Source organism: Streptomyces sp. R35 (genome assembly GCF_041053035.1).
Lineage (GTDB): Bacteria > Actinomycetota > Actinomycetes > Streptomycetales > Streptomycetaceae > Streptomyces > Streptomyces lutosisoli.
This window is the reverse complement of the sequence record NZ_CP163440.1, coordinates 3,128,003-3,586,297: the sequence shown is the minus strand read 5'-3', so window position 1 is coordinate 3,586,297 and position 458,295 is coordinate 3,128,003. Positions and strand designations below refer to the sequence as shown.

391 protein-coding genes, 1 tRNA gene, 1 other RNA gene, 7 pseudogenes and 2 riboswitches (1 of these 402 running past the window's edge) are annotated in these 458,295 nt (G+C 70.2%); of the genes and pseudogenes, 179 read left to right on the top strand and 221 right to left on the bottom strand.

Features of this window, described 5'->3' with window-relative positions; translation table 11 throughout:
• The 5 genes from AB5J50_RS16465 to AB5J50_RS16445 form a co-directional block, all read left to right on the top strand.
• Positions 1-306: the 3' portion of a PRC-barrel domain-containing protein gene (locus tag AB5J50_RS16465; protein ID WP_369258761.1), read on the top strand. 39 nt of this gene lie to the left of the window's left edge; only the last 306 of its 345 coding nucleotides appear in the window; its start codon lies beyond the left edge, outside the window; its stop codon occupies positions 304-306.
• A gap of 252 nt (positions 307-558) precedes the next feature.
• Complete coding sequence (locus AB5J50_RS16460; protein WP_369258759.1) at positions 559-1,002, top strand: hypothetical protein; 444 nt, start codon at positions 559-561, stop codon at positions 1,000-1,002.
• 67 nt (positions 1,003-1,069) lie between these two features.
• Positions 1,070-1,243 carry a CsbD family protein gene (locus AB5J50_RS16455; RefSeq protein ID WP_369258757.1) on the top strand — a complete coding sequence of 58 codons (174 nt, stop codon included), beginning with the start codon at positions 1,070-1,072 and terminating at the stop codon, positions 1,241-1,243.
• 472 nt (positions 1,244-1,715) lie between these two features.
• Positions 1,716-1,871: a DUF6131 family protein gene (locus AB5J50_RS16450; RefSeq protein ID WP_369265417.1), complete on the top strand. Its 156-nt coding sequence runs from the start codon at positions 1,716-1,718 to the stop codon at positions 1,869-1,871.
• A gap of 111 nt (positions 1,872-1,982) precedes the next feature.
• The gene (locus AB5J50_RS16445; protein WP_369258755.1) at positions 1,983-2,150 is read left to right on the top strand and encodes a hypothetical protein; all 168 of its coding nucleotides are present in this window, start codon (positions 1,983-1,985) and stop codon (positions 2,148-2,150) included.
• A 364-nt stretch (positions 2,151-2,514) separates the two neighbouring features.
• Here AB5J50_RS16445 and AB5J50_RS16440 read toward each other — a convergent pair whose 3' ends face one another.
• The 4 genes from AB5J50_RS16440 to AB5J50_RS16425 all read right to left on the bottom strand — a co-directional run bounded on the left by AB5J50_RS16440 (position 2,515) and on the right by AB5J50_RS16425 (position 5,155).
• Entirely contained in the window at positions 2,515-3,231 is a 717-nt protein-coding gene (locus tag AB5J50_RS16440) for an ANTAR domain-containing protein (protein ID WP_369258753.1), read from the bottom strand.
• A gap of 78 nt (positions 3,232-3,309) precedes the next feature.
• Positions 3,310-4,071 carry a GAF and ANTAR domain-containing protein gene (locus AB5J50_RS16435; RefSeq protein ID WP_369258751.1) on the bottom strand — a complete coding sequence of 254 codons (762 nt, stop codon included), beginning with the start codon at positions 4,069-4,071 and terminating at the stop codon, positions 3,310-3,312.
• Entirely contained in the window at positions 4,068-4,673 is a 606-nt protein-coding gene (locus AB5J50_RS16430) for a hypothetical protein (protein WP_369258749.1), read from the bottom strand. The genes AB5J50_RS16435 and AB5J50_RS16430 overlap by 4 nt, the downstream gene beginning before the upstream one ends.
• Before the next feature lie 56 nt (positions 4,674-4,729).
• Positions 4,730-5,155: an STAS domain-containing protein gene (locus AB5J50_RS16425; protein WP_369258747.1), complete on the bottom strand. Its 426-nt coding sequence runs from the start codon at positions 5,153-5,155 to the stop codon at positions 4,730-4,732.
• A gap of 515 nt (positions 5,156-5,670) precedes the next feature.
• Between AB5J50_RS16425 and AB5J50_RS16420 the strand changes: the two genes are divergently transcribed.
• Entirely contained in the window at positions 5,671-6,096 is a 426-nt protein-coding gene (locus AB5J50_RS16420) for an Asp23/Gls24 family envelope stress response protein (protein ID WP_369265416.1), read from the top strand.
• A gap of 172 nt (positions 6,097-6,268) precedes the next feature.
• Here the strand turns inward: AB5J50_RS16420 and AB5J50_RS16415 are convergent, their stop codons facing one another.
• The gene (locus tag AB5J50_RS16415) at positions 6,269-6,451 is read right to left on the bottom strand and encodes a hypothetical protein (RefSeq protein WP_369258745.1); all 183 of its coding nucleotides are present in this window, start codon (positions 6,449-6,451) and stop codon (positions 6,269-6,271) included.
• Positions 6,452-6,797: 346 nt separating this feature from the next.
• Between AB5J50_RS16415 and AB5J50_RS16410 the strand changes: the two genes are divergently transcribed.
• The 3 genes from AB5J50_RS16410 to AB5J50_RS16400 all read left to right on the top strand — a co-directional run bounded on the left by AB5J50_RS16410 (position 6,798) and on the right by AB5J50_RS16400 (position 12,076).
• Positions 6,798-7,118 (top strand): three-helix bundle dimerization domain-containing protein, encoded by a 321-nt coding sequence (locus tag AB5J50_RS16410; protein WP_369258743.1) that lies wholly within the window; start codon positions 6,798-6,800, stop codon positions 7,116-7,118.
• Positions 7,119-8,415: 1,297 nt separating this feature from the next.
• The gene (locus tag AB5J50_RS16405; protein WP_369258741.1) at positions 8,416-9,567 is read left to right on the top strand and encodes a glutathione-independent formaldehyde dehydrogenase; all 1,152 of its coding nucleotides are present in this window, start codon (positions 8,416-8,418) and stop codon (positions 9,565-9,567) included.
• A 169-nt stretch (positions 9,568-9,736) separates the two neighbouring features.
• A complete protein-coding gene (locus tag AB5J50_RS16400; RefSeq protein WP_369258739.1) occupies positions 9,737-12,076 on the top strand; it encodes an FdhF/YdeP family oxidoreductase in 2,340 nt (779 codons plus the stop codon).
• A gap of 548 nt (positions 12,077-12,624) precedes the next feature.
• On the opposite strand, the gene AB5J50_RS16395 is transcribed toward AB5J50_RS16400, so the two are convergent.
• Entirely contained in the window at positions 12,625-13,911 is a 1,287-nt protein-coding gene (locus AB5J50_RS16395; protein WP_369258737.1) for a hypothetical protein, read from the bottom strand.
• A gap of 212 nt (positions 13,912-14,123) precedes the next feature.
• Here AB5J50_RS16395 and AB5J50_RS16390 point away from each other — a divergent pair, with 212 nt between their 5' ends.
• Positions 14,124-14,570, top strand: a complete 447-nt coding sequence (locus tag AB5J50_RS16390; RefSeq protein ID WP_369258735.1) for an SDR family oxidoreductase — start codon at positions 14,124-14,126, stop codon at positions 14,568-14,570.
• Entirely contained in the window at positions 14,567-14,866 is a 300-nt protein-coding gene (locus AB5J50_RS16385) for a hypothetical protein (protein WP_369258733.1), read from the top strand. Before AB5J50_RS16390 ends, AB5J50_RS16385 begins: the two co-directional genes overlap by 4 nt.
• Positions 14,867-14,882: 16 nt before the next feature.
• On the opposite strand, the gene AB5J50_RS16380 is transcribed toward AB5J50_RS16385, so the two are convergent.
• A complete protein-coding gene (locus tag AB5J50_RS16380) occupies positions 14,883-16,400 on the bottom strand; it encodes a serine/threonine-protein kinase (protein WP_369258731.1) in 1,518 nt (505 codons plus the stop codon).
• 39 nt (positions 16,401-16,439) lie between these two features.
• Positions 16,440-17,189 carry an SDR family NAD(P)-dependent oxidoreductase gene (locus tag AB5J50_RS16375; protein ID WP_369258729.1) on the bottom strand — a complete coding sequence of 250 codons (750 nt, stop codon included), beginning with the start codon at positions 17,187-17,189 and terminating at the stop codon, positions 16,440-16,442.
• 220 nt (positions 17,190-17,409) lie between these two features.
• Here AB5J50_RS16375 and AB5J50_RS16370 point away from each other — a divergent pair, with 220 nt between their 5' ends.
• Positions 17,410-18,354 carry an alpha/beta hydrolase gene (locus AB5J50_RS16370; RefSeq protein WP_327428490.1) on the top strand — a complete coding sequence of 315 codons (945 nt, stop codon included), beginning with the start codon at positions 17,410-17,412 and terminating at the stop codon, positions 18,352-18,354.
• A 185-nt stretch (positions 18,355-18,539) separates the two neighbouring features.
• On the opposite strand, the gene fxsT is transcribed toward AB5J50_RS16370, so the two are convergent.
• From fxsT to AB5J50_RS16315, 11 genes are all read right to left on the bottom strand, one after another.
• Positions 18,540-22,484, bottom strand: coding sequence for an FxSxx-COOH system tetratricopeptide repeat protein (fxsT, locus tag AB5J50_RS16365; RefSeq protein ID WP_369258726.1), 3,945 nt, complete (start codon positions 22,482-22,484; stop codon positions 18,540-18,542).
• Positions 22,481-23,794 carry a TIR-like protein FxsC gene (locus AB5J50_RS16360; RefSeq protein ID WP_369258724.1) on the bottom strand — a complete coding sequence of 438 codons (1,314 nt, stop codon included), beginning with the start codon at positions 23,792-23,794 and terminating at the stop codon, positions 22,481-22,483. Before AB5J50_RS16360 ends, fxsT begins: the two co-directional genes overlap by 4 nt.
• Before the next feature lie 92 nt (positions 23,795-23,886).
• Positions 23,887-24,882 (bottom strand): AAC(3) family N-acetyltransferase, encoded by a 996-nt coding sequence (locus tag AB5J50_RS16355; protein ID WP_369258722.1) that lies wholly within the window; start codon positions 24,880-24,882, stop codon positions 23,887-23,889.
• A complete protein-coding gene (fxsB, locus tag AB5J50_RS16350) occupies positions 24,875-27,031 on the bottom strand; it encodes a radical SAM/SPASM protein FxsB, inactivated metallohydrolase extension form (RefSeq protein ID WP_369258720.1) in 2,157 nt (718 codons plus the stop codon). Before fxsB ends, AB5J50_RS16355 begins: the two co-directional genes overlap by 8 nt.
• 141 nt (positions 27,032-27,172) lie before the next feature.
• Entirely contained in the window at positions 27,173-27,334 is a 162-nt protein-coding gene (locus AB5J50_RS16345) for a hypothetical protein (RefSeq protein WP_327428485.1), read from the bottom strand.
• Between the two features lie 203 nt (positions 27,335-27,537).
• Positions 27,538-29,001, bottom strand: coding sequence for a GAF domain-containing protein (locus AB5J50_RS16340; RefSeq protein ID WP_369258718.1), 1,464 nt, complete (start codon positions 28,999-29,001; stop codon positions 27,538-27,540).
• A 38-nt stretch (positions 29,002-29,039) separates the two neighbouring features.
• On the bottom strand, positions 29,040-30,077 hold the full coding sequence (locus tag AB5J50_RS16335) for a rod shape-determining protein (RefSeq protein WP_369258716.1): 1,038 nt from the start codon (positions 30,075-30,077) through the stop codon (positions 29,040-29,042).
• Between the two features lie 139 nt (positions 30,078-30,216).
• Complete coding sequence (locus AB5J50_RS16330; RefSeq protein WP_369258714.1) at positions 30,217-34,977, bottom strand: SAV_2336 N-terminal domain-related protein; 4,761 nt, start codon at positions 34,975-34,977, stop codon at positions 30,217-30,219.
• A complete protein-coding gene (locus tag AB5J50_RS16325) occupies positions 34,967-35,980 on the bottom strand; it encodes an AAA family ATPase (protein ID WP_369258712.1) in 1,014 nt (337 codons plus the stop codon). Before AB5J50_RS16325 ends, AB5J50_RS16330 begins: the two co-directional genes overlap by 11 nt.
• Positions 35,981-36,059: 79 nt before the next feature.
• Complete coding sequence (locus tag AB5J50_RS16320; RefSeq protein WP_369258710.1) at positions 36,060-37,853, bottom strand: trypsin-like peptidase domain-containing protein; 1,794 nt, start codon at positions 37,851-37,853, stop codon at positions 36,060-36,062.
• Entirely contained in the window at positions 37,850-38,176 is a 327-nt protein-coding gene (locus AB5J50_RS16315; RefSeq protein ID WP_327428479.1) for a CU044_2847 family protein, read from the bottom strand. Before AB5J50_RS16315 ends, AB5J50_RS16320 begins: the two co-directional genes overlap by 4 nt.
• A 233-nt stretch (positions 38,177-38,409) precedes the next feature.
• On the opposite strand from AB5J50_RS16315, the gene AB5J50_RS16310 reads away from it, so the two are divergent.
• Positions 38,410-42,039: a S8 family serine peptidase gene (locus AB5J50_RS16310; RefSeq protein ID WP_369258708.1), complete on the top strand. Its 3,630-nt coding sequence runs from the start codon at positions 38,410-38,412 to the stop codon at positions 42,037-42,039.
• Positions 42,040-42,105: 66 nt separating this feature from the next.
• On the opposite strand, the gene AB5J50_RS16305 is transcribed toward AB5J50_RS16310, so the two are convergent.
• The 3 genes from AB5J50_RS16305 to AB5J50_RS16295 are packed head-to-tail and all read right to left on the bottom strand — an operon-like array spanning position 42,106 to position 45,730.
• Positions 42,106-43,446: a carboxyl transferase domain-containing protein gene (locus AB5J50_RS16305; protein ID WP_369258706.1), complete on the bottom strand. Its 1,341-nt coding sequence runs from the start codon at positions 43,444-43,446 to the stop codon at positions 42,106-42,108.
• On the bottom strand, positions 43,439-44,926 hold the full coding sequence (locus AB5J50_RS16300; RefSeq protein ID WP_369258704.1) for an acyl-CoA synthetase: 1,488 nt from the start codon (positions 44,924-44,926) through the stop codon (positions 43,439-43,441). Before AB5J50_RS16300 ends, AB5J50_RS16305 begins: the two co-directional genes overlap by 8 nt.
• Before the next feature lie 51 nt (positions 44,927-44,977).
• On the bottom strand, positions 44,978-45,730 hold the full coding sequence (locus tag AB5J50_RS16295; protein WP_369258702.1) for a metallophosphoesterase: 753 nt from the start codon (positions 45,728-45,730) through the stop codon (positions 44,978-44,980).
• 138 nt (positions 45,731-45,868) lie between these two features.
• Here AB5J50_RS16295 and AB5J50_RS16290 point away from each other — a divergent pair, with 138 nt between their 5' ends.
• The gene (locus AB5J50_RS16290; RefSeq protein ID WP_369258700.1) at positions 45,869-47,353 is read left to right on the top strand and encodes an aminotransferase class I/II-fold pyridoxal phosphate-dependent enzyme; all 1,485 of its coding nucleotides are present in this window, start codon (positions 45,869-45,871) and stop codon (positions 47,351-47,353) included.
• 82 nt (positions 47,354-47,435) lie between these two features.
• Positions 47,436-48,524 carry a MerR family transcriptional regulator gene (locus AB5J50_RS16285; protein ID WP_369258698.1) on the top strand — a complete coding sequence of 363 codons (1,089 nt, stop codon included), beginning with the start codon at positions 47,436-47,438 and terminating at the stop codon, positions 48,522-48,524.
• On the opposite strand, the gene AB5J50_RS16280 is transcribed toward AB5J50_RS16285, so the two are convergent.
• From AB5J50_RS16280 to AB5J50_RS16260, 5 genes are all read right to left on the bottom strand, one after another.
• Positions 48,517-49,878 (bottom strand): NAD(P)/FAD-dependent oxidoreductase, encoded by a 1,362-nt coding sequence (locus AB5J50_RS16280; protein WP_369265415.1) that lies wholly within the window; start codon positions 49,876-49,878, stop codon positions 48,517-48,519. The genes AB5J50_RS16285 and AB5J50_RS16280 overlap by 8 nt on opposite strands.
• 95 nt (positions 49,879-49,973) lie before the next feature.
• Positions 49,974-51,191, bottom strand: coding sequence for an MAB_1171c family putative transporter (locus AB5J50_RS16275; protein WP_369258696.1), 1,218 nt, complete (start codon positions 51,189-51,191; stop codon positions 49,974-49,976).
• Between the two features lie 6 nt (positions 51,192-51,197).
• Positions 51,198-51,830: a toxin-antitoxin system, toxin component gene (locus AB5J50_RS16270; protein ID WP_369258694.1), complete on the bottom strand. Its 633-nt coding sequence runs from the start codon at positions 51,828-51,830 to the stop codon at positions 51,198-51,200.
• The gene (locus tag AB5J50_RS16265; RefSeq protein ID WP_369258692.1) at positions 51,827-52,435 is read right to left on the bottom strand and encodes a transcriptional regulator; all 609 of its coding nucleotides are present in this window, start codon (positions 52,433-52,435) and stop codon (positions 51,827-51,829) included. Before AB5J50_RS16265 ends, AB5J50_RS16270 begins: the two co-directional genes overlap by 4 nt.
• A 149-nt stretch (positions 52,436-52,584) precedes the next feature.
• Positions 52,585-53,544, bottom strand: a complete 960-nt coding sequence (locus tag AB5J50_RS16260) for a GNAT family N-acetyltransferase (protein WP_369258690.1) — start codon at positions 53,542-53,544, stop codon at positions 52,585-52,587.
• Between the two features lie 78 nt (positions 53,545-53,622).
• Between AB5J50_RS16260 and AB5J50_RS16255 the strand changes: the two genes are divergently transcribed.
• Positions 53,623-54,111 (top strand): HIT family protein, encoded by a 489-nt coding sequence (locus AB5J50_RS16255; RefSeq protein ID WP_369258688.1) that lies wholly within the window; start codon positions 53,623-53,625, stop codon positions 54,109-54,111.
• 36 nt (positions 54,112-54,147) lie between these two features.
• Here the strand turns inward: AB5J50_RS16255 and AB5J50_RS16250 are convergent, their stop codons facing one another.
• Positions 54,148-55,416, bottom strand: a complete 1,269-nt coding sequence (locus AB5J50_RS16250) for an MFS transporter (protein WP_369258686.1) — start codon at positions 55,414-55,416, stop codon at positions 54,148-54,150.
• 85 nt (positions 55,417-55,501) lie between these two features.
• Positions 55,502-56,260 (bottom strand): GntR family transcriptional regulator, encoded by a 759-nt coding sequence (locus AB5J50_RS16245; RefSeq protein ID WP_369258684.1) that lies wholly within the window; start codon positions 56,258-56,260, stop codon positions 55,502-55,504.
• Positions 56,261-56,538: 278 nt separating this feature from the next.
• On the opposite strand from AB5J50_RS16245, the gene AB5J50_RS16240 reads away from it, so the two are divergent.
• Positions 56,539-57,444 (top strand): RimK family alpha-L-glutamate ligase, encoded by a 906-nt coding sequence (locus AB5J50_RS16240; RefSeq protein WP_369265414.1) that lies wholly within the window; start codon positions 56,539-56,541, stop codon positions 57,442-57,444.
• On the opposite strand, the gene AB5J50_RS16235 is transcribed toward AB5J50_RS16240, so the two are convergent.
• The 9 genes from AB5J50_RS16235 to AB5J50_RS16195 all read right to left on the bottom strand — a co-directional run bounded on the left by AB5J50_RS16235 (position 57,425) and on the right by AB5J50_RS16195 (position 69,194).
• Entirely contained in the window at positions 57,425-58,039 is a 615-nt protein-coding gene (locus AB5J50_RS16235) for a hypothetical protein (RefSeq protein WP_369258682.1), read from the bottom strand. The genes AB5J50_RS16240 and AB5J50_RS16235 overlap by 20 nt on opposite strands.
• A 63-nt stretch (positions 58,040-58,102) precedes the next feature.
• Complete coding sequence (locus AB5J50_RS16230) at positions 58,103-58,330, bottom strand: Trm112 family protein (protein WP_189185273.1); 228 nt, start codon at positions 58,328-58,330, stop codon at positions 58,103-58,105.
• The gene (locus tag AB5J50_RS16225; RefSeq protein ID WP_369265413.1) at positions 58,327-59,235 is read right to left on the bottom strand and encodes a hypothetical protein; all 909 of its coding nucleotides are present in this window, start codon (positions 59,233-59,235) and stop codon (positions 58,327-58,329) included. Before AB5J50_RS16225 ends, AB5J50_RS16230 begins: the two co-directional genes overlap by 4 nt.
• A gap of 15 nt (positions 59,236-59,250) precedes the next feature.
• Positions 59,251-60,018 (bottom strand): class I SAM-dependent methyltransferase, encoded by a 768-nt coding sequence (locus AB5J50_RS16220; RefSeq protein ID WP_369258680.1) that lies wholly within the window; start codon positions 60,016-60,018, stop codon positions 59,251-59,253.
• The gene (locus AB5J50_RS16215; RefSeq protein WP_369258678.1) at positions 60,015-61,424 is read right to left on the bottom strand and encodes a condensation protein; all 1,410 of its coding nucleotides are present in this window, start codon (positions 61,422-61,424) and stop codon (positions 60,015-60,017) included. Before AB5J50_RS16215 ends, AB5J50_RS16220 begins: the two co-directional genes overlap by 4 nt.
• Positions 61,421-66,013 carry an alpha-(1->3)-arabinofuranosyltransferase family protein gene (locus AB5J50_RS16210; RefSeq protein ID WP_369265412.1) on the bottom strand — a complete coding sequence of 1,531 codons (4,593 nt, stop codon included), beginning with the start codon at positions 66,011-66,013 and terminating at the stop codon, positions 61,421-61,423. The genes AB5J50_RS16215 and AB5J50_RS16210 overlap by 4 nt, the downstream gene beginning before the upstream one ends.
• On the bottom strand, positions 66,010-66,732 hold the full coding sequence (locus tag AB5J50_RS16205; RefSeq protein WP_369258676.1) for a class I SAM-dependent methyltransferase: 723 nt from the start codon (positions 66,730-66,732) through the stop codon (positions 66,010-66,012). Before AB5J50_RS16205 ends, AB5J50_RS16210 begins: the two co-directional genes overlap by 4 nt.
• The gene (locus AB5J50_RS16200; protein WP_369258674.1) at positions 66,729-67,880 is read right to left on the bottom strand and encodes a glycosyltransferase family 4 protein; all 1,152 of its coding nucleotides are present in this window, start codon (positions 67,878-67,880) and stop codon (positions 66,729-66,731) included. The genes AB5J50_RS16205 and AB5J50_RS16200 overlap by 4 nt, the downstream gene beginning before the upstream one ends.
• 336 nt (positions 67,881-68,216) lie before the next feature.
• On the bottom strand, positions 68,217-69,194 hold the full coding sequence (locus tag AB5J50_RS16195; RefSeq protein WP_369258672.1) for a DUF3068 domain-containing protein: 978 nt from the start codon (positions 69,192-69,194) through the stop codon (positions 68,217-68,219).
• A 328-nt stretch (positions 69,195-69,522) separates the two neighbouring features.
• On the opposite strand from AB5J50_RS16195, the gene AB5J50_RS16190 reads away from it, so the two are divergent.
• The 11 genes from AB5J50_RS16190 (at position 69,523) to AB5J50_RS16140 (ending at position 82,971) form a co-directional block, all read left to right on the top strand.
• Positions 69,523-69,675: a hypothetical protein gene (locus tag AB5J50_RS16190; RefSeq protein ID WP_369258670.1), complete on the top strand. Its 153-nt coding sequence runs from the start codon at positions 69,523-69,525 to the stop codon at positions 69,673-69,675.
• A 2-nt stretch (positions 69,676-69,677) separates the two neighbouring features.
• Positions 69,678-70,922, top strand: coding sequence for a helix-turn-helix domain-containing protein (locus tag AB5J50_RS16185; RefSeq protein ID WP_369258668.1), 1,245 nt, complete (start codon positions 69,678-69,680; stop codon positions 70,920-70,922).
• Positions 70,923-71,202: 280 nt separating this feature from the next.
• Positions 71,203-71,976 (top strand): IclR family transcriptional regulator, encoded by a 774-nt coding sequence (locus AB5J50_RS16180; RefSeq protein WP_369258666.1) that lies wholly within the window; start codon positions 71,203-71,205, stop codon positions 71,974-71,976.
• Positions 71,973-72,839 (top strand): SMP-30/gluconolactonase/LRE family protein, encoded by an 867-nt coding sequence (locus AB5J50_RS16175; protein ID WP_369258664.1) that lies wholly within the window; start codon positions 71,973-71,975, stop codon positions 72,837-72,839. Before AB5J50_RS16180 ends, AB5J50_RS16175 begins: the two co-directional genes overlap by 4 nt.
• A gap of 66 nt (positions 72,840-72,905) precedes the next feature.
• On the top strand, positions 72,906-73,691 hold the full coding sequence (locus tag AB5J50_RS16170; RefSeq protein ID WP_369258662.1) for a hypothetical protein: 786 nt from the start codon (positions 72,906-72,908) through the stop codon (positions 73,689-73,691).
• Positions 73,684-77,046, top strand: a complete 3,363-nt coding sequence (locus tag AB5J50_RS16165; RefSeq protein WP_369258660.1) for a hypothetical protein — start codon at positions 73,684-73,686, stop codon at positions 77,044-77,046. The genes AB5J50_RS16170 and AB5J50_RS16165 overlap by 8 nt, the downstream gene beginning before the upstream one ends.
• 195 nt (positions 77,047-77,241) lie before the next feature.
• A complete protein-coding gene (locus AB5J50_RS16160) occupies positions 77,242-78,591 on the top strand; it encodes an extracellular solute-binding protein (protein WP_369258658.1) in 1,350 nt (449 codons plus the stop codon).
• A complete protein-coding gene (locus AB5J50_RS16155) occupies positions 78,588-79,526 on the top strand; it encodes a carbohydrate ABC transporter permease (RefSeq protein WP_369258656.1) in 939 nt (312 codons plus the stop codon). Before AB5J50_RS16160 ends, AB5J50_RS16155 begins: the two co-directional genes overlap by 4 nt.
• A complete protein-coding gene (locus tag AB5J50_RS16150; RefSeq protein WP_369258654.1) occupies positions 79,523-80,380 on the top strand; it encodes a carbohydrate ABC transporter permease in 858 nt (285 codons plus the stop codon). The genes AB5J50_RS16155 and AB5J50_RS16150 overlap by 4 nt, the downstream gene beginning before the upstream one ends.
• The gene (locus AB5J50_RS16145; RefSeq protein WP_369258652.1) at positions 80,377-81,348 is read left to right on the top strand and encodes an arabinan endo-1,5-alpha-L-arabinosidase; all 972 of its coding nucleotides are present in this window, start codon (positions 80,377-80,379) and stop codon (positions 81,346-81,348) included. Before AB5J50_RS16150 ends, AB5J50_RS16145 begins: the two co-directional genes overlap by 4 nt.
• Positions 81,349-81,453: 105 nt before the next feature.
• Positions 81,454-82,971, top strand: a complete 1,518-nt coding sequence (locus AB5J50_RS16140) for an alpha-N-arabinofuranosidase (RefSeq protein WP_369258650.1) — start codon at positions 81,454-81,456, stop codon at positions 82,969-82,971.
• A 12-nt stretch (positions 82,972-82,983) separates the two neighbouring features.
• On the opposite strand, the gene AB5J50_RS16135 is transcribed toward AB5J50_RS16140, so the two are convergent.
• Complete coding sequence (locus AB5J50_RS16135; protein ID WP_369258648.1) at positions 82,984-85,947, bottom strand: beta-galactosidase; 2,964 nt, start codon at positions 85,945-85,947, stop codon at positions 82,984-82,986.
• 71 nt (positions 85,948-86,018) lie between these two features.
• On the opposite strand from AB5J50_RS16135, the gene AB5J50_RS16130 reads away from it, so the two are divergent.
• The gene (locus AB5J50_RS16130; RefSeq protein ID WP_330304341.1) at positions 86,019-86,477 is read left to right on the top strand and encodes an Rrf2 family transcriptional regulator; all 459 of its coding nucleotides are present in this window, start codon (positions 86,019-86,021) and stop codon (positions 86,475-86,477) included.
• Positions 86,478-86,604: 127 nt separating this feature from the next.
• A complete protein-coding gene (locus AB5J50_RS16125) occupies positions 86,605-87,513 on the top strand; it encodes a sulfite exporter TauE/SafE family protein (protein ID WP_369258646.1) in 909 nt (302 codons plus the stop codon).
• A gap of 4 nt (positions 87,514-87,517) precedes the next feature.
• Here the strand turns inward: AB5J50_RS16125 and AB5J50_RS16120 are convergent, their stop codons facing one another.
• The 3 genes from AB5J50_RS16120 to AB5J50_RS16110 all read right to left on the bottom strand — a co-directional run bounded on the left by AB5J50_RS16120 (position 87,518) and on the right by AB5J50_RS16110 (position 89,990).
• On the bottom strand, positions 87,518-88,408 hold the full coding sequence (locus AB5J50_RS16120; RefSeq protein ID WP_369258644.1) for an intradiol ring-cleavage dioxygenase: 891 nt from the start codon (positions 88,406-88,408) through the stop codon (positions 87,518-87,520).
• A gap of 110 nt (positions 88,409-88,518) precedes the next feature.
• Positions 88,519-89,073 (bottom strand): BLIP family protein, encoded by a 555-nt coding sequence (locus tag AB5J50_RS16115; protein ID WP_369258642.1) that lies wholly within the window; start codon positions 89,071-89,073, stop codon positions 88,519-88,521.
• Between the two features lie 155 nt (positions 89,074-89,228).
• On the bottom strand, positions 89,229-89,990 hold the full coding sequence (locus AB5J50_RS16110; protein WP_327428439.1) for an intradiol ring-cleavage dioxygenase: 762 nt from the start codon (positions 89,988-89,990) through the stop codon (positions 89,229-89,231).
• A 168-nt stretch (positions 89,991-90,158) separates the two neighbouring features.
• Between AB5J50_RS16110 and AB5J50_RS16105 the strand changes: the two genes are divergently transcribed.
• Positions 90,159-91,001 carry a patatin-like phospholipase family protein gene (locus AB5J50_RS16105; RefSeq protein ID WP_369258640.1) on the top strand — a complete coding sequence of 281 codons (843 nt, stop codon included), beginning with the start codon at positions 90,159-90,161 and terminating at the stop codon, positions 90,999-91,001.
• Positions 91,002-91,832: 831 nt separating this feature from the next.
• On the opposite strand, the gene AB5J50_RS16100 is transcribed toward AB5J50_RS16105, so the two are convergent.
• Together AB5J50_RS16100 and AB5J50_RS16095 are read right to left on the bottom strand one after the other, a co-directional pair.
• Positions 91,833-92,072, bottom strand: coding sequence for a DUF397 domain-containing protein (locus AB5J50_RS16100; RefSeq protein WP_369258638.1), 240 nt, complete (start codon positions 92,070-92,072; stop codon positions 91,833-91,835).
• A complete protein-coding gene (locus AB5J50_RS16095) occupies positions 92,069-92,905 on the bottom strand; it encodes a Scr1 family TA system antitoxin-like transcriptional regulator (protein WP_369265411.1) in 837 nt (278 codons plus the stop codon). Before AB5J50_RS16095 ends, AB5J50_RS16100 begins: the two co-directional genes overlap by 4 nt.
• Before the next feature lie 129 nt (positions 92,906-93,034).
• Between AB5J50_RS16095 and AB5J50_RS16090 the strand changes: the two are divergent.
• Positions 93,035-93,493, top strand: a pseudogene (locus AB5J50_RS16090) (ATP-binding protein); the annotation flags it as partial.
• Positions 93,494-93,549: 56 nt separating this feature from the next.
• Entirely contained in the window at positions 93,550-94,932 is a 1,383-nt protein-coding gene (locus AB5J50_RS16085; RefSeq protein WP_369258636.1) for a DUF3500 domain-containing protein, read from the top strand.
• Between the two features lie 67 nt (positions 94,933-94,999).
• Here AB5J50_RS16085 and AB5J50_RS16080 read toward each other — a convergent pair whose 3' ends face one another.
• Entirely contained in the window at positions 95,000-96,265 is a 1,266-nt protein-coding gene (locus AB5J50_RS16080) for an ABC transporter substrate-binding protein (RefSeq protein WP_369265410.1), read from the bottom strand.
• Positions 96,266-96,572: 307 nt separating this feature from the next.
• Here AB5J50_RS16080 and AB5J50_RS16075 point away from each other — a divergent pair, with 307 nt between their 5' ends.
• Positions 96,573-97,541 carry an arabinan endo-1,5-alpha-L-arabinosidase gene (locus AB5J50_RS16075; protein ID WP_369258634.1) on the top strand — a complete coding sequence of 323 codons (969 nt, stop codon included), beginning with the start codon at positions 96,573-96,575 and terminating at the stop codon, positions 97,539-97,541.
• A 15-nt stretch (positions 97,542-97,556) separates the two neighbouring features.
• Here AB5J50_RS16075 and AB5J50_RS16070 read toward each other — a convergent pair whose 3' ends face one another.
• From AB5J50_RS16070 to AB5J50_RS16035, 8 genes are all read right to left on the bottom strand, one after another.
• Complete coding sequence (locus AB5J50_RS16070; RefSeq protein WP_369258632.1) at positions 97,557-99,245, bottom strand: aminotransferase class I/II-fold pyridoxal phosphate-dependent enzyme; 1,689 nt, start codon at positions 99,243-99,245, stop codon at positions 97,557-97,559.
• Positions 99,246-99,416: 171 nt separating this feature from the next.
• On the bottom strand, positions 99,417-100,565 hold the full coding sequence (locus AB5J50_RS16065) for an aldose epimerase family protein (RefSeq protein ID WP_369258630.1): 1,149 nt from the start codon (positions 100,563-100,565) through the stop codon (positions 99,417-99,419).
• A 57-nt stretch (positions 100,566-100,622) separates the two neighbouring features.
• Positions 100,623-101,867 (bottom strand): multiple monosaccharide ABC transporter permease, encoded by a 1,245-nt coding sequence (mmsB, locus tag AB5J50_RS16060; protein WP_369258628.1) that lies wholly within the window; start codon positions 101,865-101,867, stop codon positions 100,623-100,625.
• On the bottom strand, positions 101,864-103,414 hold the full coding sequence (gene mmsA, locus AB5J50_RS16055; protein ID WP_369258626.1) for a multiple monosaccharide ABC transporter ATP-binding protein: 1,551 nt from the start codon (positions 103,412-103,414) through the stop codon (positions 101,864-101,866). Before mmsA ends, mmsB begins: the two co-directional genes overlap by 4 nt.
• Positions 103,415-103,446: 32 nt before the next feature.
• Entirely contained in the window at positions 103,447-104,559 is a 1,113-nt protein-coding gene (gene chvE / locus AB5J50_RS16050) for a multiple monosaccharide ABC transporter substrate-binding protein (RefSeq protein ID WP_369258624.1), read from the bottom strand.
• A gap of 143 nt (positions 104,560-104,702) precedes the next feature.
• Entirely contained in the window at positions 104,703-105,671 is a 969-nt protein-coding gene (locus AB5J50_RS16045; protein WP_330310080.1) for a hypothetical protein, read from the bottom strand.
• A 117-nt stretch (positions 105,672-105,788) separates the two neighbouring features.
• Positions 105,789-106,793: a zinc-binding dehydrogenase gene (locus AB5J50_RS16040; protein WP_369258622.1), complete on the bottom strand. Its 1,005-nt coding sequence runs from the start codon at positions 106,791-106,793 to the stop codon at positions 105,789-105,791.
• On the bottom strand, positions 106,790-107,947 hold the full coding sequence (locus AB5J50_RS16035) for a mandelate racemase/muconate lactonizing enzyme family protein (protein WP_369258620.1): 1,158 nt from the start codon (positions 107,945-107,947) through the stop codon (positions 106,790-106,792). The genes AB5J50_RS16040 and AB5J50_RS16035 overlap by 4 nt, the downstream gene beginning before the upstream one ends.
• Before the next feature lie 254 nt (positions 107,948-108,201).
• On the opposite strand from AB5J50_RS16035, the gene AB5J50_RS16030 reads away from it, so the two are divergent.
• Positions 108,202-108,987, top strand: coding sequence for a hypothetical protein (locus tag AB5J50_RS16030; protein ID WP_369258619.1), 786 nt, complete (start codon positions 108,202-108,204; stop codon positions 108,985-108,987).
• Positions 108,988-109,197: 210 nt separating this feature from the next.
• Complete coding sequence (locus AB5J50_RS16025; protein ID WP_369265409.1) at positions 109,198-110,418, top strand: lanthionine synthetase LanC family protein; 1,221 nt, start codon at positions 109,198-109,200, stop codon at positions 110,416-110,418.
• A 54-nt stretch (positions 110,419-110,472) separates the two neighbouring features.
• Here the strand turns inward: AB5J50_RS16025 and AB5J50_RS16020 are convergent, their stop codons facing one another.
• A complete protein-coding gene (locus tag AB5J50_RS16020) occupies positions 110,473-110,922 on the bottom strand; it encodes a MarR family winged helix-turn-helix transcriptional regulator (RefSeq protein ID WP_369258618.1) in 450 nt (149 codons plus the stop codon).
• A 153-nt stretch (positions 110,923-111,075) separates the two neighbouring features.
• On the opposite strand from AB5J50_RS16020, the gene AB5J50_RS16015 reads away from it, so the two are divergent.
• Positions 111,076-112,098, top strand: coding sequence for an NADP-dependent oxidoreductase (locus AB5J50_RS16015; protein WP_369258616.1), 1,023 nt, complete (start codon positions 111,076-111,078; stop codon positions 112,096-112,098).
• A gap of 161 nt (positions 112,099-112,259) precedes the next feature.
• Positions 112,260-112,679 carry an organic hydroperoxide resistance protein gene (locus AB5J50_RS16010; protein ID WP_327428424.1) on the top strand — a complete coding sequence of 140 codons (420 nt, stop codon included), beginning with the start codon at positions 112,260-112,262 and terminating at the stop codon, positions 112,677-112,679.
• Between the two features lie 99 nt (positions 112,680-112,778).
• On the opposite strand, the gene AB5J50_RS16005 is transcribed toward AB5J50_RS16010, so the two are convergent.
• Positions 112,779-115,328 carry a M14 family zinc carboxypeptidase gene (locus AB5J50_RS16005; protein ID WP_369258614.1) on the bottom strand — a complete coding sequence of 850 codons (2,550 nt, stop codon included), beginning with the start codon at positions 115,326-115,328 and terminating at the stop codon, positions 112,779-112,781.
• A gap of 146 nt (positions 115,329-115,474) precedes the next feature.
• A complete protein-coding gene (locus tag AB5J50_RS16000) occupies positions 115,475-115,615 on the bottom strand; it encodes a hypothetical protein (protein ID WP_327428422.1) in 141 nt (46 codons plus the stop codon).
• On the opposite strand from AB5J50_RS16000, the gene AB5J50_RS15995 reads away from it, so the two are divergent.
• The 3 genes from AB5J50_RS15995 to AB5J50_RS15985 all read left to right on the top strand — a co-directional run bounded on the left by AB5J50_RS15995 (position 115,593) and on the right by AB5J50_RS15985 (position 118,104).
• Entirely contained in the window at positions 115,593-116,411 is an 819-nt protein-coding gene (locus tag AB5J50_RS15995; protein WP_369258612.1) for a hypothetical protein, read from the top strand. The two genes, AB5J50_RS16000 and AB5J50_RS15995, sit on opposite strands and share 23 nt — an antisense overlap.
• Positions 116,412-116,662: 251 nt before the next feature.
• Entirely contained in the window at positions 116,663-117,493 is an 831-nt protein-coding gene (locus AB5J50_RS15990) for an EI24 domain-containing protein (protein ID WP_369258610.1), read from the top strand.
• Positions 117,490-118,104, top strand: a complete 615-nt coding sequence (locus AB5J50_RS15985; RefSeq protein ID WP_369258608.1) for a LysE family translocator — start codon at positions 117,490-117,492, stop codon at positions 118,102-118,104. Before AB5J50_RS15990 ends, AB5J50_RS15985 begins: the two co-directional genes overlap by 4 nt.
• Here the strand turns inward: AB5J50_RS15985 and AB5J50_RS15980 are convergent.
• Together AB5J50_RS15980 and AB5J50_RS15975 are read right to left on the bottom strand one after the other, a co-directional pair.
• Positions 118,076-119,356 carry a pyroglutamyl peptidase gene (locus AB5J50_RS15980; protein ID WP_369258606.1) on the bottom strand — a complete coding sequence of 427 codons (1,281 nt, stop codon included), beginning with the start codon at positions 119,354-119,356 and terminating at the stop codon, positions 118,076-118,078. The two genes, AB5J50_RS15985 and AB5J50_RS15980, sit on opposite strands and share 29 nt — an antisense overlap.
• Before the next feature lie 165 nt (positions 119,357-119,521).
• Positions 119,522-120,526, bottom strand: a complete 1,005-nt coding sequence (locus AB5J50_RS15975) for a LysR family transcriptional regulator (protein WP_369258604.1) — start codon at positions 120,524-120,526, stop codon at positions 119,522-119,524.
• A 49-nt stretch (positions 120,527-120,575) separates the two neighbouring features.
• Between AB5J50_RS15975 and AB5J50_RS15970 the strand changes: the two genes are divergently transcribed.
• From AB5J50_RS15970 to AB5J50_RS15960, 3 genes are read left to right on the top strand one after another with little or no spacing between them, the layout of a single operon-like run.
• Positions 120,576-121,388 (top strand): NAD(P)-dependent oxidoreductase, encoded by an 813-nt coding sequence (locus tag AB5J50_RS15970; protein WP_369258602.1) that lies wholly within the window; start codon positions 120,576-120,578, stop codon positions 121,386-121,388.
• Between the two features lie 39 nt (positions 121,389-121,427).
• Positions 121,428-121,820, top strand: a complete 393-nt coding sequence (locus AB5J50_RS15965; protein ID WP_369258600.1) for a RidA family protein — start codon at positions 121,428-121,430, stop codon at positions 121,818-121,820.
• A 46-nt stretch (positions 121,821-121,866) separates the two neighbouring features.
• Complete coding sequence (locus AB5J50_RS15960) at positions 121,867-122,196, top strand: YrdB family protein (RefSeq protein WP_327428414.1); 330 nt, start codon at positions 121,867-121,869, stop codon at positions 122,194-122,196.
• A 9-nt stretch (positions 122,197-122,205) separates the two neighbouring features.
• On the opposite strand, the gene AB5J50_RS15955 is transcribed toward AB5J50_RS15960, so the two are convergent.
• Positions 122,206-122,781, bottom strand: a complete 576-nt coding sequence (locus AB5J50_RS15955) for a TetR/AcrR family transcriptional regulator (RefSeq protein WP_327428413.1) — start codon at positions 122,779-122,781, stop codon at positions 122,206-122,208.
• 102 nt (positions 122,782-122,883) lie between these two features.
• On the opposite strand from AB5J50_RS15955, the gene AB5J50_RS15950 reads away from it, so the two are divergent.
• Together AB5J50_RS15950 and AB5J50_RS15945 are read left to right on the top strand one after the other, a co-directional pair.
• Positions 122,884-125,343, top strand: coding sequence for a glycoside hydrolase family 3 protein (locus AB5J50_RS15950; protein ID WP_369258597.1), 2,460 nt, complete (start codon positions 122,884-122,886; stop codon positions 125,341-125,343).
• A 122-nt stretch (positions 125,344-125,465) separates the two neighbouring features.
• Positions 125,466-126,452, top strand: a complete 987-nt coding sequence (locus AB5J50_RS15945) for a hypothetical protein (RefSeq protein WP_369258595.1) — start codon at positions 125,466-125,468, stop codon at positions 126,450-126,452.
• A 23-nt stretch (positions 126,453-126,475) separates the two neighbouring features.
• On the opposite strand, the gene AB5J50_RS15940 is transcribed toward AB5J50_RS15945, so the two are convergent.
• Positions 126,476-127,456: an aldose epimerase family protein gene (locus AB5J50_RS15940; RefSeq protein ID WP_369258593.1), complete on the bottom strand. Its 981-nt coding sequence runs from the start codon at positions 127,454-127,456 to the stop codon at positions 126,476-126,478.
• Between the two features lie 10 nt (positions 127,457-127,466).
• Positions 127,467-128,369, bottom strand: coding sequence for an SGNH/GDSL hydrolase family protein (locus AB5J50_RS15935; RefSeq protein WP_369258591.1), 903 nt, complete (start codon positions 128,367-128,369; stop codon positions 127,467-127,469).
• A gap of 244 nt (positions 128,370-128,613) precedes the next feature.
• Here AB5J50_RS15935 and AB5J50_RS15930 point away from each other — a divergent pair, with 244 nt between their 5' ends.
• Positions 128,614-129,108 carry a DUF3145 domain-containing protein gene (locus tag AB5J50_RS15930; protein WP_369258589.1) on the top strand — a complete coding sequence of 165 codons (495 nt, stop codon included), beginning with the start codon at positions 128,614-128,616 and terminating at the stop codon, positions 129,106-129,108.
• 130 nt (positions 129,109-129,238) lie between these two features.
• On the opposite strand, the gene AB5J50_RS15925 is transcribed toward AB5J50_RS15930, so the two are convergent.
• The 5 genes from AB5J50_RS15925 to AB5J50_RS15905 all read right to left on the bottom strand — a co-directional run bounded on the left by AB5J50_RS15925 (position 129,239) and on the right by AB5J50_RS15905 (position 134,215).
• Positions 129,239-130,510, bottom strand: a complete 1,272-nt coding sequence (locus AB5J50_RS15925) for a beta-ketoacyl synthase (protein ID WP_369258587.1) — start codon at positions 130,508-130,510, stop codon at positions 129,239-129,241.
• 127 nt (positions 130,511-130,637) lie between these two features.
• Positions 130,638-130,886, bottom strand: a complete 249-nt coding sequence (locus tag AB5J50_RS15920) for an acyl carrier protein (RefSeq protein ID WP_327428406.1) — start codon at positions 130,884-130,886, stop codon at positions 130,638-130,640.
• A gap of 71 nt (positions 130,887-130,957) precedes the next feature.
• Positions 130,958-131,989: a ketoacyl-ACP synthase III gene (locus AB5J50_RS15915; protein WP_330304306.1), complete on the bottom strand. Its 1,032-nt coding sequence runs from the start codon at positions 131,987-131,989 to the stop codon at positions 130,958-130,960.
• A 13-nt stretch (positions 131,990-132,002) separates the two neighbouring features.
• Positions 132,003-132,920, bottom strand: a complete 918-nt coding sequence (locus AB5J50_RS15910) for an ACP S-malonyltransferase (RefSeq protein ID WP_369258584.1) — start codon at positions 132,918-132,920, stop codon at positions 132,003-132,005.
• A gap of 89 nt (positions 132,921-133,009) precedes the next feature.
• A complete protein-coding gene (locus AB5J50_RS15905; protein WP_327428403.1) occupies positions 133,010-134,215 on the bottom strand; it encodes a helix-turn-helix domain-containing protein in 1,206 nt (401 codons plus the stop codon).
• Positions 134,216-134,311: 96 nt separating this feature from the next.
• Here AB5J50_RS15905 and AB5J50_RS15900 point away from each other — a divergent pair, with 96 nt between their 5' ends.
• Positions 134,312-134,968, top strand: coding sequence for a pirin family protein (locus AB5J50_RS15900; RefSeq protein WP_330310078.1), 657 nt, complete (start codon positions 134,312-134,314; stop codon positions 134,966-134,968).
• A gap of 10 nt (positions 134,969-134,978) precedes the next feature.
• Here AB5J50_RS15900 and AB5J50_RS15895 read toward each other — a convergent pair whose 3' ends face one another.
• Complete coding sequence (locus AB5J50_RS15895; protein ID WP_369258582.1) at positions 134,979-135,590, bottom strand: TetR/AcrR family transcriptional regulator; 612 nt, start codon at positions 135,588-135,590, stop codon at positions 134,979-134,981.
• A gap of 102 nt (positions 135,591-135,692) precedes the next feature.
• Between AB5J50_RS15895 and AB5J50_RS15890 the strand changes: the two genes are divergently transcribed.
• Together AB5J50_RS15890 and AB5J50_RS15885 are read left to right on the top strand one after the other, a co-directional pair.
• Complete coding sequence (locus AB5J50_RS15890) at positions 135,693-136,514, top strand: NAD(P)H-binding protein (RefSeq protein ID WP_369258580.1); 822 nt, start codon at positions 135,693-135,695, stop codon at positions 136,512-136,514.
• A gap of 59 nt (positions 136,515-136,573) precedes the next feature.
• Positions 136,574-137,440, top strand: a complete 867-nt coding sequence (locus AB5J50_RS15885; RefSeq protein WP_369258578.1) for a haloalkane dehalogenase — start codon at positions 136,574-136,576, stop codon at positions 137,438-137,440.
• A gap of 17 nt (positions 137,441-137,457) precedes the next feature.
• Here the strand turns inward: AB5J50_RS15885 and AB5J50_RS15880 are convergent, their stop codons facing one another.
• Positions 137,458-138,282: a serine hydrolase domain-containing protein gene (locus tag AB5J50_RS15880; RefSeq protein WP_369258576.1), complete on the bottom strand. Its 825-nt coding sequence runs from the start codon at positions 138,280-138,282 to the stop codon at positions 137,458-137,460.
• Between the two features lie 19 nt (positions 138,283-138,301).
• The gene (locus tag AB5J50_RS15875; protein ID WP_369258574.1) at positions 138,302-138,781 is read right to left on the bottom strand and encodes a GNAT family N-acetyltransferase; all 480 of its coding nucleotides are present in this window, start codon (positions 138,779-138,781) and stop codon (positions 138,302-138,304) included.
• Between the two features lie 96 nt (positions 138,782-138,877).
• On the opposite strand from AB5J50_RS15875, the gene AB5J50_RS15870 reads away from it, so the two are divergent.
• A complete protein-coding gene (locus AB5J50_RS15870) occupies positions 138,878-139,366 on the top strand; it encodes a MerR family transcriptional regulator (protein WP_327428397.1) in 489 nt (162 codons plus the stop codon).
• Positions 139,363-140,379, top strand: coding sequence for an aldo/keto reductase (locus tag AB5J50_RS15865; RefSeq protein WP_369258571.1), 1,017 nt, complete (start codon positions 139,363-139,365; stop codon positions 140,377-140,379). Before AB5J50_RS15870 ends, AB5J50_RS15865 begins: the two co-directional genes overlap by 4 nt.
• Before the next feature lie 113 nt (positions 140,380-140,492).
• Here AB5J50_RS15865 and AB5J50_RS15860 read toward each other — a convergent pair whose 3' ends face one another.
• The 3 genes from AB5J50_RS15860 to AB5J50_RS15850 all read right to left on the bottom strand — a co-directional run bounded on the left by AB5J50_RS15860 (position 140,493) and on the right by AB5J50_RS15850 (position 143,491).
• Positions 140,493-141,347 (bottom strand): DUF4429 domain-containing protein, encoded by an 855-nt coding sequence (locus AB5J50_RS15860; protein ID WP_369258569.1) that lies wholly within the window; start codon positions 141,345-141,347, stop codon positions 140,493-140,495.
• 75 nt (positions 141,348-141,422) lie between these two features.
• On the bottom strand, positions 141,423-142,631 hold the full coding sequence (locus tag AB5J50_RS15855) for an alpha/beta hydrolase (protein WP_369258567.1): 1,209 nt from the start codon (positions 142,629-142,631) through the stop codon (positions 141,423-141,425).
• A 191-nt stretch (positions 142,632-142,822) separates the two neighbouring features.
• On the bottom strand, positions 142,823-143,491 hold the full coding sequence (locus AB5J50_RS15850) for a TetR family transcriptional regulator (protein WP_369258565.1): 669 nt from the start codon (positions 143,489-143,491) through the stop codon (positions 142,823-142,825).
• A 114-nt stretch (positions 143,492-143,605) separates the two neighbouring features.
• Here AB5J50_RS15850 and AB5J50_RS15845 point away from each other — a divergent pair, with 114 nt between their 5' ends.
• The gene (locus tag AB5J50_RS15845; RefSeq protein ID WP_369258563.1) at positions 143,606-145,228 is read left to right on the top strand and encodes an MFS transporter; all 1,623 of its coding nucleotides are present in this window, start codon (positions 143,606-143,608) and stop codon (positions 145,226-145,228) included.
• Between the two features lie 232 nt (positions 145,229-145,460).
• Here the strand turns inward: AB5J50_RS15845 and AB5J50_RS15840 are convergent, their stop codons facing one another.
• On the bottom strand, positions 145,461-146,240 hold the full coding sequence (locus AB5J50_RS15840; RefSeq protein ID WP_369258561.1) for a potassium channel family protein: 780 nt from the start codon (positions 146,238-146,240) through the stop codon (positions 145,461-145,463).
• 150 nt (positions 146,241-146,390) lie between these two features.
• Positions 146,391-149,123, bottom strand: coding sequence for a pyruvate dehydrogenase (acetyl-transferring), homodimeric type (gene aceE / locus AB5J50_RS15835; RefSeq protein WP_369258559.1), 2,733 nt, complete (start codon positions 149,121-149,123; stop codon positions 146,391-146,393).
• A 433-nt stretch (positions 149,124-149,556) separates the two neighbouring features.
• Here aceE and AB5J50_RS15830 point away from each other — a divergent pair, with 433 nt between their 5' ends.
• The 6 genes from AB5J50_RS15830 to AB5J50_RS15805 all read left to right on the top strand — a co-directional run bounded on the left by AB5J50_RS15830 (position 149,557) and on the right by AB5J50_RS15805 (position 154,201).
• On the top strand, positions 149,557-149,979 hold the full coding sequence (locus tag AB5J50_RS15830) for a DUF3052 domain-containing protein (RefSeq protein ID WP_369258558.1): 423 nt from the start codon (positions 149,557-149,559) through the stop codon (positions 149,977-149,979).
• A 171-nt stretch (positions 149,980-150,150) separates the two neighbouring features.
• A complete protein-coding gene (locus tag AB5J50_RS15825; RefSeq protein ID WP_327428389.1) occupies positions 150,151-150,609 on the top strand; it encodes a peroxiredoxin in 459 nt (152 codons plus the stop codon).
• Between the two features lie 113 nt (positions 150,610-150,722).
• The gene (locus AB5J50_RS15820) at positions 150,723-151,298 is read left to right on the top strand and encodes a TerD family protein (protein ID WP_327428388.1); all 576 of its coding nucleotides are present in this window, start codon (positions 150,723-150,725) and stop codon (positions 151,296-151,298) included.
• A 189-nt stretch (positions 151,299-151,487) separates the two neighbouring features.
• Entirely contained in the window at positions 151,488-152,063 is a 576-nt protein-coding gene (locus AB5J50_RS15815) for a TerD family protein (RefSeq protein ID WP_327428387.1), read from the top strand.
• 106 nt (positions 152,064-152,169) lie between these two features.
• Entirely contained in the window at positions 152,170-153,318 is a 1,149-nt protein-coding gene (locus AB5J50_RS15810) for a DUF475 domain-containing protein (protein WP_369258555.1), read from the top strand.
• A gap of 145 nt (positions 153,319-153,463) precedes the next feature.
• Positions 153,464-154,201, top strand: coding sequence for a Tellurium resistance (locus AB5J50_RS15805; protein ID WP_330304290.1), 738 nt, complete (start codon positions 153,464-153,466; stop codon positions 154,199-154,201).
• 126 nt (positions 154,202-154,327) lie between these two features.
• Here the strand turns inward: AB5J50_RS15805 and AB5J50_RS15800 are convergent, their stop codons facing one another.
• On the bottom strand, positions 154,328-155,170 hold the full coding sequence (locus AB5J50_RS15800; protein WP_369258553.1) for a TerD family protein: 843 nt from the start codon (positions 155,168-155,170) through the stop codon (positions 154,328-154,330).
• A 207-nt stretch (positions 155,171-155,377) separates the two neighbouring features.
• Between AB5J50_RS15800 and AB5J50_RS15795 the strand changes: the two genes are divergently transcribed.
• The 3 genes from AB5J50_RS15795 to AB5J50_RS15785 are packed head-to-tail and all read left to right on the top strand — an operon-like array spanning position 155,378 to position 159,938.
• Positions 155,378-156,547 carry an HpcH/HpaI aldolase/citrate lyase family protein gene (locus AB5J50_RS15795; RefSeq protein ID WP_369258551.1) on the top strand — a complete coding sequence of 390 codons (1,170 nt, stop codon included), beginning with the start codon at positions 155,378-155,380 and terminating at the stop codon, positions 156,545-156,547.
• A 44-nt stretch (positions 156,548-156,591) separates the two neighbouring features.
• Positions 156,592-159,105 (top strand): phosphoribosyltransferase, encoded by a 2,514-nt coding sequence (locus AB5J50_RS15790; protein WP_369258549.1) that lies wholly within the window; start codon positions 156,592-156,594, stop codon positions 159,103-159,105.
• Positions 159,105-159,938, top strand: a complete 834-nt coding sequence (locus AB5J50_RS15785) for an HAD family hydrolase (protein WP_369258547.1) — start codon at positions 159,105-159,107, stop codon at positions 159,936-159,938. Before AB5J50_RS15790 ends, AB5J50_RS15785 begins: the two co-directional genes overlap by 1 nt.
• A 120-nt stretch (positions 159,939-160,058) precedes the next feature.
• Here AB5J50_RS15785 and AB5J50_RS15780 read toward each other — a convergent pair whose 3' ends face one another.
• Positions 160,059-160,286 (bottom strand): zinc ribbon domain-containing protein, encoded by a 228-nt coding sequence (locus AB5J50_RS15780; RefSeq protein ID WP_327428380.1) that lies wholly within the window; start codon positions 160,284-160,286, stop codon positions 160,059-160,061.
• A 399-nt stretch (positions 160,287-160,685) separates the two neighbouring features.
• Here AB5J50_RS15780 and AB5J50_RS15775 point away from each other — a divergent pair, with 399 nt between their 5' ends.
• The 3 genes from AB5J50_RS15775 to AB5J50_RS15765 all read left to right on the top strand — a co-directional run bounded on the left by AB5J50_RS15775 (position 160,686) and on the right by AB5J50_RS15765 (position 165,584).
• Positions 160,686-162,929, top strand: a complete 2,244-nt coding sequence (locus tag AB5J50_RS15775) for a transglycosylase domain-containing protein (protein ID WP_369258545.1) — start codon at positions 160,686-160,688, stop codon at positions 162,927-162,929.
• 153 nt (positions 162,930-163,082) lie between these two features.
• A complete protein-coding gene (locus tag AB5J50_RS15770) occupies positions 163,083-164,300 on the top strand; it encodes a hypothetical protein (protein WP_369265408.1) in 1,218 nt (405 codons plus the stop codon).
• Between the two features lie 147 nt (positions 164,301-164,447).
• Positions 164,448-165,584, top strand: coding sequence for an amidase domain-containing protein (locus AB5J50_RS15765; protein WP_369258543.1), 1,137 nt, complete (start codon positions 164,448-164,450; stop codon positions 165,582-165,584).
• Between the two features lies 1 nt (position 165,585).
• Here AB5J50_RS15765 and AB5J50_RS15760 read toward each other — a convergent pair whose 3' ends face one another.
• From AB5J50_RS15760 to AB5J50_RS15750, 3 genes are all read right to left on the bottom strand, one after another.
• Positions 165,586-166,185, bottom strand: a complete 600-nt coding sequence (locus AB5J50_RS15760; protein ID WP_369258541.1) for a DUF4383 domain-containing protein — start codon at positions 166,183-166,185, stop codon at positions 165,586-165,588.
• Positions 166,186-166,319: 134 nt separating this feature from the next.
• On the bottom strand, positions 166,320-167,762 hold the full coding sequence (locus tag AB5J50_RS15755; protein WP_369258539.1) for a hypothetical protein: 1,443 nt from the start codon (positions 167,760-167,762) through the stop codon (positions 166,320-166,322).
• Between the two features lie 75 nt (positions 167,763-167,837).
• Entirely contained in the window at positions 167,838-168,623 is a 786-nt protein-coding gene (locus AB5J50_RS15750) for a DUF4097 family beta strand repeat-containing protein (protein ID WP_369265407.1), read from the bottom strand.
• 197 nt (positions 168,624-168,820) lie between these two features.
• Here AB5J50_RS15750 and AB5J50_RS15745 point away from each other — a divergent pair.
• Positions 168,821-168,895: transfer RNA gene (locus AB5J50_RS15745), tRNA-Val, on the top strand.
• A 142-nt stretch (positions 168,896-169,037) separates the two neighbouring features.
• On the opposite strand, the gene AB5J50_RS15740 is transcribed toward AB5J50_RS15745, so the two are convergent.
• The 3 genes from AB5J50_RS15740 to AB5J50_RS15730 form a co-directional block, all read right to left on the bottom strand.
• The gene (locus AB5J50_RS15740) at positions 169,038-170,477 is read right to left on the bottom strand and encodes a gamma-aminobutyraldehyde dehydrogenase (protein WP_369258537.1); all 1,440 of its coding nucleotides are present in this window, start codon (positions 170,475-170,477) and stop codon (positions 169,038-169,040) included.
• 16 nt (positions 170,478-170,493) lie between these two features.
• Positions 170,494-170,895, bottom strand: a complete 402-nt coding sequence (locus AB5J50_RS15735; RefSeq protein ID WP_369258535.1) for a nuclear transport factor 2 family protein — start codon at positions 170,893-170,895, stop codon at positions 170,494-170,496.
• A gap of 78 nt (positions 170,896-170,973) precedes the next feature.
• Entirely contained in the window at positions 170,974-172,509 is a 1,536-nt protein-coding gene (locus AB5J50_RS15730) for a cytosine permease (protein WP_327428369.1), read from the bottom strand.
• A gap of 104 nt (positions 172,510-172,613) precedes the next feature.
• Between AB5J50_RS15730 and AB5J50_RS15725 the strand changes: the two genes are divergently transcribed.
• Positions 172,614-174,065: a PucR family transcriptional regulator gene (locus AB5J50_RS15725; protein ID WP_369258532.1), complete on the top strand. Its 1,452-nt coding sequence runs from the start codon at positions 172,614-172,616 to the stop codon at positions 174,063-174,065.
• Positions 174,066-174,190: 125 nt separating this feature from the next.
• Here AB5J50_RS15725 and AB5J50_RS15720 read toward each other — a convergent pair whose 3' ends face one another.
• Together AB5J50_RS15720 and AB5J50_RS15715 are read right to left on the bottom strand one after the other, a co-directional pair.
• Positions 174,191-174,523, bottom strand: coding sequence for a hypothetical protein (locus AB5J50_RS15720; protein ID WP_327428367.1), 333 nt, complete (start codon positions 174,521-174,523; stop codon positions 174,191-174,193).
• Between the two features lie 209 nt (positions 174,524-174,732).
• Entirely contained in the window at positions 174,733-175,671 is a 939-nt protein-coding gene (locus AB5J50_RS15715; protein ID WP_369265406.1) for an Ig-like domain-containing protein, read from the bottom strand.
• A 407-nt stretch (positions 175,672-176,078) separates the two neighbouring features.
• On the opposite strand from AB5J50_RS15715, the gene AB5J50_RS15710 reads away from it, so the two are divergent.
• Positions 176,079-176,741 carry a DUF4232 domain-containing protein gene (locus AB5J50_RS15710; protein WP_369258530.1) on the top strand — a complete coding sequence of 221 codons (663 nt, stop codon included), beginning with the start codon at positions 176,079-176,081 and terminating at the stop codon, positions 176,739-176,741.
• A gap of 175 nt (positions 176,742-176,916) precedes the next feature.
• Positions 176,917-178,299 (top strand): serine hydrolase domain-containing protein, encoded by a 1,383-nt coding sequence (locus AB5J50_RS15705; RefSeq protein WP_369258528.1) that lies wholly within the window; start codon positions 176,917-176,919, stop codon positions 178,297-178,299.
• Positions 178,300-178,343: 44 nt separating this feature from the next.
• Here AB5J50_RS15705 and AB5J50_RS15700 read toward each other — a convergent pair whose 3' ends face one another.
• Positions 178,344-179,534: an MFS transporter gene (locus AB5J50_RS15700; RefSeq protein WP_369258526.1), complete on the bottom strand. Its 1,191-nt coding sequence runs from the start codon at positions 179,532-179,534 to the stop codon at positions 178,344-178,346.
• Positions 179,535-179,697: 163 nt separating this feature from the next.
• Here AB5J50_RS15700 and AB5J50_RS15695 point away from each other — a divergent pair, with 163 nt between their 5' ends.
• The 3 genes from AB5J50_RS15695 (at position 179,698) to AB5J50_RS15685 (ending at position 181,852) form a co-directional block, all read left to right on the top strand.
• Positions 179,698-180,147 (top strand): MarR family winged helix-turn-helix transcriptional regulator, encoded by a 450-nt coding sequence (locus tag AB5J50_RS15695; RefSeq protein WP_369258524.1) that lies wholly within the window; start codon positions 179,698-179,700, stop codon positions 180,145-180,147.
• A 124-nt stretch (positions 180,148-180,271) separates the two neighbouring features.
• Complete coding sequence (locus tag AB5J50_RS15690; protein WP_369258522.1) at positions 180,272-180,859, top strand: hydrolase; 588 nt, start codon at positions 180,272-180,274, stop codon at positions 180,857-180,859.
• 33 nt (positions 180,860-180,892) lie between these two features.
• Positions 180,893-181,852 (top strand): LysR family transcriptional regulator, encoded by a 960-nt coding sequence (locus tag AB5J50_RS15685; RefSeq protein ID WP_369258520.1) that lies wholly within the window; start codon positions 180,893-180,895, stop codon positions 181,850-181,852.
• A gap of 9 nt (positions 181,853-181,861) precedes the next feature.
• On the opposite strand, the gene AB5J50_RS15680 is transcribed toward AB5J50_RS15685, so the two are convergent.
• The gene (locus tag AB5J50_RS15680) at positions 181,862-182,770 is read right to left on the bottom strand and encodes a ketopantoate reductase family protein (RefSeq protein ID WP_369258518.1); all 909 of its coding nucleotides are present in this window, start codon (positions 182,768-182,770) and stop codon (positions 181,862-181,864) included.
• Positions 182,771-182,906: 136 nt separating this feature from the next.
• Positions 182,907-183,680 carry an MBL fold metallo-hydrolase gene (locus AB5J50_RS15675; protein ID WP_369258516.1) on the bottom strand — a complete coding sequence of 258 codons (774 nt, stop codon included), beginning with the start codon at positions 183,678-183,680 and terminating at the stop codon, positions 182,907-182,909.
• Between the two features lie 130 nt (positions 183,681-183,810).
• Between AB5J50_RS15675 and AB5J50_RS15670 the strand changes: the two genes are divergently transcribed.
• Entirely contained in the window at positions 183,811-184,035 is a 225-nt protein-coding gene (locus tag AB5J50_RS15670) for a DUF2277 domain-containing protein (RefSeq protein WP_330304264.1), read from the top strand.
• Here AB5J50_RS15670 and AB5J50_RS15665 read toward each other — a convergent pair.
• From AB5J50_RS15665 to AB5J50_RS15645, 5 genes are all read right to left on the bottom strand, one after another.
• The gene (locus AB5J50_RS15665; protein ID WP_369258514.1) at positions 184,032-184,655 is read right to left on the bottom strand and encodes a DedA family protein; all 624 of its coding nucleotides are present in this window, start codon (positions 184,653-184,655) and stop codon (positions 184,032-184,034) included. The two genes, AB5J50_RS15670 and AB5J50_RS15665, sit on opposite strands and share 4 nt — an antisense overlap.
• Positions 184,656-184,889: 234 nt before the next feature.
• Complete coding sequence (locus AB5J50_RS15660) at positions 184,890-185,345, bottom strand: DoxX family protein (protein ID WP_369258512.1); 456 nt, start codon at positions 185,343-185,345, stop codon at positions 184,890-184,892.
• Between the two features lie 86 nt (positions 185,346-185,431).
• Entirely contained in the window at positions 185,432-187,417 is a 1,986-nt protein-coding gene (locus tag AB5J50_RS15655; protein ID WP_369258510.1) for an FAD/NAD(P)-binding protein, read from the bottom strand.
• A 160-nt stretch (positions 187,418-187,577) separates the two neighbouring features.
• On the bottom strand, positions 187,578-189,269 hold the full coding sequence (locus AB5J50_RS15650; RefSeq protein ID WP_369258508.1) for an alkaline phosphatase D family protein: 1,692 nt from the start codon (positions 189,267-189,269) through the stop codon (positions 187,578-187,580).
• Positions 189,270-189,360: 91 nt separating this feature from the next.
• Positions 189,361-190,005: an HNH endonuclease family protein gene (locus tag AB5J50_RS15645; RefSeq protein ID WP_327428354.1), complete on the bottom strand. Its 645-nt coding sequence runs from the start codon at positions 190,003-190,005 to the stop codon at positions 189,361-189,363.
• Between the two features lie 432 nt (positions 190,006-190,437).
• Between AB5J50_RS15645 and AB5J50_RS15640 the strand changes: the two genes are divergently transcribed.
• Together AB5J50_RS15640 and AB5J50_RS15635 are read left to right on the top strand one after the other, a co-directional pair.
• Entirely contained in the window at positions 190,438-191,019 is a 582-nt protein-coding gene (locus AB5J50_RS15640; protein ID WP_327428353.1) for a TMEM165/GDT1 family protein, read from the top strand.
• Between the two features lie 355 nt (positions 191,020-191,374).
• Positions 191,375-192,043, top strand: a complete 669-nt coding sequence (locus tag AB5J50_RS15635; protein WP_327428352.1) for an HAD-IA family hydrolase — start codon at positions 191,375-191,377, stop codon at positions 192,041-192,043.
• A 406-nt stretch (positions 192,044-192,449) separates the two neighbouring features.
• On the opposite strand, the gene AB5J50_RS15630 is transcribed toward AB5J50_RS15635, so the two are convergent.
• Positions 192,450-193,400: a peptidoglycan-binding protein gene (locus tag AB5J50_RS15630; RefSeq protein WP_369258505.1), complete on the bottom strand. Its 951-nt coding sequence runs from the start codon at positions 193,398-193,400 to the stop codon at positions 192,450-192,452.
• A gap of 194 nt (positions 193,401-193,594) precedes the next feature.
• Between AB5J50_RS15630 and AB5J50_RS15625 the strand changes: the two genes are divergently transcribed.
• Positions 193,595-195,712, top strand: coding sequence for a DHA2 family efflux MFS transporter permease subunit (locus tag AB5J50_RS15625; RefSeq protein ID WP_369258503.1), 2,118 nt, complete (start codon positions 193,595-193,597; stop codon positions 195,710-195,712).
• A 10-nt stretch (positions 195,713-195,722) separates the two neighbouring features.
• Here AB5J50_RS15625 and AB5J50_RS15620 read toward each other — a convergent pair whose 3' ends face one another.
• Positions 195,723-196,238, bottom strand: coding sequence for a GNAT family N-acetyltransferase (locus tag AB5J50_RS15620; RefSeq protein WP_369258501.1), 516 nt, complete (start codon positions 196,236-196,238; stop codon positions 195,723-195,725).
• Between the two features lie 110 nt (positions 196,239-196,348).
• The gene (locus AB5J50_RS15615; protein WP_369258499.1) at positions 196,349-196,753 is read right to left on the bottom strand and encodes a DUF1992 domain-containing protein; all 405 of its coding nucleotides are present in this window, start codon (positions 196,751-196,753) and stop codon (positions 196,349-196,351) included.
• A gap of 120 nt (positions 196,754-196,873) precedes the next feature.
• On the opposite strand from AB5J50_RS15615, the gene AB5J50_RS15610 reads away from it, so the two are divergent.
• A complete protein-coding gene (locus AB5J50_RS15610) occupies positions 196,874-197,272 on the top strand; it encodes a hypothetical protein (RefSeq protein ID WP_369258497.1) in 399 nt (132 codons plus the stop codon).
• 228 nt (positions 197,273-197,500) lie between these two features.
• Here the strand turns inward: AB5J50_RS15610 and AB5J50_RS15605 are convergent, their stop codons facing one another.
• Positions 197,501-198,172 carry an O-methyltransferase gene (locus AB5J50_RS15605; protein ID WP_369258495.1) on the bottom strand — a complete coding sequence of 224 codons (672 nt, stop codon included), beginning with the start codon at positions 198,170-198,172 and terminating at the stop codon, positions 197,501-197,503.
• A 107-nt stretch (positions 198,173-198,279) separates the two neighbouring features.
• Positions 198,280-199,437 (bottom strand): DUF2330 domain-containing protein, encoded by a 1,158-nt coding sequence (locus AB5J50_RS15600; protein WP_369258493.1) that lies wholly within the window; start codon positions 199,435-199,437, stop codon positions 198,280-198,282.
• A 310-nt stretch (positions 199,438-199,747) separates the two neighbouring features.
• Here AB5J50_RS15600 and AB5J50_RS15595 point away from each other — a divergent pair, with 310 nt between their 5' ends.
• On the top strand, positions 199,748-201,808 hold the full coding sequence (locus AB5J50_RS15595) for a bifunctional glycosyltransferase 87/phosphatase PAP2 family protein (RefSeq protein WP_369258491.1): 2,061 nt from the start codon (positions 199,748-199,750) through the stop codon (positions 201,806-201,808).
• On the opposite strand, the gene AB5J50_RS15590 is transcribed toward AB5J50_RS15595, so the two are convergent.
• Positions 201,762-203,414, bottom strand: coding sequence for a hypothetical protein (locus AB5J50_RS15590; RefSeq protein WP_369258489.1), 1,653 nt, complete (start codon positions 203,412-203,414; stop codon positions 201,762-201,764). The genes AB5J50_RS15595 and AB5J50_RS15590 overlap by 47 nt on opposite strands.
• Positions 203,415-203,609: 195 nt before the next feature.
• Entirely contained in the window at positions 203,610-204,854 is a 1,245-nt protein-coding gene (locus AB5J50_RS15585) for a cytochrome P450 (RefSeq protein ID WP_369258487.1), read from the bottom strand.
• 286 nt (positions 204,855-205,140) lie between these two features.
• Between AB5J50_RS15585 and AB5J50_RS15580 the strand changes: the two genes are divergently transcribed.
• On the top strand, positions 205,141-206,310 hold the full coding sequence (locus tag AB5J50_RS15580) for a steroid 3-ketoacyl-CoA thiolase (RefSeq protein WP_369258485.1): 1,170 nt from the start codon (positions 205,141-205,143) through the stop codon (positions 206,308-206,310).
• On the opposite strand, the gene AB5J50_RS15575 is transcribed toward AB5J50_RS15580, so the two are convergent.
• Positions 206,294-206,503 carry a DUF397 domain-containing protein gene (locus tag AB5J50_RS15575; RefSeq protein ID WP_369258483.1) on the bottom strand — a complete coding sequence of 70 codons (210 nt, stop codon included), beginning with the start codon at positions 206,501-206,503 and terminating at the stop codon, positions 206,294-206,296. The two genes, AB5J50_RS15580 and AB5J50_RS15575, sit on opposite strands and share 17 nt — an antisense overlap.
• Complete coding sequence (locus tag AB5J50_RS15570; protein ID WP_369258481.1) at positions 206,463-207,311, bottom strand: helix-turn-helix domain-containing protein; 849 nt, start codon at positions 207,309-207,311, stop codon at positions 206,463-206,465. The genes AB5J50_RS15575 and AB5J50_RS15570 overlap by 41 nt, the downstream gene beginning before the upstream one ends.
• 146 nt (positions 207,312-207,457) lie before the next feature.
• Here AB5J50_RS15570 and AB5J50_RS15565 point away from each other — a divergent pair, with 146 nt between their 5' ends.
• A complete protein-coding gene (locus tag AB5J50_RS15565) occupies positions 207,458-207,904 on the top strand; it encodes an ATP-binding protein (RefSeq protein WP_369265405.1) in 447 nt (148 codons plus the stop codon).
• Between the two features lie 21 nt (positions 207,905-207,925).
• On the opposite strand, the gene AB5J50_RS15560 is transcribed toward AB5J50_RS15565, so the two are convergent.
• Complete coding sequence (locus tag AB5J50_RS15560) at positions 207,926-208,345, bottom strand: transglycosylase SLT domain-containing protein (protein WP_369258475.1); 420 nt, start codon at positions 208,343-208,345, stop codon at positions 207,926-207,928.
• A gap of 413 nt (positions 208,346-208,758) precedes the next feature.
• Positions 208,759-209,448: a YoaK family protein gene (locus tag AB5J50_RS15555; protein ID WP_369258479.1), complete on the bottom strand. Its 690-nt coding sequence runs from the start codon at positions 209,446-209,448 to the stop codon at positions 208,759-208,761.
• A 103-nt stretch (positions 209,449-209,551) separates the two neighbouring features.
• On the opposite strand from AB5J50_RS15555, the gene AB5J50_RS15550 reads away from it, so the two are divergent.
• Positions 209,552-210,811, top strand: a complete 1,260-nt coding sequence (locus AB5J50_RS15550; protein WP_369258477.1) for an alpha/beta hydrolase family protein — start codon at positions 209,552-209,554, stop codon at positions 210,809-210,811.
• 165 nt (positions 210,812-210,976) lie between these two features.
• On the opposite strand, the gene AB5J50_RS15545 is transcribed toward AB5J50_RS15550, so the two are convergent.
• The 6 genes and pseudogenes from AB5J50_RS15545 to AB5J50_RS15520 all read right to left on the bottom strand — a co-directional run bounded on the left by AB5J50_RS15545 (position 210,977) and on the right by AB5J50_RS15520 (position 217,673).
• A complete protein-coding gene (locus AB5J50_RS15545) occupies positions 210,977-211,396 on the bottom strand; it encodes a transglycosylase SLT domain-containing protein (protein WP_369258475.1) in 420 nt (139 codons plus the stop codon).
• A 378-nt stretch (positions 211,397-211,774) separates the two neighbouring features.
• Complete coding sequence (locus AB5J50_RS15540) at positions 211,775-212,668, bottom strand: ECF transporter S component (RefSeq protein ID WP_369258473.1); 894 nt, start codon at positions 212,666-212,668, stop codon at positions 211,775-211,777.
• Positions 212,665-214,383, bottom strand: a complete 1,719-nt coding sequence (locus tag AB5J50_RS15535) for an ABC transporter ATP-binding protein (protein ID WP_369258471.1) — start codon at positions 214,381-214,383, stop codon at positions 212,665-212,667. The genes AB5J50_RS15540 and AB5J50_RS15535 overlap by 4 nt, the downstream gene beginning before the upstream one ends.
• Positions 214,380-215,483, bottom strand: a pseudogene (locus AB5J50_RS15530) (energy-coupling factor transporter transmembrane component T); the annotation flags it as partial. The gene AB5J50_RS15535 and the pseudogene AB5J50_RS15530, both read right to left, overlap by 4 nt.
• A 226-nt stretch (positions 215,484-215,709) precedes the next feature.
• Positions 215,710-216,351 (bottom strand): SCO2322 family protein, encoded by a 642-nt coding sequence (locus tag AB5J50_RS15525; RefSeq protein ID WP_369265404.1) that lies wholly within the window; start codon positions 216,349-216,351, stop codon positions 215,710-215,712.
• 71 nt (positions 216,352-216,422) lie between these two features.
• The gene (locus tag AB5J50_RS15520) at positions 216,423-217,673 is read right to left on the bottom strand and encodes a prenyltransferase/squalene oxidase repeat-containing protein (RefSeq protein ID WP_369258469.1); all 1,251 of its coding nucleotides are present in this window, start codon (positions 217,671-217,673) and stop codon (positions 216,423-216,425) included.
• A 105-nt stretch (positions 217,674-217,778) separates the two neighbouring features.
• Positions 217,779-217,929, bottom strand: a riboswitch (cobalamin riboswitch).
• Between the two features lie 43 nt (positions 217,930-217,972).
• Here AB5J50_RS15520 and AB5J50_RS15515 point away from each other — a divergent pair.
• Positions 217,973-218,641 (top strand): phosphotransferase, encoded by a 669-nt coding sequence (locus AB5J50_RS15515; RefSeq protein WP_369258467.1) that lies wholly within the window; start codon positions 217,973-217,975, stop codon positions 218,639-218,641.
• On the opposite strand, the gene AB5J50_RS15510 is transcribed toward AB5J50_RS15515, so the two are convergent.
• The 3 genes from AB5J50_RS15510 to AB5J50_RS15500 are packed head-to-tail and all read right to left on the bottom strand — an operon-like array spanning position 218,635 to position 221,869.
• Entirely contained in the window at positions 218,635-219,810 is a 1,176-nt protein-coding gene (locus tag AB5J50_RS15510) for a serine hydrolase domain-containing protein (RefSeq protein ID WP_369258465.1), read from the bottom strand. The two genes, AB5J50_RS15515 and AB5J50_RS15510, sit on opposite strands and share 7 nt — an antisense overlap.
• A 4-nt stretch (positions 219,811-219,814) precedes the next feature.
• A complete protein-coding gene (locus AB5J50_RS15505) occupies positions 219,815-220,576 on the bottom strand; it encodes a hypothetical protein (protein WP_369258463.1) in 762 nt (253 codons plus the stop codon).
• Between the two features lie 42 nt (positions 220,577-220,618).
• Positions 220,619-221,869 (bottom strand): PP2C family protein-serine/threonine phosphatase, encoded by a 1,251-nt coding sequence (locus AB5J50_RS15500; RefSeq protein ID WP_369258461.1) that lies wholly within the window; start codon positions 221,867-221,869, stop codon positions 220,619-220,621.
• Between the two features lie 159 nt (positions 221,870-222,028).
• Between AB5J50_RS15500 and AB5J50_RS15495 the strand changes: the two genes are divergently transcribed.
• Complete coding sequence (locus AB5J50_RS15495) at positions 222,029-224,101, top strand: NB-ARC domain-containing protein (protein WP_369258459.1); 2,073 nt, start codon at positions 222,029-222,031, stop codon at positions 224,099-224,101.
• 271 nt (positions 224,102-224,372) lie between these two features.
• On the opposite strand, the gene AB5J50_RS15490 is transcribed toward AB5J50_RS15495, so the two are convergent.
• Complete coding sequence (locus AB5J50_RS15490; protein WP_369258457.1) at positions 224,373-224,813, bottom strand: nuclear transport factor 2 family protein; 441 nt, start codon at positions 224,811-224,813, stop codon at positions 224,373-224,375.
• A 42-nt stretch (positions 224,814-224,855) separates the two neighbouring features.
• Complete coding sequence (locus AB5J50_RS15485; protein WP_327428326.1) at positions 224,856-225,896, bottom strand: MBL fold metallo-hydrolase; 1,041 nt, start codon at positions 225,894-225,896, stop codon at positions 224,856-224,858.
• A 215-nt stretch (positions 225,897-226,111) separates the two neighbouring features.
• On the opposite strand from AB5J50_RS15485, the gene AB5J50_RS15480 reads away from it, so the two are divergent.
• Both AB5J50_RS15480 and AB5J50_RS15475 read left to right on the top strand, forming a co-directional pair.
• The gene (locus tag AB5J50_RS15480) at positions 226,112-227,569 is read left to right on the top strand and encodes an aldehyde dehydrogenase (protein ID WP_369258455.1); all 1,458 of its coding nucleotides are present in this window, start codon (positions 226,112-226,114) and stop codon (positions 227,567-227,569) included.
• A gap of 2 nt (positions 227,570-227,571) precedes the next feature.
• Positions 227,572-227,805 (top strand): ferredoxin, encoded by a 234-nt coding sequence (locus AB5J50_RS15475; RefSeq protein WP_327428324.1) that lies wholly within the window; start codon positions 227,572-227,574, stop codon positions 227,803-227,805.
• Between the two features lie 76 nt (positions 227,806-227,881).
• Positions 227,882-228,072: riboswitch (TPP riboswitch) on the top strand.
• A 78-nt stretch (positions 228,073-228,150) separates the two neighbouring features.
• Here AB5J50_RS15475 and AB5J50_RS15470 read toward each other — a convergent pair.
• Positions 228,151-228,852 (bottom strand): TetR family transcriptional regulator, encoded by a 702-nt coding sequence (locus tag AB5J50_RS15470; protein ID WP_369258452.1) that lies wholly within the window; start codon positions 228,850-228,852, stop codon positions 228,151-228,153.
• A gap of 252 nt (positions 228,853-229,104) precedes the next feature.
• Here AB5J50_RS15470 and AB5J50_RS15465 point away from each other — a divergent pair, with 252 nt between their 5' ends.
• The 4 genes from AB5J50_RS15465 to AB5J50_RS15450 all read left to right on the top strand — a co-directional run bounded on the left by AB5J50_RS15465 (position 229,105) and on the right by AB5J50_RS15450 (position 233,362).
• Complete coding sequence (locus tag AB5J50_RS15465) at positions 229,105-230,574, top strand: glycosyltransferase family 4 protein (RefSeq protein ID WP_369258450.1); 1,470 nt, start codon at positions 229,105-229,107, stop codon at positions 230,572-230,574.
• Positions 230,568-231,314 (top strand): class I SAM-dependent methyltransferase, encoded by a 747-nt coding sequence (locus AB5J50_RS15460; protein ID WP_327428321.1) that lies wholly within the window; start codon positions 230,568-230,570, stop codon positions 231,312-231,314. The genes AB5J50_RS15465 and AB5J50_RS15460 overlap by 7 nt, the downstream gene beginning before the upstream one ends.
• Positions 231,311-232,381, top strand: a complete 1,071-nt coding sequence (locus tag AB5J50_RS15455; RefSeq protein WP_369258448.1) for a prenyltransferase/squalene oxidase repeat-containing protein — start codon at positions 231,311-231,313, stop codon at positions 232,379-232,381. Before AB5J50_RS15460 ends, AB5J50_RS15455 begins: the two co-directional genes overlap by 4 nt.
• A 417-nt stretch (positions 232,382-232,798) precedes the next feature.
• Positions 232,799-233,362: a hypothetical protein gene (locus AB5J50_RS15450; RefSeq protein ID WP_369258446.1), complete on the top strand. Its 564-nt coding sequence runs from the start codon at positions 232,799-232,801 to the stop codon at positions 233,360-233,362.
• Between the two features lie 7 nt (positions 233,363-233,369).
• On the opposite strand, the gene AB5J50_RS15445 is transcribed toward AB5J50_RS15450, so the two are convergent.
• The 3 genes from AB5J50_RS15445 to AB5J50_RS15435 form a co-directional block, all read right to left on the bottom strand.
• Positions 233,370-234,380, bottom strand: coding sequence for an LLM class F420-dependent oxidoreductase (locus AB5J50_RS15445; RefSeq protein ID WP_369258444.1), 1,011 nt, complete (start codon positions 234,378-234,380; stop codon positions 233,370-233,372).
• A 132-nt stretch (positions 234,381-234,512) separates the two neighbouring features.
• Positions 234,513-235,334, bottom strand: coding sequence for a hypothetical protein (locus AB5J50_RS15440; protein ID WP_369258442.1), 822 nt, complete (start codon positions 235,332-235,334; stop codon positions 234,513-234,515).
• Between the two features lie 172 nt (positions 235,335-235,506).
• Complete coding sequence (locus tag AB5J50_RS15435; RefSeq protein WP_369258440.1) at positions 235,507-236,478, bottom strand: N-acetylmuramoyl-L-alanine amidase; 972 nt, start codon at positions 236,476-236,478, stop codon at positions 235,507-235,509.
• Between the two features lie 195 nt (positions 236,479-236,673).
• Between AB5J50_RS15435 and AB5J50_RS15430 the strand changes: the two genes are divergently transcribed.
• Positions 236,674-237,216 (top strand): GNAT family N-acetyltransferase, encoded by a 543-nt coding sequence (locus tag AB5J50_RS15430; protein WP_369258438.1) that lies wholly within the window; start codon positions 236,674-236,676, stop codon positions 237,214-237,216.
• Positions 237,217-237,237: 21 nt separating this feature from the next.
• On the opposite strand, the gene AB5J50_RS15425 is transcribed toward AB5J50_RS15430, so the two are convergent.
• Complete coding sequence (locus tag AB5J50_RS15425) at positions 237,238-237,888, bottom strand: class I SAM-dependent methyltransferase (protein ID WP_369258436.1); 651 nt, start codon at positions 237,886-237,888, stop codon at positions 237,238-237,240.
• Positions 237,889-238,098: 210 nt separating this feature from the next.
• On the opposite strand from AB5J50_RS15425, the gene AB5J50_RS15420 reads away from it, so the two are divergent.
• Positions 238,099-239,046, top strand: coding sequence for an erythromycin esterase family protein (locus tag AB5J50_RS15420; RefSeq protein WP_369258434.1), 948 nt, complete (start codon positions 238,099-238,101; stop codon positions 239,044-239,046).
• 81 nt (positions 239,047-239,127) lie between these two features.
• On the opposite strand, the gene AB5J50_RS15415 is transcribed toward AB5J50_RS15420, so the two are convergent.
• Entirely contained in the window at positions 239,128-240,867 is a 1,740-nt protein-coding gene (locus AB5J50_RS15415; RefSeq protein ID WP_369258432.1) for an MFS transporter, read from the bottom strand.
• 212 nt (positions 240,868-241,079) lie between these two features.
• Between AB5J50_RS15415 and AB5J50_RS15410 the strand changes: the two genes are divergently transcribed.
• The 5 genes from AB5J50_RS15410 (at position 241,080) to AB5J50_RS15390 (ending at position 247,487) form a co-directional block, all read left to right on the top strand.
• Entirely contained in the window at positions 241,080-243,314 is a 2,235-nt protein-coding gene (locus tag AB5J50_RS15410) for an acyl-CoA dehydrogenase (RefSeq protein WP_369258430.1), read from the top strand.
• An 11-nt stretch (positions 243,315-243,325) separates the two neighbouring features.
• Positions 243,326-244,522, top strand: a complete 1,197-nt coding sequence (locus AB5J50_RS15405; RefSeq protein WP_369258428.1) for a lipid-transfer protein — start codon at positions 243,326-243,328, stop codon at positions 244,520-244,522.
• A 110-nt stretch (positions 244,523-244,632) separates the two neighbouring features.
• The gene (locus AB5J50_RS15400) at positions 244,633-246,060 is read left to right on the top strand and encodes a DHA2 family efflux MFS transporter permease subunit (RefSeq protein WP_369258426.1); all 1,428 of its coding nucleotides are present in this window, start codon (positions 244,633-244,635) and stop codon (positions 246,058-246,060) included.
• Positions 246,061-246,111: 51 nt separating this feature from the next.
• Complete coding sequence (locus AB5J50_RS15395) at positions 246,112-246,651, top strand: SigE family RNA polymerase sigma factor (RefSeq protein ID WP_327428309.1); 540 nt, start codon at positions 246,112-246,114, stop codon at positions 246,649-246,651.
• Complete coding sequence (locus AB5J50_RS15390) at positions 246,651-247,487, top strand: hypothetical protein (RefSeq protein ID WP_369258424.1); 837 nt, start codon at positions 246,651-246,653, stop codon at positions 247,485-247,487. The genes AB5J50_RS15395 and AB5J50_RS15390 overlap by 1 nt, the downstream gene beginning before the upstream one ends.
• A gap of 350 nt (positions 247,488-247,837) precedes the next feature.
• On the opposite strand, the gene AB5J50_RS15385 is transcribed toward AB5J50_RS15390, so the two are convergent.
• Positions 247,838-248,470, bottom strand: a complete 633-nt coding sequence (locus AB5J50_RS15385; protein WP_369265403.1) for a response regulator — start codon at positions 248,468-248,470, stop codon at positions 247,838-247,840.
• 347 nt (positions 248,471-248,817) lie between these two features.
• Between AB5J50_RS15385 and AB5J50_RS15380 the strand changes: the two genes are divergently transcribed.
• Positions 248,818-250,395 carry an alpha-L-arabinofuranosidase B gene (locus tag AB5J50_RS15380; protein ID WP_369258422.1) on the top strand — a complete coding sequence of 526 codons (1,578 nt, stop codon included), beginning with the start codon at positions 248,818-248,820 and terminating at the stop codon, positions 250,393-250,395.
• Here AB5J50_RS15380 and AB5J50_RS15375 read toward each other — a convergent pair.
• Genes AB5J50_RS15375 through AB5J50_RS15365 form a run of 3 tightly spaced genes read right to left on the bottom strand, consistent with a single transcriptional unit; the run spans position 250,392 to position 253,333 of the window.
• Positions 250,392-251,684 (bottom strand): sensor histidine kinase, encoded by a 1,293-nt coding sequence (locus tag AB5J50_RS15375; protein WP_369258420.1) that lies wholly within the window; start codon positions 251,682-251,684, stop codon positions 250,392-250,394. The two genes, AB5J50_RS15380 and AB5J50_RS15375, sit on opposite strands and share 4 nt — an antisense overlap.
• A gap of 15 nt (positions 251,685-251,699) precedes the next feature.
• Positions 251,700-252,422: an ABC transporter permease gene (locus AB5J50_RS15370; RefSeq protein WP_369258418.1), complete on the bottom strand. Its 723-nt coding sequence runs from the start codon at positions 252,420-252,422 to the stop codon at positions 251,700-251,702.
• Entirely contained in the window at positions 252,422-253,333 is a 912-nt protein-coding gene (locus tag AB5J50_RS15365) for an ATP-binding cassette domain-containing protein (protein ID WP_369258416.1), read from the bottom strand. The genes AB5J50_RS15370 and AB5J50_RS15365 overlap by 1 nt, the downstream gene beginning before the upstream one ends.
• Before the next feature lie 291 nt (positions 253,334-253,624).
• Between AB5J50_RS15365 and AB5J50_RS15360 the strand changes: the two genes are divergently transcribed.
• The 3 genes from AB5J50_RS15360 to AB5J50_RS15350 are packed head-to-tail and all read left to right on the top strand — an operon-like array spanning position 253,625 to position 256,606.
• Positions 253,625-254,500 carry a MaoC/PaaZ C-terminal domain-containing protein gene (locus AB5J50_RS15360; protein ID WP_369258414.1) on the top strand — a complete coding sequence of 292 codons (876 nt, stop codon included), beginning with the start codon at positions 253,625-253,627 and terminating at the stop codon, positions 254,498-254,500.
• A gap of 33 nt (positions 254,501-254,533) precedes the next feature.
• Positions 254,534-255,610 carry a Zn-dependent alcohol dehydrogenase gene (locus AB5J50_RS15355; protein WP_369258412.1) on the top strand — a complete coding sequence of 359 codons (1,077 nt, stop codon included), beginning with the start codon at positions 254,534-254,536 and terminating at the stop codon, positions 255,608-255,610.
• Positions 255,611-255,661: 51 nt separating this feature from the next.
• The gene (locus tag AB5J50_RS15350) at positions 255,662-256,606 is read left to right on the top strand and encodes a 3-oxoacyl-ACP reductase (protein ID WP_369258410.1); all 945 of its coding nucleotides are present in this window, start codon (positions 255,662-255,664) and stop codon (positions 256,604-256,606) included.
• On the opposite strand, the gene AB5J50_RS15345 is transcribed toward AB5J50_RS15350, so the two are convergent.
• From AB5J50_RS15345 to AB5J50_RS15335, 3 genes are all read right to left on the bottom strand, one after another.
• Positions 256,603-257,727 (bottom strand): LuxR C-terminal-related transcriptional regulator, encoded by a 1,125-nt coding sequence (locus AB5J50_RS15345; RefSeq protein WP_369258408.1) that lies wholly within the window; start codon positions 257,725-257,727, stop codon positions 256,603-256,605. The genes AB5J50_RS15350 and AB5J50_RS15345 overlap by 4 nt on opposite strands.
• A 262-nt stretch (positions 257,728-257,989) precedes the next feature.
• Positions 257,990-258,163 carry a hypothetical protein gene (locus tag AB5J50_RS15340; protein ID WP_369258406.1) on the bottom strand — a complete coding sequence of 58 codons (174 nt, stop codon included), beginning with the start codon at positions 258,161-258,163 and terminating at the stop codon, positions 257,990-257,992.
• 48 nt (positions 258,164-258,211) lie between these two features.
• Positions 258,212-259,663 (bottom strand): hypothetical protein, encoded by a 1,452-nt coding sequence (locus tag AB5J50_RS15335; RefSeq protein WP_369258404.1) that lies wholly within the window; start codon positions 259,661-259,663, stop codon positions 258,212-258,214.
• 266 nt (positions 259,664-259,929) lie between these two features.
• Between AB5J50_RS15335 and AB5J50_RS15330 the strand changes: the two genes are divergently transcribed.
• Genes AB5J50_RS15330 through AB5J50_RS15320 form a run of 3 tightly spaced genes read left to right on the top strand, consistent with a single transcriptional unit; the run spans position 259,930 to position 262,877 of the window.
• Entirely contained in the window at positions 259,930-260,781 is an 852-nt protein-coding gene (locus tag AB5J50_RS15330; RefSeq protein ID WP_369258403.1) for a Nif3-like dinuclear metal center hexameric protein, read from the top strand.
• Positions 260,778-261,521 (top strand): zinc ribbon domain-containing protein, encoded by a 744-nt coding sequence (locus tag AB5J50_RS15325; RefSeq protein WP_369265402.1) that lies wholly within the window; start codon positions 260,778-260,780, stop codon positions 261,519-261,521. The genes AB5J50_RS15330 and AB5J50_RS15325 overlap by 4 nt, the downstream gene beginning before the upstream one ends.
• Before the next feature lie 12 nt (positions 261,522-261,533).
• Positions 261,534-262,877, top strand: a complete 1,344-nt coding sequence (locus AB5J50_RS15320) for a bifunctional RNase H/acid phosphatase (protein ID WP_369258401.1) — start codon at positions 261,534-261,536, stop codon at positions 262,875-262,877.
• A gap of 8 nt (positions 262,878-262,885) precedes the next feature.
• Here AB5J50_RS15320 and AB5J50_RS15315 read toward each other — a convergent pair whose 3' ends face one another.
• Positions 262,886-263,692: a helix-turn-helix domain-containing protein gene (locus tag AB5J50_RS15315; protein WP_369258399.1), complete on the bottom strand. Its 807-nt coding sequence runs from the start codon at positions 263,690-263,692 to the stop codon at positions 262,886-262,888.
• Positions 263,693-263,831: 139 nt separating this feature from the next.
• Between AB5J50_RS15315 and AB5J50_RS15310 the strand changes: the two genes are divergently transcribed.
• The gene (locus tag AB5J50_RS15310; RefSeq protein WP_369258397.1) at positions 263,832-264,848 is read left to right on the top strand and encodes an NAD(P)-dependent alcohol dehydrogenase; all 1,017 of its coding nucleotides are present in this window, start codon (positions 263,832-263,834) and stop codon (positions 264,846-264,848) included.
• 38 nt (positions 264,849-264,886) lie between these two features.
• Here the strand turns inward: AB5J50_RS15310 and eda are convergent, their stop codons facing one another.
• Positions 264,887-265,531 (bottom strand): bifunctional 4-hydroxy-2-oxoglutarate aldolase/2-dehydro-3-deoxy-phosphogluconate aldolase, encoded by a 645-nt coding sequence (gene eda, locus AB5J50_RS15305; RefSeq protein ID WP_369258395.1) that lies wholly within the window; start codon positions 265,529-265,531, stop codon positions 264,887-264,889.
• A 134-nt stretch (positions 265,532-265,665) separates the two neighbouring features.
• Positions 265,666-266,466 (bottom strand): peroxide stress protein YaaA, encoded by an 801-nt coding sequence (yaaA, locus tag AB5J50_RS15300; RefSeq protein ID WP_369258393.1) that lies wholly within the window; start codon positions 266,464-266,466, stop codon positions 265,666-265,668.
• A 103-nt stretch (positions 266,467-266,569) separates the two neighbouring features.
• Between yaaA and AB5J50_RS15295 the strand changes: the two genes are divergently transcribed.
• From AB5J50_RS15295 to rnpB, 6 genes and pseudogenes are all read left to right on the top strand, one after another.
• Positions 266,570-268,012, top strand: a complete 1,443-nt coding sequence (locus AB5J50_RS15295; protein WP_369258391.1) for an RNB domain-containing ribonuclease — start codon at positions 266,570-266,572, stop codon at positions 268,010-268,012.
• 229 nt (positions 268,013-268,241) lie between these two features.
• Positions 268,242-268,655: a DUF4260 family protein gene (locus AB5J50_RS15290; RefSeq protein ID WP_369258389.1), complete on the top strand. Its 414-nt coding sequence runs from the start codon at positions 268,242-268,244 to the stop codon at positions 268,653-268,655.
• A 4-nt stretch (positions 268,656-268,659) separates the two neighbouring features.
• The gene (locus AB5J50_RS15285; RefSeq protein ID WP_369265401.1) at positions 268,660-269,169 is read left to right on the top strand and encodes a TetR/AcrR family transcriptional regulator; all 510 of its coding nucleotides are present in this window, start codon (positions 268,660-268,662) and stop codon (positions 269,167-269,169) included.
• 30 nt (positions 269,170-269,199) lie between these two features.
• Complete coding sequence (locus tag AB5J50_RS15280) at positions 269,200-270,021, top strand: AraC family transcriptional regulator (RefSeq protein ID WP_369258387.1); 822 nt, start codon at positions 269,200-269,202, stop codon at positions 270,019-270,021.
• Positions 270,022-270,046: 25 nt separating this feature from the next.
• A pseudogene (locus AB5J50_RS15275) lies at positions 270,047-270,826 on the top strand (DMT family transporter); the annotation flags it as partial.
• Positions 270,827-270,980: 154 nt separating this feature from the next.
• An RNA gene (gene rnpB / locus AB5J50_RS15270) (RNase P RNA component class A) lies at positions 270,981-271,382 on the top strand.
• A 554-nt stretch (positions 271,383-271,936) separates the two neighbouring features.
• On the opposite strand, the gene AB5J50_RS15265 is transcribed toward rnpB, so the two are convergent.
• The gene (locus AB5J50_RS15265; protein ID WP_369258385.1) at positions 271,937-273,247 is read right to left on the bottom strand and encodes a protein kinase; all 1,311 of its coding nucleotides are present in this window, start codon (positions 273,245-273,247) and stop codon (positions 271,937-271,939) included.
• Positions 273,248-273,985: 738 nt separating this feature from the next.
• Here AB5J50_RS15265 and AB5J50_RS15260 point away from each other — a divergent pair.
• A complete protein-coding gene (locus AB5J50_RS15260; protein WP_369258383.1) occupies positions 273,986-274,411 on the top strand; it encodes a hypothetical protein in 426 nt (141 codons plus the stop codon).
• Between the two features lie 206 nt (positions 274,412-274,617).
• Positions 274,618-277,242 (top strand): tetratricopeptide repeat protein, encoded by a 2,625-nt coding sequence (locus tag AB5J50_RS15255; protein WP_369265400.1) that lies wholly within the window; start codon positions 274,618-274,620, stop codon positions 277,240-277,242.
• A 498-nt stretch (positions 277,243-277,740) separates the two neighbouring features.
• On the opposite strand, the gene AB5J50_RS15250 is transcribed toward AB5J50_RS15255, so the two are convergent.
• The gene (locus AB5J50_RS15250; protein WP_369258381.1) at positions 277,741-278,241 is read right to left on the bottom strand and encodes an NUDIX domain-containing protein; all 501 of its coding nucleotides are present in this window, start codon (positions 278,239-278,241) and stop codon (positions 277,741-277,743) included.
• Between the two features lie 35 nt (positions 278,242-278,276).
• Positions 278,277-279,632, bottom strand: a complete 1,356-nt coding sequence (locus AB5J50_RS15245) for a tetratricopeptide repeat protein (protein ID WP_369258379.1) — start codon at positions 279,630-279,632, stop codon at positions 278,277-278,279.
• Positions 279,633-279,857: 225 nt separating this feature from the next.
• On the opposite strand from AB5J50_RS15245, the gene AB5J50_RS15240 reads away from it, so the two are divergent.
• From AB5J50_RS15240 to AB5J50_RS15220, 5 genes are all read left to right on the top strand, one after another.
• Positions 279,858-280,607 carry a hypothetical protein gene (locus AB5J50_RS15240; RefSeq protein WP_369258377.1) on the top strand — a complete coding sequence of 250 codons (750 nt, stop codon included), beginning with the start codon at positions 279,858-279,860 and terminating at the stop codon, positions 280,605-280,607.
• A 77-nt stretch (positions 280,608-280,684) separates the two neighbouring features.
• Positions 280,685-281,596: an aminoglycoside phosphotransferase family protein gene (locus AB5J50_RS15235; protein ID WP_369258375.1), complete on the top strand. Its 912-nt coding sequence runs from the start codon at positions 280,685-280,687 to the stop codon at positions 281,594-281,596.
• On the top strand, positions 281,596-282,288 hold the full coding sequence (locus tag AB5J50_RS15230) for a class I SAM-dependent methyltransferase (RefSeq protein WP_369258373.1): 693 nt from the start codon (positions 281,596-281,598) through the stop codon (positions 282,286-282,288). The genes AB5J50_RS15235 and AB5J50_RS15230 overlap by 1 nt, the downstream gene beginning before the upstream one ends.
• Positions 282,289-282,317: 29 nt before the next feature.
• Positions 282,318-282,896, top strand: a complete 579-nt coding sequence (locus AB5J50_RS15225; protein WP_369258371.1) for an HAD domain-containing protein — start codon at positions 282,318-282,320, stop codon at positions 282,894-282,896.
• Between the two features lie 292 nt (positions 282,897-283,188).
• Positions 283,189-283,997, top strand: a protein-coding gene (locus AB5J50_RS15220; RefSeq protein WP_369258369.1) for an IS5 family transposase whose coding sequence is annotated in 2 segments (ribosomal slippage) — positions 283,189-283,506 and positions 283,509-283,997 — 807 coding nt in all. Because the reading frame shifts where the segments join, the coding sequence is not laid out codon by codon here.
• A 19-nt stretch (positions 283,998-284,016) separates the two neighbouring features.
• Here the strand turns inward: AB5J50_RS15220 and AB5J50_RS15215 are convergent.
• Together AB5J50_RS15215 and AB5J50_RS15210 are read right to left on the bottom strand one after the other, a co-directional pair.
• Positions 284,017-284,418 (bottom strand): hypothetical protein, encoded by a 402-nt coding sequence (locus AB5J50_RS15215; RefSeq protein WP_369258367.1) that lies wholly within the window; start codon positions 284,416-284,418, stop codon positions 284,017-284,019.
• A gap of 441 nt (positions 284,419-284,859) precedes the next feature.
• On the bottom strand, positions 284,860-286,173 hold the full coding sequence (locus AB5J50_RS15210; RefSeq protein WP_369258365.1) for a hypothetical protein: 1,314 nt from the start codon (positions 286,171-286,173) through the stop codon (positions 284,860-284,862).
• Positions 286,174-286,627: 454 nt separating this feature from the next.
• On the opposite strand from AB5J50_RS15210, the gene AB5J50_RS15205 reads away from it, so the two are divergent.
• A complete protein-coding gene (locus AB5J50_RS15205) occupies positions 286,628-290,374 on the top strand; it encodes a S8 family serine peptidase (RefSeq protein ID WP_369258363.1) in 3,747 nt (1,248 codons plus the stop codon).
• Between the two features lie 137 nt (positions 290,375-290,511).
• Positions 290,512-291,519 (top strand): helix-turn-helix domain-containing protein, encoded by a 1,008-nt coding sequence (locus AB5J50_RS15200; RefSeq protein ID WP_369258361.1) that lies wholly within the window; start codon positions 290,512-290,514, stop codon positions 291,517-291,519.
• Between the two features lie 75 nt (positions 291,520-291,594).
• Here AB5J50_RS15200 and AB5J50_RS15195 read toward each other — a convergent pair whose 3' ends face one another.
• From AB5J50_RS15195 to AB5J50_RS15130, 14 genes are all read right to left on the bottom strand, one after another.
• Positions 291,595-293,040: an ATP-binding protein gene (locus AB5J50_RS15195; RefSeq protein ID WP_369258359.1), complete on the bottom strand. Its 1,446-nt coding sequence runs from the start codon at positions 293,038-293,040 to the stop codon at positions 291,595-291,597.
• A gap of 153 nt (positions 293,041-293,193) precedes the next feature.
• Positions 293,194-294,009 (bottom strand): hypothetical protein, encoded by an 816-nt coding sequence (locus tag AB5J50_RS15190; RefSeq protein ID WP_369258357.1) that lies wholly within the window; start codon positions 294,007-294,009, stop codon positions 293,194-293,196.
• Positions 294,010-294,081: 72 nt separating this feature from the next.
• Positions 294,082-294,540, bottom strand: a complete 459-nt coding sequence (locus AB5J50_RS15185) for a hypothetical protein (protein ID WP_369258355.1) — start codon at positions 294,538-294,540, stop codon at positions 294,082-294,084.
• Positions 294,541-294,623: 83 nt separating this feature from the next.
• Positions 294,624-295,901: an MCE family protein gene (locus tag AB5J50_RS15180; protein WP_369258353.1), complete on the bottom strand. Its 1,278-nt coding sequence runs from the start codon at positions 295,899-295,901 to the stop codon at positions 294,624-294,626.
• Positions 295,898-297,187: an MCE family protein gene (locus AB5J50_RS15175; protein WP_369258351.1), complete on the bottom strand. Its 1,290-nt coding sequence runs from the start codon at positions 297,185-297,187 to the stop codon at positions 295,898-295,900. Before AB5J50_RS15175 ends, AB5J50_RS15180 begins: the two co-directional genes overlap by 4 nt.
• Positions 297,184-298,320 carry an MCE family protein gene (locus tag AB5J50_RS15170; RefSeq protein ID WP_369258349.1) on the bottom strand — a complete coding sequence of 379 codons (1,137 nt, stop codon included), beginning with the start codon at positions 298,318-298,320 and terminating at the stop codon, positions 297,184-297,186. The genes AB5J50_RS15175 and AB5J50_RS15170 overlap by 4 nt, the downstream gene beginning before the upstream one ends.
• Entirely contained in the window at positions 298,317-299,297 is a 981-nt protein-coding gene (locus AB5J50_RS15165; protein ID WP_369265399.1) for an MCE family protein, read from the bottom strand. The genes AB5J50_RS15170 and AB5J50_RS15165 overlap by 4 nt, the downstream gene beginning before the upstream one ends.
• Positions 299,298-299,578: 281 nt before the next feature.
• On the bottom strand, positions 299,579-300,661 hold the full coding sequence (locus AB5J50_RS15160; protein WP_369258347.1) for an MCE family protein: 1,083 nt from the start codon (positions 300,659-300,661) through the stop codon (positions 299,579-299,581).
• On the bottom strand, positions 300,658-301,896 hold the full coding sequence (locus AB5J50_RS15155) for an MCE family protein (RefSeq protein ID WP_369258345.1): 1,239 nt from the start codon (positions 301,894-301,896) through the stop codon (positions 300,658-300,660). The genes AB5J50_RS15160 and AB5J50_RS15155 overlap by 4 nt, the downstream gene beginning before the upstream one ends.
• A 20-nt stretch (positions 301,897-301,916) precedes the next feature.
• Entirely contained in the window at positions 301,917-302,720 is an 804-nt protein-coding gene (locus tag AB5J50_RS15150; RefSeq protein WP_168490879.1) for an ABC transporter permease, read from the bottom strand.
• A 3-nt stretch (positions 302,721-302,723) separates the two neighbouring features.
• On the bottom strand, positions 302,724-303,494 hold the full coding sequence (locus AB5J50_RS15145) for an MlaE family ABC transporter permease (protein ID WP_369258343.1): 771 nt from the start codon (positions 303,492-303,494) through the stop codon (positions 302,724-302,726).
• Positions 303,491-304,435, bottom strand: a complete 945-nt coding sequence (locus tag AB5J50_RS15140; RefSeq protein WP_369258341.1) for an ABC transporter ATP-binding protein — start codon at positions 304,433-304,435, stop codon at positions 303,491-303,493. The genes AB5J50_RS15145 and AB5J50_RS15140 overlap by 4 nt, the downstream gene beginning before the upstream one ends.
• A 108-nt stretch (positions 304,436-304,543) precedes the next feature.
• Positions 304,544-305,605: an RNA polymerase sigma factor gene (locus tag AB5J50_RS15135; protein WP_369258339.1), complete on the bottom strand. Its 1,062-nt coding sequence runs from the start codon at positions 305,603-305,605 to the stop codon at positions 304,544-304,546.
• 54 nt (positions 305,606-305,659) lie between these two features.
• Entirely contained in the window at positions 305,660-306,712 is a 1,053-nt protein-coding gene (locus AB5J50_RS15130) for a lytic transglycosylase domain-containing protein (protein WP_369258337.1), read from the bottom strand.
• A gap of 174 nt (positions 306,713-306,886) precedes the next feature.
• On the opposite strand from AB5J50_RS15130, the gene AB5J50_RS15125 reads away from it, so the two are divergent.
• Entirely contained in the window at positions 306,887-307,330 is a 444-nt protein-coding gene (locus AB5J50_RS15125; RefSeq protein ID WP_369258335.1) for a DUF4279 domain-containing protein, read from the top strand.
• Between the two features lie 237 nt (positions 307,331-307,567).
• On the opposite strand, the gene AB5J50_RS15120 is transcribed toward AB5J50_RS15125, so the two are convergent.
• On the bottom strand, positions 307,568-307,894 hold the full coding sequence (locus AB5J50_RS15120; protein WP_369258333.1) for a hypothetical protein: 327 nt from the start codon (positions 307,892-307,894) through the stop codon (positions 307,568-307,570).
• On the opposite strand from AB5J50_RS15120, the gene AB5J50_RS15115 reads away from it, so the two are divergent.
• The 9 genes from AB5J50_RS15115 (at position 307,895) to AB5J50_RS15075 (ending at position 318,703) form a co-directional block, all read left to right on the top strand.
• Positions 307,895-308,365 (top strand): response regulator transcription factor, encoded by a 471-nt coding sequence (locus AB5J50_RS15115; RefSeq protein ID WP_369258331.1) that lies wholly within the window; start codon positions 307,895-307,897, stop codon positions 308,363-308,365. It abuts the gene before it with no gap.
• A gap of 160 nt (positions 308,366-308,525) precedes the next feature.
• The gene (locus tag AB5J50_RS15110) at positions 308,526-308,825 is read left to right on the top strand and encodes a phosphopantetheine-binding protein (RefSeq protein ID WP_369258329.1); all 300 of its coding nucleotides are present in this window, start codon (positions 308,526-308,528) and stop codon (positions 308,823-308,825) included.
• A gap of 5 nt (positions 308,826-308,830) precedes the next feature.
• Positions 308,831-310,279, top strand: coding sequence for a methylmalonyl-CoA mutase family protein (locus tag AB5J50_RS15105; RefSeq protein WP_369258327.1), 1,449 nt, complete (start codon positions 308,831-308,833; stop codon positions 310,277-310,279).
• Positions 310,280-310,432: 153 nt separating this feature from the next.
• Entirely contained in the window at positions 310,433-311,797 is a 1,365-nt protein-coding gene (gene ccrA, locus AB5J50_RS15100) for a crotonyl-CoA carboxylase/reductase (protein WP_369258325.1), read from the top strand.
• A complete protein-coding gene (locus tag AB5J50_RS15095) occupies positions 311,797-313,371 on the top strand; it encodes an amino acid adenylation domain-containing protein (protein ID WP_369258323.1) in 1,575 nt (524 codons plus the stop codon). The genes ccrA and AB5J50_RS15095 overlap by 1 nt, the downstream gene beginning before the upstream one ends.
• Positions 313,364-313,612 (top strand): acyl carrier protein, encoded by a 249-nt coding sequence (locus AB5J50_RS15090; protein ID WP_369258321.1) that lies wholly within the window; start codon positions 313,364-313,366, stop codon positions 313,610-313,612. The genes AB5J50_RS15095 and AB5J50_RS15090 overlap by 8 nt, the downstream gene beginning before the upstream one ends.
• Positions 313,596-314,867: an MFS transporter gene (locus AB5J50_RS15085; RefSeq protein ID WP_369258319.1), complete on the top strand. Its 1,272-nt coding sequence runs from the start codon at positions 313,596-313,598 to the stop codon at positions 314,865-314,867. The genes AB5J50_RS15090 and AB5J50_RS15085 overlap by 17 nt, the downstream gene beginning before the upstream one ends.
• A gap of 72 nt (positions 314,868-314,939) precedes the next feature.
• Positions 314,940-317,780, top strand: a complete 2,841-nt coding sequence (locus tag AB5J50_RS15080) for a condensation domain-containing protein (RefSeq protein WP_369258317.1) — start codon at positions 314,940-314,942, stop codon at positions 317,778-317,780.
• The gene (locus tag AB5J50_RS15075; RefSeq protein ID WP_369258315.1) at positions 317,777-318,703 is read left to right on the top strand and encodes a diiron oxygenase; all 927 of its coding nucleotides are present in this window, start codon (positions 317,777-317,779) and stop codon (positions 318,701-318,703) included. The genes AB5J50_RS15080 and AB5J50_RS15075 overlap by 4 nt, the downstream gene beginning before the upstream one ends.
• A 40-nt stretch (positions 318,704-318,743) precedes the next feature.
• On the opposite strand, the gene AB5J50_RS15070 is transcribed toward AB5J50_RS15075, so the two are convergent.
• From AB5J50_RS15070 to AB5J50_RS15045, 6 genes are all read right to left on the bottom strand, one after another.
• Positions 318,744-320,861, bottom strand: coding sequence for a condensation domain-containing protein (locus AB5J50_RS15070; RefSeq protein WP_369258313.1), 2,118 nt, complete (start codon positions 320,859-320,861; stop codon positions 318,744-318,746).
• A complete protein-coding gene (locus AB5J50_RS15065; RefSeq protein ID WP_369258311.1) occupies positions 320,854-322,371 on the bottom strand; it encodes an AMP-binding protein in 1,518 nt (505 codons plus the stop codon). Before AB5J50_RS15065 ends, AB5J50_RS15070 begins: the two co-directional genes overlap by 8 nt.
• Positions 322,371-324,209, bottom strand: a complete 1,839-nt coding sequence (asnB, locus tag AB5J50_RS15060; RefSeq protein WP_369258309.1) for an asparagine synthase (glutamine-hydrolyzing) — start codon at positions 324,207-324,209, stop codon at positions 322,371-322,373. The genes AB5J50_RS15065 and asnB overlap by 1 nt, the downstream gene beginning before the upstream one ends.
• 201 nt (positions 324,210-324,410) lie before the next feature.
• Positions 324,411-325,733, bottom strand: coding sequence for a hypothetical protein (locus tag AB5J50_RS15055; RefSeq protein ID WP_369258307.1), 1,323 nt, complete (start codon positions 325,731-325,733; stop codon positions 324,411-324,413).
• A 194-nt stretch (positions 325,734-325,927) separates the two neighbouring features.
• A complete protein-coding gene (locus AB5J50_RS15050; protein WP_369258305.1) occupies positions 325,928-326,260 on the bottom strand; it encodes a MazG-like family protein in 333 nt (110 codons plus the stop codon).
• A 62-nt stretch (positions 326,261-326,322) separates the two neighbouring features.
• Positions 326,323-326,886: a DoxX family protein gene (locus AB5J50_RS15045; RefSeq protein WP_369258303.1), complete on the bottom strand. Its 564-nt coding sequence runs from the start codon at positions 326,884-326,886 to the stop codon at positions 326,323-326,325.
• A gap of 134 nt (positions 326,887-327,020) precedes the next feature.
• Between AB5J50_RS15045 and AB5J50_RS15040 the strand changes: the two genes are divergently transcribed.
• Positions 327,021-327,347, top strand: a complete 327-nt coding sequence (locus AB5J50_RS15040) for a nuclear transport factor 2 family protein (RefSeq protein WP_369258301.1) — start codon at positions 327,021-327,023, stop codon at positions 327,345-327,347.
• Positions 327,348-327,431: 84 nt separating this feature from the next.
• Positions 327,432-328,424 carry an aldo/keto reductase gene (locus tag AB5J50_RS15035; protein ID WP_369258299.1) on the top strand — a complete coding sequence of 331 codons (993 nt, stop codon included), beginning with the start codon at positions 327,432-327,434 and terminating at the stop codon, positions 328,422-328,424.
• Between the two features lie 51 nt (positions 328,425-328,475).
• On the opposite strand, the gene AB5J50_RS15030 is transcribed toward AB5J50_RS15035, so the two are convergent.
• Complete coding sequence (locus tag AB5J50_RS15030) at positions 328,476-329,243, bottom strand: ABC transporter ATP-binding protein (protein ID WP_369258297.1); 768 nt, start codon at positions 329,241-329,243, stop codon at positions 328,476-328,478.
• A gap of 89 nt (positions 329,244-329,332) precedes the next feature.
• Positions 329,333-330,808: an ABC transporter permease gene (locus AB5J50_RS15025; RefSeq protein ID WP_369258295.1), complete on the bottom strand. Its 1,476-nt coding sequence runs from the start codon at positions 330,806-330,808 to the stop codon at positions 329,333-329,335.
• Between the two features lie 387 nt (positions 330,809-331,195).
• Between AB5J50_RS15025 and AB5J50_RS15020 the strand changes: the two genes are divergently transcribed.
• Entirely contained in the window at positions 331,196-332,389 is a 1,194-nt protein-coding gene (locus AB5J50_RS15020; protein ID WP_369258293.1) for a D-alanyl-D-alanine carboxypeptidase family protein, read from the top strand.
• Between the two features lie 263 nt (positions 332,390-332,652).
• Here AB5J50_RS15020 and AB5J50_RS15015 read toward each other — a convergent pair whose 3' ends face one another.
• Both AB5J50_RS15015 and AB5J50_RS15010 read right to left on the bottom strand, forming a co-directional pair.
• On the bottom strand, positions 332,653-333,411 hold the full coding sequence (locus AB5J50_RS15015) for an SDR family oxidoreductase (protein ID WP_327434988.1): 759 nt from the start codon (positions 333,409-333,411) through the stop codon (positions 332,653-332,655).
• 86 nt (positions 333,412-333,497) lie between these two features.
• On the bottom strand, positions 333,498-334,505 hold the full coding sequence (locus AB5J50_RS15010) for a Gfo/Idh/MocA family protein (RefSeq protein WP_369258291.1): 1,008 nt from the start codon (positions 334,503-334,505) through the stop codon (positions 333,498-333,500).
• A gap of 93 nt (positions 334,506-334,598) precedes the next feature.
• On the opposite strand from AB5J50_RS15010, the gene AB5J50_RS15005 reads away from it, so the two are divergent.
• The 4 genes from AB5J50_RS15005 (at position 334,599) to AB5J50_RS14990 (ending at position 339,058) form a co-directional block, all read left to right on the top strand.
• Complete coding sequence (locus AB5J50_RS15005) at positions 334,599-335,960, top strand: multidrug effflux MFS transporter (RefSeq protein WP_369258289.1); 1,362 nt, start codon at positions 334,599-334,601, stop codon at positions 335,958-335,960.
• On the top strand, positions 335,915-337,087 hold the full coding sequence (locus AB5J50_RS15000) for a serine hydrolase domain-containing protein (protein WP_369265398.1): 1,173 nt from the start codon (positions 335,915-335,917) through the stop codon (positions 337,085-337,087). Before AB5J50_RS15005 ends, AB5J50_RS15000 begins: the two co-directional genes overlap by 46 nt.
• A gap of 303 nt (positions 337,088-337,390) precedes the next feature.
• On the top strand, positions 337,391-338,383 hold the full coding sequence (locus AB5J50_RS14995; protein ID WP_327428241.1) for a small ribosomal subunit Rsm22 family protein: 993 nt from the start codon (positions 337,391-337,393) through the stop codon (positions 338,381-338,383).
• Between the two features lie 54 nt (positions 338,384-338,437).
• On the top strand, positions 338,438-339,058 hold the full coding sequence (locus tag AB5J50_RS14990) for a TetR/AcrR family transcriptional regulator (protein ID WP_369258287.1): 621 nt from the start codon (positions 338,438-338,440) through the stop codon (positions 339,056-339,058).
• On the opposite strand, the gene AB5J50_RS14985 is transcribed toward AB5J50_RS14990, so the two are convergent.
• Complete coding sequence (locus tag AB5J50_RS14985) at positions 339,037-339,882, bottom strand: glycerophosphodiester phosphodiesterase (RefSeq protein WP_369258285.1); 846 nt, start codon at positions 339,880-339,882, stop codon at positions 339,037-339,039. The genes AB5J50_RS14990 and AB5J50_RS14985 overlap by 22 nt on opposite strands.
• Before the next feature lie 174 nt (positions 339,883-340,056).
• Here AB5J50_RS14985 and AB5J50_RS14980 point away from each other — a divergent pair, with 174 nt between their 5' ends.
• The gene (locus tag AB5J50_RS14980; RefSeq protein ID WP_369258284.1) at positions 340,057-340,791 is read left to right on the top strand and encodes a bifunctional DNA primase/polymerase; all 735 of its coding nucleotides are present in this window, start codon (positions 340,057-340,059) and stop codon (positions 340,789-340,791) included.
• Between the two features lie 79 nt (positions 340,792-340,870).
• On the opposite strand, the gene AB5J50_RS14975 is transcribed toward AB5J50_RS14980, so the two are convergent.
• From AB5J50_RS14975 to AB5J50_RS14955, 5 genes and pseudogenes are all read right to left on the bottom strand, one after another.
• A complete protein-coding gene (locus AB5J50_RS14975; RefSeq protein WP_369258283.1) occupies positions 340,871-341,884 on the bottom strand; it encodes a hypothetical protein in 1,014 nt (337 codons plus the stop codon).
• Positions 341,841-342,716, bottom strand: coding sequence for an iron uptake transporter permease EfeU (gene efeU / locus AB5J50_RS14970; protein ID WP_327428236.1), 876 nt, complete (start codon positions 342,714-342,716; stop codon positions 341,841-341,843). The genes AB5J50_RS14975 and efeU overlap by 44 nt, the downstream gene beginning before the upstream one ends.
• A gap of 3 nt (positions 342,717-342,719) precedes the next feature.
• Positions 342,720-344,033 (bottom strand): iron uptake transporter deferrochelatase/peroxidase subunit, encoded by a 1,314-nt coding sequence (efeB, locus tag AB5J50_RS14965; RefSeq protein WP_369258281.1) that lies wholly within the window; start codon positions 344,031-344,033, stop codon positions 342,720-342,722.
• 10 nt (positions 344,034-344,043) lie between these two features.
• Positions 344,044-345,189: an iron uptake system protein EfeO gene (gene efeO, locus AB5J50_RS14960; protein ID WP_369258279.1), complete on the bottom strand. Its 1,146-nt coding sequence runs from the start codon at positions 345,187-345,189 to the stop codon at positions 344,044-344,046.
• Positions 345,190-345,381: 192 nt separating this feature from the next.
• Positions 345,382-345,651: pseudogene (locus AB5J50_RS14955) on the bottom strand (hemin ABC transporter ATP-binding protein); the annotation flags it as partial.
• Here AB5J50_RS14955 and AB5J50_RS14950 point away from each other — a divergent pair.
• The 3 genes from AB5J50_RS14950 (at position 345,640) to AB5J50_RS14940 (ending at position 347,635) form a co-directional block, all read left to right on the top strand.
• A complete protein-coding gene (locus AB5J50_RS14950; protein WP_369258277.1) occupies positions 345,640-346,023 on the top strand; it encodes a hypothetical protein in 384 nt (127 codons plus the stop codon). The pseudogene AB5J50_RS14955 and the gene AB5J50_RS14950 overlap by 12 nt on opposite strands.
• An 84-nt stretch (positions 346,024-346,107) precedes the next feature.
• Complete coding sequence (locus AB5J50_RS14945; protein WP_369258275.1) at positions 346,108-346,998, top strand: hypothetical protein; 891 nt, start codon at positions 346,108-346,110, stop codon at positions 346,996-346,998.
• Positions 346,991-347,635, top strand: coding sequence for a PhzF family phenazine biosynthesis protein (locus tag AB5J50_RS14940; protein WP_369258273.1), 645 nt, complete (start codon positions 346,991-346,993; stop codon positions 347,633-347,635). Before AB5J50_RS14945 ends, AB5J50_RS14940 begins: the two co-directional genes overlap by 8 nt.
• Before the next feature lie 246 nt (positions 347,636-347,881).
• Here AB5J50_RS14940 and AB5J50_RS14935 read toward each other — a convergent pair whose 3' ends face one another.
• Together AB5J50_RS14935 and map are read right to left on the bottom strand one after the other, a co-directional pair.
• Entirely contained in the window at positions 347,882-348,550 is a 669-nt protein-coding gene (locus AB5J50_RS14935) for a heme oxygenase (biliverdin-producing) (RefSeq protein ID WP_369258271.1), read from the bottom strand.
• Between the two features lie 180 nt (positions 348,551-348,730).
• Positions 348,731-349,588 (bottom strand): type I methionyl aminopeptidase, encoded by an 858-nt coding sequence (map, locus tag AB5J50_RS14930; RefSeq protein WP_369258269.1) that lies wholly within the window; start codon positions 349,586-349,588, stop codon positions 348,731-348,733.
• A gap of 58 nt (positions 349,589-349,646) precedes the next feature.
• Between map and AB5J50_RS14925 the strand changes: the two genes are divergently transcribed.
• Positions 349,647-349,877 (top strand): hypothetical protein, encoded by a 231-nt coding sequence (locus tag AB5J50_RS14925; protein WP_369258267.1) that lies wholly within the window; start codon positions 349,647-349,649, stop codon positions 349,875-349,877.
• Between the two features lie 72 nt (positions 349,878-349,949).
• Here AB5J50_RS14925 and AB5J50_RS14920 read toward each other — a convergent pair whose 3' ends face one another.
• Entirely contained in the window at positions 349,950-351,254 is a 1,305-nt protein-coding gene (locus AB5J50_RS14920; protein ID WP_369258265.1) for an MFS transporter, read from the bottom strand.
• 110 nt (positions 351,255-351,364) lie between these two features.
• Positions 351,365-351,985, bottom strand: a complete 621-nt coding sequence (locus tag AB5J50_RS14915; protein WP_369258263.1) for a hypothetical protein — start codon at positions 351,983-351,985, stop codon at positions 351,365-351,367.
• 150 nt (positions 351,986-352,135) lie between these two features.
• Between AB5J50_RS14915 and AB5J50_RS14910 the strand changes: the two genes are divergently transcribed.
• From AB5J50_RS14910 to AB5J50_RS14900, 3 genes are all read left to right on the top strand, one after another.
• Positions 352,136-353,209, top strand: a complete 1,074-nt coding sequence (locus AB5J50_RS14910) for an exo-alpha-sialidase (protein ID WP_369258261.1) — start codon at positions 352,136-352,138, stop codon at positions 353,207-353,209.
• A 37-nt stretch (positions 353,210-353,246) separates the two neighbouring features.
• Complete coding sequence (npdG, locus tag AB5J50_RS14905; RefSeq protein WP_369258259.1) at positions 353,247-353,966, top strand: NADPH-dependent F420 reductase; 720 nt, start codon at positions 353,247-353,249, stop codon at positions 353,964-353,966.
• A gap of 69 nt (positions 353,967-354,035) precedes the next feature.
• Positions 354,036-354,218 carry a hypothetical protein gene (locus tag AB5J50_RS14900; protein ID WP_369258257.1) on the top strand — a complete coding sequence of 61 codons (183 nt, stop codon included), beginning with the start codon at positions 354,036-354,038 and terminating at the stop codon, positions 354,216-354,218.
• Here the strand turns inward: AB5J50_RS14900 and AB5J50_RS14895 are convergent.
• Entirely contained in the window at positions 354,208-355,008 is an 801-nt protein-coding gene (locus AB5J50_RS14895; RefSeq protein WP_369258255.1) for a site-2 protease family protein, read from the bottom strand. The genes AB5J50_RS14900 and AB5J50_RS14895 overlap by 11 nt on opposite strands.
• A 114-nt stretch (positions 355,009-355,122) precedes the next feature.
• On the opposite strand from AB5J50_RS14895, the gene AB5J50_RS14890 reads away from it, so the two are divergent.
• Together AB5J50_RS14890 and AB5J50_RS14885 are read left to right on the top strand one after the other, a co-directional pair.
• On the top strand, positions 355,123-355,689 hold the full coding sequence (locus AB5J50_RS14890) for a DUF6578 domain-containing protein (RefSeq protein ID WP_369258253.1): 567 nt from the start codon (positions 355,123-355,125) through the stop codon (positions 355,687-355,689).
• A 14-nt stretch (positions 355,690-355,703) separates the two neighbouring features.
• The gene (locus tag AB5J50_RS14885; RefSeq protein ID WP_369258251.1) at positions 355,704-359,342 is read left to right on the top strand and encodes a BTAD domain-containing putative transcriptional regulator; all 3,639 of its coding nucleotides are present in this window, start codon (positions 355,704-355,706) and stop codon (positions 359,340-359,342) included.
• A 60-nt stretch (positions 359,343-359,402) separates the two neighbouring features.
• On the opposite strand, the gene AB5J50_RS14880 is transcribed toward AB5J50_RS14885, so the two are convergent.
• The 3 genes from AB5J50_RS14880 to AB5J50_RS14870 form a co-directional block, all read right to left on the bottom strand.
• On the bottom strand, positions 359,403-360,227 hold the full coding sequence (locus tag AB5J50_RS14880) for an ABC transporter permease (RefSeq protein WP_327428220.1): 825 nt from the start codon (positions 360,225-360,227) through the stop codon (positions 359,403-359,405).
• A complete protein-coding gene (locus AB5J50_RS14875; protein ID WP_327428219.1) occupies positions 360,224-361,255 on the bottom strand; it encodes an ATP-binding cassette domain-containing protein in 1,032 nt (343 codons plus the stop codon). The genes AB5J50_RS14880 and AB5J50_RS14875 overlap by 4 nt, the downstream gene beginning before the upstream one ends.
• A gap of 135 nt (positions 361,256-361,390) precedes the next feature.
• A complete protein-coding gene (locus AB5J50_RS14870) occupies positions 361,391-362,299 on the bottom strand; it encodes a sulfurtransferase (protein WP_369258248.1) in 909 nt (302 codons plus the stop codon).
• 412 nt (positions 362,300-362,711) lie between these two features.
• On the opposite strand from AB5J50_RS14870, the gene AB5J50_RS14865 reads away from it, so the two are divergent.
• The 5 genes from AB5J50_RS14865 (at position 362,712) to AB5J50_RS14845 (ending at position 367,439) form a co-directional block, all read left to right on the top strand.
• On the top strand, positions 362,712-363,647 hold the full coding sequence (locus AB5J50_RS14865; RefSeq protein ID WP_369258246.1) for an ABC transporter substrate-binding protein: 936 nt from the start codon (positions 362,712-362,714) through the stop codon (positions 363,645-363,647).
• 126 nt (positions 363,648-363,773) lie between these two features.
• Positions 363,774-364,826 (top strand): ABC transporter substrate-binding protein, encoded by a 1,053-nt coding sequence (locus AB5J50_RS14860; protein ID WP_369258244.1) that lies wholly within the window; start codon positions 363,774-363,776, stop codon positions 364,824-364,826.
• Positions 364,823-365,596 carry an ABC transporter permease gene (locus tag AB5J50_RS14855; protein ID WP_369258242.1) on the top strand — a complete coding sequence of 258 codons (774 nt, stop codon included), beginning with the start codon at positions 364,823-364,825 and terminating at the stop codon, positions 365,594-365,596. The genes AB5J50_RS14860 and AB5J50_RS14855 overlap by 4 nt, the downstream gene beginning before the upstream one ends.
• Positions 365,593-366,363 (top strand): ABC transporter ATP-binding protein, encoded by a 771-nt coding sequence (locus AB5J50_RS14850; RefSeq protein ID WP_369258240.1) that lies wholly within the window; start codon positions 365,593-365,595, stop codon positions 366,361-366,363. Before AB5J50_RS14855 ends, AB5J50_RS14850 begins: the two co-directional genes overlap by 4 nt.
• Positions 366,360-367,439 (top strand): phosphotransferase enzyme family protein, encoded by a 1,080-nt coding sequence (locus tag AB5J50_RS14845; protein WP_369258238.1) that lies wholly within the window; start codon positions 366,360-366,362, stop codon positions 367,437-367,439. The genes AB5J50_RS14850 and AB5J50_RS14845 overlap by 4 nt, the downstream gene beginning before the upstream one ends.
• Before the next feature lie 127 nt (positions 367,440-367,566).
• On the opposite strand, the gene panB is transcribed toward AB5J50_RS14845, so the two are convergent.
• Positions 367,567-368,454, bottom strand: coding sequence for a 3-methyl-2-oxobutanoate hydroxymethyltransferase (panB, locus tag AB5J50_RS14840; protein WP_369258236.1), 888 nt, complete (start codon positions 368,452-368,454; stop codon positions 367,567-367,569).
• Between the two features lie 251 nt (positions 368,455-368,705).
• Here panB and AB5J50_RS14835 point away from each other — a divergent pair, with 251 nt between their 5' ends.
• The 7 genes from AB5J50_RS14835 (at position 368,706) to AB5J50_RS14805 (ending at position 378,151) form a co-directional block, all read left to right on the top strand.
• Entirely contained in the window at positions 368,706-370,301 is a 1,596-nt protein-coding gene (locus AB5J50_RS14835; protein WP_369258234.1) for an MFS transporter, read from the top strand.
• A gap of 137 nt (positions 370,302-370,438) precedes the next feature.
• A complete protein-coding gene (locus tag AB5J50_RS14830; RefSeq protein WP_369258232.1) occupies positions 370,439-371,059 on the top strand; it encodes a TetR/AcrR family transcriptional regulator in 621 nt (206 codons plus the stop codon).
• Between the two features lie 261 nt (positions 371,060-371,320).
• Positions 371,321-372,358, top strand: coding sequence for an endonuclease/exonuclease/phosphatase family protein (locus tag AB5J50_RS14825; RefSeq protein WP_369258230.1), 1,038 nt, complete (start codon positions 371,321-371,323; stop codon positions 372,356-372,358).
• Between the two features lie 150 nt (positions 372,359-372,508).
• Positions 372,509-373,729, top strand: a complete 1,221-nt coding sequence (locus AB5J50_RS14820; protein ID WP_369258228.1) for an MFS transporter — start codon at positions 372,509-372,511, stop codon at positions 373,727-373,729.
• Positions 373,730-374,055: 326 nt separating this feature from the next.
• Positions 374,056-374,454, top strand: coding sequence for a DUF6153 family protein (locus tag AB5J50_RS14815; protein ID WP_369258226.1), 399 nt, complete (start codon positions 374,056-374,058; stop codon positions 374,452-374,454).
• Positions 374,455-374,599: 145 nt separating this feature from the next.
• Positions 374,600-376,228: a multicopper oxidase family protein gene (locus tag AB5J50_RS14810; RefSeq protein WP_369265397.1), complete on the top strand. Its 1,629-nt coding sequence runs from the start codon at positions 374,600-374,602 to the stop codon at positions 376,226-376,228.
• Positions 376,229-376,396: 168 nt separating this feature from the next.
• Positions 376,397-378,151, top strand: coding sequence for an NAD+ synthase (locus tag AB5J50_RS14805; RefSeq protein WP_369258224.1), 1,755 nt, complete (start codon positions 376,397-376,399; stop codon positions 378,149-378,151).
• A 303-nt stretch (positions 378,152-378,454) separates the two neighbouring features.
• Here AB5J50_RS14805 and AB5J50_RS14800 read toward each other — a convergent pair whose 3' ends face one another.
• Positions 378,455-380,356, bottom strand: a complete 1,902-nt coding sequence (locus tag AB5J50_RS14800) for a protease pro-enzyme activation domain-containing protein (protein ID WP_369258222.1) — start codon at positions 380,354-380,356, stop codon at positions 378,455-378,457.
• Between the two features lie 325 nt (positions 380,357-380,681).
• Here AB5J50_RS14800 and AB5J50_RS14795 point away from each other — a divergent pair, with 325 nt between their 5' ends.
• Together AB5J50_RS14795 and AB5J50_RS14790 are read left to right on the top strand one after the other, a co-directional pair.
• The gene (locus AB5J50_RS14795) at positions 380,682-381,182 is read left to right on the top strand and encodes a SigE family RNA polymerase sigma factor (protein WP_369258220.1); all 501 of its coding nucleotides are present in this window, start codon (positions 380,682-380,684) and stop codon (positions 381,180-381,182) included.
• Positions 381,179-381,814 (top strand): hypothetical protein, encoded by a 636-nt coding sequence (locus AB5J50_RS14790; protein WP_369258218.1) that lies wholly within the window; start codon positions 381,179-381,181, stop codon positions 381,812-381,814. The genes AB5J50_RS14795 and AB5J50_RS14790 overlap by 4 nt, the downstream gene beginning before the upstream one ends.
• 133 nt (positions 381,815-381,947) lie before the next feature.
• Here AB5J50_RS14790 and AB5J50_RS14785 read toward each other — a convergent pair whose 3' ends face one another.
• Together AB5J50_RS14785 and AB5J50_RS14780 are read right to left on the bottom strand one after the other, a co-directional pair.
• The gene (locus tag AB5J50_RS14785; protein WP_369258216.1) at positions 381,948-382,574 is read right to left on the bottom strand and encodes a DUF305 domain-containing protein; all 627 of its coding nucleotides are present in this window, start codon (positions 382,572-382,574) and stop codon (positions 381,948-381,950) included.
• The gene (locus AB5J50_RS14780) at positions 382,571-383,236 is read right to left on the bottom strand and encodes a DUF3105 domain-containing protein (protein WP_369258214.1); all 666 of its coding nucleotides are present in this window, start codon (positions 383,234-383,236) and stop codon (positions 382,571-382,573) included. Before AB5J50_RS14780 ends, AB5J50_RS14785 begins: the two co-directional genes overlap by 4 nt.
• 224 nt (positions 383,237-383,460) lie before the next feature.
• Between AB5J50_RS14780 and AB5J50_RS14775 the strand changes: the two genes are divergently transcribed.
• Positions 383,461-383,895: an Rrf2 family transcriptional regulator gene (locus AB5J50_RS14775; protein WP_369258212.1), complete on the top strand. Its 435-nt coding sequence runs from the start codon at positions 383,461-383,463 to the stop codon at positions 383,893-383,895.
• Positions 383,896-383,919: 24 nt separating this feature from the next.
• On the opposite strand, the gene AB5J50_RS14770 is transcribed toward AB5J50_RS14775, so the two are convergent.
• On the bottom strand, positions 383,920-385,125 hold the full coding sequence (locus AB5J50_RS14770) for a globin domain-containing protein (RefSeq protein WP_369258210.1): 1,206 nt from the start codon (positions 385,123-385,125) through the stop codon (positions 383,920-383,922).
• Between the two features lie 329 nt (positions 385,126-385,454).
• On the opposite strand from AB5J50_RS14770, the gene glnA (AB5J50_RS14765) reads away from it, so the two are divergent.
• The gene (gene glnA / locus AB5J50_RS14765; RefSeq protein WP_327428204.1) at positions 385,455-386,816 is read left to right on the top strand and encodes a type I glutamate--ammonia ligase; all 1,362 of its coding nucleotides are present in this window, start codon (positions 385,455-385,457) and stop codon (positions 386,814-386,816) included.
• Positions 386,817-386,891: 75 nt separating this feature from the next.
• Here glnA (AB5J50_RS14765) and AB5J50_RS14760 read toward each other — a convergent pair.
• Positions 386,892-387,463: pseudogene (locus tag AB5J50_RS14760) on the bottom strand (site-specific integrase); the annotation flags it as partial.
• Positions 387,464-387,506: 43 nt separating this feature from the next.
• Here AB5J50_RS14760 and AB5J50_RS14755 point away from each other — a divergent pair.
• The 3 genes from AB5J50_RS14755 (at position 387,507) to AB5J50_RS14745 (ending at position 389,676) form a co-directional block, all read left to right on the top strand.
• Complete coding sequence (locus tag AB5J50_RS14755) at positions 387,507-387,680, top strand: hypothetical protein (RefSeq protein WP_369258208.1); 174 nt, start codon at positions 387,507-387,509, stop codon at positions 387,678-387,680.
• Positions 387,681-388,775: 1,095 nt separating this feature from the next.
• Positions 388,776-388,952, top strand: coding sequence for a hypothetical protein (locus AB5J50_RS14750; protein ID WP_369258206.1), 177 nt, complete (start codon positions 388,776-388,778; stop codon positions 388,950-388,952).
• 499 nt (positions 388,953-389,451) lie between these two features.
• Positions 389,452-389,676, top strand: a complete 225-nt coding sequence (locus AB5J50_RS14745) for a glutamine synthetase (RefSeq protein WP_369258204.1) — start codon at positions 389,452-389,454, stop codon at positions 389,674-389,676.
• A gap of 76 nt (positions 389,677-389,752) precedes the next feature.
• On the opposite strand, the gene AB5J50_RS14740 is transcribed toward AB5J50_RS14745, so the two are convergent.
• Both AB5J50_RS14740 and AB5J50_RS14735 read right to left on the bottom strand, forming a co-directional pair.
• Complete coding sequence (locus AB5J50_RS14740; RefSeq protein ID WP_369258202.1) at positions 389,753-391,192, bottom strand: MFS transporter; 1,440 nt, start codon at positions 391,190-391,192, stop codon at positions 389,753-389,755.
• Complete coding sequence (locus tag AB5J50_RS14735; protein WP_369258200.1) at positions 391,189-392,406, bottom strand: M20 family metallopeptidase; 1,218 nt, start codon at positions 392,404-392,406, stop codon at positions 391,189-391,191. Before AB5J50_RS14735 ends, AB5J50_RS14740 begins: the two co-directional genes overlap by 4 nt.
• 153 nt (positions 392,407-392,559) lie before the next feature.
• Between AB5J50_RS14735 and AB5J50_RS14730 the strand changes: the two genes are divergently transcribed.
• On the top strand, positions 392,560-393,582 hold the full coding sequence (locus AB5J50_RS14730) for an Lrp/AsnC family transcriptional regulator (protein ID WP_369258198.1): 1,023 nt from the start codon (positions 392,560-392,562) through the stop codon (positions 393,580-393,582).
• Between the two features lie 33 nt (positions 393,583-393,615).
• On the opposite strand, the gene AB5J50_RS14725 is transcribed toward AB5J50_RS14730, so the two are convergent.
• The 4 genes from AB5J50_RS14725 to AB5J50_RS14710 all read right to left on the bottom strand — a co-directional run bounded on the left by AB5J50_RS14725 (position 393,616) and on the right by AB5J50_RS14710 (position 397,401).
• Positions 393,616-394,638, bottom strand: coding sequence for a TolB family protein (locus AB5J50_RS14725; RefSeq protein WP_369258196.1), 1,023 nt, complete (start codon positions 394,636-394,638; stop codon positions 393,616-393,618).
• On the bottom strand, positions 394,635-395,963 hold the full coding sequence (locus AB5J50_RS14720; protein ID WP_369258194.1) for an MFS transporter: 1,329 nt from the start codon (positions 395,961-395,963) through the stop codon (positions 394,635-394,637). Before AB5J50_RS14720 ends, AB5J50_RS14725 begins: the two co-directional genes overlap by 4 nt.
• 1 nt (position 395,964) lies before the next feature.
• Positions 395,965-396,852 (bottom strand): alkaline phosphatase family protein, encoded by an 888-nt coding sequence (locus AB5J50_RS14715; protein ID WP_330304078.1) that lies wholly within the window; start codon positions 396,850-396,852, stop codon positions 395,965-395,967.
• Positions 396,853-396,960: 108 nt separating this feature from the next.
• Positions 396,961-397,401, bottom strand: coding sequence for a VOC family protein (locus tag AB5J50_RS14710; protein ID WP_327428193.1), 441 nt, complete (start codon positions 397,399-397,401; stop codon positions 396,961-396,963).
• 177 nt (positions 397,402-397,578) lie between these two features.
• Here AB5J50_RS14710 and AB5J50_RS14705 point away from each other — a divergent pair, with 177 nt between their 5' ends.
• On the top strand, positions 397,579-400,575 hold the full coding sequence (locus tag AB5J50_RS14705) for a bifunctional [glutamine synthetase] adenylyltransferase/[glutamine synthetase]-adenylyl-L-tyrosine phosphorylase (protein WP_369258191.1): 2,997 nt from the start codon (positions 397,579-397,581) through the stop codon (positions 400,573-400,575).
• Between the two features lie 368 nt (positions 400,576-400,943).
• Here AB5J50_RS14705 and AB5J50_RS14700 read toward each other — a convergent pair whose 3' ends face one another.
• Positions 400,944-401,549: a TetR/AcrR family transcriptional regulator C-terminal domain-containing protein gene (locus AB5J50_RS14700; protein WP_369258189.1), complete on the bottom strand. Its 606-nt coding sequence runs from the start codon at positions 401,547-401,549 to the stop codon at positions 400,944-400,946.
• Between the two features lie 168 nt (positions 401,550-401,717).
• Between AB5J50_RS14700 and AB5J50_RS14695 the strand changes: the two genes are divergently transcribed.
• The gene (locus AB5J50_RS14695; RefSeq protein WP_369258187.1) at positions 401,718-403,178 is read left to right on the top strand and encodes an APC family permease; all 1,461 of its coding nucleotides are present in this window, start codon (positions 401,718-401,720) and stop codon (positions 403,176-403,178) included.
• A 17-nt stretch (positions 403,179-403,195) separates the two neighbouring features.
• Positions 403,196-404,776: an amidohydrolase gene (locus AB5J50_RS14690; RefSeq protein WP_369258185.1), complete on the top strand. Its 1,581-nt coding sequence runs from the start codon at positions 403,196-403,198 to the stop codon at positions 404,774-404,776.
• Between the two features lie 102 nt (positions 404,777-404,878).
• Here the strand turns inward: AB5J50_RS14690 and AB5J50_RS14685 are convergent, their stop codons facing one another.
• The 9 genes from AB5J50_RS14685 to AB5J50_RS14645 all read right to left on the bottom strand — a co-directional run bounded on the left by AB5J50_RS14685 (position 404,879) and on the right by AB5J50_RS14645 (position 417,533).
• Entirely contained in the window at positions 404,879-405,739 is an 861-nt protein-coding gene (locus AB5J50_RS14685; RefSeq protein ID WP_369258183.1) for a phosphatase PAP2 family protein, read from the bottom strand.
• Between the two features lie 110 nt (positions 405,740-405,849).
• Positions 405,850-406,884, bottom strand: coding sequence for a LacI family DNA-binding transcriptional regulator (locus tag AB5J50_RS14680; RefSeq protein ID WP_327428187.1), 1,035 nt, complete (start codon positions 406,882-406,884; stop codon positions 405,850-405,852).
• A 25-nt stretch (positions 406,885-406,909) separates the two neighbouring features.
• A complete protein-coding gene (locus tag AB5J50_RS14675; protein WP_369258181.1) occupies positions 406,910-408,559 on the bottom strand; it encodes a glycoside hydrolase family 13 protein in 1,650 nt (549 codons plus the stop codon).
• A gap of 78 nt (positions 408,560-408,637) precedes the next feature.
• Entirely contained in the window at positions 408,638-409,558 is a 921-nt protein-coding gene (locus tag AB5J50_RS14670; protein ID WP_369258179.1) for a sugar ABC transporter permease, read from the bottom strand.
• 12 nt (positions 409,559-409,570) lie between these two features.
• Positions 409,571-410,569, bottom strand: coding sequence for a carbohydrate ABC transporter permease (locus AB5J50_RS14665; protein WP_369258177.1), 999 nt, complete (start codon positions 410,567-410,569; stop codon positions 409,571-409,573).
• A 177-nt stretch (positions 410,570-410,746) separates the two neighbouring features.
• Positions 410,747-412,036: an extracellular solute-binding protein gene (locus tag AB5J50_RS14660; protein WP_369258175.1), complete on the bottom strand. Its 1,290-nt coding sequence runs from the start codon at positions 412,034-412,036 to the stop codon at positions 410,747-410,749.
• Positions 412,037-412,342: 306 nt separating this feature from the next.
• The gene (locus AB5J50_RS14655) at positions 412,343-413,728 is read right to left on the bottom strand and encodes an alpha-amylase family protein (RefSeq protein ID WP_369258173.1); all 1,386 of its coding nucleotides are present in this window, start codon (positions 413,726-413,728) and stop codon (positions 412,343-412,345) included.
• 267 nt (positions 413,729-413,995) lie between these two features.
• The gene (locus AB5J50_RS14650; RefSeq protein WP_369258171.1) at positions 413,996-415,297 is read right to left on the bottom strand and encodes an RNA-guided endonuclease InsQ/TnpB family protein; all 1,302 of its coding nucleotides are present in this window, start codon (positions 415,295-415,297) and stop codon (positions 413,996-413,998) included.
• A gap of 163 nt (positions 415,298-415,460) precedes the next feature.
• Positions 415,461-417,533 carry a carbohydrate-binding module family 20 domain-containing protein gene (locus AB5J50_RS14645; protein ID WP_369258169.1) on the bottom strand — a complete coding sequence of 691 codons (2,073 nt, stop codon included), beginning with the start codon at positions 417,531-417,533 and terminating at the stop codon, positions 415,461-415,463.
• 235 nt (positions 417,534-417,768) lie between these two features.
• Between AB5J50_RS14645 and pulA the strand changes: the two genes are divergently transcribed.
• Both pulA and AB5J50_RS14635 read left to right on the top strand, forming a co-directional pair.
• The gene (pulA, locus tag AB5J50_RS14640) at positions 417,769-423,183 is read left to right on the top strand and encodes a pullulanase-type alpha-1,6-glucosidase (protein ID WP_369258167.1); all 5,415 of its coding nucleotides are present in this window, start codon (positions 417,769-417,771) and stop codon (positions 423,181-423,183) included.
• 105 nt (positions 423,184-423,288) lie between these two features.
• Complete coding sequence (locus AB5J50_RS14635) at positions 423,289-423,645, top strand: 5-carboxymethyl-2-hydroxymuconate Delta-isomerase (RefSeq protein ID WP_369258165.1); 357 nt, start codon at positions 423,289-423,291, stop codon at positions 423,643-423,645.
• Between the two features lie 20 nt (positions 423,646-423,665).
• Here AB5J50_RS14635 and AB5J50_RS14630 read toward each other — a convergent pair whose 3' ends face one another.
• Genes AB5J50_RS14630 through AB5J50_RS14620 form a run of 3 tightly spaced genes read right to left on the bottom strand, consistent with a single transcriptional unit; the run spans position 423,666 to position 426,387 of the window.
• Positions 423,666-424,367 carry a TetR/AcrR family transcriptional regulator gene (locus AB5J50_RS14630; RefSeq protein WP_369258163.1) on the bottom strand — a complete coding sequence of 234 codons (702 nt, stop codon included), beginning with the start codon at positions 424,365-424,367 and terminating at the stop codon, positions 423,666-423,668.
• A 56-nt stretch (positions 424,368-424,423) separates the two neighbouring features.
• On the bottom strand, positions 424,424-425,473 hold the full coding sequence (locus AB5J50_RS14625) for a 2Fe-2S iron-sulfur cluster-binding protein (protein ID WP_369258161.1): 1,050 nt from the start codon (positions 425,471-425,473) through the stop codon (positions 424,424-424,426).
• The gene (locus tag AB5J50_RS14620) at positions 425,473-426,387 is read right to left on the bottom strand and encodes a metal-dependent hydrolase (RefSeq protein ID WP_327428175.1); all 915 of its coding nucleotides are present in this window, start codon (positions 426,385-426,387) and stop codon (positions 425,473-425,475) included. The genes AB5J50_RS14625 and AB5J50_RS14620 overlap by 1 nt, the downstream gene beginning before the upstream one ends.
• Positions 426,388-426,573: 186 nt before the next feature.
• Between AB5J50_RS14620 and AB5J50_RS14615 the strand changes: the two genes are divergently transcribed.
• Positions 426,574-428,085, top strand: a complete 1,512-nt coding sequence (locus AB5J50_RS14615) for an FG-GAP-like repeat-containing protein (protein WP_369258159.1) — start codon at positions 426,574-426,576, stop codon at positions 428,083-428,085.
• Between the two features lie 219 nt (positions 428,086-428,304).
• Here the strand turns inward: AB5J50_RS14615 and AB5J50_RS14610 are convergent, their stop codons facing one another.
• Positions 428,305-430,239: a hypothetical protein gene (locus AB5J50_RS14610; protein WP_369258157.1), complete on the bottom strand. Its 1,935-nt coding sequence runs from the start codon at positions 430,237-430,239 to the stop codon at positions 428,305-428,307.
• Between the two features lie 258 nt (positions 430,240-430,497).
• Here AB5J50_RS14610 and AB5J50_RS14605 point away from each other — a divergent pair, with 258 nt between their 5' ends.
• Positions 430,498-430,962 (top strand): hypothetical protein, encoded by a 465-nt coding sequence (locus tag AB5J50_RS14605; RefSeq protein ID WP_327428172.1) that lies wholly within the window; start codon positions 430,498-430,500, stop codon positions 430,960-430,962.
• Between the two features lie 105 nt (positions 430,963-431,067).
• Here the strand turns inward: AB5J50_RS14605 and AB5J50_RS14600 are convergent, their stop codons facing one another.
• The 9 genes from AB5J50_RS14600 to AB5J50_RS14560 form a co-directional block, all read right to left on the bottom strand.
• Positions 431,068-432,618: a DUF1996 domain-containing protein gene (locus tag AB5J50_RS14600; protein WP_369258155.1), complete on the bottom strand. Its 1,551-nt coding sequence runs from the start codon at positions 432,616-432,618 to the stop codon at positions 431,068-431,070.
• A 212-nt stretch (positions 432,619-432,830) separates the two neighbouring features.
• Positions 432,831-433,487, bottom strand: coding sequence for a LuxR C-terminal-related transcriptional regulator (locus AB5J50_RS14595; RefSeq protein WP_369258153.1), 657 nt, complete (start codon positions 433,485-433,487; stop codon positions 432,831-432,833).
• Positions 433,472-434,740: a sensor histidine kinase gene (locus AB5J50_RS14590; protein ID WP_369265396.1), complete on the bottom strand. Its 1,269-nt coding sequence runs from the start codon at positions 434,738-434,740 to the stop codon at positions 433,472-433,474. The genes AB5J50_RS14595 and AB5J50_RS14590 overlap by 16 nt, the downstream gene beginning before the upstream one ends.
• Before the next feature lie 360 nt (positions 434,741-435,100).
• Complete coding sequence (locus tag AB5J50_RS14585; protein WP_369265395.1) at positions 435,101-436,081, bottom strand: NAD-dependent epimerase/dehydratase family protein; 981 nt, start codon at positions 436,079-436,081, stop codon at positions 435,101-435,103.
• A 121-nt stretch (positions 436,082-436,202) separates the two neighbouring features.
• Complete coding sequence (locus AB5J50_RS14580) at positions 436,203-436,784, bottom strand: winged helix-turn-helix domain-containing protein (RefSeq protein ID WP_369258151.1); 582 nt, start codon at positions 436,782-436,784, stop codon at positions 436,203-436,205.
• Between the two features lie 329 nt (positions 436,785-437,113).
• Positions 437,114-438,037, bottom strand: coding sequence for a hypothetical protein (locus tag AB5J50_RS14575; RefSeq protein ID WP_369258149.1), 924 nt, complete (start codon positions 438,035-438,037; stop codon positions 437,114-437,116).
• A gap of 223 nt (positions 438,038-438,260) precedes the next feature.
• A complete protein-coding gene (gene glnII / locus AB5J50_RS14570; RefSeq protein ID WP_327428166.1) occupies positions 438,261-439,289 on the bottom strand; it encodes a glutamine synthetase in 1,029 nt (342 codons plus the stop codon).
• A 442-nt stretch (positions 439,290-439,731) separates the two neighbouring features.
• Positions 439,732-440,400 carry a hypothetical protein gene (locus tag AB5J50_RS14565; RefSeq protein WP_327428165.1) on the bottom strand — a complete coding sequence of 223 codons (669 nt, stop codon included), beginning with the start codon at positions 440,398-440,400 and terminating at the stop codon, positions 439,732-439,734.
• Between the two features lie 173 nt (positions 440,401-440,573).
• Positions 440,574-440,933: an arsenate reductase family protein gene (locus AB5J50_RS14560; RefSeq protein WP_369258146.1), complete on the bottom strand. Its 360-nt coding sequence runs from the start codon at positions 440,931-440,933 to the stop codon at positions 440,574-440,576.
• A 164-nt stretch (positions 440,934-441,097) separates the two neighbouring features.
• On the opposite strand from AB5J50_RS14560, the gene AB5J50_RS14555 reads away from it, so the two are divergent.
• Positions 441,098-441,406, top strand: coding sequence for a hypothetical protein (locus AB5J50_RS14555; protein WP_327428163.1), 309 nt, complete (start codon positions 441,098-441,100; stop codon positions 441,404-441,406).
• A gap of 248 nt (positions 441,407-441,654) precedes the next feature.
• Here AB5J50_RS14555 and AB5J50_RS14550 read toward each other — a convergent pair whose 3' ends face one another.
• The gene (locus tag AB5J50_RS14550) at positions 441,655-442,851 is read right to left on the bottom strand and encodes a winged helix DNA-binding domain-containing protein (RefSeq protein ID WP_369258143.1); all 1,197 of its coding nucleotides are present in this window, start codon (positions 442,849-442,851) and stop codon (positions 441,655-441,657) included.
• 232 nt (positions 442,852-443,083) lie between these two features.
• Here AB5J50_RS14550 and AB5J50_RS14545 point away from each other — a divergent pair, with 232 nt between their 5' ends.
• Both AB5J50_RS14545 and AB5J50_RS14540 read left to right on the top strand, forming a co-directional pair.
• Positions 443,084-443,527: a hypothetical protein gene (locus AB5J50_RS14545; protein ID WP_369265394.1), complete on the top strand. Its 444-nt coding sequence runs from the start codon at positions 443,084-443,086 to the stop codon at positions 443,525-443,527.
• On the top strand, positions 443,527-444,891 hold the full coding sequence (locus tag AB5J50_RS14540) for a DUF2252 domain-containing protein (RefSeq protein ID WP_369258141.1): 1,365 nt from the start codon (positions 443,527-443,529) through the stop codon (positions 444,889-444,891). The genes AB5J50_RS14545 and AB5J50_RS14540 overlap by 1 nt, the downstream gene beginning before the upstream one ends.
• Before the next feature lie 58 nt (positions 444,892-444,949).
• Here AB5J50_RS14540 and AB5J50_RS14535 read toward each other — a convergent pair whose 3' ends face one another.
• Entirely contained in the window at positions 444,950-446,599 is a 1,650-nt protein-coding gene (locus AB5J50_RS14535) for an alpha/beta fold hydrolase (RefSeq protein ID WP_369258139.1), read from the bottom strand.
• Between the two features lie 318 nt (positions 446,600-446,917).
• Between AB5J50_RS14535 and AB5J50_RS14530 the strand changes: the two genes are divergently transcribed.
• Positions 446,918-447,235 carry a hypothetical protein gene (locus AB5J50_RS14530; RefSeq protein WP_369258137.1) on the top strand — a complete coding sequence of 106 codons (318 nt, stop codon included), beginning with the start codon at positions 446,918-446,920 and terminating at the stop codon, positions 447,233-447,235.
• Positions 447,236-447,284: 49 nt separating this feature from the next.
• On the opposite strand, the gene AB5J50_RS14525 is transcribed toward AB5J50_RS14530, so the two are convergent.
• The 4 genes from AB5J50_RS14525 to glnA (AB5J50_RS14510) all read right to left on the bottom strand — a co-directional run bounded on the left by AB5J50_RS14525 (position 447,285) and on the right by glnA (AB5J50_RS14510) (position 450,983).
• A complete protein-coding gene (locus AB5J50_RS14525) occupies positions 447,285-447,884 on the bottom strand; it encodes a hypothetical protein (RefSeq protein WP_369258135.1) in 600 nt (199 codons plus the stop codon).
• A gap of 22 nt (positions 447,885-447,906) precedes the next feature.
• Positions 447,907-448,830, bottom strand: coding sequence for a zinc metalloprotease HtpX (gene htpX, locus AB5J50_RS14520; RefSeq protein ID WP_369265393.1), 924 nt, complete (start codon positions 448,828-448,830; stop codon positions 447,907-447,909).
• A 107-nt stretch (positions 448,831-448,937) separates the two neighbouring features.
• Positions 448,938-449,426, bottom strand: a complete 489-nt coding sequence (locus tag AB5J50_RS14515; RefSeq protein WP_327428157.1) for a hypothetical protein — start codon at positions 449,424-449,426, stop codon at positions 448,938-448,940.
• Between the two features lie 147 nt (positions 449,427-449,573).
• The gene (glnA, locus tag AB5J50_RS14510) at positions 449,574-450,983 is read right to left on the bottom strand and encodes a type I glutamate--ammonia ligase (RefSeq protein ID WP_327428156.1); all 1,410 of its coding nucleotides are present in this window, start codon (positions 450,981-450,983) and stop codon (positions 449,574-449,576) included.
• A 199-nt stretch (positions 450,984-451,182) separates the two neighbouring features.
• Here glnA (AB5J50_RS14510) and AB5J50_RS14505 point away from each other — a divergent pair, with 199 nt between their 5' ends.
• The gene (locus AB5J50_RS14505) at positions 451,183-451,650 is read left to right on the top strand and encodes an RDD family protein (protein ID WP_369258133.1); all 468 of its coding nucleotides are present in this window, start codon (positions 451,183-451,185) and stop codon (positions 451,648-451,650) included.
• A 92-nt stretch (positions 451,651-451,742) separates the two neighbouring features.
• Here AB5J50_RS14505 and AB5J50_RS14500 read toward each other — a convergent pair whose 3' ends face one another.
• The 4 genes from AB5J50_RS14500 to lipB all read right to left on the bottom strand — a co-directional run bounded on the left by AB5J50_RS14500 (position 451,743) and on the right by lipB (position 455,151).
• Positions 451,743-452,447, bottom strand: a complete 705-nt coding sequence (locus AB5J50_RS14500) for a DUF4191 domain-containing protein (RefSeq protein WP_327428154.1) — start codon at positions 452,445-452,447, stop codon at positions 451,743-451,745.
• A gap of 93 nt (positions 452,448-452,540) precedes the next feature.
• The gene (locus AB5J50_RS14495) at positions 452,541-452,738 is read right to left on the bottom strand and encodes a hypothetical protein (RefSeq protein WP_327428153.1); all 198 of its coding nucleotides are present in this window, start codon (positions 452,736-452,738) and stop codon (positions 452,541-452,543) included.
• 292 nt (positions 452,739-453,030) lie between these two features.
• Complete coding sequence (gene lipA, locus AB5J50_RS14490; RefSeq protein ID WP_369258130.1) at positions 453,031-453,996, bottom strand: lipoyl synthase; 966 nt, start codon at positions 453,994-453,996, stop codon at positions 453,031-453,033.
• A 357-nt stretch (positions 453,997-454,353) separates the two neighbouring features.
• Positions 454,354-455,151: a lipoyl(octanoyl) transferase LipB gene (gene lipB / locus AB5J50_RS14485; RefSeq protein WP_327428151.1), complete on the bottom strand. Its 798-nt coding sequence runs from the start codon at positions 455,149-455,151 to the stop codon at positions 454,354-454,356.
• A 249-nt stretch (positions 455,152-455,400) separates the two neighbouring features.
• Here lipB and AB5J50_RS14480 point away from each other — a divergent pair, with 249 nt between their 5' ends.
• The gene (locus AB5J50_RS14480; RefSeq protein ID WP_369258128.1) at positions 455,401-456,840 is read left to right on the top strand and encodes a regulator; all 1,440 of its coding nucleotides are present in this window, start codon (positions 455,401-455,403) and stop codon (positions 456,838-456,840) included.
• Positions 456,841-456,865: 25 nt separating this feature from the next.
• On the opposite strand, the pseudogene AB5J50_RS14475 reads toward AB5J50_RS14480, so the two are convergent.
• A pseudogene (locus AB5J50_RS14475) lies at positions 456,866-457,864 on the bottom strand (FAD-dependent oxidoreductase); the annotation flags it as partial.
• 167 nt (positions 457,865-458,031) lie between these two features.
• A pseudogene (locus AB5J50_RS14470) lies at positions 458,032-458,187 on the bottom strand (FAD-dependent oxidoreductase); the annotation flags it as partial.
• Positions 458,188-458,295: the final 108 nt, after the last annotated feature.

Sequence of the window (458,295 nt, the reverse complement as noted above, 5' to 3'; positions counted from 1 at the left end):
CATCAGATGGGAACCGATCTGATCGGTTTCAAGGTCGAGGCGACCGATGGCGGCATCGGCAAGATCGACAAGCACTCTGACGATGTCGGCGCCGCCCACCTTGTCGTCGACACCGGTGCTTGGATCTTCGGCAAGCACGTGCTTCTCCCGGCCGGGATCATCACGCGCGTCGACACTGCCGAGAAGAAGGTCTACGTCGACCGCACCAAGGACGAGATCAAGAACGCACCCGAGTTCGACAGGGACAAGCACACGGGCGACCCCCGCTACTTTGAGCAGCTCGGCAAGTACTACGGGCACATGTGACCCCTCGTTCGCTTTTGGTACGGCTCCCGCCGGTAGCTGGTCACCGGCCAGATCAGACCGCTCACGGGCGCTGCGCAGACCCACACCTGGATGCGTGGAAGTTGGCACGGGTCACGGCCGAGCGGCATCTCAGTCGGTCGATGGTCTCCAGCGAGTGGGCCACCGGTCCCGGCGAGCCTGCCGTCCTTGTCGCCGTGGCTTTGTGGACGGTGTGGTTCTACTGTAGGAGCAGGTAGATCCCTGGAGCGCGTCATGATCGTCATCCTCGGACTCATCATCTTGATCGCCGCGGTGGTCGTCGGCGTGGCTGGTGTTCTCACCAACAGCGGCAGCGGGCATGAACTCACTGGCGGGTTCTCGGTATTCAGCCACGAGGTGACCGGCTCTACCGGAACGCTGTTCCTGTACGGGATCGTCGTCGGAGCGGCGGCCCTGCTCGGGCTGGTCCTGCTCTTGACCGGTGTACGGGGCCGCCCTTCTCGCCATGGCGGCTCGCGCCGCGGACTGAAGCAGTCGCGCCGCGATACGGCCTCTGCCGGGAAGGGCCGCGAGGACCTGGTCGACCAACGCGAGCCCGCCCGCGCGGACAACACGAATGCGCGGGGGAACGGCTCATCCCCAGGTGATCGCACTCCCGTCCCGGATGGCGGTCATCGGAGCAAACTGCACTTGTTCGGGCACCGTGCAGAACGCTGACCGGCTCAGCGCCGCGGATGCCCCTCCCGTCGAAACCCAGCAGAGAACTCACCCAGGGCGGCCGCTCATGAGTATCGCGAAGAAGATCGCGCACAAAGCCGAAGCGATGAAGGGCGGTGCCAAGAAGACAACCGGCCGCGCCACCGGCAGCTGGCGCCTGCAGGCCGAAGGCCGCGGAGACCAAGTCAAGGGCAACATCAAGCAGGCCGGGGCAAAGATCAAGGACGCCTTCAAACACTGACCCCCGTCAACCCGACCAGGGCCATGTCGAAGCGCGTGTCGGTGCGCGGGGGCCCGGGCCAAGGCCGGCGGGGTTCCGGGCATCGACGTCGTCCTCGCCCGCGGCCTGCGTGAGCGGGCGGCGGGCGGCGGGCGCACGAGCCTGCCTGCGGAGCGGCCATAACTGCACGAAAGGGTTACTCCTGTGTGACGGCCGGGCGGTCCCCTGCGGCCCGTACTGTCCTGAGCGGGGCAGAGTGCGAGAAATCCGAGCCTCACCCTGCTGGACGCGATCTACGGTGAGAATACGAGCCGGGCGCCACACCACGTGCCGTCACCTGGCCCACGAGCGGGCCGAGGGCAGATCCCAGACCGAGATTGCTAACCCCGGATAGTCACAGAGGAGGACTGCACTGTTCGGGAAGCCACCACCGAAAGGCGGATCTACCCTGGAAACAGGGGCCATGCATCACTCCGCAAGATCGAAGAACATCATGATCATCCTCGGAATCATCCTGCTGGTCATCGGCTATGTGGCCGGCTTCGCCATCCTGTGGACTATCGGGATCATCCTGGTAGTCATCGGCATCATCCTGTGGATCCTGGGATCCGTCGGACACAAGGTCGGCGGACGGCGGCACTACTGGTAGCCGTCCTTGCCTCGCGCGACCCTCGATGCCGAGGACGCGTGCAGCACGCGGCCGTCGCGACCATCCTGCCGCGCCTCCAGCACGCGCACCCGCGAACCGAGGCATCACACCATGACCCTCTTCTACCTCCTGCTGATCGCCGCGATCGTGCTGGTCATCGTCGGCGCGACCACCGAAGGCATGCTGTACCTGCTCTCCGCCGGCGTACTGCTCCTCATCGCCGACGTGCTCTACCTCGCGGTGAGGTCCGTACTGCGCCGCCAGCGTCCGGCCCACTGACCCGCCCGCCCCAGCCCGGCCTGTATCCGCCGCCGCTCCCTTGCGGGCGGTCTCGCCGATGAGGCCGCGGCGGTCGGTACCGGCCAGCATCAGCACGCCGGCTTCCGGCCGTATGCCACCGACCTGAGCGCGTCGAGCGACAGCGCGGCCGGCCTTCCGAAGCTGGTGAGATGGCCCTGCTTCCCCTCCCGGTGCCGCAATGGCACCCTCGACATGCCCTTCTTCGGCCCCGTTCCAAAGCCCACAGGCACTGCTCCCCGTCCTCAAGCGCGCCGGAGGGCGGCTCGTGTGCTGACGGTAGGGGAGCGAGCGTCGGTTCCTCCTGCCGGGGCAACTGCGTCCGTTCGCCGCTCCGCCGACGGCGTCAGGCCACTAGTCCGGGGAGGGGTTCGGAGTCGTCGATGAAGGCGCGGGCCACATCGGACAGGCGCCGGTTGTGCGCACGGGCGTAACTACGCAGGGTGGTGAAGGCCTGTTCCATGTCGACGCTCTGACGTTCGGCGAGTTTCCCCTTGGCTTGTTCGATCAGTACCCGGCTGTTCAGCGCCGTCTGCAGTTGCTCGTTGAGGACTGTGCTGCGGTGGGTGGAGCGTTGTTGCAGGAGACTGATGGTGGCGACGTCGGCCAGGGCCTGGGCGATGAGTGTGCCCGCCGGGTCGAAGGGGCCGGGGGCGGCGCGGAAGAGGTTCAGGGCGCCGACGACCTCGTCCCGCAGACGCATGGGCAGCGCCTGGACCGCCCCGAACCCGCTGCGGTGGGCCGCCGTGGCGAAGCGCGGCCAGCGGCCGATCTCCCGGGTCAGGTCGGCGACGGTCACGGGTGTGCCGGTGCGGCAGCACTCCAGGCAGGGGCCTTCATCACTTTGGAGCTGGAAGAGTTCCAGCAGCCGCACCCGTTCGTCGGAGGCGGCCATCACACGGAGTTCGCCGTCCCGGTCCGCGAGCAGTACTCCGGCCGCGTCGGCGCCGAGCATGCCGACGCAGCGGTCGGTGAGCAGGCGCAGGAAGTCGATCAGGTCGAAGTCGGCGACCAGGTTGTCCGCCAGCTCGACGAAGGTCTTGGCCAGGAGCTGCTGATTCATCGTGTCACCCTCGATTGAGACTATTCCCGCCGGGAGGGGGAGGGAAGTGCAGCCAGTTCGTCGGTCGGCGCCGGTGCGTCAGGTTTCCTCGTCGGTCCGTGTGGGGTCGGTGTCCGGGGAGAAGCGGAGCCGGTGGGCCACCACGTCGGCGGCCACGTCGGCGAGCCGGCGTCCCTGCGTGTAGGCGTGGGCGCGGAGCCGGACGAAGGCTTCTTCGATGCCGACACCGAGTTGGACGGTGAGGATGCCGGTGGCCTGGTCGATCTCCGCCCGGTAGGCGCCCAGGTCCTCGAAGCCGCCCTCCGGCAGCGGTCCGCCGGCCGGCGGGCCCGTTTCGTCGACCTTTGTATCGAGCAGGAGCAGCGTCGCGAGGTCGGCGAACGCCAGCGCGTCGGCCAGTTCCCCGGCGTCCAGCACGGTCGGCACGTTGGCGTAGAGATCCAGGACCCCCAGGCTGATCGCCCCTATCTGCAGGGGGAGCGCGAAGACGGCGCGTGCCCCGGCTTCCAGGGCCGCATCGGCGAACACGGCCCAGTGGTCCTGGAGTTCACCGGTCAGCAGATCGGGTGTCAGGACGGCCGAGCCGTGCAGGAAGGCGTCCACGCAGGGCCCCTCGCCCAGGGTGAGCTGCAGCTCCTCCAACTGCCCGCTGATGTCGTCGGTGCTGCACAGCGGATGGCTCGCCGCGGCCTTGGACATCGCGGACAGCCCGGCCCCGCCGACCGGGAGCGCGGCCACGGCCGCGGTGCACACGTCCAGCACGCCGACCCGGCCACCGCGTCGGACCGCCTGCTCGGCGGCCAGCACCCGGACACGGGCCGACCGGCCGTTGGGCCTCACCCGGGCCACCGCGTCCAGGCATCGTGCGCAAGACCCTCCAGCCTCGCCGCGGTCCGTTCCCCGAGGGGGAATACCAGAGCACGGAACATGGTGGGGCCCGCCGGCCGCCAAACCTCTCCGATGTCCAGCCATCCCCAGGAGCGGAGCGAAGCGAGGGTCGGGTGATCGTCCTGATTCACCAAGGTGGCGCCGAGCGACGCCTGGTGGTCGGTCAGCAGCTGCTCCTGCAACCGGCACGCCACGTCATGGTCCTGGCCTTGCGGGTGCGGGCTGACCAGGATGTCGGTGATCTCGAAGACGCTGCCAGACTCGGTGAGTTGCTCAATGCTGGGTGGTAACGCGCCATCGAACCCGAGCCACCAGAAGCCGTCGCTGCGCACCGGGAAGCCAAAGGCGCATCCCACCAGGCCGTCCGTCTCCGCGATCTCCATGGCGAACCCCGGCCGCCGGATGTCGCTGGTGAGACGGTTCAGAAAGTCCTGGCGGCTGCGGTATTCGTCACGGGCAGACATGTCGCGGGAGTCCACGTACAGATCCGCGAGCCCCCCGGCCAGGCCCTGCGCCTGCCAGCGGTTCACCCGACGCAACCGCAGCGCGTCCACGTCGGACGGCTCACCGGCATCGGGCTCGTGCGGCTGCCTTCGTCCTGACCGGGCCGTCATCGCACATCGCCCGAGAGGACAGAGGCAAGCGGAACAGTCCGGTGCGGCGGGGCTTGGGCCGTCGGGGCTGGGACATCCCCGGGAGGAGGTGACAGATGCCCGACCGGAGGGCCGAGGAGCAGGAACCCGGAGCCGGTGAGGTCGAGGATCAGGCCCAGTGCAGGTGGCGGGTTGTGCAGTCGTAGGATTCCGCCCGTCTCCGTGGTCCGCTGTGAAGCGTAAAGGAAGGCATTGAGGCCGCTGCAGTCGCAGAACGTCATGGGGGTGAGGTCGACATCGACGATGCGGATGCCGTCGCTCAAGCACCGCGCCAGTGCCGCGCGCACCAGCGGCGCCGATTCCAGGTCGACCTCACCGGCCAGGGTGATCAGCGCCCGGTTCAGTCGATCATGACGGTAGATGGTGAGCTGTGGGAGGGGCATGACGCCTCAGTTCAGAAGACCATCCGACAGTGCACGCGGTGACGACCGGGATTCCCGGCCCCCTTGGCGCGCTCCCGTCAGGGGCGTACGTTCGACGGAGGCGGAGCAACGGCCGGCCCAACAGCCTGTGCGACAGGACAGAGGACCCACCCAGTTCCCTCCAGGGATGCGCCGGGTGACGGACGAAGAGCCCGCTCCCCGCACCCATCTGTATCGAGCAACGACAAAGCCGCCGGGGTCTGGGACGTCCGTACAGCAGCATAGTCCTCAACCCGGTGCGGCAGACGGCCCAAAGCCGCCCAGTCCCAGGATGTGGACGGCGCCAAAGGCCAGTGGCGCGTGCATATCCGGCGCCATGCACGGTACTTGGGAGAGCGGCACGAAGGCGGCGGCTGACAGCCGCTCAGGCATGGCAGTCCGTCGACTGCCTGAGGAGGTGGCTTCGCATGACGGAGCCGAACGGTTCAACCCTGCAGAAGTCCGATCCCGATGAGCCGAGCATCGGCGTGGGCACGATGCTTCAGGCCGCACGGACCGGGCCTCAGGAACCGCCAGAGACCCGCGGCCGGACGACCATCGCGGACGGGGTGGTGGAGAAGATCGCCGGGATCGCCGCACGGGAAGTCCCCGGAATCAACGCACTGGGCGGCGGATTCACTCGCACCATGGGAGCCGTGCGCGACCGGGTCCCGGGCGGGCACGCGAGCGCGGGGCGCGGCGTCAAGGTCGAGGTCGGCGAGAAGCAGACCGCCATCGACCTCCAGGTCGTCGTCGAATACGGGGTCAGTATCCGCGAGGTCGCCGCAGAGGTCCGCGAGAACGTGATCGCTGCGGTGGAACGGATGACGGGCCTGGAAGTCGTCGAGGTGAACATCGCGGTCAACGACGTGCACCTACCGGACAAGGACACGCCGGCGACCAGCGAAGACCGCGTGCTCTAGTCGCGAGGCGGGCGGGGACAAGGACTCCGCCCCATCGCTCCTCCACGGCATAGGGACAGCCACCGACTGCAGGCGGTGATCGCCTGATCCGGGCACAGCTCAGCCCTGCTGGGCAATACCCGGCCGCACCCCATTCGGATCCGCCAGCACGAGGATGGCGCGCATCGCTTCCTCAGCGCCGACGTCCGCTACCCCGGGAGGACCAGCCAGACCCCACGCCGGCTGAGTGCACAGCGAGGAAAGCAAGCCCGACAAGCATGAGGCTCGTCGGGCTGAAGATCACCTGGGTCGACGTCTCGGTGACACGGATGATGAAGGCGATGACGAAGAGTGCGGCGGCCATGAATGCAAGCATCTGTCTACCCCTGCCGGTGGACGACGAACCACACGTGATCCCGGTGGCTGCGCCGCTACCTGCTGGGTTCCCCGGACTGCGCCGATCAGTCGCGTAAATCCCGCGCCGGAGTCGGCAGCGACACCCGGTTGTCAACGAGGTAACCGGGACTCCTGGTACCGCGAACCCTCTCGGCCGCCCAGCCCGCAGGTCGACCGCACCGACATGTCGAGCTCAACAACAGATAGTGGTGAGCCGTTCCACGGACGCGATCCGTGCGAGTATGCGAAGTGGACAGGCCGCCACCGAGTACCCGGATCCTGATCGGATGCAGCGGTCGGCCATCTGCGACAGTGAGGAGCGCCCCATGGGCGCGAACACGGCCGAAGCCGCGGTACCTGACGCTATTCAGGAGCTGACGGACCGACTGACGGCCTCCTATGCCCACCTGCTGGCGGCTGCAATCGTGCGGGATGTGGTGCAGGACTCCTACCGGCCGCTCAGCAACGCTCGTATCCCTAACTATGTGCCGATCCTCGTCGAGCACAGCAGCCGCACCAAGCTGCGAGAACTCACCCGGCGTTCCGATTCCACGGTTCTCCTTCGCGAGCACTCGGACGGGATACGAGGCCGCTCAATCACGAGGGCCTATCGAAGGGTTCGAGTCGCCCTGACCCGCTCGGCATAGGCATGGCGCCCGTGGGAGGTGCACTTGGCACACGGGCGCGCTCGACCATCTGCTGGGCCAGTTCTCGGTCCAGGCCGGCCGCTCCCGCCAACCCCGCATCGCTCAGGGCCGCTCAGCTCGCGTGGTGCAGTCCGTCACCGGTAGCTTGCGCGTAGATGTCCTGGCCAGCGCCGGCGGCAACTGCCATGTTGGAAGGCCAATCCGCTGCGGGCGGGTTCGAGACCCCTTCCCGAGCCGGCGGGATCGGCCCACAGCCCCTTCAGCTCGTCCATCCCGGGCTCGTTCGGGACGCGTTCGGGACGCGAGGATAGGAACAGACCGACAAAGACGCGGGGATGCCGACACGACTCACCCGCTCTGACCAGGCAAAACGTCATGGATAAGCGTAGATCGACAAGGACCGCCAAGATCCTCAAAGGACTCGTAATCCGTCGGCCGTGGGTTCGAGTCCCACCCGCCCCACTGTGTAAGCGTCTGACCTGTGCGCATGCTTCGGGGTTCCGGTGTTCGGGTCTGAGGCGGGTGGGGCACGGGCGGGTGGAGAGCGGTATGCCACCGCCGGCGCCGGGGTTCGACGCCGTCGGCCTCTGAGGCTTGATTGTTGCCGCACCGGCGTGCAGCGGCGGCCGATATAGGCGTTGCGCTGGGAACCGCCCGTTCTGAAAACGGTCCGGACGGAGCGTCGGAAGCGGACATCGGGAAGCATCAGGAAATGAGCGCCCCGCGCCGCGGGGAGGACCCGGCTTCTGCGTTCGTGGTGCCCGTCGCGCCCCGCGGATGAGGGCGGCCCCTTTCTCGGCGATCATGATCGCCGCGGTGTTCGTGTTGACCGAGACGACCGTGAATATGACGGACGCGTCCACCACACAGGCCCTCGATGACGTCCACGGTCAGGTCCGGGGCAACCACAGGGTCGGAGCCGATGCCCATGGCGCAGCTGCCGACGGGGTGGAAATTCGACCCGCGGCCTGCGCGAGGAAGGCGCGCTGCGGGCAGCGTTGAGCGGGGAAGCGCATCCAGCGGCGGTCACGCGGATCGGGAACCCGCGCCAGGAGCGAGCCCGCCTCGTCTTCCTTCGTGATCCTCCGTGTGCAGTGCGTTACTTGCGCCGGGATTCCTCCCGATGGGGGTTGCAGCGCATGCGGTACGGGCGTTCCCTGGAAGTATCCAGTGGTGCAGCAAGAGCGCCTGGGGCTACGACGCGGACCGAGGGGCTCCGCCTGGTTTCGTGTTCCCCCGGCAAGGGCCTCGGTAGGGCGGTCGTCGTCACCCAGCGTTCGACGCGGAGGTGATCCAGGTGAAAGCCGTCGTCTATGAGAAGCCCTTCAGCGTCACCATCAGGGACGTCGACGATCCGCAGATCCAGCACCCGAACGACGTGCTGGTACGCGTCACATCGACCGCTATCTGCGGATCGGACCTGCACATGTACGAGGGCCGCACGGCCGCCGAGTCGGGCATAGTCTTCGGACACGAGAACATGGGCATCGTCGAGGAAACCGGCGCCGGTGTGACTTCCCTGTCCAAGGGTGACCGCGTCGTCATGCCGTTCAACGTCGCCTGCGGATTCTGCAAGAACTGCCTCGCCGGGAAGACCGGCTTCTGCTTGACGGTCAATCCGGGCTTCGCCGGCGGAGCCTATGGCTACGTGGCCATGGGCCCGTACAAGGGCGGGCAGGCAGAGCTGCTGCGGGTGCCCTTCGCCGACTTCAACTGCCTGAAGCTGCCGCCGGGCAACGAGTTCGAGACCGATTTCGTGTTGCTCGCCGACATCTTCCCGACCGGCTACCACGGATGTGAGCTCGCGCAGGTGTCCCCCGGAGAGAGCGTGGCCGTCTTCGGTGCCGGCCCGGTCGGGCTGATGGCTGCATATTCCGCGCTGCTGCGCGGTGCGTCGAAGGTGTTCTCCGTGGACCGGGTGCCCGAGCGCCTCGCCAAGGCCGAGGAGATCGGGGCCATCCCGATCGACTTCACCCAGGGTGACCCGACCGGGCGGATCAAGGAACAGACCGGGGGCGAGGGAACCGACAAGGGCGTCGACGCCGTCGGCTACCAGGCCCAGGCGCACGATGCCAGCCATGAGGAACCCGCCGTCGTCCTCAACACCCTTGTCGAGACCGTGCGGCCGACGGGCATGCTGGGTGTGCCGGGCCTGTACGTGCCGTCCGACCCGGGCGGACCCGACGAGAACGCCAAGCACGGTCAGCTGCTGGTCTCCATCGGACGGATGTTCGAGAAGGGTCAGCGGATGGGTACCGGTCAGTGCAACGTCAAGCAGTACAACCGCCAGCTGCGCGACCTGATCATCGCGGGGCGCGCCAAGCCCAGCTTCGTGGTCTCCCACGAACTGCCGCTGGACCAGGCGCCGCTCGCGTACGAGAAGTTCGACCAGCGGATCGAGGGCTACACCAAGGTCGTACTGCATCCCGGTCACGCGCTCGCGGCGTAAGAGCGGGAAGGAAGCCACAGGTGTCCGGCCGCCGTCAGGCCGGGCACCGAGTGTGCACCCGCCTTGCGGTGGGTGCGCACTCGGTGCCCGGCTCACGCACCTCGCGTACGCGGCTGCGGTCAACTTTGCCCTCACAGACCATTGGCCCGTATGGGGCAAAGAGGCAGTCATGGCTGAGCAACCGATCAACCCGACGGATGCACACGAGTCGGCGGGCGTCCCTCCGTCCGCATCGGATCTGACATCGTCAGGCCCCAAGAAGTCCAGCGTCGGAATTCACAGCATCACCGAATCAGCGCGGTATTCCATGGCCGAAATGGGGCCGAAGCGGAGTCTTCAGACGCTGTTGACGATGAACCATGTCGACGGTTTCGACTGTCCGAGCTGCGCATGGGGCGACCCCGATCCCGACCACCGGAAGATCGCGGAGTTCTGCGAGAACGGCGCGAAGGCCGTCGCCTGGGAAGCCACGCGCAAACGGGTCGACGCGGCATTCTTCGCCGAGCACTCCATCGCTGCCCTGCGGGAACGGGACGGTCACTGGCTGGAGTCGCAGGGCCGGCTGGCCCAGCCGATGCATCTCGCCCCCGGCGCGACCCACTATGCGCCCATCCCGTGGGAGGGCGCGCTCGCGCTCACCGCCGATCGCCTGCGCGGCCTCGCCGATCCGAGCCGTGCCGTGTTCTACACCAGCGGCCGGACGAGCAACGAGGCCGCCTTCCTCTACCAGTTGCTGGCGCGCAGGCTCGGCACGAACAATCTGCCGGACTGCTCGAACATGTGCCACGAGTCGAGCGGCGCGGCCCTGAGCGAGACCATCGGCGTCGGAAAAGGCCTCGTCACGTTCTCCGACATCACCGATCACGCAGACTTGATCATCGTCGTGGGCCAGAACCCCGGCACCTGCCACCCCCGTATGCTCACCGCGCTCGAACAGGCCAAGCGGCGAGGCGCCCGCATCATCGCCGCCAACCCGCTCCCCGAGGCCGGTTTCGGCCGTTTCCACAACCCGCAGACCGCGCGCGGCCTGGTCGGCCCGGGTACGAAGCTCGCCGACCGCTACCTCCCGGTGCGCATCAATGGCGATCTGGCCCTGTTCTCAGGTCTGAACCGTGTCCTGATCGATCGGGAGGACTCCCAGCCGGGCTCCGCCCTCGACCACGACTTCATCGACCGGTACTGCGACGGCTACGAGGCAGCGGCTGCGGCATGGCGTGTCCTGGACTGGTCGCGGATCGAGACGATGGCCGGTCTGTCCCGCCGCCTGATCGAGGACTGCGCGGCCGACGTGCTCGCCGCCGACAGCGTCATCGTCTGCTGGGCGATGGGGCTGACCCAGCACCGCAACGCGGTGGCCACCATCCGCGAGATCGTCAACTTCCTTCTGCTGCGCGGCAACATCGGACGCCCCGGTGCCGGGCCCGCCCCGATCCGCGGACACAGCAACGTCCAGGGCGACCGCACCATGGGCATCTGGGAGAAGATGCCGGACACGTTCCTGGACAAGCTCCGCGACGAGTTCGGGTTCGAGCCGCCCAGCGCCCACGGCCTGGACACCGTCGACTCGATCAAGGCCATGCGCGACGGCAAGGTCGACGTGTTCATCGGCCTTGGCGGCAACTTCGCCTCGGCCACGCCCGACACGGAGGTCACCGAGGCCGCACTGGCCAACTGCGCCCTCACCGTCCATGTCGCGACCAAACTGAACCGGTCGCATCTGTGCCACGGCACCGAGGCACTTCTCCTGCCCTGCCTCGGCCGCACCGAGCGCGACCAGCAGGCATCCGGCGAGCAGTTCGTCACGGTCGAAGACACGATGGCCATGGTGCACGCCTCGCGCGGACGGCTCCTTCCCGGATCACCGCACCTGCGCAGCGAGGTCGCGATCATCGCCGACCTCGGGCACGCGCTCTTCGGCGACGACCTCGGCTGGCGCATCATGCGCGACGACTACGCCGTGATCCGCCGCCACATCGAGCATGTGGTCCCCGGATTCCACGCCTTCGAGCAACGTGTCCGGCAGCCTGGCGGCTTCATGCTCCCCCGGGCACCGCGCGACTCCCGCACCTTCCCCACGCCGACTGGCAAGGCGCGCTTCACCGTCAACCCACCGACCGCGCCCGAAGTCCCGCCGGAGCACTTGCTGCTGACGACGGTACGGTCGCACGACCAGTTCAACACCACCGTCTACGGCCTCGACGACCGTTACCGCGGCATCAAGGGCGGACGGCGGGTCGTCTTCGTCAACCGGGACGACCTCCGTGACCTCCACCTGCACGACGGCGACCTGGTCGATCTGGTCAGCGTCTACCCTGACGGTGAACGCCGGGCCCCCGGCTTCCGCGCCGTCCGCTATCCGACGCCGCGCGGCTGCGCCGCCGCCTACTACCCGGAGACGAACGTGCTGGTCGCACTGGACTCCACGGCCGAGACCAGCAACACTCCCACGACCAAATCCATCGTGATCCGCATCGAACCCTCCAACGGGACAGCTGACCTTTCGGGTTGACGGACAGGTCGCACGCCCGCGGCACACTCGAAAGAACGCCCGCCGGATGTCGCGCATCGAGGCCCTCCGGTACCGGAGGGCCGGCATCGATGCGAGCAGGAGCAGCGCCGCGCCCATAGAAGCCGGCCGCCGACTCGCTTCGATGACGACAGGTATCCAGTCCGCCGGTTGGCCGTTGTCGTTGTTTGACAGCCAGTGCGGGAGCCGGTGTCCTGCTGGGGGAGTACGTGTGTCCCGGTCGGATCCTGCTCCGGGGGTAGGAGGGCCGCCTCCGTGGGCACGATGTGTCTGGGCGCGTCGGCGAGGACGCTGGGCTCATCAGGCATGAGGAGGGCGTCATGAACCGTCAGATCCGCATCCGTACCAGCCGTCGGCCCGCAGCTCCCCGCGATCTGACGATCGACCGGCGGACGCCTTCGGGACGACTGTTGCCGTACTGACCTGTTGCTGCCGCTGCCGTACTGACCTGCTGACCGGGAGCGGCCCGGCACGCCGAGGCTGAGCTTCAGCTCGACGTGCCGGGCCGCTCCCGGTGGGTGGCTCAGCCGTTACCGACGGGCCGCGCGCCGGCGTACCAGTACGACCGCGCCCGTGCCGGCGACGAGGGCCGCGGCTGCCGCGCCCGCGAGGGGCAGGGTCGAACCGGAGCCGGTGCTGGCCAGGTCGCCGCCGCCGGTGGAAGAGGTGGAGGTTCCTGAGGTGCCCGAGGTGCCGGTCGTCGAGGAACCACCCGTGGTGGAACCGCCCGTGGTGCCGGAACCGCCGGTGGACGTGGTGCCGGAGCCTCCGGTGGACGAGGTCGAGCCGCCACCGCCCGTCGAACCGGTACCGCTGGTCGAGCCGTCACCGGTGACGTCGAGTGTGATGTCGGCCGTGTCGTTCGCCTTGTTCTCGTCGAACGGGCGGGACTCCGTGTCGAGCGCCACCGAGCCCTTGGCTCCCGACACCACCTTGTTGATCTTCAGCGTGAAGTCGTAGGGCGTGACCTGGCCCTCGTTGAGCCAGGACTGGCTGGTGCCGCACTCGTAGCTTCCGGAGCCGACCTTCGTGCAGTAGCCGGAGGCCTTGGTGACCGTCGTACCGGCGGGCATGTCGATCAGAACCTTCGACACCGAGTGGCCGCCGGGCTTCAGGACCCAGCCCGGCCCGGCGTTGGTGAACTTCGCGTTCAGGCTGACCGTGTCGCCGACGCGGCCCGTCAGCTTCCCTCCGGTCACCTGGAAGTCGGCCGTGTTGTCCGCGGTGATCTCCACATCGGCCGCGTCCCAGTCGGGGTGGTCCGCGTTGCCGGCGCCGGGCGTGGCGCCGGGCTGCTCGACCAGCTTCACCGCGGGGCCGGTGCCGCGCACGGGCGCTTCGGCGCCGTCGTCGCCCCCGGAGTTGTAGCTGGTGACCGCGACCCGGAGCTTGTCGTACAGCACCCAGTCCTGGGCCTTCAGGGTCAGCGTCTTCTCGGGTGCGTAGACGACGCCGGGCTCCACCGTCTGGTCGAACTCGCAGACCGCGTCGGAGTAGCTCGGGGCCTCGTCGTAGGAATGGATCTCGTAGCGGAGGCAGTTGGAGGGCAGCTCCGTGTGGGCGAGGCCGCGGGTGACGTTGTACGACAGCCAGACCTTGTCGAGCGCCGCCGAGCCCTTGTTGGTGAAGGCGAGCGGAACCTCGAAGCTGCTGCCCGGCTTTATGCCGTCGGTGACGGAGACCGGGCTCAGGGCAAGACCGGGCTGCGGGTCGTCCGCTGCGGCCGCGGGCGCGCTGCCCAGTGCGGCGAGAGCGACGGCGCCGATCGCGCCGGCGGTCTTGCGGAGCATGTGACGGTCGGAAGCGGTGCGGAGCATCAAGGTCCCTCTGCGTTGTCCGGGTTAAGCATCGGAGATGGATGGGGGAACGGCGGGGAAACCGCCGGTCCTCGGACATCTGACCGCTCTCACCGCCGAAGGGTTGTACGCGGTGTGCGCCGGACCAGGGCGCCAGGGGTCTGCCCTTCGGGCCCGACTCGTGATAGAAGCGGCGGAAGGGGATTGCCGGTTCACGAGAATGGGGTTCTTCCATGAGGGCTGTGGTGGTCGGGGCGTCGAGTGGGCTGGGCCGGTGCATCGGGGTCGATCTCGGGCGTCGCGGGGACCAGGTCGCCCTGCTGGCACGCCGGTACGACCGGCTGGTCGACGCGGCGAAGGAAGCGAGTCCGGGCACGCTCGCCATCGCCTGCGACGTGACCGACGAATCGTCGTGCCAGGCGGCGATCGAGGAGGCAGCCGCCGGGCTGGGCGGCATCGACGCGCTCGTCTACGCGACCGGGATCGGGCCGCTGGCCCCGATCGAGAAGCACGACGCCGACACCTGGCGCCGGGTCCTGGAGACCAACGTGATCGGCGCGGCAGTGTCACCAACGCCGCGCTTCCGTATCTCTCGGCCTCGCGCGGTGTCGCCGCCTACCTGTCCACACTCGGCGCCACGCTCACACCCGCCTGGCCGGGGTTCGCCGGCTATCACGTGAGCAAGGCGGCGCTGGAGAAGCTCGTCGAGGCGTTCCGGGTCGAGCACCTGGCCGTGGGGTTCACCCGGTTCGTCGTCAGCGACTGCGGTGGGGGAGAGGGGGATGCCCGGACCGAGTTCAACACGGGGTGGGACATGGCGTACGCGGCCCAGGTCATGCCGGTCTGGAGGCAGCGTGGCCATCTCAACGGCGCCCTGCTGGAGTTGGAGGAGTTCCTCCGCGTCCTCGACACCGTGCTGCGCTGCGGCGGCACCATCCCCGAGGTGACCGTGATGCCTCGCCCGCCTGTCGCTTGAGGGTCTCCTCGGCGGCCTACGGGCGCGTGCAGCGGCCGGTCGGTTGCGTCGCCGGCGGGCGGCACTGCAGGACCGAGTCCGTCGCGCTCTCGCTCAGATAGCGGCCGATGCACGTGTTCGCCGTGGTCCTGCCGCGCTCGGCGCAGAAGGCGAGTGCGGCCCGGCCGTCGGCGAAGGGGCCGGGCGCGTAGACCACCCAGTAACCGGGGCGCAGGGAGGCGTACTTGTCGCTGCGCAGGATCTTCGCCTCGGGGACGGACCTCCGGATCTTCGCGAGCCTGAGGTCCCGTGCCGCGGTGCCCGTGCCGACGGGTTCGGAGTAGAGCTGGGCGATCCAGCGGCCGGCCGACGGGGGCAGGGTCGTCCCGGTCGGGAGGGGGGAATCCGTCGCGGACGGCGTGGGGCTGGGTGTGGGGCTGGGGGGTGTGGTCGTCCGGGGCTGCGAGGGCGCCGTCGTACGCGCTGATGAGCCCGGGCTGTCGCCGCCCGCCTTCTTGTCTCCCGGATCGCGCAAGGTGAGGAACAGCGTGGCCGCAGCGGCGATCGCGAGCACCGCGGCCACGGCGACGGCGATCGGCGTACGGCGACGGGGCCGGGGCCGGTCCGGGGTGTACGGCGGGGAGGGGACCGGGAGCGCCGGCCGGCGCCGGGTGGGTGCGGGCGGCGGCACAGGCTCCGTGGGGGGCGGCACCGCCGCGGTTCTCGTCGGCCGCTCCCAGTCCGGTGTCGCCTCCGACTCCACCCGCGCCAGCATCGCGTCCAGCCGCTCCGCGTCGGGGCGGGCGGCCGGGTCCCGTACGAGCAGGGCCTGGAGCACGGGTGCGAGGGGACCGGAGCGCACCGGCGGGGGCAGCGGGTCGTCGAGGACGGCGGCCAGGGTGGCGAGGGTCGTCGCGCGGCGCAACGGGTTGACGCCCTCCACACAGACGTAGAGGACGAGGCCCAGGGACCAGAGGTCGGACGCCGGGTCGTCGCCGTGGCCGCGGATGCGCTCGGGGGCCATGTACTCGGGCGAGCCGACGAGTTCACCGGTGACCGTCAGCGAGGTCGAGCCCTCCAGGGCCGCGATGCCGAAGTCGGTGAGGACGGCGGATCCGTCGGGGCGGAGGAGGACGTTGGCGGGTTTGACGTCGCGGTGCTGGATGCCGGCGGCGTGCGCGGCCCGGAGGGCGGAGAGGATCTGCCGGCCGAGCCGCGCCGCCTCCGTCGGGGGCAGCGGGCCGTCGGCGAGGCGCTCCTGGAGCGAGCTGCCCGGCACCAGCTCCATCACGATCCAGGGGTGGGGGTCGGCGTCCACGATGTGATGGACGGTCACCACATGGGGATGGCTGAGCCGGGCGAGCGCCCGTGCCTCGCGCAGCACCCGCTCCCGTATCGCGTCGGAGGCCGCCGCGTCCGGGCGTACGGCCTTGAGGGCGACCTCCCGGTGCAGCACGGTGTCGCGGGCCCGCCACACCGTGCCCATCCCCCCGCTGCCGAGCCGCTCGATCAGTTCGAAGCGGCCGTCGTCGACCGTGTCCCCCGGTGCGTTCATGCGCGACAGGCTAAGCGACCTTCGGGAGGATGGAGGGGCCTAACGCCCCAGTGCGGCACCGCCGTTGATGTGGAGGAGCTGGCCCGTCAGGTACGCCGCCTCGGGCGAGGCCACGTACCGGATGGCGGCGGCGATCTCCGACGGATGGCCCGGCTGCCCCGTGAGGGACTGGGCCACCCGGGACGCGACGAACTTTGGGGTCGCGCGGTCGCCGAAGAACTCCGTGTCGCCGACGAAACCGGGGGCGACCGCGTTCACGGTGATGCCCTCGGAGCCGAGGCGCTGGGCGAGGTCGTACGTGTACGTGTTGATCCAGCCCTTGGAGCCGCCGTACGAGCCGGGGCCGCGCAGCGAGGCGATCGAGGAGAGCTGCACGATACGGCCGCCGGGGCGCCGGAGGTGCGGGAGCAGGGCCTCGGTGAGCAGCACCGCGGTCAGGACGTTGGCGTCGAAGTTGCGACGATAGCTGTCGGCGACGGCGGCGAGCGAGCCGTCGTGCGAAGCGGCCACGTTTCCGCCCGCGTTGGCGACCAGTACGTCGACGGGGGTGCCGTCCGCGGCAATGAACTCCCTTGCCGCACCCACCTGTTCGGGGTCGGCCAGGTCCGCCGCGTACCAGGACGCGGTTCCGTCCCCGTGGCGCTCGTCCAGCCCCTCGGCCGCCTTGCGCAGGACGTCCTCGCGACGGCCCAGGAGCACCACCCGGTCGCCGTCCGCCGCGAACGCCTCCGCCGTCGCCAGGCCGATTCCGGTTCCGCCGCCGGACACCACCACACGCCGCCCGCTCATGCCCACCCCGCCCGTCGCCATCATCGTCCCCGGATGTGAATGTCGATCACATGCACGTACGGGATGCGACGCTACGGAGGCTGCGGTACGGCGTCAAGTGGCTTGATATGAAGCCTGGTTGACCTGCGGATTCGTTTCGCCGTACGGGCTGGTGGGCAGGGATCGTGCAGCGTTTGTCCCGGACCACCGGGCCGGGGGAAACCGGGGGAGGGGGAGCGCTGTGCGTGACCATGTGCGGACGGGGGACGGGCGGCTGCTGCGCGTCGAGGTCTCGGGGGATCCGCGCGGTCGCCCGGTGTTCCTGCTGCACGGGATGCCCGGCAGCCGGGTCGGACCCCGGCCGCGGTCCATGTTCCTGTACCAGCGCGGCACCCGGCTCATCAGCTACGACCGCCCGGGGTACGGGGGTTCCGACCGTATGCCGGGACGCCGCGTCGTCGACGTGGTGCAGGACGTGGCGGTGGTCGCCGACGCCCTGGGCATCGAGCGGTTCGCGGTGGCCGGGCGGTCCGGAGGTGCTCCGCACGCGCTGGCGTGTGCCGCGTTGATGCCGGAGCGGGTGACTCGGGCGGCGGCGCTGGTCGGGCTGGCGCCGCGCAATGCCGAGGGGCTGGACTGGTTCGCGGGGATGGCGCCGTCGAACGTCAATGAGTTCCGGACCGCGTTCACCGATCCCGAGCGGTTTGTCGCGCGGCTGATTCCGCGGTCCGCCGCGATTCGGCGGGATCCTGTGCGGTTGCTGGAGGAACTGCGGCACGAACTCACCGATGACGACCGGCAGATCGTGTCGGACAACACGATCCGGTCGATGCTGTTGCGGAACTACCGGGAGGCGTTGCGGACTTCGCCGTACGGGTGGGTGGACGACGCGCTGGCGTTGACCGGGGGGTGGGGGTTCGAGCCGGCGGAGATTCAGGTGCCGGTGTTGCTGTGGCACGGGGTGAAGGACGTGTTCTCCCCCGCCTCCCACTCGTCCTGGCTCGCGGCGCGCATCCCCCGGGCAACAGCGGTCCTCGAACCCACCGCCGCCCACTTCGCCGCGCTACGGGCCCTCCCGAAGGTCCTGACCTGGCTCCTCGCCGACCCCACCACCGAGAGTCTCGCCCCCGCCGCCCCTACCCGTCCCATCCGTACCTGGGGGCTGCGCCCCCAGACCCCCGCCTAAAGGTCGGCTGCGGGTGGGTGGGGGCTGGTCGCGCAGTTCCCCGCGCCCCTTAAGGGGCGCGGGGAACTGCGCAATCTTTTAGGCGCACCCCCACCGACCCGCACCCGGCACACAACCCCCGGGGTCGAAGGGGCGGAGCCCCTGGGGGATGGGACGGGTAGGGGCGGCGGGGGCGAGGAACCCCCTCACACTGCCAGCGGCTCCAGGTCGCGGTAGATGCGCCGCTCGTCCGCCGCCACGCGTGTCATCCCGTTGTCGTCCCCCAGCAGCGCCCGCAACTCGGACAACGCCTCGTCACGAAGACGCCGCGCCTCGTCCTTGCGCCCCAACGCGGCCAGCGTCAACGCCGAGTTGGTGACGATGGCCAGCGTCTCGGGATGGTGCGCTCCCAGGACCGTTCGGAGCGTGACCACGGCGTTCTCCTCCAGTTGCCGGGCCTCGGCCAGGCGGCCCTGATCGGCCAGGACGTTGGCGTAGTTGATGCCGGTGAAGAGGGTGTGCGGATGCTGTTCGCCGAGCACCTCGCCCATGCGGCGCAGGACTTGGCGGAACACCTTCTCCGCCTCCTCGGAGTCGCCGCAGCCCCAGTGGAAGATCCCGAGGTTGTTGAGCGCGGCCTGGGTGTACGGGTGGGCCTCGCCCGGGACCTTCATGTACTCGGCGAGCGCCTCCTTGGCGACCTCGCGCGCGGCCTCCCGCTCGTCGGCGGCGAACAGGTCGGCGGCCATGTTCAGATCGCAGGCGAGCGAGTCGGGGGTCGATTTCGCGTACTGGGCCCGGTACTGGGCGCGCGTCGCCGTCGTCAGCCGGCGGGCGTCCTCGAGCTGGCCCGCCCTGCGCAGGGACACGGCGAGCGACTTGGCGCAGCTCAGGGTGCCGGGGAACTCCTTGCCGAGGATGCGTTTGTGCGCGTCGTACGCGCGGGAGAGCACGGTCACCGACTCCGCGTAGCGGCCTACCTCCCGCAGGTCACGGCCCACGCGGGCCGCCGAGGCGAGGGTGTATGGGTGGTCCGGGCCCAGGACCTCGATGCGCCGGTCGTAGGTGTCCTGGTCGAGAACGCGTGCCTCGCCGTAACGGCCGACCATGCGCAGGGCGAGCGCGCGGTTGTTGGCCGCGCTGAGGGTGCGCCGGTGCGACTCGTGGAAGATCTGGGCGAACCCTTCGTGCGCCTCCTTCGCGAGATCCACCGCCGATCCGTACACGCCCAGCGCCGCGAGGTCGCTGGCGAGGCCGGACATGGTGACGTAGGTGTGCGGATGCGAGGGGCCGAGCACCCGGCGCTGGCGTTCGAGGAGTTCGGTGTTGATCTCCCGGGCCTCCACGTAACGCCCCTGGGATCGCAAGATGTTGCCGAGCTGGCAGCGCAGGTAGAGGTACTGGACGTCGTCCTCACCGAGGATCGGCTTCCAGTGGTCGAGGAGATCCTCTGCGAGCGTCTGGGCGCCGGTGAACTCACCGCGCTTCCACAGATAGCGGACGCGGTCGATGAGCAGCCGACGGGTGTCCGCCTCGGTGCAGTTGCGGGCGTCGGAGGCGCTCAGGTGCGGCCAGATGACCGCGAACCGCGGCCAGGTCTCGGGGTCGTCGATCGGCTCGTCACCGTCGGGCCGGCAGCCCGCGAGCACGGTGTGCACGACGTGCCGGGCGTGCCGCTGCTCCTCCTCGGTCAGCTGCGAGCGGATCACCGCCTGGACCAGCCGGTGCACCTGGATGCTGTTGCTGACCTGGTCGACCTTGGCGAGCGCGAACCGGCCGATCTCGCGGATGACCCGGCCGAGCAGCAGACTCTCCTGGAGGGCGGGGTCGTACGGCTTGAGGGCGTCGATCATCTCCTTGCTGTAGAGCAGATGCGAGGAGATCGGCTCGGCGGCCAGGAACGCGCACAGTTGCAGCAGACGTACCGAGGCGGGGGAGCGTTCCTTGAGCCTCGCTATGGAGATGTTCCAGGTCGCGGCCACCGTCTTGGGGTAGTCGGGGGGCTGGTTGAGGTCCAGTACCTCGGTGGTCTGTTCGGCCAGCTGCCGCAGATACTCCTCGATGGGGGTGGCCGTCTCGGCGAGCCAGGCCGCCGCCTGTTCGACGGCCAGCGGCAGATCGCCCACCGCGGTCGCCACCTGATCGGCCTCCTCGGCGGTGAGCCCCGAGGCGCGCCGGGTGAGGTGCTCGACGCTCTCCTCGCGCAGGAACACGTCGATGGGCAGGGAGGCGCCCTGCTGCGCCCAGGCCTGGTTGCGGGAGGTGACGAGGATGTGCCCGCCGCCTCCGGTCGGGAAGTAGCGGGTGAGCCGGCTGGGGTCATCAGCGTTGTCGAAGACCAGGATCCAGCGCTTGGTCGGCGCCCCCCGGGCCAGCATCTGCACGGCTTCCTGGCTGGCCACGTTGATGTCCTCACCGCCGGGCGCCCCGATGCGGGCGGCGAGTTCGGCGAGCGAGGAGACGACGTTGCCGGGGTCCTCGGCGGAGATCCACCACACGAGGTCGTAGTCCGCCATGAACCGGTGCACGTACTCCAGCGCCACCTGGGTCTTGCCGACGCCGCCGAGCCCGAACAGCGCCTGCGGCTGCGGCAGTACGACGGACATGCCGCCGCCGAGCTGGTCGCGGACCCGGTCCAGGATGACGTTGCGGCCGGTGAAGGTGTTGTTGCGCTGCGGCGCGTTCCAGATGCCCGGGGTGCTGCCGGGGAAGCGGGGGCCCGAGGGGCCGCCGTCGACGGGCCGGCCCGGCAGCTCCAGGACGTCGAGCAGCGCGGTGATGCACTGGGACTCGTCGAGCCGGTGCAGCACGACCGGGTTGTGGTCGAGATACGACTCGGGCAGCCGGACCTCGTCGACCCTCAGCGGGACCAGTGTGCCGCCGGCGGCTCCCACGGCATCCATGTCGGATTCGATGAGGGCACGCCACACGGCGTCGGCGTACCGGGACTTGCGGAAGGCGTTCGACAGCAGCACGAGGGTGCGCGTCGCCGGATCCTGGTGCTCGACGGGTCCGGTGGAGATGTCGTGCGGGACGACATTGCAGCCGACCCGCTTGAGCAGCGCCTCGGCCCAGTCGGCCCACATCCGGTTCTCCGCCGCGTACACGATGACGACGTCGGCGGCCGTCGTCATCGGCCGCCGACGCAGGAACGCGTCGCGGCAGCGCAGCCGCACCGGCTCCGGCACCGGCGGCAGCGCGGTGACCTCGCCGTCCGAGATGACCGCGGTGAGCCGCTCGAAGGCGGACAGCAGCGAGTTGGCGATTCCGCTCTCGTCGCCGACGGTGGCGAGCGTCTCCTCGTACGCGTAGTACGGGCGGTACGGGATCTCGACGGCGCCCCAGTACGTGGACAGCTCCTCGCCGCCGAGCTCCTCGCCCCCGAGCCCCTTGGGCAGCCCGTCGAACTTCATCCGGGCCAGCGCCCGTCCCGCGTCGACCTTCTCCTTCTCGCCCTCGTCGATCCGCATCGGCACGGGCAGCACCCGGATCTTGCGCTTGCGGTAGCCGTCCTCGACGCTGCGGGCCACGGCCGCCGCGCCGTCGAGGGACTGGTCGCTGAGCGTGAAGCAGTCCACGAGCACGTCGGGCATCTGCATGGTGCAGATGTCGGCGTTGTCGGACAGCCCGGTCCGGCTGTCGATGAGGACGTAGTCGTACGACGCCTTCATGTCGTCGCGCAGCGCGTCGAGGAACAGCCCGCCGCCGAGCCGCTCGTAGAAGTTGTCCCACTCGAACGACGACACGGTCGCGGAGTACGAGCGGTCCTGGCGTCCGGCGGAGAGGAAGTCGAGCGAACCGCCGTCCAGGAAACGCAGCCCGAGCCGCTCCGGCGTCAGGGAGATGGCATGCCGCTCGACGCGCGCGAAGTCCAGATGCCAGGCACCGGAGCGCTGGGTTCCGGTGGTCGCGGCCCAGGCGTACTCGTTGATGATGTCGATGACACCGGTGGTGGCGGCCAGCGCGTTCGGGTCGAGGAAGGGATGGAAGAAGCGGAAGAGCCCCGGAGCCTCCAGGTCCCAGTCGACGGCCAGGACCCGCTTGCCGTTGGCGGCGAGGATCCACGCTGTGTTGGCCAGGGCCATGGTGCGCCCTGTGCCCCCTTTGTACGAGTAGAAGGTGATGATCCGTCCGTCCTGCACGGCCGTCATGCTTCTTCTCCTCCGTGGTCGGATCCGCCTTCGGGGAGCGGCGGGTGGGTGGGGCCCATCAGACGGGGCCGGCGGATCGGCGGGCCCGCGGGCGGATGCGCCTCGGCGTGCTTGAGGTACTGCCGGGTCGCGTGCGCGACGACGGCCGGAAGGACGTCGGTGAAGGCCTTCAGAGTGGGTACGCCGTTGACGGCGACCCGGCAGTCGGTACGCCGGCCCCGGTCCAGGATCGACGGGAGTGTCCGCTCCAGGTCGGCCGCCAGCTTGCGGCCCTCCTCGCCGTGGCACTGGATGTCGGCCCGGTTCCAGGGGACGATCGCACTGACCCAGGGGCGGGCGTTCGCGTCGAACGCCCTGAGTCTGCGCTGCCGTTCCTCGTCGGTCAGCGCCCACCGGTCGATGAGCAGAATCCCGGGGTGGCTCGGTGCCGCCTTGTCGGAGTCGTCCGTCAGCAGGGTCTCGCCGGTGTCCTCGTCGTCGAACGACGACACCGTGATCCGGTAGTCGAGGGACCGGATCAGCTCCTCGGCGAGCGAGGGCAGCGGCCGCGTCGACTCCGAGTGGTACGGATTCCAGTCCTGGGCGTCCTCACCGTAGGGGCGGGTGTCACGGTGCTCGGGAATGCTGTGCCGGGTGGGCGCCGCGACGGTCAGATGGATACGCCGGGGTCCCTCGCCCCGCGGCTTGAACGCGCTCGGCGTGCTCTCGTACGGGCGGGGCCTGCTGGACGGCAGCGGCGACTCCTGGGCGACCCGCACGATCCGCTGGGCGAGCCCGAGGACGGTCTCCTCGTACTCGTCGTGCAGCCGGTTGAGCTTGATCAGACCGTAGATCCCGTTGGCCGCGTACCGGTCGCCGAACGGCGTGTGATCCACATGGATATGCCTTACGGAGTCCGGGAGTTGGGCGTAGTCGATATGCGTCCACAGCGCGGGGACGATGGCGGGCACGGCACCGGAACCGGTGGCCCGGGCGCGCAGAATACGTTCGTTGAACGCGAACCATTCCCGGCCGCAACTCTCACTGGTGAAGTATCGCGGCGAGAACAGCGGCACGAACACCCGGCATGAAGCGAGATTCTCACTGAGCTTTTCCGGCCATCCGTCACCCGAGCGCATCTCCCGGTCCATGAAACCGGCGGGCGCGCCCGCGGGGAGATCCGTCAGCGCCATGATGTGGTCGCACAGATCCGTGAAGAGGACGTGCACCCAGTGATCCGGATCGCCGTTGCCGGGCCCCCAGGCCGGCGTGTGGGCGTAGCTCAGGAAGAAGTACGGCCGGTTGTCCGATGCCCGTTCAGGTATGTCCACGTGCCCCCCTGCCTGTGGATGTGCCCTTACGGGATGTCACCTGGCCGGAACCCACAATCTTCCCCACCGGGCGCCCGCACGGGTCGCCTCTTTCACGTCAATCCATGGCGATATCCAGACATCTGGTCTCCCGCCCGGTCGACCGCTTCCCGCATCCCGAAGAGCAGCACCGCTTTCCCCGCCATTTCCCGTTCCTTCACGAGATCACGCCGCAGCAGGGCCCCGATCGCCTCGAAGTCGCCGTCGTACAGCTCGATGTCCTGGTACGAGGTCCAGTTGCCCTTCTCGTCCACCACACAGTGGTACGCCCGTTGCGGGGGTGTGGGCCGCATCCGGTACTCGGCGAGATGGAACGCGCTGCACGCCTCGAACCCCACGCGGAACAGCAGGACCTGGGCGCCCTCCGCGTACAGCTTGGCCAGCGGGGAGCGCTCGCCGAGATGGCAGTGCGGATCGTGCTCGGCCAGCAGTTCCTCGGCCCGGGGGCCGAGCCCGGCCAGCGAGGTGTGCGGATGCCCGCTGCGCACGGCGCCCCGCGTGGTCCAGACGCACTCGGCGAGCACGCCCATCGTCGGGCAGGCGGTCATCCCGGGATCGAACGGAGCCACCGACGCCCGGAACTCCTTCTCCTGGTCCTCGGACATCCCGTCGGTGAGCGCCTTGTACGCCCGCGAGGTGAACGAGTTCTCGGGCGTGAAGGTGGGCACGACGAGCGTGCCGTCGGGGCCCAGCACATCGAGCAGCGCGTCCCGTACGTCGGTGTCGCGCAGCCCCGCCCCACCGAGGGAGGCGTGCACCATGAGGATGCCGCCGCGCTCGACGCCCAACTTGCGGAAAAGGCGGACGAGTTGGCGGCGATTGGCAGGGCTGGCCAAGGGGGCGCGGTCGAAGGCGCCGGCCGGCCGGGTGTGGCCGAAAAGAGGGCTGGTCGGCCGGGTGGGGTCGAAAGGGCCGGCCGGCGGGGTGCGACGGAAGGGGTTGGCGGGCGGGGTCCGCCGGAACGGGTTGGCGGGCTGGGCGCGGCGGAAGAAGTCGGCCAGCCGGGTGCGGTCGAATAAGTCCGCCAGTTGGGTGCGCTCATCAGTCACAGTAGATCGCCCACTCGGCTCGCAGTTCCTCGGCCAACACCACGCCGGTCTCGGTGAGTTCACGCTCGGGGCGGGCGGCCAGCCGCTCCAGGGCGTGGCCCGCCCGCTCCAGCGCGGCGGCGCGTTCGCCGGTGCCGTCGGCGAAGTACGTGGCGTTGCCGAGCTCCCGGCTCGCCTCGTCCAGCAGCCGCCCGGCCCTGCTGCCCGGCACGTTCAGATCCACCGTCGCCCGCAGCGCGGTCAGCCGTGCCAGCCGTCCGGTGCGCGGCAGTTCCCGCACGAACTCCTCCGGTTCGAAGTCGACGGCCACACCGAGCGCGCCGAGCCCGTGCGCGCCGAGCCGCACACCCGAGCCCGCCACGAGCGGGGTGACCGTGGTGACGAGCGGCGCGTTGACGCCGTCACGCCACCCGGGCGTCCGCTCGGCCATCAACTCGTAGGCGGTACACAGCCGTTCGGTGAACGAGGCGAGGTCGTCGGGAGCGAGGGGAGGGGCGACAGGCACGGCGTAGCAGTCGCGGAGGGGGTCCGCGTCGTCGAGGAGTAAGCGGGTGTCGTCCGGGAGGCGGACGGTGTGCAGGGGGTGCCATGCGGTGGGGGTGCCCTCGGGGGAGCACTCGTCGCCGGTGGCGGTCCGTACCCGGAGTCGGCCCGCGGTCACCGTGACCTCGATCCGGCCGGGCTCGGGGAGAGTGAGGGTCCCCAGCGTGGGAAGGTGCAGCTCGGGAGCGGTCTGGTCCCAGGTGAGCTTGAGGTCGGCGCGGGCGCGGACGGCGACCGCGACGGCCGCCGCGGCGAGCGGTGCGACGGTGGCCGGGTGATGGAGGGAGTGTCTCAGCGCCGTGTGCGCATAAGGGTGGGCGAGGACGTCGTCGACGTGGGGCATGACATCCGCGGCGCCGTCCAGGTCCAGGAAGGCCCGCCACAGGTCGTCCCAGTCCGGCTCCGCGGTGTACAGGGCGGCGCCGTCAATGAGCAGCTGCCGGTTCAACTCGCCATGAGCCCACCAGAGTTCGGCCTGGCTGTGCACGGCAGGGGAGAGCGCGCGCTCGGTGATCCGCTCGGCGACACCCTCGACGAAGACGCTCAGGTCGGCACAGAAGACCGACGGATTGTCGAAGGCCCGCTCGCTGCTGTACCGGTGCGCGTAAAGCCCTCCGCCGCACGACTCGACCACCGGGCAACGCCGACAGGTTTCGCTGACACCCGCCAGGCCCAGCTGGCGGGCGCGTACGCCGGGATGCCGTGCGAGCTCCTCGAAGGTGTGCCGGAAGACGTCGTAGCCGGTCGCGGCGGCGCCGTCGTAGGCGGTCTTCAGCGAGTCCGCCTGCTCGAAGGTGCCGTCGGTCTCCACCACGGCCAGATCGCTGGGAGCGAGCCCCATGGCCTCCGTCAGGCTCGGGCCGCCCCTCAGGGTGCTGAGGACCGAGTCGAAAGTCCGCACCGACACCGTGCGCCCCTGCCGGTCCCAGTGGTCGAAGATCCTGAGGAGCCAGTCGGCGTACGCGGTCGGTGAGGCCGCCGGTCTGTGCGGTGGGCTGTCCCAGGTCGAGTGCGGAAGCAGATAGTCGATTCTGGGCGGATCGAGTGACACGAGCGCGTCGTGCACCGCGACGGGGTCATTGGCGATGTCCACGGTGCACAGCAGGCCGCTGTACAGGTGCCGGTACTCGGGAGAGCGCAGCAGGCTGACCGCGCGCAGCACCCGGTCGTAGCTGCTGCGCCGTCTGCGGTCGAGCCGGTGACGGTCGTTGGCCACACGGTCGCCGTCGAGCGAGACGCTGACTTTGACACCGAATTCCTTGAAAACATTCAGGTGCCGGGAGTTCAGCTGGACGCCATTCGTATGAATACGGAGATCGAGTGTGGTGACCGGAGTGATGGTGCGAGTGAGTTCCGCACAAATGTTTCTCATCCGGGTGGGCCCTACGAGGAGGGGTTCACCGCCGTGAAGGATCACGGAAACGGACGGCAGTTCATGTGCTTCCGCATATGCCGCGAATCTGCGGGCGACCATTCCGAGCGTTTCTTCGGAAATTACGGTCGGGCGCCCTTTCCAGCTCTGGTCGGCATGCTCGTACACGTAACAGTGATCACAGGCCAGGTCGCACCGGCTGTGGATCTTCAGGACGAGCTGCTGCAGTTTCACCCGCCGAAGGCTAGTGGCACCGGAGGGGAGTGTGTAGCACGAACTTCTTGATCACTCAAGGCAGTTGGGGGCTCCGGCGCACAACTTTGAGCACACCGGCAGTCGTGCTACCGCCGGTGTGCCCAAGGTGAAGTGTGTCGTCTAGAGCGCCGAGTCGAAGGTGATCGGCTTGACCGGACGCCTTCCGGGGATGTCCGCCGCTCGTCCGGCAGACGGGGCGATGGCCGACAGGGGCGTGTGCGGCTTGCGCACGGGCCGGAGGGCGGCTGGGTGGTGCGTCGTCGGCGTCACCGAAAGGTTCATGTGAGGACTTTCGAGTCTGGTTGGGGATATCTCTTCTTCTTAAGGCGGACCCTACATGAGATCAACAGCAATGGCCTGCGGGATCGGCCGATTCCACCTGAATACTGTGAGGTTTGGTTGACAGCAATGCGGGAGACGACGGAACGTGGGTCGTTACGCTGTCCGGGTGAATCCGGGACGTCAGTTCGGCGGGTGCTCGCGCCTCACAGCGGTGACGCCCAGGTGACCGTCGTGCCCGTGCCGCCGTCGTCGTAGACCGTCAGGCGGACGCCGGCGCGGCCGTCGGGCAGGGTCGCCGTCGAGTCGACCGTGACCTCGATGACGGACACCCCGGCGCGGCGCGACGCGGCGGCCAGCGCACGCCGCAGGCTCGCCAGCAGCTGACCTGCCACGGGCTCCGAGATGCGGCTCTCCACGGCACCGGTGAACCGCGCGGACGGCTGGAAGCCGAGGACCGCCGCCGCGCCCGCCGTTTCGCGCAGCACCTTGCCACGGAAGGTGGTGGGCGCGTCGGCGGGCGGCTGCTGCAACGCGAAGATGGCCGTGCGCACTTCCTGGATGGTGGACTGCAACTCGTCGACGGCCCGGCCGAGGACGTCGTGCACATCCTGGGCCGCCCCGTCCCCCATGCTTCTGCGCTGCGTGGATTCGAGCATCATGCCGGTGGCGAAGAGCCGTTGGACGACCAAGTCGTGCAGGTCACGGGCGATGCGGTCGCGGTCCTCGAAGACCGCGAGGCGCTCGCGGCTGTGCTGGGCGTCGGCGAGGACCAGGGCCAGCGCGGCCTGCGAGGCGAACTGCGTGGCCAGCAGCCGTTCCACCGAGGTGTACGGCCGGTCGCCGCGCCGGCGGGGAAGGGCGAGCGTGCCGATGAGGCGGCCGTCCGCCTGGAGCGGAAGCATCATGCTCGGCCCGAAGCGCTTGCGTACGTGGGTCGTCATCCGGGGGTCGGTCGCGGAGTCCTCCACGAACACCGGCTCGCCGCCAAGGAGTTGCTCGAGGACGGGGCTGCCGGGCGCGATGGTGGTGCCCACGATGTCCCCGGGGTCGTCGAGCGTGGACGCGGTCACGATCTCCATGCCGCCCTCCGCCGTGGGCTGGAGGATGACGCCCGCCGAGGCGCCGGCGAGGATCCGGGCCCGTTCGGCGACGGTCATCAGCGCGTCGGCGGCGGTCTCGCCGGTCAGCAGCGCGGTGGTCACGGCGGCAGCGCCCTCGATCCAGCGCTCGCGCTGCCGGGCGCTCTCGTACAGCCGGGCGTTGCCGATCGCGATGCCGGCCTGGGTGGCCAGTACGCGCAGCAGCTGCTCGTCCTCGTCGGTGAACGTACCGGCGCGCTTGTCGGCGACATACAGCGTCCCGAACATCTCGTCGTTGACGCGGATCGGGACGCCGATGAATTCGTCCGACCGCCCGACCACGCCCTGGCTGTCGCCGGCGCCGGCCTCGACCTCGGTGCCCGCCTCGGTCTCGGGCCGGCCCACCGTACGGATCTCCACCAACCCGTCGTGCCCCGGATCGACCATGCCCAGTGCCGCGTACCGGGCCCCCGTCAGCTCGGCGGCGCCGTCCACGATGTGCTGGAGCGTGGCCCGCAGTTCGAGGTCGGTACCGACGCTGAGGACGGCTTCCAGGAGCGTCGGGAGACGGCGCACGGGGTCGGTCATACGAGGCCCCTCGGAGTCGGCCCTGGCGCGTGCGCGGTTCAGTCCGCCAGCGGGTCCAGGGCCAGTGGCTCGATCTTGCCCTCCAGCATGTAGCCGAGGCCCTGCACGGCACACACGTCGGGCCGCTCGGCGATGTGCACCGGCATCCCCGTCGCCTGCCGCAGCATCTGGTCGAGCCCTGGGAGCAGCGCGCTTCCGCCGACCATCATGATCCCGCGGTCCGCGAGGTCGGCCACCAGGTCGGGCGGGCAGGAGCGCAGCACCTTGCCGATGCCGTCCAGTACGGCGGTCAGCGGGGTCTGGATGGCATCGCGTACGGCCGCGGTGTCGACCTGCACGGAACGGGCGAGGCCGGTCGCCACGTCCCGCCCGTGGATCTCCGTCGACGCCGGGCCGTCCGGGGTGAGCCCGTTCCCGGAGAGAGCGAGCTGCAGGGGGCGTACGGCCTGACTCGGCAGCATCAGCTCGTGCTGGTGGCGCAGATGCTGCACGATCGCGTGGTCGACGGCCTCGCCGCCCACCGGGATGCGCTCGGCGGTGACGATCGAGCCCAGCGACAGCACGGCGAGCTGGGTCGCGGCGGCCCCGCACACCATGATCATGGTGGCTTCGGGCCGTTCGACGGGCAGACCGCAGCCGACCGCGGCGGCGATGAGCGTGTCGACGAGCTCGACCCGCCGTGCGCCGAGCCCGACGAGCGTCTCGATCGCGGCCCGCTGCGCCAGCGGGTCCGCGTCGTGCGGGGTGCAGGCGGCCGCCCGCAGCCGCGGCTTGCGGCGCAGGGTGCGGCGGACCTTGTCGCCCAGCAACTGGCGCAGCATCCGCTGGGCCATGTCGATGTCGACGACCGAGCCGCCGGTCACCGGCCGCATGACACGGATGTAGTCGGGCGTACGGCCCGTCATCTTCTCCGCGAACTCGCCGACCGCGATCAGCGCGCCCGTCTTCGTGTTGATCGCCGCCACGCTCGGCTGATCGACGACCAGGCCCGCGCCCTTCACATAGACACGGGTCCTCGCCGCGCCCAGATCGACGGCGAAGTGACAGCGGCGCAGCTGCTCCAGACTGGCGGACATGGCAGTTCCTCCCGAGAGCGCAGACCGTGGGGCTCCGCCGGGCGGCGGTCCTCTCTCGCATCGTGCGGGGGTGGGGGAGGGGGCGCCCTTTGTGGGGGGCCGGGTGGGGTGCGGCTGGATGGGTGGACTTGGGGCGCTCCTAGGCGGTGCGGATTGCTTCGAGCACCGGTTCCAGGGAGCTGACGGTGTGTTCGCTGCCCGCCCGGCGCAGGCGTTGCTCGGTCTGCTCGTTGTCTGCGGAGCCGATGAAGGGGAGGCCGATGGTGTTCGCGGCGGTCAGCTCGGTGACGGTGGAGCCGATGAGCACGGCCTGCGCGGCGGACACGCCCAGCTCGTTCAGGGCGCGGTGGAGGCAGTCGGGGTTCGGCATCAGCAGGGTGAGATCGTCGGCGCGTGCGTGGACTCCGCCGGTCACCGCGTTGGCCAGTCCCCGGGTCTCCAGATAGGACGTGACGGCGCGAGGTGAGGTGTCCGCCACGACGGCGGGCCCGCGGCCGCCGGCTGCCAGCGTGCGGATCAGGGCGTCCGCGTGAGGGATGGGCGCCGCCAGGGGGACGGCCTGTGACTCGATCCGGTCGAGTTCCCGGCGCAGCTCGGCCCCGAGCCTGTGGTGCGCGAAGGCGCGCAACAGGTCGAGCGGGTCGGTGTATCCGTCCACGAGCGCCGAGGGCGCGCCGTCCGCCAGTAGAGGCTCACCGCTCAAGGCCTCGTCGGGACTGCGCAGTTCCACGAGGAGGGCGGCGAGCTCGTGGGCGACCCTGTCAGGCGCTACTCCGCTCCACAGCTGGGTCAGTGTGCCGTCGAAACCGAGGAGCACGCACTCGGCGCCTTCCAGGGTGGCGGCCAGCGACCGCTGCCGCGCCTCCGCCCTGCGCTTCACAGGGTTCTGCGCCGAGTCCGGCGACGGGGCCTGTGACTGTGGCACACCGACGCTCAGCCGCACGGCGCATGCCACCGCGAGTCCCGGGATCGGCCACCTCCGCAGCCCCTCGTGCACCGCTCGCTGCGCCGCGCCCCCTCTGCTCAGGGGATAGCGGCGGGTGATGCGCCCGGCCTCCCCCACGAGGTGGTCGAGCAACTGCCCGGACACGTCGGCGGTCTCGCCGCGGACGAAGGCGACCGGGTCGTCGACGTGCCAGGACAGTTCGACCGACGCGGCGAACGTCTTCCGTCCGGAGCTGGGCAGGAACAGTTGGTACGTGACCCCGTGCGTGGTGAGGTCGACCTCGTAGTACGTGATGAGGGAGCGGGGAGGGCGTTTGGCGAGGGGGCGGTCGGGGTTGACGAGGGCCAGCGAGTTGTCGGGCTCCGTGTACACGGCGGCGGTGCGGCCCTGCTCGGGGATGCGGATGATCCGGGTGGTGTCGCGGATCATGAACGGGCCGCGCACCAGGTCGCGTTGGACCGGGTCGGGTTCGGGGACGCGTTCCGGGAGGTCCAGGGTGCAGTACCAGGCGAAGATCGGGCCCTGGGTTCCGTAGTAAAGGGGCAGAAAGCGATCCAGGGTGCCCCCTTTTGCGTCGCTCGCCAGTTCCTGGAGCAGGACGGGGGAGAGGAGCACCACGACATCCGCATCGGAGGCGATGAACGTGGGCAGCAGGTCGAGTGGCGTGGTCGTGCGGTCCGCGCGGGTGAACTGAGGGGTGTGCCAGAACGTCACCCGGAGCTTCGGCGGGACCTCCAATTCGAGGAGTGCGCCCGGGAGTTCGCGCAGCACCGCGTTCAGCGTGGTCAGTACGGAGGTATTGGGCTCGGTGATCACGAGGTAGCCGTTGTCGCGGGAGAGCAGCTCGTACTCATTGGGGGCCATGTCGCTCAGGGCGAGCAGCCAGGACAGGGTGCGGCCGACGATGTTGTGGGTGTGGGGGTTCACGTCGGGTTCGGCGTACTCGACGACGATGGTGGGTTGGTCGGGTTGCCGCCTCTGGAGCGCGAGCGTGTGGAGGCGACGGAACTCCTCCCGCTCGGGAGCCTCCTGGAGCAGCGCGTCGAGGGCGGTGGCGGCCCGCTCGTAGTCGCCCAGCCCCAGGTCGAGTTCGGCGCGCAGGGCGCGGACCTTCTGGTGGAGGGGGAGCAGACGGGCGCGGGTTGCGCGGGCGGAGGGGCCGGGGACGCCCGCAAGGGGTTCACCGCGCCAGAGATTGAGGGCGTCCTGGATGGCGTCGCGGGCTGCCATGGGGTCCCCCGCGTCCCGGAGGGACTTCGACCTCTCGACGCGCTCTGTGTGGTGATACAGGTCGACGTCGGCCCCGGCGGCGTGCAGGGCGTACCCGTCCGCGGTGGTGGCCAGGACTCCGGGACCCAGGGTCCTGCGCAGGCCGGAGGCGTACGACGACAGGAGCTGCTCGGTGCGCTCCGGAGGGTGCTGTCCCCATATCCCCTGGGTCAGTTCGTCGTACGTCACCGTCCTGCCCGGCCGCAGGACCAGCATGCAGAGCAGGGCCTGCTCCAGGAGGGAGCCGTCGGGCAGCACGCGGTCACCTGCGCGGATCTGCACCGGGCCGAGCAGGCGGTAGAGGTACCGGTCCGCCGTGATGGAGTCCAGGACCTGGTCGAAGGAAGGAGTCAGGAAGAGGTCCCTGCCCCGGCGCTGGGCCGCCGGGTCCGATGAGGTGAGGGGGGTGATGGCGTCGTCGAACAGCCTCCGGAACGCACTGGGAACCTGTCCGAGAACCGGCCTCCGTTCCCCGGCCAGCTCCCTCAGCAGGTACCCGAAGTCGCGGAGATCCTTCGACTCGTCGCGATCGTGCTCCGTCCCCAGTGCGAAGCCGGTGATCTTCACGGTGGCGCCCGGACCGGCTGTCAGCCAGCTGCCGGGCGTGAGCCGGCCGTGTGCGATGCCGCGTTCGTGGACGGCCTTGAGACCCCCTGCAACCTGTTGCGCCAGGGGGGCGAGCAGGGGGAAGGGCATCCGGAACCCGCCCTCGGCCGTGAGTTCCCGCACGGTGAACCCGTCCACGAACTCCGTGACGAGATACGGGATGCCCCCGTCGATGCCGAAGTCGTACACGGCGAGAACGTTCGGGTGCTCGACGGCGGCAAGCGCCCGGGCGTCGTCCAGGAACGCCTGATGATGCTCCGGTCCGACCGAGGTGTACGTGTGCACCGCCACGGTCCGATCGCTCCGCGTGTCCTCCGCCCGCGTCACCTGCCTGCTCCGGCCCAGCCGCTGTACGAGCCGGTACCTGCCGAGTACGAGCCCGCCCTGCTTCGGCGACGCCCCCCCGCCCAGCCGCCGCACACTCTCCTCCCGCACCGCCGCGAAGGGCTCGCCCCCTGCCGTGGCATCCCCGCCACCCGGCGCCAGCACCGCGAACTCCCCGGCCGCCACCCCCGCCCGCGCGTCGATCAACGCGCCCACCCTGCCGAGGAGTTCGGCCGTACGGCTGTGGGCGGTGCGCGGCAGGGTGTGCAGGAGGAGTTCGCGTACGCCGGGACGGAAGGCGTAAGAGCCGGGGGCGCCCGGGGTGCTGCTGAGCACGCCGCTGAGGATCACCTCCGCGAGATGCTGGGGCTGCGGGTTCCTCTCGATGGCCGCCTGGACCAGTCGCATCACCGGCAACTCCGGGCGCCCTACGGCGAGATGACCGGCGAGGACGAAGGCCTCCGGGGAGGCGAGGGAACGGAAGCGGAGGACGAGCTCCTCGGGGGAGAGCTGCTCGACGTCGCCGCGGCCCAGGTCGTCCACCGGGGCGGGTGCCGGGGCGAAGTCCAGCAGGGCGACCGAGCCGGGGAGTGGGGAGGCTCCCGCGACCAGGGACGACCAGTTCGCCAGCCAGGGCGCGGACGGTTCCAGGACGGGCAGCGGAAGCCTGCCGGGGGCCGGAAGGTCATCGGTGGCGTAGGAGTCCACGGTGTACGTGGAGTTGGGGGCCGCGGGCCACGGCGCGGCGATCCGCGCGGTCGTCGCCGGCAGGGCCGTGGTGCGCCACAGCCGCTCGGGCAGCGGCTGGAGCACGGCCACCGGCATCCGGGCCGCCCAGCGCCGCAGCGTGCGGTACCAGCGGGCGCCTGCCGGGCCGCTCCGCCACTGCGGGCCCATGCAGTCGCTGACCAGGAGAGTGACCGTACGGCCGTCCGCGGAGGACTCCTGCGAGCCGGGGCGCCGTACGGTCCCGTCGACGGTCAGCCGGTGCAGCTCCACCGTGCGGAAGACGCCCGACTGGGCGAGCGCGGTGTGCAGTTCACGGACGAGCGGGCGCCAGACGGGCATGGTCGGCCCGGCGTCGTACACGAGGTGCAGGGTCAGCCAGCGTTCGGTGGCGGGGCGCAGCACGGGCACCCACCAGCGCGGTGCCGCGCCCAGCCGCGCGATCCGGTGCGCGGTCGCCTCCTCGTCGAGCTCCTGCCCGACGGGCGCGGGCACCCGCCGCTTGAGGGGACGCAGGGTGCGCTGGAGCGCGAGGGGGTGGGGCAGCATCGGGGGAGCGGGCGCGAGGAGGGTGGTGTACGGGCCACTCCTCCGGTCGCCGGAAGCGTCATCCCCATCGCCGGTGCCATCGCCGGTGCCATCGCCGGTGCCGGTGCCGGGCAGTCGCAGGGGCACGCGCTTGTCGGGGCGGTGCGGGGTGGCGGCGGGCGGGTGCTCGGCGGGTCCGTCCTGCGGCACCTGAGCCGGTGTGCCCGGCTGCGGGGATGCCTCTGCCGGTGGCCGCCGGGCCGAGGCGGCGTCCTCGCCGGCCCGGGGGTCCGCGCCGGTCTCCTCCTGCGGCGCCGCGATGTGCCCCGCGAGCCACAGCAGCTCCGCCAGCTCGACGGAGGTCGGTGCCTCTCCGCCGGCCACCTGCCCCAGCAGCTCGGCGAGCGCGGCGGGCCCACCGGTCACGGGCGCCCAGGGCGGAAGCGCACCACCTCCTCCGCCCTCGCCATGGTGCGAGCCGCCCTCGCCCTCAGAACTCATCGTCGTCCCGGGTCCGGCTCAGATACGGCATCAGCTGTTCCGCCAGGTCGTCCCGCGACGCCGTGTCGATGCCCGCCACCCCCGTCAGGTAGATGGCGTTGAGGAGCTGGTCCGTGGCGAGTTCGCCGCCCGTGCCGCGGGAGAGGAAGCGGGTGATGAGGTCGCGGGCGTAGGCGTCGGGCTCGCCGAGGTGGGCGCGGACGATGCTTTCGAGGTGGGCGTCGCGCGGCTGGTGGAGTTCGAGGCGGACGCAGCGGCGCAGGAAGGCGGGCGGGAACTCGCGCTCGCCGTTGCTGGTGAGTACGACGAAGGGGAAGGCGCGGCAGCGGACCCGGCCGCGGGAGACGGTCACGCGGTCGTCCGTGCCGGCGATCATCACCTCGGCGACGGCTGTGTGCCGGGCGGCGCGGACCAGCTCGGGGATCTCGTACTCGCCCTCCTCCAGGATGTTCAGCAGATCGTTCGGCAGGTCGAGGTCGCCCTTGTCGATCTCGTCGATGAGGAGGGCGCGGGGGCGGCGGTAGGGGAGGAGGGAGGTGCCCAGCGGGCCGAGCCGCAGATGGTCCTGGAGCTCGCTGTCCGCGGGGAGTTCACGCGCGGCGGCGCGACCGGCGTCGTACAGACGGGACAGCGGGTCGTACTGGTAGAGGCCGTCGTGGAGTGTGGTGCGGCTGGTGATGTTCCAGCGCAGGACCGGGCCGAGCTTCAACTCCCTTGCCACCGCGTACGCGAGCGAGGACTTGCCGCTTCCCGGCGGCCCTGTCACCAGCAGTGGGCGGCGCAAGTACAGGGCAGCGTTGACGAGTTGGACCGCGCGGTCCGTGGCGCGGTAGGTGCGGGCGCGGTGCCGGCGGTCCGGGGACGCGGCCGAGGTGTCGTCGTCCTCGGCGGGAGTGTCCAGCTCGGGACCGCCGTCGAAGTCGCGCCACGGCGGCGGCGCGGGAAGCTTCGCGATGCCGTCGTGGGGCTCGCTCCCACCCGTGTAGACGGGCCACAGGGACATGGTCTCTCCTCGTTGCGTGCCGGACGGTCTTGCCGACCCCTGAGGGGCATCTGCCCGTCGTGTGACAGTCGGGTGGTGCTCAGCCGACCGGCGAGTGCAGATAGCCGACGGGGTCGGGCAGACATCTGGGGTCTTCCCAGAGCAGCGCGAGGTCGTACGCCCAGTGCGGTTCCGGGGCCTCCGAGGCGTATGCCGTCTCGCGCAACTCATGGATGTGGGACGGGAGTTCACCCGGCGGCAGGCCCGCCAGGTGTTCGGCCAGGTGGTCCAGGAACGCGGCACCCGCGCAGTCCCCGTGCCCGCCGCCGTGGTGGTCGCCGCGGCAGCCGGTGCGCGGCCAGAGCATCACCGGCATCGCGGCGTTCAGGCTCGCCTGGAACAGCCGCCGGGTGCCGCCCGCGCGCGGCGGGGAGGCGAAGCCCACCATGTCGGCGCCGCGCCGCAGCCCGATGGTCAGCCGCACCGGGTCCTGTTCGACGGCCCCGCAGCTGATGCGGTGCAGACGTGCCGTGGGCTGCGCGTCGAGCCGCTGCCACTTCTGAAGCAGCTTGTGCTGAAGGCCGCCGCTGCGCCGCCGCTCCAGGTCCATCACGACGAGCGGTGCGAAGGAGCCGAGCGGGCTCTGGTCGTCGGCGCTGCGCTGCCAGTGCGCGACATCGGTGTTGAGCCAGCGGCGCGGCAGTACGAAGGCGATCAACTCGCGGGCTGCTGGCTCCAGTTCGTGGTACGCCTCGTCGATGCGCTCCAGGGCGTAACCGCGGACGCGGTCGGCGGGCAGGGCGCGCGAGCCGACCACCCGGCGGTGCCGGCCGTTGTACGCGGACACCTCCACGAGGAACTGGTGGTCGCCCGACCCGCTGGGCGCGATCTCGACGAGGATCGGCGACCAGGTTTGCCGTGCCCCCGCCCCTGTCCCTGCCCCTGTCCCCGTACCTGCCCCTGCCGCGGGCCGGTGCACCGGCGCCTGGGGGCGGCGGTCGTGCGGCCGGGACGGCCAGGCCCGCAGTGCGCCCCGGGTCGGCGCGTCTTCGGTGAAGTCGGCGAGCCGCGCGGCGAACCGGGCGACCGCGCCCGTGTCCGGCACCTCGGAGAGCAGATACCAGGCCGCGTCCCACAGCGACCCGAACCGTCGCGAAGGCAGCGGCGGTCCGAACGGGCCCACGGCATCGCAGTAGAGCCGCTCGGGGCTGCATTCCGGGCGGTCCGTGAACTCCGGGCCGCGCCCCTCCACCAGCTGCCGCAACCGTTCCTTGTCCGTGCGCCCGTACTCCGGTGTCGGTATCAGCTCGCCGAGGCGCGGCCAGTAGCGGGCCATGACGTGCGCGGGCAGCATCCGGCCGTTGCGGATCCCGGGGTCCCGGGCGGCGGACGAGACCATGCCCACCACCCGGCCGGTGTCCGCGAGGGTCACGGCGGCGCCGCTGAAGCCGGGCACCAGCGGCTGCCCGTGCGCCGCCCACGCCTCCAGCTGGACCCACTCGCCAGCGATCAACTGGTCTGCCGTGGCCCGGTATTCGGCGAGGGTCCCCTCCTCGAACCGCTTGGGGAACCCGTACGCCAGAAGCCTGCGCGGCGGGTCCCCGTACGCGTCCGAGGGCGCCGCGAACGACGCGGGCTTGATGGACGGCACGGAACGGTCGAGTTCGAGTACGGCGACGTCGCCGGGGTCGGTGTCGCGCCCGTCCCAGCCGCCGTGCGCGACGACCTTCGCGGGAATCGCCCCGGGCTCCTGCGCGAAGGAGACGCCCACCTCGTCCGTACCGCTGCGGGCGACCACATGCGCGCAGGTCAGCACATGCCGCTCAGTGACGAGGAACCCCGCGCCGGTCTCCCGTCCACAGCTGATCCTGGCGTGCCACGAGGCGCTGGTCATGACCGTTCGGGCGACCAGGAGAGCTTGACCACCAGGTGACCCTCGACCGAGCTCTTGGCGATCAACGCGCCCGCCTCCGCGGTGAGTTTGACCCCGAACTCGATCTCCACGGAGTCGGGACGCAGGCTTCCGTCGCGGAACACCCTCAGCGCCGACTCCGCGGCGGCCCGTACGCCCTCCAGAGAGCCCTCGAAGGTACGGGTCGCCTCGACCGTGCCGTCGTGCCGGGCGACCAGCCGGGAGCCGGGACCGCCCTCGTCCTCGGCGGCCTCGACGACGACCACCGCCCCGTCGTCGGTCTTGAACTCCAGCAGTCCGTCCATGGCTCCCGCATCCCCCGTCGTCCGTGACCCCAGGCCAACCTCATTGTTACGGACGGTGCTTGGGGCTGTCCCGGTTTCTGCGGCTCGTACCCGCCTGTCCTGGCGGGAAGCCGCCAGGGCGCCTTCCCGCCAGGTCCCGTCAACACCCGCGCAACACAAGCCGCCCGACACTCTTCGCAGCATCCGGGCACCACCCCCGCCCGGCGCGCACCGCCGACCAAGAGAGGGCACGAATGACCAGAGGACCAGCGAGACGCGGAGCGGCGCTGTTGTCGGCCGGACTCGTGCTCGCCGTGCTGCCGACGGGACAGGCGCACGCGGGACAGACCAGTACCCCGGCGCCGGTGCCGACGCGAGCCGCCTCCGCCGCCCGCACCGTCACCCTCGTCACCGGCGACAAGGTGACCGTCACCGACCTCGGCGGCGGCAAGAAGACGGTCAGCGTCGAGCGCCCGAAGGGAGCCACCGGCGCGGTGCGCACGCAGGTGACCGACGGCACCGTCACCGTCGTACCGGACGAGGCGCTGCCGTATCTGCGGGCGGGCACCCTCGACCGGCGGCTGTTCGACGTGAGCGAGCTGATACGCCAGGGGCTCACCGACCAGAAGACGGACGAGCTGCCGCTGATCGTGACGTACGAGAAGAAAGCCGGCACGGCCACTCCGCGCGGCGCCGAGAAGACGCGCGCGCTGCCGAGCATCCGGGGCGCCGCCGTGGACGCGGACAAGGGGCGGACGTTCTGGCGGTCCATGACCCGCCAGGAGGGCATCGGCAAGGTCTGGCTCGACGGGCGCGTCAAGGCCGACATGGCCGAGAGCAACGCGCAGATCGGCACGCCGAAGGCCTGGGAGGCCGGGCTCACCGGCAAGGGCGTGACCGTCGCCGTCCTCGACACGGGCGTCGACACCAGCCACCCCGACCTGGCCGACAGGGTCTCGGTCACCAAGAGCTTCATCGACGGGCAGGAAGTCGCCGACCGCAACGGCCATGGCACGCACGTCACGTCGACCGTCGGCGGCAGCGGTGCCGCCTCCGACGGTACGGAGAAGGGGGTCGCGCCCGGCGCCACCCTCGCCGTCGGCAAGGTGCTCAGCGACCAGGGCTCGGGCAGCGACTCGCAGATCATCGCCGGTATGGAGTGGGCCGCACGCGACGTGCACGCCAAGGTGATCTCCATGAGCCTCGGCTCGACCGAGCCCAGCGACGGCACCGACCCGATGGCCGAGGCGGTCAACACCCTCTCCAAGGAGACCGGCGCCCTCTTCGTCATCGCCGCCGGGAACACCGGCGCCCCCTCCTCCATCGGCTCGCCCGGCGCCGCCGACTCCGCGCTGACCGTCGGCGCGGTGGACTCCGCCGACGAGGCCGCGTACTTCACCAGCGCGGGACCGCGCTACGGCGACAACGCCCTCAAGCCCGACGTCTCCGCCCCCGGCGTCGACATCCTCGCCGCCCGCTCCCAACTCGTGGACGGCAGCGGCTACTACACCTCCATGAGCGGTACGTCGATGGCGACACCGCACGTCGCGGGCGTGGCCGCGCTGCTCGCGGAGAAGCACCCCGACTGGACCGGCGCCCAGCTCAAGGACGCGCTGATGTCCACGTCGAAGCAACTCGACGCCTCCGCCTACGTGCTGGGCTCGGGCCGCGTGAGCGTCCCGGACGCCATCGGTACGCCGGTCACCGCCACCGGCAGCGCCGACCTCGGCTTCTACGGCTGGCCGTACGAGGACAACAAGCCCGTCACGAAGACGCTGACCTACACCAACTCATCCGACGCCGCAGTCGAGTTGAGCCTCGCCGTACAGGGCGCCGCCGACGGTGTCGCCACCCTCGCCGACTCCACGCTCACCGTGCCCGCGCACGGGTCGGCGTCCACCACGGTGACGGGCGACGGCTCCAAGGCACCCGTGGGCGACACCTCCGGCCAGATCATCGCCTCCGCGGGCGGCACGCCCGTCGCGCACACCGTGTTCGGGCTGGTCAAGGAGGAGGAGCGGTACACGCTCACCGTCCACGTCAAGGACCGTGCGGGCGAGCCGACCGCGGCCTACCTCGCGGTGCAGCAGCTGGCGGCCGGCATCGACCCGTCCTCGGCCTACGTCGACGACTCCGGCACCCTGAAGCTCCGGCTGAAGCCGGGAACGTACAGCCTGACGTCCTTCCTCGACGTGCACGGCAGCCACGGCGCGGACTCGCTCGGCCTCGGCTTCCTCGCGGCCCCCGAGATCACCCTCGACCACGACCAGGAAGTCACCCTCGACGGCAGCAAGTTGAGGGAGATCAAGGCGAAGGTCGACCGGCGCACCGAGACCCGGCAGCTGCTCATGGAGTTCGACCGGAACGGGGGCGGCTCGGACCAGTTCGGCGCCGTGCAGGTACCCATCAAGTACGACAGCATCTTCGCCGCACCGACGGCGAAGGTCACGAAGGGCAGCTTCGAGTACCGGACCGTGTGGCGGCTCGGGAAGCCGGTGCTGGAGGTCAAGGGCGTCGGCGAGGCCGTCGTGCAGCCCGGCAGCACACTGACCGAGGGGCACAGCAAGCTGCCGCTGGTCGATGCCGGAACCTTCACCGGCGGTGCCCTGACCGGGGTCGAGGGCAAGGCGGTCCTCGCGCGCCTCACTGACGGTGTCGAGCCCACCGCCCTCGCCCAGGCCGCCCAGGACGCGGGAGCCAAGGCCCTGTTCGTCACCGACGACACGGCCGGGCGGCTCAACACCTGGTTCGGCACCGACGAGTACGGGGACCGGCCGCTCCAGGTCGCCACAGTCAACACGGCGGACGCGGCACGGCTGCGGGCGGCTCGCTCCGTCGACATGACCGGGACGCGCAACACGCCGTATGTGTACGACCTTTCGGACGGACACCAGGGCGCCGTCCCGACGGGGAGTCTCACCTACGAGCCCAGCGACCGTGAACTCGCCGTGGTGGACACGAAGTTCCACGCGGTGAAGCCCGCCTCGGGCGGCGAGTTCCGGTACTCGATCACCGGCGCCTTCCCCATCGGCATCGGCTTCAAGGAGCGGATCGACTACCCCGCCGAGCGCACCGACTACGTCTCCACGAGCGCCGGGCAGTTGTGGCACGAGTCCGTGGACCTGGGGTCGAGCGCGCTGGAGGAGCGCAGCGGACTGATCACCTACAAGGGCGGCACGCACACCACACGCAACTGGTTCAAGCCCGTCTGGCATCCCTGGCTCGGCACCGGACTGGGCTGGGGGCAGCAACGCGCGGGCAACCAGATGCAGTTCAACACGCCCGGCTGGGGCGACTCCGGGCCCGACCACACCGGCTTCGGCGACGTGTGGAGCGAGGAGAACGGGATGACCCAGTTCACCGAGGTCTACCAGGACGGCTCCCTGGTCGACCGGCGGATGAGCTCCGGTGCCTACATCTGGGACGCGCCCGCCGACGAGCACACCTACAAGGTCGTCACGGACACCACGCTCGACCCCGACGGCTGGAAACTGTCCACGAAGGGCCACTCCGAGTGGACCTTCAAGTCGGCGGCCACCCCCGAGGACCACTTCACCTTCCTGCCGCTCCTCAACCTCGGCTACGACATCGACACCGACCTCGCGGGCGATGTGCGCGGCGGCAGCCGCATCCCGGTCGGCATCTACGCCGAGTACGTGAAGGGCGCGCCGGACACCGGGACCATCGGCGGCGGCAAGCTGGAGGTGTCGTACGACGACGGGAAGAGCTGGAAGGCGGTCCCGCTGACCGGCGCCAAGGCGTCCTGGAAGGGAACGCTCAGCGTGCCGCGCGACGCGGAGTTCATCTCGCTGCGGGCGTCCGCGACGGACGACCGGGGCGGTTCCGTGAGCCAGGAGATCACCCGGGCGGTGGGCGTGAAGTAACCGGCCCCTCTGTACAGGCGGCGCCGTCTCCCCTTGGGAGGGGGGAGACGGCGCCGCCCGACCGGCTCAACCCTTGGGATCCTCCGCGATGCCCCGGATCAGCCCCAGTCCGAGCAAGTCCTGCGGACGGACATGGAGTTGATCGGCGGTGGGGCGCACCTGGTCCGCCGGGCGCTTGAGGATCGCGGCCGCGAGCTCCGGCGCGATGACGGAGAAGTAACTGTCCGGCGCGGCCCAGGTGTTGCCCGGCGCGGCCAGCGCGAGCGCGCCGCCCGAACCGCCCTCGCCGATCACCAGAGTGGTGACCGGCGTACGGGCGGTGGCCACCGCGGCGAACAGATCCGCGATCGCCGCACCCGCACCCTGCCGCTCCGCGTCCGCGTCGTTCGCGGCGCCCGGGGTGTCCACCAACGTCAGCACGGGGATGCCGAGCCGGCCCGCGAGGCGGATCAGCCGGGCGGCGGTGCGGTATCCGGCGGGACGGGTCGCGGTCCCGCACTGGGCGGCGTACGCGAGGGGCCGCCCGTCCTCCGCGAGGCCGAAACCGCACAGCATGCCGTCGTCGGTGCCCCCGCAGCGGTCGCCGCTGATCGTGACGCGCCGGGTGAAGTACGCGTCCAAGTAGGCGGCGGCGCGGGGCCGTTGAGCGGAACGGGCGCGCTGGACGGCGTCCCAGCCCGTGGTGGGGAGGTCGAGCGTGCCCAGGGCCGGTGGTGGAGGCGCGGCCTCGGCCGAGGGCCGGGTGAGCAGGCCCAGCCACAGCGCGAGCGTCCGACGCAGTTCCTCCGGCCGTACGACGGCGTCCACCGCCCCCGCCGCCAGCTGGGCCTCGGCCGTGTACGCGGCCGGATCCGCGTCGGGCGGTCGGACCCGGGAACCCGCGAAGCCCACCTGGGCGCCGGGCAGCGCCAGGGTCACGTCGGCGCCCGCGCCCAGCGTGGCCCAGCCGCCGCCCGTCGTCGGATCCCGCAGCACGGCGATCTGCGCCAGCCCCGCCTCACGTGTGAGCGCCGACTGCCGGGCCACACGCTGGAGTTGGGTGAGCGCCGGCATGCCCTCCTGCATGCGGCTGCCGCCCGTCGCGACGAGCGAGACGACCGGAAGACGGTGCTCGCGGGCGTGGGAGTACGCCGCCTGCAGACGGTCGCCGGTGCGCTCGCCGAGCGAACCGCCGAGGAAGCCGAACTCGAAGGCGATCAGTACGGCGGAGGTGTCGCCGATGGCCGCGGTACCGCAGACGACGGACTCCTCCTCGCCGGTGCGGGCGGCGGCGCGGACACGGGATTCGTCGTAACCCTGCCAGGAGAGCGGCCCGTCGGGCTTGAACTCCGATCGTGGGTAGGCGATCTCGGCGAACTCGGCCGAGACGAGCGCGATGACGTCGCGCGCCGAGAACCGGTCAGTCATTCTTCAGCGCCCGCTTCAGGATCTTGCCCATGTCGTTGCGGGGCAGGGACTCCAGGAAGCGCACGGTACGCGGCCGTTTGTGCGGGGCGAGGCGACGGGCCACATGGTCGGCCAACTCGTCCGGGGAGGGCGGTGATTGAGGATCGGCGGGCACGATCCAGGCGACGACGCACTCGCCCAGATCGTCGTCGGGCTCCCCGGTGACGGCGGCCTCGCGCACCCCCGGGTATTCGAGGAGGGCGTTCTCGATCTCCCCGGCGCCGATCTTGTAGCCGCCGCTCTTGATCAGGTCGGTGGCCTTGCGGCCGACGATACGTACGGAGCCGTCGGGATCGAGGACCGCCATGTCGCCGGTGCGGAACCAGCCGTCCTCGGTGAACGCGGCGGCGGTGGCGTCCGGCCGGTTCAGATACTCGGTGAAGAGGTTCGGCCCCCGGACCTGGATCTCGCCGACACTCTCCCCGTCGTACGCGCCGGTGGGCGTGCCGTCGGTGTCGTACGCGGCGATCGTCGTCCCGTCCTCCTCGACGAGCCGCAGGTCGACGCCGGGCAGCGGCACCCCGACGGTGCCGGGGCGCGGCTCGCCGTCCGCCCGGACACTGGTGTTCATCAGCGTCTCGGTCATGCCGTACCGCTCGACGACCCTGCGCCCGGTGGCGGCCGTGATCCGCTCGTGGTCGTGCACGGGCAGCGCGGCCGAACCCGACACGAGGAGCCGCGCCCGGCCCAGCGCCTTGGCCAGCTCCCCGTCCTCGCCGAGCGCCTCCGCGAGCCGGTGGTACATCGTCGGCACCCCGAACAGCATCGTCGCACCGGCGTTCAGCTCCCGCGCCACGCCCTCCGCGCTGAACCGCCCCAGATGCCGTACGGACCCGCCGCGCCGCAGCGGCCCCAGAATGCCCAGGATCAGCCCGTGCACATGGAACAGCGGCAGCCCGTGCACGAGCACGTCGTCACCCGTCCACTGCCAGGCGTCCGCCAGCGCGTCCAGGGTCGAGGCGATCGAACGGCGCGGGATGACGGCGCCCTTGGGCGGGCCGGTGGTGCCGGAGGTGTAGACGATGAGCGCGGGGGCGGCGGGATCCGCCTCTGCGAGCGGTCCGGGCGCCGCCGCTCCGGTGCCGTACACCTGGACGTCGACCCGCTCCAGCTCCCGTACAGCGTCCGGCAGTTGGTCGTCCGGCCCCGCGAGCACCACCGACGGCGCACTGTCGGTGAGGATGTGCCCCAGCTCGCTCTCCCCCGACTTCGGGTTGAGCGGCACGGCCGGCACTCCGGCGAGCAGCGCGGCCACGACACCGACGGCCGTCTCCAGGGTCGGCGTCGCCCACACGGCGACCCTCCCGGCGCCGCCGAGCCGTCCGGCCAGTTCACCCGCCGAGGCGGCGAGCTCCGCGTACGTCAGGGACCGATCACCGAAGCGCAGCGCGCACCGCTCGGCGACCGAGCCGCCCACCAGGGCCGGAAAGAGGGAGGGCACGTGTACTCCTTGCCAGTAGGGACGTTCTGCGTGTGACAGCCAGAACCGTTCCTACACGATGACGCTCCTGAAATGGGTGGTCAGTCGCCCTTCCGCGTCCAGGACGTGGAACGCCAGCGCCGGCGGCAGGTCCAGGTGGACGTGGTCGTCCGGGTGGGCGCGCTGCTCCCACGGGAGGCGGAGGGTGGAGACGACACCGGGGGCCACGAGGAGAGGACGGCCGGCGAAGGTGGTGGCCGCCGGGGTGTGGGCGTGCCCGGTGAGGAAGGCGAGGAGGTGGGGGTGGCGGGCGGCCAGGGCGGCGAGGGACTGCTCGTCGAACAGCCGGATACCGTCCACGTACGGGGTGTTGAGGGTGGCGGGCGGGTGGTGGAAGGCGACCAGGACCGGGTTCGTGGCCTCCGTCAGGACGCCGTCCAGCCAGGTCAGCGTCTCGTCGTCCAAGTGCCCGTGATCCTTCCCCGGCACCGACGAGTCGCACACGGCGAGGGTGAAGCCGGGGGCGTGATGGACCTGGTTGACCGGTCCCGGAGTGGCGGAGGCGTCCCCGAGCAAGTGCTCGCGGAACGCGGCGCGTTCGTCGTGGTTGCCGGGGCAGACCACCAACGGGTGCCGGGAGGCGAGAAGACCGCGCGTCTCCGCGTACTCGGACGGCAGACCGTGGTCGGCGATGTCCCCCGTGACCAGGAGCGCGTCCAGGTCGTAGGGGAGGTCTTCCAGGTACGCCATGACGGCTCGGGTGCGGTCGATGCTGCGGGGGCTGTTGTCGATGTGGAGGTCGCTGATGTGGGCGATCACGATCATCGCGGGGTCCTTTCAGGATCCGGTTGCCGGTTGCCGGTTGCCGGTTGCCGGTTGCTGGCGGTCAGCGGTCAGCTGTCTGCTGTTCCGTGCCACGACCGACCGTAGAGGCCTTCCGGACCACGATTAAGATCCAGTCCCATGCCCGAAAACTGGTCCAGTTCGCGGCTCGACCTGCACCTCGACCTCGCGGCGGAGGGCGGTCGCCGTGCCCGCCTGGAGGCGGCGCTGCGCGAGGCGATCCGTGCCGGACGGCTCGCGGCGGGGACGCCGTTGCCCTCGACGCGGGGACTCGCGCAGGAACTGGGCCTGTCGCGCGGAACCGTCAGCGCCGCCTATGACCAGCTCGCCGAGCAGGGATACGTGACCACCCGGCCCGGGGCCGCGACCAGGGTCGCCGACATCGAGAACGGGCCACGGCCCCCCATCCCGCCGGCCGCCACTTCCGCACCGCCACCCCCGCCCCACGACCTGCGCCCCGGCCGCCCCGACGGCAGCGCGTTCCCCGCCCGCGGCTGGCTCGCCGCCACGCGCCGCGTCCTGGACCGGGCTCGACCCGAGGTGTACGGCCCCGGCGACCCCCAGGGCCGTATCGAACTGCGCACCGCGCTCGCCGACTACCTGGGCCGCACCCGCGGCGTCCGCACCACCCCCGACCGGATCGTGATCACCTCCGGCTACTACCAGACGGTCCAGCTGCTCTGCCGGGTCCTGACGGCCGAGGGCCGCGCGGCCGCCGCCGTCGAGGACCCCGGCCACGACTTCTACCGGGGCACCGTCCGCCGCGCGGGCCTCACCCCGTACCCGCTCCCCGTCGACGCGCACGGCGCGGACACCGGGGCCCTCACCGCAGGCACCGACGCGGTCTTCCTCACCCCCTCGCACCACTACCCGACCGGCGTGCCGTTGCACCCCGCCCGCCGCCGGGACGTCTGCGCCTGGGCGCGTGCCACCGGCGGGCTGATCGTCGAGGACGACTACGACGGCGAGTTCCGCTACGACCGCCGCCCGGTCGGCGCGCTCCAGAGCCTGGCCCCCGACCACGTCGCCTACTGCGGTACGGCGTCCAAGACGCTCGGCCCGGCCCTCCGGCTGGCCTGGACCGTGTTGCCGCCGGACCTGGTGGCCCCGGTCGTCCGGGCCAAGGAGGAGGACGACCTGTACACCGAGACGCTGGGCCAGCTGGTCCTGGCCGACTTCATCGCCACGCACGCCTACGACCGCCACATCCGCGCCGCCCGCCTGCGCTACCGAAGACGCCGCGAGCTCCTGATCTCCCGGCTGTCCGCCTTCCCAGCCCTCACGGCCCACGGCGTCCCGGCGGGCCTGCACACCCTGGTCACCCTGCCGCCGGACGGGCCCGCCGAGGCCGGCCTGCTGACCGCCTGCGCCGACCGGGGGCTGGTGCTGCGCGGGCTCAGCGAACTCCACCACGATCCGGCCGACCGGCCCGAGGGCCTGCTGATCGGGTTCGCGGCTTCGTCGGAACGGGCCTACCCGGCGGCCGTGGACGCTCTGTGCGCGGTTCTGGAGGGATTCCAGGAGGGATTCCAGGAGGGGTTCCAGGAGGGGTTCCAGGAGGGTCCTCCTGGAGGGTTCGCTTTCCGGGTGAACACATCGCCTTGACCTTCACCATTGGGCAAGCCCCAGCATCGGTGGCGGAACGAGGAACGACCGGACCATGAGACACGGACCACGGGGTGGGCGCATGGACATGCTGACGATCGGGGCCTTCGCGAAGGCGTGCCGGCTGTCGCCGAAGGCGCTGCGGCTGTACGACGAGCTGGAGTTGCTGCGGCCCGCCCGGGTCGACCCGGAGACCGGGTACCGGTACTACGCGGTCGGGCAGCTGGAGCAGGCGCGGCTGGTGGCGTGGCTGCGGCGGCTCGGGATGCCGCTCGCCCGTATCCGGCGGGTGTACGCCATGGAGCCGGGGCCGGCCGCGCGGGAGATCCGTGCGTACTGGGCCCAGGTCGAGGCCGAGACGGCCGCGCGCCGGGATCTGGCGGCGTTCCTCGTGGACCATCTCTCACCGTCCCAAGGGAAGGACACCAGCATGCTGGAGCTCCGTTACTCCGCTCTCTCCGACACCGGTCTGGTCCGCGGCGCCAATCAGGACACGGCCTACGCGGGTACCCGCGTCCTCGCCGTGGCCGACGGCTTCGGGCCGAGCGGGGCGCCCGCCAGTACGGCGGCGGTGGAGGCCCTCAAGTTCCTGGACGACGAGCCGCTGCCCGCCGGGAGCGTGCTCAACCTCCTTGAGGACGCCGTCCAGGTCGCCACCCGGGCCGTCCAGGACATCAGCCCGTCCCGGAAGGACGCCGGCACCACCCTGACCGCGATGGTGTGGACCGGCTCCCAGCTCGCGCTCGTCCACATCGGGGACTCGCGCGCGTATCTGCTGCGCGACGGGGAGCTGTTCCGGATCACGCACGACCACACCGTCGTCCAGTCGATGATCGACGAGGGTCGGCTCACTCCGGAGGAGGCCATCACGCATCCCCAACGCTCGCTGCTCTTCAAGGCGTTGGGGGCGCGGGGCGCGGTCGCCGACGTACCCGACATGAGGTTGCACGACGTCCGGCCCGGCGACCGTTACCTGCTCTGCTCGGACGGTCTCCCCATCGTCGTACCGGACGATGAGATCGCGCGGATTCTCGGATCGACTCCCGTGCCCGACGAGGCTGTTCGGGCTCTGGTCGGCGCGGCGAACGACTCCGGCGGTCCGGACAACGTGAGTTGTGTGGTGGCGGACGTCGTGGAGAGCGACGCCGCCACCGGCTACCGGTTCAACTAGAGCGGTCGCCCGCCGCCTTCCACTCGTCGTCCGTGAGCGGCGGCCCGGTGAGCTGGGGCTTGAGCGGGCCGATCACGGCGGCGAGGAGGACGCTGGGGGCGAGGAGTACGTGCGCGCCGCGCTCCAGGGAGGACACGTCGGTGAAGCGGCGCGCGATACGGCCGTTGCCGGTGGCGGTGTACAGGAGCCGGTCGACGTACGCGGCCAGGATCCTGTCCCTGAGCGTGGGGCCGGTCTCGGTCGCGCCCGGGAAGAAGACGTCCTGGCCGGTGGCGAGATCCCAGGCCGCGTTGACCGGCCGGGCCACCGCCTTCTGGAGAGCGCGGGCCAGCCGGGGCGTGCCCCAGCCCCGGCGGCGGATCACGTCGCGCAGGGCGACGGCGCTCTGGGCCGCGACCGACATGCCGTGACCGTAGATCGGGTTGTACGCGGCCAGCGCGTCGCCGATGACCAGGAAACCCTCGGGCCACTGACGTGAACGTTCGTAGTAGTAGCGGCGGTTCGCGGTGGTACGGGTGAACGCCACACCGGTCAGCGGCTCGGCGCCCGCGATGAACTCGCCGATGACGGGGTGGCGCAGCCCCTCGGTGGCGAACCGCTCGAAGTCGCCCTCGTCGGAGGTGGGTTCACCGCCCCGGGTGCCCGACAGGGTGACCATCCAGCGGCCGTCCTCGATGGGCACCATGACGCCCGACCGGCCGGGGAGGCCGTCGCGCGGGGCCGCCTGCACGTTGAGGATGGGGAAGCCGTGCCGCGCGTTCTCGGGGGCGCGGAATACCCGACTGGCGTACGCGAGGCCGGAGTTGACGTGCCGGACCTCCGGTTCGGGCAGGCCGAGGGTGGTGAGCCACTCCGGTGCGCGGGAGGCACGTCCGGTGGCGTCGACGACCAGATCGGCGGGAAGCGTGTACTCGGCGTCGGTGTCGGTGTCGTCGTGGCCGCGGACGCGGACACCTGTGACGACGTCGGCGGTGCCGTCGAGACCGAGCGCCTCGGCCCGCTCGATGAGCCTGATCCGCTCGTCGTCGAGGATCTGCGCGCGGACCGTCGCGTCGAGGAGGTCACGGCTGCACAGGATCATGTGGTGGGACTCGTCCCAGCGGCGGAACCAGCCCTGGGGCGACAGCGCGACCATGTTCTTCGTCAACGGCACCCGGTGCGCCCCGGCTTCCGCCAGCAGTCCGGTGACACCGGGGACGAGTTCCTCCATCGCCTTCGCACCACCCGACCACAGCGTATGGACGTGCTGGGCCTGGGGCAGGTTCTTGCGCCGCTCCGGCCCGTCGGGCAGGACATCGCGCTCGACGACGGTGACGACGTCCGCGAACTCGGCCAGGGCGCGGGCCGCGAGCAGGCCGGCGAGGCTGCCGCCGAGGACGACGGCGGATCTCAGGGGCCGGGCGCCGGAGGGGCGATCAGCGGTGGGGTGATCGCTGTGGGGGCTGGCAGTCATGGGGCGGGCACGCTCTCTGCTGCGGCGGCCGCGCGCTCGCGTACCGTCCTGATGTCGTCGGTGTGGCGGAGGGCCCGGGACACGGCCTCGATCCCGTCCAGCAGGTCTTCGATGTCCGGGCTGCGCAAGGGGGCGGTGGCGTCGTCCTCCCGGGTTCGTCGTTTGGTGTCGATGGCCTCCTGGATCGTCACGGCATGGGCGAGCGGACGCGCCCGGCCCGCCTCGCGACCGAGGCCCACCGCGGCGTCGTACGCCCGTTGGTCCAGGTCCTCGTCGATGTACCGGGAGAGGTGGAGCAGCGCGTCCCGGATGAACGTCTCGCGGCGCGTCAGGCGCAGTTCGGGGGTGGCCCGCAGCTTGAAGGGCACGCGGCCGCCGGTGACGGTGCGGGTCAGCAGGTACAGGGGCCGCAGCCGCCAGTGGCTGAGCCGGGTGTGCGCACGGCGGTGCAGGTACTGGCCGGCGTGCGGAAGGATGAACCCGACCGCGATCAGGATGGCGGAGACGGCGGCGACGGGCGGCGACAGGGCGGTGCTCAGCCAGTCCAGGTCGTGGCCGGTCCACCGGGCGACGACGGCCGTGAGCTTCGAGCCGTCGTAGATCAGGTTCATCGCGTAGCCGACGCCCAGGCACTTCAGGCCGCTGCGCAGCCATACGTCGAGTCCGTCGGTGCGGATCCAGTTCCAGATCAGCCGGTAGGTGATGAGGCAGGCCACGGTGTGCGCGAGCAGGTAGAGCAGGATCTCCTCGCGCATGAAGGCGGTGGTGGCGTAGTACGTGTCGAGGTCATGCACCCGTTCGACGGGGGCGTCGGCGAGCGCGAACAGCACCCACAGCGCGACGATCACGCCCGAGTAGACGCTCACCACCCACCGCGTGGCGCGGCGCGTCGTGTCCGAGCGGTCGGAGATGCCGTTGCGCCAGGCGGTGATCAGCAGCAGACAGGAACCGCAGAACGCGGTGATCAGGCTGTAGACCAGAGGTGCCGAGAAGTTCGGTACGCCGGTGACGCGGTTCGTCCAGGTGATGGTCGCCGGCGCCGCGAAGACGAAGACGCCGCAGGCGAGGACGAGCAGGCCGCCGACCGCCCTGAGCAGCGGGTCCTTCCAGAGCTTGATGATGCTGGGCAGTTTGATCGCCAGGGCGGCCGTCAGGACCGCCGCCGGTATCCAGAAGGAGATGTACAGACCGTCGAAGAAGCGGGAAGGATTCATCGTCGGTCAGTCCTCGGGTCCGCGATAGCCCAGGGACGCCTGGATGGCCCGGCCCACCGGGTCGACGGGCCCTTGCGTACGCGGCCCGGTCACCCATGAGCGGAAGACGCTCGCCAGGTGCAGGCCGAAGTCCTCGGCCTCGGCCTCGTCGGCCTCGTGGGAGCCGTTGCGAGCGGCGACGGTGAGGGCGATCTCCTGCCAGTCGGGGCTGCGCCAGTCGGAACTGCGCCAGTCGGGGTTGTCCGAGAGGGCCCGCGCGGCGGCCGCCGCACCGTCGACGTGATGGTCGCGGTGCCCTTCCCGCATGTGCCACAACTCATGGCCGAGGATGACGAGTTGCTGCACCGTCTCCGCGCGTTCCTCGATGATGACGAGGTCGAAGTCGTGGAACTCCATCCACAGGCCGGTGACTTCGATCTCGTCGGGGAAACGCTCGAAGCGGAGCTGCACGGGACGGCCGTCACGGCGCCTGCTCATCTCCTCGCACAGAGCGCCCGCCAACTCCCGTACGTCGACCGGGGTGTCGATCTTCTTCCGCAGCACGCGGCTGAGTTCCACCGCGAGGGCGCGCATCTCGGAGTCGGCTTTGTGCGGACGCAGCGCCGCCGCGAGGGCCCGTACCCGGCCGGCGAGCCTCATCGTTCCGCCTCCTCGCCGCTCAGCAGGGATTCGAGCATGAGCGCCAGCGCCTCCTGCTTGCGGGGCGTCAGCCGCCTGCCGCGCAGGGCGAGCGTGATGACTCCGTGCCTGGTCGTGAACTTGAGCAGCGGGCCGTCCTCCGCGGTGCCTTCGAGTTCCCGAAGGGTGCGCTGGAGCGCTCCGTTCAGGGAGACGGCGGCCGGATCGGTGAAGAACTTCGTGCCCTGGTCGATGTGGAAGAACTCCGCGAGCCGGGTGAGGTCGGGCACGTTCGGCATCTTGTCGCCGTTGAGGAGGGAACGGGCCCACTTGTCGCTGATCCCGAGACGGGCGGCGACCTCCCGGCACACATCGGCGGGCCTGCGCCCGCTCTCCGCGAGATACGCCTCGTACAGCGCGCGCACGCGCCCCCGGATCCGGTCGTCCACCTTGTCGTCGCGTGGAGCCTCGCCGTCGAGCAGGGCCCGGACCTCCCCCTCGGGCAGCGCCGTACGGCCGGACAGGGCACGCGTGTCGAGGACCTCGCCCCGGTCCAGGCTCTTCTCGGCGATCTGTGCGTCGAGGCGTGCGAGGGTCTCGGGAAGAGGCGGCGGGGACTCATTCACCAAGGGGCTCCTGGCAGTTGACTCGTCAAATTGTCACGTTGGCCGACACTACGTGGCCGAGTCGGCGCGCGTCACGTTTTTCCGAACGATCGTTCCCACTTCCAGAACGATCGTTGCCGGCGGTCGGCGGTCGGCAGCCGGTGGTCAGGTCATCCCACGGGCCGGATCAACTCCCAGGTGTCCACCCCGTAGTCGAGGCTCATGCCGTGCCGTTCGTACAGGGCGAGCGCGCCGCTGCTGTTGTCGGTGTCGACGCCGAGGCCGATCCGGTCGCGGCCGAGCGCCGCGTAGTGGCCGAAGGCGTGGCGCAGCAGGTGGCTGCCGAGGCCCTTGCCGCGAGCCTGGCGCAGAACGCCGAGGTTGCCGATCCAGGCCATCGAGGCACGGTCGTTGTGGCTGCGCAGCACGGCCGCGTCGCCCAGGCCGTCGACGTGCGCGACCCAGATCAGTGACCAGTCGACGCGTTCGGCGTCGATGTCGTCCAGCCACTGTTCGTACGTACGGGGTTGGTGGTCGAAGTGGTCGGTGAAGGATTCCTGGAGCAGCGCGTGGGCGCGCCGGCGGTCCGGCTCGTCCAGGCAGGGGCGCAGCGTCACACCGGGCGGTGGCGTCGGCAACCGGTCGGTGGTGTCGTCCAGAGGACGGGCCATCACGTTGTGGCGGCGGACCGCGCGCCAGCCGCGTCCGCGCAGCGCGTCCAGGTCGATGGTGGGGGCGATGTTGAGATGCAGGTGCACCACAGCCCGCGCCGCCCCGTTGGCCGCCGCCCGCTCCGCGGCCCGGGCCTCCATCAGGCCGAACACGTAGAGGGCGCCCTGCTGCTGGTCGGGCAGCGTGTAGTGGTCGATGTCGATCCGCTCACCGCCGGAGTCGTCCCACGCCAAGCCGTATCCGATGAGCCGGTCACCGTCGAAGAGCAGCCAGGAGTCACGCTCCAGCTCCACCTCCGGATGCTTCAAACTCGCCTGAACCTCGGCGAGTTCGGTGTCGGCACGACCGATCTCCAGCAGGTCGACCTCGTTGAGCAGCGCGCATATCGCCGCCGCGTCGTCGAGCGTGGCCGGGCGGACGGTGAGACCGGGCGGCGGGGGAGCGGCGGGCGATGTCATGGGTCCACTGTCTGGGCGAGGGGGCGCTGCCCGCAACGCACTTTCCTGGGCGCCGGGGGGTGTGTCAGGGTCCCCGGCATGAGTGATGACTGGCGTACGGACCGGATCGGAAGCGCGCTGAAAGGGGAGAACCCCGCCGTGCTCAGGCGTCTCGAAGCGGGTTTCGCCGTGATCGGGGACGTCCAGTTCTTGCCCGGCTATTCAGTGCTCTTGGCGGATGACGTGACCGTGCAGCGGTTGTCGGACCTGCCGAGGGCGCGGCGGCTGGCCTTCTTGTCCGACATGGATCAGCTGGGGGAAGCGGTCGAGCGCGCGTGCAGGAGGCTGGATCCGGCTTTCCGTCGGGTGAACCTGGAGATTCTCGGAAATACCGATGGATTTCTGCATGCGCACGTGTGGCCGCGGTTTGAGTGGGAGCCGGCGGAACTCGTGGGCAGGCCGGTGTGGTTGTACCCGCGCGAGAAGTGGAGCGACGAGCGGTTCGCGCTCAGTCCGCAGCACGATGTGCTGCGGGAGGTGATCGGCGAGGAACTGGACCAGTTGCAGTCCACGCGCCGGCCGTTGTAGGCGCGAGCCGTTGTAAGCGCCGGCCGTTGTAAGCCCTCAGCACACGAGTTCGGGACCTTCTTCCTTGGGCAATTCGCGCAATTCGCGCATGCCTCGAAGCGGTGACAGGAAGTACGGGAGGACGCTCGACGTCATGCCGGCGGCACCGATCCACAAGGTGGCCTTCGCCCCGAACACGGAGCCCGAGACTCCCCCCAAAAGCCCGCCGAGCGGAATGCCGCCCCAGGACACGAACCGGGCTGTGGCGCTCATCCGGCCCAGGAGCCGATCTGGTGTGAGGGTCTGCTGGACGCTTGACTGAGCGACAAAGCGGATGACGCCGCCCAGGGAAAGGGACGCGAGTCCGAGCGCGGCCGCGTATACGCTCCAACCCGGATGCGACAACGGCATCAGGACGGTCAGCGGACAGGTGGCAAGTGGTGCCAGCCAGATGACCGGACCCTGCCCCACCCGCTGCGAGACCTTGGTTGCCGACAGCGCTCCCAGCAGGGCACCACAGCCCATTCCCGACAGAATGAGTCCGATGCCGAAGGACTCAAGCTTTATCTCCCGCTCCAGGAAGACCAGCAACATGGTTTGGTACATGACCAGGAAGAGGTTGAATATCGCATCTCCCAGGATGATGGAACGCAGGATGGGATGCTTGAGAACAAACTTCAATCCCTCTTTGATGTCCCGAAGCAGTTGAGGACGCTCACTCGGCTCCCGCTTCTGCTCGCGTCTACGGATACGGGTCGCGAGCAGACCCGACATCGCCATCCCGGCCGAACTCACCAAAAGCGTTGCGGGGGCTCCGAGCCAGCCGACCAGCGGCCCTGCCAGCCCTGGTCCACTGATACTGGTCACCGAGCGTATCGCCGAGAGTTTTGAGTTTCCTTCGACGAGATTTCCGCGTCCCACCAGATGCGGCAGATAGCTGACATACGCGACGTCGAAGAAGACGGTCAGCACTCCATGAACCAACGCGACCGCGTAGAGCCACCCGATGGTCAGAAGGTCCGACCACCACGCCACCGGTACGGTCAAGAGGACGGCCGCCCTCGCGAGATCGGTGCTGACCATCACTGATCGCTTCCGCATGCGGTCCACCCACGCGCCTGCCGGCAGTCCGACCAGGAGTGAGCCTGCCGTGGTCATCGCGGTCAGTAATCCCACCTGCAACTCGTCGGCATTCAACGCCATGATGGCGACCAGCGGCAACGCCAGAAAAATAATGCGATCGCCCAGCTGGCCCAGCGCGGTGGCGGCGAACAAACGCCCGAAATCCGGATCGCGCAGGAGTCCGAGCCGGGAGGGGGTTGGCATCCGAGTTACCTCTGTCGGTTTCGAGATGGCGCTCTACTGGCGCTCTACTGGCTCTCTTCGGGCTCTCTTCTGGCTTCGACGCGCGCTACGGCTGGTCGACCACGAACTCGTAGGCCACTTCCCTGCGTACGTCCGGAATGACGATGTCGGCGGTTTCCACCGGACGTCTGTCGGTGTCGTAGATGGTCCGCTCGATCTGGAGCACCAAATCCCCGACACTGATTCCGAGCAGATTCGCCTGTGCCTGGGTGGCACGAGCCGGGCGGGGCAGCTCGACCACGGTCTCGACGACCACGCCGATGGAGCGCATGCGCTCGACCACCCCCTTTCCCGCGAGGGGGCCCATCTCGGGCAGCACCACCGGCGTTCCGTCCGTGATGGCCATCGGCTCCCAGGATTCGGAGAGCTGGACGGGTTCCCCATCGGCAAGAAACTCGTAGTGCGTGTTGACGCAGAGATCTCCGGGGCTGATGGCGAGCCGCTCGGCGATTGCCTCAGGGGCGGGGACACGCGCCTGGCTGTGTGAATCCCAGGCGCCGGCCCTGCCCCTCTCCTTCATGCCGGCGAGGGAAGGGGAGCCTCCTTGGCGCTCGCGATGCCGCGAGCGAACCATCCGCAGGCGCTCACGCGGCATGCGGACGTAGGTGCCAGAGCCCGCGCGTCCTTCGATGAGGCCCTTGGCGATCAAGCGGTCCATGGCCCTCTGCGTGACGTTTCGCCCGACCCCGTACTCCTCGGCGAGCTGCGCCCGGGACGGCAGGCGCTCCCCGATCTCCCACTCTCCCGCGAGAATCCGCGCACTCAACGCGTCGGCCACTGCAAGGTACGGCGCCTCTCGGGGCATGGGTGACCCTCCGGTTGCTCTGCTGTGCGGAAGCTGGTGATTCCAGGTGGAGTTGGCAAGCTAGTGCACCGGGCGAAAGCTGCTGGAGTAGAAATACGCTCGGTGCTCAAGCGGCAATAGGGGTTCGCGTGATGCGCATCAGAACCGCGCTGCCCTGGTGATGGCTTGCTCTGGTCGCGTATGTGGTTGTTAGCCTGCGTCGGGATCGCCCCGAGATGTCGTACGAGGAGTCGTGCGCCGAAGCCGTACGAGGATCCGTGCGCCGAAGTCGTACGAGGATGGAGTCCGCCGTGGCCCGCACCGCCGCCCGCGCACGTATCGCGCTCGTCACCTACGACCCGGGCGAGGAGCCCAGCGCGGACCGGGATCTGCCGGTGCTGGCGGCGGCCCTGGAGGGTGTCGGGGCCGAGGTGGTCGTCGTGTGCTGGGACGATGCGGAGGTCGACTGGGCCGCGTTCGACCTGGCCTTGATCCGGTCGACCTGGGACTACAGCTGGCGGGTCGCGGAGTTCGTGGCGTGGGCCGAGCGGTGTGGGGGGCTCACGCGGCTCGCGAATCCGGCGGGGGTCGTGCGGTGGAACACCGACAAGCGGTACATCGGGGATCTGGCGGCGGCGGGCGTGCCGGTCGTGCCGACCCGGTATCTCGCGCCGGGGGATCCGGCCGAGCTGCCCGACGACCACGAGTTCGTGGTGAAGCCCACCGCCGGGGCGGGCGCGCGGTATGCCGCCCGGTACACGCCCGAGGAGCGGGAGACGGCCGTACGGCAGCTCGCGGCGATGCACGCGGAGGGGCTGACCGCGATGGTGCAGCCGTATGCGAAGAACATCGACGCCGCTGGTGAGCGGGCGCTGCAGTTCTTCGGCGGGCGGCTGCTGCACGCCAGCCGGAAGGGTGCCGTACTGGAGCCGGGGACGCCGTACGACGGCGACAAGGTCCCGCATCCCCGGCTGGAGGTCTGGGAGCCGACAGCCGCCGAACTGGCCGTCGCCGAGCGTGCGTTGGCCGCCGTGCCCGGAGGCGCCGACGCCGTGCTCTACGCCCGCGTCGACCTCGTGGACGGCGACGACGGTGAGCCCCGGGTGATGGAGCTGGAGCTGGTCGAGCCGAATCTCTTCCTCTGGCTGCACCCGGACTCGCTGCCCGTCGTAGTGGAGGCGATCGTCAAGGCCGCTGCCCTTTGACGCCGACCCGCTGCAGCAGCCCCCACGTGAACTCCGCCGCGCACTCGCGCCGTACGCCCGACGCGTCCGGAGCCGTGAAGGCCAGACCCCAGCGCGTCGGGGCCGTGCCCTCCAGGGGGCGGGCGGGGGCGAAGGCGCGGGCGGCCTCGTCGACCGTGCAGGACCAGGGGGTCAGGTCGTCGAGGGTCTTGAGGACCGGGCCGGGGGCGCCGGGGGCTCGTACCAGCCACTCGTTCCAGGCGACGCCGTTCGGGGCGACGAGGACCTCGAATCGTAGGTCGGGCCAGAGGGGGACGGGCCACAGCAGGGCCTCGCAGGTGAGATCGCCGATCTGGCGTTCCGCCACGGACTCCGGGGCGCCCAGGATCGAGCGGTAGCGGGAGGTCGCGGCGCGGGAGCGCGGGGCGTGCAGCATGGCCTGCCAGCGGCGGTTGGCCTCGCGTATGTCGGCGATGGAGACGCCCAGCTCGTGTCGGGCGTCCTCGACGAGGTCGGGGTTGTGGTCGGCCATGCGGCGCAGCAGGACCAGCTGGAAGTGGAGAGCGGTGAAGGGGGTGGGGGTGGTGGCGGGGCGTTTGGCCGGCATGGGATCCATGGTCGCGTATCCGGCGCCTTCGGCACGGCACCGGTTCTGGGCTGTGTCATGGAGCCATCCGTTTTATGGAGCCATCCGTTTGAGGAGCTCCTCGTGTTCGTCCTCCGTGACCTGCTCCCCCGAGGACGGCAGCAGCTGCGGGATGCCGTCGACGATCGGGTACCGGCGGTGCAGGCGCGGGTTGTAGAGGGCCTCCTCGGACGTCAGGGCCTCGTCCGGGACGAGCAGGTGCAGGGGGCCCTTGTCGAGTGGGCAGGCCAGGATCTTCAGCAGCGGGTCGTCGGGGTTCATGGTGGCGTCAGCTCCTTGGCACCGATGGGGGGTTGAGGTGCGGTGTCGTCGTGCTTGGGCATGGCGAGCAGGACCGACACCGCGAGTGCGGTGCCCGCCAGCCGCAGCGCGAGCCGCACCGGTTCGTGCGGCAGCGCCTCGCCGAACGCGAGCGTGCCGAGCACCGCGGTGAACAGGCTGGTCACCGTCGTGCAGACCGGCACGATCAGCGAGGCCCGGCAGCGTTGCAGCGCCGCCTGGGACATGACCAGGCCGAACGCGCCGGTGAAGAGAAGGAGGTAGGGGTACGGGGAGCGGAGCAGCCCAACGACCGCTCCACCCGGGTCACTTGTCGTCAGGTAGCTCGACACGCCCTTGATGGCGAGCGAGCTCACGCCGTACAACAGGCCTACCGCCACGCCGTATTCGACGCCCGTGGTCGGCATACGGTGCCGGTGTTTGGAGCGGCGCTCGGCGGCTCCGTACAGCCACACGCCCAGCGACAGCGACGGCAGGCAGACCGTGAGGACGAGCGGCGCCGGTGCGCTGCGGCTCACCGTGTCCGTGCCCTCGCGCAGGGACAGCACGACCATGAGCAGGGCGAGAAGGATCGCGCCGAGCGCGTACCGTTCGCGGCCCGTCGTCTGCTCGCCGAGCAGCCGGGAGGAGAGCAGCACAAGGAGGACCAGGCCGGAGACGAAGATGCCCTGGGCCGCGGCGATCGGCAGGGTGCGGTAGACGGCGAGCTGGGCGCCGAAGCCCGCCGCGAGGGCCAGCGAGCCGCCGATCCACAGGGGGCTGCCGAGGACCAGGCGCAGCAGCCGTGCGGGTCGGTGGATGTCCACCTCGGGCAGAGCGGCGAGCGCGCGTTTCTCCAGGACGAATCCGGTGCTGTACAGGACGTTCGCCAGCAGGGCCGCGGCCACTCCCCACCACATGGGCTACGTCCTTCGCGCGTGCAGGAGCAGGATGGACGCGGCCGATGGAACCGCGCAGGCCAGCCGGTCCAGGGGGCGCAGCGGACGCGGCACGCCGTGGAAGGGCGCGCCCGCCAGGCGTACGACCTCGAAGCCCGACGCGGTCACGAACTCCCGTAGCGCACGGGCGGTGTAGAGCCGCAGATGACCCACGACCTCCTTGCCGGGCCGGCCGTGGATCGCGCGCAGGCTCACCTCCGAGAAGACGGGCTGGACACCGGCGAGCAGCAAAGCGCGGTTGTACCAGGCGGCGAGGTTCGGGGTGGAGAGCATCAAGTGGCCGCCGGGGCGCAGGATTCGGCGGATCTCGTCCAGCGCGTCGTCCGGGTCCACCAGGTGCTCCACGACCTCGCTGAAGAGCACCGCGTCGGCCGATGCGGTGCCGAACGGCAGTCCGCCGTCGGTGAGTTCACCGCGGATCGCGTACGGCATGTGGGCGTGGGCGCGTCTGAGGGCGTCCTGCGACCAGTCGACGCCGACCAGGCGGTGTCCGGCGAGGAGGGGTGCGGCGGTCGCGGCCGCGGTGCCGTCGCCGCAGCCGATGTCCAGCACGGTCTTCGCGCCCGCCGTGGCCGGTCCGAGCGCGGCGGCCAGCATGCGGGCCTGGCGCAGACTGCGCGGGGTGCCGGAGGCGACGGGGACGGTGGGGTCCTCGTAGAAGTCACGAAGTCCCCTGCGAGTGGGAGTGGGAGTGGGAGTGGATGTGGATGTGGGTGTGGTCGCGGGAGTCATACGTCGTCCACCTCCGTCGCGTGCAGATAGTGCTCGAAGAGGTCGCGGAGGTGGGCGCCGTCACCGTGGCTGAGCAGGGTGCGCGACCAGCGCAGGGCGAGGTGCAGGCGGCCCGCGGTCGAAGCGGTGGTGACGGTCAGGCCGCGGGGCATGCGGGCGGGGGCCGAGAACCACACCGCGTGCGCGCGGCCGGCTGTTTCGCCGAAGTCCAGGGCGTACGGGATGCGGCCGATGTTGCTGAGCAGTGTGGTCGACGTCCAGGGGCCGGCCGCTCTGCGCAGGCCCCGGGTGACGGCGGCGCGCCAGGCGACCGGGACGACGGGGGCCGTCAACAGGGCGGCTCCGTGGCCGAGTTGGGGGCGGTCCACGGACTTCAGCGCGCGTGTGCGGTTCGCCGTACGGCGCAGCAGCTCGCCCATCCGGTCGGCGTCCAACTCCTGTGGCGCGAAGGTGACTTCGACGAGCCGTGTCCCGTTGCCGATCGGCATGTCCGCACCCCGGGGGCGGTCGTCGACCGGCATCGTGATGCGCAGGGGGCGGGGGTGCGCGCCGTGTTCCCTGTTCCAGTGGGCGATCATCAGGGCCGTGGTGGCCATGAGCTGGTCGTTCACCGTGTAGGGGGAGCCCTTGGGGCGGCGCGGGACGCTGAGCTCGGTGACGAGGAGGCCGTTGCCGGGGGAGGGTTCGGGGGCGCCGTGGGCGACTCTGGCGGGTGGGGTCCAGGTGGAGGGGGTGTCCACGTCGGCCGGTCCCGTCGCGTCCGGGGGGCGTACGGGTGGGGCGGCCGGGGTGTCGTCCTTGCCTCCGTACAGCTCCGCCGCGGTGGCCAGGATGCGGAGGCAGGCCGGTCCGTCCAGGGCGGTGTGGTTGATGGTGAGGAAGAGGACCGTGCCTTTGGGGGCCGGGTGCCCGGACGTGGGGCCGGCGGCACGATGGCCCGGACTGGGGGCGGGTTCGCCCACCGCGTCCGTCGCCTCGCTGCCCACCGCCGGGCCCGCGCCGGCCACCACTTCCAGGCGTATCGGTGGGGACGCCGACAGCGGTGGGGCTGTCAGGAGTGCCCGTGTCCTCGCGTCCCTGAGGGCGTCACGGCTCGGTGGCGGGAAGGACACCACCTCCACGTCCGGGCCCGGCGTCAGCTCCCACTCGTAGCGGCGGCGGTACCAAGGCCCCGGCGCCTCACGCATCAGGATGCGGGGGTGGCGGTGCAGCGCCTCCGTGAACGCCCTCCTCAGCCGGTCCGGGTCGAGGCGGCCCGGCAGATGGACCTCGATGTGGACGGTCTCCGGTTCCTCCTCCTGGAGGCAGTGCCGGGCGACCTCGTCCACCACCGGGAACGGGACGCGTACGGGGGGCCGGATCGGACCGTCGGTACCGTCCCGCGCCGGGTGCTCCACCGCTGTCATATGGCCTCGCCCCTCCCCGTGTCCTCCTCGGGCGGTGTCGTCCTGAACCTCGGCTTGCGGAACGCGACGCGCGCGGTTGGAGGGTCGGGTTCGGGCTGCGCCGACCCCGGGCCGCGTGCGGAGAGGGTCGGGCCGGAGGCGACCCCGGCCACGGGTTCCGACGGGCCGGCCACGGGGTGCGATACGCCGGGCTCGGGAGCCGATACGCCAGCCGCGGCTGCCGATACGCCGACCACGGGTTCCGATATACCGGCCACCGGTGCCGATGCCCCAGGCTCGGATCCCGATGCGAGGGACTCCGCCCCCGGCTTCTCCCCGGCCGTCTTGTCCCCCGCCCCGGGCTTCCCCTTGAACCCCGCGGGCAAGGTCCCCGGCCCCCCGCTCTCGCCCCGCACCCGTTGCGGCAGCGGTGCGGTCGGTGGCTCCGACGCACCCGGTGGCACCTCCCACCGCGAGGCGGCGGTCCCGGACGGGCCCGGCTCCCGTACGCTCACCAGGGCCGCGAACAGCCCGATCAGCGCCAGCAGTTGGGCCGCGGGACCGAAGGCCCCCTCGTCCGCCGACATCGGCGACCCCGCCCCCGTCGCGGCAGCGATCCCCGCCCCCGCGAGCGCGAGGAAAGCGATCGGTACGAGCAGGGCGTGCCGCCTCCGGGCGAGCAGGGCCAGCGCCGGGACCAGCAGGGCGAAGAAGCCCGCGATGACGATCCCGACCAGGGTCAGCGCGACCAGGCCCGGCCACAGTCCGGGCAGCGGCGGCACCGGCTGCGGTGCCTCGGGGTTGGGCGAGCGGCGGCGCCACAGGACGAGGCCGACGAGGCCCGCCACGGCGACGCCGCCGCCGATCAGCCCGGCCTCGTACGTCGTCGAGGGCTCGTACGACAGCTTGACGGTGCCGCCCGCGCCGGACGGGATCTGCCAGCCCTGCTGCCAGCCGTCGAGCCGTACAGGCGTGAGTTCCTTGCCGTTCAGCGTGGCCTTCCAGCCGTCGTTGTAGTTCTCGTACGTCGTCAGGTACGAGGCCGCGCCCGAGCCGACCGTCACCTCGCGGCGGTCGCCCAGCCAGTCACGTATCTTCAGCTCGCGCCCGGCGGTGGACGCCTCCGCGACCGTGCCGCGCGTCAGTGTCACGTCGGTGAGGGCCAGCGGTCCGGCGTCGCCCGCCTCGACGGTGTGCGAGCCGTCGGAGAGCTCCAAGGCCGCGTCTGTGCGACCCTCCTGACAAGGTGTCACATCGAGGCGACGGCGCTCGACCAGATCGCCCACCGTCCCCTGCACGCTCGTCTCGTACAGCTTGCCGTCGACCGCGACGACCGGCCCCTTCCCGCAGGCGAGCGAGAACTTCCGGGTGCCGGACGGCTGCGGGGTGCGGTACTGGTCGAGCCCCGGGATGTAGGCCTCGGTGAGTCCGACCGGGAGCTGGAGGTCGGCGTTGGCTACCGGGTTGTGGACGGTCAGCGGTGCGGTCTCGGTGATGGTGATGTCGAGGTGGTCGGTGGTGATGGGATCGAAGCGGGCCCAGCCGTTCTCGTCGACGCCGACGATCGCCGCGCCGTCCGGGGAGCTGATGTTCACCTTCGTCGGGCGGGTCGACAGACCGCCCGCGGGAGCGAGCACGATCGACGAGACCGGTTGTTTGTCCGGCCAGCTCAGATGGATCGTCGGGTTGTCGCCCGCGATCCACGCCGTGGTCAGGTCGCCGTCCGTGAGGTTGCGCGCCGACAGCCCGGCGCCGAGTTTCGCCGTCGAGTCAGCCGTCGCCGTGATCTGGCTCTGCTGCTCGGGAGCGACCTCGTACAGCAGCTTCTCCAGCTCCTCGCCCGCGACCGGGACCGCGCTCGCCTTCATCTCGTACGTCCCCGCCGTCGACGTCGAGAAGCTGCGGTGCAGGCCCGCCTCGGTGCCCGTCGGGGAGAGCCCGGTGGGGTCGGTGGTGCGGTGCAGGGAGACGATCTCGGAGGAGGCGTCGGAGCCGGCGGCGTCCGTGGGGAGCTTCAGCAGGCGTGTCACCTGGACGTCCGGCAGGTCGATCTCGGAGAAGCCCGCACCGGTGAGACCGGCGTGCTGCTTCGTGGAGTCGACGATGGTGATCTTCAGCCAACTCGTGGAGCCGGGGCGGGCCTTGATGGACTGGGCCATGCCGTTGGGCTGGAGGTAGCTGGTGACGGAGCCCTTCTCGGTCTCCACCCGGACCTTGGTCGCGGCCGATCGCACCCCGTCCTGCGGCAGCGGAGTCACCTTGAACGACGACGGCACGTCCACGGACCCCTCGAAGCGGATCCGCAGCCACTGCCCGTTCGCGGAGCCCGCCGCACCCTCGGCCCACGCCGTGTCGGGGTTGCCGTCGAAGGCGTTCACGGGGTCGTACTGCGGCAGATAGAACAGCCAGTTGCCGGTCGACGAGGCCGTCACCGAGCGGGCGCCGCGCAGCTGCGCGACCGTCTGGTGCTGGATGCCCTTCGTCGGCAGGATCTGGTGCGGCTTCTTGCCCGCGTCCTGGGCGCTGTCGCTGTCATTGCGCTGGTCCTGCGTGTACGTGTACGAGGTGTTGGCGTCGACCAGGCCGAAACGGGTGTCGGCGCGCCGCAGCCCGTCGCCCACCACCTGCACGTCCGGGGTGCCGAGGCCGGGATGGTTGTCGCCGGTCAGCACGGTGGCGCGGCCCCGCATCGACGGGTCGGCGGCCAGCGGGAGGAGTGCCTCGGGGCCGCCCGACACGACGGCGGTGTCCGCGACCGCCTTCAGCGCGGCCTGTCCGGGCCTCGGCACGGCCTTGTCGGCAGGCTCGTAGATCTCGACGGCGCGCTGGCGCGGATACAGGCCCTCGACCTGCATCGGGGTGTCGTTCGCGATGCGCCCGCCGGTCATGACCGGCCCGAACCCGGTCACGCGCTGGTAGCCGGACTGTTCCAGGGTCCGCTTCACGGTCGTGGTCGGGACATAGCCGACCTGGTCGGGGTCCAGGTCATTGCGTACGACGACGTAGTAGAGGCCGGCGCGGCTCAAGTAGTCGGCGAGGCCCGGGACTTCGCCGCCTGTCATCAGTGCCTGCTCGACCGCGTCCATGGCGCGCCGGTTGCCCGCGGTGCCGAACGGGACGTAATCCCGTTGGGCCCAGCGGGAGTCGGCGAGTACGTCGAGGGGCTGGTCGATGGGGGAGCCCCAGGTGTAGATGCCGTGCGCGGTGGCGGGCACGACGAGGGCGCGGGAGTCGGGCGAGTACGTCTTCAGCCAGTCGGCCGTGGTCTGCCAGTACTTGGGGAGCTGCTGGAACGAACCCGGTTGCAGGATCGACCCGTTGAGATACGGCCAGGCGAGTCCCGGCAGGATCAGCACGGCCGCGACGAGCGGGGCGAAGCGGCGGCCGCGCACGGGGCGGGCGCCGCGCGTCTGGGAAGCGACACCGACCAGATGCGCGAGGCCCAGGACGAGGGCGAGCGCCAGTCCCGTCTGGAACTTGTAGATGTTGCGGAAGGGGACGAGCCAGCCGTTCAGCCAGTCCTGGACGGTGCCGTGGAAGGGCGCGCCGAACGAACCCCCGTACCCGGCAAGAGTGATGAGCGCGACCGACAGGACGGTCAGCACCAGCCAGCGGCGCTCGGGCAGATCACGTCTCGCGAGCCCGGCCAGGCCCAGACCCGCCGCGAGCGTCGAGCAGACGATCACGATCACCGAGGACGCGACGGTCCAGCCGGCCGGCAGCCAGGCCTCACCGAAGTGCAGATACCCCACCCAGTTGCCGGCGCCGCGTAGCCCTTCCGTGGCCGACATCGTGGCCGTCGTGGTCCCCGAAGTCTCCACGTAGGGAAGGAAGTTCTCGCCGTAGACGCCGAGCAGCAGCAGCGCGATCCACCACCAGGCCGTCGCCAGGATCACGCCCGGCACCCACCAGGCGATCAGCTTGCGCTGCCGGGGCCCGCGCGGGCGGGACAGGAGATACAGCCCGACCGGGAGCAGCGACGCCAGGGTCGCGGCCGCGTTCACGCCGCCCATGAAGGGGACGATCAGCGCCGAGCGCAGGGCCGCGACACGGGCGCTGTAGCGCTCGTTGGTGAGCGGCAGCAGCACCCAGGGCAGGAATGCGCCGGGCAGCGCGGCAGCGGAGGTCGAGCCGACGACGATCGTGAACACCGGCCACAGCGCGTACGCCACGGCGGCGAGCAGCCGGCTCGCTCCGCTTCCGATCCGCAGCCGCTCGGCCAGCCGCAGCGCACCCCAGAAGGCGACGGACACGACGAGCGACAGCCACAGCCGCTCCGCCAGCCACACCGGCAGATGGATCAGCTTGCACAGGCCGTAGAACGGCAGCATCGGCCAGACGTAACCGACGTACTGGTCCTGGATGCCGCCGAAGCCGCCCCGGTCGTGCCACAACTGGCCCAGATCGGAGAGGAACTGCCACGGGTCGAGCGCGACACCGAGCTTGGTGTCGAAGGTCGTCCGCCCGGGGTGCACGGCCAGGAACAGCACGAACACCACGGCCCAGAACCCCAGCAGCCACCGCCGCGAGCGCGGCCCCTCCGGAGGGCCGGAAGCGGTTGCGGTGGGGCGGACGGCTGCTGGGGGAGGAGCCTGGACCGTGCTCGTCATGGTGGACACCGCCGGAGGATGAGGAGGAGGTTCCAAGTGGCGAACTCGCGCAGCCCCGGCGCCTTCGCGACGGCGCCTGCGAGGAACGGCCAGTAGCGGGAGCGCGCCGAGACGACCGTGACGTCGTCGCGGGCGCGCACCTGCCGCAGGGTGGTGCCGATGTGCACGGCGAAGAGGTTCTCGCCGAGGGTGTGCTTGGCGGCTTTGCCGGTACGGCGGCGGTAGCGGGCCCGGGCCCGCTCGGCGCCGAAGTAGTGCCAGGGCGCCCACTCGTGACCGCCCCACGGGGACAGCCAGTTGGTGAACGACACGTAGATCAGGCCGTCCGGGCGGGTCACGCGCACCATTTCACTCAGGAACGTCTGCGGATCGGCCACGTGCTCCAGGACGTTGGAGGAGAAGCAGACGTCGGCGACGCCGTCCGCGAGCGGCAGCAGATAACCGTCCGCGACGACCGCCGAGTCGGGCGGCTTCGGCCCCAACTCCCTGACGTCCGGCTCGAAGAGATAGGCGTTCGCCCCGCGCCGGCGGAACTCCTCGGTGAAGTACCCGCCGCCGCCGCCGACGTCCACGACGGTACGGCCCTCGACGGCGCCGTACGCCTCGACCTGGTCGGCGGCGTCCCGGGCGAGCAGCGCGTAGCAGGACTCGGGGTCGTCCTGCTCGTGCAGGAAGGCACGGAAGAGGGTGAGGGATCTGCGTATCGAGGGGTCCTTCATGGGGCCCAGCCCCTCACCGCCTCCGCGGCCACCGCTCCGAACTGGCGGACCGTGTGGTTCCAGCGGTAGCGGGCGGCGTGGTCGCGGGCGGCCTTGCCCATGAGGGTGCGGCGGTGGGTGGACAGGGCGAGGGTGCACCAGGCCGCCGCGAACGAGGACTCGCCGCGGGCCAGCAGACCCGTCTCGCCGTCCACCACGGAATCGCGCAGCCCGGGTACGTCGAAGGCGATGGCCGGGGTCTCGCGTGCCGCCGCCTCGGTGACGACCAGGCCCCAGCCCTCGACGGCGGAGGGGTGCAGCAGCAGCCAGGCGGCGCAGAGCAGTCGGTGCTTCTCGGCTTCGGAGACATGGCCGGTGAACTCCACTCCGGGGCCCGCCAGTTGCTCCAGACGTTCCCGCTCGGGGCCGTCGCCCACGATCACGAGCCGGCCGCCGGTGACCGGGCGGACCCGCTCCCACAGCCGCAGCAGCAGATCGATCCGCTTGTACTCGACGAGCCGTCCCATCGCCACGAACAGCGGCTCCGGTGAGCGGTCGGCCCGCGGACCCGGCTCCTCGACCCCGTTGTGCACGACCCGGATGCGGTCCCGCTCGACCCCGATCGCGCGCAGGGCGTGTGCCGTCGACGGAGAGACGGCGACCAGCAGATTGTGGCGCTGCGCGCCGGCCAGCGCCCAGTGTTCGAGTCTTCGGCCGAGCCGGGCTGCGGGCGCCAGCGGTCCGCCGAACCGCATCTTCCACAGGTCCGTATGGACATGGTTGACGAGGCACAGGGTGGGGCCGTGGTGCCACAGGGGTGCCAGATACGGCATCCCGTTGCACACCTCGACCAGGAGGTCGCAGTCGCCGACCTGACGGTGGAAGGCGGGGCGGGCGCGCAGATAGTGGCCCAGGTCGCCGCCCGCCGAGACGACCCGGTAGTCGCGGTAGGCCGCGGGGCCGCCGCACAGCAGAGTCACCTGGTGGCCGAGCTCGGTGAGCCCTTCGGCCAGGCGGTCGACCAGGAGTTCGGAGCCGCCCGCCGCGGGATTGCCAAGATCACGGCGAGCGAGAAAAACGATACGGCGCGGCTGTGGGGGAAGCGCCGGGACGTACTGCGCGGGGCGTGGGACCGCGGCGCGCAGCGGGGACGGCACGTGCTGGGGCATGGGTGCTCCAACTCGTCTCAGGGTGCGGAACTCAGCGTGGGGGGTAGGGCGAGGTGCGGATCTCTGAAGCGCTCGGTGTGCGGATCACTGAAGCCGTCGCCGGGCGGATCGCTGAAGCTGTCGCCGGGCGGCGCTGCTGCTCTGGATCTTTCGTCGCTCTGGTCATTCGTCGGGGTAGGGCTGAGACTCTGCCCAGCTGTGGGGGATGTGGGCGTTCGCTGTAACGGGAATGTGGGCGGGCTGTGCTCGGGTGGGGTTGGACAGTTTTCGCCCGGCGGTTCGATGCGGCTACTCACCGAGATGACAATTTCCGGCCTTTGTGGAGCTGACGCCACATCACATCGTGAGCGGAAGCTGGGACGACTCGGACGAATCAGGATCCTGTCGCCCGCGTACCACCAAAACGGCACCCAGTGCGGCCAGTACGAAACCGAGCACACCGGCACCAATCGGCAACGTCAGCCCCACCATGCGCAGTTGGCCGCTCTCGGTCTTCGCCTGGTCCACCTGGTCCTTCTGGGTCGCGGCGGTGAAGGCCAGCTTCTGGCTGTCCAGGAGCACCGCAGCGTCCGTCTTGCCGCCCGGGGCACGCAGCGTCTTGCGCGGGCCCACCTGCGCGTAGATCACCCGGCCGGTGCGCTGGTCGACGACGAGCTCGATCAGGTGGTTGGCGTACCACTCCTCGGCGAGCACCTGGCTGCGCTGCGGCTCCCCGACGATCGCGCCCGGCACCAGCCGGGTCCCGATCCTGGTCGCGGGGACGGTTCCGGTGAACCGGTAACCCTCGTACCCGCGGATCTTCTTGGTGCCCTTGTAGTGCAAAGTGACCGTCGCGCCCAGGGAGTTGTCCCACCAGCGGTACGCGCGTTTCTGCACGTCGAAGGGGAACTTGAGGTAGGCCTCGCCCTGGAAGTAGGGCTTCTCCTGGCAGCAGTGCACCGGCGTGTTGGTCTTCCGGTCGGTCACCCAGCGGCCCGGCATGAACTCCAGGGCGTCGTGCGGGTCGGCGGCCGGCAGCGACTGGTCCGTGTCGACCGTGGTCGTCACGTCCCAGATGGCGTTTCCGCTGCGCTCGCTGTCGGCGACGTCGCCGCGCACCTGCTGGGTGACGGTGATCTTCTGGCCGGGCACGGTCTCGACCTGGCTGACGTCGAAGACGCTGCCCGTGCCGGTGTAGACGGCGGTCGTGTCGATGTCGATCGGGTTCACGGCGGCGCGTGGTTCCACGTACCAGGCGAGCATCGGGGCCAGCACGAGCAGGAAGGTGCCGAGGCCTAGAAGGATCAGTGAGAGGGGTGTGGCTTTCCGGCGCATCCGGGCACTCCAGGGGCGTGAGGAGGCTCGACGCACGGGTGATATCCAGTGATACGAGGTGATACGGGTGCGTCGACACCAGGAGGGAAAGTGCACGTGCGGTATGGGCGGGGAACCGTAGGCGCACCCTTGACGGGGTGTCAATGCATTGTCGAGACTGTGGACTTGCCGGACGGGACCGGTGGACGCCACCGGGCGGGACCGGTGACGGGGTAAGGGCAGGGGCCGCACACCGCACGACCACGAGTGACCCACGACCATGGGTGACCGGAGGCGGGCGGAGTGGCCCGGGGTGGGGACGACCTCCGACAGAGAGGCTGACCCTGCGATGTCCAGACTGCTCGCCGCATCAGTGACCGTCGCGGCCGCCGCCGTGCTCGCCGTGGGTGCCGCGCTCGGCATCGTCGCGCTGCTCGACGCGACCCCCGACCAGCCGAACACACCACTGATCACCTACGAGAATGCCGACCAGGAGCGCTGACCATGAGCGCCCGACCGGGAACCGTCACCGTGCGCTCGGCCTGGCATGACGTTCCCCGTCTCCAGGTGCGGCAGTTCGCGGCGATCGCCATGGCCGAGGCGCCCGCCCTCGCCGAGGAGATCCTGCGCGAGATCCGCCGCGAGTACCCGCATCTGCCCCTCGTCCTCGACGACTCCGGCGAGCCGATGGCCCTCGTCGGCATCCGTCGCGCCATCGAGGTCTTCGTGCAGCACCTGGAGACGGCGGAGGGGCGCCCGCGAGTCCACCCCGAGGTCTTTCAGGAGTTCGGCCGGGGCGAGGGGCTGCACGGCCGCAGCCTCGACTCGCTCCAGGCGATCTACCGGCTGGGGGTCAGACTCGCCTGGCGCCGGTTCGCCGAGATCGGGCAGCGCGTCGACATCCCGCCACCGGCGATGTACGAGCTTGTCGACGCCGGATACGAGTATCTGGACGGTCTGGTGGATCAGTCCGTACGGGGTTACGCGGAAGCCGCGGCCCGGCAGGCGGGGGAGCGGCTGCGCCTCCAGCGACGCCTGATGGAGTTACTGCTCTCCGAGCACCAGCCCCGGGGCGACCCCGCCGAGGCGCTCGTCGAACGCGCTGCCCGGATCGGCTGGCCGCTGCCCGACCGGGTCGCCGTCGGCGTGCTGCTGCGCCCGGCCCGGGAGGCCGTCGCGCCCGCCGTCGGGCAGAGCGTGCTGCTCGACATGGAGTACGAGCAGCCCCGCATGGTCGTGCCCGAGCCGGACGCCGCGGGCCGCCCCGAGCTGCTGGACCGGGCGCTGGCCGGGTGGTCCGGTGCGATCGGGCCGCCGGTGGCGCTGGCCGACGCGGCGAAGTCGCTGCGCTGGGCCGAGGCGGCGGTGCGGCTGATGGAGCGGGGACTGTTGCCGGCCGGGGAGGTGCTGCACTGCACGGAACACACGGAGGCGCTGGTGCTGCTCCAGCCCGAGGAGCTCATCGACGACCTGGCGCTGCGGTGTCTGGCGCCGTTGGCGCACTGCGGGCCCACGCATGGGCGGCGCCTTGCCGAGACGCTGCTGGCCTGGCTGGAAACACGCGGTGGCGCTCCCGAGGTGGCGGCGCGCCTGGGTGTCCACCCGCAGACGGTCCGTTACCGCCTCCGCCAGATTCGCGAACTGTGGGGCGACGAGATAGACGACCCCGACCGGCGCTTCGAACTGGAACTGGTGCTACGGGCGCAACGCCTCCGGGGGCAACTGGGCGCGCCCCGCTCCCGCGGCTGACCATGCCTTTCCCACCCACCCGCCCGACTCGGCCGACCTAGCAGTCCCCGCCGCGCCCGCGCCCCCCTCGCCGACATGGCACCCGGCGCTGCCCTCCAGCCCCTTTACCCGCCCACCCACCCGACTCGCGTGCTGGAAAGGCTCGCCTGAAAAACGGGCTCCGCCCACCCTCACCCAGCCACCCCCGCCACACCCATTGCCCGCCCAAGCCCAGATGACTAGCCTGTGTTCGTCATGCCGATCGGCTGTTGAAATTTCGAACATAGGGAGGGGGCCGGTTGTGGGACGCCTCGTACCTGCCGTGACCCGAGCTCTGGACATACTGGAGCTCTTCCTCGACGGGGACGGGACTCTCTCCGCCCCCGACATCGTGCGCAAGCTCCAGCTGCCCCGCACGACGGTGCACGAGCTGGTCACCACACTCGCCGCCCGGTCGTACATCGTCCAGGTGCCCGGCCAGCCGGGACGCTACCGGCTCGGCGTACGCCCGTACCAGCTCGGCAGCCGGTACGCCGAGCAGCTGGACCTCGCCGCCGAGGGCCAGCAGGTCGCCCGCTCCGTCGCCGAGACCTGCGACGAGACCGTGCACGTGGCCATCCTCGAAGGCACCGACGTCATCTACATCGCGAAGGTCGACTCCACGCACGCCGTGCGCATGGTGTCGGCGGCGGGCCGCAGGCTCCCCGCCCACTGCACCTCCGTCGGCAAGATGCTGCTCGCCTCGCTCCCCGACGTCGAGCTGACCTCCCGCATCCCCGACGACGCGGACCTGGTCGCGATGACCCCGAACAGCATCACCGAACCGGCCGCCCTGCGCGAGGCCCTCGCCGAGATCCGCCGCCGCGGTATCGCCGTGGAGAGCCGCGAGTCCAACCCGGACGTCAGCTGTGTCGCCGCCCCGGTGCGCGACCGTACGGGACAGGTCGTCGCCGCGCTCTCCATCTCCGTACCGATGATCCGCTGGAGCGACGAGCGCCGCACCGAACTGGAGCAGCTCGCCGCGAAGGGCGCCGCCGAGCTGTCCGAGCGGCTCGGTCACCGGAGCGTCGGATGACCGCCGTCGAGGTGGCGGTGCGCGAGTACGCCGCCCTGGGAGAGGGCCCGACCTGGGACCCGCGCGAACAGCGGCTCATCTGGGTCGACATCCTCGGCTCCCGCGTCCACACGTACGACCCCGTCACCGGGCACCGCACCGTCATGGTCACCGAACAGCACGTCGGCGCCGCCAAGCCCCGCGCGGGCGGCGGCCTGGTCGTGAACCTCCGTGACGGCGTCGGGCTCTACGGGCCGACGGGGTCGGGCGAGGCCTTCCGCTGGCTGCACCGGGAGCCCGTCCCGGGCCGCCGGGCGAACGACGCGGCGGTCGCGCCCGACGGCTCGCTGTGGTGCGGCACCATGCGCTACGACGAGGCGCCGCGCGGCGGCACACTGTCCCGGATCACCCCCGACGGCACGGTCCGGACGATCCTCGACGACGTGGCCGTCAGCAACGGCACGGGCTGGAGCCCCGACGGCCGGCTGATGTACTACATCGACTCGCCCACCCGCCGGATCGACGTATTCGATGTCGATCCGGCGGATGGTGACCAACTGCCCCTGAACAGGCGGCAGTTGGCGGCCATCCCGGACGGTGAAGGATTCCCCGACGGCCTCACCGTCGACGCCGACGGCTGCGTATGGGTGGCCCTCTGGGACGGCGGAGCGGTCCGCCGCTACACCCCGGACGGCGACCTCGACCGCGTCATCGAACTCCCCGTACGCCGCCCCACCGCATGCGCGTTCGGCGGCGCCGACCTGACCGACCTGTACATCACCACGGCCCGTACGGGCCTGACGGCACCGCACCCGATGTCCGGCTCGGTGCTCGTCGTGCCCGGCGCGGGGAAGGGAGTGCCGCAGGCGGCGTTCGCGATCTGATGATCCTTCGGTGACAGGCTGTGAAATCTGGTACTTTCGCGGTCTGTTGAGTGGTGGAGGAACTCGGTGGCGGTGGACCAGGGGGTGGCCGGTCCCCCGAACCAGGGGGCGGCCGGGGATTCGGCACAGCAAGCGGCCGGTGGTCCGGATGCGGCCCAGGATCGCCAGGAGTACGAACAGATACTGGACTCCGTGGTCACCTCGGTGTCGGAGACCTACTACTCCCAGCTCGTCCAGGCCGTCAGCGTCGCCCGGGGCCGTGCGCAGGCCGCCCAGTCCACGGTCACCCTGTTCGCCGGTGGACTGATGGCGGCACTGAGCGTCACGGCCCTCGCGGACCGCCCCGCCGCCACCCGCTGGATGGGCATCGCGTCCGTCGCGCTCTGGCTGCTCGCGGCCCTGTTCTATCTCCGCGCCGTCGCGTCGCCCGTTCCCGAGAACGAGCCGTGGGGACGCAAGGTGACCTCCCGCCAAGAGCTGCTCAACCGGGTGATCACCAAGGTGCGGGACGAAGCCAAGGCGATCGACAAGCGCCAGCGCCTGGCCAACTGGGCGGCGGCCGCCGCGGTCGCGTTGAGCGTGCTCACGTTCGCGCAGACGGTCCTGACGGACCCCGTCCGCGAGACCGCCGAGGGCGCGATAGTGGTCGACCCCTCCTACGCGCCCTCGCTGCGCGCCCTCTGCTCGAAGGAGTCCGCGAACAGCGGACGGGTCGAGGGCAACATCGTCAAGGACTCCCTGAACACGTCGTTCGTCGAGATCGAGCCCGCCCGAGGCGTCTGCGAGGTGCAGGGCACGACACTGCTCCTGCCGCGCGGCAAGGTCAGGGCTGTGAGGTGGCAGGATGCCTGAGCCGCAGAAGAGTGCCCACTTTCTCGTTCTGGGCCCGCTGCCCGCCCCCGGCCCGGACGGTGGGAGCGTTCTCACCTCCGTGCTGGCCGATGTGTCGGCGCTGCACGAGGCCGGGCACCGGCTCGACGGGATCTTCGTCCTCGGCACCTCGGGTGATCCGACGGACGCCAAGGAGCTCGTCCTCGAGGTCCAACTCGCCTGCCTGGAGCATCAGTACGAGCCCTTCGTCACGCCCGTCCCCGGGCCGGGCGACCGCCACACCATGCCCGCCAAGCGGGCGCTCGCACGCGATCTTGCGGGCCACTGGGAACAGGTCGCACCCGACCTGTGGGGCGGCGAGATGACGGAGGACATCGTCCAGCCGCTCCAGACCAAGATCTTCCCGGACCTGGTCGCCTGGGAGCAGGACAGCGCCTCGACCCGCACCGGCTGGCACCCCGGTCTGCTCCCCGGCGACGGCTCCCTGCGCTATGCGGTGGGCGAGCGTACGGTCGGCCTGGTCTGTGTGAACACCGTCTTCCGCATGGTGGCCGACGACGCGACCTCCGACCTCGCCGGCTGCTCCACGGAACAGCTCGACCTCGCCGTGGGCGAGGAGTTCGCCGGCTGGGCGGAGCACAACGATCTGACACTGATGCTGGCCGGCCGCACCGGAACGCTGCCCGAACTGCCCCGGGAGGCGGCCCCGCTGCTGGCCCTCGCGGGCAGCGGAGAGCGGGACACCAGGGGCTGGCACCTGCCCTTCGAAGGGGGAGCGGCGCATCTCCTGCTCCGTGCGGACCTGCGCTCCGACCGCCCGGTGGTCAGCGACACCGCCACCCGCCGCCAGCTGCCGACGACGGTCCGGGTCCGCCCGACCACCGCGCCGCCCCGGGTCCCGGCCGCCCGCCAGCCGGAGGAGGCCTATGACGAAGGGCCCCTCGTCACCGACTTCTACCAGCACATGTCGACCGGCCAGATGGTGCTGGCCCTCGTCTCGGGACCGGACGGGGGCGGCGCCATCGACACCGACGAGCTGGGCCACCGGCTCGCCGAGGCCGTCTTCGGCGCCGTGCCGCAGCCCGCGCCCGCCCTGCACGAGACCTGGGCCGCCGCCCGCAGGCAGCTCTCGCCGCAGCAGATGGACCAGCACCTCAAAGCCCTGTCCGTCCCGGAGGGACACGACGGGCGCACGGCGTACGCACTGCTGCGCGCCCCGTGGTCGCGCGTCTACGACTTCACCGGCAGCGACGCGCTGCCCCTCATCCGCAACGCCCGGGCGGCGGACACCGTTTCCCTCGTCGACGCGTGCGAGGACTTCCCGACCGGCAAGCGCGGCGCCCTCGAAGTCGTCACCATGCACGGCTGGCCGCACGACGGCGGGGTCCCGCAGAACTTCGGCGACGCGTGGTCGGTGCCCGGGAACGACGCGCGCAGCCTGTGGTTCCGGCGGTTCCGGGCGGAGCTGCTGACCCGGCCCGTGGTCTTCCTGTCCCTGTCCCCGAGCAGCTCCGCCCTGTGGGAGACCCTGCGGATCGCCGGCCGGGCCTCCGGCGAGCACGAGTTCCCCGGCTTCCTCATCACCCCCGAAGGCACGGCCGCCGACCGGGCCCGGCTGCACGAGGCGGGCCTGCGGCACATCCGCGCGACGCCCGGCGACTTCGTACGAAGCCGTCTCGGCGCCGGAATCCAGGCGCTGGTCGACGGGCGGCGGGTGCTCACCGAGGAGTACGAGGGAACCCGCGACGGCGTGGGGATCGTCCGGGTGGCCGGCCTGGTGGAGGACACACCCACGGGCACCCGCGAGTTCCTGATCGGGCGGGATCCGACCTGGGGCGACATCAAGGACAAGAAGATCGCGCCGCAGCTCTCCCTGGTCGACGCCATCGAGGAACGGGCCCGGCCCGCCGAAGGGGAGCGGCAGCCGATCGTCCTGGTGAAGGGCACCGCCGGTTCCGGCAAGACGACCGCCCTGATGCAGGTCGCCTACCGGCTCCACCGGAAGGGCATGAACGCCGGCTGGGTGGACCGCGGGGCGTCCCGGCCGCCCCAGGACATCGAGGGGCAGTCGCGCCAGCAGCAATTCGACGCGATCTTCGTGGACGACGTCGACATGTTCACGCGGCGCGCGGCCCCGCTCCTGAAGACGCTGAACAACGACGGCCGCACCCTGGTCGTCGCCGCGATCCGGGTGACCCGGCAGTCCGAGATCGACGCCGGTTTCCCCGCCGAAGTGGTCAGCTCCGACCAGCTGCTGACCGACGACGATCTCAAGAAGATCGTCAGGGCGCTCGACAAGAACGCGCTCATCGGCAAACTCAAGCAACACCTGTTCATGCACCAGAAGGTCGCCAAGCTGCGGGAGAAGTGCGACCAAGGGCTGCTCGCCGCCATGATCGAGGCGGTGACGGGGACCTCCCTGACGCAGAAGGTGGAGAGCGAGTTCCAGCAGCTGAAGCAGGAGCAGCGCGGCCCGTACGCGGTGGTGTCCTTCTCCGACTCCTCGCTGGTCTTCCAGCAGCGTGGCATCGACGTGGCCGACCTGCTGGAGATCGTGTCCCACCCGAGCGCCCCGGACCACAGCCATCGGATCGCGGTGAACGCGCTGGTGCAGATGAACCTGCTGGTCCGCACCGGCGACGGCCGGCTGCGCTGCCGGCAGCGGACCATCGCCGACACCGTTGTCCGCAACGTGCTGCGGCATCGCAAGGAAGACCTTGAGTGGGTCATCGCGAAACTGCTGCTGTTCTACGCGGGGCGCGCCTGGCACATCACGGACAACCAGCACCGCGACCGCAGCGCCATGATCAAGCTCCTCAACCACGAGACCATGCGCTCCCTGAACCTGGACGCCGACGCGGTACGACGGATCTACGACGCCGCGCACCAGTTCCTCCAGGACGACCACCACTACTGGCTGCAGCGTGCCGAGTACGAGGCCGAGCAGGGCAGGCTCGATCTCGCCACGAATCACCTTGCTGCCGCGAAGGGCTGCCCCGACGGCTCCGAGGACCGGCTCGTCGTGACGGCCGAGGCCAAGGTCCGGCTGGGCTATTCGATGCAGGACCCGGCCAACCCGCAACTGGTCCGGGCCGCGGTCCACGCCGTGCATGACCTGTTCAAAGTCGCCACCAAGTACCGGGGCAAGGCCCCGCACGCCTTCGTGGTGCTCGCCCGCGAGGGCAGCCGGTGGCTGGAGAAGTGCGGCGGCACGCTGACGCCGCAGGAGTACGTGGAGGTGCTGGACCGGATCGCGGAGGGCATCGCACTCGGAAAGAAGTGCTGCCCGGAGAATCACCAGGTCGGCTACGCGGTGGACGAGTACGGCCCGAAGATCGAGGAGTTGCGCGGGCGAGGGCCGGGCATCCCGGTCTGACCCCACGGCCTGTGAGTCCGTGACGGAGGCTCCCCGACGGGAGTCTCCGTTCCGCATATCTCGCCCACCAATGTTCGGTATCCCGTGAGCCGTTCGAAAGTTTTGCGCAAACCATTGACGAGTAAGCGCTTCCTATCTACGGTCCCGTTCGAAGTTGCGATCATCTATCGAAATCTCGAACAGTAGGGGGCGGGCGTGGGACAACCTGGCCTGAACCGAAGGCAACTCCTGGCCGGACTGGGCGGGTTGACAGTCGCAGGAAGCCTGGGCTTCGCAACCCTGGGGACGGGCGCCGACGCGCTCGCCTCCGGCGCGGACACCCGGGTGCGCTACTGGAACCTCTTCAGCGGCGGGGACGGTGCCAACATGATCGCGATGCTGGACGCCTTCCGCAAGGAACACCCCGGCATCGACGTGAAGGACTCCACCCTCCAGTGGGGCAACCCCTTTTACACCAAGCTCGCGATGGCCGCCGCGGGCAACCGCGCACCCGAGCTCGGCGTCATGCACATGGGCCGGGTCGCGGGCTTCTCGCCGGGGCGGCTCCTGGACCCGTGGGACGAGGGCCTCCTCGCCAAGTACGGTGTACGCAAGGCGGATTACAACCCGGCGCTGTGGAACCGCGGTGTCATCGACGGCAAGCTCTACGCCCTGCCGCTCGACATCCACGTACAGCTCTGCTTCTACCGCAAGGACGTCCTGAAGAAGGCGGGCCTGCTCGGCGACGACGGCCGGATGGTCCCGGTCACCTCCACCGACGAGTGGTTCGACGTCCTGAAGAAGGCCAAGCAGGTCCAGAAGAAGGGCCTGCAGACCATCGGCCTGTGGACCAACGACCAGAACTTCCAGTGGTGGTTCTTCGTCGCCTTCTACACCCAGCTCGGCGGCCAGTGGTTCAACGACGACAACACCGAGGTCCTCTTCGACGTCGACAAGGCCACCCAGGTCCTGGAGTTCTTCCGCAAGCACGTCACCGACGGGTACGTCATCCCGGGCGCGCCGACCGGCGAACAGTTCATCAACGGCGCCCCCTTCACCTGGGAGGGCAACTGGTCGGTGCCGGTCTTCTCCGGCGCGAAGCTGGACTACGGCGCCACCCCGCTGCCGCCCGTCTTCGGCAAGCAGGCAACCCACGCCGAGTCGCACGCGTTCGTCCTGCCGCACCAGTCCGGCCGCGGCGGCGCCACCAACGAGGCCGCGCACGAACTGGCCGCGTACGTCGCCACGCACGCCCTGCAATGGGCGGCCGGCGGCCACATCCCCGCGTACACGCCGACGCTGTCCACGGCCGCGTACAAGAAGCTCACCCCGCAGAACGAGTACGCCTCCGCGATGGACCACCAGGCCACCGAGCCGAAGGTGTGGTTCGCGGGCTCCACCGGCGTCCTCGCCCAGGATCTCGGCCCCGTGGTCGTCTCCTCGACCATGGGCTCGGCCAAGCCGGCCGCGGTCGCGCAGACGATGAAGTCCCATCTCACCAAGCTCCTCGCCTCGAAGAATCCGATGGACGGCAAAACCGCCGCGCAGGGAGGTGCGGTCGCATGACGACCAGTGCTGAGACAGTCATCGCACCGGCGCGGGCGAGCACCGCCGTCGCCACCGCGACCGTCCGCCGCAAGCAGGGCTTCCAGCACGGGGGTTGGTTCGTCGCCCCGTTCCTGGCGCTCTTCGCGCTGTTCGTGATCTGGCCGCTGCTGCGCGGCGTCTACCTCAGCTTCACGGACGCCAACATCTCCGGCGACAGCGCGAGCTTCGTCGGCCTCGACAACTACCGCGAGGCCCTGAACGACTCGGCGATGTGGGACGCGCTCGGCCACAGCGCATACTTCACCCTGCTCGTCGTACCGTGCATCACACTCCTCGCCTTCCTGCTCGCGATGCTCGCGCACCACATCGAGCGCGGCAAGTGGCTGTGGCGGCTGTGCTTCTTCGCGCCGTTCCTGCTGCCGTCGACGGTCGCCGCCAACATGTGGCAGTGGCTGTTCACCCAGGGAATCGGCCTGTTCAACGAGACCTTCGGGCTCACCACACCCTGGCTGACCGACAAGTCGTACGCGATGCTCGCCATCGTCATCACCACCCTGTGGTGGACGGTCGGCTTCAGCTTCCTGCTGTACCTCGCCGCGCTCCAGGGCATCCCCGACCACCTCTACGAGGCCGCCAAACTGGACGGCGCGAACGCCTGGCACCGGATGGTCCACATCACCCTGCCGATGCTGCGCCACATCACCGGCCTGGTGATCGCGCTCCAGGCCCTCGCCTCGCTCCAGCTCTTCGACCAGGCCGTAGTGATGATGGACTTCGGGCCGGGCCCCGAGCTCAGCACCCGCTCCTTCGTCCAGTACACCCTCGAACAGGGCTTCACCAGCTACCGCGTGGGCTACGCCTCCGCGATGTCCATCATCTTCTTCGTGATCATCGCGGCCGTCGCCCTCGCGCGGATGGCGCTGCTGCGCAACCGTGAGGAGGGCGGCCGATGAGCGCCACCCAGATACGGGCCAAGTCCCGCAAGCCCTGGACGCCCAGCCAGATCGTCCTCACGCTGATCGGCGTCGCCGTCTCCGCCGTCTTCGTGGCGCCGATCGCCGCCGCCCTGTTCACCTCGCTCAAGTCCGAGGCCGAGGCGGCCCAGATCCCGCCGCACTGGCTGCCGAAGGTCTGGACGCTCCAGGCCTGGAAGTCCCTCTGGGAGACCGGCAACATCTCGAACTGGTTCGTCAACTCCCTTGTGGTGTCGGTCCTGGTGACGGCCATCGTGGTCACCGTCGCCGCACTCGCCGGATACGGCTTCGCCCGAACCGAGTTCAAGGGCAAGACCGTCCTGATGGGCGTGGTGATGGCGGGCCTGATGATCTCCCCGGCGGTCCTCGGCGTGCCCCTCTTCACCACCGTCCAGCAGATGGGGATGGTCGACACCTACTGGGGCATGATCCTGCCGCAGTGCGCGCCCGCCGCGATGGTCTACATCCTCTACAAGTTCTTCCAGGGCATCCCCCGCGAACTGGAGGAAGCCGCCTTCATCGACGGCGCGGGCCGCTGGCGGATCTTCTTCACCATCGTCGTCCCGCTGTCCCGCCCCTCCCTCGCGGCGGTCGGCATCTTCACCTTCATCGCCTCGTGGAACAACTTCCTGTGGCCGTACATGGTGACCAACAACCCCGACCTGATGACCATGCCGAACGGCATCGCGACCGTCATGAACTCCTACGGCATCCAGTGGGCCCAGCTCATGGCCGGCGGCCTCATGGCGGGCCTGCCGCTGATCATCGTGTTCGTCTTCTTCCAGCGGCAGATCGTGGCGGGCGTCGCCCACACGGGATTGGCGGGACAGTGACCATACGAAGAAGCCTTGCCGCGGCCGCCGTGGCGACCGTTCTGGCCCTGCTGCCCAACACGGCCCAGGCGGCGGAGAGTTACCCCGACCCGCAGCCCATCACCGGCCAGCAGATCATCCACGACCCCACGGTCATCCACCTCAAGTCCGGCGGATACGTGGCCTACTCCACCGGCGGCATCATCGGCGCCCGCCTCTCCAAGGACCGCGTCCAGTGGGACGACGCGGGCAACGCCTTCGCCACACCCCCGAGTTGGTGGTACGAGTACAACTCCACCGGCGACCCCTGGGCCCCCGACATCTCCTACCGGCACGGCCAGTACTGGCTCTACTACGCCGTCTCCTCCTGGGGCACCAACCACTCCGCGATCGGCGTCGCCACCTCCCCGACCGGCCTCCCCGGCACCTGGACCGACCACGGCAAGGCCTTCACCTCCGAGACGACCGACACCTGGAACGCCATCGACCCGGCCGTCATCAAAGCCGACGGCAAGCTGTGGATGACGTTCGGCTCGTACTGGACCGGCATCCGCATGGCCGAACTCGACTCGAAGACCGGCAAGGCCATCGAGGGCACCACCGTCCACCACCTGGCGACCCGCCCGGACGCCCCGTACGCGGTAGAGGGCCCGTACATCGTCAAACACGGCCACTACTACTACCTCTTCGCCTCCTACGACGCGTGCTGCGCGGGCGTGAACTCCACCTACAAGATCCGGGTCGGCAGGTCGACGAGCGTGACGGGCCCATACGTAGACAGCACGGGCAAGCCCCTCCTGGAGGGAGGCGGCGACCTGCTGCTGGCGGGCCACGGCCGCTTCATCGGCACAGGAGGCGAGTCCGTCTTCAAGGACAAGGGCCGAGACGTCCTGGCGTACCACTACTACGACGCCGATGACTCAGGCACACCCAAGCTGGGCCTGAACACCCTCGGCTGGACAAAGAACGGCTGGCCAATCGTCCTCTAGGGGCGCGAGGCTGTGTCTATTTGCGGCTCCGCCGCGTGGGCGCGACCAGCCACAAACGACCCGCACCCGCCAATGAATCAGCACCCCCCTCCCCGAAAGGCGAACATGCGTACCGCCCGCTTCACCCTCGACCCCGCCTTCACCGTCGGCGAGGTCAACCCCCGCCTCTTCGGCTCCTTCGTCGAACACCTCGGCCGCTGCGTCTACACCGGCATCTTCGAACCCGACCACCCCACGGCCGACGCCGAAGGCCTCCGCACGGACGTCCTGGACCTGGTCCGCGAACTCGGCGTCACCGCGCTCCGTTACCCCGGCGGCAACTTCGTCTCCGGCTACAAGTGGGAGGACTCGGTAGGCCCCGCCGAGGACCGCCCCCGCCGCCTCGACCTGGCCTGGCGCTCCACAGAGACCAACCGCTTCGGCCTCTCCGAGTACATCGCCTTCCTCAAGAAGGTCGGCCCTCAGGCAGAGCCCATGATGGCGGTCAACCTCGGCACACGAGGCGTGGCCGAGGCGCTCGAACTCCAGGAATACGCCAACCACCCCTCCGGCACCGCACTCTCCGAGCAGCGCATCGCGCACGGCGACAAGGCCCCCTTCGGGATCAACCTCTGGTGCCTCGGCAACGAGATGGACGGCCCCTGGCAGACCGGCCACAAGACCGCCGAGGAGTACGGCAGGATCGCCGCCGAGACGGCCCGCGCCATGCGCCAGATCGACCCGGGCGTCGAACTGGTCGCCTGCGGCTCCTCCGGCCAGTCCATGCCGACCTTCGCCGAATGGGAGGCGACGATCCTCCAGGAGACGTACGACCTGGTCGACTACATCTCCCTCCACGCCTACTACGAGCCGCACGACGGCGACACCGGCTCCTTCCTCGCCTCCGCCGTCGACATGGAGTCCTTCATCGAGAACGTGGTCGCGACCTGCGACCACGTGGGCGCGAGGCTCAAGTCGAAGAAGAAGATCAACCTCTCCTTCGACGAGTGGAACGTCTGGTACCTGTCGAAGTGGGAGGAGCACGCGAAGAACACCGACCCGGCGTCCGACTGGCCGGAGGCCCCGCGTCTCCTGGAGGACAACTACAGCGTCACCGACGCGGTGGTCTTCGGCTCCCTGCTCATCGCACTGCTGCGGCACGCGGACCGGGTCACCGTCGCCTGCCTCGCCCAGCTCGTCAACGTCATCGCGCCGATCATGACGGAGCCGGGCGGCCCGGCCTGGCGCCAGACGACGTTCTTCCCGTTCGCGCAGGCCTCGCGGTACGGGCGCGGGGAGGTCCTCGACGTGCGGGTCGACTCGCCGACGTACGAGACGAAGAAGTACGGCGAGGCGGACCTGCTGCACGCCACCGCCGTGCGCGCCGAGGACGGCTCGGTCACCGTCTTCGCCGTCAACCGCGACCAGACCGAGCCGCTGCCGCTCGCCGTGGCCCTGAACCGGCTGGGGCTGACGGAGGTCGTCGAGCACAGCGCGCTCGCCGACGCCGACCCGGACGCCGGCAACACCCTCGACAACCCGGAGCGGGTCACCCCGCACTCCGTCGAGGGGACCACCCTCCAGGACGGCACGCTGAACGCCGTCCTGGAGCCGCTGTCGTGGAATGTGATCAGGCTCCGCTAAAGGGGTGTCGGCCTAGGCGGTCGTCGGGCCGGGGGAGTCCACCGTGGTCACGGGTACTCCTCCGGCCGCGCTGCCCAGCAGCGTCAGCTTCACCTCTCCCGGGCCCGCGGGGGTGTTCCCGTCGGACAGCACCGCGAGGGCCAGTGTGTTGAGCCCCCGTGTGCGCAGCAGCCCGTTCGGCAGGACGAAGGTGTGCTGGGGGCCCACATCGTTGATGTACTGGCCCATGTTCCAGCCGTTCAGGAAGATCTGGACGCGGTAGGCGCGGGCCGGGTCGTCGGTGAGGGTGAGCCCGATCGAGGCGTCCACGGCGGTGTCGACGGCGAGCCGGAAGCCGGTGCGGTACCAGACGACGCCCTGTCGCCGCTCGGCGCGCGGGAAGTCGACGATCTTCCAGCCGCTGTCCGCGAACCCCGGCAGATGCCAGCCGTGCCGCTCCCCGTACAGCCCGCCGTTGTTGACCGGACCGCGCACCGGGTCGGCGGCCAGCTCGCCACGGATCCGCCAAGTGACCTTCGGAGAAGCGCCGTTGAAGGTCACGGCCGCCAGCCCGCGGGCCACCTTGTGGGTGTCCTTCGCCGCTCCGTCCTGGTCGTGCTGCATGCGGCGCACCAGCACGGACAGCACCCGCGGCCCCGGCTTGTCGGGGACGGCGAAGGTTGCCGTCGCAGCCCAACTCCCTTGCCTGACCGTCTTCTTGTCCGGCACGGGCATCCTGTGCGTACCCAGCGCCTTTCCGTCAAGCCACGCCATCAGCAGCCCCTGCGCGCCCGAAAGGTAGGTCAGGGACACCGAATCCGCGCCGCCGGTGTTGGTGAAGTGCCCCCGGTACCAGACGTCGCCGTAGTGGTAGCCGTAGTCGTCGGCGAACAGCACGGGCTGCCCGGCGGGTACGGGGGTGATGCTGTGCGAGGACGTCTTGTTCGCGACCTTCCAGCCGGAGTCGCCGTAGTCGGGGGCGGACTCCGGGTTCTCCGCGTACCGGCGCCAGTTGGTCAGCGCGGGCAGCTGGACGCCGGCCACGCCGGGCAGCTGCTGCTCGGCCAGCAGGCTCCCGGACTTGGTGGCGACCGTCTTCAACGTGCCCTTGTTCCAGACGACTTCCGTCATCCCGCGCGGTCCCCAGACCTCCAGATCCGCGGCCTTGACCGTGTCCCCGGCGAGATGGACGGTCGTGCCGCTCAGCGTGGCGGTGCGCAGCAGCGCGGGACCGTGCACCAGCACCCCGCCCGACGGAGTCTCGTACCGCCACAGCCGTCCGGAGGCCTCGTCATCGGCGAGCAGCAGCAGAAGGGGCGCCGAGCTGCCGCCGCCCTCCACCAGCACCCGGGTCAGCCCGGACAGTTGGGCGTCCACCCGCAGGACGCCGTTCGCGTACGTGTGCCGGGCGCTCCCCTCCAGCACGGTGACCGTGGGTGCGCTCGCGCACTCCAGCCCGGTCCGCGTCACCTCGCCCGAGCGGCCCGTGAACACGGCGATGTCCTGGCGCCCGGCGGTCAGCCACAACATGGGCTGTGCGGTGGAGTACTTCAACGTCCGCCGCCCGAGGGCGATTCCGGTGGCGAGCAGCCGGGCTTCGAGAGGGGGAACCGGCACGGGGACGGTCGTCCCGGCGAGCGGGACGGAGGCGACGACCTCGGTGGAGGTGTCATTGCGCAGCACGTAGAAGTGCGCCTTCGTGTCCGGATTGACGAGGTGGTACGCCTTGATCCCCGCGTCGACGGTGATGCCGGCCGCCCGGTCCAGCTTGGCCAGGTCGGGCACGCAGTGCAGGAGCTGTCCGATCTGGTGCATCGGGATCAGCTTCGAGGTGGGCTGCCTGGCCTCGTCGAGGGCGGCACCGTAGTCGTACGACGTGTAGACGATCGGCGCGGGCAGCCAGCCCCAGGACGTGCCGCCGAAGGTCATGTAGACGTTGTGGACCTTGATGCCGTTGGCGAGGTTGGTGAGGTAGAAGCGCCGCTCGTACGCCGCGTCCCGGGTGCGGCGCGACTCCGCGTACCCCTTGCCGCCGAACTCCACCCCGCCCCATGGATCGAACCAGCCGCCCCCGAACTCGGCGATGAATCCGGGGGTTTGGGGACTCGCGGTCGAGCCGCCCGTGGTGCCGCCGTTGCCGAAGTAGCCCCAGTCCGGCGGCTGCCCGAACGGCGACGGATAGCCGTCGAAGGCATACAGGTAACGCCCCTTCTCACCGTCCGTGCCGAAAGTCCCCGGGACCCAATAGCCGTTCCTGCCCTTGTCGTTGTGGAACAGCGGCACGTCGATGCCGTCGGCTCGCACCTTGGCGTAGAGGTGGGCCATGTAGTCGCGGCCGACGGAGCTGGTGACGTTGTTCGCGTACTCGTTCTCCAGCTGGTAGAGGACGATCGTGCCGTTGCCCTTGGTGTAGAGGTGCTTGGCGGCGATCTTGTCGACGGCGGTCAGCCACTCGTCGACGTACTTCAGATAGGTCGGGTCGGAGGTCCGGGCCTTGCCCTTGGTGACGGTCAGCCAGCCGGGGAAGCCGCCGGCGTCGACCTCGGCGTTGATGTACGGGCCCGGGCGCAGGATGACGTACAGGCCGGTCTCGGCGGCCGTGCGCAGGAACAGGTCGAGGTCGCGGACGCCGGTGAAGTCGTACTTGCCGGGTGCGGGCGAGTGGTAGTTCCACGAGACGTAGATGCTGATCGCGTTGTAGCCGTGGGCGCGAAGCTTCTGCAGGACGTCACGCCACAGGGACGGGCTCGGCAGCCGGAAGGGGTGGACCTCGCCGGACCAGAGCACCAGGCGCTTGCCGTCGATCAGCATCGAGTAGCGGTCGAAGCCGATGGTGTGCTTGACGCGGTCGGCGGACGGCGGACCGGGCGCCGGCCCGGTGGGAACCGTGGGTGCCCTGCCGGCGGCGTACGCCCCACAGTCGCCGCTGCCACTCAGCGAGAGGCCGAGAGCGGCGGTGCCGGCGATTGCGCTGAACGTACGTCTGCTCAAGACCATGCGGGAGCCTCCCCAGAGACGGCGGCGCGGGTTCGGTCATTGTCCACAGCGCCAGGGCCTTTAATGGTCATATGAGGATCTCGGCGCGGGCGGATTACGCGGTACGGGCGGCACTGGAGCTCGCCGTACGGCAGGACGGCGGCCCGGTGAAGGCCGAGGCCATCGCCACCGCGCAGGACATTCCGCACAAGTTCCTGGAGGGGATCCTGGGGGATCTCCGGCGTGGCGGCCTGGTCACCAGCCGGCGCGGCGGCAACGGCGGCTACGCGCTCGCGCGCGCGGCCGACACGATCACCGTCGCGGATGTCATCCGAACGGTGGACGGCCCGATCGTCTCCGTACGCGGTGAACGGCCCACCCAGCTGGCATACACCGGGCCCGCCGAACCGCTGCTGCCGCTGTGGGTCGCGGTGCGGGCCAACGTACGGAAGATCCTCGAAGGCGTCACGCTCGCCGACATCGCGGAGGGCACGCTGCCCGGACCGGTGCGGGAGCTGGCCGCGGAGCCGGCGGCCTGGGAGAACCCCTGACCCCTGAGGACTCCTGTGAATCATCCTCATGGGGTCCTCAGGCTGTCCTCAGCTCGAACCCTTAACATCACGTCCCGTTCATCCCTACCCAACCGGTAGGAAAGCTAGGAAAGACGGGACCGACCGCATGCGCACGCTCATCCTGCTAGCCCTCGCGGGCCTCGGCGCCCAACTCGTGGACGGCAGCCTGGGCATGGCCTACGGCGTGACATCGACCACGCTGCTGCTGGCCATGGGTACCAACCCGGCCATGGCCTCGGCCACGGTCCATCTCTCGGAGATAGGCACCACGCTGATGTCCGGCGCCTCGCACTGGCGCTTCGGCAACGTGGACTGGAAGGTCGTCGCCAAGATCGGCGTGCCGGGCGCGGTCGGCTCCTTCCTGGGCGCGACCGTCCTCTCCAAGCTCTCGACCGAGGTCGCCGAGCCGGCCATGTCGCTGATCCTGCTGGGCCTCGGCCTGTACGTCATGTCCCGCTTCACCTTCCGCGGCATGCCCAAGGGGCAGCTGGGCAAGCCCCTGCGCAAGCGGTTCCTGGCCCCGCTCGGCCTGGTCGCCGGGTTCCTGGACGCGACCGGCGGAGGCGGCTGGGGCCCGGTCGGCACCCCGGCGCTGCTGGCCAGCGGCCGGATGGAGCCGCGCAAGGTGATCGGCTCGATCGACACCAGCGAGTTCCTGGTGGCGATCGCCGCCAGCCTGGGCTTCCTCTTCTCGCTCGGCTCCCAGGGCCTGAACTGGGGCTGGGTCCTGGCGTTCCTGCTCGGCGGCCTGGTCGCCGCGCCCGTCGCCGCCTGGCTGGTCCGGCTGGTCCCGCCGCGGGTGCTGGGCTCCGCGGTCGGCGGCATCATCATCGTCACCAACGTCCGTACGCTCCTGAAGAGCGACTGGGTCGGCGCGTCCTCGGCGCTCAGCACCCCGGTGTACGTCCTGCTGTACGCGCTGTGGGCTGCCGCCCTGACGTACTCGATCCGCGCCTACCGTCAGGAAAAGGCGGCGGAGGAGGCGGTCGAGGAACGGCAGCCCGTGGCGGCGTAGGGAATCAGCTGGAGCTGTCGACGCCGACGGTGAGGGTGGCGGTGTACCCGTCGGACACGCTGGACCCCAGTGCCGTGAGGGTCAGCAGGCCGGAGGAGGCGCCGCCGTCGTCGTAGATGCTGTCGTCGGAGAGCTGGGTCTCGGCGGTGGTGTTGTCCGAGTACGGGTCCAGGGCCTGGACCTCGGCGTTGATGTCCTCGTCGAAGAACAGCTGACCGGTGTGGATGACCTCGCCGCCGGTGTACGACGTGTCGGTGAGCGTCACGTCCGTGTGCACTCGCATATGGACGTGAACGGCACGGGAGACGTAGTGCCCGGGCCAGATCGAGACGAGGCTGACCTGGCCGGAGGAGTCGGTCAGCTGACCGCCGCGCAGGAACGTGCCGTTGTCGTCCTCCGTGTGGCCGTTGCCGCCCACGAACCCGGAGTACTCGCCGAGCGAGTCGCAGTGCCAGATCTCGACGAGGGCGTCGGCGAGTGGAGCGCAGTCGTTGGCGGTGTCGACGACGGTGAAGGTGTACTGAACCTCCACCCCCTCCTTGTCCTCGCGTATGTCCTCCCGGACGAGGGCCCCGTCGAGGGAGTACGGACCCTCGGTGACCTCGGCGTTCAGGGTGCAGACACTGCTGGTGGCAGAGGCGGACGCGGAGGCTGCCGTCGACGCGGTGGCCGACTTGGACGGCTTCGCCTTGTGCCCCTTCCCCTTGACCGGGTCGGCGGAGGCGAGCCCTGCCGCGGCGAGTCCGCCGACCACGGCGACGGTGCCACCCCCGATGAGGACACGCCGCCGCTGGACACTCTTGTCCCGGCGGTGAGCCCCGGGCCGCGACTCGTTGTCGTTCTGCTCGTGTTGCTCGTGTTGCTCGTGTTGAGCTGGGTTCTCAGTCATGGGCATGGAACGTAGGGGCGTACCTGGGGAACTCCTTGATGTGCGGCTGTGAATGCACTGGGGATCTAAGCGACAACTGGCCGTGTTTCCACGGGAGTTGGGGCACAGTCCACGGTTCAGGTGAGGGCGCGCTGGTATCGCTCGGTCAGTGTGCCGTCGGTGAAGATGAACCTCGCGTTCGGCGGGAACAGGCCGGTCGCGGAGGCGCAGTAGTACCCCAGCGTGTGGCCGTTCGTGGCCGGCCAGTCGGGGTAGCCCTCCTGCTGCACGACGCACGAGTCCTTCGACACGATCGACCAGACCTGCGCCTCGCTCATGCCCAGCTGCGTCTTGTTGTACTGGGCGAGGCTGATGGACGGTGTTTTCGCCTTGAACAGGAACTCGTTCCGCTTGCTTTTCAGTTTTCCGTCGGCGGTGAAGTTGAAGCTGCCGTACGGCGCGTAGTCACTCGACTCGGTGAAGCACTGGATCGCGTCGCCGATGAGCCCGCCGGTCTCACATGCCTGCGCACCTCCGCCCAACTCCCAGACCTGGTCCTTCGTCATACCGAACTGGATCTGCTGGTACTTCTCGGCTGTGAACCCGGAGTACGCCTGCGCACTGGTGGCGACCCCGACGACCGACACACCGGCCGCGACGAGCGCGCCCCCCAAACGCCAGACATTCACCATCGGATATCTCTCCTCGTCCGTTGATCACGTCGTACCGACGGGCGGGACATTAGCCAGCGGGTGTCTTCACTTGGTCTTTTGCTCATCGGGCACGGCAGAGGGGCGGCCCGCGTCGGTGCGGGCCGCCCCGGTCCAGTGGGGGGAAGGTGTGCCGGTCAGCTGGTTTCGACGCCGACCGTCAGGGTGCCGGCGTAGCCGGACGAGGCCGAGCTGCCCAGGGCCGTGAGGGTGAGGAGGCCGGAAGCGGCGCCTCCGTCGTCGTAGATGGAGTCCTGGGCGAGGGTGGTGCGGGTGACCGTGTTGGTGGAGTACGGGGAGACCTTCGCGACGGCCGTGGTGATCGTCTCGTTGAAGAAGAGCTGGCCGGTGTGGAGTTCCCGGCCGCCGGTGAAGGAGCCGTCCGAGGTGAGGGTGACTCCGGTGTGCACCTTGAGGTGGATGTGGATGCAGCGGCCCCGGTACCAGCCGGGGTAGATCGTCGTGATCGCGGCGACGCCGCTGGAGTTCGTCAGTACGCCGCCGCGCAGGAACGTGCCGTCGTCCGGCTCCGAGTGTCCGTTGCCGCCGACGAACCCGGAGTACTCGCCGAGCGCGTCGCAGTGCCAGATCTCCACGAGGGCGTTGCTGAGCGGGACACAGGTGTCGTCGTCCACGACGGTGAGCGTGAGCTTGAGGGGGACACCCGGCTTGCTTTCGGTGATGTCGGCGCGGACGAGCTGTCCGTCGAGGTAGTAGGGGCCTTCGGTCATCTCCTTGGTGAGGGTGCAGACAGCCGCCGCGGCGACGGGAGTCGCGTCCGCCGTGTCGGTTGTGGGGGCTTCAGGCGCTGCGGCGCCCACGGCCAGTGCTGCGGCCGTGGCGCCCGTGGCGATCAGTACGGTGCGGCGCCCGATCGGAGCTTCTGAGGTCTCTGTCATGAACACGGCACCGTAAAAGCGGGTGCTGTCGGTCAGCTGTCAGTTAGGCAAAGTGACAGACCGTCAAGTTTCTTGTGAGACAGCTTGTTGAGGCGTACGGGGGAATATCTCCTGCCTGCCGGGGACTTCGCAGTGACGTCGAACCGGAATTCACTTGTGGGGGCAGGGATGAAGAACGAACGCGCGCTGGTCATCGGCGGTGGCGGAGTAGCCGGTATCGCCTGGGCGACAGGCGTGCTGGCCGGTCTCGCCGACGCCGGAGCCGATGTCACCGACGCGGACTTCGTGCTCGGCACCTCGGCGGGGTCGGCGGTGTCCGCCCAGATCACCAGCGGCGTAGAGCTGTCGGCGCTGTTCCGGGCCCAGGTGGACCCCGCGCTCCAGAAGGAGGAGCTGAAGGCACGCGAAGGCGCGCTCGCCGAGGTCTTCGAGTTCGCCGAGAAGGTCGACGCCGAGGTCACCGACCCGGTGGAACGCCGGCTTCGGATGGGCACGATGGCCCTGGCCGCCGAGACCGTGACCGAGGCCGAGCGGCGGGCCGTCATCGAGGCCCGGCTGCCGTCCCACAGTTGGCCGGAGCGCGATCTGTCCGTGGTCGCCGTGAACGCCGCCACCGGTGAGACCCGGCTCTTCGACCGCACCTCCGGCGTCGGCCTGGTGGACGCCGTGACCGCGAGTTGCGCCATCCCCGGTGTCTGGCCCGCCGTGACGATCGGCGACGCCCGCTACATGGACGGCGGCATCCGTTCCTTCACCAACCTCGACCTCGCGGCAGGCCGCACCCGCACCCTCGTCATCGCCCCGATGCCCGACCCGGTGCTCGAAGCCGACGCGGCCTCGATCGCCGAGCGCGGCGGCCTCATCGAGGTCATCACCCCCGACGAGACCGCCCTCGCCGCCTTCGGCACCGACCCGCTGTCCCCCGCCAGCCGGACCCCTGCGGGCCACGCCGGCTTCGCCCAGGGCCGGACGGCGGCACGGGCGGTCGCCGCGCTGTGGAGCAAGGCGTAGCCGTAGTGCACGGCGCGACGCCGGTCGGGTTGCTTCTGTGCGGGCGAGGTCGGCTGGACCTGATGGCTGGTGCCTGATGCCTATGGTTGGTGCCTGACCTGGGTTGCGTAGTAACCGTTGGGCCACTCGCTTCTTTGGCAGTGTCGTGCTTCCACGAGCCGAGTAAAGGGCGCTCCGCTGCGCTACGCGTCGCCTTCGGCGATGACCCTCCGGGCCACCCTTGACTCGGCTCGCTCCAGCACGAGGGAGAAGCGAGCGAGCGGCCCGGAAGAACGGGTGGCCGGGGCACGTTTGCGATACGGGTCGGATACGTCCTCAACCGGGGTGACGGGCGCCACCGCGCCTCGGGGGCACGCCGGGTGGGCTTAGCGGCTTGCGGTGGGTGGGTGGGTTCGGCAACCGTGGGCAGGCGGGGGCGGTATCTCAGGCAGCTCGGTCAGCTCGGTCAGCTCGGACAATTCGCGCGGCTCGGGCGGTGATTGGTCAATCAGTGCCAGTCCGTGCAGCCATCACCCCTGCCCTGCCTTGACCTGTCGTGCCTGGGAGTGGAACAGATCTGCCAATCGTGCCTGCTGCGGTCCGACGCTGAGCCGAGCCGGCGTGCCCCCGAGGCGCGTATGCGCCCGTCACCCCCGGTCGAGGACGTAGCCGACCCCACCGCTAACCCCGCCGGGACCCCCGCTTTTTCGGGCCGCTCGCTCGCTTCTAACCCGTGCTGGAGCGGCCCGGGTCAAGGGTGGCCCGGAGGGCCATCGCCGAAGGCGACGCGTAGCGCCCTTGAGGCGGGCCGTGGAAGCACGACACTGCCGAAGAAGCGAGTGGCCCCTACGGTCACTTGCTGGCGTACGTGAGGAAGTCGCCCCAGGCGGTGGGGGAGAGGGCGAGCTGGGGGCCCTGGGTGTTCTTGGAGTCGCGGATGTGGATGGATTCGGGGCAGGTGGCTACCTCGACGCAGTCGCCCTCGCTAGCGCAGCTGTAACTCGACTTGTGCCAGGAGAGGGCGACTTCGACGCAGCTGTCGCCGGATGCGCTGCTGTAACTGCTCTTGAACCAGGCCAGGTTGGTGCTCATAACTCTCCTCGCATGCGCTCCAACAGGCTCACGGAGTCCTGGAAAGAGAGAGCCTGTGAACGCATCCTGGCATACCGCTTCTGGAGCACGCTGACCACTTTTGAGTCGGAGATCAACTGACCGCTTTCCTGGCCCTCGTTGTACGCGAACCACCTGTTCTCAGGGGTTTCCGCCAGGTGGATCGGACCCTGAAGCCCAGAGTGTGACTCCTGTACGAGCGGCATGATCTGGATCTCGACGTTCCGCAGTTTGGAGATCTCCAGCACGTGATCGATGAGCTCTCGCGTGACCTCCGCCCCGCCAATGCGTCGGAGGAACAGATGCTCCTCCAGGATGAAACTGAAGGCGGTGTTCGGGCGCTCCCTCAGTAGCCGCTGCCGCTCCGCCCGGGCAGCCCACCGCTCCTCGATCTGCGTGTCGTCCAGCGGTGGCAACTGGTCGGCGGACATGGCTCGCGCATAAGCCTGGGTCTGGAGCAGCCCTGGGAGCATGCGGCATTCGTACGTGTACAGCGTGATCGCCAGCGCCTCCAGTGCCGCCCACTGTCTGAACCAAGCGGCCAACCCCGGCTGCCGAACGAGATGCCCCGCCGCCTTCCGTAAGGCCCCGGTGTTCCCCAGCACCGCCTCCGCCCGCTCCACGAAATCCTCGTCCGGCATCCTCCGCCCCTGCTCCACAGATGCCACCGTGTGCTTCGAGAACCGGACCAGCGCCCCGAACTCCTCCCGGCTCAGCCCCGCGTGCTCCCGCAGCGCCTGGACCACCGCGCCGAACGTCCGCAAGCTGTCGGACGACTCCGGCTCCCCACCCGTCCCCACCAAGCCATCGACCACGGCGGTCACCTCCCGCGCACATGGTTACGGCTAGTGACGAGTACTGTCCAGCCCGTGACTGCGTACGCTGCCGCAGCGTACGCGGCGCCGACCTGGTGAAGTGCCCGTGCTCACCGTCAGATTGGGGGCATGACCGCACCGCCCGCCCCCCAACACCCGGTTACCGTACGTATGTTCAGTCAGCGCCTCAGTGCCACCCCACGCGGCGCCCGCCTCGCCCGGCACCTCGCCCTGAACCAGCTGCACGCCTGGGGCATCCCGCACGGCAGTGACGCCTCCGACACCGCCGCGGTGATCGTCGCCGAGCTGGCCGTCAACGCCGTGACGCATGGGCGTGTACCCGGCCGGGACTTCGAGTTACGGCTTGCCCTTGTCACCGGCAGCCTCCGTGTCGAGGTCACCGACACGCGCAGTGGGTGCCGGCCGCCGGGACCCGGTGACGTACGGCGGCCGGAAGCCCTGGCCGAAGCCGGGCGCGGGCTCGTGCTCGTCGAGGCGCTCGCCGATCGGTGGGAGGTGCTGGACCGGGAGCCGCCCGGCAAGACCGTGCGGGCCGAGATCGATCTGCCGGGGTGGCTGTCCCTGGTCAGGCGGCCGGGGATCGCTTCAGGTTCGCTTCAGGTTGGTGCGGGACTTTGGCACGTATGCACGGACACCGATCCCGAACCCCCGAAGCCGAGCGCAGCCGCCGCTGGTTCATGAACAAGGCGCTGCTCGCCGGTGGGGTGGCCGCCGTGGCGACCATGACCGGCTGTTCCTCGGACTCCTCCGACACGGCGAGCTCCGCCTCGTCCTCCGGCGCCCCCAGCGGCATGCCCTCCGGCGGACCCGGCGGCATGCCCTCCGGCGGACCCGGCGGCGCTGGAGGGGGCGGCATGGGCCCCGGGGCCTCGCAGATCAAGTACGCGGACGTCAAGGGCGTCACCGCCGACGGCACCGTCGTCGACGACCTGTACACGATCCACTCCACGGACGTCTCCACGGACGCGCTGGTCAAGGCGGCGCAGACGTTCCTGGACGGGCTCTCCACGAAGGAGCGCAAGTCCTGCGCCTTCGACATCGACGCCGACGAGTGGACGGCGTGGAGCAACGTCGACGGCTACGACCGCAAGGGCGTCCGCATGGGCGACCTGACGGAGAAGCAGCGCAACCTCGGCTACGCGCTGCTCGGCGAGGCCCTGTCCGCCGACGGTCTCACCCAGACCCGCGGCATCATGAAGCTCAACGCGTTCCTGGGCGACTCCAACGGCGGCAACCAGAAGACCCTGACCGAGGGCCACTACTTCTTCACCTTCATGGGCACCCCGTCGACCACGAAGCCGTGGGGCTTCCAGTACGAGGGTCACCACGTCGCCATCAACTACTTCGTCCTGGGCGACCAGGTCGTGATGACGCCGACCTTCATGGGCTCGGAGCCCACGACGGGCACGTACAAGGGCGAGAAGATCACCCTCTTCAAGCCGGAGACCACGGTCGGGCTGACCATGATCCGCTCCCTCACCGCGGCGCAGCTCAAGAAGGCGGTCTCCTCGCAGTCGAACGGCAACGAGGACATGAAGGCCGGTGCCGGCCAGGACAACCTCAAGCTCGCCTACGAGGGTCTGAAGGGCTCCGAACTCACCTCCGCGCAGCAGGAGAAGCTGCTCGACCTGGCCCGGGTATACATCGGCTACATGAACGAGGGCCACGCCGATGTCAAGATGACCGAGGTGGAGAAGCACCTCGACGACACGTACTTCTTCTGGATGGGTGAGACGGAGGACGACTCCGCCTTCTACTACCGGATCCACAGTCCGGTCGTGCTCATCGAGTACGACGCGCAGGCCCCGCTCTTCTACAAGGGTGACTCCTCCGCAAGCCCGAGCGCCAGTGCGGGCGCGAGCTCCAACGCAGGAGGTCCGGGCGGCGGCATGGGCATGGGTGGCGGAACGCCGTCCCAGGAGCACATTCACACCATCATCCGCACGCCCAACGGCGGTGACTACGGCATCGATCTCCTCAAGCTGCACCTGGAGAACGACCACTGACCCGACCAGTGACCCAGCCAGTGACACGAGCACTGACACGAGCACTGACCACGACCGCCGACGTCGCTCAGCGCGCCGCCTTCGCGATCGACGCCAGTACGGCCTCGGGGTCGCCGCCCGGTTTCACGGACGCGCCGATCTTCGATCTGATCGCCGCCGCCACCCGCGCCCAGTTGGTGTCGGAGAGCGGGTAGAGGTCCATGTTCGTCAGCGTGTCCAGGCCGTTCCAGAGGCTGCGGTAGCGCTTGTCGGCGCGCATGGCGTTGCTGGCCGTCACGGTGACGGGCAGCAGCTGGTACTCGGCGGCCTGTTCGGTGACGTACTTGTCGCCGTACAGGAAGTCGAGGAACTGGCCGACCTGTTCGCGGTGCCCGCGCTGCTTGAAGGCGATGGTCCAGTCGGCGGTGCCCATGGTCGGTACGGTCTTGCCGGTGCGGCTCGGCAGCGGGACGGTGCCGTAGGGCACGTTCAGCGTCGAGTCCTCGATCTGCCGCATCAGGGAGAGCGGGGCGTTCACCATCGCCGCGTCGCCGTCGACGAAGGCCTTCAGCGCCTTGCTGCCGTTCAGCTTGCCCGGTGCGACCGGGCCCGTGAGCCCTTCCGCGACGAGGGTCGACTTCAGCCAGTTCAGTGTCGACACATTGGCGTCGGCGGTGAAGTCGTAGCTGCCGGCGTCGTCGGTGTAGCCGCCCTCCCCGGCCAGCAGCCACATCAGCGTCTCGGCCTCCGCCTCCTCGGGCCCGAGGGGTACGGCGATCGGGTACTTCACGCCCTGCGCCTTCAACACCCTTGCGGCGACGAGGAGTTCCTGCCAGGTGGTGGGCGGCTTGAGGCCCGCCTGCTGGAACAGGTCCTTGTTGTAGTAGAGCAGCCGGGTGCTCGCCGTGAACGGCAGCCCGTACTGGGCGTTCTGCGCCTCCCCGGCCTGGGCGAGGCTCGGTACGAAACCGGCCTGGACGGGGATGGAGAGCAGTTCGTCCGCCGAGTAGAGCAGGCCTTTGGACGCGTACTCGGCGTAGCTGCCGGTCTGCACGATGTCGGGCGCCTTGCCCCGCTTCACCAGCTCGGCGACCTTCGCGTCGACGGTGTCGGCGGGGTAGACCTTCGCCACCACGCGAATGCCCGGGTGGGAGGACTGGAAGGCGAGTCCGACCCGGTCCCAATAGCCCAGCGAGTTCTTGTGGACGCTGTCGCCGTAGTTGGTCGCGACGACGGTCAGTGTGATGCTCCCCGCGTCCGCCGCCGTGTCCGCGCCGCAGCCGCTCACGCCCACCGTGAGGCCCAGCGCGGCCGCCATCGTCACCATGATCCGGGCTCTGCGGGGCACGGCCATCACCTCTGTTTCAGCCACCCATGACGCGCGTAGACGAAGCGCGTCGATCGTAGGCCGGGCCGGAGACGGCGCACAGGGCCGTGGCGGTTGCGTTTTGGTTCCGGTGATGTGACGTGAATGGCCCGAAATTGCGGGCGTGTGACGGGAGTCGGGTGTGTCAGAAGCGTTGACGCGGAAGCGCTTCGATTCTACGGTCCCGTTCGAAGTCATGACCAGCGTTCGGAATCTCGAACAATCGGACCGAAGCAATCGGATCCCGAACGGCCAGATCCCGAACAGTCAGAACCTCGAACAGGAGGAAGTCCGCGTGAGCCGCACCTCCCGCAGAACCGCTCTCCTCGCCGTCCCCGCGGCGATCCTGCTCGCCCTGATCCCGGGCACCGCGAGCGCCTACCCGAACCCGGGCACCGTCACCGGCTCCGTCGTCGTGCACGACCCGACGATGATCCGCACCTCGTCCGGGCGGTATCTGCTGTACGCCACCGGTGGCGGCCTGAGCTACAAGACCTCCACGGACCGGACCGCGTTCACCGCGGGCAGCGACGCGTTCACCACCAAGCCGAGCTGGTGGTCGACGTACGCGACCGAGGCCTGGGCGCCCGACATCTCGTACCACGGCGGCAAGTACCTGATGTACTACGCCGTTTCGACCTTCGGGTCGAACACGTCGGCCATCGGTCTGGCCGGTTCGACGACCGGGCTGCCGGGCTCCTGGAGCGACTACGGGATCGTCTACACGTCCACCGGCTCCAGCGACTACAACGCCATCGACCCGAACCTCTTCGTGGACGACGACGGCAAGTGGTGGCTGTCCTTCGGCAGTTGGTGGACCGGCATCAAGATGATCCAGATCGACCCGTCGACCGGGAAGCAGCTCTCCACCAACACGACGCGGTACTCCCTCGCCTCGCGGCCCACCGGGACCAAGGCCGTCGAGGCGCCGTACATCGTCAAACGGAACGGCTACTACTACCTGTTCGCCTCGTACGACGTCTGCTGCCAGGGGACCAGCTCGACGTACAAGGTCAAGGTGGGGCGGGCCACGAGTGTCACCGGGCCGTACTACGACCAGAGCGGCGTCGCCATGATGAGCAATGGCGGCACGCCTGTGCTGGAGTCGCACGGCAGCGTCATCGGGCCCGGCGGGCAGTCCATCATGGCGGACTCGGACGGGGACTTGATCGTCTATCACTACTACGACGGCAACGACAGCGGGACACCCAAGCTGGGGATCAACCTGCTGAACTGGAGCAGTGGGTGGCCCGTCGCCTATTGAGATCGCCGAGCCTGCCTAGCCCGCCTGGCCGTACAGCATGGCTCCCACGGCCGGCCAGCCGGACGGCTGCTGGGGCTGCGGTTGCGGTTCCGGCTGGGTACGGCCTCGGACCTGGGCTGCCGTCAGGCCTCCGGCGGCGCCCAGCCCGGCGGCAGGCGCCTGCGCCATACCGGGCATGGCCCCGGGCGGTGCCGGTGCCGGTGCCCGTGCTGGTGCCGGCGCCGGTGCGGGCATGGCTCCGGGTGCCTGTGCCGCGGCAGGCCAGGCGGTGGGCTGCGGGGTGGGGAAGTTCGACACCCCTGCGGGCTGCGCGGGCGGGTAGCTGGACATCGCGGCGGGCTGGGGCGTGGGGAAGTTCGCCACCGCCGCCGGCTGCGGGGCCGGCAGGCTCGGCATCTGTGAGGGGATCTGCGAGGGCATCTGTGCGGGCGTCTGCGCCGGCTGTACCGCGGCCGGGCCCGACCACGCGGCCGCCTGTGCGGCGAGCCCCTGCATGCCCGCTCCGTTCGTGGCACTGACCAGGCGGTCCACCGCCGCCGTACCCGAGCTGTAGCTGGTCCCTGTGCCCAGCTCAGGTACGGCGGCTCCCCTCCTGGTCCCGTAGAGCACCTGCTCCAGGCCGGACACCAGGCGACGCACATCCACCTGGGGGCGCACCACGAGTCTCAGGAAGCGGCTGGACGAACCGATCTTGTTGCCGCACTCGCGGACCAGGATCCGGTGCTCGGTGAGCAGTCGGTCCCGGACCACGGTGCCTTCGGCGCCCACGGGGAGGCGCACGAAGAAGAAGTTGCCCTGCGACGGGTAGACCGTCAGGCCGGGCAGCGCGGAGAGCTGGCGGGCCATGTCGAGCCGGTCGCGGCGGACCATGTGCAGGCTCTCCATGTACTCGGCGCCGTGCTCCTTGAGCATGAACACCACGGTCTCCGCGAAGGAGTTGAGGTTCCACTTGGGCAGCATGGAGCGGACCTTGCCGGCCAGGGCCGGGTTGGCGACGAGATAGCCGAAGCGGATGCCGTGCAGTCCGAAGTTCTTGCCGAGGCTGCGCAGCACGATGACGTTGGGCCGCATCACGGCGTCCTCGACGACACTCGGCTCGCTCTCCGCGTCGGCGAACTCCAGGAACGACTCGTCGATGACGATCAGGTCCAGGTCCGCCATCGCGTCCATGAACTGGATGAGCGACTGGCGCGGGATGAAGCCGCCGTCGGGGTTGTTCGGGTTGCAGATGACGGCGACACGGGTGCCGCGGGAGCGGATGAACTGGGCGTACTGGGCGAGGTCGAGGGCGAAGCCGGTGGATTCCTGGAGCGGGAACATGTCGACCCGCTTGCCGGTCTCCAGCGGCTGGTCGGTCCAGCGGCCGAACGTGGGGACGGGTATCGCGAGGGACTCCCGGACCAGCAAGTGGTCGATCCAGGTGATGAGTTCGGTGGAACCGTTGCCCATCGCGACGCATTGCGGCGGGAGTTGGAGCAGCGAGCACAGCTCGGCCGTGATGGTGTCGGCGCTGCTCGGGTAGTACGTGATGATCTCGCGCAGCCGGCCCGCCAGTTCGTCGAACATCGCGGGCGTGGGGAAGTACGGATTGCAGGGGATGCAGAAGTCCACGGGACCGGCCCCGTCACCCTCCCGCGTCAGCGCGGCCATCGAGGGGCTGTGCGCCGCAGTGCCGCGAAAGAGCGAGGTGACATTGCCGGCCATGGAACCTCCGTATAGGGCGGGCCCGCCGGGGAGGACGGGCCCTCCGTCTTTGGGTGGCCCGTGCGGGGGAGCACGGGCCGCCCTTCCATACGGATACGGAGGTGGCGCTGTTCAACGGCTGTGAATTCGTGCGGAAATTGTGAACCGGCTGTGAAGGGCTACTTCAGAGCGTCACGCGCCGAACGAGTGCACCGTCGTCGTCCGGTACGTCTGCCCCGGCCGGAGCACGGTCGACGGGAACGACGGCTTGTTCGGCGAGTCCGGGAAGTGCTGGGTCTCCAGGCACAGCGCGTCGCCCTGGCGGTAGATGTGACCGCCGGTGCCCACCAGCGTGCCGTCCAGGAAGTTGCCCGAGTAGAACTGCAGGCCCGGCTCGGTCGTCGCGATCTTCAGGGTGCGGCCGGAGGACGGGTCGCGCAGCGTCGCGACGTGCTCGGGCTTGCCTGTGATGCCCTTGTCGAGGACCCAGTTGTGGTCGATGCCCTTGCCGTACAGCAGCTGCTGGTTGGCGATCCGGATGTCCTCGCCGACCGTCTTGGTGTGGCGGAAGTCGAAGGGGGTGCCCGCGACCTTGGCCAGCTCACCGGTGGGGATCAGGCCGGAGTCGACGGGGGTGTAGCGGGCCGCGGCGATCTTCAGCTCGTGGTCGTAGATCGAGCCGCTGCCCTCGCCCGCCAGGTTCCAGTAGACGTGGCTGGTGAGGTTGACGACGGTGGCCTTGTCGGTGGTGGCCTCGTAGTCGAGGCGCCAGTCGCCGTGCTTGGTGAGGGTGTAGGTGACCTTCACCTTGAGCGTGCCGGGGTAGCCCATCTCGCCGTCGATGCTCGTGTAGTACAGGTACAGGCCGACGTCGGAGCCCTTGGTGAAGCCCTCGATGTCCCACACGTGCTTGTCGAAGCCCTTGACCCCGCCGTGCAGGCTGTTCACGCCGTCGTTGACGGAGAGCTGGTAGCTCGTGCCGTCGAGGGTGAACTGGCCCTTGCCGATGCGGTTTCCGTAGCGGCCGATCAGCGCGCCGAAGTACGGGGTCTTGGCGACGTAGTCCTCGATGTTGTCGAACCCGAGGGAGACGTTCTTGTACTTGCCGTGCCGGTCGGGGATCTCCAGGGACTGGACGATGCCGCCGTAGGACAGGACCTTGAGCTTCGTGCCGCCGTTCTCCAGCGACCAGCGGTAGATCTTCGTGCCGTCCGCGAGCTTCCCGAAGAGCTCCTTCACCGGCTTCCTGCCTCCCGAGGCGTGTGCCGTACCGCCGAGCGTGGTGGCGGCTATCCCTGCCGCCGCGGCTCCTGCGATGACCGTGCGTCTGTTCAGTTCCATCTAGCGGCTCCCATAAAGGATGGGCCCCGCCGGCTGGCCGGCGGGGCCCGAGCTGACTTACGAACCGACCTTGCGCTTGTTCCACACGTCGAAGCCGACCGCCGCCAGGAGCACCAGGCCCTTGATGACCTGCTGCCAGTCGGTGCCGATGCCGACGAGGTTCATACCGTTGTTCAGCACGCCCAGGACGAGACCACCGATGATCGCGCCGAGGACCGTGCCCACGCCGCCGCTCATCGACGCGCCGCCGATGAACGAGGCCGCGATCGCCTCGAGTTCGAAGTTCAGACCGGCCTTGGGCGAGGCCGCGTTGAAGCGGGCGGCGAAGACCAGACCCGCCAGGGCCGCGAGCATGCCCATGTTCAGGAAGACCAGGAAGGTGACCTTCTTGTCCTTCACACCCGACAGCTTGGCCGCCGGGAGGTTGCCGCCGATCGCGTAGATGTGCCGGCCGATGACGGCGTTGCGCATCAGGTAGCCGAAGCCGGCGACCAGGACGCCGAGGATCAGCAGGACCACCGGAGCACCCTTGTAGCTGGCGAGCAGCATGGTGACGGTGAGCACGGCGGCGATCAGCGCGACGAGCTTCAGGAGGAAGAGGTTCCTGGGCAGGATGTCGAGCGAGAACTCCTGCTGCCGCTTGCGGTCGCGGACCTCCTGGAACACCACGAACGCGATCAGAGCGATGCCGAGCAGCAGAGTGAGGTTGTGGTAGTTCGTGTTCGGGCCGACCTCGGGCAGGAAGCCGTTGGCGACCTTCTGCAGACCGTCCGGGAACGGGCCGATCGTCTGGCCCTTGAGGAAGATCTCGGTCAGACCGCGGAAGGTCAGCATGCCCGCCAGGGTCACGATGAACGACGGTATGCCGAGATACGCGATGAGGAAGCCCTGCGCGGCGCCCGCGGCCCCGCCGATGGCCAGACACATCACCAGCGCGATCGGCCAGGAGATGTCGTGGTTGACCATCAGTACGGCGCCCATCGCGCCCACGAACGCCGTCAGCGAGCCGACCGACAGGTCGATGTGGCCCGCGATGATGACGAGCATCATGCCGATCGCGAGGATCAGGATGTAGCTGTTCTGCAGCACCAGGTTGGAGACGTTGCGCGGCAGCAGCAGGTCGCCGTTGGTCCACACGGCGAACAGCACCACGATCAGGCCGAGGGCGAACAGCATGCCGTACTGCCGCATGTTGCGGCGCATGCCGTCCAGCATCAGCTGAAGCAGGCCCTCGCCCGTGGCCGATCCGCTCTTGCCGGGCGGCGCCGGGGCCGGCGTCTTGGCGGTCACATCCGTGCTCATCGCGTTACCTCTTTGTCCTTCGTCATCTGACGCATCAGCGTTTCCTGCGAGGCCTCCGCCCGCGAGAACTCACCCGTCAGCCGTCCCGCGGCCATCGTGTAGATGCGGTCGCACATACCGAGCAGCTCCGGCAGCTCGGAGGAGATGAAGACGACCGCTTTGCCTTCGGCCGCCAGCTTGTCGATGACCGTGTAGATCTCGAACTTGGCGCCCACGTCGATTCCGCGGGTCGGCTCGTCGAGGATCAGCACCTCGGGGCCCGCGAAGATCCACTTGCTGAGGACGACCTTCTGCTGATTGCCGCCCGACAGCTTGCCCACCGGCTCGAAGACGGTCGGCGCCTTGATGTTCATGGACTTGCGGAAGCCCTCGGAGACCTTCCGCTCCTCGTGCTCGTCGACGACCCCGCGCCTGGCGACCTTGCCCAGGGCACTGAGCGAGATGTTGCGGTTGATGGTGTCGATGAGGTTGAGGCCGTAGTGCTTGCGGTCCTCGGTGACGTACGCGATCCCGTGCCCGACCGCTTCGGACACGCTCTTCGTACGGATCTCCTGGCCGTCCCTGAGCACCGTGCCGCTCGCGTACCGGCCGTAGGAGCGCCCGAAGACGCTCATCGCCAGTTCGGTGCGTCCGGCGCCCATGAGCCCCGCGATCCCGACGATCTCCCCGCGCCGCACGGAGATTGACACATCGTCAACCACCTTGCGCTGCTGGTCGATCGGGTGGAACACCGTCCAGTCGCGGATCTCCAGGGCGGGCGATGCGCCCGCCTCCGGCTTGTGCGGTGTCCGCTCCGGGAAGCGGTGTTCCAGGTCGCGGCCGACCATCCCGCTGATGATCCGGTCCTCGGTGGTCTCCGGGGCCTTCACGTCGAGCGTCTCGATGGTCCGCCCGTCGCGCAGGATGGTCACCGAGTCCGCGACCCGCTCGATCTCGTTCAGCTTGTGGGAGATGATGATCGAGGTGATGCCCTGCGTCTTCAACTCCAGGATGAGATCGAGGAGTTTGCCGCTGTCCTCGTCGTTCAGGGCGGCCGTCGGCTCATCCAGGATGAGCAGCTTCACCTGCTTCGACAGCGCCTTGGCGATCTCGACGAGCTGCTGCTTGCCCACGCCGATGTCGGCGACCCGGGTGTTCGGGTTCTCGTCGAGCCCGACCCGCCGCAGCAGCTCGGAGGCGTGCCGCAGCGTGTCGGTCCAGCTGATGAGCCCGCGCGTGGCGTGCTCGTTGCCGAGGAAGATGTTCTCCGCGATGGAGAGGTACGGCACCAGGGCCAGCTCCTGGTGGATGATCACGATGCCGCGGTGCTCACTGGCCCTGATGTCCTTGAAGGAGCAGACCTCCGACTCGAAGAGGATGTCTCCTTCGTAACTCCCGTGCGGGTGGACGCCGGAGAGGACCTTCATCAGGGTCGACTTGCCGGCGCCGTTCTCACCGCAGATGGCGTGGACCTCGCCCTGTTGGACGGTCAGAGTGACGTCCGACAGCGCCTTGACGCCGGGAAAGGTCTTGACGATCGAGCGCATTTCCAGGACGGGTCCCGCCATGGTCGTGCCTTCCAATCAGTAGGGGGCGGCGGTTACTTGAGGTCGCTGTCCTTGTAGTAGCCCGTGGCGACGAGCTCCTTCTCGTAGTTCGTCTTGTCGACGCTCACCGGCTGCAGCAGGTAGGCGGGGACGACCTTGGTGCCGTTGTCGTAGGTCTTGGTGTCGTTGACCTCGGGCTTCTTGCCCTTGAGGGCGGCGTCGACCATGTTCGAGGCCACCTTCGCCAGCTGGCGGGTGTCCTTGTAGACGGTCTGCGTCTGCTCGCCGGCGATGATCGACTTCACCGAGGCCAGCTCGGCGTCCTGACCGGTGACGATGGGCAGCGGCTTGCTGGAGGAGCCGTAGTCGTCCGACTTCAGCGAGGAGAGGATGCCGATGGAGATGCCGTCGTAGGGCGAGAGCACCGCGTCGACCCGGGCGCTCTTGTACGACGAGGTCAGGATGTCGTCCATGCGCTTCTGGGCGGTGCCGCCGTCCCAGCGCAGGGTGGTGACCTGGTTCAGCGCGGTCTGGCCGGACTTGACGACGAGCTGCTTCTTGTCGATGTACGGCTGGAGGACCTTCATCGCGCCGCCGAAGAAGTACTTCGTGTTGTTGTCGTCGTTCGAGCCGGCGAAGAGCTCGATGTTGAACGGGCCCTTCTTGGAGCCGTCCGCGAGACCGAGCTTCTGCAGGATGTAGTTGCCCTGGAGCTCGCCGACCTTCGAGTTGTCGAAGGACGCGTAGTAGTCGACGTTCTTGCTGCCGAGGATCAGGCGGTCGTAGGAGATCACCGGGATGTTGGCGTCGGCGGCCTGCTGGAGCACGTTGTTCATCGACTTGTTGTCGATGGCCGCGATGATCAGGCCCTTGACGCCCTGGGTGATCATGTTCTCGATCTGCGAGACCTGCTGGTCCGGGTCGTCCTCGCCGTAGGCCAGCTTGGTCTTGTACCCCTTCGACTCGAGGTCCTTGACCACGTTGTTGCCGTCGTTGATCCAGCGCTCGGAGGACTTGGTCGGCATCGAGATGCCGATCGTGGCGCCCTTGGTGTCCTTGCTGGTGTCCTTGCTGCCGCCGTCGCTGCTCTGACCGCAGGCGGACAGGGTGAGGGCGAGGGAGGCGGCGCCGGCTATGGCGGCGAGAGCGGCTCTGCGGTTACGCATGATCATCATCCTTGATGTCTTGGACCGGTTCGGTCTCGCGATACGGGCGATGCTCCGGGAGCCGTACGAGGGAGAGACCGAGAAGAGGTGTGTGGGATTCTGCGCGGCTGTGTGGTCTTGTGTGAAGGGGGTTTGTTCGAACGTTATGAGGCGGTGTCGAATCGCTTGAGATCGCCGGGCAGCCGGGTGCCGAGCGGCGCCATGTCGCCGTCCGCTCCGTGCCGCGCGAGCAGGTCCAGGGCGAGCCGGCCGCGCCGCACCCTCTCCCGGGCCGTGTTGAGGGTCAGGTCCCGCATGTGGTGGCCGTACGGGTAGATTCCGGGGGCCTTGGACAGACCGAACTTCAGATAGAGCGGTGCGCCGCGCCGGATCAGCTCGGCGACCTCATACATCCGCACGTACCCGCCGAGGTCGTCGGGGGCCTCGATGTACATGTCCATGGGGGCGGCGGAAACCCGCCGGATCTCGGTGAGGTGATCGAGCGTCAGATCACTCGGTACGTTGACCGAGTCGGCGCCGAGGTTCTCGTACACGGCGTAGGCGGCCGGGTTGACCGGGCCGATCAGCGCCGAGACCTTGAGGGTCGTGTCGGCCGGGATGATCCCGGCGACACGGGCCCGGTGCAGCGTCCACAGCACGCCCTCGTCGGCGACGAGCAGGCACTTGACGCCCAACTCCGTCGCGCGGACGGCGTCTTCGACGCACCCGGCGACCGCGTCGTGACCCCGGGCGCGCAGTCCGGCGCCGCGCGAGTCGGTGCGCACGGAGGCGCCGATGTCCCAGGTGCCGCGCGGCCCGGTGAACAGGCAGAGTTCGATGTCGCGTTCACCGGTGGCCTCGACCATCTCGGTGATCTCGGCGTCGGTCAGCATCCAGACGCCGCTGCCCTGGCTTATCCGGTGGATCGGCACATCGAGCCGCGAGGACTCCTTGAGGACCACGCCCAGCGCCTCGGGCCCCTCGACGGAGGGAACCTCGATGCGCCAGCGGCCGCCTCCCGGGAAGGTGTGCGGCGAGGCGTCGGCGGGGGAGAGGTCGGGCGCGCCCAGGCCGAGCGCGGCGAGCGCCTGCTCACCGGGTCGACGGGCTGCCGTAGGGGAGGCGTCGGTCACAAGCTGGTCCTTCGCGTTCGATATTTCGGACATGGTTCGTATCGGTGGGTGTACGCCGGTACGGAGTGTCAGGACTTCCGTACCGGCGTACGGCTCAGGGGCGCGGACGTACCCGGCTCATGGACGCAGAAGGACCTTTCCGACCTTGGGATCGCCCGACCCCACCAGCTCGATGGCCTCGGGGAACTCGGCGAGCGGCAGCTCGTGTGTGACCAGCGGCAACGGGTTCAGCAGCCCCGCGCCGAAGACCCGCACCGTGTGCGCCCAGGCCTCCGGCGGCGCCCCGAACACGGTGTGCACCTCCAGCTGCCGTACGACGAGATCGGTGGGGTCGAGCCCCTCGGCACCCGCCGCCGGGATCCCCGTCAGGACGAGGCGTCCACCGCGCCGGAGCAGGGAGGCGGAGGTGCGCGCGGCGGACGCGGACCCGGCGGTCTCGATGACGACGTCGAAGTCGTCGGGGAGCTCCTGGTCGCGCGTACGGAAGTCGGTGGCGCCGAAGTCCCGGGACAGCTTCTCGCGGTCCGGCCGGGTGCCCACCACGAGCAGCTCGGCCGGGGAGCCCGCCTTCAGGAACTGCACGGCGAACATCCCGAGCGTGCCGGTACCGACCACCGCCACCCGCTCGCCCGGCCGGGCGTTCGCCTTGAGCGCGGCGGCCGCGATGCAGGCGGCGGGCTCCAGAAGAGCCGCCGCGGTCAGGTCGGCGTCGTCCGGCAGGACGTGCAGCAGCCGGGCCGGCAGCGTCAGCGTGGTCGCCATCGCACCCGGCTGGGTGAACCCGGTCTCCTCGTACCCCGCCGTGCACAACGTTGTCTCGCCCGCGTGGCAGCGGTCGCAGACCTGACAGTTGCGGAAGCCCTCGCCGACGACCTTGCGGCCGGCCAGGGTCGACGGGACCCCGGCGCCCACCTCCTCGACCGTCCCGGACCACTCGTGCCCGGGAGTGAGCGGGTAACGGACGTACCCGTCGGGCCGGTTGCCCTGGTACACCTCGCGGTCGCTGCCGCAGATACCGACGGCGTGGACGCGTACGAGCGCCTCGCCCGCCTCCGGCCGCCGGGGCTCGTGCGGGGTCATCCGGTGCTCGCCCGGCGCCTCGATGACGACCGCGGTGCTCACTCCGACCCCTTCGGCTTGCGCTGCTCCCAGCCGTCCGCCCACAGGTCGAAGCGGGCCTGCTGCTGCGGGAACTCGGCCGCCGCGTCGACGTCCAGCTCCACGCCGAGCCCGGGCTCGTGGGACAGCTGGAAGTAGCCGTCGACGACCTGCGGGGCGCCCTTCACGACCTTCTTGATGTCCGCGTCCGCGAAGTCGTTGAAGTGCTCCAGGATCTTGAAGTTCGGCGAGCTGAAGCCGACCTGGAGGGAGGCCGCGGTGAGGACCGGCCCGCCCACGTTGTGCGGGGCGACGAGCACGTAGTGCGCCTCGGCGGTGGCGGCCAGCTTCCTGGTCTCCCAGATGCCGCCGATGTGACCGACGTCGGGCTGGATGATGTCGACCGCCTGGCTCTCGAAGAGCTCGCGGAACTCGACGCGGTCGTGGATGCGCTCACCGGTGGCGACCGGGATGTCGACCTTGGCGGCGACCTTCTCCAGCGCCTTCAGGTTCTCCGGCGGCACCGGCTCCTCCAGCCAGGCGGGCTTGAAGGGCGCCAGCTCGCGGGCGAGCCGGACGGCGGTGGAGGGGGAGAAGCGGCCGTGCATCTCCAGCATCAGCTCGGCCTCGGGGCCGATCGCGTCGCGCACGGCCTCGATGAGCGAGATGGAGTAGAGGGTCGCCTCGTGGTCGAGCTCGAAGTGCCCGGTCCCGAAGGGGTCGATCTTGAGGGCCTTGTAGCCGCGGGCGACGACCTCCTGGGCGGCCTTGTGATAGGCCTCCGGGGTTCGCTCGGTGGTGTACCACCCGTTGGCGTACGCCTTGACCTTGTCGGTGACCTTGCCGCCGAGCAGCTGCCACACCGGCACCCCGAGGGCCTTGCCCTTGATGTCCCAGCAGGCCATCTCGATGACCGCGATGCCGGACATCACGATCTCACCGGCGCGCCCGTAGTCGCCGTACTTCATCCGTCGGAAGAGGTCCTCGACAGCGAATGGGTCGGAGCCGAGAATGTGATTGGCCTCCGCCTCCCGCAGATAGCCGATCAGTGCGTCGGTGTGGCCCAGCATGCGGGTCTCGCCGACTCCGGTGATGCCCTCGTCGGTGTGCACCTGGACGTACGTCAGGTTCCGCCAGGGCGTCCCGACCACGTGTGTGCTGATTCCCGTGATGCGCACGGCAGTTGCCCCCTGTGCTCTTCGGCTCTGTTCGAAATTTCGTCACACGTTCGAAATGCTGGCGTGACAGTAAGGACGTGGGCCCTGGAGTGTCAATGGGTCGAACACATAACGGTTTCGACGCGATGGGCGCAGGATGGCGGGGAATGTTCGGGGGTGTCTCAACTCGGCACGCCGGAACGGCCAGTTCACTACACAACATTCACAGCTGCGCCTATGAACGTTACCTGTGAGGAACTTAGTCTTCCCGCGTCATGGACTACTGCGACCCGTGCCGACGGCACCTCAACGGCGCCCTTGCCTGCCCGGGGTGCGGCGCACCAGCCGAAGAACTCCGCACACACGCGGACGAGACCGACGCACGCTCCGAAACGGACGCGGCCGACGCCGACGCCCTCTACGACGAGGACGACGACGGGGAGGACCGCCCCGGGCGGGCCGCCCGGCGGCGGAGCCAGGGCCGGGGCCGGAGCCGCGGAAGGGGCCCCGAGGACCTGGGCGGCCCGGAGGGCCCGGACGCACCGGGCGGCGCGAGCCGACGCGACCGCAAGGCCGCCGCACACCGCCGCCGACGGCGCCGGACCCTGCTCATCGTCGCGGGCTTCGTCCTGGCGGCGGGCGGCCTGAGCCTCGCCGAGCTCGGCATCGACGGACCCGGGCTGCTCCCGACGCCGGCCGCGGAGGCCGGCGCCAAGTCGGCCGACGGTTCGGCGTCCTCGGACAAGGGCGAGACGGCGCAGCCGCTCAGCGACACGGCGGGCTCCGACGGCAGCTCGGCCGGCGAATCGCCCGACGCCTCCGCTTCGGCGTCCGACTCCGGTTCGCCGTCCGCGTCCGCTTCGGCGAAGGACAAGAAGAAGACCAAGGACGAGCAGTCGTCCACCGCGGGCACGGCCCCGGGCCCCTCCACCTCGGCCCCCGCATCGACCTCGGCCCCCGAGACCTCGGCCCCCGCCACCACGTCTCCGACCACCTCGGCCCCGACCCCGGCCCCCTCGCCGTCGGAGACGTGCAACCGGTTCCTGTGGTGGTGCACGTAGGCCTGGCGGGCAACGCCCGATTTGCTGCTGCGCACGGATCCGCGCCGTAGACCCCGACACCCTCGCGCGCCGTCGGCGCCGCGTGCCAGGCTTGGCACCGTGACAGTGACGGGCGGGGGCGCGGGAGCGGGTGGGGCGGGACCGGACGAGGCAGAACCGGACGAGGCGGGACGGGAAGCCGTGGGACCGGAAGCAGTTGACCCGGACCAGGTGGAGGCGCTGGCGGCCGACGCCCTGCGCTGGCTCCTCGGGGTCGCGCGGGACACCGAGGGCGGCGGCCTCGCCTGGACCACCAGGCCGTCCGACGACGAGCACAACCCCATGCTCTACAGCGGTACGGCCGGCGTCATTCCGCTACTCCTCGAAGCCCGGCGGCACTTCCATGACGACCGGTACGGCGACACCGCCCTGCGCGCCGCCCGGAGCCTCGCCGCGGCCGTGCCGCACTGGGACAACAGCTCCCTCCACTTCGGCCTGACCGGCATGGCGGTCGCGCTCCGGGCCGTCGACGACGCCCTGGGCGACACGGCCGCCGGTGCCGCCGCGGACCGGGCCCTGGACGTCGTACGGTCCCGGTTCGACGGCACACGCTGGGGCGAGCTGTTCGAGCTGATGGGCGGCAACGCCGGCATCGCCCTCGGCGCGCTGGCCGCCGGCGACACCGAACTGGCCCTCCTCGCGGCGGCCCCCTACCTGCGTACGGCCGAAGAGACCCGCACCGGTGTGCACTGGGAAATACGCAACGGCAGGGAACCGCGGCTCCACCACATCTCCCACGGCACCCTGGGCATCGTGTACGCCCTGACCGCCGTCGGCCGGGCGACCGGTCGCGCGGACCTGGTCGAACTGGCGCGGGCCGGCGCGGCGGACGTGGTGGCTCGCGACGAAGCCGGTCCCGAGGGCTTCCTGGTCCCGCACTCGGACCCGCAGGACCGGCCCGAGCTCATCGAGCGGTACAGCTACGGCTGGTGCCACGGCCCGGCGGGCGACGCCCAGGTGTTCCGCCTGCTCCGGGACGTCCTCGGCGGCCCCGAGTGGGCGGCCCTCGCCGACCGGTGCTGGCACACCGTGACGCACTCGGGCCTGCCGCGGCGTCTGCGGCCGGGCTTCTGGGACAACAACGGCCGCTGCTGCGGAACGGCGGGCGTGCTGGCGCTGGCCTGCGACCGGCTGGTCGAGCTGCCCGCCCAGGACGAGGGCTTCGCCCATGTCCTCGTCGCCGACCTCGCGGCCCGGGCGACGGCCGACGCCGACGGCGCGCGCTGGTCGAACATCGAACACCGGGCCAACCCGAGCACACTCGAACCCCTCACCGGCTGGGCGATGGGCAACGCGGGCATCGCGCGCGAGCTGCTCCGCTTCGTCCGGGTGAGCAGGGGAGAGGACCCGGCGTACGCGTTCACGTGGCCGGACCATCCGCCTGCGCGCTGACCCCCGGGCCCCGGCCAGTCCGTCAGTCGGTCAGTCGGTCAGTCGGTCAGTCGGTCAGTCTTCGTACCCGTCCGTACCCAGCATCCGCCGCAGCAGATCCCGCAGGGACAGCCGCTCCTCGTCGGACAGCCCCGCCAGCGGCTCCCGGGCGAAGCGAAGCGAGTCGCGGAGGCTGCGGGCGACCTGGCGGCCCTCTGTCGTCGCCGCGGCGAGCTTCACGCGGCGGTCCGTGGGGTCGGGGCGCCGCTCCACCAGCCCGCGCGTCTCCAGCCGGTCCACGATCCCCGTGACATTGGACGGCTCGCACTTCAGCTTCTGCGCCAGCCGTCGCATCGGCAGCGGCTCCAGTGACAGCAGGCTCAGCAGCCGGGCCTGCGCGCCGGTCAGCGCGTGCTCGGCCGCCGCGTCCTCGTACTCCTCGTGGTAGCGGGCCACGACCGTGCCGATCAGCTCGACGACCTCCAGGGTCAGAGGGTCGATTCGGGGTGTCTTCTGCGTGGCCATGGGCTCCAGGCTACCGGGTTACTTGACATCATGAAATATTCAGGCGCATGGTTGTTTCAGGTACTGAAGTATTAGGGCCGAAGCATTAGAGCCGAAGCAGTCAGAGCCGTAGCACGCACGCAGCGTGCATGCACGCAGGAAAGGCGCACCCTCATGAGCGAGACCCCCCAGCTCCCCGCCGTCAGCCGCGAATGGCACATCGTCAGCCGCCCGGTCGGCTGGCCCAAGGCGGAGGACTTCGCCCTGGTCGAGGCCGAGGTCCGGCAGCCGGGCGAGGGTGAGGTGCTCGTACGGAACGAGTACGTGTCGGTCGACCCGTACATGCGCGGCCGTATGAGCGCCGCCAAGTCGTACGTCGCGCCCTTCGAGCTCGGCAAGGTCATGCAGGGCGGCGCGGTCGGCGAGGTCATCGCCTCGAACGCCGAGGGCATCGAGGCAGGCGACCACATCCTGCACTTCTTCGGCTGGCGCGAGTACGCCGTCGTGGACGCCAAGCAGGCCGTCAAGGTGGACCCGGAGGCCGCGCCGCTGTCGACGTACCTCGGTGTCCTCGGCATGACCGGTCTCACCGCCTACGCCGGGCTCCTGCGCACCGCCTCCTTCAAGGAGGGCGACTCCGTCTTCGTGTCCGGTGCCGCCGGTGCCGTCGGCAGCCAGGTCGGCCAGATCGCCAAGCTCAAGGGCGCCTCGCGCGTCATCGGCTCGGCGGGCTCCGACGAGAAGGTCAAGCTGCTCGTCGAGGAGTACGGCTTCGACGCCGCCTTCAACTACAAGAACGGGCCGGTGAGCGAGCAGCTGCGCGAGGCCGCCCCCGACGGCGTCGACGTCTACTTCGACAACGTCGGCGGTGACCACCTGGAGGCCGCCATCGGTTCCCTCAACCAGGGTGGCCGCATCGCCGTCTGCGGCATGATCTCCGTCTACAACAGCACCGAGCCCGTCCCCGGCCCGAAGAACCTCGCCCGCCTGATCGCGACCCGCGGCCGCATCGAGGGCTTCCTCGTCAGCGACCACTACGACATGCAGCAGCAGTTCGTCCAGGAGGTCGGCCCCTGGGTCCGCTCCGGCGAGCTCAAGTACCGCGAGACGGTCGTCGAGGGCATCGAGAACAACCTGGAGGCGTTCTTCGGCGTCCTGCGCGGCGACAACATCGGAAAGATGATCGTCAAGCTCTGAGCCCCCGACGATCTCCGGGTGATCCCCGACTGAACCTCGGGTGATCTCCGGGCCATCTCCGGGCGGGGCCTGTCGCTGGACTTCCGGCATACGGTAACTTCTTTCCGAAGTCGTCGCGATCGTGGGCGCGAGTCGCGGCGGACCAAGGAGGAACGCACCGTATGTCCATCCAGCAGACCGACGTCCTGTACACCGCCGTCGCCACCGCCGAGAACGGTCGCGACGGCCGGGTCGCCACCGACGACGGCAAGCTCGACGTCGTCGTCAACCCGCCCAAGGAGATGGGCGGCAGTGGCGCCGGTACGAACCCGGAGCAGCTGTTCGCCGCCGGGTACAGCGCCTGCTTCCAGGGTGCCCTCGGCGTCGTGGCCCGCCAGGAGAACGCCGACATCTCCGGTTCGACCGTCACCGCGAAGGTCGGCATAGGCAAGAACGACGACGGGTTCGGGATCATCGTCGAGATCACCGCCGACATCCCGAACGTCGACGCCGCCACCGCCCGCGCGCTCGTCGAGAAGGCCCACCAGGTGTGCCCGTACTCGAAGGCGACCCGCGGCAACATCACCGTGACGCTTGCCTGACCGCATTCGTTGCATACGGCAGAGGCCGCACCCTAGGACGTGGGGTGCGGCCTCCGTCGTACGGAGTCCCGCGTACGGAGCCCGCGTACGGAGCCTTGCTCAGGATCGGGACACTGTCAGCAGTGCCCTCCCCACCTGCGGGAACTCCCCCTTCGGATGGTCACGGAAGAGCGGTTCCGTGCCGAACAGCACCGCGTGCGGGCCGCTGACGACCGCCGCCTGACCGGCTGCCGCCGTGGGTCCTCCCGTGCCGTCGTCCAGCGGCCGCCAGTGCCCGGAGACGAGCGGATTTCCGGTCGCGTACGACTGCTCGACGCGGACCCCGGGCCCGAGATCGGTGAACCAGACCGGCGCGTACACGAAGCTGTGGTCCGGGGCGCCGGTGGTGACGGTGCCCGAATTCACTACCCGCACCACGCCGTTGGCGTCCCCGTTGCCCTCCACCGGCTTCACCGCGAGCAGTCCGGCGGCGGCGTTGAGCTCGGCGCCCGTGGCTCCTCGTCCGACCAGGCCGTGGGTTGCCAGGAAGGTGTCGAGGGCCGTCCGCGCGGCCGGGGTGAGGGCCGAGTGGTCCAGCCCCGACGACACGAACAGCACATCCACCGTGGACCAGTCGAAGCCCGCGTCGAGGATCGCCGTCGACACCGGAACCACGTCGAAGTTCATCTCGCGCAGGGCGAAGAGCTCACCGGCGGTGACGGCGGCGGCGACGCGCACGCGATGCAGGGCGGTCCCCTGCGAGGCCTTCGTCGAGGCCTTTGCCGAGGCCTTCGTCGCATCGAAGGCGACGTCGTACGCACGGGCGAGCGCGACCGCCTTCGCACGGGCCGAGGACGGCACGAGCGCGCTGCCGTCGCTGTCCTGGCGTACGGAAACTCCTTGCTGGAGAAGGGAGTTGAGGGCCGCGATCTCCTGCGGAGTGTCGAGCCGGAGACGGAGGTCGCCGCGCGGGGCGACATATCCGACCCGTGTGGCGGCGTCGACCGCGCGCAGCGGAACGGCGGAGAGACCCCCGCTCTCCACCCGCTCGACCGTCGCGCCCCACAGGCGCCCCAGACTCCAGCCCGAGATGTCGTACATCGTCGACACCTTGCCGCTGATGTCCCGCCCGTCCGCCAACATGACATTGGCCAGCCCGCGTTTGGGCTGACGCAGATCGACGACGTACGAGCCCTTCGCGTACGACCGTCCCGCGAGCCGGAAGTCGCCGGTCGCGCGGGTGACGCGTACGTCATTGGCGAGGAGATGGTCCACGAGCCGGCCGGCGGCGGTCGCCGAGCGCTGCGCGGCACCCGCCGGGATGACGTACGCGCGCGGGAAGTCGGTCGTGTAGACGTCCTCGGGGCCGATGCCCGGGACGCCGGGGACCGTCTCGGCGGAGACCGGTACCTGGGCGGCGCCCGTCGCACCGCGCCGGAAGACCTCGATCTGGTCGGCGATGAGCGAAGTCCGGTGGGACTGGGCGAAGTCGAGGGTCGCGCGCATGGCGGCGCCCGCGACGTCCACGTTGATGGCCGAGCGGCGCCGCAGCTCCTCCACCGGCAGAGTGTCGTACGCCGAGTTGTTCACCGTCATCGGGATCTCGACGGTGTGCGCGGCGACCGTGCCGTGGAACGCCGCGTACTGGGGCGTGAAGATCGGCGGCCAGTCGTCCCAGCCCTCCTGCTGGTCGCGGAACGGGATCTGGACGGGTTCGACACCGTCCTTCGCGGGCGTGTAACCGAGGCCGTTGACGGCGGCCTCCATGCCGAGGGCGTTGGCGTAGGTGTTCTTGAGGAAGAGGTCGTACTCGTAGTTCTCGCCGTGCGGCGGGGTCGTCGGCTCGATGAGGGTGCCGTTGACATAGCCGTGCAGATCGAGCATGACGGCCGGCTGCTTGTCGATCGCGATCTGCCGCATCGCGCGCACCTCGGGCTGCGAGGCGGTGATGAAGTCGCGGTTCAGGTCGAAGCCGTTGGCGTTGGTGCGGGTGCCGGCGATACGGCCGTCGGGGTTCGCGGTGATGTTGAAGTAGAGCCGGTTGTGGGCGAGGAGGGCGGTGGTCTTCGCGTCGTGCGCGGTCGCGAGCTGCTGGATCAGCTTGAGGGCGGCGTCCGTGCCCTCCCACTCGTTGCCGTGGATGTTGTTGTTGAAGAAGACGGGCGTCTTGTACGAGGCCTTGATCGCCGTGTCCTTGGCCGCCGCCTGGGGCGCGTTCTCGATGAGCTCGCGCATACGCTCCTGGGCGCGCGTCTGACGGGCGGTCTCCGGGGCGGTGACGGTGACGAGGAAGAGCCGGTGCCCGCCGGCCGAGCGGCCCGCGACCTCGACGCTCACACGGTCGCCGAGGCCCTGAAGTTCGTTCAGCTTGGGGGCGATGGCGTGATACGGGGTGAGGCCGAGCTTGATGGACTTGTCGGCGGGGTTCTCCGGGTCCGGGGCGAGGACCTGTTCGCGGGGGTAGCCACCGGTGCCGGCGGAGAGATCGGTGACGGGAGCGGCGAGGGCGTTCCGGGCCGCGCTCGCCGGAGCCCTGGCGGCACTGTCCGCCGGGGCCGAGCCCTCACGGACGGGCGGCTTGCGGTCGGCGGTGGCGCTGTTGGGGGCGAGCAGGAGCGAGCCGGTGGTGGTCGCGAGGACAGCGGCGACCAGGACGGGTGGTAAGCGCACGCGTCGTACCTCCTGAGGGAATTCCCTGGGGTCGGTGGTCCTGAGAGTTTCCTGAGATCGGTACGGCGAGGTGTACCTGTTCGACTCTTCCGCAACAAGAGGGCGTTCCCGTCACGGCTGGTGTCATGGATGCCCCGGATGGCGCATCACGTGGGGCCGGGAGCGGGCATGCTGAGGGCGAGACCCGGCGTGGCGAGGAGGGCCCAGCCCATGTCCCCGATTCCGTCGCTCCCGTCGCTCCCCAGCAGGGAGGACGTGGTGCGGATGGCGCGCAGCACGACCGACATCACCGGCCAACTCCTCGACACCGCGGGGAACATCACCAGAATCGCCATCAACACCTTCGATCCCCGGGACGGCTCCGGGGCGGAGGCGCTGCGCGTCCTGCGCGAGACGACGGCCGAGCTGGCCGAGGCGAGCGCGTCGCCGCAGGCGCAGGAAGCCTTCTACCGGATCGTCGACACGCTCACCCGGCTGGGCACCAGCGGGGCGCCGCTCGCGGTGCACCCCGTGAGCGAACCGGCTCAGGCCTTGCTCGCCGCGATGGGGGACAGTCTGCTGCCGATCCTCGACGCGGTGGCGCCCGCGGTGGAGGAGGCGGCCGACGCGTTGGGGGAGCTGGTGGAGGCGTCGTCGCCGCTGTTGCCCGCGGCGGCGGGGGTCGTGGCGGGGGCGCTCCTGGCCTTGACCCCGGTGATACGGGCCGCGGCGGATGTCCTGCGCGACTCGTCACCCGAACTCCGCCGCATCGCCGACGCGCTGACGTCGGCCCTGGCGCCGCTTCTCCCGCTCCAGGTGGCCCTGGCGGAGCGCGCGTCCGCCGCCGGTGCCGGTGTCATCCGCGCGGGCCTCCCTCCCCTCGCCGACCTCACGGAAGCCGCCGCCACCGCCATCAGGACGGCCCAGCCCCTCCTCATCGCCGGTGAGGAGCTCCTCGTCTCCACCCTCGAACAGCTCCAGCCCCTGATGCTGGCCACGGCCTACCGGGCGGGTCGGGTGGCCCGGGCCGCGGCGGTGCGTGTCTCGGCGGCGGTGTCGCCTGCGGCTGAGCGGGGCGTGGTGGTGGCGGTGACCCCGGTGTAGCTCGCCCCCGCCGCCCTTGTGGGTCGGCTGCGGGTGGGTGGGGGCTGGTCTAAAAGATTGCGCAGTTCCCCGCGCCCCTGAAGGCGCGGGGCTTCGCCCCGCGATCCCCCGCCCGCCTGGTTGCTCGCGCAGTTCCCCGCGCCCCTTAAGGGGCGCGGGGAACTGCGCAATCTTTTAGGGGGGTCTGGGGGCGCAGCCCCCAGGGATGGGACGGGTAGGGGCGGCGGGGGCGAGAAAGCTAAAGTTCCCCCATGCGCGATCTTGGGGTGGGGTTCAACTACCTGGTGCAGGGGCAGCGGTGGGTGGCCCGGCATGGGAAGCAGTATGGGTTCGGGCTGGTGCCGGGGCTTATTACGCTGGTGTTGTACGTGGGGGCACTGGTGGGACTCGCCCTGTACGGCGAGGACTTCGTCACCTGGGCCACCCCGTTCGCCGATGACTGGTCCAGCCCCTGGGCGGGACTGTTCCGCGGCTTCCTCACCGCCGTACTGTTCGCCCTCGCCCTCCTCCTCGCCGTCCTCACCTTCACCGCGGTCACCCTCCTCATAGGCCAGCCGTTCTACGAGAACCTCTCCGAGAAGGTGGACCGCGACGTCTCCCCGGACGGCACCGCACCCGAGTCAGGCCTCCCCCTCTGGCGCGAACTGTGGATCTCGGCACGGGACAGCCTCCGTATCGTCGTACGCGCCGTCCTCTGGGCCACACTCCTCTTCGCCCTCGGCTTCGTCCCGTTCATCGGCCAGACCGTCGTCCCGGTGATCGGCTTCTTCGTCACCGGCTTCTTCCTCACCGAGGAACTCACCGCCGTGGCCCTGCAACGCCGCCGCGTCGACCTCCGCGAACGCCTCACCCTGCTCCGCTCCCGCAAGATGCTGGTGTGGGGTTTCGGCACCCCTCTGGGCCTGGCCTTTCTGGTCCCGTTCGTCGCGGTGTTCCTGATGCCGGGCGCCGTGGCGGGAGCCACCCTCATGGCCCGCGACCTCCTCGGTGAGGAAACCGGCGAGGACGACCACGACCCCGAGGCCGACCCCGAAGACGAGTCCGCAGCAGACGCTTCCACACAGGAGGGCGCCACCCCGTGACCGAGATACTCGCCGTCGCCGTCATCACCGTCCTGGCCGTCATCGCCCCCGGCGCCGACTTCGCCATGGTCGTCCGCAACAGCTATCTCTACGGCCGCCGGACAGGACTGTTCGCCGCCACGGGCGTCGCGGCCGGCGTCCTCGTGCACGTGACGTACACGATGCTCGGCGTGGGGCTCCTGATCGCCTCCTCGACCGCCCTGTTCACCATGATCAAGCTGATCGGCGCGGCGTACCTCGTCTTCATCGGCGTACGCACCTTCCGTACGCGCGGCGAGGTCGAGGTCGACCTGGAGAACAAGACGGCCCTGACGCCGCTCGCCGCCCTGCGGACGGGCTTCCTCACCAACGTCCTCAACCCCAAGACGACCCTGTTCGTCGTGTCGACCTTCGCCCAGGTCGTCAGCCCCGGCACCCCGGTCTACCAGCAGGTGGGCTACGGGCTGTTCATGTCCTTCGCCCACCTGCTGTGGTTCGGCGTCGTCGCCGTGTTCTTCTCGCACGACCGGATGCGCACGCTGATGCTGCGCGGCCAGAAGGTCCTGAACAAGGTCATCGGCTCCGTCCTGGCCGGCCTCGGCGTCAGCCTCGCGTTCGCGCCGTCCCACTGACGGCGGACGCCCCCGCGCCCGTGTCCACGGCCACCGTCAGGATCGCCCGCACCTGCGCGATGATGTCGAGCCTGTTCTGTACGAACTCGGCGTCGGTGACCGTGCCCGTCGCCGGGTCCGTGTTCCCTGTGCCGAACTGCAGCACAGGCGTGTGGACATGCCCGCCCGGCAGGCTGTCGTGCAGCCCGAGCCGGTCCCGGAGCAGCGTCGCACGGTAGGCGATCTCGTTGGAGAGGTAGTTGCCGCCGCCCCCGGCACGGGCCGTGGAGCCCTCGGTCGGGCCGTCGGGGCGTACGACCGGATCGGTTCCGCCCGCCGGGATCTCGGTCACCGACGTGTTGTCGTACACGGGGAAGCGGCCGGTGTTCGCGGCGACGATCTCCTTGTACGGGAGGGTCGTTGACGTCCACTGGGGCTGCGAGGCCGGGTCGGTGACCGGAACGGTCTCGGTCACCGGGAGGTTCAGGTTGTCCGGGTAGCCGCCCCGCCAGGCCCCGTTGGTCCGCTCCACGTCGAAGCGGCCGACGCGGCCCTGGCTGACCGTCGTGAACAGGTCCACGTGCGGCAGATACGAGCGCAGCGTCCGCTCCACCATGCCGTCGCTGAAGTCCTGCCAGCGGACCGGGAACACGGCGGTCTCGACGCGCGCCGGCCCGTCCGCGGTCTGGATCGTCGTACCGTCGAGGGCGAGCGCGGTGGCCCCGGACGGGTTGGAGATCCGGATGTCGCGGTCCAGCGTGAACGGGTCGAAGCCGGTGACCAGGATCCGCTTCACGCCCTTGGTGTGCGGGTAGCGGATGGCGTTCTGGCCGCGCGAGTTCTGCTCCAGGGCGTCAAGGAGCTGGGCGCGCTGGGCGTCCGTGAGGCCGAACTCCGGCTCCCACGCGCGTACTTCACGTGTCATGCCGAGCCGCGCCCAGTACAGCGGCCGGTCGTCGTCCCGGCTGAGATCCCCGCCCGCCGGACCCCGGCCCTGCGCCCGGTCGACGGCCCGCCGCCACAGCCGCGCGCCCTGCTGTACGACGACGTGCCGGGCCTGCGTGTACGAGTCGGCCCGGCCCAGCACCCGCGCGAACTCCGGTGTCACGGTGTCGAATCCGGAGCGGCGCAGGATCTCCTGGGGCGCGGCCTTGTCGAGCCGCTGTTCCTCGACCGTGGGGGAGGAGGCGGCGGCCGACGCGTCGGGTGCTGTCGCGAGCCCCGCCACCAGGGCCAGTCCGAGGACGCCGATCCGTGCACGTATGTGAGTCAAGGGAGTTCAAGCCTTCCGTCGCCGTGGGGAGCTGTCGGACGGCCGAAGTATCCCGTGACGGACGGGGCGTACGCCATGGCGTGTGACCCCTGGGGATCACGTGCCCTGAGGATCGCGGGCCCCCCAGGTTCAGGTGCTCTGAGGATCACGTGACCCTCAGATCATTCAGGCGGGGATCCTCGCCGCCGACTCCCGCAGCGCCGCCAGGAACGCCTCCGCCGCCGGTGCCAGGGACCGCCCGCGTACCGTCGCCGCGTACACCGCCCGGGCCGGCGCGTCCTCGTCGAGTACGGGGAGCAGCGCGATGTCCGGCCGTACGGACTCCGCCGCGAGCGCCGGGATCAGGGTCACGCCGAGACCGGCGGCGACATACCCCTGCTTGGCGGTCCACTCCGCCACGACATGCGCGACGCGCGGCCGGAACCCGTGCCGCAGGGCCGCGTCGAGGAGGGTGCCCTCGGGGCGGGAGCCGCCGGAGATCCAGTCGGCGTCGGCGAGTTGGGGAAGGCGTACGGAGGGCTCGGCGGCCAGCGGATGACCGGCGGGGACGGCGACGTACAGGGACTCGTCGAGGAGGTGGTGCAGGGTGTACGCGTCCAGCGGGGCGCGGCCCGTCGTCGAGACGACTGCCAGGTCGAGGTGGTCGGCGGTCAGCCGGTCCAGGAGTACGGGGGTGAAGCCCTCCTCGCGGGTGAGCCGGACCCCGGGACGGCGGGCACGGAACGCCGCGATGGCCCGCGGTACGAGGGCCGCGTCCGCCGTGGCGAAGGCGCCGACCCGCAGCCGCCCGCCCGCCGCCTCCCGCAGTGCGGCCAGCTCCCGCCCGGCGCCGTGCAGTTGCTCGACCACCGACTCGGCGTGCGGCACGAGGACCCGCCCGGCCTCCGTCAGCCGTACGCCCCGGGGCAGCCGGTCGAAGAGCGGCGCCCCGCCGAGCGCCGCCTCCAGCGAGGAGATCTGCCGCGACACCGCGGACTGCGTCCACCCGAGCGTCCGCGCGGCCACGGTGAACGAACCGAGCCGGGCGACGTCGAGGAAGACCCGCAGCCAGGTGGTGGAGAGGTCGGGGGTGTCATGAGCGGCGTCCGGAGCGGTGACGGGAGCGGTGACGGGAGCGACGGCGGGAGCGACGTGCGGCGTTACGGCATGCGGGTTCGGCATGGCACTCATGCTAGACATTCGCTTGTCGCATCGCGGCTGCGCGCCTAGCGTCCCGTACATGGAAAAGATCGCATTTCTCGGACTCGGTCACATGGGTGCGGGCATGGCCCGCCAACTCCTCGGTACGGGGCACCCGTTGACGGTCTGGAACCGGACTCCCGCGAAGGCGGAGCCGTTCGTCGCCGAGGGCGCGACCCTCGCCGCCTCCCCGGCCGAGGCGGTGCGGGACGCGGACGTGGTGATCACGATGCTCGCCGACCCGGCCGCGCTCGACGCGGTGGCGGACGCCGTCGTGCCGGAGCTGCGGCCGGGCGCGTACTGGGTGGAGATGTCGACGGTCGGCCCGGACGTGGTCAAGGAGCTGGCCGCCCGGCTGGGGGAGGGCGTGACGCTCGTCGACGCGCCCGTCATGGGCAGCACCGACAAGGCCGCCACGGGCCGGCTCGGCATCCTCGCGGGCGGTGACGTGGCCGGTGTCGAGCGCGTGCTCGCGCACTTCGGCACCGTCACCCGCACCGGACCGCTCGGCTCCGGCGCCGCGCTCAAGCTGGTCGTCAACGCCGCGGTCATCGGCGGAGTCGCCCTCGTCGCGGAGGCCATGGTCCTCGCGGACGCCCTCGGCATCGACGAGGACACCGCGCGCACCACCCTCGCGAACGGCCCGCTCGGTGGTGTCGTCGGCCGGGCCTTCGCCGAAGACGTGCACTTCGACACCTCGCTCGCCGTGAAGGACGCCGACCTGGCAACCAAGGCGGCCCGACTCCCGGTCATGGACGCGGTGTTGGAGCACTTCAAGCGTGCCGCCGCGGACCCGGACGTCACCCACGCCGACATCGCGAAGGCCGTCGCCCACATCCGTCACTCCCACTGAGCCCACTGACACTCCCACTGAGCCCGCTGAGGGAACGCCATGCAGATCACCCTGGACAACCCGGCCTCCGCACCGCAGCCCGCCAACGCCTACTACTCCCAGGTCGCCCGCGTCCAACTCCCCGGCGGCGGCGCCCTGTTGTACCTCTCCGGCCAGGTCGCCGACGGCGCGGACCTCGCCGCGCAGAGCCGTGGCGTCTTCGAGGCCATCGACGCCTTGCTGGAGGCCCACGGCGCGACGCTCGCCGACATCATCAACATCCGTACGTACCTGACCGACATCGACAAGCTCCACGAATACGGCGCCGTACGCCGGGAGTTCCTCACCGGCACCGCCCCCACCAGCATGACCTTCGAGGCCGCGCGCCTCTTCAAGCCGGACGCCCTGATCGAGGTCGAGGTGGTGGCCGCGGTGGCCGCCGCAGGGAAGTGATCTCTTCCGGGGCCGGAGTGATCCCTTCCGGGTGATACTGCCGCGCATGAAGGCAGCGAACCTGGGCGTCCTCTTCCTCATCGAACTCGGTGCCCTCGCGGCCGCCGGGTACTGGGGCTTCACCCGTGATGTGGCCATGCCGCTCGCCTGGCTCCTCGGGCTCGGCGCGCCGGCCGTGCTGATCGCGCTGTGGGCGCTGTTCGGCTCGCAGAAGGCGACGTACAAGACGCGCGGGGCGGTCCGTGTCGGCTTCGAGCTGCTCTGGTTCGGGGCCGGGGTGGCCGCCCTGGTCCTGGCCGGGGCCTACGGCTGGGCGATCGCCTTCGCCGCCGTCTGTGCGGTGAGCAAGACGCTGGCGGTCAACTGGGGTCAGTAGCGGGCGGGTTCAGCTCTCGCCCAGCAGGGTCAGGAAGTCCCGGAACGCGCCCGGCATGTCGACCGACTCCGGGTCCAGGAGCCACTGGTACTGCAGGCCGTCCATGACCGCGACGAGGAGCGGGGCGGTGCGCTCCGGGGTGAGGCCGTTCGGCAGGCGGTCGCCGTACTCCGTGCGCAGGACCGCCGCCATGCTCGCGCGCACCCGCGCGTACCGCTCGGTGAAGTAGCCGCGCGCCGGATGCCCCTCGGTGACGCTCTCGCCGAGCAGGGCCGAGAAGGTCTGGATGATCCCGGGCCGCATGGCGTTGTACTCGACGAGCGAGGCGAGCAGATCGACCCGCCACTGGGTGTCCGGCACCGCGTCCCACTGGTCCCGCTCCTGGAGCACGGCGACGAGCAGCGCGTCCTTCGTCGGGAAGTAGTGCAACAGCCCCTGCTGGGTGAGGCCCACGCGCTCGGCGACCGAGGCGAGGCTCGCGCCCCGGTAGCCGCGCTCGGCGATCACCTCAAGGGCCGCCCGCACGATCTCCGCGCGGCGCTCCTCACTCCTGGTCCTCGCGTTCATGGCGTCACCGTACGGCATCCGATCACCCTCAATATAACGGCAAAGTAACGAAACCTACCGCTCTACAGGTAACGGGTGCAGGATGGAGCCACCGAACGGACTCAACGAGGAGGCACTGCGATGGCGGGAACCCCAGGAACCCGGCCCACCCCGGCCGACGAGGCGCGCGAGGCGGCCGTCGAGGCGGCGCTCGGCAGGCTCGACCTGGACGCGAAGGCCCGGCTGCTGTCCGGCCAGGACATGTGGTCGCTGCCCGCGCTCCCCGAGATCGGGCTGAAGTCCCTGGTCATGTCCGACGGCCCGATCGGCGTCCGCGGTGTCCGCTGGACCGCCGACGACCCGTCCATCGCGCTCCCGTCCCCCACTGCGCTCGCCGCCACCTGGGACCCGGACCTCGCCCGCCGCGCCGGCACCCTCCTCGCCCAGGAAGCCCGCCGCAAGAAGGTCCACGTCCTCCTCGCGCCCACCGTCAACCTGCACCGCTCCCCGCTCGGCGGCCGCCACTTCGAGGCGTACAGCGAGGACCCGTACCTCACCGGCGCGATCGGCAGCGGATACGTCCAGGGCGTGCAGTCCGGCGGCGTCGGCACCACCGTCAAGCACTTCGTCGCCAACGACGCCGAGACCGACCGCTTCACGGTGAACAACGTCGTCTCCGAACGCGCCCTGCGCGAGCTGTACCTGGCCCCCTTCGAGACCATCGTCGAGAACGCCCACCCCTGGGGCATCATGACCGCCTACAACTCGGTCAACGGCACCACGATGTCCGAGCACCGCTACCTCGTGAACGAGATCCTGCGCGGCGAATGGGGCTTCGACGGCTTCAACGTCTCCGACTGGATGGCCGCCCGGTCCACCAAGGGCGCGATCGAGGGCGGCCTCGACGTCGCCATGCCCGGCCCGCAGACCGTGTACGGCGCACCGCTCGCCGCCGCCGTGCGCGCCGGCGAGGTCGAGGAGGCCAAGGTCGACGAGGCCGTCCGCAAGGTCCTGCGCCTCGCCGCCCGCGTCGGCATCCTGGAGGGCGCCGAGCCGGTCGTCACCGAGCTGCCCGCTCCCGTCGACGGCGAGGCGCTGGCCCGCGAGATCGCCCGCCGCTCCTTCGTCCTCGTACGGAACGAGGCGCGCGACGGGAACAAGGCGCTGCCCCTGAAGCCGGGCACGGTGGCCCTGGCCGGCGCCGCCGCCCGTGACGCCCGCGTCCTCGGCGGCGGCTCCGCCACCGTCTTCCCCTCCCATGTCGTCTCCCCCCTCGACGGCCTCATCACCGCCCTCCCCGAGGGCAGCCTGACGTACACCGTCGGCGCCGACCCGACCGAGGAACTCGCCATCGCAGACAAGGGGTTCGAGCTGCGCGCGGTCTGCCGTGACGCGAACGGCGAGATCATCGGCAGCGGCTCCGCACCCAACGGTCAGATCCAGTGGATGGGCGACGACCTGCCCGAGGGCGTCACCCACGACACCCTCCACTCCGTCGAGCTGACGGGAACCTTCACCCCGCGCGACTCCGGCCCGCACACCTTCGGCATCAAGGGCCTCGGCGCGTTCACCCTTACCGTCGACGGCACGACGTACTTCGACGACGCCCAGCGCACCGACAAGGACGACCCCTTCGAGGCGTTCTTCGGCGCCCCGGTGCCCCGCGCCCAGGCCGAACTGACCGCGGGCGAGCCGGTCGAGGTCTCCCTCACCCACGTGGTCAGGCTCCCCGAGGGCATCCCGATGAAGGTCGTCGGCTTCTCGCTCGCCCACCAGGAGCCGTGGCGCGACGCGGACGAACTGATCGCCGAGGCCGTGGAGGCCGCCCGCGCCGCCGACACCGCCGTCGTCGTGGTCGCCACCACCGACCGCGTCGAGTCCGAGGGCTTCGACCGCAAGGACCTCCGACTCCCCGGCCGCCAGGACGAGTTGGTCCACGCGGTCGCCGCCGCCAACCCGAACACCGTCGTGGTCGTCAACTCCGGCTCCCCGGTGGAACTCCCGTGGCGCGACGAGGTCGCCGCCGTACTGCTCAGCTGGTTCCCCGGCCAGGAGGGCGGCGCCGCGCTCGCCGACGTCCTCACCGGCGCCCACGAGCCGGGCGGCCGGCTGCCCAGCACCTGGGGCTCCTTCGCGGACGCCCCGGTCACCCAGGTGATCCCGGCCGACGGCGAACTCCCGTACAGCGAGGGCGTGTTCATCGGATACAGCGCCTGGGAGAAGGCCGGGAAGACCCCCTCGTACGCCTTCGGGCACGGCCTCGGCTACACCGACTGGACGTACGAGTCGATCGAGATCGACGGGACGACCGCCACGATCCGCGTCCGCAACTCCGGCGAGCGCGCCGGGCGCGAGGTCGTCCAGGTCTACCTGGCCCCGGTGGAGGCCGACGCCGAGCGGCCCGCCCGCCGGCTCGCGGGCTTCGCGGGTGTGGCGGCCGGACCGGGCGAGAGCGTCGAGGCCGTCGTCGAGCTTCCGCGCCGCGCTTTCGAGGTCTGGGATGAGAACGCCCGCTCGTGGGCATATGTGAAGGGTTCGTACGAGGTTCAGGCAGGTCGTTCCCTTATGGACCGCCGACTGAGCACGATCATCGAGGCGTAACGGCGCACAACGCCCTCAAGACCAGCCCCGGTCCGGAACCTGACCTCCGGACCGGGGCTCGCCGTTTCAGCCAGGTGTGGCAGACTCGCGGGCCGACACACGCCTGTTCGGGGGAGAAGCGCATGTATCCAGGTCAGCAACAAGGTCCGTACCCGCCGCAGCAGCCGGGCCCGTACGGCGGCCGGCAGGGTCCCTATCAGGGCCAGCAGGGCCAGCAGGGTCCGCCGCAGGGCCAGCAGCCCTACTACCCGCCCCAGCAGCAGGCTCCGTACCCGCCGCAACAGCAGGGCCCGTACCCGCCCCAGCAGGGCTACCCCCAGCAGCCGTACCCGCCGCAACAGCCGTACCAGCCCTACCCGCCGCAGCAGCAGGGCTACCCCCAGCAGCCGATGGCCCCCCAACAGAACCTGGGTGAGGGCCAGATGAGGCTGGACCCGAATCTGAGCGCGGGCCAGCGCGAGCTGGTGGTGCAGATCCAGAAGACCACCAAGGTGTACGCGTACGGCTTCGTCCTGGGCATCCCGCTGACCTTCGGCGGCGCCCACTACGGCATCACCGAGAAGCCGGTCGGCTTCGCGGGCACCGCGCTCGGCCTCGTCGGCCTGGTCGTCGGCGTCCTCTCGCTGCTGAAGGCGCGGGGCCTCAAGGAGCAGCTGCGCCGGCTCACCCCGGACGCCTGGCGCTCCCCGGCCGCGCATCTGCCCAGCGCCCGCAAGGCGGCCACGCAGGCCGCGTACGTCAATGGCGTCCTCGTCCTGCTGTCCCTGGGCGCCGTCGGCTATCTGCTCGTCAAGGGCGCCGACTGGGGCGCGTACGGGAACTCGCTCGGCTTCGGCGGCCTGATGCTCGCCGCGTTCATCCCGCTCGGCATGGGGATCGCCGCCGCGACGACCATCCCCCAGCTGCTCCAGGTCGTCCCGGCCGGTGCCAGGGTCGGCCAGAGCCTGTACTCGGTCATCATGGGGCTGGGGGCGCTGATCCTGTTCAACGGGATCAAGGGCTTCGATCCGCTCCCCATCGCCATCGGCGGCACTGTCACCGCGATCTGCCTGGGCGCCATGTCCGTCCTCGGCAAGGCGACCAAGCGGATGCGCGGCGAGAACGCGTAGCCTCCGGAACTCCTGAGACCGCTTTAGTCACGCACGGCGAATCCGAACACGGACGCCGACCTGTACACCCCGCCCGGCCGCAGTTCCGTACTCGGGAACTCCGGCCGGTTCGGGGAGTCGGGGAAGTGCTGGGTCTCCAGGGCGATGCCGTCGCCGGGCGCGTACGGCAGCGAGTCGTCGAGGTGGTCGGCGGTGTAGAGCTGGACCCCGGGTTCGGTGGTCGCCACGGTGAGCACGCGCCCGGAGGCGGGGTCGTACAACTCGGCGATCTCCAGGGGGGTTTCGCTGATCCCCTTGTCGAGCACGAAGTTGTGGTCGTACCCGGCGCCGACCTTCCGCGACTGCCGGAAGTCGAACCGCGTGCCCTCGACGGAGGCGAACTCCCCGGTGGGGATCAGATCCGCGTCAACCGGCGTCAACCGGGAAGCGTCGAGGCGGAGTTCATGCCCGCCCGCGCTGCCCGAGCCGCTCAGGTTCCAGTACGTGTGGTGCGTCAGGTTCACCACGGTCGGCGCGTCGGTGACCGCCTCGTACGCGATCCGCAGCGCGCCGCCCTCGTCGAGCGTGTACGTCGCGGAGACCTCCAGGCTGCCCGGGAAGCCCTCCTCGCCGTGCGGACTGACCCGGGTGAGCCGCACCCCGTGCTCGACCGGCTCCGCGTCCCACACACGCTTGTCGAAACCGCCGCTGCCGCCGTGCAGGGAGTTCGGCGCGTTGTTCGGCTCCAGGAAGTAGGTCACCTCGTCGAGCGGGAAGCGGGCGCCCCCGATCCGGTTCGCGTACCGGCCGACCAGCGCCCCGAAGTACGGCTCCGGATGGGCGACGTAACCCGCCAGGTCCGGGAAGCCCAGCACCACGTCCACGACCCGCCCGTCCCGGTCGGGAACCTCGACCGACTGCACGATCCCGCCGTACGTGAGCACACGCACCCGGACCCCGGCCCGCTCCAGCGTCCAGCGGTGGACGGGGGTGCCGTCGGAAAGTGTGCCGAAAAGTTCGCTCATGAGGGAAACCCTAGGTCACGGGCCTGCGTGCGGTGACGGTGCGGTAAGCGATCTCGGCGAGCCGCGCCTGTCCGTCCTTGCTCGGGTGGAACCAGTCCCAGTGACTCAACTGATCCGTACCGAAGCGGTAGTCGAAGACCGCGCCCCCGTCGAAGCGGCAGCGCCGGTCCTGGGCGCACACGTCCTCAAGGACCTTGTTGTACGCCTCCACCCGGTCCTGCACCTTGCCGCGCCGCAGCGTCGCCGCCGTGTCCAGGGCGTCCGGGTCGCCCAGCATCGAGGGGCAGATGCCCAGCTTCCACACCTGCTTGCCCAGCGGGTTGGTGCGGCCCTGGGACCACAGCCGCTTCAGGTCCGGCACGCTCGACACATACACCTGAGTCTTGGGCAGGGCACTGCGCAGCGTGTCCATCGCGTCCTCGAACTCGGCACGGAAGTCGGCCACGGAGGTCATCGCCGACGCGGACGAGCGGCAGGCGTCGTTGGCGCCCGCCATCACCGTGACCAGCTCCGGCTTCCTCGTCGCCGCCTGAGCCATCTGTCCGGGCAGGTCCGCCATCCGCGCGCCGGTCACCGCGTAGTTCCAACTGTGAGTGGCGGCCCCGGCCTTCCCGAGCAGCCGTACGGCGAGACTGTTGACCTGCGCGTCGCTGCCGGTCGCCCAGGACACCTCGGGGCAGTCGGACAGCACGGTGCACGCGTCGAAGCCGCGGGTGATGGAGTCACCGACCGCGGCGACGGATTCCGGGCTGCGGTCCCAGGTGGGCGTGGGTTTGGGGGAGGGCAGCGCCTTCGCGGTGGTGCTTCTTGGCGCGGGGGAGTTGCCACCGGTGGCGTCGCACCCGGCGGCACCCAGAAGAGCCGCCACCGCGATGGCGAGGACGGCCCGTGAACGGTGACTGCGGTTCCGCATCCCCTGGTCCCCTCGTTCGTTTTACAGGGTTGATCAGCACCCGTCGGACACGACTGGCCGGCATCGCGTCGGACACGGTCGGTCAGTACCGCGTCCCCATGGGTGAAACCTCAGTGTTTCTGGGCGCTGGGACCGACGGTACGTCACACTCCTTGCGCCGCCGCACGGTAGCCTCGCCCCGTGGCCGCCCTGCCACTGCCGTTCCGCTAAGTTACAAGATGTCTCGCTCTGTCCGGAGGCCCCAGTGACGACACGTGGAGTTCTCTACGTGCACTCCGCGCCCCGCGCGCTGTGCCCGCACGTCGAGTGGGCGGTCGCGGGGGTGCTCGGCACGCGCGTGAACCTCGACTGGATCCGGCAGCCCGCCGCGCCGGGCACCTGGAGATCCGAGTTCTCCTGGAAGGGCGAGGCCGGCACCGCCTCCAAGCTCGCCTCCGCGCTGCGCGGCTGGCACCTGATGCGCTTCGAGGTCACCGCCGAACCGTGCCCCACCGCCGAGGGCGAGCGCTACAGCTGCACCCCCGAACTGGGCATCTTCCACGCGGTCACCGGCATCCACGGCGACATCCTCATCCCCGAGGACCGCCTCCGCGCCGCCCTCCTGCGCTCCCAGCGCGGCGAGACGGACCTGGAGTCCGACCTCGCCAAACTCCTGGGCAAGCCGTGGGACGACGAGTTGGAACCTTTCCGCTACGCGGGAGAGGGCGCCCCGGTGCGCTGGCTCCACCAGGTGGTGTGAGGCGCCCCTTTAGGGGCGCGGGGAACTGCGCGACCAGCCCCCACTCACCCGCACCCACCCCACAAACAGATGTGGCCCGAACTCCACCAAGGAGTCCGGGCCACAACCGTTCAGTACAGCTAAGCCAAAATCAGACCGTCCGGAACGCCAGCACCACGTTGTGCCCACCGAACCCGAACGAATCGTTCAGGGCAGCAATGCGGCCCTCAACCGGCAGCTTCCGCGCCTCACCGCGCACGATGTCCGCGTTGGCCTCGGCCTCGGGGTCGAGGTTGTCGACGTTGATGGTCGGCGGCGCGACCCGGTGGTACAGCGCGAGCACGGACGCGACGGACTCGATGCCGCCCGCACCACCGAGGAGGTGACCGGTCATCGACTTGGTGCCGGAGACCGCGAAGTGGTCGGTGTCGTCGCCGAAGACCTTGCGCAGCGCCTTCAGCTCGGCGACGTCGCCGGCCGGGGTCGAGGTCGCGTGCGCGTTGACGTGCATGATCTCGGCCGGGTCCAGGTCGGTGCTGTCGAGCAGGTTCTGCAACGCCTGCGCGATGCCACGTCCCTCGGGCTCCGGCTGCACGATGTCGTGGCCGTCGGAGGAGATGCCCTGGCCGACCGCTTCCACGTATACCCGGGCACCGCGCGCCGCGGCGTGCTCGGCCGACTCCAGGACGAGGACGCCGGCGCCCTCACCGAGGACGAAGCCGTCGCGGGCGACGTCGTAGGGGCGCGAGGCACCCTGCGGGTCGTCGTTGTTCTTGGACATCGCCATCATGTTGCCGAACGCGGCGATGGGCAGCGGGTGGATGGCCGCCTCGGTGCCACCGGCGACGACGACGTCGGCACGGCCGGTGCGGATCATCTCGATGGCGTAGCCGATGGCCTCGGCGCCCGAGGCGCAGGCGGAGACCGGCGTGTGCACACCGGCGCGGGCGCCGACGAGCAGACCCACGTTGGCGGACGGGCCGTTGGGCATCAGCATCGGCACGGTGTGCGGGGAGACACGGCGTACGCCCTTCTCCTTCAGCACGTCGTACTGGTCGAGCAGGGTCGTCACGCCGCCGATGCCGGAGGCGATGACCGTGCCGAGCCGGTCGGGGTCGACGCTCGCGTCCTCGCCCGCCTTGTCGGTGAAACCGGCGTCCGCCCAGGCCTCCTTGGCCGCGATCAGCGCGAACTGCGCCGAGCGGTCGAGGCGGCGGGCCTGCGGGCGGGGAATGACCTCGCCCGGCTCCACGGCGATCTGGGCCGCGATGCGGACCGCCTGGTCGGCGGCCCAGTCCTGCTCAAGAGGGCGTACACCGGACTTGCCGGCGACGAGGCCCTCCCAGGTAGAGGCTGCGTCGCCACCCAGCGGTGTGGTTGCGCCGATACCGGTGACGACCACGGTGCGATTGGTCGGGCTCACGGGAATTCTTTCTCCAACGGATACGAGGATTCAGCGGCGCCACCGCCGGGTGGCGGGGCATCAGCCCAGGTGAACCCGGGCACAAGGCCCAGGCGAACCAGGGCGCTCAGCCCAGGTGATCGGAAGATCAGGCCTGGTGCTTGAGGATGTAGGAGGTCGCGTCGCCGACCGTCTTGAGGTTCTTGACGTCGTCGTCCGGGATCTTGACGTCGAAGCGCTCTTCGGCGGCGACGACGACCTCGACCATGGACAGCGAGTCGACGTCCAGGTCGTCGGTGAAGGACTTGTCCAGCTGGACGTCCTCGACCGGGATGCCGGCGATCTCGTTGACGATGTCGGCGAGACCTTCGACGATCTCTTCCTGCGTGGCGGCCATGTCAGGCGCTCCTTCGGTATGTATCCAGAGGGTGTGGCGGTACTCCGGCCGGAAAGATCCGGACGGTGTGCCTAGGGGAGGGTAACGACCGTGGCGGCGTACACGAGACCCGCCCCGAAGCCGATGACGAGCGCGGTGTCGCCGCTCTTCGCCTCGCCGGTAGCCAGGAGCCGCTCCATCGCGAGCGGGATCGAGGCGGCCGACGTGTTGCCGGTGGTGCGTACGTCGCGGGCGACCGTGACATGCGCCGGCAGTTTCAGTGTCTTCACCATCGAGTCGATGATCCGCTCGTTGGCCTGGTGGGGAATGAAGACATCCAGGTCGTCCGAGGTGATTCCGGCCGCGTCCAGCGCCTGCTGGGCGACCTTCGCCATCTCGAACACGGCCCAGCGGAACACCGCCTGGCCCTCCTGCGTGATCGCAGGGAACTTGATCTCGCCCTTGGAGTCGAGCGGAAGGGCGGAGATGTCACCGTTGCGGAACTGGTCCCACGGGACGGTCTGCTTGATGGTGCCGGCCTTGTCGCCCTCGCTGCCCCACACGGTCGGGCCGATGTGCGGCTCGTCCGAGGGGCCCACGACGACCGCGCCCGCGCCGTCACCGAACAGGAAGGCCGTCGCACGGTCCTCCAGGTCGGTGAGGTCGGACAGCCGCTCCACGCCGATGACGAGGACGTATTCCGCCGAACCCTCGACGACCATGCCCTTGGCGAGCGTCAGGCCGTAGCCGAAGCCCGCGCAGCCGGCCGAGATGTCGAAGGCGGCGGCCTTGTTGGTGCCGAGCTTGTCGGCGATCTCGGTGGCGACGGCCGGGGTCTGGCTGAAGTGCGACACGGTGGAGACGACCACGGCGCCGATCTGGTCGGCGTTGATCCCGGCGTCGGCGATGGCCTTGCCGGACGCCTCGATCGACATCGCGGCGACGGTCTCCTCGTCGTTCGCCCAGTGCCGGGTCTCGATGCCCGAGCGCGAACGGATCCACTCGTCGGACGAGTCGATCGTCTCCAGGATCACCTCGTTGGGCACGACCCGGACGGGGCGGTAGCCGCCGACGCCGAGGATGCGTGCGAAAGGAGCGCCCTTGGGTGCCTTGATCTTCGACATTCTCCGGGGCTCCTTACGCCGCGCTGTGCTCGGCGATGAGCTCGCGAGCCGCGTCGAGGTCGTCGGGGGTCTTCAGCGCCAGCGTCTTGACGCCGGGCAGGGCGCGCTTGGCGAGACCGGTGAGGGTGCCGCCGGGGCACACCTCGACCAGCGCGGTCACGCCGAGCTCCTTGAAGGTCTCCATGCACAGGTCCCAGCGGACCGGGTTGGCGACCTGGCCGACCAGGCGCGCGAGGACCTCGGAACCGGTGTCGACCGTCCGGCCGTCCTTGTTCGAGACGTACGTGATCTTCGGGTCGCCGGGCGACAGCCCCGCGGCGGCCTCGGCCAGCACGTCGACCGCCGGGGTCATGTGATGCGTGTGGAACGCGCCGGCGACCTTCAGGGCCACGACCCGGCGTACGCCCTCGGGCTTGTCGGCCTCCAGGGCGGCCAGCTGCTCCATCGTGCCGGCGGCCACGATCTGGCCCGCGCCGTTCACGTTCGCCGGGGTCAGCCCCAGCTTCTCCAGGTGCGGAACCGTCGTCTCCGGGTCTCCGCCGAGCAGCGCCGACATACCGGTCTGCGTGATCGCGGCGGCCTCGGCCATCGCCAGGCCCCGCTTGCGGACGAGCCGCAGCGCGGCGGTGTCGTCGAGCACTCCCGCGAAGGCGGCGGCGGTGATCTCGCCGACGCTGTGGCCCGCGACGGCACCGGGAACGATGTCACCGAGTGCCGCGGCCGACAGGAGTCCGGCGGCGACGAGGAGCGGCTGCGCGACAGCCGTGTCCCGGATCTGGTCCGCGTCGGCCTGCGTGCCGTAGTGGGCAAGGTCGAGCCCGATGGCGTCCGACCACGCGGCGAGGCGGTCGGCGGCGCCGGGGAGGTCGAGCCAAGGAGTCAGGAAGCCGGGCGTCTGAGCGCCCTGGCCGGGAGCGACGAGTACGAGCACTCTCACACTCTCTCTTGTGGACGGCCACGACCGCCCGTGGGGACAGGGACGAAGAACACGAAGGGGAATTGTAGGTCCCCGACAAAAGCCTAGGTCTGCGGATCTCCATCGGCCAGACGCCCCAGGATCAGCGCGATTCGCAGTGTGAAGGCGGAGCGTACATCCGAAGGCGACCATCCGGTGACGTCAGTCACACGTCGGAGCCGGTAGCGCACGGTGTTGGGGTGAACGAAGAGCATCCGGGCGGCGCCTTCGAGGCTGCTCGCCTGTTCCAGATAGACGGCGAGCGTCTCCAGAAGCGCGGAGCCGGCCTCCTCCAGCGGTCTGTAGATCTCCTCCACCAGCTGCTCGCGGGCGGACGGGTCTCCGGCGATCGCGCGCTCCGGCAGCAGATCGTCCGCGAGAACCGGCCGCGGGGCGTCCTGCCAGGCGAAACACGCCTTGAGCCCGGCGGCGGCGGCCTGCGCGGAGCGGGTCGCGGCGAGCAGATCGGGCACGATCGGCCCGGCGACGACGGGTCCGGCGGCGTACGGCCCGATCAGCGACTTGGCGACGGCGATCGGGTTGTCGCTGCCGCCGGCGATGACGACGAGCCGGTCCCCGAGCACACCGGTCAGTACTTGCAGCTTGGCGTGCCGGGCGGCCCGCCGGATGGCCTCGACCGTCAGCTCGCTGTCACCGTCGGGCGCCGTACCCAGCACCACGCAGACATGTTCGGGCGAGTTCCAGCCGAGAGCGGCGGCGCGGGAGACGGCGCCCTCGTCGGCCTCGCCGGAGAGCACCGCGTTCACGACGAGGGATTCCAGCCGGGCGTCCCAGGCACCCCGTGCCTCCGCAGCCTGCGCGTACACCTGGGCGGTGGCGAAGGCGATCTCACGGGCGTACACGAGCAGGGCCTCGCGCAGCACGTTCTCGTCACCGGGGGCGGCCACCTCGTCGATGGCGCTCTCCATGACCTCGATGGTGGTGCGCACCATCTCGACGGTCTGGCGCAGGGTGATCGCCCTGGTCAGCTCGCGTGGCGCGGTTCCGAACACATCGGTGGAGATGGCCTGGGGGGCGTCGGGATGCCGGAACCACTCGGTGAAGGCCGCGATACCGGCCTGGGCGACGAGACCGATCCAGGAGCGGTTCTCCGGGGGCATGGCCCGGTACCACGGCAGCGTCTCGTCCATCCGCGCGATGGCCTGGGCGGCGAGACTGCCGGACGACTTCTCCAGCCGCTTGAGGGTCGCGGTGTGCGCGTGGATGTCGCGCACTCGGCGCTCGGTGTTGCTGGATTCGGGTTCGGGCACGGGACAAGACTGCCTTATCAGGACGGAGGTGTGCGGCGGCGGGTCGCAAGTAAGCGCGGGGTACGGCGCCGGGCCGGGGCTACGGTGGTGGATGTGATGGACGTCCGCCGCGCTGAAGAGCGCTACCGCGGAGGGGACCCGGCGGCCGGGATCTCCTCCCTGCACGCCTTTTCCTTCGGCCCGCACTACGACCCGGACAACCTGCGCTTCGGCGCGGTGATCGCCTGCAACGAAGAGTGGCTCGCCCCCGGCGCCGGCTTCGACGAGCACCCGCACAGCCACACCGAGATCATCACGTGGGTGGTCGAGGGCGAGCTCACCCACCGGGACTCGGCCGGGCACGAGTCGGTGGTCCGCCCCGGCGACGTCCAGCGCCTCAGCTCGGCGGGCGGCGTCCGCCACGTGGAACGCAATGACGGCCCGGAGCCGCTCACCTTCGTCCAGATGTGGCTGGCCCCGCTCACGCCGGGCGGAGATCCGTCCTACGAGATCGTCCACGGCATCGCGGACTCCACGCCGTACGCCGTCCCCGAGGCCGGCGCCATGCTCCACGTACGCCGCCTGACGGCGGGGGAGCGGACGGCACTTCCCGACGCGCCCTTCGTGTACGTCCATGTCGTCCGCGGTGAAATCAAGCTGGACGGCGAGGAGCTGGGACCGGGCGACGCGGCCCGCATCACGGACGCCAAGGACTGGGAGGTGCTGGCGGGTTCGCCGGCGGAGCTGCTGCTGTGGGAGATGGCGGCGGGCTGACGCGCGGGCGTCACCCCAGGGCGTCGATCCCGCGGGTGAGCCGGGCGCCCTCGCGGGCCATGATCTCCGGGTCGCGCAGGGCGTTGGAGAGCAGGGACATGCCCTGGTAGGCGCCGACGAGCGCCAGCGCGTGACCCTCGGGGTCGGCCACCCCGATGTGGCGGTACTGCTGTTCCACCCAGTCCAGCAGTTGCCGTATGACGCGGCCCGCCGAGAGGTCGAGGCCACCCTCGCTCCGCTTGTCGAGCTCCGCGGCGAGAGTGCCCGTGGGGCAGCCGTAGCGCGCCGTGGTGTCGCGCTGGCCGACCCATGCGTCGATGAGCCCCTTGAGGCGTTCGCGCGGGTCGGGGAGCTGGTCCAGCCCGCCGGTGAGGGTCTCCAGGTGGGTGACGTGCTCGGAGAGGGCGGCCTCGACCAGTTCGTCCTTGGTCTTGAAGTAGTAGTACACGTTGCCCGCCGGGACGTCGGCGGCGCGGGCGATGTCGGCGATGGTCGTGCGCTCCACGCCCTGCTCGTGCAGGACCCGGGCCGCCGCCGCCGTCAGCTGCTGCCGTTTGCCGGCCGCCCTGGCCTTCGCCTTCGCCTTTGCGGGAGGGCGCCGGGAATCCATTGAGTCAGTCACCCGACTCACTATAGACAGCCGAGGGCCGGCTTGTGCTAGCGTCCTGCCCATCGAGTCAGTCAGTCAACTAACTAACTCAATTTCGCGACCGGGGAGATCGACATGTTCGTGGTGACAGGTGCGACCGGAAACGTCGGGCGGGCGCTGGTACGGATGCTCGCCGAGGGCCGGCTGCCGGTGACGGCGGTGGCCCGGCACATCACCCAGGCCGATGTGCCGCCGGAGGTCCGGGCGGTGGCCGCCGACCTGGCCGAACCGGCCGGGCTCGGGGCCGCGTTCGAGGGCGGCAAGGCACTGTTCCTGCTGGTGGCCGGCGAGGACCCGCAGGGCATTCTGGACGCGGCGAAGACCGCCGGGATCCGCAAGGTGGTGCTGCTGTCCACCCAGGGCGTGGGGACCCGCCCGGAGGCATACCGGCACCCCGCCCAGTTCGAGGCGGCCGTACAGCACTCAGGGCTCGACTGGACGGTCCTGAGGTCGGGCGGGATGGCCACCAACGCCTTCGCGTGGGCCGAGTCGATCCGCGCCGGGCGGGAGGCCGCGGCGCCGTTCGGTGATGTCGGGCTGCCCTTCGTCGACCCCGCCGACGTGGCCGCGGTCGCCGCCGCCGCCCTGCGGCCCGGCGCTCACCTCGGGGCCACCTACACCCTGACCGGCCCCGCCGCGACCACCCCGCGCGAGCGGGCGGCCGCGATCGCGACCGCGCTGGGCGAACCGGTGCGCTTCACCGAACAGACCCGCGCGGAGGCCCGGGAACTGATGTCGCGGTTCATGCCGCCGCCCGTGGTCGAAGGCACCCTGGCCATCCTGGGCACACCGACCGAGGACGAGCAGCAGGTCAGCCCCGATGTCGAACGCGTCCTGGGCCGCGCCCCGGGCAGCTTCGCGGCCTGGGCCGAACGCAACGCCACGGCGTTCCGGTGACCGTGCGGTGGCCACCCCCTGATCACTCACTCACCTCAACCTCCGCCAGGAGACCGACCATGCCCGTTCAGCACATCCTCGGCTCGACCATGCACCACCGGGAGTCCGGCACCGGGGCGCCGATCGTCTTCCTGCACGGCAACCCGACCTCGTCGTACCTGTGGCGGCACGTCATGCCGGCCGTGGGGGCCGGACGGCTGCTGGCCCCCGACCTCATCGGCATGGGCGAGTCGGGCAAGCCCGCCATCGACTACACCTTCGCCGACCATGCCGGCTACCTGGACGCCTGGTTCGACGCGCTCGACCTCCAGGACGTGATCCTCGTCGGGCACGACTGGGGCGGCGCCCTGGCCTTCGACTGGGCCGCGCGTCACCCGGACCGGGTGCGCGGCATCGCGTTCACCGAGACCATCGTCAAGCCGATGACCTGGGAGGAGTTCCCCGAAGGGGGCCGAGAGCTGTTCCGGGCGATCAAAGCGGACGGCATCGGCGAGGCCATGATCCTCGACGAGAACGCCTTCATCGAACAGGCCCTGCCCGCCGCCTCCGCCACACCGCTCGCGCAGGGCGACCTCGACATCTACCGCAAGCCCTACCCCACCCCGGAGAGCAGGAGGCCCCTCCTGAGGTGGGCCCGCTCGATGCCGCTGGGCGGCGAACCCGCCGACGTCGTGGCCAGGGCCGAGGCGTACGGCCGGTGGCTGAAGGCGAGTTCGGACGTGCCCAAGCTCCTGCTCACGTTCGCGCCCGGGCCGGGCGTGATGATGCACGAGGGCATCGTCGCGTGGTGCGCCGAGAACATCGCCGCCCTGGAGACCGAACACTCCGAGGCGATCGCCGGGCACCACACACCGGAGGACCAGCCGGCACTGATCGCCGCGGCGCTGTCGGCCTGGGCGGACCGCAACGGCCTTCGCCGCGGGTGAGTCCGGGGCGGTCCGCGTCAGGCGCCGGCGAGCTCCGCCAGCACCGCGTCGGTGAACGGCGACCAGGCCTCGACGGCCCACGGGCCGAAGGCGCGGTCGGTCAGCGCGACGCACGCGGCGCCCGCGACCGGGTCGATCCACAGGAACGTACCGGACTGCCCGAAGTGCCCGAAGGTCCGCGGCGAGGACGAACTCCCGGTCCAGTGCGGCGACTTGGAGTCACGGATCTCGAAGCCGAGCCCCCAGTCGTTGGGGTTCTGGTGCCCGTACCCCGGCAGCACACCCTTCGTGCCGGGGTACTGGACGGTCATCGCCTCCGCGACCGTACGCGGGTCGAGGAGCCGCGGTGCCTGCACCTCGGCGGCGAACCGCACCAGGTCGTCCACCGTCGAGACGCCGTCCTTGGCGGGCGACCCGTCCAGCGCGGTCGAGGTCATGCCCAGCGGTTCGAGCACCGCCTGCCGCAGATACTCCGGGAAAGGGATGTCCGTCGCCTTGGCGATGTGGTCCCCGAGCACCTCGAACCCGGCGTTCGAGTACAGCCGCCGCTCCCCGGGCGCCGACGTCACCCGGTGCTCGTCGAAGGCGAGCCCGGAGGTGTGCGCGAGGAGATGACGGACCGTCGAACCAGCCGGACCCGCCGGCTCGTCGAGCTCGATCGCCCCCTCCTCGTACGCGATGAGCGCGGCGTACGCGGCGAGCGGCTTGGTGACGGAGGCGAGCGGGAAGCGGTGCGCCACCGGCCCATGGGCCCCGAGCACCGTGCCGTCCGCGCGGACGACGGCCGCCGCGGCCGTGGGAACGGGCCAGTTCTCGATCAACGCCAGGCTCTGCAAGGACATGGTGACGAGCCTAAGCGGCTCAGAGGTCGAGCCGCATCGAGGGGTCCCGCTTGCGGACGAACCCGAGGGAGGCGTACAGCGGCTCGGCGTCGGTGGACGCGTTGAGGTCGACCTGCGCCACGCCCCGCTCGCGGAACCACTCCAGGAGCCGCTCCATGCACGCCCGGGCGTAACCGCGGCGCCGCGCGTCCGGGTCGGTGGCGACGCTGAAGACATGGCCCACCGCGCCGTGCGGATTGCCCGCGCGCCCGATCCGGTACTCGATCGTCCCGACGACGAGCGCCCCGAGCGCGTCCGGCCGGCCGGGATGATCGACGACGAAGGCCACGAAGTCTCCGTCGGGATCGGCGAGCTTGCCGCGTATGGTCGGCAGTGACTCCGCGTGCCACTCGCTGGAGCTTGCGGAACCGTCCGTGGCGAAGACCGCGTCGATCATCACCTGACGCAGGCGCAGCACTTCCTCGGCGTCCTCGGGCAGGGCACGGCGTACGAGACTCATGGGCCGCACCGTAGCCACCGGGGCCTCGCCAAGTCCTCGGAATTTCGGCGGATTCCGCTTGCTTGGAGTGCACTCCAAGGTTTTAGCGTGGGGTTCATGACGGTGATGGAGACCACGGCCGAGCCCGCCGAGACCGGCGCCGGCACCAGGACCGACATCTGCGCGGCGCCGCCCGACCGGCACCGGCGTCCCGACGGTCAGGACAACTACACGATCAGCGAGGTCGTCGCCTTCACCGGCCTCACCGCGCACACCCTGCGCTGGTACGAGCGGATCGGGCTCATGCCGCACATCGACCGCTCGCACACCGGCCAGCGCCGCTACTGCAACCGCGACCTGGACTGGCTGAGCCTGGTCGGCAAGCTCCGGCTCACCGGAATGCCGGTCGCCGACATGGTGCGGTACGCGGAAATGGTGCGCGAGGGCGACGACACGTACATCGAGCGCTACGAGCTTCTGGAGGCGACCCGCCGGGACGTCAAGGCCCGGATCGCGGAGCTCCAGGACACGCTCGCGGTGCTCGACCACAAGATCACTTTCTACGCGGACGCCGGGCGCGCCCTGGCGTCGGAGAGGTCCCGATGACGGACGGCAGGATCGCGAAGGCACAGCTCGGCACCGGGGGCCCGGAGGTCGGCTTGCAGGGCCTCGGCTGCATGGGCATGAGCTGGGCGTACGGCCCCGCGGACGCGGACGAGGCCCGGGCGACCCTGGAACGGGCACTGGAGCTGGGCGTCACGCTCTTCGACACGGCGGAGGGCTACGGCGACGGCGAGAACGAGAAGTTCCTGTCGCCGTTCTTCACCGCGCACCGCGACGAGGTCGTGATCGCCACCAAGTACGGCCTCACCTTCTCGCCGGACGACCGGAGCAAGCGGATCATCCGCAACGACCCGCCGTACATCCGCCAGGCCGTCGAGGGCAGCCTCAAGCGCCTCGGCGTCGACGTGATCGACCTCTACTACATGCACCGGCGCGATGTGAACGTGCCGATCGAGGAGAGCGTCGGCGCCATGGCCGAGCTGGTGCGCGAAGGCAAGGTCAAGCACCTGGGGCTCAGCGAGGTCACCGCCGGCGAGCTGCGCGCCGCCCAGGCCGTACACCCCATCGCGGCCGTGCAGTCGGAGTGGTCCCTGTTCAGCCGCGACATCGAGACGAACGTGGTCCCCGCGGCCCGCGAACTCGGCGTGACCCTGGTCCCCTATGCGCCGCTCGGCCGAGGCTTCCTCACCGGCTCCTTCGCCAACGCCGAAAAGGACCTCACTACGGACGACGCCCGCCGCGCCCACCCCCGCTTCACGGGCGAGAACGCGGCCGCGAACGCGACGCTCCTGGACCCGATCCGCACCGTGGCCGAGTCCCACGACGCCTCACCCGGCCAGATCGCCCTGGCCTGGGTCCAGCAACAGTCCACCGTCCACGGCTTCACGGTCGTACCGATCCCCGGCACGACCAAGCGCAAGCGAGTCGAGGAGAACACGGCAGCCACGAGGATCGTCCTCACCGAGGACGAGCTGGCTCTCCTGGACCCGATCGCAGGCAAGGTCGCAGGCGACCGCTACCCGGACATGAAGTTCGCGTCAGCAGGCAGGGAGTAATCAGGGGTTGGTCGGGTCGTCGGTACTAGGAACCTTGCGGCAACAGGAGCGCCCCTAAAGGGGCGCGGGGAACTGCGCGACCAGCCCCCACCGACCCGCAGCCAAAAAACGACTCACAACTCCGCCAACAACTCGGCCTTCTTCACCGAGAACTCCTCGTCCGTGACAAGCCCGGCCTTGTGCAGCTCCCCCAGATGCCGAATCCGCTCAGCGATGTCCGCCGGGTCCCGCCGAGCCCCGGCGGACACAGCAGACACCGCAGACCCCGCGGAGCGCACCGCCGCCAGCACAGCGGCAGCGAACGGCAGCGACTCATGCACCGGCCCGTACCCGAGCCCAAAGACGACCGCCGCCGGATCCTGATCGGCCTGGGCGGGCTGCGCGGGCGCGGACGCACGGCGCAGCAGCCGCAGATGGCCCTCGAACACCTCGGGGGAGCGCCACTCGACCCCGCTCAGGTCGGCGACCGGGAAGCTCTGGTCGCCGGCCTTCCACTTGGCGGAGGAGGCGCCCGTCCAGAACCACCGGAAGGACACCGACTTGCCGTCGAAGGACGCCTTCCCGTCGTACGCCTTGAACTGCAGCGGCCCCTCGGGAGGGCTCACCAGATAGCGCTCGGCGGGCTCGTCGTCCACGGTGAGCTGCCCGCGCAGCTCGTCCGCGTAGTACTCGGCGAGGGTCTCGCGCTCGGCGGGCAGCACCAGGCGATAGGGGTCGCACCCCTCCTTGAGCTGTCCCGCGGCCGCCTCGATCAGCGGATCGGCGCCGGGCCTCGGCACGGCACGCAGGACGACCGTGCCACGCTTCCCGGGCGTCAGCGTCACCGCCGCGATCGCCTCCAGGGGGATGCGGCGTTCGCCGAGCGCCTGGAACAGCTTCGGCGAACGGATCCCCCGTTCGAAGCGGATGAGCACGGAGTCGGACTCGAACTCCCAGGCGGCATGAAATCCGGCCAGTACGTCACCCATGCGGGCCATCGTATGCGGCACGCAAGCCTCCGTCGCCTCTTCGTACGGACCGCAGTTTTTCGCTCTCTACGCGCGTCAGGCCGACACGCCGCCGGACAAACCCGTCCGGCACGCGTCATCGTCGTGCGCACAGCTCACCGCGCGGTACGCACCAACGCCGACCTCCGCGAAGTTGCGGAGACTGTCCGTGCCCGGCTCGAAATAACCGGTGTGACCCTTCGCGTCCTCGGCGGACAGGACCCGCGCCCCGAACCCCTTCGACACCGGGTCGGCGCCGTGTCCGAGGCTTCCGACCTCCAGGTACGGCACGTTCTGGATCCAGTCGTCGGCGTCCCGCATCGACCAGACCTGGGCCGTGGTGTGCAGGTTCGCCGCTTTCTCGGCCCGCATGCCGGGGCTGCCCGCGACGGCTATGTCGGAGACCCGGGAGGGCAGCTCATGGGCGGCGACCCCGCACAGTACGGAGCCGTAGCTGTGGCAGTACAGCGCCACCGGTGAGCTTCCCGGGAGCCCCCGCACCAGCGCGTTCAGCCGGACCGCGCCCTCCTCGGCGCGCATCGCGGTGGCCGCGTCCATGCCGAGGCCGCTGGGCGCCGTGTAGTCGGCCCACGCGATCACGGCCGTACGCGTGCCCGGATCCGCCGCGCGCTCCGCCGCGTACAGGGAACGCGCCATGCCGACCGGCGCCGAGTACTTCTTGAAGGTGCGCTGGAAGGTGAGCAGGTCGGTGTCGACGCCGGGCACCACGACCGAGATCCGGTCGGCCTTGTCGAGGTTGCCGTAGACCTCGGCGACCCGGCCCGAGCCCTGGGGGTCGAAGGCGAGGATCTTGCGGTCCTTGCGCAGCAGCGCCTCGTAGCGGTGCATACGGCGGCCCGCGTCGTGTTGGCCGATCTCCGAGAGCCGGTCGTCGTGCATGCGCTTGAGCTCGACCTTGCGCTGCTGTTCCAGGGCGATGCGGTTCGCCTGGTAGCGCAGGGTGGCGGGCGCCCCGTTCATGTTGCCGACCGCGAGCGGATAGCGGTGGGCGAGCCCCGCGCGCTGCTGGGCGTCGAGCGTGGCGAAGAAGTGGGCCAGGCGGCTCGGCGCGGAGTCGGGGTCCGGGAGCTTGTGACCGGCGATGCGGCCGTGCTCCCACGCGGACAGCGACGCTTGGAGCGGCGTCGCTCTCCGGTGGCTGTTGAGCGCGGTCCAGCCACCGGTGGCCAGCATCACGAACACCACGGCCAGCGCGAGCAGTGCGCGCCAAACGCTGAGTTGGGGGGAGGTATCGAAGGAAGTCACTGAGAGGACACACTAGGAGAAGTGAGGTGCCTCCCGTTAAACGAGTGAGCGGGATCACGTTTCTGGTGGGGTAATTGGGGCAAAGCGGGTTCAGTTTGAGATAAATAGTGACGCTCTGTGTGCGTCAATGATCATTCTGTGCATCGCTTTTCCGCCGGTGATCCCCGGTGATCCCCGGTGATCTCCGGTGATCACTCGGTACGCCACTTCTCCGCCAATGCGGGCCCCACGTGGTCGAGATAGGCGGCGGTCAGTTCGCGGATCGCCTCGACGCTGGTGTCCTCGCCCGCGCCCCACAGCCGTCCCGTGACGCGCATCACCCCGCCGAACACGGCGACCGCGACGCGCGGTCGTGGATCCGTGTCCACGTCGAGGCCCTCGCGTTCGGCGATCACGCGGGCGATTTCCTCCTCCAGCTCGGCGGAGCGGCGCAGATGGACGGCGACCAGCGCGGGCGTCGACTCGATCAACTGGAAGGTGCGCATGTGCAGTTCGATCGGGACGACGGCGTCGACCGCCTCGCCGATGGTGTCCCAGCCCTCCAGGACGGCCCGTCGCAGCGCCTCCAACGGGGCTTCGTGCGACGGGCGTTCGCGCACGGCGGCGAGGAAGTGCGACTCCGCGATCCGCTGGCTGAAGAGGGCGACGTCCTCCTTGCCGGCGAAGTAGCGGAAGAAGGTGCGCTGGGAGACGTCGACAGCCTCGGCGATCTCGTCGACGGTCGTCTGTTCGTATCCCTTGGTGGTGAACAGTTCGAGGGCGGCCCGCAGCAGCGCGTCCCGCGTGCGCTGCTTCTTGCGCTCGCGCAGCCCCGGGCGAGGCGCCGTCTCCGCCGTCACCGCAGTGTCCGCGATGTCCATGGGACCTCTCCTCCGAACTGTCAGCCCAGTTCAGCCTATGCGTGAGTGACGTGACAGTTACCGACATGTGAATTGGATTGTCAACTGTCAGTGACTGTCACTAGCCTCGAATGCATGACTAGTCAGACCACCATCGACACGACGGGCTCGGGGGACAAGACACCGGTCGCCCTGTCTGATCGGGCCCCCGCCAAGGGGCTGCGCGGCCATCCGTGGTTCACCCTCATCACCGTGGCCGTCGGGGTCATGATGGTGGCCCTGGACGGCACCATCGTGGCCATCGCCAACCCGGCCATCCAGAAGGACCTCGGCGCGAGCTTCGCCGACGTCCAGTGGATCACCAACGGCTACTTCCTCGCCCTCGCGGTCACGCTGATCACCGCGGGCAAGCTCGGCGACCGGTTCGGACACCGGCAGACCTTCCTCATCGGCGTGGTCGGCTTCGCCGCCGCCTCGGGGGCCATCGGTCTGTCCGACAGCATCGCCCTCGTCGTCACCTTCCGCGTCTTCCAGGGCCTGTTCGGCGCGCTGTTGATGCCGGCCGCGCTCGGCCTGCTGCGGGCCACCTTCCCGGCCGAGAAGCTGAACATGGCGATCGGCATCTGGGGCATGGTCATCGGCGCGTCCACCGCGGGCGGCCCGATCCTCGGCGGCCTGCTGGTCCAGCACGTCAGCTGGCAGTCGGTGTTCTTCATCAATGTGCCGGTCGGCGCCATCGCGCTCGTCCTCGGCCTGCTGATCCTGCTCGACCACCGCGCCGAGAACGCCCCGCGCTCCTTCGACCTCCTCGGCATCGCGCTGCTCTCCGGCGCCATGTTCTGCCTGGTCTGGGCGCTCATCAAGGCCCCGGCGTGGGGCTGGGGCGACGGCCTGACGTGGGCCTTCCTGGGCGCCTCGGTGCTCGGTTTCGCGCTCTTCGCCCTGTGGGAGAAGAGGGTGAAGGAGCCGCTGATCCCGCTGGCGCTGTTCCGATCGGTGCCGCTGTCGGCGGGCGTCGTCCTCATGGTGCTGATGGCCATCGCCTTCCTGGGCGGCCTGTTCTTCGTCACCTTCTATCTGCAGAACGTGCACGGCATGAGCCCGGTCGACGCAGGCCTGCACCTGCTGCCGCTCACCGGAATGATGATCGTGGGCTCACCGCTGGCCGGCGCCCTGATCACCAAGACGGGTCCGCGCATCCCGCTGGCGGGAGGCATGGCGCTCACCGCGATCTCCATGTACGGCATGTCCACGCTGGACACGGGCACCAGCGGCGCCGTCATGTCGATCTGGTTCGCCGGCCTCGGCCTCGGTCTCGCTCCTGTCATGGTCGGCGCCACCGAGGTCATCGTAGGCAACGCGCCGATGGAGCTCTCCGGCGTCGCCGGCGGCCTCCAGCAGGCCGCCATGCAGATCGGCGGCAGCCTCGGTACGGCCGTCCTCGGCGCCGTGATGGCCTCCAAGGTCGACGGCGACCTCGCGGGCAACTGGGCCGACGCCAAGCTCCCGCCGCTCACTCCGGCCCAGCTCGACCAGGCCTCCGAGGCGGTCCAGGTCGGTGCCGCGCCGGTCACCAAGGACACCCCGGCCGCGATCGCCGCGCAGATCACCGACGTCGCCCACGACACCTTCATCTCCGGCATGAGCCTGGCCTGCCTCGTCGCCGCCGGGGTCGCCGTCGTGGCGGTCTTCGTCGCGCTGCTCACCAAGCGGGGCGACAACGCGGAGGCCGCGGGCGCGGGAGCCGGCCACATCTGACGGGCCGTTTTCGTTCGGTTTTCGCCTATCAGGGTGACTGAGCTAAAGATCCCTCCCACCCGGCACGCGCCGCACGTCACAGTGGGTCAAGTCCTCCGCACGACCGGGAGGACCAGCCGGAGCTGCGGCGCGCTGCCGGAGGGGGGCAGCGCGCAGCAGCGCCCCTTTAGGGGTGCGGGGAACTGCGCGACCAGCCACAACGGGCCCGCAGCCGACAACGGACCCCCGCGCGTCAGCGCGAATGCTCCTCGGCACCCCCCGGCACCGGCTGCGGCACCCCCGGAGGCGCCCCGCCCGACAGGGCAGCCACTTCCGCACGAAGCGCCCGCACCTCCTCCGTCAAAGCCTCAATGGCCGCCGTCTGCCGCCGCTCCTCCACGTCATCCTTCTCGAACCGCGAAATGAACCACGCGGCGATATTGGCGGTCACGACACCGAGCAGCGCGATGCCCGACAGCATCAACCCCACCGCGAGCATCCGGCCCATGCCGGTGGTCGGGGCATGATCCCCGTACCCCACCGTCGTCATCGTCGTGAACGACCACCACACCGCGTCGCCCAGCGTCTTGATGTTCCCGTTCGGCGAATCCCGCTCCACGGACAGCACCGCGAGCGAGCCGAACATCAGCAGCCCGATCACCGCGCCCCCGACGTACGTCGTCAGCTGGATCTGCGAGGCCATCCGCGCCCGCCGCCCCACCAGCGTCAGCGTGGCCACGAGCCGCAGCAGCCGCAGCGGTTGAAGGATCGGCAGGATCACCGCGCACAGGTCCAGCCAGTGGGTGCGTACGAAGTCCCGCCGCTGCCGGGCCAGTACGAGTCGTACGAGATAGTCGGCGGCGAACGACCCCCACACCACCCACTCCACCACCGTGCACGTGAGTGTCAGCGGACGGCCGGCGCTGCTGTCCACGATCGGCACGGCATACGCGAGGGCGAAGGCCACCGCGAGCGCGAGCAGGGGCCGCTGGGTGTGCAGCTCCCAACGGGCCTGTGCCGATTGTTGCTTCATGCCCGCATCGTAGGAGCGCCGAAGGGAGGGTGAGACCAACAGGCCTCACCCTCCACCTCACGGCCCACCGCACCCACCCAAGGGGCGCGAGGAACTGCGCGACCAGCCCCCACCGGCCCGCAGTGAAAACCGGTCATCCAGGCGGAGCGCTTACGCGTCGCCGCCGGCGGCTCCCGGGTCGGCCGCCGTCACGTCGAGCAGCTGATAGCGGTCGATCGCCTGCTTCAGCACCGACCGGTCGACCTTGCCCTCGCGGGCCAGTTCGGTCAGCACCGCGACCACGATCGACTGCGCGTCGATGTGGAAGAAGCGCCGGGCCGCGCCGCGCGTGTCCGCGAAGCCGAAGCCGTCCGCGCCGAGGGACTGGTACGTACCCGGCACCCACCGCGAGATCTGGTCCGGAACCGATCGCATCCAGTCGGAGACGGCCACGAACGGACCCTGCACGGCCGACAGTTTCTGCGTCACATACGGGACGCGCTGCTCCTCCTCGGGGTGCAGCAGATTGTGCCGCTCCACCTCGACGGCCTCGCGCCGCAGCTCGTTCCAGGAGGTCGCCGACCAGACGTCCGCCTTGACGTTCCACTCCTCGGCGAGGATCCGCTGCGCCTCGACCGCCCACGGCACGGCGACACCGGACGCCAGGATCTGCGCCGGAACGGCGCCCGAAGTGCCCTCGCTGAAGCGGTAGAGGCCCTTCAGGATGCCGTCGGCGTCCACGTTCTCCGGCTCGGCCGGGTGCTGGATCGGCTCGTTGTAGACGGTGAGGTAGTAGAAGACGTTCTCCGCGTCCGGACCGTACATCCGGCGCAGACCGTCCTTCACGATGTGCGCGATCTCGAAGCCGAACGCCGGGTCGTACGCGACACAGCCCGGGTTCGTCGAGGCGAGCAGCTGCGAGTGGCCGTCCGCGTGCTGGAGACCCTCACCGGTCAGCGTCGTACGGCCGGCGGTCGCGCCGAGCACAAAACCGCGCGCCAACTGGTCGGCCATCTGCCAGAACTGGTCGCCGGTGCGCTGGAAACCGAACATCGAGTAGAAGACGTACACCGGGATGAGCGGTTCGCCGTGCGTCGCGTACGCCGAACCCGCGGCGATCAGCGAGGCCGTGCAGCCCGCCTCCGAGATGCCGTCGTGCAGCATCTGGCCGGTCGGCGACTCCTTGTACGCGAGGAGAAGATCGCGGTCCACGGCCTCGTACTGCTGGCCGAGCGGGTTGTAGATCTTCGCGCTCGGGAAGAACGAGTCCATGCCGAAGGTGCGGTACTCGTCGGGCGCGATCAGCACGAAACGCTTGCCGATCTCCTTGTCCCGCATGAGGTCCTTCAGCAGACGTACGAACGCCATCGTCGTGGCGATCGACTGCTGACCCGAACCCTTCTTCACACCCGCGTACGTCTTCTCGTCCGGCAGGGCCAGCGGCTTCGACCGGACGACACGCGTCGGGACGTACCCGCCGAGCCCCTTGCGGCGGTCGTGCATGTACTGGATCTCTTCCGAGTTCCGGCCCGGGTGGTAGTACGGCGGCGCGCCGTTCTCCAGCTGCTGGTCGGTGATCGGGATGTGCAGCCGGTCGCGGAAACCCTTGAGGTCGGCGACCGTCAGCTTCTTCATCTGGTGCGTGGCGTTGCGGCCCTCGAAGTTGGGGCCGAGCGTCCAGCCCTTCACGGTCTGGGCGAGGACCACGGTCGGCTGGCCCTTGTGCTCCTTGGCCGCCGCGAAGGCCGCGTAGACCTTCCGGTGGTCGTGACCGCCGCGGCCCAGGTGCAGGATCTGGTCGTCGGTCATGTTCTCGACCATCGCGCGCAGCCGGTGGTCGTGCCCGAAGAAGTGCTCGCGGATGTACGCGCCGGTCTCGGTGGCGTACGTCTGGAACTGGCCGTCGGGCGTGGTGTTGAGCTGGTTCACCAGCACGCCGTCGCGGTCCTGGGCGAGCAGCGGGTCCCAGGTGCGGTCCCACACCAGCTTGATGACGTTCCAGCCGGCGCCCCGGAACTGCGACTCCAGCTCCTGGATGATCTTGCCGTTGCCGCGCACCGGGCCGTCGAGGCGCTGGAGGTTGCAGTTGACGACGAAGGTCAGGTTGTCCAGGCCCTCGCGCGCCGCGATCGACAGCTGGCCGAGCGACTCCGGCTCGTCCATCTCGCCGTCGCCGAGGAACGCCCATACGTGGGACTTGGAGGTGTCCGCGATGCCGCGCGCCTCCATGTAGCGGTTCATCCGCGCCTGGAAGATCGCGCCGAGCGGGCCGAGGCCCATCGAGACGGTCGGGAACTCCCAGAAGTCCGGCATCAGCCGCGGGTGCGGGTACGAGGACAGTCCGTACGGCGCCTTCGACTTCTCCTGGCGGAACGCGTCGAGCTGCTGCTCGGAGAGCCGGTCGAGAAGGAACGCGCGGGCGTAGATACCGGGGGACGCGTGTCCCTGGAAGAAGATCTGGTCGCCGCCGTCGCCCTCGTCCTTGCCGCGGAAGAAGTGGTTGAAGCCCACGTCGTACAGCGAGGCGGAGGAGGCGAAGGTCGCGATGTGGCCGCCGACGCCGATGCCGGGGCGCTGGGCCCTGGACACCATCACGGCCGCGTTCCAGCGGGTCGCGTTGAGGACCTTGCGCTCGATCTCCTCGTTGCCCGGGAAGAAAGGCTCGTCCTTGGTGGCGATCGTGTTGACGTAGTCCGTGCTGCGCATCTCGGGCACGGCCACGCGCTTTTCGCGGGCCCTCTCGATCAGCCGCAGCATCAGATAGCGGGCCCGCTCACGGCCACGCTGATCGACGGCCGCGTCGAGGGAGTCGAGCCACTCCTGAGTTTCCTCAGGGTCGAAGTCCGGGACCTGGCTGGGAAGGCCGCCAATGATGATCGGGTTGCGATCGGATCCGGAAGCCACGCTGTTCCTTCGCTGTCAGAGGGCTGTCTACGGTGGTTTTTCTGTCTGTCTGCACCGTTCCCCATCGTGTACCTCGGGAACGCAAACGTCATCTCTACCAGGGGGTAACCGAGACGTTTGTGCAGACCGTTCGGACGGGCCCGACCAAAACGCAACGATACGCTCAGTACGTGACGCGTTCCGCAAAGCCGTTCGGGCCTCGTACGCTTCAGGGGTTCCTAAATCCACAAACCGGGCAGAAAGGTGTGGTGTGCGTCACCCGTCACCGCGATTCGCTACCTGGAGTTGCGGCGACACCGCCGGGAACGTCACCGTTTCGGCGGTCTCGACGGCCGGGTACTTGCGCGATCCGTCCCGCCCGTGTGGACTACGGCCAACGCTGCGCGCACGCGCGCTGCTGTTCATCTACCGAAACACAATCAGGAGGCAAGCCGTGAGCGCGACCGCGGACCACGCGGAGGAGCGGACCAACCCGGCCGCCAGGCTGGGGTTCGAGCCCGGACAGGTGGTCCAGGAGATCGGCTTCGACGACGACGTTGACAACGAGCTCCGTGAAAGCATCGAATCGTTGATCGGCCAGGAACTGGCCGACGAGGACTACGACGACGTCGCTGACGTCGTGCTTCTGTGGTTCCGCGACGAGGACGGCGACCTCACGGACGCTCTGGTGGACGCCATCGGTCTCCTTGAGGACGGCGGCATGATCTGGCTGCTGACCCCGAAGACCGGCCGGGACGGCTACGTCGAGCCCAGCGACATCAACGATGCCGCACAGACCGCCGGCCTCTCCCAGACGAAGAGCATTTCCGTGGCCAAGGACTGGTCGGGCACACGCATGGCCTCGCCCAAGCGCTGAGCCCCCGCTCCGTCTGCCGCAGAGCATCGTCAGACCCCCGCCGACACCACCGTCGGCGGGGGTCTCACGCATGCCCGAACCCGTTCACGGGGGTCGCGCCGGGGGCGTGCGCCGATCACTGCGTACGCTGGTCGTCACCCGAACAGACCCTTGGAAGGGAAGCGTGTGACTATGGCGATCGAGGTCGGCTCCAAGGCCCCGGACTTCGAGCTCAAGGACAACCACGGCGCCACCGTGAAGCTGTCCGACTTCCGCGGTGAGAAGAACGTGGTGCTGCTCTTCTACCCCTTCGCCTTCACCGGCGTGTGCACGGGTGAGCTGTGCTCCCTGCGCGACAACCTTCCGCAGTTCACCGACCGCGACACGCAGCTGCTGGCCGTGTCCAACGACTCCATCCACACCCTGCGCGTCTTCGCCGAGCAGGAGGGCCTGGAGTACCCGCTGCTCTCCGATTTCTGGCCGCATGGCAACACTTCTCGCGCGTACGGCGTCTTCGACGAGGACAAGGGCTGCGCGGTGCGTGGCACGTTCATCATCGACAAGGAGGGCGTGGTCCGCTGGACCATCGTCAACGGTCTGCCGGACGCGCGTGACCTGAACGAGTACGTCAAGGCGCTCGACACCCTGTGATTCTTCGGTTCCAAGCCCTGCGGGGTCCGGGAACCCGTCACTAGGATCGACACGTTGATCCGATACCAACGCACTACGGGGCTTCCCGCCCCCGGACACCATTGGGAGGACTCGTGGGAGTCAGCCTCAGCAAGGGCGGCAACGTATCGCTGACCAAGGAGGCCCCGGGACTGACCGCGGTCATCGTCGGTCTGGGATGGGACGCCCGTACGACGACAGGCGTCGACTTCGACCTCGACGCCAGCGCCATCCTCACGAACGCGGACGGCAAGGTCAGCAGTGACGCCAACTTCGTGTTCTTCAACAACCTCAAGAGCCCGGACGGCTCGGTCGAACACACCGGGGACAACATCACCGGTGAGGGTGAGGGCGACGACGAGCAGATCAAGGTCAACCTCGCCGGCGTCCCGGCCGACGTCCAGAAGATCGTGTTCCCGGTCTCGATCTACGACGCCGAGAACCGCCAGCAGTCGTTCGGTCAGGTCCGCAACGCCTTCATCCGCGTGGTGAACCAGGCGGGCGAGGCGGAGATCGCGCGCTACGACCTCTCCGAGGACGCCTCGACGGAGACCGCGATGGTCTTCGGCGAGCTCTACCGCAACGGCGCGGAGTGGAAGTTCCGCGCCATCGGCCAGGGCTACGCCTCGGGCCTGCGCGGCATCGCGCAGGACTTCGGCGTGAACGTCTGAGTCGTTCTGGGCTTCGACGTGAACGTCTGAGTCGTTCTCGGCTTCGGCGTGAATGTCCGAGTCGATCTGGGCTCGGACGGGAACGCTTGAGTCGGATGGCCTTCGGCTCTCAGGCCCGGCACCGCACCTCACGTGCGGTGCCGGGCCCGCAACACAACTGAAGGATTGACCTCGGGGAGGACCAGCATCATGGGCGTCACGCTCGCCAAGGGGGGCAATGTCTCCCTCTCGAAGGCCGCACCGAACCTCACGCAGGTGATGATCGGGCTCGGCTGGGACGCGCGCTCCACCACCGGAGCCGACTTCGACCTCGACGCCAGCGCCCTGCTGTGCAACGGCGGCCGGGTGCTCGGGGACGAGTGGTTCATCTTCTACAACCAGCTCAAGAGCCCGGACGGCTCGGTGGAGCACACCGGCGACAACCTCACGGGTGAGGGCGAGGGCGACGACGAGTCGATCCTGATCGACCTCTCCAAGGTTCCGGCCAACGTGGACAAGATCGTCTTCCCGGTCTCCATCCATGACGCCGACAACCGCGGCCAGACCTTCGGCCAGGTCAGCAACGCCTTCATCCGCGTCGTCAACCAGGCCGACGGCCAGGAGCTCGCCCGCTACGACCTCTCCGAGGACGCCTCCACGGAAACGGCGATGATCTTCGGCGAGGTCTACCGCTACAACCAGGAGTGGAAGTTCCGAGCGGTCGGTCAGGGGTACGCGTCGGGCCTGCGGGGCATCGCCCTCGACTTCGGGGTCAACGTTTCCTAGCCCGCCTAGGTCAGCCGAAGGGGCAGCCCTCTAGACTTCGTGGTCAACAGTGAGTAAAGCCGAGTACGGCGCGGGGGAGACCCGTACATACACGATTGGGTAGCCAGTGCTTCTGAAAACCTTCGGCTGGTCGTTCGCGATTACCGCGCTCGGTCTGGTCGCAGCGGCGTTCTACGGGGGGTGGACCGCCTTCGGTATCGTGGCGATCCTGGCCGTCCTGGAGATCTCGCTGTCCTTCGACAACGCGGTGGTCAACGCCGGAATCCTGAAGAAGATGAGTGCCTTCTGGCAGAAGATCTTCCTCACGGTCGGCGTGCTGATCGCCGTCTTCGGTATGCGACTGGTCTTCCCTGTCGTCATCGTCGCCGTCACCGCCAAGATCGGCCCGATCGACGCGGTCGACCTCGCGCTGAACAACAAGGACCACTACCAGGAACTCGTGACCGACGCCCACCCGGCGATCGCCGCCTTCGGTGGCATGTTCCTGCTGATGATCTTCCTCGACTTCATCTTCGAAGAGCGGGACATCCAGTGGCTGCGCTGGATCGAGCGGCCGCTGGCCAAGCTCGGCAAGGTCGACATGCTGGCGGTCTGCATCGCCCTGGTCGTCCTGCTGATCACCTCGTTCACCTTCGCGGCCAACGCCCACCAGCACGGCGGCGCGCACGTCGACAAGGCGCAGACGGTGCTGATCGCCGGCATCGCGGGCCTGATCACGTACATGGTCGTCGGCGGACTCTCCGGCTACTTCGAGGACAAGCTCGAGGAAGAGGAGGAGCGCGAGCACGAGGAAGAGGAGGAGGCCGAGCGGACCGGCAAGAAGAAGCCGGCCGTCGTCCTCGCCGGCCAGGCCGCGTTCTTCATGTTCCTCTACCTGGAAGTGCTGGACGCGTCCTTCTCCTTCGACGGCGTCATCGGCGCCTTCGCCATCACCAACGACATCGTTCTCATGGCGCTCGGCCTCGGCATCGGCGCCATGTACGTCCGGTCGCTCACGGTCTACCTGGTCCGCCAGGGCACCCTCGACGACTACGTCTACCTGGAGCACGGCGCGCACTACGCGATCGGCGCCCTCGCCGTGATCCTCATGGTCACCATCCAGTACCAGATCCACGAGGTCATCACCGGCCTCGTCGGCGTCGTCCTGATCGCCTGGTCCTTCTGGTCGTCCGTGCGCCGCAACAAGGCGCTCGCGGCGGCCGAGGGAAAAGGTGAGTCCTCGGACGAGAAGGCCGAGGTCTCGTCCGGGGTGTAACAGCCCACGGGTGTCCGGCGTGTGACACCCCACCGGCTTCCGGGGTGTGACACCCCTCCGGTTGAGGAACGCTCTGAGCGGGGCGGCCGTCGAGGACGAGTCCTCACGGCCGCCCCGCCGCATATCGAGGAACGTGGGGGGCGGAATGGGCATCTGGCAGGACCTGTGGCGCGGACGCTCGGCGGACTTCGACTCCGGCAGCGCGGCCACCAACTCCATCGAGCTGACCAAGCGGAACCACACGGTCTCGCTCACCAAGCAGGGCGCGGCCACCGGAAATCTGCGCATCAACCTGTCCTGGCGGATGCGCACCTCCGACATAGGCGGGCCGCAGCGCGGCAGCCTGCTGCGCCATCCCTTCCGCACCTTCAAACCGGAAGTGGTCCAGGCGCACACCCAGAGCATGGTCAACGTGGACCTCGACCTGGGCGTCATGTACGAGCTGACGGACGGCACCAAGGGCGTCGTCCAGCCGCTCGGCAGCTTCTTCGGTGAGCTCAACGCCGCGCCGTATGTGAAGCTCAGCGGCGACGACCGCTTCGGCTCCGGGTCCGGCGAGACGGCGTTCGTCAACCTCGACCACCGTGACGACATCAAACGGCTGCTGGTCTTCGTCTACATCTACGACCAGACCCCGGCCTTCGACCGTACGCACGCGATCATCACGCTCTACCCGAGCAACGGGCCGCGCATCGAGATCGGACTCGATGAACGGCATCCGCAGGCGCGGTCCTGTGCGGTGGTGATGATCGAGAGCAACAAGGGGGAGGTGACTGTGCGGCGGGAAGTGAAGTTCGTGTACGGGTTCCAGGCGGAGCTCGACCGGTTGTACGGGTGGGGGTTGCAGTGGGGGCGGGGGTACAAGTCGAAGGTTGGCCGTTGACTGACGGTCCGCTTCGGTTCGCCCAAGAGCTCGGGGATGCGGGGTGGTGTGGCGGCTGCGGGCTTGTTGTGGCTGGTCGCGCAGTTCCCCGCGCCCCTCACGGGGCGCCCGCTGACGAGGCGGCCTCTAGCGTCCGATGAACTGTGGGCCCTGTGGCGGCAGTTTGAAGTCCGGGCCCGGGCCCGTGCCCACCGGCTGGGGGAAGCCGTAGGCCGGCTGTGCGGCCGGGGCGGTCTGGGGCTGGGGGTAGCCGTAGGAGGGCTGGCCGACGGGCTGGGGATAGCCGTACGCGGGCTGCTGGGGTACCGGGGCCGGCTGCTCGGGGGGAAGTGGCATCGAGGTCTCGGGGACGGCTGCGGGCGCGGACCAGGCCGCGGCGTCGGGTACGGATCCGGTCACGGGCGCGGCGGCGGCCGCGGCGGCCTCCGTCTCGTCCACCGTGATCCCGAAGTCGGAGGCAAGCCCCTCCAGACCGTTCGAGTAGCCCTCGCCCAGCGCCCGGAACTTCCAGCCCCCACCGCGCCGGTACAGCTCGCCGCAGATCAGCGCGGTCTCGGCGCCGGTCTCCGGCTTGATGTCGAAGTACGCCAGCGGTTCACCGTCCGCGACGGCGGCGTCGTACAGCAGGATGCGCAGCGCGCGTACGCGGTCGAAGGTGACGTCGTCCGCCGATGCGACCAGAAGAATCTGTCCGACACCGGTCTCGACACCCGCCAGATCCGTCTGGATCGTGTCGGTGAGGCCCTCGGTGACGCGTTTCTTGCCGAGCCGCCAGACCTTGCCGGAGGGATGGCGGGGCTGGTTGTAGAAGACGAAGTCCTCGTCGGATCGCACACGACCGTCGGGGCCGAGGAGCAGCGCCGAGGCATCGACATCAGGGACACCCTGCCCGGGTGTCCAGCGCAGCACCGCGCGCACCGCTGTGGCGTCCAGCGGGACGTTCGACCCCTTCAGCATCGCGTGCGTCATGCGGTCATCCTGCCCTCTCGGTCCTGGTCACGACAACGTGGGGTCTCCCCAGAACCGGTGGGTGTTCGACATGGCCGAGTTACCTGAACTTCATGCCCGGTGGGAACCCCTGACATGGATCTATACGTACTATTACCGGCCACATCACGTAGGGCCGCATCATCGGCCACATCACATCGGGCCGCCTAGCCGCCACGGGGGAGTTTCATGCGTCATTTCGGTCACATTGCCCCTGAAGAGCGGCAGCGCCTGTTCTTCCGGGAGCCGGGCGTCTTCACCGCCGACTCGTCGGCCCGGGTGCTCTCGGCGGCCCTCGGGGCGACGCTGTACAGCCCGGCGAACCGGCCGCAGCTGGCCGACGACATCGTCAAGCAGACCGGGCGCGGTGTGGTGTCCATGGTGCTGTGCCTGGAGGACTCGATCCACGACGACGAGGTCGAGGGCGCCGAGGAGAACCTGGTCAGGCAGTTCACCGACCTGGCGGGACGCGAGGACGCGGGCGAGCTTCCGCTGCTGTTCATCCGGGTCCGCTTCCCCGAGCAGATCCCCGACCTCGTCCAGCGCCTCGGTTCCGCCGTCCGGCTGCTGTCCGGATTCGTGATGCCGAAGTTCACCGAGGAACGCGGCATGCCCTTCCTGGAGGCCCTCGCCTCCGCCGAGACGGCGAGCGGGCGGAGGCTGTTCGCCATGCCGGTCCTCGAATCGCCCGAGCTGCTGTACCGGGAGTCGCGCGTGGAGACCCTGGAGGGCATCTCCCGCGCCGTCGACAAGTACCGCGACCGGGTGCTCGCGCTGCGCCTCGGGGTGACGGACTTCTGTTCCTCGTACGCGCTGCGCAGGGCCCCCGACATGACGGCGTACGACGTCCAGGTCGTCGCTTCCGTGATCGCCGACGTGGTGAACATGCTGGGGCGGGCCGACGGCACCGGCTTCACGGTGACCGGGCCGGTGTGGGAGTACTTTCGAGTACAGGAGCGCATGTTCAAGCCGCAGCTGCGCCGCAGCCCCTTCCTGGAGGGCCAGGCGGAGGAGCTGCGCGAGGCGCTGATCGAGCACGCCATGGACGGGCTGCTGCGCGAGATCACCCTCGACCAGGCCAACGGTCTGATGGGCAAGACCTGCATCCACCCCTCGCACGTGCTGCCCGTGCACGCGCTGTCCGTCGTCAGTCACGAGGAGTTCAGCGACGCGCAGGACATCCTGAGGCCCGAGCGCGGCGGCGGGGGTGTGCTGCGGTCGGCGTACACGAACAAGATGAACGAGGTGAAGCCGCATCGCGCCTGGGCCGAGCGCACCCTCCTGCGCGCCGAGGTCTTCGGCGTGGCGCACGAGGACATCGGCTTCGTGGACCTGCTCGCCGCCGGGCTCCCGGAGTGAGCCGGCCGGACCGAGCGACGCGGAACCCGATCAACAAGGAATTGATGAACAGCGCAACAAACGACACGAACAACGCGGACGGCGCGCACGGCGCGGACAACGCGGACGGCACGGTCGGCGTGAACGACGCGGTGTGGACCGGGACGTGGGTCGCCGAGCGGCTCGGTGTCGAGCTCGTCGGCGACGAGACGCTGAGCGACCTGCTGGGGCTCGCGCTGCGCCGCAACCCCAAGCGTGCGCATCTGCTCGTGTCCAACGTCCTGGGCAAGCACGTACCGCAGTCGCCGTCCGTGGTGTACGGGTACGGGTTCGCGCTCGGCAGGCGGGTGCGCGACCTGCTGGGCACCGAGGACGCCCGCGCGGCCGTGGTCCTCGGGTACGCGGAGACGGCCACCGGGCTCGGCCACTCGGTCGCGGACGGCGTGGGCCTCGCGCCCTACCTGCACTCCACCCGCCGCCCCGTCGAAGGCGTCTCCCGGGCGGGCGGCTTCGAGGAGTCCCACTCGCACGCCACCTCGCATCTGCTGCTCCCCGAGGACGCCGGTCTGCTGGCGGGCTCCGGCCCGCTGGTCCTCGTCGACGACGAGTTCTCCACCGGCAACACGGTCCTCAACACGATCCGCGCCCTGCACGAGCGGTATCCGCGGGAGCGGTACGTGGTCGTGGCCCTGGTCGACATGCGCTCGCCCGCGGACCTGGGACGCCTGGAGGACTTCGCCGCCGAGATCGGCGCACGGGTGGACCTGGTGTCCGCGGCCTCGGGCACGGTGAAGTTCCCGGAGGGCGTCCTGGAGAAGGGGCAGGCCCTGGTCGCCGCCCACGAGACGGCGGCGCCCGGAGCCCCCGCTCAGGGGCGCGCCGACCAGGCCGTCCGCGTCGAGCTGGGCTGGCCCCGCGGCGTCCCCGACGGCGGGCGGCACGGGTTCACGCCCGGGCATCGAATACGGCTGGACGGGGCGCTGCCCGCCATGGCCGCCCGGATCGCCGACGCGCTGCCCGACGGCGCCCGGCGGGTGCTCGTGCTCGGCTTCGAGGAGCTGATGTACGCGCCGCTGCGGCTGGCGCGGGAGCTGGAGCAGGTGGTGGCCGCCGACGTGCGGTTCTCCACGACCACCCGCTCGCCCGTCCTCGCCCTCGACGACCCCGGTTACGCGATCCGCAGCCGAATCGTTTTCCCGGCCCACGACAACCCTGACGACGGCCCCGGCGAGCGCTACGCCTACAACGTCGCCGGCGCCGGCTTCGACGCCGTGGTCGCCGTCGTCGACTCCGTGGCCGACACCCCCGAACTGCGTGCCCACGACGGCCTGTTGGCCCAGCTCGCCGCGCACACCCCGAGCGTGCTGCTCGCCGTCGTCCCCAGTTACGTCCCCGCACGGCCGTCCACCGAAAGGCCCTCCATGCTGCCTGAGCCCCTCCGCGGCCCCGCCTTCTCCTCGTACGCGCCCGAAGAGGTCGGCTGGCTGCTCCAGGACCTCTCGGACGTGGGCCTGGAGGCGCCGACCGAGGAGCGGGAGGAGGCCATCCAGAGCGGCGGCGCCCACTACGCGGAGTCGCTGCCGGTCGAGTACCAGCCGAGCCCCCAGTACCAGGAGCTGTTCCACACGGCCCTGGGCACCTCGGCCGCCCGGATCGCGCAGGCCGTCGGCGCCGTCACCGAGCTGGTGCTCGCCGAGCGGTCGCCGCGCCCCGTGCTGGTGTCCCTGGCCCGCGCGGGCACGCCCGTCGGCGTCCTGATGCGCCGCTGGGCGGAGCACCGCCACGGCCTCGACCTGCCGCACTACGCCGTCTCCATCGTCCGCGGCCGCGGCATCGACGCCAACGCGCTGCGCTGGCTGGCCGCCCACCACGACCCGGCCGACGTCGTCTTCGTCGACGGCTGGACCGGCAAGGGCGCCATCACCCGCGAACTCGCCGACGCGATCAAGGAGTTCGAGGACTCCGACGGCATCACCGGCTTCGACCCGGAGATCGCGGTGCTCGCCGACCCGGGCTCGTGCGTGAAGACGTACGGCACCCGCGAGGACTTCCTCATCCCCTCCGCCTGCCTCAACTCGACGGTCTCCGGGCTGATTTCGCGTACGGTGCTGCGCTCCGACCTGGTCGGTGAACACGACTTCCACGGCGCGAAGTTCTACCGCGAACTCGCCGGCTCCGATGTCTCCGTCGACTTCCTGGACGCCGTCGCCGCCCACTTCACCGACGTCGCCGACGCGGCCTGCGCGCAGGCCAAGGAGCTCCTCGCCGCCGACCGCACCCCCACCTGGGAGGGCTGGGCGGCCGTCGAGCGGATCAGCGAGGAGTACGAGATCCACGACGTGAACCTCGTCAAGCCGGGCGTCGGTGAGACCACCCGGGTGCTGCTGCGCCGCGTCCCCTGGAAGATCCTCGCGCGCGCCGGGGCGGGCGCCGACCTCGACCATGTACGCCTGCTCGCCGAGCAGCGCGGGGTGCCCGTCGAGGAGGTCGCCGAACTCCCGTACACCTGCGTGGGGTTGATCCACCCGAAGTACACGCGCGGCGCGACCGGCGCCGACGGCAAGGCGGTGACGGTCTGATGTCCGCGCCCAAGGTGCTCGTCGCCAGCGACCTCGACCGTACGCTGATCTACTCCTCGGCCGCCCTCGCGCTGACCATGCCGGACGCCCGCGCGCCCCGGCTGCTCTGTGTCGAGGTGCACGAGAGCAAGCCGCTGTCGTTCATGACGGAGACGGCCGCCGCCCTTCTCACCGAGCTCGGCGACCTGGCGGTCTTCGTCCCCACCACGACCCGCACCCGCAAGCAGTACCAGCGCATCAACCTGCCGGGCCCCGCCCCGGCGTACGCGATCTGCGCCAACGGCGGGCACCTGCTCGTCGACGGGGTGTCCGACCCCGACTGGCATGCGAGCGTGACGGCGCGGCTGGCCACGGAGTGCGCGCCGCTGGCCGAGGTGCGGGAGTACCTGGAGGCCACCGCCGACCCGGCCTGGGTCCGCAAGCACCGGGTCGCCGAGGACCTGTTCGCGTATCTGGTGGTGGAGCGCGAGCTGCTGCCCGAGGAGTGGGTGAAGGAACTGGCCGTGTGGGCGGAGAGCCGCGGCTGGACGGTGTCGTTGCAGGGCCGCAAGATCTACGCCGTGCCGAAGCCGCTCACCAAGAGCGCGGCCGTGCGCGAGGTCGCCCGCCGCACCGGCGCGCCGCTGACCCTCGCGGCCGGCGACTCCCTGCTCGACGCGGACCTGCTGCTGGCGGCCGACCGGGGCTGGCGCCCCGGCCACGGTGAACTCGCGGAGTCCGACTGGACGGCCCCCGCGATCACCGCGCTTCCGGAGCGGGGAGTCACGGCGGGGGAGCGGATCCTGCGGGAGTTCCTGCACGCCGGCCGCCCGGGACCGGCCGCTCAGGTCTGAGAAGCCGGCGCCCGGAACCGGCCGGCCGGGGCCTGAGAAGTCGGCGCCTGGGACCGGCCGCCCGGGCCTGAAGGCCGCCCGGGCAAAAAGATTGAAGAGTTCCTGAGAAATCTCCCGGGATCAGCCGCAGCAACCCCCGCCGCAGCAGCCGCCTCCGCCCCCGCCGGAGCGCGGCGCCGGGGCCGGGGCGGACGCCGAGCCGCCCGTGGCGACGGAGACCGTCGACAGGAGCTTCACCGTGTCGTCGTGCCCGGCGGGGCAGGCCGCGGGGGCGGCGGACTCCGCCATCGGGCGGCTCAGTTCGAAGGTGTCGCCGCAGGTCCGGCAGCGGTACTCGTAGCGAGGCATGCCCACAGGTTAGCCGGAGCCGGCCGACGGCCGTAGGGCTCCGCCGGCTTCCCCCGGTGCGGTCACCGCGAGGGGTGCCGCCATCCGGGGGCGGGACCCAAAACCGGGACCCGAAACCGTGGGCCGAGGTCGGACGACCCGAGTGTCCTGGTGAGTTGAGTTGAGCTCTGAGCTTTTTTGTCTGATTGCTGATCGAAGAGATCGTATTGGACGCTGATAATTTAGGAGGGCCGCGACGAGCCGCAAGGTCGGGGAGGGGGGCCTGCTGCCGCATGTGCGGCCGCTGCATCTACCCGCGCGCGCAATTCCGAAGTGCGGAGGGAGACGCAGTCGTGACCGAGGCATGGCATCGAACGGGTGTCCCGCATCCCCTGGGCCGTCCATGCGCCGGAGCCTGCCGTGGCTAGACCGCAGGAGGGCGACGACCGCCCGAAGCGCGCCGAACCGCAACGGCCCGCGCGCCGTCGTACGGAGAGCGAGTCTCCCGCTGAGGAAACCACCCAGCTCCGTATCCCGCCCAGTGCCGAGACTCCCGCCGAGCGGACCACCCAGCTTCGCATCCCGTTTCGCAGGAACGTCTCCGCCGAGGCGCACCCGGAGGCGGAGGAATCCGCGCGACGAGCCGACCGGGGGGCCAGTTCAGGCCATCGCGGCAGCCGCCGTAAACCCGCACCGCCGTCCGGCCTCGCCGCGCGGTTCGCACCCCTCGGCCGCCGTCTCAAGCCGCGGTACCCACGGCCCGGCCGCTCCGGCTGGCGGCGCTGGATACCCTCCTGGCGGCAGTGGCTGGGAGCCTGGGGCCTGGCCATCGGGCTGACCGGCACGCTGCTGGTCATCGCCTACGCCGCCACCGACATACCCGACAACCTGAACACCTACGCCACCCAGCAGGACAATGTCTACTTCTGGTCGGACGGGACACCCATGGCCCGTACCGGCTGGGTGCGGCGACAGGCCATGCCGCTGAAGGACATCCCCGAGGACGTGCGCTGGGCGGTCCTCGCGGCGGAGAACGAGAGCTTCTACTCCGACCCGGGCATCTCCTTCAAAGGCATCGGCCGTGCTCTGGTGCGCACGGTGGGCCAGGGGGACACCCAGGGCGGCTCCACCATCACCCAGCAGTACGTCAAGAACGTCTACCTGACCCAGAATCAGACGGTGGGCCGCAAGTTCACCGAGGCCATGATCGCCCTCAAGCTCGACAACAAGATGAGCAAGGACAAGATCCTTGAGGGCTACCTCAACACCAGCTGGTTCGGCCGCGGCACCTACGGCCTCCAGCGGGCCGCCCAGGCCTACTACGGCAAGGACGTCAGCCGTCTCAACGCCAGCGAGGGCGCGTTCCTCGCCTCGCTCCTCAAGGGCGCGGGTCTCTACGACCCCACCCTGAGCAAGGCGAACCACAAGCGGGCCGTGGAACGCTGGTCCTGGATCCTCGACCGCATGGTCAAGATCGGCAAGCTGTCGCCGTCCGAGCGGGCCAAGTACAAGAAGTTCCCCGAGCCGCTCAAGCAGTCCAAGACGTTCGACACCGGCAAGCAGAGCGACTACCTGGTGGAACTGGCGACCCAGTACGCCAAGAAGGCCGGGCACATCTCGGACAAGCAGTTCGACCTGGGCGGTTACCAGATCTACACGACCTTCGACCGGAAGCGGGAGACGGCGCTCACCGACGCCGTGACCAAGGCCCGCAAGAAGGCGCTGAAGGAGGACCCCAAGGCGGCGAAGACCGCGCACTACGGGGCCGCCTCGGTGGCCGCCGACGGCAGGATCCTCGCCGTCTACGGCGGCCCCGACCACCGTACGCAGGGCTACAACGAGTCCAACGCCACCACCGTCCCGGCCGGTTCGGCGTTCCTGCCGTTCGTCTACGCCGCAGGCCTGGAACACGGCGTCCACAAAACGCGTGGCAGCACGGCCACACCGGTCACGCCCGACTCCGTCTACAACGGCGACGACGGCGTCCCGGTCACCACGCCCGAGGGCCCCTACTGGGACCGCAGCGGCAAGAAGGTCGCCGCGCACAACGACGGCAAGAAGTCGTACGGGCAGATCACCCTGCGCAAGGCGCTCGCCGCGTCCGTGAACGTGCCGTTCATGCAGCTCGGCATGGACACCGGCCTGGCCCAGGTGCGCAAGACCGCCGAAGCGGCAGGCATGCTCTCCTCCAGCCTGGGACCGCAGGTGCCCGCGCTGTCCCTGGGCAGCTCCACGCCCAGCGCGATCCGGATGTCGAGCTCCTACGCCACCTTCGCCGCGGGCGGGACGCACATCGAGCCCTACTCCGTGCGGCGCATCACCCGCAACGGCTCCCGGGTCGACCTGGACACGCCCGGTCCCCATCGCGCGGTGAGCGCCGAAGTGGCCGGCGAGGTCACCGAAGCGCTCACGGACTCCTTCACCGTCGGCCACGCCGGTGCGGCGCCCGCATCGGCACAGGTGGCCGGGAAGGCCGGCACCACGTCGGACGACAAGGCCGCCTGGTACGTGGGCACGAACCGTTCCGTGACGACCTCGGTCGTCCTCTACCGCATGGACCTGACCAAGAGCCTCGAACCACTGCCGCTCAAGGGCATCGACGCCGTATCCGGCGCCGACGTCCCGTACGGCATCTGGTCGGGCGCGATGAGCCCGCTCCGCTGATCCCGGCGGCCGAGCGGCCGCCCCGCCACGCTCCTGCCACTTCCACCCCCCTCGCAGAATGTGCCCCGTATGAACTCGAAGCACAGCCGGCGCCGTCGCCGTGACCCCGCTCCCGGTTCTGCCGCCGTCTCCGCCCGCCAGGGCTTCGCGGCCATGGCGGCCTTCCTCGTCGTCACGTCCACGGCCGCGACCTATCTGGCCCTGAACCGCTCGGACACCACACCGGCCGCGTCCGCCAGCGCGCACCGCTCCGACGGCGCCGCCAAGGCGACGAAGGAACCCGCCTGGGACGGCAAGACCAAGGTGCTCGGCGACGGCTCCACGTCCTACACGGGGCCGCAGAAGGGCGAGTTGAAGGCCGTACCGCTCAAGCCCGGTGAGAAGCCGCCCCAGTTCGTCGTCTTCTCCTGGGACGGCGCCCTTCAGGGAGACGACAAACTCTTCTCGCACTACCGGGAGCTGGCCAAGGAATACAACGCCCATATGACGTTCTTCCTGACCGGCATCTATCTGCTGCCCAAGGCCAAGAAGACGCTCTACACCCCGCCGTTGCACCCGGTGGGCTCCGCCGCGATCAGCTATCCCACCGACGAGCACATCCGCACCACACTGGAGGAGCTCGGCGAGGCGTGGAAGGAGGGCAATGAGATCGGCACCCACTTCAACGGCCACTTCTGCGGTGACAAGGGCGGCGAGGACTGGAGCGTGGCGCAGTGGAAGAGCGAGATCGAGCAGTTCTTCTCGTTCGTCGAGAAGTGGAAGACCAACACCGGCTACACCGATCTGCCGGCCCTGCCCTTCGACGCCACCAAAGACATCACCGGCGGGCGCGCCCCCTGCCTGGAGGGTCAGAAGAATCTGCTCAAGGCCATGAAGGAGACCGCCAAGGAGTACAACTGGCGCTACGACGCCAGCTCCACGGGTGACTTCCAGATATGGCCCACCAAGAAGGAGGGCGTCTGGGACTTCCCGCTCCAGCTGCTCCCCTACGAGAGCGGCAAGTACCAAGGCCTCTCCATGGACTTCAACTTCCTCTACAACCAGTCGGACGGCGAGACCGAGGGAGACCCGGCCAAGTACCCCGAGTGGCAACAGGAAACGGTCAAGTCCTATATGAACGGCTTCGACCGGGTGTACTACGGCAGCCGGGCACCGCTCTTCATCGGTAACCACTTCGAGGACTGGAACGGCGGCATCTATATGAAGGCCATCGACCAGGTCGTCAAGAACGTGTGCACCAAGAAGGGCGTTCGCTGTGTGTCCTTCCGTGAACTGGCCGACTGGCTCGACGTGCAGAAGCCGGAAGTCCTGGAACGGCTGCGCAGCCTGGACCCCGCGCAGTCGCCGGACTGGTCGACGGTGGTGAAGTAGGTATAGCTGTCGGGCGCGGACAACTTATCTTCCGAGCAGGGGAGTTGCCCGGTGGCCGCACTGGATCCACCCAGACTCACCACACTTGAGTGGGACATGTAAAGATTCCCTCCCCGGCGTCCGGCCGGGGATCAAGGAGAATCATCAGTGAGATCAAAGAAGTTGAGCCGCAGATGCTCGACCGTGACGGCGGTCGCCCTCTCCGCCGTCCTGCTGCCCCTGTCCGCCGCCCACGCCGCGGACACGTCCCCCGCCACGGTGAACCGGGCGACGACCGACGCCTTCGGCCGCGCGGCGGACGCCGTGTTCACCGATCGTACGGCCGCCCTCCTGGACGGCAGCCAGGCGACCCGTACGGCGCTGAAGCCGGCGGGAGGCATACCGCTGTCCGCCGCGCTGACCCGTACGGAGAACACCGCGGTCTCGTCGCTGCGCGGCACCCGCTCCCGCCTCGCGGCGCTGGGCGAGGCCTACACCGCCGCCGACACCCAGGTCACCGTGAACAGGACCCGGGTGAAGGGAAAGCGGGCGACCGCCTGGGTCACCGAGACCACCACCCTCACGTACGAGAAGATCCGCGGTGACGAGCCCGACACGACGGGCTTCCGCGCGCACCACGTACTGACCTTCACCGCCCAGCCGGACGGCACCTGGAAGCTGTCGGGCGAACGCTCGACGGACAAGGGCCCCCGGCAGGTCAACGAGCCCGTCACCGGCACGACGCCGCGCAAGACCACGATGGCCGCTGTCGACGCCCCCCGGGCAGCGACCACGTATCCCGCGCCCGCCAACCCCAAGACGCTCACCGGCTCCACGTACGACTACGCGGCGATGGCGACGTACGCCGAGAAGTACTGGAAGAACTACAACACCGCCTACCGGAAGTTCAATTCGGTCGGCGGCGACTGCACCAACTACCTGAGCCAGTCCCTGAACGCGGGCGGCTGGAAGCAGGTCAGCAGCTCGTCGGAGGAGTACGGCACCTGGTCCTACGGCACCTCGACCCAGACCGACACCTGGGTCGGCGTGAACGAGTGGTCGTGGTTCACCCAGACGGCCAAGCGGACCACGGCCCTGGCGAACGTCTATCAGATGGACGTCGGTGACGTGATGCAGATGGACTTCGACAAGGACGGGTCCAAGGACCACTCCATGATCACGTCGTACCGGAGTTCGAGCGGCGTTCCGTATCTGACGTACCACGACACCGACACCTACCGCAGGTCGGTGTCGAGCATCCTCGCGTCGTACCCGACCTCGGCGTACTACGCGTACCGCACCTGACTCAGCCCTTCGGCACGGCCCTGCGCGCACGGTGCAGGGCCGTTGCCGAGGCCCTCAGCCGCCGCTCGCGCGCCAGCTGCTCCGGATGGCGGGCCTTCCAGTACGGGTTGTCGTGGGGCAGGGCCGAGCCGACCCTCCCGTACATGCCGAAGAACATCAGCATCACGCCCACGACAAAGCTGAACAGCACGTTCTGGATGTGGAAGGCGAGGAAGTTGAAGCCGGTGTCGAGCAGCGCCAGGTTCACGAAGCCGCTCAGGATGAAGGCGACGCCGAGAACCATGTTGAGCGTGGAGGCGACGTTCCCGCCGATCACCATCCCCGCGAACAGCAGCACCCCGACGCAGATCGACAGCACACTGAGCGAGCCGTTGGTGTTCAGCCCCGCGACCGTGTCCCCGCCGGTCTCGAAGAAGCCGACCTTGTCGATGAGGCCCAGGATGCCGAAGGCGAGCAGTACCAGGCCCATGAGGCCCGCGCCGATCCGGTAGAAGGTGCTGAGACGATGATCGACGGGCAGATGCTCGTCGAAGAAGATGCGCCGTCGGGAACCGCGCCCGGAATCCGGCCCGGACCGCTGGCGCAGCGCGTGTGCGGCCATGTCCGCCTCCTCACGCAGCCGGCGGAGGCCCTACGTACAGCCAGGGAGGCCGTACGTACCTTCAGGATCCGCCCGGGCCACCCGGACCGCCAACACCAGAACCGCAGGGGTAAGGGGTAGGGGTGCGGGCGGGTTCAGGCCGGGCCGCCGCGCTCCTCGCGGATCTGGGAGACCACCCGGGCGACCGTCTGCCGCACGGCCTCGGTCTCCGTCAGGAAGTGCCAGTAGTCGGGGTGGCGCCCCTCCAGCGTGGCGATGGCACGGTCGAGACGGGCGACGGAGTCGTCGAGCGGACGGGCGTGCCGCGGGTCGGGGGTGTTGCGCCCCGACATCGCGAGGCGCTGGGCGTCACGGATGGCGAAACGGGTGCGGTCGATCTCCTGCTGCGGGTCCTTCTGCACGGCGTTCAGCCGCCGCAGCCGGTCGCCGGCGGCCGAGACGGCCTCGTCCGTGTGGTTCAGCAGCGCCCGTACCGTCGACAGCAGGGAGGTCGCGTCCGGCCAGCGCTGCGCGTCGCGCGCGGCCTGCGCCTCCTTCAGCTTCAGCTCAGCCTGCCGTACGTTCTCCGCGGTCTGCTCCGGCACCTGCTGAAGGTCCTGCCAGCACGCGGCCGAGAACCGCCGCCGCAGCTCGCTCAGCACCGGCTCCACCTGCCCGGACCGGGTGGTCAGCGCCTGCGCGCGGGTGCGCAGCGAGACAAGCCGGTGGTCGGTCTCGGCGGCCCGCTCGGGCAGCCGCTCCGCCTCCGCGCGCACCGCCCCGGCCTCCCGCGAGACCCGCTCGGCGCGCTCCAGGGTCTCCGGTACGCCGTGCTGCCCGGCCCCCTGGTTCAGCCTGGTCAGCTCGGGCCCGAGGGCGGCGAGCCGGGCGGCGAGATCGTCGGCCTTGAGCCCCGACTGCCGTACGGCATCCAGCGCGTTCGAGGCGGCGAGCAGGGCCTGGCGGGCGCGCTCGACGGCCGGGGCGAGCCGGGCCAGCTGCGTCTCGGCCTTGCCGAGCAGCGGCGCGAGCCCTCGCTCGAACCGGTCCAGGTCCTGCTTGACCCGCCCCAGCTCGTCCTTGGCTGCGGTCAGCTCGGTGCGGGCCCGCGCGGCGACCGACGCCTCCAGCTCGACCCGGTCGAGATCGTGGGCGTCGACGGCGGTGATGTACTTCTGGCTGGCCTCGTCGATACGCCGCCCCAGCGCCTCGAAGTCGGAGACGACGCGACGGGCGGCGGGGGAGTCGTCGACGGCCGTGATGGTCTCGATCGAGATCCGCAGATCGCGCTGCGCGGTGTCGAGCTCGTAGAAGGCGGCCGCGGCGGCGTCCTTCGCCGCCTGCGCCTCGGCCCGCTGACTCTCGGAGCGCCCGCCGAACCACCGCCGGGTACCGCCACCTGCGAAGGCGGCGGGCAGGGCGAGGGCGGCGAGCAGGGGCAGTGCCAGGAGGGTCAGTACATCACGGGCGGCGCGCGAGACACCCGGTGCCGGCTGCGCCGGCTGTGCTGGGCGCACTGCTCGCACTGGTTGCGCTGGTCGCGCTGGCTGTGCACATGGCACAAACGGCGAATACGGCTGCGAAGGTGTCGCCGTCACATCCCTCTCCCGTGCTGTCATCCGCCTTGCCCGGCTGTCATTCTCCCACCGGTTAAGGACGAACACACGGGCCTGTTAGTTCGCGGTTCGTACCGTGATCTTCCCGTCGTTCGTGTGGGTGGACACCACATGGGAACTGGCCGGGTCACGGGGCACGGACACATCCACGGACCCGTCACCGCTGTCGGCCGTCACCCGATAGAAGTCGTGGGGCAGCGCGATGGTGACGGAGCCGTCCTGGCTGCGGGACTCCACCAGGTCGGGCACGACGCCGAGTTCGAGCCGTACGGAACCGTCCTGGGTACGGGCCCGCACGCGCCGCGAGTCCACCCCGAGCGCGCTGATCGACCCGTCGGCGCTGCGCAGGTCCAGCGGCCCCGACGAGTCCGTCACCCGGACGGAACCGTCCGCCGTACGCACGCTGAGCGCCTCCTCGAAGCCACGCGCCGTCACCCGCCCGTCCCCGTCCGCCACGCTGACGGCGACACCGCGCGGCACCACGATCCGGTGCCGGGCCGAGCAGTCGGCGACGACACCCGAGCACTTCATCCGCAGCACCAGCCGGTCACCGTCCTCCATGGCCCAGGTGACCTCGGGGTCCCCACCGACGACGACATGCCCTTCGAACCACCGGGTGACCTGGACGGTGTGCACCGTGTCGGAATCCGCGACCACAAGATCGATCGCGGAGTCGTCCGAGTCGACGGTGAGCGCCCGCCCGTGCAGGGCGAAGGACCGCTGCTCCGGCTTCTTGTCGTCCCCGGCGGACGCGCCACAGGCGGTGGCGCCCGCGACGAGGGCGACGACTATGCCGACGACGCCGGCGACGGAGGCCGCGCGGACGGGAACGGTACGGGCCATGATGATCTCCCCCTGAGGCTGACTGCCCATGCCCTTCGACCGTATGGACCCACAGCGCCCCGCGGGATCCGGAGGGCTCCCGCATCCGAGGTGGGGAAAACCCCCGCTCCGCCCCGCCCGGACCCGTCCCACTCACCATCACCGGATACCGGTTTGCAGGGCATCCCCTCCGGCAATGTAGGCTGTCGACTCGTCCTGGGCGCGTAGCTCAGCGGTAGAGCGCCGCCCTTACAAGGCGGATGTCGGCGGTTCGAAACCGTCCGCGCCCACCAGGAAAAAAAGACCCCCAGCCGATCATGGCTGGGGGTCTTTGACGTCCGGATCCGACATCAGTGCCGCGGCGCGCTGGATGCCGCTGTAAAACCCGTCGCCCGCCCCGGTGCAGAGCCGGGGCGGGCGACGGGCTCTCGGATGTCAGAGCGACGTCATGACGTGCTTGATCCGGGTGTAGTCCTCGAAGCCGTATGCGGAGAGGTCCTTGCCGTAGCCGGACTTCTTGAATCCGCCGTGCGGCATCTCGGCGACGAGTGCCATGTGGGTGTTGATCCACACACAGCCGAAGTCGAGGTTCTTCGACATCCGCATCGCCCGCGCGTGGTCCTTGGTCCACACCGAGGAGGCCAGCGCGTACTCGACGCCGTTGGCGTACCGCACGGCCTGGGCCTCGTCCGTGAAGGACTGGACGGTCATGACCGGGCCGAAGACCTCGTTCTGGATGATCTCGTCGTCCTGCCGGAGGCCGGAGACGACGGTCGGGGCGTAGAAGTAGCCCTTCTCGCCGACCTGGTGGCCGCCCGCCTCGATCGTGGCGTGCTCGGGGAGGCGCTCGATGAAGCCGCTGACCTGGGCGAGCTGGTTCGCGTTGTTGAGCGGGCCGTACAGCACGTCCTCGTCGTCCGGCTGCCCGGTCCTCGTCTCCGCCGCCGCCTTCGCCAGCGCGGCCACGAACTCGTCGTGGACCGACTCGTGGACCAGGACGCGGGTCGCGGCCGTGCAGTCCTGACCGGCGTTGAAGAAGCCGCCGACCACCAGGTCCTCGACCGCCTTCGTCAGGTCGGCGTCCTCGAAGACCACCGCCGGGGCCTTGCCGCCGAGCTCCAGGTGGACCCGCTTGACGTCCTTGGCCGCGCTCTGGGCGACCTGGATGCCGGCGCGTACCGAACCGGTGATGGAGGCCATGGCAGGGGTCGGGTGCTCCACCATCAGGCGACCGGTCTCACGGTCGCCGCAGACCACGTTGAAGATGCCCTGGGGCAGGCCCAGTTCCTTCAGGACGCCGCCGATGATCTCGGCGATCAGCACGGTGGACGCCGGGGTGGTGTCCGAGGGCTTGAGGACCACCGCGTTGCCCGCCGCGAGCGCCGGGGCGAACTTCCACACCGCCATCAGCAGGGGGTAGTTCCAGGGCGCGACCTGTGCGCACACACCGACCGGCTCGCGGCGGATGATGGAGGTCATTCCGTCCATGTACTCGCCGGCCGAGCGGCCCTCCAGCATGCGCGCCGCGCCCGCGAAGAAGCGGACCTGGTCGATGGCGGGGGCGAGTTCCTCGCTGCGGGTGAGGTGGAGCGGCTTGCCGGTGTCCCGGCTCTCCGTGGCGACCAGCTCGTCGGCCCGTGCCTCCATCGCGTCGGCGATCTTCAGCAGCGCGCGCTGCCGCACGGACGGTGTGGTGTCGCGCCAGACGGGGAACGCCGCAGCCGCGGCCGCCATCGCCGCGTCGACGTCCACCGCCCCCGAGAGCGGGGAGGTCGCGTAGACGTCACCGGTGGTGGGGTCCACCACATCGAGCGTGCGGCCGTCCGAGGCGTCGACGAGTACGCCGTCGATGTAGTTGCGGAACGTGGTGCTCATGGAACGGCTCTCCTGGTCAGGCGGCGGTGCGGGCGGACAGGTGCTCGTGGACGGCCGTCCAGCCGCCGTCGTCGGCGCGGGCGAAGACGATGGTCTCCCGCTCGTGGACCGTCTCCTCGCCGGCGTTGGTGGCGACCCGGGTTTCGACGTCGTGGCTGAAGACGGCCGTGTCGCCGAAGTGCTGGATCAGCTGTGCGGACGAGGTGCAGCCGAGGATGCGGAAGCCGTCCTGCTCCACCCACTGCTGCCAGAGCGCGCGGTACTCGGCCGTGGAGCCGAGCCGCTCCGGGGTGGTGTGGAAGATGAAGGTCGCGTCCGGGGCGAAGGCGCCGAAGTAGTCGTCGAGACGGCCCTCGGCGAAGGCGGCGACGAGTGCGTCCGCGGCGGCACGGATTTCCTGGACGGTGGTGGTGCTCATGCGCAACTCCTGGTCACGGGCGTTCGGTGGGCGGGGCCGGAATGCCTGGTGTGCGGTTACGGGGGTGACGGTGAGGCCTCAGCGGGCCATGGCGGGCTCGGTGACGGTCTCGTCGGTGCCGCCGGTGATCGGCGGCACGGGCGCATCCGAGGCCCGGACGAAGCGGGGTCCGGCCGGTCCGTACACGTCGCGCGGCTCGGGGAACAGCGTGAGCAGGGCGAGGTAGAGCACGACCGCGAGGCCGAGGCCGACCGGCAGCGAGATGTCCGTACCGCCCGCGAGGTTGCCGAGCGGGCCGACGAACTGGCCGGGCAGGTTGGTGAAGAGGAGCGCCACGACGGCGGAGACCAGCCAAGTGGACATGCCGCGCCAGTTCCAGCCGTGGGTGAACCAGTAGCGGCCGCCGCGCTGACGGCGGTTGAAGACCTGCAGCGCGTCCGCGTCGTACCAGCCGCGCCGGGTGACATAGCCCAGCGTCATGACGACCATCCACGGTGCGGTGCAGGTGATGATCAGCGTGGCGAAGGTGGAGATGGACTGCGCGAGGTTGAGCGCGAAGCGGCCGACGAAGATGAAGGCGATGGACAGGGCGCCGATGAAGAAGGTGGCCTGGACGCGGTTGAAGCGCGTGAAGACGCTGGAGAAGTCGAGCCCCGTGCCGTACAGGGACGTCGTGCCGGTGGAGAGGCCGCCGATCAGGGCGATCAGGCAGAGCGGCAGGAAGTACCAGCCGGGCGAGATCGCGAGCAGCCCGCCCACGTAGTTGGGGGCGGCCGGGTCGACGTACTTCGAGGCCTTCGACGCGATGATCGACGCGGTGGTCAGGCCGAAGAGGAACGGCAGCAGGGTGGCGATCTGGGCGAAGAACGCGGCCCCCATCACCCGGCGGCGCGAGGCCCCGGCCGGGATGTAGCGGGACCAGTCGCCGAGGAACGCACCGAAGGAGACCGGGTTGGAGAGCACGATCAGCGCGGCGCCGATGAACGACGGCCAGAACAGCGGGTCGGCGGTGGAGGCGAAGGATCCCGCGTAACCGGGGTCGAAGTCACCCGCGAAGGCGAAGGCGCCGAGCACGAAGAGGGCCGACGCCGCCAGTACCGCGATCTTGTTGACCAGCAGCATGAACCGGAACCCGTAGATGCAGACGACCAGCACGAGCCCGGCGAAGATCGCGTACGCGATGCCGTAGGTGACGTCCGACTCGGGGACGTGGACGAGCCGGTGCGCGCCGCCGACGAGCGCGTCTCCCGAGGACCACACCGAGATCGAGAAGAACGCGACGGCGGTGAGCAGGGAGAGGAACGAGCCGACGACCCGGCCGTGCACGCCCAGGTGCGCGGAGGAACCGACGGCGTTGTTCGTGCCGTTGGCGGGGCCGAACAGAGCCATCGGGGCCAGCAGCAGCGCACCCGCGACGAGGCCGAGGACGGTTGCCGCGACACCCTGCCAGAAGGAGAGGCCGAAGAGGATCGGGAAGGCGCCCAGCACACAGGTCGCGAAGGTGTTGGCGCCGCCGAAAGCGAGCCGGAACAGATCGATCGGGCGGGCTGTGCGGTCCTCGTCCGGGATCCGCTCGACACCATAGGTCTCGATTTCGGTGATCGAGGTTGTCACGGGCGCTCCACCTTCCGTTCATGCGTAGGGGCGGTCTCGACAGTGTGTGCCCCCTGCACGTTTATCGACAATTGTGTCCGTCACAGAGCCGTACACTTTCTTTTGTGGCCAGCGACAAACTCACCGTCAGGGATCTGCTCTCCTTCCCGGCACTCCAGCTCTCCGTGAAGGCCGGCCGTGGCGGTCTGGACCGGTCCGTGTCCTGGGCGCACGCCAGCGAGCTCGCCGATCCGACGCCCTGGCTCCTGGGCGCCGAGGTGATCATGACGGCGGGTCTGGCGGTCCCTCGTGACGCGGCCGGGCAGCGCGCCTATCTGGAGCGGCTGGACGACGCCGGGGTGTCGGCTCTCGCGCTCTCCGCGCAGTTGCACATGCCCCCGCTGCACGATGAGTTCTTCCGGGCGGCGGAGGAGCGGGGTTTCCCGGTCCTCGAAGTGCCGCTCGCCGTTCCGTTCATCGCTGTCGCCCAGGAGGTCGCGGCCTCGGTCCAGGAGGACGCCCGGCACCGGCTGGGCGCGCAGCTCCAGGTCTTCGGCGCGCTGCGCTGGCTGGTCGCCGAGAACCTCGACACACCGGCGCTGCTGCGCCGTCTCGAAGGCCTGTCGGGCTACGACGTCTACCTCTGCACGCCACAGGGCCGCCCGCTGCTGCCCGGCGTTCCCGCGCCGGATCCCGGTGTCCTGCCCGCCTCCGTCGACGCCCCGCCGACGATCCCCGGCGGATTCGTCCTCCCGGTGCCCGCGCCCGGCGGCCCGGCCGGCTTCCTCGTCGCGTACGAGCGTCAGGGCGCCCAGCCCGCGGGACTCGCCGTCGCCCAGCACATCGCCACCGTGGCGGCGCTGCGGCTGGCGATGGTGCGCAACGAGCGCGAGACGCTGCGCCGCGAGGGCGCGGAGACGCTCGCCGAGCTGCTGCAGGAGGTGCTCGACCCGGAAGTGGCGCGCCGCCGCCTCGCCCGGCACTCGATCGAGGGCGACACCGTGCTTCTCGTGGTGCGCCACACCACCGACGAGGCACTGCTGTGCTGCCTGGAGGACCGTCCCCATCTGCTGCTCACCCGGGGCGAGGACCGCTACGTCCTGGGGGCGCCGGAGCTGGCGGCGGCCGTCGGTGAGCTGCCGGACGTGGCAGCCGGGATGAGCCGCCCCTTCCTGCCGGGCGCCGCACTGAAGGTCGCCCAGCGCGAGGCGCTCTGGGCAGTCTCCAAGGCCGTGGAGTCAGGCCGCCCCGTCGTCCGGTACGGCGACGACTCGACGGGCCGGTGGCTGCCCGACGACCCCGCCGTCCTGACCGCACTGGTCGAGCACGTCCTCGGCGAGGTCCTGCGCTACGACGAGGCCCATGACTCGCAGCTGCTGGTCTCCGCCCGCACCTGGATGGAGCGCGACCGCCGCACCGAGACGGCCGCGGCGGCGCTCCACATCCACCCGAACACCCTCGCCTACCGGCTGCGCCGCTTCAGCGCTCTCACCGACCGTGACCTGACGTCGACGGGGGCCCTGGCCGAGGTCTGGCTGGCGATCCAGGCGGCGGGGGCCCTGGGCCTCACCGGCTGAGCAGGCTGCCGCCGCCGCACTGCACACGTGGTTCCCGTGGCTCCCGATCGTCCGCCGCTACGCCTGGCCGACCATTCTCGGCCCGGAGCCCGGACCCCGACGCCCCGTCCATGGACGTCGGACTGTCATGACGGGTCCTCGTGTGCGTGCTTCAGCTTCATGCGGGCGTCGACCTTCTCCGGGGGCGTGACCTCCGACCAGAAGCGATGGCAGGTCACGAACACGGCGAGTTCGCGCTCCCGCTGGCGGAGCTTCTCCACCTCGGCCTGTTCGTCGGCGGTCCAGCCGGGGGAGGCGGGGCGCTCCACCTTGCGCCAGCCGCCCGCGTCACTGAATCCGTCGAGCGGCTCCACTGACCAGGGGAGTCGTTTCAGCAGGGCCAGCAGCTCGGCCCGGACCTGATGCAGCTCCTCCTGACCGGCCAGGAGGTCACTCGGAAAGTCATAGGTCGCAGCCACGCGGCAATGCTACGCCTGTTCGATTTTGGGATGCGAGTTCCTTCCGGGACTTCACGCGAACGAGTGGGACCCCTGTCCGGTGCCATCGGAGCTTGGTGTGTTTGACCTGGGGTTTTTAGAGGATGGCGTACAGGTTCAGCGGTCTCTGGAGGCCTGTTGGGGTGCCCGTTTCGAGCGGGTGCCCCAACAGGTGTCGCCGCCGCGGCGCGTCACAGCGTCGCGGTCGTCTGCTCCCCGGACGCGCTGCCCGCGAGCCACTGGTCCCATCCCAGGTTGAAGTCGGCGTAGCCGTTGTCGGCCGGGGCCTTGGCGCGGGAGGAGCCGGTGATGGTGACCGGGTCGCCCTGCTTGACCTGGCCGTAGAACCACTTGGCGTCCGACAGCGACAGATGGACGCAGCCGTGCGAGCCACGGGCGCTGCCGCTGCCCGGAGTGGGGTCGCCGGTCGAATAGTGCACGTACGTGCCGGACTGGGTCAGGTGGATGTCCCAGGGCAGCGTCAGGTCGTAGTAGTTGGCGCTGCCCTTGTCGCAGCTGATGCCGACGCTGCAGGAGGTCATGTGGACCTTCTCCTGCTTGTCGATGACGGCCATCGTGCCGTTCCACGTCGGATACTCGGCGCTGCCCGCATTGATCGACAGGGTGCGTACCGCCTCGCCGTTCCGGGTCACCTTCATGGTGTGGCCGGTCACCGAGACATCCGCGCGGACGTCGTCGCCGATCGTGAAGGTGTGCGTGTAGGCGTGCACGCCGTAGCGTCCGTTGCCGTTGCTGACGCCCTTCATGTCAGCGTCGATCTTCACCTTCGTGCCGGAGGGCCAGTACGTCTTCGGCCGCCAGTCGACGCGCTGGTCGCCCATCCAGTGCCAGGCGCCGGCCACCGGCTGCGAGGCGCTCACCTTCATGTGCTTCTCGACCGTGGCCCGCGCCTTCGCCGCCACCGGGTTCGTGAAGATCACCGAGATCGGCATGGCCACGCCGACCGTGGTTCCCGTCTGCGGGGTGATCGTGTCCAGCAGCATCGGCGGGCCCGCGGGCTTCGTCGGTGACGGCGAGGCACTCGCGCTCGCCTTGCCCGACGCCTTCGCGTCGTTCCCGCTCGCCTTGTCACTGCCGCCCCCGCCGCAGGCACTCGTGCCCACCAGCATCGCGACCGTGACGAGTGTGATCCCTATGCCGCCCTTGCGCCGTCCCACGATCTGCCCCGCTCTCTCGCTCCCCGCCCCTGACGGGCCCGCCTCCCTGTCAGACAGTGACGGCGGGGGTCGCAGTTGCGTGCCTCACGTAGATCCTTAGTGATCCACGTCACTCGAACTTCGACGGTAAGCGCTCAACGTTCGAAGGTGGAGGGCAACCCAGGCCATCCCTTGGGCGCCAGGCTGTGGTCTTCCGACGGAAGCGTGCCTTCCATGTGCTTGATCGGTAACAGGCGTACGAGGCAGGCGATGTGAGGGTGAGTCATGTCGCAGAATGCGCTTGCAATCGAGAGTCGACAATGGCCGTGTACGGCCGACAACGGGGGAACACCATGAATGCTGCTGCCCGCAAGAGACCCATGAACTGGAAGTTCTACGTCCTCGGGGCCGCGACGGTCGCCGCGCTGCTCGCGACCACGGCGTGCGAGCCGGGCGCGGTCGCGGGCTCGGACGACGCCAAGCCCTCGGGCCGGCCGAGCGCGACGAATTCGGCGACGCCGGGTGGGACGGCTTCGGTGACGCCGAGCGGGAGTTCGGGCGACACCGGCGGAAGCGACGGCAACGGCGACAGTGGCACCATCGCCGCCTGCACCGGAGAGGAACTCGCGGTCTCCGCCACGAAGGAGCCCGCGGACAGCAAGGAAGCCAGGCACCTCCTCATCACCGTCCAGAACGCCGGCGACAAGACGTGCAACGTCTACCACTATCCCTACGTCAAGATCGGCGACGCCAAGGGCACGACCCCGGTGATCAAGGACAGCGACCCGGACCCGGGGAAGCCCGTGACCCTCGCTCCGGGTGACGAGGCGTACGCCGCTCTGCTCGTCGCCGGCGGCGCCATGGACGAGTACGAGGCGAACAGCATCACCCTCACCCTCCACAGCAGCCGGCTCGGCAGCAAGGCGGGCGAGCCGATCGACGTCCCCATGCCCGTCGACACGTTGTACGCGGACGACGGTCAACTTGTCACCTACTGGACGACGGCCTCCGGCCTTGCCCTGGACTTCATCACGTCGAAGTGAGTCGCGACGGGTAGGACGGGTGGGACGGTGGGACGGATGCCCTCCGTCCCACCGTCCCACCGCCGCTCGACGGCGATGCGGCCGATCCGGTCGCGTCGATCCGGGTGCGCTGATCGCGATCCCCTCTAGGCTCCAACTGCGCTTGATGCACACGTCAGTTGCGAGGGGGACCACGTTGCAGGACAAGCTGGGCGATGCCGTCACGGCGGCGGCCAAGGAGTTCGACATACCCGGCGTCGCTGTCGGGGTACTGGTGGACGGACGGGAGGTCTACGCGTCCCACGGCGTGACGAGCGTCGACAACCCGCTGCCGGTCGATGAGAAGACGCTGTTCCATCTGGCCTCGGTGACCAAGACCTTCACCGCGACCGCGCTGATGCGCCTGGCGGCGGAGGGGAAGGTGGAGCTGGACGCTCCGGTGCGCCGGTACGTTCCCGAACTCAAGCTCGCCGACGAACAGACCGCGGCGCGGATCACCGTCCTGAATCTGCTCAACCACACCGCGGGCCTCGAATGGAACCTGATCGACACGGGAGACGACAACGGCTCCCTCGGCGGATTCGTGGCCAAGATGGCGGAGCTGGCGGTGATCGCGCCGCCCGGCGCCCGGGCCTCGTACAGCCAGGCCGGTTACAACCTGGCCGGGCGGATCATCGAGAAAGTCACCGGCCTGTCCTACGAGAAGGCGGTGGCCTCGCTGGTCCTGGAACCGGTGGGGCTCTCGAACACCTTCTTCGGGCTGGACGACGTCATCGTCCGCCGGTTCGCCGTGGGGTACAACCGCGGCGAGGACGGAGAGCTGCGGTTCGCCCAGCCATGGAAGTCCAACCCGGCCGGGGCGCGCGGCAACAACCCCGGCGGGGGCGGCGTGTCCTCGGTGAGCGATCTGCTGCGCTGGGCCCGGTTCCATCTCGGCGCCGGGGACGGGGTGCTGCCCGCCGAGGCGCTGCACCGTATGCAGGAGCAGACGGTCGCCCTGCGCGCCAGCACGCTCGGCGACGCGTTCGGCATCTGCTGGTTCCTGCGCGATGTGGACGGCATCCGCACGATCGGGCACGGCGGATCGGGCAACGGCCAGTTCGCCGAGCTGCTCATCGTGCCGGAACGGAATTTCGCCGTCGCCTCCCTGGCCAACGCCGGCCCCGACGGCTACGCCCTCAACCAGGCCGTTGTCCAGTGGGCCCTCCAGCACTACCTGGGCGTGGTCGAACGCGCCCCCGAGCCCATCCCGTACGACGAGGTCCAGGCGCGGGAGGTCGTCGGCCGCTACGAGATCGACGTCATGAACCTCGACATCGCCACCGACGGGTCCGGGCTCACCCTCGCGGTCGGCATCAAGCCGGAGATCCGCGCGGCATCGGACCGCGAGATGCCCCAGGACTATCAGCCGTCCGCCATGGGCTTCCTGCCCGGCGACGGCGACGAGTACGTCATCACCGAGGGCGGTCTGAAGGGACAGCGCGGCTACTTCACCCGCGACGACAGCGGCACGATCGTCGGCGTCGACCTCGCCGGGCGACTCTTCGGCCGGGCCGGCCGGACTCCTTCCGCGTCCTGATCGAGCCGGACGCGGGGGCGGTCCGAAACGGGCCGTCCCCGCGCTCACGTCCTCGCCGGTACCGGCCGCCGGAGCAGGTAGATGCCTGCGGTCGAGACCAGGACGGCCATGCACGCGATGAACACCAGCCCCGCATCCTCCAGGCCGATATGAACCGCCAGTACCCCTACGCCGATCACCGGCACCGAGATGCCCGCGTAAGCCACCACGAACAGCGTCGAGATCACCGCCGCGCGCCGGTCCGCGGGAGACGCCTCGGCCACCGCGGACAGCGCCCCGCGAAACGCCAGCCCCTGCCCGCCCCCGCCGACGATCGCGCTCAGCACCACCAGCAGGAACAGGTCCCACCGCAGCGCGCCCGCGAGCAGCGCCAGCCCGGCGAGGAGTCCGGCGCAGCCCAGTGGCAGCGATCGCCCCACACCGACCCGGCCGACGGCCAGCTGCCCTGCGGTCGAGGCGAAGAAGGCCAGCGCGACGACCAGCCCGCTCACGGCGTGGTTGTGCACGTTCAGGGACTGTGCGAGGAACGCCGGGCTGACCGAGGTGAACACCCCGAACAACGCGAACCCCACGAACGAGGCGATCGCCGCCGGCCCGAACACCGCCCGCACCTGCGGGGGCAGGCTGGGCCGTTGTGGCCGTACGGTGCTCAGCGGCCGCCGCTCCCTTACGGTCTCCGGCAGCCGCAGCAGGACCGCGGCCGAGCAGGCCACCAGGGCGAGATGCACGGCGAACGGCAGGTACAGCGGCCAGGGAGCGTACTGCGCGAGCACCCCGGCGAGCAGCGGACCGCAGCCCAGCCCGCCCATGTTGGCGGCCGTCGCCACGAACGTGGCCCGGGAGGCGCCGCCGGACGGTGCCAGCTCCATCACGTACGCCGTGGCGGCCCCGGTGAACAGACCGGCGGACAGTCCCGACAGCAGCCGCCCCGCATACAGCCAGCCCAGCCCGGTGGCGCACAGGAAGCAGACGGCGCTCGCCGCCGCGCATCCCAGGCCCCACAGCAGCACCGGACGCCTGCCCACGGCGTCCGAGGCGTTGCCGACGAGCAGCAGCACGCCGATGACCCCGAAGGCGTACACGGCGTACACGACGGTGACCGTCTGCTCGGAGAACCCGAACTTCTCCTGGTAGAGGCCGTAGAGCGGAGTCGGCAGCGTGGTGCCGGCCATGCACACGGCGAACACCGCCCCGCCGAGTAAACACTGGCGCCACCCTCGGCGATCACCGTCCATGCCGCCGACGGTAAACCCGCACACCGCCCCGGCCCTGCCCTGCCTGCCCGGCGCGCCGGGCAGGCAGGGCAGGCACGCGGCTCAAACTGTGCAGGCCAAACTGTGCAGGTAAACTGTGCAGTCTGAACTGGACAGTCTGGGCTGAAGGTTTTAGCGTGGGGGTATGGATCAGAGCACCGAGGGTGTCTCCGAGTCGGCCGGTCGCGCCGCGCGTGATCTCCGGGTCGCATTCAGTCTGCTGCACCGGCGGATCCGGGAGGTCTCCGAGACGGAGGAGCTCACGCCGTCCCAGCTGTCCGCGCTGACGCTGGTCAGCAAGAGCGGGGCCGCCACGGCCAGCGGGCTCGCCGCCACCGAAGGGGTCCGCCCGCAGTCGATGGCCGCCGTCCTCGCCGCGCTCGACCAGCACGGGCTGATCGAGCGCAACCCGGATCCCCGCGACGGCCGGCGCCAGCTGATCACCCTGACCGACGCCGGGCGCGAGCGCGTCGAGGGCACGCGGCAGGCCCGTGAGGAGTGGCTGGCCCGGGCTTTCCAGGATCAGTGCACCGAAGCCGAGCGGCAGACCGTCATCGAGGCGATGGCCGTACTGGAACGGCTCACCCGGCCGTGATACCCGCCGCCTTCCGAGGGCCGGCTCCAGCAGCGCACCGCGTCATCTGACCCACGCCCCACGCCCCCTCAGGCCCCGAAGCCCTACGGCTCCACGCCCCCCCGAACCCCCGGAAGGCCCGACCATGGCTGTCACCACGCTCGACCCCCGTACCGCCCTCGTCCTCATCGACCTGCAGAACGGCATCGTCGGGAACCCGGGCCTCGCCCCGTACCCCGCCGCCGAGGTCGTCACGCGGGCGAGCCGACTCGCCGACGCCTTCCGCGGCCAGGACCTCCCCGTGGTCCTTGTGCGGGTCACCGCCGCCGCCGACGGCGCGGACGCCACGTCCAGCCGTATCGACGGCGGCAGCCGCTCCCGCACCTGGCCGGAGGGCTGGGACGTCCTCGTCGACGAACTGGCCGGGCACCCCGAGCACATCACCGTGACCAAGCGGAACTGGGGCGCCTTCCACGGCACCGACCTCGACCTGCACCTGCGCCGCCGCGGGATCACCCAGATCGTGCTGGCCGGCATCGCCACCAGCATCGGCGTGGAGTCCAGCGCCCGTGCCGCCCACGAACACGGCTACCACGTCACCCTGGCCACCGACGCCATGTCCGACATCGACATCGAGACCCACCGCAACAGCGTCGAGCGGATCTTCCCCCGCCTCGGCGAGACCGGCACGACCGCGGAGATCGTCGAGCTGCTGTCCAAGACCCACGGCTGAGCCCCCACCCCGGTCCCAGTAACTTTGGGCCCCGTGACCCTTGATGATCTGCGTGTCTTCGTCGCCGTCTGCCGGGCCGGGAGCCTCAGTGCCGTGGCCCGGGAGCTGGGCTGCACCCAGTCGGCGGTGAGCCAGCACGTACGGCGGCTGGAGCGGGAGGTCGGGGTCGGGCTCGTCGAGCGGCAGGCGCGGGGCGTCGTGCCGACGCGGGCCGGGCGGGTGCTGGAGCGGGCCGCCGCCGAGGGCATATCCGGGCTGGACCTCGCGCTGCGGCGGCTCGACGAGATGGCGCGCGGGGGCGGCGGCGTGGTGCGGATCGCCACCGGCGGTGCCACCGTGCGGCACTTCATGGCCGACGCGGTGGTCGACTTCCGGCGGCGGTATCCGCAGGTGACCCTGGAGTTCCAGACCGAGAGCTCCAGCCGGAGCTGTTTCGACGCGCTCGGCGACCACGGGCTCGATCTCGCGTGGGTCACCTTCGGGCCGCCCGTACGCGGTATCGAGCAGCGGGCCGCCGTCGAACTGCCCTGGGTGCTCGCCGTGCGCGCCGACGACGAACTCGCGGCCCGCGAGCGTGTCGAGGGGGAGGAGCTGGCCGGGCTGCGGCTCATCGGGCTGCCCGAGAACTCCACCTCGCGGGCCCATCTCGACACCGCCTACCGGGAGTTGGGTGTGCCGGCCGCCGCCTCCGACACCAGCGTCGCCGACTGGGACACCGCGATCCTGCTCGCCGAACTCGGCCTCGGCCACGCCGTCGTCCCCGCGCTGCCGACCCTGCGCGGCCCCGGCCACCCCGGCCTCCGCTTCCTCCCGATCCCGGCCCTGCCACCCCTCACCGTCGGCTGGGCGGTACGGCAGTGGGACGCCCTGTCACCCCCGGCCCGCGCCTTCGCCGAGACGGTCACCCACCACTGCCGTACGCAGTCCGGCACCGGCGCCGGCACCGACGCCAGCACTGACACCGACACCGACACCGATTTCGTACGAGCCTGAAGGCGCAGCTCAGTTGTCGGCGGTCCCCGCCAACTCCCGTACCAGCCCGCTCGCGACGGGCACCGGCACCCCGAACCGTTCGGCCGCTCGGAGCAACGCCCCGCCGATCGCGTCCAGTTCGAGCGTGCGGCCCGTCTCCGCGTCGCGCTGCATGGAGGACTTGGTGGCGGGCGGGAAGGCGTCGTAGCGGGCGAGGGCGGCCGCCGGGTCGACGGGGGCGCCGCTCGCACGGCTGACGGCCGCCGTCTCCTCGACGAGCGCCACCAACTCCTCGCGGTGCAGCGTGCGTACGTCGCCCAGCGGCACTCCGTACCGCGTCGTCAGCAGGGCGAACGGCGCGAGGAACGACATCTTCGCCCACAGCGTCGCCGCCTCGTCGTCCTTGACCTGGACGCGCACACCGGCCCATTCCAGGGCCCCGGCGAGCGCGTCGAGCCGTTCGCGCGGCACGGTGTCGCCGGTCAGGTCGACCTCCGCGAACGGGCTGCCGTGCTCAATCACCCCCGGCGCCAGGCGAGTTGACTCGACCCGGATCACGGCGGGGGCCACCTGCTCGGGGCGGTAGCGCTCGCGGAGGACGGCCGGGTGTTCGACGCCGTTCAGGAACGGTACGACCAGGCCGCCGTCGCCCAGCGCCTTCGCGGGGACGCGCTCCAGGGCCGCGTCGAGCACCGTCGCCTTGACCGCGATCAGGCACGCGTCGACGGGTTCGCGCAGCTCGGTGTCCGCCTCCACCCGGGCCGTGAAGTCGCCGAAGTGCTCGCTGCGTACCCGGATGCCGTCCGCGGCCAGCGCCCGCGCGGTCTCGTCCCCGGCCAGGCAGATCACCCGGTGCCCGGCGCGCGCCAGGAGCGCGGCGAGCAGACCGCCGACACCGCCCGGGCCCAGTACCGCCACCGTGAGCCGGTCATTCGCCATGATTCCTCGCTTCTCGCCGCCGGAGCCCCCGAACGAGGGCCCCGGCGATGATCACAAGGGGCGGACATCCGAGTCAATCCTCGGAAGAGCTTGCCCAACCCCAAGGAAATGCTGGGGTGATGGCGGAGTTGCGGAGTTACGGCAGTTGTACGGAAGCCCCCGGCTCCAGCAGGTGCAGCCGGTCCGTGAGTCCGGCCTCCGCGAAGGCCTTCGTCAGCGTGGAGCCGTCCTGGGTGAAGTGGCCCCAGTGCTCGAAGTGCAGCGGCACGACATGGCCGGCGCCGAGGATCCCGGCCGCGCGCGCCGCGTCCTCGCTCGTCAGGGTCAGCGGGGCGTCCGGCACCAGCGGCGTGCGGGCGGCGCCCGCGAACAGCACGGCCACGTCGAACGGACCCTCCCGGCCGGCGATGTCACGTACGACGTCCAGGGAGGCGTTGTCGCCGCTCACGTACACCTTGGGCAGCCCGTCCCCGGACAGTACGAAGCCGGTCACCTCACCCACGATCGGCTCCGAGCCGTCGGGGCCGTGCTGCGCGGGCACGGCGGTCACCCGTAGCACGCCGCCGTCGGGGCGCGGCAGCTCGACGTGCTCCCAGGAGGGCAGGGCCCGCACGGGTGCGCCGATACGGCCGTACGCCGATGCCGTCGACAGGGTCACGGGGGCGCCCGCGAGATACGTACGCCCCGAGGTGTCGAGGTTGTCCGGGTGCTGGTCGTGCGAGAGCAGGACGGCGTCGACCACGCCGATCTCCGCGGCCGGGAGCGCGGGTCCGGCCGTCTTCACCAGCTTGCGGGCGCCGATGGGGTAGTCGCCGGGAGCGTCGAAGGTCGGGTCGGTGAGCAGGCGCACCCCGCCGAGCTCGATGACGGCCGTCGGGCCGCCGACGTAAGTGATCTTCACGGTGGTCATGCTCTGCACAATCGACAGGTGCGCGGCCCTATTCCCGGTCCGATTCCCGGCCCTCTCCCGGCCCTCTCCCGGTCCAATTCCTGGTCCAATTCCCGGGCCAGGACGGCGGCGGACGCGCGAGACTGGACGTATGTGCCGCAGTATCAAGACGCTCCGACCGCCCGCGATCCCCGACGAGGCCACCGAGGAGGAGATCCGCGCCGCCGCCCTCCAGTACGTCCGCAAGGTGTCCGGCTTCCGGGCCCCCGCCGCCCACAACCGCGAGGTCTTCGACCAGGCGGTGGAGGCGATCGCGGAGGCCACGGCCGAACTGCTGGGAGGCCTGGAGGTGCGCGGGGCGGCGCAGCGGGCCTAGGCCTGCTTGGCCGACTCCTGGACCGCGGGTCGGCGCATCAGGAACGCCGCTCCCGTGCCCGCCGCCAGCAGCGCGCCGAACGACACCCCCGTGGCGAGCCAGGTCGCGCCCAGCCACTGGCCGCCGAAGTAGCCGAGGGCGACGCTGTACACGGCCCAGATCAGGCCCGCGAGGATCGACCAGGGCAGGAACTCGCGGACGCGGCGGTGGGCCGCGCCCGCGCCGAGCGAGACGACCGAGCGGCCGGCCGGGGCGAAGCGGGCGAGGACGACCAGGGCGCCGCCGCCGCGCGAGAGGGCCACGCCGAGACGTTCCTGCGCGCTGGTCAGGCGGCGGGAGCGGGCGATGGCGCGGTCCAGACGCTCGCCGCCGCGCCATGCCAGGCGGTACGCCACCAGGTCGCCGAGGACGGAGGCGGTGGCGGCGCAGAGGGTGAGCATCAGGATGTCGGGCACGGCGTGCTCGACGGCGCCGGTGGCGGAGCCCGCCGCGGCCGTGGCCGCCGTGATGACCAGGACGCCGCTCGGCAGGACCGGCAGGAACACATCAAGAAGAACGGACACGGCCACCGCCGCGTAGATCCATGGGCTGCCCGTCAGCGACCCCACACTCTCCAGCACCGAAACACTCCCCTGAAATCCCCCGTAGGCACGACCACGCCGCGATGTCGCGGGGAGCGGCAGGGACGGCCTGTAACAGCCATACAGCGTACGCGGCGGGTGTGACAGGAGATCCACGGGGGGCTCATGTGTCTTTCACATCACGTTCATTCAGTCGCGCTCGGGCACGGTGTACGGCAGCACGACAGCGCCCGCCTCCTGTGCGAGGAGGCGGGCGCGGTCGGGGTGGAGGGATCAGGCCGCGACGGGCTCGGAGGCCCGCTTGTCCTCGGTGGCCGGGGCCGTGCGGCCGGCGAGCAGCTGGTCGAGGCCGAGCGCGCCGGAGCCGGTGAAGACGAGCAGAAGCATGGTCCAGCAGAACAGCACGGAGAGCTCGCCGCCGTTCTGGATCGGCCACAGGGCCATCGACTGGTGCACGTCGAAGTAGGCGTACGCCATCGAGCCCGACGCGATGAACGCCGCGGCGCGGGTGCCGAGGCCGAGCAGGACGAGCGAGCCGGCGACGAGCTGGATCGCGGCCGCGTACCAGCCGGGCCAGGTGCCGGCGGCGATGGTGCCGCCGTTGGTGCCCGCGGCGCCGCCGAGCACGCCGAAGAGGGAAGCGGCGCCGTGCACGGCGAAGAGCAGGCCGACGACGATGCGGAACAGGCCGATGGCGTAGGGCTGGGCGCTGTTGAGGCGTCCGGTCATGGGGGGTGACTCCTTCGGTCTGGTCCGGTCCGTGGGGGACCGGATCGTGGGGACGGAACCGAGTGAGTCATCAACGTTAGGCGAACCTAATCAATACTTGCAAGTTCAACATTCGGCCATTGGTCTGATTCCGCTTGCGGTTCCGCTTGTGCCATCGCCGCACGTAGCGCGGCCCGCGCCACCGCGTCGGCGTCCGAAAGCGTGACCGAATCCACACCCGGCCTGGCCCCGGCCGCGGTCACCCAGTGCACGCCCTCCGTGGGCACCCCGAACGCGAACCGACGTGCGTGCGAACGGCCTTGACGGTCGATCAGACGGTAAGGGCGCGGTGTTACGTCCAGTCCTCCGGTTTCGTAACCGTCGATGGTGTGCGGGCGGCACTGACCCGTCTTCAGCAGCCGGCCGAGGAGTTCGTCGGCGGTCCTTCGCACATCCGGTTCCGGTAGCCGCGCTTCCACGAGCGTCGTCGTTCGTACGACCGAACCCGGCACGTCGGGGGAGTGCGCGACCCAGGCCCCGTCCTCCGCCCGCACCTCAAGGCGTGGGCCGAGGACGTCCAGGACGCCCGCCTCGATCAGCGCGGCCATCTCCTCGACGCGCCGCCGGGGCGGGCCGATGGAGAGGAAGGCGTTCAGCGGCGTATACCAACGGTCCAGGTGGGCCCGGCGCGAATCGCCCGACAGCCCGCCGTGGTCCACGATTCTCCGCAGCTCGTTGCGCAGATCGCGCAGCACGTCGAGGGCGGCCTTCAGCGGTCCCTCGACATTTCCGAGCGAGGCCTGCTCGGCGTCGTCGCGCAGTCGGCCGAGCAGCCATGCCCGCCAAGCGCCGGGGCCGGTGAAGGAGTGCTCGGCGTACGGGCGTGACATGCGGTCCCAGGACCAGCGGTCGGCGGGCGCGATACCGAACTCATCGAGGAGTGCCGCCTCTTGGGGGCTGCGGTGCGGGACGGCGAGGAAGCGGTCCCTGAAATCCCTGAGATCACTGAAATCCCTGAGGTCCGGGAGATCCGGCTGCTGGGATCGCCGCGCGGAACGCCTCAACAGCCCCTCGTAGTAGACCGTTTCCACCTCCTTGGCGACCAACGGCCATATCTCGCGCAGGAAGTCGGGCGCGTCACCGGAGTCCGCGCGCTTGCGGAAGCCGGAGATCGCGTCGTCGGTGAGGACGAGCGGGGTGTGGCGGCCGTACGGGCCCTTCGCGTTGTCGCCGCGCGCCTGGTACGGGATGCCGCGGCGCGAACCGGCGTACAGCCGGGGTTCCTCGCCCGAGGGCAGATAGCGCAGGCCCTCGGCGGCCTGGACGAAACGGCCGCCGCGGCCCGTGGTCAGCAGGGCCATGTGGTCGAAGAAGTTGAGGCCCAGGCCGCGCAGCAGCACCGGTTCGCCGGGGGTGAGCGGGGAGAGATCGACGTCGGCCGGGTTGGCGGGCGGGATGTGACGCAGGCCGTGCCGCTCGGCGTACGCGGCCAGGCGCTGTTCCGCGGGGTCCGCGAGCACCGGCAGATGGCCCTGCGCGAGGACCACGGCGGCGAGCCCCGACAGGGTGCGGCCGGTGGAGAGGGCGAGGGTCTGGTGGCCGTCGGACGCGTCGTCGAGCCGTATCGCACGGGCGGTGTGCACCTCGACCCGCACCGCGTCAGGCGCCGCGCGCACCGCCTCGCGGAAGACCCACTCCAGATAGCGGCCGTACTGGGCTCGGGTCGGATAGTCGTCGGGGCCCAACTCGCCGCCGGCCCAGGCGTGCAGGCTCGGCCCCGGACATATCGGCCCCGAGCAGTCCACGCTCTCGTCGGTGAAGAGGGTCACCTGTGAGGCCACGGTGTTCATCAGCAGATGCGGGGACTGCGCGGTGCGCCAGACGCGGCCGGGCCCGGGCGGCGCCGGATCGACGACGTGCACCGTCAGCCGTACGCCCGGCGCGAGAAGCTCCGGTGCGGACGCGCAGAGGCGTTCCAGCACGCTGGTGCCGCGCGGGCCCGCGCCGACCAGGGCGACGGAGACATGGGTGGTCCCGGGCGAGGGGGAAGGCGCTGCGGACAAAGGTATGACTCCCGGGCGTGTGGGGCGCATGGCAGCAAACCGCCCGCTGGAAGCGGACGGTCCGCATCATCATGCCGTCGTACGGTGCGGGAGCCGAGCCCCGGAGCGGATCATCGGCGCCGGGTGTGGGATGCGTCACGAGCATCAGGGGCAACGCGGGAAACGCACGCAACAACCGTACAGAATCGGCCTATTGCGGGGTGAGCTCGGACTCTTCCACGGTCTCCAGCCGCGCGCTGCCGGCACTCGCGCCCTTCCTTCCCCCTGCCCCGCCCTCTCCGCCTCTGCCGCGCACGATCCGCGCCTGTTCGAGCCGCAGCGACGCGGAACGCCCGCGCAGGGTCAGCGTCATCAACTGGTTGCCGAACCAGGGCCCGCCGGTCTTGCGCCAGTCGACGGCCGGGTGCGCGCGGCCGCCGTGCCGGGCGAACCGGTGGCCTATCGCCCGCCCCAGCGCGCTCCAGCCGAAGCGGAAACCGAGGCGTATGGAGAGCGGGATGGAGTTGTGGACGGGGGAGCAGGTCAGCTGGACGACCCGGGCGTCGGGCCGCCGGCCTGGATCGGGCCAGGACGGCTCGGCGATGTAGGCGTGGTGGACGTCCCCCGACAGCACACACACCGTCGCCGGCGCCTCGGCCCCCGACCCCGCCTCCGCGATCAACTCCGTCAACGCCTCGAACGACTCCGGAAACGCCGCCCAGTGCTCCAGATCGGCCCGCCGCCGCAGATCCTCCGCGAACCGCGCCCACCGCGCACCCCGCTCCCCCCGGCACAGCGCCGCGTTCCACGCCTCGGCGTCGTGCACGAGCGGGGGCAGCAGCCAGGGCAGGGAGGTGCCGATGAGGAGATGGTCGTACGAACCGGGCGCGTCCAGCGCCTGCTCCCGGAGCCACCGCGCCTCCCCCGGGTCGAGCATCGCGCGGCGGTGCTCCTCCAGGACGCGGGCCGCGCGGGTGTCGACCATGAGGACGCGGGTGCGGCCGAAGTCACGGCGGTAGCTCCAGCGGACGGAGGAGGGGTCGGTGTCGGCGTGGGCGGCGAAGGCGCGCAGGACGTCCGTGCCGTCAGGGGTCTCGCGCACCGCCGCGTACAGCAGATCCTCGGACAGCTCGCGCGGGGAGAGGTTGCCGAGGTGCTGATGGACCCAGTACGACATCAGGCCGCTCAGCACCCGCTCACGCCACCACGGGGTGGCGCGGATGTCGGCGAGCCAGGAGGCGCTGGTGTTCCAGTCGTCGATGACGTCGTGATCGTCGAAGATCATGCAACTGGGCACGGTGGACAGGAGCCAGCGGATCTCGGGGTCGAGCCAGGATTCGTAGTAGAGGCGGGTGTACTCCTCGTAGTCCGCCACCTGGTTGCCCGGCGGGTCCGCCAGACCCCGGCGCGCGGCGATCCACGCACGGGTCGCGTCCGAGACCTCGTCCGCGTACACCTGGTCGCCCAACAGCAGCAGTACGTCCGGGCGTTCGCCGTCGGGCGCCGCGGCGATGCGCGCCGCGAGGGTGTCCAGGGCGTCGGGCCCCACCGGATCCTTCTCGTCCGCCGGAGGCGCGGCCCAGCGGCAGGAGCCGAAGGTGACGCGGACGGCGGCGTGCCCGTCGGGGGTGTGGACGACCGAGGGCGGGAAGGGGGAGTCGGGCAGCGGCCAGACGGTGGCGCCGTCCAGCAGGATCTCGTACGAGACGGCCGTGCCCGGCGTCAGTCCGCTCACCGGCACCAACGCGTAGTGGTGGCCCGCGATTTGGAAGGTGCGCATCTCGCCGCGGGCCCCGTCGGCGCACCGCACCTCGACGACGCACGGACGGCTCGCCTCGACCCAGAAGGTCGCGGACGAGCCGTCGACGTACCTCAGCAGCGGTCCCAGGCGCAGCTCCGCCATGGTGATCACCCTCCTCCGTCGCCCCGTACGGTACGGAACGACAGGGGGTGGCGGGGAGGTTCCTGCGGGACCTTGCGTGAACGCCCTCGGGTCAGCAGCTGGCCAGGTAGTTCGTCAGCGCGGTCCGCTCGGCGGAGTCGACCGAGAGGTCGTAGTAGTACTTCACCTGGACCCAGGCGCGGACGTACGTGCAGCGGTAGGAGGTGACCGAGGGCATCCACTCGGCCGGGTCCTGGTCGCTCTTCGACTGGTTCACGTTGTCCGTGACGGCGATGAGCTGCGGACGGGTCACGTCGTTGGCGAAGGCCTGGCGCTGGGCGGTGGTCCAGTTCCGGGCGCCGGAGTCCCAGGCCTCGGCCAGCGGGACGAGGTGGTCGATGTCCAGGTCGGAGGCGGCGGTCCAGGTGGCGCCGTCGTACGGGGAGTACCAGCTGCCGCTGGTGGCGGTGCACGCGGAGTTGGTGACCACGTTCGTACCGTCCCGCTTGAGGATGTACTCACGGGTGTTGCACGTGCCGGAGATGGTGATCCAGGTGGGGAACAGATCGCGGGAGTAGCCGGTCCTGACCTCGGTCGCGGTGGTCAGCGAGGCGAGGTAGGTGCGGGCGGTGGCGGCGCTGACCGGGGTCGGGAGCGCGGCGGAGGCGGTCGGGCCGTTGAATATCCCGACCATGGCTATCAGGCCGGTGAAGGCGGCGAGTATGCTCAGCCGTCGACGCGCGTAGACCTTTGGCATGCGAACTCCCTTGGGGTGTGGGGGTGTTGGAGTGCGAGCGAGGGAATGCTTGCGGCGTCGTGTTGCGTGAAGGTGTGTGTTCGGTAAGAAGTTAGTGACGCGTTCATGACATGACAAGGTTGATGACGGGACTTTCGGCCCTGTGGGGTTGGTTGAGCGGTCACGTAATATGGACGGCGCAGAAGGGGAGTAGCTCTTCGCCGGACCGTCGACATACTGCTCAGCTCGTCTGAGCCGGCGCCCGGAGGCAGGCCTCGTTCGAGGGGCCGGCCAGCGAGACCTTCGGCAAGCAGTGCACCGCCCGTGCCGTCGTTCGGCGTGGGTGCTCCTGCCCGTACCTCCAGGTGCGGGCGCCGCTGTGTGCTGCCGTGCCGAGGTGTCGCAGCGCAGTTACCGCACTCTCGGTGGGGCAGCCCGACCGATTGAGGAATTTTGATCAGCTTCAGCGTGATGGCGCTCGTCTTCGGCGTCGTCTTCCTTGCCGAGCTGCCGGACAAGACCGCCCTCGCCGGCCTCGTCCTCGGCACGCGCTACCGCGCCTCGTACGTCTTCGCCGGTGTCGCCGCCGCCTTCGCCCTCCATGTCGCGCTCGCCGTCGCGGCGGGCAGTGTCCTGACCCTGCTGCCGCAGCAGATCGTGCATGCGCTGACCGGTGTTCTGTTCCTCGGTGGCGCCGCGGTGCTGCTGATGAAGAAGGGGGAGGACGAGGAGGAGATCCGCAAGCCCGAGAACCAGAGCTTCTGGAAGGTCTCGGGGGCGGGCTTCATGCTCATCCTGGTCGCCGAGTTCGGCGACCTCACCCAGATCATGACGGCCAACCTCGCGGCGCGCTACGACGATCCGCTCTCCGTCGGCCTCGGGGCGGTGCTTGCGCTGTGGGCGGTGGCTGGGCTGGGCATTGTGGGGGGTCGGGCTCTGATGAAGAGGGTGCCGTTGGAGTTGATCACGAAGGTGGCGGCGGTGCTGATGCTGGGGCTGGGGGTTTGGAGTCTGTACGAGGCTGTGGCGGGCTGAGGGTGGGTGGTGCGGTCCCTGGCGGGGCGGGCGGTTCGTCCGTTGTGGGTCGGGGCCGTGCCGGCTGCGGGTGCGCCGCCGTCGTACCGGGTGGGGGTGGGTGGGGCCCGTGCGTCGCCGACTGTGGGTTCGTTTTGGTGTCCGCATGGTGTCGGAGTGGTGGACCTGGGGTGTTGTGGTGGTGGCTCTGTGTGGTCGGGGTGGTTGAAGGCCAGGTCAGACGTGGTGGCGCTGTGGGGGTTTCGTTTTGTATCGTGGGGGAACAAAGTGGCTCCCGCCCGCACTCCCTGACCGGCGGGCGGGGCCGCCTTGTCCCGGGGGCCACGCCTTGGCCCCCTTTCCCGCGTCTTGGAGCATGCCGATGACGGCCACCACCGTTCTGACCGCCCGCGCCCTCCTGCTCGACATGGACGGCACCCTCGTCAACTCGGACGCCGTCGTTGAGCGTTGCTGGCGTCGCTGGGCCGACCGGAACGGGCTGGACGGGGGCGAGGTCATGAAGGTCGTCCACGGCAGGCAGGGATACGCCTCGATGGCGGTGCTGCTGCCGCACCGGCCCATGGAGCAGAACCACGCGGACAATGCGCGGATGCTCGCCGAGGAGACCGCCGACATGGATGGTGTCGTCGCGATTCCGGGTGCCTCGGAGTTTCTGGCGTCCCTCGTCGGGGTGCCGCACGCGCTGGTGACCTCGGCGGATGTGGCTCTGTCCAGTGCGCGGATGGCTGCCGCCGGGCTTGAGCTGCCCGACGTGCGGGTCACCGCCGAGTCCGTGGGTGCGAGCAAGCCGGATCCTGAGGGGTTTCTCAAGGGTGCCGCCGAGTTGGGTGTTGCGCCTGAGGAATGTGTTGTTTTCGAGGACTCCGGGGCGGGGATCGCGGCGGGGAAGGCTGCCGGAATGAGGGTTGTCGGGGTTGGGCCTCGGGCGGGGTTCCATCGGCCGGATGTTCTTGTGCGGGACCTTACGCAGGTGCGGGTCGAGTCCGGCGGGGACGGCACGATTCGGCTGCGCGTCGACGGCTGAGTGGGGTTTTCGCCCCCGCCGCCCCTACCCGTCCCATCCTCCAGGGGCTCCGCCCCTTCGACCCCGTGGGTTGTGGGTCGGGTGCGGGTGGGTGGGGGCTGGTGCAAAAGATTGCGCAGTTCCCCGCGCCCCTTTTAGGGGCGCGGGAACTGCGCGACCAGCCCCCACCCACCCGCAGCCGAACAACCAAGGGGCGCGGGGAACTGCGCAATCTTTTGGGGCCCCACGGACCCGCACCCGGCAACGTACGGAAGGGGCCGTGCCGGTACGTCCAAAGCCCGTCGCTTACGTGGTTATGGGCAAGTTCATGCTGTGGCAGCAGGCAGTAATGCCCACCGGCGACGGGCTGGACGTACCGGCACGGCCCCGACCCACAACGAACCGCGGGCGCACCGAACCCCACCGGTCACGGCTCCGTCGTCTCCGCCTCCAGGCTCGCGCGCGTAGCCGTGCCGTACACCCCCTGCTCGTCGCCCGTGATGCCCCGCGCCCACTGGTAGCGGCTGACGGCGTCCTCGACCCGGTTGTCGAACTTGCCGTTGTCGTCGCCGGTGTAGAGCGCCAACTGGGTCAGGCGCAGCTGGAGTTCGGTGACCTCGGGGCCCTTGTCGCCGCGCCGGAGGGTCGGTACGCGGCGTTCGTCGGAACTGTCGCGGGTGGCTGTCGCGGAGGTGGTCGGGCTCGCGCTTGTGGTTGTCGGCGTCGGGGTGGCCGAGCGGGACGGTGACGCGGACGTGCTCGACTCGGATGCCGACGGCGATGGGCTCGCGCTGTGCGACGGGGCCGGGGCCACCGGCACCGGTGCCGTGGACGTCGTGCTGGGCGACGTCGGCGACACCGAGGGCGCCTTGGACGACGCGTCCGGCACGCTTGCCCGTATGTCCTCCGGCAGTGCCCCGTCGCGCGCCGGAGTGTCGTACGAGAACAGCCCGCTCGCGAGGCCCGCCGCGGCCACGACGGTCACGACGGCTCCGGCAACGGCCAGGACGGCGGTACGCCGCCGGCGCCGGGGCCGTTCGTCCGGGACGGCCGTCGTGCCGGGCTCTGGGGGCTGTTCAGGGAACAGGTGTACGTCGGCGGCCTGTGGCGCGGACGGCAGCGCGGTAAGGCGCATGGTGGCCGCGGACGCATCGTCGTCGGCTGGTCCCGCCCCCTCCGGCGCCGTGGGTCCCTCCGCCCCCAGCTCCACATAAGGCCGGATCCGCAGTGGGTCGAAGTCCTCCGCCGCGGCCGCCTCCGCCGTGCGGGCGTCGCGCAAGGCGTCGGACGCCCGTTGTGTACAGGCGCAGGACGGGGTGCCGTCCGGCGCCCGGGGCGCCGCGCACTCGGGGCAGACATGCCCGTTCGGTTCAGTCACGCGTGGGTCCCTCCCCCTGGAGAACTCCCGAGGTTATCCGGAAGTCCCTCACGCAATCTCCCCGGAGTCCCGGAATGTCGCCCTCCGCAAGACTCCGCAGGGCTCCGGAGGGCACCGTACGGCTCAACAGGCCATAACCGGCCACAGCGGCCAGGATGGAGGGTGAACGAGACCTCGGGGCTCAGGGAGGTCGTATGACCGGGGACGCGCACGGCACGGACGCGGACCGCGCGGACGGGCCGGCCGGGGTGAACAAGTCGGCCGAGCGGCGCCGCGCCGCGGCCGCCGTCGACGCCCGGGACACCACGCACGGCAGCGTCTTCGTCTCGATCGGCGCACTGCTGCTCGGCATGCTGCTCGCCGCCCTCGACCAGACGATCGTGTCGACCGCGCTGCCGACCATCGTCAGCGACCTCGGCGGTCTGGAGCACCTGTCCTGGGTGGTCACCGCGTATCTGCTCGCGTCGACCGCAGCGACCCCGCTGTGGGGCAAACTCGGCGACCAGTACGGCCGGAAGAAGCTGTTCCAGACCGCCATCGTGATCTTCCTGATCGGGTCCGCGCTGTGCGGCATGTCGCAGAACATGGGCGAGCTGATCGGCTTCCGGGCGCTGCAAGGGCTCGGCGGCGGCGGGCTCATGGTGCTGTCGATGGCGATCGTCGGTGACATTGTTCCCCCGCGAGAGCGGGGGAAGTACCAAGGGCTGTTCGGCGCCGTGTTCGGGGCGACCAGCGTGCTCGGGCCGTTGCTCGGCGGGCTCTTCACCGAGCATCTGAGCTGGCGCTGGGTGTTCTACATCAACCTGCCCGTCGGCGTGGTCGCGCTCGTCGTGATCGCGGCGGTCCTGCACATCCCCCGGAAGTCGGCCCACCACGTCATCGACTACCTCGGCACCTTCCTCATCGCCGCGGTCGCCACCAGCCTGGTCCTGGTCGCCTCGCTCGGCGGCACCACCTGGGGCTGGAGATCGGCCCAGATCATCGGGCTCGCGGTTCTCGGCGTGGTGCTGGCCGTGGCGTTCGTCGCCGTGGAGCAGCGGGCCGCCGAACCCGTCCTCCCGCTCAAACTCTTCCGCATCCGCACCTTCACGCTCTCCGCCGTCATCAGCTTCATCGTCGGCTTCGCGATGTTCGGCGCGATGACGTATCTGCCGACGTTCCTCCAGGTCGTCCAGGGTGTGTCGCCCACCATGTCCGGCGTGCACATGCTGCCGATGGTGTTCGGTCTGCTGATCTCCTCCACGGTCTCCGGACAGATCGTCAGCCGTACCGGCCGCTGGAAGGTGTTCCCCATCGCGGGCACGGCGGTCACGGCCATCGGACTGCTGCTGCTCCACCAGCTCGACGAGAACAGCAGTACCGGCGAGATGAGCTCGTACTTCTTCGTCTTCGGTCTGGGCCTCGGCCTGGTCATGCAGGTGCTGGTCCTGATCGTGCAGAACGCGGTGTCGTACGAGGATCTGGGCGTCGCCACCTCGGGCGCGACCTTCTTCCGCTCCATCGGCGCCTCGTTCGGCGTCGCCATCTTCGGCACGGTCTTCGCGAGCCGCCTCGCCGACAAGCTGACGGTCGCGCTCAGCGGGCAGCAACTCCCCGCGGGCATCAGCCCGGACAGCCTGAAGGCCGACCCGAAGGGCATCGCCGCGCTGCCGGCCTCGCTGCGGCAGCCCGTCCTGCATGCGTACGCGTCGGCCATCACGGATGTGTTCCTGTACGCCGCCCCGGTCGCCGTTGTCGGTTTCGTCCTGGCGTGGTTCCTGCGCGAGGACAAACTGCGCGGGTCGGTCACGGCGCCGGACGTCACGGAGACGCTCGCCAGCAATCCCGTGGAGCGGTCGTCGTACGACGAGGTGTGCCGGGCGCTGTCCGTGCTCGGCACCCGGGAGGGGCGGCGCGAGATCTACGAGAAGATCACCGTGCGGGCCGGCTACGACCTGCTGCCCGCCGCGAGCTGGCTGCTGCTGCGGATCAAGAAGTACGGGTGGGCCGAGCCCGCGGAGCTCGCCGAGCGCAGTGCCGTACCGCTGCACGTCATCCTCGCCGCCGCCCGGCAGGTCGAGGAGCGCCGGCTCGTCCTCCGCGAGGGACTCGACCTGGTCCTGACCGATGAGGGCCGCGAGGTCGCCGACAGACTCGCCATGGCCCGTGAGGAGTCCCTGACCGAGCTGCTCGGCGACTGGTGGGGTCCGGACCGCCCGACCGACCTGGCCCAGCTGGTCGAGGAGCTGAACAGCGAGATGTGCGGCTCCGACGCGGAGCGCCCGCACGACGGGACGGTGCCCCGGCCGCAGACGCAGACCAAGCCCGTGTGAGGCGTGAGGATCAGCCGGTCAGGTCCTTTCTGAACCAGTGCTCGGCGTAGATGCTGTCGTTGTGCGCCTCGGTCTCGGCGTACCCGTGCCGGGAGTACAGCGTGCGGGCCTCCACGAGGTCGCCGCGGGTGTCCAGGATCAGTTGCTCCGCGCCCAGGCCGCGCGCCGCCTCTTCGGCCGCCGCGAGCAGCACGGGGCCGCCGCCCTTGCCGCGCATCTCCTCGCGGACGAAGACACGGCACAGCTCGCCCGTCGTGGCGTCCAGCATCCGCACGCCCGCCGTGCCCCCGGGCTCGCCGTCGTACCGCGCGACCAGCAGCACCCCGGCGGGCGCCGCGAACTCGGCCCCCGTCTGCGCGGCGACCTCGCGCTCCAGCTCGTCGGGGTCCGTCGTACGCCCCTCGTGCAGCAGATACCAGCGGTCGCTGACCTCCGTGTAGTACGCCCGCCACAGTGCGGCGGCCACGGGGGAGTCGAAGGGTTCGGGGGCGACGGTCCAGGAAGCCGTCACGGGGGTGCGGGTCATGACGGTCATTGTCGGGAGGTGCCGTATCCGCCGCGCAAGCGAAATAGCGCCCCCACAGGCACCCACGGCCCCCACAGGCCCCCAGAGACCACAGAGGCCCCTAGAGGGCGCTACTCCTCCCGCCGCTCCTGCCACTCCCGCACGATCTTCTCCACGTCGTAGGGCTTGAGGCCCAGCGGAGGCCCGGGCGGGGGCTTGAACATCATCTCGCGGATCTTGGCGTTGATGTCCTCGACGATGCGGCGCACGGCCGGCTCCGAGGGGGCCGTGGCGGCTGCCGCCAGGGCGTCCTCCGCTTCCTTGCGCAGGGCGAGGGTGGGCGGCAGGACGGACAGCCCCTCGCGGGCCATCTTCTGCTTGATCCACCACAGTTCGTCGTACGACGTGTCGGTGATGTGCGGCAGCGGCTTGCCCGCGCCGGGGAGCTCCGCGAACTCGCCGCGCGCCTGCGCCTCGCGGATCTGTCGGTCGATCCAGGACTCGAAGCTGACACCGGGTGGCTTTCGCTCGGTCATGAGTCCATTGTGCCGGAGGTCGCACGGCGGAGCTATTGGTCGAATTATCATGCGGCGGCGGTGCGCCAACGACGCTCCGCTCAAGGACAATTGGACCAGGACGACCTAGAAGGAGCACGCGTGCTCGAACTCACCATGGCCTCGGTGTCCGGGGCGGACGCGGGTGCGACGGCCGGGATGCTGATGGCCGACGCGCCGAGCGACCCCGGTGCCATGCTGCGGGTGGGCCGGGACCGGGCCGTGTGCCGCCTCGCGACCCCCGACGACTGGCTGTTCGTGTCCCGGGTGCACCTGGAGTTCCTGTGCGGCCCGGACGGCTCCTGGCAGGTCACGTGGCTGCGCGGCTCGCACCCCGAGCCCTCCGCCGAGGTGCGGCTGACGCTGGCCGGCCAGCCGCCCCAGACCTTTCCGTACGGCGGGACGGCCAAGCTCCCCGCGGGCAGTTCCGGAGAGCTCGTCATCCAGGACCGAACCGGCCCGCGCACCGTCAACGTGGGCTTCTATCACGAAGCCCCCTAGGCCCTGTCGTCAAATTCCCGTCTGCCGGGCGACGCCTGGCACGCTCCCCCACTGCCTTAAGGGCGTGGGAGGTGCCCCCACTCGCCGCACCGGGCGAAAGCCCAAGTACGTCCAGTACGTGGGCTTCCGCCCGGCACGCCGAGAGCACGCACCAGACGCCGCCCGGCCCGCCCTTCGGGCGGACGACGGGAATTTGACGACAGGGCCTAGCCCCTGGCCCCCGACGCGTTACGCCAGCACGCGTGCCAGCGCGAAGCCGTCGTAGCCCTTGGTGCCGACCGTCTGGATCGCCGTACCGCTCAACTTCGGGTGGGAGGCGATCAGTTCGAGCGCGGCCCGGGTGCCCTGAACGTCCCCGGCGGTGCTGTCCGCGTCGGCGACCCGGCCTTCCCGTGCGACGTTGTCGAGGACGATCACGCTGCCGGGCCGGGTGAGCTTGAGGGACCACTCGATGTAGTGCGGGTTGTTCACCTTGTCCGCGTCGATGAAGACGAAGTCGAACGGTTCCGGGTTCTCCTCGGCCAGCTTCGGCAGCGACTCCAGGGCGGGGCCCACCCGCACCTCGGCGATCTTGTCGAGGCCGGCCCGGGCGAGGTTGCCGCGGGCGACCTCGGCGTGTGCGGGGTCGTACTCGAAGGTGATCAGCCGGCCGTCGGCCGGGAGGGCGCGGCCGAGCCAGATCGTGCTGTAGCCGCCGAGTGTGCCGATCTCCAGGATGCGGCGGGCGCCCTGGATCTCGGCGAGGAGCTGGAGCAGCTTGCCCTGGTTCGGGGCGACGTTGATGTGCGGCAGCCCGGCCGCGTCGCTGTCGCGCAGCGCGGCGGACAGGGTGTCGTCGGCGGGGGTGAGGAGGGTGGTGAAGTAGTCGTCGACGTCGTTCCACAGCTGCGACTCGCTCATGCACCATGCCTTTCGTATGCCTAGTTAGATGCGCTAACTAGTCCCCCGCGAATCTAGTCCCGGGCGCTGGTGGTTGTCAGCGGGATTTCGGGTGTTCACCATCGGTGTCAGCCGATCGGCGGCGGCGCGTGCACCGGCGGGGGCGGCAGCACCGGGCGGCGCCTGCGGGCCCGTACGCCCATCAGCAGGGCCACGGCCGCCGCCAGCGCCACGGTGGTCACCGTCAGCAGCCACGCCGGGATCCCGCCGACCCTCAGCAGCCGGTCCTCGTAGATCACTTGACGGTACGTCGTGTCGGTCGCCGTGCGCCGCAGTACGTGGTCGCCCGAGATGGTCGACGGCTCCGGGAACTCCTGGTCGATGGCGGTGAGGAAGTCCGTGCCGTCGGCCGCGAGCCCGGACAGCGCGCCCGAGGGTGCGCTGACGCGGCCCGCGTACGAGACCACCGGGCGGTCCCCGCCGATCGCCGACGCCGGCTCCATGCGGTGCGCGGCGAGGACGTACAGGCCCAGCGACTGCGGAGTACTGGCCAGGCGGGAGAGCCGCATCGGGTAGATCAGCTCGTCGCTGGCGAAGGTGAGATGGAGCGGGTCGAGGGTGCCGCCGAGCGGGGTGTCCGTGTCTTCCGGGGCCAGTCGGACCGCCACGTACTCCCAGCCCTGGTCGACGTACGGGCGCAGCGCCTGGCTGAGGCGGTCGGGGAGCTCGAAGCCGTTGTCGGCGAGCCACTTGCCGAGGGCGTCGGAGTCGGTGGCGGTGAGGCGGGCGACGTCGAAGGGGCCGAGGCGCTCGCGGCCGACGACGCCCACGGAGGGTGCCGTCCCGGCGGCCCGTGGGGCGGCGTCCCCGCTCGTGTCGTCGTCGGCGAAGGGCCAGTCGCCGTTGTCCGGCCAGAAGTAGTGCCGGGTGCGGTGCTCGGGCGCGGTCGCCTCGCCGAGCTGGTCGAAGAGCGCGCTGTCGCCCAGCTTCACCGTCGCACGGTGCGGGACCGGCATGATCCACGCCGCCTTGCGGGCGTCCCCGGAGACCGTCAGGCTCATCACGATCTGCTCCTGGCGGCCGTCCCAGCGGACGGCGGACATCTCGCGGTTCACCGTGACATGCCGATTGCCGTCCGGCACCATCGCGCCGCACCCGCAGGCGTACGCCGGTGCCACGAGCGATCCCAACTGGATCCCCAACAGCGTCAGTACGACGGCCAGTACGCGCCCCCGTATCCGCCCCCGTATCCATCCCCGTACAAAACGCGACCCACCCCTGCGCATCCCCCGTGGCCCTTTCCTCGTGCTGTCGGACAGGGTCTCAGACGGCGTGGCCGGAGGCTGCGGTTCCAGTCGGCTGAAAGAGGCTCTTCGGGGGGCTGTCGGACGGCTTTCAGGCGTCTGTCCGTGGTCCGTGTCACGGGGACAGGGGGCCAGTGAACCGGTCGCGCACTATCGTCATCCGGACAAAAGGCGGGAGGCCGTCAGGTGAAGAGGGGGTTGCCTGCGTCTCACAGCGGGGGTGATGCGAGCCTCTTAGGGTTCCAACAGGATGAGACGCACGGGACGAATCGGGCCGGAGGGCTGACGAGGCGTGGCGAATGTGGAGCACGGCGGACGAGCGGGCAATGCCTTCACGGCGGGGGCTGCCGACACGGCGAGAGAACGGCTGCGAGCCGTCCGTATCGGGCTGTGGGCGATCGCCGCCATCCTGGCGGTGCGGCAGGTCGCCGTCGTCCTCAGCACCCCCGAGGGGGAGCGGCTGACGGACCTGGAGACCTGGGTCGGAACCAACGGCGTGCTGCATGTGAAGGGCTCGCTGTACGACTCGACGCGGTTCACCGGTACCCCGTTCGGCGGACTCGTCCTCAAGCCGCTCACCCGGGCGGCCGAACAGGTCCTCGGCTGGGGCTGGACCTTCGGCACGCTGCTGCTGGTCGTCGCGCTCGGCATGGTCGCCGCGCGCTCCCTGCCGCAGCCCGTGAGCCGGCGTACGTCGCTGCTCGCGGCGCCGGTCGCCATAAGCCTGCTGATGCTGTCGCTGCCGGTGCGCAACGCCCTCTATCTCGGCCAGACCAGCATCATCCCCGTGCTGCTCGTCCTGCTCGGCTGCTTCGCCGTGCGCGGGGAGCGCGCCAGCGGCGCCCTGATCGGCCTCGCGGCGGCGCTGCAGCCGACCGTGCTGCTCTTCGCACCGCTGCTCTGGTTCACCGGGCGGCGCCGCGCCGCCGAGTCCACCGGGATCACCTTCGCCGCCCTCACCGCGCTCGCCTGGGCCGCGATGCCGCACGACTCCAGCACGTACTGGGTGCACCATCTGGCGGGCGTCGGCCTCGGCAAGGACGCCGACGACCTCGCCAACCAGTCCCTGCACGGCGCGCTGCTGCGGTTCGGCCTCACCGGCCCGCTGGAGATCGGCCTGTTCCTGGCCCTCGGCGCGGCCGTCGCGTACCTCGGCCTGCGCCGCGCCGTGCGCTACGCGCGGGACGGGCAGCTGCTGCTCGCCGTGGCGGTCACCGGCTGTGTCGCCGTCGCCGTCTCGCCCACGACCTGGCAGCACCAACTGCTGTGGGTGCTGCTCGCGATGGTCGGCCGGGTCGGCAGGAAGACCTCGGACCGCTCCATGTGGCCCGTCGCCGTCGTCCTCGTCATGACGCTGCCCGCGAAGATGATGCTGCCGAACATGGCGGCGCTCTATCCGCTGCGCGACAACGTGGTGCTGCTGGCCGCGCTCGCCGCCGCCACGATCGTGCCGTTCCTGTCCCGCACCTCGGAGTACTACCAGACGCCGATCCCCACCGACTACGCCAAGCCGGTGCCGACGCGCTTCAAGCGGGTGCCGCTGCTCCCGTTCCTCGGCCGTGTCCTCAGCCGCCCGAACCTGCTGCTCGAACTGCTCCTGATCCGCGTCGGCTACTCCGCCTACCAGCAGGTCAGGCTCGCGGCGACGGGCGGCACCAATGCGGGCGGCCGGGCCACCGCCGAGCACCACGGCGAGCAGATACTGGCCATCGAGCGGTTCCTGCACATCGACATCGAGCACTGGGCCAACCACGCGGTGGTGAAGGTCGGCTTCCTGCGGGACTTCTTCGACTTCTACTACGAGTCGTTCCACTTCGTCGTCCCGCTCACCGTCCTCGGTGTCCTGTACGTTCGCCGCCCCGGCGACTACCGCTGGGCGCGCTCGGCGCTCGGCTTCGCCACCCTGTTCGCGCTCGTCGGCTTCTGGCTCTACCCGCTCGCCCCGCCGCGGCTGCTGCCGGGCCTCGGCGTCATCGACACCGTGCACGGCGTGCAGGACTTCTCCAAGCCGGACTACGGCACGCTGACCGCGCTGACGAACCAGTACGCGGCGATGCCCTCGCTGCACTTCGGCTGGTCCCTGTGGTGCGGGCTCGTCATCGCGATCCTGGCACCCAAGTGGTGGATGAAGGCACTCGGCCTGCTGCACCCGCTCTTCACGGTCTCCGCGATCGTGGCGACCGGCAACCACTGGGTGCTGGACGCGGTGGGCGGCGCGGTGGTCGTGAGCGCGGGCTTCGGCCTGACCCATCTGCTCCAGGGCCCGCGGCCCCGGACACCGGCGAAACCCGTGGCGGAAGGCGCGGTCAGCACGAAGGAGCCGGTCCCGGCGGCGGGTCGTACTCCGAGCTGATCCGGTACGCCCCCGGCTCGCTCACCGTCAGCCGCGTGAACTCACCGGCCTTCTCCAGGCAGCCGCCCTCGGCGCGCAGCCACGGCGAGTACGCGACCCGCACGGTCACCGAGCCGGGCTTCGGCATCCTCACATCGATCTCGGCGCTCGTGGTCCGCACGACGGAGGCGGGCGCCGACACCAGCGGCACCGCCGCGCGCACCCGGAACACCCGCCAGTGCGCGTCGTTCCACACCGGCTCCAGCCAGGCCGGCCGGGTCCTCACCAGGCGCGCCTCGGCCTCCGCATAGCCGTCCGGTCTGCCCGACGGCAGGACGACATAGCCGACCGCCCAGCGGTCCAGCCAGGCCCGGTAGGCCGCCTCCGAGAAGGTGCCGTCGTAGAAGAGCCGGCCGCGCTCCATGTCCATCTGGCGGTTCCAGCCGCGCGCCAGGTTCACGTGCGGGGCGAGCAGGGTGGCCTCGCGGTGGTTGCGGGCCGGGACCACCTCGACCCGGCCGCGGTCGGCGCCGAACGCCTTGAGGGCTCCGACCACGCCGTGTGTGTCGGCGGCCCAGGCCGGCACGACCGTCGATACCTCAAGATCGTCGACGGTCTTCTTGCCGACCCAGGCGAGCGAGAACACCAGCGCCACGATCAGCGCGCTGCGCCGCACCCTCTTGAGCCGGGGCGCACCCAGCAGCACCGCGAGCAGCACGGCCGGCGCGAACAGCTCCGCGAACCGCTCGACGTTCGTCCCGACCGGCGAGGGGATCAGATACGTCAGGACGGTCCCGGCCGCGTAGACGGCACCGCTCCACCGGGCCACCCGCCAGCCCCGCGGGGCCAGTACGGCCACGGTCAGCCCGAGCAGCACGGGCGGCCAGATCCGGGCGCACGGCATCAACTGCTCGCCGGTGAACGGGAACAGCAGCGTCGTCGCCCCGACCACGACACCCGGCGGCACCATCAGGGCGCAGGCCCGCACCCGGTCCCGTACGGCGAGATACGCGGCGCCCACCACCGCCAGGAACAGCCCGGCCACCGGGCTCGCCATCGTGGCGAGCGTCGCGTACGCCACCGCCAGCAGCACGCGCCGCTCGCGGGCCAGCGGTACACAGGCGGCGAGTCCCAGGGCGACGCCGAGCGCGAAGGTCGTCCGCCCCGACGCGACGTTGCACCACAGCGCGAGCGCGGCGAGCAGTGCCGGGCCCACCGGCCGTCGTATGCCCGTGCGCCCGATGAGCACGGCGGCCAGCCAGGTGGCGGCGAGCCCGGAGACCACCGTCACCGCGCGCACACCGAGCGCGGCCATCAGATACGGCGAGATCAGGCTGTAGTTGGCGGTGTGCATCCCGCCGTACCAGAACAGGTTGTACGCCGATCCGCCGTTCCGCGAGGCGAACCCGGCCCAGGCCTCCTGGGCCGCGAGATCGCCGCCGCCGGTGGCGAGGAACGCCCACCACACCGCGTACAGCGGAAGCGTGGGCAGGGTGGCGAGCAGCGGGAGGCGGTGGCGGTGCCAGAACGGGAGGACGGGGTGGAGACGGCGGAAGCGGCCGTTCCGGGGCTCGGCCGCGGGGTCCTGCCGGACAGGGTGCAGATCGGCCAGTTCGGCGTGGACCACGGCGCGCGTTTCCGTTCGAAGTCTTCGAAGGTGTGGGTTTGCTGTGCCACGAGTGAAGACGTGAAACGGACTGGAAACGTTCATCGGCGGTGAGGAGGTTCGTCACGGGGGAGGCAGGGGCAGGGCGTAGGGGGGATGCCCCTGCCTCCCGCGAGACGGGCCGACGGATACCGGGAGGCCGTCGGCCCGAGTACCTCAACTGGCGTTGACCTGAAGCTCCTTGACGCCGTTCAGCCAGGCGGAGCGCAGGCGGCGCGGGTCGCCGGCGAGGCGGAGGTTCGGCATCGCGTCGGCTATCGCGTTGAAGATGAGGTCGATCTCCAGGGTGGCCAGGGACTTGCCGAGGCAGAAGTGCGGGCCTCCGCCGCCGAAGCCGAGGTGCGGGTTGGGGTCGCGGGTGATGTCGAAGACCTCGGGGCGCTCGAACACCTCGGGGTCGTTGTTGGCGGAGGAATAGAAGATGCCGACGCGGTCGCCCTTCTTGATCTGCTGCCCGCCCAGTTCGGTGTCCTGCGTCGCGGTGCGCTGGAAGGAGACGACGGGGGTCGCCCAGCGGACGATCTCCTCGGCGGTGGTCTTCGGGCGCTCCCTCTTGTAGAGGTCCCACGCCTCGGGGTGGGTGAGGAAGGCGTGCATGCCGTGCGTGATGGCGTTGCGGGTCGTCTCGTTGCCCGCGACGGCCAGCAGCAGCACGAAGAAGCCGAACTCGTCGGAGGCCAGGTTCCCTTCGTCCTCGGCCGCCACCAGCGTGCTGACGATGTCCTTGGCGGGGCACTGCTTTCGGTCGGCGGCCATGTTCATCGCGTACGAGATGAGCTCGGTGGCCGACTCGGCGCCGATCTCCTCGGTGATCGCGTACTCCGGATCGTCGTACGCCACCATCTTGTTGGACCAGTCGAAGATCTTGGCGCGGTCGTCCTGAGGGACACCGATGAGCTCGGCGATGGCCTGGAGGGGCAGTTCGCAGGCGACCTGGGTGACGAAGTCGAAGGCGCCGTCGGGGCCCGCGCCCGCGAGCGCGCTCTCGACGATCGAACCGGCGCGGGCGCGCAGGGCGGCCTCCAGGGAACGGATGGCGCGCGGGGTGAAGCCGCGCTGCACGATCTGGCGGACCCGGGTGTGCTCGGGCGGGTCCATGTTGAGCATGATCAGCCGCTGCACTTCTATCTGTTCGCGCTGGATGTGCTCGTTGAAGCGGATGACGGCGGTGTTGAGGAACGAGGAGAAGAGCTCGGGGTGCGTGGAGACGTACTTGACGTCCGCGTGCCGGGTGACGGCCCAGTAGCCGTCGTCCTCGAAGCCGGCGATGCCGGGCTGTTGCGGGATCCAGTGGACGGGTTCGACCCGGCGCAGCTCCGCGAACTCCGGGAGGGGCACGCGGTGGTGCAGCACATCGGGGTCGGTGAAATCGAACCCGTCGGGCAGCGCTGGACAGGGCATCGGCAACTCCCGCCGTCTGACGGTCCATCAGGAATTTGTGTCGTGAAGGTAGTAACGGGTTCTACAAGTGGCAAGGGGCACGGCGCCTCGAATTGCGTGCGGGATTCGTGCAGATCGCAACTTCGGAGCCTGCAAGACCCTTGCGGTTGTGGACACGCTGTCAGCAGACTGCACTCAGAACTAGAACGCGTACTAGTTCTGCGCGGTGGGTGGGCCGGGACGCCCCGCGCTGCGCGGGTCAGCAGGGCCTGGCCGCAGGACAGGCCTGAGGAGAGGACTAGCCCCCATGGCCGCGGAACCCGTGATCGTCGAAGCCGTACGCACCCCCATCGGCAAGCGCGGCGGCGCGCTCGCCAACCTCCACCCCGCCTACCTCCTGGGCGAGACCTACCGTGAACTCCTCGGCCGCACCGGCATCCACGCCGACTGCGTCGAGCAGATCGTCGGCGGCACGGTGACCCACGCCGGCGAACAGTCCATGAACCCCGCGCGCACGGCCTGGCTGACGATGGGCCTGCCCTACGAGACGGCGGCCACGACGGTCGACTGCCAGTGCGGCTCCTCGCAACAGGCCTCGCACATGGTCGCCAACATGGTCGCGGCGGGCGTCATCGACGTCGGGATCAGCTGCGGCATCGAGGCGATGTCCCGGGTGCCGCTGGGCTCGGGGTCCAAGCACGGGCCCGGGAAGCCCTTCCCTGACGAGTGGAACGTGGACCTGCCGAATCAGTTCGAGGCGGCGGAGCGGATCGCCCGCCACCGTGGCCTGACGCGCGAGAACGTCGACTCCCTCGGCCTCATCTCCCAGGAACGCGCCGCCATCGCCTGGTCCGAGGAGCGGTTCAAGAGGGAGACCTTCGCCGTCCAGGTGCCCACCACGGAGGAGGAGCAGCGGGCGGGGCAAGGCATGTGGCGGCTCGTCGACCGGGACGAGGGGCTCCGCGACACGACCATGGAGGCGCTGGCGAGGCTGAAGCCGGTGATGCCGACCGCCATCCACACGGCGGGCAACTCGTCGCAGATCTCGGACGGCGCGTCGGCCATCCTGTGGGCGTCCAAGCGGATGGCACGGGCGCTGAAGCTCCGGCCGCGCGCGCGGATCGTGGCCCAGGCGCTGGTCGGCGCCGACCCGCACTTCCACCTCGACGGCCCGATCGACGCGACGCGGGCTGTTCTGGGCAAGGCCGGGATGTCCCTGAAGGACATCGACCTCGTCGAGATCAACGAGGCCTTCGCTTCAGTGGTGTTGAGCTGGGCCCAGGTCTTCGAGCAGGACCTGGAGAAGGTGAACGTGAATGGCGGTGCGATCGCGCTCGGGCACCCGGTGGGGGCGACGGGGGCGCGGCTGATCACGACCGCGCTGCATGAACTGGAGCGCCGGGACAAGGAGTTCGCGCTGATCACGATGTGCGCGGGGGGCGGGCTGGCCACCGGCACGATCATTCAGCGGTTGTAGTCGCCGTCCAGTTGACGAAGGTGGTGAAGGTGGCGGGGTCCAGGGTGAGGGTGGGCCCCGCCGGGGTTTTGGAGTCTCGGATGGCGATGGTGGTGCAGGGGGCTTCGGCGATCTCTACGCAGTCGCCGCCCTGGTCGCCGCTGTAGCTGGACTTACGCCACTGGATCCCCGTCGGAATCGCGGTGTTCGCCATAGCGTTCCTCCATTACGCGCTGGATCAGCTCCGCCGAGTCCTTAAGGGAAAGTGCGGCGGCCTGAAGATGATCGTAACGGAGCGAACAGTCCTTGACTGTGTCCGGGTTGGCGGTCGGATGCCCGCTGCCGTAGCCCTCGGTGTAGACGATGTCCGGGTCGCTCGCGAAGCGATAGAGGTTGAATGAGCCTTGGAGCCCCGCGTGCGCTCCGGCCGAGAACGGCAGCACCTGGATGTTGATCCGGGGATTGCTCTCGAACGACAACAGGTGGGCCAGTTGCCCCCACATGGTCTCCGGGCCGCCGATCTCCTGATAGAGGGCGGCCTCGCTGATGACCGCCCACAGGACCGGCGGCACCTCCTTCTCGAAGATGCGCTGACGGGCCAGCCGTACGGCGGTGCGGTCGTCGAGGTTCGTCTGGTCCAGAGCGCCGAGCACGGCACGCACATACGACTCGGTCTGGAGGAGGCTGTGGACCATGTGCAGCTGGAAGGTGCAGATCTCGGTGGCCCGCGCCTCCAACTCCGCGACCTGTTGGAACCAGGCCGGAAGTTGACTACGCATCACCAGGTCGACGAGCCGATACAGCAAACCACCCGTCTCCAGCGCCGTATCCACCCGCTCACTGAACTCCGGCGTCGGCAACTTCCTGGCCGTCTCGACCTGCCCGACCAGCGAACCCGTGTAGTTGACGATGTCGCCGAGCTGTTTCTGCGTGAGCCCGGCGGCTTCCCGGTACCGGCGCAGCTCGAACCCGTAGTAGTCGAGCGGTGAGGCTCCCGGGTCGAGGACGTTGATGTGGGTCACGTACGGCCCCTTCTCGCGCAACTCGGCCCACTGCGGGACCTGTTGTATCCGAACCGTAGCCCAGAGTAGTCGTGCGAGGTCAGCCTCGTACCGTGAACGCATACTTTCCCCCCACCCTCGTGGGCCCCCGCCCCGACCAGTACGCCATGCGCCTCACCGTCGGTGAGCACTCGGCGCGGCACATCCGCCGTATCGTCCGCTCGCTGCTGGACGAGTGGGAGTTGGCGCCGCTGACCGATGCCGTGGAGCTCGGCGTGACCGAGCTAGTCGCCAATGTCGTACGGCATGTCCCGGACCGGCGGTGCGAGTTGGTGGTGCTGCGGCTGGCGGCGGGGGTGCGGGTGGAGGTTACGGACGGCTGCCCGCAACTTCCCGCCCAGCCCGCCGAGTTGTCGCCGGAGGCGGAGAGCGGTCGTGGGCTCGTGCTGCTGGACGCGGTCGTCGACAAGTGGGGTGTGTCATCGGCGCCCGGGGGTGGCAAGACGGTGTGGTTCGAGTGCCAGGTGGCCGATAGGGACAGCGGGTACGGCGAAGGCGGCGGCCCCGGGGGTGGGGGGCCGCCGCCTTGGCGTGAGCGGGGTGGTGCTCAGTGAGGGGGGTGTTGCTCAGGCTGCTCAGTACCAGCCGTTGGCCTGCCAGAAGTTCCAGGCGGCGACGGGGCTGCCGTAGCGGGAGTTCATGTAGTCCAGGCCCCACTTGATCTGGGTCTTGGGGTTGGTCTTCCAGTCGGAGCCGGCGGAGGCCATCTTCGAGGCGGGCAGGGCCTGGACCAGGCCGTAGGCGCCGGAGGAGGCGTTGGTGGCGCTGATGTTCCAGCCGCTCTCGTGCTCGACGATCTTGCTGAAGGCGTTGAACTGTGCGGTGTCCGGGATCATCTGGTGCGCGATCGACTGGGCGGAGGAGCCCGTGCCGGTGGTGGCGGCCTGGGCGGGGGCCGCGGCCAGGACCATGCCGGTGGTGGCGGCGGCCACGGCGGCGGTGGCGAGGGCCTTCTTCGGGGAGGCGACGGCGCGGCGGATGAAAGAGACGGACACGGAGAACCTTTTTCTTCGGGGGCAAGAGCGTCGCGGTAAGCCGGAGCCATGCGATGCGTGGTGTGGGGCGTACGTTGGCGCCGCGGCCCGGGTGGGCTCGTGGCGCCTGGCGACTGCTCCAGAGAAACACCGCTGGGGGTCTGTCCGCAATTACCCCTTTTACTAGTGGTGGTCGCATCCGTGTAGAACGTCCCCTGTGTGATCTGGCTCTCAAACCGCAGGTCAGGGGCCCGATTGATGCGTACATGGCGTCCGTTATGTCTACTAGCCCGCTTCGTATGTGACGTAGGCCCTGTGGGGTGCTTCACCCCGTGAGTGCCGGACGGTGCGCGACCGCCCACGCGGAGCTATCGGGGGCGTGTGACGCCCGTCGCTCACGGCGTTCGCTGAGTAGTTGTCGTTCGGCCCCTGGGTCACTCCCGCCCCGACGCCACCACCGCCAGTACCCCCGTCACCGCCGCCGCGATCAGTAGCGGGATGCCCAGCCCGTGATGGATGACCAGCCACGCCCCGAGCAGGGCGCCCGCCGCCATCGCGACGACGGAGGCCGTGCGGCGTGGGGAGTGGTGGCCGCTGCCGCCCGCCAGTCGGGAGTCGCCTGCGAGGCCGGTCAGGGTCATCGTCAGGACCGTGGTCGTCAGGTCGGGGATGCCGAGCTTGCGGACGGTGGCGTTGCGCAGGCCCATCGCGAAGGCCGTCAGCGAGATGAGTGTGTACGTCGTTGCCGTGGCGCCCGGCGCTGCGTAGGCGACCACCGCCGACGCCCCCACCAGTACCGCCTCCGCCGCGAGCGTGATCCGGGTCCAGGTCCGGCGCGAGCCGCCGCCGAGGTGTACCGCGACGCGGCCCCCGGCCACCGCGCCCAGCAGGAAGCAGCACAGGGAAGCCAGGGTGTGGGGGACCGAGAAGCCCGGTGCGCCGGCGGCGGCGAAGCCGAGGACGACCACGTTGCCGGTCATGTTCGCGGTGAAGACATGGCCGAGGCCCAGATAACTCACCGCGTCGATCAGGCCGCTGACCACGGTCAGCCCCAACAGCACGGCCACCAGGCGCAGTCCGCGCGCTTCGGGGTCGTACGGCGGCTTCTCCGTCTCGGTGGTCATGGGGCCTCCGGTCAGCGGGACGGGCGGGGTGGACTCAAGTCCACCATGGGCCCGGGGGACTCTCGGATGTCCGGGCGAGGTGGGCATCCGTAGCGTCGCAGACATGAGAGATGAGACGCGCAAAGTACATGAAACACGGACCAGTTGGCGTGCGCGGCGGGGACTCGCCGGAGCGGCGGCGCTGCTGCTCGCCGGACTCGCGGGGGTCGTGGTGGCGCCGGTCGCCTCTGCCGGGGAGCGGGCGCAGGTGCAGACCCTCCGTGGTGAGCTGGTCTCCGTCACCCCCGTGGCCGACCACGACGCCGGGCAGGTCAAGGCGTTCCTCGCCGAGCGGGACATGGCCACGGACGTCGTGCGGTATGGCGTGCGGTCGTACCGGCTGACCTATCGAACCGTCGACCCGTACGGGAAAGCCACGACCGCCACCGGTCTGCTCACCCTTCCCGCCGGGGGCAAGCACCGCCTCGACCTCGTCTCCGACACGCACGGCACCATGGTCAACCGCGACTACGCGCCCTCGGCCGAGGAGGACTTCGGTCGGATTCCGTCGTACATGAACGCCTCCGCCGGACGCGCCGTCGCCGCGCCCGACTACCTGGGCCTCGGCAAGGGCCCCGGCACCCACCCGTACATGGACACCCGCTCCTCCGTGACCGCCTCGGTCGACATGCTGCGCGCGGCGCGGACCGCCGCCGGGCGGCTGGGCAGGCCGCTCACCGGAGACGTGTACGCGACCGGGTTCTCGCAGGGCGGGCAGGTCGCGATGGCGCTCGGGCGGGCGCTGGACGGTGGGGTGGACCGGCACTTCCGGCTGAAGGCGCTGGCGCCGGTCAGTGGTCCGTACGACCTGGAGGGTCAGGAGGTCCCCGCTCTCTTCGACGGCCGCGTCAACGACGCGAGCGGTGTCCTCTACATCTCGTACTGGCTGGTCGCGCAGAACAGGCTGCACCCCATCTACAAGGATCCGGCCGAGGCCTTCCGTGCCCCGCACGCGAGCCGGGTCGAGGGGCTGTACGACGGAACGCACGTAGAGGAGGCCATCCTCGCGGCGCTGCCGCCGACCCTGAAGGAGCTGCTCACGCCCTCCTTCTACGAGCGGATGCAGCATCCCGGCGGTGGGCTGCTGGATGCCATGCGCGCGGCTGACCATACCTGTGACTGGAAGCCCGAGGTGCCGGTGCGGCTGTACGCGGGGGCGGCCGACACCGACGTACCCATCGGGAACGCGCGCAGCTGTGCGCGGCAGCTGGCCGGGGAGGGGGCGCCGGTGACCGTGATCAATCAGGGGGACGTGGACCACTTCGGGTCGTTCCAGGTGTCGGCGCCGCAGGTGGTGCGTTGGTTCGACGCGATGAGCCGGTAGCGGCCATGTGTTCCGGCACCGTGTTTTTAGGGACGTACTTATAAGAAGTACGTCCCTAAAAGCGGTACCGGGTACCGGGTACGGCGAAGGCGGCGGCCCCGGGGATCAGGGGCCGCCGCCTTCGCGGAAGCTGTGGAGCACGCGTTCGTGCGTGCTGTGGGCCGGTCAGTACCAGCCGTTGGCCTGCCAGAAGTTCCAGGCGGCGACCGGGCTGCCGTAGCGGGAGTTCATGTAGTCCAGGCCCCACTTGATCTGGGTCTTGGGGTTGGTCTTCCAGTCGGAGCCGGCGGAGGCCATCTTCGAGGCGGGCAGGGCCTGGACCAGGCCGTAGGCGCCGGAGGAGGCGTTGGTGGCGCTGATGTTCCAGCCGCTCTCGTGCTCGACGATCTTGCTGAAGGCGTTGAACTGTGCGGTGTCCGGGATCATCTGGTGCGCGATCGACTGGGCGGAGGAGCCCGTGCCGGTGGTGGCGGCCTGGGCGGGGGCCGCGGCCAGGACCATGCCGGTGGTGGCAGCGGCCACGGCGGCGGTAGCGAGGGCCTTCTTCGGGGAGGCGACGGCGCGGCGGATGAACGAGACGGACACGGAGAACCTGTTTCTTCGGGGGCAAGAGCGTCGCGGTAAGCCGGAGCCATGCGATGCGTGGTGTGGGGCGTACGTTGGCGCCGCGGCCCGGGTGGGCTCGTGGCGCCTGGCGACTGCTCCAGAGAAACACCGCTGGGGGTCTGTCCGCAATTACCCCTTTTACTAGTGGTGGTCGCATCCGTGTAGAACGTCCCCTGTGTGATCTGGCTCTCAAACCCCAGGTCAGGGGCCTGATTGATGCGTACATGGCGTCCGTTATGTCCTACTAGCCTGCTTCGTATGTGACGTAGGCCCTATGGGGTGCTTCACCCCGCCACTGACGCACGGTGCGCGACCGTCCCACACGGCGTCACCGAGGAGTGTGACCCGGGCCGCAGATCACCTGGGGTCGAAGGTGACCGGGGTCTCGAAAGCCGCCCGGCGCGTGGCTCGGCGCAGCGCTTTGAGGAGGGTTCCGCCGAGCGTGAGGGTCAGGACGACGGTCACGACCGCCCGGCCCAGGTCCCAGCCGAGCGAGGTGGCCAGGCAGTACGCGAGGAAGCGGGTCAGGTTGGTGGGGAGGGCGGCATGCGGGTCGAACGCTACGTTCGAGGCCAGCGCGTCCATGAACGGCCAGCCGGCCAGGTTCATGACCGTGCCGTACGCGAAGGCGGCGAGGAAGCCGTACGCGGCGAGCATCGCCAGCTCCGCGCGCCCGCGCAGCCGGTCGGGGCCCGGCAGCAGCCCGGCGCCCATCGTGAACCAGCCCATCGACAGCATCTGGAACGGCAGCCACGGCCCGACCCCGCCGGTGAGCAGCGCCGACGCGAACATGGTGATCGAGCCGAGCACGAACCCGAACCCCGGCCCGAGCACCCGCCCGCTCAGCACCATCAGGAAGAACATCGGCTCGATGCCCGCAGTCCCGGCTCCGATCGGGCGGAGGGCCGCCCCGGTCGCGGCCAGTACGCCCAGCATGGCGACCGCCTTCGGTCCGAGCCCCGACTCGGAGATCGTCGCGGCGACGACCCCGACCAGCAGGACCAGGAGACCCGCGAAGAGCCAGGGGGCGTCCTGGGCGTGGGCGCTGACCTGGGAGCCCGGTCCCGCGATGAGCGGCCAGGCGAACCCGGCGACACCGGTGGCGCTGACCAGGGCGAGGGCGGCGATGGAGCGGGGGCCGAGGCGGATGGCTCGGACGGCTCGGATGGCTCGCGCCTGGGGCTGGACGTATATGCGGGTGGGGTCTTCTACGGGGGCTTCTGTACGGGTGGGGACTTCGGGGGGCTTCATGAGAGCGCCTCCCCGACCTGCGTGACGGTCAGCCATGGCTGTGGGGCCAGCACCTTCGTGACCTGCGGGGCGAAGGACGGGGACGCGACGACCACCTCGGCGGTCGGGCCGTCGGCGACGACCTCACCGTCCGCGAGGATCACGACACGGTGGGCGAGCTCGGCGGCGAGTTCCACGTCATGCGTGGCCAGGACGATGGCGTGACCCCCGGCGGCCAGGTCGCGCAGGACCGTGACCAGCCGGGCCTTCGCCGCATAGTCGAGGCCGCGGGTCGGTTCGTCGAGGAGCAGCAGCGGGGGGCGGGCCGTCAGGACGACGGCCAGCGCGAGCGCCAGCCGCTGGCCCTCCGACAGGTCCCGGGGGTGTGTCCCGTCCCCGATCCCGGGCAGCAGCTCGGACACCAGCGCCCGGCAGGTCCCGGCTGCCGCCCCGGCATCCCGTTCGGCCGCCGCGCACTCGGCGGCCACCGTGTCCGCGTACAGCAGATCCCGTGGTTCCTGCGGTACGAGGCCCACGCGTCGTACGAGTTCCGGGGGCGCCGTCCGGTGCGGTACGGCGCCGCCGACCCGTACCGATCCGGCGGCGGGCTCGACCAGCCCGACCAGGGCGCCGAGCAGGGTGGACTTTCCGGCTCCGTTCCGGCCCATCAGCGCGATCGTCTCGCCGGGGGCGACGGTGAGGTCGACCCGGCGGAGCGCCTCGACCGGGCCGCGCCGGACGGCGAGGGAGGCGACCTCGGCCACGTGCGGTGGGGGTGCCTGGGGAGTGGTGTCGGGGGTGCGCTTGCGGAGGAGGCGGGCGAGGGGGGAGGTGGGGCGTGGGAGTACTGGGGGTGACGGGGGTGACTGGGGTGACGGGGGTTCGGGGAGAGAAGGAGGGGCGGGGGCTTCCCGTGCCGCCTCGGCCAACCTGTCCCGCAGCGGCCCCGCCTTTCGCCGTGCGTCGCGCACCGTGAGCGGTAGTGGGGACCAGCCGGCCAGGCGGCCCAGGCCGACCACCGGGGGGTACACCGGGGAGACGGACATGATCTCGGACGGGGTGCCGAGGGTCGGCGCGGCTCCCCGGGAAGGCAGGAGGGCGACCTGGTCGGCGTACTGGATGACGCGTTCCAGGCGGTGCTCGGCCATGAGGACGGTGGTGCCGAGGTCGTGGACGAGGCGTTGGAGGATGGCGAGGACCTCCTCCGCGGCGGCCGGGTCCAGGGCCGACGTGGGTTCGTCGAGGACCAGGACCTTGGGGTGCGGGGTCAGGACCGAGCCGATGGCCACGCGCTGCTGCTGGCCGCCGGACAGGGTCGCGATCGGGCGGTCGCGGAGGTCCGCCAGGCCCAGCAGGTCCAGGGTTTCCTCCACACGGCGGCGCATCACGTCCGGCGCGAGGCCCAACGACTCCATGCCGTACGCGAGTTCGTCCTCCACCGTGTCCGTCACGAAGTGGGACAGCGGGTCCTGGCCCACCGTGCCCACCACGTCGGCGAGTTCGCGCGGCTTGTGGGTGCGGGTGTCGCGTCCGGCGACCGTGACCCGGCCGCGGAGTGTGCCGCCGGTGAAGTGCGGGACGAGTCCGCTCACCGCGCCGAGAACGGTCGACTTGCCGACGCCCGACGGGCCGACCAGGAGGACCAGTTCACCCTCCGGGACCTCGAAGTCCACGCCCTGGACGGTGGGTTCGGCCGCTCCGTCGTACGTCACGGAGACATCCTCGAAGCGGATCATGAGGGCTCCTTGGAGGGTGAGGGGTGCGCGGGGGTCCGGGGTCGCCGGGGAGCCGGGGCCACGAAGGCGGGGAGGAGGCCGAGGAGGATCGCCGCCGCGGGCCAGAGCGGGAGGGTGGGGGCCACGAGCGGGACGACGCCGGGGCGCAGCGCGACGGGGTCGTACGAGGCGGCGGCCACCATCAGCGCCGCCACGGCCACGCCCGAGCCCGCCACCAGCCAGGCCCGTGCGCCCCACGCGTCCGGGCGGTACCGCGTCCGCAGTGAGCGCCGGCCGCCGAGCCACAGGCCGCCGAGCGCCGCGGCCAGCCCGGCCAGCAGTACGGGCAGGCCGTAGCTGCCGCCCTCCGCGGTCAGCAGTCCGTACGTGCCCGCGCAGACGCCGAGCAGGCCGCCGAGCGTCAGTACGGCGGTGGTGCGGCGGACGGTGGGCGGGACCTCGGCGGTGCGGCCGTAGCCGCGGGCGTCCATCGCCGCCGCGAGGGCGACCGAGCGCTCCAACGCGCCCTCCAGGACCGGGAGTCCGACGTGCAGCAGGCCGCGCAGGCCCTTGTCCGGGCGGCCGCGCAGGCGCCGTGCGGCGCGCAGGCGCTGGACGTCCGCGATCAGGTTCGGGGCGAAGGTCAGCGCGACGACCACCGCCACGCCTGCCTCGTACAGTGCGCCGGGGAGTGACTTCAGCAGGCGGGCCGGGTTGGCGAGGGCGTTCGCCGCGCCTACGCAGATCAGGAGCGTGGCCAGTTTCAGGCCGTCGTACAGGGCGAAGACGAGGCCTTCGGCGGTGACGCGGCCGCCGATGCGGATGCCTTGGGCCCAGTGGGGGAGGGGGGCTTCGGGGAGCGTGACGATGATGTGGGTGCCGGGGATGGGGGAGCCGAGGAAGACGGCGAAGGCCAGGCGGATGGCCAGGACGGTGACACCGAGTTTGACGAAGGCGGTGTACGAGTGGGCCCAGGGGGCGGTGGTCCGGCGGGCGGCCACCACGTAGCCGGCTACGCCGATGAGCAGGGCCAGGAGGAGGGGGTTCGTGGTGCGGGAGGCGGCTGTTCCCAGGCCTAGGGCCCAGGTCCACCAGGCGCCGGGGTGGAGGGAGTTGGTGCGGGTTGCCTCCGGCGTGCGGGTGCGGGTGCGGCGGTGCGGTGGGCGTTGGGCTGGGACGGCACCCGGCGTTGGTGGCTGTGCCCACCCTCCCCCACTCTCGGCTTCGCTCGAGCGGGGGGACCCCCATCGCCCTGCGGGACGATTGCCCACAGAGGGTGGAGCGGCGGGAGCCGGCGTGAGGGCTGGGCGGTCGGGGTCGGCCGGTGTCATTGGGTTCACCCCCGCCTCAGCCCCGGTTGCGGCGGGCCTGCCAGATTGCTGCGGCGCCCAGGAGGGCTACCGCCGCTGCACCTGCCAGCAGGCCTACTGATGGGCCGTGGTGGGCCGGTTTGGGCTGGTGGGGGTGGGCGGTGGTTTTCGTCGGCTTGGTCACCTGGTCGCCGCAGCCTGTCTGGGGGTAGCCCGCAATGGCGCACAGGAGGGCGTTGGTGTCGTAGCGGAGGGGCTTGGCAACCGAGGCCAGGGCTTCGGCCGTGGTCGCGTTCGAGGGGACGCTCGCGCAGGCTGTGCGCGGGGTGGGCGGGGTTTCGCCGGACGGTGCGTCCGCGGGCGTACCGAAGTCGATGACCAGGGCCACGCGCTTCTTGCCCTGCTGGGCGGGCGTCTTGGCACAGATCGAGGCGAAGTCCCGGTTTCCGCGCGGCTGTACGGCGTGCTGGGAGTCCTCGCTGATCGCGAAGCGGAAGCCCTGGACGTCGCCGTCGGACGGCCGCGCGGTGGACGGGCCCTGGGTGGCGTACGTCCACTTCCCGCCGGTCAGGTCCCAGAAGGACCAGTAGCGGTAGCCGACCGCCTGGGCCTGCCCCGCCCCGCCGAGTACGAGGAGCAGCAGGGCCAGGGCAAGACTCAGGGTCTGGGCACGACTCAGGGTCAGGGCACGACTCAGGGTCAGGGCACGACTCGGAGCCGGGGCCGGCGCGGGCGTCCGACGGCGGCGTATCACAGCTGCTGCTTCTTGTTGCGGCCGCTGATCAGGAAGCCGATGCCGATGCCGGCGACGAGACCGACGCCCACGATCCACCAGACGCCGAGCCCCTTGTCGTCGTCCTTCTTCTTCTCGTCCTTCTTCTCGTCGCTCGCGGCGGCCGAGTGGTCGGACGCGTCCGCCGCAGGACCGGTCGCGCCGAGCTGCTTGACGAGGTCCGCGCCGCCGAAGTCGCGCGGGTCGGTGCCGGTGGCATGGGCGGCGAAGATCAGCTGGGCGTACGCGGCCGGTCCGGCCTTCGCCGCCCAGGCGCCGTAGTTCTTCTCCAGCCAGGCGAGGGGCTTCTGGGCGTCCTCGGTCCAGCCGTCGGAGGCGAGTGCGACGACCGCGTCGGCGGTGTTGCCGTAGTCGGGCTGATCCTTGGCGCCGGGCATCGCCGACTTCAGGTACGGGGTGGCGTTGAGGGCGTTGGAGAGGTAGGAGGCGCCGTTGCGGGCAGCCTCCGCCGGAGTGAGCTTCTCCGTGGCGCCGCAGACGTAACCGGACGTCGTGGTCTTCCCCGCCGTCGTCACGAACCCCTTGCCGAGGGAGCCGAGGACCGCGGCCGCCGTGGCGTCCGCGTTCGCCGTCAGCTTGCCCTTCTTGTCGGGCTGGAACGCGAACCCGCCGCCGCTGCCCTCGCCCTCGCACGCGATGGACAGCGTCACGAGTGCGTCGTACGGCGACTTGCCGCCCTGGGAGACGTCCGCGGGCTTCTGCCCGGCCGCCGCGAGCGCGCCGATCACCACGGACGTCGAGTTGGCGTCGCTGGCCCCGCCCGCGACGTACCCCCAGCCGCCGTCCTTGTTCTGCACGGACTTCAGCCATGCCACGGCCTTGCCCGTCTCGGTGTCGTGCCCGCCGAGCGCGGCGAGGGCCTGCACGGCGGCGGCCGTGTTGTTCGTGTCGACCATCGTCTTGGCGTCGCACTTCGCGGTCGCGTCGGCGCGGTACGGCGCGAACGCCCCGCTCGCGCACTGCTGCCCGGTCAGCCAGTCGACGGCCTTCGCCGCGGGCTCGACGCCCACGGTGTCCTGGGCGAGCAGTGCGAGCGACTGCCGCCAGACGCCGTCGTAGGTGGGGTCGGTGGAGCCGTACAGGCCCGACGGGAGCGCCTGGGACGCGGAAGGGGACGGGGACGAGTCCGCCGCGAGGGCGGCCGGTGCGAAGGCCGTGCCGATCACGGCGGTGGCGGCCAGTACCGCGGCGCTGCGGCGAACAATCATGACTCTCCCCTGGGGAGCCGGGCAGCAGCGGGCGCAGACTTGGCCCGAGCGGCTCCGGCTCCGTATACCTCGACGGTGCCGGCCGTCGGCGGGCTGCCGACGGCACGAGCCGGTCACGTCCCGGGCGAGGCGATCCGGCTCACCACCTGGCGGGTGATTCACGGTTGCGGGTCAGCGCCGGATTTGCACCGGCTTCCCCCCGTACGGGTGTGATGACGACGCGCTCACTCTACCGGCCCGTAAACAAGAGTCTGAGGGCCGCCTGTGGCCCCGCCCGGATGCCCGGATAGGTTCTGGCCATGCGTACGGGGAAACTGCTCGGCTCGGGGCGTTCGGCGGACGTCTACGAGATCGACGAGGCGTGGGTCCTGCGCCGGGACCGCGAGGGGTGGGGCGACGCCACCGCCGAGGCCGCGGTCATGGAACACGTACGAGGGCACGGCTATCCGGTGCCGGGCGTGCGGGCGGCGACCCGGACCGACCTGGTGATGGAGCGGCTGTCCGGGCCGACCATGCTGGAGGCGTTCGGCGCGGGACTGCTCTCCGCCGAGGAGGCCGGCCTCACCCTCGCCCGGCTGCTGCGCAGACTGCACGCCGTGCCCGCCCGGGTCTCCGCGGACCCGGCCGTCCGCGTCCTGCACCTGGACCTGCACCCCGACAACGTGATGCTCACCCCGGACGGCCCGAAGGTCATCGACTGGGCCAACGCCGAGGAGGGCCCGCCCGGCCTGGACTGGGGCACGTCCGCCGTGATCCTCGCCCAGGTGGCCGTCGGCGACGAGCCCCACGCGGAGGTCGCCGACGAGACGCTCGCCGCGATGCTCGACGGGAACGCGGCGTACCTGACGGAGGACGGGCTCACCGAGGCGAGGGCCCGGCGCGCCGCCAATCCGACCATGAGTCTGCGGGAGGTCGAACTCCTCGGCGAGGCGGAGGAGTTGATCCGTGAGCTGATCCGCCCTCACTGAGTGGTGGTGTCGGCCGCGTGCCGCCAGAAGTCCCGCATCAGCGGGGTGGGCGTCGGGTTCTCCATGCCGACCTGGGTGAGCAGCACGGTGACCGTGCCGGTGGACGGGACGAGGTGGCCGGTCGTGCCGGTGCCGCCGGTCCAGCCGTATCGGCCGGGGACGTTCCACGGGTCGGTGGGTTCGATGTCGACCTGGGCGCCGTAGCCCCAGCCCTGGCCCTCCATGAACAGTGCGCCGATGTCGCGCTGGGCCGGGGTGAGGTGGTTGGTGGTCATCTGCCGCACCGAGGCGGGGGAGAGAAGGCGGCGCCCGCGTGCGGTGCCGTCGGCCAAGAGCATCCGCGCGAAGGCCAGCCAGTCGTCGGCGGTGGAGACGAGCCCGCCGCCTCCGGACGGGAACGGCGGAACGCTGCTCCACTGCCCGTCGGGGGCGTCGGCCAGTTCGAGACCGCCGCCGTTCCGGGCGGCGCGGTAGTAGCTGGTGAATCGGTCGCGCTTGCTCGCCGGCACTTCGAAGCCCGTGTCGGTCATGCCCAGCGGCTCGAAGATCCGCTCGGCCAGGAACTCGGGGAGCGGACGGCCGGCGACCCGGGAGATCAGTACGCCCTGGAGGTCGGAGCAGGTGCCGTACAGCCAGGCCTCGCCCGGCTGGTACAGCAGCGGAACACGTGCCAGCGCCGCCACCCACGCGTCCGGCGGCGGGAAGGCGCGCAGATCGCGGCCGTCCTTCTGGACCTCGAACAGCGCCTGGACCTGCGGCAGCGTGAAGTCGGAGGGGAAGCCCCAGCCGGCCCGGGAGGAGAGCAGATCGGCGACGGTGACCGGCCGGGCGGCCGGGACCACGTCGTCGACGGGGCTCGACGGTGTACGGACGACCACCGGCTTCGCCAGCTCCGGCAGCCACGCGTCGACCGGGTCGTCGGGCGTGATCAGGCCGTCCTCGATCAGCAGCATCACCGCCGCGGCGGTGATCGGCTTGCTGATCGAGGCGATACGGAAGATCGTGTCCCTGGCCATCGGGGCGCTGCCCTCGACGTCGACGGAGCCGACGGCCTGGACGTCGACCCGGTCGCCGCGGGCCACGAGGCCCACCGCTCCCGGCACGGTGCCGTCGTCGACGTACGCGTTCAGGAGGTCGTGCAGGGCGTGCGGGTCGTGCGGGCTGCTCATCGGTTCACCTTTCCGAAGGGGTGGCGAGCTCGCGCAGTGCGTCCTCCAGCCTGGCGGCCGTGTCCGCGTCCGTCATCCGGAGCTCGCTCAGGAGGGCCCGGGTCACCGTCGCCAGGGCGCGCCGGAGCTCGGGCCGGTCCAGGGAACGTACGAGGGTTTCAGTCAGTGGTCCGGTGACCTCCGGCGGCAGCCGGTCCGCGCCCTTGGCGTAGGCGGAGGGCAGGCCCAGGCGCAGGCAGGCCAGGGTCAGCAGGTGGTCGCGGAGGGCGCTGATCCAGTGTTCGGCCTGCCACAGCGCTCCGCGTTCGAGGGAGATGCGGGCGTGCAGGACGTGGTGCCAGGCGAGGCCGGTCAGGTGATCGGGGTCAGTGGCCGCGTCGGTCGACTCCCGTACGGCCACCGAGCCGAAGACGACCCGGAACGCTCCGCCGCCCATCGGCCCGAAGGACGCCTCCGGCGTGAACCCCAGGTCCACTTCGAGGAGTTCGGGGAGCAGGAAGGCCCGGTAGACGGCGGGATCCGCAGGGAGATCGAAGTGGTGCAGGGCGCCCAACTCCCCGTACACGAAGGCACTCCAGTCGTCCCGCACGGCGGGCACGGGCGCCCCGTCCGCCACCCCGAGGAACAGGTCGACGTCCGACCAGCGGTCCTCGGCGTCGCGTGCGGCGGAACCCGTGACCGCCGCGCCGGTGATCCGGTCGTCGGCGCGGGCGCGCTCCAGCAGGAGCTCTCGTACGTGGTGTCGCCGCTCGGCCGTGAAGAACATGGTCAGCGACCGTACTTCACGGTGCGGGGGCAGAGTTGTGCTTCACGGCACGCGTACGGGCACGGTCGCCTCCACCGGCTGGCACAGCACCAGGGCGAGGTCGTCGGCGAGGGCGGTCGTACCGGTGTGGGCGATCAGGCGGGTGTACAGGGCGTGCAGGGCCTCTTCGGGGAGCGGTTCGCGCAGGGCGAGCGCGGCCTCGCCGAGGAGGGGGAAGGGGGCGCCCTCCGGGTCGCGGGCCTCGGTCAGGCCGTCGGTGTAGAGGAGGAGCCGGTCGCCGGGCTGTAGTCGTACGCGGTACTGGCGCGGGACGGGGCGCAGGCCCAACGGGGGTGTGGGGACCAGGGGTTCGAGGAGTTCGATGCGGTGGCCGGAGCGCAGTGGTGCCGGGTGGCCGCAGTTGACCAGCCGGACCTCGCCGGGCGCGAACTCGGCGAGCACGGCGGTGACGAAGTCCTCGGGGCCCAGCTCCGGGGTGAGGCGAGCGTCGAGCTGGCCGGTGAGGGTCGTCAAGTCGGATGCGGTGTAGGCGAGTTCGCGGAAGCCGGCGATGGTGTCGGCGGTCAGCCGGAGGGCGTCGAGGCCGTGACCGCGTACGTCGCCGACGAGCACGCGCAGCCCGTACGGTGTCACCGCGACGTCATACAGGTCACCGCCGACCGTCGACTCGCGGGCGGCGCAGTGGTAGCGGGTGTACACCTGAGTGCCGCCCAGGGTGCGGGAGATGGGCCGCAGGATCGCCTCCTGGGTGATCCGGGCGACCTCGCGGGCCTGGGCGAGTGCCGCGACGAGTCGCTCGCGCTGCCGGGCCGCGTACACGGTGAGCGCGCAGCCCAGCAGCAGCCCGCTCCAGTGGACGCCGAACGCGAAGGTCCGCACGGTGCCGTCACTGAGCCCCATCGCGAGGCCCAGTGCCACAGACCAGCAGCAGACCAGGACGGTGTGCCGGACGCCCAGCCTGACGCAGGCCAGCAGCGGGCCGATGAGCAGCAGGATGATGAGCGGCGGCACCTGGTCGAAGAGCAGATCCGGCACGGCGATCGCCAGACAGGCCGCCAGTGGCACCAGTACCGGTACCAGCACCAGCACCGGCCACCGCACCTGCCTCCCGACACCCGAGGTCAGATCATCCCCGCGGCTGCTCGCAGTCAGATCACCCCCGCGGCTGCTCGCGGGCAGATCGTCCCCGCTGCCGCTCGCGATCAGGTCCTTCCCACAGCTGCCCGCCGTCAGGTCGCTCCCACCGCCTCCGCCCCTGGCGGCCATCTGTTCCCCCTGCTCCCTCTCGCCCATCACCCGACAATCTCCGAATATCGCCCTCCCCACCGTCACCAACAGGGAGTTGACCGCATCTCGTCGAAAGGTGCACGGAAGTGACGGGGTGCTGCGGCCTTTCTGTCCGAGTTGGCGGAGCGGGCAACGAGGGAGCGTGGTCCGGTCAGACTGGTCGGTGTGTCCGACAAGACGACCGGTGGACGGCCCGGCAATCTGCCCCCAGAGACACGAAGTTTCGTCGGGCGGCGGGATGAACTCGGCTGGTTGGACGAGGAGTTGGATCCCGGTGTCGGGATCGACCGGCTGGTGAGTCTTGTCGGGGTCGGTGGGGTCGGCAAGACCCGGCTCGCGCTGCGGGCCGCGGGCCGGGTCCGGGACGCGTACCCCGATGGCGTGTGGCTGGTGGAGCTCTCCCCGCTGCACACCGCCGGCCTGGTCGGCCTGGCCGTCGTCGAGGCGCTGCGGCTCGCGGACCAGTCGACGGGGCCGGTCACCGAGGTGGTCGCCGAATGGGCCAAGGGCAAGCGGCTGTTGCTGGTGCTCGACTCCTGCGAGCACGTCCTCGCGGACTGTGTGGCGTTGGCCGAGGCGCTGCTGCCGGTCCTGCCGGGGCTGCGCATCCTCGTCACCAGCCGGGAGCAGCTCGGGCTGCCGGGCGAACGCGTGCTGCGCCTGGACCCGCTGCCGGTCGCCGACGACGCGGTGGCCCTGTTCGCCGAACGAGCCGCCGACACCGGATTCACGCTCGACGACACCAACCGCGGCACGGTGGAAGCCGTCTGCCGCCGCCTCGACGGCATCCCGCTCGCCATCGAACTCGCCGCCGTCCGGCTCTCCGAGCTCTCGCTGGCCCAGCTGCACGGCCGCCTCGGCGAACGCCTGCCGTCCCGGCTCGACCTGCTCGCCGCGCGCGAGGGCGAGGGACCGCCGCGCCACCAGACACTGCGGACGGCCATCGGCTGGAGCCACGAACTGTGCGCTCCGCTGGAACGGCTGCTGTGGGCCCGCCTCTCGGTGTTCGCGGGCGGCTTCTGCGTGAGCGCCGCCGAGGAGGTCTGCGCGGGCGGCCCGCTGCCCGCCGGGCGGATCGCCGGACTGCTCGCCCGGCTCGTCGAGCAGTCGATCGTGCGGCGCCATCGCAGCGATCCGGTGCGCTACCGACTCCTCGACACCGTGCGGGAGTTCGGCGCCGACTGGCTGCGCGCACTCGGCGAGGAACACGCCGTACGGCTGCGCCACCGCGACCACTACCGGCGGCTGGCCCGCGAGGGCTGCGCCGAGTGGAACACCGGACGGCAGGTCGCGTGGTGCGAGCGCACCCTCACCGAACACGCCAACCTCCGCGCCGCCATGGACTGCGCGCTCACCGAACCCGACGGACGCGTCGCCCTGGAAATGGCGGCCGACGTCGGCTTCCTCTGGCGGCACTGCGGCTATCTGCGCGACGCCCAGCACTGCCTCGACCAGGCGCTCGCCACCGATCCGGGGCCGGGCCCCGACCTCACCCGCGCCCTGTGGACGCGCGGCGCGGTGGCACTGCTCCAGGGCGATCTGGAGGTCGCCGCGGACTGGGCGGTGCGCTGCGCCGACGCGGCGCGGGAGCAGGGCGATCCGGTGGCGGTGGTGGCCGCCGCGTACCTCACCGGCGGTCAACTGGCCCTGAGCGGCAAGCTGTCCCAGGCGATCGACGTGCTGTCCGCCACCCCCCGGCTGCCCATCCGGCCGGACGGGCTCGGGGCCGCCCAGCTCCAGGTCCGCGTGGCGCTCGCCTTCACCCACATGCTGCGGGGCGACCACGAGCGGGCGCGCGTGGTGGCCGAGGAGGTGCGCGAGGCCAGTGTGGCGTGCGGCGAGTCGTGGGCGGGCGCCTTCGCCGACGGGATCGTGGCCCAGGCGGACCTGGCCCGCGGCGACATCGGCGCGGCGGTCGGCAACGCCCGTACCGCCCTGGCCGGGCACGGCCTGCTGCACAACACCGTCGGCGCGGCCATGGCCCTCGACATCCTCGCCGCCGGGGTCGTCGCCGCCGGGGACGGCCACCGCGCGGCCCGCCTCCTCGGCATCGGCGAGAGCGTCTGGGCCCTCACCGGACGCGCCCAGATGGACTCACCCGACCTCATCGCCACCCGCCGCCGCCACGAGGTCCGCGTCCGTGAGGAGATCGGCGACAGGGCGTACGAGAAGGCGTACGGGGAGGGTCGCACCATGCCGTACGGGGAGGGGCTGGACTACGCGGCCCACGGGCACTGACAGGAAGTTCCTCGCCCCCGCCGCCCCTACCCGTCCCATCCTCCAGGGGCTCTGCTCCTTCGACCCCGTTCGGTTGTGTGTCGGGTGCGGGTGGGTGGGGGCTGGTCGCGCAGTTCCCCGCGCCCCTGAAGGCGCGGGGCTGCGCCCCGCGATCCCACGCCCGCCCCCCGTTTTTAGGGGCGCGGGGAACTGCGCAATCTTTTGGCGGGGGTCTGGGGGCGCAGCCCCCAGGGATGGGACGGGTAGGGGCGGAGGGGGCGAAACAAGCTGGTCACTGGCGGGGCGTCGGCCCGCCGAACGACAGGAACAGGGTGCGCGAGGTGAGCAGCCAGGCGTCGCCGGCCTTGCGGAAGGTGTCCTCGTAGTGCCCGACCTGGACGGGAGGCCCGGCCGGGACCATGCCGCCGGTGTGGCCGTCGACGCGGTAGGTCGTGAAGTACGAGGTGGCGGTGGCCGTCGTCGGTGAGTCCACGGTGACGAGGATGTTGGTCATCACGCGGCGCGAGAGCCGGTCCGCGGGCCGCCCGCCGAAGTAGTCCCGCAGTGCCTCGCGCCCCTTCACCGCCCGCTCGCCCTCCGGCCACTCCCAGGTGCCGTCCTCGGTGAACAGCTCGGCGACCGTGCCGGGTTCACCGAGGTCGAGACGGCGGACGAAGTCGAGGACGAGCCGTTCACAGGCGCGCTCGGCGAGGAGTTGTTCGAGGTCATCCATGATGCCCTTGCTATCAGCGGCGCACCCGGTGCGGCCAACGCATTAAACGGCCACGTACGTCACCGGATCGCTCCCCGCCACCGCCTCCGCGCGCCCCAGCTTCACCAGCCGGCGCACATGGGCCTCGGCCTCGGAGACCGCGATGTTCCTTGAGCCGTACGGGATTTGGTCCCAGGGGCGGTTCCACTCCATGCGCTCGGCGAGCTGCCAGGGGGTGAGCGGGGTGGAGATGAGGGCGAGCAGGCCGGTGAGGCGTTCCTCGTGGTGGGCGAGCAACTCCCGTACGCGGGACGGGGCGTCGGCGAACGCGTGCTGGTGGGCCGGCAGCACCTCGGCGGGGTCGAGGCGGCCGACGCGCTCCAGGGAGTCGAGGTAGTCGCCGAGGGGGTCGGCGATGGTGGCGTCGTCCGGATCCTCGTAGAGGCCGATGTGCGGGGTGATCCTCGGCAGGAGGTGGTCGCCGGAGAACAGGCGGCCGTGGCCCGGGAGTTGGGCGGGATGGTCCTCCTCCAGGTGGAGGCAGACATGGCCGGGTGTGTGGCCGGGGGTCCAGATCGCGCGCAGGCGGCGGCCGGGCAGGGCGAGGAGTTCGCCGGGGACGATCTCGCGGTCGGGGAGCGCGGGGGAGAAGCCGGGGAGGGTGCTGGGGCGGCGTACGGACGTGCGGGCCTCGCGCAGCGGGGCCACGTGTTCCTCGGGCGCGCCCGAGGCCGCCAGCTTGGCCGCCATGTACGCGAACCAGCGCTCGGGGCGGTTCTCGCGCGTCCGCCGGACGATCGCGGTGTCCGCCGCGTGCATCGCGATCCAGGCCCCGGACGCCTCGCGGACCTGGCCCGACAGGCCGTGGTGATCGGGGTGGTGGTGGGTGATGACCACGCCGTGGATCTCCGCGACGGAGGTGCCGCAGCCGGTGAGGCCCTCGACGAGGGTGTCCCAGGAGGTGGGGTCGTCCCAGCCCGTGTCGATCAGTACGGGGCCGCGGTCGGTGTCGACGACGTACACCAGGGTGTTGCCGAGGGGGTTGTCCGGGATGGGGACCCTGATCGACCGTACGCCCCCGCCGTGATCGGTCACCTGCGTCATGGGCTCCCACCAATCGCCGTGTTCCGGGCACTGTCCGGGCACTGTCCGGCCACTATAACTAGAACAGATTCCAATGGGTGCCCAAGTCGACCGTTTGGTGGAGAGGTTCGACCCGTGGACTCCGCTGACTAGAACTGGTATCAGTTCTCGTATCTGATGAAGCGTCAGAAGCGTCAGAGATCGTGGCGTGGAGCGTCCCCGGGAGGCAGTCGGCCATGACCGAGCTCGTGGAACACGGACAGCTGTTCATAGGCGGGGAGTTGACGGACCCCCTGGGCAAGGACGTCATCGAGGTGGTCTCGCCGCACACGGAAGAGGTCATCGGGCGGGTGCCGCACGCCTCGCCGGCGGACGTCGACCGGGCGGTCGCCGCCGCGCGCAAGGCGTTCGACGAGGGCCCCTGGCCGCGCATGAGCCTCGACGAGCGGATCGAGGTCGTCACCAGGATCAAGGACGGGATCGCCGTCCGGCATGAGGAGATCGCCCGCGTCATCTCCTCCGAGAACGGCTCCCCGTACTCCTGGAGCGTCCTCGCGCAGGCCCTCGGCGCGATGATGGTGTGGGACGCGGCGATCACGGTCGCCCGCGGCTATACGTACGAGGAGACGCGCGACGGAGTCCTCGGCAGGATCCTCGTCCGCCGTGAACCGGTGGGCGTGGTGGCGGCCGTGGTGCCGTGGAACGTTCCGCAGTTCGTGGCGGCGGCCAAGCTCGCGCCCGCGCTGCTGACCGGCTGCACGGTCGTACTGAAGCCGTCGCCCGAGTCGCCCCTGGACGCGTATCTGCTCGGGGAGATCGTGAAGGAGGCCGGGCTTCCCGAAGGTGTGCTGTCGATCCTCCCGGCGGACCGCGAGGTCAGCGAGTACCTGGTCGGACACCCGGACATCGACAAGGTCTCCTTCACCGGGTCGGTCGCGGCGGGCAGGCGCGTGATGGAGGTCGCCTCCCGCAACCTCACCCGGGTGACGCTGGAACTGGGCGGCAAGTCGGCGGCGGTCGTCCTGCCGGACGCGGACATCGCCACGTCCGTCCCCGGGATCGTCTCGGCGGCCTGGATGAACAACGGCCAGGCGTGTGTCGCGCAGACCCGCATCCTGCTGCCGCGCTCGCGCTACGACGAGTTCGCGGACGCCTTCGCCGCGGCGGCGAGCGCGTTGGTGGTCGGCGACCCGCTCGACCCGGCGACCCAGGTGGGCCCGCTGGTCGCGAAGCGCCAGCAGCAGCGCAACCTCGACTACATCCGCATCGGCCAGGAGGAAGGCGCCAAGATCCTCACCGGCGGCGGGCGTCCGCACGGGTTCGACCGCGGCTGGTACGTCGAGCCGACCCTCTTCGGAGACGTCGACAACTCCATGCGGATCGCGCGCGAGGAGATCTTCGGCCCGGTGATCTGTCTCCTCCCGTACGGCGACGAGAGCGAGGCCGTGAAGATCGCGAACGACTCGGACTACGGGCTGAGCGGCAGCGTCTGGACGGCGGACGTCGCCCATGGCATCGACATCGCCCGCCAGGTCCGTACCGGCACCTACTCCGTCAACACCTTCAGCCTCGACATGCTCGGCCCCTTCGGCGGCTACAAGAACTCGGGCCTGGGGCGGGAGTTCGGCCCCGAGGGCTACGGCGAGTTCCTGGAGCACAAGATGATCCATCTGCCGGCAGGCTGGGAGGCGTGAGGATGGGTGACCGCTGGCAGGTCGAGGTCGACCGCTCCGTCTGCATCGGCTCCGCCCAGTGCGTCCACCAGGCCCCCGACGCCTTCCGCCTCGACCCCGGCATGCAGTCCCATCCGGTCGACCCGGAGACCGACGCCAACGAGAAGATCCTGGGGGCGGCGGAGGGCTGCCCGGTGGAGGCCATCATGATCACGCTGCTGGGGAGCGGGGAGCCGGTATTCCCGCCGGAGGACTGATGCCGGGCGATTTCGGAAAAAAGTCCCCTTTGGGGGGTTCCATAATGCTCTGGGCGTTCTATTCTGGAAGGGCCTACGGGGCGAGTGAGGGAGTTCGACCGGAGTAGCCGACTTTGGCGAGACGCAGCAGTACCAGCAGTATCAGCATCCGCTGGGGCCGACGTCGACGGTCGAGCTGAGAGGCTGGAAGGCAGTGGTTGGGCCGGAAGGCGACCCCTAACACCTGATCCGGGTAATGCCGGCGAAGGGAACCCGTCTCGTAGGTTTTCGCGTGCCCGCGCAGGGGTGCGCGTGCCCGCGCCAGGCCCCGTCCCTGGCGCTCCTACCGTTCCTGCCGCTCGTCTCCTACTGCTCGTCCGGGGTCGTCAGATCGATCAGGCGGCATACCGTCTCGATGTCGATCTTGACCTGGGCGATGGACGCGCGGCCGGAGAGCCAGGTGATCAGGGCCGAGTGCCAGGTGTGCTCGATGACGCGGACGGCGGAGAGCTGGGCGGGGGTGGGGTCGTCGAGACCCATCGCGTCCAGGATGATCACCGTGGTCTGCCGGGAGACCTGGTCGACCTCGGGGCTGACGCTGCGGTCCGCGAAGGTGAGCGCGCGGACCATGGCGTCGGCGAGGTGCGGCTCGCGCTGCAGGGCGCGGAACGCCCGCATCAGGGTCTCCGCCACCCGCTCCGCCGCGGTGTCCCCGGCCGGCGGCTTTTTGCGCAGCGTGCCGTGCATGTGCTCCAGCTGGTCCTGCATCGTGGCGACCAGCAGGTGGACCTTCGAGGGGAAGTAGCGGTAGAGCGTGCCCAGGGCGACCTGCGACGACTCCGCGACCTCGCGCATCTGCACCGCGTCGAAGCCGCCCCGGCTGGCCAGCTGCGCGCTCGCGTGCAGGATCCGGCGGCGGCGCGCTTCCTGCCGCTCGGTGAGCGGAGGAGAGGCGGGGTGAGGGGCGGGGTGCGTGGGGGAGGGCGCGGGGGCGTGCGACGCCGGTCGCGGGGTCGGTTGCGACGCCGGTCGCGCGTTCTTCGAGTCCGCCTTGGCTTCCGCAGGCATGGGTCCGTTCCGTGACATCAGCGAGAGGGAGCGAGGAGTCAGCATGGCAGGGCTTCGCGTCGTCGCGCGAATCATCGGACCCAGTCACTCCGGTTGGCATTCCGTCGTGGCGTGAATCACCTGATCCACCGCTCACAGCGGCGCTACCTGCCGGTAGATTCAGTGCTCCTTGAACGATCAAGTCTGAAACTTGTTCTAGATTAGCGTCCCGGCGTAATCTCGCGGGAAAGTGCAGGGAGAAGGGGGCCGGAAGTGACCGCTGAGGCCATGGAGGCGGGCCCCGGGAAGGGTGTGGCCGCCGACGGCGACCGGCCCCTGCGCATCGCGCTCCTGACGTACAAGGGAAACCCGTTCTGCGGCGGTCAGGGCGTGTACGTACGGCACCTCTCGCGCGAGCTCGCCCGCCTCGGCCACGGCGTCGAGGTCATCGGCTCCCAGCCCTACCCCGTGCTCGACGAGGGCGAGGACCTCGAAGGTCTCTCCCTCACCGAACTGCCCAGCCTCGACCTGTACCGCCAGCCCGACCCCTTTCGCACCCCCCAGCGGGACGAGTACCGCGACTGGGTCGACGCCCTGGAGGTCGGCACGATGTGGACCGGCGGCTTCCCCGAGCCGCTGACCTTCTCGCTGCGCGCCCGCCGCCATCTGCGGGCCCGGCGCGGCGACTTCGACGTCGTCCACGACAACCAGACCCTCGGCTACGGCCTGTTGGGCGACGTGGGCGCGCCGCTCGTCACCACCATCCACCACCCCATCACCGTCGACCGGCAGCTGGAGCTGGACGCGGCCGAGGGCTGGAAGCGCCGCGCGTCCGTACGCCGCTGGTACGCCTTCACCCGCATGCAGAAGCGCGTCGCGCGCCGCCTGCCGTCCGTGCTCACCGTCTCCGGCACCTCACGCCAGGAGATCGTCGACCACCTGGGTGTGGCCCAGGACCGTATCCACGTCGTCCACATCGGCGCGGACACCGACCTTTTCTCGCCGGATCCGGCGGTACGGCAGGTGCCGGGCCGCATCGTGACGACGTCCAGCGCGGACGTCCCGCTCAAGGGGCTCGTCTTCCTCGTCGAGGCGCTCGCGAAGGTGCGCACCGAGCACCCCGGCGCCCACCTCGTCGTCGTCGGCAAGCGCGCCGAGGACGGGCCCGTCGCGCAGGCCATCGAGCGGTACGGCCTCGAAGGCGCCGTCGAGTTCGTCAAGGGCATCTCGGACGCCGAACTCGTCGACCTCGTCCGCTCGGCCGAAGTCGCCTGCGTGCCCTCCCTGTACGAGGGGTTCTCCCTCCCCGCCGCCGAGGCCATGGCCACCGGTACGCCCCTGGTGGCCACCACCGGCGGAGCGATCCCGGAGGTCGCCGGACCCGACGGCGAGACCTGCCTCGCGGTACCCCCCGGCGACTCGGGCGCCCTGGCCGCCGCCCTGAGCCGACTCCTGGGCGACCCGGAGCTGCGGGTACGCCTCGGCGTCGCCGGCCGCGCCCGCGTACTGGACCGCTTCACCTGGGCCCGAGCCGCCCAGGGCACGGTGGCCCACTACCGCGAGGCGATGGCCCTCTCCGAGCGCACACCACCCCACCGCTCCGCGCCGCGCCCCAGCCGCTCCGCGCCCCCGACTCCCGACCGCTCCGCGGCCGCCCACAGCGATGTCGCCCCCGGCGAATCCGTCAAAGACGTTGCTGAAGAAGTAGTTGTAGCCAACCGCGAAAGCAGGGCCACGTGCTGACCGTCGACTTCTCCCGGTTCCCGCTCGCCCCGGGCGACCGCGTCCTGGACCTCGGCTGCGGTGCCGGCCGGCACGCGTTCGAGTGCTATCGGCGGGGAGCACAGGTCGTCGCCCTTGACCAGAACGCCGAGGAGATCCGCGAGGTCGCCAAGTGGTTCGCGGCGATGAAGGAGGCGGGCGAGGCGCCCGCCGGCGCCACCGCGACGGCCATGGAGGGCGACGCCCTCGCGCTGCCCTTCCCCGACGAGTCCTTCGACGTCGTGATCATCTCCGAGGTCATGGAGCACATCCCGGACGACAAGGGTGTCCTCGCGGAGATGGTCCGGGTGCTGAAGCCGGGCGGCCGCATCGCGATCACCGTCCCGCGCTACGGCCCGGAGAAGGTCTGCTGGACGCTGTCCGACGCGTACCACGAGGTCGAGGGCGGCCACATCCGCATCTACAAGGCGGACGAGCTGCTGGGCAAGATCAGGGAAGCCGGGCTCAAGCCGTACGGCACCCACCACGCCCACGCCCTCCACTCCCCGTACTGGTGGCTGAAGTGCGCGTTCGGCGTCGACAACGACAAGGCGCTGCCCGTGCGGGCGTACCACAAGCTCCTGGTCTGGGACATCATGAAGAAACCGCTGGCCACGCGGGTCGCCGAGCAGGCACTGAACCCGCTGATGGGCAAGAGCTTCGTGGCGTACGCGACCAAGCCGCACCTGCCCGTCGACACCGCCGCGGTGGACGCTTCGTGACCACGCCCCGGACAGAACACCTCGTCCTGCCCGGGGTCCTCACCGCCGAGGAGGCTGCCGCCACGGTGCGCGGGATCCTCGGGGTGCAGCGGCCGGACGGCGCCATACCGTGGTTCCGGGGGCACCACCTCGACCCGTGGGACCACACCGAGGCGGCCATGGCGCTGGACGCGGCGGGGGAGCACGAGGCCGCCGAGCGGGCGTACGAGTGGCTCGCGCGGCATCAGAACGAGGACGGTTCCTGGTACGCGGCGTACCAGGACGGGGCCCACGACGACGTCACCGACCGCGGCCGTGAGACCAACTTCTGCGCGTACCTGGCGGTGGGCGTCTGGCACCACTACCTCGCCACGGGCGACGACACGTTCCTGGACCGGATGTGGCCGTCCGTCTACGCGGCCGTGGAGTTCGTGCTGCGGCTCCAGCAGCCGGGCGGGCAGATCGGCTGGAAGCGCGAGGACGACGGCACGGCGGTCAACGACGCGCTGCTGACCGGGAGTTCGTCGATCCATCACGCGCTGCGCTGTGCGCTGGCCATCGCCGAGCAGCGGGAAGAGCCGCAGCCCGACTGGGAGTTGGCGGTCGGGGCGCTGCGGCACGCGATCCGCAGGCACCCCGAGCGGTTCCTCGACAAGGACCGCTACTCGATGGACTGGTACTACCCGGTGCTCGGTGGCGCGTTGACGGGCGCCGAGGCCAAGTCCCGTATCGAGGAGGGCTGGGACCGTTTCGTCGTCCCCGGGTTCGGTGTCCGCTGCGTGGTCCCCAACCCGTGGGTGACCGGCGGCGAATCGGCCGAACTGGCCCTCGCTCTCTGGGCGGTGGGCGAGTCCGACCGTGCCCTGGAGATCCTCCAGTCCATCCAGCACCTGCGCGACCCGAAGACCGGCCTGTACTGGACGGGTTTCGTCTTCGAGGACCGCGCGATCTGGCCCGAGGAACTCACCACCTGGACCGCGGGCTCCCTGCTCCTGGCGGTGGCCGCGCTGGGGGGCGACGAGCCCACCTGTGCGGTGTTCGGGGGCGAGCGTCTGCCGCGGGGCTTGGACCCGGACTGCTGCGGGTAGCCGGCCGAGGGGTTTTTCGCCCCCGCCGCCCCTACCCGTCCCATCCCGTTCCTGGGGCTCCGCCCCAGACCCCGTAGGTGGGTTCTTCGGCTGCGGGTGGGTGGGGGCTTGTCGCGCAGTTCCCCGCGCCCCTAAAGGCGCGGGGCTTCGCCCCGCGATTCCCTGCCCGCCCTGGTTCGTCGGCTGCGGGCCGGTGGGGGTTGTTCGCGCAGTTCCCCGCGCCCCTTAAGGGGCGCGGGGAACTGCGCAATCTTTTAGGGGGGTCTGGGGGCGCAGCCCCCAGGAACGGGATGGGACGGGTAGGGGCGGCGGGGGCGAGGAAACCCCGTCGGGAACCCGAACGGGTTCGCTCGGGTGGCGCAGTCGCGGGGGCCGGGTGAGGCTGCCGGGAGAACCGTTCCCTTTCCGGAGGACCCCGTGCCCGTACCGATACGGCGCCTGATCGTGGCGCTCACCCTCAGCTGCGCTCTGCTCGCCGGCGCCACCGCATGTGGCGGTGGCGGCACCTCCCAGGACACCGTGGCGGTGGCGCCGGCGGCCGCGAGCCAGACCCCGACCCCGACCACCTCTGTGGAGAAACAGAAGTTCGCCAAGACCCGCTTCGTGGCGAACGCGGGGCTCGCGGCCGGAGCGACCTACCAGTGGATCGTGAAGCCCTGGAAGGCCGGCAAGTTCAAGAAGGGCGCGAAGGGCCGTACTTTCGCGCTGGTCAAGGCGGGGCTCGCGGGCACCTTCGCGTACAACCGGCTCAAGGCGGCCGTGAAGAACGCCCAGGGCGACCCCCTGCTCTCCAAGGCCATCGCCCCGCTCACGGCGGGCATCGACGCCCTCAAGGACCTGCCGTCCAAGCTGCGCAAGGGCGATGGCTCGGCCGCCGGTTCCTTCGAGGACATCATCAACCAGGTGAAGGACGCCGGTAAGAGCGCGGGCGCCGAGGTCAAGGACCAGGTGCCGTCGGCCTCCCAGCTCTCGGGCGGCTGAGCCCCGGCTATGTGTTGAGGTCCGCCAGCACACGTAGCGTGTGCGGGTCCGGTGACAGGACCAGAAGGTCGGTCACCGGACCCTTGCGCCACAACTCCAGCCGCTCGGCGATGCGTTCACGCGGGCCGACGAGTGAGATCTCGTCCGCGAAGGCGTCCGGGACGGCGAGGACGGCCTCCTCGCGGCGCCCTTCAAGGAACAGCCGCTGAATCCTGCGCGCCTCCTCCTCGAAGCCCATGCGCGCCATCAGGTCGGCGTGGAAGTTGCGCGCGGCGTGCCCCATCCCGCCGATGTAGAAGCCGAGCATCGCCTTGACGGGCAGCAGCCCTTCGGCGACGTCGTCGCAGACGTGGGCGCGGGCCATGGGCGCCACGAGGAAGCCTTCGGGCAGGTCCGTCAGTGACGCCTCGTACGCCTGGGGCCGCGTCGGCGACCAGTACAGCGGCAGCCAGCCGTCCGCGATCCGGGTGGTCTGCGCGATGTTCTTCGGACCCTCGGCGCCGAGCAGGACGGGCAGTTCGGCGCGCAGGGGGTGGGTGATCGGCTTCAGCGCCTTGCCGAGGCCCGTGCCGTCGGCGCCTCGGTAGGGATGGGAGTGGAAACGCCCGTCCAGTTCAACGGGCGCCTCACGCCTGAGGACTTGGCGTACGACATCGACGTACTCCCGTGTCGCGGTCAGCGGAGACTTCGGGAACGGGCGCCCGTACCAGCCCTCGACGACCTGCGGCCCCGACAGGCCGAGGCCGAGCATCATGCGCCCGCCGGAGAGGTGGTCGAGCGTGAGCGCGTGCATCGCGGTGGTGGTGGGGGAGCGGGCGGCCATCTGCGCGATGGCCGTGCCGAGTTGGATGCGGGACGTCTGCGCGGCGATCCAGGTGAGCGGGGTGAAGGCGTCGGAGCCCCAGGACTCGGAGGTCCACACGGAGTGGTAGCCGAGACGCTCCGCCTCCAGGGCGAGCGGCACATGGTCCGCCGAGGGGCCGCGGCCCCAGTAGCCGAGTGCGAGACCGAGCCGCATGTCGCCTCCAGAGCCAGTTGCCTGACGGACCATCAGCCAATGTGCCAACGTGCCAACGGGAACGGGGTGCGACTGTACGACAACGGCCCCCCACCCGGAAGGGCGAGGGGCCGCGGGGGAAGCGGGCGGCTTCTAGCCGCGCTGGATCCCCGACATGTCCTGAAGCACACCACGACGGCCGTCCTGCGTCTGCGCCACCAGGGTGGCACCGCGCTGCTCGACGGCCAGGTACCAGGTGCCCGGCGCCAGTTCGGCGATCGGCGTCGGCGAACCGTCCTCCGCGAACAGCGGACGCGCCACCGGCACGGCGAACCAGAACGGCGAGAAGTCCTGCGCGGCGGGCTGCTGCGCCTGCGGGGCCGACGGCTGCGGCTGAGACGGACCACCGAACGGCTGCCCCGGCCCCTGCTGCGGCTGTGCGCCGTAGGGCTGACCCGGCTGCGGAGCGCCCGGGTAGCCGTAACCACCCTGCGGCTGACCGCCGTAGGGCTGCGGGGCGATGGGCTTGGGGGCGCCGACGAGGGCGGCGCTCAGCGCCGGGACGAGCGGGGTGGCGATCGCGGCGGCGGCCAGCAGCAGGGCGGCGATCAGGCCGAGGATCAGCCCCGAGCCCGCGCCGACGTTCGCGCTGTCGTAGGCGTCGCTGAACGCGCCCAGCGGATCGAGGATCGTCCAGAACGAGGTCCACGCGGCGAAGAGGGTCAGGGCCACGCCGAGCTGACCGAGTTCGAGTCCGATGACCTTGCGCGGCTGCGGGAGCGAGCGGGCGACAACGATCAGAGCCGCACCGACGATGCCACCGATATACATGCTCATTACGAGGCCCAGGCTGTCCCAGGCGTTGAGGGTGCCGCTGCCGGAGCTGTCGAACGTGTCGAGGAACGACGCGATGAACAGCAACACCGCTGCTCCGATCACCACGCCGTCGCCTCGAGTGAGGGAGCGGATATTCACTTCAGGTCCTTCGTCAGTCGTCTCGTCGTCGGTGGAGGCATCGCTGTCACCGTGTCGCCGTCATGGTGACGCCGTCAGGACGCGGTGTGAAGCGCGGGGGTGGCCCCTCATCGTAGGCATGACACTATCGCCCGTTCGATCAGGGTGTCCGCCCGGTTCGATCCGTTGATCGCTACCCGTGCAGGAAACTCACGATTCCCTCAGAGATCCCACGCGCCGCCTTCTGCCGCCACGCGCCGCTGGTCAGCTGCGCAGCATCCTTGCTATCGCGCATGTTGCCGCACTCGATGAACACCTTCGGAACCGTTGACAGATTGAGACCGCCGAGATCCTTTCGGACCACGAGTCCGGTGCCGTCACCGACGTAGTTGGAGGGGGCGCTGCCCGTCTCGCGGACGAACAGGCCCGCGATGCGCTCGCCCAGATCGCGCGACGGGGCGACGATCGCGCGGGTGTCGGCGATGCCCGCGTGGACGGATCCCGGAAGGATCACATGGAAGCCGCGGTTGCCGGCCGCCGAGCCGTCCGCGTGGATCGAGACGACCGCGTCCGCGTGCGCCTTGTCACCGATCTTGGCCCGCTCGTCGACACACGGCCCCCAGGCCCGGTCGCCGTCCTGGGTGAACTTCACCGTGGCGCCCTGCTGTTGAAGCAGCGTGCGCACCCGGCGCGCGACGTCGAGCGTGAACTGGGCCTCGGTGTAACCCGCGTTGGTCGACGTACCGGTGGTGTCGCACTCCTTCAAGTTCGTGCCGATGTCCACCTTGCGGCTGATGTCGGCGGAGTGCTGGAAGTTGCCGGGGTTGTGCCCGGGGTCGATGACGACGACCTTGCCCTTGAGGGGGCCGGAGGCGGCGGGGCCGGACGAGGAGACGGTCGGGCTCGGTGACGTACTCGCGGTCGCCTTGCCGGCGTCCGTCGCGGAAGCCGTCGTGGACACCGAGGGAGAGCCGGGCGCCGAGGACGACGCCCCGGATCCCGCCTTGTCCGACCCGCCCCCGTCACCCGAGTCGCTGCCCACCGCCTGCCACACCAGCCACCCGGCCAGCGCCCCTGGCACGAGCGCGGCGATCGCGACGGTGAGCGGCCCGCGCCGGGAGCGGCGCGGCTGGGGCGGATCGAAGTCAGGGCCTACGTACGACACGCCTGCCACCCTACGGGGCGTCCTGGTGGTCCGCAGTGTCCAGGGGGTGGCCCGCGTGATGCCCCGCGTTTTACCCAGTGAGCAATAGAGGTAGGGCTACCGTCGAGGAACGCGGGTGCATGACGGGAATGACGTGGCCGAGCAGCGGAACACCGGGATCTTCGGCCGCGGACGCGACAGGCAGGAGCGTGAAGCATGGACGGGCTACGCCTGGAACGGCGGGACGCCGGCGATCTGGACGATGTGCGGCACGAGCTCCTCGACGTGTACGCCGAGATCTACGCGGACCGGCTCGGCGAGGAGTTCCACAGCATCGAGCGGTTCGACGAGCGGCTCGGCTGGAACACCGAAGTAGCCGGTTTCGGTGCCGTCGTCGGCTACCTCGACGACATCCCGGTCGGCTACGCCTACGGGTGCACACTGCCGGCCGACACCCACTGGTGGGACGGCCTGTGGACGCCCGCGCCCGAAAGAAGCGCAACCACCGAGACCGGCGCCCGCACGTTCGCCCTCTCGGAGCTCAAGGTGGTCGAGAAGCTTCGCGGTACGGGAGCGGCACGCCAAGTCCACGACGAACTGCTGCGCGACCGGAGCGAGGAGCGGGTGACCCTGCTCGTCGAGCGCGACCACCCCGAGGCGCGGGCCCTGTACGAGGGCTGGGGGTATCGGTGGTTCGGCGAGATCATGCCGTTCCCCGACGCGCCCTTGTACGACGCGATGATGCTGGACCTGCGCTGAACGTGTGGGCGTCCGGCGCCCTCAGATCCCTGCTCCCGTTCGCCGCAGCACGCGCAACGAGTCGGCCACCGAGACCTCGGTGAACGCGCCGGACTCCAGGGCCCTGAGGTAGACGCGGTACGGGGCCTGGCCGGTGAACTCGTCGGCCGGGTCCGGGAACACGTCGTGGATCACGAGGAGGCCGCCCTCGGCGACGTGCGGCGCCCAGCCCTCGTAGTCGCCGTTCGCGTGCTCGTCCGTGTGGCCGCCGTCGATGAAGACGAAGCCGAGCGGCGTCTGCCAGAAGGCGGCGATCTGCGGGGAGCGGCCGACCACGGCGACCACGTGGTCCTCCAGGCCCGCCCGGTGGAGGGTGCGGCGGAACGTGGGGAGCGTGTCCATCAGGCCGATCTCGGGATCGACCGTCTCCGGGTCGTGGTACTCCCACCCCGGCTGCTGCTCCTCGCTGCCCCGGTGGTGGTCCACCGTGATCGCGGTCACGCCCGCCTCGCGCGCCGCGTCCGCGAGCAGGATCGTGGAGCGCCCGCAGTACGTGCCGACCTCCAGGAGCGGCAGCCCGAGCCGCCCGGCCTCGACGGCCGCCTCGTACAGCGCGAGCCCCTCGCGGAGCGGCATAAACCCCTTCGCGGCCTCGAAGGCGGCGAGGATCTCGGGCTTGGGTGCCGCGGGCATGGGGTTCCTCCTGCGTGTACGGGTCTTCGGTGTTCGTGTGTGTCTTCGGTCTTCGTGCGGGTCTTCGGGTCTGCGGGACACATGGTGGCACGGCGCTCCATCCGTCTGCCCCGGCGGCTTGACCTCAACCAAGGTTGATGTCCGAGGCTTCTGTCCATGGCCGATGACACAGTTCATGCCGAGACGGTTCATGACGACACGGTTCGCGACGTGGCAGCTCATGACGAGACGGTTCAGTGGATCAGTGACCGCGCTCACCCCCTTGCTGTGCTGGACCCCGAAGCGCCGTACAGCGACCCCCTCCCGTTGGCCGGCCTCGTGGGCGACGCCCAGGTCGTGGCTCTCGGCGCGTCGAGCCGTCAGGCCCACGAGCTGGCCATGGCCTCGTCCGGTGTCATCCGGCAGCTCGTCGAGGAGCTGGGCTTCCGCTCGGTCGCGCTGGAGGCGGCCGACACGTCGGGCCTCGGACTCGACGAGTACCTCCGCACCGGAACCGGTGACCCGCGGGCCCTGCTGTCCGAGGCGCGGCCGTTCCTGCGGACCGAGGAGATCCTCGACACCGTGCGGTGGATGCGCGAGTTCAACCGCAGCCACCCGGACGACCAGGTCCGCTTCGCCGGTACCGTCCCGCGGCCGCTGCGGAAGCCCTCCGGGCTCGACGCTCTCGCCGGCATCGAGCTGAGCATGGCCGAGGACCTGATCGAGTGGCACGAACGGACCGGGGACAAGATCGTCTACTGGGGCGGCATGGTGCACACCGCCAAGGGCGACCGGCGGACCATCTCCCCCTCGGCCACACCGACGGCCCACCGCAACGCGGGCGGCCATCTGCGCGAGCGCTTCGGAGCGGGGTTCGTGTCCATCGGGCTGATGTTCCAGCACGGCAGGGTCCCGTACCCGGTCCCGGCCCCGCCGCCGGAGTTCGCCGAAACAGTGCTGGGAGACGTCGGACTGCCCGCGTACCTCCTGGACCTGCGCGGCGACGCCCCGGAGCGGGTGCGGAACTGGCTGGGCACGCCGGCGAGGACGCGACTGATCGGACCGCACTTCCATGCCGAGACCAGCGCCGACAACTTCATGGCCGGTGGATCGCTCGGAGAGTGGTTCGACGCGATCCTTCATGTGCGGGAGGTCACTTCGGCCCGGTTCCTGCCGTGAGACGCAGACGCGAACACCCCCGCCGCATGAGCGACGGGGGTGCGCGAGGAGGGGCGGGAGCAGGAGCGATCGGCCAACCGGTTACGCCGTAACGGTCTCGCCCGGCAGCGCCAGATGCACCTCGACCGGACGGTCGTCGCCGGAGTGCGTCGCCGACGAGGCCAGCGGGCCGTGACCGGCGGCCTTGGCGGCCAGGACGTACGCACCCTCGGCGGGCACGGCGAGCGCGTAGCTGCCGTCCTCGTCGGAGAGCGTGGCGCCGGCCTGGCGGCCGCGGTGGTCGATCAGGGTGACCTTGGCGCGGGCGACGGGGTCGCCGTCGGCGTTCAGGACCAGGCCGCGGAAACCGCCGAGTACCTCGGCCGCCCGCTCCAGGGCGGCCTCCTCCTCGCTGCTGGCGCGCAGCTGGGGCTTGGTCGCCTGGCGCTGGCGGGGCAGGAAGAGGGCCATCAGCAGGCCGACCGCCACCGCGCCGGTCGCGATCAGGAACGAGACGCGGAAGCCGTGCATGGTCGGGATCGCGACGCCGCCCACGTGGTTCGCCGTGTTGGCGAGGACCATGCCGATGACGGCGCTCGACACGGACGTACCGATGGAGCGCATCAGGGTGTTGAGGCCGTTCGCCGCACCCGTCTCCGACGCCGGTACGGAGCCGATGATCAGCGCGGGCAGCGAGGAGTACGCGAGGCCGATGCCGGCGCCCAGGACCACCGCGATGACGAGGCTCTGCCAGGCGGCGTTCATCAGGCCGAGTCCGGCGCCGTAGCCGATCGCGATGATCAGCATGCCGAGGATCAGGGTGACCTTGGGGCCGTACTTCGCGGACAGCTTGGCGTAGACGGGCGCCGTGAACATCATCGTCAGGCCGAGCGGCGCCACGAGCAGGCCCGCGGTGACCATCGACTGGCCGAGGCCGTAGCCGGTGGCCTTCGGCAGCTGGAGCAGCTGCGGCAGGACGAGGGAGACGACGTAGAAGGAGACGCCGACCATGATCGAGGCGAGGTTGGTGAACAGCACCGCGGGACGGGCGGTCGTGCGCAGGTCCACCAGCGGTGCCTTCAGGCGCAGTTCCATGACGCCCCACAGCAGGAGCACGACGACCGACGCGGCGAACAGGCCGAGCGTGGTGCCCGAGGTCCAGCCCCAGTCGCTGCCCTTGGTGATCGGCAGCAGGAAGAGGACGAGGCCCACGGAGAGGCCTATCGCGCCCAGCACGTCGAAGGTGCCCTCGGCGCGCATCGGGGACTCCGGCACGAAGAGGAGGGTGAGGGCGATCGAGAGGACGCCGAGGCCGGCGGCGCCGTAGAAGAGGGCGTGCCAGTTCGCGTGCTGCGCGATCAGGGCCGCGGCGGGCAGCGCGAGTCCGCCGCCGACGCCGATCGAGGAGCTCATCAGGGCCATCGCCGAGCCGAGCTTCTCGCGGGGCAGCATGTCGCGCATCAGGCCGATGCCGAGCGGGATGGCGCCCATGGCGAAGCCCTGGAGCGTGCGGCCCACGATCATCGGCAGCAGGGTGCTGGTCAACGCGCTGATCAGCGCGCCGGCGACCATCACGGCCAGGCTGAGGATCAGCATGCGCCGCTTGCCGAAGAGGTCGCCGAGGCGCCCCATGATCGGCGTGGCCACGGCTCCCGAGAGCAGGGTCGAGGTCAGTACCCAGGTGGCGTTGCTGGGAGCGGTGCTCAGCAGCGTCGGCAGGTCCTTGATGACCGGGACGAGCAGGGTCTGCATCACCGCGACAACGATTCCCGCGAAGGCGAGCACCGGCACGATCGCGCCGCTCTGCCTCCGGGCGGGCTGGTCGGTCGTCGTGTGCGTCATTACGTGTGGCCTCCAGGCCGGAAGAAGAGAGAGAAGAAGAGGAGTCGGGTGATCCGTGCGGGATACGTGCAAGGTGAACCAGGTGTGCCCGGGCAACTATTCCGATGCTTCGGCGTACTAAGAATTCTTGACCCTCTCATGGGTATCTGACCTACCGTCAGAATGAAACGTGTTCTAGTCTTGCGCGCACCTTGGGCCTTGGGGAGGCGCGCATGGGCATCGGGACCACACCGGAGCAGCGGGAACTGGCCGAGGCCGTACGCGGCTGGACCACCCGCGCCGTGCCGCCCGAGGAGGTCCGCAAACTGCTCGACGCGCCGGGCGACGGCAGACCCGCCTACTGGGACGCACTCGCCGCGCAGGGCCTGCTCGCCGTGCACCTTCCGGAGGCGTACGGCGGTGGCGGCGGCGACCTCGTCGACCTCGCCGTCGTCGTGGAGGAGGCCGCGCGGGCCGCGCTGCCGGGGCCGTATCTGGCGAGCGTGCTGGCGTCGGTGGTCCTGGCCGGGGCGGACGATCTCGTACGGGCTTTGGGGTGCGGGGAGCGCATCGGTGCCGTGGCGTTCGGCCCGGGCTCCCTGGCCGCCGTCGCGACGGACGGCGGATACGTGCTCGACGGGACGGCGCCGCCCGTGCTGTCGGGTGCCGACGCGGACGTGCTCGTGCTCGCCGCCTCGTCCGGCGGCGACACCGTATGGCTGGCCGTCGACGCCGCAGATCTCGTCGTACGGCCCCACGAGAGCGCCGATCCGACGCGGGCGACCGCCGAGGTCCGGGCGGAAGGCGTGCGGGTCCCTGCCGGCCGCGTCCTCGCCGTCGACCCGGCCCTGGTCCGCGACCTCGCCGCCGTCCTCCTCGCCGCGGACGCCTGCGGCACCGCCGCGTGGGCGCTGCACACGGCCGCCGAGTACGCCAAGGTCCGCGAACAGTTCGGCCGGCCCATCGGCCACTTCCAGGGCGTGAAGCACCTGTGCGCCGACATGCTCGTACGGCTCGAACAGGCGCGGGCGCTGACGTGGGACGCGGCGCGGGCTGCCCAAGAGGCCTTCGGGGCGGAGGGGTTGGAGGCCGTTCGGGAATCGGTGGCTGTACGGGAGCCGGAGGCTGTAGGGGAATCGGCGGCTGTACGGGAGGCGGTGGCCGTACGGGAGTTGGTGGCATCCCTCGCCGCCGGTACCGCTCTCGACGCCGCGTATTCCTGCGCCAAGGACTGCGTCCAGATCCTCGGCGGTATCGGGTTCACCTGGGAGCACGACGCCCATCTGTATCTGCGCCGGGCGGTCGTGGCACGGCAGCTGTTCGGGGCCGGGGGCGCACACCTGCGGCGGGCCGCCCGGCTCGCGCGGGACGGCGTACGGCGGGAGCTGCGCCTGGAGCTGCCGGAGGAGGCATCCGCGTACCGGGCGGAGGCCCGCGAGGTCATCGAAGGCGCACGCGGGCTCGATCCGGCGGCCGTACGGCGGCTGCTGGCGCCCACGGGGTACGCCGCCCCGCATCTGCCCCCGCCCTACGGACTCGGCGCCGGACCCGTCCAACAGCTCGCCGTACAGCAGGAGTTGGCGGCGGCGGACGTACGGATCAGTGAACTGGGGATCGCCACCTGGGTCGTCCCGTCCCTCGTCGCCTACGGCGCCGACCGGCAGCGGGAGCGCCATCTGCTGCCCACCCTGCGCGGGGACCTCCTGTGGTGCCAGCTCTTCTCGGAGCCGGGCGCCGGGTCCGACCTCGCCTCCCTGCGCACCCGGGCCGAGCGGACCGACGACGGGCGCTGGCGGGTCAACGGGCAGAAGGTGTGGACGAGCGCGGCACAGTGGGCCGACTACGGGATCCTCCTCGCGCGCACGAATCCGGCGGCGCCCAAGCACAAGGGGCTCACGTATTTCATCGTCGACATGAAGAACACGGACGGCATCGACATCCGTCCGCTGAAGGAGATCACCGGGGACTCCCTCTTCAACGAGGTCTACTTCGACGACGTGTTGCTGCCCGCCGACGCGGTCGTCGGCGAGATCGACGACGGCTGGCGCGTGGCCCGCAACACGCTCGGCAACGAACGCGTGCACATGGCCGACCAGTTGACCTTCGACACGGGCCTGGAGGCGCTGATCGCGCGGGCCGACGAGATCGAGGGAGCGCGTCTGGGGGCGCTCCTCGCCGAGGCGCACGCGCTGGCCTGCATCGGGCTGCGCACGACCCTGCGGCAGGTGTCCGGCGGGGAGCCGGGCGCGGGCGCCTCCGTACGGAAGCTGGCGCAGACCGCGCATCAGCAGAAGGTCGCCGAGCTGGGGCTCGAACTCCTGGGCCCGGCGGGCGCGTTGAGGGAGGGGGCCGGTGAGCGCGCCGTGCACGGCTTCCTGCTCTCCCGCTGCCTGACCATCGCGGGCGGCACCACCCAGGTCCAGCTCAATGTCGTCGCCGAGCGCATCCTCGGCCTGCCGCGAGACTAGGAGTGAGTGCCATGAAGGCGTACGTCGTCGGGGTCGGGATGACCAAGTTCGAGAAGCCCGAGACCAGGGAGTGGCAGTACTGGGACATGGTGAAGGAAGCGGGGACCAACGCCCTTGCCGACAGCGGGATTTCGTACGACCTCGTCGAGCAGGTCCCCGTCGGCTACTGCTTCCAGGCCTCCACCGCGGGCCAGCGTGCCGCCTACGAACTGGGCCTGACCGGCGTGCCCGTCTACAACGTCAACAACAACTGCGCGACCGGGGCGAGTGCGTTGATGCTGGCCCGGCAGTTCGTCGAGGGCGGGATCTCGGACTGCGTACTGGCGCTGGGGTTCGAGAAGATGAAGCGGGGCGCGCTCGGGGGAGGGGCCGACGGTGGAGACTTCAAGACCTCGCCCGTCGCCCGGCACTACGGGATCATGGCCGCCCGGCACGGCTTCGAGATGTCCCCGCCCACCGCGCAGATCTTCGGTGACGCGGCGCGTGAGCACATGGAGAAGTACGGGACCACGGAAGCCCAGTTCGCCGCCGTCGGCGCCAAGAACCACCGGCACTCGGCGAACAACCCGTACGCCCAGTTCCAGGATGTGTACTCCGTCGACGAGATCCTCGCGGCCCGGACCGTCCACCGGCCGCTGACCAAGCTCCAGTGCTCGCCGACCTCGGACGGGGCGGCGGCCGCCGTCGTGGTGTCCGAACGGTTCGTCGAGCGGCACGAGTTGGGGGAGCGGGCGGTCGAGATCGTCGCGCAGGCGATGACCACCGACACCGAGGAGTCCTTCGCGTCCGGCTCGTGCATAGACGTCGTCGGACAGCCGATGTCGCGGGAGGCCGCGCGTGAGGTGTACGAGCGGTCCGGACTCGGCATCGAGGACGTGGACGTCGTAGAACTGCACGACTGCTTCTCCGTCAACGAGCTGCTGACGTACGAGGCGCTCGGCATGTGCGGGGAGGGGGAGTCCGGCAAGCTCGTCGAGTCGGGCGCCACGACGTACGGCGGACGCTGGGTGGTGAACCCGTCGGGCGGGCTGATCTCCAAGGGGCATCCGCTCGGGGCGACCGGGATCGCCCAAGTGGCCGAGCTGGTATGGCAGTTGAGGGGAGAGGCGGGGCCGCGGCAGGTGGCGGACGCGCGGGTCGGGCTCGCGCACAACATCGGACTGGGCGGGGCGGCGGTGGTGACGCTGCTGGCCCGGGCGGGGGCCTGACACCGGCGCCGCCGCTGTCCGTGGCTCTTGGGGCCTAGGTCTTCTGGCCGACGGGGCGTGCGGCGAAATCCCGATGCAAGGGGCGTAAGGCGGTTGAGAGCATGACACGCATGCTCCGAGCCGCTGAAGACACCCGTATGTCCGGACGTATCGCTCCGCCCCTGTGGGCGGTGGTCGCGCTCGCGTGCGCCGGACAGTTCCTCGTCGTGCTGGACGTGTCCGTCGTCAATGTGGCGCTGCCGTCCATGCGGACCGACCTGGGGCTGAGCGCGCCGGGGCTGCAATGGGTGGTGAACGCGTACTCGATCGCCTTCGCCGGGTTCATGCTGCTCGGCGGGCGGGCCGGTGACCTGTACGGGCGCAAGCGGATGTTCCTGGTGGGGCTCGCGCTGTTCACGCTGGCCTCGCTCGCCGGCGGGGTCGCCCAGGAGGGCTGGCAGTTGCTGGTCGCGCGGGCCGTGCAGGGGCTGGGGGCCGCCGTGCTCGCGCCCTCGACGCTGACGATCCTCACCTCGGCCGTCCCGGAGGGCGCCGCACGCGCGCGGGCCATCGCGACCTGGACCGCCGTCGGCGCCGGGGGCGGCGCGGCGGGCGGACTGGTCGGCGGGCTGCTGATCGACGGGCTGTCGTGGCGGTGGGTCCTGCTCATCAACGTGCCGGTCGGCGCGGTGGTGCTGACGGGTGCCGCGCGGTGGCTCGTGGAGAGCAGGGCCGGGGACGGGCGACGGCTCGACCTGCCGGGCGCGCTGCTGGTGACGGCGGGGCTCGCGACACTGGCGTACGGGATCGTGCAGACGGAGGCCGAGGGGTGGGCGGCGGCGCAGACGCTGGTGCCGCTGTGCGCCGGGCTCGCGCTCATCGCCTCGTTCCTCGTCGTCGAGTCGCGGACGAAGGCGCCCCTGATGCCCTTGAAGCTGCTGCGGCTGCGGTCGGTGTCGTCGGCGAACGCGGCCAATTTCGTGAACGGCTCCGCGATGTTCTGCATGTGGCTCTTCATGTCGCTGTACGCGCAGAACGTGCTCGGCTACTCGCCGTTGGAAGCCGGGCTCGCCGTGGTGCCGAGTTCGCTGGCGGTGGTCCTCGGCTCGAAGGCGGCGCCCCGCTTCATGCCGGTGATCGGGGCACGTAACGTGGCGGTGCTCGGCACGCTGCTGGCCGCGGTCGGCTTCGGCTGGCAGTCCACGATGACCGCGGACGGCTCGTACGTCACCGCGATCATGCTCCCGGGGATCCTGATGATGGCCGGCGCGGGCCTGTCCGCCACACCGCTGGCCGCGCTCGCCACCTCGGGCGCGGCTCCGGAGGACGCCGGGCTGGTGTCGGGGCTGGTCAACACCTCGCGGGTGATGGGCGGTTCGCTCGGGCTCGCCATCATGTCCACGATCGCGGCGGCCCGTACGGCGGGCAGCTCGTCGGCGGAGGCGCTGACCGCGGGGTACGCGCTGGCCTTCCGCACGGGAGGCTTCGTCCTGCTCGGCGGGACGGTGTTGATGCTGGTGTGGCTGCCGCGAAAGATTTCTGGGATTTCCCGGGGCTGAGGCAACGAAATGAGACCCTCGCGGACTCCTTTAGACATCTAGGAGGTGCCCATGGGGGATCGGAAGCAGGCTCGGGACGAGGAGTTCCAGAGCTTTGTCATCGGCCGCTGGCCGCGGTTGATGCGTACGGCATTTCTCCTCGCGGGGGAGCAGCACGCAGCGGAGGACCTGGTCCAGTCGACGCTGGAGCAGGTGTACGTGGCCTGGCGCAGGGTCGGTGCCGCCGACGACCCGGAGGCGTATGTACGGCGCGTGATGATCAACGGGCATGCCCGCAAGCACCGCAGAAAACTCAAGGAGTTCCTCGCACCGAAGGACGACTCGGGCCTCACCCACGAGCTGCCCGACAGCGGTGACCGGATCGCCCAGGCCGACGACCGCAGCGCGCTGCTGAAGGCGCTCGCCCAACTGCCCGCGCGGCAGCGCGAAGCGGTGGTCCTTCGCTACTGGGAGGACCTGAGCGAGAGCCAGGTGGCGGAGGCGATGGGCTGCTCGGTGGGCGCGGTGAAGAGCAACGCGGCCAAGGGGATCGCGAAGCTCCGCGCCATACCTGGCCTGGCCGAGATGGTGACGCACGGAGGGCGGAAGTGATGAGCGCGGACCGGGAGACGAACCACGACATGGCGACACACAGGGACATCGCCCTCCTGCTGGCCGAGGCCGCGGACGAGGTCGAGATCGGCATAGCCCCCTACCAGGCGGTGGTCCGCGGCGGCCGGCGCCGCAAGGCCCGCCGCTGGGCGGTCGCGGCCGCCGCGGCCCTGGTGATCGCCGGCTCGACGGGGACGCTGGCGCTGGCGGGAGTTTCGGGAGGCGACGGCAAGCAGGTCGCCCCGGCCGCCACCCGCCCGCCGACGGCCGAGCAGCGGCATGTCTACGCGCCGCAGCGGACCACGCTGGCGAGCGCGCGGGAGAACGGCAAGGACTGGAGCGTCACCCTCGACGTGTGGGCGGCGCCGAAGAACGAGGAGGAGGCGGAGCGCCAGTATGCCGCGATGGGGGAGTACCGGGTGCATCCGGTGGGAGTGACCAAGGCCAAGGACCTGATCGGCATCGACCGGTACTTCGTGCACCTGATCGTGGGCGATGTCGAGACGACGGCGGTGATGGAGGGCCAGTTCGACCGGAGCGACTCCAACCCGGGCGAGTACCTCGTCTCCGGCGCGATGCCGCTGCACACGGGCAAGCCGGGCACCGCCGGCTCGCGCAACCGGCTCGTGATCGGCGACGTCTCCCCGACCACCCGACAGGTCACCTGCACCTGGAACGACGGCTCGACAACCACCGTCCCCATGGCCCCCAAGGGCTCCGGCTTCAGCTGGGCCTTCAAGCCCATGATCCGCCAGGCCAAGGGCTCTCCGACCAACTGGTTTGTGTGCCTGGCCCCGGAGGGCAAGGTGTTCAAGTCGGCGGCGGCTTCGGGCTGAGGGGGTTTTTCGCCCCGCCGCGCCTGGCTCCGCCCCAGAGCCCGTGGGGTTGTGTGTCGGGTGCGGGTGGATGGGGGCTGGTCGCGCAGTTCCCCGCGCCCCTGAAGGCGCGGGGCTTCGCCCCGCGATCCCCCGCCCGCCCCGGAGTCTTTTAGGGGCGCGGGGAACTGCGCGACCAGCCCCCACGGCCCCGCAGACAAACGAACCGGGTTGGGCGGGGAATCGGGGCGCAGCCCCGCCGAAGGGGCGCGGGAAACTGCGCAATCTTTCAGGGGGGTCTGGGGGCGCAGCCCCCAGGGATGGGACGGGTAGGGGCGGCGGGGGCGAAAACCACGCCCGAGCCCCGGCAGCTACAACCACCCCTGCTGACGTGCCTCCCGCATCGCCTCCATGCGATTACGGGTGCCCGTCTTGCCGATCGCTGAAGAAAGGTAGTTGCGGACGGTCGACTCGGAGAGGTGGAGCTTGGTCGCGATGTCGGCGACGGTGGCACCGTCCACGGAAGCCTTGAGCACATCGCACTCACGCGCGGTGAGCGGATTGGGCCCGGCGCTCAGCGCGGCCGCGGCGAGCGCCGGATCAATGACGGTCTCCCCGGTCAGCACCCGCCGAATCGCCTCGGCCAACTCCTCCACGGGCCCGTCCTTGACCAGGAACCCCGCGGCGCCCGCCTCCATAGCCCGGCGCAGATACCCGGGCCGCCCGAAGGTGGTGAGGATCAACACCCGGCAGTCGGGCGCCTCGTTCCGCAGTTCGGCCGCCGCGTCCAGCCCACTCATACCGGGCAACTCGATGTCCAGGAGGGCCACATCGGGCCGATGCGTCAGCGCCGCGTCCACGATCGCGTCCCCCGCGGACACCTGCGCGACCACCTCGATGTCCGCCTCCATCCCGAGCAGCAGAGCGAGCGCGCCCCGCATCATTCCCTGGTCCTCGGCGAGCAGGACACGAATGGACTTGGCGGGCCGGTGATCCCGGGGCATCTCGTTCACGGGGCCAAGCGTAAGGCGCGGGGGCGGCGGCTACCGGTCGGAGTGCTTGCTATGGCGGGCAATTAAAGAGTCGTCATTATTCGGCTCCGCGAGTCTTGACGGCCTCTGACTCCAGGAAAACAATCGGGTCGGCATTCAGCGACCACCTTTGCCATTTCTGCGCCGGACCAAGTTCCGTAAATGTTCGACATTTCGACCGAGATTTGGTTCGGCATTTCGACCGAACGACGTTCGGTATTTCGGCAAAGCGTCCGCACCGTCAACCCGCACCACGAACCCGCACCACAAAACCCGCACTGCCCACCCGCACCGCCCACCAGGAACGGAAGAGGTGCACCGTGCTCTTGAAGTTATGGCACTCGCGATCACCACGCCTCAGAAAAACCGCCCTGTCCGTGCTGTCGGGGTTCGCGACCCTCGCGCTCGCCGTCGGCCTCTCGATCGGTGTCGGCGCACCCCAGGCCGCGGCCGCCGGATCGCTCCCCTGTGACATCTACGCCACCGCGGGCACGCCCTGTGTCGCCGCGCACAGCCTTGTCAGGGCGCTCTACTCGTCGTACAACGGCTCGCTGTACCAAGTGCAGCGCGCCTCCGACAGCGCCACCCTCAACATCGGTCTCCTGGCCGCCGGAGGTTACGCGAACGCCGCGGCACAGGACACCTTCTGTACCGGTACCACCTGCATCATCACCAAGATCTACGACCAGTCGTCGCGCCACAACGACCTCACCGTCGAGGGTGCCGGCGGCGCCGGTGCGGCCGACGTCGGCGCGCCCGCGGACGCCCTGCCGGTGACTGCCGGCGGGCACCAGGTCTACGGCCTGGAGATCTCGGCCGGCATGGGTTACCGGGACAACTCGACGTCGGGTGTTGCGGTCAACGGGCAGGCCGAGGGGATGTACATGGTGACCTCCGGCACCCATGTGAACGGCAGCTGCTGCTTCGACTACGGCAACGCCGAGACCAACAACCAGGACACCGGCAACGGCCACATGGACGCGATCAACTTCGGTACCGAGTGCTGGTTCTCGCCCTGCTATGGCGGGGGCCCCTGGGTGCAGGCCGACCTGGAGAACGGGCTGTTCCAGTCGGACTCCGGTTACAGCAAGAACTCGTCGAACACCGGCACCGGTGCGACGCCGTTCGTGACCGCGCTGCTGAAGAACAACGGCCAGGACCATTTCGCGCTGAAATACGGCAATGCCCAATCGGGCAGTCTGACGACCACCTATTCCGGGGGTGAACCCACCACCAGTGGTTACTCACCCATGCACCAGGAGGGCGCGATCGTCCTGGGCACCGGCGGCGACAACAGCAACGGCTCCATCGGCTCCTTCTTCGAGGGCGTCATGACCTCGGGCATCCCGACGGACGCCGCCGACAACTCCGTGCAGGCCAACATCGTCTCCGTCGGCTACGGCGCCTCCACCGGCAGCACCGGCTCGCTGACGCCCGGTTCGGAGATCTCGCTGCGCGCGACGACCTCGTGCTGCACGACCGACTACATCCGCCACCAGAACAACTCGGCGGTCATCTCGGCCATCACGTCGAGCAGTTCGGCGCTCGACAAGGGCGACGCGACCTGGATCGTCCGCAAGGGCCTGGCCAACAGCTCCTGCTACTCCTTCGAGTCGCGGAACTACCCCGGCGACTTCCTGCGGCACTACAACTACCAGCTCTACCGACAACCCATGGTCGGCACCACGCAGTTCAGGCAGGACGCCACGTTCTGCGCCGGGACCGGCAAGAGCGGCACGGGCACCTCGTTCGCGTCGTACAACTACCCGACCAGATACCTCCGGCACTACAACTACAACGTCTACATAGCGAGCAACGGCGGCTCGAACACCTTCGACAGCGCCACCTCGTGGACGGACGACGTGAGCTGGATGGTCACCGCGCCCTGGGCGCCCTAGAGGACCGACAATTCCGCCGGTTCCGTGGGGAGTTCGCCCTCCACGGGAAGTTCGGCGGTGACCGTGAAGCCGCCGCGCGGCGACGGGCCGGCCCGCAGGGACCCGCCCGCCGCCGTGAGGCGTTCGGTCAGGCCCTTCAGGCCCGTCCCGCCGATGCCCAGCGCGGACGACGCGGAGGGTGCGCCGTCCCCGTCCCCGTCCCCGTCCTCGTCTCCGTTCCCGTCGTCCGTGATCGTCAGACGGACGCGGTCCGGGGTGCCGTCCAGCGTGATCTCGCAGCGGGTCGCGCCACTGTGCCGTACGACATTGGTGACCGCCTCGCGGACCACCCAGCCCAGCAGCGCCTCGGTCTGCGGGACGAGGGGCGGCCCGGACTGCCGTACAACCGGCTCGACGCCCACCGCCGACAACGCCGAGCGGGCGCCGTCCAGTTCCGTGGCGAGGCTGCCCTCGCGGTAGCCGGTGACCGCCTCGCGGATCTCCGTGAGGGCCTGGCGGCCGACCGACTCGATGTCCGTGACCTGGACGAGGGCCGCGTCCAGGTCACGGTGGGCCAGCCTGCGGGCCGCCTCCGACTTCACCACGATGACGGAGAGCGTGTGGCCCAGCAGGTCGTGCAGATCGCGGGAGAAGCGCAGCCGTTCCTTCTCGACGGCGCGGCGCGCCAACTCCTCGCGGGCGGCGCGCAGTTCGCGTACCGCCTCGGAGAGGGAGAGGATCGCGGCCGTCACCATCGTCGACAGGAAGGTGCCGTAGGCGACGTTCACCGCGTCCCAGCCCGCCCGGAAGTAGGAGACCACCGCCGCGAGCACGGTCACGCCGAAACCGATCTTGCCGAGCCACGGGCCCCGCAGGACGGCCCCGGTGGCCAGCCCGAGCAGCGGGAAGAAGTACAGCCAGCTGCCGCCGTACCCGGCGGCCAGCCCGCAGGTGACCAGGCCCATCAGGGCGAGCGCCACCCGGGTGGAGCGGGCCTCGCGCGTCTCCTTCACGAAGGCCCGGAACGTCACATAGACGTAGAGGGAGTTGAAGGCGAGCAGACCCAGACCGCCGATCCAGGGGTTCGGGGTCTCGCCCTGGAAGAGGTTGGAGAAGGCACCCAGCCCCATCAGCAGCCACGGCAGCAGCGCGAAACCGGTGGGCGGCGGGCCCGGATTCTCGGGCATCTTCCCGCCGCTCCTGCGGGCGGCCCGCTGCTCGGCCTTGAAACGCTCCATGTCGGCCCTCCAGCGCGCCCGCGCCTTCTGCCACTGCCGTATCTGGCAGGTGACCCCTCGCATCCAGGACATGTCCCCGCTCCCCGTTCAGACGGTCCGTGCGGACCGACGGTACGAAACCACGGCGTAGAAACCGAACGCCAGCAGCCAGGCCGTCAGCACCACCACCGCGCCGAGCGCCGGAGCGTGGCCGTCCGCGACCGAGACGCCCAGCTGCGCGAAGCGGTTCGTGGGCGTGTACGCCGACAGGGAGCGCAGCCAGCCGGGGAACAGGGCGAGCGGGAACCACAGGCCGCCGACCACCGAGAGACCCAGGTTGCACACCATGTTCGCGACCCCCGTCGTCTGCGCGGTCAGCCGGTAGCCGTTGCCGAGGCCCAGCAGCGTGAAGGGGAGGGAGCCGAGCCACAGCAGCACCGCGATCGCCGCCCACTGCCAGACGTCGAGGCGTACGCCGTTGACCACACCGCCCGCCGCCAGCACCGTGGCGATCGCGGGCAGCACCGTCACCGAGCCGGTCAGCGCCCGCCCCAGCACCACCTCGCGCGGCGTCATCGGTGTCACCCGCAGCTGCCGCAGCCAGCCGATCACCTTGTCCTCGGCGACCCCGCCACCGGTGTTGAGTGCCGAGCCGACCGCTCCGTACGCCGCCATCCCGACCATCGAGGCGGTCTTCCAGTCGCCGTCGTCGCTACCACCACCGAGGTTGGTGAAGAGGAGGTACATCATCACCGGCATCGCGATGCCGCCGATCACGAAGCCGGTGTCCCGCAGGGTCCGGCGTACTTCGAGTCGCAGATAGTCCAGCATCACACCGTCTCCAGAACATGTGAGGTCAGCGCCATGAACGCGTCGTCCAGGGAGGCCGGTACGACCTCCAGGCCGCGTATCGCTCCCCGCTCGGCCAGCGCGATCACCGTCGCGTCCGAGTCGTCCGTACGCAGCCGGGCCCGGTCTCCGCGCACCTCCACCGACACCACGCCGGGCAGCAGCGCGAGGCCCTCCGTGCCCCGGCCCGCCAGGTCGAAGGAGACCAGGTTGCCGCCCACCGACCGCTTGAGCTGCTCGCCGGTGCCGTCGGCGACGATCCGGCCGCGGTCGATGACGACGATGCGGTCGGCGTGCGCGTCGGCCTCCTCCAGGTAGTGCGTGGAGAAGAGCACCGTGTGGCCACGGCGCGCGTAGGCCCGCATCGACTTCCAGAAGGCGTGCCGTGCCTCCACGTCCAGCGCGGCGGTCGGCTCGTCGAGCACGATCAGCGCGGGGTTCCCGGCGAGCGCCACCGCGAACCGCACCCGCTGCGCCTGCCCGCCGGAGAGCCGGTCGACGCGCCGCCCCGCCAGCTCCGCGATGCCCGCGAGCTCCAGCGCGTCGGCCACCGGCAGCGGCGCCGGATAGCGCCCGGCCACGAAGGAGACCAGCTCCCGCACGGTGACGCGCGGCACCGGCCGCGTCTCCTGGAGCATCGCGCCGACCCGCCCGGCACGCACCGCCTCCTCCGGACGGCCGCCGAAGAGCGCGACCGAGCCCTCGTCGGGCTCGTTCAGGCCGAGGAGAAGGGAGATCGCCGTCGACTTGCCCGCTCCGTTGCGGCCGAGCAGCGCCACCGTCTCGCCGGCAGCTATCTCCAGGCCCATGCCGTCCACGGCGCGCACCGCGCCGAAGGTCTTGACCGCCCCCGTGAAGGACACGGCGGGCGGTGTCCCAGTCGTCTTCGTCATGGGTACGACGCTACGAAGCGGGGGCCGGGGTCCGGCAGGCGCACTTGTACGGAATCGGGCGGGACAAATGTCACGGCCCGCAGATCCGACCGGCCCATAGATCCGACTGACCCATAGATCTGACATGGCGTCAGTAGTCTTCACAAGTGCTGGGCGCTGGGCTATACAAGGGTTCGCCGGACTGGAACGCGTTCTAGAACGGGCGGGTTCCCCGGTCCAGTGTCGACCTCGGTGCGACCGACGGTGCGGACGGCCGCACCGAGGTCTCAGGCCCTACTGATCAGGAGCCCCATGCCCATTGACGCCGCCAAGGCCGTCGCCGCCGAGCCCCGGACCGGGGAGATCACCTGGAGCCACAAGGACGTCCAGCTCTACCACCTGGGCCTGGGCGCGGGCGCGAATCCCGACAAAGAGAGCCCCGCGACCGACCCCGACGAGCTCCGCTACACCCTCGAATCCCGGCTGCACGTCCTGCCGAGCTTCGCCACCGTCGCGGGCGCGGGCTCACCGGGCGTGATCAGCGGCCTGTCCATGCCCGGCGTCGACGTCGACCTCGCGCGCGTCCTGCACGGCGGCCAGACCATCGAGGTGCACCGCCCGATCCCCGTCGAGGGCACGGCGACCGCCACCGGGCGCATCGCCGCCGTGTACGACAAGGGCAAGGCGGCGATCCTCGTGATGCGAACCGAAGTGGCCGACGCCCAGGGCCCGTTGTGGACGAACGACGCCCAGATCTTCGTACGGGGAGAAGGCGGCTGGGGCGGCGACCGGGGCCCCTCCACCCGTCTCGAAGCACCGACAGGCCCGCCGGACAGGACCGTCGAGCGCCCGATCCGCGAGGACCAGGCCCTGCTCTACCGGCTCTCCGGCGACTGGAACCCGCTGCACGCCGACCCCGAGTTCGCCAAGCTCGCCGGCTTCGACCGGCCGATCCTGCACGGCCTGTGCACCTACGGCATGACCCTCAAGGCGGTCGTCGACACGGTGCTCGGCGGTGACGTGACCCGCGTCCGCTCCTACACCACGCGCTTCGCCGGTGTCGTCTTCCCCGGCGAGACCCTGCGCATCCGGATGTGGCGGCGGGACGGCGAGGTCCAGGTGGCGGTGAGCGCGGCCGAACGGGACGACGCGCCGGTCCTCGCCGACACCATCGTGGAACACGCCTGACGTTCGTACGCACCTTCTGAGGGGAGCCGCACCATGCGCGCAGCCGTACAGCACGAGATAGGCCAGGACAAGCTCGAAGTCCACGACGACGTCGAGGCGGTGGGCTTCGGGCCCGGCAGGGTGCGGGTCCGGGTGCGGGCCACCGGGCTGTGCCACTCGGACCTGTCCGCGATGAGCGGCGTATTGCCGCAGCCCGCGCCGTTCGTGCCCGGCCATGAGGGCGCCGGCGAGATCCTCGAAGTCGGCGACGGCGTCAGCCACTTGAAGCCCGGCGACCGGGTCGTCGTCTGCTGGCTGCCTGCCTGCGGTATCTGTCCCGCCTGCAAGCGTGGCCAGACCGAACTGTGCCTGGCCGGCTTCATGAACGCGGGCACACCCAACTTCAAGCGCCCCGGCGGAGACGTCTTCGGCTTCGCGGGCACGGGCACCTTCGCCGAGGAAGTCGTGGTCGACGCCGGCTGCGCGGTCCCCATCCCCGACGACGTGCCCTTCGACATCGCGGCCCTCATCGGCTGCGGGGTGACGACCGGACTGGGCGCCGCGCTCAACACCGCCGACGTGGAAGCCGGTTCGTCGGTCGCCGTCATCGGCTGCGGAGGCGTCGGCATCTCCGCGATCCAGGGCGCCCGGCTCAAGGGCGCCGCCGAGATCGTCGCCGTCGACCCGGTCGCCTCCCGCCGCGAGGCCGCGCTCAGGTTCGGCGCCACGAAGGCGGTCTCGCCGGACGAACTCGCCGACGCCAAGCAGTCGGTGACCGCCGGAGAGGGCTTCGACTACGTCTTCGAGGTCGTCGGCAAGTCCGCCACGGCACGGACGGCGTACGACAACACCCGGCGCGGCGGCACGCTCGTCGTCGTCGGCGCGGGCGCCATGGACGACTTCCTCCAGCTCAACATGTTCGAGCTGTTCTTCGACGAGAAGCGGATCCTGCCCTCGATGTACGGCGGCGGAGACGTCCTGCGGTCCTACGAGCGGACCGTCGCCCTGTGGCGCGCGGGCCGCATCGACCTGGAGGGCCTGATCACCCACCGGGTGCCGCTCGCCGAGATCAACGAGGCCCTCGACCAGATGCGTACGGGGACCGCCCTGCGTACCTGCATCGAGATCTGACCACCCCAGAACCATCCCACCACCACCGCTCCGCAACCGCTAAGGACGCTGATGTCACTGCCACTTGAAGGGCTGACCGCGATCGTCACCGGCGCGGGGCGCGGGCTCGGACGGGCCGAGGCGCTGGAACTCGGCCGGCTGGGCGCGGCCGTCGTCGTCAACGACTTCGGGCAGCCCGGGCGGGACGGTTCCGGCGCGGCGTCGGCCACGCCCGCCGGGGAGGTCGCCGCCGAGATCCGCGCGGCGGGCGGCCGGGCCGTCGCCCACACCGGCGACGTCGCCGACCACGAACAGGCCCGCGCGCTGGTCGAGGTGGCGGTCGCCGAGTTCGGGAAGCTGGACATCCTGGTCAACAACGCGGGCATCCTGCGCGACCGGATGGTCTTCTCGATGTCCGAGGACGAGTGGGACTCGGTCGTCCGGGTGCATCTGAAAGGCCACTTCAACACGACCCACTTCGCGTCCGTGCACTGGCGGGCGCGCTCCAAGGCGGCCGACGGGCCCGTGTACGGGCGGATCGTGAACACCTCGTCGGAGGCGTTCCTCGCGGGCTCGGCCGGCCAGCCCAACTACGCGGCGGCGAAGGGCGGGATCGTCGGGCTGACGACCTCGACCGCGCTGGCCCTCGCGAAGTACGGCGTGACGGCGAACGTCATCTGCCCGCGGGCCCGGACCCGTATGACCGAGGACGTCTTCGCCGGCTTCGGGCAGCCGGAGGAAGGCCTCGACCCGCTCGCGCCCGAGCATGTCGCCCCGCTCGTCGGCTACTTGGCCTCGCCCGCCGCCGCGCACGTCAACGGGCAGCTCCTCGTCGTGCACGGCGGCATGGTCGCGATCGTCGAGCGCCCGCGAGTCCAGGCGAAGTTCGACACCAAGCAGGACGTCTTCACCTATGACGAACTGGACGCACTGCTCACCCCGCACTACGCGGACCGGCCGAAGGGCGAGACGTTCGCGGCGGTGGAGGTGCTCGGGCTCAAGCACGAGGGGCACTAGCGGTCTGTCCGGCTCTCCGGGCTCAGCAGCCGTCCATCGGTGGACAGGGGAGGGTCCGCCAGCTGCGGCAGATAGTGCCGGAAGAACAGTTCCGCTACCAGCTCGCGGCGGCTGCGCACCCCCACCTTGTCGAAGATCTGCTTGAGATGGTCCTGCACCGTGTAGGCGGAGACGCCCAGGTGCAGGGCGATCTCGCTGGTCGAACGGCCGAGCAGCAGATGCTGGGCGATCTGCCGGGCGCGCGGCGACAGCCCGTACACATCGAGGACCAGCGCGGTCAGATCGGCGGGATCGGTGGGGCCGACGGAGACCACGGTGGTGGGTTCGCCGCCCTGGTCGACGGGCCAGGCCCGCAGCGAGATCCACCGGCCCGCGCTCGTGGGCGCCCGTACGTGCGCGCCGGCGCCGGCCGGTTCGCCGCGGGCCTGCACGGCCAGCGCCCGCAGCAGGTACGGGGCCGCCTCCGCGCGGCCGGGCGCGTGCCGTTCCTGCAACTGCTCGATCCAGTGGTGCGCCGTCGGCGACATCGACCGCACGCCCAGGTCGCCGTCGAGGACCACCCAGCCCGGCGCGTCCGGCAGCGGACCGGAGTCCACGCCGGACAGCAGCAGCGAGCGGCGCAGCGCGGCACAGGCCGGCACGCTCAACGCCTCGGCGACGGCGAGGTCTTCGGAGGAGAAGGGGCGGGTGTGTGCGTCCCGGCACAGCACCAGCAGGCCCCAGGTGCGCCGCCCGTCGCGCAGCAGGATCCGTAACTCGTCGGTGAGGCCGAGCGGTTGGAGGATCTCCCGGTAGTACTTGCTGTCGTCGAGCCGTCCGTGCGTCGACCGGCTGAGCAGGCTCACCTTGCCCGGGCGCCGGGTCAGCGCGCGCAGGTTGTCGACGTCGTCCTGCTCGACGTGCTCGATCTCGAAGAGGCGGCGCATGCTCGACTCCGGGAAGCCGGACTCGTGCTGGCCGCCGGTGTCGAGGAGCGTCGAGGGGTCCAGGACCACTCCGCACCAGATGTCCGCGGGTACGGCGTCCAGCAGGACGCGGGTGGTGTGGTCGAGGACGGCGAGGGCGCTCAACTCGCCGCGCAGGCCGCGTTCGAGGCGGGCGGTGGTCTCGGGCAGGGTCATCGGCGTGTCCCCGGAATCTCGCTGGAATATCGCTCCGTCATATCCCGGATATCCCAGGAATCTGGGATACCCCCGCGGATGTCGGCTCCGTACCGTGGGTCTCGATTGTCGGGGTCGGTCCACGCCTGGACAAGGGGGAGTCGGTCGTCGCCGACGCGTGGGGCTTGGGGGAGCCCCGCACAGAACGGCCCCGCTCGCCATGCGCGAGCGGGGCCGTGTGCCGGTTCGATGTGCCGGCTGTGCGTGTCTGTTCCGCGTGCCGTCAGGCCGACATGTCCTGGTCGGACGGCTTGCGGTGGCGGCCGTGGGGCGCCGCCTCTGCGTCAGGTCCGGAGACCTCCTGGCCGGAGACCGGGCCGCGGTGTCTGCCGTGGCTTTCGGCCTGAGCCCGGTAGGTGTCGGTGCCCGGCGCTTCCATTGTGCTGATGTCGTTCATGTGAAGTGTTCACCCCGTATGCAAGATCCTTCTTACAGCCGGGGGATTCTAACTGGCGGTCATGGCAGGGGTGTCGGTGGGTGACGGGTCTGTGGCGGAGCCGTTATGCGTTTCGCCCCCGCCGCCCCTACCCGTCCCATCCCTTCCTGGGGGCTGCGCCCCCAGACCCCCGCTATCGGCCTGAACGGCCTCGTCCTCAAACGCCGGACGGGCTGGATGGTGCGGGCCGGGGCTGGAGGGGTTGGCCGGGTGGGTGGGAGATGGGGTTGGTGCCGCCTCGTCCGCGAACTCAAACGCCGGACGGGCGGAGTGGTGCGGGCCAGGGACGGGGCGAGCGGACTCGTCCCCGAGAACCGGTCGGACCTTCTGGATCACCCGTCCCTCCAGAGGCGCCTGTTGGAGAGGTACCGGTCGTGCCGGTGTGCGCTCCGGGGGAGCCGGATCCGTGGTGCGGTCCGGCTCCCCCGTCCTCCTGGGTGCTTCCACCCGCGCCACCCCGCACGGCACCGCCCCCGTCGCGTACGGCAGTTGGAGCACCCCCTCTCTGGTCCACAGGCCGGTGCCCGCCAGCCAGCCCTCGGGGGCCGGGAGGTGGTGGACCTGGCGTTCGGCGGGGCGCCAGAGGCCCAGCCAGGTGCCTGCCGGGCCGTCGATGCGCAGGGCGACCGCGCAGGTCTCGGGGGTGAGGACCTGGCCCGGCTGGATCGCGAAGGGTGTCACCGCGCAGTCCGTCGCGTGCAGGCACTCCGGGAAGCGGATCGGCAGGGTGGAGCCGATGACGCCCCAGCCGAGGCGGTCGTGGCCCGGGGACGGGGCGTCGGAGCGGATGAGGAGGAGCCCGCTGTCGGCGTCCGCGAGGAGCAGGCGGTCGTTGCTGTGCTCGGCGATCTGGAGGAGCGGTGACATCTCGCCGCCGCGCTCCAGGTCCACCACCACGGTCTTCGTGCGGCCGCCCTGGGCACGGTCCAGGGCCAGCAGCCGGCCCGTGCCGTCCAGCCATACCCCGCCCGAACAGTGGCCCGGAACCTCGGCCAGATGTTCGGGACCGAACGCGCCGCCCGCCACCAGCCACACCGCCGTGGAGCCGCGGCCCACGGCGATGGCGTACGCACGCTCCCCGCCCGGCGCGGGCGGCAGCAGCCGCAGCCGGGTGCCCTCGTCGGGGCACTCCACCGCGCCGAGCGGCAGCTCGCCGGTGCCGGGCCCGGTCGGATACAGGAGAGAGAAGACATGCCGTCCGCCCGCCACGCGGTGGATCAGCACCCTTCCGTCGGTCAGCGGCAGAACCTCCGTACCGGGCTCCTCCGGCTGATGGCCGGGCAGCGGTACGGCGTAGGGCTCGGGGCCGTCCAGCGTCCAGCGCTCCGGGTACCAGGACTCGCCGTCGAGGGCGAGGCGTGCCGCGTACGTGCCGTCAGCGGTGATCACGCAGGCTGGGCCTGCGGTCCACTCGTTCTCGTTCTCGTCCTCCACCGCGGGCTCCGTCGCACAGGCCGTCATCGTTCGGTCACCTCCGGCGACGAAGCTAGTTTTCGCACGCACAGACGGGGGACCGACGGGCGGCCGCTTCACACATAAGGGTGGCCATGTCGGGATTCGCCTGTGGAAACGGGTGCGGATGTGCTGAACGGTGGTGGGGAGGCAGGGGTGGGGGCGGGGGAGTCGCGGGCCGTCCGTCGCCCGGGGCGCGGGGCAGCGGCGCCGTGGGCTCGGTCCAGTGGCCCGCGACCGGTCGGGCACGGACGTAAGCCAGGTAGCCTTTCCCCGTGCCCCGTCTGTCTGAAGTCATCACCGCGCTCGACGCCCTCTGGCCCCCCGAGAGGGCCGAGGGATGGGACGCGGTCGGGACCGTCTGCGGTGACCCCGACCAGGAGGTCACGCGCGTCCTGTTCGCCGTCGACCCGGTCCGGGACATCGTCGACGAGGCGGTGAAGCTGGGTGCAAACCTGCTGGTCACCCACCATCCGCTCTATCTGCGCGGGACGACGACGGTCGCGGCCGACACCTTCAAGGGCCGGGTCGTGCACACCCTCATCAAGAACGACATCGCGCTGCACGTCGCCCACACCAACGCCGACCGCGCCGACCCGGGAGTCAGCGACGCCCTCGCCGGGGCGCTCGACCTCCGTGTCGTACGCCCCCTCGTGCCGGACCCGACCGACCCGGAGGGCCGTCGGGGCCAGGGCCGCGTCTGTGAGCTGGACCACCCGCTGACCGTCCGCGAACTCGCCGCACGCGCCGCCGAACGGCTGCCCGCCACCGCGCAGGGCATCCGCGTCGCGGGCGACCCCGAGGCGGTCGTACGGACCGTCGCGGTCAGCGGCGGCTCCGGCGACAGCCTCTTCGACGACGTACGCGCCGCCGGCGTGGACGCCTTCCTCACCGCGGACCTGCGCCACCACCCGGCGTCAGAGGCCCGCGCCCACAGTCCTCTCGCACTGCTCGACGCGGCGCACTGGGCCACCGAGTGGCCCTGGTGCGAGCTGGCCGCCGCCCAGCTCGACGAGATCTCCGACCGGAACGGATGGGGCCTCCGGGTCCACGTCTCCAAGACGGTCACCGACCCCTGGACCGCCCACGCGGCCTCGACTACCGATACATCAGGAGCCCCCAACTGAACGCCGCGCCCGCCGACCAGATCCGACTCCTCGACGTCCAGGCCCTCGACGTACGCCTGCAGCAGCTCGCGCACAAGCGGAGGTCGCTCCCCGAGCACGCCGAGATCGAGTCGCTGAACAAGGACCTCACGCAGCTGCGCGACCTGCTCGTCGCCGCGACGACCGAGGAGAGCGACTGCGCCCGCGAGCAGACCAAGGCGGAGCAGGACGTGGACCAGGTGCGCCAGCGCGCCGCCCGCGACCAGAAGCGCCTCGACTCGGGTGCCGTGTCGTCCCCCAAGGACCTGGAGAACCTCCAGCGCGAGATCACCTCCCTCGCCAAGCGCCAGGGCGACCTGGAGGACGTCGTCCTCGAGGTCATGGAGCGCCGCGAGTCCGCCCAGGAGCGGGTCGCCGAGCTGACCGAGCGCGTCTCCTCCGTCCAGTCGAAGATCGACGGTGCGACCGCGCGCCGCGACGCCTCCTTCGAGCAGCTCGACGGCGAGACGGCCACCGTGACCAAGGAGCGTTCGGTCATCGCGGGCACCATCCCCGCCGACCTGCTGAAGCTCTACGACAAGCTGCGCGAGCAGCAGGGCGGCGTCGGCGCGGCCCGGCTCTACCAGCGCCGCTGCGAGGGCTGCCGCCTGGAGCTCAACATCACCGAGGTCAACGACGTGAAGAAGGCCTCCCCCGACACCGTGCTGCGCTGCGAGAACTGCCGCCGCATCCTGGTGCGCACCTCCGAGTCCGGCCTGTAAGGGGTTCGGCGCGTGCGGGAGTTCATCGTCGAGGCCGACGGCGGTTCCCGGGGCAACCCGGGGCCCGCGGGCTACGGCTCCGTGGTCATCGACGCGACCACGGGGGAGACGCTGGTGGAGCGCGCCGAGTACATCGGCATCGCCACCAACAACGTCGCGGAGTACAAGGGGCTGGTGACGGGGCTGCGCGCGGCCCGCGAATTGGACCCGACGGCCTCCGTCCGGGTCCGCATGGACTCCAAGCTCGTCGTCGAGCAGATGTCGGGCCGCTGGAAGATCAAGCACCCCGACATGAAGCCCCTGGCGGCCGAGGCGTCCCGCATCCTCCCGCCCACCCAGGTCACCTACGAGTGGATCCCCCGCGAGCAGAACAAGCACGCGGACCGCCTGGCCAACGAGGCGATGGACGCGGGGCGGCGGGGAGAACAGTGGTCTCCCTCGGCGTCGACGGCGGAACTGGATGCGAGGGCGGCGAGATCAGCGGTACCTGAGCCGTCAGGCCCTCCCGGGGACGCAGCGGCGGGCGCGGCAAAGGCAAGGGCGGCCTTGAAACCACCGGGTTCAGGAGCGCCCCTTAAGGGGCGCGGGGAACTGCGCGACCAGCCCCCACTCACCGGCACTATGACGTCATCCCCCCGCGGCGAAGCCGCGAAGTCAGAAGACGACGTAAGGGCCGCGCAAAACGTGGCCACTCCCCAGCCAACCGTCGGCTGGGGCACAGCCCCCGACATGGGCGCCCCCGCCACCTTCGTCCTCCTGCGCCACGGCGAGACCCCCCTGACCCCCCAGAAGCGCTTCTCGGGCAGCGGCGGCACCGACCCGTCCCTCTCGGACGTAGGCCGCGAACAGGCCGAACGCGCAGCCGCCGCCCTCGCCGCCCGCGGCACCATCCAGGCGATCGTGGCCTCACCCCTCACCCGCACCAGGCAAACCGCGGCAGCCGTAGCCGCCCGCCTGGGCCTCGACGTGGTCATCGACGACGGCCTGCGCGAAACGGACTTCGGCGCCTGGGAAGGCCTCACCTTCGCCGAAGTGCGGGAACGCTACCCCGACGACCTGAACGCCTGGCTCGCCTCCCCGAAGGCCGAACCGACCGGCGGCGGCGAGAGCTTCGCCGCGACCGCCCGCCGTATGGCGACCACCCGCGACAAACTGATCGCCTCGTACGCGGGCCGCACCGTCCTCCTCGTCACCCACGTCACCCCGATCAAGACCCTCGTACGCCTGGCCCTCGGCGCCCCGCCGGAGTCCCTGTTCCGCATGGAACTGTCGGCGGCGTCCCTCTCGGCGGTGGCGTACTACGCGGACGGCAACGCGAGCGTCCGCCTGTTCAACGACACCTCTCACCTCCGCTGAGGCTGCCGCTACGACAGCCGCTGGGCCGCACGCTTCCGGAGGATCTCCGCGCTCTCCCTGTCCGCCGGGAGGAACGCCTCCAGGTGGAGCTCGGCGAGCGTGACGTCCACCGCTGTCGCGAACGACGTCAGCGTGGTGAGCAGCCTCAACTCGCCCTCCGCGCACCGCAGACGCAGCGGCACGGCGAAGCCGAGGTAGTCCGCGCCGGGCTCGCCGGCCGGCACGTACTCCGCGAGCTCCTCGACGAGCGCGTTGAGGAGCGGATCGGGGCTGCGTACGGCCCGGGCCCGCAGGTTCTCCACGATGTGCTGCCCCCACGCGTCCAGGTTCACCACCCGTGACGCCATCCCGCGCGGATGCAGCGCCAGCCGCAGTACGTTGACCGGCGGTGCGAGCAACTCGGGAGCGGCCCCCTCCGTGAGTACGTCGAACGCCGCGTTGGCCGCGACGAGTTCACCCCGCGGCCCCGCCACCACCGCCGGGTACGGAAGGTGTCCTTCGAGAATGCTGTCCAACGCCTCCCGTACGGGCTTCAGCGCGACCGCGTCGAGCGGCGACTCGGCGAACGCGGGCGCGTAACCGGCGGCCAGCAGCAGCGAGTTGCGCTCCCGCAGCGTCAGGCCGAGCGACTCGGCGAGCCTGATCACGATCTCTCTGCCGGGCACCGAACGCCCGCGCTCGATGAAGCTGACGTACCGCTGCGTCGTCCCCGCCCGCGAGGCGAGCTCCAGCTGACTGACCCGGCGCGCGGTACGCCAGCGCAACAGCTCCCGGGCGAAGGGCGGCGGTCCGGTCACGGAGGTGCTGGTGGTCATGGGTCAGTTGTACGTCACGGGTACGACATCGACGCGCGGGCGACCCGGCGATCCGTCATACCCAGCCGGGAATTGAGCGGCGCACCCCCTCCGAGCAGCATGGACACAGCCACGGAGGACCTCACCCCAGGGAGCGGACATGCGCGCCTACCACCTCGAAACGCTCGGCACCATCGACGGCATCGCCTCGCGCGAGACGGACCGCCCCGAACCCGGCCCCCGCGAGATCCTCGTCCGCGTCCGCGCCGTCTCCCTCAACAAGCGCGATCTGCTGATCATGAAGGGGACCTACCCGCTGAAGGCCGTGCCGGACGTGATTCCGGTGAGCGACGGAGCGGGTGAAGTCGTCGCGGTGGGTGGGGAAGTGACGCGGTTCGCGGTCGGCGACCGGGTGGCGGGAACGTACTTCCCGAACTGGCTCGACGGACGGATCACTCCGGCCCTGTTCGACCAGCCGGGCGCCACCCTGAACGGCATGCTCACCGAGTACGCCCGCCTCGACCAGGAGGCCGCCGTCCGCGTCCCGGACCATCTGACCTGGGAGGAGGCGGCCTGTCTGCCCTGCGCCGGAGTCACAGCCTGGCACTCCCTGACCGGCGGCGAACCCCTCACCCCCGGCCAGACCGTGCTCACGCTCGGCACCGGCGCGCTGTCCCTCTTCACGGTGCAGTTCGCCAAGATGCTGGGCGCCGAGGTCATCGCGACGACGTCGAGCGCCGTCAAGGCGGACCGCCTCAAGGCCCTCGGCGCCGACCACGTCGTCAACTACGCCGAGAACCCCGAATGGGGCCTGGAGGTACGGAAGCTGACCGGCGGCCGTGGCGCCGACCTCGTCGTCGAGACCAACGGCCCCGACACCATCGAGCAGTCGATGCGCGCCACCGCGCTCTACGGCCAGATCGTGCTCCTGATCACCGGCAACCCCCGCAGGTCCGGCATCGAGATCTCCAACGCGGCGTACGCGGCGAGCCTGGCGACCATTCGCCGCGTGTTCGTCGGCAGCCGGGCCCACTTCGAGTCGATGAACAGGGCGTTGGCGCTGCACGGGACGCGCCCGGTCATCGACCGCGTCTTCGGCTTCGACGAGGTGCACGAGGCGTTCCGCTACTACGAGAGCGGCGTGGCCTTCGGCAAGGTCGTCATCCGCGTGGCCTGAGCCACGGTTGCGGATTGAGCCATGGTCGGCTGCTTGAGTTACGGCCGCAGCGCCGCCGCCTCGCGCGCCAGCCGCTCCACCCGTCCCCAGTCCTTCGCCGCGAGCGCGTCGTCGGGAAGCATCCAAGTCCCGCCCACACAACCGACGTTGGGGAGGGCCAGATACTCCGCCGCGGAGCCGGGACCGATGCCGCCCGTCGGGCAGAAGCGTGCCAGCGGCAGCGGGCCGGCGAGCGACTTGAGATACGCCGTACCGCCCGCCGCCTGCGCCGGGAAGAACTTCATCTCGCGCACCCCGCGCTCCAGCAGCGTCACCACCTCCGACGTGGTGGACACCCCCGGCAGGAACGGCACCCCGGACGCCCGCATGGCATCGAGCAGTACGTCCGTCCAGCCCGGGCTGACGAGGAAGCGGGCGCCCGCCACCACCGAGTCGGTCACCTGCTCCGGCGACAGGACCGTGCCCGCGCCGACCACCGCGCCCGGCACCTCCGCCGCGATCGCCCGGATCGCGTCCAGCGCGGCCGGCGTCCGCAGCGTCACCTCGATCGCGGGCAGCCCGCCCGCGACCAGCGCCCGCGCCAGCGGTACGGCGTCGGCGGCGTCCGTGACCACGACGACGGGGACCACGGGGGCGAGGTCCAGTACGGAGGCAGGCCGGGACGAGGGCAGCGGCGAAGTCATGCCCGCCATCCTGCCCGGGGTGTGCAGCATGCGCAAAGGTCGTTGCGCATGCTGCAATGCACGCTAAGCGGGAGTGCTCACACGCCACGCGCCACACGGCTAAGCGGGAGCGCTCACGCGCCGCACGGGAGTGGTCAGTGGATCTCCGTCACGACCACGTCCAGCGCCCACGGCCTGCCCGCCTTGCCCGGCGCCTCCGCCTCCACCACGTACCCGAGGTCCCGCAGCGCCTCCACCAGCTCCGCCGGGTCCTTCGGCGCCGCACCGGTGGTCAGCAGGCTGCGGACGATCTTGCCCTTGGTCGCCTTGTTGAAGTGGCTGACGACGGACCGCTTCTCGACGCCGTTCACCAGCTGGGAGTGCAGCACCCGTACGGTCGCTGTCCGCCCGGCGACCTCGCCCTTCGGCTTCCACGCCGCCGTGTACGCCGAGGAGCGCAGGTCCAGCACGAGCCCGTCGCCGGCAGCCTCGGGCAGCGCGGTGGCCATCGGCGTACGCCAGTGCGCGCCCAGCGCCCCGAGCCCGGGCAGCTTCACCCCCATCGAGCAGCGGTACGACGGGATCCGGTCGCTCACCCGGACGGCGCCCCACAGGCCCGAGAACACCAGCAGCGAACGGCCCGCGCGCCGCTTGGCCGTCGCGTCCAGCGAGGCCAGGTCCAGGGCGTCGTACAGGACCCCCGTGTAGATCTCCCCGGCCGGGCGGGCGCCCGCGGTCCGCAGTTCCGTGTTCTTGGCGACCTCGCCGCGCAGGCCCTCGCTCAGTCCGAGCACCTCGCGTGCCTTGTCCTCGTCGGCCGCGCACAGCTCGACCAGCTCGTCCAGGACGGCCTCGCGGGCGGCGGTGAGTCCCGGCAGCGACAGCGACTCCAGTTTCAGGGGGGCGCCGCGGCCCGAGGAGGCCTTGCCTTCGGAGGGAGGCAGCAGGACAAGCACACGTACTCCTTCTGTAGAGCTCCGCGACAGCGTACGGCGTGTCGCAGTACGGCGTGCCGCACGTCCGGATGCCACCCCACCACCTCCGCCCTACGCTCGACACATGCCCCGCCGCCTCATCCGCGTGACCGGCGCACCCGAAGCCCCGCTGCGGGCCGCCCTCACCGCGCTGCGCACCGAACTCGGCGTCCCCGAGAGCTTCCCGCCCGAGGTCCTCGCGGAGGCCGAACGGGCCGCGAAGGCTCCCGCTCTCCCCTCCCACGACGCCACCGACATCCCCCTCTTCACCATCGACCCGCCGACGTCCAACGACCTCGACCAGGCGATGCACCTCGCGCGACGCAGGAACGGCGGCTACCGCGTCCGGTACGCCATCGCCGACGTCGCCGCCTTCGTCGTACCCGGCGGCGCCCTGGACGCCGAGGCCCACCGCCGCGTCATGACCCTCTACTTCCCGGACGAGAAGATCCCCCTCCACCCGCCCCGGCTCTCCGAAGGCACCGTCAGCCTGCTCCCCGACCAGACCTGCCCGGCGGTGCTGTGGACGATCGACCTCGACGCGGACGGGCGTACCCAGTCGACCGACGTACGCCGCGCCCTCGTACGCAGCCGCGCCAAGCTCGACTACGCGCACGTACAGCGGCAGATCGACGAAAGGACGGCGGAGGAGCCGCTCGCCCTCCTCAAGGACATCGGGGAGGCGCGCGAACGACTGGAGGTCGAGCGCGGCGGCATCTCGCTCAACGTCCCCGAGCAGGAGATCGTCGAGCAGGACGGGATGTACGAACTCGTCTACCGCGCCCCGCTCCCCGCCGACGGCTGGAACGCACAGATCTCCCTGCTCACCGGCATGGCGGCGGCCGACCTGATGCTCGCCCACGGCACGGGCGTCCTGCGCACCCTCCCCGCCGCCCCCGACGGCGCGGTCGGCCGCCTCCGCCGCACGGCGAAGGCCCTGCGCATCAACTGGCCGCACCACGTCTCGTACGCACAGCTCATCCGCGCCCTCGACCCGCACTGGCCGCACCACGCCGCCTTCCTCCTGGAGTGCACGACCCTGCTGCGCGGCGCCGGCTACACGGTGTTCCGCGACGGCGTCCTCCCCGAGGTCACCTCCCACGCCGCCGTCGCCGCGCCCTACGCCCACTGCACGGCCCCGCTACGCCGCCTCGCCGACCGCTACACCTCGGAGATCTGCCTCGCGGCCGCCGCCGACCAGCCGCCCCCCGACTGGGTCCTCACCGCCCTCGACGACCTCCCCCAGCAGATGGCCGAGGGCACCCACCGCGCGGGCACCGTCGAGCGCGAGTGCGTCGACATCGTGGAGGCCGCCCTCCTCAGAGACCGCGTCGGCGACCTCTTCGAGGCCTGCGTGGTCGACGTCCAGGAACACGAACCCACCGTCGGAACCGTCCAGTTGGAGTCCCCGGCCGTCTTCGCCCGCATCACCGGCGGCACGACCGAGCTGCCGCTCGGGGAGCGGTTGCGGGTACGGCTCACGCAGGCGGATCCGGGGAGGGCGAAGGTGCAGTTCGCGCCGACGTGATCCGTTCCTGGGGGCGCCTGTGCCTCTAAAAGACGGGGCCGGCCTGGGATTGCGGGGCGTAGCCCCGTGCTTTTAGGGGCGCGGGGAACTGCGCGACCAGCCCCCACCGTCCCGCAGCCAAACGGACAACCCTCATCACCCCCAGCGACCTCCTTGACGGCTAACGCCGTTAGCCGTAATGTCGTGGCTAACGGCGTTAGCCAATCGCCGACGGCCCCAGGAGGCAACCATGACCACAGTCACCGGCACCCCCGTCCATAAGGTCCGCACCACCGTCCTTCGAACCGCCTGGCTCGCGAGCGCTCTGTTCTGGTCCGCCTTCGCGATCCTCGAAGCCATCAACCACGGCTGGCTCGCGGGCGCCCTCGCCCTCGTCTTCTTCGTACTGCCGGACCTGACCTTCCTGGTCGCCCTCGACGACGCACCCCGCATGGCGAAGGGCCAGCTGCCGCCCCGCGCGGTCCCGTACTACAACGCCCTGCACCGAGCCCTGGTCCCGCTCGCCCTCATGGCGCTCTACACGGTCACGCCCATGACCTGGGCCCCAGCCTTCGCGGCCCTGTGCGGTTGGGTCGCCCACATCTCGTACGATCGCGCCTTCGGGTACGGACTGCGGACGAAGGAGGGCTTCCAGCGTGGCTGAGCAACTGACCGAGCGAGCCCAGGAGATCGTGACGGCGGCCCGGACCCTGCTGGAGGAGTCAGGGCCCACCGTCCTCACCATGCGCGCCCTCGCCGACCGCCTCGGCATCAAGGCCCCGTCCCTCTACAAGCACTTCCCGGACAAGCACGCTGTCGAGGTCGAGCTGATCGCGCAGATGCTCACGGAGTCGGCCGAGGCGCTGGAGGCCGCGGAGGCCCGCGCCCCCGGTTCGCTCCAGGCGCTGGCAGAGGCGTACCGGACGTACGCCCTCGCCCACCCCCACCTCTACTGCCTCGCCACCGAACGCCCCCTGCCGCGCGCGTCACTGCCGCCGGGGCTGGAGGACCGGGCCGCGCTGCCGCTGCTGCGGGTGTGCGGCGGGGACCTGGATCTGGCCCGTACGGTCTGGGCGTTCGCACACGGCATGGTGATCCTGGAGATCCACGGCCGGTTTCCGGACGACGCCGACCTGGCGGCGGCATGGAAACGGGGCCTGAAGGCGTTCCACCCCTAGGACGGCGGGAACGGGGAGGGCGAGGACAAGGTGAGAGCACGGGAACAGGCCCTGTGGACCAGAGCGCGGCTCGGCCGCTGCGGCCCCCCACTCGATCTCCTGACCGCCCGCTTCGACCGGCACGTCTACGCCCCGCACGCCCACGACGAGTTCACCATCGGCGTCTGCGTCGGCGGCTCGGAGATCATCGACTACCGAGGCGGCCGTATCCACACAGGCCCCGGCTCCATCGTCGTCCTGGCCCCCGGCGAGATGCACACCGGCGGCCCCGCCGCCTCGGACGGCTACGCCTACCGCGCCCTCTACGCCGAACCCGCCCTGCTCACGGAGGGCACCCTGGGCGGCCTCCCGCACTTCCGCGAGCCGCTCCTCGACGACCCCGAGCTGGCCGCGGCCCTGCGCACGGCACACACCGAACTGAGCGTCTGCCCGGACCCGTTGGAGGCCGAGTCCCGCCTCCCATGGCTGCTCACGGCCCTCGCCTGCCGCCACTCCACGGCCCGCCCCGCCTGCGACACGGTCTCCGGAGCGGCCCACATAGCCCACGCCGTACGCGACCGCCTCGCCGACGAACTCCAGACACCCCCCTCCCTCGCCTCCCTCGCCACCGACCTGGGCCTGTCCCGCTACCAGCTCCTGCGCGCCTTCCGTACGACGATGGGGATACCGCCGTACGCCTGGCTGGCCCAGTACCGGGTGACCAGGGCGCGAGGGCTGCTGGAGTCGGGGCTGCGCCCGGCGGAGGTGGCGTCACTCGTGGGCTTCGCGGACCAGGCACACCTCACGCGCTGGTTCCGACGGGTACTGGGGGTGACCCCGGCGGCGTACCGCAACAGCGTTCAAGACACCTGACATCGAGGCGGCCGAAACTGCCCGCATGACTGCACGCGGCTGGTTTCTGTTCTCCCTGATGGGAGTGGTGTGGGGCATCCCCTACCTGATGATCAAGGTGGCGGTGGACGGCGTCTCCCCGTCCATGGTGGTGTTCACGCGCTGTACGGTGGGCGCCGCGCTCCTGCTCCCCTTCGCAATACGTCAAGGCGGCCTGACCCGCACCGTCCGCACCCACTGGCGCCCCATGCTGGCCTTCGCGTGCATAGAGATCATGGTCCCGTGGTGGACCCTCACCGACGCCGAACGCCACCTCTCCAGCTCCACCGCGGGCCTGCTGATCGCCGGCGTACCGATCGTCGGCGTGGCAGCGGCCCGCCTCTTCGGCGACACGGAACGCCTCGGCGCCCGTCGGATGACGGGCCTGGCGCTGGGCCTGTCCGGTGTCGCGGTCCTGACCGTCCCGCACCTGACGGGCGGCGACGCCCGCTCGCTGGCCGAGGTACTGCTGACGGTCGTCGGCTACGCGACGGCGCCGGTTATCGCGGCGCGCCACTTGAAGGACGTACCGTCGCTCCACCTCACGGCCCCGTGCCTAGCCCTGGCGGCGCTGGTGTACGCCCCCGCGGCGGCGGCCACCTGGCCTGCCACAACCCCTTCCCCTCAGGTCCTGTCGGCCCTGGCCGGCCTGGGGGTGATCTGCACGGCGATAGCCTTCGTGGCCTTCCTGGAACTGATCAAGGAGGCGGGCCCAACGAGGGCGACGGTGATCACGTACGTCAACCCGGCGGTCGCGGTGGCGGCGGGAGCCATCTTCTTGGACGAGGCCTTGACCCCCGGTGTCGTAGGGGCCTTCGCCCTGATCTTGGCGGGCTCGGTCCTAGCGACGGCGAAGGCGAAGGCGACGGGAACGGAGGTGGGTGCAGGTGCGGCCGGACCAAGGCGCACCCCACGCCCGGTACCATGGTCGACACGGCAGACGAGCCGGGCGGACGGCCGCGTGGAGGTTCTTGTGAACCTCCCCGAGGAACGTCCGGGCTCCACAGGGCAGGGTGATGGCTAACGGCCACCCGGGGTGACCCGCGGGACAGTGCCACAGAAAGTAAACCGCCGGGGATCTCGATCCTCGGTAAGGGTGAAACGGTGGTGTAAGAGACCACCAGCGCCTGAGGCGACTCAGGCGGCTAGGTAAACCCCACCCGGAGCAAGGTCAAGAGGGGGCACCCCGGTGCCCCTGCGCGGACGTTCGAGGGCTGCCCGCCCGAGTCCGCGGGTAGACCGCACGAGGCCGACGGCAACGTCGGCCCTAGATGGATGGCCGTCTCCCCGGCCCCCGCGAGGTGGTCGGGCGACAGAACCCGGCGTATAGCCCGACTCGTCTGCCTTCAGCCCCCCGGCCTGGGTATTTGTTCAGATTGGGGGCATTGCAGTGCATACGGGCTTCCCTCGTTCCGTGCGGCTTCTCGGGCTCCCCGTGCGACTGTTTGGGTGAATGGCGGGGGTGGGGTGACCGGCGTAGATCTGCTGCTCGGGGGTCGTGACGGTGCGTGTCAGGGCGGTCGACGCCAGGCGTTGATCTCCGACTGTCTAGTGCCTGACCAACTCTGGAGCGGGGTTTTGAATCCGCGACCTCTTTGTCCCGAATAAGGTCAGGGTTAGATCTCCATCTAACACTCGATGAGTATGTGCAGGTCAGAGCCTTGGTCTGAGTTGGTCCGACTCGGTCCCACGGGGGCGTTAGGAGAAGATCTTCTCCCAGATTTCTCCCAGCCCCCTGCGACTCCCTCGGCGTCGGCTTCATCGCGAGTGATGCGCCCGAGGACGACGAGGGCGAGGGAGCCTCGTCTTCCTGGCCCACCGGGTCCTCGACCACGTCCCGGTGCGGTCTGCTTGCGATTCAGAGCTTGGGGGCTCCCCGGCCCTGCTGCCCGTCGACCTACGCGATGTGATCTTCCTCCAGTTCCGCGGTGAGGCGGTTGGAGAAGCGGCTCACCATGCGCTTGGACTCGGCCTCCTCGAGCGCGACGCCGTACACAGCCTCCACGTTGTCACCGAACTCCCGGGCGGTGGGGAAGCTGCCGTTGATCGACTGCCTGAAGACCAGGTAGTAGTTCTCCTCGCTCAGCTGGAGCTCCTCCGCGGACGCCCGACCGGTGATCCTTTCGATCTCGGCATCGAGTTTCTCGGCGCGCCGGACGAACACCCCCAGCTCGCGCCTGACCACTGCGACCGTGCGCTTGGCCTCGCGGATCGCCTCGGCCTTGAGCTTCTCGGCCTCCGCGACGGTCCGCTCCGCCTCCGCCCGGAGCTCCCAGGCACGTTTCAGGATCAGCCCTGACATGGAGTGGCTGTCCCCTAGTTGCGTGACCCCCAGGATGCTGCCGCCAGGCTCGGTGACGGCGTGGTCGGCAAGGAGCGTGCTCAACGCTTCGTAGACGGTGGCCGCGTCCGCCGGGCGGTTCTCTGGGCGCTTGGCGAGGAGGCCCAGGATGAGGTCGTTCAGCGGGACGGGGAGGCCTTCGACATAGGCGGCGGGTGGTTTCGGGATGGCCTCCATGTGCTGGCGGAGCACGGCCCACTGATTGGTGCCGGTGAACGGCGGCCGGCCGGTCACGGCGTGGTAGAGGAGACAACCCAGGGAGTACAGGTCGCTGCGGTGGTCGATCTCCCGATCGCCCTCGGTCTGCTCTGGAGACATGTACGGCGGTGAACCGAGCGGGGTGCCCGTGACGGTGAGTTCGCGAGCACCGATGGTGTCGCCCATGAACTTCGCGACCCCGAAGTCGAGAACCTTCACTGTCCCGTCCGGCGTCAGCAACGCGTTGGCGGGCTTGATGTCCCGGTGGACGACACCCTGCCGGTGCGCGACGTGCAGCGCCTCCGCGATCTGCACGGCCCACCCGGCGGCGAGCGGCCAAGCGGGCATGGACTCCTTGAGCCGCCGGTGCAGGGGCACTCCCTGCACGAGCTCCATGATGAGGAAGAGAGTCGGGCGCCCGTCGACCGACACCTCTCCCCAGTCGTGCACAGTGACGATGTTCCGGTGGGAGAGCTGTCCCGCCAGTTGCACTTCGCGCTGGAAGCGGGCGTGCGTCTCCGCCTCATCCATGCCGTACTGCGGATGAACGACCTTCACGGCGACCTCCCGCCGCATCCGCTCGTCCTGAGCCGCCCAGACTTGCCCCACGCCACCAGCGCCCAGCCGGTCACTGATCCGAAACCGTTCGGCGAGCAGTACGCCTTGCACCGGTCCCCTCCCCCGTCTGTGGATGGCCACCGCCGCACGACGGTCTGGCTCGTAAATCCCTTACGAGTATGGCGCCTTCACGTGCCCCATCGAGTCCCTTGAGCTCCGGTACGATTCGCCCGCTTCCGCCCGGTGGGGCTCGTAGCGGCCTTCCGCCGACAGGTGTTCTCCCGGCTCGGACTGCTCGCTGTGCCGCTGCTTGAGGCTCCGGGAACGGCTCACTCCAGAGCCGCTCCTCACCCAACTCCTCCCCGACGAACGCCTGCGCCCGGGTCAGCGCGAGATCCCTCAGGGCCTGCTCGGTCCAGGCGCTTCGCAGTTCGTCGCCATGGAACTGGTCACCCTCCCCGAAGGACAGCGAGTCGTAGATGGCGGCCCAAGGTGTCCGACTCCATCGAACAACAAGAGACCCTGGGTCCGAGCACTGTCCTGGGGTACAAGTGGAGCGCCTTCCGGACGCGAACCTGAGACCTACGCATTACGAGGGCCTGCAAGATCGTGACGGGGCATGCCGGGTGATCGCGCTGGATCCTGTTCTGCCCGGTCAGGAGCTAGTTACTGGATCACCGTTGCTATGTCGTACATGGTGGTGATGGCCCGTCCGCTCACGCATCGCTCACGCGCTCGACACTTCCAGGAGCGGGTGCGCGGAACAGCCGGAAGCGGCTACCCCTGTCGGTGCGCACAGGCACAATGAATACGCGTGAGCCTGTGAGGCTCAAACGTCACGGAGGGTACATGGACAGCGAGTTGACTATCTTTGCCCAGACTGCGGGGGTCACCTTGGCCGCGCTGATGACCACGGACGCATTCCAAATGTCTAAACGCGCTGTACTCGAGTTATGGCGTCGTGTCCGCCCTATGGAGACCGCAGAGGTGGATGAACAGATGGAAGCAACCCGCACCGCTCTGATGCGGGCCCAGGCCGAGGGAAACGAAGAGCAGGAGCGGGAGCTCGCGGCTTGGTGGCAGGAGCGTCTCGCGCTGCTGTTTGCCGCGGATCCGACCACTATCGACGATCTTCGTCAGGCGTTGGCCAAGGCCAGTCACGAAGAGCCGAGCCGTGATCGAACTCATGGTGGAAGCATCCGGATGACTGCCAATGCTAAGGGGCATGGACGCGTGTTCCAAGCTGGCCGCGATCAGCACATCGTTGATCGCTAATCCATGGCCGTCGAGCGGCGCGCCTGTCGTCAACGGCTCGTCGCAGGTGGGCAGAGCGGACCAACAGAGGATCGGAGCACACGTTGCTGCCTCGCGACAGTGACATCGTCCACATCAGACAGAAGGCTCGAGTCTCTGGTTCTGGCCATGTAAATCAGGCGGGCCGGGACCAAGTAGTGGTTGAGGGGAACGTCGCAAATTTCTACATGGGCGCTCACCCTCCAGCGGAGTTTGCTCCGGTTTCCCTACGACCTCCCTTGAATCTGCGGCCCCGTCGCCTACATGGGCGGGATACCGAGTTGGCAGGTCTAGGCGCTGGCGATCTGCAGCCGCTGATGGGGAAGATCACCGTACTCCACGGGATGGGAGGCATTGGGAAGACTGCGCTGGCCCTGACGATCGCCTGGCCAATGTGTCGCCGTGGTGTGCGCGTCTTGTGGGTTCAGGCATCTCAGGCCGACAGTGTCCGGGCCGCGCTACGCCAGATCGCCATGCAACTGGGTGGCCCGGAAGTCCAGGCTCGCGAGATGGCCGCGGACAACCTGAATGCGGCAGACCTGGCCTGGGAAGCTCTCCACGCGAGCGCGAAGCCTTGGTTGTTGGTCTTTGACAGTGCAGATAATCCGGCCGAGATCGAACGCGAGTTGGGACCAGGCTGGCTGGAAGGGTCTGAAGCAGGGGCAGTTCTGGTCACCACTCGGCAGGAAAGCTCTGACCTATGGCCGGCCGAAGCCGGCAAAGTGAAGCTCGATCCACTGGATTCCCTGGTCGGCACCGAAATGCTGCTTGACTTAGCCGATAAATCAGAATCACACTCTACTGAGCGTGAGGCTGCCCGTGCCCTGTCCGGGCGCCTAGGAGGTATCCCGCTCGCTTTGCGGCTTGCTGGGTGCTGCGTGTCTCAACCGCTCTCTCCATTGCCCGACTTTGAGTCATTCCGTGAGGCCCTAGACCGAGACTTCGAGAGCGTTGTCGACCGCGCCGCAGATGCATCAATTCGTCCTCGTACGGATGACGACTCTCGAAACCTTGTCATGCAGACCTGGGAGGTGTCGCTGGATGCTTTGGAACGGCAGGGCATCCCGCATGTGAGATCGATCATGCGGGTCTTGTCGTGCTGGGCGGCCCGGCCCGTGCCAGTGGGGTTGCTCTCGCCGAAGGTCCTACTCCGAACCCATGGCCAGGAGGACGGCCCTTGGGACGGACTCGCCGTGGAACGCGCGTTACGGGCCCTCAACGCCGTCGGGCTGATCGACACCATCAACGAGAACCCGGTGGCCCGGCCGGTGGAAGGTAATGACTTCTACCACTGGGCCAGCGATGCTCGTGCACACTCATGCATCGTCCTGCATCCACTGGTGGCTGAAGTAAACGCAGTACAACTGGATCGTTCCCCCGACCGTGGCCGCTCGTGGGCTGCAGCCGTGCGGTGTCTTGGAGCGTTGCGAGGCACGTGGGGAACGGAGGCCACTGCCGGTTACTGGCAACTCGTGATTCCCCACATAACATCCTTGGTGGCGAGGCTTCCCGCAGCCTACAGTGAGCTATTCGAAATTGCCGTCAATACACACATGTATTTGAGTAAATACCTCAGACTATCCGGCCAGTACGAACCCGGATACAGGTCTGCGATGGGACTTCATGATCGCCTTGATAGCTTCCACCCCAGCGGCAAGACTCGTTTCCTAGTCGAATATGAATATGCCGAATGGTCCTGGCACATGTCGCGACTCGAGGAGGCAGGTGAGTTGATTGCAGAGGCGTGCCGCCTGGCCGAAATCTCACTGGGGCCAGCAGACTTCCTGGCTCTAATGGCTCGCGAGTTGGCTATTGCAATCCATGCCGAGCGTGGTTTTCTGGAGTCGGGGGAACAAATGGCACGCGAGCTTTGCGAGGAGCTGGAAGGAAAGCATGAGTTTCCTCAACTCTCAATGCAGGCCCACCATCACCTCGCCACTATCCTCAGAGAGTCTGGGCGACTCCGCGACGCTGAGGGTCATTCCCGCAAGGCCGTGCAACTGGCAGGGGAAATAGATGTGCCAGCTTTCACTAAGGCCGTGGTCCATCATGAGATGGGGGTCATCCTGTGGCATCGAGGTCACCTTGACCAGGCGCGCAAACTACTCACCGAAGTCATGGCGCTACAAAAGAAGCACCTCCCTCCCTGGCACCCTTCGATCCTGATCACGCGCTACGATATCGCCTCCATTCATGGGATTCAAGGGAACCGAATGCGAGCGCTCGTTGAATTCATGGATATTGCTCTAATTGAGCAGGACCTGCTGGGTGGTGGGCATCGCAACACGTTGCAGACCAAACATCAGGTAGGTCAGATAATGGTTGAGATGGGGGAACTTGATCAGGCTGAAACGGTGCTCCGAGAGGTTGAGGAGGGGCAACGGACTCAGGGGCTTCTAGGTAGATCCGCAGACGTGCTTTCCACGAGACACGAATTGGTTCACATCAAAGCCCAGCGAGGGAAGTATGCTGAGGCTCATCGCGATTGGCGGCAGATCCTCGAAGAGGAGAAAAGCAGTTTGGGGGCAGAGCATCCATCGACACTTAGGACGCAGTACAATCGGGCAATTTCCTGGGCGGCACTGGGATTTCCGGGAGTGGCCCGTAAGGAGATGAGGCGGATCCTCTCAGCCCGGCGTCGTGTACTGGGAGAAGACCATTACGAAACGCGACAGGCCGCACAAATGCTCACCGACTTAACCCGTCTACCGCCCGAGGGTTGGCGCTTCGGCGGCTTCGGCAGGCGCAATATTCCGACGAATCGCAAGGCACGTAGGACTACTGGACCCACCTTGAAGGTTCCGCGGGATTGATTCGGCAGCAAAGCCAAGACAGCGTTGCTCGGTTGATGCTACGGCGGTGGGTGCCCAAAGCTGACCGTTCTCGTCTCGGACGATGGAGTCGCCTCCGAGAACGATCTGAGCAGCCTGCACAATTGAGATGTCCCACTTCGGCGGTTCTGCCGCAAGACCTCGCTCGTACATGCGGCGGCAGACACGCCACCAGCAGTGGTGGTCGCGTTTGTTGCGGATCTCGGCATAGGCGATGTTGTCGATTTGGCCGCACACGAGACATGTGCAGCGGCGCGGGCTCTGCGAATCGACGAACGGGTCGAGGGGCCGCATGCCAAGCTGTCTGTCTCGAGCATCGATACAGCCGACGCACCTGCCGGGTTTCCCCTTTCGGTTGGCACTGTCCCTGATCTTGCAGTCGGGGCACTTCCGCTCCGCCGCCACGCTGATCCTCCCCTGATAGACCGAGTGCTCGGGAGGGTAACCGCAGCCACTGACAGAGCAGAGTCGGCGCAGTTGTTACTGCCAACCGTCGAGGGAGACATCTGGCCCGCCTGCGAGATACCGGTGGAGGGCACTTGCGGTGGTGTCCACAAACTCCTCTGGGATGGCATCGGCATCAACCCAGCAGACCTGGGCGTGTTTCCGCGGTTCACGGTTTTCGGGTTCGCCAGTCCATTCGTGGGCGGCGAAGACGACGGTGAGGAAGCCGTTGGGAGCTTCCACGCCCCAGGCGCCATGGATGATGTGGGCGACCTTCAAGAACTCGGGCTTCACGGTCAGGCCCGTCTCCTCGTACAGCTCGCGTACGGCGGTCTCCGTGATGGGCTCGCCGGGCTCGCTCTTGCCGACGGGAAGGTCCCACATGCCCTGGGCGAACTTGGCGTTCTGGCTGCGCTGGAGGAGGACGACGCGGTTGGTGGCCTTGTCGTGGACGATGACGGCGGCGACCAGCAGGGTCATGGATTCCAGGGCGGGCGGCAGGGCTTTGGGCTGGTCGTCGGTGGTCCGCTGAGCCACGGCTTGTGTCCCTTCGTCGGCCGGATGGTGGCAGCTTAGGCCAGCGCTTCGAGTGCGTGGCGGGCGAGTTCGGCGGCTCCGGGCACTTTGCGGCGCTGGTAGATGGAGAGGGTGGAGCGAAGCGAGGTGATCGCTTTGCGGGTGCGGTCGGACGTCATGCCCTCCATCAAGGTCAGAGCCCGTGACCAAGCGGCTACGGCCTCGTCGGCGCGGGCCTGAGCGGCGAGGCTGTCGCCGAGGTCGGCGTAGGTGAGGGCGTGGACGCGCTTGTACTTCTCCGGGTCCCAGCGCACCAGGGCATCGCGATGTTGTTGCTCGGTGCCGACGTGGTCGGCGAGGTCGGTCAGGGTGCGGGCGGTGTGGCTGGCGACGGTGCCGGCGGCCGGGCCACTGACGCGGGAGTAGCTGGGCTGGAGGCCGTCATCGCGCAGGAGGGCGTCTTCGGCGGCGAGCAGGGCGCGGGCCGCCGCGGACTTCTCGCCGATCGCGGCGTAGGCGCGGGCGTGAGTGATGTGCAGCAGCGCCTCGGTCTGGCCGTCGACGTGGCCCAGGCCGCGGGTGAGGGCGCCTTCGACGAGGTCGACGCAGTGGTGAGGCTGCTTGAGGCTCAGTGCCTGGTGGGCAAGGGCGCGCATCATCCAGGCGGCGTGACCGCGCGGGTCGGCTTCGCAGGCGAGCTGGTAGCCGACCTGGTAGTAGCGCTGGGCGGCGCCTTCTTGGCCGAGGTCGTGGTGCTTCCACCCGGCGAGGTAGGCGAGTTCGGAAACGGCGCCGAAGGCCGCTTGCCGTAAGGCTTCGTTCGGGAAGCGTCCGCGGAGCATGGGGGCGGCGGTGTCGGCGAGGTAGGCGGTGACGGTGGTCAGGCCGTGGCCTCCGCCGAGTCGTTCGTCAGCGGCGCTGAAGGCAGCGGTGATCTGCCGTACGACATCCACGTCCTCCATCCCGACCACCGAGGTGCCGGTCCGGGCCCGCAGCATGCGTGCCGTGGCCTCGTGGTCGTAGAAGAGCGGCATGGCCACGCCCGCTGTGGTGAAGGCAGCCACGGCAAGGAAACGGCGGCGCTCGACATCGGCACGGCCCAGATCGGTGGCGGCCAGAACAGGATCGGGCTCCTCCGCCACCGCAGCTTCGGGTGCTCGAAGGCCGATCTCGGCCAAGGTGATGGTGCGGCCTGCTCGGCGGGACAGCGCCTCGGCGAGGTACTGGCCGGTCCGTCCGGTCGGCTGGCGTGTGCCGTTCACCCAGTGCGAGACGGCCGACTTGTTGGTCTGGAGGATCTCTCCGTTCTCGGCCGCGATACGCCGGATGTCCTTCGCCAGAGCATCGTAGGTGCAGCCGATCGCCTCGATGACGTCACGCAGGCGGGAGTTGGGACCTCTCGGCGCTGCCACGATCGCCTCCGTTCCGGAGCTGTAAACCGCGTATACCGCTTCAACTGCCTCTCACCGTACCCACTGTGCGTGACGGAGGGTTCACTAATCATCAGCCGCCCGGCCCCGGTTCGACACCGTGACCAGGCTCCCCCTTCGGCCGGGCGGCTCCCCGAAGTTCCGTACACCTACACCGGGTTCAGGCACCCGTGTGCCCGAACCCGGCCGATCAGAGACGGAGACACGGTGACCACCATCGACACCACGGCCATCACGGTCGTACTGCCCGAGGCGTTCGACGAGCGCTGGAGCCGCCTGCCCGGTATCCAGGTCGACGGCCGGCGCATCACCATCGACCCGGCCGACTACTTCTTCCGCTTCGAGTCCAACACCTGGCTCGTCGCCGACTGGGAGCTGGTCAAGTCCCGACTCCTGGACGTGGAAGAGACCACCGAGAGCGCGGTCGAGCAACTCGCTCTGGACTTCATCAAGGCCCATGCCAAGTCCACCTCAGACGCCGCCCGGGTGCTGTCCACCGCCTACGAGGTGTACGCCTACCTGTTCCGCGACGAACACCTCGCCGGCCTCGGCCTGCCGCAGATCACCGCCGAGCACCTACGGATGCTGCGCGAGGCAGCCACGTTGATGGCGCTGAACAAGGTGGAGCTGGACGGGCACATCTCCAACGTCGGCCCGTGCTGGTTCTTCCCCGCCGCCACCTCCGTCGTCTTCGATCTGAACGACGAGATGGGCGGCCTGCTCGACGAGGTCTACCACGGCGGCTGGTTCAACGAGCACCGCCGCATCGAGTCCATCAAGGCCCACGCCGCCCTCGGCGGCCGGCTCGTCCATGGCTGCCAGTCCGTGCCGGACCAGTCCGGCGGCGTCGTGGCGCCCTACGGTGCCTCGATGGCCACCTTCCGCGACGACCTCACGGCCTTCAAGGCCGGCTGGATCGAGCAGGTCTACGCCCACCGAGTCACCCCGGCCGCCTAGCACCACAGCCCCCGGCTCCGGGGCGGGCCGGCACTTCTCGCCCGCCCCGGACGCGTTCAACAGCACTGGAGCCCCTTATGGACACGAGCCCTAACGCCGATCTCCTGGACAACCTTCTGATGATCGCCGGCAGGTCCACCGCGGTGCGTGAGGAGGTGCGGGTGTGGTCCATGTCCGGCGTCGAACGCCTGACCTTCACCGACAGGACCACCGCCATCTTCAAGTACGCCAAGAAGCCGTTCGACAGCGAGGACCAAGCCCTCCGGCTAGCACACACCCTCGGTGTCCCCGTGCCTGCCGTTCACGCCTCCGCAGTGTTGGACGGCTGGCTCGGGATGCTGCTGGAAGACCTCGGCGCCCCCATCCGCGAGGCCGACGACCTCGACGGCGCAGCCGCAGCCGTGGTCCTGCACCGCACCCGCACGGCTGCCGCCCTGCCCGTCCTCGACCAGGCGCGGCTGCGCACCCTGCCGAGCCGGTCCTTGGAGCACCTCGGCCGACTCCGCAAATCCGACCGGTGGCAGGACGCGGACGACGTCGAGGACGCCCTCGACCGGATTGCCCAGGCCGCCGAGACACGCTCGGCCGGTACGACCGTGGCCCCGTTCGGCTGGGTGCACTCCGAATTCCACCCCACCAGCCTCCACATCGGCCGACACGGCTGGCGGCTTCTGGACTTCGCCCGCGCCTTCACCGGCCCCGGCCTGCTCGATCTCGCCAGCTGGCACGGCACCCTCGATGCCCCCGACCCCGTACGCCTGCGCGTCTTCCTGGAGACCTACGTCACCGAAGGCGGCACCCCCGACGCCCTCGACGAACGCGGCGGACTCACAGCCGAGAAGTGGGCGCTGGGCTGGCACCGCATGTGGGCCGTCGAGTGGTTCATGGAGCAGTCCATCCGCTGGATCAACGACCCGGCCACCGACCCCGCCTACATGAAGGCCGTACGCCGCCACCTCACCGATGTACTCCACCTCTTGGAGGTCTAGTGCTCGCCCAGGCTTCCCCCTGGTACATCCACGCCCTCCAACGCACCACGGCTGGCCCCGCCGAACCGCTGTCCGTACCCGCACAGTTGGAATGGACCACGCGGCCCGGCGGCGGTCCCGGCGCCAAGATCCTCGGCCCGGATCTGCGCCGCAAGCGCGTACTGGAACTCGGCTGCGGCGCCGGCCACAACGCCGCCCACCTCGCCACCCGCTACGGCGCCCAGGTCACCGGCGTCGACCTCGTCGGCCTACAGATTCGCCGAGCCCGCTCGCACTACGGCCGACTGAACAACCTGGCCTTCGTCGCGGGCCACGCCCTGCACTACCTGCAAGCCGCCGACGGGCACTTCGACGCCATCTACTCCGTCTTCGGAGCCATCGGCCTCGTAGCGCCCGAGCTTCTGCTCCCGGCCATCGCCCAGCGCCTCAAGCCCGGTCGCACTCTCGCGTTCTCCGTCCCCCACCCCCAGCGCGGCGGCCTACGCCCGACCACCGACGACCGGCCTCGCCGCGACCACGTCACCCTCCCTGATCGGACCCGACTCCCCATCGCCCGCTGGGACTTCGACGCCGACCGCTGGGAGAAACACCTCGCCCGCGCGGGCCTCTGGCTCACCTCCGCCCAGGAGTTCCACGACGCCCGCCACGGCAGCTGGCCCACCACCCTCCTCATCACCGCGCGCAAGCTCTGACCCCACCCCGGCTTCCTTGGGAGAAACCGATGCGCCCGCCCTACCTGCTCCTCGACGTCGACGGCGTCCTCGTACCCTTTCCGGACGCGGAGGGGGCCAGCCCGGCGACCCACACCCGGCACGACGTCGTACCGGCCGGCCGAGACCCCGGCGCACCCGTCACCATCTGGCTCAACCCGGCGCATGGCCCCTTGCTCATGCAGGTGATCCGAACCGGCCTGGTCACCCCCGTCTGGTGCACCAGCTGGCGCCAGGACGCCACCACCCTGATCGGCCCGCTACTCGGCCTCCCGCCCCTGCCGTACGTCGACCTCCCACGCCCGCAGATCACCACCAGCCACCCCAACGGCTACCTGTGGAAACGCGATCACGCCGATACCTGGCTCGGCGACGCACCCGCCATTTGGATCGACGACGACTTCACCGGCCTCGACCACGTCTGGGCCGCGGAACGCACCGCCCAGGGCCAGGCGACCGCCCTTGTTCAGCCCGATCCCCATGTCGGGCTGCTGGCCGAGCACCTGGTCGAGGTTCTGGCGTGGGCCGCGCGGTTGGCCGTCACACAGGCTGATGCCTCAGACAATCCACGCGGCGCCGAAGCCGCGTAGCAGAGACATGCTGTAGGAAGCGAAGATCCTCCGCGCGAGAGATGCCTTCAGGCACCAGACTGAACGTGCGATTGAGACCACAATTGAGATCACGGACAGTCGCGCGGCCCGCGCCCGAGAACGACGCCGCACCCGAAAAAGCAAAAGCCCCAGATCACGGCGAGTGAGTTCTGGGGCTTCCACAGAGCCGCCTTCGGGATTCGAACCCGAGACCTACGAGCTCGTAACACGATCTTGTTGAGGTGTCCTGGCCGGGCGTGACCGATGTGACGATTCGGCCGTTCGGGAGGGTGTGAGTACTCGGCCGTGGATCGTGGATGACGACTTGTGGACGCTGATCGAGCCGCTGTTGCCGCCCTGGCCGGAGCGATCTCCGGGGCCTCGGCCGGTGGCGGACCGGCTGTGTCTGCAGGGCATCCTGTACGTGCTCCACAACGACATAGCCTGGCACCTGCTGCCCCTGGAGCTGGGGTTCGGCTCCGGACAGACCTGCTGGCGGCGTCTGGAGAGGTGGCAGCAGGCTGGGGTCTTCGACCGGCTGCACCGCGTTCTGCTTGCCGAGCTGAATGCGGCCGGCGAACTCGACTGGTCGAGGGCATGTGTGGACGGCTCCCACATCCGCGCGAAAAAGGGGGAGCCGACACCGGTCCGTCACCGGTCGACCGCCGGAAGACGGGCAGCAAGCACCACTTGATCTGCGACGGACGCGGCACCCCGCTCAAGGTCATCACCACCGCGGCGAACGTCAACGACGTCACCCAGACCCTCGCCCTGGTCGACGGCATCCCGCCGGTGGCCGGGCGCCCCGGCCGGCCACGCCGCCGCCCCGATGCGCTGCTCGGGGACAAGGGCTACGACTCCAACCCCCACCGCAAAGAGCTGCGCAAGCGGCGGATCCTGCCGGTCATCTCCCGCAAAGGCGACCCGAACATCAAGGGCCTGGGCAAACTCCGCTACGTCGTCGAGCAGACCTTCGCCCTGCTCCACCAGTTCAAACGCCTCGCCGTCCGCTGGGAACGCCGCACCGAACTCCACGACGCCTTCGTCTCATTGGCCTGCAGCCTCATCTGCTGGAGACGCCTCAAGAAAAACCGATCATGATCGTGGCACGAGCTTTTGGCTACAACTCACACCACTCACCCAGAGGGCCGGCCGCCCGCGTCTGCGTGAAGTCGTGCACCAGGTCCCACGCCCGATCTATATCCAGGACAAAGTCGCCCGTGAACGCGGCGAGGTCGTCCATGATCGGGACTTCGACCTCAGCACCCGAGGGCGCGGTGCCGTCTCCTACAAGCAGAGACATCCGCTCGGTGTCACTCATCAGGTGAACGACCGCGTGATCATCTCGGAAGGCCAGGGTCAGCACCGGGAACTCCCTGTTCGGTGACCGAACCTCGACGTATCCCTGGCCACAGGAACGCAGGTCGTTGAAGCGATCTGACAGATCCTTCACCTCCGTGCGTCTCTCAACCGGATCGAACAGTCCCGATTCCGGCGACGTCGCCGCCCACACCACGCTCATCCATTCCCGCTTCCCCACACAGGCCATCGCCCACGATCCAGGGCCACGCTCCCACGCTCCACCACGACACGACTACTGGGACTGGGTCGCATGATCGTGTTACGAGCTCTACGCATTACGAGTTGTCCGATCTTGGTCCGGGGGCGTCCATAGACATCCGCGAGTCCGGCTTCCCGCCTGGTCACAGCACCTGCCATACGTACGTGGACGGTGACGAACGGCTGCGGAATGGCCGTCGTTGAGACCAGGATTGAGACCAGTTCTCCACCTCAGCAGCGGCCGCAGCGGCTGCTCCACCGGACTGGCCGACGGCCCAGTGGACCGAGGCACCGGAGCGGCAACGGGCCGCGGTCCGGCAGACATTGGAGAAGCCCGGCGACAGGACGCCAACCCGACCCAACTACGACTCCATCGAAGAGCGCTACCCGAGAGGGGAATATCTTACCGCCCCTTTAGCGCTCCCACAGGAATTTCAGTCATTCCGCTGTCAACTATCGACAGGCCATACCGAGAGAGAAAGGTGTTCCAATCTCGCTCTTTCGGTTCCGCATTCTCATCACTCTCCGACGAGGCAATTGTCAGCATGAAATAGGGGGCGCCCGAAAGGTCAACCTTGGTAGGTTTTTGTAGCACCCACCACGCCGCAATATACTTAGGCTTCCTTGTGGCTGAAGTCAGAGAATTACCCTCATGTAGAGGGAATGTCTGCTTAATAAAGTCCGTCCCGCGACCCGCCACCCACCCAGGAGCCTCGCTGATATGTTTGTGTGAAAGGTTCCAGGACGCTTCCGTCTCGGGGTCATCGAGGGATACTCGATCCTTTCTGACTAGAATGGCAAAGGCGGAGGCTGTGACAGTCTGATACTTAATGTCTCTGGGCAACTGAATGATGCGCTCGATAGTTTGAATATCTCCGGGCTCCAGCCAGAAAATGCTCTGACTAGGAAATATCGTACCGGCTTCGATCACTGTGGAGCCTAGAACCTGAAAATTCCTGCGAACGATCGGGTATCCGCTATCTGCATCCGCCAGCCAGTCATCAGCACTTTCCTCCCTCTCGCTCGTCATCTCGAACTGAGAATTCACGCTATATATGCTCTGGGGGACATAGGCGGGGACGACCCCGGCATTTTTCAGTGTCAGGCGTAGCGGCAAAGCGGTGCCACCAGTGGCCTCATTGGGTATCGGTTTTTCAAACTCTGCCGTAACTGATACAAGCATCGGAGTGGAGTACGGAACATAAATCTGCGAGTACCCAAAGCTAGCCAATGGCAAGAGTGCCGTCAGCAGAGCTCCCGCCGCGAAGACTCGCGGCGTACGGATCTCCTGCAAAATCCTCTCGCGGTGTAGAAGCATCCACAGCGCCCAGATCGACCAGGCCACAAAGATAATCCAGGCGATCAGCCAGTGCGTGTACTCACCCCCTCGTATTTGCATCGCCAGCAAACTTGTGTTAATGATCAGAACAAGCAGGGCGGCAACCAGGACGAAGGCACCCGATCCCCTAATCCTGTGATTTCCCCAAAAATCAAATGCGGCAACTGCTGCAGTGAACATCAGCAAGGCAACGACCAGCCCAAAGAAGCCGCTCATCCGCCCCGCGAACGAGAGCGCTTCGCTGACGTCTTTCAATCCGAACCTGGCAAGAACCCCGCCCGCAGTCAACAAACCTGCAGCCATTACGATCGCTACAGGAACACTTCGGGGCCGCCCGCTTGCGTCGTCGGGTTCACGAGAAGCATTGGGATTTTCCATAAGACTACAATGAGCGCAACGGCCGGTCCGCGCTCACGAAAGTACGCCATAAGTGGCACTGCTGAGCTACAGAAGAAGGCGGCCACACAGAAGCAGCCGGCCACCAAGACTCGCATGCGCGGAAGAACGTGGGGTCGCTAGCGCGGGCCTGACGGGCATCGTCGGCGTACGAGCGTCACGCGGCATCCGGCGCCCTGGAGCGTCCAAGTGAAAGACAGTGCCGCCATGAGTTCCCCGTACTGATCGTGTGGATCACGAGGAGGGGATGGGCGCGGTTTGGCTCGGCTCGGCCGAGAGCGTCAGCAGCCTCCATGATGCTTCAAACCGGAGCCGGCCCGAAAAGTGCAACCTCGCCCGACTGTACGCGCTTTGCCCCTGGCAAGTCCTTGCCATGGCGAAGACCTGCCGCCATCCGGTCTTCACGTCGGTGTGAACCGGCCGATAGACCCAGGGCATGTTCTCCCCCTCTCAGGCTTCCCCTCAGGTTTCCGCCTTCCGGCGCAGACGCTGGCAGCTGATCTCGGTTGCCACCGCGGTGCCGCTGATGGCGTCGGGGCTCGCAGTTCTGCAAGCGCCCGCACAAGCCGCTCCGAGCAAGCCCACTGTTGCCGCCAAGCCTTCGGCGACCCACAAGGTCACCTTGGTCACCGGTGATGTCGTCACGGTCACCACGATGGCTGACGGCAAGCAGACTGCCGAGGTCGACCGGCCGGACAGTGCCGTCGGCGGCGTGAAGATCCAGGAGGTCAAGGGTGACCTGTTCGTCGTTCCGGACGAGGCGGGGCCGCTGCTGGGCACGGGCAAGCTGGACCGGCGGCTGTTCAACGTCACCGATCTGATCGAGATGGGTTACGACGACGCGAAGTCGGCCGCGGTGCCGCTGATCGCGACGTACGCCCAGCCGAAGTCTCGTGCGGCCGTCGAGCCGACGGCCCCCCGCGGCAGCAAGCTGACCCGCGAGCTCAAGGGCATTCACGGAGCCGCGCTCAGCACCCAGAAGCGGCAGGCCCGTACCTTCTGGAGCACCGTCGCGCCGCAGGGCAGCGCGAAGTTGGGCGCGGGTGTGGCGAAGCTGTGGCTCGACGGTCGGGTGAAGGTCAGCCTGAAGGAGAGCGTGCCGCTGATCGGTGCGCCCGAGGCCTGGGCGGCCGGGTACACCGGCAAGGGTGTCAAGGTGGCGCTGCTCGACACCGGCGTCGACGTCAACCACCCCGACTTCGCCGGCAGGATCGACGACACGGTCAGCTTCGTGCCGGGTGAGGCCTTCTCCGACCTCAACGGGCACGGTACGCACGTGGCCAGCACGATCGTCGGTTCGGGCGCCGCATCCGGCGGTGACTACAAGGGCGTCGCCCCCGGCGCCGATCTGATCGTCGGCAAGGTGCTCGGCGGCGCGGAGGGCTACGGCCAGGACTCCTGGGTCATGGCCGGCATGCAGTGGGCCGCCGAGTCCGGTGCGGACGTCGTCAACATGAGCCTCGGCGACACCTACCCGACGGACGGCAGCGACCCGATGTCGCAGACGGTCGACGCGCTGTCCAAGCAGTACGGCACGCTGTTCGTCATCGCCGCCGGCAACGCGGGCCCGGAGAGCATCTCCTCCCCGGGCGCGGCCGCCTCGGCGCTGACCGTGGCCGCCACGGACAAGCAGGACCGGCTCGCGTCCTTCTCCAGCACCGGCCCGCTGGCCTCCTCCGGCGGCATGAAGCCGGACATCGCGGCGCCCGGCGTGGACATCACCGCGGCCCGCTCGCAGGAGATGACCGACGGTGGTGAGGGCCTGTACCGCACCCTCAGCGGCACCTCGATGGCCACCCCGCACGTGGTCGGCGCGGCGGCGATCCTGGCCCAGGAACACCCGGACTGGACCGGCGCGCAGCTCAAGGAACACCTGATGAGCACCGCGAAGGGCCTGGCCGACGGGTACTCGCCGTACGAGGTCGGCACCGGCCGTGTCGACGTGGCCGCCGCCGTGCACACCACGGTCCACGGCACCGGATCGCTCTTCTTCGGCAACTACACATGGCCGCACGAGCCGAGCGACGTCGCCGTCACCAAGGACCTGACCTTCACCAACTCCGGTTCCTCCGACGTCACGCTGAACCTGGCGCTGACCAACGACGACGGCCCGTTCACGCTGGGAGCCACCAAGGTGACCGTCCCGGCGGGCGGCACCGCCGCCGTCCCGGTGACCGGTGACCCGCAAGCCGCCTCGACGGGCCGGCACGTCGGCTACGTGATAGGCACCGATGCGACCACCGGGAAGCCGGTGACCCGCACCTCCGTGGCGCTGCTCAAGGAGGAGGAGCGCTACGACCTGAACATCAAGCTGGTCGACCGGGACGGCAAGCCCGCCGCCGGCTGGGTCACGATCAACCTGGCCGGCGACTTCTGGCCGTGGAATGTCTACGTCGACGGCTCGACCACCATGCGCATGGCACCCGGCCTCTACACCGTCGCGGGGTACCTCGACGTGGCCGGCGAGAAGGCGGACCGCTCGGGTCTGGCCGTGCTGGTCGACCCCGAGACCGTACTCAAGGACGGCTCCGCGGATGTCGTGCTGGACGCGCGCAAGGCACGTCTGCTGCAGACCGAGGCGCCTCAGCGCACCGAGGACCGCCAGCGCAAGGTCGACTTCAACGTCCACTACAAGGGCCTCGACCCGTACACGGACTACCGCAGCGCGTACGTGCTGCCGCCGACGTACGACGACGTCTACGTCGCGCCCACGAAGCCGATGAAGCAGGGCGAGTTCATACTGACCACCCGCTGGCGCAAGGGCGAGCCGCAGCTCAGCCTGAGCACAGCGGGCGGCCGGCTCCGCTTCGACGCGCTGGTGCAGGCGGGCAGCGCCCTGGGCACCGCCACGGACACGCGGAACGCCGTCTACGCGGGCAACGGCGCGGCGGCCGCGTACGAGAAGGTCAGCGCCAAGGGCAAGGTCGTCGTCATCGAGCGCAGCGACGAGGTCTCGCCCCAGGAGCGCACCGAGGCCGCGGTCGCGGCCGGTGCGAAGACGCTGATCGTGGTCAACGACGGTGTCGGTGCCCTGATGGAGTATGTCGGCGAGTCGACCATCCCGGTCGCCACCGTGCACCGCGACGCGGGCAAGACCCTTGTCTCGATGGCCAAGGCCGGCAAGTTGAAGCTGACCGCACAGCAGACCGAGTACACGCCGTTCGTCTACGACCTCACCCGGGAGTACCCCGGCCAGGTGCCGGACCGGGCCCTGGTCTACAAGCCGACCAAGGGTGACCTCGCCCGGATCGATGCCCGCTACTACTCGGCCACGGACGGCAAGTCGGGGGAGGGCTACCGGTCCGACTTCACGCTCAGCCCGTCGTTCAACCTCCCCGAGCGAGAGTGGCACCCGGGCACCCGCACCGAATGGGTGACCCCGGGCCAGGTCTGGCGGGAGTTCCACGCGCAGGGCGTCGACGGTGACCTGCCGTGGGTGATGGTGTCGGGCGACAACACGTATGCCAAGGGCAGCACCACCCGTCTGGACTGGTTCGCTCCGGCGACCCGGCCAGGCCAGGGCGAGGCCTTCGGCGTGTACAACTCCCGCTGGCAGAACTACATGACCTGGAACGTGCAGGCGTGGGCCTCCGCCAGCGACAACATGCGGCTGGGCGGCTTCCTGGACTGGGGTCAGACGCCGACCCACCTCCAAGTCTTCCAGGGCGACACGCTGATCCACGACAACCCGTACAGCACGGACATGCAGTGGGTGGAGGTGCCGGCGGGCAACCTGCCCTACCGCGCCGTCCTCGACGCGGAGCGGCCCGCTGACGTCTTCCGGCTGTCGACGCGCACCCACACCGAGTGGACGTTCATGTCCGACACCGTCGACTCGGACTTCTTCGAGCCGTTCTCGGTGCTGAACCTGAACTACAAGCTGGAGTCGGACCTGCACGGCGACATCAAGGCCAACGCGACCCAGAGGATCGCGCTCAAGCCGGTGTCGATGGACGGCGGCACCGTGCCGGGCAAAGTCACCACGGTGAAGCTGGATGTCTCGTACGACGACGGCGCCACCTGGCAGAAGGTGACCCTGACCAAGGGCGCCGACGGCTACTGGACGGGTTCGTTCAGGACGGCCAAGAAGCCCGGCGGCTTCCTCTCGGTCCGCGCGAGCGCCGAGACGAACAGCGGCTTCGGCGTCAAGAACGACATCATCCGGGCGTACGGCCTGCGATGAACCGCACTGTCGGGCCCCGGGGAGGCGACTCCCCGGGGCCCTTCCCGTCACACCCGCTCCCACCAGGGACTATTCAGAGTCTGCCGCCATGGCACATACTCTCCCCGCTGCGGCAAGCGGAAGAGAGTCGGTCGCCGATGCTGGATGTTCTGGGCCTCGAACCCGATGACGAGCGCGTCTACCGGGCGCTGATCGGACAGCCGGACTCCACCGCGATGCTGCTGTCGGAACTGCTCGTCATAGCGCAGGCCCAGGTCGACAAGGCCCTGTCCCGCCTGGTCGGGTGGGGACTGGTGATCAGGTCGGCGGACGAGCGGTTCACCGCCGCGCCGCCGGCCATGGCGCTCGGCGCTCTCATCAGCCAGCGCCGGGACGGGCTGCGCGCGGCCGAGCATGCCCTGGTGACCTTCGCCGAGGAACACCGGGCGGCGATGACCGGGAGCAGCATCGTCGATCTGATCGAGGTCGTCACGGGCGTCGACGCCATCCGCCATCGCTACCTCCAGGTGCAGCAGGCGGCCCGCACGCAGGTCCGCGCCTTCATCACCGCACCGTTCGTCGCCCTGCCTCCCGACGAGAACACGGCCGAACCCATGGCCATCGGCCGCGGCGTGCACTTCCGGGCGGTACTGGACCGGGCCGTGCTGGCGGAGCCGGGCATCGTCCACGACGCGATCGACTCCCTGCGCAACGGCGTGCAGCTGCGTGTCGCCGACCAACTGCCCATGAAACTCGTGCTGGCCGACGCCGAACTCGGCCTCGTCCCGCTCGCGACCACGCCGACCGGAGAGCCCGGCGCGGTACTGCTGCACCGCAGCGGCCTGCTGGACGCGATGGACGCGCTGTTCGAGACGGTATGGCGTACCGCCCACCCGCTGGAGCTGTCGGGCACCGGCGAAGAAGCCGAACCCACCGTCGAACTCGGGCCGGACGGCCCGACCGACCTCGACCGAAGGATCCTCGCGCTCCTGCTCGCCGGCGTGACCGACCCGACGGCCGCGACACAACTCGGCCTGTCACCGCGCACGCTGCACCGACGCCTGCGCCACCTCATGGACATAGCCGGAGTCCGGACCCGGATGCAGCTCGGCGGCCACGCCGTCCGACACGGCTGGGCGGAACCACCGGTGCCGAGACAGACGTAACGCCACCGCCGCTCCCCACCAACAGGCTGCCCGCCACGGTCCCTGGCCTGTCCGAGGTGGGCACGAGGGGAGACCTCACGCACCGGAGCCCCAGGCCCCCATCAGCTGCTCCGGCCCATACGTAGCCGCCAACCCGTCCACCGTGACCCCGGAGCGGGACACCGCGACCAGGGGAGTGTCCTCGTCGGCGCCGGGTACGGCCAGGGCGTCCCGGGCCAGTGCAGCCAGGGCGCGGTGGTCGAAGGAGCCGCGCTCGTGCCACTTGATCGAGCCGACGAACCCGATCTCGCGTGCCGGCGACCGGTCCGCCCCCACCAGGTCCACTTCGGGATTGTTGGTACGGGGCCACCAACCGCCCACTTCCCGCACCTGCGGCCACGCGTCGTCGGGGAGCAGTCGGGCCAGCGACTCCCTCACGACGGGTTCGATCGCCCGCCCGCGCCATGAAGTCCATCCGCGTTCGACTGCCTCGACCACGATCCGACCGCGCCCGCGCTCGATCTCCGGGATTCCCTGTTCCAGGAAGGCGAGCCAGAAACGGAGGTAGGGATCGGCGACGCGGTAGCGGCGGTCGCGGTCTCCCGGGCGGGTGGAGAGGGGTGCGTCGATGGCGATGAGTCGTTTGTCCGCGAGGGTGCGCAGGGCGGGGTTGAGCGAGCCGGGCGGGAGCGGTCGGTCGGCCGCTCCGGCTTTCGCGGCGATCGTCCCGAAGGTTCGCTCACCGCTGCCGATCACGGAGAGCACGTGTCTGGCCTGGAGGGCGGTGGGGAACTCGGCGGCCAGCATGCGCTCGCCCGAGACGAGGAGGGGGGAGGTGGGGTCGTCGAGGGCGCGGGTGAGGAAGTCGACGCGGCTCTCACCTTCCTGCCACTCCTGGCAGATGAGCGGCAGGCCGCCGGTGATCAGATGGGCGTCGAAGGCCTCCGCGGCCGGGAGCCCGGTCATCGCCATGACCTCGGAGGGGGAGAGCGGCGACAGCACCATCTCGACGCCTCGCTGATGAAAGGGGCGGCCGTACGCCGAGAGCTGCTCCATCATCGCCAGGTCACTGCCGATGAGGATGAGCAGCACGGGTTTCCGGCTCAGTACCCGGTCCCACACGGTCTGCAGCGTGCCTTCCAGGACCGGGTCGCCTTCGAGCATCCAGGGCAGTTCGTCGAGTACGACGATGCTGGGGGCGTCGTCCGGGAGCACCGCGGCGAGCTGGCGAAGGGCGGTGTCCCATTCGGCGACGGTCGTGACGCCGGTGAGCAGGGTGGTGTCGGGCAGTGAGGACTGGCGGACCTCGGCGAGGAAGCGGGCCCGTTCCCGGTGGGCGTCCTCGCCCCGGGTGGCCTGGTGGACGACGTACGGCACCTGGGCGCGCTCACAGAAGAGGTCCACGAGCCGCGACTTCCCGACCCGACGCCGGCCGCGGAGCAGCAAGGCCCGGCCGCGCTGGTCGCCCCGGCCGTCGCGCACCCAGGCGAGGTGGCGCTCCAGGGCGGCCAGCTCGGACTTGCGGCCTACGAAACCTGGCATGGGTCACCCTTCGAGCTTGCTCATGTTGAACATACTCAAGTGAACCATAGTATGGAGAATCCGAGTAGCTGATTGATCGCTTTGCGTAATGGGGAGGGGGTGGCGGATGGGCAACGACCCTCGTCTGCCCTCAAGCCCCAAAGGAAGCCGACGTCAGAGCGCGTCGACCCCGCTCACCTTCCAGCCGTCGGACGTACGGGTCAGCGTCATCCGCACCCGGTTCAGGTCCACGCGGGAGCCCGAGACCTGGGTACTCGTGGTCACCTGGTTGACGAAGAGGAGGACGACGGCCCGGTCCGCCGAGGCCGAGATCACGGAGGCTGCCGGGGAGCCGCCGGTGGGAGCCGCCACCGTGGCCTTCACCACCCCGTGGTACTTCCTGGCCGTCGGCCCGACCACCGTCGTGGTGGTCTTCCGGTACTCGTCGCGGAAGTGGCCGGTGAGCCGGGCGCCCGCCGCGGCGAAGTCGCGGTCCAGGTGACGGTAGTCGTACGACAGGACGACCGGGGCCGCCTGCCGCGCGGCTGTGAGTGCCTGCCCGCGAGCCTGGTCGGCCTGGACTCCCTCCCGGTATCGCCACCCGAGAACGGTGGCCGCGACCAGGCCCGCCGCGAGCAGGACGCACAGGACGGCCGTGAGCAGCCGCCGTCGACCGTGCCGCGCCGCCGCACCGGAGACTGGCTCGCCCTCCTCTTGCGCCGCGTCCTCCTCGAAGGACCCCGGCGAGGGCTCGGGCGGGTCGTCCCAGCCGTTCTCGTCCTTGGGCTCGATGAGCACGGTGCGGCCGGCGGTCGGTGTCCCGGGACGCCCCGGCGCCTCCTCGTCGGCGGCCCCCGGCCCCGGCTCGCGGTGGCCGCGCTCCGCGCGCTTGGCTGCCGCGCGGGTGGCCGCGGTCATGGTGCGCCGAGTGCTGGATCCGGATCCAGAGCCGGAACCGGAGCCGCGGCCTCGGGTGGTCGTCTTCGTCATGGTCTTGCTCCTCAAGTCCTCAAGCCCTCAAGGGGCGTACGGCGGTCACGGCGCGGTCAGCCAACCGCGCGGTCAGCCCACGAACTCCACGTCCGAGGTCAGCCAGCGGCCGTCCCGGTGCACCAGGTCGAGCTGGAGCCGGTAGGTGCGGGCCTCGCCCTTGGGTGCGGCGGTGTTGGTCACCTTGCTGTCGGCGACCACCAGGACGCGGGCCGAGTGCGCGTCGGAGCGGACGACGCCCGCCTCCAGAACCTGGCCCTCGGAGACCGACTTGTTCTGGGCGACCAGCTGCGTCAGCTCCTCCGTCTGCGCGGCGAACTGCTTCTTGAAGTCGCCGGTGGCGCCGTCGAGGACGTTCGCGCTGTCCCGGTCGTAGTGCCGGTAGTCGAGCGAGGTGAAGTTCAGCGCCGACTGGCGGGCCGCGGCCAGGATGTCCTGGCGCCGCTGGTCCGCCTCGCGCTGGTCGTAGAGCCCGAGGCTCAGCCAGATCGTCAGCGCGGTGGTGAGGACGGTCGCCACGACCAGCCCCACCGACCAGACCCTGCCCGACCAGGCCCTGCCCGGCAGAGCCCCGCTCCTGGCCCTGCCCGACAGGGCCCCTCTCATTGCCTCGCTCATGCCATCGGCCCGACTAGCAGCCATTGCCACGACTCCCTTCCGAACACCGCCTGTTGACCGCCCGTCGAGCCGATCTCGACGGGCCTTCCGTCCGGGCCGGTGGCGGTACCGGTCTCCGGGTCGTACGGCGTGACGTACGCCGTCTGGTTCGCGCCGCCGGAAGTGGTCGACGCGCCGGGGGCGTTCTGCGCGCCCCGTACCGACGTCTTGCCTCCGCGCGGGGCGGTGCAGTGCGCGTCGGTGTTCGCCTCGCGCGTGCTGGTGTCCGAGGGGTCGCGCCGTGTTGTCCCGTATCCCTGGGTGCACGGCGGCGGGTCGTCGGCGTTCACCACCAGGCCGAAGTGGGTGGTGCCGTCGCCCGGGACGACCGTGTAGCTGCCCGAGACCAGCGCCGGGAAGGTGACCAGGGACTGCTCCACGCCGGGCAGGCGCGCCAGCGTGACCTGGCCGCCGCTGATCAGATTGGCCAACAGGACCGACAGGCGCGGTGAGATGTTCTTAAGCAGCGAGTTCACCTGGTTCGCCGCCGGCGTCGCGTTGCCGATCAGCTTGCGCAGGTCCCCGTCGCTCGACTTCAGCTGGGCGCTGAGCGCCGCCAGGTCGTGCGCGAACGACTTGATGGACGAGCCCTGGTCGGCCTGCGTCTTGAGGACCTTTCGCGAGTCCTCGATCAGCGAGATCGTTTGGGGGAGTGACTCGGAGGCCGACTCCACGAGCGCGTTGCCCGAGTCGACCAGTCGGCTCAGGTTCGGTCCGGTGCCGGAGAAGGCCTTGCCCAGCTCGTCGACGGTGATCCGCAGATCGTCCTTGCCGACCGAGTTCACCAGCCGGTCCAGGCTGAGGACCAGGTCCGTCGTGGGCAGCGGCACACGGGTGCTGCCGCGCGGGATGGCGCTGCCGTCGAGGAGATACGGGCCGTGCGAGGTGCGTGGCTGAAGGTCGACGTACTGCTCTCCCACCGCCGAGCGGTTCGCCACCACGGCGAGGGTGTCCGCTGGGATGCGCGGTGCGCCGTCCTTGATGTCGAGGGCTACCGAGACGCCGTCGGAACCGGCCAGCCGCAGCGCGCCGACGCGGCCCACCGGCACCCCGCGGTAGGTGACCTCGGCGCCGGGGAAGATGCCCCCGGAGTCGGCGAAGTCTGCTTGCACGGTGTAGCCGCGGCCCAGGACGTCGTCCACCAGGCCGGTGTACTCGGCGCCGACGTACGACACCCCGACGGCGGTGACGGTGGCGAAGGCGAGCAACTGGGCTTTGACCGTACGTGTGATCACGGCTGGACCCCCTTCAGCATCAGCTCCGCGAGCGCGAGGTTTACGCCGTTGGGCAGGTCGGCGCCGGTTGTGTAGCTGCTGGTGCATACCGGCGGACACAACGGCCCGCCGCCGCCCGACGGTGCCGTCGGCACCGACGGCACCGAGGGGGACGACGGCAGGCTCGGTGTGCTCGGCAGCGCGGTGGGTGTCGGAACGCTCGGCAGATCAGGGAGATCGGGGAGATCCGGTACGTCGGGAGTGTCGGGCATCTGGGAATCGCCGTTCCCCCCGCCGGAGTTGCTGTCCGTCACGTTCCCGTAGAGGTCCGACAGATCGAGGTCTGCCGTGATGTCGAGGTTGACGTAGTCGCCCTTGACCGCGTCCACCACGTTGCGCGGGAACGGGTAAGTGGTCAGCAGTTCAAGGGAGTTGGGCAGATCGTCGCCCGCCTTGTTCAGCTGCCGCAGGATCGGCCGCAGCTGCTTGAGGTTCGCGACCGTGTCGTCGTGCGAGGCCGTGACCACCTTGGTGCCCGTCTTGCCGAGCTTCGAAAGGGCGGTGAGCATCCTCGTCAGATCGCGCCGCTGGTCGGCCAGGACCTTCAGGGCGGGTGGCATCGCGTCGACGGCCCGGGCGATCGTCTTCTTCTCCTTGCCGAGCCGCCCCGCGAGCCGGTCGACGGCCTTGAGGGCGCGGACGATGTCCTTCCGTTGGTCGTCCAGACCGCCGATGAACGTGTTCAGCTCCTTGAGCAGCGATCTGACCCGGTTCTCCCGGCCGTCCAGGGCCTTGTTCAGCTCCACGGTGATCGTCTTGAGCTGGGCCACTCCGCCGCCGTTGAGCAGCGCGGACAGCGCGGACAGCACCTCCTCGATCTCCGGGTTGCGGCCGCTGCGGGACAGCGGGATGCGGTCGCCGTCACCGAGCCGGCCCACGGCGGCCGTGCCGGACGGGGCGGCGAGCGCGACGTACTTCTCGCCGAGCATGCTGGTCTGCCGCAGCTCGGCGACCGCGTTGGCGGGCAGCTTCACGGAGTCGGCGACCCGTAGCCGTACGCGCGCGTGCCAGCCGTCCAGCTGCACCTTCTCGACCGCGCCCACGGTGACGTTGTTGACCTTCACCGCCGACTGCGGCACCAGGTCGAGGACGTCGCGGAACTCGACGGTGACGTGGTACGCGTGGCCGTCGGCGGCGGCTCCGCCGGGCAGCTGGACGTCGTACCAGCCGTTGAACTCGCAACCGGACAGCAGCAGCGAGCCGACCGCGGCCCACGCGACCGCCCCGGCCTTGCGCAGTGCGCTCATGCGCTCGCCCCCAGAATTCCGCCGAGCGTCCGGTCGACCGTTCCCGTCACCGCGGAGCCCTGAGGCACCTTCGGCAGGGAGTCGAAGAGGTCCTTGAGCTCCTTGCAGTCGGGGTTCTTGCCGCCTTCGTCGCCGGTCGTCTTCAGCACGGAGCACAGCAGCGAGGCCGGATCCTGCGCCTGCTGGGCGTTGTTGCGGGTGTCGAGGGTGCCCGCGGACGGGTTGTAGGCGTTGTTCAGGTTCGACAGACCCGTGGGGGCGACCTCCAACAGCTCGGCCAGCGCGGCCCGTTGGGTGACGAGCACCTTGGTCACCTTGCTGAGGCCCTTCACGTTCGAGGTCAGCGACTTCTTGTTGTTCTTCACGAAGTGCGACACGTCGCCGAGCGCCGTTCCCAGGTTCTTGAGCGCGTCCGCGAGGTCCTTGCGCTCGCCCGCGAGCTGTCCGGCGACCTCGGCGAGGTCGGTGTTGAACGACCGCACGCTCTTGTCGTCGGCGGCCAGCGCCGCCGTGAACACCTGCAGATTCCGTACCGTGCCGAAGAGGTCCGTGCGGCCGTCCGACAGCGTGGTGACGGCCTGCGAGAGGTCCTCGACCGTCTGGTTGAGGTTCTCGCCCTGGCCGTCCAGGTTGGCCGCGCTCACCCCGAGCAGCCGCGACAGCGAGCCGTCCTTGTTGGCGCCCTTGGGGCCGAGCGCATCGGCCGTCGTGTGCAGGCTGTCGAAGATGCGGTCCAGCTCGACCGGTACGGCCGTCCGTGTCTCGGGGATGACGGCGCCGTTCCGCAGCACCGGGCCCTTCCGGTACACCGGCAGCAGTTGTACGTAACGGTCGCTGACCACCGAGGAGTTGATGATCGCGGCTTTGGCGTCCGCCGGGACCTTGCGGCCTTCGTCGTACTCCAGCTCCACCCGCACCCGGTCGCCCTCCGGCGTGATCTTCTCGACCTCGCCGATCCGGACGCCGAGGACGCGGACGTCCGAGCCGGGGTAGATGCCGACGGTCCGCGGGAAGTACGCGGTCACGTGCACGGACTCGGAACGCGGCCACAGCACGTAGGTGAGCGCGGCTACGAGGGCGAGTGCGGTGACCACGGCCACGCGTCTCTTCACGCGTCTCTTCAGGTTCTTCATTGCGAGCCTCCCGTCCGCGGCGTCACCGGAGCGGCGACCAGGTTCTGGACGTAGCTGTCGAACCAGCGGCCGTTGCCGAGGGTGTTGCTGAAGACCCGTACATAGGGCGCGAGCAGCTTGACGCTCCGGTCGAGGCTGGACTGGTTCCGTTCGAGCATTCGCACCACGGTGTTCAGGCCCTTGAGCGCGGGCCCGATCTCCTTGTCGTTGTCCTCGACCAGGCCGGAGAGCTCGATGCCGAGCACGGCGGAGCTCTTCAGCAGCTTGTGGATCGCCTTGCGCCGCTTGCTGATCTCCTTGAACAGCTTGTCGCCGTCCTTGACCAGCGCGGTGAAGTCCTCGGAGTGCTCGGCCAGCACGCCCGTGACGCCGTTCGCGTGGTCGAGGAGTTCGCCCAGCGCCTTGTCGCGCGAGGCGACCGTCCGGGAGATCTTCGACAGGCCCTTGATGGACGCCCGTACCTCGGCGGGCGAGTCCTGGAACGTGGTGGAGATGGTGTCCAGGGCCTTCGCCAACTGGTCGGTGTCGACCTTCTCCGTCGTCGTGGTGAGATCGCTGAACGCCTGCACGACGTCGTACGCCGGAACCGTCCTCCTCAGCGGTATCTCACTGCCGGGCTTCAGCTGCCCCGGTCCCTTGGGGTGCAGCGCGAGGTACTTCGCGCCGAGGATCGTCTTGACCCGGATCGAAGCGCCGGTCTCAGTGCCGAACCCTGGATCGCCCTTGATCTTGAAGGTGACCTTGACGTGGTCACCGTCCAGATCGACGTCCTCGACCTTGCCGACCTTGACGCCGGCGATCCGTACCTCGTCGCCGGGCTTGAGGCCGCCCGCCTCCGAGAAGGCCGCGCTGTACGTCTCGCCGCCGCCGATCAGCGGCAGGCTGTCGGCGTTGAACGCGGCCACGGTCAGCAGCGCGAGGAAGGTGAGGCCGACGGCTCCGATCACCACGGGGTTGCGGTCGCGGAACGGGGTCAGCCGCGGGCGGCGTATCCGTATGCGGGGCAGCTTGGGCGGGTCGATGCGGACTTTGACCAGGGGCTCCGGGCGGCGGGGACGGGGCGCCCGGCGCGGAAGCAGCCGTATCTTCGGGAGCTTCGGCGGGTCGATGCGGACTTTCACCAGGGGTTCCGGGCGTCGAGGACGCGGTGCCCGGCGCGGAAGCAGCCGTATGTGGGGCAGCTTGGGTGGGTCGATGCGGACCTTGACCAGCGGCTCCGGGCGGCGCTTACGGGTCCTGCGCGGAAGGAAGTGCTTCGTCATGCGCCGCACCTCGCCCTCGCCACGTGCAGCTCGGGGGTGAGCACCTGCTTCGTCTTCGGCAGCACGATCCGGCCGTCGAAGTCGCAGAGGTAGAAGTTGAACCACGAGCCGTAGGACGCCGTCCCCGTCAGTGCGTTGAGCTTGTTCGGCAGCCGCTTCAGGACGCCCTCCACGGTCTTCTCGTTCTTGTTCAGCGTTCCGGTGAGGTCGGTCAGCCCGGCGATGTCGTCCTTCAGGGGCGGACGTGCGTCCTTGAGCAGCCCCGAGGTGGCGTCCGTCAGGTCGCCGATGCCCACCAGTGACTGCCCGATGGGCTTGCGGTCGGCGGACAGCCCCGAAATCACCCGCCGCAGCTGCTTGAGCAGCCCGGAGAAGCGGGCGCCGCGCTTGTCGAGCGTCTCCAGCACGGTGTTGAGGTTGTCGATCACCGAGCCGATGAGCTTGTCGCGGCCGGCCAGGGTCGTGGTGAGCGAAGCCGTGTGCATGAGCAGGCTGTTGACGGTGCCGCCCTCGCCTTGAAGGGTCCGGATGATCTCGGTGGCGAGCTGGTTGACGTCCTGCGGGCTGAGCGCGGCGAACAGTGGCTTGAAGCCGTTCAGCAGTGCGTTGAGGTCCAGCGCGGGCCGGGTGCGCGACAGCGGGATCGTGGCGCCGGGCTTCAGCCGGGTGCCGTCCCCCGCGCCCTCGGTCAGGGCGACGTAACGCTGTCCGACCAGGTTCCGGTAGCGGATGACCGCGCCGGTGCTGTTCAGCAGCGGACGGTCCGCGCTGACGGTGAAGGTGACCTCCGCCAGCGTCCGGTCCTTGATGCTGATGTCTTCGACCTCGCCGACCCGCACCCCGGCCACCCGGATGTCGTCGCCCTTCTCCAGGCCCGTCACGTCGCTGAACACCGCGCGATACGTGTGCTCGGGGGTGAGGGAGATGTTGACGATGGTGGCGGCGAGCAAGGCCGTGGCCAGGATCGTCACCAGGGCGAAGAGGCTGAACTTGATCAGCGGGGCGGCGGCCTGCCGGGCCCCTGACGTCCGCGAGGTCCGCGAGGTCTTCGTGATCTTCGTGGTCTTCTTGGTACTCATGCGACGCTCACCGCCGTCCCGCGCGCCATCGGTCCGAACAGCAGGGTCGCGACCGGCGGTACCTCGTCGGCCGGCACGCCCATGACGGGCGCCACGAGCGAGCCGACGGAGCGCTGCTCGGCCCGGGTCGCGGAGACGCCGAGCGGCGAACTGGAGGAACTTCCCTTCTTCGACCCGTCGTTGAGGTGCACCCCGGGTGCGGGCACCTGGGGATGGGGCAGGTCGCGGCAGTTGGGCCCCGACCGGTCGTCGTAACGCGGCTCCTCACCCGGCTCGTACGCCGCCTGCTGTCGGACGACTTCGAGCGTGATGTGCATCTTGCCGCCGCGGAACGCCTGCTCGGACGCCTGCTCCTCGCGCACCAGGCCGGCGAGGAGGCAGGGGTACTCGGGCGAGTAGCGGGCGAAGAGTGCGAGCGTGGGGCGGGAGACCCGGCCCAGGGTGATCAGCCGGTCGCCGTTCGCGTCGAGGAAGTCGTCCGCGGTGCCCGCGGCGGTGGCCGTCGTGGTGAGCGCGGCCGCGAGCCGGTCCCGCTGCTCGACGATGGTGCGGCTGGTCGTGACGGTGTTGCGCAGGATCGCCATCAGGTCGGGAGCCGCGTCCCCGTACACCTCGGCGACGTCGGCCAGCCGGGCGAAGTCCTCGGTGAGGGACGGCAGATGCGGATTGAGCCGGTGCAGATAGTCCTCCACGCGCGTGAGGTTGTCGCCGATCCGGTCGCCGCGGCCTTCGAGGGCGGTGGCGAACGCGGAGAGCGTGGCGTTGAGCTTGCCGGGCTGCACGGTCCGCAGCAGCGGCAGCAGGTCGTTCATCAGCTGCTGGAGCTCGATGCCGACGCGGGTGCGGTCCTGGGTGATGACGTCCCCCGCGCGGATGGGCCTGGCAGAGGAACGCGCGGGCGCGACCAGGTCGACGTACTTCTCGCCGAACAGCGTCTTGGGCAGCAGACGCGCGTGCACGTCGGAGGGGATGGACGCGACGTACTCCGGCTTGAGCGCGATGTCGAGCGTCGCCTTCGTCCCGTCGGCGTGCACCGCGCGCACCTCGCCGACCAGCAGCCCGCGCAGCTTGACGTCGGCCCGGGGATCGAGCTGGTTGCCGAGGCTGTCCGCCTCCAGCTTGATCCGTACCGCCGGGGTGAACACCTGCTGGTACACGGCGACCGACAGGGACAGCAGCAGCGCGAGTACGGCGAGGAACACGACGCCGTACAACCGCAGTCTCAGCGCTCTCATACGGCGCACTCTCATACGGCTCACCCCGCAATCCGTACGGTCGTGTTGGCGCCCCAGATCGCGAGCGACAGGAAGAAGTCCAGGACGTTGATCGCGACGATCGAGGTGCGCACGGCGCGGCCCACGGCGACGCCGACGCCCGCCGGGCCGCCGCTCGCGTAGTAGCCGTAGAAGCAGTGCACGAGGATGATCAGGACGGCGAAGACGAGCACCTTCCCGAAGGACCACAGCACGTCGACCGGCGGCAGATACTGCTGGAAGTAGTGGTCGTAGGTGCCCGCCGACTGCCCGTAGTAGCCGGTGGTGATGGTGCGGGCGGCGAAGTACGAGGACAGCAGCCCGACCACGTACAGCGGGATCACCGCGACGAAACCGGCGATCATCCGGGTGGTCACCAGGAACGGCAGCGAGGGGACGCCCATGACTTCGAGGGCGTCGGTCTCCTCGCTGATCCGCATCGCGCCCAGCTGCGCGGTGAACCCGGCGCCCACCGTGGCGGACAGCGCGAGCCCGGCCACCAGTGGGGCGATCTCCCGGGTGTTGAAGTACGCCGAGAGGAACGCCACGAAGTTGGAGGTGCCGAGCTGGTTGAGCGCGGCGTACCCCTGCAGGCCCACCTCCGTGCCGGTGAAGAACGACAGGAAGGCGATGACGCCGACCGTGCCGCCCACGACGGCCAGCGCGCCGCGCCCGAAGCTCACCTCGGCGAGCAGCCGCAGGATCTCCTTCTTGTAGCGGCGCAGGGTGCGGCCGGTCCACGCCAACGAGCGGCCGTAGAAGGACAGTTGGCTGCCCAGTTCCTCCAGACGGTTCAGCAGCGCCATGACTCAGCCCCTCTGCGGAACGACTTGGAAGTACACCGCGGTCATCACGAAGTTCGTCACGAACAGCAACATGAAGGTGATCACCACCGACTGGTTCACCGCGTCGCCCACGCCCTTCGGGCCGCCCTTCGCGGTCAGTCCCTTGTACGAGGCGACGATCGCGGCGATCGCGCCGAACACCAGCGCCTTGATCTCCGCCGCCCACAGGTCGGAGAGCTGGGCGAGCGTGGTGAAGGAGGCCAGATAGGCGCCCGGAGTGCCGTGCTGCAGGACGACGTTGAAGAAGTAGCCGCCCGCCACACCGACCACCGACACCAGGCCGTTGAGCAGCACCGCGACCACCATCGACGCCAGCACGCGCGGGACGACCAGCCGGTGGATGGGGTCGATGCCCAGCACCTGCATCGCGTCGATCTCCTCGCGGATCTTCCGCGCCCCGAGGTCCGCGCAGATCGCCGTGCCGCCGGCGCCCGCGATCAGCAGCGCCGTGACGATCGGCGAGGCCTCCCGGAGCACCGCGAGCACCGAGGCGGCCCCGGAGAAGGACTGGGCGCCGAGCTGCCGGGTCAGGCTGCCGATCTGCAGCGCGATGACCGCCCCGAAGGGGATGGACACGAGGGCCGTCGGCAGGATCGTGACACTCGCGATGAACCAGGCCTGCTGGATGAACTCCCGTGCCTGGAACGGCCGTCGGGGCACGGTCCGGACGACGTCCAGCGCCATCGCGAAGAGGTTCCCCGACTGTCTGAGCGCTCCGGTCGGCGACAGCCTCATGCGTCCGCCACCTCCTTCCGGTGCAGCTCGGCCTCGCGCCTCGCGATCGCCTCCCAGCGGGGTGGCCTGGTGATGCCTGGTCCCGGCAGCAGGCGGGGAGTCAGAACCTGACTGCCGGGGGTCTGTGTGGTTGCGCCGTCGCCGAGCTGGGCCAGCTCCTGCTCGACCTGCGCGGCGTCCTTCTCCTCGGCCATTCCGATCGGCCCCTGCATCCGGCCGTTCAGGAACTGCCGTACGACGGGCTCGTCGCTGGTCAGCAGCTTCTCGCGGGGCCCGAACATGACCAGCTCGCGCCGGAACAACAGCCCGATGTTGTCCGGCACCTGGCGGGCCGAGGCGATGTCATGGGTGACGATCAGGAAGGTCGCGTTGATCTGTGCGTTGAGGTCGACGATGAGCTGGTTGAGATAGGCGACGCGTACGGGGTCGAGGCCGGAGTCGGGTTCGTCGAAGAGGATGATCTCGGGGTCGAGGACCAGGGCTCGGGCGAGACCGGCTCGTTTTCGCATGCCGCCGGAGATCTCACCGGGCAGCTTCGCCTCGGAACCGATCAGCCCGACCATGTCCATCTTCTCCAGCACGATGCGCCGGATCTCGCTCTCGGACTTGCGGGTGTGCTCGCGCAGAGGGAAAGCGATGTTGTCGTACAGGCTCATCGAGCCGAACAGCGCGCCGTCCTGGAACAGCACGCCGAAGAGCTTCCGCACCTCGTACAGCTCGTGCTCACGCAGCTTGGTGACGTCCCGGCCCGCGACCTTCACGGAACCCCGGTCCGGCTTCAGCAGTCCGACGAGGGTCTTCAGGAACACGGACTTGCCCGTGCCCGAGGGGCCGAGCATGACCGAGACCTCCCCGGCGGGCAGCGTCAGCGAGACGTCCTGCCAGATGACCTGGTGACCGAAGGACTTGGTCAGCCCTTCCACACAGATCTCGACACCCATCCGGTTCACCCTTCGGCCGTGGAGCAGCTCCGACATCTGCTCTACGGGGAGGGGCGGGGCGTCCGTCGCGACGGACGCGGATTTTTTTCCGGCGGTGCTACGGCGGTACTACGGCAGTGCGGTCGGGGTCGGTGCGTCGACCGGGACGGAGGGCGTGGCGAGAGCCTCCGGGAGGGCCGGAAGCGCCGGAAGCGTCGTCGGGACCGTGGACGTGGCCGGCAGATCGGGGAGGCCGGGCACGCTCGGCAGGTCGGACACGCCGGGGACGCCGGGGACATCGGGGACGGACGGCACCGGTGGCAGCGAGGCGTCCGGCAGTCGTGGCACCGGCAGCGGCAGCAGCGACCGGTGGTGATCGCCGGGCGGCACCGTCGGCGTCGCCGCGGGGGACGTCGACGCGGCCGACAGATCACGGGCGTTCGGGGCGGCCACCCGGCCGACGCCGTCGGGCCGGACGGTCTGCGTGGTCGTCTGGGCCATGCGGGACACGGAGGGACGGGGCGCCGTGTCCTGCCCGTCCCCGTCGTGGACGTACGGCAGCACGAACCCCGCCACCACCAGGGTCGCGGCCGTCGAGGTCACCGCCACGGCCTGCGCGTGTCCGCCCGCGCGCAGCTTGCCGCGCCCCCACAGGAACAGGGCGAGGCCCAGCGTTCCGGCCAGCGAGTTGCGCAAGGTGCGCCGGGCCCGGGCGAGCAGTGACTCGACGGTGCGATAGCTCAGCCCCATGCGCACGGCGACCTGGCCGACGTCGAGGTCCTCGGACTTCAGCCGGAGCGCCTCGGCCTGGCGCCCCGGCAGTTCCCCGCTGCGTACGGCCAGCCACTTGGCCTCGGCCCGGTCGCACACCGCCTCGTCGACGGGCACCGGACCCGGCGCGGCGAGCGTGGGGCTGCGGTGTACCTCGGCCTCACGGTTGACCTGGCGGTACCGGTCGACGCACAGCCGCATGGTCACGGTCGTCAGCCAGCCGCCGAGGCGCTCGTCGTCCAGATCGGGGCGCTCGGCGGCGCGCAGCATCGCCTCATGCACCGCGTCCTCGGCGTCCTCCGGGCTCATCGACCTGCGCCGGGCCACTTTGAGCAGGTGCTCGCGGTGGCTCCACATGCGCTCCCAACGGTCGTGGGCCGCCTGTATCTCCGCAGGCATGTCCGGCATGTCCGTCGCCATGAGGGCCCCTTTGCGCTCACCCGCCGGTCCGGTGCCGTCCGGCGGGTGGCGACATTACCGCCGAGTATCCGCGGTTGTGGAGGGGGCGGAGGCCATCGAATCCACACCGTTGCTGGTCAGCGGACCGCCGCTGGGCAGCAGGTCGCCGCCGGGCAGTTCGATGTCCGTTCCGGGCGTGGGGAGTTGGGGCTCCTCCGTCTCCGGGGCCTCGCTCGCCGGCCGGGACCCGGTGGGGGCCGGTGAGGTGGGCGCGGACGGAGTCCGGGACGGGGAGGCACTGGGGCGGGGGGACGGTGTCGGCTTCGGCGTGGGCTTCGGCCGCGACGGCTCGGGGCGTGTCGGCTCCTTCGCGGAGCCGTCCGGCACCACCCGGTGCCCTGCCAGGAAGTACGCGTACCAGGCCCTGACCGTGCGCAGATACGCCGCCGAGTGGTTGTAGCCGAGGACCGCCCGGTCCAGCTCGGCCGGGTCGGCGAGGTCTCGTCCGCCCGCGCACAGGTAGCGCCCGGCGGCGAGCGCCGCGTCGAAGACGTTGCCCGGGTCGGCCCGCCCGTCGCCGTTGCCGTCCGTGCCCCAGCGGGACCAGGTCGACGGGATGAACTGCATCGGCCCGACCGCCCGGTCATAGGCTGCGTCCCCGTCGTACGCGCCGCCGTCGGTGTCCCGTACGACGGCGAAGGCGCCGCCGTCCAGCCGCGGTCCGAGGATGGGCGCCACGGTCGTACCGTCCGCCGTCACCCGACCGCCGCGCGCCTGCCCGGACTCCACCTGGCCGATCGCGGCCAGCAACTGCCACCGCAGCCGGCAGCCGGGCGCGGTGCGCGCGAGCTCCGCCTCGGCGTGCCGGTAGGCGGCGAACACGCTCGCCGGCAGCGCGGCCCCCGCCACCGACGTCCCGCCCTTGCGTTCCCGGGCCCGCAGCGGCGGGAGGTCGGTGCGGTACCGGGTGTCGCCCGACACACTCGGCCCGTGCCCGGCGGGCGTCTGCCGCGGGGGTACGGAGGCCCGTGCCGAAACCGCCCCCGGCGCCTGTGACGCGGTCAGCGCCGCCATGGCCGCCACCGCGATCGCCGTACCCCTCGCGCCTCTGATTCTGTGCCCTGCCATGTCGGGCTCCCCTCCCTGTGAGCTGATGTCGTCTGCTCTACGGGGCAGGGCGGCGGGTCCGTCGCACGGAGCGGGGCGATTTCGGGAAACGGGGCCCGCACGCCCCATGCCCGCGTCCGTCAAGATCTCCCCGAAAGGAAAAGTCATGGTTCCGAGGAATTACAGGTGTGTGCCATGAGCGCATTTCGCATATATCTCAGGGTCGTCAGCCAGTCCCTGCAGCCCGAGGAAATCTCCAAGAGGCTGGAAGCGGAGCCCGACAAGTCGACCTCGATCGGAAGTCGCCGCCGCCCGCAATCGCCTCCGCGGTCGCATGCGACCTGGATTCGGCATGCCCGGCCGGCGCGAGGCTGCGCGCGACCGGAGGAGCTGGAGCCGCTGGTCGTCGGGTGGGGGAGGGATCTCGCTGGTGCCCTCGGGCGACTCGTCGGGTCCGGGGAGGCTGTCGTATCTCTGGTGATTGTTCAGGAGATCAGGGACCTCGACGACCCGCAGCAGAAAGACATTTTCCTGGGGGCCGACCTGATGTCCTGGATGGGCGAGGCCAGGGCGTCGCTCGACATCGATCAGTACGTCTATCACGAGTGCGGCGGCGAATCGGAGGGTGACGTTCCGTAGAACTCTGTCCTGCGTGTGCCATTCCCTCCCGGACCTTCTCTGCAAGGGATGTGCATGAGATTCCAAAATGTGATCGCCGTCACATTGCCCAGAGTGATTCGCGCGCTACTCTCACACCCGCACCACGAGAGGTGCACACTCCGCACTGCCTCAGGTGACAAATGAGTTGATTCGTATCGAGTCGAGTCCCACCAGGACTCGCTGTCTCGACGGGGGAACGTCGTGCGGCGTTGGGAATCACACCGTGACATAGCGGACCACGGTGATACGGCGGACCACGGGGATCAGCGGACTCGGCAGCTGGTCAAGACATGCGATCCGGCCACCGCCTGCGAGGTCCTCTACCAGGCGCTCGTCGAACTGCCCCGTCATCAGGGTGGCGTGCAGCTGACCGGTCGGTTCGCCGTTGAGATGGTCAGTCGGCCGGCTTCGGAGCTGTCGCGGCTCGTGCGGAACGAGGTTCTCAGGCGGGGGCATGGGCTGCGGCTGCTGCTCGGTCAGTCCGCCGCTTCGGAGCCGGTCGCCCGTACCGTCATGGGGCATCTTGCGGCCGAGGGGGCTCATATGCGCGTCTCCTCCGGGCCTTTGCCCAATCTGGCCTTCGTGGGTACCGAACTCGCCGTCGTGTACGCGTTCGCGCGGGACGGGCAGCCGCTGGGGCTGGTGGCCCGCGGTGAGGCCATGGGAGCTCTGCATCAGTATCAGCAGGTGTTGTGGGAGCACGGCGCGGAGCCGGTTCCGCACTGCCACACCGCCCGGTCCGTGGTGCTCGACCCGACTCAGGCGCAGGTTCTGCGACTGCTCGGCTCCGGGATGAAGGACGACACCGCCGCGCGGCAGATGAACGTGTCCGTCCGCACCTACCGGCGGCATGTCGCCGCGATCCTGAAGTCCCTGCATGTCAACACCCGCTTCGAGGCGGGACTCAAAGCGGCCGAACTCGGGTTGTTGAGCAAGCGACGAACTTCCGCTCAGGACACGGGACTTGGCGGTGGCAGGTTGATGCCGAGTTTTCTGTCCGGGAACGCTTGCTGAGTCCCGGAGGGGCTCCTAAGTTGATCTCCGGATCACCGAGCAGCGCGTAGCCGGCACGTCGTACATCTGCGGTGACATCACAAACCCATCCCCACAAGGGGCTTCGCGCTACCTCGCCATGCGTGCGCAGGCACGTCGGATGGCAGAAACGGATGACGGGATGTCAACTACTTCGGTCACCCTCGACGCCGTCGAGGCCGCCGTGCTGTCCACGACCGCCGAGATCCTGAAGCTGCCGGAGGTCCGTCTCGACGACAACCTGCTCGAACTCGGCGTCGACTCACTGGTCGCCACCCGTATCGTCGCGGCACTGCGCACCCGGTTCGGGGTGGACATTCCGCTGCTCAACGTCTTCGAGACGCCTGTACTGAGCGAGTTCGCCGAATCCGTGCTCGACCTCATCGACGACGCAGACGAAGCACTCGACGGATATGACACGCACGACGCGGCCCAGGTCTGACATCCATGGGCATACCTGGCGAGTTTCCCTACGACGCCGGTCTCCACCCCGGGGGTTACAGCACGCGGCTGTGGACCATGCGGCAGCTGGCGGGACTGCAGAGCGCCGAGTCCACCAACGAGCGCTTCAAGTACCTGCTCGGCATGGGCGAGACGGGGCTCTCGCTGGCCTTCGACCTGCCGACCCAACTGGGGCTCGATCCCGACGACCCGGTCGCGGACGGGGAAGTGGGACGTACGGGTGTGTCGATCGCCACGGTCGACGACCTGGGGGCCGTCTTCGCGGGGATCCCTCTCGACCAGGTGTCGGTTTCCTTCACCATCAACGCCACGGCGCCCATGCTGCTGGCGATGTGGATCGTCGTCGCGGAGGAATCCGGGGTCGATCCCGCCGCCCTGCGCGGCACCCTGCAGAACGAGATGCTCAAGGAGTTCCTCGCCCGCAAGGCGTTCGTCTACGACCTGGACACCAGCGTCCGGTACGCCCTTGATGTCGTCGAGTACTGCATGAGCTCGCTGCCGGGCGTCAACCCCATCTCCATCTCCGGCGGCCACGCCCGGGAGGCCGGGGCGGACGCCGCCCTGGAGGTGGCGTGCGCGCTCGCGAGTGTCGACGCCTATCTGGGCGGGATGGTCGACCGGGGCCACTCCGCGGAACGCGTCGCGTCCAGGTTCAGCTTCATCTTCGGGACCGACATGGAGCTGCTCAAGGAGGCCGCCAAGCTGCGGGTCGCCCGCCGCTGGTACGCCGAACGCATGCGTGACCGCTGGGGAGTCACGGAGCCCCGCGCCATGAAGCTGCGCGCCCAGGTCAACACCTTCGGGTCGGCGCTCGCCTACCAGGAGCCACTCAACAACATCGTCCGTGCGACGGTGCAGGCGATCGCCGCCGTGCTCGGCGGCACCCAGTCCCTGCACGTGTGCAGTTTCGACGAAGCGGTGCAGACACCGGGGCCGCTGGGCGCCCGGATCGCGCTGCGCACCCAGCAGATCCTCGCCCACGAGACGGACCTCGCCCGCTACGCGGACCCGCTCGGCGGCTCCCACGTCGTCGAGGGGCTGGTCGACGAGGTGGGCAAGGAAGTCGACGGCTGGCTGCAGCGGATCGAGGACCGCGGCGGCATCGCGGCGTGCATCCGCAGCGGCTGGCTGGAGGGACAGATCGAGGAACTCGCCTACCAGGATCCGGGGCCGACCGTGGGTGTCCTCGATCCCGCCCCGTCCGCGTCCGAACGGCAGCTCCTGCGGGCCGAGTCGCACACCACCACCGGGGGCCGGCGAGACGTCCTACGCGCCACCTGCCAGGCGGAGCTCGACCGGCTGCGCGCGGACGCCCTGTCCGGAAGCAACGTGCTGCCCGCCCTCATCGAAGCCGTCCGTGCGCGCGCCACCATCGGGCAGCTCTGCGCGGCGATGCGTCCGGCCGACGACCAGCAGGCGGCACTCACCTCCTGACCGATGCAGCACCCGCACCACGATCCTCCTGGCTGACGCACCACGATTCGCCTGACCGAAGCACCAGAGGCACCAGACGCACCACGATCCTCCCGACCGACGCACCACGATCCTCCCGACTCACGCACCACGACCCCGAACCGGAGTATCAACATGGCGAGTCTGATCGAGGCGGTTCAGCAAGGCGCCGATTCCGCCGAGCTGATGGCCTGCGAGGTTCCGGAGGCCTACCGCGCGGTGTATCTGCGCCGTGCGGACGAGCAGCTGTTCCACGGCGCCGAGTCGTCCGGTGACAAGGACGTACGCCGCACCCTGCACGTCGGTGAGGTGCCCATGCCGGAACTGGCGCCGGACGAGGCGCTGGTGGCGGTGATGTCGTCCGCCGTCAACTACAACACCGTCTGGTCCGCCCTGTACGAACCGGTGTCCACCTTCCGCTTCCTCAAGCAGTTCGGCCGCCAGGACCGCTGGACCGCGCGGCACGACCGCAACTACCAGGTCGTCGGCTCCGACGCGGCCGGAGTCGTCGTCCGGGTCGGCAGCGCGGTGCGGCACTGGGCCCCCGGTGACCGCGTGGTGGTCAACCCGCCCTACATCGACGAGCAGGACCCGGTCTCGCAGCGGGACGGCATGATGACCACAGGCATGTTGGCCTGGGGCTTCGAGACCAACTTCGGTGCCTTCGGCGACTTCGCCGTGGTGCGCGCCAGCCAGCTGGTGCCCAAGCCTCCGCACCTGTCCTGGGAGGAGGCCGCCTGCAACACCCTGTGCCTCGGAACCTCGTACCGCATGCTGATCGGCGACAACGGCGCCCGGATCAAGGCCGGGGACATCGTGCTGATCTGGGGCGCGGCGGGCGGCCTGGGCTCGTACGCCGTGCAGCTCGTGCGGCAGGCCGGCGGGATCGCCGTCGGGGTCGTCGGCTCCACCGCGAAGGCCGATCTGATGGACCGCCTGGGCTGTCATCTCGTCGTCGACCGCAACAGCGTGGGCCTCGGCGACGACGGCGAGGGAGATTCGGGATCCGCCTGGAAGGCGCTGGGTTCGGTCATCCGCAAGGAACTCGGCGAGGATCCCCATGTCGCCTTCGAGCACGTCGGCAGGGCCACCTTCGAGACCTCGGTGAACGTGGTGCGGCGCGGCGGCACGGTGGTGACCTGCGGATCCAGCAGCGGCTACCAGCACGCGTACGACAACCGCTACCTCTGGATGAAGCTCAAGCGGATCATCGGCAGCCATGGAGCCAACGCCGACGAGGCATGCGAGGCCAACCGGCTGATGCGCCTGGGCATGGTGGTGCCGGCCCTGTCGCGCGTCTACCCGCTGCACGAGGCGCCCGAGGCCACGCGCTCGGTCCAGCTCAACGCGCACGAGGGCAAGGTGGGCCTGCTCAACCTGGCCACCGCCGAGGGGCAGGGTGTGACGGACTGGGCTCTGCGGGAGCAGGTCGGCGAGGAGCGGCTGCGGCTGTTCCGCGATCACGCCGCGCGGAGCGCCGGGGCGGTGGCGAGCCCGTGATGATCCCCGCGACGATCCCCGAGGCGTTCCGGCGGCAGGTGGCGCTCCGCCCCGACGCCGTCGCGGTCGCGACAGTGGCCGAGCGGCTCAGCTACGCCGAACTCGACCGCCGTTCCGACGACTTGGCCCATGACCTGGTGGCGGCCGGGGTCCGCCCCGGTGATCGCGTCCTGGTGTGCCTGGAGCGGTCGGTCGGCCTCGTGGTGGGGCTGCTCGCGGTGCTGAAGGCCCGTGCGGCGTACCTGCCGGTGGACCTCGGGGAGGCTCCGGCGCGGCTGGCCGGGATCCTCGCCGACGCCGAGGTCAGGCTCGCCCTGTGCGACACCGTCGGCGCCGCGCTGCTGGAGAACCAGGACGTGCCCGTACTGCGCGAAGGCGGTGGGGCGGCACGTCCGGAGCCGTCGGACGAGGGCGGGGCCGCGCCCGGACCTCTGGGCCACCCCGGACTCCCCGGTGACCCCGAACTCCCTGCCGGACCACATGACTTGGCCGACGCCGAGGATCTGGCCTGCATCATGTACACCTCGGGATCCACCGGCCGCCCCAAGGGCGTCATGGTGCCGCACCGGGCCGTACTGAATCTGGTGACCGAGCCCAACTACGTCACGCTGACTCCCGAGGACCGCGTACTCCACCTCGCGCCGGTCGCCTTCGACGCGGCGACCTTCGAGATCTGGGGTGCTCTGCTCAACGGGGCCCGGCTGGAGCCGGCGCCCGCCTCTCCGGTCGGGCCGCAGGAGCTGGGCGCGCTGCTGCGTGAGCGGCGGATCAGTGTGCTGTGGCTGACCGCCGCGCTGTTCCACCGCCAGATCGACTTCTCCCCGGAGTCGCTGAGCGGCGCGCGTGTGGTCCTGGCCGGCGGAGACGTGCTGTCCGTGGAGCATGTGCGCAAACTCCGGGCGGCCGCACCGGAGTTGGAGATCGTCAACGGCTACGGACCCACCGAGGCCACCACCTTCTCGGTGTGCCACCGGATCGCCGCGGAGGAGGAGTTCGCGCACTCGGTGCCGATCGGCGTACCCGTTCAGGGGGCCTTGGCGGAGTTGCGTGACGAGTCCGGTACGGCGGCGGTCGACGAGGGCGCGGAGGGTGAACTGTGGATCGCCGGGGCCGGTGTCGCGCACGGCTACTGGCGCCGCCCCGACCTGACGGCGGAGCGATTCGTCGCCGACGCCGCCGGCCGGACCTGGTACCGCACCGGCGACCTGGCACGCCGGCGGGCCGACGGCGTGCTGGAGTTCCTGGGGCGTATCGACGGGCAGTTCAAACTGCGCGGGCACAGGGTGGAACCCGGCGAGATCGAGAACCTGCTGGCCGCGCACCCTCAGGTGCGCCAGGCCGCCGTCGGTGTCCGCGACAACCTGGTCGGCGACCCCAAGCTGGTGGCCTGGGTGACCACCATCGGCCCCCTCGACCGCAAGGCGCTGCGTGCCTACGTACGCGAGCGGCTGCCCGAGTACATGGTCCCGACCGTGTTCGCGACCGTCGACGCGCTGCCCGTCACCCCGAACGGCAAGGTCGACCGGCCCGCGCTACCGACTCCCGACTGGAGACGCAAGGAGAACTATGTCTGAGCTGAGAGAGGGGCTGGCGCGGACCGTCGGCGAGACCTGGCACGAGGTGCTCGGCATCGACGGGATCGGCCCCGACGACGACTTCTTCGACCTCGGCGGGGATTCGATGGTGGCGGCCCGGCTGAGCGCGCTGCTGGAGGAACGGCTCGGGATCGAGGTTCCGCTGCTGACCGTGTTCGACAACCCGACGGTCGCACAACTCACGGCGGAACTGGAGAGCGCACATGCGGACCGAATCTGAGACGCCGGCGGCCCGGAAGCCCGGGAAACGCGACGTCCGGCTGTGGATCGCCGGAACCAGCGTCTCGCTGTTCGGCGACGCGGCCCTGTGGATCGCCCTCGGCGTCTGGATGAAGGACCTGACCGGCTCGAACGGCATGGCCGGACTGGCCTTCGCCGCCTATGTGGTGCCACGGCTGGGCGCCCCGTTCCTCGGCCTGGTCGTGGACCGCTTCCGCCGCCGGCCGCTGATCGCCCTGCTCAACTTCGTCCTGGCGGGCTGGGTCTGTCTGGCCTTCCTCGTCCATGATGAGCAACAGGCCTGGCTGCTCTACCTCGTGCTGTTCGGCATCGGACTGGGCGTCGGCATGCACAACGCGGCAGGCAGCGCCCTGCTCACCAATCTCGTGCACGCCGACGACCTGGGACGCACCAACGCACTGCTGCGCACCGTGCAGGAGGCCGGCATGCTCGCCGCCCCCGCGATCGGCTCGCTCCTGTACGTCAGCTTCGGCCCCCGCCTGGTGGCCGGGGTGGAAGTCGTGACCTTCCTGATCTGCGCGTTCAGCGTGCTCGCGGTCCGGGTGGACGAGCCCGCGCCGAAGCCCCCCGAGGGCACGCTTCCGCAGGAACTGCTCGCCGGCATGCGCCACTTGGCGCGCACACCGCGGCTGCGGGCGGTGTCCATCGCCATGGGCGGCGGTCTGCTGGGCTTCGGCTTCATCGAGACGGTGATCTACGCCGTCGCCGACCAGGGCCTGCATCGCAGCGCCGCGTTCGTCGGTGTGCTCACGGTCGCGAAGGGCATCGGCTCGGTGCTCGGCGGCCTGGCCGGCATGCGCGTACTCAAGCGGGTGGGGCCGGGCAGGGAGGGGCTGCTGACCGTGTGCGGGCTCAGCATGATGGCCCTCGGCTGCGCGATTCTGGTGCTGCCCGGCATCGTCGCGGCCCTGGCGGGCGTGTTCACGATGGGCCTGGGCACCCCCGGTGCGGTCGTCGGCCTCTACACCTCGGTGCAGCGGAACTCGCCCGCGAACCTTCAGGGCCGTGTCGCGTCGGTGGCGAGCATGCTCGCCACCGCCCCCCAGGTGCTGTCCGTGGCGACCGGCGCCGCGCTGATCGCCACCGTCGACTACCGGATCCTGCTGGTCGTCATGGTCGCCCTGATCGGTACCAGCGCCTGCTATCTGGCCCTTCGCGTACGCGGCTTCGAACACGCCGAGCAGGCGCGGCCCGCCACGGCCGGCGTCGCCGAGCCCGCTGCCGCCGCCGACTGACGGTCCCCGCGTCCGCTGCGCATCCGCGCGCCGCATTCAACCGCTCGCCCCAGACATGGATTTGGAGACACCGTGACGAGCGCCCCCATAGCGCTGCCGCTGACGCCGCAGCAGAGAGGCGTGTACTTCCTGCACTGCCTGGCTCCGGACAGCGCCGTCTACAACGTGCCCATCGTGCTGCGGGTGCGCGGCGGACTCGACCGCGAGCGGCTGTGTGCCGCCGTGGACGTCCTGCGGTCCCGGCATCAGGCGCTGCGCCTGACCGTCGAGGAGCGCGACGGCCAGGTCCTCCAGCTGATCCACTCCGCCGAGACCGCCGCCCCGGTCGAGGTGTCCTGGACACGGCTGCCGGGAGCGGACGCGGAGACGGCGGCCGAGGAGGCCGTACGGCGCGCGGCCCAGCCCTTCGACGTCGTACGCGGCCCGCTGATGCGTGTCGACGTGGTGGAGCTGAGCTCCGACGACCACGCGCTGGTGCTGTGCTTCCACCACCTGATCATCGACGAGGTCGCCGCGACCGCGCTGGCGGGCGAGCTGGACCGGCTCTACGGCGACCCGGCCGCCCTCCCCGCGGCCGGCCCCGAGCACCAGTACGCGGACTTCTGCGCCGGGCTGCTGGCCGAACCCGACCCCGCAGGCCTGGCGTTCTGGCGCGACCGGCTGGCCGGGATGCCCGTGCTGCCGCTGCCCGAGGAGCACATCCCCGAGGAGCACGGCCTGTTCACCGGCGACCGGGTCGGCTTCACGGTGCCGGAGAAGACCGCCGCGCGCCTGGCCGAGGTGTGCCGCGGCCACCGGGTCTCGGAGTTCATGGTCTTCCACGCCGCGCTGCTGGTGCTGCTGCACCGCTGGACCGGCGCCGCCGACATCGCGGTCGGCACCCCGATGAGCGGCCGGATCGATCTGCGGTTCGCCGAGACCGTGGGCTTCTTCCAGAACACGGTCGTCCTGCGCTCCGCGGTGGTGCCCGAACAGGGCTTCGCCGCACTGCTCAAGACCGCCCGGCGGACCGTCCTGGAGAGTCTGCAACGCCAGGACACGCCCTTCGAGGCGGTCGTGGACGCGCTGCGCCCGGCACGCGAGTCCACCCGCAACCCGCTGTTCCAGGCGGCCCTCGTCTTCAACCGCCGCAAGGTGGAACAGGACTGGACCCTCCCCGGTCTTCAGGTGCAGCCGCTGCCGTTCGTGTGGCCGGCCTCCCACTTCGACCTGACCGTCACCCTGCTGCACGAATCCGGCGTACTCAAGGGCGACTTCGCCTACAGCGCGCAGCGCTTCACGAAGTCGACCCTGGAGCGCGTGGTGGCGGTGTTCCTGCACCTCCTCGACGGTCTGCTGGCCGCTCCGGACGCCCCGGTCGGTGACGTGGAACTGATGGGCGCCGACGACCTCGAACACGTACTGGCCCTCGGTGCAGGGGCCGGCCGGTACGTCCTGGACGAGCGGCTGCGGCCGCTGCCGCTCGGCTTCTACGGCGCGGTGCACACCGGCGACCCCGCCGCCGGGGCCACCACCGCCACCGGTGAGCGCGGCAGATTCGCCCCGGACGGCCGCTTCGAACTGTGGCGCGACCCGGCCGAGGCGGCCCTCGCGGCCCACCCGGCGGTACGCGCCGCCGTCATCGTCCAGTACGCGCAGGACGACGGCCACGAGACCGTCGGCTGCGTCGTACCGCGTCTCGACGCGGAACTCCCCAGCACACGCGAGCTGTTGACCCATCTGCAGGCCCGGGTGCCCGCTCATCTCGTTCCCCAGCGGATCGTGTTCTGCGCGGCGATCCCCACCGGCGCGGACGGCCGCCCCGACCTCGACGCGGTGGCCGAGCTGGTCGCCGGCTGTCCCGAGCCTGACGGCCTGCCGGACGAGCCGGTGGACGAGGAACCGCGGGACGACACCGAGCGGCGGCTGGCCGGCCTCTTCGAGGAACTGCTGGGCGTGCCCGGCCTCGGCCGGTACGACAACTTCTTCGACTTCGGCGGCCACTCGCTGCTGGCCGTACGTCTGGTCGCGCGGGTCGACGAGGAGTTCGGCCGGCCGCTGGGCGTCGGGGTGTTCATGAACAACCCGACCGTGGCCGCGCTGGCCCGGGTCCTGGCCGACGGGACGACGGCGGAGACCGGCGGCCTGGTCCGGCTGCGGGAGGGCGACGGCGGATCCGGCGGCCAACACCCCCTGGCGGTGGCGCTGATCCACCCCGTCGGCGGCACCCTCATGTGCTACGGCGACCTCGTCTCCCTGCTCCCCGCGGGCATCGAGGTCGTCGGCCTGGAACGGGTCGCGGGCACGCACCCCGAGGACACCTCCTACCAGGACCTGGTGAGCCGGTACGCCGCCACCCTGGCCGGGGCCCTGCCCGGCCGCCGTATCGCCCTGCTCGGCTGGTCGCTCGGCGGAGTCCTGGCACACTCGGTCGCGGCGGAACTCGGCGCGCTCGGCCACGACGTGGCCCTGGTCGCCCTGCTCGACTCCCTCGCCCAGCGCACCGGGGAGGACGCCGAGCGGATGTCGGGCACCGGCGCCGAACTGTTCGCGCTCGCCGCGGCGGTACGCCAGGACGGCACCGGCGTGCTCGGTGCCACCGCCGAACAGCAGCTGCTGATGCGCCGCTTCGGCGTCGACCTGGCCGCGCTGCGCGAGACGCCCGCCGAGCAGGCCGCGCGGATGCTGGAGGACTGGGGCCGGCTGCTCGGCCTGGTCGCCGAGTGCGCACCGGCCCTGCCCGCGGCGCCCGTCCAGCTGTTCCTGTGCGCGGACAACCCGCCCGGATATCCCGAGGCGCTCGCCGCGAGCTGGGAGGGCCTGCACGGGGAACTCGAGGTGCGCAGCGTGCCCGGCACCCACACCGAGGTGCTCGGCTCTCCCGCCGTCGAGCAGGTCGTGGCGGCGTTCCTGGAGCGGATCGAGCGGTCATGACGCACCCTCGGGTCGCCAAGGACTGGTACGAGAGCGCCGGGGTGCGCGGCGCGCCTCGCCGGATGCTGGAGGAGGACCGCGAGGCGGGGCTGAAGGTGTTCCCCGAGGCGCTGGTCCCGCATCTGCGTCACGAGGGGCTCGCGGACCTCGGTGCCGAGGGCCGCCGGGCGCTGCTGACCCTGCACTTCTACCAGTACATGCAGTTCACCGCGCACCTGGAGACCAAGGTCGTCAACCGGGGGGCCGCGATGGTGGCGCACGGCGAGACCGACCTCGACGTGGGGCCCGGCGCCCGGCTGGACGCCTTCAAGATCTACAGCGACGAGGCGTACCACGCGCTGTTCAGCCTGGACGTGGTCCAGCAGGTCGAGAAGGTCACGGCCGTCCCGGTGCTGCCGTACGACTTCGCTCCGCGGATGGAGCGGCTGGACCGCACCGCCGACCGCTTCCTGCCGGACCACGGCTCGCTCGCCCAGCTGCTCCAGGTCGTCGCCTTCGAGACCGTGGTGACCAGGTTCCTCAGCCGGATACCGCGCGACGAGACCGTGTTCCGCGTGGTGCGCGAGGTCGTCGGCGACCACGTCCGCGACGAGGTGCACCACCACGCCTACTTCACCCGGCTCTTCAAGGAACTGTGGGCCGGACTCTCCCCTTCGCTGCGGGTCAAGGTCGCGTGCAGCATGCCGCACTTCGTCAACGACTGCCTGCGCCCCGACCTCGGCCCGGTCCGCGCCGCGCTGCTCTCGGCCGGTCTCACCGCAGACCGCGCCGAGGAGGTGATCCGCGACTGCTACCGCGAGGAGACGCTCGTCGCGGGGGTGCGCGACGCCGGACGGCACACCTTGGGGCTGTGCGAGTACGTGGGTGCTTTCGACATCCCCGAGGCACGGGAGCAGTTGAGGGTGCTGGGGCTCGCCGACTGACGGAAGAGCCGTTGGCGGAAGAGTTAACTGGCTGAGGAGATCAGTTCCGCAGAGCCGTGCCGAGCGCAGCGCGGTCCACCGTGCCCGAGGGAGTACGGGGGAGGCGGCCGAGGACGTGCACAGCGGGCTGGGGCCAGCCGGACGGCCAGGCGCGGCGGACGGTACGCCGCCACACGCGCTGGTCGGCATCCGTATCGGCGACCGGTACGACCACCGCGGACACCCGGGGGACCGCGTCCCCGGCCCTCGGCTCCCACAGGACGGCGGCCTCGCGCACACCCGGCAGCGCCGCGATCACGGCCTCGGCGGCGGCGCGGTCGAGGAGCCGGCCGGCCCAGCCGTGGGCCAGGTCCACCGGGCCCAGCAGGCGGATCCGGTCGGCCGCGTCGATCCACGCGCGCAGCGCACCCGGCCGCGGGTCGTCGGCGAGCCCGAGCAGACCGGGGATACCGCGCGGCAGAGCCCGCCCGGCCGGGTCCGTCACCTGGAGGCGGAGGCCGGGGGCCGGGTCGGTGAGCCAGATCCCGTACGGATCGTCGGCCCGCCAGGCGCAGTCGCCGAGACGGCCCAGCACCGGATCGACGACGTTCAGCAGGACGCGGCCGCCCGCGCGGGAGAAGGCGGCCACCGCCGGTGTCGGCAGGAACTGCTCGACGGGGCAGCGCGCCACCCGCGAGACGTCCGGCCCGGTGGCCGCGGCGGTCAGCCCGACGAATGAGCCCCGCTCGCCGCCACCGCCACCGTCGTCCGGTGACGTGACGAGCTCTGCCGAGGCGGCCCGTACGTACCCCTGCGCGAGCAGGTCCAGTGGGGTGTCGGGCCGCTCCGTGAGCTGCCCCAGCAGCCGGGTGAAGTCGGCGGTCAGCCGGAGCGCGCTCGCCGGGTCGAGCGAGGCCGCTGTGAAGTCCAGTCGCCCGTAAGCCGCGTCACCCTCCCGCCGGAGTTGCAGGATCAGGTCGAAGGACCGGGTGGAGTTGGGCGCGAAGAAGTCCCAGTCGCACTCCAGGCCCGGTACCTCTCCGACATCGCGGGCCACCGTCGGGTAGGACACCCCGATCCCGTCGAAGGCACCCTGGCTGACGTCCACCCCGTGGCGCCGGCGCAGCTCGCGCAGCACCCAGCCGAACGGGACCCGGCGGTAGCGGTGCACCAGGTCCAGCGCCCGCGAGCTGATCGCCAGGAGGTCACGGAAGCTCGCGTCCCGGTCCACCTCGATCAGACAGGGCACGACATTGATCTGGAGGCCGATCTGGTCCCGGGTCCGGGGAACGCTGGTGTCCACCGGAATCCCCACGACGAACCGGGAGTTGCCGTACTCGCTCAGCACGGCCGCGAGGCAGGCCACGAGGCCGGTGAAGAAGCTGGCCCCCGCCTCCTTGGTGAGCGTCCTGAGCCGGGCGCAGTGCTCGGCGGGCAGGTCGAAGCGGGGGGTCGGCCGGACCTCTTCCCCGGGGTCGGCCCCGTCGCCCCGGGGCAGCACCAGCCCGGGCAGGGTCAGCAGATCGGCCGCCAGCCAGTGCTGGAGCACCTCGTCGAGTTCCTGGTCGATCTCGGGATGCTCGGGCAGGTCCCGGCTCGGACGCTCCGCCGGGCCGGCCGCCGTGCGCAGCTCGGCGAGGGCGCGCAGGAACTCACGGGCGAACACGAACTTGGACCGACCGTCGAAGGCGATGTGGTGCACACCGATCACCAGCGTGCACCGCTGTTCGCCGTGGTGCAGCAGGGAGAAGGCGATGGGGGAGCGGACGGTCAGATCCCAGGGCCCGACACGGTTCTCGCGGTACCAGCGCCGGGCCGCCTCCAGTTCCCCGCCCGGCGCCGTGGGCAGCGGCAGTTCCTCGAACTGAAGGACCGCGGTCGCCGGGTGGATCGCCATCCGGGCCCCGGAGCCGCCGGCCTCGGAGCCGCCGGTGACCAGGCCGCGAAGCTGCGGATGGTCGTCACACACGATCAGGCAGGCGGCCCGCACCTGGTCCGCGGTCACGTCACCGCGGAGGAGCACCGACAGGAAGCCGCCGTTGATGGCCGAGGGGTGCAGCTGCTGTTCCAGCCACATGGACTCCTGGGCCGGGGAGAGCCGGACCAGCGTGGGCGCGGGCGCGGCACCGGCAGTGGGCGCGGCGGGTACGGCACCGGCCGTCGGCGTCGGCTCAGACACGTGCCGCCCCGCTGTCCCGCAGCTCGCGCCGCGCGACCTTGCCGCTGGCCGTCAACGGCAGTTCCGGTACGACGATGTAGCGGGTGGGCACCATGTAGTCCGGCAGCGCCGCGGTACAGGCCGCGCGCAGGGCCATGGCGTCCAGCGGGCCGGACGCGTCGGGGTCGGGCACCACATAGGCGTGCAGCGCTGTCGTACGGTCCTGGCCCTGGCCGATCACGGCGGCCCGGCGCACACCGGGCACCCGGCCGAGTACGGCTTCGACCTCGCCCGGCTCGACCCGGTAACCGCGTACTTTCAGCTGGTCGTCGATGCGTCCGACGAAGTGCAGCAGACCGTCCTCCAGACGGACCCGGTCGCCGGTGAGATAGCCGCGCCGGCTGCCTCCGGCGACATGGGGCAGTTCCGGGAACTTGGCAGCGGTCAGCCGATCGTCCGCGAGGTAGCCGAGGGCCAGGCAGCGGCCGGCCACCACCAGTTCGGCCTCGTCGCCCTCGGCGAAGGGGGCCAGTACGCCGTCCGCGAGACGCAGCAGCTCCGCCCCGACGGCGGGGCCGCCGAGCGGCGGATGCACCGGCCAGTCCTCCGGGGCTCCCGGCAGCCGGTGCTCCGTCACCACGTGGGTCTCGCTGGGCCCGTACTGGTTGACCAGCGTCGCGTCCAGGCCCGCGAACAGCCTGCGCACCTCCTCGTTGACGACCAGCCGCTCCCCGGAGACGACGATCTCCCGCAGTGCCGTCAGGCGGTGGCCGGTCACCGGGACGGCGACGGCGAGCGCGTGCAGCGAGGTCACCGGGAGGAAGGCGCGCACCACGGCCTGTTCGTGCAGCAGGGCCGCGAGCAGGAACGGGTCCCGCCGGACCGTGTCGTCGACCACGACCAGCGTGGCCCCGGCCGTCCAGGTGGCCACCAGTTCCTGGAATCCGACGTCGAAGCCGACGGACGCCGTGTGTGTGGTGCGGGGAGCCTGCGGCCACTCCCACGTGTCCTGGTGCCAGGCGGCGAGGTCCTCCAGGACGACCGGCGGCACCGCCACACACTTGGGCGTACCCGTCGAACCCGAGGTGGCGACGACGTAGGCGACCGGCCCGGTCAGGGACGGCGCGGAGCCGGGAGCCGCCGCCCCGTGGAGGTCCTGGACGGTGGCCTCGGCGCGGTGCGCGTCGGGGCCGAGGGCGACGGACGGGACGGCGGCGTCGCGCAGTACCAGCGCGGTCCCCGCGGCCTTGACGATCCGGGCCAGCCGCTCCGGGGGCAGTGCCGGGTCCAGCGCGACGACAGCGGCCCCGGCACGCCAGATGCCCAGGACCGCGGCACATCGCCACCAGCCGCGCGGCGCCAGCAGCCCGACGGTGTCCCCGGGGACCACGCCCCGGTCGGCCAGCCCCGTCGCCACCCGGGCGGAAGCCTCCGCCAGCTGGGCGTAGGTGTACTCCGTGCCGTCGTGGTGCACCGCGATCCGGCTGCCCTGGGTCTCGCAGACGGCGACGAGCGCGTCCGTGAGGGACATCAGAGTTCGACCGTCACGCCGGACTCGAACCAGTGGTGCATCTGCACCGCCGCCTCGATGCTCATGCGCGTCACCCCGGCCCGGAGACCGAACGTCGCATCGGTGAGCACCGACTTGACCCGGTCCGTGTCGAGCAGCCCGTTCACCCGCGCCCCGCTGTCCTCGGTGATCGTCTTCAGCTGCGCGCGCAGCCCCGTGCGGTAGGCGGGGTCCTGAACGGTCGGGTAGGGCGACTTCTTGCGCTCCAGCACCGACTGGGGCAGCAGGTCGCGGACCGCGGCCCGCAGCAGGCTCTTCTCGCGTCCGTCGGCGACCTTCATCTCCCAGGGCACGTTGTAGACGTACTCGACCAGCTCGTGGTCGCAGAAGGGCACCCGGCCCTCGACCGAGGCCGCCATGCCGAGGCGGTCCTTGCGGTCGAGGATGACCCTGAGGTACCGGGTCATGTTGAGGTAGGTGATCTCCCGCATCCGCCGCTCGTGCGCGGACTCCTCGCCGGTGAGCGGGACTTCGGCGATCGCCTCCTCGTACCGCTCGCGGACGTAGCCGGGGAAGTCGAGGTCGGCGTACAGGCCGCGGTCCAGCAGTCCGGAGAGGAACTCCATCTGATGGGAGGCGCCGAGCCAGGGGAAGGTCCGGGACTTCACGTAGAAGGGGTCGTGGAACCACATGTAGCCGCCGAACAGTTCGTCCGAGCCGTCCCCGGTGAGGGTGACCGTGGAGAAGCGGCGGACCTCCTGGGAGAGCCGGTACAGCGACACGTACATGTCGAGCCCGGCGGCCGGCCGGTCCATGGCCCGTACGACGGCGGCCTGGCCCTCCACATCGGCCAAGTGGTGCCGGTCGATGAGCAGTTCACGGTGGTCGCTGCCCAGATGCGCGGCCATCTTCGCGACGTACGGGGCGTCCGGCGAGTCGTGCACCTCGTCCGGGCGGAAGTTGTCCAGGTTGTAGGCGAACTCCATGGAGAAGGTCCGCAGCCGCTCGCCGCCGCCCAGCGAGCGGTTGACCAGGGCGCAGATCGCGCTGGAGTCCAGACCGCCGGAGAGCATCGAGGAGATCGGCACGTCGGCCGTCACCTGACGCCGGATGATGTCCTCCAGGATCTCGCGCACGGTCCGCTCGGTGGTGGCCAGGTCGTCGGTGTGCGGCCGGGCCGTGAACGTCCAGTAGCGGGAGCGGCGGACACCGTCGCGCGAGTAGCGCACCACCTCGCCCGGGATCACCTCACGGGTGTGCTTGAAGACGGAGCGACCGGGCGTCGGGGTGAACGACAGCGCCTCCAGCAGTCCGGCCCGGTCCACCACCGGGCCGATCAGACCGGTGGTGAACAGCGCCTTCGGTTCGGAGCCGAACGCGAAGCCCTCGGGGGTCTCCGCGTAGAACAGCGGGTAGATGCCGAACCGGTCCCGGACGAGGACGAGTTCCTCCTGCTCGACGTCCCACACCGCGAAGGCGAACATGCCGCGCAGCCGCTCTGCGCAGGCGGGCCCCCACTCCTGGTAGGCACGCAGCACCACCTCGGTGTCGCTGCGGTCCCGGAAGCGGTGGCCGCGCCTGCTCAACTCCTCGCGCAGTTCGGTGAAGTTGAAGACCTCGCCGGTGTAGCTCAGGACGACCGTCTCGCGGCCCTCGGCGTCCGTGGCGATGGCGGGCTGGTGTCCGCCCTCCAGATCGACCACGGCGAGCCTGCGGGGCACGAACAGGGCCCTCGGAGAGGACCATTCGCTCACCTCGTCCGGGCCGCGCAGCGCCAGCGCGCCGTGCATCGCCTGGGAGAGATCCGGCCGTCGCGAAAGGTCATCAGTGAAGGAGACGAGGCCGACAATTCCGCACATGTAATGCAAACCCCCAACATCGTGCCCACCTGCGACGCTTCAGGCCCGGACGGCTGCTCACTGCCAGTCGATGAGGACGAGGATCGCGGCTGCCGCCCCGCAAGTCACCCTTGATGGCAGCTAGTTGACACGTCGTGATCGATGGGTGGCATGAAGCGCGATTCGCGCACGGCGTTGGGGGTCAGCTTCAGCTGGTCACCTTCAGCTGGTCACCGTGAACCACGTGGCCCGGGACTTCTTCCACTCCGCGTGGGTGAGGTCCTTGGCCTCCGTCCCGTCGCCGTACAGGTCGGCGGAGCCGTTGTCGGTGATCAGCTGGGCGCGGGCGCCGGGGACGGTGAGGTCGGGGACGTCGACGACGGACTCCCAGCCGCCGGGGTCCGAGGTGGGCAGATCGACACGCTTGACCGGGGCGTGGGCCGGGTCGCCGTCCCAGGAGTAGAGGGCGTACGGGTCGGTGTTGTCGTCGGCGGCCCAGGAACCGGCGACGATCAGGTACTGGTCCTCCGCGTTCTTGCGGATGTCGCGGACCGAGAGGCCGCCGAGGTCGAGTTCGACCGGGGTGCCGAAGGTGGCCGACGCGCCGCTGCCCACCACCTTGTCGATGTTCGTGACCGGCACGAGGAGCGCCTTGCCGCCGGTCACCGCCGGGGTGAGCGGCGCGCGGAAGCCGATGTACGCCGTGGTCGTCGAGCCCGGGGCGAACTCCAGGCCCTCCACGTTGAAGCCGTCGATCTGCTTGGGGACCTGGCCGTCGGCGGTGCCCGCCGCGAAGCCGTAGCGGTCGCCGTTCGCCTCGTCCCAGGCGACGAGGTCGTCGCGGAGCTTCGCGTACGAGCCGGCGTACGACAGCGCGGTCGACGCGCCGGAGCCGGTCACCTTGGTCGTGAAGACCGTGTTGCGGGCCGACTTGTACACGCCGTCCTTGTTGTTGCCCAGCGAGCCCGTCCAGTAGATGGTGTCGCCGACACGGGTGGCACCCTCGATGTCGATCTCCTTCGAGACGCCGATGTTCGAGCTGAAGTCCCAGCTCTTGACGGGCGCACCGGAGGCCGAACGGTCGTACAGCCGCAGGGCGTTGGACTCGTCGTCCGCGACCACCACGTATCCGCCGCCCACGTCGACGGCGGCGGAGGCGTCGCTGGAACCGGTGAAGTACCGGCTGTCGGCGGACTGCTGGACGGCCGCGGAGGCGGCGTAGTGCAGGGTCTTCGTGGCCGTCTGGCCGTCGACTCCCGTCACCTTGACGGTGAGGTCGGTGTAGCCCTGGCCGCGCGCGGCGACCGCGACCTGCCGGGCGGCGCCGGTTCCGGTGACCGTGACGTCGCCGGTGGTGGCCACGGACGTCTTGCTGCTCTTGCTCACGGTGACGGTGAGCGCGGCGGCGTCGGCACCGCTCTGACCGACCGTCACCTGCACGACCGGGTCCCCGCTCGCACCCACCGCGCCCGACAGATACGCCGCCGACAGCGAAAGACTCGGTGTGCCGTAACTCGCCGCCCGTGCCTGGCTTCCCATGCCCATGGCCGTGAGCGTAAGCACCCCGCCCAGCACGGCAACCGTCCTGCGGCCTCTGGGGAAAACGTAGTCCTGCACTGGGACCCTTTCGTCGGCGTGATGTCGACGAGAAGGCTCAGCCGCCCCCGCCAACTCCACGCGGCGGGCGTACGTCCGAGGGGTGAACACCTTCGGGCACCGTCAGGGATTCCCGGAAACCGTCAGGGAGTTGGACCCGGTCCGAGGGACCTCTCCTGGACGCCCGCCAAGTGGGTCGCGAAGACCTCGCGTGCGTCAGGTGACAGGGTGCGCAGCGCCACCATGGCCGTGATCATGACGTCGCACAGCTCCGAGCGGACGTCGTCCCAGGTGTGGCTCGCGCCCTTGCGCGGGTTCTGGCCCATCGCGCCGATGACCGCCTCGGCGACTTCACCGACCTCCTCCGACAGCTTCAGCATGCGCAGGAGCAGGCCTTCCTGGCCGGCGTGTGCCCGGTTGGCGTCCAGCCAGGCGTGGAGGCGGTCGATCGAGTCCCAGACGTCTTCATCAGCCATGGGGCCAGTGTCCCCGGAGTCAGCCATGGCACCAGCCTCCCCAGAGGCGGCCGGCCCGACGCCTACTCTTCGACGAACGCCTGCTCGTCGAAGAGTGCCTCCTGTTCCCCCTCCGCCGCCTTGCGCACCCGCTTGTTCCGGGCGCCCACGACCACCGCCGTGGCCGCCGCGGTCACGCCCAGCGCCACCGGCACCATCCAGCCGCGGTTCACCGTGTGGCCCAGCAGGTGGTCGAGGGAGAGGCGGCCGGGTCCCGTCACGGCCAGGCCCGCCGCCGTCAGACCCAGCGACGCCGCGTACTCGTAGCCGCCGCCCTGTGCGAAGAACCCGTTCGGCATGTGCACCGCCGCCGCGCCCGCCATCGCGCCGGCCGCAGCAGCACCGGCCGCGGGGGTCGCGAGGCCCAGCGCCAGCAGCGCGCCGCCGCCCGCCTCCGAGAGGCCCGCAGCTGCCGCGCTCGCCTTCCCGGGCGCGTAGCCCATGGCCTCCATGGCCGCGCCGGTCCCCTCCAGGCCGCCCCCGCCGAACCAGCCGAACAGCTTCTGCGCACCGTGCGCGGCCAGCACCCCGCCCGTACCCAGACGGAGCAACAGCAGTCCCAGATCACTTCGGTCGATACACGGCACGGTGACTCCCAGAGCAGACGACGGCGATATCCGGTCCCTCCCGCGTTCCACCGTCGCACCGATGACCCGCGCCCGACGCGCCCGCGCCGCCGTTCGGGTGGCGGGCGCCGTGGACCGGTGTGAGTCTGGCTCCCATGACGATTCAGGTAGCGAAACTCAGCGACCCGGCCGTCCGGGCCTTCGTCACCGCCGTGAACGCCCACGACCGTGCGGCCTTCCAGGCGCTGCTCGCGCCCGGCGCGACCATGTCCGACGACGGCTCCGACCGGGACCTCGACGAGTGGACCGACCGGGAGATCTTCTCCTCCCACGGCCATATGGACGTCGACAACGAGTCCAAGGGCGGCCGCGCGCTCATCGCCCACTACAGCAACGACACCTGGGGCGAGATGAAGACGAAGTGGAGCTTCACCGTCGACGACGGCGGAAAGATCACCCACTTCGAGACCGGCCAGGCGTAACCGTCCTCCAGTCGGCGGACGCAACCCCCGTAACCCATCAAGGGCTTGCCTTCGTGTGCGCTCCAACTCCTAACGTCCTGCGGCATGGAGAGAACCGAGCACAGGACACTGGGACGCAGCGGCATCGAGGTCAGCCCCCTCGGCTTCGGCTGCTGGGCCATCGGTGGTGAGTGGGCGACGCCCGACGGGCAGCCGCTGGGCTGGGGCAAGGTCGACGACGAGGAGTCCGTACGGGCGATCCGGCGCGCCCTCGATCTCGGCGTGACGTTCTTCGACACGGCGGACGCGTACGGCGCCGGGCACAGCGAGCGCGTCCTCGCGCGCGCCCTCGGCAAGCGACGGGCCGACGTGGTCCTCGCCACCAAGTGGGGCAACGTGATCGACGAGGAGCGCCGGCTGCTCACCGGCAGCGACGACTCCCCGGCGTACGCCCGCCGCGCGCTGACCGCTTCACTGCGGCGCCTGGACACCGACCACGTCGACCTGTACCAGCTGCACCTCTCCGACGCCGACCCGGAGCGCGCCGCCCAACTGCGCGACATCTGCGAGGAGTTCGTACGAGAGGGGCTCATCCGCGCGTACGCGTGGAGCACCGACGACCCCGGGCGCGCGGCCGTCTTCGCCGAGGGCGCGCACTGTGCGGCCGTGCAGCATCGTCTCAACATCCTTCAGGACGCACCCGAACTCCTCGCTGTCTGCGAGGAGTTGAACCTCGCGAGCATCAACCGCAGTCCGCTCGCGATGGGGTTGCTCACCGGGAAGCATGCGGCGGGGCGGGCCCTCGAAGCCGGCGACATCCGCAGGAAGCCGCCGGAGTGGCTGCCCGGCTTCACGGCCGACGGAGCCGCCGACCCGGACTGGCTGGCCAGAGTCGACGCCCTCAAGGAGATCCTCACCAGCGGCGGCCGTACCCTCGCGCAGGGCGCCCTCGCCTGGCTGTGGGCGCGCAGCCCCCGCACCGTCCCCATCCCGGGGTTCCGCTCGGTCGCCCAGGCCGAGGAGAACGCGGGCGCGATCGCCGAAGGGCCGCTCACCGCCGCGCAGTTGACCGAAGTCGACCACGTTCTCGGACGCTGAGCGGCCCCTGGACCGCGCACGGGCAGCAGCCGTCATACGGCCGCCGGGTGATCAGTAGCCCTGACCGCCGTACGGCTGCTGCTGCGCGAGCTGCTGCTGCGCGGGCTGCTGGGTGTACTGCTGAGGTGCCGCGCGGCGCGCGCCGCCCTGCTCCTTCAGCGTGATCTGCCCCGCCTTGATGGTCGCGAGGCGCGGCGCGCGACGGGCGATGGACGAGTCGTGGGTGACCATGATGAAGGTCAGCCCGTACTCGTGCCACAGCCCTTCGAGCAGACCCATGATGTCGTCGCGGGTGCCCTCGTCGAGGTTGCCGGTCGGCTCGTCCGCGAGCAGCACCTTCGGCTTCTTGACCAGGGCGCGCGCGATGGCGACACGCTGCTGCTGGCCGCCGGACAGCTCCGACGGCGCATGGCCCAGGCGGTCGCCGAGACCGACCGAGGTCAGGGCCTCGGCGGCCCGCTCGCGCCGCTCCTTGGGCTTCACACCGAGCGGCACGAGGGCCGTCTCGACGTTCTCCTGGGCGGTCAGCGTCGGGATGAGGTTGAACGACTGGAAGATGATGCCGATCTTCTCGGCGCGCAGCCGGGTCAGCTTGGCCTCGCTGATGGAGGCGAGGTCCACGCCGTCCAGCTCGACGCTGCCGGAGGTCGGGCGGTCCAGGCCGCCGATCATCTGGAGCAGCGTCGACTTGCCGCCGCCGGTGGGGCCCTGGATGACGAGCTGGTCGCCGTCCTCGATGGCGAGGTCGATGCCGCGCAGCGCCTCCACCGTCTCCTTGCCCCGTGTGTAGCGCTTGGTGACGCCGGTGAGCTTGTACATGAAGGTCTCCGAAGATGAAGGGGGTGGGGCGCCGCGGCCCGGGGGGAGTGGACGCGGCGCCCCAGCTCAGGGGTGGTGCTCGAAGGGGATTAAGAGACGCTGCGCAGGGCGTCCGCGGGACGCATCCGGGAGGCGCGCCAGCCGCCCATCGCACCGGCGATCAGACCGCCCGCGATGGCCAGGCTCGCGGCGAGCGCGATGGTGGTCAGCGAGACCGGCGCGGAGAGCGCGATGTCGATGGTGTTCTTGGCCGCCGAAGCCGCCTGCTGACCGGGACCGCCGCCACCGGGGCCGCCCATACCGCCACCGCCGGTGCTGGTGGAACCGAGCTCCGCCGTCAGCTTCGGGCTGATCGCCGTCACCGTGTACGCGGCGCCGAGACCGAGGGCGATGCCGAGCGCGCCGCCGAGCAGACCGTTCACCATGGACTCGCCGACGACCTGGCGGGTGACCTTGCGGGACGGCCAGCCGAGCGCCTTCAGGGTGCCGAACTCACGGACGCGACGGGAGACGGCGGAGGAGGTGAGCAGCGCCGCCACCAGGAACGCGGCGATGAGAACCGCGATGGACAGCCACTTGCCGACGCTGGTCGCCAGGTTCGAGGCGGTCGACAGCGAGCCGGAGACGGTGTCCGCGAGGTCGGCCGAGGTGGTGACCGTCGTACCCGAGATGTTCGCCTGGATCGTCTTCTTGACCGTGGCGATCTGCTTCGAGTCGGTCGCCTTGACGTAGATCGTGGTGACCTTGTTCTTCGAGTCACCCAGCGACTGCGCCTGCTTCAGCGGCAGGTAGACATCGGTGGTCGACTCGCTGCTGTCGGGCGTGGCGATACCGATGATCGTGTACTTGGTGCCGGAGATCTTGATGGTCTTGCCGACCGTCTTCTTGTTCTCCTTGGCGTACGACTTGCTGAGCACCGCGACCTTCGCGTTGGTCTGCGACGCCGTGAAGGTCTTGCCCGTGGAGATCTTCGAGGTGGCCAGCGGGCCGAGATCCTGGTTGGTGACGTCGACGCCCGCGACTGAGTACGAGTTCACGTCGAAGGAGGCGCCGCCGCCCTGCACCTGCGGGGCACCCGTGCTGCCGCTGCTCTGGCCGCCGGGGCCGCCCTGCTGCGTGCTGGAGGAACCGGTGGTGGACTTCGCCTTGCCCTGGGTGAAGGAGCCGTCGACCTTGGTGACGTTCAGGCTCAGTGCGCCGACCGCGCTCGCCACGCCCTTCTGCGCGGCGACCTTGGTGACGAGCGAGGACTTCAGGGACTGACCGCCCTGGGTCATCACGCGGTCCGAGCTCTGGGTGTCGCTGCTGTCGTTCGACTTGGCGTCGAAGTTGAACTTCGGCCGGCCGGAGGAGCTGCTCGTGGGTGCCGTCTGGGCCTTCGTGACCGTCATGTCGGTGCCGAGCCCGTACAGCGACTTCAGGACCTTGTCCTGAGCCTGCTGCATGCCGGCCGACACCGAGTTGACGGTGATGACCAGCGCGATACCGAGCGCCAGACCCATGGCGATCACCAGCGCCGCCTTCTTGCGCCGGCTCAGCTCACGCTTGAGATAGATGCCAAACATCCCGTTCCTCAAAGGTTCTTGGCGCCCGCTGTGGGCGCGGCCACAAGCTATGGAGGAACCTTTGAGTCGGGCTGAGTAAGAGATGTGTGAGGGCTGAGAAAGTGGCGACCGAAATCAATATTCCGTAAGACAGCTGATTCCTAAGGTCTCTAGGGCGTACTGCCAGGAAACGCCTGTTGAGTGACTCCTCGGTGAAGAACAGCGGGCCCGCCCGGTACGCATCTCCCGGTGGGACGGTGGACGGTCGTACGGGGCGGGCCCGCGCCTCTTGCACGCCCTTGCGCGCGCCTTCACGCCGTGCCGCTTTACCGTGTCTTTGGACGCGGTGTTCCTTTCCTTTATCACCCCGCTGTACCGCCTCGCGGACGCACTTTGTACGGTCCCGGGATGCGTGATTCTTCTCGGCTCTCCCGTCGTGCCGCTCTCGGCCTCGCCGCGGCCGTCCCGCTGGCCGCCGCCTCCCCCTCGTACGCCGCCACCACGATCGGCGGTGAACGGCTCGGCCGCACCGGCGTCCAGATGCGCGGAGCCTCGGGGCTGCCCAAGAGGCTCACCGCCCGCGCCTGGCTGGTCGCGGACCACGAGAGCGGCGAGGTGCTCGCCTCCTACAACGCGCACAAGCGCCTCGCGCCCGCATCCACTTTGAAGATGCTGTTCGCGGACACCGTGCTGAAGAAGTTCGAGCGGACCGAGAAGCACAAGGTGACCGACGCCGACCTCGCCGGGATACCCGCGGGCTCCAGTCTCGTCGGCGTCAAGCCCGGCATCACGTACACCGTCGAGCAGCTGTGGCAGGGCGTCTTCCTGCGCTCCGGCAACGACGCGGTGCACGTGCTCAGCCATATGAACGGCGGTGTCCCCGAGACCGTCGCGCAGATGCAGGCCAAGGCCCAGGATCTGCAGGCCCTGGACACCCATGTGGTCAGCCCCGACGGCTTCGACCACAAGGGGCAGCTGTCGTCCGCGTACGACCTGACGCTCTTCGCCCGGCACGGCCTCGCCGACGCCGACTTCCGTGCCTACTGCTCGACGAAGACCGCCGACTTCCCGGCCGGCGGCAAGAAGACCTTCCAGATCCAGAACACCGACCGGCTGCTCACGGGCGCGTGGGGCGTGGAGACGTACGACGGTCTGATCGGTGTGAAGAACGGTTACACCAGCAACGCCGGCAACACCTTCACCGGGGCCGCGACCCGCGACGGGCGGACCCTCCTCGTCACGGTGATGCACCCGAAGAGCGGCGGCAGCAGCGTCTACCAGGAGACGGCCCAGCTGCTCGACTGGGGTTTCAAGAACGCGGCCAAGGCTCAGCCGGTCGGCACGCTGGTCGATCCGCTCAGTGAGGGCGGCGCGAGCGCGGCAGCCACCCAGAAGGCGGCGAAGTCGGCGAAGGCGGCCGCGGGCGCTCCGGCCGCGGCGGCGGCGGACGGTTCGTCGTGGGGGCCGGCCGGCGGGGCCGCGGGAGCCGCGCTGCTGCTCGCGGGCGGGGCGTGGGCGCTGCGCAACCGCCGGCGCAAGGCGGCCGGGGGCGCGGTGGACGACGCGGTGGACGACATGGCGGACGGCCGTCACCGGCGCTGATTGCGGGGCAGCCGCTCCACGGTCCGGTGCACACCCCGCGGTCCCACGCGAGGTCCACCCCCACCCGGGCCGCGGAACGGCTGCCACCTCCCCCCTCGGTGTGGACCAGTGGCCGTACCGAAGTCTCGTGCTCCAAGTGTGAAGCTCTGATGGAGGAGATGTTGAGCATAAGCCCACTACCGGCCTATATGGTCCGGAGGTTCAGCTTCCGTTTGTGCAGGTTGAGTTGTTGACGAACCGTTGACGACGTGGACGCGTCCGCCTCAGCCACGTCCCACGTACGGCATCGTCGTCGCCAGCACCGTCGCGAACTGCACATTCGCCTCCAGGGGCAGCTCCGCCATGTGCCGGACCGTGCGCGCCACATCGGCCACATCCATCACCGGCTCGATCGCCAGTTCGCCGTTCGCCTGGAGGGTTCCGGTTCGCATGCGCTCGGTCATGTCGGTGGCCGCGTTCCCGATGTCGATCTGACCGCAGGCGATCCGGTACGGACGCCCGTCCAGGGACAACGACTTGGTCAGCCCGGTCAGCGCGTGCTTCGTGGCCGTGTACGCGATCGACTGCGGGCGCGGGGTGTGCGCCGAGATCGAGCCGTTGTTGATGATCCGGCCGCCCTGCGGGTCCTGCTCCTTCATCCGCCGGTACGCCGCCTGCGCGCACAGGAACGCGCCGTTGAGGTTGGTGTCCACGACGTGCCGCCACGCCTCGTACGGCAGCTCTTCGAGGGGGACGCCGCCCGGGCCGAACGTACCGGCGTTGTTGAAGAGCAGGTCGAGCCGCCCGAAGTGATCGTGTACGGCCGCGAACAGGGCGGCCACGTCGTCCGGCCGCGAGACGTCCGCGCGTACGGCGATCGAGGGCCCCTCGGGTACGAGAGCCGCCGTCTCCTCCAGCGTCTCGGTCCTGCGTCCGGCCAGCGCCACCGACCAGCCGGTACGCAGCAGTTCGGCGGCTACGGCCCGGCCGATGCCGGAGCCCGCTCCGGTTACGACCGCGATCTTCGTCTGCTTGGGATGCATGGCGTTCATGGGGCCGCAGCGTAGACGGGGAGGTGTACGTCCATGAGCACCACGTCCGCCAGGGTGCGGCGGCGTCCCGGATGGCGTCAGGCGGTCTCGCCGGGGTAGCGGACGCCGATGCGGTCCCGTATCGCGTCGAGCGTCCGCATCACGGCGAGGCTGCCGTCGAGGGGGACGACCGGGGACTCGGCCTCGCCGGCGCGCAGGGCGCGCATCACCTCGGCGGCCTCGTGCTTGAGGCTGTTGCGTGCGCCGGACGCCGGGTCGGCCGTGAACGTCTCGGGGTCGCGGCCGTCGCGGTGCAGGACGAAGTGGTCCGGGAAGAAGAATCCGCCGGGGATGTCGATACGGCCCGCGGAGCCGGTGACGGATGCGGCGACGGGGGTTCCGCCATTGATGGAGCAGTGCACCGAAGCGAGAGCGCCGCTCTCCCAGGAGAGCAGTGCTCCCGTCTGGAGATCGACGCCCTCGTCGGAGAGCACTGCTCTCGCGGTGATGTCCGAGGGCTCCCCGAGCAGCAGCTGCGCGAACGACACCGGGTAGACGCCGAGATCGAGCAGCGCGCCGCCGCCCTGTGCGGGGTCCCGCAGCCGGTGCGAGGACGGGAAGGGGCCGGCCAGCCCGAAGTCGGCCTGAACCGTGCGCACTTCACCGATCACACCGTCGTCGACGAGCGCCTTCAGCCGCCGGACCAGCGGATTGCAGTACATCCACATGGCCTCCATCAGGAACCGGTCGTGCCGCTTCGCGAGCGCGACCAGCTCCTCGGCCTCCCGCGCGTTCAGCGTGAACGCCTTCTCGCACAGCACATGGCGCCCGGCCTCAAGACACATCCCGGCCGCCGCCCGGTGCGCCGAGTGCGGAGTGGCGACGTACACGATGTCGACGTCCGCGTCCTCGGCCAGCGACGCCCAGTCCCCGTACGCCCTCGGTATCCCGAACCGCTCCGCGAACGCCTTCGCCGAGGCGTCCGTGCGCGAGGCGACGGCCACGACCTCCGCGTCCGGCATGTCCACCAGATCCGCCGTGAACGCCGCGGCGATCCCGCCGGTCGCCAGAATGCCCCACCGCACGCGTTCGCGTTCGCCCGCCATCGTCGCCCGCCCTTGCTCTGTGACCCCGAACACTCCGTTCGAACTGAGAGCATAGGTGGCGGATTACTCGGAGAGTCGGAGAGGGAGGGGCACATGCGGGACCAGGACGGCCCGGCAGGACACATACCGAACACGGCGGTCGCCGACGCCACGTCGCCGGCCGCCGACCCGGCGCCGCCCGCCGCCCCGGCAGAGGCAGCCCCCGGCGGGACCCCCGACGCCGGCGCCCTCCGCCGCACCGGACTCCTCGTCACCCTGATCCTCGGCGGGCTCACCGCCACGCCCCCGCTGGCGATGGACATGTACCTCCCGTCGCTGCCGGAGGTCACGAGGTCGCTGCACGCCCCGGCCGCGACCGTGCAGCTCACGCTCACCGCCTGCCTCGCCGGGATGGCGCTCGGACAGCTCGTGGTCGGACCGATGAGCGACCGATGGGGCCGCAAGCGGCCGCTGCTCGCCGGCCTCGCCGTCTACGTCGTCGCCACCGTGCTGTGCGCCCTGGCGCCCAACGTCGAACTCCTCGTCGCCTTCCGGCTGGCGCAGGGCCTCGCGGGCGCGGCCGGGATCGTGATCGCCCGGGCTGTCGTCCGCGATCTGTACGACGGCATGGCGATGGCCCGCTTCTTCTCCACCCTCATGCTGATCTCCGGCGTCGCCCCGATCGTCGCGCCGCTCATCGGCGGGCAGATCCTGCGCTTCACCGACTGGCGGGGCGTGTTCGTCGTCCTCACGGCGGTCGGCATCGCGCTGACGGCCGTCGTCTGGTTCCGGCTCCCCGAGACCCTCGCGCCCGGCGAACGGCACAGCGGCGGCGTCGGCGAGGCGCTGCGCGCGATGCGCGGACTGCTCGCCGACCGGGTCTTCGCCGGGTACATGCTCGCGGGCGGCTTCGCGTTCGCCGCGCTGTTCGCGTACATCTCGGCGTCCCCGTTCGTGGTGCAGGAGATCTACGGAGCCTCGCCCCAGACGTTCAGCCTGCTCTTCGGCCTCAACTCCGTCGGCCTGGTGATCGTCGGGCAGATCAACGGCAAGATCCTGGTCGGCCGGGTCAGCCTCGACAAGGTCCTCGCCGTCGGTCTCGCGGCCATCGCCGTCGCCGCGACCGCGCTGCTGCTGATGTCCTCCGGCGTCTTCGGCGAGGCCGGCCTGGTCCCGGTGGCCGCCGCGCTGTTCGTGCTCATGTCCGCGATGGGCATCGCCCTGCCCAACACACAGGCGCTCGCCCTCATGCGCGTCCGGCACGCCGCCGGCTCCGCCTCCGCGCTGCTGGGCACCTCCTCCTTCCTCATCGGCGCGATCGCCTCGCCCCTCGTCGGAATCGCCGGGGAGCACACCGCCGTCCCGATGGCCGTCGTCCAACTGGCCGCAGTACTGGTGGCCATCGCCTGCTTCGTGGGACTGTGCCGTCCCTGGCAGACGGGACGCACACCGGACGGAAAGGCGGCGGACAGCTGAGCGCACCGAGACTGCGCGTCGACACACCCGAACGGGCCGGACTCGACCCCGGAGAACTGCGTCAGCTCGTACGAGAGGTACGCGCCCTCACGCGCGGGGCGAACCCCTGGGCGGCGGGCGTGGTGCTGGTCGCGGGGCGCGGCCCGGTGATCGCCGTCGAGGAGGCGGCGGGGTGGGCGGTGCGGTACGCGTCCTACGACGAGGCGGCGGACAAGGGCGTCGAACTCCCGCCGGGGGCACGGGTGCCCATGACCGTCCACACGCCCTTCGACCTGGCCTCCCTCACCAAGCTGTTCACGGCGGTCACCGCGGTGCAGCAGCTGGAGCGCGGCACGCTGGGCATCGACGCGCGGGTCGGCGCGTATCTTCCGGAGTTCCGCGCGGCCGCCGCGTACGACATCACCGTACGACAGCTGCTCACCCACACCTCCGGGCTGCGCCCCGAACTCCCGCTGTACGACTGCCCGGACGACGCGGCGCGGCTCACGATGCTCCGGGCCGAGCCCCCGACGTCCGAACCGGGCGAGTACCTGTACTCCGACCTCAACCCGCTCCTCCTCCAGTACGTGCTGGAGCGCGTCACCGGGCGCGCGCTCGACGTCCTCGTCCGGGACGGCATCACACGGCCGCTCGGCATGACGGCCACGGGGTTCGGGCCCTGCCCGGGCGCGGCGGCGACGGAGGATCAGCGGCGGCCGTGGGCCAAGGTGGACCGGGGGATGCTGCGGGGCGTGGTCCACGACGAGAACGCGTGGGCGCTCGGCGGAGTGGCGGGCCACGCGGGCCTCTTCTCCACCGCCCGCGACCTGGCGGTCTTCTGCCGCACCCTCCTGGCCGGCGGCTCCTACGGCCCCGCCCGCATCCTCGGCCCCGACTTCGTCGAACTCCTCCTCACCCCACCCGGCCTCGGCTTCGCCCTCGACCAGCCCTGGTTCATGGGCGCGCTCGCGGGGCACGGTGCGGCCGGCCATACGGGCTTCACGGGTACGTCGCTGGTGCTGGACCCGGCGACGGACACGTTCCTGGTGCTCCTCGCCAACACCGTCCACCCCAGACGCCGCCCCGCGGACAGCGAGCCGCGGGCCGCTGCCGGGACGCGACTGGCCAGGGCGGTACGCGGCGCCTGACCCCCGGGCTTCTCGTCCCCGCCGCCCCTACCCGTCCCATCCTTCTGGGGCTCCGCCCCAGACCCCGTGGGTTGTGTGTCGTCTGCGGGCCGGTGGGGGCCGTTCGCGCAGTTCCCCGCGCCCCTGACGGCGCGGGGCTTCGCCCCGCGATTCCCCGCCCGCCCACGTTTTTCAGGGGCGCGGGGAACTGCGCAATCTTTTAGCGGGGGTCTGGGGGCGCAGCCCCCAGGGATGGGACGGGTAGGGGCGGCGGGGGCGAAACCGTTTGGAACCCGGGGGTCCCGGCGACCGTAGAATCGCCGGGTGAACGCCCCCGTACCCCCCGCCGACACCCTGCGCACCGCCCTCGCGGCCCTCCTCGACGGCCTCCCCCCAAAGGCAGCCACGCAGGCGGTCGACCGGCTGATCGCCAACTACCGGGGCACCACCCCGACCCACACCCCGATCCTCCGCGACCGCTCGGACGTGGTGGCGTACGCGGCCTACCGGATGCCGGCGACATTCGAGGCGGTCCGCGCGGCGCTGGACGCGTTCGCGGACGCGGTCCCGGGGTGGACGCCGGCGAGCCACGTGGACGTCGGCGGCGGCACGGGCGCGGCCACCTGGGCGGTGAACGCGACGTGGGAGGGCGCCCGCCCGGTGACGGTGCTGGACTGGGCCGAGCCCGCGCTCGCCCTCGGCCGGGAGATCGCCGCGGCGAACCCGGAGCTGAAGGGCGCCGAGTGGCACCGCTCTCGTATCGGATCAGCGCTCACCATCGAGAGCACTGATCTCGTCACCGTGTCGTACGTCCTCGGCGAGCTGACCGAGGCCGACCGCGGCTCCGTGGTCGACGCCGCCGCGGCCGCCGCCCAGGCCGTCGTGATCATCGAGCCGGGCACCCCCGACGGCTACGCCCGCGTCATCGAGGCCCGTGACCGCCTGATCCGCGCCGGGTTCCATGTCGCCGCGCCCTGCCCGCACAGCGCGGCCTGCCCCATCGTCCCCGGAGAGGACTGGTGCCACTTCTCCGCCCGGGTCGCCCGTTCCTCGCTGCACCGCCAGGTCAAGGGCGGCTCCCTGCCGTACGAGGACGAGAAGTTCAGCTACGTCGCCGCCACCCGCTTCCCGCCCACCCCGGCCCCCTCCCGCGTCGTACGCAAGCCGCAGATCCGCAAGGGCCAGGTGCTTCTCGACCTGTGCGAGCCGGACGAGGCCCTGCGCCGGGAGACGGTGACGAAGCGTCACGGACCGCTGTACAGGGCGGCCCGTGACGCGGAGTGGGGCGACGCCTGGCCGCCGGCCGCGGAGGACTAGTGGGGGCCGCAGGGGACGAGACGATCCGTATCGTTGCCCTGGTAGGTTCGGGTCATGGCCCAGAAGCCCAAGACCAGCCCCGATTCCACCCGCCGCAGCGAGAAGTCGCGTCGGGCGATCCACGCCGCCGCCCTCGAACTCGTCGGCGAGGTCGGCTACCCCAAGACCACGATCGAGGGCATCGCGGCCCGCGCCGGAGTCGGCAAGCAGACGATCTACCGCTGGTGGTCGTCGAAGGCGGACGTGCTGCTCGACGCGTTCACGGACCTGGGTGAGCAGGGCGCGCAGGCGGCGGGGCAGGAGTCGTACGAGATCCCGGACACGGGAGATCTGGCCGCCGACCTCAAACTGGTCCTGCGCGCCACCGTGGACGAGCTGCTGGAGCCCAGGTTCGAGGCCCCCGCGCGCGCCCTGGCCGCCGAGGGCGTGGTCAACGAACGGCTCGGCGTCGAGTTCGTGACCAAGCTTCTGGAACCCCAACTCCAGCTGTATGTACGGCGGCTGCGCTCGGCGCAGGACAAAGGTGCCGTACGCCAGGACATCGACCCCCGCATCGCCCTGGAGCTGTTCGTCTCCCCGCTCGCCCAGCGCTGGCTCCAGCGCACGGGCCCGATCTCGTACGAATACACCGACGCCCTCGTCGAGTACGCCCTCTACGGCCTCACCCCTCGCTGAGGGGCCTTCCACAACCGGCCCGGCGCGTCCGTGATGACGCCGTCGCAGCCCAGCGCGAGCGCCCGGTCGCGCTGGGCCGGAGTGACCACGGTGTGCGCCCACACGCGTGGGACGCCGGATCTCGCCGCCCGTACGAGATCGGTGTCACGTGCCTTGTGGTCGACGTCGAGGAGGTCGACGAACGACGCCCAGCGCTCGGGGCGGTCGGTGCGCAGCTGGGCCGCCGAGCGCCACAACTGGCTGACCAGGCCCAGGCGGTGGGCGCGCCGGGCCACCTCCGGGTCGTTGGAGTTCACGAACACCGACCGGGTCAGTCCGCGGGCGCGGAGCATCGCGGCGAGCGTGTCCAGGCTGTCGGGGTCCTTGGCCTCCAGCGTCAGGACGATCCGCCCGCCGAAGCGGTCCAGCACGTCGGCGACGGTCGGTGGGCGCTCCGCCCGCCAGCTGCCGGGGAGGGAATCCCTGGGGTGCAGGCGCACGCCCCGCCACTCCCGGATATCCAGATCCCGCACCGCGCCGCCCGCGTAGGTCGTGCGGTTCAGCGTCGCGTCGTGCATGACCACCACGGTCCCGTCGCGCAGCATCCGGGTGTCGAGGTCGAGCACCTGCGCCGTACCGCGCTCGTACGCCGCCATCAGTCCCGACATGCTGTTCTCCGGCACTTCCCGGGCGCCGCCGCGGTGGGCGACATGGACGACGCGGGGGAGGGCGTCCACCGTCAGCGGGCCCGTGCCCCACTCCGGCGGGGCCGGGATGCCGCCGGGGCCCGCCAGAGTCAGCGAGGCGAGGCCGGCGAGACCAATGAGTGCAGTCCTGGTGACCATGGCGACAACGGTAGGCGGAATAATCGTATGAAAGCCGGTAATGACACTCGATCCGGGCCGGGGTGAGGCATAGCCCCACCTACCCCGGATGTGGGCTCTGGCCACCCGGGGCGCAGGATGGTGGGACCATAGGGCAGGACGTGGGCACAACGGCGAGGCGAGGCGAGGGGATATATGAGCGCAGAGTTCGGCCACCGCTCCGGCACGCAGGGCAGGATCTCCCAGTGGCTGCGGGGACTCCGCCCGAAGGGTCCATCGGAGACCGCTGACGGCGGGCGTGAGACCCTGCTGCTCGCCGCTGCCGCCGCGGGGCTGCCGCTCGCGCAGGCCGCGTACCCCTCCGGCTACCGGTGTTCCTGTGACCGCGTCGGCTGTCCCACCCCCGCGCGCCACCCCGTCTCCTTCGCCTGGCAGACGCAGTCCACCACCGACCGCGCGCAGATCGAGCGCTGGGCCCGGCACCAGCCGAAGGCCAACTTCATCACCGCGACCGGCATGACGCACGACGTCCTCGACGTGCCGCTCGACGCCGGGCGCGAGGCGCTGAAGCGGCTGCTGGCTTCCGGTATCGAGGTGGGGCCCGTCGCGGAGTCGGGCGGTGACCGGATGCTCTTCTTCACGGCCACGCGGGGTACGCCCGAGGACGAGGACGAGTGGTGGCCCTGCGAGCTGGACTGCCATCCCGAGACGATGGACGAGCATCCGGGGCTGCGGTGGCACTGCCGTGGGTCGTACGTGCTCGTTCCGCCGGCGCGGTTGCCGGGTGATCTGACGGTCGAGTGGGTACGCGGGCCGGAGTACGCCCTGCCGGACCCGCTCACCCTCCTGGAAATCCTCACCGACGCGTGTGCCCGTTACGCGGGCGAGAACGAGTCGGACCAGCTGGCTGCCTGGCCGCACCGAGGCTGAACCCCGAAGAACCCCGAGGCTGAACCCCGAAGCTGAACCCTGAGGGCAGGGCACAGCCAGGTGCGGCCGGCTTCTGCCGCTACTCGCCCTTCGCCCCCGTCAGCCCCTCGATCCGCCCCAGGATCGACACTCCCTGGCTCCCCGAGCTCTTCGCCGGGTCCAGGGCCGCCTGGTTGGAGACGAACTCCAGGGTGAGGGACTGCTTGATCTCGCCGGTCGTCAGGGCCTGCACGTCCGCGGTGGGCGCGGGGATCTCGGTGCCCGCCGCGGCGGTCTGCTTCTCGTAGCGGTGCGTGGTGAAGAACACCAGCGCCCCGCCGTCCGCGGTGCGCAGCCCCACCGGGGCGTAGTCGCCCGAGGTCAGCGGCTCGTCGATGTACTGCCGGGCGAGACCGGGCTTGCTGGCGAACTTCTTGCGCTGGGCCCGCCACTGCGAGGTGTGCGTGCCCGCGGCGAAGGTGTCACCGCCGGCCTTCAGATACGTCGCGTACGACTGACTCAGCTTCTCCGGCTCGATCGCCAGGGCCGCGTCGTCGGCGGTGACCGGCTGGGCATAGCCGTTCTCGTCCGTCTTGAACTTCGGTACGTCGTCGGCGGCGAGCACGGTCAGATACGAGACCTGCCATACGTCGTTCGCGTCGCCGCGGGTGAAGACCAGCAGCCAACGGCTGCCCGGCACACCCTTGTTGGCGGCCGTGTCGGCCACGAACCAGCGCGGCCAGGCCGCCTTCGCGGGTATCACGAACTTCGCGTCGCTGAACGTCAGCGCCGAAGGCGCCGGATTGCCGCCCGGGTTGTTCTTGTGCCCGGCCTTCAGCTTGGCGCCGTCGATGTCGGCGAGCGGCCCGGTGACCCGGTCCGCGTCCAGCGAACGGTCGTACTCCTTGTCCGCCTTGTTGTACGCGGTGGTGAAGTCCTTGAGCGCGCGGGCGGCCTCCGCCCGTGTCGCCGCCGGCACGATCTCCCGCTCGCCGTGCACCACCACGCAGCCGCTCGCCGTCAACGACAGAACGGTCACCGCCCCCGTTGCCAGGGCGAATTGGTTGAGACTACGAAGCCTTCGTGGGCTGCGACCCGCGCGATCCGTGCTCATCAGGTGCCTTCACCTTCCCCTTCCCGGAGGCGAACCCTACCGGGGCGAGGAAGATCGCGAGTGTCGGGACCAGGTACAGCGCCCACACCGTGACCTGGAGGACGGTCGGGTCGGGCTGGAAGTTGAAGACGCCCTTCAGGAGGGTGCCGTACCAGCTCGTCGGATCGATGGTGTTGCTGATGTCGAAGGCCAGGTTCGTCAGGCCGGGGATGAAGTCGGCCTCCTGGAGGTCGTGGACGCCGTACGCGAGCACACCCGCGGCGACGACGACCAGCATGCCGCCGGTCCAGGTGAAGAACTTGGCGAGGTTGATCTTCAGTGCGCCGCGGTAGAAGAGCCAGCCGAGGAAGACCGCGGTGGCGAGGCCGAGGGCGACGCCGATCAGCGGGCGGGGGGTGCCGTCGCTGGCCGCGTGCACCGACGCCCACACGAACAGCGCCGTCTCCAGGCCCTCACGGCCGACGGCCAGGAACGCGGTCGCGACCAGCGCGCCCGTGCCCATCGCCAGGGCCGCGTCCAGCTTGCCGTGCAGCTCCGACTTGAGGTGCCGGGCCGTACGCCGCATCCAGAAGACCATCCACGTCACCAGGCCCACGGCGAGGATCGACAGCGAACCGCCGAGCGCCTCCTGCGCCTTGAACGTCATCTCCTGGGAGCCGAACTCCAGCGCGCAGCCGAAGCCGAGGGCCACGGTGATCGCGACGCCGATGCCGATCCAGATCGGCTTCAGGGCGTCCTTGCGGTCCGTCTTCACCAGATAGGCGATGAGGATGCAGACGACGAGGCTGGCTTCCAGACCCTCGCGCAAGCCGATCAGATAGTTGCTGAACACGGGCTACGCCTCCTTGGAGAACAGCGCCCGGCCCCACCAGTCGTCCTTGTCACGGACGCCGGGCGGGACGGCGAAGACCGCCGAACTCACGTGCTGGATGTACTCGTTGAGCGCGTCGGTGCGCGACAGGCTGCGCTGCACCGGGATGAAGCCCTTGCGGACGTCACGCTGGTACGCGAGGAAGAACAGGCCCGCCTCAAGACGGCCGAGGCCGTCGGTGCCGTCCGTGAAGGAGTAGCCGCGGCGCAGGATCGTGATCCCGTCGTTGGAGTCGGGGTGCGCGAGCCGCACATGCGCGTCGGGCTTCATCGCCTTCAGGAACGGCTTGTCGTGCTCCTTGGCCTTGCCGACCGGGGCGCCCTCGCCCTTGTCGCGGCCGAAGATGTCCTCCTGCTCCTGGAGCGAGGTCCGGTCCCACGTCTCGATGTGCATCCGGATGCGGCGGGCGACGAGATACGAGCCGCCGGTCATCCAGTCGGGACCGTCCTTCTCGCCCACCCACACGAACTTCTTCAGGCGGTCCGTCTCGGTGCCCGCGATGTTGCGGGTGCCGTCCTTGAAGCCCATCAGATTGCGCGGGGTCTGCGCGTCCGGTGTCGTCGACGAGGTCTTGCCGAAGCCCAGCTGCGACCAGCGGATGGCGACCTTGCCGAAGCCGATCCGGGCGAGGTTGCGGATCGCGTGCACCGCGACCTGCGGGTCGTCCGCGCACGCCTGGATACACAGATCGCCGTTGCTGCGCGCCTTCTCCAGGGCGTCGCCCGGGAACTTCGGCAGATCGACCAGAGCCTCGGGCCGCTGGTCCTTCAGTCCGAACTTCTCGAACAGGGAGGGTCCGAAGCCGATCGTCAGCGTCAGCCGCGAGGGCTTGAGGCCCAGCGCCTCGCCGGTGTCGTCCGGCGCCGCCTCGGCGAGACCGCCGTACGCGCCCTCGCCGACGGTGTGCCCGCCGGTCATCCGGCGCGCGGCGGCCGTCCACTCCTTCAGCATCTCTACGAACTCGGCGCGGTCGTCCGTCTTCACGTCGAACGCGGCGAAGTGCAGCCGGTCCTGCACCGGGGTCGCGATGCCCGCCTGGTTCGCGCCGTGGAAGGCGACCGCGGCGCCGGCTTCGGCGGCGGTCGGGTCCACGTCGTTGCCGGTACGGGTCATCGCCACCGCGCCGCCGGCCGCGGCGGCACCGAGCGCGAGCCCGGCACCGCCCCAGCCGATCAGCGAACGCCGGGAGGGAGAGGCGCCGGTGGCGGCCTCCGCGGCTCCCGAGGCTTCGGCTTCGGAGGCTTCGGTGGTGCTCGTGGTGTCCGTGTTGTCCGTCATGGTGCGGCTCCTACTTCACGACGGCGGCGGCGAGCTTGGACAGGGGCTCGGCGAGCGCGTTGACCGCGTCCGAGAGCTCCTTGCGGTCGGCCTTGCCGACCTTGTCGTACGAGGTGAAGTCGTACTGTGTCTTATCCGTCCCGTCCGTGCGGAACTTGTCCAGCAGCGTGTTCAGCGCGGTGAACTGCTTGTCGAGCTCGGTCGTCAGCGCGGCGTCGTTCTCCTTGGCGACCGGCTTCAGCAGCTCGTACGCCTTCTGCGCGCCCTCGACATTGCCCTTGAAGTCGCTCAGGTCGGTGTGCGAGTAGCGGTCCTCCTCGCCGGTGACCTTGCCGGTGGCGACCTCGTCGAGCAGCTCCTTGGCGCCGTTGGCCATGGAGGTCGGGGTGATCACGGCCTTGCCGACGCGCTTCTGCCAGTCGGTCAGGTCGGAAACCAGCTTGTCGGCGAGGGTCTTCTCCTCGGCGCCGATCTTCTTGTCCTCCCAGAGGGACTTCTCCAGGCGGTGCCAGCCCGTCCACTTCTGGCCGTCCTCCAGACCGTCCGCGCGGACGTCGACCTTCGGGTCGATGTCACCGAAGGACTCCGCGACGGGCTCGGTGCGCTCCCAGCCCAGGCGCGAGTCGGCGAACTCCTTCTTCGCGGCCTCGATGTCGCCGGCCTTGACGGCCTTGGCGAACGCCTCGGCCTTGGGCAGCGTGGCGTCGGCCTGCTCCTGCGCGTACTCGCGGTAGGCGGCGACGGCCTTGTCGAGGCGCGGGTCGCGCTTGGCGACCTTGCCGCCGGTGACCGTGAGCTTCTGGCGGACGCCGAGGCCCTTCATGCCGGGGCGGCAGGCGATCTCGTACGAACCGGCCTTGACCTCGGCGGTCAGCGTGTACTTGGTGCCCGGGCCGATGTTCTCCTTCTCGGAGACGATCCGGTCGTCCGGGAAGAGGATCTCGACCTCGGTGGCCTTCGAGCCCTTGTTCTCGATCTGCAGCGTGACCTGGCCGGCGGGGACCGACTTCGACGAGGTCGTGCACTTGGAGTCGGCGGCGGTCACCTTGATCGCGTCGCCGTTCTTGGCGTCGCTCTTCTCGGTGCAGCCCGTGACGGCGGTCAGAGCGGCCGCGGTGGCGGCAGCGGTGACAACTGAGAGTCGGACGGCTCGCATTCAGGCTCCAAGAGAAGAATCGGACAATCCGCACGGCGGGGCCCGTGCGGGGATGGTGAGGCTGGCCTAACTTATCTGAGGCTTGCCTCACTGATACCCACCGGTCCGGTGATTCAGCTCTCACAGTCGTCGCATAGGAACGGCTTGATCACGGCGGCTCAAAACGCACCCCATGAACTGGTCAAGCGCAGGTCAAGAGTCCCGTCTCGGAGTGATCAGGGCGGCATCGGTCCTGGGGTGCGGGAACACCTCCACGGGCTGCCGATAGACGTCACTCAGCAAGTCGCCGGTGAGGACGTCGCCCGGCGGACCGTCAGCCGCGACACAACCGGCGCACAGAATCGCCACCCGGCGCGCGTACGCGCTCGCGAGCCCCAGATCGTGCAGCACCACAACCACCGCGTCCCCGGCGCGCGCCCTTTCCCGGCACACACGCAGCACCAACTCCTGGTGTCTGAGGTCGCTGGTGACATGGAGTTCGCGGAAGGTGTCGGCGACGACGAGGCGTTCGGCGGCTTCTACACCGCGGGCGCCGAGCTGGACCCGGTGGACCTGTCGGTGGCGCTGAGCGAGGACGCCCAACTGCCGGGCGACGACGGCGAGTCGGGGTCCGGCGGCTCCGCTGACTCGGGCGACTCCGACAGCTCCGGAACCTCCGGCTCCACGGGCGGCACGGGCACGACCGGCTCCACCACCGGCGGCGTGAGCGGTGCGCTCGCCTCCACGGGTTCGTCGGTGCCGGCCGGAGCGGTCGGCACCGCGGGCGCGGTGGCCGTCGCGGCGGGCGCGGGCGTGGTGTACGCGATGCGCAGGCGGCGCACCGAGGGTGTGTAGCAGTCAGGCACGCCCGGTAGGAGCAGTCGGGCCCACCCGGTAAACGAGTGGGCCCGAGGCCGCCCGTCCCCGACACTCTTCTCGATGAACATGAAGAGGGAACTGTTGGGGGCGGGCGGCCTCGTGCTGGAGGTGACCGGTCGCCCCGGTCCGCCGCCGTTGCGGTTCGAGTCGGCGGACGGGGGCCGGCTGCTGCTCCGCCAGGGCGGGCACCCGCTGCTCCTCGGCCGGATCGACCGCGGGCCCGAGGGCAACCTCTCCTACGAGGGCCTCTTCGTGCACCGCCTCGACGGCTACCGCTCCCCGCTGCCGCCCATCCGCTCGGCCCTGACCCGGTCCGCGGGCAACTGGGCGCACTTGTATGCCGGTTGGCTGGAGGAGTCGGCGGACGGCCCGCTGCACGACGGGCGCTGGCTGCTGAGCGAGGCGCGGACGTTCCCGCCGTACGTCTGGTCCGGCGACTTCCCGCGCGACTGGCCCGCCTGCTACCTCGACTGGTGCGCGGGCGGCTGGCAGGGCGTCGTCCCGCTGCGTGAGCTCTCACCGCCCGACGCGCCCCGCGTGAAGGCGTACCGAAAACACGTACGTGAGGGCACGCGGGCTCCTGTACTCCTGTGGTGGGTCTCATCCCTCGACGGCTGGCTGATCCTGGACGGGCACGACCGGGCCGTGGCGGCGTTGGCGGAGGGCCGGGACCCCGCGTGCGTGGTGTTGGCCCGTGCGCCGGACGAGGATGTCTGGCGGCGCACGGCGGACGAGGTGACCGCGGGGCACGAGCAGCGGATGGAGCGGCTGCGTGACCGCTCGGGACTGGGCGTGGAGCGCGAGCGGGCCACCCTGGAGCGGGCGTACGGCGAGGTGATGTCCTCGCTGCCGTACGACCACGGCCTCACCCGCTCCTGGCCCCTGCCCGGCGGTCCCGCGGCCTGGGACGACCTCGCGGCGCAGGTGATGTTTGAATGCCGGAGTGACTGACTACGACGTGCTGCGGGTCTTCTGTGGACCCGACGGCGGGTACGGCAATGAGCTCGGTGTCGTCCGCGAGGGCTCGGTGCTGCCGGACCGCGAGGACCGGCAGGAGCTTGCCGCGAAGCTCGGCTTCAGCGAGACCGTGTTCGTCGACGACCCCGAGCGGGGGGTCATCGACATCTACACGCCCACGCTGCGGTTGCCGTTCGCCGGGCATCCGTGTGTCGGGGTGGGGTGGCTGCTCGACGTACCCGAACTGGTCACGCCTGCCGGGGTGGTGGGGGTGCGGCTGGACGGGGAGTTCAGCTGGATCGAGGCGCGGGCGGAGTGGGCGCCGGCGCGTACGTTGCGGCGGTACGGGTCCGGTGCCGAGGTCGATGCGCTGGCTGTTCCCGAGCCTGGTGAGTGGATCTATGCCTGGGCCTGGGAGGACGAGGCTGCGGGGCGGGTGCGGGCTCGGGCGTTTCCCGGGCGGGACGACGGGATCGACGAGGACGAGGCTACGGGGGCGGCGGCGCTGCTTCTTACGCATGAGCTGGGGCGGGCGCTGAACATTGTGCAGGGGGTGGGGTCGCAGATCCTTACCGCGCCGCAGCCGGGGGGTTGGGTGGAGGTGGGTGGCCGGGTACACCTGGAGCGCTGAGCCGCGCTTCTTTCGCCCCCGCCGCCCCTACCCGTCCCATCCCTGGGGGCTGCGCCCCCAGACCCCCGCTGAAAAGATTGCGCAGTTCCCCGCGCCCCTTTTAGGGGCGCGGGGAACTGCGCGACAAGCCCCCACCGGCCCGCAGTCAAAGAACCGGGGCGGGCGGGGGATCGCGGGGCGAAGCCCCGCGCCTTAAGACACCCGCAGCCGACGTCCAAGCCCCCCGACCGCCCCGAGCCGGCAGGCCTACGCGCTCAAGGGGAACTCTTCCCCCAGGGCCACGAAGACCGCCGTGTTGAGGGCGAACGCGCGCTTGCACTCGGTGATGATGCGCTGCTTCTCCAGGTCGTCGGCGAGGACCCCGTCCAGCAGTTCGCGGTAACCCCGCTTGAACGCCGCAGGGTTGGTGATGTCCTCGAAGACGTAGAAGCGGACGCCGTCGCCCTTGCGGGTGAAGCCCCAGGTCTGTTCGGCCTTGCCGCGGATGATCTGGCCGCCGGAGAGGTCGCCGAGGTAGCGGGTGTAGTGGTGGGCGATGTAACCGCCGGGCCACTCGCGGGCGCACTCGGCCACGCGGTCGGCGTACGCCCGGGTCGCGGGCAGCGCGGTGAGCGTCGCGCGCCAGTCGGGGCCCCGGAGATGGGCCAGGTCGCGCTCGAGGGCGGTGCGGCGCAGCAGCTCGGGCTGGATGAAGGGCCCGGTCACCGGATCGGCGGCCAGACGCTCGACGTCCGCCTCCAACGCCTCGTACACGAACCACAGTTGCTCGGTGTACCGCGCGTACGCCTCGACGCCCAGCCGGCCGCCGAGCAGGTCGCTCATGAACGTCGACGTCTCCGCCTCCACGTGCTGCTCGTGCGACGCGGTGCGAATGAGTGTCGAGAACGTGGCGCTCGACGTGTCCGTCGCGTTCATGAGGCCTCCGGAGCCGAAGAGGTAGGGACGAGAGCCAGCCCATCTTCTATGGTTAGGCTTACCTAAGTCAATGACTTCCCGACACCCTGTCGGTAAAACGGTACCCCGATTCCCGATCAAGCTCACATGAGAAAGCCCGCCCTGTGGACAGGGCGGGCTCGGGGACAGTGGGGACCAGGGTTACGGCAGGGTCAGGATCTCCGCGCCACTGTCGGTGACGACCAGCGTGTGCTCGAACTGCGCCGTCCGCTTCCGGTCCTTCGTCACGACGGTCCACCCGTCGTCCCACATGTCGTACTCGTGCGTACCGAGCGTGAGCATCGGCTCGATGGTGAAGGTCATCCCGGGCTGGATGACGGTCGTCGCGTGCGGGCTGTCGTAGTGGGGAACGATCAGCCCGGAGTGGAAGGAGGAGTTGATCCCGTGACCGGTGAAGTCTCGCACCACCCCGTACCCGAACCGCTTCGCGTACGACTCGATGACACGCCCGATGATGTTGATCTGGCGGCCCGGCTTGACGGCCTTGATGGCACGGTTGAGGGACTCCCGGGTCCGCTCCACCAGCAGCCTCGACTCCTCGTCGGCGTCCCCGACCAGGTACGTGGCGTTGTTGTCGCCGTGCACGCCGCCGATGTACGCCGTCACGTCGAGGTTGATGATGTCGCCGTCCCGCAGGACAGTGGAGTCCGGGATGCCGTGGCAGATGACCTCGTTGACGGAGGTGCACAGCGACTTGGGGAAACCGCGGTAGCCGAGGGTCGAGGGGTAGGCGCCGTGGTCGCACATGTAGTCGTGCGCCACCCGGTCCAGCTCGTCCGTCGTCACACCCGGCGCGATGAGCTTCGCCGCCTCGGCCATCGCCTGCGCGGCGATCCGCCCGGCGGTCCGCATCGCCTCGATCGTCTCGGGCGTCTGCACCTCCGGTCCGGTGTACGGCGTGGGGGCGGGCTTGCCCACGTACTCGGGACGCCGGATGTTTCCCGGTACGGGACGGGTGGGAGAGAGCTCCCCTGGTACGAGCAGCGACTGGCCAGACATGTCAGCGAGTCTAACCAGCGGGCATGGGGGACCATGTCCGTGGCGAAAGGAGCCGTTCATGGCCCTCTTCAAGAGGCGGACCGTCGGCAAGCCCGGCGAGTGGTACTACTGCCTGGAGCACCAGAAGGTCGAGGAGGGCCCCGAGTGCCCGGGCAAGGACCGCTTCGGCCCGTACGCCTCCCGCGAGGAGGCGACACGCGCGATGCAGACCGCGCAGGACCGGAACCTGGAGTGGGAGACGGACCCGAAGTGGCATGACGCGCCGTCGCCGGGCCAGGAGGACGACTGAACGGGCGGGAAACGTCTTGTACGGACCCGCGGTCGCCGATGGCGGCCACTCCCCGCGGGAGACCCGTGCTTGTCAGGTGACAGTTACGGGTGGTGCGGGCGGGAAATCCCCCCGAGCGGAGCGCATCCGCACCGCGTGCTCGTTCGTCCGCACGTCATACCTCATCAGCTTCGGGAGAAACGCGGCCAGGACCCCCACCGCACCGACGCAGATCAGCCCCCCTGACCAGATCGACGTCCGCACACTCGTCCACGCCGCCATCCCGCCCGCACGGACCTGCCCGAGCGTGGGCCCCACGGAGTAGGACAGCAGCTCGATCCCGGCGAGCCGCCCCCGCAGCTCGTCCGGGATCGTCTGGTCCCAGATGGCGCCCCGGAAGATCCCGCTCACCATGTCGCAGCAGCCGCCGAGGGTGAGAAACAGCAGCACCAGCCACACGTTGTGCACAGCCCCCGCGGCCGCCATCGCGAGCCCCCAGCACGCCGCGGCCAGGGCGACCATCCGCCCGTGCCGGTGGATGCGCGAGGTCCACCCGCTGGTGAGGCTCACGAGCAGCGCCCCGGCCGGGACCGACGCGTACATCAGCCCCAGCGACCACTCCGCGTCGAGCTCGTCCGCGAGGAACGGCAGCAGTGCGAGCGGCATCGCGAAGAACATCGCCGCGAGGTCGATCGCGTACGTACCGAGGAGCTCCTTGCGGCTCCACGCGTACCGCGCGCCCTCCGCGATGGACCGCAGCGACGGCTTCGCGGCCTCGTGCGCGGCGGGCGACGCGGCGATGCCCAGGCCCAGCGCCACCGACACGACGAAAGTCGCCAGGTCCACGGCGTACGCGCAGCCGAGCCCGGCGTACGCCACGACGACGCCCGCGAGCGCCGGGCCCGCGACGCCGCCCACCGTCCAGCGCAGCGAGTTGAGCGAGGCGGCGGCCGGCAGGTGCTCGTGCGCCACGATCCGCGGGGTGAGCGAGTCCAGAGCCGGCCGCTGGACCGCGCCGAGCGCGGCGGACAGCCCGGCGACCGCGTACAACGGCCACACCGCCGGGTGCGGCAGCAGCGCGTTGACGAGCAGCCCCGCGCACAACACCCCCTGCCCGGCCTCCGTGTAGACGATCAGCTTCCGCTTGTCCAGGGCGTCGGCGAGCGCCCCGCCGTACAACCCGAACACCACCAGCGGCACCAGTTCCACGGCCCCGATGGCTCCCACCGCCACCGCCGACCCCGTCAGCGCCTTCATCTGCACCGGCAGCGCCACGAACGTCAGAAAACTCCCGAAGTTGGTGATCAGCCCGGCCACCCACAGCCGCCGAAAGTCGGCGGAGGCCCGCCAGGGGGCCAGATCGGGCAGCAGCGAACGGAGCCGGGAGGAGGAGCTCATGACCGGCCATGGTCAGGGCGAGCCGTGGGCGAGGGCAACTGCTTTTCGAGGGTGCGCCTGCTTTTCGAGGGTGCGCCGCAGGCAGGTGGCCGGGAAGAATCCGCCGCCCACTACCACCGCGCCGACGGCGGCGCCGTCAGCTGATCAGCGAGCCGTGACAGCCGGTCCCGTAGACGCCGCTTCCCCCGCGGATGCGGCACCGCGTTCTCACCGGCCGCCGCACTCACCAGATGCTGCACGGTATCGAGGTCCAGCTCGGCACCGGCCGGCAGGACGAGCGACTCATGGGCCAGCGCGGGCAACTCACCGCACCCCGCGGACAACGCGGACGACGCGGACACCGCGAGCACCGTCGCCCCGGCCCGCCGGGCGTCGTGCACCCGCTCCAACAGCCCCGCCCCGGCCGAGCCGGGCGACACCACAAGCAACGTTTCCCCACGCCGGGCCGCCTCGATACGTCCGAGCCCCACCGCCAAGTGGGCCGGATCGGACGCCCGCGCCCCGTGCCGCACCAACGTCGGCGACAGCTCCGGCGTCCCCGACCACGCCGCCTCGTCCACCAGATGCGCCGCGAGATGCCACGGCTCGTACTCCTCCGTACCGACCAGCAGCAACCCGCCGCCGTACGACACCACGGACCCGCGCAGCACCCCGGCGAACCGCCGCGTGGCCCCCAGCCACTCGGTCCCGGCGAGCACTTCGCGCAGCAACGCCACCCGTACGGCATCCATGCGAACGCATCCTGCCGCAACCGGCCACTCGTGACCCGGAGTTCACCACGAATTCGCCCAAGCTGGGCACAGGAATCGATCACCGGTCACACGCGCCCCATCCATCGGAATCCACAGGAATCCAGCGGAAGCAACCACCAGGAGCCCCCCATGGCAGAAGCGAGCACCCCCTTCCGCGCCGGCCGCGAAGGCTACGCCAGCTTCCGGATCCCCGCCGTCGTCGTCACGCACACCGGCACGCTGCTCGCGTTCTGCGAGGGCAGGGTCGGCTCCGCGCAGGACCACGGCAACATCGACATCGTGCTGAAGCGGTCGTCGGACGGCGGCCTCACCTGGGGCCCGCTCCAGGTCGTCGCCAAGAACGGCGACAACCTCGCGGGCAACCCGGCCCCCGTCGTCCTCGACACCGGCCGCGTCCTCCTCGTCCACGTCCGCGCCGCGGCCACCGCGAGCGAGGACGCGCTCCTGCGCGGCAAGGTGAAGGCGGCCGACGGGCGCCGCGTCTGGGTGCAGCACAGCGACGACGACGGGCTCACCTGGTCGAGCCCGAAGGAGATCACCGCGCAGGTGAAGAAGGCGAGTTGGCGGTGGTACGCCACCACGCCCGGGCATGCCATCCAGCTGGCCACCGGCCGGGTCGTCGTCCCCGGCAACCACACCCTCCCGCCCACGGGGACGGACAACGGCACCGAGCCGAAGTACAACAGCGGCCACTGCCTGCTCAGCGACGACCGCGGCGAGACCTGGTACCTCGGCTACCTCGACGAGAACACCAACGGCTACATCAACGTGAACGAGACGACCGCGGCCGAACTCCCGGACGGGCGCGTCTACTTCAGCACCCGCAACGATTCGGCCTCCCCCGGCAACCGCGCCGACGCCCACTCCCTCGACGGCGGCAAGAGCCTGGTCAAACCCTTCCGCCCGCAGGCCGGGCTCGTCACCCCCGTCGTCCAGGGCAGCCTCCTCCAGCTCCGCGACCCCGACCTGCTCCTGTACTCGGGCCCCGCCGACCCCGCCTTCCGCGCCCTGATGACCGTGCGCACCAGCCCGGACGCCGGCGCCACCTGGCGCACCGCGTACACGCTGGACGGGCTGCCCGCCGCGTACTCCGATCTCGTACGCGTCGACGCCACGACCGTCGGCCTTCTCTACGAGACCGGCGACTTCGGCGCGTACGAGACGATCACCTTCCGTCGTATCCCCGTGACCGCCCTCACCTGAGCTCCACAGCCGCGATCGGCGCACGTAAAGTCGGCCCATGACCTCTACTGACAGTGCCTCTACCGACCGTGCACAGAAGGCCCCCGCCAAGGACCCGTGGGACCTTCCCGACGTGTCCGGGCTTGTCGTCGGTGTGCTCGGCGGCACCGGCCCCCAGGGCAAGGGCCTCGCCTACCGGCTCGCCAAGGCCGGCCAGAAGGTGATCATCGGCTCGCGCGCCGCGGACCGCGCGCAGAGCGCGGCCGACGAGCTCGGCTTCGGCGTCGAGGGCGCCGACAACGCCGAGTGCGCGCGGCGCAGTGACATCGTGATCGTCGCCGTGCCGTGGGAGGGGCACGGCAAGACCCTCGAATCGCTGCGCGAGGAACTGGCCGGCAAGCTCGTCGTCGACTGCGTCAACCCGCTCGGCTTCGACAAGCAGGGCGCGTACGCGCTGAAGCCCGAGGAGGGCAGCGCCGCCGAACAGGCCGCCGCCTTGCTGCCGGACTCGCGGGTCACGGCCGCCTTCCACCACCTCTCGGCGGTTCTGCTCCAGGATCCGGAGATCGACGAGATCGACACGGACGTCATGGTCCTCGGCGAGGAGCGGGCCGACGTCGAGATCGTGCAGGCGCTGGCCGGCCGCATCCCCGGCATGCGCGGTGTCTTCTCCGGCCGGCTGCGCAACGCCCACCAGGTGGAGTCGCTGGTCGCGAACCTGATCTCCGTGAACCGCCGCTACAAGGCGCACGCGGGGCTGCGCGTCACCGACGTGTGAGTCGGTCGAGTCGATGGGGGACACTGGTCGGCGCAAGCTTGCAGTGTCCCCGCGACAGGAGCCGACCCCATGCCCCGCCTTTCCCTTCTCGCCCTCTTCGCGTGCGTGCTCGCCACGGCCGCGGCGGTCATCTCCTTCCTCCAGGGCAGCTGGATCGGGATCGTGTGGGTGCTGGTCGTGGGGGTGTCGTCCAACATGAGCTGGTACTACCTGCGCCGCGAGCGGGCGGAGCGCAAGTCCGTCACTGACTGATCGAGCAGTACTCGTTGGTGCCCTGCCAGAAGCGGTAGAACGCCTGGCCGCAGTACGTGTCGACATCGCTGATGCCGAGGCTGCGGAGGATCGAGTCGATCACATCGAAGAACTGGCTGTTGATCGACGGCACCCACAGCAGCGCGAACACGAACAGCAGGCCGAACGGCGCGAACGGCTCCACCTGGCGCTTGATGTTGTACGACAGCCATGGCTCGATCACTCCGTAGCCGTCCAGGCCCGGCACCGGCAGGAAGTTCAGGAGCGCGGCCGTGACCTGGAGCAGCGCGAGGAACGCCAGCGCGAACCGGAAGTCCCGCGGCACTCCGTCCAGCGCGTGCAGCCAGAACGGGGCCGTGCAGACCACCGCGAACAGCACGTTCGTCAGCGGCCCCGCCGCCGAGATCAGGCTGTGCTTCCACCGCCCCTGGATCCTGCCCCGCTCGATGAAGACCGCGCCGCCCGGCAGACCGATCCCGCCCATGATCACGAAGATCACCGGCAGCACGATGCTCAGCAGCGCGTGCGTGTACTTCAGCGGGTTCAGGGTCAGATAGCCCTTCGCCCCGATCGAGATGTCGCCGCTGTGCAGGGCGGTGCGCGCGTGCGCGTACTCGTGCAGACAGAGCGAGACGATCCACGCGGCCGTGACGAAGAGGAACACGGCCACACCGGGCTGCTCGGCGAAACCGGTCCAGGTCGCCCAGCCGGTCACCGCCGTGACGGCAGCGATCCCGACGAAGACGGGACTGATCCTCCGGTCACTGCGACGAGACGCGGCGGTGGTCATGGGGCTCCCTGGACTGGCTGGACTGATACGCATGTGCTCGGGCCTGCCCGACCGTACCGGGCTCACGCGGAAAACGTCTCGCCATCGGGTATTGGTTCCGGGGAGGGTGGGGGGATGGGGCGATGGTGGGTGTGGTGCGACAACGTGGAGATCGAGTGCTGCGGCACCCTCTTCTCGGTGGGGGACGACGTGACCTGGCCCCTGGCCCTGGAGTACGAGGAGGACATCCTCGACGGCGGGTGGTCCGAGCAGCTCAGCAAGATCGCCGCGCCGGTGGAGCGGGTGCGCGACGGGGACGGCATGATCCAGGTGCTGCGGGCGGACGACGGACTCGTCGCCGCGCTGCACTGCAACCCGGTCGACACGTCCGCGCTGCCGGACCCCGGGGAGTGGGGCCACCGGGTCGGCCTGCTCACCGTCGAACGGCACCATGGCCGGTGGCCGGAGACCACGGGCCGCGTCCTCTCCATCGCCCTGGTGCACCAGGGATTCGTCGAGACGGGCCCGGATTCGCGCACCTACTTCGCCGACCGTCGTGACCGCTTCCTGGAACCCGTCACCCGCAGTCCGGCGCGGTTCGGCCGCGACTACGACGAGATCCGTACGGAGACGGGGGCGCGCCGCCACCGCAGTCATGCCGGTGTCCTGGTCGAGCTCCACCTACCGGACCCCCGCACCTGAAGCCACCAGAGACAATGGACCCCGTGCGCTACCGCATTCTCGGCACCACCCAGGCACTCCGCCCCGACGGCACGCCCGTCCCGATCGGCGGGGCGCGGCTGCGTGCCCTGCTGACCGTGCTCGCGCTGCGGCCCGGACGGACCGTCCCCGCGGCCGTCCTGGTCGACGAGGTGTGGGACGGCGACCCGCCCGCCGACGCGCCCGGCGCGCTGCAGGCGCTGGTCGGGCGGCTGCGCAGGGCGATCGGGCCGGACGCGGTGGAGTCGGTGGACGGCGGATACCGGCTCGCCGCGGTCGCCGACGACATCGACCTGCACCGTTTCGAGCGGCTGGCGGGGGAGGGCACCCGTGCGCTCGCCGACGGCGACCCCGCGAAGGCGGCAGCGGTCCTCGACGACGCCCTCACCCTGTGGCACGGCCCGGCCCTCGCCGACCTCCCGGACCGCACCGCCGAGTCGGCCCGCTGGGAGACGCGTCGCCTCGATGTCCGCCGCGCCCGCCTCACCGCGGCCCTGGCCCTCGGCCACGCCGAACAGACCCTGCCCGAGCTCACCGCCCTGTGCGACCTCCACCCCCTGGACGAGCCCCTCCACGCCCTCCGCCTCCGCGCCCTCCGTGCCGCCGGCCGCCCCGCCGAGGCCCTCGCCGCCTATGAGTCCGTACGCGAGCTCCTGGCCGACCGCCTGGGCTCGAACCCCGGTCCCGAACTCCGCTCCCTGCACAGAGAGTTGCTGACCCCGGCCGACGGATCCCCGACCGGTGGGTCCCCGGTCGCGGGGCACGGCCGAGAGCCGTACGACGGCACGGGCGCCGGGAACACCGCTGCCCACCGCTCGGGTCCGGACGGTTCCGGTGCACGGACCGCTGAGTCCGCCGGGTCCGGAGCGCTCGTCGCCGGGTCGGGCGACCCGTCTCCCGTGCGAGGAGCCGCCGCGTCTCCCGCAGGTGGTGCCGCGGCCCGAGCGGTCGGCCGGGACGGAGCCGATGGTCACGCCGTCGCGCAGCCCGGCGCCCCCGCTCCCGCCGCAGGCGCCCGTATCTCCGCCGTCCCCACTTCCGCCGCGGACGGCGCCGCTCCCGCCCTCGGCTCCGCCGCCCTCTCCCGCACCCGCCCCACACCGGCACCCGCACTCACACCCCCACCCCCAGGCAACCTCCGCGCCCGCCTCACCTCCTTCGTCGGCCGTGAAGCCGACATCGAGGCCATCCGGGGCGATCTCGCGGCGGCCCGGCTCGTGACGCTGCTCGGGCCCGGTGGGGCCGGGAAGACGAGGCTGTCGCAGGAGGCGGCGGAGGCCGTGGCGTATGCGGCGCGGGACGGGGTGTGGCTGGCCGAGCTCGCGCCGGTGGACGATCCGAAGGCGGTGCCCGAGGCGGTGCTCACCGCTGTCGGCGCGCGGGAGACCGTGCTGCGCGGTGCCGGCGCCGAGGAGATGCGGGCCGCCGCCGACCGGCACGACGACGCGCTCACCCGGCTCGCCGAGCACTGTGCCAAGCGGCGCATGCTGATCGTCCTCGACAACTGCGAGCATGTCGTGGACGCCGCCGCCCGCCTCGTCGAGGAGTTGCTGGCGCGGTGCCCGGGGCTGACGGTACTGGCCACCAGCCGTGAACCCCTCGGCGTACCGGGGGAGTTGCTGCGGCCCGTGGAGCCGCTGCCGGAACCCGTCGCGCTGCGGCTGCTCGCCGACCGCGGGGCCGCGGCCCGGCCGGACTTCCGGCTCGACGCCGACGCCGAGACCGCGGCGGCGGCGGCCGAGATCTGCCGGCGGCTCGACGGTCTGCCGCTCGCTATCGAACTCGCCGCGGCCCGGCTGCGGATGCTGACCCCACGGCAGATCGCCGACCGGCTCGACGACCGGTTCCGTCTGCTGACCTCCGGCAGTCGCACCGTCCTGCCGCGGCAGCAGACCCTGCGCGCCGTCGTCGACTGGTCCTGGGACCTGCTCGACGAGGGCGAACGGGACGCGCTGCGGCGGCTGTCCGTCTTCGCGGGCGGCTGTGACCTCGCCGCGGCCGAGGCGGTCTGCGGGCCCGACGCGCTGGGAGTGCTCGGCTCGCTCGTCGACAAGTCCCTTGTCGTGGCGGCGCCTTCGGGCGAGGGCGACATGCGCTACCGGCTCCTGGAGACCGTCTCCGAGTACGCCGGCGAGCGCCTCGACGAGTCCGGTGACCGCGCCGCCGCCGAGCGCGCTCATCTCACGTACTACCGCGAACTCGCCCGCACCACCGACCTCGCCCTGCGCGGCCCCGGGCAGGGCGCCGCGATCGCGCTCCTCGAACGCGAGTACGAGAATCTGCGCACCGCCCTGCGGCACGCCGTCGACGAGCGCGACGAGCAGGAGGCGATCTGCCTCGTCCTCTCGCTGGCCTGGTACTGGCAGATCCGCGACCAGCGCCTCGACGTCCGCACCTGGTCCCGCGAGGTCATGGCCCTCGGCCCCGACCCCTTCGCACCGCCCTTGCGCCCGGCCGCCCCGCTGTACGAGAGCTGCACGGCCGCACCGCCGCCGATGCGCCCGGAGGTCCTCGAAGAGGCCCGGCGCGGGGTGCACCTCGTCCATCTCGCCTGCATGGACATGGACATCGACGCCTGGCAGACCCCGCAGGCCAAGGACAAGCTGCGCGCCATCAGAGAGACCTACGAGCCCGGCCTCCCGCAGACCTGCCGCAACCCCGGCATCCTCTGGTTCTACGCCGTCGTGCTCACCGGTGACATGGACCAGGTGCGCACCGTCATCGACGAGACGGTCGCCGCCTGCCGTGAGCTCGGCCTCGCATGGGAACTGGCCGTCGTCCTCCAGATGCGCGCCAACGTCCGCGCCAACCGGGCCGACATGGCGGGCGACGCGACCCATGACGCCGACGAGGCGCTGGAGCTCTTCGCCCGGATCGGCGACGCCTGGGGCGCCGCCGAGGCGCTCTCCGCGCGCGGCGAGGCCCATGAGCGCAAGGGTGACTTCGGGGCCGCCGCCGCGGACTACGCGGAGGCGGGGACGTATGCCGAACGGCTGGGTGCCCGCGCCCAGATGGCGGTGCTCAACTGCCGGCTCGGCAGCATGTACATCGAGTTGGGGGAGACCGAGCGGGGCGAGCGGCTGCTGCGCGAGGTACTGGCGGAGGGCCACGGAGCCCTCAACGAGGCCATGCCCGCGGCCCGGCTCTTCCTCGCGACGTGGCTCGGCCGCAGCGGCCGGGTCCCGGAGGCGCGCGAGCAGATGCGGCTGCTGCGCCAGGACTTCGCGGCGAGCTCCTTCATGGTCTTCGACGGCTTCATGATCGGCGTGGAAGGCTGGCTGGACGCGGTCGAAGGGCAGTACGCGAGCGCCCTGGACAAGGCGCGGAAGGCGATGGCCCGCTCCATGGACCCGCTGGCACGGATGATCGCGCCGCACATGACCTCCGCGCATCTGACCGTCGCGGCCATCGCGCTGACCAGCCTGGACGGCGGCCGCCGCGCCCGTGACGCGGCCCGGCTCCTCGGCGCCGCCGACCGCTTGCTGCCGCCGGGCCACTTCGCGGGCGCGATGGAGGCCGAGGTGCGCCGGCAGGCCGAGGCGGGCGTGCGGGCCGTACTCGACGAGGCGACGTACGAGGCCGCGTACGCCGAGGGCGACGGGCTCTCCGAGGAGGAGGCCGCCGCCCTCATCTGATCTGACGCGGACCGGGGGCATGGCGATGACCATGGGTTCCCATGGGCTGGTCGCCGAACGTCAGCTCTTGGTGCGGAACTTGTGGATCGCGATCGGCGCCATCACGGCCGTGAGCGCCGCCGTCCAGGCGAGCGTCACCCACAGGTCGTGCGCGACCGGGCCACCCACCATCAGGCCGCGCGCGGTGTCCGCGAGCGAGGAGAGCGGGTTGTAGTCGGTGAAGGTCTGCAGCCAGCCGGGCATGGTCCCGGTCGGCGAGAAGATCGACGAACCGAACTGCAGCGGGAACAGCACCAGGAAGCCCATCGCCTGCACGGACTGGGCGTTCTTCATCGTCACACCGAGGACCAGGAAGATCCACATCAGGGCCGAGGCGAAGAGGGTGGCGAGCCCCACGGAGGCGAACAGGCCCGGCCAGTTGGTGATGTCGAAGCCCACCAGTACGCCCACGATCACGAGGATCGTCGTGGCGACGAGCATCCGCATCAGCTCCACCACGATCTTGGCGAAGAGCACGGAGCCCTGGCCGATCGGCAGGGTGCGGAAGCGGTCCATCACCCCCTTGTGGAAGTCCTCGTTGAAGCCGGTGCCGACGGCTGTCGCCATGTTCATGGTCGTCATCGCCATGAGACCGGGCACCACGTACTGCACATACGCCTCCTGGCCGCCGCCCAGCGACTGCCCGATGGAGCCGCCGAAGACGTACACGAACAGCAGGGTGAAGATCACCGGCATCAGGACGGCGTCGAACATCGACTCCGGGTCCTGGCGGATCCACAGCAGATTGCGGCGGACGAGGGCGCCGACGTGGCGCGCGTGCGCGCGGGGCGAGATACGGGTGTCGCCCTTCGCGGCGAGGGGGGCTTCGACAACGGCGGTGCTCATGCGGAGACCTCCTCGTAGGCGCGGGCGGGGGAGTCCTGCGGTGCGGTGGCCATGTGGCCGGTGAGGGACAGGAACACCTCGTCCAGACTGGGCAGTTCGGTGTTGATGGAGGCGATCGTGATCCCGCGCGCGGTGACCGCGCCGACCACGGCGGTCAGCTGTTCGTCGCTGAGAACCGGGACCAGCACGCTGCCGGTCTCGGTGTCCACGGCCGTCGTGGCGAGACCGGTGAGGCCCAGCTCGTCGAGCATGGCGGCCAGCGGGCGCAGCTCCAGCGGGTCCAGCGGGCGGACGCGCAGCGTACGGCCGCCGACCCGCGCCTTCAGCTCGTCGATCCGGCCGCTCGCGATGACCTTGCCGTGGTCGATGACCGTCAGCTCGGAGGCCAGCTGCTCGGCCTCCTCCATGTACTGGGTGGTGAGCAGCACGGTGGCGCCGTCGGCGACCATGCGCTTGACCTCGTGCCACACCTCGTTGCGGGTGCGCGGGTCGAGGCCCGTCGTCGGCTCGTCCAGATACAGGACGCTCGGGTTGCCGATCATCGACGCGGCGAGGTCGAGCCGACGGCGCATACCACCGGAGTACGTCGACGCCGGGCGCTTGGCCGCCTCGGTGAGCGAGAAGCGCTCCAGGAGCTCGTCGGCACGCCTGCGGGCGTCCTTGCGGGACAGGTCGAGCAGCCGCCCGATCATGTAGAGGTTCTCCCAGCCCGGGAGCTTCTCGTCGACCGAGGCGTACTGGCCGGTGAGGCCTATCACCCGGCGCAGCTGCCGGGGCTGCTTCAGCACGTCGTAGCCGGCGACCGTCGCGTGGCCGGAGTCCGGGGTGATGAGGGTGGACAGGACACGGACGAGGGTGGTCTTGCCGGCGCCGTTGGGACCCAGCACGCCACGGACGGTGCCTTCGTGCACGTCCAGGTCCACGCCGTCCAGCGCCTTGGTCTCGCCGTAGTGCTTGACCAGCCCCCGTACGGTGACGGCGCTGCGGCCGGCGCCCTCGTGTCGGGACTTGTTGTCGATTCGCGTCATGACCAACAAGGTGCCAGCCGCCACCGACAAACCACCGACAGACCGCCTACAGCCGCCGACATCGCACCGACAGGGGCTGCCGACAGCTCGCCGACATCCGCCCGTGCGTCATCGGCGGCCCGGCATTCTCGCAGGTCAGCCCTGCTGCACGAGCGGCAGCTCCGGGTCGGCCGACCACTCCTCCAGGGAGCCGTCGTACAGCGTGATGTCCGCGCGGCCCAGCAGCGTGAGCGCGAGAGCGGCACCGGCGGCGGAGATCCCGCCGCCGCAGTACAGGACGACCGGCGAGGCGCTCTCGTCGAGCACGGCGCCCACCCGGGCGGCCAGCTCGTCGCGCGGCAGGAACCGCCCGGCGTCGTCGAGCAGCCCCCGCCCGGGGAGGCTGCGACTGCCCGGGATGTGCCCGCGCCGCGAGTATCGGGTGGGCGCGCTTCCGTCGAACCCGGGGGTGGGCAGCGCGCACACGAGGGTGCCGGGCCGCTCACCGCGCCGGACGGCGTCCACCTCGGCGAGGGTGGCCCAGGCGTGGGGGAGGGGGACCGGGGTGAGGGTGTTCACCATGGGAGCCTCCGGAACCCCTGGAACCTCTGGAGCAGGCTCTGTCTCTCCGGTGGCAACCGGCCGCCCGGCTGCCTCCCAGGCCTCAAGACCTCCGTCAAGTACCGCCGCCCGTACGGAGATCGACCGCAGCATCCACCACAGCCGGGCCGCCCAGATGCCGCCGCCGCTGTCGTAGGCGACGACCTCGGTGCCGTCGTGCACGCCGAGGCGCCGGAGCGCGGCGGCCAGCGCCTCGGGGGCCGGGACCGCGAAGTGGTACGGCGCCGCGTGGTCCGAGAGGTCGCCCGTGAGGTCCGCGTGGCGGGAGCCCGGGATGTGCCGTTCGGCCCACCGGTCGTGGCCGCTGCCGGAGCGGTGGTCGCCGTCGTGGCGGGGTGACGGAAGCAGCGCGGTGGCGTCGAGGACGACCAGCCGGGGATCGTCGAGGCGGGCCGCGAGCCACGCGTCGTCGACCAGGGGGCCGGGGAGCAGGGCGTCGTTCATGGCCGGGATGCTAACCCGGAGCCCTGTACGGGCGGCGTGCCTGAGCTGGCACGTCTCGCATATCGGTCAGAGACGTCCCACATGTCGGGCGCCACTTGCACAGGATCGGCTGCCCGGGGTTATGGTTTCGGCCATCTACGCGGGAGCCCCTACCCGGTTGGGCTGAGAGGGCGTCTGGGACCGGTGTCGGCATGTGCCGAACGGTCCCCATGGGAACGCCGACCGCATCACTTGAGCCCCCTGTGGGCTGCCCGCGTAGGAGTACCGCATGTCCGCAGCAGTCGAGCAGCAGTGTCCCCCGGCGAACGCCGCGGCGGCCCGCTCCTGTTGTTGACCGGAACGGTCCCCCTCTCTCCTCCCTGTCTCTCCTCACCAGGCCCGCACGCCTGAGTGCCGTATGCGGAGTACCTTCATGTCGCACGTCCGAGTCATGCTCGACTATTTCCACCCATGGCCGAATTCGGCCGGTCTGTACGTCGCCCGGGACCGCGGCTGGTACCGCGAGGCGGGGCTCGACGTGGAACTCGCCGTCCAGGATCCGGGACGCGGCGACACCCTGGAGTACCTGGCCCGCGGCGAGGTGGACCTCGGCCTCTTCCCGCCCAACCGCCTGCTGGCCCGGCGCGCCGCCGACGCCCAGCCGCTGCTGGCCGTCGCCGCCGTCAACCACCGTGCCCTGGAGGCCATCCAGACCGCCCGATCCACGGGTATCACCCGCCCCCGCGACCTGGCGGGCCGCCGCCTCGCCTACAACCCCACCCCCCGGGGCCGCGCCATGGTCCGCCATCTCGTGGCGGCGGACGGCGGCGACCCGGACGCGGTGATCACCGTCGACGCGGGCTACCGCGAACTCACCGTCGACGACATCGCCGCCGGCGAGGCCGACGCCACCTTCGGCAACTACTGGTCCTGGGACGCCCTCCGGGGCGACCTCCCCGAGGAGCAGCGGCTGACCTGGCCGGTCGACGAGATCGGCGCCCCCGGCTATCACAGCTACCTCCTCGGCACGAGCGAGGCCTTCGCCGCCGCCCGGCCCGACGTGGTGCGCGCCTTCCTGGCCGCCACCGCCCGCGGCTACGCGGCCGCCGCAGCCGAACAGGCCTCCACCCGCGCCCTGTTGGAGCGCGTGATCCCCTACTTCTCCCGCCCCCTGATCGCCCGCTCGCTCGCCCTGGTCGCCCCGACCTGGACCGACGCCGACGGCCGCTGGGGCGTGATCGACGAGACCCGGACGGGCCCGTACGCCCACTGGCTCGCCCGGCACGGCGCCATCGCGCACGCCCGCGACTGGGAGTCCTCGTACACGAACGACCTGCTCGAAACCTCACCGGCAGTGGGCGCCAAGTGATCTGCCAGGCAAGGGATCTGACGAAGCGTATGGCGGTCGACCTCATGCGGGTCAGCAGCGCGCTGTGTCGGGCGTGAGGACAACCACCACGCCCTGACAAGCGCCGCGCCCCCTCCGAGGATCCCCATGAGAACCCGTACGACCGCCCTGCTCTCCATAGCCACCGCCGCCGCCCTCACCGCGACCGCGACCGGCTGCGCCTCCCAGGACTCCACCTCCGCCGCGTCGAAGAACGGCACCACCCAGGTCACCCTCGCCCTGGACTGGACGCCCAACACCAACCACACCGGCATCTACGTCGCCCAGCAGAAGGGCTGGTTCAAGGACGCCGGGATCGACCTGAAGATCGTGCCGTACGGCTCGACCGCACCCGAGACGCTGGTCGCGAACCACAAAGCGGACTTCGGGATCTCGTACCAGGAGGGCGTGACGACCGCCCGCGCCGCCGGGCAGGACATCACCTCCGTCTACGCCGTCACGCAGAAGACGAACGTCACCGTCTCCGTGCGCGCCGACCGCGACGACATCACCTCCCCCAAGGACCTCGACGGCAAGACGTACGCCGGGTTCGGCGCCCCCTACGAGAAGGCGCTGCTCCAGAAGGTCATCCAGGAGGACGGCGGCAAGGGCGACTTCAAGCAGATCACGCTCAACACCTCGGCGTACGCGGCCCTTTACGCGGGCAAGGCCGACTTCGCGATGCCGATGCCGACCTGGGAGGGCCTGGAGGCCAAGCTCACGGGCAAGCCGCTCAAGGACTTCCCGCTCGCCGACTACGGCTTCCCGGCCATCTACTCGACGCTGGTCGCCTCCTCCGGGCAGTACCTGAAGCAGAACCCCGAGATCGCGAAGAAGTTCCTCGCCGTCGTCGACAAGGGCTACGAGTACGCCGCCGACCACCCGGACCAGGCCGCCGGCCTGCTGATCGCGGCCAACAAGAGCACGCTCACCAACACCGAACTGGTCAAGGAGAGCGAGCGGCTGCTCGCCAAGGAGTACTACCGCGCCGCCGACGGCAGCATCGGCACCCAGAGCGCCGAGCGGTGGCAGGCCTTCGCCGACTTCGAGTACAAGTCCGGACTGCTGGTGGACAAGAACGGCAAGAAGCTCACCAAGGCCCCCGACGCCTCGACGTTCTTCACCGACGCCTATCTCCCGGACGCCGAGGACACCAAGTGAGAGCGGTACTGCGGGCCGTCTGGCCGCCCCTCCTCGTCCTGACCGTCCTCATCGGCGGCTGGCAGGCGTACGTCACCGCCGCCGGCGTCGACCCGACGGTGCTGCCCAGCCCCGGCCGCGTCCTGTCCGAGGGCTGGACGAACCGTACCGACCTGTGGGACCAGACCCTGCCCACCCTCCAGGAGACCCTGCTCGGCTTCGCGCTCTCCTTCGCCGCCGCCTGGCTGGTGGCCGTGGTCCTGGACTTCTCGGCCGCGGCCCGCCGGGGCCTGTACCCGCTCCTGGTGGCCTCGCAGACCATCCCGATCGTGGCCGTGGCACCCCTGCTGATCATCTGGTTCGGCTTCGGGCTGCTCCCGAAGATGCTGGTCGTGACCCTGACGACCTTCTTCCCGCTCGCCGCGAACCTCGCGGCGGGCTTCGCCGCCACCGACCGCGACGCGATGCGGCTGCTGCGCTCCCTGGGCACCGGCCGCATCCGCGCCTTCCGGCTCGTCCGCGTGCCCAGCGCGCTGCCCCACTTCTTCACCGGGCTGCGCGTCAGCATCACGTACGCCGTCGTGGGCGCCGTGTTCGCCGAGTACGCGGGCGCCGAGAAGGGCCTCGGCATCTATATGCAGGCGCAGAAGAGCGCGTTCCGCACGGACCTCGTCTTCGCGGCGGTCGCGGTGACCGCCCTGCTGAGCATCGCCCTGTTCGGGGCGACCCATCTGCTGCAACGGCTCGTCCTGCCGTGGGAGCGGGCACTGGAGAAGGAGGGCCGCTCATGAGTCTGCGCGTACGGGGCGCCGGGAAGACGTTCGGATCGCTCGAAGTGCTGCGCGACCTCGAACTCACCGTGGAACCCGGCGAGTTCGCCGCCGTCATCGGCCCGAGCGGCAGCGGCAAGAGCACCCTGTTCAATCTGATCTCCGGCCTGGACACGCCCACCTCGGGCGAGATCCTCGTCGACGGCGCCCCGGCGTCCGTGGCCTCCGGCAAGGTCGCCTACATGCCGCAGAAGGACCTCCTCTTCCCCTGGCGCACGGTGCTCGACAACACGGCGCTGGGCCTTGAGGCGCAGGGCGTACGGAAGAAGGAGGCGCGGCGCAGGGCGGGCGAACTCTTCGCGGCCTTCGGACTCGACGGCTTCCAGTCCTCCTACCCCTTCCAGCTCAGCGGCGGTATGCGGCAGCGCGCCGCCCTGCTGCGCACCGTCGTCCTGGAGCGGCCGGTGCTGCTGCTCGACGAACCGTTCGGCGCGCTCGACTCGCTCACCCGCACCGAGATGCAGCTGTGGCTCGCCGACATGTGGCAGCGCTACCGCTGGACCGTCGTCCTGGTCACCCACGACATCCGCGAGGCCGTCCTGCTCGCCGACACCGTGCACGTCCTCTCGCCCCGCCCGGCCACCGTCGTCGAGCGCGTCGAGGTGCCCCGCTCCGGCCCCCGCGGCCTGGACGCCCTCGCCGCAACGGAGTTCGCGGCGACGGAACGGCTCCTGCTGGACGCGCTCAGCGGCCGGACGGCAGCGGCGGTGAAGGCGGTGACCGGATGAGTACCCTCCTCGCCCACGGCATGGGCACCGACCCCGTCGCCCCCGACTGGCCGCCGCTCACCGAGGCCGAGGTCGAGGCCGTCGTCGGCCCCGCCCATGTGCTCTGGCGCAGCCCCCGCCCGCTCTCCGCCGCCGCCCTCGTCGACCGCGACGGACGGCGCCTCTTCGTGAAACGGCACCACAGCACCGTACGCACCCTGGAAGGCCTGGCCGAGGAGCACGCCTTCCTGCGCCATCTGCGCGAGCGGGGCGCACCGGTCGTCGAGGTGCTGTCCGCCGAGGCGCGCGGGGAGTGGGTGTACGAGGTCCACACCGCCGGAACCGGCACGGACCTGTACCGGGACGCGCTGTCCTGGTCGCCCTTCGTCTCCGCACGGCACGCCCGGGCCGCCGGGGCCGCCCTCGCCCAACTGCACCTGGCCGCCGAGGGGTTCGACGCCCCGCGCCGCCGACCGCAGCCCCTCGTGTCGTCCTTCACGGTATTCGCGGCGGTGGACCCGGAGGCGGCACTGGAGTCCTACGCGGCCGGGCGCCCGCCGCTCGCGGCCGCGTTGGCGCGCAGACCCTGGCGGCAGGACCTGCGGGAGGTTCATCTCCCTTTCTACGAGCGCCTGTTGCCCTACCTCGGCCGCCTCGCCCCGCTGTGGACGCACAACGACTGGCACGCCTCGAACCTGCTGTGGGACACGGCCTCCGGCGAGGTCTCCACGGTCCTGGACTTCGGCCTCAGCGACCGCACGACCGCCGTCCACGACCTGGCCACCGCCATCGAGCGCAACACCGTGCAGTGGCTCGACCCGGCCCGCCCGGTCCGCTTCGAGGACGTGGACGCGCTCCTCGACGGCTACACCTCCGTACGCCCGCTCACCTCCGCCGAGTCGGCCGCCCTGCCCGAGCTGCTGCCCCTCGTCCACGCCGAGTTCGCGCTCTCCGAGATGGGCTACTTCCACGGGGTGACGCGGTCCGCCACGAACACGGCACTGGCGTACGAGTACTTCGTGGAGCATGCGCGGTGGTTCGCAGGGGAGGACGGCACATGTCTGTTGAAGCGAATACGAACCGCAACCATCAATTGAGGAACCCCCACGGCGGGCAATTTGGTCCGCGAGAGCGGCGCCGGTTTAGGCGCAAAAATGGGCAGCAGCCCGTCGACGGGGGAAGTTCGACGGGCTGCCTCGGTGCCGCAGTGGCTCTGATGGGGCTTTAGTGGACGGAGTGCTCCTCCAGCGGGAACGTTCCGCCGACGACGTCCTCGGCGAACGCCTTCGCCGCGTCGCCCATGACCTGACGCAGATCGGCGTACTTCTTCACGAACTTCGGAACCTTGCCGCCGGTCAGCCCGAGCATGTCGGTCCACACGAGGACCTGCGCGTCGGTCTCGGGACCGGCGCCGATGCCGACCGTCGGGATGTGCAGGGTGCGGGTGACCTCGGCGGCCAGCTCCGCCGGGACCAGCTCCAGGACGACCGCGAAGGCGCCCGCGTCCTGGACCGCCTTGGCGTCCCGCAGCAGCTTGTGCGCGGCCTCGTCGCCACGGCCCTGCACCCGGTAGCCCATGGCGTTCACGGACTGCGGGGTCAGGCCGATGTGCGCCATGACCGGGATGCCGGACTCGACCAGCAGCTCGATCTGGCGGTGCGAGCGCTCGCCGCCCTCCAGCTTCACCGCGCCGACGCCGGCCTCCTTGACGAGGCGGGTGGCCGAGCGCAGCGCCTGGACCGGGCCCTCCTGGTACGACCCGAAGGGCAGGTCGCCGACGATCAGGGCACGGCTGGTGCCCCGTACGACCGCGGCGGACAGCATCGTCATCTCGTCGAGGGTCACGGGCACGGTCGTCTCGTAGCCCAGGTGGCAGTTGCCCGCCGAGTCGCCGACGAGCATGACCGGGATACCGGCCTCGTCGAAGACGGACGCGGTCATGGCGTCGTACGCGGTGAGCATGGGCCACTTCTCGCCGCGCTCCTTGGCGGCGGCGAGGTCGCGCACCGTGATACGGCGGGTGCTCTTGCCTCCGTACAGCGCCTTGCTGCTGTCGGTGGTCTTGAGGGCACCTTCCGCAGGCTGCTTCTGGGCAGCCGAAAGCTGCGTCATCGCAACGGCTCCTTCTGTCATCTCGAGGCGCCCTGACGGCGTCCCCGGATCACCTCCATGGTGGCACCTCGTGCCACGCTCGGCTAGACCAGGGCGAGTGACCCGGATCCCGCTCCCGGGCCAACCCGGTGGGGGTCCCGGTCCCATAGGCGTAGGTCTCTTCCCGTATGGCCTAGGTCTCTTCGTAAGTTCTCCGTAAAGCATTTCCGATACGAGACGGTCCCGTATCGAAACTCGCTAGGGTGAGCGTCATGACGACTTCCGCTCCTTCCGCCGATCGGCGTGTGCCCGAGGCGGTGCACCGGCGCCGCTGGGCGATCCTCGGCGTGCTCATGCTCAGCCTGCTGATCGTGGTGCTCGACAACTCCATCCTGAATGTCGCGATCAAGACCATTTCCACCCCGGCACCCACCGGCCTGGGCGCCACCCAGAGCGAGCTGGAGTGGGCCATCAACGCCTACACCCTCGTCTTCGCCGGACTGCTGTTCACCGCGGGCCTGCTCGGCGACCGGCTCGGCCGCAAGAAGGTGCTGCTCGCCGGTCTCGCCGTCTTCGGCATCGGGTCGGCGCTGGCCGCGGAGTCCGGCTCGCCGGTCCAGCTCATCGTGTTCCGCGCGGTGATGGGTCTCGGCGCCGCCTTTGTGATGCCCGCCACCCTCGCCGTCCTGATGAACGTCTTCGAGCGCGACGAGCAGCCCAAGGCCATCGGCATCTGGGCCGGCGGCGTCGGCCTCGCCATCGCGATCGGCCCGATCACCGGCGGCATCCTGCTCGACCACTTCTGGTGGGGCTCGGTCTTCCTGATCAACGTGCCGATCGTGCTGCTCGCGCTCGTCCTGATGTTCTGGCTGGTCCCCGACTCCCGTGACCCGAACCCGGGCCGCGTCGACGCGGTCGGCGTCGTCCTGTCGGTCATCGGTCTCGTCCTGCTCGTCTACGGCATCATCAAGGGCGGCCAGCTGGCCGACTTCACCGATGTGAAGGTCCTCGCGACCATCGCGGCCGGACTCGTCGTCCTCGCCGGGTTCGTCGTGTTCGAGAAGCGCAGCGACCACCCGTCCATCGACGTCACGTACTTCAAGAACAAGGTCTTCTCGGCCGCGATCGCCGCCATCGCGCTCGTCTTCTTCGCACTGATGGGCGTGACCTTCTTCTCCGTCTTCTACACCCAGAGCGTGCGGGGCTACTCGCCGCTGCAGACCGGCCTGTTGATGCTGCCGCTCGCCGCGGCCCAGATCATCTTCGCGCCGCGCGCCCGCCTCGTCGTCGACCGCTTCGGCAACCGGGCCACCTGCACGGCGGGCCTGCTGATCATCGCCGCGATGCTGGCCGCGTTCGCCGTGCTGGACACGGACACCCCGATCTGGCTCCTCGAAGTCATCTTCTTCCTGATGGGCACCGGTATGGCGCACATCATGACCCCGACCAGTGTCGTGATAATGCAGGCCCTGCCGCGCGAGAAGGCGGGTTCGGCGTCCGCGCTCAGCAACACCTTCCGCCAGGTCGGCGGCGCCCTCGGCATCGCGGTCCTCGGCTCCGTGCTCTCCACGGCCTACCGCAGCGGCATCGAGGACAAGCTCTCCCTCGTCCCGGCCGGCCTGCGCCACACCGCGGGCGAGTCCATCGAGGCCACCCTCGGCGTCGCCGCCAAGCTCGGCCCCCAGGGCAAGGCCCTCGTCGGCCCCGCCAACGACGCCTTCCTGCACGCCATGCACGTCACCGCCCTGTGCGGCGCGGGTGTCGCGCTCGTCGGCGCGGTCGTCGTGGCCGTCTTCCTGCCGGGCCGGACACCGGACGCCCAGGAGGGCAAGGAAGAAGCCGATCTGGTTCCGGTGGGGGAGCACTGACGGAGCGTTCGGGGCAGTGGGCACCCGGCACCGGGTGCCCACCCGACGTACACCGGGGAGAATGAACGCAGGTCAACACAGGTCCACCGCCGGTCAACACAGGTCGACGAAGGCCAACGAAGGAAACGGAGTCCGAAGTGAGCCTCGCGCACAGCCGAGCCAGGCACGAGGGCCCCGCCAGGGGACGCCCCCGCAGCGAGGCTGTGGAGCGCGCCATCATCGAGGGCGCGATGAAGCTTCTGGAGGACGGCGTACCGCTCGGGGAGCTCTCCATCGAGCGCATCGCGCGCACGGCGGGCGTCGGCAAGGCGACCATCTACCGCCGTTGGAGCGGCAAGGAAGAGCTCTTCGTCGACGTGCTGCGCGCCGCCGAGCCCCCGGACCCGGAACTCCCCGGCATCTCGATGCGCGGCGACCTGATCGTCCTCCTGGAGTCGCTGCGCCAACGCGGCCTGCTCAACCGCTCGTCGGCGATCCTGCACAACGTGCACGCCCAGATGAAGAGCAGCCCCAAGCTGTGGGCCGCTTACGACGCGACCGTCATAGCCCCGAGGCGTCTGCAGGGCTACGAAGTCCTGCGCCGCGGCCAGCAGAACGGCGAACTCCGCGACGACATCGACATCGAGCTGCTCAACGACCTCTTCGTCGGCCCCATGCTCGTACGCGCCGTGCTGCGCTCGGAGACCGAACTCCCCGAGGACCTCGCGGAACGGATCGTCGACACGCTGCTGGAGGGACTGCGCCCATCCGGCCGGTGACGGACGGAACCGCGCACGGCCCAGCGGCAATGCGATGGACAGCACACGGCAAAGCCTTGGTTCGCCTTGTTTCTGACGGGTCGAATGTGCGCGTTTCGTCACAGAGGGCGCGCTCCGGGCCCGTATTCGGAACTCCGAACGCGAAGTTGGACGTCCCCTTGCCCGTACGGCCGTCATGGGGCGGCGAGAACGACACCGATCATCCCCTAGGGTCGTAGCCGAGGGGCAGACGGTGCGCACGGCAGTTTGTGAGGCGACGGTATGGCGCAGGCGTATATGACGGAGACGGGCAGCGACGGCCAGGGGCCGGAACGCAGAGGCTCCCGGCTTCGGCGCCTGCTCGACGGCTGGCGCGGCGACCGCGGCATCTGGCGGCGCGGTCTGATCCTCGGCACGCTCGCGGTGATCCTCGCCCTGGTGATGCTGCTGCACGCGCAGATCCCGAACACCATCGGCAACCTCGGCAGCCTGACCGAGACGTTCCTGCCGTGGCTGGGCATCGTCATCCCGGTCCTGCTGATCCTCGCCTTCGTGCGGAAGTCCGCCACCGCCCTGATCGCCGTGCTGCTGCCCGCGATCGTCTGGCTGAACCTCTTTGGCGGACTGCTCACCGACAAGACCGCCGGCGGCGGCGACCTCACCGTCGCCACGCACAACGTCAACGCCGACAACCCGGACCCGTCCGGCACCGCCCGCGACGTGGCCGCGTCCGGCGCCGACGTACTGGCCCTGGAGGAGCTGACGGCCACGGCGGTCCCGGTGTACGAGAAGGCGCTCGCGTCGACGTACAAGTACCACTCGGTGCAGGGCACCGTCGGGCTGTGGAGCAAGTACCCGCTGACCGGCTCCCAGCCCGTGGACATCAAGCTGGGCTGGACGCGCGCGATGCGGGCGACGGTGACGACGCCGAACGGGCAGGTCGCCTTCTTCGTCGCCCACCTGCCCTCGGTGCGGGTGAAGCTGGAGGCCGGGTTCACCGCACGCCAGCGCGACAAGAGCGCCGACGCGCTGGGCGAGGCGATCGCCGACGAGTCGATCAAGCAGGTCGTACTGCTCGGCGACCTCAACGGCACGATGAACGACCGCGCGCTGAACGCCGTCACCGCGCAGATGCGCTCCACGCAGGGCGCGGCGGGCAGCGGCTTCGGGTTCAGCTGGCCGGCGTCGTTCCCGATGGCCCGCATCGACCAGATCATGGTCAAGGGCATCGAGCCGGTGACCTCCTGGACCCTGCCCGAGACCGGCAGCGATCACCTCCCGATCGCCGCCCGCGTCAAGGTGGACGCAACCGCGTCTTAACCCCCTGGAATACTGGGCCTGAGAGAGTTTGTTCCACAGCTGAACTTACGCAGCCTGTGCACAGCGGTGTGCACAGGCTGCGCTCCCGCGCGCGCGTACGTCCCCGTACACACAGCTCCGCGCGCCCTCCGCTTCCCTGAAAGGCCCCTCATGCCCCTGGCCCTGCTCGCCCTCGCCGTGGGCGCCTTCGGCATCGGTACCACCGAGTTCTTGATCATGGGCCTGCTGCCCGACGTCGCGGACGACCTGCACGTCTCGATCCCCACCGCCGGGCACCTGGTCTCGGCCTACGCCCTGGGCGTGGTGATCGGCGCCCCGCTGCTCGCCGCCGCCACGGCCCGGATGTCCCGCCGCAAGGTCCTGATCGCCCTGATGGGCCTCTTCGTGGCGGGCAACGCGCTCTCCGCCTTCGCCCCCGACTACCACTGGCTCCTGGCCGCCCGCTTCCTCAGCGGTCTCCCGCACGGCGCCTTCTTCGGCGTGGGCGCCGTCGTCGCCACCAACCTGGTCGCCCCCGAACGCAAGGCGCGCTCCGTCTCACTGATGTTCCTCGGCCTGACCGTCGCGAACATCGCGGGTGTGCCGGTCGCCACGCTCATGGGTCAGCACCTGGGCTGGCGGGCGACCTTCCTCGGCGTGAGCGCGATCGGCGTCGCGGCGATAGCCTCGCTCGCGCTCCTCATCCCGCACGACCACACGCACGCCCCGGCCGGCGGTCTGCGCGGCGAACTGGCCGCTCTGCGCTCCCTCCCCGTCTGGCTGGCCCTGGGTACCACCGTCGCGGGCTTCGGCGCGCTCTTCTCCGCGTACAGCTACATCACGCCGATGCTCACGGACTCGGCCGGGTACGCCGAGGGCAGCGTGACCCTGCTGCTGGCCCTCTTCGGTGTCGGCGCGACCGCGGGCAACCTCGTGGGCGGCCGGCTCGCCGACCACTCCCTGCGCGGGACCCTCTTCGGCGGGCTGGTGTCCCTGGTCGTGGTCCTCGCCCTCTTCCCGGTCCTCATGAGCACCCAGTGGAGCGCGGCCGTCGCGGTCACCCTCCTCGGTGTTGCCGCCTTCATCACCGGCTCGCCCCTCCAGCTCATGGTCATGGAGAAGGCCTCCGCCGCACCGTCCCTCGCCTCCTCCGCCAACCAGGCCGCGTTCAACCTCGCGAACGCCGGGGGTGCGTGGATCGGGGGGCTTGCGCTGGCCGCGGGCTTCGGCGCGACGTCGCCGGCGCTGGCCGGAGCGGCCCTCGCCGTACTCGGCCTCGCGGTGGCCACCCTCGCCCACACCATCGACCGCCGCCGCGCAAGCGCCCCGGTGCCCCCGGGCCGTCTCATCGCCACCCACGTCCCCTCACAGGCGGAGCCCGCCCACCACTGAGACTCCGGCACGGGTTTCTTCGCCCCCGCCGCCCCTACCCGTCCCATCCCTGGGGGCTGCGCCCCCAGACCCCCTAAAAGATTGCGCAGTTCCCCGCGCCCCTTAAGAGACTTCGGCTGCGGGCCTGTGGGGGTTGCTTGCGCAGTTCCCCGCGCCCCTTTTAGGGGCGCGGGGAACTGCGCAATCTTTTGGACCAGCCCCCACCCACCCGCACCCGACACACAACCGAACGGGGTCGAAGGGGCGGAGCCCCTGGAGGATGGGACGGGTAGGGGCGGCGGGGGCGAGACACCCCCCAGATACCGGGTGGGGGTAAGCTGCGGAACATGACGACGAGGAGCCGGACGCCACAGCTGCTGCTGTTCGCCGCGCTGCTCCTCGGCATCGTGACCATGCACACACTGGGCCACCCATCCGGACACACCTCACTTCAAGGCGGCCCCGGACACCCCTCGTCCACCATGTCGCCCCATGAGCACGCCGCCGAGCCGCTCCTGACGACCGCCACCGCCACCGGCACCGGCATGGACATGGACCCCCTCGACGTCTGCCTCGCGGTACTCGGCGGCTTCACCCTCGCCCTGCTCTTCGCACTGGCAGTGGCGGGCCACCCGGGGGCGACCACCGCCGAACACCCCCCACTCGCGCGACTCCTACGCGCCCTGTGGCCCAACCCACCCCCACCGAGAACCCTTCTCTCTCGTCTGTCGGTACTGCGCATCTAGAGCGGCGCACCGGCTGCTTCGTGCTGCCCGTTCGGAGGTGGGAACCTCCGGGCGTCGAGCGGTGTACCAGAAGCAGCGGACGCGCCCATCCGCACGCAACATCACCACGACGAGGTGTTACCCAGCCATGCGCACCACCACATCCATGCGCACTCCCACGCGCCGCACCCTCCTGGCCGCCACGGCCGCCGTCGCCGGGACAGGGATCCTGTCCGCCTGCTCGGGCTCGGGCTCCGGCCACTCGGGCCACGGAGGAACCGCGAGCGACTCCGGCACCGCTCCGAAGGGGTACGTCGACCCGGCGGGCCAGGAAGTAGCCGTCGCCGAGAAGAAGCGCGGCTCCGGCCCTGTACGCAAGGTGAAGCTCACCGCCGCCGCGACCTCCCTCGACCTCGGCGGTCGTACGGTCAAGTCCTGGGCGTACGGCGGCGACCTGCCCGGCGAGGCGGTCCGCGTCACCGCCGGGGACACCCTCGCCCTCACGCTCGCCAACCATCTCCCGGAGGCCACGTCCCTGCACTGGCACGGGCTCGCCCTGCGCAACGACATGGACGGCGTGCCCGGCCTCACCCAGCGGGCCGTCAAGCCGGGCGCGGACTTCACGTACCGCTTCACGGTGCCGCACGCGGGGACGTACTGGTTCCATCCGCACTCGGGCACGCAGCAGGACCGCGGTCTGTATGCGCCGCTCATCGTGGAGGATCCCAAGGAACCCCTGTCGTACGACAAGGAGTGGGTGGTCGTCCTCGACGACTGGGTCGACGGAGTGGACGGGTCCACGCCGGACGCCGTGCTCAAGGAACTGAGCGGTGGCGTGGGCACGGGCATGGACATGGGCATGGACATGGACATGGACCACTCCGGGCACGACATGTCCAACATGTCGATGAGGGCGGGGGAGTCGCCTTCGTCCTCGGCCCCGTCCTCCTCCTCGTCCGGTCCCTCCCGCATGCTGATGGGGGCCGAGAGCGAACTGCTGGGCGGCGACGCCGGCGATGTCGCGTACCCGTACTACCTGGTCAACGGGCGTACGGCGAAGGCGCCTTCGGTCTTCAGGGCGCGCCCCGGTGACCGCGTCCGGATCCGGATCATCAACGCGGGCGGCGACACCGCCTTCCGCGTGGCCCTCGGCGGCCACGAGATGACGGTGACGCACACGGACGGCTTCCCGGTGCGGCACGCGACGACGGACGCGCTGCTGCTCGGCATGGGCGAGCGGTACGACGTCCTCGTCACCGTCAAGGACGGTGTCTTCCCGCTGACCGCGCTGGCCGAGGGCAAGAAGGCGTCGGCGCAGGCCCTGCTGAGGACGGGCGGCGGCTCGGCGCCCACCGCCTCCGTACGGCCGAAGGAGCTCGACGGGAGGCTGCTGACGGCGGACAAGCTGCGGGCCGACGCGTCCGTGGCGCTGCCGGAGAAGGAGCCGGACCGCACGGTGAAGCTCCAGCTCACGGGTGGGATGGGGAAGTACGACTGGGCCTTCGACAAGAAGCCGTACAGCGCGGACCAGCGGCATCCGGTCCGGGCCGGGGAGCGGGTGCGGCTCGTGTTCTCCAATTCCACGAGCATGTGGCATCCCGTCCACCTGCACGGGCACACCTTCGGCCTGGCGAGCGTGGCGGGCGGACCCCGCAAGGACACCGCGATCGTGCTGCCGAACGGGACGCTGACGGTGGACTTCGACGCCGACAATCCAGGGCTCTGGATGATCCACTGCCACAACGTCTACCACTCGGAGGCGGGGATGATGACCGTGCTCGGCTATCGCAGCTGAGCCGCCGAACCCGGGCCGCTGAGCCCTGAGGGCGGGGGCGTCTCACATAGGTCTCCACGCGTGTCTCCACGCGTGTCTCCACGCGTGTCTCCACGCGGGAGTCCATGCGGGTCTCCACGTGGGGCGCCCCACACCCCATTGTGTCGCTCTGACGATTACACTGGGCCCGTGCCTCAACTACGCCTCGCCCTGAATCAGATCGACTCGACCGTCGGCGATCTCGCCGGCAACGCCGAGGCGATCGTCCGTTGGACCCGGCACTCCGCCGAGCAGGGAGCGCATCTGGTGGCGTTCCCCGAGATGGTGCTGACCGGGTATCCCGTCGAGGACCTCGCCCTGCGGCCGTCCTTCGTCGAGGCCTCCCGAGCCGGGCTGCGCTCGCTGGCCGCCCGGCTCGCCGACGAGGGTTTCGGGGAGCTGCCGGTGATCGTCGGCTACCTCGACCGGTCCGAGACGGCGCAGCCGAAGTACGGGCAGCCGGCCGGCGCCCCGCAGAACGCCGCCGCCGTGCTGCACCGGGGCCAGGTGGTGCTGACGTTCGCCAAGCACCACCTCCCGAACTACGGCGTGTTCGACGAGTTCCGCTACTTCGTGCCCGGCGACACCATGCCGGTCGTGCGCGTGCACGGCATCGACGTGGCTCTCGCCATCTGCGAGGACCTCTGGCAGGACGGCGGGCGCGTACCGGCCGCCCGCTCCGCCGGGGCCGGCCTGCTGCTCTCCATCAACGCCTCCCCGTACGAGCGCGACAAGGACGACACGCGCCTGGAGCTGGTCCGCAAGCGGGCCCAGGAGGCGGGCTGCACCACCGCGTACCTCGCCATGATCGGCGGGCAGGACGAGCTCGTCTTCGACGGGGACTCGATCGTCGTCGACCGGGACGGTGAAGTCGTCGCGCGGGCGCCGCAGTTCGCGGAGGGATGCGTCGTACTGGACCTGGATCTTCCGGCGGCTGCCGCCGACCCGGTGACGGGTGTGGTGGACGACGGGCTGCGCATCGAGCGGCTCGTGCTGTCCGAGGAGCCGTTGCCCGCGTACGAGGCGGAGCTGGCCGGGGGGTACGCGGAGCGGCTCGACGACGACGAGGAGGTCTACTCCGCGTTGGTGGTCGGGCTGCGGGCGTACGCGGCGAAGAATGGTTTCCGTTCGGTGCTCATCGGGCTGTCCGGTGGTATCGACTCGGCGTTGGTGGCGGCCATCGCGTGCGACGCGCTCGGTGCGCAGAACGTGTACGGCGTGTCGATGCCGTCGAAGTACTCCTCCGACCACTCGAAGGGTGACGCGGCGGAGCTGGCGCGGCGGACCGGGCTGAACTTCCGGACCGTGCCGATCGAGCCGATGTTCGATGCGTATATGTCGTCCCTGGGGCTGACGGGGCTGGCCGAGGAGAACCTCCAGTCCCGTCTGCGCGGCACGACGCTGATGGCCATCTCCAACCAGGAGGGGCACATCGTGCTGGCGCCCGGCAACAAGTCGGAGCTGGCGGTGGGTTACTCGACGCTGTACGGCGACTCGGTGGGGGCGTACGGGCCCATCAAGGACGTGTACAAGACGTCGATCTTCCGCTTGGCGGAGTGGCGGAACCGGGCGGCGGCAGAGCGTGGCCAGACCCCGCCGATCCCCGAGAACTCCATCGTCAAGCCGCCGAGTGCGGAGCTTCGTCCCGACCAGGTCGACACGGACTCGTTGCCGGACTATCCGGTGCTGGACGGGATTCTGGAGCTGTACGTCGACCGGGACCAGGGTGCTGACGCGATCGTCGCGGCAGGGTTCGACCGGGACCTGGTCGTGAAGACCCTCCGCATGGTCGACACAGCGGAGTACAAGCGGCGCCAGTACCCCCCGGGCACCAAGATCTCCGCCAAGGGCTTCGGCAAGGACCGCCGCCTCCCCATCACCAACCGCTGGCGCGAACACGCGTAGCTCGACCTCGCCGTGGGGTTGTGTGTTGGCTGCGGGTGGGTGGGGGCTGGTCCAAAAGATTGCGCAGTTCCCCGCGCCCCTTAAGGGGCGCGGGGAACTGCGCGAGCAACCCCCACCGGCCCGCAGCCGACGAGCTACCCCGTCTTTCAGGGGCGCGGGGAACTGCGCAATCTTTAAGCGGGGGTCTGGGGGCGCAGCCCCCAGGAACGGGATGGGACGGGTAGGGGCGGCGGGGGCGAGACACACCTACGCCCGCCCCCCAACCAGCAAAGGGGGAGCGGGCGTACCCATCGTGATGGGGCGTCAGCGGCGGCTGAATGATTCGACGTAGCCCGGGGCGGGGGAACCCACACCGGTGACGTCGTCGTAGCCCTTCACGGCCTGCAGGGAGCTGTCCTTGCCGAGGCTGCGGACGGAAGTGAGCAGCCCGTCCGTGGCGTCGTAACCGTTCGCGAAGTCGACACGCGCCACGGCGAGCCCGGACCCCGTGGGGTTGTCCGTGACGTCGTGGTACGCCTTCGAGCCGTACTTGGCGTAGATGGCGGGGTTGGCGAAGCCGATCGCCTTACCACCACGCGCCTCCTGTGCGAGCGCCTGGACGGCCGCGATCACCGGCGCGGCGAGCGAGGTGCCGCCGATCCGGTACTCGCTGTACTGCTCCGACCCGTCCGGGAAGGTCTGCGTCTGGCCGACCTTGAAACCGGTGTTGGGGTCGGCGATGGCCGAGATGTCCGGGACGACCCGGTTACCGGCGGCGCTGTTCGCCGTGGCGAGCGCGTTCGGGACGACACCCTTCTGGTAGAAGGGCTCCGCCACGGTCTTGCTCGTGCCGCCACCCGCACCCGAGGTGTACGCGCCGGGGAAGTTGGTCCAGCTCTTGCCGTCGTCGGACAGCAGAGCCTTCTCGGTGCCCCAGCCGGTCTCGAACAGGTACTTGTCGCCCTTGCCGACCGCCAGCGAGGTACCGCCGACCGCCGTCACCCACGCCGAGTTGGCCGGGGTGTCGACCTGCTTCGTACCGGTGTTGGCGACCTCGTCGCCGTTGTCACCGGAGGAGAAGTAGAAGCCGATGCCCTCGACCGCGCCGAACTGGAAGACCTGGTCGTAGGCGGCCGCGAGGTCCGGGGTCTGGTTGGCCTCGATGTCGCCCCACGAGTTGGAGACGATGTCGGCCAGGTGCCCGTCGACGATCTTGTTGAGCGAGTCGAGCAGATCGTCGTCGTAGCAGGAGGCGGCACCCACGTAGGTGATGCTCGCGCCCGGCGCGACCGCGTGCACGGCCTCGACGTCGAGGGTCTCCTCGCCGTACCAGCCGGCCGCCCCGCACTCCTTGGTCTTCGTGTAGTTCTTGGGCAGCACCTGGCGCAGCTGGTCGCTGCTGTAGGCCGCGTCACCGTGCTTGCCCGCGTAGGTCTGCGCGTCGAAGGCGATGGTCGGCGAGGCGTACGCGTCGGTGATGGCGACGCGGACGTTCTTGCCGGTGCGCGTGCCCGCACCGTACGCGGCGCGCAGCTGCTTGCCCGTGTAGCCCTTGACGGCGTACGGGATCTTCGAGCCGTACGCGTCCGGCAGGGTGCTCGCGGTGTTCGAGCCGTAGTACGACGAGAACGGCCCGGAGTTCTTGAACACCGTATCCGGACCCGGCAGCGTGTCGCTGTGCGTCGACTTGTGCGGGGCGCTGTCCAGGCCGGTGACGGTCAGGACGGCGCCGTTCAGGGCGGCCGGCGCGGAGGCCGTCTTCGACGGCGCCCGGTAGGTCTTGTTGCCCTTGGTGTAGTTGTGCAGCTGCGTGCCGAACGCCTTCTCGGCGGCGGCGACGTCACCGGTGACGGAGACGTAGTGCTGCGTGGTGCCGGTGACCTTCAGGCCCGCCGACTTCAGCCACGAGGTCACCGCGGCGACCTGGGCCTTCGTGGCGCCGAAGCGCTGCTGCGTCTTCTTGGCGCTCAAGTACTTCCCGTACGACGCCGAGTTCGGGTCGGACACGGCCTTGGCGTACGCGGCCAGACCGGAGGCGTCCCGGCCGGCGAGGTAGACCCGGGCGGAGACCTGGGAGCTGTCGGACGTGGCTCCCTTGTCAGCCTTGGCCGTCGCCCACGCGGGCTTGGTGCCCGCGAGCGTGTCCCGGCTCGGGCCGTCCGCGGCATGGGCCGCGGGTATGCCGAGCGCCAGCGCGCCGGCAAGCAGCGGCAGTGTCGCTGCCATGCTCACCCCGGCGCGCGCAGTGGCGCGATTGGATCTCATAAAACCCCCTGCGATGTGGTTCGTCGCATTTGTGGTCGACCGTGATCTGCGGGTCCGTGTGCCGGATGAGGACACAGGGGATCGATCACGCTGGGGTCACTCTGGCGATGAACCGTTCATGCCAGGGGATGGAAAAGGTCAAGGAAACCTCAAGTGCCCGTGTTTGACGGTCATTTGAGGTGATATGGAAGGGATCGCGGGACTCGATCGAGGGTTATCCCTATCGACCTGTCAAGGGACGCCTCTGGTCTGTAAGCGCATCGCGACCCCACGGCGTATAGGGGGTGTGAAGCAGCTGGAGTTCGAAGAGTTCTACCGGTGCGGCCGGGACGTCTGCCTGCGGGCGGTCCTCGCCGCGGTGGGCGACCGGCAGCTGGCGGAGGACCTCGTGGCCGAGGCGTTCGCCCGGGCCTGGGCGACCTGGCCCCGGGTGCGACGCCATCCCGCCCCGCGCGCCTGGATCGTACGGACGGCGCTCAACACCCGGATCTCGTGGTGGCGTCGGCGGCGGTACGAGGTCGCTCTCGGCGACCACGACGGCCGGGACGCCGGTGCCGAGCAGTCCGCAGGGTCCGGACTCGATCCCGCACTGCTGGCCGTACTGCGCCAACTGCCGCGTCGGCAGCGGGAGGTGATCGCCCTGCGGGTCTTCCTCGACCTCGACACCGCGACCACGGCGAAGACCCTCGGGATCGCCCCGGGAACCGTCACCGCCCATCTCGCGCGAGCTGTCGCGACACTGCGCGGTCACCTCGTCACCCTCAACATCCCGGAGGCAGGATCGTGAACGGAATCGACGACGACATGGACGTACTGGACGCACTGAAGGGAGCGCTCGACGACGTCACCATGACGGTGCCGGTCGAGCGGATCGTGGCCGGGGGGCGCGCGGTCCGGCGGCGGCGCAGGCGCCTGGCCGTGGCGGCCGTGGGTGTCACGGCGATCGCGGGGCTCGCACTCGGCGTACCCGGCATCGGCCACCCCTCGACGGCACCGCCGACCGGGGGCGCGGAGCCCGCCGCGTTCACCGTCGCCAAGCGGACGGACGGCACGGTGGCGGTGACCTGGACCAAGGAGCAGTACTTCAAGGACCCGGCGGGGCTGCAGAAGGCGCTGCGCGACGCGGGGTTCCCCGTCCTGGTGAAGACCGGGGTGTTCTGCAAGGGGCCGGACGACCACACCCAGGTCGACGAACACGGCTCGGGAGCCGGCGTCGAGGACGTGGTGAAGCGCGAGCGGCGGGACGACGACACCGTCGTCTTCATCTACGACCCCGCGGCCATGCCCGCCCACACCCAGCTCTTCATCGGCTACCTGAACCAGGCCCAACTCGCCGTCACCCAGGGCCGCCCGGGTTCGGTGGAGCGCCTGGTGCCGACGGATGTCGCGCTGAAGTGCGGTACGGACTGGCGCGGTTGACCGTCAGGCGCCCGTACCGCAGTTGACCATCAGGCGGCGGAGGGGGGCGGACGGGTCCGGGGCAAGCACTGCCCCGGACCCGTCCCACTCCCCGCCTCGCTCTCACCGCCGCGCTACGGCGGGCCGACTGGCCCTAGTCGCGGGCCTTCGCGCCCCGTGCCTTGAGCATGTCGGCCATCAGCTTGATCTCCGACTGCTGCGCGTCGACCATGCCCTGCGCGAGCTTCTTCTCGACGCCGACCTCGCACTTCTCGACGCAGCCCTCGGCCATGTGGATGCCGCCCTTGTGATGGTCGGTCATCAGCTGGAGGTAGAAGATCTCGGCCTGCTTGCCGCTCAGCGTGTTGAGCTTCTTCATCTCGGTGTTCGTCGCCATACCGGGCATCAGCGAGCCGTCCTTGCCGGAGGCCATGTCGCCCATGCCCATCCAGGTCATCGGCGCGTCCGAGGACACCTTCGGCAGGTCCCACAGGTCGAGCCAGCCGAGCAGCATGCCGCGCTGGTTGGCCTGCGTCTGGGCGATGTCGTACGCGAGACGCCGTACCTCCACGTCCTTGGTGCGGTCGCGCACGATGTACGACATCTCGACGGCCTGCTGGTGGTGGACCGCCATGTCCCGCGCGAAGCCCGCGTCGGCGGAGTCGGCGGACGGTGTCGTGGTGTCCGAACTACCGCCGTCCTCGGCGACCGCGTAGGTGATCGCTCCGGCCGCGACGAGCACGGCCGCCGCGGCCCCCGCGATCCACCCGACATGCCTCACTGGGACAGACCGTTGGTGCAGGCGGCGCCCGGCTCGGGCGTCTGCTTGCCCTGGACGTACGACGCGAAGAACTTGTCCACGTTCGGGTCGGTCGCGCTCGTCACCGTGCGCTGCTTGCCCCAGGCGCTGAGCATGATCGGGTCCTTCTGGTCCTCGACGGGGCTCATCAGCGTGTACGGGGTCTTCTTGACCTTCGCCGCGAGCGCCTTCACGTCGGCGTCCGAGGCCTTGCTGTTGTACGTCACCCAGACCGCGCCGTGCTCCAGCGAGTGCACGGCGTTCATGTTGTTGACCGCCTTGGCGTAGACGTCGCCGTTGCAGTTCATCCACACCTGGTTGTGGTCACCGCCGACCGGGGGCTCCATCGGGTACGTCACCGTCTTGGTGACGTGGTTGCGCGACAGCGTGCCCTTCCAGGTCTTCACGCCGTCCGAGCCCGTGACGAAGTGCCCCGACGCCTTCGAGTCGCTCGCCGTGTCGTTCTTGTCGGACTGCGACTTGACGAGGACAACACCGCCGGCGACGAGACCGGCGACGACGACCACGCTGGCGGTGATCGTGAGGATCCGGTTACGGCGCTCACGGGCCTGCTCGGCGCGGCGCAGCTCTTCTATGCGCGCCTTGCGTGAGGCGTTGCTGGTCTTGTTCTTCGCGGAACCCATGGCGAGTCCTTTATGGGGGTGGGACGGACGGGACGGACGGGTGAACTGATCGTAGTGTGAACGGGAGCGGGGTATGCAGGGTGGGCGCCGGAATGTCCGAGGCGCGTGGTGCGGCGCGGGGGAGCTTGCGGTTCAGCGGCAGCCCCGGGGCTGCCGCTGGGCAGCCCGCGACAACCCCGTACAGGTAATTTGAATCACGGATGCGCATTATTTACGCTGCTGGTATGAGGTTGCTGCGCTCCACCGACCTGGCCCTGCGCGTCCTGATGCGGCTCGCCGTCGCCGGTGAGTCGTCCCCCACGACCCGCGAGGTCGCCGCGGACATGGAGGTCCCCTACACGCATGCCGCGAAGGTGGTCGCCGAGCTCCAGCATCTCGGACTGCTCGCCGCCCGCCGTGGCAGGGGCGGCGGACTCGCGCTCACCGACGCGGGGCGTACGGCCTCGGTCGGCGGGATCGTGCGGACCTTCGAGGGGGACGGCGACGTCGTCGAGTGCGAGGGGGCCACGCCCTGTCCGCTCAGCTCCGGGTGCCGTCTCCGGGGCGCACTCCGACGGGCCCAGGAGGCCTTCTACGCCTCGCTGGACCCGCTGACCGTGGCGGACGTCGTCGCCGCGCCGACGGGTCCGCTGCTCCTCGCTATCTCCAGGACGCCGTAGCGCCGCGGGACGCCTCGCCACCGCTCAGTCCTGCGCGAGCCAGAGATCGGGCCCGAACACCTCGTAGTGGATGTCGGCGGCGGCCACGCCCTTGCCGATGAGCTGAGCCCGTACCGCCCGCATGAAGGGCAGCGGACCGCACAGGTACGCGCGCGTGCCCGACGCGATCGCCACTCCGGAGAGGTCGACCAGGCCGGTGCGGTCGGCCGGGTGGCCGGGCTCCGGGTGCTCGTACCAGAAGTGGACGTCCGCGTCCGCGAGCTTGGCGGCGTACGCCTCGTGGTCGGCCCGCAGCGCGTGCTCGGCGGGGGAACGGTCGGCGTGCACGACCGTGACCGGGGCGGGGTGTCCGGTGACCGCGAGCTGCTCCAGCACGGCGACCATGGGGGTCACGCCGATACCGGCCGAGGCGAGGAGCACGGGGATCCCAGCTTCACGCAGCCGCGGCAGGTCCTCCAGGACGAGATCGCCGTACGGGGCCGAGATCTCCAGGGTGCTGCCCTGGCCCACGCGCGCGTGGAGGTGGTTCGAGACCTCTCCGTCGGGGCCCGCGTCGCCGTGCACCCGCTTGACGGCGATCCGGTGCAGGGCCGAGCCGGGGGCGCCGGCGAGGCTGTACTGGCGGATCTGGCGGGCGCCGTCCGGCAGCTCGACGCGGACCGACACGTACTGGCCCGCCCGGAAGTCCGGCAGCGGTCCGCCGTCGGCCGGGCGCAGCCGGAGGGCGGCGACGTCGGCGGTCTCCTCGACGCGCTCCACGACCTCCCAGGTCCGCCAGCCGCTGCCGCCGTTCTGTGCGTACAGCCTGCGTTCCATGGCGATGAGCGCGTTCGCCATCAGCCAGTAGACCTCGTCCCAGGCGGCCGCGACCTCGGGTGTGACCGCGTCGCCGAGGACCTCGACGATGGCGGCGAACAGGTGTTCGTGCACGGTCTTGTACTGCTCGGGCGCGATGCCCAGGGAGGCGTGCTTGTGCGCGATGCGGCTCAGCATCACGTCGGGGCGCTCGTCCGGCCGCTCGACGAGATGGGTGGCGAAGGCGGCGATGGATCCTGCGAGGGCCTGGCGCTGGGTGCCGGACGCCTGGTTGCCGCGGTTGAAAAGGTCGCGCAGCAGCTCGGGGTGGGCGGCGAACAGCCCTTCGTAGAAGCGGTCGGCGATATCGCCGATGGCGGCTCCGACGGCGGGGAGGGTGGCGCGCACGGTGGCGGCGGACTGTTCGGACGGCATCAGGACTCCTCAAGACCAAGGCGGGAGCGGTGGGTTGCGGCTCCCGTGTCTGCCCAGCACGGTAATAAAACTTGCATCTAAGATGCAAATTAAGAATCTCGTGGAGAAGAGAGTGGGGGTCGGCCATTACAGGGACGCGGGTGAGCAGGCAGTATGGGCAGCAGAGCAGGACACCTGCCGTACGCGAGGCGTTCAGGCCACGGTCGCCCGGGCGATCATGGTCCGCAACGCGCATGAAATGGTGTTGTGGTGGGATGCTCAGGTGCCCCGATCGTCCCCGAGGCGTGGGAGCAGGCGGCCTGACCAGCAAGGATGGGTGGAAGCGGAAGATGGACAAGCAGCAGGAGTTCGTGCTCCGGACACTGGAGGAGCGGGACATCCGGTTCGTACGCCTGTGGTTCACGGACGTGCTCGGCTTCCTCAAGTCGGTGGCCGTGGCCCCGGCCGAACTGGAACAGGCCTTCGACGAGGGCATTGGCTTCGACGGCTCGGCGATCGAAGGATTCGCCCGGGTGTACGAGTCCGACATGATCGCCAAGCCGGACCCGTCGACCTTCCAGGTCCTGCCCTGGCGCGCTGAGGCCCCCGGCACGGCCCGGATGTTCTGCGACATCCTCATGCCGGACGGTTCCCCGTCCTTCGCGGACCCGCGCTATGTCCTCAAGCGCGCGCTGGCGAAGACCTCCGACCTGGGCTTCACCTTCTACACCCACCCGGAGATCGAGTTCTTCCTGCTGAAGAACAAGCCGCTGGACGGCTCGCGGCCCACCCCCGCCGACAACTCCGGCTACTTCGACCACACCCCGCAGAACGTCGGCCAGGACTTCCGGCGCCAGGCCATCACGATGCTGGAGTCGATGGGCATCTCGGTCGAGTTCAGCCACCACGAGGGTGCCCCGGGCCAGCAGGAGATCGACCTGCGCTACGCGGACGCGCTCTCGACGGCCGACAACATCATGACCTTCCGGCTGATCATGAAGCAGGTCGCGCTGGAGCAGGGCGTGCAGGCCACCTTCATGCCGAAGCCGTTCTCGGAGTACCCGGGCAGCGGCATGCACACGCACCTGTCCCTCTTCGAGGGCGACCGCAACGCGTTCTACGAGTCCGGCTCGGAGTACCAGCTCTCCAAGGTCGGCCGCTCCTTCATCGCGGGCCTGCTCAAGCACGCCGCGGAGATCTCCGCGGTCACCAACCAGTGGGTCAACTCCTACAAGCGCATCTGGGGCGGCTCGGAGCGCACCGCGGGCGCCGGCGGCGAGGCCCCCTCGTACATCTGCTGGGGCCACAACAACCGCTCCGCCCTCGTCCGCGTCCCGATGTACAAGCCCGGCAAGACGGGCTCGGCACGCGTTGAGGTCCGCTCGATCGACTCGGGCGCGAACCCGTACCTGGCGTACGCGCTGCTGCTGGCCGCCGGCCTCAAGGGCATCGAAGAGGGCTACGAGCTCCCGCCCGGCGCCGACGACGACGTCTGGGCCCTCTCCGACGCCGAGCGCCGCGCCATGGGCATCGAGCCCCTGCCGCAGAACCTCGGCGAGGCCCTGGTCCTGATGCAGCGCAGCGAACTCGTCGCCGAGACCCTCGGCGAGCACGTCTTCGACTTCTTCCTGCGCAACAAGAAGCAGGAGTGGGAGGAGTACCGCAGCGAGGTCACGGCGTTTGAGCTGCGGAAGAACCTGCCGGTGCTGTAGGCGCAGGTCAGCGGGGGTATCCCGCCAGAACGACACGTGGGGCCGACGGTTGCGAACCGTCGGCCCTGCGGCGTTTCACCGGCCCTGGGCCGTCTGTGGGCCGTCAGGCGCCGAACCGATGCCCGCGTACATGCTGTCCACTGCCTTCCGGGTCCTGCTGTCGCTGCTCGGCATGAGGTGCGTGTAGACCCGGAGCGTGAAGCCCGGATCGGTGTGCCCCAGGTACGTGCTCAGGGCTTTGACGTTCTCCCCGGCGTCCAGCAGGACCGAGGCTTAGAAGTGCCTGAGCGCGTGCATGCCGTGCTCGCGGGCGGCCTGGTGTCGCTCGCCCCTCTTCGGCTCCGGGATGACTCCTGCCGTGACGAGAGTGGGCTTCCAGACGCGAGTGTTGAAGTCGGTACGGCGGACCGCGCCACCACCATCGAGGCGAGTGAACAAGAGCCGTTTGGTGACGAGCGGCCCGTCCGGGCGCAGCCACGGAAAAACGTGACTTCTACCGGGGGGAACGTCTCCCGATGGCGCTTGAGCACGTGCGCGACGCGGTCGGGCAACGGCACATCGCGCACCTTGTTGCGCTTGGGAGGGCCGAATACGAGTTGCCCGTTTGCGATCTTCACTTGGTACGCAATGTGGAGCCATCCGGTATCGACCGCGCCGTTCAGAGCACAGTGGCTGACGAGGGGGCACTCGGTGGACGAAGATGAGATCAGGCGCGCGGTGGCACGAGGGATGCAGGACTACGAGAAGTCCCGCCCGAAGCACAAGGGGATTGTCGCGGATGCGGAGAGTGCCATAGGCCGCTGTGTCGTGATGTTCTTCGTGGCCCTGGTGATTCTGGGCATCTTTGCTGCCTGCAGCAGGTAATGCACTCTCTTGGGGTGTGTCACTGGAACATCTTCTACTCGGTCTCATCCGGCGATGGCTCGGCGGCGATAACCTCCCCGTCCCTTCCGTGATGACCCCTCCTTCCGTGATGACCCCTCCTTCCGTGACGACCGTCTTTCCCGTCCCGCCCCGCTTCACCTGTCGGGCCGGTAGGGCCGGGCTGACCAGAGGGACCGGAGGGGCCTGGCGGGCCTGGCGGGCCGTGCTTGATGCCGTTCCCCTGGAGGTCGATGCGCCGTGCTTGAAGTTCGTCGATCTGCTGCTGGTGGGCGACGAGCACAGCTGACTGCGCGACGAGCGCGACGGTCAGCACTGCGCCGAGCACAAGGCGGCGCCGCGGGCTACGCAACGCCTCGTTTACGTTACTCACATTGTTCCTCACGCTGTGTGACGGCGAAAGTGTAAAGGACGGGTACTTGGCGGAGGCGGACCTCCGCGTTGAGTGTCTGCCCCAGGGCGACCCCGAACGCCCCGAGCCCGCCGATCACCGGCGAAGCGCAAGCGACCACGTGGAACCATATTCACTTACTCAACGCGCGACTTCGGCGCGCCGGGGGCTCGGGCCGGCCGATACCGCCCCGCCCCCGATCAAGCGGAGAAGCCCCCGCGGATGCGTCACGGGGGGCTTCGTTGCCTGCCCTGCCGACCGTCCGGCGAAGTAGGCCGCAACCGCTATGACCGCGACCAACCGGCAACAGCCCTCGACGGCCGGCTGACCATCCCACACCGGTCCACCGGCCTGGATGGCACTCGCGGCGGCGCTGCAGTTCGTCGGGGGCTGTCTCCAACTGCGATTGCACCCGTCCGGCCATGCTGGGTTGAACACCACCCGGTGCATGACGGAGGAGCCGCCCAGGACGGCCCTGCCCCTGCATTCCCACTGCGGCCGAGGGGCTAGCTCGACGCCGGCGGGGCGACAGCGTCCTTCCCGTTCGTCCCGTCCTTCCCGTCCTTCCCGTTCGTCCCGTCCTTCCCGTCCTTCCCGTCATGACCGTCATGACCCGGCGGGCCGATAGGGCCGGCCGGACCGCGAGGACCGGAGGGGCCGGACGGACCGGGAGGACCGGGCTCGAGGTGCTCCTGCTGGTCGACGGGCTGCGTCTGCAGATCGTCCATCTGCCTTTGCTGGGCGATGAGCACAGCTGGCTGCACGACGAGCGCGACGGTCAGCACTGTGCCGAGCACAAAGGGGCGCCGCGGGCTACGCAGCGCTTCAATCACGCTTCTCACATTTTTCCTTACGCTGTGTGACGGCGAAAGTGTAAAGGACGAGGACTTGAGGGAGGTGGACCTCCGCGTCGAGTGTCTGCCCAGGGCGACCTCGAACGCCCCGAGCCCGCGGCGGCACCGGGGCGGCCCGATCTCATGACCGCGTTGCGAAAGGTGGCGGCGGAGGCGCGACTTGCACCACTGCCGCACCAGATCCAGCGGGGAACGGCGGGGAATCACCGTGAAGCAAGCCGAGCGTGCAGGAGCCGCAGAACAGCCATTCAGTCAGGTCGGGCCGCCAACGCGCCCTTGATGATCGCAGCTTCCCAAGCTGATACTCGGTAGCGTGCGGGTGTTGGTGCGTGCCACGGGCGTGCCACATCGGGCGGTCAATCACGGTCAATGACGGTTCGCCGCGGTCGAGATGCACCGCCGACCTGGGGTCACCTCTGTAGCCGGAGCGACCTGGAGGCTCTCGCAGTCCCTCACCACCAGGCTTACAAGGCGGTAGTCGCCCCTCGAGCCTTCGCTCGTACCCGCCTTGAAGCCTGAGTTGGGCCGTCTGTGGGCCGTCGAAGGGCGGCCCACAGTGACCAACAACGGCCGTGCACGACCGCTCGATTGCACGTCACTGGCATGTTGGCACGAGTCGTTCCAGGGCCACCCCGCGCCGCACAAGTTCCTGCGCAACAAGAAGCAGGAGTGGGAGGAGTACCGCAGCGAGGTCACCGCGTTCGAGCTGCGGAAGAACCTGCCGGTGCTGTAAGCGCAGGTCACAGCGAATTTCTCGCTGATATGACGCCGCGGGGCCGACGGTCGTGGACCGTCGGCCCCGCGGCGTCTCACTGTCCCTGGGTGGTCGCAAGAGCCCGCGCCCGGTCCGGGGCCGGGCGCCCGCTGAAAGCCTGGAGCGTGGCCGCGGCGGCGCACGCGGTGCAGCCGAGGCCCCAGAGCACGAGATAGGCGGTGCCGGAGGGAATGTCCGACGCACCGACGACCAGCGAGCCGAGGACGACGGAGGAGCACGCGCCCGCGATGCTGCCGCCCAGTGTCTTGAGGTTGTTGTAGACGGCGGTGCCGCTCGCGGCGCGGTCGTGGGCGCTGCCTTCGGCGATCACCGTGGGCAGGCCGCCCTGGGACAGGCCCATGCCGAAGCCCGCCACGGAGTAGGCCGCGATGAACAGGGGCAGATCGGTGCGGGTGAGGATCAGACCCGCGTAGCCGACAGCCGCCAGGATCGAGGCGAGCACCAGCATCCGGCGGTATCCGGTACGGGCGCCGATGAACGGGACCAGAACGGAGGCGGCCATGCCGAGGACGCTGGGGATCACGCTCCACAGACCGATCTGCAAGGTGGTCAGGCCGAAGCCGTAGCCGCCCTCGGCCGGGTCGGCGGCCAGGTAGGTGACGGCGACGGACTGCCCGGCGAGCAGAACCGCGCCGAGCACGAACCCGGCCGCGTAGTGCGGGGCGAGTACGCGCCGGGCCATCGCGCGGACGTCGACGAGGGCGTCCGCGCGGGCGAGTTGGGTGCGCAGCCAGGCCCAGCCGAGCGCGGCCGTCAGCACAAGCGCCCCGGACATGGGGAGTGAAGCCCACCCCCAGGCGGTGGCGCGGGAGAGGGCACCGAGCAGGACGACGAGGGTGAGTCCCAGCAGGACGGCGCCCGCCCAGTCCATACGCCCCGGGGAGCGGTGGCCGGACTCCGGCACGGCGCACCAGGCAAGGACCGTGCAGAGCAGGGCGAACACCGTCAGCGCCGCGTGCGCCATCCGTACCCCGCCGAAGATTCCCAGCAGCGCACCCGAAAGGGCATGGCCGAGCAGGGAGCCCAGAGTCAGAGCGGCGACCAGCAGGCCGATCGCACGGCGCGCGCCCGGTGCGTCCAGCCTGCCGCGCACGAGGCCGATCTCCAGGGGCAGCAGGGCGGCGAGGGCTCCCATCAGGACGCGGCCGGCGAGCGTCATCGGATAGCTGCCGGCGAGGGCGACCAGGAGAGTGCCGGCCGTGACGCACAGCAGCGCGATGCGCAGCACACGCCGGTGGCCGTAGAGGTCGCCGAGGCGTCCCAGGGCGGGCACGGTGACCGCCGCCGCGAGGTAATTCACGGTCATGAACCACTGGGCGTCGGCGGCGCCGACGTGCCACGTGTCCTGCACCGCGGGCAGCAGGGGTGCGTCCGCGCCCTGGACGAACCCGCTGAACAGCTCGAAGACGACCAGGACTCCGACGACGGCGCGGACGCGGACAGGAAGTGCCCCCGCCCCCGCGGACGTCGTCACGCGGCCGTTCCCGCGGACGTTCCCGTGTCCGCCAGACGGCGCTCGGCGAGCTCGGACAGCAGCGCCGCCTGCCGGTACAGCACGCGGTCGTCGAAGACCGCGCGCGGAGAGTGGTTCATCGGCGCGTTCTGCCAGTCGGCGCCCTCGGGTGCGGCACCCACCATCAGCATCGCGCCGGGGACAGGCTTCAGGACGAGGGCGAAGTCCTCGGAGCCGTTGCTGGGCTGCGGGGACTCCCAGACCTCGCGCGGGTCGAACAGGTCGCGGGCGGCGGCGAGGGCGAAGGCGGTCTCGTCGGCGTCGTTGACGGTGACGGGGTAGTCGAACTTGTAGACGGCCTCCGCGTCCAGGCCGTGGGCGGCGGCGATGGAGGTCATCAGCCGGGGCAGTCCTTCGGCGAGCCGCTCCTGTGCGCTCTCGGAGTAGCTGCGCACGGTGGCCTCGAACTCGGCATGGTCCGGGATGATGTTGGACTTGGTGCCGGCGTGGAAGGTGCCGACGGTGACGACGACCGGGTCGAAGATGTTGAACGTCCGCGTCACCCAGGTCTGCAGCGCCGTGACCATCTCGCAGGCGACCGGGATCGGATCCTTGGCGGTGGCCGGATCCGAGCCGTGGCCGCCCTTGCCCCGCACGGTCACGACCAGCCGGTCGGAGGCGGATGTGATGGTGCCGGAACGGGTGATCACGACACCGCCGGGCACCCGGTTGGCCGCCACGTGCAGCGCGTACGCCGCGTCGAGCGGCCGGCCCGCCGCTTCCAGCACGCCTTCCTCGATCATCGTGCCGGCCCCGTTGTGGCCCTCCTCGCCGGGCTGGAACATGAACACCACGTCGCCGTGCAGGTGTTCGCGCCGCTCGGCCAGGAGTCTGGCCGCACCGACGAGCCCGGCCGTGTGCAGATCGTGCCCGCAGGCGTGCATCCGGCCGGGAACCCCGGAGGCGTACGCCAACCCGCTCTCCTCGGTGACGGGCAGGGCGTCCATGTCGCCGCGCAACAGGACCGCGCCGCCGGGCTTCCCGCCGCGCAGCACGGCGGTGACGGAGGTGAGTTTCCTGCCGAGGGTGACCTCCAGCGGGAGTCCGTCGAGGGCCGCGAGCACCTTCTCCTGGGTGCGCGGGAGATGGAGGCCCAGCTCCGGCTCCCGGTGCAGCGAGCGACGCAGCTGTACGAGCTCGGGCTGCAGTTCCTTGGCGCGTTCCACGACCGACATGCCGGATCGACCTCCTGTTGCTTCGTGACTGACTGGTACGGTCCGGGCGTACCGGGTTCAGACTGAAGCTCTCGCCGGTTGGCGGGCCGAAAGCGCAGGAAACATGCGGGGAGGTGCGAAGTGGCGCAGGATTCACGTCATTCTCTGGGTGATGTGGACCAGGCACTGGTGCACGCCCTCCAGGTCGCCCCACGGGTGAGCTGGGCGCGGATCGGTGCCGCGCTCGACCTGGACGCCGTGACGGTGGCCCGGCGTTGGCAGCGGCTGACCGAGGCCGGCGCCGCCTGGATCAGCTGCCACCCCGCACCCGCGCTGGCCGACTCCGGGCAGGGGTGTCTGGCCTTCGTCGAGGTCGACTGCGCTCCCGGCCGCCTGCCCGACGTGGCGCGCGTGCTGGCCGCCGCACCGCACGTCGCGGCGCTCTCGCAGGTCAGCGGGGACCGCGACCTGCTGCTGAACGTCATGGCCCGCGACCTGGCCTCCCTCACCCGGTGGACGACCGGCGAACTCGCCGCGCTGGAGGGGGTACGGGCCGTCCGCACCCACCTGGCCGGGCGGGTCCATGCGGAGGCCAGCCGCTGGCGCCTGCGCGCCTTGAGCCGGGAACAGGTCGCGGTGCTCACCGCGGACGAGCCCGCACGTCGTACGGCCGCGCCCGCCTTCCCCCTCACCGCACTGGACCATCGGCTGATCACCGCCCTCTCCGTGGACGGCCGGGCCACCTACCGCGCGCTGGCCGAGCGGTGCGACGCGAACCCGGACACCGTCCGCCGTCACGTCCGGCGGCTCTTCGCGGCGGACCTGCTGCACGCCCGCTGCGAAGTGGCCCGCCCCCTGTCGGACTGGCCGGTCGGGGTGACCCTCTGGGGCCGTGTCCCGGCCGCGCGGCTGCAGGAGGTCGCCCAGCGGATCACCGGCATGCGCGAAGTACGTCTGTGCGCCAGCGTCATCAGCCGGCACAACCTGCATCTCGTCGCCTGGGTACGCTCCCTCGACGACGCGCAGCGCTTCGAGATCCGTCTTGCCGAACAGGCCCCGGACCTGAACGTCACCGACCGCGCGGTCGCCCTGGGGCCCATGAAACTCAGTGGCCATCTGCTGGACGAGGACGGCTACCGGGTCGGTGCGACACCGCTCGCGCTGTGGAAGGAAGCAGCGGTGCCGGGCCGCGCCTGACGCCGTCCGACTCAGCCGACGTACGCGTCCGACTCAGCCGACGTACGCGGGTGACACCGCCGCCGTGCTGATCCGCCGCGGCTTTCCCGTCCCGTCGGACGGGACCGTGTAGAGGTCGGCTCCGTAGTCGCCCGGCAGGGCGTAGACGATCGTGTGGTCGTCGCGCCAGACCGCCTGGTCGTCGACGCTGCGGGGTTCGGCGAGGGGGGTTTCGCGCATCGTGCGGAGGTCGAGGACGTACAGGTGCCAGGGGGCGTCCTTGGGGAGGCCCTTCACGCGCTTCTTGAAGGCGATGCGGGTGCCGTCGGGGGAGAGGGACGGGCATTCGACGTTCGTGTGGAGGGTGGTGACCGTGCGGGTGCGGAGGTCGCCGCGGATCAGGTACGTCTTGCCCTTGGTCGCCAGCGTCGCGTAGAAGGTGCGGTCGTCGCTCGCGAACGTGACGCCCCAGAAGTTCACGTCCGCCGCGTGGTACGTCCTGCCGTCCTTCACGACGCGATACGCCTCCAGGGACGGTGTCAGTTTCCCCGTCCGGGTGTCCACGATCGCCGCGCGGGTCGAGAAGTTCGTCCCCGCGTACGAGTCACCGCCCACGAAGGCCGTCCACGCGGCGTACCGGCCGCTGGGCGAGACGCGGGCGCGGGACGGGATGCCGGGGACGTCGTAGCGGGCCGTCTCGTGGAGGTGTGCGTCGAGGATGACGGCCCGGTAGGTGTCCTGGACCGCGCCGTGCACCGCCTGGAGGCATACACCCGTGCCCGAAGCCGCGTAGAAACGCAGGCACTTGACCTTGGAGGCCGTGCGCGGGCCCGACGGGTCGGACGCCGGGACGGTCGTCAGCTCGTCGCGGTGCGGGCCCCACGCCATGTTGCGGAAGATCATGCGGCCGTCGTCGCCGGTCAGTGCGACCGTACCCGCGGTGATCTTCGGGCCGCCCGGCTGGGTCTGGTTCCTGCGCTCCGCGCGGGCCGAGGCGTGCAGCACCGACGCCGTGGCCACGCCCGCCAGGACGAGCAGCGCCGAGATCAGGACCAGGATGCGGGTACGGAGAGTCATGCTGCGAGGCCTTCTGACGGGGTGGGGCGGAGGCGGAGCGAGAACACTGCGCAGGCGGCGAGTGCCACGGCCGACGCCGTGAGCGCCGTACGGTCGCCCCACGCCGTCCAGGCCGCGCCGAAACCGAGCGAGCAGACGAAACGGGCCAGCGCCTGACCCGTCTGGACCAGCGCGAGCCCCGACGAGCGCAGCTCCTCGGGCACGCTGTCCGAGGCTGCGGCCATCAGCACACCGTCCGTCGCCGCGTAGAAGCCGCCGTGCAGGACCAGGACGGCGTACGGCAGCGCCGTCCCGTGCCAGGACGTGAGCAGGAGGGCGTACGCGAGGAGCAGGGCGCCGTGGCCGGCCAGGAACACCCGCCACCTCCCGATCCGGTCCGCGAGCCGGCCCAGCGGAACGGCCAGCAGGAGGAACGCCGCCGCCGTGCCGAGCGGCAGCAGTGCGAACCAGCGGTCGGGTACGCCCAGGCGCCGCTGGAGCAGGAGATAGACGAAGGAGTCGCTGACCGTCGCCAGGCCCAGGAGGAGGGCGCAGACGGTGAGCCGGCGCAGGGCGGGGCGGCTGAGGAGGGCGAGGGCGGCGCGGAGGGTGGGGCGGGGAGCATCCGTGGTGACGGGAGCATCCGTGGTGGCGGGTGCGTCCGCTGTGACGGGTGCGCCCGCTGCTTTGCCCGGCACGAACAGCACCAGCACCAGCACACCCACCACGGCCACGCAGAAGCTCACCATGAACACCGCGTCGTAGCCGTCGACCGTGGCCCGGAGGATCAGGAAGGCCACGAGGGGGCCGAACAGCGCGCCCGCCGTGTCCATGGCCCGGTGCACGCCGAAGGCGCGGCCGCGGGTCTCCGGCGTGCTCGACAGCGAGATCAGCGCGTCGCGCGGGGCCGTGCGCAGGCCCTTGCCCGTGCGGTCCGCCGCCAGGATCAGCCCGATGGGGGTCAAGGAGTGCGCCAGCAGCAACAGCGGCTTGCACACCGCCGACAGGCCGTAGCCGAAGCCGGCGACCCACTTGTGGCGGCCGCCGCCCCGGTCCGCGAGATGCCCGCCGATCAGCCGCACCAGCGCCGAGAAGCCGTTGTAGATCCCGTCGAGGAGCCCGAAGCCCAGCGGGGACAGGCCGAGGCCGGTCACCAGGTACAGGGGCAGCACCGCCGTCACCATCTCCGAGGAGACGTCGGTGATCAGACTGACCGTGCCGAGCGCCAGCACCGTGGGCGCGACCGCGGCACGGCGCCGCCCGGCACGGGGCCGGGCGGCGCCTTCCGCGGACGCCGCCGTCGCCGGAGTATCCGGAGTACTGGCGCGGCTGTCCGCTACGTACATGTCAGGACGTCCAGATGCCGGTGATGTCCTTGCCGGAGGCGGCGTTGCCCGCGTGCGTGAGGCCGTGCATGTCCTCCAGCGTGCGCAGCAGGTCGTAGTGGTTGTAGGTGGTGGTGGACGAGGACCCGGCCGTCACCTGCTGGCCGTACAGCACCGTCGGGATGCGGTTGCCGCTGAGCCGGTTGTCCTCGTCGAAGGTGACGACGAGCAGGCTGTTGTGGGTCTTGGCCCAGGTCGCGTAGGCGCTGAGGTTGTTGTTCAGCCAGGTGTCGCCCGTGGACACCGAGCAGTCGTGCATGTCGCTGCACAGGTTGGGGACCACGAAGGAGACCTGCGGGAGCGTCGAGTAGTCCGTCGGGAACTGGGTGAAGGTCTTCGCGGTCGACGTCGGTACGTTGCTGAAGCCGAACCACGGGTTGTGCTTACGCGCGTAGTTGCCGCTGCTGCACGTCGTCGAACCCTGGCTGGGCAGCGTCTCGTTGTAGCTCGCCCAGGTCTTGCCCGCGGCTATCAGCTCGGAGGCGAGGTTCGGGGCGGAGGAGAAGCCGGGCGTGTAGCAGCTGTCGTCCGTGATCCCCTGCGTGGCGCCGGAGAACAGGGCGAAGTAGTTGGGCTGGCTCGGGTGCGTCTCGGCGTACGACTGGGAGAGGTTGGCCCCGCCGGTCTTGAGCGAGTTGATGTACGGGGCGCTGGAGGAGCCGATCACCTGGCTGTACGCGTGGTTCTCGAAGACCACGACGACGACGTGGTCCGGGGTGGGGACCGCGGCCGCGGCGTGTGCGGGGGACGAACCGCCGAATCCGGTCCACACCCCGACCGCGGCTGCGGTGAAGGCGAGGGCCGACGCGATGACGGCACGACTGCGGCGGTACACGTTTCTGCCGGACACTTCAGACCTCCGGTGGGGGGAGTGACGGTGGCGGTGCGGACAGAGCATGCACACGCCAACATTCCCCTGGCTCACGTCCCCCAACCGGAGGGATGAAGAGCGGGTGAACTACTGCCGCTGGGCGGCCAGCTCGGTCAGCAACTGGTGCAGCGGCTTCGTCGCCCGCTGCCGGTACTCCTGGATCGCCCACCCGTTCCCGTCGGGGTCCTTGAAGTACATGAACGTGGCCCCGTCCTGCGGCGCGTACGCCTGCGGCTCGCTGACCTCCAGGCCGCGGGCCGTGAGCTCCTCGTACGCCGCCTTGGCGTCCGTGACGCACAGCTGCATCCCGTGGTACGTCCCGGGCCGCGGCGTCCCCGTCGGGATCTGGAGCCCGTCGACGAGCGCGATGGAACACCCGGACCCGGGCGGCGTCAGCTGCACGATCCGCACCCCCTCCATCACATCACCGTCCAGATCGACGTGAAAGCCGACCTTGTCCCGGTAGAACTCCTTCGCCCGGTCCACGTCGGAGACCGGCAGCAGAATCACTTCGAGGGTCATGTCCATGGCGTGACTCCTTCGTCGTACGGCTCATGGCTCCCACCACAGAAGCCCACACCGGCGCGGGGCGCCACCATGCGGACCGGGGTTAGGCTCAAGCTCGGACGACCTTGATCGGACCGGTTGTGCGACTTGTACGACATCGGACCGGTTGTACGACCTTGATCCGACAGGAGGCCGGGGATGACGGCGCCGGGGCGCAGAAGCAGTACCTTCACGCGGCTGCTGCGGCACGGCTTCACCGATCCCTCGGCAGCCGAGCGGCTCCTGGAGAGCGACGAGCTGGCGCCGATACGGTCCGATCCGGTGCTCCTGGACGCGCTGGGCGCCACCGCCGACCCTGATCTGGCGCTGCACGGACTCGTCCGGCTCGTCGAGGTGCAGGACGGTCACACGGCCCAGCGGGAGCTGCTCGACACGCTGATCGCCGCCAAGCCGCTGCGGGACCGGCTGCTCGGCGTCCTCGGTGCCTCCGCCGCGCTCGCCGACCATCTCGTCCGGCACCCGCGCGACTGGCAGGCGCTCGTCACCTACGAGCCGCAGGACCTGCATCCCGGGGTGCAGGAGTTCGAGCGGGGGCTCGCCGAGGCGACCGACCCGGTCTCGCTGCGCGTCGCCTACCGGCGCTGCCTGCTGTCCATCGCCGCGCGCGACGTGTGCGGCACCACCGACCTCGCGCAGACCGCCGCCGAACTCGCCGACCTCGCCACCGCGACCCTGCGCGCCGCGCTCGCCATCGCCCGGGCCACCGCGCCCGACGACGCCGCGTTGTGCCGGCTCGCGGTCATCGCGATGGGCAAGTGCGGGGGACACGAGCTCAATTACGTCTCCGATGTCGATGTCATCTTCGTGGGGGAGGCTGTCAACGGGGCCGATGAGCGCAAGGCCCTGCAGGCCGCCACCCGGCTCGCTTCGCACATGATGCGGATCTGCTCGGAGACGACCGTCGAGGGCAGCATCTGGCCTGTTGACGCGAATCTGCGGCCCGAAGGGCGCAACGGGCCGTTGGTGCGCACGCTCAGCAGCCATCTCGCCTACTACCAGCGGTGGGCCAAGACCTGGGAGTTCCAGGCGCTGCTCAAGGCGCGGCCCGTGGCCGGGGACCTAGAGCTGGGCGAGGAGTACGTGGCCACGCTGGCGCCCCTGGTGTGGCATGCCGCCGAGCGGGAGAACTTCGTCGCCGATGTGCAGAAGATGCGGCGCAGGGTCGTCGAGAACATTCCCGCCGCCCAGATCGAGCGTGAGCTGAAGCTCGGTCCGGGGGGACTGAGAGATGTCGAATTCGCCGTGCAGCTGCTCCAGTTGGTGCACGGGCGGGCCGACACGTCGCTGCGGAGCGGTACGACGCTGGACGCGCTCAAAGCGCTGGCCGCCGGCGGGTATGTGGGGCGTGACGATGCCCTGCAACTCGACGACGCGTATCGCTTTCTGCGGTCCATGGAGCACCGGATCCAGCTGTACCGGCTGCGGCGCACCCATCTCGTACCGGAGGACGAGGCCGATCAGCGGCGCATCGGGCGGTCGCTCGGGCTGCGGTCCGACCCCGTCGCCGAGCTGAATCGCGAGTGGAAGCGGCATGCGGCCGTGGTGCGGCGGCTGCACGAGAAGCTGTTCTATCGTCCACTGCTCGACGCCGTGGCCCAACTCGCCCCGGGCGAGAGCCGGTTGAGCCCCGACGCGGCGCGGGAGCGGCTGGTCGCGCTCGGATACGCCGACCCGGCCGCCGCGCTGCGGCATCTGGAGGCGCTGGCGTCCGGGGTCACGCGCAAGGCGGCCATCCAACGGACGCTGCTGCCCGTGCTGTTGGGCTGGTTCGCGGACTCCGCCAACCCCGACGCCGGGCTGCTGAACTTCCGCAAGGTCTCCGACGCGCTGGGCAAGACCCCTTGGTATCTGCGGCTGTTGAGGGACGAAGGTGCCGCGGCCGAGAATCTCGCGCGGGTGCTGTCCGCCGGGCGGCTCGCCCCCGACCTGCTGATGCGCGCGCCGGAAGCGGTCGCGCTCCTCGGCGACGGAGACGGGGGCGGACTCGAACCGCGGTCCCGCGCCCACCTGGAGCAGGAGATCCTCGCGGCCGTGGGGCGCGCCACCGGGGGTGAGCAGGCCGTCACCGCCGCACGTGGGGTGCGGCGGCGTGAGCTGTTCCGTACGGCCGCGACGGACATCGTCGCCTCGTACGGCACCGAGGAGACACCGGCCGTCGCCGACCAGGGCGCGCTCGTCGATCTGGTCGGAGGAGCCGTCTCCGACCTCACGGCGGCGACGCTGGCGGGGACGCTGCGGGCCGTGGTGCGCGACGGGTGGGGGGACACGCTGCCCACGCGGTTCGCCGTCATCGGCATGGGGCGGTTCGGGGGGCACGAACTCGGATACGGGTCCGACGCGGATGTGCTGTTCGTGCATGAGCCCCGGGAGGGCGTGGAGGAGCAGGAGGCGTCCCGGGCCGCGCATACCGTTGTCGCCGAGATGCGGCGGCTGCTGCAGATTCCCAGCGCGGATCCGCCGCTGCTGATCGACGCCGATCTGCGGCCCGAGGGGAAGTCGGGGCCGCTCGTACGGACGTTGAACTCGTACGAGGCGTACTACCGGCGCTGGTCGCTGGTGTGGGAGTCGCAGGCGCTGTTGCGGGCCGAAGTCGTGGCGGGGGACGTGGACTTGGGGGACCGGTTCATCGAGCTGGTCGATCCGTTGCGGTATCCGGCGGAGGGGCTGGGCGAGGACGCGGTGCGGGAGATTCGCCGGCTGAAGGCCCGTATGGAGTCGGAGCGGATGCCTCGCGGCGCGGATCCCACGCTGCACACCAAGCTGGGGCGGGGCGGGCTGTCCGACGTGGAGTGGACCGTGCAGTTGCTGCAACTGCGGCATGGCTGGGCGGAGCCGGGGCTGCGTACGACGCGTACGCGGGAGGGGCTGGCGGCCGCGTGTGCCGCGGGGCTGCTGTCCGGGGAGGACGCGGCGACACTGGACGAGGCGTGGGTGCTGGCTACGCGGGTGCGGAACGCGGTGATGCTGGTGCGGGGGCGGGCGGGGGATACGTTTCCGTCGGACGGGCGTGAACTTGCCGCGGTGGGGCGGTACTTGGGGTACGGGCCCGGGCATGTGGGGGACATGCTCGATGACTATCGGCGGACTACTCGGCGGGCTCGGGCCGTGGTGGAGGAGCTGTTCTACGGGGCGTAGGCGCTCCGCTGTGCCGGTGGGTGTGGGGCGGGGCCGTGCCGGTACGTCCAGCCCGTCGCCGGTGGGCATTACTGCTTGCTGCCACGGCGGGACTAGGCGGCAATAACCACGTAAGCGACGGGCTGGACGTACCGGCACGGCCCTTTCCGTGCGTCGCCGACTGCCGGTGCGGGGGGCGACGGTTCGCGGGGGATTGCGGGGCGCAGCCCCGCTTTTAGGGGCGCGGGGAACTGCGCGACCAGCCCCCACCGGCCGGCAGACGTCTGTCAGGGGCGCGGGGAACGGCGCAATCTTTTAGGGGGGTCTGGGGGCGCAGCCCCCAGGAACGGGATGGGACGGGTAGGGGCGGCGGGGGCGAGGAAATGCCCTTACGCCGCCTGCAAGGCCCTCGCGTGGGCCAGGAATCCCTCCAGGGCCAGGTCGAACGCCCGGTCCGCACGCCCCGCCCCCACCGCGTCCAGGGCGGCAGCCAGCCGTGGGGTCGTCGTGTCGTCCGGGAGTTCCCACATCGTCTCGGGGGCCGCGAGGTCCAGCGCCGAGCCGAGGACCAGATTCTCCAGGGCGATGATCACCGGCATCACGTCGGGCAGGGCGAACCCGGCGTTCAGGAGGAGGGTGACCGCGCGCTCGTACTGCTCCAGGACGCGGGGCGCTCGTACGGGTGATGTGGTGAGGAGCGGGATCACCTTGGGGTGCGCCGCGAAGGCCGCGCGATAGGAGCGGGCCCAGGCGGCCAGGGCCGTGTCCCAGGGCGTCAGGGAGAGGGTTCCCGTGTCGATCGCCGAGGCGACCCGTTCGCGGAGAAGTTCCACGATGCCGTCCCGGCCGTCCACATGGTGGTACACCGAGCCGGTCTGCACGCCAAGCCGCTTGGCGATCTGCGGCACGCTGAACTCGCCCCGCTCATCGATCAGTTCGAGTGCCGTCGTGGCGATGCGCTCGCGGTCGAGGAGTGGTGTGCGCGGCCGTCCCATGATCTGTGCTCTCCCTGAGGTCTTCCCGGATGCCCAAACGGGAGGTTACATTGCCGAAACCGAAAGCCTTTAGGTTTACGAGTCCGGCAGCCCCCTCGGCGCCGGAATCCCGGGGTGCCCCGCACGCCCCGGACTTCTCCCCGTCCCCGCCAGAAGGGCTTCCCTCGCATGCCCGTCACCACCTCCGAGGAGAGAACGCCGACCCCCGCGGCGACCCTCCGCTCCGGTTCCCTCGGCACCGCCGACATCGCCTTCTTCGTCGTATCGGCCGCCGCTCCGCTGACCGTCATGGCGGGTGTCGCCCCGCTCGCGATCCTGCTCGGCGGGATCGGCGCGCCGGTCGGCTATCTGCTGGCCGGGATCACGCTCGCCGTCTTCGCCGTCGGGTTCACGACCATGAGCCGGCATGTCCGCAGTGGGGGTGCCTTCTACGCGTACATCACCCGTGGGCTCGGGCGGCCCGTCGGTATCGGTGCCGCGCTGCTCGCCCTCATCGGCTACAACGGCATGGAGATCGGCGTCTACGGTCTGCTGGGCAGCGCCAGCAAGGACACCGTGCGGGCCCTCTTCGGGACCGACATTCCCTGGCTCCCGGTGTCTCTGGCCGGGCTGATCGTCATCGGTTACGGCGGCTACCGGTCGATCGACTTCGGTGCCAAGCTGCTGGGCGTCCTGCTCGTCGCCGAGACCGGGATACTCGTACTGCTCGCGGGCGGAGTGCTGGTCAAGGGCGGTGCGCACGGGCTGTCGGGCGCATCCTTCGCCTCCGGCAACGTGTTCGTCCCCGGGACGGCGGTCGTGCTCGCCTTCGCCTTCGCCGCGTTCACCGGGTTCGAGTCCACCGTCATCTACCGGCGGGAGGCGCGGGATCCCGAGCGCACGGTGCCGCGTGCGACGTACCTCGCCGTCGGATTCCTCGGGCTCTTCTACGCGTTCGTCGTCTGGGTGGTCATTCAGGCCTTCGGGGACGCGGAGGTCGTCAAGGCCGCGGCCACCGACCCCGGCGGGCTCTTCTTCTCCGCCATCACGACGTACGTCGGCGGCTGGGCCTCCGACCTGATGCACGTCTTCATCATCACCAGCGTCCTCGCCTCGCTGCTCGCCTTCCACAACGCCATCAACCGGTACGGGCTCGCGCTCGCCGAAGAGGGCGTCCTGCCCCGGGCGTTGGGCCGCATTCACCCGAAGCACCGCTCCCCGTACGTCGCCGGGATCGTCCAGACCGTGCTCGGTGCGGTCGTCGTCCTCGCCTTCTGGGCGGTCGGCGCCGACCCCTACGGGCAGCTGCTGCTGTGGGTCAACACCCCGGGAATGATCGGCCTGTTCGTGCTCCAGCTCCTCGCCGCGATCGCCGTGCCGTGCTACTTCCGGCGGATCCCTCATCAGGAGGGTGCGCTGCGGACCGTTGTCGCGCCCGTCGTCGCGACCGTGCTGCTCGCGACGGCCATAGTGCTGGTGGTGACCCACATCGACCTGTTCACCGGCGCGTCCCCGGCGGTCAACACCGTCCTGATCGTCCTGTCGCCCGCCGTCTTCGTCATCGGCCTCGCCCTCGCCTGGTGGCTGCGCCGCGAACGGCCGCAGGTGTACGAGAACTTCGCGGCCGAGCCCGCCGAAGTCACCGAGTAGCAAAGGAAGTTGCATCGATGCCCACCGCCGAGCTGATCCTCACCGGCGCCAAGGTCCGCACCCTCGACCCCGACCGGCCGCACGCCACCGCGGTCGCCGTACGCGACGGGGTGATCGCCGCGGTCGGTGACGAGACCGACGTACGGGACTGGCGCGGGCCGGGGACCGAGGTCGTGTCCCTGGCGGGCGCGCACCTCGTCCCGGGGCTCGTGGACGCGCACAGTCACCCCGTGTGGGGGCTGGACATGGCCACCGGGGCCGATCTGTCCGGGGTGCGCGATCTGGACGGGTTGCGCGGTGCGCTCCGGGACGCCTCCCGGATCGACGGGTGGGTCATCGGGTTCGGGCTCGACCACAACGTCTTCGGCGGGCGGCCCGTGCACCGGGCCCTCGTCGAGGACGTACTCGGAGGCGCGCCCGCCTTTCTGCGGCTGTACGACGGTCACTCCGCCCTGGTGAGTGAGGCCGCGCTCGCCCTCGCGGGGGTGACCGGGCCGCGGTCCTTCGTCCAGCGGTCCGAAGTCGTCTGCGACGGTGACGGGCGGCCCACCGGGCATCTCGTCGAGCATGCCGCGATGGAACTGGTCGCCGAGGTCATGCCCCGGCCCTCGTACGCGGAGCGGCGGACCCGGCTCGTCGAGCTGCTCTCCGCGATGGCCGCGACCGGGCTGACCGGGGCGCATGTGATGGACCTGGGGGATCCGGAGCTGGTCGGTGCCGTCGCCGAGGAGACCGTGCTGCCGGTACGGCTGCGGTTCGCGCCCTGGTGCATGCCGGGCGCGGACCGGGAGGACCTGGACGAGCTCGTGGCGCTCCAGGGGCGCAGGGGGCGGCACTGGAGGGTCGGCGGGGTCAAGTTCTTCATGGACGGGACCGTGGAGGGCGGCACGGCCTGGCTGGAGCACGCCGACTGCCACGGCCAGGGGACGGAGGCGTTCTGGCCCGACCCCGCGGCGTACACCGCGGCCGTACGGCAGCTGCACGCGGCCGGGGTCCGTACGGCCACGCACGCGATCGGGGACGCGGCCGTGCGGCACGTTCTCGACACGGTGCAGGGGCTGGGGGCGGGGGGTCGGTTCGCTCACCGGATCGAGCACGTGGAGACCGCCCCGGACGGTACGCTGTCGCGTTTCGCCGAGCTCGGGGTCATCGCGTCGATGCAGCCGCCGCACACCGCGTACACGCGGGGCGACCACGGCGACGAGTGGTCGCGGCGGCTGGGGCCCGAGCGGGCGGCTCGCGCCTGGCGTACGCGGGATCTGCGGGACGCCGGGGCGGTGGTCGCGCTCGGCTCGGACTGGCCTATCGCCCACTACGACGTGCGCGGCGTGCTGGCGACGGCGCGGGCACCGCTGGGAGCCGCCTCTGCGAGGGGCGGCCTTACGGGGCTTCAGGCACTGGAGGGCTGCACCACGCACTCGGCGCTGGCCGCGGGGGAGGCCGGCGTGGCCGGGCGCATCGCTCCCGGGTTCCGGGCCGACCTCACGGCCTTCGGCCTGGACCCGGTGGCTGCCCCCGCGGACGAGGTCGCGGAGGCTCCCGTACGCCTCACCGTGACCGGCGGGTACGTCGCGTATCGCGGAACGGTTGATTGCTGAACCGTTGACGGCTGAACGGACGAGAGGGGCCGCACCTGCCCGGTGCGGCCCCTCCTCACGTACGTCGGCAGGCCATTGCTCCGCGAACGGAACGGCCCTCGCTCAGGCCTTCGCCGGCAGCAGCGCTGGCCCGCCCGTCCCCGGTACCCGGCGCGGCAGCGCGTACGGCAGGGACCCGTACCAAACGCGGGCCACCGAGAAGCCGAAGGCCAGGCACAGCATGCCGCCCACCGCGTCCAGCCAGAAGTGGTTGGCCGTGGCGACGATGACGAGCAGGGTGGCCGTCGGGTAGAGCAGGCCGAGGATCCTGGCCCACGGCGCCGACGCCAGGGCGAAGATCGTCAGGCCGCACCACAGGGACCAGCCGATGTGCATGGAGGGCATCGCGGCGTACTGGTTGGACATGTGCTTCAGGTCGCCGGAGGCCATGGAGCCCCAGGTGTGGTGGACCAGGACCGTGTCGACGAAGTCGCCGCCGCGCATCAGGCGGGGCGGCGCGAGCGGGAAGAAGTAGTAGCCGACCAGGGCCACCGCCGTGGTGGCGAAGAGGGTGAGCCGAGTGGCCGCGTAACGGCCGGGATGGCTGCGGTACAGCCACACCAGGACACCCAGGGTCACCACGAAGTGCAGCGTCGCGTAGTAGTAGTTCATCCCGATGATCAGCCATGTCGCCGAGTTCACGGCGTGGTTGACCGACTCCTCGACGGCGATCCCGAGGTGGTGTTCCGCCTGCCAGATCCAGTCCGCGTTGCGCAGAGCCTCGTGCTTCTGCTCCGGCACGGCGTTCCGGATCAGCGAATACGTCCAGTAACTCACCGCGATGAGCAGGATCTCGAACCAGAAGCGGGGGCGACGCGGGGCCCGCAAACGACGCAGGAAGATCTTCCCCGCATTCTCCTCCGCGACGGGCTGTGGAGCTGCCTGCTCCCGGCCTTCCAGTGTCGTCACGGTCGTCTCACCCATAGACACAGAGTCTGCCAGAAAAGCCTTCCCCCACCGATCATCCCTTGGTCGGGTTCTGGTCGCACGTTCTACACCGAGAGGAGTCCAACGGGTGCCGTACCTCCTCCTCCCTAGGGACGATTCCGGTCCCCAGGGGCAGAAGCGGTCGAACCGCGCACCACCAGTTCCGGCATGAACACGAACTCACTGTGCGGAGCGGGCGTCCCGCCGATCTCCTCCAGCAACGTCCGTACCGCCGCCTGCCCCATGGCCGGCACCGGCTTGCGGATCGTCGTGAGCGGTGGGTCGGTGAAGGCGATGAGAGGCGAGTCGTCGAAACCGACGACCGATATGTCCTTCGGGACCTCCAGGCCGCGCTGGCGCGCCGCCCTTATCGCGCCGAGGGCCATCATGTCGCTGGCACAGACGATCGCCGTGCAGTCACGGTCCATGAGCGCGCTCGCCGCGGCCTGACCGCCCTCCAGTGTGTACAGCGAGTGCTGGACCAGTCGCTCCTCGATGTCGGCGGGGGCCAGGCCCAACTGCTCCTGCACCGTGCGGACGAAGCCCTCGATCTTGCGCTGGACCGGCACAAAGCGCTTGGGGCCCAGAGCGAGACCGATGTTGGTGTGCCCGAGCGAGACGAGGTGCGTGACCGCCAGGGCCATCGCCGCGCGGTCGTCCGGCGAGATGAACGGCGCCTGCACCTTGGGCGAGAAGCCGTCCACCAGGACGAACGGGACGCCCTGGGCGCGCAACTGCTCGTAGCGCTGCATGTCCGCGGAGGTGTCGGCGTGCAGACCGGAGACGAAGATGATCCCGGCGACCCCCCGGTCCACCAGCATCTCCGTCAACTCGTCCTCGGTGGAGCCGCCCGGCGTCTGGGTCGCCAGGACCGGCGTATAGCCCTGCCGGGTCAGCGCCTGGCCGATGACCTGCGCGAGCGCCGGGAATATCGGGTTCTCCAGCTCCGGCGTTATCAGGCCCACCAGGCCCTCGCTGCGCTGCCGCAGCCGTACCGGGCGCTCGTAGCCCAGCACATCGAGCGCGGCCAGCACGGACTGGCGGGTGGTCGCGGCGACGCCCGGCTTCCCGTTCAGGACGCGGCTGACAGTCGCCTCGCTGACCCCCGCTTGGGCTGCGATGTCGGCAAGCCGTGTGGTCACAGGATTGGACTGTACCGGTCGCATCTCAGACTGCCCACCAGACCGTTGAATCCGCGGGCAGTTCAGTCGTTTCGGCGCCCGGCTCGACGTTCGCGCTGGCGAGCAGCAGGGTGCCGGGGGTGGGCAGCGGGATGGGGACCGCGGTGAGGTTCACCGTGGCCACGAACGAGCCCTCCTCGGTGTCGCGACGGAAGGCGAGGACGCCCTCCGGGGCCGGCAGCCAGGTGATCTGGCGGCCCGCGCCGAGCGCCGGGTGGTCGCGGCGCACCGCGAGCGCGCTGCGGTAGAACTCCAGCGTCGAGGTGGGGTCGCCCTCCTGCGCCTCGACCGTGAGGTTCTTCCAGGAGGCCGGCTGCGGCAGCCAGCTCGGGCCGCCCTCGACCGGGCCGAAGCCGAACGGCGCGACCTCGCCGGACCACGGCAGCGGCACCCGGCAGCCGTCGCGGGTGCCGTCCTGGCCCGCGCTGCGGAAGAACGCCGGGTCCTGGCGGACCTCGTCGGGCAGATCGACCACCTCGGGCAGGCCGAGCTCCTCGCCCTGGTAGAGATACGCCGAGCCGGGCAGCGCCAGCATGAGCAGGGTCGCCGCCCTGGCCCGGCGCAGACCACGCGCCTCGTCCCCTTCCGCGAGACGCGTGGAATGCCGTACCACGTCATGGTTGGAGAGCACCCAAGTCGCGGGCGCGTGCACGGCGTTCATGGCGCTGAGCGAGCGGTCGATGACCTCGCGCAGGTCCGCCGCGTTCCAACCGGTGGTGAGATAGGTGAAGTTGAAGGCCTGGTGCAGCTCGTCCGGGCGCAGGTACAGGGCGCTGCGCTCGACGGTCGGCGTCCACGCCTCGGCGACGGCGATGCGCTCACCGGTGTACTCCTCGAGGATGCGCCGCCAGCTGCGGTAGATCTCGTGCACGCCGTCCTGGTCGAAGTACGGCACGGCCTCGGTGCCAAGGAGCTTGACCTGCTCGTCGTGGCCGATGTCGGGCAGACCCGCCGCCTTCACCAGGCCGTGCGCCACATCGATGCGGAAGCCGTCGATGCCCAGGTCCAGCCAGAAACGGAGGACGGAGCGGAACTCGTCGTGGACGGCCGGGTGGTCCCAGTTGAAGTCGGGCTGCTCGGGCGCGAACAGGTGGAGGTACCACTCGCCGTCCTCGACCCGCGTCCAGGCCGGGCCACCGAAGATGGACTCCCAGTCGTTGGGCGGCAGTTCACCGTTCGCGCCCTTGCCGCGCCGGAAGTGGAAGCGCTCCCGGATCGTCGAGCCGGGGCCCTCGCGCAGCGCCTGCTTGAACCACTCGTGGTGGTCCGAGCAGTGGTTGGGCACCAGGTCGACGATCACCCGCAGCCCGAGCGCGTGCGCGGCGCGGACCAGGTCGTCGGCGTCCGTGAGATTGCCGAACATCGGGTCGACGGCACGGTAGTCGGCGACGTCGTAGCCCGCGTCCGCCTGTGGGGAGGCGTAGAACGGGGACAGCCACACCGCGTCGACGCCGAGTTCCTTGAGATAGGGAAGCCGGGCCCGGACGCCAGGCAGATCGCCCATGCCGTCGCCGTTGCCGTCCGCGAAACTGCGCGGATAGACCTGGTAGATGACCGCGTCGCGCCACCACTCCCGGCGCCCGGAGGCGGCGGAGGAGGCGTCGGTGGGGAGTGCGTCGGTGACGTGCTGGGTCATGGATTCCCTTAGGGGTGCGGGGGGAACGACGGAGGCGCTTGCGAAGTACGGGGATGCCGACGGGGCTTCAGGCCGCTGTCATGCCTTGGTGCCGCCGGCCGTCAGCCCGGAGACCAGGCTGCGCTGCACCAGCAGGAAGACGAGGGTCGCCGGAATGGTGATGATGATCGCCGTGGCCGAGGTCCACGCCCAGTCGGGGCGCTGGTCCTGCGCGAAGGTGCGGATGCCGACGGCGAGCGTGTAGTGGTCGGACTGCATGAACTGCGTGGCGTACGCGACCTCGCCCCAGGCGGTGAGGAAGCTGTAGAACGCGGTCACGGCGAGACCGGGCCTGGCCAGCGGCACGATCAGCCGCCAGAACGTGCCGAACGGCGTGAGGCCGTCCACGCGGCCCGCCTCGTCGATCTCCTTGGGGATCGTGTCGAAGTACCCCTTCATCATCCAGGCGCAGAACGGCACCGCCGTCGTCGCGTACGCCAGGATCAGGCCGAGGTAGTTGTCCAGCAGATCCAGGTCGGACATAAGGAGATACAGCGGCACAATCAGCACGATACTGGGGAACATCTGAGTGACCAGGAACGTCCACATCAGCTGCCTGCTGCCCGGGAACCTCATCCGGGACACCGCGTAACCGGCGGTTGCCGCAAGGAATACGCCGAGTGCGGTGGTGCCGCCCGCCACGATCACCGTGTTCAGGAACCACTTCGGCAGATCCGAATGACTCAGCACGTCACTGTAGTTGTGGAAGCTGAGGTGCTTCAGGACCTGGCTGGGCTCCTGCCAGGCGTTCTTCGGGCCGAGCGAGATGAAGAGGATCCACACCACCGGGAAGGCCGCGATCACCGTGGCCACGATCAGGGTGCCGTGCAGGGCGATCGAGGAGCCGAGGCTGCGGTGTTCGCGGCCGCGCACCTTGCGTGGGGCGGCGGTGTCCGAGCGGCGGGCGGCCGTTGGGGCGGCCGTGGCGGCGGAGGAGTTCTCGTGGGTTGCTGCGGTCATGGCGATGGCTCCTTACGCCTGCTCGGACTTCAGGGTGTTGCGGCGGTAGAAGGTCGAGAAGGCCAGCAGGAGGGCGAGGATGATGATCCCGTACGTCGCCGCGCCCGCGTAGTCCGAGACACCGGTGAACGCCTTGCGGAAGGCGAAGGTGACAAGGATGTCGGCGTCGCCGCTCGTGTTGTTGCCCAGCAGCAGATAGATGATGTTGAACATGTTGAACGTCCAGATGCAGCCCAGCAGGATGATCGTGTTGGTCACCGGACGCAGGCCCGGCAGTGTGACGTTCACGAAGCGCTGCCAGGGGGAGGCGCCGTCCATCTCGGAGGCCTCGTACAGCTCCTTGGGGATGGACTGGAGTCCGCCGAGGATCGCGACCATGTTGAAGGGGATGCCGACCCAGACGTTCACCATGATCACGGCGACCTTCTGGGCGAGCGGGGTGCCGAGCCAGTCCTGGGCCGGCAGGCCGAACGCCGTGATGATCTCGTTGAAGACGCCGTACTGCGAATTGAGCATCAGCCGCCAGGCGAAGACGCTGATGAACGACGGGACGGCCCAGGGCAGGATCAGCAGCGCGCGGTAGAAGCCGCGCAGGCGCATCTTGCGGTTGAGCAGCACCGCGAGGCCCATGCCGAGGCCGACCATCAGTGACACGCCGACCACGGTCCAGATGATCGTCCACCACAGGCGCGGGTAGAAGTCGCTGTCCGCGCCGGACAGCACGTGCCAGTAGTTGTCCAGGCCGACGAACTTGTATGTGGCCGGGCGGTGGAAGGCGCCGATGGTCGCGGAGACGTTCGACTCGTTGGCGTCGGTCAGGGACTGGTAGAAGCCGTATCCGAGCGGATACAGGACGAGGACGGCCAGGACGATGGCGACCGGGGTCACCATGGCCCAGGCGTACCAGTACTTGTCCCAGGACCGCCTGAGCGCCGAAACGCGTGGGGGGCGCGCGGCGTTCTTGCCGGGCGCTGGCTGATCGGTGTTCTCGGTGCTCGCTGCGGTCGTCATCCTCATCGGCTCTTTCGCGGCGGAAGTCTGGTGGATCCCGGGGGGCCTGACCGGCCCGGTGGATCTGGTGGATCCTGTGGTTCCGCAGCCCCGGGGAGCCCCTTCGGGGCGGCAGCGGGGTGTTCGTTCCCCGGGGCTGCGTGTTCTTCGGTTACCGGTTGGCTACTGAGTGCAGGGTCAGCCGATGGAGTAGCCGGGCAGGAGCTTCTCGAACTCCTTGGCCGTGTTGTCCAGGCCGGCCTTGACCGACGAGCTGCCCTGCAGGATCTTCACGTAGTTCTGCGCGAGCGGCGTGAAGAGCGAGCCGACCTGCGGGAGAGCGACGCGCGGGCGGGCGGTCTGCTCCAGGATCGGCTTGAAGCCGGCGACCTTGGCGTCCGACGTCACCTCGGAGGTGTAGGCCGACTTGCGGGTCGGCAGCGTGCCGGTGGCCTTGGCGATCGTGATCTGGCTCTCGGTCGACGTCATGAACTGCGAGAAGAGGTAGCTGGCGTCCAGGTTCTTGGAGCCCTGGTAGACCGTGAGGTCGTGACCGCCGGTCGGGGCCTGGGCCTTGCCGCCCGCACCGGCCGGGACGGCCGCGTAGCCGAGGTTGTCCTCGTTGCCCTTGAACGCCGTGCCCGACAGGTCGTCGCTGACCGACCAGGGGCCCTGGACCAGCATGGCGACCTTGCCGTTCTTGAAGGCCGTCTGCATGTTCTGGTAGGCGTTCGCGAAGTCGATCTTCATCGACGCCTCGTCCTGGATCTTCTTCGCCGTGGTCAGCGCGGTGACGGCGTTGGCGTCGGAGATGGTGATCTTCTTCGCCGAGGTGTCGGCCATGTCCGCGCCGTTGCTGTAGAGCAGCGGGAGCAGGAAGTAGGAGTCGGGGTTGAGGTAGGTGCCGTACGCCCCGGTCTTCTTCTTGATCGTCTTGGAGTCGGTGATGAACTCGTCCCACGTGGTGGGCGGCGTGTCGATGCCGGCCTTCTTGAGCAGCGCCTTGTTGTAGAGCAGGCCCAGGGTGTCGGTCACGGACGGGACGCCGTACGTCTTGCCGTTGTACTTGGTGGTGTCCATCGGACCCGTGTTGAAGTCCGACGTGTTCGTCAGCGCGGTGGTGCCGTCGAGCGGGGCGATGTAACCGAGCGAGGCGTACTCGGGGATCAGGCCCACGTCGGTGCGGACGACGTCGGGGGCGCCCTTGCCGCTCTTCGCGGCCGACTTGAACTTCTGCTCGACGTCGGCGAACGGGATGCTCTGGTAGTTCACCTTGATCTTGGGGTACTTGGCCTCGAACTTCTTGATGAGAGCCTTGTACGTCGGGGCTTCGGTCGCCGCGTCCGAGGTGTCCCAGTATGTGATCGTCCCGGAGATGTCCTTGGCGGCCTTCGGCTTGCTCGACGAGTTGTCGTCGGAACCACCACAAGCGGTCGCGGACAGCGCGATGACAGTCACCGCGGCGGCGATCGATATGCCACGTCGCATATGAACTCCTAGAAGAGGGTTGCCCGGATCTTCCCTTGGGAGGACCGCGGGTGCCGTCTGTCCCATCGACGGCCGCCGGGCTGGGGCAGAAACTAACAGCGCTGCAAGTCCTTGCGAAAGACGTTGCAAGGAAATTTCCGCAAGATCCTGCAAGCGTGACGTTCCCGTTACCGCCACGTGTCGCAAAGGGAAAGGGCCGTATCGGAAATGTCCGATACGACCCCTCCCTTGTGTCGTCACTCGTGGCCTTCACCTGGGGCCTTCACCTGTGGCCCTGGCTCGCGCCTCCGAGGGGCCGGCTCGGGCTCAGCAGCTGGACTTGCCCGAATAGATCGCCAGCGCCGTGTTCGCCCCGAGGGTCGCCGTGAACTGCCCCGAGCTGTTCACGGTCACACTCGTACTGCTCTGGACATTGCAGTACGTCCCGGCCGCCAGCGACGTCTGGTAGGTCCGGGTCAGCGAGCTCGACTCGTGATTGATGGCCACGAAGCCCTTGCTGCCGCGCCCGAACGCGATGGCGTCGCCACCGTTGTCCCACCAGTTGCCGACCGCCTCACTGCGGGTGGCGTTGCGGAACGCCACCATCGACTTGATCTCCGGCCAGGCGTGCTGACACTTCCAGCCGTCCTGCCAGCAGGCGTTGACGGTGCCGCCGTTGGGCGGACCCGCGTCCGCCTCGGACCACTCGTACCCGGAGTTGATGTCGGGCGCGCCGTACGGGTACGCGAGCATGAAAACGTTGGCGAGGGTGTAGTTCGCCCCGTCCTTGTAGTTCAAGGTCGACCCGTTGCGCTCGGTGTCGTGGTTGTCGACGAAGACACCCGCGACCGAGCTGCTCATGTAGCCCCAGCCCTCGCCGTAGTTCTTCAGATAGGCGAGGTTCTCGTTGTTGAAGACCCGCTTGAGGTCGTACGCGTACCGGAACTCCTGCACGTCACCGTTGCCCGTGTACTCGGTCGGCTGGACCGCCTCACCGGAACCGTAGATGACCTCCTGCTTCCAGTACACCGACGGATTGCTCAGCCGGGACTTGATGTTGGCGAGGTCGGTCGCCGGTATGTGCTTGGCCGCGTCGATCCGGAAGCCGTCCACGCCGTACCCGAGCAGGGTGTTCATGTACCCGGCGATCGTGGACCGCACATACTCCTCACCCGTGTCCAGATCCGCGAGCCCGACGAGCTCGCAGTTCTGCACATTGGTCCGGTTCGTGTAGTCGCTGATCGTCGCCGTGCAGTCGTCCATGTCGTACGAGGAGTACAGACCGGGGTAGTTGTACTTCGTGTACGACGAGCCGCCGGTCCCGGTGCCGGATCCCGCCGACATGTGGTTGATGACGGTGTCGGCGACGACCTTCACACCCGCCGCGTGACACGTGCTGACCATGTTCTGGAACGCGGTGGCATCACCGAGCCGCCCCGCGATCTTGTAACTCACCGGCTGGTACGAGGTCCACCACTGCGACCCCTGTATGTGCTCGGCCGGCGGCGACACCTGGACATACCCATAACCGGCGGGCCCCAGCGTATTGGTGCACTCCTTCGCCACCGAGGCGAACTTCCACTCGAACAGAACCGCGGTGACGTCCTTGCTCCCGGGGGGAGAAGCGGCCGCCGTACCGGGGGGAAGAACCACCGAGACCGCGAGCCCGGCCGCGAGCGCGCACGCCGCAGCAAGCGTTTTCCGTGTTGCCATGTGATGCTCCTGCACTTCGTTGTGCGGGTGGGGGGTTGGGAAAGTATCGCTTGCAACCAAGTTTCAGCAAGATGTCGTAAGACTTTCCAACACCCCTACTGGCAGCGCCTCTTCAGCGACCTCGCGCTCCAGGCGCGGCAACCCCGGACGCAACCCACTCCACCGCGAGCGCGGTTGGGCTCACACCCTCACGGGAATTCAGAAAAAGTCCTTCTTGACATACTTTTGACGACTCTCGCTGCCGTTTGCCGACCGCGATTCCCGCCACTACCCGGAGGCAGTGGCCTGGGCTTCACGCATCCGCCTCCGGCTGTCACCGGGACTCGACGCTGTGACACGTCTGCGCGTGCTGTTGTTGACCGAGCCACCCGTCCGGCGGGCTCGGGCCGGGGGCACTCCCCGGCGGGCGCGGGCATCGATCTCCACCGCGGCATTGTGATCGGCGTCGTCCTCAAACCCGCAGTGCACGCAGGCGAACAGGCGCCCGCAACCCTGCCGAGATTCCGGATCGACCTTCCCACAGGCGGGATTTCCGCACGTATTGGACGTATGGAAAGCAGGAACCGGTCGTAGCTCCGAACCGTAGAGCCTGCACTTGTACTCCAGCTGCCTACGGCGTTCGCCAGGACAGTTGTCCAGGATCGCCCGGTTCAACGCAGCCTTCGTCTTGACTCTCGAACCCGGATTCGCGGCGTTGCCTCGGGCACTCTTGGTCATGTTCATCACGCGCAGGTCCTCGATACCGACATAGCCGTGGTTCTTGGCGAGTTCGGTGGTGAGCTTGTGCGTGAAGTCTCTTCGCCGACAGGCCTGCCTGGCCCTGATCTTCGCGATCTGCTGGATGGTCTCACGAAGACGCTTGCTGTACCGGCCCCCCTGGTGCTTCTTGGCGTACGTAATCTGGCGCGCCTTCTTCTGCTCCAGATGCCTCAACCGACTCTTTTCGGCAGCGGAAAGTGTTGCCGGCATTCGGCGAGGCTCGCCCTCGGTCGACACATAAGCCGAAGCGGCGACGCCGAAGTCCACCCCGCACCCCGGCCTGTCGATCGGCGGAAGAGGCCTGGCTCCCGTAGCCACACCGAAGGACACATGCCAGCCAACCCCACCTTTGCTGATGGTGGCATTACGGACCACACCACCCAGCGCGCGGGAGAGCCGGAACCGGACCCAGCCCATCTTCGGAATCCACACTTCGGCCCAGTGACGGTTCAGCTTGCGGACCTTCACGGCTTGGCCGGGAAATGACAGCTTCAGACCGTGTCCGCGCTTCTTGAACTGTGGATACCCGGCTGGATGCGAGGGGTTGAAGAAGTTGTCGTAGGCCTGGTCGAGGTGGCGCAGCACCTGGTGTCCCGCAGTCGCAGGCAAGTCCGCGAGCCAGTCGATCTCACCCCTCGCCGCCGTGAGATGTACACACTGTGACACCGAATCCAGCGTCACACGGCGTTGCCGATAGACGTGCTGTCGCTGCTCCAATGCCAGATTCCACAGCGCACGCGCCGAATGCCCCCACTCGGTCAGGACTTTCTCCTGCGCGGGAGTGGGGTAGAGGCGGTACTTGCGTCCCATGTCAGCCCTCATACAAGAGGATCAACGACGCTCGCGGCCGAGCGTTACGGTGGAATCCTCGTCGACCATGACGCCACGAGTTCAGACTCGATAACCGGTTGATGCCGACGTCACAGCGGGAGGCTGTGGCGTCGGCATCAGAGCAAAGCCGATTCAGTTGCTGCTACTTCCAGGTGTCACTGGTGGTGTAGCCACTGGAAGTGCCGGTCGTGTACGAGCGGTTGGTCCCGGACTCCCAGATGACGTTCCCGGAGGAATCTTTTTTCAGATACTTGTACTCGAACGTCGTGCTCTGCGGCACGATCGCCAGCTTGCTCCAGGTCGGGTACGACGCCGACGACAGGGGGATCGCGTCGGAGGTGTTCCAGGAGCCGAGGGAGGCTATGGAGCCGACGACGTAGACGTTGGTGCCCCAGGTGGTGGTCGCGTACTCGTTGAAGGTGACGTCGGTCGCGGAGGGACTGGCCACGTTCCAGGAGTTGTTGAGGGAGACCGCCGAACTCGCCGTCGTGGCCGATCTGTTGGCGTTGGACTCCCAGGTCACATTCCCGGATGAGTCCTTCTTGATATATTTGTACGTAAATGTCGTGTTGATCGGTACGCTCACCACGCCCGACCAGATCGGGTACCCGGTGGACGAGAGCGCGATCGCCTTCGACGTGTCCCAGGAGCCGAGTGCGGAGATCGAGCCGACGACGTAGACGTTCGTGCCGCTGGTCGTGGACGCGTACTCGTTGAAGGTGGCGCCGACCGTCGACGTGGAGTTGCCGCCGCCCGTGTCGTCGCAGCCCACCGTGCAGGTGTACGACGCGTTGTAGAAGGCGACCGCGCCCTTCGCCGGGACGGTGATGCTCGCGCTGCCGCCGGAGACGGTGACCGTGCTGGCGCCGCCGTCGATGACGTTGGAGTACGTGCCGTCGGCCATACCCGTGGCGAAGGTGTAAGTGGCCGCGCTGGAGCCGTTGTTGAGGGCGAAGTAGCCCGCGCCGCTGCGGCCGAAGCCGATCACGCTGGAGGACTTGGTGGACCAGTTGGAGACGGCCGCGCTGCCGGTCGCGTTGTGCCAGGCGACCATGCCGACGACGCCGGTGTCGCGGTCGAGGCAGTACCAGGCGCCGCTGGTGCACTCGGTGTCGGTGACGAAGCCGCTGGAGTTCGGCGGGGCCTGGTCGCTGGTGCTGAACTCCCAGCCGGCGTAGATGGTCGGGGTCGACCACTTGTAGGCGAGCTGGAAGAGGTTGGCGAGCTTGTAGCTGTCGCCGTCCTTGTAGCTCATGTGCAGGCCGTTGCGCTCGGTGTCGTGGTTGGTCACGAAGGACACCGAGTTGGCGGCGGGCAGGATGCCGGAGGAGGACAGGGACTCCAGGTCGGAGACGTTGCCCTGGAAGGCCGACTTCATCTTGCTCGCGTAGGTGAAGTCGAGGACGTCACCGGAGGAGTAGTAGTCGGAGGCCGCGGGGGTGGAGCCGGGGTAGATCTCCTGGAAGACGTACGGGTCGGCGCCGGCCGTCGTGTCGTTCAGCTTGGCCTCGATGGCCGCCATGTCGGTCTCGGGAATGTGCTTGGCCGCGTCGACGCGGAAGCCGTCGACGCCGAGCGCGATCTGCTTGTTGAGGAAGGACGCGATGCCCGAGCGGACGCTGTCCTCCTCGGTCTCCAGGTCCGGCAGGCCGAGCAGTTCGCAGTTCTGGACCTCGGAGAGGTTCGAGTAATCGTCGATGATCAGGTCGGAGTCGGAGCAGTCGTCCGACTGGTGGTAGTCGCCCGGGTCCCAGTCCGGGGTGTCGTACTTGTTGGTGATCGTGGTGCCGTTGTAGCCGGTGCCGGTCTGGGCGGCGGTGTGGTTGATGACCGCGTCGGTGTAGACCTTCACGCCGGCCGTGTGGCACGCGCTGACCATGCTCGCGAACTTGGCCGCCGTCCCGAAGCGGCTGTTCAGGTTGTACGAGTACGGCTGGTAGACGTCCCACCAGTAGTAGTTGGACTGCTTGAGGGACTCGGCGGGCGGGGCGACCTGCACCGCGCCGTAGCCGGCCGGGCCGAGCACGTTGGTGCACTCGGAGGCGATGGAGTCCCAGTTCCACTGCCAGAGGTTGGCGATCACGTCACCGGAGGTGGTGGTGTCGGCCTGTGCGGGGGTGGCGGGGAGAGCGATGGCTCCGGCGAGCGCGAGGGCGCCCGCGGCAGTGGCGGTCGCGGCGCGCCGGAGGACACCGGGGGGTCGGCGTCTGGTCATGTGCGGCTCCCAGGAGAGGGGGTTGCGGATTCAACAACTCGTGAGACTGGGGGAGTTGAGAGAGGCACGTCAAGGTCGGCGTTGAAAGTTCTTGCTGTGAATTGCAAGCCTCTTGCTGTAAAGCTTGCGTTAGCGATACGGTCGCGCCGGCGCCCGGCACCGTGGCCGTGCCCGGCGTCGGGCGATGCCAGTGGGGCGATACCAAATGAGCCGTAATCGCTAGGAGTTCACGCCTGTGATACCGAGATGGCCGGCGCCTTTCACGCGCCGATCCGCGCAGCGCAGACGGGTCGCGGCAGTCGCCGTGGCCGCCCTCGCGGCAGCGTTCCTTCAGCCGCTCGCGGCGCGGGCCGACACCCCGCCCGCGCCCCCGTCCGACGCGAAGCTCGCCGCCGAGCCGTCCCGGCACGACGACACCCGCGAGCAGTTCTACTTCGTGATGCCGGACCGTTTCGCCAACGGCGACACGTCCAACGACCAGGGCGGCCTCACCGGCTCACGCCTGTCGACCGGCTACGACCCCACCGACAAGGGCTTCTACCAGGGCGGCGACCTCAAGGGCCTGACCAAGAAGCTCGACTACATCAAGGGCCTCGGCACCACCTCCATCTGGATGGCGCCGATCTTCAAGAACCAGCCCGTGCAGGGCACCGGCAAGGACGCCTCGGCCGGCTACCACGGTTACTGGATCACCGACTTCACCCAGGTCGACCCGCACTTCGGCACCAACAAGGACCTGGAGACGCTGATCTCCAAGGCCCACGCCAAGGGCATGAAGGTCTTCTTCGACGTCATCACCAACCACACGGCCGATGTCGTCGACTACGAGGAGAAGTCCTACGACTACCTCTCCAAGGGTGCCTTCCCGTATCTGACCAAGGACGGCGTGCCCTTCGACGACGCGGACTACGCGGCCGGCACCACCGCGTTCCCTTCCGTGGACGCCGACTCGTTCCCGCGCACGCCGACCGTGACGGCCGCGAAGAAGAACGCCAAGGTCCCGTCGTGGCTCAACGACACGACGATGTACCACAACCGCGGTGACTCCACCTACGCCGGCGAGTCCACCACCTACGGCGACTTCTCCGGGCTCGACGACCTGTGGACCGAGCGTCCCGAGGTCGTCAGTGGCATGGAGAAGATCTACGAGAAGTGGGTCAGGGACTTCGGCATCGACGGCTTCCGGATCGACACCGTGAAGCACGTGAACATGGAGTTCTGGACGCAGTGGGCCACCGCCCTGGACGCGTACGCCGCTCAGCACGGCCGGAAGAACTTCTTCATGTTCGGCGAGGTCTACTCCGCCGACACGTCGATCACTTCGCCGTACGTCACCCAGGGCCGTCTCGACGCCACGCTGGACTTCCCCTTCCAGGACGCGGCCCGCTCGTACGCCTCCCAGGGCGGCAGCGCGCAGAAGCTCGCCTCGGTCTTCGCCGACGACTACAAGTACACGACGGACAAGGCCAACGCGTACGAGCAGGTCACCTTCCTCGGCAACCATGACATGGGCCGTATCGGGTACTTCCTGAACCAGGACAACCCGAAGGCGACCGACGCCCAGCTGCTGAAGAAGGACCAGCTCGCCAACGAGCTGATGTTCCTCAGCCGTGGCAACCCCGTCGTCTACTACGGCGACGAGCAGGGCTTCACCGGTTCGGGCGGTGACAAGGACGCCCGCCAGACGATGTTCGCCTCCAAGGTCGCCGACTATCTCGACGACGACGAGATCGGCACCGACCGCACGCACGCGAGCGACGCCTACGACACGAGTGCACCGCTCTACGAGCAGATCAGTGCTCTCTCCAAGCTCCGCAAGGACAACCCGGCCCTCGCGGACGGCGTCCAGACGGAGCGCTACGCGGCGGACGGTGCGGGCGTGTACGCCTTCTCCCGTACTGACGCGAAGACCGGCGTCGAGTACGTCGTCGCGGTGAACAACGCCGACGAGGCGAAGACGGCGACGTTCGCGACCGGTTCGGGGGACATGACGTTCCGGGGCATCTACGGGACTTCGTCCACCGTGAAGAGTGACGCCGACAAGAAGGTCACGGTCACCGTCCCGGCCGGTTCGTCGATCGTCTTCAAGGCCGCGGGCAAGCTCGGTACCCCCGCCGCGAAGCCGTCGCTGACCCTCAAGGCTCCAGCCGAGGGCGCCACCGGCACCGTCGAACTGAGCGCCGATGTCGAGGGCGGTCAGCTCAACCGCGTCGTCTTCGCCGCCCAGGTCGGCAATGGCAAGTGGCAGACGCTCGGCTCCGCCGACCACGCCCCGTACAAGGTCACCCAGGCGATCGGCGCAGACGTGCCGGCCGGAACCACCTTGCGCTACAAGGCTGTTGTGATCGATTCGGCCGGTCGTACGTCGAGCGCGACGGCCACCTCGGCCACCGGCACCCCGCCCGTCGCGGAGGTCCCGACGGCCTCCTCGCGCGACTACGCGATCGTCCACTACAAGCGCACCGACGGCGACTACACCGACTGGCGGCTGTACGCCTGGGGCGACCTCGCCGACGGTGAGTCGACGACCTGGCCCGCGGGCCACGACTTCATCGGCCGCGACGCCTACGGGGCCTTCGCCTACGTGAAGTTGAAGGCGGGCGCCTCCAGCGTGGGCTTCCTCGTCATCGACAAGGACGGCAACAAGGACGTCTCCGCCGACCGCACGATCGACGTCACCAAGACGGGCGAGGTCTGGGTCGAGCAGGGCAAGGAGGCCGTCCTCACCGAGAAGCCGACGGCCGACTACCCGGCGCAGGACAAGACCAAGGCGGTCATCCACTACCACCGCGCCGACGGCGACTACACCGGCTGGGGGCTGCACGTGTGGACGGGCGCCGCGACGCCCACGGACTGGTCGAAGCCCCTGGAGCCGGTGAAGACTGACGCCTATGGCGCTGTCTTCGAGGTGCCGCTCGCCGAGGGTGCCACCAGCCTCAGTTACATCATCCACAAGGGCGACGACAAGGACCTTTCCGCCGACCAGTCGCTGGACCTCTCGGCCAACGGCTACGAGGTGTGGCTGGTGAACGGCCAGGAGAAGTACCTGCTCCCGCAGCCCGCCGGCAGCGCGGCCGCGCTCGACCTGACCACCTCCAAGGCGGTCTGGATCGACAAGGACACGGTCGCCTGGAACGGCTCCGACGCGGCGGTGTCCACCCAGCTGCTGTACTCGGGCGACGGCTCGATCGCGGTGAAGGACGGGACGCTGACCAGCGACGACGAGCGCTGGCTCCGGCTCACCAAGACCGCCCTCACCGATGCCCAGAAGGCCAAGTTCCCGCACCTGAAGGACTACACGGCCTGGTCCGTCGACCCGCGTGACCGGGACCGGGTGAAGGAGGCCCTGAACGGTCAGATCGTCGCCTCGCAACGGGCCGCCAACGGTGCGGTACTGGCGGCGACGGGCGTCCAGATCGCCGGCGTACTCGACGATCTGTACGACGCGACGAAGGCGGACCTGGGGCCGACCTTCCGCAACGGCCGTCCCACGCTCGCCGTGTGGGCGCCGACCGCGCAGAGCGTCTCCCTGGACCTGGACGGCTCCACGGTCGCCATGAAGCGGAACGACACCACCGGCGTCTGGTCCGTCACCGGCGACAAGTCCTGGACGGGCAAGCCGTACCGGTATGTGGTGAAGGTGTGGGCGCCGACCGTCCAGAAGGTCGTCACCAACAAGGTCACCGACCCGTACTCGGTGGCCCTGACCGCCGACTCGGAGCGCAGTCTGGTCGTCGACCTGGACGCCAAGTCCCTTGCCCCGAGCGGCTGGTCGTCCCTGAAGAAGCCGAAGGCGGTGGCGCTGAAGGACGCCCAGATCCAGGAGCTGCACATCCGGGACTTCTCGGTGGAGGACAAGACGGCCAAGGCGGCCGACCGGGGCACGTACCTCGCCTTCACCGACAAGGACAGCGACGGCTCGAAGCACCTGAAGGCGCTGGCCAAGTCCGGTACCTCGTATGTGCATCTGCTGCCCGCGTTCGACATCGCGACGATCCCCGAGAAGAAGGCCGACCAGGCGACCACCGACTGCGACCTCGCCTCCTACGCGGCCGATTCCGGGAAGCAGCAGGAGTGCGTGGCGAAGATCGCCGCGAAGGACGCGTACAACTGGGGCTACGACCCGTACCACTACACGGTGCCGGAAGGCTCGTACGCGACCGACCCGGACGGCACCGGGCGCACGGTCGAGTTCCGCAAGATGGTCAAGTCGCTGAACGAGGACGGCCTCAGGGTCGTCATGGACGTGGTCTACAACCACACCGCCGCCAGCGGGCAGGCCGAAACGAGCGTGCTGGACAAGGTCGTCCCCGGCTACTACCAGCGGCTTCTCGCCGACGGCTCGGTGGCCACCTCCACGTGCTGTGCGAACACGGCGACCGAGAACGCCATGATGGGCAAGCTGGTGGTGGACTCGATCGTCACCTGGGCCAAGGAGTACAAGGTCGACGGCTTCCGCTTCGACCTCATGGGCCACCACCCCAAGGCGAACATACTGGCCGTACGCAAGGCTCTCGACGCGCTCACCCTGGAGAAGGACGGCGTCGACGGCAAGAAGATCATCCTGTACGGCGAGGGCTGGAACTTCGGTGAGGTCGCCGACGACGCCCGCTTTGTGCAGGCCACTCAGAAGAACATGGCGGGGACGGGCATCGCGACCTTCTCCGACCGCGCCCGTGACGCCGTACGCGGCGGCAGCCCCTTCGACTCCGACCCCGGCATCCAGGGCTTCGCGTCCGGTCTCTACACCGACCCCAACTCCTCGACGGCGAACGGAACTTCGGCTGAGCAGAAGGCCCGTCTGCTGCACTACCAGGACCTCATCAAGGTCGGTCTGACCGGCAACCTCGCGAAGTACCACTTCACCGACAGCGACGGCAAGGAGGTCAAGGGCTCCGAGGTCGACTACAACGGCCAGAGCGCCGGATACGCGGACGCGCCGGGTGACGCCCTCGCGTACGCCGACGCGCATGACAACGAGTCGCTGTACGACGCGCTCACCTACAAGCTGCCCGCGGCGACCAGCGCGGGCGACCGGGCCCGTATGCAGGTCCTGGCCATGGCGACGGCGACCCTCTCGCAGGGACCGTCACTCTCCCAGGCCGGCTCGGACCTGCTGCGTTCCAAGTCGCTCGACCGCAACTCGTACGACAGCGGCGACTGGTTCAACGCCATCCACTGGAACTGCCAGGACGGCAACGGCTTCGGGCGCGGACTGCCGATGGCGGCCGACAATGCCTCCAAGTGGCCCTACGCCACACCGCTGTTGACGTCCGTCAAGGTGGGCTGCGACCAGATCGAGGGTGCCTCGGGCGCGTACCAGGACCTGCAGAGGATCCGTACGACCGAGAACGTCTTCTCGCTCTCGACGGCCGACCAGGTGCAGTCGAAGCTCTCCTTCCCGCTGTCCGGGACGGACGAGACGCCCGGGGTGATCACGATGGAGCTCGGCGATCTCGTCGTCGTCTTCAACGCGACGCCCGACAAGCAGGAGCAGACGGTCGGCGCCCTGGCCGGGACGGCGTACGCGCTGCATCCGGTGCAGGCGTCGGGCGCGGACTCCGTCGTCAAGACCTCGTCCTACGAGGCGGGCTCGGGCACGTTCACCGTTCCGGGCCGCACGGTGGCGGTGTTCTCCCGGACCTCGTGACGGCGCAGTGGCTCGGCGGGGGCGGATCGGGGCGACCCGGTCCGCCCCCCGCGTCGCTGGTGCCGCGGTTTAGGGTGATCGGAGACACCTAGTACAGGAGTGCCCATGCCGCAGATCACCATCGAACGCTCCCCGGGGCTCGATCACGTCAACTGGAGCGCGTTCGCACTCGCGCTGCACCCGGTGGTCGTCGAGGTAGCGGCCGCGCGGCTCGAAGCGTGCAAGACGCGGGTCCTGCGGACCGAGGACGAAGTGGTGGGAGGGGACGCGGACGGGCCGGCGATCGTCAACGTCACGCTCGCCCTGCTCGCCGGCCGGTCCGACGAGACCAAGGCCAAGCTCACCGAAGCCGTACTGGAGCTGCTGCGCAAGCACATCGAGCCCACCGACGGGGTCTCGACGGTGCACGCGTCCGCCGAGGTGCGCGATCTGGACCCGTCGTACCGGAAGTACGAGGAGTAGGGGACTAACCCCACAAGGGCTTACGACGCCGGTGGCGAGGCCAGGGCGATCAGCCGGACGGCGAGGTCGCTGAACGGCCCGTCGCCCGGCTCGCCCTGGAGCGCCGTGCGCAGCAGCTCGCTCATCTCCTCGTCGTACGCGGCACTGACGGCGGCCAGCGCCGCGAAGTCGTGCACGAGCTGCGCCTCCAGCTCGCCCCGCGGAATCCGCCGGCCCTCCAGCCAGATCAGCGCCGTCGACTCGACGAGCGAGATCCACGAGCGGATCACCAGCTCCAGCCGGGCGGGCGGATTCTCGATCTTCATATGCGACAGCATCTGGATGTACGCGGCCTGCCGTACCGCGTCGACGAGCGCGTTCGTCTTCGAGGAGCCGACCGCCGGCCCGCCGCGCATCAACGCCGAGAAACCGGGACCGTGGTCGTCCACGAAGTCGAAGAACCGGCGCATGACCTGGAGGAGCCGTGAGCCCAGCGAGCCCTCCTCGGGCACGACGAACCGTCCCGCGAGATCGTCCGACGCGCGCTGCAACGCCGCCTCGTACAGGCTGAGTTTGCCGGGAAAGTAGTGATAGACCAACGGCCGCGAGATGCCCGCGGCCGAAGCTATCTCGTCGATGGAGACCTCGTCGGGCGAGCGTCGGCTGAACAGTTCGAGGGCGACGCCGATCAACTGCTGCCGTCGCTCCTCGACACCCATCCTGCGGCGTACCCCGGTTGTCATGCGAACACCTTACCGATCGGATCCGGCCCGGAACGGGCCGGTCCGCCCGCGGTCGTTCACATGTCCAACACGACTCTCCCACCGCGCGTCCGCGATACACAGATCAGCATCGAGTCACCACGCTCCGTGTCCGTCAGCAGTTCGTCCCGGTGCTCGATCTCCCCTTCCAGCACCCGCTGTTGGCAGGTTCCGCAGAACCCCTGCTCGCAGGAGTACAGGGTGTCGGGCAGTTCCGCGCGCACGGCGGCGAGGACGGTGGAGTCGGCGGCGACGGTCACCGTACGTGCGCTGCGGCGCAGTTCGACCTCGAAGGAGCCGTTGCCCTCGCTCGACGTATGCGCGGCGAATCGCTCCAGGTGGAGCGTGGCCCCGTCCGGCACGCGGGCCTCGACCGCCTCCATCAGGCCCTCCGGACCGCAGCAGTAGACCGCCGTGCCCTCCGGAAGGTCCGCCAGCAGTGCGTCGAGGTCCGGCCGCCCGTCCTCGTCCTCGGCGACGACGGTGACATGGCCGCCGCGCAGCTTCTCGATCTCCTCCAGGAACGGCATCGAGGCGCGCGTCCGTCCGCCGTACAGCAGCCGCCAGTCGGCGCGGTCCTGGACCGCCCGCAGCATCGGCAGGACCGGGGTGATCCCGATGCCGCCCACGACGAAGACGTACGCGGGTGCCGGCGCGAGGGCGAACCGGTTGCGCGGCCCGCGCACCTCGACCTCCATGCCCTCCCGGAGCCGCTCGTGCACCTCGCGCGACCCGCCCCGCCCGTCCTCGACCAGCCGTGTCGCGACGGTGTACGACGAGGTGTCCTCCGGGTCCCCGCAGAGCGAGTACTGCCGTACGAGCCCCGACGGCAGCACGAGATCGAGGTGGGCGCCGGGCTCCCAGCGCGGCAACTCGCCTCCCTCGAGGCGCAGTTGTACGACACCGTCGGCGACCCGCTCATGCCGGGCGACCCGCAGCCGCAGCGCCCGGGAGCGCGGCCGGCCGGAGACCGGCTCCTCCAGGGCGGGCAGCGGCCACAGCGGTGAGGCCTCGATGCGGCGGCGCATCGCACGCTTGACGAGCAGGGCCGCACCGGCGACGGCGACGACGGTCCGCAGCCGGGGCATCACACGGCCCCCTTCTCCGCGGCGGAAGCCGCCGTCGCGGCGGGGGAGGAGGCGAGATAGGCGACGGCCTGCTCGGTGGAGCCCTCCTGGGAGGGGTGATAGCTGCGGCTGAGATAGCGGGGGATGGACTTGAGCATGTCCGGCGTCGACGGCAGCACGCCCCGCTTCCCGCTCACATAGAAGTCCTTGAAGCTCGCCCTGCCCGCCGCGAGGGTCGGATCGTTCTCCATGAAGAACCGTGCCCCGCGCTGCCACAGGAAGACGAGCGCGGTGAACGCGGTCGCCCAGGTCCGCGCGCGCCGCCGGTAGCTCCCGTCGACATGCATGAACAGCTCGAACGCCACGGACCGGTGCTCGACCTCCTCAGCGCCGTGCCAGCGCAGCAGGTCCAGCATCGTCGGATCGGCGCCACGCCGGTCCAACTCCTGTGCGTTCAGTACCCAGTTGCCGAGGAAGGCGGTGTAGTGCTCGATCGCCGCGATGATCGCGACCCGCTCCATCAGCCACCACTTGCGGGCCTTGCCCGGCGGCAGCGTGCGGTCGCCGAGCAGCTTCTCGAAGAGCCAGTCGACCTGGGCGGTGTACGGCGTCGGGTCGAGCCCCAGCTCCTTGAGATGCGGCAGCACCTCGTCGTGCGCCTGCGAGTGCATCGCCTCCTGCCCGATGAACCCGATGACGTCCTCGCGCAGCCGGTCGTCCCGGATGTGGGGCAGCACCTGCTTGTACACATGCACGAACCAACGCTCACCGGCCGGCAGCAGCAGATGCAGCACATTGATGGTGTGCGTGGCGAACGGATCGCCGGGCACCCAGTGCAGCGGTGTGTCCTCCCAGGAGAACGACACCTTCCGCGCCTTGAGCGGTATCCGCTCGCTTTCGACGGGCCGGGGCAGCCGGGCCTGCTTGTTAGACATGCCGTCAATGTACTGACGGGTAAGTCCCTGGGGAACCCTCGTGCAGGAACGGGCTGATCGATCTCGTACACAGACGGGTTCATGGATCTCATGCAGAGGCGGACTCATGGATTCCGTACAACCAAAGCCTTGGCACACGGGTCACTTACGCGCCAACCCGCACGAACTGCAACAGGAGACTCTGCCGTGCACCTGCCCCTCAGACGTGTCCTCGCCTGCGCCGCAACGGCCGCCCTGGCTGTAGGCGGCCTCGCTGCGACCGCCGGCCACGCCGCCATGGCGGCCCCGGCCAAGCGGCTCGTGGACGACTTCAACGGTGACGGCTACGGCGATGTGGTCCTCAACCTGCGCCTGTACTCCACGTCCACACTCAACAAGAGCGGCGCCGTGACGGTGCTCTACGGCTCGGCGAGCGGCCTCAGCAGCACACACCGCAAGCTGATCACCGAGAGCACCGCCGGGGTCCCCGGCACCGCCGAGTCGACCGACTGGTTCGGCACGGCCACCACGACCGGCGACTTCGACGGCGACGGCTACGCCGACCTGGCCGTCTCGGCCCCCGGCGAGGACTACACCGCCGGCGGCACCTCCTGGAAGGACGCCGGGCAGGTCAAGCTGATCTGGGGCGGTCCGAACGGCCTGACCTCCCACGGCGCCACGACCGTCAAGCTCGGCACCCCCGCGGTCCAGGGCCTGCTGGCCGGCAACGACCTCGCGTCCGGCGACTTCAACGGCGACGGCAAGCGCGACCTGGCCGTCGGCAACGGCCGCGGCGGCGAGGCCGGATCGGTGCTCCTCGGCCCGATCGACCGCACCGGCACGCCCGCGTCCCGCAAGCCGCTGGGCGTGGACACCGGCGAGCCCTCCTACGCCGACACCATGCTGGCGACCGGCGACGTGACCGGCGACGGCGTCACCGACCTGCTGGTGTCGTGGGACACCGGGACGCTGGACCCGACGAACAAGATCCACGTGCTGCGCGGCGGCGCCGCCGGCTTCACGGATGCCGGGTACCTCAAGGACTCCGCCGGCAACCCGCTCAACCACCGGCAGAGCGAGCGCCTGGCCATCGGCGACCTGGACCGCGACGGCCACGACGACGTGGTCCTCCCGCAGCCCTTCGCCCTGAACCACAAGGGCGAGTTCCTCGTCGTCTACGGCGGGACCGACGGCCAGGACCCGAACCGCAAGCCGGTCCACTTCAGCCAGGACACGCCCGGCGTGCCCGACACCAACTCCGACGTCGGATCGGACCACTTCGGCAAGCAGGTCACCGTCGGGGACGTCGACGCGGACGGCTACCCGGACGTGATCGCGACCAGCCCCGACGAGAACCACAGCAACCTGGCCGACCCCGGCAAGGTGACCGTCCTGCGCGGCGGTCCCGGCGGCCTGACCGGAAGCGGTGCCACCGCGTTCACCCAGAACACGCCGGGGGTGCCGGGCGAGGCCATCCGGTACGGCGGCTTCGGCATGGGCGCCAAGGCCACCGACGTCAACGGCGACGGTCGCTCCGACGCGCTGATCGGCGTGTTCACCGTCCACCCCGGAGGCGCGGACGGCTACACCGGCGGTCTGTGGGTGCTCCCCGGCAGCGCCACGGGCACCACGGCCACGGGCTCCAAGGCCTTCCCCCCGACCAGCCTCGGCTTCGCGGACACCAGCACGTTCGAGGTGGGCGCGTCCTTCAACCGCTGACGAACAGCTGGGCCTGAAGGCCACGACGCACGACGACAGGGCCTAGGCCCTGTCGTCAAATTCCCGTCTGCCTCGCGACGCCATGCACGCACTCTCGCCGCACCGGGCACAGACCCAAGTACGTCCAGTACGTCGGTCTGTGCCCGGCACGCCGAGAGCACGCACCTGACGCCGCGAGGCCCGCCCTCCGGGCGGACGACGGGAATTTGACGACAGGGCCTAGCGCAGTCCGCTGATCTGCCTGCCGTCGCTCAGCGTCCCCTTCAGGCCCGCCTGCGCGCCCTGCTTGGCCCGTACGGTCAGCACGTTGCCCTGAGAAGCACCGCGCACTCCGCCCGTCGCCCGGATCGACTCGGTGTCCTGGCTGCCCGCCGCGAGCAGGTACCAGGACCCCGCCGCCGACTTCCACAGCACCCCGGCCAGCACATGCGGGTCGCGGGAGCCGCACGACGGGGAGTTCTCGGCCTTCGCGGCGACCGCCCCGTATGTGCCGCCCGGGGTGCGGAACTGGGCGAGCACGCGCGTGCCGCCGCCCCGCCAGGTGTCGGCGCGGGTGCACACCCAGGCCGCGCTGCCGCTCGCGTCGGGCAGCGGCTGCTGGGCGTACTGCCAGGCGTTCACCGACCGCACACCCTGGGAGCGCACGGCAGCGAGGGAGCAGGCGAACGGCGACCAGGTCCGCAGGGCCTGCGCCCCCGACGCCTCGTGGGGCGCCGAGGGGCGGCCCGCGGTGAGGTGCGCCGGGGCCAGCTCGCCGAGGTCGGTCATCAGGTGGGTGCCCGAGTCGTCCTTCAGCTGGAGCACGTTCCACGACGTACAGGTGCCGGCCTGTGTGGCCGGGCTGGCCAGCGGGGAGGTGACGCCGTCGGCCGAGAGGGTGAGGTCCATCGCGCCGGAGGACGGCTTCATCAGGTCCCGCTCGGCGGCCTTTTTCACCCAGGGGGCCGTCAGATACCGCACGTTGCTGTCGGCCCGGCCCACGACCACCGCCTCCGCCTCGGCCCCGCCCGCTCCGTCGACGCGTGCGAAGTCGAGGGCCGCCCCGCTCGTGCCGTCCTTCGGCTCCGCGTACCGGGCGATGCGCAGACCGTCGTAGAGGAGCACCACGCGCGCCTGGTCGACCTCGCCCGCGTACAGCAGTTGCGGCGGTCCGGCCGGGGCGCCCGACGGGGTGCCGGGCGTCGCGGAGACCTGTACGGACTCGCCGGGCCGCGCCCATACGGCGAGCGCGCGCCGCAGCAGTGCGGTGTCGTGGACGAGGTTGCCGCGCGCGGGCCACACGGAGAAGTCGGTGCGTGCGGACGACTCCCAGGCCATGGCCGCCACCCTGGTCAACTTGCCGGGATCCAGGGCGGCTTCGGCCGCCGGGTTCTGCGCGTACGAGGGTGCCGCGGCGCCGTCGGGGCCCCATCCGTCGCCGGGCAGACCGAGCAGCGCACCGCACACGGCCACGGCCGCGGTGGCGGCGAGCGCGGCCTTCATGTGCTGCCTGCGCCGCATCAGGTCGGTGGGCCGGGCGTGCAGCGAACACGGGTCGAACTCGGGGGAGTCGAGCAGCGCGTCCTGGGCCTCGACGCCCCCGGCCTCCGCGAGGGCCGCGCCCGGATCCTCGACCCCCGTCGCCGTCAGCACCTTCCGTACGTTCGTGTCGGAGAGCTTCTCCAGACCGCGCAGCACATACGCGGCACGGGCGGGACCGGAGAGCGCCGACAGCCGCTGGTCCAGGGCGAGTTCGTCGGCGCCGCCCGAACGCGGGAAGAGCCTGAGCCCCCACACCTGGGGCAGCAGCGGCGGCAGCTGGGACCGCTTGGGCCACGCCTTGCGTCGCAGCGGCAGGCCGGCCTCCAGGGCCGTACGCACCACCTGGAGGCGTACGAAGGCGTAGCCCGGGTCGCCGTCGCGGCCGCCACCGGTCGGCTGGGCCGGGATGACCGACGCGTCACCCGACGTACGGCCCCGGGGCAGTGCGCGCTGGGTGAGCGCGTGCGCGGTCAGCACCCGTCGGTTGCGGCCGAGGCTCGGCGGCAGGACCAGATAGGCGAGCCGGACGAGCCGAGGATAGTGCTCGACGAGCGCGGCCTCCGCCTGCTCGACATCGACGACCGGTCCGGAGGAGGCGGGTGCGGGGCGCGGGGCGACATCCTGTGACTGCACGTTCAGCAAAACGAGCGAATCATTGGATGGTCACGTTGGGGACCGGAGGCCCGGAGGGGGCGTATCCGCCCCGGGGCCGACGCCGGTCGAGTGAGGTTCGCCATCGGCCGCTGTCGCTGTCGGCGGGCAGCTCGGCAGCGAGCGCGTCGATGTGGAACAGGGATCGATTGAGCGCGGGGCGCCCGGGAGCCGTATCGAAGGCAGAGCCCTCGCCGGGGCTCTCATCGGCGTGAGCGCCGACAGGTACCGGAGGAACGTATGAGGTTGACACGCGAGAAGCTTCTGGCCGGGGCGGCCGTGGCCCTGCTGATGCTCACCGGCTGCGGCGGCGGATCGGGCGACAAGGCGGCCACGACCGAGGACACGGTCCCCGCCACGGCGACCGGCAGCCTGGAGGACCTGGCGGCCGAGGTGAAGTGCACGCCGGACATCCAGACGGACGCCGACGAGATCCGCCAGGGCGTCTGCAAGATCAGTGGCGGCAAGTTCATCCTGGCGACCTTCGCCACCGACCGCGGTCAGCGCGAGTGGCTCAACGGCGCCAAGGACTACGGCGGTTCGTACCTCGTCGGCGCCAAGTGGGTCGCGGTGGGAGACCAGAAGATGGTCACGACGCTGCGCGGCCAGCTCGGCGGGACCGTTGAGGAGGGGGCCTCGCACCACTCGGGAAGTAGTGGTGGTGGGGGAACCGAGACCGCGCACTCCGGTCACCACAGCGGCTGACCGCGCAGGACTTGGGGGCCTTTCAGGGGCCTTCCGGGGGTCTTTCAGGAGCGAAGAAAGCCGGTGGTGGGAAATCCCACCACCGGCTTTCTCAGTGGGTCAGTACTACCTGCAGCGCTGGCCGTTGTTGATGCAGCTGACCACCTTGTTCATCGTGTTCACGTCGAAGACGTTGATGAAGTCGTCGTGGTCGGTCGCGGGCTTGTGCAGCTGTTCCGGGAATCCGTCCACCGCGTAGGCGTTCTTGACCTGCCCATTCTGGATGGTCGGCGCCGCAAAGTTGTAGACCAGGCGCATCGTCAGCTGCGGAATCGCCTTGAAGCCATTGGCGCAGTTGCCCTGGGCGTCGGCGAAGGCCACGTGCGTACGGTGGTTCGCGCTGTCGATGTTCACGCCGTCCCAGCAGCTCTGGAACTTGAACGTGCGCACCACGCTGCTGCCCTGGGGGCAGATCGGGTACTGCGTCGTCAGCTGCACCTTGTTCTCGAAGCCGGTGCAGCTCCAGTGGGCGTTCGCGTTCGCGAGGCCGTTGGTCGTGGTCTTCGCGTCACCGGTGATGATCCGCAGGAACTTCGGCATCGCGACGACCTTGCTCTTCGGGTTACCGACGAACTTGATCTGCGCCTGCTTGACCGTCTTGATCGCGCCGACGTTGCCTTCCTTGCCACCGCCGTCGTTGTTCTGGTCGAAGTCCTGCGTACCGTTCTGGATACGCACGACCGGCCAGTAGTACGACGACTTGTCGCCCTGGTTCGCGCAGCTGGTCTGGGCCGCCGCGAACGTGTCGTTGTTGGCGAAGGCGTCGTTCGACTGGTTGCCCACGTAGTCGTGCAGGTGGTGCGCGCCGTTGGTGACACCGGGCGCCACGATCACGTTGTCGGTGTTGAACTTCTTGTTGGCGTTCACACCGCAGGAACTCGAGAACGTGCCGGCCGAGCCGCCGGCCTGAGTCCGTGCCTTCTGGGCCACATTCGGCTGGACCTTCGTGATGTCCACGAAGTCGGCGGCGACGGGACCGTTCCCGGCCTGACCGCCATTGCCGGCCTGCTGGCCGCCATTTCCGCCCTGCTGACCGCCATTGCCGGCGGTGGCGCTCGCGCTCGCGCTCGCGGACGGGCTGGCCGTAGCACCGCCATTGTTGTTCTGACCGCCGGTGTTCTGGCCGCCGGTGTTGGCCTGGGTCTGGTCGGCGGCCTGTCCAGTACAGGTGGCGAGACCGTCGAGCGAGTTCGGAGCGTTGCCGCCGACGCGGTTGATCTCCAACTGGATCCGGTCGATGATCGCCGCTCGCCTGTCCTTCAGCGGCCCGAGGATGGAGTTCTGGACGAAACTCGCGTCCCTGGTCTGCGCATCCCGAGTGGTGGCGAGCCGCTGGTAGGCGTCGGTGATCTGCTGGTCGAGCGTGGCCAGTTCACCGTCGACCTCGCCACGTGCTTGGTTCGGCACATTGGACAGCTGTTGCCCCACATCCGGGCATTTGATCGTCGCGACTTGGGTGGTGGCGGCCTTCGTCTGGTTCTGCGTCGAGTTCCCCTCGTGTGCCGAGGCGTAGAAATTCGCCCAGATCAGTCCACCCCCGCCGATCGCGAGAGCTGCCGACGCGGCCACGGCGCGAACGGCCAGCGGCGAACGGCGTTTTCGTATGTTGCGTCCCATGGAACTCCTCTGACTTCCTTGCGGGGGCAGCGAGGCGCCCGACAGGAGTGAAGCGGCTCCGTTCCATACGCAGGGGGCGCGTGGGGCGTTCAGAAACCTCGGAAAATCTTAGAAGTTCGTGAGGCCAATTCCGGCACAATGGGCCCAGAAGCCCCCGTTTCCAAGGGAGTTGATCTCGGATTTCAGGTTTGGCGGCAGCTTTTGACTGAAATTCAGCGGTGGCCCTGATCCAAATAGGCGAGTACCGCGAGGACGCGTCGGTTGTCGTCGTCCGAGACCTCCAGGCCCAGCTTGGCGAAGATGTTGGAGGTGTGCTTGGCGATCGCCCGCTCCGTGACGACGAGTTGGGCGGCGATCGCCGCGTTCGACCGCCCCTGCGCCATCAGTTCGAGCACCTCCAGCTCGCGCGGGGTGAGCCGCCCGAGCGGCTGGTCGCCGACGGACCGCCGGGACAGCAGCTGCTGAATCACCTGCGGATCCATGGCCGTCCCACCCGCCGCGACCCGCCGCACGGCATCGATGAACTGCTCCGCGTCGAACACCCGGTCCTTGAGCAGATAACCGACCCCGCCCGTGCCGTCGGCGAGCAACTCCCGCGCGTACAACTGCTCCACGTGCTGCGACAGCACGAGCACCGGCAGCCCCGGCCTGTCGCGGCGGGCCTGAAGCGCGCACTGCAGCCCCTCATCGGTGTGCGAGGGCGGCAGCCGTACGTCGACCACGGCGACGTCCGGCTCCAACTCGGCCAGCGCGCGGCTGAGTTCGGGCCCGCTCTCGACGGCCGCGGCGATCTCGAAGTCGTAAGCCTCCAGCATCCGTACGAGCCCGTCGCGGAGCAGGAACAGGTCTTCGGCTAGGACAACGCGCAAGGGATCTCCATGGTGACCATGGTGGGACCGCCCGCGGGGCTGCTGACGGCCAGGACGCCGTCGAATGTACCGAGTCGCCGCTCGACTCCGGGCAGGCCCGAACCCGCGCCGATCCGCGCGCCGCCGCGGCCGTTGTCGGTCACGGCCACGCGCAGCAGGCCGTCCGCGTGGTGCAGATCGACCCAGACGCGGTCCGCGCCGGAGTGCTTGACCGCGTTGGTCAGCACCTCGCTGACCGCGAAGTACGCGGCGGACTCGACGGGCGCGTCGGCACGGCCGTCCAGGTCGACCTCCACCTCGGTCGCGAGGGGCAGCCGCAGAGCCAACGCCCGTACGGCGTCGCCGAGTCCGCGCTCCGCGAGCACCGGAGGATGGATGCCCCGCACGAGATCCCGCAGCTCGGTGAGGGCCTCGGCGGAGGACTTCCGCGCCTGGGCGAGAAGTTCCCTGGCCTTCGCCGGATCCTTCTCGATCAACGCCTCCACGGTCCCCAGATCCATGCCCATCGCGACGAGCCGCGCCTGCGCTCCGTCGTGCAAGTCCCGCTCGATGCACCGCAGTTCGGCCGCCGACGTGTCCACGGCGTCCCGCCGGGTCTCGGTCAGCACCCGCACCCGCTCGGCGAGTTCGCCCTCACCGGGGGCGAGGACCGACCGGGTGAGCTGGAAGTGGAAGCGGAGGAGGAGCGGGGAGAGGTAGAAGGCGGCAACGAGGAGTACGGCGGCGAGCGCGCCCGCGAGGAGGGCGCTGCCCTGCCCGGAGACCGGGACGAACCCGTACCACCACCCCACGTAGGTCCCGTCCGTGAACACCCGCCACAGTCCGAGAGGGAGCGCGAACCCTTCCACGGGGTAGAACACCAGCGCGGCGGGCAGCAGCGCGGTGACGAATCCGGCGGTCATGTCGACCAGCAGCCACCCCAGGTCCCGCCATGTCGCCGGGTCCCCGAGCATCAGGAAACACCGCGACCATGGGGTGGCGCCCTCGGGCACGGGGCGGTACGCGGCCGGAATCCTTACCCCGCACCACTCGGCGGCGACGATCCGGCGGGCGTTCGCGAAGGCGCGTACGCCGGTCAGTACCCAAGGGGTCGTGAGGATTCCGATGCCGAGCGGTACGAGGACGATCGACACGACGGCCAGCACGAACAGGGTGATCGACCCGGCCAGCCCCGTGACGGCGAGGGTGAGCCCCCGCGCCCCCACCACGACGACCTCCCGCGCCCGCCCCCGAACCTCGCTGCCCCGCGTCATCTCCATGCCCCTCAGTCTCGCCGAACCGCCGAGTGGGGTCACTGGGCCAGACACCCCGGCCGGGGGTGGTGCCAGCAGCACCCCGACGGCCCGTGGTCCAGAGCGGTTTTCGCCCCCGCCGCCCCTACCCGTCCCATCCCGTTCCTGGGGGCTGCGCCCCCAGACCCCCCTAAAAGACTGCGCCGTTCCCCGCGCCCCTAAAAGCACGCCGGTCCGCCCCGGGTTCTTTTAAGGGGCGCGGGGAACTGCGCGAGCAACCCCCACCGGCCCGCAGCCGAAACACAACCGAACGGGGTCGAAGGGGCGGAGCCCCTGGAGGATGGGACGGGTAGGGGCGGCGGGGGCGAAGAAAGCCCACGGTCACAGGCCGAGCAGCGTTGCCTCCACCGTGGGGTCCAGACCCACCTCCGGTCGGTCGGGCCGCTGGGGTGCCACCCCGTTGAGACCTTGGAGCCAGCTCCAGGTGTCCGCCACGGTCTCCAGGACAGGGCGGCACCGGAGCCCGGCACCCAGGGCAAGGGAGACATCCGCCGTGTGGAGGGCGTCATGGAGCTCACTCCCGGCCGGCACCCACACCGGCAGCTCCACCCACGGTTCGACACCGGCGTCGAGGATGACGCCGGCATCGGTCCACCGGAGATCCGCCCGAGCCCCAGTGACCTGAACGCACGCGTCGAGAAGACCCCCCATCGTCGTATGCCCCGGCGGCCCGACAAGGTTGTACGCCCCGCTCAGCCCCGCCTCCACCGCCCCGAGCACCCACTCGGCGAGATCGCGGACATCGACGTACTGGAGCGGCAGATCACGGGGCCCGGGCGCGAGCACGGGACCACCGCGCGCGACCCGGTTCAGCCACCACGGCAGTCGCCCGATGTTCTCGTACGGCCCGAGGATCAACCCGGACCGCACCAGCAACGAGCCCTCCGTGCCGAAGGAGTCGAGCACGGCCAGCTCCCCGCCCCGCTTGTCCCGCGCGTAGTCGGTCTGCTCCGCCCCCGCGGCGGCCCCCTCCACGAGGGGCGTGTCCTCGGTGTACCCGGCGGCCCGCGGCCACGCGTACACGGAAGAGCTCGACACATACACGTAGCGGGAAACCCGGCCGGCCAGCAGCCGTGCCGCTTCCCGGACGGCCCGCGGCGCCGCCGACCAGGTGTCGACGACGACATCCCACTCACCTTCGGCAAGCGCCGCGAGCCCGTCGGGCGTGGTGCGGTCGCCGTGCAACGACCGGACACCGGCGGGGGGCTCGTGCCGTCCTCGGTGGAAGACGGTCACGTCCCAGCCCCGGCCGAGCGCCGCCTCCACGACGGCCCGCCCCGCGAACTCCGTACCGCCCAGCATCAGAAGTCTGCGTGTCATGGGGATGACTCTGCACGGACCTCCTGCCGGACGGAACGGGAATCTGCTGACAGAAGATCCGCCGGAGCGAGACCACGGTCAGCGGCGGCGGTCGGTCAACGGGTCAACGGCCGGTCGGCGGCGTGTACTTGTACCCCACCCGCCGCACGGTCTGGATCGCCTGCCGGTGCTGCGCCCCGAGCTTGCGCCGTACCCGCGCGATGTGGACGTCGACGGTCCGTCCGTCACCCACGTGCCCGTAGCCCCACACCGTGGTGACCAGCTGGTCGCGGGTGTGCACCCGGTGCGGGTGCGCGACGAGGTGGGCGAGCAGCTCGAACTCCAGGTACGTGAGGTCGAGCGGCTTCCCGTCGACCTCGGCGGTGCGCTGCACGGTGTCGATGCGGACGAGCGGGTCGTCACCGGCGGCGGCCGACGGGTCGGGCCGGTCCGGCACGGCGACCGGCAGCGCGGGCTGCTGGTCGGCCGGGACGAGGACCAGGTAGCCGATCATCGGGGGCTGCCCCGGCAGTACGGGCAGGGTGTGCGGGGGAGCGGGCAGCCAGGTGGCGCCGGGCGGCAGGAAGTCGGCGACGTCGACCACCTCGTCCCGGTCGACGGCACGCAGTCGGTGCCGTGCCGGGGAGGCGGACGTGGCCGGGGAAGGAGCGGTTGCGACGGAGGAGAAGGAACGAGTGGTCGCCATGAGAGGTCAGCTCTTTCGCGCGAGAAGTTCGTCGGGAAGGTCGACGGCCGCGAGTTCGTGGTCGGGTCGTCGAGGACGTACGTCGTGCGCGCTGGCCGAAGGCCGGGGTGTACGGCTTTAGAGGGCCGGCGCGTTCATCGCGCGGCAACACACCCGGTCGAAGTCATGGTGCTGACGGGAAGGCCAGAAGGGCTCGAGGTCATGGCGACCCGTCGCGGTGTACTTCTGGAAGCTGGCCATGGCCCCATTGAAGCAGAACCCGGAGCCGGGCAGGAGAGCCCTCTCAAGGGTCGGACGCTTCCTTGGCGTGAACTTGACGCTGCGTCTCCTCATCCGACCAGGCGTTTGTGCCATGTCAAGGGCGTCATCGTGATCGCGCTGTCCGCCGAACCGTCCCACTCCGTGGACAGCCCGGCCGCGGTGAGCGCCGCGACGACCTCGCGTCCGACCGCCGCCGTGGTCTCGGCCGAGCCGTCGAACCCGCCGTACAGCAGCGTCAGCCCCTGCCCGGCGGCCGCGCTCTCCGTGCACTGCGAGTGGAAGTAGACGAACCCCCGTGCGTCTTCACGGCGTTCGCCTGCTATCTCGGCCGTGCCGCAGGTGCGGCAGCAGGTGAAGTTCTCGCGCGCGGTGATGCCGGCCGCGTCGAGCGCCTCGAAGACCTCGGTGAGGCGCTCGGGCTCGGTGACCCCCTCCCAGGTCGCCTGCTCGGCCAGTCGCTCCAGCCACAGCCGGTCCACGATCTGCCGGGCCTGCGGCTTGGACACGGGCCGGTGGTCGCCGTCGACCAGGAAGTCCTCGGCGTCCTCCGTGAGCCGGGCCCGGTCGTCGTACCCGCAGCGCAGCAGCCCCCGTACGCGCTCCTCGACCTCTTCGCGGATGTCGGCCGGCAGCTCGGGCACCTCCTCGGGGGAGTCGGCCTCGACCGGCTCCCAGCCGATCCCCGCGTCCCAGCCGTCGTCCCGCCGCACCCAGCCCACCATGGTGTCCGCGACCCGGCCGGGGTCGGTGAGCACCGCCCCGAAGAAGTGCTCGCGACCCTCCCGGTACTCCAGCTGATAGTCCCCGCCGTGCTCGTGCCACACCTGGACGAAGACATCAGGGATGTCCGGTATCCGCTGCACCACCAGGTAGCGGTCGTCGTCACCACCGATCCGGTGCACCAGCCCGCACAGCTGCTCCGCCGAAATCCGCGCGTGCTTCTGCCAGTTCTCCGTCTCGACCTTGATGGCGAGGAACTCGTCGATCTCCATGCCCGAACCATGGCACGCGCCACTGACAACGCGATCAGCCCTCGACCACTTCGCCGACCTCGCCGACTCCGTCGATTCCGTCGGTCTCCGTCCCCATGGCAGCGCACGATACGCAGAAGGGGCGCCCGCCAAGACGGCGGGCGCCCCTTCCGGGAGCTGCGGTACGGATCACGTACGGATCAGATGCGCATCACGTACGGATCACGTGCGGAGCAGGTGCGGATCAGACCTGGCCGGCCTTCTCCAGGGCGGAGCAGCAGGTGTCGACGATCAGACGCGTCACCACGTACGGGTCGACGTTGGCGTTCGGACGGCGGTCCTCGATGTAGCCCTTGCCGTCCTTCTCGACCTGCCACGGGATACGGACCGAGGCGCCGCGGTTGGAGACGCCGTACGAGTACTCGTTCCACGGGGCGGTCTCGTGCAGGCCGGTCAGGCGGTCGTCGATGCCCGCGCCGTAGTTCTTGACGTGGTCCATCGGCTTGGAGCCCTCGCCCAGCGACTCGCACGCGGTGATGATCGCGTCGTAGCCCTCGCGCATCGCCTTCGTGGAGAAGTTGGTGTGCGCGCCCGCGCCGTTCCAGTCACCCTTCACCGGCTTCGGGTCCAGCGTCGCGGAGACACCGAAATCCTCGGCGGTGCGGTAGAGCAGCCAGCGGGCGACCCACAGCTGGTCGGAGACCTCCAGCGGCGCCAGCGGGCCGACCTGGAACTCCCACTGGCCGGGCATGACCTCGGCGTTGATGCCGGAGATGCCCAGACCCGCCTTGAGGCAGTTCTCCAGGTGCGCCTCGACGACGTCACGGCCGAAGATCTCGTCCGAGCCGACGCCGCAGTAGTAGCCGCCCTGCGCGGCCGGGAAGCCGCCCTCGGGGAAGCCCAGCGGGCGCGAACCCTTGAAGAAGGTGTACTCCTGCTCGATGCCGAAGATCGGCTCCTGCGCGCCGAACTTCTCGTCGATCTCGGCAAGCGCGGCACGCGTGTTGGACTCGTGCGGCGTCATGTCGATGTTCAGGACCTCGCACATGACGAGGACGTCGTCGCCGCCGCGGATCGGGTCCGGGTACGTGGCGACCGGCTTGAGTACGCGGTCCGAGGCGTGACCCTCGGCCTGGTTCGTGGAGGAACCGTCGAAGCCCCAGATCGGCAGCTCGGCGCCCTTGGCGTCGTCGGCCAGTATCTTCGTCTTGGAACGGAGCTTGGCCGTCGGCTCGGTGCCGTCGATCCAGATGTACTCAGCCTTGAAGGTCACGGGCCACATCCTTCGGGGTGGGTCTTTAGGCGCACTTGCGGGTGCTGCGGCGCTGCGGCACTGGGGCGCCGCTGGGGATGCCCGGCAGCCTGTCAACAGGCGATTTCCCGATCATTGCCCGAATGTGAACCCCGTGTTACCTGGGCTGTGTGTGCCCGTTATCACTCGCCGCCGCCCGACCGCGGCGTTCGCGACCGCGATCGGGGGCACCACCGCTCCTTCCGGCCCTGGGCGCGAAGACTCCTGCTCGTCTCGTATGCGATGGGCGTGAGCGCGATCTGGGCGAACCCTCCCCTTTCGCGAACCGGACGCCGGGGCCGTGCGGGCACCGGACGCGCAGGGGTCCTGCTGCTCCTGGCCGGAAGCAGCAGGACCCCGATGAAGCGATCAAGCGATCAGTTGGTCGCTTGGCCGCTTGATCCATGACTGAAGCGGCCGACCGTCACCCCACCTTCTCGATACGGGCCCTGCGGATCAGGAACTTGCCGGGCTCCCGGACCTGTTCGAACGCCGCGTTGTTCAGCAGGACGCAGCTGCCGGAGACCGAAGTGACCTGCACGGTCGTGGACTTGTTGTTGTCCAGGTTCGTGACCTTGAGCTTCGTCCCGGCCGGGAACTGGTTGCTGGACGCCGCCGGGGCGCCGCCCTCACCGGAGAGCGTGACGGTCGAACCGGTGCAGACCTGCTGACCGGTGGCCGCGCCGCCGCCGTTGTTCGCGGGGGCGGTCTGCGCGGGCGCGGACTGCGCCGGAGCGCTCTGTGCGGGAGCCGACTGCGCCGGCTGCGTGGCGGCCTGGGAGTCCTGAGCCGACTCCCCGACCGCGCAGCCGGACGCCTTCTGCTGAACCTTGATCTGCGCGATGACGGCCTCGCGGTTGCTGATCCGGGCCGCCGACTGGGCGTCCGGGTTGGCCCGTTGGCCGTCGATGAACTTCTGGTTGTTGCCGAGCGCGGTGGCCAGGCCCTTGCAGACCGTCGAGCTCTGCGCGTTCTGCACCGACGCCGCGTTCGAGGTGGCGGCCAGGGCGAAGGCCCCGCCTCCGGCCACGGCCGCGGCGCTGACCAGCAGTGCGAGCTTCTTCTTGGTGCTGAGAGTTCTCCTACGCGACATGCGCGCCTCCTGGGTGCGGGGGAGCGTTACGCCGCTAGGTACGAGATACCGAACGAGGTTACTCAACGGTTACAGGAGTCACTGAAGTAACGTAGGTCACACGTGAGTTGGTGATGGCCCGAGGGTCGGTGTGGGGATCGATACGCGGATCGGTGCGGGGATCGATGCGGGGCTCAGCGGGACAAAGCGTCCCGTACCGCCTCATCGGTGCGCGCCACGACCGCCGTCCCGTCGTCCGCGGTGATGATCGGCCGCTGGATCAGCTTGGGATGCTCGGACAGCGCCTTGATCCACCGCTCCCGCGAACCGGCGTCCCGACCCCACTCCTTCACCCCCAACTCCTTGGCGACGGCCTCCTGGGTCCGCGTGATGTCCCACGGCTCGAGCCCGAGCCGATCGAGTACGTCGCGGATCTCGTCCTCGGTCGGTACGTCCTCCAGGTAGCGGCGGACGGTGTAGTCGGCGCCCTCCGCGTCGAGCAGGCTGATGGCGCTACGGCACTTCGAACAGGCCGGATTGATCCAGATCTCCATGCCGCACACGTTACGTGAGACACCCTGTTCCGCTGGTGTCACGGCACCCTCAAAGGCCTTGTGGCCAGCGGCTTTTGTCAGTGGTCGGCGGTAGAATAGAAGCAGTGTTCGAGGGTGCCGCCGGGGGGTCCGGACGGTTCCCTGACCGCGACAGGAGGATGCCTGTGCCCGCTGCCGCACTGAAGCCGCTGCCCACCCAGTCCACGTCCAAGAGGGCGGTTCTGTTGGAGCTGCCGTACGAGCCCGTGGAGAAGCGCCCGCTGCCGCCGGGGCGTCCTCGCGAGTGGTACGTCACGCACAACCGCCGCCTCAAGGCGATGCGCCTCGCGATCGCTTTGCTCGACTCCGGTGTCTACATGCCGAACCAGGCCCGCAACGAGAAGATACGCAGCACCGCGGAACTCATCGGCGTCCACCCGCCGTCGGACACCACGTGCCACATGGTCCGCGCCCTGATGAGGTACGCCCGCTGACCCCAGGGGCTCTGCCCCTTCGACCCCGTTCGGTTGTGTTTCGGGTGCGGGTGGGTGGGGGGCTGGTCCAAAAGATTGCGCAGTTCCCCGCGCCCCTTTTAGGGGCGCGGGGAACTGCGCGAGCAACCCCCACCGGCCCGCAGCCGACTGTTAAGGGGCGCGGGGAACGGCGCAATCTTTTAGGGGGGTCTGGGGGCGCAGCCCCCAGGAACGGATGGGACGGGTAGGGGCGGCGGGGGCGAGGAAACTCACCCCGACGACAGTTCACGTTCCAGTGGTGTCCGGAAGCGTGGAGTGACCCGGGTTGGTGCCAGCCACGCCTGCAACCGCGCGGCCTCCGTCGAGATGGCGTCAAGAGCCTCCCGCCCGACCCCCTCCGGCTGAAGAAGCCGCCACACCACCTCACCGGAGGCCCGCTGCGCCCACCCCCCGACCACCCGCCCGTCCCACCACACCGTCGGCCCCACATTCCCGCTCCGGTCAAAGAGCCCAGACCGCAACCCCGGCGCGAGATACCAGTCCCGCTCCTGCCACCCCATGGCCGTCGGATCGAGCCCGGGCAGCAGGGCGGCCCACGGGGAGGAGGGGCCGGCGACCGGACCTTCGTCGCCGGCGGCCACGTATCCGGTGACCCCGTCGTCGAGCGACACGGCCACCGCCCCGATCGCGGCGAGCGCCCGCCGCACATCGGTGACCTTCCACCCTGTCCACCACTTCAAGTCCCCCTCGGTGGCGGGCCCGCACGCGGCGAGCCAGCGGCGCAGCAGCTCGGGCTGGGCCTCGGCGGGCGGCAGTTCGGGATGCGGCGGGGCGACCGCCCAGCGGAACTGCGACGACGTCCACGAACCCAGCGGGCGGCCGCGGACGACCTGGCCCTCGACACCGAGGACCCGCATCAGACGGGACGAGACGGTGTGCGGACTCTCGTAGCTCTTGCCCGCTCCGTAAGTGAACTGTTCCTTCAACCTCGGTTCGTCCCGGGTGAGTTCGTTCACCGTGGCCTGCCCGCGCCGGGCCAGCGCGGCGAGCGCGGACGCCTCGACCTCCGCGAGCCAGTCCTCCGTCAGCCGCCCGTCGCTGCCGGTGGTCATGTCCTTGATCAGCCCGGCCCGGGCCTTCGCGGCGATGGCGAGCCCGGTCGAGGCGTGCACCACGGCGGCCAGCTCGGTGGGGAACACGAACACGGTGTGCCGCATGCCGTGCATCCGGACCAGCGCCCGGTCCTCGTACAGCGCACGGTCGACCTCCGCCACCGTCTTCCCGGCGTCCGCCAGCCGCGCGCCCACCGCCAGATACACCGTCGCCGGATCGGTCCCGTGCAGCGCGACCAGCGACCCCGCGACCTCCTCGGGGCTCGCCGCCCGCGCGGCGACCGCGAGCCGCTGCCGCAGCGCGAGCCGGGCCCGCCGCTCCGCCACCCCGATGTGCCGCAGCTTCTCGGCCACGCCGCCTCCAGCTCGCCCGTAGTACCCCGTGCACCCTCATCCTCTCGAACACCCGCACGCCGCAGGGCGCGCTTCACCCGTTCGCCGTACCCGGCATGCGTACGCCCTGTCCACGGCCTTGACTGGAGCAACCGCGAGGAGCGGATTCCGAAGGCGAACGAGGAGCACGTCGGGAGACGCGATGCAGAGGCACGGAATACGCCGACGGGGCTCACTCGTCCGGCTGGTCCTGATGGTGGCCGCGACGACGGCCCTGGCAACGCCCTTGACCGGCTGCTCGGACGACACCACCCCCTCCGACGTCGTCTCCCAGGCCGCGTCCGCCGCGTCCGCGGCCGGCGACGCGCTGGCCTCCGCGACCGCCGAGGCCGGCCGGAAGCTCGACGAGTTCCACAACGGCGTGAACGCCAAGGGCGACGTGAAGCTCGACAGCCAGGTGACGGCCGACTCCGACGGGCGTTCCACGGTCAAGGTGACCGTCACCAATTCCGCCTCCTCGGAGAAGTCGTACGCCGTCCAGATCGACTTCCGCGACCCGGGCGGCAACCTCCTCGACACGGTCGTCGTCACGGTGAACGACGTCGCGGCCGGCGCCTCCAAGGACGCCACCGCCCGCAGCACCCGTACCCTCTCCGGCGACATCACCGCCGATGTCGCCAGGGCGGTGCGGAACTGATGGCCGTGAGCCAGAACGGCGCCACGCCCACCCCCGCGGACCGGGCCGCCCAGGGCAGGGCGGCCCGCAAGAACGCCTCCCGCTCCTCGCACGCCGGCTGGATCCCCGCCGCCGACCGCCCCGACCCCGTCGCCGTACTGGAACGCCAGGGCAGGGACCGGCTGCCGGAACTGCTGCCGATCCGGTACGGGCGGATGGCGACGTCACCGCTCGCGTTCCTGCGCGGCGCCGCCGCCGTCATGGCCGCCGACCTCGCCGCCCAGCCGCACACCGGACTCACGGTCCAACTGTGCGGCGACGCACACCTGCTGAACTTCGGCCTGCACGCCTCCCCGGAACGCACCCTGCTCTTCGACCTCAACGACTTCGACGAGACGTTTCCCGGCCCCTTCGAGTGGGACGTCAAACGGCTCGCGGCCAGCGTCGCGGTGGCCGCCCGCGAGAACGGGCACAAGGAAGCGCAGGCCCACGACGCGGCGCGGGCGGCGGCCGGCGCGTACCGGGAGGCCGTACGGCGGCTCGCCGGGCGGGGCGAGCTGGCCGTCTGGAACGAGCGCATCGACGCCGAGCAGCTGCTCCCGCTGGTCCGTTCCGCCCGCCGCCGGGCGCGCGTCGAGTCGAACCTCACCCGCGCCCGCCGCCGCACCAGCCTGCACGCGCTCGAAAGACTCACCGAGACCGTCGACGGACGCCGCCGCATCATCCAGGACCCGCCCCTGCTGGAGCCGGCCGGAGTCACCGACATGGCCTCGCTCCGCAAGATCTTCAGCGACTACCGCTCCACCCTCTCCGAGGAGCGCCGCCTCCTCCTCGACCGCTACCGCTTCGTCGACGCCGCCCGCAAGGTCGTCGGCGTCGGCAGCGTCGGCACCCGCTGCTTCATCGTGCTGCTCGCCGGCCGGGACGCGGACGACCCGCTGTTCCTGCAGATCAAGGAGGCGGGGATGTCCGTACTCGAAGAGCATCTGCCCAGCGGTCCGTACATCCATCCGGGGCATCGCGTCGTCGCGGGTCAGCGGCTGCTCCAGGCCGCGAGCGACATCTTCCTCGGCTGGATGACCGGACCGCAGGGACGGGCGTTCTACTGGCGTCAGCTCCGCGACATGAAGGGCTCCGCGGACGTCGCTGGCATGAACCCCCGCGACCTGCGGACCTACGCCCGCCTGTGCGGCAACGCCCTGGCCCGCGCCCACGCCCGCTCCGGCGACCGCGTCGCGATCGCCGGATACCTCGGCGGCGCCGACACCTTCGAACGCGCCGTCGCGGACTTCGCGCTGCGCTACGTGGACCAGAACGCCGCCGACCACGCGGCGTTGGGCGCGGCCGTGGTGGCGGGTGTGATCCCGGCGGCTCCAGGAGTGTGAGCACCGCCCCTCCCGGAGCCCGACTCCCTCCCGGAGCCCGCCCGAACTGGCCGCCGTCTCAGCCGTACAGCTCCAGCAGCCCCGCCACATACGCGCCCAGCCGCCCGCCCAGCACCTCCGGCGTCAGATCCGTACGCCCCAGCTCACGCCACGGCACGGCGACCTTCTCGGCGTCGGGGGAGTAGGCCAGCGCGTCCAGCAGCCGCCAGTACAAGTGGCTCTCGCCGTCGGCCAGTCGATGTCCTCCGTGCGCCTCGTACCGCTCGCGGAAGCCCAGCCCGTACGCCTCCCCGTACAGCAGCGCGAGGGCCGTGGAACAGTGGGCGACGTCGAGGTCGGCGGGGCCCCAGGAGGTCTCGACCCAGTCGACGACCCCGCTGATCCGCAGGGTGTCGTCCGCGCCGGTGAACAGCACGTTCCCGGGGTGGAAGTCCCGGTGCAGGAAACACCCTTCGTACGCGGGCGGTTCGCGCCGGATCACGTCCACGGCCCGGTCCCACAGGGCACCGCCGGGTGTACGGACGCGCTCGGGTGACGTCCACGGCTGATACGGGCGCGGCTGCTCGTCCGCAACCACCCCGTGAATACGGACGAGTTGTCGCGCCAGCAGGTCGAGGCGCCGCTCCAGGTCCTCCTCGTCGAGACGGACCGCGCCCGGCAGCGAGGACATCAACAACGTGGGGTGGTCGCAGTGTTCGGCGGTGGCGTCGACCGCGTACAGCTCGGGCGCGGGTACGTCGTCGTGCGTGGCCAGCAGGGTGAGGACGGACGCCTCGCGGGTCAGCAGCCCCGGTGCGTGCCGCCGGAAGAAGGGCTTGACGAAGGTCCGCTGGACCAGGCCGGTGCCGTCGTCGAGGGTGAGGCGGCGCATCTGGGAAGTCCAGCCACCGCGCAGGGGCGTGGAGTTCCGTACGCTCCTGCCCTCCGGAAGCTGCTTGGCCACCCAGGCCCGGGTCGCCGTCCACCCCCGGTCGCCGAGCCCCGTGAGGACGAGGTCCACGAACCGCTGCCGGTCCTCGGCGTGGTCACGGAACCAGAGGCCCAACATGTGCTCCGCGTCGGGGAGTTCGAGCCGGGTGAACTGGGCGTGGGCGGCGAGCGCGTCCGTCACGGCCTCGGTCACGGCGGGCGGGATCACGGTGTCCGTGCCGGGCACGGCGAGCACCGCCCGCCCCTCGTACGCCCGCAGTACGCCGAGCGCCGGGGCCGCCCGCCAGTTGTCCGGCGTACGGATGATCTCGCTGAAGCGGCCGTCGCCGTCCCCGAACGGAACCGGCCACGCCTCCGCGCCGTACACCGCGGGCGCGCACAGTCCGAGGGCCGCCACGCGCTGCCCGTAGTGCTCCGCGAGATCGGCCACCGTCTGGCCGCTCATGCTGAACCCGACGAGGATCAGCGGACCGTTCGCCCGAACGGTCGCGTCGATGACGGAAACGGCCTGCTCGAAGCGCTTCTGAAGGCTCAACTCCGCTAGCGCGCCGGTGCTTTCGCCGTGCCCGGAGAAGTCGAGGGCAAGGCCCCGGCAGCCGCGCGCGCCGAACTCCTCGAGGAGCGGGAGCAGTCGCTCCTTGCTCCCGTTTCCGGCGCCGTGCAGCAGGACGGCGGTGGCCGTATCGCCACCGCCGTCACGTCCGTCGCGTCCGTCAACTCCGCCGCTGACGCAGCTCAGTTGTTCACCGTCGTGGTCGTGATGGAAGGAGAGGAGCATCCGCTCATTTACTCATGGCGCTCATTTCGAGGACTGTGTGGCATGCCTGACATGTCGTATGTCAACTTTGCGCGACTTTGTAGCGATACGCGAAAGGGTGCAGTCCCGGGAAAATCGGATGCGCGGGTTCGGACCCGGTCCCTACGCTGGACACGCGTTCCGGAGCTGCTGAACACCGCTTTCCGCAGGACAGGCATCACCCGGCGGACTCAGGGCTACTCTCTACGCACCGACGGACGGCCGCCCACCCCCAGCGCCCCGTCGACTCATCCACCCACACATCAAGACCAGCCATCCACGCACACAAGGAGTCCCGTCATGGGCACCTTGATCATCTCGGCGACCCTGATCCTGGTCGTCATGGGCTTCTCGAACCACGTCCTCTGGCTCGCGGCGGTCGCCCTGCTCTTCCTGTACGTCCGCTACGGCCGCACCGGGGGAAGCGCGTCCACGGCGTCCCCCTCGGGTACCTCGGGCACCTCGGGCTCCCCCTCGGGGGGCTCGTCCGGCGCCCCGGGCCGCACGGACGCCAGCTACCGCGCGTACCGCGAACGCCGTGACCGTCAGGCCAAGTGGGAGCGCCGCTACCGTCGGGAGCGCCCGTTGGAGGCGCGCCGCCAGGAGCGCCAGAAGTAGCAGGTCTGCGCCGGAACCAGTAGGCCCGGACAGACTCGGCTCACGGCCGTCACAGGCCTGGGGCGCCCCAGATCGGGAACCAGCGGCTCAGGTCCTGTTCCACCCGCAGATCATCGGCGAGCGCTGCCTTGATCTGCAGTTCCAGCGCGTTGTCGCGTCGCTGGCCCTCACCGGCCAGCGGCGCGAAGGGGTAGAAGGTCCCGCGCTTGTAGAGATAGACGAGCCCGAGCCGCCGCTGCCCGGAATCCTGGAAACCCACCACCGAGCAGAGCAGTTGCGGCCCGAAGCCACTGCCTTCCAGCGCGCTGTTGACCGCGTGCAGATCACTCACCAGCGCGGGCAGATCATCGGGCTCCCGGCGGGAGACCAGCCACGAGTACCCGTACTCGTCCCGGACCTTCTCCACCGGCGACCCTCCTCCGGGCTCCCGGCTTCGCCCGGCGTCCGCGTCGAGCAGCGCCTGCACCTCCTGGTGCGCGTCGGCGAAGGCCGCGCCCTCGACGCTCGCGAAACACACGGCACCCGTCCCGGTCGGGGTGAACCCGGCGGCCGCCTGCAGGGTCAGGGCCGCCGACGGCAGCCCGAAGAGCTGGTCGAGGTCGGGCGCGACGGCTTTGGTGCGGCCGAGCAGGATGTCCAGGAACCCCATGCAGATGGCCTTTCCGGGAGATTCAGCCGGCCGTTCCGGGAGCCGCGGGCTCGCCCAACTCGGCGGAGATACGGGCCAGTTGTTCGAGTCGCTGTTCAAGGCTCGGGTGGGTGGAGAAGATCTTGGCGAAGCCGGGCTCGGCACCGAGAGCGGGCGTGAAGTAGAAGGCGTTGAACGCCTGCGCCGTCCGCAGGTCCTTGGTCGGAATCCGCCCGATGTCCCCGGTGACCTTGGTCAGCGCCGACGCCAGCGCCGAGGGCCGCCCGGTGAGCAGCGCCGCCGCGCGGTCGGCGGCCAGCTCGCGATACCGGGACAGTGCCCGGATGAGCAGGAAGCTGATCGCGTACACGGCCGCGGAGACCGCCATCACGGTCATGAAGATCGCCACCGTGTTCTGGTCCTTGCGCCCCCGTCCGCCGAAGAGCTGCGAGTAGAACGCGAACCGCACGATCAGCCCGGCGAGCACCCCGAGGAACGACGCCACGGTGATCACGGCGACATCCTTGTGCGCCACATGCGACAGCTCGTGCGCCAGCACACCTTCGAGCTCGTCGGCTTCGAGCCGCCTCAGCAACCCGGTGGTCACGCAGAGCACCGCATGATCGGCGCTCCGCCCGGTGGCGAACGCGTTCGGCATGTCGATGTCCGACACGGCGACCAGCGGCTTCGGCATGTCCGCCACGGCACACAGCCGGTCGACCACCCCGTGCAGCTGGGGATACTCCTCCCGCTCCACGATCCGCCCGTGCATCGCGTACAGCGCGATCCGGTCCGAGAACCAGTACTGCGCGCCGAGCAGCCCGGCCGCGATCACCACGACCAGCACCCAGGACTTCAGCAGCACGATCAACGCGGCGACGAAGGCCACGTACAGCAATCCGAGCAGAAACAGCGTGACCGTCATCCGCACGGTCAGTCGCCGATCACTCCGGAACCGGCTCTGCATCATGCATCACCCCGCACTCAGGCACTCGTCCCGCTTTCCATTGTGCGCCTGGGGTTCCCCATGAACAGGGTCCGAAAGGCCCCATGGACGGCAAAGAACGGTCGGTGTCAGACCGCGGGCGGTATCGCCTTGAAGTTCTCGCCACCGTAGAGGGACTCGTAGTGGATCTCGATCACCAGTCGCTGGGCTATGAGGTCCCAGAACCAGTCGTGCTCGTCCTCGCGGAACTGCTCAAGGTGAATCAAGAAGACGGACTGCCCCGCGAGGAGCACGGCACCCGGGCGTAGCGAGTAGACCAGGGGACGCACCGGCAGCGATGCCTTGATGCGGAGCTGGGTGGGACGGTTCCACGGCCCGATGTCTTCGCTGTCCAGCCGCACCACGGTGTTCGTCACGAGGGCCGGGCCGAGACCGGCGTTGATGACCTGGAGGCCCGCGTTGTGGTCTTCGTATCCCTTGATGCGTCGCATCTCCAGCAAGGGCCTGACGGATTGCCGGTTGTGCACCCGGGTGGCCCGGGTCTGAGAGATGCTCACCCAGAGCGAGCCGAGCGCTATCGTCGTCGCCGATATGGCCGTGACCGTGTCCGAATTCACGCGGCTGTCCCCCCACGATGCCCCTGAAGCCGTAATCCTTACCCCTTCCCGATGACCGCAGGCGTCACGCGTGCCCCGGACAACACAACGGCCGTGCCCCTCCCGAAGGAAGGACACGGCCGGTGTCGTACGGCTGGTGCGACGTGTTTACACGTCGTAGTACAGCTCGAACTCGTGCGGGTGCGGACGCAGCTGGAGCGGCGCGATCTCGTTGGTGCGCTTGTAGTCGATCCACGTCTCGATCAGGTCGGACGTGAAGACGTCGCCCGCGAGCAGGAACTCGTGGTCGGCCTCAAGGCGGTCGAGGACGGCCGGGAGGGAGGTCGGGACCTGCGCGACGCCCGCGTGCTCCTCGGGGGCCAGCTCGTAGAGGTCCTTGTCGATCGGCTCGGCCGGCTCGATCTTGTTCTTGATGCCGTCGAGGCCCGCGAGCAGCAGGGCCGAGAAGGCGAGGTACGGGTTGCCGGAGGAGTCGGGCGCGCGGAACTCGACGCGCTTGGCCTTCGGGTTCGAGCCGGTGATCGGGATACGCATGGCCGCGGAGCGGTTGCGCTGCGAGTACACCAGGTTGACCGGGGCCTCGAAGCCGGGGACCAGACGGTGGTACGAGTTCACCGTCGGGTTCGTGAAGGCGAGCAGCGACGGGGCGTGCTTGAGGATGCCGCCGATGTAGAAGCGGGCGGTGTCCGAGAGGCCCGCGTAGCCCGCCTCGTCGTAGAACAGCGGGTCGCCGTTGCTCCACAGCGACTGGTGGACGTGCATGCCCGAGCCGTTGTCACCGAAGATCGGCTTCGGCATGAAGGTCGCGGTCTTGCCGTTGCGCCAGGCGACGTTCTTCACGATGTACTTGAAGAGCTGGAGGTCGTCGGCCGCGGCGAGCAGCGTGTTGAACTTGTAGTTGATCTCGGCCTGGCCGGCGGTGCCCACCTCGTGGTGCTGGCGCTCGACCTGGAGGCCGGACTTGGCCAGCTCCAGGGAGATCTCGGCACGCAGGTCGGCGAAGTGGTCGACCGGCGGGGTCGGGAAGTAGCCGCCCTTGTAGCGGACCTTGTAACCGCGGTTGTCCTCGAGCGCACCGGTGTTCCAGGCGCCGGCCTCGGAGTCGATGTGGTAGAAGGCCTCGTTCGACTTGGTGTCGAAGCGCACGCTGTCGAAGACGTAGAACTCGGCCTCGGGGCCGAAGTACGCGGTGTCGGCGATACCGGTCGACGCGAGGTACGCCTCGGCCTTCTTCGCCACGTTGCGCGGGTCACGGGAGTACTGCTCGCCCGTGATCGGGTCGTGGATGAAGAAGTTGATGTTGACCGTCTTGTCGCGGCGGAAGGGGTCGACGCGCGCGGTGGACAGGTCGGCGCGGAGCGCCATGTCCGACTCGTGGATGGCCTGGAAGCCGCGGATGGAGGAGCCGTCGAAGGCCAGTTCCTCGGTCGGGTCGAAGGCCTCCGCCGGGATCGTGAAGTGCTGCATCACACCCGGCAGGTCGCAGAAGCGGACGTCGACGAACTTGACGTCCTCGTCCGCGATGTACTTCTTGGCCTCGTCGGCGTTCTGGAACATCCAGCTCCTCCTACTCCCGCCCACAGTGGACCGGGGTGGTAGTTCGTTCGTGCGGCCAGTGCGGTGGCACACGCTGAGGCCGACCTTAGGGACGGGTGATTTCTCAAGCGTGACCCATTTGTTTCGCCCAAGTTAACCGACCCGGGACGCCCGGGCCCCTCGTGTCCGTATGCCAAAACGGGCGCAGTACCGTGGACGGGTGGACAACAGGCAAGCAATCGGATCGTGGCTCTCCGGACCCCGCGCGGCCGCGGAGGAAGCCGGTGTCGACTTCGGATACCGCGGCGAACAGCTCGGTCTGCCGGAGCACGGGCCCGGCTCCATCGCCCGCCCGGGCCGCCGTTTCGGCGCCATCGCCGTCGACTGGGGCCTGTGCCTCCTGGTCGCATACGGCCTGATCACGCACAGCTATAACAAGGCGGCCAGCACCTGGGCGCCGCTCATCCTCTTCGTGCTGATCGGCTTCACCCTCGCCACGGTCGGCTCCACCCCCGGCAAGCGGCTCTTCGGCCTGCGGGTGGTCGCGCTGGACACCGGCCGCGTCAGCCCGCTGCGCGCGCTGCTGCGCACGGTCCTGCTGTTCCTCGCCCTCCCGCCCCTCATCTGGGACCGCGACGGCCGCGGCCTGCACGACCGCGTCGCCCGCACCGTCGAAGTACGGATCTAGGACCTGTTCGGGGGATACGGAAGTCGTACGACGAAGGGGGCGCCCGGAGATCTCCGGGCGCCCCCTTCGTCGTACGACTCGTAGGAGGGGTGTCAGCGGCCCTTCGAGCCGCCGCGCGGCATCCGCATGCCCTTCGGCATCGGACCCTTGGGAAGCGGCATGTTGCTCATCAGGTCGCCCATCGCGCGCAGCCGGTCGTTGGTCGTGGTGACCTGCGGGCCGGTGAGCACGCGCGGCAGCTTCAGCATGGTCGTGCGGAGCTTCTTGAGCTCCACCTGGCCCTCGCCCGTGCCCACGAGAATGTCGTTCACCGGAACGTCCGAGACGATCCGCGCCATCTTCTTCTTCTCGGCGGCCAGCAGGCTCTTCACCCGGTTCGGGTTGCCCTCGGCGACCAGCACGATGCCGGCCTTGCCGACCGCACGGTGCACCACGTCCTGGCTGCGGTTCATCGCCACCGCCGGGGTCGTGGTCCAGCCTCGGCCGATGTTGTCGAGAACGGCCGCGGCTGCGCCCGGCTGTCCCTCCATCTGACCGAAGGCGGCTCGCTCGGCCCTGCGCCCGAAGACGATCGCCGTCGCGAGGAAGGCGAGCAGAAGGCCGAGAATGCCGAGATAGACCGGGTGGCCGATCAAGAAGCCGATCGCGAGGAAGACACCGAGGGTGAGAATTCCGACAGCCGCGAGTACAAGACCGATCTTGGAGTCGGCCTTGCGGGTCATCTTGTACGTCAGGGCGATCTGCTTGAGTCGCCCGGGTTCAGCAGCGGCGTCCGCTGCGGTTTCCTTCCTCGCCATGCCACGAAGTCTACGTGGCCCGGGAGGCGCCGACGACGGCAGTACCGGGGGAGCGCCGGGGCCGCGGTACCGGGGGACGCCGGGGGATCGCCGTTACGAACGCGTCGCGACGGCTTCCAGCACCTGCTGCGCCTCGACCCTGTCCTTGGCACGGCGGCGGTCCTCCAGGACGGAGGTCCAGGCGTTGCGGCGGGCGGTGCGCTGGCCGCTGCTCATCAGAAGCGACTCGACGGCACGGAGTGCATCGGTGAACGACGGGATGGCGGTGGCGCGTACGGGCGCGGCCTGCATGATGGAGGTCCCCCCTCGGGATCGGCGGCTCTGTCTAGGGGTGTACGTGGCGTAAGACCAGGGTCACTGATTGGTGTTACCAGGGCGTGACCGACCGGTCAAACACCAATGAAGCCTTGATGCGGCGGGTTCGTACGCTGACGCGGCCCTGATGGTGTCCCCATCTGCGGGGACGGTCCGAAAGGTGTCGAACGGGCCGTTGCGAAGGGGGAGTTGCTTGTGCGCGGATTCACACAGAAGCGGTGGCACTGAGTGCCACCGCTTCTGTGTTCGACTCAAGTCCTACGGCGTGTCAGACCGCCTGCGAGGCGATGTACGCGCCTCGCTTCTCGATGGCCATCTGGTACAGGCGGCCGGCGCGGTACGACGAGCGGACCAGCGGGCCCGACATGACGCCGGAGAAGCCGATCTCCTCGGCCTCCTCCTTCAGCTCCACGAACTCCTGCGGCTTGACCCAGCGCTCCACGGGGTGGTGACGCACGGAGGGGCGCAGGTACTGCGTGATCGTGATGAGCTCGCAGCCCGCTTCGTGCAGCTGCTGGAGCGCCTCGCTGACCTCCTCGCGGGTCTCGCCCATGCCGAGGATCAGGTTCGACTTCGTGACCAGACCGTAGTCTCGGGCCTCGGTGATGACCTTGAGCGAGCGCTCGTAGCGGAAGCCGGGGCGGATGCGCTTGAAGATCCGCGGGACCGTCTCGACGTTGTGCGCGAAGACCTCGGGGCGCGAGGAGAAGACCTCGGCGAGCTGGTCGGGTTCGGCGTTGAAGTCGGGGGCGAGCAGCTCGACCTTGGTGCGGCCGGCCTCGCGGGCCGCCGTCTGTGCGTGGATCTGGCGGACCGTCTCGGCGTACAGCCAGGCGCCGCCGTCCTCCAGGTCGTCGCGGGCGACGCCGGTGATGGTCGCGTAGTTCAGGTCCATCGTCACGACGGACTCGCCTACGCGGCGGGGCTCGTCACGGTCGAGGGCCTCGGGCTTGCCCGTGTCGATCTGGCAGAAGTCGCAGCGCCTCGTGCACTGGTCACCGCCGATCAGGAAGGTCGCCTCGCGGTCTTCCCAGCATTCGTAGATGTTGGGGCAGCCCGCCTCCTGGCAGACCGTGTGCAGGCCCTCGCTCTTCACGAGGCTCTGCATCTTCGTGTACTCGGGACCCATTTTCGCCCGGGTCTTGATCCACTCGGGCTTGCGCTCAATGGGGGTCTGGGCGTTCCGGACCTCCAGGCGCAGCATCTTGCGTCCGTCGGGTGCGACTGCGGACACATCGGCTCCCTGTAGCTTCGATTCTTCGGCGTACACCAGCGTACGCCCGTGCGGTTCTCACTCCCCGCGGTGGGGAACCTTCGGGAACGGGGGTCCATTCCCGGGGGAGTCTTTCGCCCCCGCCGCCCCTACCCGTCCCATCCCGTTCCTGGGGCTCCGCCCCAGACCCCGTGGGCCGGTTCTTTGGCTGCGGGTGGGTGGGGGCTGGTCGCGCAGTTCCCCGCGCCCCTAAAAGCAGGGGGTTGCGCCCCGGGTTTTTCAGGGGCGCGGGGAACTGCGCAATCTTTTGGGGGTCTGGGGGCGCAGCCCCCAGGAACGGATGGGACGGGTAGGGGCGGCGGGGGCGAGAACTGGCCGCTAGGCCGAGGTCCGTTCCACGACCCGGGGGAGTAGCTGGGCGTTCTCCAGAACGTCGCGGAGGTGTTGCTCCGCGACCGGGAGGACGTCGCCGATGGTCACGTCGCGGGTCAGCTCGTTCGCGAGGGAGGTGACGCCCGCGTCACGGATACCGCAGGGGATGATGCGGTCGAACCAGGCGTTGTCGGGGTTCACGTTGAGGGCGAAGCCGTGCATGGTGACGCCCTTGGCGACACGGATGCCGATCGCGGCGATCTTGCGGTCCTCGCGCCGCTGCCCGGCGTTGGAGGGGGCGTACTCCGGGCCGTTGAGGCGAGGGTCGAACTCCTCGTCCTGAAGGCGCGGATCGAAGTCGAGGGAGAGCCCCCCGAGCGAGGGACGCTGCTCGACCGGATCACCGAGCACCCAGACACCGCTGCGGCCCTCGACACGGCTGGTCTCCACGCCGAACTCCGCACACGTACGGATAAGTGCCTCTTCCAGGCGGCGTACATGTGCTACGACGTCCACCGGCCGGGGCAGTTTCTGGATCGGATAGCCCACCAGCTGGCCCGGACCGTGCCAGGTGATCTTGCCGCCGCGGTCCACGTCGATGACGGGCGTGCCGTCGAGGGGCCGTTCGTTGTCCGCCGTGCGCCGGCCCGCCGTGTAGACCGGCGGGTGCTCCAGGAGCAGACAGGTGTCGGGGACCTCGTCCAGGAAACGGGCGGCATGCACCCGGCGCTGCTCGTCCCACGCCTCCTGGTACTCGACGGCCTCGGCACCGAATCCCATGCGGACGAACCGCAACTCACTCACGGCAAGCGCCTCCCTAGAAGCCCTTCAGAAACCCTCGTAAGGCACGTAACGCGCCCACGCCACTGTACGTCCGGCCGATGCCCGTCAGCCCGACGGTCAATCCTCACACGATCGGATGAATGAACGCCGAAGAATGCGATGAGGTGCTTACGCTCCGCTACATTCGCGCCGTTCACGAGGCCATAAGGGCTGCTCACAGGCAATCCGGGCAAGTCGCAGAGACCCGGAAGGCAGGAGACCGCACCGCAGATGACGGAACGACCCGCGCAGCGCACCCCCAACCGACAGCTCGCCGCGCTCATCGCAGAAGCGGGGTTCTCCAACGCAGGTCTCGCCCGTCGCGTTGACCAGCTCGGCCTCGAACACGGACTCGATCTGAGATATGACAAGACATCGGTGACCCGGTGGCTGCGCGGGCAGCAGCCCCGGGGGACCACGCCCGCACTCATCGCCGAGGTGTTCACCCGCCGCCTCGGCCGCAGGCTCACCGCCCAGGACCTCGGGCTCGACGCGTGCGCCCCGGTGTACGCGGGGCTGGAGTTCGCCGCGACCCCCGCGGAGGCCGTCGACATCGTCGGCGGGCTGTGGCGCAAGGACTCCGGCAGCCACGCCGAGCTGCGCAAGATCGCCTTCACCCCGGCGGGACTCGTCGTCCCCAGCCGGGACTGGCTGATCGGGCGCGCCGACGACAAGGTCGGCCGCGGCGACCCGGGGCCCGCGCGCGTCCCCGCCCAGGGACGCCCCGCCGTGCCCCGGCAGCGCAGCCAGACCGAACGCGGCCCCGGCCAGAAGGTCACCGGCGGCGACATCGCCGCACTGCGCTCGGTGGGCGAGCTCTTCCGCGCCCTCGACCACGCGTACGGCGGCGGTCACGCCCGCCAGGCCCTGGTCCGCTATCTGGAGCACGAGGCCGAGCCGATGCTGCGCGGCGCGTACGGCGAGCAGACCGGGCGGCGACTGTTCGCCGCCGCCGCCGACCTCACCCGGCTCGCCGGCTGGACCTCGTACGACATCGCCGCGCACGGACTCGCGCAGCGGTACTTCGTCCAGGCGCTGCGGCTCTCCCAGGCGGCCGGGGACCGGGCGTACGGCTCCTACGTGCTGGTGACGATGAGCCGCCAGGCCGTCTACCTCGGCCATGGGCGGGAGGCCGTGCAGCTCGCGCGGGTCGCCCAGCAGGGCGTCGGATCGGCGGCGCCGTCCGTGGTGCAGGCGCTGCTGCACGCCGTCGAGGCGCGCGGGCACGGGGTGCTGGGCGAGGTACGCGCCTGCACGGCGTCCCTCGTCCGCGCCGAGCGTGCGCTGGAGGCGTCCCGGGCCGGCGACGAAATCCCGTACTGGGCACGGTTCTTCGACGAGGCACAGCTCGCCGACGAGTTCGGGCACTGCCACCGCGACCTTCAGCAGTTCCGGGCCGCGGCGCAGCACGCCGAGCGCTCGCTGCAACTGCGGGCGCCCGGCTATGCGCGCAGCCGGCTGTTCTGCCGCGTGGTGCTCGCCTCGGCACGGCTCGGGCTCGGCGAGCTCGACCAGGCCTGCCAGTTGGGGGCGGAAGCCGCCGGACAGGCCGCGGAGATGAGGTCGGTACGGGCCATCGAGTACGTACGGGACTTCGAGAAGCGGCTGGAACCGTACAAGGACGCGGCGCCCGTACGCGGCTACCGGGACAAGGTGGCGGCGCTGGGCTGAGAACGCGGCCCTGGAACCGGTCGGCTCAGGCGGCGGTCTCCAAGGGTTCGGCTAAGGGGGACGGTTGGGCGCCCAGGTCCGCGAGCAGGGCGTGGGCGGCCCGGCGGGCCGAGTGGAGCGCCCCCTGGACCGTGCTGGTGTCCCGGTGGTCGCCGCACACATACAGGCCCGCCAGCAGTCGTACAGGGCGGCGCAGATCGTGCGGCGGGGGCATCGCCGGGACCGCCTCGGGGTCGTGATGGACCGCGAGGAGTTCCCAGCGGGTGGTCGACGTCCCGTAGAGGCGGGCCAGTTGGGAGCGGACCGCCGCGTCCAGATGGGCCGCGGCCGGTGGTGAGCCCAGCACGGTCGAGGAGACGAGGGCGCGGCCCGCGGGGGCCCGCGTGGGGTCGACCTGGCTGATGACCGCGGTGTGCGCCACCGGACCGCTCCGGTCGGCGTCCAGGAGCAGGGCCGGGTCGGTGAGCGGGGGCTCGTCCGTGGTGTGGTGCAGGACCGTCACCGGGTGGAAGTCGGGGACGTGCAGCCCCGGCAGCAGCTCGGCGGCGGCGCGGGCCCCCGTCGCCAGCAGGATGGCGCGACAGGTGAGTTCGCCGTGGTCCCTGGTCGTCACGGTGGTCGTGGAGACCGCGGTGACCTGGACGCCCGTGTGGACCGTGCCCGGCGGGAGAGTGGCCGCGAGGAGCTCCGGGAGCGTGTCCGCGCCGCCCTCCGGCAGACACAGGCGGCCCGTCGCGAAGGAGTGCAGGGCGAGGTCCGCGCAGCGGCTGGACGTCCGCAGCGCCGGGTCGCAGAGGAGGGCCGCGAGAAGGGGGCGCAGAAAACCGTCGACGGTGCGGGCCGGGAGCCCCCGGGTGGTCAACGCCTCCGCGGCGGTCAGGTCCGGGCGGGCGAGGAGGCGGTCCGGCGGGGTGGCGGCGAGGCGGGCGAGCGCGGCGGCCAGACGGGACTGGTCGAGCGGGCCGCCGAGGGGGCCGGGGCGTGTGGTTGCGCGCTGGGGGCGGGCAGGGGGAGGCGGGGGGCGCTCGCGAGGGCGCGCGCGGTGGTGAGTGCGCCCCTTGCGCTCCGGGGCGCGGTGGGGGCGGCGGCGCGGTGGTGGTGGCCGTCGCTGTGGAGCAGGACGCCCGGGGAGAACGTGCGCAGGGTCAGGGCCTCCAGGCCCGGGGTGCGGCGCAGTTCGGGATACGAGGTGGACAGGAGCCGGCCCACTCGGTCCAGCCGGAAGCCGTCGACCTTCTCCGTGGACATGCGGCCGCCGACGGTCGGGGCGGCCTCCAGGACGGTGGTCGTCAGACCCGCCCTGGTCAGATGTCGGGCGGCCGCGAGGCCGGCTACGCCGGCTCCCACGATGACGACGTCCACGTCTTCCGCTATCGCCGTGATGGTCGCGGCTTGGCGTGCGGGCTCTAGCACGTGCCCCTCCTCGAGGTTGCGCGGCCGGTGGGGACGTCATGC

Excerpts from the sequence above, each read along its gene's own strand:
- AB5J50_RS15650 (WP_369258508.1), bottom strand. The coding sequence starts at position 189,269 with ATGGCGGAGCTGCGCCTGGGACCGCTGCTGAGGTACGTCGACGGCTCG.
- AB5J50_RS15605 (WP_369258495.1), bottom strand. The coding sequence starts at position 198,172 with ATGAGCGAGTCGCAGCTGTGGAACGACGTCGACGACTACTTCACCACC.
- AB5J50_RS15585 (WP_369258487.1), bottom strand. The coding sequence starts at position 204,854 with ATGCCCTGTCCAGCGCTGCCCGACGGGTTCGATTTCACCGACCCCGAT.
- AB5J50_RS15970 (WP_369258602.1), top strand. The coding sequence starts at position 120,576 with ATGGAAAAGATCGCATTTCTCGGACTCGGTCACATGGGTGCGGGCATG.
- AB5J50_RS14590 (WP_369265396.1), bottom strand. The coding sequence starts at position 434,740 with ATGACGCGGGGCAGCGAGGTTCGGGGGCGGGCGCGGGAGGTCGTCGTG.
- AB5J50_RS16030 (WP_369258619.1), top strand. The coding sequence starts at position 108,202 with ATGGACTACTGCGACCCGTGCCGACGGCACCTCAACGGCGCCCTTGCC.
- AB5J50_RS16150 (WP_369258654.1), top strand. The coding sequence starts at position 79,523 with ATGAGCGCCACCCAGATACGGGCCAAGTCCCGCAAGCCCTGGACGCCC.
- AB5J50_RS16155 (WP_369258656.1), top strand. The coding sequence starts at position 78,588 with ATGACGACCAGTGCTGAGACAGTCATCGCACCGGCGCGGGCGAGCACC.
- AB5J50_RS15860 (WP_369258569.1), bottom strand. The coding sequence starts at position 141,347 with ATGGGTGACGTACTGGCCGGATTTCATGCCGCCTGGGAGTTCGAGTCC.
- AB5J50_RS16115 (WP_369258642.1), bottom strand. The coding sequence starts at position 89,073 with ATGGTGAATGTCTGGCGTTTGGGGGGCGCGCTCGTCGCGGCCGGTGTG.
- AB5J50_RS16185 (WP_369258668.1), top strand. The coding sequence starts at position 69,678 with ATGAGCGCCCGACCGGGAACCGTCACCGTGCGCTCGGCCTGGCATGAC.
- AB5J50_RS16015 (WP_369258616.1), top strand. The coding sequence starts at position 111,076 with ATGAGCGAGACCCCCCAGCTCCCCGCCGTCAGCCGCGAATGGCACATC.
- ccrA (WP_369258325.1), top strand. The coding sequence starts at position 310,433 with ATGGCGAGTCTGATCGAGGCGGTTCAGCAAGGCGCCGATTCCGCCGAG.
- AB5J50_RS16125 (WP_369258646.1), top strand. The coding sequence starts at position 86,605 with ATGCGCACGCTCATCCTGCTAGCCCTCGCGGGCCTCGGCGCCCAACTC.
- AB5J50_RS14710 (WP_327428193.1), bottom strand. The coding sequence starts at position 397,401 with ATGGACATGACCCTCGAAGTGATTCTGCTGCCGGTCTCCGACGTGGAC.
- AB5J50_RS14810 (WP_369265397.1), top strand. The coding sequence starts at position 374,600 with ATGCGCACTCCCACGCGCCGCACCCTCCTGGCCGCCACGGCCGCCGTC.
- AB5J50_RS15085 (WP_369258319.1), top strand. The coding sequence starts at position 313,596 with ATGCGGACCGAATCTGAGACGCCGGCGGCCCGGAAGCCCGGGAAACGC.
- AB5J50_RS14825 (WP_369258230.1), top strand. The coding sequence starts at position 371,321 with ATGGCGCAGGCGTATATGACGGAGACGGGCAGCGACGGCCAGGGGCCG.
- AB5J50_RS14775 (WP_369258212.1), top strand. The coding sequence starts at position 383,461 with ATGAGGTTGCTGCGCTCCACCGACCTGGCCCTGCGCGTCCTGATGCGG.
- AB5J50_RS15850 (WP_369258565.1), bottom strand. The coding sequence starts at position 143,491 with ATGGACATCGCGGACACTGCGGTGACGGCGGAGACGGCGCCTCGCCCG.
- chvE (WP_369258624.1), bottom strand. The coding sequence starts at position 104,559 with ATGCGTAACCGCAGAGCCGCTCTCGCCGCCATAGCCGGCGCCGCCTCC.
- AB5J50_RS15565 (WP_369265405.1), top strand. The coding sequence starts at position 207,458 with ATGCGCCTCACCGTCGGTGAGCACTCGGCGCGGCACATCCGCCGTATC.
- AB5J50_RS15015 (WP_327434988.1), bottom strand. The coding sequence starts at position 333,411 with ATGCATCCCAAGCAGACGAAGATCGCGGTCGTAACCGGAGCGGGCTCC.
- AB5J50_RS14800 (WP_369258222.1), bottom strand. The coding sequence starts at position 380,356 with ATGGCAGCGACACTGCCGCTGCTTGCCGGCGCGCTGGCGCTCGGCATA.
- AB5J50_RS15335 (WP_369258404.1), bottom strand. The coding sequence starts at position 259,663 with ATGACGGCCTGTGCGACGGAGCCCGCGGTGGAGGACGAGAACGAGAAC.
- AB5J50_RS15890 (WP_369258580.1), top strand. The coding sequence starts at position 135,693 with ATGTTCGTGGTGACAGGTGCGACCGGAAACGTCGGGCGGGCGCTGGTA.
- AB5J50_RS15445 (WP_369258444.1), bottom strand. The coding sequence starts at position 234,380 with ATGCGGCTCGGTCTCGCACTCGGCTACTGGGGCCGCGGCCCCTCGGCG.
- AB5J50_RS15030 (WP_369258297.1), bottom strand. The coding sequence starts at position 329,243 with ATGTACAAGCTCACCGGCGTCACCAAGCGCTACACACGGGGCAAGGAG.
- AB5J50_RS15315 (WP_369258399.1), bottom strand. The coding sequence starts at position 263,692 with ATGACCACCAGCACCTCCGTGACCGGACCGCCGCCCTTCGCCCGGGAG.
- AB5J50_RS14985 (WP_369258285.1), bottom strand. The coding sequence starts at position 339,882 with ATGGTCACCAGGACTGCACTCATTGGTCTCGCCGGCCTCGCCTCGCTG.
- AB5J50_RS15700 (WP_369258526.1), bottom strand. The coding sequence starts at position 179,534 with ATGGACGGTGATCGCCGAGGGTGGCGCCAGTGTTTACTCGGCGGGGCG.
- AB5J50_RS14675 (WP_369258181.1), bottom strand. The coding sequence starts at position 408,559 with ATGACCCAGCACGTCACCGACGCACTCCCCACCGACGCCTCCTCCGCC.
- mmsB (WP_369258628.1), bottom strand. The coding sequence starts at position 101,867 with ATGAGCACGGATGTGACCGCCAAGACGCCGGCCCCGGCGCCGCCCGGC.
- AB5J50_RS15090 (WP_369258321.1), top strand. The coding sequence starts at position 313,364 with ATGTCTGAGCTGAGAGAGGGGCTGGCGCGGACCGTCGGCGAGACCTGG.
- AB5J50_RS14685 (WP_369258183.1), bottom strand. The coding sequence starts at position 405,739 with ATGGGTGAGACGACCGTGACGACACTGGAAGGCCGGGAGCAGGCAGCT.
- AB5J50_RS15715 (WP_369265406.1), bottom strand. The coding sequence starts at position 175,671 with ATGCTGGTGGGCACGAGTGCCTGCGGCGGGGGCGGCAGTGACAAGGCG.
- AB5J50_RS16445 (WP_369258755.1), top strand. The coding sequence starts at position 1,983 with ATGACCCTCTTCTACCTCCTGCTGATCGCCGCGATCGTGCTGGTCATC.
- AB5J50_RS14635 (WP_369258165.1), top strand. The coding sequence starts at position 423,289 with ATGCCGCAGATCACCATCGAACGCTCCCCGGGGCTCGATCACGTCAAC.
- AB5J50_RS16140 (WP_369258650.1), top strand. The coding sequence starts at position 81,454 with ATGCGTACCGCCCGCTTCACCCTCGACCCCGCCTTCACCGTCGGCGAG.
- AB5J50_RS16020 (WP_369258618.1), bottom strand. The coding sequence starts at position 110,922 with ATGGCCACGCAGAAGACACCCCGAATCGACCCTCTGACCCTGGAGGTC.
- AB5J50_RS14480 (WP_369258128.1), top strand. The coding sequence starts at position 455,401 with ATGACGGAACGACCCGCGCAGCGCACCCCCAACCGACAGCTCGCCGCG.
- AB5J50_RS15125 (WP_369258335.1), top strand. The coding sequence starts at position 306,887 with ATGAGCGCATTTCGCATATATCTCAGGGTCGTCAGCCAGTCCCTGCAG.
- AB5J50_RS14705 (WP_369258191.1), top strand. The coding sequence starts at position 397,579 with ATGACGGCGCCGGGGCGCAGAAGCAGTACCTTCACGCGGCTGCTGCGG.
- AB5J50_RS16340 (WP_369258718.1), bottom strand. The coding sequence starts at position 29,001 with ATGACCGACCCCGTGCGCCGTCTCCCGACGCTCCTGGAAGCCGTCCTC.
- asnB (WP_369258309.1), bottom strand. The coding sequence starts at position 324,209 with ATGTGCGGAATTGTCGGCCTCGTCTCCTTCACTGATGACCTTTCGCGA.
- AB5J50_RS14725 (WP_369258196.1), bottom strand. The coding sequence starts at position 394,638 with ATGACTCTCCGTACCCGCATCCTGGTCCTGATCTCGGCGCTGCTCGTC.
- AB5J50_RS14770 (WP_369258210.1), bottom strand. The coding sequence starts at position 385,125 with ATGCCGTCCGAACAGTCCGCCGCCACCGTGCGCGCCACCCTCCCCGCC.
- AB5J50_RS16450 (WP_369265417.1), top strand. The coding sequence starts at position 1,716 with ATGATCATCCTCGGAATCATCCTGCTGGTCATCGGCTATGTGGCCGGC.
- AB5J50_RS14575 (WP_369258149.1), bottom strand. The coding sequence starts at position 438,037 with ATGGAGATCGACGAGTTCCTCGCCATCAAGGTCGAGACGGAGAACTGG.
- AB5J50_RS15940 (WP_369258593.1), bottom strand. The coding sequence starts at position 127,456 with ATGAGCGAACTTTTCGGCACACTTTCCGACGGCACCCCCGTCCACCGC.
- AB5J50_RS15005 (WP_369258289.1), top strand. The coding sequence starts at position 334,599 with ATGCGGGACCAGGACGGCCCGGCAGGACACATACCGAACACGGCGGTC.
- AB5J50_RS14980 (WP_369258284.1), top strand. The coding sequence starts at position 340,057 with ATGAGCGCAGAGTTCGGCCACCGCTCCGGCACGCAGGGCAGGATCTCC.
- AB5J50_RS16010 (WP_327428424.1), top strand. The coding sequence starts at position 112,260 with ATGTCCATCCAGCAGACCGACGTCCTGTACACCGCCGTCGCCACCGCC.
- AB5J50_RS15260 (WP_369258383.1), top strand. The coding sequence starts at position 273,986 with ATGGACAGCGAGTTGACTATCTTTGCCCAGACTGCGGGGGTCACCTTG.
- AB5J50_RS14660 (WP_369258175.1), bottom strand. The coding sequence starts at position 412,036 with ATGCGACGTGGCATATCGATCGCCGCCGCGGTGACTGTCATCGCGCTG.
- AB5J50_RS15960 (WP_327428414.1), top strand. The coding sequence starts at position 121,867 with ATGAAGGCAGCGAACCTGGGCGTCCTCTTCCTCATCGAACTCGGTGCC.
- AB5J50_RS15535 (WP_369258471.1), bottom strand. The coding sequence starts at position 214,383 with ATGATCCGCTTCGAGGATGTCTCCGTGACGTACGACGGAGCGGCCGAA.
- AB5J50_RS16195 (WP_369258672.1), bottom strand. The coding sequence starts at position 69,194 with ATGCGCCGGAAAGCCACACCCCTCTCACTGATCCTTCTAGGCCTCGGC.
- AB5J50_RS15010 (WP_369258291.1), bottom strand. The coding sequence starts at position 334,505 with ATGGCGGGCGAACGCGAACGCGTGCGGTGGGGCATTCTGGCGACCGGC.
- AB5J50_RS15760 (WP_369258541.1), bottom strand. The coding sequence starts at position 166,185 with ATGGCCGCACACGCGCTGCGCCAGCGGTCCGGGCCGGATTCCGGGCGC.
- AB5J50_RS15915 (WP_330304306.1), bottom strand. The coding sequence starts at position 131,989 with ATGTCGAAGATCAAGGCACCCAAGGGCGCTCCTTTCGCACGCATCCTC.
- AB5J50_RS15600 (WP_369258493.1), bottom strand. The coding sequence starts at position 199,437 with ATGCGCAGGGGTGGGTCGCGTTTTGTACGGGGATGGATACGGGGGCGG.
- AB5J50_RS15945 (WP_369258595.1), top strand. The coding sequence starts at position 125,466 with ATGTATCCAGGTCAGCAACAAGGTCCGTACCCGCCGCAGCAGCCGGGC.
- AB5J50_RS15990 (WP_369258610.1), top strand. The coding sequence starts at position 116,663 with ATGCGCGATCTTGGGGTGGGGTTCAACTACCTGGTGCAGGGGCAGCGG.
- AB5J50_RS15825 (WP_327428389.1), top strand. The coding sequence starts at position 150,151 with ATGGCGATCGAGGTCGGCTCCAAGGCCCCGGACTTCGAGCTCAAGGAC.
- AB5J50_RS16070 (WP_369258632.1), bottom strand. The coding sequence starts at position 99,245 with ATGGCCGGCAATGTCACCTCGCTCTTTCGCGGCACTGCGGCGCACAGC.
- AB5J50_RS15340 (WP_369258406.1), bottom strand. The coding sequence starts at position 258,163 with ATGAACGACATCAGCACAATGGAAGCGCCGGGCACCGACACCTACCGG.
- AB5J50_RS15025 (WP_369258295.1), bottom strand. The coding sequence starts at position 330,808 with ATGTTTGGCATCTATCTCAAGCGTGAGCTGAGCCGGCGCAAGAAGGCG.
- AB5J50_RS15160 (WP_369258347.1), bottom strand. The coding sequence starts at position 300,661 with ATGAGTACCAAGAAGACCACGAAGATCACGAAGACCTCGCGGACCTCG.
- AB5J50_RS16390 (WP_369258735.1), top strand. The coding sequence starts at position 14,124 with ATGAGGGCTGTGGTGGTCGGGGCGTCGAGTGGGCTGGGCCGGTGCATC.
- AB5J50_RS14645 (WP_369258169.1), bottom strand. The coding sequence starts at position 417,533 with ATGACCAGACGCCGACCCCCCGGTGTCCTCCGGCGCGCCGCGACCGCC.
- AB5J50_RS16165 (WP_369258660.1), top strand. The coding sequence starts at position 73,684 with ATGCCTGAGCCGCAGAAGAGTGCCCACTTTCTCGTTCTGGGCCCGCTG.
- AB5J50_RS14935 (WP_369258271.1), bottom strand. The coding sequence starts at position 348,550 with ATGAACGCGACGGACACGTCGAGCGCCACGTTCTCGACACTCATTCGC.
- AB5J50_RS15845 (WP_369258563.1), top strand. The coding sequence starts at position 143,606 with ATGACTAGTCAGACCACCATCGACACGACGGGCTCGGGGGACAAGACA.
- AB5J50_RS14655 (WP_369258173.1), bottom strand. The coding sequence starts at position 413,728 with ATGGCAACACGGAAAACGCTTGCTGCGGCGTGCGCGCTCGCGGCCGGG.
- AB5J50_RS15195 (WP_369258359.1), bottom strand. The coding sequence starts at position 293,040 with ATGCCAGGTTTCGTAGGCCGCAAGTCCGAGCTGGCCGCCCTGGAGCGC.
- AB5J50_RS14920 (WP_369258265.1), bottom strand. The coding sequence starts at position 351,254 with ATGAGCTCCTCCTCCCGGCTCCGTTCGCTGCTGCCCGATCTGGCCCCC.
- AB5J50_RS15680 (WP_369258518.1), bottom strand. The coding sequence starts at position 182,770 with ATGGCGAATGACCGGCTCACGGTGGCGGTACTGGGCCCGGGCGGTGTC.
- AB5J50_RS14835 (WP_369258234.1), top strand. The coding sequence starts at position 368,706 with ATGACGACTTCCGCTCCTTCCGCCGATCGGCGTGTGCCCGAGGCGGTG.
- AB5J50_RS15485 (WP_327428326.1), bottom strand. The coding sequence starts at position 225,896 with ATGACGCAGGTGACCGATCACGGCGGGGGCGTACGGTCGATCAGGGTC.
- AB5J50_RS15805 (WP_330304290.1), top strand. The coding sequence starts at position 153,464 with ATGGGCATCTGGCAGGACCTGTGGCGCGGACGCTCGGCGGACTTCGAC.
- AB5J50_RS16310 (WP_369258708.1), top strand. The coding sequence starts at position 38,410 with ATGACCAGAGGACCAGCGAGACGCGGAGCGGCGCTGTTGTCGGCCGGA.
- AB5J50_RS15870 (WP_327428397.1), top strand. The coding sequence starts at position 138,878 with ATGACGGTGATGGAGACCACGGCCGAGCCCGCCGAGACCGGCGCCGGC.
- AB5J50_RS15110 (WP_369258329.1), top strand. The coding sequence starts at position 308,526 with ATGTCAACTACTTCGGTCACCCTCGACGCCGTCGAGGCCGCCGTGCTG.
- AB5J50_RS15770 (WP_369265408.1), top strand. The coding sequence starts at position 163,083 with ATGGCGGCCTTCCTCGTCGTCACGTCCACGGCCGCGACCTATCTGGCC.
- AB5J50_RS15900 (WP_330310078.1), top strand. The coding sequence starts at position 134,312 with ATGGACGTCCGCCGCGCTGAAGAGCGCTACCGCGGAGGGGACCCGGCG.
- AB5J50_RS16335 (WP_369258716.1), bottom strand. The coding sequence starts at position 30,077 with ATGTCCGCCAGTCTGGAGCAGCTGCGCCGCTGTCACTTCGCCGTCGAT.
- AB5J50_RS14690 (WP_369258185.1), top strand. The coding sequence starts at position 403,196 with ATGCCCACCGCCGAGCTGATCCTCACCGGCGCCAAGGTCCGCACCCTC.
- AB5J50_RS16240 (WP_369265414.1), top strand. The coding sequence starts at position 56,539 with ATGGAGTCCGCCGTGGCCCGCACCGCCGCCCGCGCACGTATCGCGCTC.
- AB5J50_RS14625 (WP_369258161.1), bottom strand. The coding sequence starts at position 425,473 with ATGCCCCGGCTGCGGACCGTCGTCGCCGTCGCCGGTGCGGCCCTGCTC.
- AB5J50_RS14650 (WP_369258171.1), bottom strand. The coding sequence starts at position 415,297 with ATGGGACGCAAGTACCGCCTCTACCCCACTCCCGCGCAGGAGAAAGTC.
- AB5J50_RS15635 (WP_327428352.1), top strand. The coding sequence starts at position 191,375 with ATGCCGATGACGGCCACCACCGTTCTGACCGCCCGCGCCCTCCTGCTC.
- AB5J50_RS14580 (WP_369258151.1), bottom strand. The coding sequence starts at position 436,784 with ATGGCGACCACTCGTTCCTTCTCCTCCGTCGCAACCGCTCCTTCCCCG.
- AB5J50_RS16345 (WP_327428485.1), bottom strand. The coding sequence starts at position 27,334 with ATGAACCTTTCGGTGACGCCGACGACGCACCACCCAGCCGCCCTCCGG.
- AB5J50_RS16270 (WP_369258694.1), bottom strand. The coding sequence starts at position 51,830 with ATGAGGCTCGCCGGCCGGGTACGGGCCCTCGCGGCGGCGCTGCGTCCG.
- AB5J50_RS15365 (WP_369258416.1), bottom strand. The coding sequence starts at position 253,333 with ATGACGAAGACGACTGGGACACCGCCCGCCGTGTCCTTCACGGGGGCG.
- AB5J50_RS16105 (WP_369258640.1), top strand. The coding sequence starts at position 90,159 with ATGAAGAACGAACGCGCGCTGGTCATCGGCGGTGGCGGAGTAGCCGGT.
- AB5J50_RS14670 (WP_369258179.1), bottom strand. The coding sequence starts at position 409,558 with ATGACCGCAGCAACCCACGAGAACTCCTCCGCCGCCACGGCCGCCCCA.
- AB5J50_RS16290 (WP_369258700.1), top strand. The coding sequence starts at position 45,869 with ATGCCCGAAAACTGGTCCAGTTCGCGGCTCGACCTGCACCTCGACCTC.
- AB5J50_RS15935 (WP_369258591.1), bottom strand. The coding sequence starts at position 128,369 with ATGCGGAACCGCAGTCACCGTTCACGGGCCGTCCTCGCCATCGCGGTG.
- AB5J50_RS15500 (WP_369258461.1), bottom strand. The coding sequence starts at position 221,869 with ATGGGCGAGAGGGAGCAGGGGGAACAGATGGCCGCCAGGGGCGGAGGC.
- AB5J50_RS15790 (WP_369258549.1), top strand. The coding sequence starts at position 156,592 with ATGAACAGCGCAACAAACGACACGAACAACGCGGACGGCGCGCACGGC.
- AB5J50_RS14890 (WP_369258253.1), top strand. The coding sequence starts at position 355,123 with ATGGGGCGATGGTGGGTGTGGTGCGACAACGTGGAGATCGAGTGCTGC.
- AB5J50_RS15105 (WP_369258327.1), top strand. The coding sequence starts at position 308,831 with ATGGGCATACCTGGCGAGTTTCCCTACGACGCCGGTCTCCACCCCGGG.
- AB5J50_RS14500 (WP_327428154.1), bottom strand. The coding sequence starts at position 452,447 with ATGGCGAGGAAGGAAACCGCAGCGGACGCCGCTGCTGAACCCGGGCGA.
- AB5J50_RS16100 (WP_369258638.1), bottom strand. The coding sequence starts at position 92,072 with ATGAGCACCAACCTGGCCTGGTTCAAGAGCAGTTACAGCAGCGCATCC.
- AB5J50_RS16175 (WP_369258664.1), top strand. The coding sequence starts at position 71,973 with ATGACCGCCGTCGAGGTGGCGGTGCGCGAGTACGCCGCCCTGGGAGAG.
- AB5J50_RS15615 (WP_369258499.1), bottom strand. The coding sequence starts at position 196,753 with ATGACCGAGCGAAAGCCACCCGGTGTCAGCTTCGAGTCCTGGATCGAC.
- glnA (WP_327428204.1), top strand. The coding sequence starts at position 385,455 with ATGGACAAGCAGCAGGAGTTCGTGCTCCGGACACTGGAGGAGCGGGAC.
- AB5J50_RS15095 (WP_369258323.1), top strand. The coding sequence starts at position 311,797 with ATGATCCCCGCGACGATCCCCGAGGCGTTCCGGCGGCAGGTGGCGCTC.
- AB5J50_RS15840 (WP_369258561.1), bottom strand. The coding sequence starts at position 146,240 with ATGAAGCAACAATCGGCACAGGCCCGTTGGGAGCTGCACACCCAGCGG.
- AB5J50_RS16245 (WP_369258684.1), bottom strand. The coding sequence starts at position 56,260 with ATGCCCCGAGAGGCGCCGTACCTTGCAGTGGCCGACGCGTTGAGTGCG.
- AB5J50_RS16085 (WP_369258636.1), top strand. The coding sequence starts at position 93,550 with ATGCACGGACACCGATCCCGAACCCCCGAAGCCGAGCGCAGCCGCCGC.
- AB5J50_RS14605 (WP_327428172.1), top strand. The coding sequence starts at position 430,498 with ATGAGGTTGACACGCGAGAAGCTTCTGGCCGGGGCGGCCGTGGCCCTG.
- AB5J50_RS16000 (WP_327428422.1), bottom strand. The coding sequence starts at position 115,615 with ATGTCGGTCGTGCTGCGCGCCATCCGCACCACGTCCTCCCTGCTGGGG.
- AB5J50_RS14535 (WP_369258139.1), bottom strand. The coding sequence starts at position 446,599 with ATGCTCCTCTCCTTCCATCACGACCACGACGGTGAACAACTGAGCTGC.
- AB5J50_RS15360 (WP_369258414.1), top strand. The coding sequence starts at position 253,625 with ATGCCCATTGACGCCGCCAAGGCCGTCGCCGCCGAGCCCCGGACCGGG.
- efeO (WP_369258279.1), bottom strand. The coding sequence starts at position 345,189 with ATGCGAGCCGTCCGACTCTCAGTTGTCACCGCTGCCGCCACCGCGGCC.
- AB5J50_RS16210 (WP_369265412.1), bottom strand. The coding sequence starts at position 66,013 with ATGACGAGCACGGTCCAGGCTCCTCCCCCAGCAGCCGTCCGCCCCACC.
- AB5J50_RS14495 (WP_327428153.1), bottom strand. The coding sequence starts at position 452,738 with ATGCAGGCCGCGCCCGTACGCGCCACCGCCATCCCGTCGTTCACCGAT.
- AB5J50_RS16460 (WP_369258759.1), top strand. The coding sequence starts at position 559 with ATGATCGTCATCCTCGGACTCATCATCTTGATCGCCGCGGTGGTCGTC.
- AB5J50_RS15710 (WP_369258530.1), top strand. The coding sequence starts at position 176,079 with ATGAACTGGAAGTTCTACGTCCTCGGGGCCGCGACGGTCGCCGCGCTG.
- AB5J50_RS14565 (WP_327428165.1), bottom strand. The coding sequence starts at position 440,400 with ATGTCGCGTAGGAGAACTCTCAGCACCAAGAAGAAGCTCGCACTGCTG.
- AB5J50_RS15625 (WP_369258503.1), top strand. The coding sequence starts at position 193,595 with ATGACCGGGGACGCGCACGGCACGGACGCGGACCGCGCGGACGGGCCG.
- AB5J50_RS14895 (WP_369258255.1), bottom strand. The coding sequence starts at position 355,008 with ATGACCACCGCCGCGTCTCGTCGCAGTGACCGGAGGATCAGTCCCGTC.
- AB5J50_RS15740 (WP_369258537.1), bottom strand. The coding sequence starts at position 170,477 with ATGAGCACCACGTTCCGCAACTACATCGACGGCGTACTCGTCGACGCC.
- AB5J50_RS15480 (WP_369258455.1), top strand. The coding sequence starts at position 226,112 with ATGACCGAGCTCGTGGAACACGGACAGCTGTTCATAGGCGGGGAGTTG.
- AB5J50_RS15290 (WP_369258389.1), top strand. The coding sequence starts at position 268,242 with ATGACCACAGTCACCGGCACCCCCGTCCATAAGGTCCGCACCACCGTC.
- AB5J50_RS15735 (WP_369258535.1), bottom strand. The coding sequence starts at position 170,895 with ATGAGCACCACCACCGTCCAGGAAATCCGTGCCGCCGCGGACGCACTC.
- AB5J50_RS14620 (WP_327428175.1), bottom strand. The coding sequence starts at position 426,387 with ATGTCTAACAAGCAGGCCCGGCTGCCCCGGCCCGTCGAAAGCGAGCGG.
- AB5J50_RS14925 (WP_369258267.1), top strand. The coding sequence starts at position 349,647 with ATGGCCCTCTTCAAGAGGCGGACCGTCGGCAAGCCCGGCGAGTGGTAC.
- AB5J50_RS15370 (WP_369258418.1), bottom strand. The coding sequence starts at position 252,422 with ATGCTGGACTATCTGCGACTCGAAGTACGCCGGACCCTGCGGGACACC.
- AB5J50_RS15385 (WP_369265403.1), bottom strand. The coding sequence starts at position 248,470 with ATGCCCCGGGATCACCGGCCCGCCAAGTCCATTCGTGTCCTGCTCGCC.
- mmsA (WP_369258626.1), bottom strand. The coding sequence starts at position 103,414 with ATGGCGGGACCCGTCCTGGAAATGCGCTCGATCGTCAAGACCTTTCCC.
- AB5J50_RS15675 (WP_369258516.1), bottom strand. The coding sequence starts at position 183,680 with ATGACCACCGTGAAGATCACTTACGTCGGCGGCCCGACGGCCGTCATC.
- AB5J50_RS14530 (WP_369258137.1), top strand. The coding sequence starts at position 446,918 with ATGGGCACCTTGATCATCTCGGCGACCCTGATCCTGGTCGTCATGGGC.
- AB5J50_RS14860 (WP_369258244.1), top strand. The coding sequence starts at position 363,774 with ATGAGAACCCGTACGACCGCCCTGCTCTCCATAGCCACCGCCGCCGCC.
- AB5J50_RS15520 (WP_369258469.1), bottom strand. The coding sequence starts at position 217,673 with ATGATTGTTCGCCGCAGCGCCGCGGTACTGGCCGCCACCGCCGTGATC.
- AB5J50_RS15395 (WP_327428309.1), top strand. The coding sequence starts at position 246,112 with ATGGGGGATCGGAAGCAGGCTCGGGACGAGGAGTTCCAGAGCTTTGTC.
- AB5J50_RS16250 (WP_369258686.1), bottom strand. The coding sequence starts at position 55,416 with ATGCCAACCCCCTCCCGGCTCGGACTCCTGCGCGATCCGGATTTCGGG.
- AB5J50_RS15475 (WP_327428324.1), top strand. The coding sequence starts at position 227,572 with ATGGGTGACCGCTGGCAGGTCGAGGTCGACCGCTCCGTCTGCATCGGC.
- AB5J50_RS16315 (WP_327428479.1), bottom strand. The coding sequence starts at position 38,176 with ATGGACGGACTGCTGGAGTTCAAGACCGACGACGGGGCGGTGGTCGTC.
- AB5J50_RS15780 (WP_327428380.1), bottom strand. The coding sequence starts at position 160,286 with ATGCCTCGCTACGAGTACCGCTGCCGGACCTGCGGCGACACCTTCGAA.
- AB5J50_RS15255 (WP_369265400.1), top strand. The coding sequence starts at position 274,618 with ATGGGCGCTCACCCTCCAGCGGAGTTTGCTCCGGTTTCCCTACGACCT.
- AB5J50_RS16080 (WP_369265410.1), bottom strand. The coding sequence starts at position 96,265 with ATGGCCGTGCCCCGCAGAGCCCGGATCATGGTGACGATGGCGGCCGCG.
- AB5J50_RS16425 (WP_369258747.1), bottom strand. The coding sequence starts at position 5,155 with ATGCCCCTCCCACAGCTCACCATCTACCGTCATGATCGACTGAACCGG.
- AB5J50_RS16205 (WP_369258676.1), bottom strand. The coding sequence starts at position 66,732 with ATGAAGGACCCCTCGATACGCAGATCCCTCACCCTCTTCCGTGCCTTC.
- AB5J50_RS15150 (WP_168490879.1), bottom strand. The coding sequence starts at position 302,720 with ATGGCGCTGCTGAACCGTCTGGAGGAACTGGGCAGCCAACTGTCCTTC.
- AB5J50_RS15295 (WP_369258391.1), top strand. The coding sequence starts at position 266,570 with ATGCCCCGCCGCCTCATCCGCGTGACCGGCGCACCCGAAGCCCCGCTG.
- AB5J50_RS15865 (WP_369258571.1), top strand. The coding sequence starts at position 139,363 with ATGACGGACGGCAGGATCGCGAAGGCACAGCTCGGCACCGGGGGCCCG.
- AB5J50_RS15515 (WP_369258467.1), top strand. The coding sequence starts at position 217,973 with ATGCGTACGGGGAAACTGCTCGGCTCGGGGCGTTCGGCGGACGTCTAC.
- AB5J50_RS15035 (WP_369258299.1), top strand. The coding sequence starts at position 327,432 with ATGGAGAGAACCGAGCACAGGACACTGGGACGCAGCGGCATCGAGGTC.
- AB5J50_RS15405 (WP_369258428.1), top strand. The coding sequence starts at position 243,326 with ATGAAGGCGTACGTCGTCGGGGTCGGGATGACCAAGTTCGAGAAGCCC.
- AB5J50_RS16065 (WP_369258630.1), bottom strand. The coding sequence starts at position 100,565 with ATGGAACTGAACAGACGCACGGTCATCGCAGGAGCCGCGGCGGCAGGG.
- AB5J50_RS15390 (WP_369258424.1), top strand. The coding sequence starts at position 246,651 with ATGAGCGCGGACCGGGAGACGAACCACGACATGGCGACACACAGGGAC.
- AB5J50_RS15175 (WP_369258351.1), bottom strand. The coding sequence starts at position 297,187 with ATGAGCGCACTGCGCAAGGCCGGGGCGGTCGCGTGGGCCGCGGTCGGC.
- AB5J50_RS15215 (WP_369258367.1), bottom strand. The coding sequence starts at position 284,418 with ATGAGCGTGGTGTGGGCGGCGACGTCGCCGGAATCGGGACTGTTCGAT.
- AB5J50_RS14540 (WP_369258141.1), top strand. The coding sequence starts at position 443,527 with ATGGCCGTGAGCCAGAACGGCGCCACGCCCACCCCCGCGGACCGGGCC.
- AB5J50_RS15955 (WP_327428413.1), bottom strand. The coding sequence starts at position 122,781 with ATGCCGTACGGTGACGCCATGAACGCGAGGACCAGGAGTGAGGAGCGC.
- AB5J50_RS15225 (WP_369258371.1), top strand. The coding sequence starts at position 282,318 with ATGCGCCCGCCCTACCTGCTCCTCGACGTCGACGGCGTCCTCGTACCC.
- AB5J50_RS16215 (WP_369258678.1), bottom strand. The coding sequence starts at position 61,424 with ATGACAGCGGTGGAGCACCCGGCGCGGGACGGTACCGACGGTCCGATC.
- AB5J50_RS15555 (WP_369258479.1), bottom strand. The coding sequence starts at position 209,448 with ATGACCACCGAGACGGAGAAGCCGCCGTACGACCCCGAAGCGCGCGGA.
- AB5J50_RS15020 (WP_369258293.1), top strand. The coding sequence starts at position 331,196 with ATGCGTGATTCTTCTCGGCTCTCCCGTCGTGCCGCTCTCGGCCTCGCC.
- AB5J50_RS14735 (WP_369258200.1), bottom strand. The coding sequence starts at position 392,406 with ATGTCGGTCGTGGAACGCGCCAAGGAACTGCAGCCCGAGCTCGTACAG.
- AB5J50_RS14525 (WP_369258135.1), bottom strand. The coding sequence starts at position 447,884 with ATGGGGTTCCTGGACATCCTGCTCGGCCGCACCAAAGCCGTCGCGCCC.
- AB5J50_RS14630 (WP_369258163.1), bottom strand. The coding sequence starts at position 424,367 with ATGACAACCGGGGTACGCCGCAGGATGGGTGTCGAGGAGCGACGGCAG.
- AB5J50_RS16220 (WP_369258680.1), bottom strand. The coding sequence starts at position 60,018 with ATGACTCCCGCGACCACACCCACATCCACATCCACTCCCACTCCCACT.
- AB5J50_RS15400 (WP_369258426.1), top strand. The coding sequence starts at position 244,633 with ATGCTCCGAGCCGCTGAAGACACCCGTATGTCCGGACGTATCGCTCCG.
- AB5J50_RS14975 (WP_369258283.1), bottom strand. The coding sequence starts at position 341,884 with ATGAGCACGGATCGCGCGGGTCGCAGCCCACGAAGGCTTCGTAGTCTC.
- AB5J50_RS16285 (WP_369258698.1), top strand. The coding sequence starts at position 47,436 with ATGGACATGCTGACGATCGGGGCCTTCGCGAAGGCGTGCCGGCTGTCG.
- AB5J50_RS15750 (WP_369265407.1), bottom strand. The coding sequence starts at position 168,623 with ATGGCCCGTACCGTTCCCGTCCGCGCGGCCTCCGTCGCCGGCGTCGTC.
- AB5J50_RS15815 (WP_327428387.1), top strand. The coding sequence starts at position 151,488 with ATGGGCGTCACGCTCGCCAAGGGGGGCAATGTCTCCCTCTCGAAGGCC.
- AB5J50_RS15785 (WP_369258547.1), top strand. The coding sequence starts at position 159,105 with ATGTCCGCGCCCAAGGTGCTCGTCGCCAGCGACCTCGACCGTACGCTG.
- AB5J50_RS14880 (WP_327428220.1), bottom strand. The coding sequence starts at position 360,227 with ATGAGCACCGCCGTTGTCGAAGCCCCCCTCGCCGCGAAGGGCGACACC.
- AB5J50_RS15690 (WP_369258522.1), top strand. The coding sequence starts at position 180,272 with ATGGCTGTCACCACGCTCGACCCCCGTACCGCCCTCGTCCTCATCGAC.
- AB5J50_RS14665 (WP_369258177.1), bottom strand. The coding sequence starts at position 410,569 with ATGACGACCGCAGCGAGCACCGAGAACACCGATCAGCCAGCGCCCGGC.
- AB5J50_RS15355 (WP_369258412.1), top strand. The coding sequence starts at position 254,534 with ATGCGCGCAGCCGTACAGCACGAGATAGGCCAGGACAAGCTCGAAGTC.
- AB5J50_RS16395 (WP_369258737.1), bottom strand. The coding sequence starts at position 13,911 with ATGCTCCGCACCGCTTCCGACCGTCACATGCTCCGCAAGACCGCCGGC.
- AB5J50_RS16130 (WP_330304341.1), top strand. The coding sequence starts at position 86,019 with ATGAGGATCTCGGCGCGGGCGGATTACGCGGTACGGGCGGCACTGGAG.
- AB5J50_RS15205 (WP_369258363.1), top strand. The coding sequence starts at position 286,628 with ATGTTCTCCCCCTCTCAGGCTTCCCCTCAGGTTTCCGCCTTCCGGCGC.
- AB5J50_RS15660 (WP_369258512.1), bottom strand. The coding sequence starts at position 185,345 with ATGACCGGACGCCTCAACAGCGCCCAGCCCTACGCCATCGGCCTGTTC.
- AB5J50_RS14600 (WP_369258155.1), bottom strand. The coding sequence starts at position 432,618 with ATGGGACGCAACATACGAAAACGCCGTTCGCCGCTGGCCGTTCGCGCC.
- AB5J50_RS15670 (WP_330304264.1), top strand. The coding sequence starts at position 183,811 with ATGTGCCGCAGTATCAAGACGCTCCGACCGCCCGCGATCCCCGACGAG.
- AB5J50_RS15145 (WP_369258343.1), bottom strand. The coding sequence starts at position 303,494 with ATGAGGCTGTCGCCGACCGGAGCGCTCAGACAGTCGGGGAACCTCTTC.
- AB5J50_RS15550 (WP_369258477.1), top strand. The coding sequence starts at position 209,552 with ATGAGAGATGAGACGCGCAAAGTACATGAAACACGGACCAGTTGGCGT.
- AB5J50_RS16415 (WP_369258745.1), bottom strand. The coding sequence starts at position 6,451 with ATGCTTGCATTCATGGCCGCCGCACTCTTCGTCATCGCCTTCATCATC.
- AB5J50_RS16110 (WP_327428439.1), bottom strand. The coding sequence starts at position 89,990 with ATGACAGAGACCTCAGAAGCTCCGATCGGGCGCCGCACCGTACTGATC.
- AB5J50_RS14850 (WP_369258240.1), top strand. The coding sequence starts at position 365,593 with ATGAGTCTGCGCGTACGGGGCGCCGGGAAGACGTTCGGATCGCTCGAA.
- AB5J50_RS16330 (WP_369258714.1), bottom strand. The coding sequence starts at position 34,977 with ATGAGTTCTGAGGGCGAGGGCGGCTCGCACCATGGCGAGGGCGGAGGA.
- AB5J50_RS14585 (WP_369265395.1), bottom strand. The coding sequence starts at position 436,081 with ATGCTGGGCGGTACGGAGTTCGCGGGGCGGGCCGTCGTGGAGGCGGCG.
- AB5J50_RS15075 (WP_369258315.1), top strand. The coding sequence starts at position 317,777 with ATGACGCACCCTCGGGTCGCCAAGGACTGGTACGAGAGCGCCGGGGTG.
- AB5J50_RS15655 (WP_369258510.1), bottom strand. The coding sequence starts at position 187,417 with ATGCGCCCCACACGCCCGGGAGTCATACCTTTGTCCGCAGCGCCTTCC.
- eda (WP_369258395.1), bottom strand. The coding sequence starts at position 265,531 with ATGACTTCGCCGCTGCCCTCGTCCCGGCCTGCCTCCGTACTGGACCTC.
- AB5J50_RS15050 (WP_369258305.1), bottom strand. The coding sequence starts at position 326,260 with ATGGCTGATGAAGACGTCTGGGACTCGATCGACCGCCTCCACGCCTGG.
- AB5J50_RS14915 (WP_369258263.1), bottom strand. The coding sequence starts at position 351,985 with ATGGATGCCGTACGGGTGGCGTTGCTGCGCGAAGTGCTCGCCGGGACC.
- AB5J50_RS16455 (WP_369258757.1), top strand. The coding sequence starts at position 1,070 with ATGAGTATCGCGAAGAAGATCGCGCACAAAGCCGAAGCGATGAAGGGC.
- AB5J50_RS14815 (WP_369258226.1), top strand. The coding sequence starts at position 374,056 with ATGACGACGAGGAGCCGGACGCCACAGCTGCTGCTGTTCGCCGCGCTG.
- AB5J50_RS16255 (WP_369258688.1), top strand. The coding sequence starts at position 53,623 with ATGAGTGATGACTGGCGTACGGACCGGATCGGAAGCGCGCTGAAAGGG.
- AB5J50_RS15950 (WP_369258597.1), top strand. The coding sequence starts at position 122,884 with ATGGCGGGAACCCCAGGAACCCGGCCCACCCCGGCCGACGAGGCGCGC.
- AB5J50_RS16275 (WP_369258696.1), bottom strand. The coding sequence starts at position 51,191 with ATGAATCCTTCCCGCTTCTTCGACGGTCTGTACATCTCCTTCTGGATA.
- AB5J50_RS15345 (WP_369258408.1), bottom strand. The coding sequence starts at position 257,727 with ATGACCCTGCCCGAGACCACCGCCCGCCTCGAACGCGGCCTGCGCGGC.
- AB5J50_RS15170 (WP_369258349.1), bottom strand. The coding sequence starts at position 298,320 with ATGAAGAACCTGAAGAGACGCGTGAAGAGACGCGTGGCCGTGGTCACC.
- AB5J50_RS16135 (WP_369258648.1), bottom strand. The coding sequence starts at position 85,947 with ATGGTCTTGAGCAGACGTACGTTCAGCGCAATCGCCGGCACCGCCGCT.
- AB5J50_RS14820 (WP_369258228.1), top strand. The coding sequence starts at position 372,509 with ATGCCCCTGGCCCTGCTCGCCCTCGCCGTGGGCGCCTTCGGCATCGGT.
- AB5J50_RS15580 (WP_369258485.1), top strand. The coding sequence starts at position 205,141 with ATGGCCGCGGAACCCGTGATCGTCGAAGCCGTACGCACCCCCATCGGC.
- AB5J50_RS14945 (WP_369258275.1), top strand. The coding sequence starts at position 346,108 with ATGAACATGAAGAGGGAACTGTTGGGGGCGGGCGGCCTCGTGCTGGAG.
- AB5J50_RS14900 (WP_369258257.1), top strand. The coding sequence starts at position 354,036 with ATGCCCCGCCTTTCCCTTCTCGCCCTCTTCGCGTGCGTGCTCGCCACG.
- AB5J50_RS16295 (WP_369258702.1), bottom strand. The coding sequence starts at position 45,730 with ATGATCGTGATCGCCCACATCAGCGACCTCCACATCGACAACAGCCCC.
- AB5J50_RS15130 (WP_369258337.1), bottom strand. The coding sequence starts at position 306,712 with ATGGCAGGGCACAGAATCAGAGGCGCGAGGGGTACGGCGATCGCGGTG.
- panB (WP_369258236.1), bottom strand. The coding sequence starts at position 368,454 with ATGACGCAGCTTTCGGCTGCCCAGAAGCAGCCTGCGGAAGGTGCCCTC.
- AB5J50_RS15795 (WP_369258551.1), top strand. The coding sequence starts at position 155,378 with ATGCGTCATTTCGGTCACATTGCCCCTGAAGAGCGGCAGCGCCTGTTC.
- AB5J50_RS15620 (WP_369258501.1), bottom strand. The coding sequence starts at position 196,238 with ATGACCCGCACCCCCGTGACGGCTTCCTGGACCGTCGCCCCCGAACCC.
- AB5J50_RS14560 (WP_369258146.1), bottom strand. The coding sequence starts at position 440,933 with ATGGAGATCTGGATCAATCCGGCCTGTTCGAAGTGCCGTAGCGCCATC.
- AB5J50_RS16200 (WP_369258674.1), bottom strand. The coding sequence starts at position 67,880 with ATGCCCCAGCACGTGCCGTCCCCGCTGCGCGCCGCGGTCCCACGCCCC.
- efeB (WP_369258281.1), bottom strand. The coding sequence starts at position 344,033 with ATGACGGACAACACGGACACCACGAGCACCACCGAAGCCTCCGAAGCC.
- AB5J50_RS15120 (WP_369258333.1), bottom strand. The coding sequence starts at position 307,894 with ATGAGCCCCCTCGGCCGCAAGATGCCCCATGACGGTACGGGCGACCGG.
- AB5J50_RS15920 (WP_327428406.1), bottom strand. The coding sequence starts at position 130,886 with ATGGCCGCCACGCAGGAAGAGATCGTCGAAGGTCTCGCCGACATCGTC.
- AB5J50_RS15055 (WP_369258307.1), bottom strand. The coding sequence starts at position 325,733 with ATGGGCATGGGAAGCCAGGCACGGGCGGCGAGTTACGGCACACCGAGT.
- glnA (WP_327428156.1), bottom strand. The coding sequence starts at position 450,983 with ATGTTCCAGAACGCCGACGAGGCCAAGAAGTACATCGCGGACGAGGAC.
- AB5J50_RS15575 (WP_369258483.1), bottom strand. The coding sequence starts at position 206,503 with ATGGCGAACACCGCGATTCCGACGGGGATCCAGTGGCGTAAGTCCAGC.
- fxsT (WP_369258726.1), bottom strand. The coding sequence starts at position 22,484 with ATGACGGCCGTGCAGGACGGACGGATCATCACCTTCTACTCGTACAAA.
- AB5J50_RS15490 (WP_369258457.1), bottom strand. The coding sequence starts at position 224,813 with ATGGATGACCTCGAACAACTCCTCGCCGAGCGCGCCTGTGAACGGCTC.
- AB5J50_RS15885 (WP_369258578.1), top strand. The coding sequence starts at position 136,574 with ATGCCCGTTCAGCACATCCTCGGCTCGACCATGCACCACCGGGAGTCC.
- AB5J50_RS15540 (WP_369258473.1), bottom strand. The coding sequence starts at position 212,668 with ATGAAGCCCCCCGAAGTCCCCACCCGTACAGAAGCCCCCGTAGAAGAC.
- AB5J50_RS14780 (WP_369258214.1), bottom strand. The coding sequence starts at position 383,236 with ATGGGTTCCGCGAAGAACAAGACCAGCAACGCCTCACGCAAGGCGCGC.
- AB5J50_RS15135 (WP_369258339.1), bottom strand. The coding sequence starts at position 305,605 with ATGGCGACGGACATGCCGGACATGCCTGCGGAGATACAGGCGGCCCAC.
- AB5J50_RS15645 (WP_327428354.1), bottom strand. The coding sequence starts at position 190,005 with ATGCCAAAGGTCTACGCGCGTCGACGGCTGAGCATACTCGCCGCCTTC.
- AB5J50_RS16375 (WP_369258729.1), bottom strand. The coding sequence starts at position 17,189 with ATGAGCGGGCGGCGTGTGGTGGTGTCCGGCGGCGGAACCGGAATCGGC.
- AB5J50_RS16190 (WP_369258670.1), top strand. The coding sequence starts at position 69,523 with ATGTCCAGACTGCTCGCCGCATCAGTGACCGTCGCGGCCGCCGCCGTG.
- AB5J50_RS16325 (WP_369258712.1), bottom strand. The coding sequence starts at position 35,980 with ATGTCCCTGTGGCCCGTCTACACGGGTGGGAGCGAGCCCCACGACGGC.
- AB5J50_RS14910 (WP_369258261.1), top strand. The coding sequence starts at position 352,136 with ATGGCAGAAGCGAGCACCCCCTTCCGCGCCGGCCGCGAAGGCTACGCC.
- AB5J50_RS15310 (WP_369258397.1), top strand. The coding sequence starts at position 263,832 with ATGCGCGCCTACCACCTCGAAACGCTCGGCACCATCGACGGCATCGCC.
- AB5J50_RS14875 (WP_327428219.1), bottom strand. The coding sequence starts at position 361,255 with ATGACGCGAATCGACAACAAGTCCCGACACGAGGGCGCCGGCCGCAGC.
- AB5J50_RS14720 (WP_369258194.1), bottom strand. The coding sequence starts at position 395,963 with ATGTACGTAGCGGACAGCCGCGCCAGTACTCCGGATACTCCGGCGACG.
- AB5J50_RS15880 (WP_369258576.1), bottom strand. The coding sequence starts at position 138,282 with ATGTCCTTGCAGAGCCTGGCGTTGATCGAGAACTGGCCCGTTCCCACG.
- AB5J50_RS15800 (WP_369258553.1), bottom strand. The coding sequence starts at position 155,170 with ATGACGCACGCGATGCTGAAGGGGTCGAACGTCCCGCTGGACGCCACA.
- AB5J50_RS14865 (WP_369258246.1), top strand. The coding sequence starts at position 362,712 with ATGTCGCACGTCCGAGTCATGCTCGACTATTTCCACCCATGGCCGAAT.
- AB5J50_RS15350 (WP_369258410.1), top strand. The coding sequence starts at position 255,662 with ATGTCACTGCCACTTGAAGGGCTGACCGCGATCGTCACCGGCGCGGGG.
- AB5J50_RS15410 (WP_369258430.1), top strand. The coding sequence starts at position 241,080 with ATGGGCATCGGGACCACACCGGAGCAGCGGGAACTGGCCGAGGCCGTA.
- AB5J50_RS15140 (WP_369258341.1), bottom strand. The coding sequence starts at position 304,435 with ATGGGTGTCGAGATCTGTGTGGAAGGGCTGACCAAGTCCTTCGGTCAC.
- AB5J50_RS14700 (WP_369258189.1), bottom strand. The coding sequence starts at position 401,549 with ATGGGACGGCCGCGCACACCACTCCTCGACCGCGAGCGCATCGCCACG.
- AB5J50_RS14870 (WP_369258248.1), bottom strand. The coding sequence starts at position 362,299 with ATGAACGACGCCCTGCTCCCCGGCCCCCTGGTCGACGACGCGTGGCTC.
- AB5J50_RS15505 (WP_369258463.1), bottom strand. The coding sequence starts at position 220,576 with ATGTTCTTCACGGCCGAGCGGCGACACCACGTACGAGAGCTCCTGCTG.
- AB5J50_RS15470 (WP_369258452.1), bottom strand. The coding sequence starts at position 228,852 with ATGCCTGCGGAAGCCAAGGCGGACTCGAAGAACGCGCGACCGGCGTCG.
- AB5J50_RS15040 (WP_369258301.1), top strand. The coding sequence starts at position 327,021 with ATGACGATTCAGGTAGCGAAACTCAGCGACCCGGCCGTCCGGGCCTTC.
- AB5J50_RS15875 (WP_369258574.1), bottom strand. The coding sequence starts at position 138,781 with ATGAGTCTCGTACGCCGTGCCCTGCCCGAGGACGCCGAGGAAGTGCTG.
- map (WP_369258269.1), bottom strand. The coding sequence starts at position 349,588 with ATGTCTGGCCAGTCGCTGCTCGTACCAGGGGAGCTCTCTCCCACCCGT.
- AB5J50_RS14545 (WP_369265394.1), top strand. The coding sequence starts at position 443,084 with ATGGTGGCCGCGACGACGGCCCTGGCAACGCCCTTGACCGGCTGCTCG.
- AB5J50_RS16400 (WP_369258739.1), top strand. The coding sequence starts at position 9,737 with ATGGCTGAGCAACCGATCAACCCGACGGATGCACACGAGTCGGCGGGC.
- AB5J50_RS15065 (WP_369258311.1), bottom strand. The coding sequence starts at position 322,371 with ATGTCCCTCACGGACGCGCTCGTCGCCGTCTGCGAGACCCAGGGCAGC.
- AB5J50_RS16380 (WP_369258731.1), bottom strand. The coding sequence starts at position 16,400 with ATGAACGCACCGGGGGACACGGTCGACGACGGCCGCTTCGAACTGATC.
- AB5J50_RS16440 (WP_369258753.1), bottom strand. The coding sequence starts at position 3,231 with ATGAATCAGCAGCTCCTGGCCAAGACCTTCGTCGAGCTGGCGGACAAC.
- htpX (WP_369265393.1), bottom strand. The coding sequence starts at position 448,830 with ATGCAGAGCCGGTTCCGGAGTGATCGGCGACTGACCGTGCGGATGACG.
- AB5J50_RS15210 (WP_369258365.1), bottom strand. The coding sequence starts at position 286,173 with ATGGAAAATCCCAATGCTTCTCGTGAACCCGACGACGCAAGCGGGCGG.
- AB5J50_RS16410 (WP_369258743.1), top strand. The coding sequence starts at position 6,798 with ATGGGCGCGAACACGGCCGAAGCCGCGGTACCTGACGCTATTCAGGAG.
- AB5J50_RS14990 (WP_369258287.1), top strand. The coding sequence starts at position 338,438 with ATGGCCCAGAAGCCCAAGACCAGCCCCGATTCCACCCGCCGCAGCGAG.
- AB5J50_RS15425 (WP_369258436.1), bottom strand. The coding sequence starts at position 237,888 with ATGCCCGCGGCACCCAAGCCCGAGATCCTCGCCGCCTTCGAGGCCGCG.
- AB5J50_RS16120 (WP_369258644.1), bottom strand. The coding sequence starts at position 88,408 with ATGCCCATGACTGAGAACCCAGCTCAACACGAGCAACACGAGCAACAC.
- AB5J50_RS16230 (WP_189185273.1), bottom strand. The coding sequence starts at position 58,330 with ATGAACCCCGACGACCCGCTGCTGAAGATCCTGGCCTGCCCACTCGAC.
- AB5J50_RS15965 (WP_369258600.1), top strand. The coding sequence starts at position 121,428 with ATGCAGATCACCCTGGACAACCCGGCCTCCGCACCGCAGCCCGCCAAC.
- AB5J50_RS16235 (WP_369258682.1), bottom strand. The coding sequence starts at position 58,039 with ATGGATCCCATGCCGGCCAAACGCCCCGCCACCACCCCCACCCCCTTC.
- AB5J50_RS16320 (WP_369258710.1), bottom strand. The coding sequence starts at position 37,853 with ATGACCAGCGCCTCGTGGCACGCCAGGATCAGCTGTGGACGGGAGACC.
- AB5J50_RS15235 (WP_369258375.1), top strand. The coding sequence starts at position 280,685 with ATGGACACGAGCCCTAACGCCGATCTCCTGGACAACCTTCTGATGATC.
- AB5J50_RS16260 (WP_369258690.1), bottom strand. The coding sequence starts at position 53,544 with ATGACATCGCCCGCCGCTCCCCCGCCGCCCGGTCTCACCGTCCGCCCG.
- AB5J50_RS14885 (WP_369258251.1), top strand. The coding sequence starts at position 355,704 with ATGGACCCCGTGCGCTACCGCATTCTCGGCACCACCCAGGCACTCCGC.
- AB5J50_RS15695 (WP_369258524.1), top strand. The coding sequence starts at position 179,698 with ATGGATCAGAGCACCGAGGGTGTCTCCGAGTCGGCCGGTCGCGCCGCG.
- AB5J50_RS15190 (WP_369258357.1), bottom strand. The coding sequence starts at position 294,009 with ATGACGAAGACGACCACCCGAGGCCGCGGCTCCGGTTCCGGCTCTGGA.
- AB5J50_RS16305 (WP_369258706.1), bottom strand. The coding sequence starts at position 43,446 with ATGACTGACCGGTTCTCGGCGCGCGACGTCATCGCGCTCGTCTCGGCC.
- AB5J50_RS15995 (WP_369258612.1), top strand. The coding sequence starts at position 115,593 with ATGGCGCGCAGCACGACCGACATCACCGGCCAACTCCTCGACACCGCG.
- AB5J50_RS15155 (WP_369258345.1), bottom strand. The coding sequence starts at position 301,896 with ATGAGAGCGCTGAGACTGCGGTTGTACGGCGTCGTGTTCCTCGCCGTA.
- AB5J50_RS15430 (WP_369258438.1), top strand. The coding sequence starts at position 236,674 with ATGGACGGGCTACGCCTGGAACGGCGGGACGCCGGCGATCTGGACGAT.
- AB5J50_RS16420 (WP_369265416.1), top strand. The coding sequence starts at position 5,671 with ATGCTTCAGGCCGCACGGACCGGGCCTCAGGAACCGCCAGAGACCCGC.
- npdG (WP_369258259.1), top strand. The coding sequence starts at position 353,247 with ATGACCTCTACTGACAGTGCCTCTACCGACCGTGCACAGAAGGCCCCC.
- AB5J50_RS15200 (WP_369258361.1), top strand. The coding sequence starts at position 290,512 with ATGCTGGATGTTCTGGGCCTCGAACCCGATGACGAGCGCGTCTACCGG.
- AB5J50_RS15375 (WP_369258420.1), bottom strand. The coding sequence starts at position 251,684 with ATGTCCTGGATGCGAGGGGTCACCTGCCAGATACGGCAGTGGCAGAAG.
- AB5J50_RS15975 (WP_369258604.1), bottom strand. The coding sequence starts at position 120,526 with ATGAGTGCCATGCCGAACCCGCATGCCGTAACGCCGCACGTCGCTCCC.
- AB5J50_RS14695 (WP_369258187.1), top strand. The coding sequence starts at position 401,718 with ATGCCCGTCACCACCTCCGAGGAGAGAACGCCGACCCCCGCGGCGACC.
- AB5J50_RS15510 (WP_369258465.1), bottom strand. The coding sequence starts at position 219,810 with ATGAGCAGCCCGCACGACCCGCACGCCCTGCACGACCTCCTGAACGCG.
- AB5J50_RS14845 (WP_369258238.1), top strand. The coding sequence starts at position 366,360 with ATGAGTACCCTCCTCGCCCACGGCATGGGCACCGACCCCGTCGCCCCC.
- AB5J50_RS15115 (WP_369258331.1), top strand. The coding sequence starts at position 307,895 with ATGCGCGTCTCCTCCGGGCCTTTGCCCAATCTGGCCTTCGTGGGTACC.
- AB5J50_RS15415 (WP_369258432.1), bottom strand. The coding sequence starts at position 240,867 with ATGACGCACACGACGACCGACCAGCCCGCCCGGAGGCAGAGCGGCGCG.